General features: G+C 52.4%; 437 protein-coding genes, 1 tRNA gene, 1 pseudogene, 2 riboswitches and 1 other annotated feature (2 of these 442 cut by a window edge). Of the genes and pseudogenes, 364 read left to right on the top strand and 75 right to left on the bottom strand.

The window, feature by feature from the left end; all coding sequences use genetic code 11:
- Together RAC89_RS04265 and RAC89_RS04260 are read right to left on the bottom strand one after the other, a co-directional pair.
- A protein-coding gene (locus RAC89_RS04265; RefSeq protein WP_306612011.1) for a YqhG family protein crosses the window boundary here: on the bottom strand, window positions 1-862 show its 5' portion. Its footprint begins 200 nt before the window's first position; the window shows 862 of its 1,062 coding nt (coding positions 1-862); the start codon lies at window positions 860-862; its stop codon lies off the left edge, out of view.
- Window positions 859-2,658: a DEAD/DEAH box helicase gene (locus RAC89_RS04260; protein WP_306612010.1), complete on the bottom strand. Its 1,800-nt coding sequence runs from the start codon at window positions 2,656-2,658 to the stop codon at window positions 859-861. Before RAC89_RS04260 ends, RAC89_RS04265 begins: the two co-directional genes overlap by 4 nt.
- 162 nt (window positions 2,659-2,820) lie before the next feature.
- Here RAC89_RS04260 and RAC89_RS04255 point away from each other — a divergent pair, with 162 nt between their 5' ends.
- The gene (locus RAC89_RS04255; RefSeq protein ID WP_306612008.1) at window positions 2,821-3,669 is read left to right on the top strand and encodes a lipoate--protein ligase family protein; all 849 of its coding nucleotides are present in this window, start codon (window positions 2,821-2,823) and stop codon (window positions 3,667-3,669) included.
- A gap of 32 nt (window positions 3,670-3,701) precedes the next feature.
- Here RAC89_RS04255 and dat read toward each other — a convergent pair whose 3' ends face one another.
- Window positions 3,702-4,532 carry a D-amino-acid transaminase gene (gene dat, locus RAC89_RS04250; RefSeq protein WP_306612006.1) on the bottom strand — a complete coding sequence of 277 codons (831 nt, stop codon included), beginning with the start codon at window positions 4,530-4,532 and terminating at the stop codon, window positions 3,702-3,704.
- 241 nt (window positions 4,533-4,773) lie between these two features.
- On the opposite strand from dat, the gene RAC89_RS04245 reads away from it, so the two are divergent.
- Window positions 4,774-7,326 (top strand): adenosylcobalamin-dependent ribonucleoside-diphosphate reductase, encoded by a 2,553-nt coding sequence (locus RAC89_RS04245; RefSeq protein ID WP_306612005.1) that lies wholly within the window; start codon window positions 4,774-4,776, stop codon window positions 7,324-7,326.
- 435 nt (window positions 7,327-7,761) lie between these two features.
- Here the strand turns inward: RAC89_RS04245 and RAC89_RS04240 are convergent, their stop codons facing one another.
- The 3 genes from RAC89_RS04240 to RAC89_RS04230 are packed head-to-tail and all read right to left on the bottom strand — an operon-like array spanning window position 7,762 to window position 11,377.
- The gene (locus tag RAC89_RS04240; protein ID WP_306612004.1) at window positions 7,762-8,895 is read right to left on the bottom strand and encodes a Ger(x)C family spore germination C-terminal domain-containing protein; all 1,134 of its coding nucleotides are present in this window, start codon (window positions 8,893-8,895) and stop codon (window positions 7,762-7,764) included.
- A complete protein-coding gene (locus tag RAC89_RS04235) occupies window positions 8,892-9,989 on the bottom strand; it encodes a GerAB/ArcD/ProY family transporter (protein WP_306612003.1) in 1,098 nt (365 codons plus the stop codon). Before RAC89_RS04235 ends, RAC89_RS04240 begins: the two co-directional genes overlap by 4 nt.
- A complete protein-coding gene (locus RAC89_RS04230) occupies window positions 9,986-11,377 on the bottom strand; it encodes a spore germination protein (RefSeq protein WP_306616040.1) in 1,392 nt (463 codons plus the stop codon). The genes RAC89_RS04235 and RAC89_RS04230 overlap by 4 nt, the downstream gene beginning before the upstream one ends.
- 229 nt (window positions 11,378-11,606) lie before the next feature.
- On the opposite strand from RAC89_RS04230, the gene RAC89_RS04225 reads away from it, so the two are divergent.
- Together RAC89_RS04225 and rsiV are read left to right on the top strand one after the other, a co-directional pair.
- On the top strand, window positions 11,607-12,098 hold the full coding sequence (locus RAC89_RS04225; RefSeq protein WP_306612002.1) for an RNA polymerase sigma factor SigV: 492 nt from the start codon (window positions 11,607-11,609) through the stop codon (window positions 12,096-12,098).
- A gap of 1 nt (window position 12,099) precedes the next feature.
- The gene (gene rsiV, locus RAC89_RS04220) at window positions 12,100-12,972 is read left to right on the top strand and encodes an anti-sigma-V factor RsiV (RefSeq protein WP_306612001.1); all 873 of its coding nucleotides are present in this window, start codon (window positions 12,100-12,102) and stop codon (window positions 12,970-12,972) included.
- A 208-nt stretch (window positions 12,973-13,180) separates the two neighbouring features.
- On the opposite strand, the gene RAC89_RS04215 is transcribed toward rsiV, so the two are convergent.
- On the bottom strand, window positions 13,181-13,384 hold the full coding sequence (locus RAC89_RS04215) for a tautomerase family protein (protein ID WP_306616039.1): 204 nt from the start codon (window positions 13,382-13,384) through the stop codon (window positions 13,181-13,183).
- A 10-nt stretch (window positions 13,385-13,394) separates the two neighbouring features.
- Window positions 13,395-14,561: a YbfB/YjiJ family MFS transporter gene (locus tag RAC89_RS04210; RefSeq protein ID WP_306612000.1), complete on the bottom strand. Its 1,167-nt coding sequence runs from the start codon at window positions 14,559-14,561 to the stop codon at window positions 13,395-13,397.
- 135 nt (window positions 14,562-14,696) lie between these two features.
- Here RAC89_RS04210 and RAC89_RS04205 point away from each other — a divergent pair, with 135 nt between their 5' ends.
- The 3 genes from RAC89_RS04205 to cysI all read left to right on the top strand — a co-directional run bounded on the left by RAC89_RS04205 (window position 14,697) and on the right by cysI (window position 19,322).
- Window positions 14,697-15,557: a LysR family transcriptional regulator gene (locus RAC89_RS04205; RefSeq protein WP_306611999.1), complete on the top strand. Its 861-nt coding sequence runs from the start codon at window positions 14,697-14,699 to the stop codon at window positions 15,555-15,557.
- Between the two features lie 197 nt (window positions 15,558-15,754).
- Window positions 15,755-17,575: an assimilatory sulfite reductase (NADPH) flavoprotein subunit gene (locus RAC89_RS04200; RefSeq protein ID WP_306611998.1), complete on the top strand. Its 1,821-nt coding sequence runs from the start codon at window positions 15,755-15,757 to the stop codon at window positions 17,573-17,575.
- Window positions 17,576-17,603: 28 nt separating this feature from the next.
- On the top strand, window positions 17,604-19,322 hold the full coding sequence (cysI, locus tag RAC89_RS04195; protein WP_306611997.1) for an assimilatory sulfite reductase (NADPH) hemoprotein subunit: 1,719 nt from the start codon (window positions 17,604-17,606) through the stop codon (window positions 19,320-19,322).
- A 62-nt stretch (window positions 19,323-19,384) separates the two neighbouring features.
- Here cysI and RAC89_RS04190 read toward each other — a convergent pair whose 3' ends face one another.
- Window positions 19,385-19,831 carry a YfmQ family protein gene (locus tag RAC89_RS04190; protein WP_306611996.1) on the bottom strand — a complete coding sequence of 149 codons (447 nt, stop codon included), beginning with the start codon at window positions 19,829-19,831 and terminating at the stop codon, window positions 19,385-19,387.
- A gap of 92 nt (window positions 19,832-19,923) precedes the next feature.
- On the bottom strand, window positions 19,924-21,327 hold the full coding sequence (locus RAC89_RS04185; protein WP_306616038.1) for an aminotransferase-like domain-containing protein: 1,404 nt from the start codon (window positions 21,325-21,327) through the stop codon (window positions 19,924-19,926).
- A gap of 108 nt (window positions 21,328-21,435) precedes the next feature.
- Here RAC89_RS04185 and RAC89_RS04180 point away from each other — a divergent pair, with 108 nt between their 5' ends.
- Together RAC89_RS04180 and RAC89_RS04175 are read left to right on the top strand one after the other, a co-directional pair.
- The gene (locus RAC89_RS04180; protein ID WP_306611994.1) at window positions 21,436-22,152 is read left to right on the top strand and encodes an AzlC family ABC transporter permease; all 717 of its coding nucleotides are present in this window, start codon (window positions 21,436-21,438) and stop codon (window positions 22,150-22,152) included.
- A complete protein-coding gene (locus tag RAC89_RS04175) occupies window positions 22,143-22,472 on the top strand; it encodes a branched-chain amino acid transporter permease (protein WP_306611993.1) in 330 nt (109 codons plus the stop codon). Before RAC89_RS04180 ends, RAC89_RS04175 begins: the two co-directional genes overlap by 10 nt.
- A 50-nt stretch (window positions 22,473-22,522) precedes the next feature.
- Here the strand turns inward: RAC89_RS04175 and cobA are convergent, their stop codons facing one another.
- The gene (gene cobA, locus RAC89_RS04170) at window positions 22,523-23,296 is read right to left on the bottom strand and encodes a uroporphyrinogen-III C-methyltransferase (protein ID WP_306611991.1); all 774 of its coding nucleotides are present in this window, start codon (window positions 23,294-23,296) and stop codon (window positions 22,523-22,525) included.
- A gap of 531 nt (window positions 23,297-23,827) precedes the next feature.
- Between cobA and nirB the strand changes: the two genes are divergently transcribed.
- The 9 genes from nirB to RAC89_RS04125 all read left to right on the top strand — a co-directional run bounded on the left by nirB (window position 23,828) and on the right by RAC89_RS04125 (window position 35,532).
- On the top strand, window positions 23,828-26,260 hold the full coding sequence (gene nirB / locus RAC89_RS04165) for a nitrite reductase large subunit NirB (RefSeq protein ID WP_306611989.1): 2,433 nt from the start codon (window positions 23,828-23,830) through the stop codon (window positions 26,258-26,260).
- A gap of 38 nt (window positions 26,261-26,298) precedes the next feature.
- Complete coding sequence (gene nirD / locus RAC89_RS04160; RefSeq protein ID WP_306611987.1) at window positions 26,299-26,637, top strand: nitrite reductase small subunit NirD; 339 nt, start codon at window positions 26,299-26,301, stop codon at window positions 26,635-26,637.
- Window positions 26,638-26,664: 27 nt separating this feature from the next.
- Window positions 26,665-27,483: a formate/nitrite transporter family protein gene (locus tag RAC89_RS04155; protein ID WP_306611985.1), complete on the top strand. Its 819-nt coding sequence runs from the start codon at window positions 26,665-26,667 to the stop codon at window positions 27,481-27,483.
- A 567-nt stretch (window positions 27,484-28,050) separates the two neighbouring features.
- Window positions 28,051-28,719, top strand: a complete 669-nt coding sequence (locus RAC89_RS04150; RefSeq protein ID WP_306611984.1) for an HlyD family secretion protein — start codon at window positions 28,051-28,053, stop codon at window positions 28,717-28,719.
- A 13-nt stretch (window positions 28,720-28,732) separates the two neighbouring features.
- Entirely contained in the window at window positions 28,733-30,061 is a 1,329-nt protein-coding gene (locus RAC89_RS04145) for an efflux RND transporter periplasmic adaptor subunit (RefSeq protein ID WP_306611982.1), read from the top strand.
- Between the two features lie 11 nt (window positions 30,062-30,072).
- Window positions 30,073-31,707: a DHA2 family efflux MFS transporter permease subunit gene (locus RAC89_RS04140; protein ID WP_306611980.1), complete on the top strand. Its 1,635-nt coding sequence runs from the start codon at window positions 30,073-30,075 to the stop codon at window positions 31,705-31,707.
- 67 nt (window positions 31,708-31,774) lie between these two features.
- A complete protein-coding gene (locus tag RAC89_RS04135) occupies window positions 31,775-33,505 on the top strand; it encodes a hypothetical protein (RefSeq protein WP_306611979.1) in 1,731 nt (576 codons plus the stop codon).
- A gap of 169 nt (window positions 33,506-33,674) precedes the next feature.
- Window positions 33,675-34,115, top strand: coding sequence for a MarR family winged helix-turn-helix transcriptional regulator (locus RAC89_RS04130; protein ID WP_306611977.1), 441 nt, complete (start codon window positions 33,675-33,677; stop codon window positions 34,113-34,115).
- Window positions 34,116-34,482: 367 nt separating this feature from the next.
- Window positions 34,483-35,532 carry an aldo/keto reductase gene (locus RAC89_RS04125; protein WP_306611976.1) on the top strand — a complete coding sequence of 350 codons (1,050 nt, stop codon included), beginning with the start codon at window positions 34,483-34,485 and terminating at the stop codon, window positions 35,530-35,532.
- Between the two features lie 95 nt (window positions 35,533-35,627).
- On the opposite strand, the gene RAC89_RS04120 is transcribed toward RAC89_RS04125, so the two are convergent.
- Window positions 35,628-36,074 carry an Lrp/AsnC family transcriptional regulator gene (locus tag RAC89_RS04120; protein WP_306611974.1) on the bottom strand — a complete coding sequence of 149 codons (447 nt, stop codon included), beginning with the start codon at window positions 36,072-36,074 and terminating at the stop codon, window positions 35,628-35,630.
- A gap of 238 nt (window positions 36,075-36,312) precedes the next feature.
- Between RAC89_RS04120 and RAC89_RS04115 the strand changes: the two genes are divergently transcribed.
- The 21 genes from RAC89_RS04115 to RAC89_RS04015 all read left to right on the top strand — a co-directional run bounded on the left by RAC89_RS04115 (window position 36,313) and on the right by RAC89_RS04015 (window position 59,517).
- Window positions 36,313-36,921 carry a YitT family protein gene (locus RAC89_RS04115; RefSeq protein WP_306611972.1) on the top strand — a complete coding sequence of 203 codons (609 nt, stop codon included), beginning with the start codon at window positions 36,313-36,315 and terminating at the stop codon, window positions 36,919-36,921.
- Window positions 36,922-37,033: 112 nt separating this feature from the next.
- A complete protein-coding gene (locus tag RAC89_RS04110) occupies window positions 37,034-37,435 on the top strand; it encodes a VOC family protein (RefSeq protein WP_306611970.1) in 402 nt (133 codons plus the stop codon).
- Between the two features lie 139 nt (window positions 37,436-37,574).
- Entirely contained in the window at window positions 37,575-38,021 is a 447-nt protein-coding gene (locus tag RAC89_RS04105) for a GyrI-like domain-containing protein (protein WP_306611968.1), read from the top strand.
- Window positions 38,022-38,204: 183 nt separating this feature from the next.
- A complete protein-coding gene (locus RAC89_RS04100; protein WP_306611967.1) occupies window positions 38,205-38,579 on the top strand; it encodes a VOC family protein in 375 nt (124 codons plus the stop codon).
- A gap of 51 nt (window positions 38,580-38,630) precedes the next feature.
- Complete coding sequence (locus RAC89_RS04095) at window positions 38,631-39,428, top strand: PhzF family phenazine biosynthesis protein (protein ID WP_306611966.1); 798 nt, start codon at window positions 38,631-38,633, stop codon at window positions 39,426-39,428.
- A gap of 235 nt (window positions 39,429-39,663) precedes the next feature.
- Entirely contained in the window at window positions 39,664-39,855 is a 192-nt protein-coding gene (locus tag RAC89_RS04090; RefSeq protein ID WP_284640704.1) for a hypothetical protein, read from the top strand.
- A gap of 218 nt (window positions 39,856-40,073) precedes the next feature.
- Window positions 40,074-40,505 (top strand): GreA/GreB family elongation factor, encoded by a 432-nt coding sequence (locus RAC89_RS04085; RefSeq protein WP_306611965.1) that lies wholly within the window; start codon window positions 40,074-40,076, stop codon window positions 40,503-40,505.
- Window positions 40,506-40,701: 196 nt separating this feature from the next.
- The gene (locus tag RAC89_RS04080) at window positions 40,702-42,513 is read left to right on the top strand and encodes a cache domain-containing sensor histidine kinase (RefSeq protein WP_306611963.1); all 1,812 of its coding nucleotides are present in this window, start codon (window positions 40,702-40,704) and stop codon (window positions 42,511-42,513) included.
- Window positions 42,497-44,122 (top strand): response regulator, encoded by a 1,626-nt coding sequence (locus RAC89_RS04075; RefSeq protein ID WP_306611961.1) that lies wholly within the window; start codon window positions 42,497-42,499, stop codon window positions 44,120-44,122. Before RAC89_RS04080 ends, RAC89_RS04075 begins: the two co-directional genes overlap by 17 nt.
- A 147-nt stretch (window positions 44,123-44,269) precedes the next feature.
- Window positions 44,270-45,640, top strand: coding sequence for an ABC transporter substrate-binding protein (locus RAC89_RS04070; RefSeq protein ID WP_306611960.1), 1,371 nt, complete (start codon window positions 44,270-44,272; stop codon window positions 45,638-45,640).
- Window positions 45,641-45,714: 74 nt separating this feature from the next.
- Complete coding sequence (locus RAC89_RS04065) at window positions 45,715-46,614, top strand: carbohydrate ABC transporter permease (RefSeq protein ID WP_306611959.1); 900 nt, start codon at window positions 45,715-45,717, stop codon at window positions 46,612-46,614.
- 10 nt (window positions 46,615-46,624) lie between these two features.
- A complete protein-coding gene (locus tag RAC89_RS04060) occupies window positions 46,625-47,512 on the top strand; it encodes a carbohydrate ABC transporter permease (RefSeq protein ID WP_306611958.1) in 888 nt (295 codons plus the stop codon).
- Between the two features lie 25 nt (window positions 47,513-47,537).
- Window positions 47,538-49,547, top strand: coding sequence for a heparinase II/III domain-containing protein (locus tag RAC89_RS04055; RefSeq protein WP_306611957.1), 2,010 nt, complete (start codon window positions 47,538-47,540; stop codon window positions 49,545-49,547).
- A gap of 86 nt (window positions 49,548-49,633) precedes the next feature.
- Window positions 49,634-50,416, top strand: a complete 783-nt coding sequence (locus RAC89_RS04050) for an alpha/beta fold hydrolase (protein ID WP_306616037.1) — start codon at window positions 49,634-49,636, stop codon at window positions 50,414-50,416.
- A 241-nt stretch (window positions 50,417-50,657) separates the two neighbouring features.
- Complete coding sequence (locus RAC89_RS04045; RefSeq protein ID WP_306611955.1) at window positions 50,658-51,995, top strand: ABC transporter substrate-binding protein; 1,338 nt, start codon at window positions 50,658-50,660, stop codon at window positions 51,993-51,995.
- Window positions 51,996-52,077: 82 nt separating this feature from the next.
- Window positions 52,078-53,010: a carbohydrate ABC transporter permease gene (locus RAC89_RS04040; protein WP_306611953.1), complete on the top strand. Its 933-nt coding sequence runs from the start codon at window positions 52,078-52,080 to the stop codon at window positions 53,008-53,010.
- A gap of 1 nt (window position 53,011) precedes the next feature.
- On the top strand, window positions 53,012-53,842 hold the full coding sequence (locus RAC89_RS04035; protein WP_306611951.1) for a carbohydrate ABC transporter permease: 831 nt from the start codon (window positions 53,012-53,014) through the stop codon (window positions 53,840-53,842).
- A gap of 83 nt (window positions 53,843-53,925) precedes the next feature.
- Window positions 53,926-55,359, top strand: coding sequence for a glycosyl hydrolase family 28 protein (locus RAC89_RS04030; RefSeq protein ID WP_306611950.1), 1,434 nt, complete (start codon window positions 53,926-53,928; stop codon window positions 55,357-55,359).
- A 100-nt stretch (window positions 55,360-55,459) separates the two neighbouring features.
- Window positions 55,460-57,259 (top strand): cache domain-containing sensor histidine kinase, encoded by a 1,800-nt coding sequence (locus RAC89_RS04025; RefSeq protein ID WP_306611949.1) that lies wholly within the window; start codon window positions 55,460-55,462, stop codon window positions 57,257-57,259.
- Window positions 57,237-58,835 (top strand): response regulator, encoded by a 1,599-nt coding sequence (locus tag RAC89_RS04020; protein ID WP_306616036.1) that lies wholly within the window; start codon window positions 57,237-57,239, stop codon window positions 58,833-58,835. Before RAC89_RS04025 ends, RAC89_RS04020 begins: the two co-directional genes overlap by 23 nt.
- A gap of 124 nt (window positions 58,836-58,959) precedes the next feature.
- Complete coding sequence (locus RAC89_RS04015) at window positions 58,960-59,517, top strand: NUDIX hydrolase (RefSeq protein WP_306611947.1); 558 nt, start codon at window positions 58,960-58,962, stop codon at window positions 59,515-59,517.
- A gap of 59 nt (window positions 59,518-59,576) precedes the next feature.
- On the opposite strand, the gene RAC89_RS04010 is transcribed toward RAC89_RS04015, so the two are convergent.
- From RAC89_RS04010 to RAC89_RS03995, 4 genes are all read right to left on the bottom strand, one after another.
- Window positions 59,577-60,422: an amidohydrolase family protein gene (locus RAC89_RS04010; RefSeq protein WP_306611945.1), complete on the bottom strand. Its 846-nt coding sequence runs from the start codon at window positions 60,420-60,422 to the stop codon at window positions 59,577-59,579.
- Window positions 60,423-60,469: 47 nt separating this feature from the next.
- Complete coding sequence (locus RAC89_RS04005; protein WP_306611944.1) at window positions 60,470-61,567, bottom strand: mandelate racemase/muconate lactonizing enzyme family protein; 1,098 nt, start codon at window positions 61,565-61,567, stop codon at window positions 60,470-60,472.
- A 121-nt stretch (window positions 61,568-61,688) separates the two neighbouring features.
- Entirely contained in the window at window positions 61,689-62,363 is a 675-nt protein-coding gene (locus RAC89_RS04000) for a GntR family transcriptional regulator (protein ID WP_306611943.1), read from the bottom strand.
- Between the two features lie 115 nt (window positions 62,364-62,478).
- Window positions 62,479-63,375, bottom strand: a complete 897-nt coding sequence (locus RAC89_RS03995) for a peptidylprolyl isomerase (protein ID WP_306611941.1) — start codon at window positions 63,373-63,375, stop codon at window positions 62,479-62,481.
- 396 nt (window positions 63,376-63,771) lie between these two features.
- Between RAC89_RS03995 and RAC89_RS03990 the strand changes: the two genes are divergently transcribed.
- The 23 genes from RAC89_RS03990 to RAC89_RS03880 all read left to right on the top strand — a co-directional run bounded on the left by RAC89_RS03990 (window position 63,772) and on the right by RAC89_RS03880 (window position 95,474).
- The gene (locus tag RAC89_RS03990; RefSeq protein WP_306611939.1) at window positions 63,772-64,788 is read left to right on the top strand and encodes a LacI family DNA-binding transcriptional regulator; all 1,017 of its coding nucleotides are present in this window, start codon (window positions 63,772-63,774) and stop codon (window positions 64,786-64,788) included.
- A 172-nt stretch (window positions 64,789-64,960) separates the two neighbouring features.
- Complete coding sequence (locus RAC89_RS03985; RefSeq protein ID WP_306611937.1) at window positions 64,961-66,388, top strand: extracellular solute-binding protein; 1,428 nt, start codon at window positions 64,961-64,963, stop codon at window positions 66,386-66,388.
- 74 nt (window positions 66,389-66,462) lie between these two features.
- A complete protein-coding gene (locus tag RAC89_RS03980; protein ID WP_306611936.1) occupies window positions 66,463-67,338 on the top strand; it encodes an ABC transporter permease subunit in 876 nt (291 codons plus the stop codon).
- Between the two features lie 7 nt (window positions 67,339-67,345).
- On the top strand, window positions 67,346-68,209 hold the full coding sequence (locus RAC89_RS03975; RefSeq protein ID WP_306611934.1) for a carbohydrate ABC transporter permease: 864 nt from the start codon (window positions 67,346-67,348) through the stop codon (window positions 68,207-68,209).
- 38 nt (window positions 68,210-68,247) lie between these two features.
- The gene (locus RAC89_RS03970; protein ID WP_306611933.1) at window positions 68,248-69,552 is read left to right on the top strand and encodes a CehA/McbA family metallohydrolase; all 1,305 of its coding nucleotides are present in this window, start codon (window positions 68,248-68,250) and stop codon (window positions 69,550-69,552) included.
- Window positions 69,552-70,370 carry an endonuclease/exonuclease/phosphatase family protein gene (locus tag RAC89_RS03965; protein WP_306611932.1) on the top strand — a complete coding sequence of 273 codons (819 nt, stop codon included), beginning with the start codon at window positions 69,552-69,554 and terminating at the stop codon, window positions 70,368-70,370. The genes RAC89_RS03970 and RAC89_RS03965 overlap by 1 nt, the downstream gene beginning before the upstream one ends.
- Before the next feature lie 30 nt (window positions 70,371-70,400).
- The gene (locus RAC89_RS03960) at window positions 70,401-73,058 is read left to right on the top strand and encodes a DUF5054 domain-containing protein (RefSeq protein ID WP_306611931.1); all 2,658 of its coding nucleotides are present in this window, start codon (window positions 70,401-70,403) and stop codon (window positions 73,056-73,058) included.
- Window positions 73,059-73,164: 106 nt separating this feature from the next.
- Window positions 73,165-74,184 (top strand): LacI family DNA-binding transcriptional regulator, encoded by a 1,020-nt coding sequence (locus RAC89_RS03955; RefSeq protein ID WP_306611928.1) that lies wholly within the window; start codon window positions 73,165-73,167, stop codon window positions 74,182-74,184.
- Between the two features lie 885 nt (window positions 74,185-75,069).
- On the top strand, window positions 75,070-76,935 hold the full coding sequence (gene iolD, locus RAC89_RS03950; protein WP_306611926.1) for a 3D-(3,5/4)-trihydroxycyclohexane-1,2-dione acylhydrolase (decyclizing): 1,866 nt from the start codon (window positions 75,070-75,072) through the stop codon (window positions 76,933-76,935).
- A gap of 34 nt (window positions 76,936-76,969) precedes the next feature.
- The gene (gene iolE, locus RAC89_RS03945; RefSeq protein WP_306611924.1) at window positions 76,970-77,851 is read left to right on the top strand and encodes a myo-inosose-2 dehydratase; all 882 of its coding nucleotides are present in this window, start codon (window positions 76,970-76,972) and stop codon (window positions 77,849-77,851) included.
- Window positions 77,852-77,863: 12 nt separating this feature from the next.
- Window positions 77,864-78,877 carry an inositol 2-dehydrogenase gene (iolG, locus tag RAC89_RS03940; protein WP_306611922.1) on the top strand — a complete coding sequence of 338 codons (1,014 nt, stop codon included), beginning with the start codon at window positions 77,864-77,866 and terminating at the stop codon, window positions 78,875-78,877.
- A 16-nt stretch (window positions 78,878-78,893) separates the two neighbouring features.
- Window positions 78,894-79,730, top strand: a complete 837-nt coding sequence (gene iolB, locus RAC89_RS03935; RefSeq protein WP_306611919.1) for a 5-deoxy-glucuronate isomerase — start codon at window positions 78,894-78,896, stop codon at window positions 79,728-79,730.
- Between the two features lie 15 nt (window positions 79,731-79,745).
- Window positions 79,746-80,735 (top strand): 5-dehydro-2-deoxygluconokinase, encoded by a 990-nt coding sequence (iolC, locus tag RAC89_RS03930; RefSeq protein WP_306611917.1) that lies wholly within the window; start codon window positions 79,746-79,748, stop codon window positions 80,733-80,735.
- Between the two features lie 29 nt (window positions 80,736-80,764).
- Window positions 80,765-81,610, top strand: coding sequence for a class II fructose-bisphosphate aldolase (locus RAC89_RS03925; protein WP_306611915.1), 846 nt, complete (start codon window positions 80,765-80,767; stop codon window positions 81,608-81,610).
- Entirely contained in the window at window positions 81,610-83,061 is a 1,452-nt protein-coding gene (locus RAC89_RS03920; RefSeq protein WP_306611913.1) for a CoA-acylating methylmalonate-semialdehyde dehydrogenase, read from the top strand. The genes RAC89_RS03925 and RAC89_RS03920 overlap by 1 nt, the downstream gene beginning before the upstream one ends.
- A 145-nt stretch (window positions 83,062-83,206) precedes the next feature.
- Window positions 83,207-85,426, top strand: a complete 2,220-nt coding sequence (locus RAC89_RS03915; protein ID WP_306611911.1) for a helix-turn-helix domain-containing protein — start codon at window positions 83,207-83,209, stop codon at window positions 85,424-85,426.
- A 299-nt stretch (window positions 85,427-85,725) separates the two neighbouring features.
- Window positions 85,726-87,333, top strand: a complete 1,608-nt coding sequence (locus tag RAC89_RS03910; RefSeq protein WP_306611909.1) for an extracellular solute-binding protein — start codon at window positions 85,726-85,728, stop codon at window positions 87,331-87,333.
- A gap of 138 nt (window positions 87,334-87,471) precedes the next feature.
- Complete coding sequence (locus RAC89_RS03905) at window positions 87,472-88,383, top strand: ABC transporter permease (RefSeq protein ID WP_284644905.1); 912 nt, start codon at window positions 87,472-87,474, stop codon at window positions 88,381-88,383.
- 26 nt (window positions 88,384-88,409) lie between these two features.
- Complete coding sequence (locus RAC89_RS03900; protein WP_306611907.1) at window positions 88,410-89,282, top strand: carbohydrate ABC transporter permease; 873 nt, start codon at window positions 88,410-88,412, stop codon at window positions 89,280-89,282.
- A gap of 31 nt (window positions 89,283-89,313) precedes the next feature.
- Entirely contained in the window at window positions 89,314-90,261 is a 948-nt protein-coding gene (locus RAC89_RS03895) for a sugar phosphate isomerase/epimerase family protein (RefSeq protein WP_306611905.1), read from the top strand.
- Window positions 90,262-90,265: 4 nt separating this feature from the next.
- Window positions 90,266-92,005, top strand: a complete 1,740-nt coding sequence (locus RAC89_RS03890; RefSeq protein WP_306611903.1) for a hypothetical protein — start codon at window positions 90,266-90,268, stop codon at window positions 92,003-92,005.
- A gap of 18 nt (window positions 92,006-92,023) precedes the next feature.
- Complete coding sequence (locus RAC89_RS03885; RefSeq protein ID WP_306611901.1) at window positions 92,024-94,300, top strand: glycoside hydrolase family 88/105 protein; 2,277 nt, start codon at window positions 92,024-92,026, stop codon at window positions 94,298-94,300.
- Window positions 94,284-95,474 (top strand): MFS transporter, encoded by a 1,191-nt coding sequence (locus tag RAC89_RS03880; RefSeq protein ID WP_306611899.1) that lies wholly within the window; start codon window positions 94,284-94,286, stop codon window positions 95,472-95,474. Before RAC89_RS03885 ends, RAC89_RS03880 begins: the two co-directional genes overlap by 17 nt.
- A 70-nt stretch (window positions 95,475-95,544) precedes the next feature.
- On the opposite strand, the gene RAC89_RS03875 is transcribed toward RAC89_RS03880, so the two are convergent.
- Complete coding sequence (locus tag RAC89_RS03875) at window positions 95,545-96,717, bottom strand: MalY/PatB family protein (RefSeq protein WP_306611897.1); 1,173 nt, start codon at window positions 96,715-96,717, stop codon at window positions 95,545-95,547.
- Window positions 96,718-97,110: 393 nt separating this feature from the next.
- On the opposite strand from RAC89_RS03875, the gene RAC89_RS03870 reads away from it, so the two are divergent.
- The 8 genes from RAC89_RS03870 (at window position 97,111) to RAC89_RS03835 (ending at window position 105,404) form a co-directional block, all read left to right on the top strand.
- The gene (locus RAC89_RS03870; RefSeq protein ID WP_306611896.1) at window positions 97,111-98,208 is read left to right on the top strand and encodes a Gfo/Idh/MocA family protein; all 1,098 of its coding nucleotides are present in this window, start codon (window positions 97,111-97,113) and stop codon (window positions 98,206-98,208) included.
- Window positions 98,205-99,110: a Gfo/Idh/MocA family protein gene (locus RAC89_RS03865; protein WP_306611893.1), complete on the top strand. Its 906-nt coding sequence runs from the start codon at window positions 98,205-98,207 to the stop codon at window positions 99,108-99,110. Before RAC89_RS03870 ends, RAC89_RS03865 begins: the two co-directional genes overlap by 4 nt.
- Window positions 99,111-99,283: 173 nt before the next feature.
- Window positions 99,284-100,054, top strand: a complete 771-nt coding sequence (locus RAC89_RS03860; RefSeq protein ID WP_306611892.1) for an AAC(3) family N-acetyltransferase — start codon at window positions 99,284-99,286, stop codon at window positions 100,052-100,054.
- A gap of 13 nt (window positions 100,055-100,067) precedes the next feature.
- Window positions 100,068-100,859, top strand: a complete 792-nt coding sequence (locus RAC89_RS03855; protein WP_306611890.1) for an arylamine N-acetyltransferase family protein — start codon at window positions 100,068-100,070, stop codon at window positions 100,857-100,859.
- A gap of 82 nt (window positions 100,860-100,941) precedes the next feature.
- Window positions 100,942-101,676 carry a DUF3892 domain-containing protein gene (locus RAC89_RS03850; protein ID WP_306611889.1) on the top strand — a complete coding sequence of 245 codons (735 nt, stop codon included), beginning with the start codon at window positions 100,942-100,944 and terminating at the stop codon, window positions 101,674-101,676.
- Window positions 101,677-101,836: 160 nt separating this feature from the next.
- The gene (locus RAC89_RS03845) at window positions 101,837-102,397 is read left to right on the top strand and encodes an HXXEE domain-containing protein (RefSeq protein ID WP_306611887.1); all 561 of its coding nucleotides are present in this window, start codon (window positions 101,837-101,839) and stop codon (window positions 102,395-102,397) included.
- Window positions 102,394-102,978: a TetR/AcrR family transcriptional regulator gene (locus RAC89_RS03840; protein ID WP_306611885.1), complete on the top strand. Its 585-nt coding sequence runs from the start codon at window positions 102,394-102,396 to the stop codon at window positions 102,976-102,978. The genes RAC89_RS03845 and RAC89_RS03840 overlap by 4 nt, the downstream gene beginning before the upstream one ends.
- 212 nt (window positions 102,979-103,190) lie before the next feature.
- The gene (locus RAC89_RS03835; RefSeq protein ID WP_306611883.1) at window positions 103,191-105,404 is read left to right on the top strand and encodes a methyl-accepting chemotaxis protein; all 2,214 of its coding nucleotides are present in this window, start codon (window positions 103,191-103,193) and stop codon (window positions 105,402-105,404) included.
- Between the two features lie 118 nt (window positions 105,405-105,522).
- On the opposite strand, the gene RAC89_RS03830 is transcribed toward RAC89_RS03835, so the two are convergent.
- Window positions 105,523-105,822, bottom strand: coding sequence for a hypothetical protein (locus tag RAC89_RS03830; protein ID WP_284640616.1), 300 nt, complete (start codon window positions 105,820-105,822; stop codon window positions 105,523-105,525).
- Between the two features lie 126 nt (window positions 105,823-105,948).
- On the opposite strand from RAC89_RS03830, the gene RAC89_RS03825 reads away from it, so the two are divergent.
- From RAC89_RS03825 to RAC89_RS03810, 4 genes are all read left to right on the top strand, one after another.
- The gene (locus tag RAC89_RS03825; RefSeq protein ID WP_306616035.1) at window positions 105,949-106,734 is read left to right on the top strand and encodes a formate/nitrite transporter family protein; all 786 of its coding nucleotides are present in this window, start codon (window positions 105,949-105,951) and stop codon (window positions 106,732-106,734) included.
- Between the two features lies 1 nt (window position 106,735).
- Entirely contained in the window at window positions 106,736-107,644 is a 909-nt protein-coding gene (locus RAC89_RS03820; RefSeq protein ID WP_284640612.1) for an L-lactate dehydrogenase, read from the top strand.
- A gap of 518 nt (window positions 107,645-108,162) precedes the next feature.
- A complete protein-coding gene (gene spoVB, locus RAC89_RS03815; protein ID WP_306611880.1) occupies window positions 108,163-109,725 on the top strand; it encodes a stage V sporulation protein B in 1,563 nt (520 codons plus the stop codon).
- A gap of 178 nt (window positions 109,726-109,903) precedes the next feature.
- Entirely contained in the window at window positions 109,904-112,009 is a 2,106-nt protein-coding gene (locus RAC89_RS03810; RefSeq protein ID WP_306611878.1) for an LTA synthase family protein, read from the top strand.
- A 49-nt stretch (window positions 112,010-112,058) separates the two neighbouring features.
- Here RAC89_RS03810 and RAC89_RS03805 read toward each other — a convergent pair whose 3' ends face one another.
- A complete protein-coding gene (locus RAC89_RS03805; protein WP_306611876.1) occupies window positions 112,059-113,405 on the bottom strand; it encodes a UDPGP type 1 family protein in 1,347 nt (448 codons plus the stop codon).
- A gap of 161 nt (window positions 113,406-113,566) precedes the next feature.
- Window positions 113,567-113,653, top strand: a riboswitch (cyclic di-GMP riboswitch).
- An 86-nt stretch (window positions 113,654-113,739) separates the two neighbouring features.
- Here RAC89_RS03805 and RAC89_RS03800 point away from each other — a divergent pair.
- Window positions 113,740-115,956 (top strand): sensor domain-containing protein, encoded by a 2,217-nt coding sequence (locus RAC89_RS03800; RefSeq protein ID WP_306611875.1) that lies wholly within the window; start codon window positions 113,740-113,742, stop codon window positions 115,954-115,956.
- Between the two features lie 167 nt (window positions 115,957-116,123).
- Window positions 116,124-119,378 carry an S-layer homology domain-containing protein gene (locus tag RAC89_RS03795; RefSeq protein WP_306611873.1) on the top strand — a complete coding sequence of 1,085 codons (3,255 nt, stop codon included), beginning with the start codon at window positions 116,124-116,126 and terminating at the stop codon, window positions 119,376-119,378.
- A 100-nt stretch (window positions 119,379-119,478) separates the two neighbouring features.
- Here the strand turns inward: RAC89_RS03795 and RAC89_RS03790 are convergent, their stop codons facing one another.
- Both RAC89_RS03790 and RAC89_RS03785 read right to left on the bottom strand, forming a co-directional pair.
- Window positions 119,479-120,147 carry a glycoside hydrolase family 73 protein gene (locus RAC89_RS03790; protein ID WP_306611872.1) on the bottom strand — a complete coding sequence of 223 codons (669 nt, stop codon included), beginning with the start codon at window positions 120,145-120,147 and terminating at the stop codon, window positions 119,479-119,481.
- A gap of 62 nt (window positions 120,148-120,209) precedes the next feature.
- Window positions 120,210-120,635: a hypothetical protein gene (locus tag RAC89_RS03785; protein WP_306611870.1), complete on the bottom strand. Its 426-nt coding sequence runs from the start codon at window positions 120,633-120,635 to the stop codon at window positions 120,210-120,212.
- 98 nt (window positions 120,636-120,733) lie between these two features.
- Here RAC89_RS03785 and RAC89_RS03780 point away from each other — a divergent pair, with 98 nt between their 5' ends.
- A complete protein-coding gene (locus RAC89_RS03780) occupies window positions 120,734-122,689 on the top strand; it encodes a dihydroorotate dehydrogenase (RefSeq protein ID WP_306611868.1) in 1,956 nt (651 codons plus the stop codon).
- Between the two features lie 10 nt (window positions 122,690-122,699).
- On the opposite strand, the gene RAC89_RS03775 is transcribed toward RAC89_RS03780, so the two are convergent.
- Window positions 122,700-123,221 (bottom strand): HAD family hydrolase, encoded by a 522-nt coding sequence (locus tag RAC89_RS03775; RefSeq protein ID WP_306611866.1) that lies wholly within the window; start codon window positions 123,219-123,221, stop codon window positions 122,700-122,702.
- 179 nt (window positions 123,222-123,400) lie between these two features.
- On the opposite strand from RAC89_RS03775, the gene RAC89_RS03770 reads away from it, so the two are divergent.
- Window positions 123,401-123,829, top strand: a complete 429-nt coding sequence (locus RAC89_RS03770; RefSeq protein WP_306611864.1) for a GNAT family N-acetyltransferase — start codon at window positions 123,401-123,403, stop codon at window positions 123,827-123,829.
- A gap of 94 nt (window positions 123,830-123,923) precedes the next feature.
- Here RAC89_RS03770 and nagA read toward each other — a convergent pair whose 3' ends face one another.
- Complete coding sequence (gene nagA / locus RAC89_RS03765; RefSeq protein WP_306611862.1) at window positions 123,924-125,090, bottom strand: N-acetylglucosamine-6-phosphate deacetylase; 1,167 nt, start codon at window positions 125,088-125,090, stop codon at window positions 123,924-123,926.
- The gene (gene nagB, locus RAC89_RS03760) at window positions 125,062-125,817 is read right to left on the bottom strand and encodes a glucosamine-6-phosphate deaminase (RefSeq protein WP_306611860.1); all 756 of its coding nucleotides are present in this window, start codon (window positions 125,815-125,817) and stop codon (window positions 125,062-125,064) included. The genes nagA and nagB overlap by 29 nt, the downstream gene beginning before the upstream one ends.
- A 163-nt stretch (window positions 125,818-125,980) precedes the next feature.
- Between nagB and RAC89_RS03755 the strand changes: the two genes are divergently transcribed.
- From RAC89_RS03755 to RAC89_RS03715, 9 genes are all read left to right on the top strand, one after another.
- Complete coding sequence (locus tag RAC89_RS03755) at window positions 125,981-126,787, top strand: DeoR/GlpR family DNA-binding transcription regulator (RefSeq protein WP_306611858.1); 807 nt, start codon at window positions 125,981-125,983, stop codon at window positions 126,785-126,787.
- A 16-nt stretch (window positions 126,788-126,803) separates the two neighbouring features.
- On the top strand, window positions 126,804-127,763 hold the full coding sequence (locus RAC89_RS03750; protein WP_306611856.1) for an ROK family protein: 960 nt from the start codon (window positions 126,804-126,806) through the stop codon (window positions 127,761-127,763).
- Between the two features lie 202 nt (window positions 127,764-127,965).
- Window positions 127,966-129,759 (top strand): PAS domain S-box protein, encoded by a 1,794-nt coding sequence (locus tag RAC89_RS03745; RefSeq protein ID WP_306611855.1) that lies wholly within the window; start codon window positions 127,966-127,968, stop codon window positions 129,757-129,759.
- Window positions 129,759-130,886: an ATP-binding protein gene (locus RAC89_RS03740; RefSeq protein ID WP_306611853.1), complete on the top strand. Its 1,128-nt coding sequence runs from the start codon at window positions 129,759-129,761 to the stop codon at window positions 130,884-130,886. Before RAC89_RS03745 ends, RAC89_RS03740 begins: the two co-directional genes overlap by 1 nt.
- Window positions 130,887-130,968: 82 nt before the next feature.
- Window positions 130,969-131,658, top strand: a complete 690-nt coding sequence (locus RAC89_RS03735; RefSeq protein ID WP_306611852.1) for a metal-dependent hydrolase — start codon at window positions 130,969-130,971, stop codon at window positions 131,656-131,658.
- 119 nt (window positions 131,659-131,777) lie between these two features.
- Window positions 131,778-132,341: an NAD(P)/FAD-dependent oxidoreductase gene (locus tag RAC89_RS03730; protein ID WP_306611850.1), complete on the top strand. Its 564-nt coding sequence runs from the start codon at window positions 131,778-131,780 to the stop codon at window positions 132,339-132,341.
- Window positions 132,342-132,487: 146 nt separating this feature from the next.
- The gene (locus RAC89_RS03725; RefSeq protein WP_284640573.1) at window positions 132,488-132,943 is read left to right on the top strand and encodes a GNAT family N-acetyltransferase; all 456 of its coding nucleotides are present in this window, start codon (window positions 132,488-132,490) and stop codon (window positions 132,941-132,943) included.
- A 37-nt stretch (window positions 132,944-132,980) separates the two neighbouring features.
- Window positions 132,981-134,738: an ABC transporter ATP-binding protein gene (locus tag RAC89_RS03720; protein WP_306611848.1), complete on the top strand. Its 1,758-nt coding sequence runs from the start codon at window positions 132,981-132,983 to the stop codon at window positions 134,736-134,738.
- On the top strand, window positions 134,735-136,507 hold the full coding sequence (locus RAC89_RS03715; protein WP_306611847.1) for an ABC transporter ATP-binding protein: 1,773 nt from the start codon (window positions 134,735-134,737) through the stop codon (window positions 136,505-136,507). The genes RAC89_RS03720 and RAC89_RS03715 overlap by 4 nt, the downstream gene beginning before the upstream one ends.
- Before the next feature lie 135 nt (window positions 136,508-136,642).
- Here the strand turns inward: RAC89_RS03715 and RAC89_RS03710 are convergent, their stop codons facing one another.
- Entirely contained in the window at window positions 136,643-138,187 is a 1,545-nt protein-coding gene (locus RAC89_RS03710) for an LTA synthase family protein (RefSeq protein WP_306611846.1), read from the bottom strand.
- 160 nt (window positions 138,188-138,347) lie between these two features.
- On the opposite strand from RAC89_RS03710, the gene ndk (RAC89_RS03705) reads away from it, so the two are divergent.
- The 6 genes from ndk (RAC89_RS03705) (at window position 138,348) to RAC89_RS03680 (ending at window position 144,212) form a co-directional block, all read left to right on the top strand.
- Window positions 138,348-138,812, top strand: a complete 465-nt coding sequence (gene ndk / locus RAC89_RS03705) for a nucleoside-diphosphate kinase (protein ID WP_306611845.1) — start codon at window positions 138,348-138,350, stop codon at window positions 138,810-138,812.
- 399 nt (window positions 138,813-139,211) lie between these two features.
- The gene (locus tag RAC89_RS03700; RefSeq protein WP_306611843.1) at window positions 139,212-140,021 is read left to right on the top strand and encodes an IS110 family RNA-guided transposase; all 810 of its coding nucleotides are present in this window, start codon (window positions 139,212-139,214) and stop codon (window positions 140,019-140,021) included.
- Between the two features lie 24 nt (window positions 140,022-140,045).
- The gene (locus RAC89_RS03695; protein ID WP_306616034.1) at window positions 140,046-140,141 is read left to right on the top strand and encodes a hypothetical protein; all 96 of its coding nucleotides are present in this window, start codon (window positions 140,046-140,048) and stop codon (window positions 140,139-140,141) included.
- A 1,322-nt stretch (window positions 140,142-141,463) separates the two neighbouring features.
- Window positions 141,464-141,799, top strand: coding sequence for a hypothetical protein (locus tag RAC89_RS03690; RefSeq protein WP_306611842.1), 336 nt, complete (start codon window positions 141,464-141,466; stop codon window positions 141,797-141,799).
- Between the two features lie 142 nt (window positions 141,800-141,941).
- On the top strand, window positions 141,942-143,057 hold the full coding sequence (locus RAC89_RS03685) for an aminopeptidase (RefSeq protein ID WP_306611840.1): 1,116 nt from the start codon (window positions 141,942-141,944) through the stop codon (window positions 143,055-143,057).
- A gap of 78 nt (window positions 143,058-143,135) precedes the next feature.
- Window positions 143,136-144,212 carry an AbrB family transcriptional regulator gene (locus RAC89_RS03680; RefSeq protein ID WP_306611838.1) on the top strand — a complete coding sequence of 359 codons (1,077 nt, stop codon included), beginning with the start codon at window positions 143,136-143,138 and terminating at the stop codon, window positions 144,210-144,212.
- Window positions 144,213-144,275: 63 nt separating this feature from the next.
- Here the strand turns inward: RAC89_RS03680 and RAC89_RS03675 are convergent, their stop codons facing one another.
- Window positions 144,276-145,286: an MraY family glycosyltransferase gene (locus RAC89_RS03675; protein WP_306611836.1), complete on the bottom strand. Its 1,011-nt coding sequence runs from the start codon at window positions 145,284-145,286 to the stop codon at window positions 144,276-144,278.
- Between the two features lie 53 nt (window positions 145,287-145,339).
- Complete coding sequence (locus RAC89_RS03670) at window positions 145,340-146,188, bottom strand: helix-turn-helix domain-containing protein (protein WP_306611834.1); 849 nt, start codon at window positions 146,186-146,188, stop codon at window positions 145,340-145,342.
- A 201-nt stretch (window positions 146,189-146,389) separates the two neighbouring features.
- Here RAC89_RS03670 and RAC89_RS03665 point away from each other — a divergent pair, with 201 nt between their 5' ends.
- Both RAC89_RS03665 and uxaC read left to right on the top strand, forming a co-directional pair.
- Window positions 146,390-147,889, top strand: a complete 1,500-nt coding sequence (locus tag RAC89_RS03665; protein WP_306611832.1) for a tagaturonate epimerase family protein — start codon at window positions 146,390-146,392, stop codon at window positions 147,887-147,889.
- Window positions 147,890-147,925: 36 nt separating this feature from the next.
- Window positions 147,926-149,338 (top strand): glucuronate isomerase, encoded by a 1,413-nt coding sequence (gene uxaC / locus RAC89_RS03660; protein WP_306611831.1) that lies wholly within the window; start codon window positions 147,926-147,928, stop codon window positions 149,336-149,338.
- Between the two features lie 125 nt (window positions 149,339-149,463).
- Here the strand turns inward: uxaC and RAC89_RS03655 are convergent, their stop codons facing one another.
- Window positions 149,464-149,643: a hypothetical protein gene (locus RAC89_RS03655; RefSeq protein ID WP_306611827.1), complete on the bottom strand. Its 180-nt coding sequence runs from the start codon at window positions 149,641-149,643 to the stop codon at window positions 149,464-149,466.
- Window positions 149,644-149,976: 333 nt separating this feature from the next.
- On the opposite strand from RAC89_RS03655, the gene RAC89_RS03650 reads away from it, so the two are divergent.
- Window positions 149,977-150,906: a proline dehydrogenase family protein gene (locus RAC89_RS03650; protein ID WP_306611825.1), complete on the top strand. Its 930-nt coding sequence runs from the start codon at window positions 149,977-149,979 to the stop codon at window positions 150,904-150,906.
- A 27-nt stretch (window positions 150,907-150,933) separates the two neighbouring features.
- Here the strand turns inward: RAC89_RS03650 and RAC89_RS03645 are convergent, their stop codons facing one another.
- On the bottom strand, window positions 150,934-152,091 hold the full coding sequence (locus RAC89_RS03645; protein ID WP_306611823.1) for an acyltransferase: 1,158 nt from the start codon (window positions 152,089-152,091) through the stop codon (window positions 150,934-150,936).
- Window positions 152,092-152,280: 189 nt separating this feature from the next.
- On the opposite strand from RAC89_RS03645, the gene RAC89_RS03640 reads away from it, so the two are divergent.
- On the top strand, window positions 152,281-152,529 hold the full coding sequence (locus tag RAC89_RS03640) for a hypothetical protein (protein ID WP_306611822.1): 249 nt from the start codon (window positions 152,281-152,283) through the stop codon (window positions 152,527-152,529).
- A gap of 109 nt (window positions 152,530-152,638) precedes the next feature.
- On the opposite strand, the gene RAC89_RS03635 is transcribed toward RAC89_RS03640, so the two are convergent.
- Complete coding sequence (locus tag RAC89_RS03635; RefSeq protein WP_306611820.1) at window positions 152,639-153,073, bottom strand: hypothetical protein; 435 nt, start codon at window positions 153,071-153,073, stop codon at window positions 152,639-152,641.
- Between the two features lie 167 nt (window positions 153,074-153,240).
- Here RAC89_RS03635 and RAC89_RS03630 point away from each other — a divergent pair, with 167 nt between their 5' ends.
- From RAC89_RS03630 to RAC89_RS03590, 9 genes are all read left to right on the top strand, one after another.
- The gene (locus RAC89_RS03630; RefSeq protein WP_306611818.1) at window positions 153,241-153,942 is read left to right on the top strand and encodes a response regulator transcription factor; all 702 of its coding nucleotides are present in this window, start codon (window positions 153,241-153,243) and stop codon (window positions 153,940-153,942) included.
- Complete coding sequence (locus RAC89_RS03625) at window positions 153,942-155,369, top strand: sensor histidine kinase (protein WP_306611816.1); 1,428 nt, start codon at window positions 153,942-153,944, stop codon at window positions 155,367-155,369. The genes RAC89_RS03630 and RAC89_RS03625 overlap by 1 nt, the downstream gene beginning before the upstream one ends.
- 62 nt (window positions 155,370-155,431) lie before the next feature.
- Window positions 155,432-155,641, top strand: coding sequence for a membrane protein insertion efficiency factor YidD (yidD, locus tag RAC89_RS03620; protein WP_306611814.1), 210 nt, complete (start codon window positions 155,432-155,434; stop codon window positions 155,639-155,641).
- Between the two features lie 364 nt (window positions 155,642-156,005).
- Entirely contained in the window at window positions 156,006-157,979 is a 1,974-nt protein-coding gene (gene metG / locus RAC89_RS03615) for a methionine--tRNA ligase (protein ID WP_306611811.1), read from the top strand.
- Window positions 157,980-158,031: 52 nt separating this feature from the next.
- A complete protein-coding gene (locus RAC89_RS03610) occupies window positions 158,032-159,105 on the top strand; it encodes a Gfo/Idh/MocA family protein (protein ID WP_306611810.1) in 1,074 nt (357 codons plus the stop codon).
- A gap of 871 nt (window positions 159,106-159,976) precedes the next feature.
- The gene (locus RAC89_RS03605) at window positions 159,977-160,945 is read left to right on the top strand and encodes a metal ABC transporter substrate-binding protein (protein WP_373429892.1); all 969 of its coding nucleotides are present in this window, start codon (window positions 159,977-159,979) and stop codon (window positions 160,943-160,945) included.
- A gap of 39 nt (window positions 160,946-160,984) precedes the next feature.
- Complete coding sequence (locus tag RAC89_RS03600) at window positions 160,985-161,803, top strand: metal ABC transporter ATP-binding protein (protein ID WP_284640531.1); 819 nt, start codon at window positions 160,985-160,987, stop codon at window positions 161,801-161,803.
- Between the two features lie 17 nt (window positions 161,804-161,820).
- On the top strand, window positions 161,821-162,624 hold the full coding sequence (locus RAC89_RS03595; RefSeq protein ID WP_306611806.1) for a metal ABC transporter permease: 804 nt from the start codon (window positions 161,821-161,823) through the stop codon (window positions 162,622-162,624).
- Between the two features lie 33 nt (window positions 162,625-162,657).
- On the top strand, window positions 162,658-163,374 hold the full coding sequence (locus RAC89_RS03590; RefSeq protein ID WP_306611804.1) for a cytochrome c biogenesis CcdA family protein: 717 nt from the start codon (window positions 162,658-162,660) through the stop codon (window positions 163,372-163,374).
- On the opposite strand, the gene splB is transcribed toward RAC89_RS03590, so the two are convergent.
- Window positions 163,375-164,436, bottom strand: a complete 1,062-nt coding sequence (splB, locus tag RAC89_RS03585; RefSeq protein ID WP_306611803.1) for a spore photoproduct lyase — start codon at window positions 164,434-164,436, stop codon at window positions 163,375-163,377.
- A gap of 234 nt (window positions 164,437-164,670) precedes the next feature.
- Between splB and mntR the strand changes: the two genes are divergently transcribed.
- Together mntR and RAC89_RS03575 are read left to right on the top strand one after the other, a co-directional pair.
- Entirely contained in the window at window positions 164,671-165,093 is a 423-nt protein-coding gene (gene mntR / locus RAC89_RS03580) for a transcriptional regulator MntR (RefSeq protein ID WP_306611801.1), read from the top strand.
- A 137-nt stretch (window positions 165,094-165,230) separates the two neighbouring features.
- Complete coding sequence (locus tag RAC89_RS03575) at window positions 165,231-166,220, top strand: patatin-like phospholipase family protein (protein WP_306611799.1); 990 nt, start codon at window positions 165,231-165,233, stop codon at window positions 166,218-166,220.
- 57 nt (window positions 166,221-166,277) lie between these two features.
- On the opposite strand, the gene RAC89_RS03570 is transcribed toward RAC89_RS03575, so the two are convergent.
- Window positions 166,278-166,556, bottom strand: a complete 279-nt coding sequence (locus tag RAC89_RS03570; RefSeq protein WP_306611797.1) for a hypothetical protein — start codon at window positions 166,554-166,556, stop codon at window positions 166,278-166,280.
- Between the two features lie 26 nt (window positions 166,557-166,582).
- Window positions 166,583-167,449, bottom strand: coding sequence for a DUF1385 domain-containing protein (locus tag RAC89_RS03565; RefSeq protein WP_284644904.1), 867 nt, complete (start codon window positions 167,447-167,449; stop codon window positions 166,583-166,585).
- 206 nt (window positions 167,450-167,655) lie between these two features.
- Here RAC89_RS03565 and RAC89_RS03560 point away from each other — a divergent pair, with 206 nt between their 5' ends.
- The 9 genes from RAC89_RS03560 to RAC89_RS03520 all read left to right on the top strand — a co-directional run bounded on the left by RAC89_RS03560 (window position 167,656) and on the right by RAC89_RS03520 (window position 173,023).
- Window positions 167,656-168,165: a YqhR family membrane protein gene (locus RAC89_RS03560; RefSeq protein WP_306611795.1), complete on the top strand. Its 510-nt coding sequence runs from the start codon at window positions 167,656-167,658 to the stop codon at window positions 168,163-168,165.
- 105 nt (window positions 168,166-168,270) lie between these two features.
- Complete coding sequence (gene aroQ, locus RAC89_RS03555; protein ID WP_306611793.1) at window positions 168,271-168,717, top strand: type II 3-dehydroquinate dehydratase; 447 nt, start codon at window positions 168,271-168,273, stop codon at window positions 168,715-168,717.
- Window position 168,718: 1 nt separating this feature from the next.
- Window positions 168,719-169,789 (top strand): M24 family metallopeptidase, encoded by a 1,071-nt coding sequence (locus RAC89_RS03550; protein ID WP_306611791.1) that lies wholly within the window; start codon window positions 168,719-168,721, stop codon window positions 169,787-169,789.
- A 99-nt stretch (window positions 169,790-169,888) separates the two neighbouring features.
- Complete coding sequence (gene efp, locus RAC89_RS03545; RefSeq protein ID WP_284640511.1) at window positions 169,889-170,446, top strand: elongation factor P; 558 nt, start codon at window positions 169,889-169,891, stop codon at window positions 170,444-170,446.
- A 487-nt stretch (window positions 170,447-170,933) separates the two neighbouring features.
- Window positions 170,934-171,368, top strand: a complete 435-nt coding sequence (locus RAC89_RS03540; protein WP_306611789.1) for a VOC family protein — start codon at window positions 170,934-170,936, stop codon at window positions 171,366-171,368.
- A 51-nt stretch (window positions 171,369-171,419) separates the two neighbouring features.
- Window positions 171,420-171,851, top strand: coding sequence for a VOC family protein (locus RAC89_RS03535; RefSeq protein ID WP_306611787.1), 432 nt, complete (start codon window positions 171,420-171,422; stop codon window positions 171,849-171,851).
- A gap of 40 nt (window positions 171,852-171,891) precedes the next feature.
- Entirely contained in the window at window positions 171,892-172,191 is a 300-nt protein-coding gene (locus tag RAC89_RS03530; protein WP_306611785.1) for a GNAT family N-acetyltransferase, read from the top strand.
- Window positions 172,192-172,428 (top strand): hypothetical protein, encoded by a 237-nt coding sequence (locus RAC89_RS03525; RefSeq protein ID WP_306611783.1) that lies wholly within the window; start codon window positions 172,192-172,194, stop codon window positions 172,426-172,428. It begins immediately after the preceding gene.
- 19 nt (window positions 172,429-172,447) lie between these two features.
- Window positions 172,448-173,023 carry a histidine phosphatase family protein gene (locus RAC89_RS03520; protein ID WP_306611781.1) on the top strand — a complete coding sequence of 192 codons (576 nt, stop codon included), beginning with the start codon at window positions 172,448-172,450 and terminating at the stop codon, window positions 173,021-173,023.
- Between the two features lie 29 nt (window positions 173,024-173,052).
- Here the strand turns inward: RAC89_RS03520 and RAC89_RS03515 are convergent, their stop codons facing one another.
- Complete coding sequence (locus RAC89_RS03515) at window positions 173,053-173,865, bottom strand: hypothetical protein (RefSeq protein ID WP_306611779.1); 813 nt, start codon at window positions 173,863-173,865, stop codon at window positions 173,053-173,055.
- Between the two features lie 358 nt (window positions 173,866-174,223).
- Between RAC89_RS03515 and RAC89_RS03510 the strand changes: the two genes are divergently transcribed.
- The 26 genes from RAC89_RS03510 (at window position 174,224) to RAC89_RS03385 (ending at window position 207,867) form a co-directional block, all read left to right on the top strand.
- The gene (locus RAC89_RS03510; protein ID WP_306611777.1) at window positions 174,224-174,583 is read left to right on the top strand and encodes an eCIS core domain-containing protein; all 360 of its coding nucleotides are present in this window, start codon (window positions 174,224-174,226) and stop codon (window positions 174,581-174,583) included.
- A 20-nt stretch (window positions 174,584-174,603) separates the two neighbouring features.
- Window positions 174,604-176,796 carry an ATP-binding protein gene (locus RAC89_RS03505; RefSeq protein ID WP_306611775.1) on the top strand — a complete coding sequence of 731 codons (2,193 nt, stop codon included), beginning with the start codon at window positions 174,604-174,606 and terminating at the stop codon, window positions 176,794-176,796.
- Between the two features lie 3 nt (window positions 176,797-176,799).
- Window positions 176,800-177,402, top strand: coding sequence for a Pvc16 family protein (locus RAC89_RS03500; protein ID WP_306616033.1), 603 nt, complete (start codon window positions 176,800-176,802; stop codon window positions 177,400-177,402).
- Window positions 177,399-178,175 (top strand): hypothetical protein, encoded by a 777-nt coding sequence (locus tag RAC89_RS03495; protein WP_306611773.1) that lies wholly within the window; start codon window positions 177,399-177,401, stop codon window positions 178,173-178,175. The genes RAC89_RS03500 and RAC89_RS03495 overlap by 4 nt, the downstream gene beginning before the upstream one ends.
- A gap of 142 nt (window positions 178,176-178,317) precedes the next feature.
- Entirely contained in the window at window positions 178,318-180,051 is a 1,734-nt protein-coding gene (locus RAC89_RS03490) for a phage tail sheath family protein (protein ID WP_306611771.1), read from the top strand.
- 56 nt (window positions 180,052-180,107) lie between these two features.
- Window positions 180,108-180,542 carry a phage tail protein gene (locus RAC89_RS03485; protein ID WP_306611769.1) on the top strand — a complete coding sequence of 145 codons (435 nt, stop codon included), beginning with the start codon at window positions 180,108-180,110 and terminating at the stop codon, window positions 180,540-180,542.
- Window positions 180,543-180,659: 117 nt separating this feature from the next.
- Entirely contained in the window at window positions 180,660-181,037 is a 378-nt protein-coding gene (locus tag RAC89_RS03480) for a phage tail assembly protein (RefSeq protein WP_284640498.1), read from the top strand.
- A gap of 11 nt (window positions 181,038-181,048) precedes the next feature.
- Entirely contained in the window at window positions 181,049-181,228 is a 180-nt protein-coding gene (locus RAC89_RS03475; protein WP_306611767.1) for a DUF6760 family protein, read from the top strand.
- A 5-nt stretch (window positions 181,229-181,233) separates the two neighbouring features.
- Window positions 181,234-181,665, top strand: coding sequence for a phage tail protein (locus RAC89_RS03470; RefSeq protein ID WP_373429891.1), 432 nt, complete (start codon window positions 181,234-181,236; stop codon window positions 181,663-181,665).
- A gap of 38 nt (window positions 181,666-181,703) precedes the next feature.
- On the top strand, window positions 181,704-185,747 hold the full coding sequence (locus RAC89_RS03465; protein WP_306611763.1) for a hypothetical protein: 4,044 nt from the start codon (window positions 181,704-181,706) through the stop codon (window positions 185,745-185,747).
- A gap of 3 nt (window positions 185,748-185,750) precedes the next feature.
- On the top strand, window positions 185,751-186,374 hold the full coding sequence (locus RAC89_RS03460) for a CIS tube protein (protein WP_306611761.1): 624 nt from the start codon (window positions 185,751-185,753) through the stop codon (window positions 186,372-186,374).
- 24 nt (window positions 186,375-186,398) lie between these two features.
- On the top strand, window positions 186,399-187,490 hold the full coding sequence (locus RAC89_RS03455) for a phage late control D family protein (RefSeq protein ID WP_306611759.1): 1,092 nt from the start codon (window positions 186,399-186,401) through the stop codon (window positions 187,488-187,490).
- Window positions 187,491-187,493: 3 nt separating this feature from the next.
- On the top strand, window positions 187,494-188,213 hold the full coding sequence (locus RAC89_RS03450; RefSeq protein WP_306611758.1) for a phage baseplate assembly protein V: 720 nt from the start codon (window positions 187,494-187,496) through the stop codon (window positions 188,211-188,213).
- A gap of 14 nt (window positions 188,214-188,227) precedes the next feature.
- The gene (locus RAC89_RS03445; protein WP_306611756.1) at window positions 188,228-188,629 is read left to right on the top strand and encodes a GPW/gp25 family protein; all 402 of its coding nucleotides are present in this window, start codon (window positions 188,228-188,230) and stop codon (window positions 188,627-188,629) included.
- A gap of 66 nt (window positions 188,630-188,695) precedes the next feature.
- On the top strand, window positions 188,696-191,746 hold the full coding sequence (locus RAC89_RS03440; protein WP_306611754.1) for a putative baseplate assembly protein: 3,051 nt from the start codon (window positions 188,696-188,698) through the stop codon (window positions 191,744-191,746).
- A 27-nt stretch (window positions 191,747-191,773) separates the two neighbouring features.
- Window positions 191,774-194,017 (top strand): putative baseplate assembly protein, encoded by a 2,244-nt coding sequence (locus tag RAC89_RS03435; RefSeq protein WP_306611752.1) that lies wholly within the window; start codon window positions 191,774-191,776, stop codon window positions 194,015-194,017.
- A gap of 46 nt (window positions 194,018-194,063) precedes the next feature.
- Window positions 194,064-196,205 carry a phage tail protein gene (locus RAC89_RS03430; RefSeq protein WP_306611750.1) on the top strand — a complete coding sequence of 714 codons (2,142 nt, stop codon included), beginning with the start codon at window positions 194,064-194,066 and terminating at the stop codon, window positions 196,203-196,205.
- Window positions 196,206-196,228: 23 nt separating this feature from the next.
- The gene (locus RAC89_RS03425) at window positions 196,229-197,902 is read left to right on the top strand and encodes a hypothetical protein (protein ID WP_306611748.1); all 1,674 of its coding nucleotides are present in this window, start codon (window positions 196,229-196,231) and stop codon (window positions 197,900-197,902) included.
- A gap of 18 nt (window positions 197,903-197,920) precedes the next feature.
- Window positions 197,921-198,307, top strand: a complete 387-nt coding sequence (locus RAC89_RS03420; protein ID WP_306611746.1) for a DUF4280 domain-containing protein — start codon at window positions 197,921-197,923, stop codon at window positions 198,305-198,307.
- 18 nt (window positions 198,308-198,325) lie between these two features.
- Window positions 198,326-199,852, top strand: a complete 1,527-nt coding sequence (locus tag RAC89_RS03415; RefSeq protein WP_306611744.1) for an MORN repeat-containing protein — start codon at window positions 198,326-198,328, stop codon at window positions 199,850-199,852.
- 38 nt (window positions 199,853-199,890) lie between these two features.
- Complete coding sequence (locus RAC89_RS03410; protein ID WP_306611742.1) at window positions 199,891-201,615, top strand: hypothetical protein; 1,725 nt, start codon at window positions 199,891-199,893, stop codon at window positions 201,613-201,615.
- 4 nt (window positions 201,616-201,619) lie between these two features.
- The gene (locus tag RAC89_RS03405) at window positions 201,620-203,479 is read left to right on the top strand and encodes a stalk domain-containing protein (protein WP_306611740.1); all 1,860 of its coding nucleotides are present in this window, start codon (window positions 201,620-201,622) and stop codon (window positions 203,477-203,479) included.
- 18 nt (window positions 203,480-203,497) lie between these two features.
- Window positions 203,498-206,278, top strand: a complete 2,781-nt coding sequence (locus RAC89_RS03400; RefSeq protein WP_306611738.1) for an adenylate/guanylate cyclase domain-containing protein — start codon at window positions 203,498-203,500, stop codon at window positions 206,276-206,278.
- Window positions 206,278-206,805, top strand: coding sequence for a GNAT family N-acetyltransferase (locus RAC89_RS03395; RefSeq protein WP_306611736.1), 528 nt, complete (start codon window positions 206,278-206,280; stop codon window positions 206,803-206,805). The genes RAC89_RS03400 and RAC89_RS03395 overlap by 1 nt, the downstream gene beginning before the upstream one ends.
- Window positions 206,806-206,892: 87 nt before the next feature.
- Window positions 206,893-207,150: an HPr family phosphocarrier protein gene (locus RAC89_RS03390; RefSeq protein ID WP_284640466.1), complete on the top strand. Its 258-nt coding sequence runs from the start codon at window positions 206,893-206,895 to the stop codon at window positions 207,148-207,150.
- 9 nt (window positions 207,151-207,159) lie between these two features.
- Window positions 207,160-207,867, top strand: coding sequence for a DUF1361 domain-containing protein (locus tag RAC89_RS03385; RefSeq protein ID WP_306611733.1), 708 nt, complete (start codon window positions 207,160-207,162; stop codon window positions 207,865-207,867).
- Window positions 207,868-207,899: 32 nt separating this feature from the next.
- Here the strand turns inward: RAC89_RS03385 and RAC89_RS03380 are convergent, their stop codons facing one another.
- Both RAC89_RS03380 and RAC89_RS03375 read right to left on the bottom strand, forming a co-directional pair.
- Window positions 207,900-208,223 (bottom strand): thioredoxin family protein, encoded by a 324-nt coding sequence (locus tag RAC89_RS03380; RefSeq protein ID WP_306611731.1) that lies wholly within the window; start codon window positions 208,221-208,223, stop codon window positions 207,900-207,902.
- The gene (locus RAC89_RS03375; protein WP_306611729.1) at window positions 208,198-208,584 is read right to left on the bottom strand and encodes a MerR family transcriptional regulator; all 387 of its coding nucleotides are present in this window, start codon (window positions 208,582-208,584) and stop codon (window positions 208,198-208,200) included. Before RAC89_RS03375 ends, RAC89_RS03380 begins: the two co-directional genes overlap by 26 nt.
- A 125-nt stretch (window positions 208,585-208,709) precedes the next feature.
- On the opposite strand from RAC89_RS03375, the gene RAC89_RS03370 reads away from it, so the two are divergent.
- From RAC89_RS03370 to RAC89_RS03360, 3 genes are all read left to right on the top strand, one after another.
- Window positions 208,710-208,982 (top strand): hypothetical protein, encoded by a 273-nt coding sequence (locus RAC89_RS03370; RefSeq protein ID WP_306611726.1) that lies wholly within the window; start codon window positions 208,710-208,712, stop codon window positions 208,980-208,982.
- 63 nt (window positions 208,983-209,045) lie between these two features.
- On the top strand, window positions 209,046-209,642 hold the full coding sequence (locus RAC89_RS03365) for a histidine phosphatase family protein (protein ID WP_306611724.1): 597 nt from the start codon (window positions 209,046-209,048) through the stop codon (window positions 209,640-209,642).
- A gap of 94 nt (window positions 209,643-209,736) precedes the next feature.
- Window positions 209,737-210,993: an aspartate kinase gene (locus RAC89_RS03360; protein WP_306611722.1), complete on the top strand. Its 1,257-nt coding sequence runs from the start codon at window positions 209,737-209,739 to the stop codon at window positions 210,991-210,993.
- Between the two features lie 191 nt (window positions 210,994-211,184).
- Here RAC89_RS03360 and RAC89_RS03355 read toward each other — a convergent pair whose 3' ends face one another.
- Window positions 211,185-211,895, bottom strand: coding sequence for a 2-phosphosulfolactate phosphatase (locus RAC89_RS03355; protein WP_306611720.1), 711 nt, complete (start codon window positions 211,893-211,895; stop codon window positions 211,185-211,187).
- A gap of 50 nt (window positions 211,896-211,945) precedes the next feature.
- Window positions 211,946-212,788 (bottom strand): phosphosulfolactate synthase, encoded by an 843-nt coding sequence (comA, locus tag RAC89_RS03350; RefSeq protein ID WP_306611718.1) that lies wholly within the window; start codon window positions 212,786-212,788, stop codon window positions 211,946-211,948.
- Window positions 212,789-212,942: 154 nt separating this feature from the next.
- Between comA and RAC89_RS03345 the strand changes: the two genes are divergently transcribed.
- The 27 genes from RAC89_RS03345 (at window position 212,943) to RAC89_RS03215 (ending at window position 235,612) form a co-directional block, all read left to right on the top strand.
- Complete coding sequence (locus tag RAC89_RS03345) at window positions 212,943-213,209, top strand: YqhV family protein (protein ID WP_284640447.1); 267 nt, start codon at window positions 212,943-212,945, stop codon at window positions 213,207-213,209.
- Window positions 213,210-213,323: 114 nt separating this feature from the next.
- The gene (spoIIIAA, locus tag RAC89_RS03340; protein WP_373430001.1) at window positions 213,324-214,310 is read left to right on the top strand and encodes a stage III sporulation protein AA; all 987 of its coding nucleotides are present in this window, start codon (window positions 213,324-213,326) and stop codon (window positions 214,308-214,310) included.
- A gap of 28 nt (window positions 214,311-214,338) precedes the next feature.
- Window positions 214,339-214,857, top strand: coding sequence for a stage III sporulation protein SpoIIIAB (gene spoIIIAB, locus RAC89_RS03335; RefSeq protein WP_306616032.1), 519 nt, complete (start codon window positions 214,339-214,341; stop codon window positions 214,855-214,857).
- A gap of 41 nt (window positions 214,858-214,898) precedes the next feature.
- A complete protein-coding gene (gene spoIIIAC, locus RAC89_RS03330) occupies window positions 214,899-215,102 on the top strand; it encodes a stage III sporulation protein AC (RefSeq protein WP_089199203.1) in 204 nt (67 codons plus the stop codon).
- Between the two features lie 8 nt (window positions 215,103-215,110).
- Window positions 215,111-215,500 carry a stage III sporulation protein AD gene (gene spoIIIAD / locus RAC89_RS03325; RefSeq protein WP_284640443.1) on the top strand — a complete coding sequence of 130 codons (390 nt, stop codon included), beginning with the start codon at window positions 215,111-215,113 and terminating at the stop codon, window positions 215,498-215,500.
- Window positions 215,501-215,538: 38 nt separating this feature from the next.
- Window positions 215,539-216,783: a stage III sporulation protein AE gene (spoIIIAE, locus tag RAC89_RS03320; RefSeq protein ID WP_284640441.1), complete on the top strand. Its 1,245-nt coding sequence runs from the start codon at window positions 215,539-215,541 to the stop codon at window positions 216,781-216,783.
- Window positions 216,784-216,835: 52 nt separating this feature from the next.
- On the top strand, window positions 216,836-217,585 hold the full coding sequence (spoIIIAF, locus tag RAC89_RS03315) for a stage III sporulation protein AF (protein WP_306611708.1): 750 nt from the start codon (window positions 216,836-216,838) through the stop codon (window positions 217,583-217,585).
- A gap of 36 nt (window positions 217,586-217,621) precedes the next feature.
- Entirely contained in the window at window positions 217,622-218,254 is a 633-nt protein-coding gene (gene spoIIIAG / locus RAC89_RS03310; protein WP_284640437.1) for a stage III sporulation protein AG, read from the top strand.
- A gap of 50 nt (window positions 218,255-218,304) precedes the next feature.
- Window positions 218,305-219,063, top strand: a complete 759-nt coding sequence (locus RAC89_RS03305; RefSeq protein ID WP_306611706.1) for a SpoIIIAH-like family protein — start codon at window positions 218,305-218,307, stop codon at window positions 219,061-219,063.
- A gap of 187 nt (window positions 219,064-219,250) precedes the next feature.
- A complete protein-coding gene (gene accB, locus RAC89_RS03300) occupies window positions 219,251-219,748 on the top strand; it encodes an acetyl-CoA carboxylase biotin carboxyl carrier protein (RefSeq protein WP_284640433.1) in 498 nt (165 codons plus the stop codon).
- Window positions 219,749-219,770: 22 nt separating this feature from the next.
- Window positions 219,771-221,129: an acetyl-CoA carboxylase biotin carboxylase subunit gene (gene accC, locus RAC89_RS03295; RefSeq protein ID WP_306611705.1), complete on the top strand. Its 1,359-nt coding sequence runs from the start codon at window positions 219,771-219,773 to the stop codon at window positions 221,127-221,129.
- Between the two features lie 132 nt (window positions 221,130-221,261).
- Window positions 221,262-221,675, top strand: a complete 414-nt coding sequence (locus RAC89_RS03290; protein ID WP_284640430.1) for an Asp23/Gls24 family envelope stress response protein — start codon at window positions 221,262-221,264, stop codon at window positions 221,673-221,675.
- Between the two features lie 89 nt (window positions 221,676-221,764).
- Window positions 221,765-222,325 carry an alkaline shock response membrane anchor protein AmaP gene (gene amaP / locus RAC89_RS03285; RefSeq protein WP_284640428.1) on the top strand — a complete coding sequence of 187 codons (561 nt, stop codon included), beginning with the start codon at window positions 221,765-221,767 and terminating at the stop codon, window positions 222,323-222,325.
- 15 nt (window positions 222,326-222,340) lie between these two features.
- Window positions 222,341-222,580, top strand: coding sequence for a DUF2273 domain-containing protein (locus RAC89_RS03280; protein ID WP_284640426.1), 240 nt, complete (start codon window positions 222,341-222,343; stop codon window positions 222,578-222,580).
- 55 nt (window positions 222,581-222,635) lie between these two features.
- A complete protein-coding gene (gene nusB, locus RAC89_RS03275) occupies window positions 222,636-223,100 on the top strand; it encodes a transcription antitermination factor NusB (protein WP_284640425.1) in 465 nt (154 codons plus the stop codon).
- 35 nt (window positions 223,101-223,135) lie between these two features.
- Window positions 223,136-224,002 (top strand): bifunctional methylenetetrahydrofolate dehydrogenase/methenyltetrahydrofolate cyclohydrolase FolD, encoded by an 867-nt coding sequence (gene folD / locus RAC89_RS03270; RefSeq protein ID WP_306611703.1) that lies wholly within the window; start codon window positions 223,136-223,138, stop codon window positions 224,000-224,002.
- Between the two features lie 3 nt (window positions 224,003-224,005).
- A complete protein-coding gene (gene xseA, locus RAC89_RS03265; RefSeq protein ID WP_306611701.1) occupies window positions 224,006-225,385 on the top strand; it encodes an exodeoxyribonuclease VII large subunit in 1,380 nt (459 codons plus the stop codon).
- Window positions 225,360-225,611 (top strand): exodeoxyribonuclease VII small subunit, encoded by a 252-nt coding sequence (xseB, locus tag RAC89_RS03260; protein WP_306611699.1) that lies wholly within the window; start codon window positions 225,360-225,362, stop codon window positions 225,609-225,611. The genes xseA and xseB overlap by 26 nt, the downstream gene beginning before the upstream one ends.
- The gene (locus RAC89_RS03255) at window positions 225,608-226,516 is read left to right on the top strand and encodes a polyprenyl synthetase family protein (protein WP_306611697.1); all 909 of its coding nucleotides are present in this window, start codon (window positions 225,608-225,610) and stop codon (window positions 226,514-226,516) included. Before xseB ends, RAC89_RS03255 begins: the two co-directional genes overlap by 4 nt.
- A gap of 199 nt (window positions 226,517-226,715) precedes the next feature.
- Entirely contained in the window at window positions 226,716-228,602 is a 1,887-nt protein-coding gene (gene dxs, locus RAC89_RS03250) for a 1-deoxy-D-xylulose-5-phosphate synthase (protein WP_306611696.1), read from the top strand.
- A 52-nt stretch (window positions 228,603-228,654) separates the two neighbouring features.
- Window positions 228,655-229,494 carry a TlyA family RNA methyltransferase gene (locus tag RAC89_RS03245; protein ID WP_306611695.1) on the top strand — a complete coding sequence of 280 codons (840 nt, stop codon included), beginning with the start codon at window positions 228,655-228,657 and terminating at the stop codon, window positions 229,492-229,494.
- 64 nt (window positions 229,495-229,558) lie between these two features.
- Entirely contained in the window at window positions 229,559-230,026 is a 468-nt protein-coding gene (locus tag RAC89_RS03240; RefSeq protein ID WP_306611694.1) for a hypothetical protein, read from the top strand.
- Between the two features lie 31 nt (window positions 230,027-230,057).
- Complete coding sequence (gene ahrC, locus RAC89_RS03235) at window positions 230,058-230,507, top strand: transcriptional regulator AhrC/ArgR (protein ID WP_284640410.1); 450 nt, start codon at window positions 230,058-230,060, stop codon at window positions 230,505-230,507.
- A gap of 48 nt (window positions 230,508-230,555) precedes the next feature.
- A complete protein-coding gene (recN, locus tag RAC89_RS03230; protein WP_306611692.1) occupies window positions 230,556-232,253 on the top strand; it encodes a DNA repair protein RecN in 1,698 nt (565 codons plus the stop codon).
- A 153-nt stretch (window positions 232,254-232,406) separates the two neighbouring features.
- Window positions 232,407-233,738, top strand: coding sequence for a SpoIVB peptidase (gene spoIVB, locus RAC89_RS03225; RefSeq protein WP_284644900.1), 1,332 nt, complete (start codon window positions 232,407-232,409; stop codon window positions 233,736-233,738).
- 210 nt (window positions 233,739-233,948) lie between these two features.
- Window positions 233,949-234,755, top strand: a complete 807-nt coding sequence (spo0A, locus tag RAC89_RS03220) for a sporulation transcription factor Spo0A (RefSeq protein ID WP_306611691.1) — start codon at window positions 233,949-233,951, stop codon at window positions 234,753-234,755.
- 389 nt (window positions 234,756-235,144) lie between these two features.
- Window positions 235,145-235,612, top strand: a complete 468-nt coding sequence (locus RAC89_RS03215) for a C40 family peptidase (protein WP_306611690.1) — start codon at window positions 235,145-235,147, stop codon at window positions 235,610-235,612.
- A 56-nt stretch (window positions 235,613-235,668) separates the two neighbouring features.
- Here RAC89_RS03215 and RAC89_RS03210 read toward each other — a convergent pair whose 3' ends face one another.
- Together RAC89_RS03210 and RAC89_RS03205 are read right to left on the bottom strand one after the other, a co-directional pair.
- Window positions 235,669-235,854: a DUF2524 domain-containing protein gene (locus tag RAC89_RS03210; RefSeq protein WP_284640402.1), complete on the bottom strand. Its 186-nt coding sequence runs from the start codon at window positions 235,852-235,854 to the stop codon at window positions 235,669-235,671.
- Between the two features lie 107 nt (window positions 235,855-235,961).
- Window positions 235,962-236,276 carry a hypothetical protein gene (locus RAC89_RS03205; protein ID WP_284640400.1) on the bottom strand — a complete coding sequence of 105 codons (315 nt, stop codon included), beginning with the start codon at window positions 236,274-236,276 and terminating at the stop codon, window positions 235,962-235,964.
- Window positions 236,277-236,444: 168 nt separating this feature from the next.
- Here RAC89_RS03205 and RAC89_RS03200 point away from each other — a divergent pair, with 168 nt between their 5' ends.
- Window positions 236,445-236,801 (top strand): carboxymuconolactone decarboxylase family protein, encoded by a 357-nt coding sequence (locus RAC89_RS03200; RefSeq protein WP_284640399.1) that lies wholly within the window; start codon window positions 236,445-236,447, stop codon window positions 236,799-236,801.
- A 45-nt stretch (window positions 236,802-236,846) separates the two neighbouring features.
- On the opposite strand, the gene RAC89_RS03195 is transcribed toward RAC89_RS03200, so the two are convergent.
- The gene (locus tag RAC89_RS03195) at window positions 236,847-237,104 is read right to left on the bottom strand and encodes a DUF2627 domain-containing protein (RefSeq protein ID WP_306616031.1); all 258 of its coding nucleotides are present in this window, start codon (window positions 237,102-237,104) and stop codon (window positions 236,847-236,849) included.
- Between the two features lie 155 nt (window positions 237,105-237,259).
- On the opposite strand from RAC89_RS03195, the gene lpdA reads away from it, so the two are divergent.
- The 4 genes from lpdA (at window position 237,260) to RAC89_RS03175 (ending at window position 242,174) form a co-directional block, all read left to right on the top strand.
- A complete protein-coding gene (gene lpdA / locus RAC89_RS03190) occupies window positions 237,260-238,681 on the top strand; it encodes a dihydrolipoyl dehydrogenase (protein ID WP_306611688.1) in 1,422 nt (473 codons plus the stop codon).
- 123 nt (window positions 238,682-238,804) lie between these two features.
- Window positions 238,805-239,815 (top strand): thiamine pyrophosphate-dependent dehydrogenase E1 component subunit alpha, encoded by a 1,011-nt coding sequence (locus RAC89_RS03185; protein WP_284640393.1) that lies wholly within the window; start codon window positions 238,805-238,807, stop codon window positions 239,813-239,815.
- A gap of 2 nt (window positions 239,816-239,817) precedes the next feature.
- Window positions 239,818-240,798 carry an alpha-ketoacid dehydrogenase subunit beta gene (locus RAC89_RS03180; RefSeq protein ID WP_284640392.1) on the top strand — a complete coding sequence of 327 codons (981 nt, stop codon included), beginning with the start codon at window positions 239,818-239,820 and terminating at the stop codon, window positions 240,796-240,798.
- 35 nt (window positions 240,799-240,833) lie between these two features.
- Window positions 240,834-242,174, top strand: a complete 1,341-nt coding sequence (locus tag RAC89_RS03175; RefSeq protein ID WP_306611687.1) for a dihydrolipoamide acetyltransferase family protein — start codon at window positions 240,834-240,836, stop codon at window positions 242,172-242,174.
- 7 nt (window positions 242,175-242,181) lie between these two features.
- Here RAC89_RS03175 and prli42 read toward each other — a convergent pair whose 3' ends face one another.
- On the bottom strand, window positions 242,182-242,280 hold the full coding sequence (gene prli42, locus RAC89_RS03170) for a stressosome-associated protein Prli42 (RefSeq protein ID WP_306611686.1): 99 nt from the start codon (window positions 242,278-242,280) through the stop codon (window positions 242,182-242,184).
- A 68-nt stretch (window positions 242,281-242,348) separates the two neighbouring features.
- Between prli42 and RAC89_RS03165 the strand changes: the two genes are divergently transcribed.
- Complete coding sequence (locus tag RAC89_RS03165; RefSeq protein WP_306611685.1) at window positions 242,349-243,482, top strand: M20/M25/M40 family metallo-hydrolase; 1,134 nt, start codon at window positions 242,349-242,351, stop codon at window positions 243,480-243,482.
- A gap of 73 nt (window positions 243,483-243,555) precedes the next feature.
- On the opposite strand, the gene mciZ is transcribed toward RAC89_RS03165, so the two are convergent.
- Window positions 243,556-243,861, bottom strand: coding sequence for a Z-ring formation inhibitor MciZ (gene mciZ, locus RAC89_RS03160; RefSeq protein WP_306611683.1), 306 nt, complete (start codon window positions 243,859-243,861; stop codon window positions 243,556-243,558).
- Window positions 243,862-243,992: 131 nt separating this feature from the next.
- Here mciZ and RAC89_RS03155 point away from each other — a divergent pair, with 131 nt between their 5' ends.
- From RAC89_RS03155 to sigF, 17 genes are all read left to right on the top strand, one after another.
- Window positions 243,993-244,553, top strand: a complete 561-nt coding sequence (locus RAC89_RS03155; protein WP_306611682.1) for an NUDIX domain-containing protein — start codon at window positions 243,993-243,995, stop codon at window positions 244,551-244,553.
- Complete coding sequence (locus tag RAC89_RS03150) at window positions 244,553-245,728, top strand: endonuclease Q family protein (RefSeq protein ID WP_306611680.1); 1,176 nt, start codon at window positions 244,553-244,555, stop codon at window positions 245,726-245,728. The genes RAC89_RS03155 and RAC89_RS03150 overlap by 1 nt, the downstream gene beginning before the upstream one ends.
- A gap of 114 nt (window positions 245,729-245,842) precedes the next feature.
- Window positions 245,843-246,487 carry a stage II sporulation protein M gene (spoIIM, locus tag RAC89_RS03145; RefSeq protein WP_284640380.1) on the top strand — a complete coding sequence of 215 codons (645 nt, stop codon included), beginning with the start codon at window positions 245,843-245,845 and terminating at the stop codon, window positions 246,485-246,487.
- Between the two features lie 139 nt (window positions 246,488-246,626).
- The gene (gene fur / locus RAC89_RS03140; protein WP_284640378.1) at window positions 246,627-247,076 is read left to right on the top strand and encodes a ferric iron uptake transcriptional regulator; all 450 of its coding nucleotides are present in this window, start codon (window positions 246,627-246,629) and stop codon (window positions 247,074-247,076) included.
- A gap of 126 nt (window positions 247,077-247,202) precedes the next feature.
- A complete protein-coding gene (gene ald, locus RAC89_RS03135; protein ID WP_284640376.1) occupies window positions 247,203-248,327 on the top strand; it encodes an alanine dehydrogenase in 1,125 nt (374 codons plus the stop codon).
- 56 nt (window positions 248,328-248,383) lie between these two features.
- Entirely contained in the window at window positions 248,384-248,623 is a 240-nt protein-coding gene (locus RAC89_RS03130; RefSeq protein ID WP_284640374.1) for a DUF4227 family protein, read from the top strand.
- Window positions 248,624-248,762: 139 nt separating this feature from the next.
- Window positions 248,763-249,659 (top strand): site-specific tyrosine recombinase XerD, encoded by an 897-nt coding sequence (gene xerD, locus RAC89_RS03125; RefSeq protein WP_306611678.1) that lies wholly within the window; start codon window positions 248,763-248,765, stop codon window positions 249,657-249,659.
- A gap of 167 nt (window positions 249,660-249,826) precedes the next feature.
- Window positions 249,827-251,005 (top strand): phosphopentomutase, encoded by a 1,179-nt coding sequence (deoB, locus tag RAC89_RS03120; RefSeq protein ID WP_306611677.1) that lies wholly within the window; start codon window positions 249,827-249,829, stop codon window positions 251,003-251,005.
- A 26-nt stretch (window positions 251,006-251,031) separates the two neighbouring features.
- Entirely contained in the window at window positions 251,032-251,859 is an 828-nt protein-coding gene (locus tag RAC89_RS03115; protein WP_306611675.1) for a purine-nucleoside phosphorylase, read from the top strand.
- A gap of 43 nt (window positions 251,860-251,902) precedes the next feature.
- Window positions 251,903-252,754: a purine-nucleoside phosphorylase gene (locus RAC89_RS03110; RefSeq protein ID WP_306611673.1), complete on the top strand. Its 852-nt coding sequence runs from the start codon at window positions 251,903-251,905 to the stop codon at window positions 252,752-252,754.
- A 432-nt stretch (window positions 252,755-253,186) separates the two neighbouring features.
- Complete coding sequence (locus RAC89_RS03105; RefSeq protein WP_306616030.1) at window positions 253,187-253,570, top strand: flagellar protein; 384 nt, start codon at window positions 253,187-253,189, stop codon at window positions 253,568-253,570.
- A 545-nt stretch (window positions 253,571-254,115) separates the two neighbouring features.
- On the top strand, window positions 254,116-254,493 hold the full coding sequence (locus tag RAC89_RS03100) for a plastocyanin/azurin family copper-binding protein (protein WP_284640366.1): 378 nt from the start codon (window positions 254,116-254,118) through the stop codon (window positions 254,491-254,493).
- 122 nt (window positions 254,494-254,615) lie between these two features.
- Window positions 254,616-255,947 (top strand): pyrimidine-nucleoside phosphorylase, encoded by a 1,332-nt coding sequence (locus RAC89_RS03095; protein WP_306611671.1) that lies wholly within the window; start codon window positions 254,616-254,618, stop codon window positions 255,945-255,947.
- Window positions 255,948-256,098: 151 nt separating this feature from the next.
- Complete coding sequence (locus tag RAC89_RS03090) at window positions 256,099-257,280, top strand: D-alanyl-D-alanine carboxypeptidase family protein (protein WP_306611670.1); 1,182 nt, start codon at window positions 256,099-256,101, stop codon at window positions 257,278-257,280.
- A gap of 228 nt (window positions 257,281-257,508) precedes the next feature.
- The gene (spoIIAA, locus tag RAC89_RS03085; RefSeq protein ID WP_284640360.1) at window positions 257,509-257,862 is read left to right on the top strand and encodes an anti-sigma F factor antagonist; all 354 of its coding nucleotides are present in this window, start codon (window positions 257,509-257,511) and stop codon (window positions 257,860-257,862) included.
- Window positions 257,859-258,305, top strand: a complete 447-nt coding sequence (gene spoIIAB, locus RAC89_RS03080) for an anti-sigma F factor (RefSeq protein WP_284640358.1) — start codon at window positions 257,859-257,861, stop codon at window positions 258,303-258,305. The genes spoIIAA and spoIIAB overlap by 4 nt, the downstream gene beginning before the upstream one ends.
- A 90-nt stretch (window positions 258,306-258,395) precedes the next feature.
- Window positions 258,396-259,151 carry an RNA polymerase sporulation sigma factor SigF gene (sigF, locus tag RAC89_RS03075; RefSeq protein ID WP_284640356.1) on the top strand — a complete coding sequence of 252 codons (756 nt, stop codon included), beginning with the start codon at window positions 258,396-258,398 and terminating at the stop codon, window positions 259,149-259,151.
- Window positions 259,152-259,194: 43 nt separating this feature from the next.
- Here the strand turns inward: sigF and RAC89_RS03070 are convergent, their stop codons facing one another.
- Window positions 259,195-259,413 (bottom strand): DUF378 domain-containing protein, encoded by a 219-nt coding sequence (locus tag RAC89_RS03070; protein ID WP_284640354.1) that lies wholly within the window; start codon window positions 259,411-259,413, stop codon window positions 259,195-259,197.
- Window positions 259,414-259,583: 170 nt separating this feature from the next.
- On the opposite strand from RAC89_RS03070, the gene RAC89_RS03065 reads away from it, so the two are divergent.
- The 26 genes from RAC89_RS03065 to RAC89_RS02940 all read left to right on the top strand — a co-directional run bounded on the left by RAC89_RS03065 (window position 259,584) and on the right by RAC89_RS02940 (window position 284,689).
- Window positions 259,584-260,216, top strand: a complete 633-nt coding sequence (locus RAC89_RS03065; RefSeq protein ID WP_306611668.1) for a stage V sporulation protein AA — start codon at window positions 259,584-259,586, stop codon at window positions 260,214-260,216.
- Window positions 260,217-260,221: 5 nt separating this feature from the next.
- Window positions 260,222-260,644: a stage V sporulation protein AB gene (locus RAC89_RS03060; RefSeq protein WP_284644898.1), complete on the top strand. Its 423-nt coding sequence runs from the start codon at window positions 260,222-260,224 to the stop codon at window positions 260,642-260,644.
- A 42-nt stretch (window positions 260,645-260,686) separates the two neighbouring features.
- Window positions 260,687-262,375 carry a spore germination protein gene (locus tag RAC89_RS03055; protein ID WP_306611667.1) on the top strand — a complete coding sequence of 563 codons (1,689 nt, stop codon included), beginning with the start codon at window positions 260,687-260,689 and terminating at the stop codon, window positions 262,373-262,375.
- A gap of 81 nt (window positions 262,376-262,456) precedes the next feature.
- A complete protein-coding gene (gene lysA, locus RAC89_RS03050; RefSeq protein ID WP_306611666.1) occupies window positions 262,457-263,788 on the top strand; it encodes a diaminopimelate decarboxylase in 1,332 nt (443 codons plus the stop codon).
- 177 nt (window positions 263,789-263,965) lie between these two features.
- Window positions 263,966-264,406 (top strand): peptidylprolyl isomerase, encoded by a 441-nt coding sequence (locus tag RAC89_RS03045; protein ID WP_284640346.1) that lies wholly within the window; start codon window positions 263,966-263,968, stop codon window positions 264,404-264,406.
- Window positions 264,407-264,549: 143 nt separating this feature from the next.
- Window positions 264,550-265,119, top strand: a complete 570-nt coding sequence (locus tag RAC89_RS03040) for a hypothetical protein (RefSeq protein WP_306611662.1) — start codon at window positions 264,550-264,552, stop codon at window positions 265,117-265,119.
- 183 nt (window positions 265,120-265,302) lie between these two features.
- Window positions 265,303-265,459, top strand: a riboswitch (FMN riboswitch).
- Between the two features lie 389 nt (window positions 265,460-265,848).
- On the top strand, window positions 265,849-266,961 hold the full coding sequence (gene ribD / locus RAC89_RS03035) for a bifunctional diaminohydroxyphosphoribosylaminopyrimidine deaminase/5-amino-6-(5-phosphoribosylamino)uracil reductase RibD (protein WP_306611660.1): 1,113 nt from the start codon (window positions 265,849-265,851) through the stop codon (window positions 266,959-266,961).
- Between the two features lie 6 nt (window positions 266,962-266,967).
- Window positions 266,968-267,621, top strand: coding sequence for a riboflavin synthase (gene ribE / locus RAC89_RS03030; RefSeq protein ID WP_306611658.1), 654 nt, complete (start codon window positions 266,968-266,970; stop codon window positions 267,619-267,621).
- A gap of 21 nt (window positions 267,622-267,642) precedes the next feature.
- A complete protein-coding gene (locus tag RAC89_RS03025) occupies window positions 267,643-268,863 on the top strand; it encodes a bifunctional 3,4-dihydroxy-2-butanone-4-phosphate synthase/GTP cyclohydrolase II (RefSeq protein ID WP_306611656.1) in 1,221 nt (406 codons plus the stop codon).
- A 30-nt stretch (window positions 268,864-268,893) separates the two neighbouring features.
- Window positions 268,894-269,361 carry a 6,7-dimethyl-8-ribityllumazine synthase gene (gene ribH, locus RAC89_RS03020; RefSeq protein ID WP_284640335.1) on the top strand — a complete coding sequence of 156 codons (468 nt, stop codon included), beginning with the start codon at window positions 268,894-268,896 and terminating at the stop codon, window positions 269,359-269,361.
- Window positions 269,362-269,402: 41 nt separating this feature from the next.
- Window positions 269,403-270,188, top strand: a complete 786-nt coding sequence (locus RAC89_RS03015; protein WP_306611654.1) for a segregation and condensation protein A — start codon at window positions 269,403-269,405, stop codon at window positions 270,186-270,188.
- On the top strand, window positions 270,157-270,765 hold the full coding sequence (scpB, locus tag RAC89_RS03010) for an SMC-Scp complex subunit ScpB (RefSeq protein WP_306611652.1): 609 nt from the start codon (window positions 270,157-270,159) through the stop codon (window positions 270,763-270,765). Before RAC89_RS03015 ends, scpB begins: the two co-directional genes overlap by 32 nt.
- A gap of 466 nt (window positions 270,766-271,231) precedes the next feature.
- Complete coding sequence (locus RAC89_RS03005; protein ID WP_306611650.1) at window positions 271,232-271,936, top strand: DUF2953 domain-containing protein; 705 nt, start codon at window positions 271,232-271,234, stop codon at window positions 271,934-271,936.
- A gap of 119 nt (window positions 271,937-272,055) precedes the next feature.
- Window positions 272,056-272,589 carry a GerW family sporulation protein gene (gene ytfJ / locus RAC89_RS03000; protein WP_306611648.1) on the top strand — a complete coding sequence of 178 codons (534 nt, stop codon included), beginning with the start codon at window positions 272,056-272,058 and terminating at the stop codon, window positions 272,587-272,589.
- 268 nt (window positions 272,590-272,857) lie between these two features.
- A complete protein-coding gene (locus RAC89_RS02995) occupies window positions 272,858-273,910 on the top strand; it encodes an HD-GYP domain-containing protein (protein WP_306611646.1) in 1,053 nt (350 codons plus the stop codon).
- 26 nt (window positions 273,911-273,936) lie between these two features.
- Complete coding sequence (locus RAC89_RS02990; protein ID WP_306611644.1) at window positions 273,937-274,626, top strand: SOS response-associated peptidase; 690 nt, start codon at window positions 273,937-273,939, stop codon at window positions 274,624-274,626.
- 153 nt (window positions 274,627-274,779) lie between these two features.
- Entirely contained in the window at window positions 274,780-275,949 is a 1,170-nt protein-coding gene (locus tag RAC89_RS02985) for a D-alanyl-D-alanine carboxypeptidase family protein (protein WP_306611643.1), read from the top strand.
- Window positions 275,950-275,987: 38 nt separating this feature from the next.
- Window positions 275,988-276,587, top strand: a complete 600-nt coding sequence (locus tag RAC89_RS02980) for a nucleoside recognition domain-containing protein (RefSeq protein ID WP_306611641.1) — start codon at window positions 275,988-275,990, stop codon at window positions 276,585-276,587.
- 7 nt (window positions 276,588-276,594) lie between these two features.
- Entirely contained in the window at window positions 276,595-277,128 is a 534-nt protein-coding gene (locus RAC89_RS02975; RefSeq protein ID WP_284640315.1) for a spore maturation protein, read from the top strand.
- 73 nt (window positions 277,129-277,201) lie between these two features.
- On the top strand, window positions 277,202-277,543 hold the full coding sequence (locus RAC89_RS02970) for a peptidoglycan recognition protein family protein (RefSeq protein ID WP_306611639.1): 342 nt from the start codon (window positions 277,202-277,204) through the stop codon (window positions 277,541-277,543).
- A gap of 34 nt (window positions 277,544-277,577) precedes the next feature.
- Window positions 277,578-278,345: a pseudouridine synthase gene (locus RAC89_RS02965; protein WP_306611637.1), complete on the top strand. Its 768-nt coding sequence runs from the start codon at window positions 277,578-277,580 to the stop codon at window positions 278,343-278,345.
- Between the two features lie 66 nt (window positions 278,346-278,411).
- Window positions 278,412-278,930 (top strand): redoxin domain-containing protein, encoded by a 519-nt coding sequence (locus RAC89_RS02960; RefSeq protein WP_306611636.1) that lies wholly within the window; start codon window positions 278,412-278,414, stop codon window positions 278,928-278,930.
- Between the two features lie 260 nt (window positions 278,931-279,190).
- A complete protein-coding gene (resB, locus tag RAC89_RS02955) occupies window positions 279,191-280,855 on the top strand; it encodes a cytochrome c biogenesis protein ResB (RefSeq protein WP_306611634.1) in 1,665 nt (554 codons plus the stop codon).
- Window positions 280,856-280,863: 8 nt separating this feature from the next.
- Window positions 280,864-282,111, top strand: coding sequence for a c-type cytochrome biogenesis protein CcsB (ccsB, locus tag RAC89_RS02950; protein WP_306611632.1), 1,248 nt, complete (start codon window positions 280,864-280,866; stop codon window positions 282,109-282,111).
- A 36-nt stretch (window positions 282,112-282,147) separates the two neighbouring features.
- Window positions 282,148-282,864, top strand: a complete 717-nt coding sequence (locus RAC89_RS02945) for a response regulator transcription factor (protein ID WP_284640305.1) — start codon at window positions 282,148-282,150, stop codon at window positions 282,862-282,864.
- Between the two features lies 1 nt (window position 282,865).
- On the top strand, window positions 282,866-284,689 hold the full coding sequence (locus tag RAC89_RS02940; protein WP_306611630.1) for an ATP-binding protein: 1,824 nt from the start codon (window positions 282,866-282,868) through the stop codon (window positions 284,687-284,689).
- Window positions 284,690-284,779: 90 nt separating this feature from the next.
- Here RAC89_RS02940 and serA read toward each other — a convergent pair whose 3' ends face one another.
- A complete protein-coding gene (serA, locus tag RAC89_RS02935) occupies window positions 284,780-286,363 on the bottom strand; it encodes a phosphoglycerate dehydrogenase (RefSeq protein WP_306611628.1) in 1,584 nt (527 codons plus the stop codon).
- Between the two features lie 69 nt (window positions 286,364-286,432).
- Window positions 286,433-286,667 (bottom strand) — a binding site (T-box leader).
- Window positions 286,668-286,773: 106 nt separating this feature from the next.
- Here serA and RAC89_RS02930 point away from each other — a divergent pair.
- Window positions 286,774-287,100: a rhodanese-like domain-containing protein gene (locus RAC89_RS02930; RefSeq protein WP_306611627.1), complete on the top strand. Its 327-nt coding sequence runs from the start codon at window positions 286,774-286,776 to the stop codon at window positions 287,098-287,100.
- Window positions 287,101-287,149: 49 nt separating this feature from the next.
- Here the strand turns inward: RAC89_RS02930 and RAC89_RS02925 are convergent, their stop codons facing one another.
- Entirely contained in the window at window positions 287,150-288,061 is a 912-nt protein-coding gene (locus tag RAC89_RS02925; protein ID WP_306611626.1) for a hypothetical protein, read from the bottom strand.
- A 91-nt stretch (window positions 288,062-288,152) separates the two neighbouring features.
- On the opposite strand from RAC89_RS02925, the gene RAC89_RS02920 reads away from it, so the two are divergent.
- The 64 genes from RAC89_RS02920 (at window position 288,153) to RAC89_RS02605 (ending at window position 339,090) form a co-directional block, all read left to right on the top strand.
- The gene (locus RAC89_RS02920) at window positions 288,153-288,746 is read left to right on the top strand and encodes a CPBP family intramembrane glutamic endopeptidase (protein ID WP_306611625.1); all 594 of its coding nucleotides are present in this window, start codon (window positions 288,153-288,155) and stop codon (window positions 288,744-288,746) included.
- Window positions 288,747-288,992 carry a hypothetical protein gene (locus tag RAC89_RS02915; protein ID WP_306611624.1) on the top strand — a complete coding sequence of 82 codons (246 nt, stop codon included), beginning with the start codon at window positions 288,747-288,749 and terminating at the stop codon, window positions 288,990-288,992. It abuts the gene before it with no gap.
- Between the two features lie 104 nt (window positions 288,993-289,096).
- Window positions 289,097-289,483, top strand: coding sequence for a hypothetical protein (locus RAC89_RS02910; RefSeq protein ID WP_306611623.1), 387 nt, complete (start codon window positions 289,097-289,099; stop codon window positions 289,481-289,483).
- A 224-nt stretch (window positions 289,484-289,707) separates the two neighbouring features.
- A complete protein-coding gene (locus RAC89_RS02905; RefSeq protein ID WP_284640290.1) occupies window positions 289,708-290,310 on the top strand; it encodes a genetic competence negative regulator in 603 nt (200 codons plus the stop codon).
- A 120-nt stretch (window positions 290,311-290,430) separates the two neighbouring features.
- Window positions 290,431-291,963 carry a DnaB-like helicase C-terminal domain-containing protein gene (locus RAC89_RS02900; protein WP_306611622.1) on the top strand — a complete coding sequence of 511 codons (1,533 nt, stop codon included), beginning with the start codon at window positions 290,431-290,433 and terminating at the stop codon, window positions 291,961-291,963.
- A 48-nt stretch (window positions 291,964-292,011) separates the two neighbouring features.
- Window positions 292,012-293,256 carry a Glu/Leu/Phe/Val family dehydrogenase gene (locus RAC89_RS02895; protein WP_284640287.1) on the top strand — a complete coding sequence of 415 codons (1,245 nt, stop codon included), beginning with the start codon at window positions 292,012-292,014 and terminating at the stop codon, window positions 293,254-293,256.
- A gap of 232 nt (window positions 293,257-293,488) precedes the next feature.
- Complete coding sequence (gene prsW / locus RAC89_RS02890; protein ID WP_306611621.1) at window positions 293,489-294,178, top strand: glutamic-type intramembrane protease PrsW; 690 nt, start codon at window positions 293,489-293,491, stop codon at window positions 294,176-294,178.
- A 54-nt stretch (window positions 294,179-294,232) separates the two neighbouring features.
- Entirely contained in the window at window positions 294,233-294,391 is a 159-nt protein-coding gene (locus tag RAC89_RS02885) for a hypothetical protein (protein WP_284640283.1), read from the top strand.
- Between the two features lie 115 nt (window positions 294,392-294,506).
- Window positions 294,507-295,862 carry a germination protein YpeB gene (gene ypeB / locus RAC89_RS02880; protein ID WP_284640281.1) on the top strand — a complete coding sequence of 452 codons (1,356 nt, stop codon included), beginning with the start codon at window positions 294,507-294,509 and terminating at the stop codon, window positions 295,860-295,862.
- Window positions 295,863-295,995: 133 nt separating this feature from the next.
- Complete coding sequence (locus RAC89_RS02875) at window positions 295,996-296,649, top strand: flagellar brake protein (RefSeq protein ID WP_306611619.1); 654 nt, start codon at window positions 295,996-295,998, stop codon at window positions 296,647-296,649.
- Between the two features lie 60 nt (window positions 296,650-296,709).
- On the top strand, window positions 296,710-296,946 hold the full coding sequence (locus tag RAC89_RS02870) for a hypothetical protein (RefSeq protein WP_306611618.1): 237 nt from the start codon (window positions 296,710-296,712) through the stop codon (window positions 296,944-296,946).
- 112 nt (window positions 296,947-297,058) lie between these two features.
- The gene (gene cmk, locus RAC89_RS02865; protein ID WP_306611617.1) at window positions 297,059-297,739 is read left to right on the top strand and encodes a (d)CMP kinase; all 681 of its coding nucleotides are present in this window, start codon (window positions 297,059-297,061) and stop codon (window positions 297,737-297,739) included.
- Between the two features lies 1 nt (window position 297,740).
- Entirely contained in the window at window positions 297,741-298,322 is a 582-nt protein-coding gene (locus RAC89_RS02860) for a lysophospholipid acyltransferase family protein (protein ID WP_284640273.1), read from the top strand.
- Between the two features lie 86 nt (window positions 298,323-298,408).
- Window positions 298,409-299,644, top strand: a complete 1,236-nt coding sequence (rpsA, locus tag RAC89_RS02855) for a 30S ribosomal protein S1 (RefSeq protein WP_306611616.1) — start codon at window positions 298,409-298,411, stop codon at window positions 299,642-299,644.
- Window positions 299,645-299,677: 33 nt separating this feature from the next.
- On the top strand, window positions 299,678-300,739 hold the full coding sequence (gene fni / locus RAC89_RS02850) for a type 2 isopentenyl-diphosphate Delta-isomerase (protein WP_306611614.1): 1,062 nt from the start codon (window positions 299,678-299,680) through the stop codon (window positions 300,737-300,739).
- Window positions 300,740-300,813: 74 nt separating this feature from the next.
- A complete protein-coding gene (locus RAC89_RS02845; RefSeq protein ID WP_306611612.1) occupies window positions 300,814-301,440 on the top strand; it encodes a hypothetical protein in 627 nt (208 codons plus the stop codon).
- Between the two features lie 19 nt (window positions 301,441-301,459).
- Entirely contained in the window at window positions 301,460-302,380 is a 921-nt protein-coding gene (locus RAC89_RS02840; RefSeq protein ID WP_306611610.1) for a YIEGIA family protein, read from the top strand.
- Window positions 302,380-302,559 (top strand): capping complex subunit for YIEGIA, encoded by a 180-nt coding sequence (locus RAC89_RS02835; protein WP_306611609.1) that lies wholly within the window; start codon window positions 302,380-302,382, stop codon window positions 302,557-302,559. The genes RAC89_RS02840 and RAC89_RS02835 overlap by 1 nt, the downstream gene beginning before the upstream one ends.
- 80 nt (window positions 302,560-302,639) lie before the next feature.
- On the top strand, window positions 302,640-303,962 hold the full coding sequence (gene der / locus RAC89_RS02830) for a ribosome biogenesis GTPase Der (protein WP_284640262.1): 1,323 nt from the start codon (window positions 302,640-302,642) through the stop codon (window positions 303,960-303,962).
- Between the two features lie 13 nt (window positions 303,963-303,975).
- Window positions 303,976-304,578 (top strand): glycerol-3-phosphate 1-O-acyltransferase PlsY, encoded by a 603-nt coding sequence (gene plsY, locus RAC89_RS02825; protein ID WP_306611608.1) that lies wholly within the window; start codon window positions 303,976-303,978, stop codon window positions 304,576-304,578.
- Window positions 304,579-304,612: 34 nt separating this feature from the next.
- Window positions 304,613-305,662: an NAD(P)H-dependent glycerol-3-phosphate dehydrogenase gene (locus tag RAC89_RS02820; RefSeq protein ID WP_306611607.1), complete on the top strand. Its 1,050-nt coding sequence runs from the start codon at window positions 304,613-304,615 to the stop codon at window positions 305,660-305,662.
- A gap of 102 nt (window positions 305,663-305,764) precedes the next feature.
- Window positions 305,765-306,043, top strand: a complete 279-nt coding sequence (locus RAC89_RS02815) for a stage VI sporulation protein F (protein ID WP_284640257.1) — start codon at window positions 305,765-305,767, stop codon at window positions 306,041-306,043.
- Between the two features lie 139 nt (window positions 306,044-306,182).
- Complete coding sequence (locus tag RAC89_RS02810) at window positions 306,183-306,368, top strand: DUF2768 family protein (protein WP_372516663.1); 186 nt, start codon at window positions 306,183-306,185, stop codon at window positions 306,366-306,368.
- A 19-nt stretch (window positions 306,369-306,387) separates the two neighbouring features.
- A complete protein-coding gene (locus tag RAC89_RS02805) occupies window positions 306,388-306,681 on the top strand; it encodes a 2Fe-2S iron-sulfur cluster-binding protein (RefSeq protein ID WP_306611605.1) in 294 nt (97 codons plus the stop codon).
- A 16-nt stretch (window positions 306,682-306,697) separates the two neighbouring features.
- The gene (locus RAC89_RS02800) at window positions 306,698-307,339 is read left to right on the top strand and encodes a nucleotidyltransferase domain-containing protein (protein ID WP_306611604.1); all 642 of its coding nucleotides are present in this window, start codon (window positions 306,698-306,700) and stop codon (window positions 307,337-307,339) included.
- Window positions 307,339-307,680 carry a 2Fe-2S iron-sulfur cluster-binding protein gene (locus RAC89_RS02795; protein ID WP_306611602.1) on the top strand — a complete coding sequence of 114 codons (342 nt, stop codon included), beginning with the start codon at window positions 307,339-307,341 and terminating at the stop codon, window positions 307,678-307,680. The genes RAC89_RS02800 and RAC89_RS02795 overlap by 1 nt, the downstream gene beginning before the upstream one ends.
- Entirely contained in the window at window positions 307,677-308,402 is a 726-nt protein-coding gene (locus RAC89_RS02790; protein ID WP_306611601.1) for a hypothetical protein, read from the top strand. Before RAC89_RS02795 ends, RAC89_RS02790 begins: the two co-directional genes overlap by 4 nt.
- Before the next feature lie 259 nt (window positions 308,403-308,661).
- Window positions 308,662-310,140 (top strand): stage IV sporulation protein A, encoded by a 1,479-nt coding sequence (gene spoIVA / locus RAC89_RS02785; protein ID WP_284640247.1) that lies wholly within the window; start codon window positions 308,662-308,664, stop codon window positions 310,138-310,140.
- Window positions 310,141-310,324: 184 nt separating this feature from the next.
- A complete protein-coding gene (locus RAC89_RS02780; RefSeq protein ID WP_284640245.1) occupies window positions 310,325-310,597 on the top strand; it encodes an HU family DNA-binding protein in 273 nt (90 codons plus the stop codon).
- A 169-nt stretch (window positions 310,598-310,766) separates the two neighbouring features.
- Window positions 310,767-310,843, top strand: a tRNA-Pro gene (locus tag RAC89_RS02775).
- A 127-nt stretch (window positions 310,844-310,970) separates the two neighbouring features.
- Entirely contained in the window at window positions 310,971-311,195 is a 225-nt protein-coding gene (gene mtrB / locus RAC89_RS02770; RefSeq protein WP_284640243.1) for a trp RNA-binding attenuation protein MtrB, read from the top strand.
- A 123-nt stretch (window positions 311,196-311,318) separates the two neighbouring features.
- Entirely contained in the window at window positions 311,319-311,843 is a 525-nt protein-coding gene (locus tag RAC89_RS02765) for a hypothetical protein (RefSeq protein ID WP_284640241.1), read from the top strand.
- Window positions 311,844-311,949: 106 nt separating this feature from the next.
- The gene (locus RAC89_RS02760) at window positions 311,950-312,813 is read left to right on the top strand and encodes a heptaprenyl diphosphate synthase component 1 (RefSeq protein WP_284640239.1); all 864 of its coding nucleotides are present in this window, start codon (window positions 311,950-311,952) and stop codon (window positions 312,811-312,813) included.
- 11 nt (window positions 312,814-312,824) lie between these two features.
- Complete coding sequence (locus tag RAC89_RS02755; RefSeq protein ID WP_306611600.1) at window positions 312,825-313,538, top strand: demethylmenaquinone methyltransferase; 714 nt, start codon at window positions 312,825-312,827, stop codon at window positions 313,536-313,538.
- Window positions 313,539-313,573: 35 nt separating this feature from the next.
- Complete coding sequence (locus RAC89_RS02750) at window positions 313,574-314,449, top strand: UbiA-like polyprenyltransferase (RefSeq protein ID WP_306611599.1); 876 nt, start codon at window positions 313,574-313,576, stop codon at window positions 314,447-314,449.
- Complete coding sequence (locus tag RAC89_RS02745) at window positions 314,446-315,078, top strand: UbiX family flavin prenyltransferase (RefSeq protein WP_306611598.1); 633 nt, start codon at window positions 314,446-314,448, stop codon at window positions 315,076-315,078. Before RAC89_RS02750 ends, RAC89_RS02745 begins: the two co-directional genes overlap by 4 nt.
- Window positions 315,038-315,901, top strand: coding sequence for a menaquinone biosynthetic enzyme MqnA/MqnD family protein (locus RAC89_RS02740; protein WP_306611597.1), 864 nt, complete (start codon window positions 315,038-315,040; stop codon window positions 315,899-315,901). The genes RAC89_RS02745 and RAC89_RS02740 overlap by 41 nt, the downstream gene beginning before the upstream one ends.
- The gene (gene hepT / locus RAC89_RS02735) at window positions 315,898-316,872 is read left to right on the top strand and encodes a heptaprenyl diphosphate synthase component II (RefSeq protein WP_306611596.1); all 975 of its coding nucleotides are present in this window, start codon (window positions 315,898-315,900) and stop codon (window positions 316,870-316,872) included. Before RAC89_RS02740 ends, hepT begins: the two co-directional genes overlap by 4 nt.
- Before the next feature lie 102 nt (window positions 316,873-316,974).
- Window positions 316,975-317,418 (top strand): nucleoside-diphosphate kinase, encoded by a 444-nt coding sequence (gene ndk, locus RAC89_RS02730; RefSeq protein WP_284640228.1) that lies wholly within the window; start codon window positions 316,975-316,977, stop codon window positions 317,416-317,418.
- A gap of 36 nt (window positions 317,419-317,454) precedes the next feature.
- Entirely contained in the window at window positions 317,455-318,237 is a 783-nt protein-coding gene (locus tag RAC89_RS02725; protein WP_284640226.1) for a CheR family methyltransferase, read from the top strand.
- Between the two features lie 84 nt (window positions 318,238-318,321).
- The gene (locus RAC89_RS02720; RefSeq protein WP_284640224.1) at window positions 318,322-318,486 is read left to right on the top strand and encodes a hypothetical protein; all 165 of its coding nucleotides are present in this window, start codon (window positions 318,322-318,324) and stop codon (window positions 318,484-318,486) included.
- 228 nt (window positions 318,487-318,714) lie between these two features.
- The gene (gene aroC / locus RAC89_RS02715) at window positions 318,715-319,878 is read left to right on the top strand and encodes a chorismate synthase (RefSeq protein ID WP_306611594.1); all 1,164 of its coding nucleotides are present in this window, start codon (window positions 318,715-318,717) and stop codon (window positions 319,876-319,878) included.
- A 17-nt stretch (window positions 319,879-319,895) separates the two neighbouring features.
- Window positions 319,896-320,993 carry a 3-dehydroquinate synthase gene (aroB, locus tag RAC89_RS02710; protein ID WP_306611592.1) on the top strand — a complete coding sequence of 366 codons (1,098 nt, stop codon included), beginning with the start codon at window positions 319,896-319,898 and terminating at the stop codon, window positions 320,991-320,993.
- Window positions 320,994-320,996: 3 nt separating this feature from the next.
- Entirely contained in the window at window positions 320,997-321,374 is a 378-nt protein-coding gene (gene aroH, locus RAC89_RS02705) for a chorismate mutase (protein ID WP_284640220.1), read from the top strand.
- Window positions 321,375-321,690: 316 nt separating this feature from the next.
- A complete protein-coding gene (trpE, locus tag RAC89_RS02700) occupies window positions 321,691-323,226 on the top strand; it encodes an anthranilate synthase component I (RefSeq protein WP_306611590.1) in 1,536 nt (511 codons plus the stop codon).
- A 33-nt stretch (window positions 323,227-323,259) separates the two neighbouring features.
- Window positions 323,260-324,309, top strand: coding sequence for an anthranilate phosphoribosyltransferase (gene trpD / locus RAC89_RS02695; protein ID WP_284640216.1), 1,050 nt, complete (start codon window positions 323,260-323,262; stop codon window positions 324,307-324,309).
- On the top strand, window positions 324,299-325,102 hold the full coding sequence (trpC, locus tag RAC89_RS02690; RefSeq protein WP_306611587.1) for an indole-3-glycerol phosphate synthase TrpC: 804 nt from the start codon (window positions 324,299-324,301) through the stop codon (window positions 325,100-325,102). Before trpD ends, trpC begins: the two co-directional genes overlap by 11 nt.
- 7 nt (window positions 325,103-325,109) lie before the next feature.
- On the top strand, window positions 325,110-325,793 hold the full coding sequence (locus RAC89_RS02685) for a phosphoribosylanthranilate isomerase (RefSeq protein WP_306611585.1): 684 nt from the start codon (window positions 325,110-325,112) through the stop codon (window positions 325,791-325,793).
- The gene (gene trpB / locus RAC89_RS02680; RefSeq protein ID WP_306611583.1) at window positions 325,786-326,991 is read left to right on the top strand and encodes a tryptophan synthase subunit beta; all 1,206 of its coding nucleotides are present in this window, start codon (window positions 325,786-325,788) and stop codon (window positions 326,989-326,991) included. The genes RAC89_RS02685 and trpB overlap by 8 nt, the downstream gene beginning before the upstream one ends.
- On the top strand, window positions 326,978-327,790 hold the full coding sequence (gene trpA / locus RAC89_RS02675; protein WP_306611581.1) for a tryptophan synthase subunit alpha: 813 nt from the start codon (window positions 326,978-326,980) through the stop codon (window positions 327,788-327,790). Before trpB ends, trpA begins: the two co-directional genes overlap by 14 nt.
- Window positions 327,791-327,832: 42 nt before the next feature.
- A complete protein-coding gene (hisC, locus tag RAC89_RS02670; protein WP_306611579.1) occupies window positions 327,833-328,936 on the top strand; it encodes a histidinol-phosphate transaminase in 1,104 nt (367 codons plus the stop codon).
- Window positions 328,933-330,021, top strand: a complete 1,089-nt coding sequence (locus RAC89_RS02665; protein WP_306611577.1) for a prephenate dehydrogenase — start codon at window positions 328,933-328,935, stop codon at window positions 330,019-330,021. Before hisC ends, RAC89_RS02665 begins: the two co-directional genes overlap by 4 nt.
- 429 nt (window positions 330,022-330,450) lie before the next feature.
- Window positions 330,451-331,044: an RNA polymerase sigma factor gene (locus RAC89_RS02660; protein ID WP_284640203.1), complete on the top strand. Its 594-nt coding sequence runs from the start codon at window positions 330,451-330,453 to the stop codon at window positions 331,042-331,044.
- On the top strand, window positions 331,041-331,667 hold the full coding sequence (locus tag RAC89_RS02655; RefSeq protein WP_306611574.1) for an anti-sigma factor family protein: 627 nt from the start codon (window positions 331,041-331,043) through the stop codon (window positions 331,665-331,667). Before RAC89_RS02660 ends, RAC89_RS02655 begins: the two co-directional genes overlap by 4 nt.
- Window positions 331,668-331,744: 77 nt before the next feature.
- Window positions 331,745-332,335, top strand: coding sequence for a histidine phosphatase family protein (locus RAC89_RS02650; RefSeq protein ID WP_306611572.1), 591 nt, complete (start codon window positions 331,745-331,747; stop codon window positions 332,333-332,335).
- A gap of 136 nt (window positions 332,336-332,471) precedes the next feature.
- Window positions 332,472-333,602: a hypothetical protein gene (locus RAC89_RS02645; RefSeq protein ID WP_306611570.1), complete on the top strand. Its 1,131-nt coding sequence runs from the start codon at window positions 332,472-332,474 to the stop codon at window positions 333,600-333,602.
- 50 nt (window positions 333,603-333,652) lie between these two features.
- Window positions 333,653-334,177 (top strand): gamma carbonic anhydrase family protein, encoded by a 525-nt coding sequence (locus RAC89_RS02640; RefSeq protein ID WP_284640195.1) that lies wholly within the window; start codon window positions 333,653-333,655, stop codon window positions 334,175-334,177.
- A 70-nt stretch (window positions 334,178-334,247) separates the two neighbouring features.
- A complete protein-coding gene (locus tag RAC89_RS02635) occupies window positions 334,248-334,442 on the top strand; it encodes an IDEAL domain-containing protein (RefSeq protein ID WP_284640193.1) in 195 nt (64 codons plus the stop codon).
- 121 nt (window positions 334,443-334,563) lie between these two features.
- On the top strand, window positions 334,564-335,004 hold the full coding sequence (locus RAC89_RS02630; protein ID WP_306611569.1) for a DUF2487 family protein: 441 nt from the start codon (window positions 334,564-334,566) through the stop codon (window positions 335,002-335,004).
- Between the two features lie 246 nt (window positions 335,005-335,250).
- Window positions 335,251-335,799: a QcrA and Rieske domain-containing protein gene (locus RAC89_RS02625; RefSeq protein ID WP_284640190.1), complete on the top strand. Its 549-nt coding sequence runs from the start codon at window positions 335,251-335,253 to the stop codon at window positions 335,797-335,799.
- A gap of 16 nt (window positions 335,800-335,815) precedes the next feature.
- Window positions 335,816-336,487, top strand: a complete 672-nt coding sequence (qcrB, locus tag RAC89_RS02620; protein ID WP_284640188.1) for a menaquinol-cytochrome c reductase cytochrome b subunit — start codon at window positions 335,816-335,818, stop codon at window positions 336,485-336,487.
- Window positions 336,488-336,547: 60 nt separating this feature from the next.
- Window positions 336,548-337,429 (top strand): menaquinol-cytochrome c reductase cytochrome b/c subunit, encoded by an 882-nt coding sequence (locus RAC89_RS02615; RefSeq protein WP_306611567.1) that lies wholly within the window; start codon window positions 336,548-336,550, stop codon window positions 337,427-337,429.
- A 123-nt stretch (window positions 337,430-337,552) separates the two neighbouring features.
- Entirely contained in the window at window positions 337,553-338,179 is a 627-nt protein-coding gene (locus RAC89_RS02610) for a DUF1405 domain-containing protein (protein ID WP_306611566.1), read from the top strand.
- Window positions 338,180-338,223: 44 nt separating this feature from the next.
- The gene (locus tag RAC89_RS02605) at window positions 338,224-339,090 is read left to right on the top strand and encodes a sporulation protein YpjB (RefSeq protein WP_306611564.1); all 867 of its coding nucleotides are present in this window, start codon (window positions 338,224-338,226) and stop codon (window positions 339,088-339,090) included.
- A 5-nt stretch (window positions 339,091-339,095) separates the two neighbouring features.
- Here RAC89_RS02605 and RAC89_RS02600 read toward each other — a convergent pair whose 3' ends face one another.
- A complete protein-coding gene (locus RAC89_RS02600; RefSeq protein WP_306611563.1) occupies window positions 339,096-339,965 on the bottom strand; it encodes a YitT family protein in 870 nt (289 codons plus the stop codon).
- 141 nt (window positions 339,966-340,106) lie between these two features.
- On the opposite strand from RAC89_RS02600, the gene RAC89_RS02595 reads away from it, so the two are divergent.
- The 14 genes from RAC89_RS02595 (at window position 340,107) to RAC89_RS02530 (ending at window position 353,247) form a co-directional block, all read left to right on the top strand.
- Entirely contained in the window at window positions 340,107-340,442 is a 336-nt protein-coding gene (locus RAC89_RS02595) for a nucleotide pyrophosphohydrolase (protein WP_284640179.1), read from the top strand.
- Window positions 340,443-340,534: 92 nt separating this feature from the next.
- Window positions 340,535-341,068: a tetratricopeptide repeat protein gene (locus tag RAC89_RS02590; protein ID WP_306611561.1), complete on the top strand. Its 534-nt coding sequence runs from the start codon at window positions 340,535-340,537 to the stop codon at window positions 341,066-341,068.
- A gap of 23 nt (window positions 341,069-341,091) precedes the next feature.
- Complete coding sequence (gene dapB, locus RAC89_RS02585; RefSeq protein ID WP_284640175.1) at window positions 341,092-341,895, top strand: 4-hydroxy-tetrahydrodipicolinate reductase; 804 nt, start codon at window positions 341,092-341,094, stop codon at window positions 341,893-341,895.
- 74 nt (window positions 341,896-341,969) lie between these two features.
- Window positions 341,970-342,389, top strand: coding sequence for a methylglyoxal synthase (locus tag RAC89_RS02580; protein ID WP_284644897.1), 420 nt, complete (start codon window positions 341,970-341,972; stop codon window positions 342,387-342,389).
- Window positions 342,389-343,084: a bacillithiol biosynthesis deacetylase BshB1 gene (gene bshB1 / locus RAC89_RS02575; protein WP_306611559.1), complete on the top strand. Its 696-nt coding sequence runs from the start codon at window positions 342,389-342,391 to the stop codon at window positions 343,082-343,084. Before RAC89_RS02580 ends, bshB1 begins: the two co-directional genes overlap by 1 nt.
- A 26-nt stretch (window positions 343,085-343,110) precedes the next feature.
- Entirely contained in the window at window positions 343,111-344,289 is a 1,179-nt protein-coding gene (gene bshA / locus RAC89_RS02570) for an N-acetyl-alpha-D-glucosaminyl L-malate synthase BshA (protein WP_284640172.1), read from the top strand.
- A gap of 17 nt (window positions 344,290-344,306) precedes the next feature.
- On the top strand, window positions 344,307-345,557 hold the full coding sequence (locus tag RAC89_RS02565) for a CCA tRNA nucleotidyltransferase (protein ID WP_306611557.1): 1,251 nt from the start codon (window positions 344,307-344,309) through the stop codon (window positions 345,555-345,557).
- A complete protein-coding gene (locus RAC89_RS02560) occupies window positions 345,554-346,519 on the top strand; it encodes a biotin--[acetyl-CoA-carboxylase] ligase (RefSeq protein ID WP_306611556.1) in 966 nt (321 codons plus the stop codon). The genes RAC89_RS02565 and RAC89_RS02560 overlap by 4 nt, the downstream gene beginning before the upstream one ends.
- 282 nt (window positions 346,520-346,801) lie before the next feature.
- Window positions 346,802-347,662 carry a 3-methyl-2-oxobutanoate hydroxymethyltransferase gene (gene panB, locus RAC89_RS02555; protein WP_306616029.1) on the top strand — a complete coding sequence of 287 codons (861 nt, stop codon included), beginning with the start codon at window positions 346,802-346,804 and terminating at the stop codon, window positions 347,660-347,662.
- A gap of 14 nt (window positions 347,663-347,676) precedes the next feature.
- Window positions 347,677-348,546, top strand: a complete 870-nt coding sequence (gene panC, locus RAC89_RS02550; RefSeq protein WP_306611554.1) for a pantoate--beta-alanine ligase — start codon at window positions 347,677-347,679, stop codon at window positions 348,544-348,546.
- Between the two features lie 20 nt (window positions 348,547-348,566).
- On the top strand, window positions 348,567-348,950 hold the full coding sequence (gene panD, locus RAC89_RS02545) for an aspartate 1-decarboxylase (protein ID WP_284640162.1): 384 nt from the start codon (window positions 348,567-348,569) through the stop codon (window positions 348,948-348,950).
- Window positions 348,951-349,020: 70 nt separating this feature from the next.
- The gene (locus RAC89_RS02540; protein WP_306611553.1) at window positions 349,021-349,674 is read left to right on the top strand and encodes a tetratricopeptide repeat protein; all 654 of its coding nucleotides are present in this window, start codon (window positions 349,021-349,023) and stop codon (window positions 349,672-349,674) included.
- Between the two features lie 85 nt (window positions 349,675-349,759).
- Window positions 349,760-352,615, top strand: coding sequence for an ATP-dependent DNA helicase DinG (gene dinG / locus RAC89_RS02535; RefSeq protein ID WP_306611552.1), 2,856 nt, complete (start codon window positions 349,760-349,762; stop codon window positions 352,613-352,615).
- Entirely contained in the window at window positions 352,612-353,247 is a 636-nt protein-coding gene (locus tag RAC89_RS02530; RefSeq protein WP_306611550.1) for a redox-sensing transcriptional repressor Rex, read from the top strand. The genes dinG and RAC89_RS02530 overlap by 4 nt, the downstream gene beginning before the upstream one ends.
- A gap of 49 nt (window positions 353,248-353,296) precedes the next feature.
- Here the strand turns inward: RAC89_RS02530 and RAC89_RS02525 are convergent, their stop codons facing one another.
- Window positions 353,297-354,295 carry an inorganic phosphate transporter gene (locus RAC89_RS02525; protein ID WP_306611548.1) on the bottom strand — a complete coding sequence of 333 codons (999 nt, stop codon included), beginning with the start codon at window positions 354,293-354,295 and terminating at the stop codon, window positions 353,297-353,299.
- Window positions 354,296-354,339: 44 nt separating this feature from the next.
- A complete protein-coding gene (locus RAC89_RS02520) occupies window positions 354,340-354,960 on the bottom strand; it encodes a DUF47 domain-containing protein (protein ID WP_284640154.1) in 621 nt (206 codons plus the stop codon).
- A gap of 271 nt (window positions 354,961-355,231) precedes the next feature.
- On the opposite strand from RAC89_RS02520, the gene RAC89_RS02515 reads away from it, so the two are divergent.
- The 21 genes from RAC89_RS02515 (at window position 355,232) to gyrA (ending at window position 385,370) form a co-directional block, all read left to right on the top strand.
- Entirely contained in the window at window positions 355,232-356,536 is a 1,305-nt protein-coding gene (locus RAC89_RS02515; RefSeq protein WP_306611547.1) for an amidohydrolase, read from the top strand.
- 34 nt (window positions 356,537-356,570) lie between these two features.
- The gene (locus RAC89_RS02510; protein ID WP_306611546.1) at window positions 356,571-357,068 is read left to right on the top strand and encodes a cell wall elongation regulator TseB-like domain-containing protein; all 498 of its coding nucleotides are present in this window, start codon (window positions 356,571-356,573) and stop codon (window positions 357,066-357,068) included.
- A gap of 15 nt (window positions 357,069-357,083) precedes the next feature.
- Window positions 357,084-358,112 carry a metallophosphoesterase family protein gene (locus RAC89_RS02505; protein ID WP_306611545.1) on the top strand — a complete coding sequence of 343 codons (1,029 nt, stop codon included), beginning with the start codon at window positions 357,084-357,086 and terminating at the stop codon, window positions 358,110-358,112.
- A 131-nt stretch (window positions 358,113-358,243) separates the two neighbouring features.
- A complete protein-coding gene (locus RAC89_RS02500; RefSeq protein WP_306611544.1) occupies window positions 358,244-358,780 on the top strand; it encodes a hypothetical protein in 537 nt (178 codons plus the stop codon).
- Complete coding sequence (locus RAC89_RS02495) at window positions 358,773-360,275, top strand: AAA family ATPase (RefSeq protein WP_306611543.1); 1,503 nt, start codon at window positions 358,773-358,775, stop codon at window positions 360,273-360,275. The genes RAC89_RS02500 and RAC89_RS02495 overlap by 8 nt, the downstream gene beginning before the upstream one ends.
- A 225-nt stretch (window positions 360,276-360,500) precedes the next feature.
- Window positions 360,501-361,994, top strand: coding sequence for an N-acetylmuramoyl-L-alanine amidase (locus RAC89_RS02490; protein ID WP_306611542.1), 1,494 nt, complete (start codon window positions 360,501-360,503; stop codon window positions 361,992-361,994).
- A gap of 18 nt (window positions 361,995-362,012) precedes the next feature.
- Window positions 362,013-362,594 carry a GerMN domain-containing protein gene (locus RAC89_RS02485; RefSeq protein WP_306611541.1) on the top strand — a complete coding sequence of 194 codons (582 nt, stop codon included), beginning with the start codon at window positions 362,013-362,015 and terminating at the stop codon, window positions 362,592-362,594.
- A 57-nt stretch (window positions 362,595-362,651) separates the two neighbouring features.
- The gene (locus RAC89_RS02480; protein WP_306611540.1) at window positions 362,652-365,402 is read left to right on the top strand and encodes an S-layer homology domain-containing protein; all 2,751 of its coding nucleotides are present in this window, start codon (window positions 362,652-362,654) and stop codon (window positions 365,400-365,402) included.
- A gap of 178 nt (window positions 365,403-365,580) precedes the next feature.
- Window positions 365,581-366,273, top strand: a complete 693-nt coding sequence (gene nth, locus RAC89_RS02475; protein WP_306611539.1) for an endonuclease III — start codon at window positions 365,581-365,583, stop codon at window positions 366,271-366,273.
- 20 nt (window positions 366,274-366,293) lie between these two features.
- A complete protein-coding gene (locus RAC89_RS02470) occupies window positions 366,294-366,566 on the top strand; it encodes an NAD/NADP transhydrogenase alpha subunit (RefSeq protein WP_284644896.1) in 273 nt (90 codons plus the stop codon).
- Window positions 366,526-368,628: a dynamin family protein gene (locus RAC89_RS02465; RefSeq protein WP_306611538.1), complete on the top strand. Its 2,103-nt coding sequence runs from the start codon at window positions 366,526-366,528 to the stop codon at window positions 368,626-368,628. Before RAC89_RS02470 ends, RAC89_RS02465 begins: the two co-directional genes overlap by 41 nt.
- Window positions 368,532-370,328, top strand: a complete 1,797-nt coding sequence (locus RAC89_RS02460) for a dynamin family protein (RefSeq protein ID WP_306616028.1) — start codon at window positions 368,532-368,534, stop codon at window positions 370,326-370,328. Before RAC89_RS02465 ends, RAC89_RS02460 begins: the two co-directional genes overlap by 97 nt.
- A gap of 399 nt (window positions 370,329-370,727) precedes the next feature.
- Window positions 370,728-372,581 (top strand): ABC transporter ATP-binding protein, encoded by a 1,854-nt coding sequence (locus RAC89_RS02455; RefSeq protein ID WP_306611536.1) that lies wholly within the window; start codon window positions 370,728-370,730, stop codon window positions 372,579-372,581.
- Window positions 372,578-374,404 carry an ABC transporter ATP-binding protein gene (locus tag RAC89_RS02450; protein ID WP_306611535.1) on the top strand — a complete coding sequence of 609 codons (1,827 nt, stop codon included), beginning with the start codon at window positions 372,578-372,580 and terminating at the stop codon, window positions 374,402-374,404. The genes RAC89_RS02455 and RAC89_RS02450 overlap by 4 nt, the downstream gene beginning before the upstream one ends.
- A gap of 188 nt (window positions 374,405-374,592) precedes the next feature.
- Complete coding sequence (locus tag RAC89_RS02445) at window positions 374,593-376,005, top strand: M23 family metallopeptidase (protein ID WP_306616027.1); 1,413 nt, start codon at window positions 374,593-374,595, stop codon at window positions 376,003-376,005.
- Window positions 376,006-376,034: 29 nt separating this feature from the next.
- A complete protein-coding gene (locus RAC89_RS02440) occupies window positions 376,035-377,168 on the top strand; it encodes a glycosyl hydrolase family 18 protein (RefSeq protein WP_306611534.1) in 1,134 nt (377 codons plus the stop codon).
- Between the two features lie 835 nt (window positions 377,169-378,003).
- Window positions 378,004-378,834 carry a GDSL-type esterase/lipase family protein gene (locus tag RAC89_RS02435; RefSeq protein WP_306611533.1) on the top strand — a complete coding sequence of 277 codons (831 nt, stop codon included), beginning with the start codon at window positions 378,004-378,006 and terminating at the stop codon, window positions 378,832-378,834.
- Between the two features lie 17 nt (window positions 378,835-378,851).
- Window positions 378,852-379,787: an ABC transporter ATP-binding protein gene (locus RAC89_RS02430; RefSeq protein WP_306611531.1), complete on the top strand. Its 936-nt coding sequence runs from the start codon at window positions 378,852-378,854 to the stop codon at window positions 379,785-379,787.
- Window positions 379,780-380,772, top strand: coding sequence for an ABC transporter permease (locus RAC89_RS02425; protein WP_306611530.1), 993 nt, complete (start codon window positions 379,780-379,782; stop codon window positions 380,770-380,772). Before RAC89_RS02430 ends, RAC89_RS02425 begins: the two co-directional genes overlap by 8 nt.
- A gap of 147 nt (window positions 380,773-380,919) precedes the next feature.
- Window positions 380,920-382,893, top strand: coding sequence for a DNA topoisomerase IV subunit B (parE, locus tag RAC89_RS02420; protein WP_284640129.1), 1,974 nt, complete (start codon window positions 380,920-380,922; stop codon window positions 382,891-382,893).
- A 23-nt stretch (window positions 382,894-382,916) separates the two neighbouring features.
- Window positions 382,917-385,370, top strand: a complete 2,454-nt coding sequence (gyrA, locus tag RAC89_RS02415) for a DNA gyrase subunit A (RefSeq protein WP_306611529.1) — start codon at window positions 382,917-382,919, stop codon at window positions 385,368-385,370.
- Here the strand turns inward: gyrA and RAC89_RS02410 are convergent.
- Window positions 385,361-385,531 carry a hypothetical protein gene (locus RAC89_RS02410; RefSeq protein WP_306611528.1) on the bottom strand — a complete coding sequence of 57 codons (171 nt, stop codon included), beginning with the start codon at window positions 385,529-385,531 and terminating at the stop codon, window positions 385,361-385,363. The two genes, gyrA and RAC89_RS02410, sit on opposite strands and share 10 nt — an antisense overlap.
- A gap of 198 nt (window positions 385,532-385,729) precedes the next feature.
- On the opposite strand from RAC89_RS02410, the gene RAC89_RS02405 reads away from it, so the two are divergent.
- Both RAC89_RS02405 and RAC89_RS02400 read left to right on the top strand, forming a co-directional pair.
- Window positions 385,730-386,167 (top strand): MarR family winged helix-turn-helix transcriptional regulator, encoded by a 438-nt coding sequence (locus RAC89_RS02405; RefSeq protein ID WP_306611527.1) that lies wholly within the window; start codon window positions 385,730-385,732, stop codon window positions 386,165-386,167.
- A gap of 76 nt (window positions 386,168-386,243) precedes the next feature.
- On the top strand, window positions 386,244-387,191 hold the full coding sequence (locus RAC89_RS02400; protein ID WP_306611526.1) for a DUF1835 domain-containing protein: 948 nt from the start codon (window positions 386,244-386,246) through the stop codon (window positions 387,189-387,191).
- A 35-nt stretch (window positions 387,192-387,226) separates the two neighbouring features.
- Here the strand turns inward: RAC89_RS02400 and RAC89_RS02395 are convergent, their stop codons facing one another.
- The 3 genes from RAC89_RS02395 to RAC89_RS02385 form a co-directional block, all read right to left on the bottom strand.
- Window positions 387,227-387,922 carry an RluA family pseudouridine synthase gene (locus tag RAC89_RS02395; RefSeq protein ID WP_306611525.1) on the bottom strand — a complete coding sequence of 232 codons (696 nt, stop codon included), beginning with the start codon at window positions 387,920-387,922 and terminating at the stop codon, window positions 387,227-387,229.
- Window positions 387,923-387,925: 3 nt separating this feature from the next.
- Window positions 387,926-388,789: a class I SAM-dependent methyltransferase gene (locus RAC89_RS02390; RefSeq protein ID WP_306611524.1), complete on the bottom strand. Its 864-nt coding sequence runs from the start codon at window positions 388,787-388,789 to the stop codon at window positions 387,926-387,928.
- Between the two features lie 138 nt (window positions 388,790-388,927).
- The gene (locus RAC89_RS02385; RefSeq protein ID WP_306611523.1) at window positions 388,928-390,031 is read right to left on the bottom strand and encodes a peptidylprolyl isomerase; all 1,104 of its coding nucleotides are present in this window, start codon (window positions 390,029-390,031) and stop codon (window positions 388,928-388,930) included.
- A 181-nt stretch (window positions 390,032-390,212) separates the two neighbouring features.
- Here RAC89_RS02385 and glgB point away from each other — a divergent pair, with 181 nt between their 5' ends.
- The 5 genes from glgB (at window position 390,213) to RAC89_RS02360 (ending at window position 396,268) form a co-directional block, all read left to right on the top strand.
- Complete coding sequence (glgB, locus tag RAC89_RS02380) at window positions 390,213-392,177, top strand: 1,4-alpha-glucan branching protein GlgB (protein WP_306611522.1); 1,965 nt, start codon at window positions 390,213-390,215, stop codon at window positions 392,175-392,177.
- A 24-nt stretch (window positions 392,178-392,201) separates the two neighbouring features.
- On the top strand, window positions 392,202-393,362 hold the full coding sequence (locus tag RAC89_RS02375; protein ID WP_306611521.1) for a glucose-1-phosphate adenylyltransferase: 1,161 nt from the start codon (window positions 392,202-392,204) through the stop codon (window positions 393,360-393,362).
- A 7-nt stretch (window positions 393,363-393,369) separates the two neighbouring features.
- Window positions 393,370-394,479 carry a glucose-1-phosphate adenylyltransferase subunit GlgD gene (gene glgD, locus RAC89_RS02370; protein ID WP_284640116.1) on the top strand — a complete coding sequence of 370 codons (1,110 nt, stop codon included), beginning with the start codon at window positions 393,370-393,372 and terminating at the stop codon, window positions 394,477-394,479.
- A 113-nt stretch (window positions 394,480-394,592) separates the two neighbouring features.
- On the top strand, window positions 394,593-396,020 hold the full coding sequence (gene glgA, locus RAC89_RS02365; RefSeq protein WP_306611518.1) for a glycogen synthase GlgA: 1,428 nt from the start codon (window positions 394,593-394,595) through the stop codon (window positions 396,018-396,020).
- 71 nt (window positions 396,021-396,091) lie between these two features.
- On the top strand, window positions 396,092-396,268 hold the full coding sequence (locus RAC89_RS02360) for a hypothetical protein (protein WP_306611517.1): 177 nt from the start codon (window positions 396,092-396,094) through the stop codon (window positions 396,266-396,268).
- A gap of 112 nt (window positions 396,269-396,380) precedes the next feature.
- Here RAC89_RS02360 and RAC89_RS02355 read toward each other — a convergent pair whose 3' ends face one another.
- The 3 genes from RAC89_RS02355 to RAC89_RS02345 form a co-directional block, all read right to left on the bottom strand.
- Complete coding sequence (locus RAC89_RS02355) at window positions 396,381-396,593, bottom strand: hypothetical protein (RefSeq protein WP_284640110.1); 213 nt, start codon at window positions 396,591-396,593, stop codon at window positions 396,381-396,383.
- Window positions 396,594-397,012: 419 nt separating this feature from the next.
- Window positions 397,013-397,279, bottom strand: coding sequence for a cold-shock protein (locus RAC89_RS02350; protein ID WP_284640108.1), 267 nt, complete (start codon window positions 397,277-397,279; stop codon window positions 397,013-397,015).
- Between the two features lie 76 nt (window positions 397,280-397,355).
- Window positions 397,356-397,559 carry a cold-shock protein gene (locus tag RAC89_RS02345; protein ID WP_284640106.1) on the bottom strand — a complete coding sequence of 68 codons (204 nt, stop codon included), beginning with the start codon at window positions 397,557-397,559 and terminating at the stop codon, window positions 397,356-397,358.
- Between the two features lie 243 nt (window positions 397,560-397,802).
- On the opposite strand from RAC89_RS02345, the gene RAC89_RS02340 reads away from it, so the two are divergent.
- The 6 genes from RAC89_RS02340 (at window position 397,803) to RAC89_RS02315 (ending at window position 403,906) form a co-directional block, all read left to right on the top strand.
- Window positions 397,803-398,171: a YidH family protein gene (locus RAC89_RS02340; RefSeq protein ID WP_306611514.1), complete on the top strand. Its 369-nt coding sequence runs from the start codon at window positions 397,803-397,805 to the stop codon at window positions 398,169-398,171.
- Window positions 398,172-398,266: 95 nt separating this feature from the next.
- Window positions 398,267-399,367 carry a winged helix DNA-binding domain-containing protein gene (locus RAC89_RS02335; RefSeq protein ID WP_306611513.1) on the top strand — a complete coding sequence of 367 codons (1,101 nt, stop codon included), beginning with the start codon at window positions 398,267-398,269 and terminating at the stop codon, window positions 399,365-399,367.
- A gap of 78 nt (window positions 399,368-399,445) precedes the next feature.
- Complete coding sequence (locus tag RAC89_RS02330) at window positions 399,446-400,927, top strand: GyrI-like domain-containing protein (RefSeq protein WP_306611511.1); 1,482 nt, start codon at window positions 399,446-399,448, stop codon at window positions 400,925-400,927.
- Window positions 400,928-401,162: 235 nt separating this feature from the next.
- Window positions 401,163-401,612, top strand: coding sequence for a MarR family winged helix-turn-helix transcriptional regulator (locus tag RAC89_RS02325; protein ID WP_306611510.1), 450 nt, complete (start codon window positions 401,163-401,165; stop codon window positions 401,610-401,612).
- Window positions 401,609-402,805, top strand: coding sequence for an MFS transporter (locus tag RAC89_RS02320; protein ID WP_306611508.1), 1,197 nt, complete (start codon window positions 401,609-401,611; stop codon window positions 402,803-402,805). The genes RAC89_RS02325 and RAC89_RS02320 overlap by 4 nt, the downstream gene beginning before the upstream one ends.
- A 129-nt stretch (window positions 402,806-402,934) precedes the next feature.
- A complete protein-coding gene (locus tag RAC89_RS02315; protein WP_373429890.1) occupies window positions 402,935-403,906 on the top strand; it encodes an NAD-dependent epimerase/dehydratase family protein in 972 nt (323 codons plus the stop codon).
- Between the two features lie 120 nt (window positions 403,907-404,026).
- On the opposite strand, the gene RAC89_RS02310 is transcribed toward RAC89_RS02315, so the two are convergent.
- Together RAC89_RS02310 and RAC89_RS02305 are read right to left on the bottom strand one after the other, a co-directional pair.
- Window positions 404,027-407,113, bottom strand: coding sequence for a peptidase domain-containing ABC transporter (locus RAC89_RS02310; protein ID WP_306611506.1), 3,087 nt, complete (start codon window positions 407,111-407,113; stop codon window positions 404,027-404,029).
- The gene (locus RAC89_RS02305) at window positions 407,110-407,886 is read right to left on the bottom strand and encodes a peptidylprolyl isomerase (protein ID WP_306611505.1); all 777 of its coding nucleotides are present in this window, start codon (window positions 407,884-407,886) and stop codon (window positions 407,110-407,112) included. Before RAC89_RS02305 ends, RAC89_RS02310 begins: the two co-directional genes overlap by 4 nt.
- 145 nt (window positions 407,887-408,031) lie before the next feature.
- Between RAC89_RS02305 and RAC89_RS02300 the strand changes: the two genes are divergently transcribed.
- Window positions 408,032-408,190 carry a hypothetical protein gene (locus tag RAC89_RS02300; RefSeq protein ID WP_306611504.1) on the top strand — a complete coding sequence of 53 codons (159 nt, stop codon included), beginning with the start codon at window positions 408,032-408,034 and terminating at the stop codon, window positions 408,188-408,190.
- A 225-nt stretch (window positions 408,191-408,415) separates the two neighbouring features.
- Here RAC89_RS02300 and RAC89_RS02295 read toward each other — a convergent pair whose 3' ends face one another.
- The 5 genes from RAC89_RS02295 to RAC89_RS02275 form a co-directional block, all read right to left on the bottom strand.
- Complete coding sequence (locus tag RAC89_RS02295) at window positions 408,416-408,628, bottom strand: hypothetical protein (RefSeq protein ID WP_306616171.1); 213 nt, start codon at window positions 408,626-408,628, stop codon at window positions 408,416-408,418.
- Window positions 408,616-408,903, bottom strand: coding sequence for a hypothetical protein (locus tag RAC89_RS02290; protein ID WP_306611501.1), 288 nt, complete (start codon window positions 408,901-408,903; stop codon window positions 408,616-408,618). Before RAC89_RS02290 ends, RAC89_RS02295 begins: the two co-directional genes overlap by 13 nt.
- A 263-nt stretch (window positions 408,904-409,166) precedes the next feature.
- Window positions 409,167-409,871 carry a response regulator transcription factor gene (locus RAC89_RS02285; protein ID WP_306611500.1) on the bottom strand — a complete coding sequence of 235 codons (705 nt, stop codon included), beginning with the start codon at window positions 409,869-409,871 and terminating at the stop codon, window positions 409,167-409,169.
- Window position 409,872: 1 nt separating this feature from the next.
- Window positions 409,873-411,849: a sensor histidine kinase gene (locus RAC89_RS02280; protein WP_306611499.1), complete on the bottom strand. Its 1,977-nt coding sequence runs from the start codon at window positions 411,847-411,849 to the stop codon at window positions 409,873-409,875.
- A 264-nt stretch (window positions 411,850-412,113) separates the two neighbouring features.
- Window positions 412,114-413,028, bottom strand: a complete 915-nt coding sequence (locus tag RAC89_RS02275; protein WP_306616026.1) for a helix-turn-helix transcriptional regulator — start codon at window positions 413,026-413,028, stop codon at window positions 412,114-412,116.
- 145 nt (window positions 413,029-413,173) lie between these two features.
- Here RAC89_RS02275 and RAC89_RS02270 point away from each other — a divergent pair, with 145 nt between their 5' ends.
- From RAC89_RS02270 to gnd, 4 genes are all read left to right on the top strand, one after another.
- Window positions 413,174-413,917 carry an alpha/beta fold hydrolase gene (locus RAC89_RS02270; protein WP_306611498.1) on the top strand — a complete coding sequence of 248 codons (744 nt, stop codon included), beginning with the start codon at window positions 413,174-413,176 and terminating at the stop codon, window positions 413,915-413,917.
- Between the two features lie 292 nt (window positions 413,918-414,209).
- Entirely contained in the window at window positions 414,210-414,551 is a 342-nt protein-coding gene (locus tag RAC89_RS02265; RefSeq protein ID WP_306611496.1) for a LysR family substrate-binding domain-containing protein, read from the top strand.
- A 73-nt stretch (window positions 414,552-414,624) separates the two neighbouring features.
- A complete protein-coding gene (locus RAC89_RS02260) occupies window positions 414,625-416,709 on the top strand; it encodes a thioredoxin domain-containing protein (protein ID WP_306611495.1) in 2,085 nt (694 codons plus the stop codon).
- A gap of 137 nt (window positions 416,710-416,846) precedes the next feature.
- Window positions 416,847-417,767, top strand: a complete 921-nt coding sequence (gene gnd / locus RAC89_RS02255; RefSeq protein WP_306611494.1) for a phosphogluconate dehydrogenase (NAD(+)-dependent, decarboxylating) — start codon at window positions 416,847-416,849, stop codon at window positions 417,765-417,767.
- Window positions 417,768-417,817: 50 nt separating this feature from the next.
- On the opposite strand, the gene RAC89_RS02250 is transcribed toward gnd, so the two are convergent.
- The 3 genes from RAC89_RS02250 to RAC89_RS02240 form a co-directional block, all read right to left on the bottom strand.
- The gene (locus RAC89_RS02250) at window positions 417,818-419,749 is read right to left on the bottom strand and encodes a glycosyl hydrolase family 18 protein (RefSeq protein WP_306611493.1); all 1,932 of its coding nucleotides are present in this window, start codon (window positions 419,747-419,749) and stop codon (window positions 417,818-417,820) included.
- Window positions 419,750-420,060: 311 nt separating this feature from the next.
- Window positions 420,061-420,336 (bottom strand): YxcD family protein, encoded by a 276-nt coding sequence (locus tag RAC89_RS02245; RefSeq protein ID WP_306616025.1) that lies wholly within the window; start codon window positions 420,334-420,336, stop codon window positions 420,061-420,063.
- 32 nt (window positions 420,337-420,368) lie between these two features.
- The gene (locus tag RAC89_RS02240) at window positions 420,369-420,806 is read right to left on the bottom strand and encodes a hypothetical protein (protein ID WP_306611492.1); all 438 of its coding nucleotides are present in this window, start codon (window positions 420,804-420,806) and stop codon (window positions 420,369-420,371) included.
- A 138-nt stretch (window positions 420,807-420,944) separates the two neighbouring features.
- On the opposite strand from RAC89_RS02240, the gene RAC89_RS02235 reads away from it, so the two are divergent.
- The 4 genes from RAC89_RS02235 to RAC89_RS02220 all read left to right on the top strand — a co-directional run bounded on the left by RAC89_RS02235 (window position 420,945) and on the right by RAC89_RS02220 (window position 427,130).
- Window positions 420,945-421,487: a DUF309 domain-containing protein gene (locus RAC89_RS02235; protein WP_306611491.1), complete on the top strand. Its 543-nt coding sequence runs from the start codon at window positions 420,945-420,947 to the stop codon at window positions 421,485-421,487.
- Window positions 421,480-422,226: a response regulator transcription factor gene (locus RAC89_RS02230; RefSeq protein ID WP_306611490.1), complete on the top strand. Its 747-nt coding sequence runs from the start codon at window positions 421,480-421,482 to the stop codon at window positions 422,224-422,226. Before RAC89_RS02235 ends, RAC89_RS02230 begins: the two co-directional genes overlap by 8 nt.
- An 11-nt stretch (window positions 422,227-422,237) precedes the next feature.
- Window positions 422,238-423,704, top strand: a complete 1,467-nt coding sequence (locus tag RAC89_RS02225; RefSeq protein WP_306611489.1) for a sensor histidine kinase — start codon at window positions 422,238-422,240, stop codon at window positions 423,702-423,704.
- A 276-nt stretch (window positions 423,705-423,980) separates the two neighbouring features.
- Window positions 423,981-427,130, top strand: coding sequence for an alpha-mannosidase (locus tag RAC89_RS02220; RefSeq protein WP_306611488.1), 3,150 nt, complete (start codon window positions 423,981-423,983; stop codon window positions 427,128-427,130).
- 48 nt (window positions 427,131-427,178) lie between these two features.
- Here the strand turns inward: RAC89_RS02220 and RAC89_RS02215 are convergent, their stop codons facing one another.
- Window positions 427,179-428,042, bottom strand: coding sequence for a helix-turn-helix transcriptional regulator (locus tag RAC89_RS02215; RefSeq protein WP_306611487.1), 864 nt, complete (start codon window positions 428,040-428,042; stop codon window positions 427,179-427,181).
- A 133-nt stretch (window positions 428,043-428,175) separates the two neighbouring features.
- On the opposite strand from RAC89_RS02215, the gene RAC89_RS02210 reads away from it, so the two are divergent.
- Window positions 428,176-430,128: a glycoside hydrolase family 127 protein gene (locus RAC89_RS02210; RefSeq protein WP_306611486.1), complete on the top strand. Its 1,953-nt coding sequence runs from the start codon at window positions 428,176-428,178 to the stop codon at window positions 430,126-430,128.
- A gap of 373 nt (window positions 430,129-430,501) precedes the next feature.
- A pseudogene (locus tag RAC89_RS02205) lies at window positions 430,502-430,759 on the top strand (transposase); the annotation flags it as partial.
- A 60-nt stretch (window positions 430,760-430,819) separates the two neighbouring features.
- Here RAC89_RS02205 and RAC89_RS02200 read toward each other — a convergent pair.
- Window positions 430,820-431,383 (bottom strand): beta-class carbonic anhydrase, encoded by a 564-nt coding sequence (locus RAC89_RS02200; RefSeq protein ID WP_306611482.1) that lies wholly within the window; start codon window positions 431,381-431,383, stop codon window positions 430,820-430,822.
- Window positions 431,384-431,452: 69 nt separating this feature from the next.
- The gene (locus RAC89_RS02195) at window positions 431,453-431,794 is read right to left on the bottom strand and encodes an iron-sulfur cluster biosynthesis family protein (protein ID WP_306611480.1); all 342 of its coding nucleotides are present in this window, start codon (window positions 431,792-431,794) and stop codon (window positions 431,453-431,455) included.
- 104 nt (window positions 431,795-431,898) lie between these two features.
- On the opposite strand from RAC89_RS02195, the gene RAC89_RS02190 reads away from it, so the two are divergent.
- Window positions 431,899-433,416 (top strand): carboxypeptidase M32, encoded by a 1,518-nt coding sequence (locus RAC89_RS02190; protein WP_306611478.1) that lies wholly within the window; start codon window positions 431,899-431,901, stop codon window positions 433,414-433,416.
- A gap of 59 nt (window positions 433,417-433,475) precedes the next feature.
- Here the strand turns inward: RAC89_RS02190 and RAC89_RS02185 are convergent, their stop codons facing one another.
- Window positions 433,476-434,720: a serpin family protein gene (locus RAC89_RS02185; RefSeq protein WP_306611477.1), complete on the bottom strand. Its 1,245-nt coding sequence runs from the start codon at window positions 434,718-434,720 to the stop codon at window positions 433,476-433,478.
- 139 nt (window positions 434,721-434,859) lie between these two features.
- Between RAC89_RS02185 and RAC89_RS02180 the strand changes: the two genes are divergently transcribed.
- The 5 genes from RAC89_RS02180 (at window position 434,860) to RAC89_RS02160 (ending at window position 440,078) form a co-directional block, all read left to right on the top strand.
- On the top strand, window positions 434,860-435,888 hold the full coding sequence (locus RAC89_RS02180; protein WP_306611476.1) for an ABC transporter substrate-binding protein: 1,029 nt from the start codon (window positions 434,860-434,862) through the stop codon (window positions 435,886-435,888).
- A 96-nt stretch (window positions 435,889-435,984) separates the two neighbouring features.
- On the top strand, window positions 435,985-436,773 hold the full coding sequence (locus tag RAC89_RS02175; protein ID WP_306611474.1) for an ABC transporter ATP-binding protein: 789 nt from the start codon (window positions 435,985-435,987) through the stop codon (window positions 436,771-436,773).
- The gene (locus tag RAC89_RS02170) at window positions 436,773-437,633 is read left to right on the top strand and encodes an ABC transporter permease (protein ID WP_306616024.1); all 861 of its coding nucleotides are present in this window, start codon (window positions 436,773-436,775) and stop codon (window positions 437,631-437,633) included. Before RAC89_RS02175 ends, RAC89_RS02170 begins: the two co-directional genes overlap by 1 nt.
- A 132-nt stretch (window positions 437,634-437,765) precedes the next feature.
- On the top strand, window positions 437,766-439,733 hold the full coding sequence (locus RAC89_RS02165; RefSeq protein WP_306616023.1) for a DUF2207 domain-containing protein: 1,968 nt from the start codon (window positions 437,766-437,768) through the stop codon (window positions 439,731-439,733).
- A 75-nt stretch (window positions 439,734-439,808) separates the two neighbouring features.
- A complete protein-coding gene (locus RAC89_RS02160) occupies window positions 439,809-440,078 on the top strand; it encodes a hypothetical protein (RefSeq protein ID WP_306611473.1) in 270 nt (89 codons plus the stop codon).
- Window positions 440,079-440,126: 48 nt separating this feature from the next.
- Here the strand turns inward: RAC89_RS02160 and RAC89_RS02155 are convergent, their stop codons facing one another.
- From RAC89_RS02155 to RAC89_RS02140, 4 genes are all read right to left on the bottom strand, one after another.
- Window positions 440,127-440,738, bottom strand: coding sequence for a P-loop nucleotide/nucleoside kinase family protein (locus tag RAC89_RS02155; protein WP_306611472.1), 612 nt, complete (start codon window positions 440,736-440,738; stop codon window positions 440,127-440,129).
- A 74-nt stretch (window positions 440,739-440,812) separates the two neighbouring features.
- Window positions 440,813-441,814, bottom strand: a complete 1,002-nt coding sequence (locus RAC89_RS02150; protein ID WP_306611471.1) for an electron transfer flavoprotein subunit alpha/FixB family protein — start codon at window positions 441,812-441,814, stop codon at window positions 440,813-440,815.
- A 16-nt stretch (window positions 441,815-441,830) separates the two neighbouring features.
- Window positions 441,831-442,601: an electron transfer flavoprotein subunit beta/FixA family protein gene (locus RAC89_RS02145; RefSeq protein WP_306611470.1), complete on the bottom strand. Its 771-nt coding sequence runs from the start codon at window positions 442,599-442,601 to the stop codon at window positions 441,831-441,833.
- 37 nt (window positions 442,602-442,638) lie between these two features.
- Window positions 442,639-443,223, bottom strand: a complete 585-nt coding sequence (locus RAC89_RS02140) for a fatty acid metabolism transcriptional regulator FadR (RefSeq protein WP_306611469.1) — start codon at window positions 443,221-443,223, stop codon at window positions 442,639-442,641.
- A gap of 197 nt (window positions 443,224-443,420) precedes the next feature.
- Here RAC89_RS02140 and RAC89_RS02135 point away from each other — a divergent pair, with 197 nt between their 5' ends.
- The 7 genes from RAC89_RS02135 to RAC89_RS02105 all read left to right on the top strand — a co-directional run bounded on the left by RAC89_RS02135 (window position 443,421) and on the right by RAC89_RS02105 (window position 453,530).
- Window positions 443,421-445,553 (top strand): (Fe-S)-binding protein, encoded by a 2,133-nt coding sequence (locus tag RAC89_RS02135; protein WP_306616022.1) that lies wholly within the window; start codon window positions 443,421-443,423, stop codon window positions 445,551-445,553.
- 44 nt (window positions 445,554-445,597) lie between these two features.
- Window positions 445,598-447,994 carry a 3-hydroxyacyl-CoA dehydrogenase/enoyl-CoA hydratase family protein gene (locus RAC89_RS02130; RefSeq protein WP_306611468.1) on the top strand — a complete coding sequence of 799 codons (2,397 nt, stop codon included), beginning with the start codon at window positions 445,598-445,600 and terminating at the stop codon, window positions 447,992-447,994.
- 26 nt (window positions 447,995-448,020) lie between these two features.
- The gene (locus RAC89_RS02125) at window positions 448,021-449,202 is read left to right on the top strand and encodes an acetyl-CoA C-acyltransferase (RefSeq protein WP_306611466.1); all 1,182 of its coding nucleotides are present in this window, start codon (window positions 448,021-448,023) and stop codon (window positions 449,200-449,202) included.
- A gap of 26 nt (window positions 449,203-449,228) precedes the next feature.
- Window positions 449,229-450,998: an acyl-CoA dehydrogenase family protein gene (locus RAC89_RS02120; RefSeq protein ID WP_306611464.1), complete on the top strand. Its 1,770-nt coding sequence runs from the start codon at window positions 449,229-449,231 to the stop codon at window positions 450,996-450,998.
- A 33-nt stretch (window positions 450,999-451,031) separates the two neighbouring features.
- Window positions 451,032-452,696, top strand: a complete 1,665-nt coding sequence (locus tag RAC89_RS02115; protein WP_306611462.1) for an AMP-binding protein — start codon at window positions 451,032-451,034, stop codon at window positions 452,694-452,696.
- An 81-nt stretch (window positions 452,697-452,777) separates the two neighbouring features.
- The gene (locus RAC89_RS02110) at window positions 452,778-453,203 is read left to right on the top strand and encodes a PaaI family thioesterase (RefSeq protein ID WP_306611460.1); all 426 of its coding nucleotides are present in this window, start codon (window positions 452,778-452,780) and stop codon (window positions 453,201-453,203) included.
- 3 nt (window positions 453,204-453,206) lie between these two features.
- Complete coding sequence (locus RAC89_RS02105) at window positions 453,207-453,530, top strand: SCP2 sterol-binding domain-containing protein (protein ID WP_306611459.1); 324 nt, start codon at window positions 453,207-453,209, stop codon at window positions 453,528-453,530.
- Window positions 453,531-453,918: 388 nt separating this feature from the next.
- On the opposite strand, the gene RAC89_RS02100 is transcribed toward RAC89_RS02105, so the two are convergent.
- Window positions 453,919-454,809, bottom strand: a complete 891-nt coding sequence (locus tag RAC89_RS02100; RefSeq protein ID WP_306611458.1) for a transposase — start codon at window positions 454,807-454,809, stop codon at window positions 453,919-453,921.
- Window positions 454,810-455,192: 383 nt separating this feature from the next.
- Here RAC89_RS02100 and RAC89_RS02095 point away from each other — a divergent pair, with 383 nt between their 5' ends.
- The 5 genes from RAC89_RS02095 to RAC89_RS02075 all read left to right on the top strand — a co-directional run.
- Window positions 455,193-456,155: an aromatic acid exporter family protein gene (locus tag RAC89_RS02095; RefSeq protein WP_306611456.1), complete on the top strand. Its 963-nt coding sequence runs from the start codon at window positions 455,193-455,195 to the stop codon at window positions 456,153-456,155.
- 79 nt (window positions 456,156-456,234) lie between these two features.
- A complete protein-coding gene (cotE, locus tag RAC89_RS02090) occupies window positions 456,235-456,801 on the top strand; it encodes an outer spore coat protein CotE (protein ID WP_284640015.1) in 567 nt (188 codons plus the stop codon).
- A gap of 139 nt (window positions 456,802-456,940) precedes the next feature.
- A complete protein-coding gene (locus RAC89_RS02085) occupies window positions 456,941-458,371 on the top strand; it encodes a putative amidoligase domain-containing protein (protein ID WP_306611454.1) in 1,431 nt (476 codons plus the stop codon).
- A 113-nt stretch (window positions 458,372-458,484) separates the two neighbouring features.
- Window positions 458,485-461,142 carry a DNA mismatch repair protein MutS gene (mutS, locus tag RAC89_RS02080; protein WP_306616021.1) on the top strand — a complete coding sequence of 886 codons (2,658 nt, stop codon included), beginning with the start codon at window positions 458,485-458,487 and terminating at the stop codon, window positions 461,140-461,142.
- Window positions 461,143-461,165: 23 nt separating this feature from the next.
- On the top strand, window positions 461,166-461,373 hold the start of the coding sequence (locus RAC89_RS02075; protein ID WP_306611453.1) for a S41 family peptidase. The gene runs 1,244 nt beyond the window's last position; 208 of the gene's 1,452 nt are visible here — the first part of the coding sequence; it begins with the start codon at window positions 461,166-461,168; its stop codon lies beyond the right edge, outside the window.

The raw sequence follows: 461,373 nt of genomic DNA, 5'->3' as shown, positions 1-461,373 counted from the left end.
GACGCAAATTCGCCTCCTCCGCCCAACGATGGTCATATCCGCTAAGCTTTTGCTCCAGATGCTCCTCCAGGAACAGGACAGCGCGCTGCAGAGCGATCTTGTCCGGTGTGACATACACGTGATTCGGCAGTCTGGGTGTCATTTTCTTCGTACGAATACTATCGTGAAACCTTTCTCGAATTTCTCCGGTTTGCAGATGGATCCCGATGGAATGGATCTCGCTTCGCTTCATATCGCAGGCCAGCTCTACCTTAAAGTTCACGGCAAACCAGGATTCGTAGGGCTTCGTCGGCGCGTTCTTCGGCTGCTCCGGCACATAAGCCTCGAACAACCGGACAAACCTTCCCTTGCTTCGCACGGCAGCGAAGATTTGCTCGAGCCTGCGGCTCCCGAAGGTCAGCTCGTCCCGCGGGATCCGGGCCGTGAAGCTGGTCGGCACGAAGCCGAAGTAGCGGCCGAGAATGCTGTCTCCTTGCTGCGGCGGAGCGCCGGGCGCGGGCTGCCCCGATGCAACGACCGGCTGACCGGGCGCCGCCGGTGCTGTTTGCGGGGCAGCGGCAGGCTGGACAGGGGCCATGCCTGGCGGCGCGGCCGCCGGAGCCATGCCGGGCATCATGCCCTGGGGCTGAGGGTGCAGCTCGCGGTAGGCTTCGGGCTCGAAGATGAGGGTGCAGGTCATCGTTTCCGGCGTTACGCCGGTCCGCTCGACGAAGCTCCAGTAGTAAGGGCGGTGATTCAAGTCCTTATCCGCGGAAGGGGAGAGCTTGACCGTCACGTAAGCAGGGTGTTTCTCGACAATGTCGCATTGCTCCGCCTCCAGATAACGCATCACATAGCTTCGAATTTGCTCCGTTTGCATCATGGACGAGTGTCCTCCCTTCCCTCGGTCACGGTCTGCCCTACCGCGCTAAGCATGGTGGTAAGCCGGCTTGCTTCCGAGGCTTCCTGCTCATACTCATCCTTCACTTCATAGAAGGAGCGTCCAAGATCATCCATCTGCTTACGAATATCGTCTTCGCTGCTCGAGGTGAGAATGAGCTTCGCGAGATGAGTCTCCAGTGACGTCTTCTTCTCGAAGCGTTCCAGAATCGTGTCCAGTCCTCCGATGACGAGCTCGAACATGTTGATTTTTTCATGAAGGAGGTTTAGAATGTGCTCCTCAATCGTCCCGGTCGTGGACAAATTGTAGATCTTCACATCATCCTTCTGCCCGAGACGATGAACGCGGCCGATCCTTTGTTCCACGCGCATCGGGTTCCACGGCAGGTCGAAGTTGATCATATGGCTGCAGAACTGCAGATTGATCCCCTCGCCGCCGGCTTCTGTTGCTATCAGCACCTGGGCGCGGTTGCGGAACAGGTCCATCATCCAGTCCTTTTTGCCCCGGTTCATGCCGCCGCGGTAAGGGACCGCCGTTATTTTGTGTTCTTTCAAATATTGAAGCAAATATTCCTGTGAGGCTCGGTATTCCGTAAAAATAATGACCTTATCATTGATCTGCTGAATCAATTCGATGACTTTATTCGCCTTCGTGTTAGACTTGATGCTTCGAATGAGCTCGACGAGCTCCCAGATTTTGGCCCGGAGGGGCGAATCCTCAGCCGTTTTCTTGAACAGGTTCACGAGGGTGATAAACACGGCGTCACGGCTTGAGCACACCTCCCGCTGAAGCGTCACCAGCGCTAGAATGCTGCTGATATCTCCGGCTGCATCCTCGTATCGTCCCTTGACGAAGTTCGTGACGCCGTCGTAAAGCGCTTGCTCCTCCGGAGAAAGCTGAAGCGGGATGTTGCGGACGATCCGCTTCGTAAAATTCACGTTGCCGTCGCTGCGGCGGTTGCGGATCATGACCTTGGACAGCTCCTGCTGCAGCTGGTCCTCGTTCTTCGGAACGCGCTTATCGACCACGAAGTTGGCTTGAAAGCTCGTTTGTCCTCCTAATTGGCCGGGCTTCAGCAGGGTGATTAGATTGTACAGCTCCTTCAGGTCGTTCTGCACCGGAGTGGCGGTCAGAAGGAGACAATATTTTTTACGAAGCTCATTTATGAATTTATAGTTGGTTGTTTTCTTGTTCTTCAGCTTGTGCGCCTCGTCTACGATCAGCATGTCGTACTCGAGTCCGAGCACGATGTCTCTATGAGGATCGCGCTTGGCGGTATCCATGGAGGCTACGACGATATTATTCGATGCCCACATGTATTCCTTCTTTTGCGCTACGGCGGGGATGCCGAACTTCTGATTCAGCTCCCGGACCCATTGCAGCACCAGGGAAGCGGGGACAAGAATAAGGGCTTTGGTCACCAGCCCGCGGATCATGTATTCTTTTAATATAAGGCCGGCTTCGATCGTCTTACCGAGTCCCACCTCATCGGCGAGTATGGCGCGTCCCCGCATCTCGGTGAGCACCTTCTTGGCCGTATCGATCTGATGGTCCATCGGTACCAGATTCGGGAGGTGAGTAAGGCACTGGAGCTCGTCGAAGCTGCGAATCAGCCCTGACTCCTCCGCCTCATACGCAAGCTGGAACATGGTCCAATCGTCCCAAGGGCCGTTTTTCAACGCTCTGGCGTGCAGCTCCTCGAACCACTCTCTGTCAAAATGAAGCTGCACATGGTCGTTCAGTTGTCGCACGTGTTCTTTTGACTGGGTTGATTTCATCGGTGCACTCCTTTGCGGTCTGCGGATATCTATCAGAGTTAAAATTTAGTATGTACGAAAAGGGCGGCTTTCAAACCAAACGCGAATGCATTATGATGATAGGTAGCGTTCTGCCTTTTTGGCAGGAGGTGCGGTAAGCAGGACAGAAGGAGTGAGCAGATTATGAAGGAAGAGGTATGGCGTTTGGTTGATTCGGGAGCATGCTCTCCCGCTTATAATATGGCGCTGGATGAAGCGATTCTTACCGCGCACAGTGAAGGCTTGGTGCCTCCGACCGTCAGATTCTACGGCTGGTCGCCTGCGTCGCTATCGATCGGGTATTTTCAGAAGGCGGAAGGGGAAGTAGATCTCGAGCGCGTGGAACGGGAGGGGCTCGGCTTCGTGCGAAGACCGACCGGCGGCCGTGCGGTGCTGCACGATCGGGAGCTGACGTACAGCATCATTGTGGCTGAGAGCTATCCGGGGATTCCGCGAGGAGTAACGGAGGCCTACCGGGTGTTAAGCGAAGGGCTGCTGCTCGGCTTCCGGCACCTGGGGCTGGATGCTGCGATGGTGTCCTTGGCGTCGGAGGAGGAGCAGCGTCAGTACGCGTCGATGGGCTCGGCGGCTTGCTTCGATTCGCCTTCATGGTACGAGCTGGTTGTGGAAGGCAGGAAGGTGGCCGGCAGTGCGCAAACCCGGCAAAAGGGTGTGGTGCTGCAGCACGGCTCGATTCTCCTCGAGCTGGATGTGGAGCAGCTGTTCGGACTGCTTCGGTTCCCGAGTGAGCGGGTGATGGAGAGGATGAAACAGCAATTTGTTAAAAAGGCTGTCGCGATCAACGATATCCTGAGGGACCTAGGTCGCCCGGCGGTGGAGCTGGATCAAGTGAAGGAATCGTTTGAGAGAGGGTTAGCCGAGGGGCTGAACGTTCGGTTCGAGCGGGAAGAGCCGACCTCGTACGAGGTGGAGCTCGCGGAACAGCTTGCGGCGGAAAAATACGGACATGCGGAGTGGAACCTTCGGAGATAGCCTTTAGGGGCTTCTCCGAAGGTTTTTCTTCTTTATTGCGGTATTGTGGATTCAAAGGCTTGCTGCAATCGCTTAGTAACGGGGCCGGAAGTGCCTTGGGCTATGGGACGATTGTCGATCGAGACAACGGGTGTGACTTCTACGGTTGTACCGGTTATGAATACTTCGTCGGCATTGGCCAGCTCGTCTAATGTGAACGCATGTTCATGGACCGGGATCTCCAGCCGGTTCGCCAGCTTCAGGACGACGGCTCTCGTAATGCCGTGCAGGATCAGGTGGTTGGCCGGATGTGTGTAAACGGCGCCGTCTTTAACCATCATGATGTTCGAGGCGCTGCATTCGGTTACCGTGCCGCTGCGATGGAGAATGACATCGGAGGCGCCTTGGTCAAGGGCATGCTGCTTGGCCAGTACATTCGGGAGCAAATTCAGTGTCTTCAGGTCGCAGCGGAGCCAGCGAATATCTTCCATCGTTACTGCGGCAATTCCTGATTCCATGGTGTTTAGAGGGCGTTTCACCTCGGTCGTATAGGCCATGAGTACAGGTTGGGCGTCCTGCGGGAAAGGATGCTGCCGCGGGGCGGTGCCTCGAGTGATCTGGAGATAGACCGTACCCTCCAACAGCTTGTTCAGTTGAATAAGCTGGAGGACTTGCTCCTGAAGCTTGTCCGTGTCGGCAGGAAGGGGGATGCGAACCTCCTTTGCCGTCCGATGAAGCCGGTCCCAATGTCCTTGCGGCTCATAAAGCTGTCCGTTATAAACGCGAAACACCTCATAAATCCCGTCGCCGAAGTAGTATCCGCGGTCCTCCGGAGAGATATGGAGTTCCTCCTTAGGAAGAAACTTGTCTTGATATAAATACATAAGGGCCTCCTGAATAGGTTCTGTTATGTTGGTGAGAACATATGTTTGATGCCTGTTTTAAAGCGTGGTAAGATGTATTTAGGGTAGCAAGGGTACACAAAAATGTCAAAGATGAGGAGGAATAAAGAGAGAAAAATCACAGACTTGTTATTGCGGACACAATATATTGTATAGTATCATTGTAATTACATACTACATATTGTGATTCCTATATAGGGATATATTTTCGGGAGGGTTCCGGGTGAAGACGATGCAGCGTATGAAGCTTGAGGGGTTAAGCGAGAAGATTTTTTTAGACCGTTACGCTATGAAGAAGGCGGACACGAGTGCGACTGCGGTTGGGGACACGGTCCTGGTACTGACGAAGGATGATCCGAAATTTCCGGCCAAAGAGGTCGGCGAGGTGATCAGCCGTGAAGGGCAATCCGTGAAGGTAAGGCTAAGGAATGGAGAGCTGGTTGATTCCTCGGTGGAAAAGCTTACGCTTACCGTTGAGACGACACCGGAGCAAATGTGGGACCGTCTCGCTTCGGCCATGGCTTCCGTTGAGGCTCCGGAGAAGCGCAAGGAATGGACCGAAAAGTTTCGCTATGTGCTGGACGATTGGAAGCTGGTTCCGGGGGGCCGCATTGCTGCTGGGGCAGACGCCAGCGACGAGCTGACCTTGTTCAACTGTTACGTCATCCCTTCGCCCAAGGACAGCCGGGGCGGGATCATGGCTACGCTGTCGGAGATGACCGAGATCATGGCACGCGGAGGCGGCGTAGGGATCAACCTATCCTCATTGCGCCCGCGACGAGCCATCGTTAAAGGTGTGAACGGTTCCTCCAGCGGAGCGGTGTCCTGGGGCGGCTTGTTCAGCTACACCACGGGTTTGATTGAACAGGGGGGCAGCCGGCGCGGGGCGCTCATGCTGATGATGAACGACTGGCATCCCGATGTCGTGGACTTCATAACCGTGAAGCAAACCATGGGGCAGATTACGAACGCGAACCTCTCTGTCTGCGTCAGCAACAGCTTCATGAAGGCGGTGAAGGAGGACCTGGACTGGCAGCTGTTGTTCCCGGATACAAGCGACCCGGATTATGATGAGCTATGGGACGGGGACCTTGACCGCTGGAGAAAGCTGGGCAAGCGTGTAGTGGAATATCGTACGGTCAAGGCCCGCGAGGTCTGGCACACGATCATCGAATCCGCTTGGAAGTCGGCTGAGCCGGGCGTCGTCTTTATGGAGTACTATAACCAGATGTCGAACAGCTGGTATTTCAACCCGATCATTTGTACGAATCCGTGCGGAGAACAGGGCCTGCCCGCGTGGGGAGTCTGTAATTTATCCGCCGTAAATTTATCGAAGTTCTATGATGCCGACAAGCATGATGTGGACTGGGATGAGCTTGGACGGGTCGTACGATATTCGACGCGGTTCCTCGATAACGTGATCGATAAGACGCCTTATCATTTTGAGGAGAATCGTGTCAATCAGCAGGGGGAACGCCGTGTCGGGCTTGGGACGATGGGCCTCGCCGAGCTGATGATTAAGCTCCGGATCCGGTATGGCAGTCCCGAATCGCTGGCATTTCTTGATAAGCTGTACGGGTTTATGGCCAAGGAAGCTTATCTGGCCTCGTCGGAGATCGCTGAAGAGAAGGGGGCCTTCTCCAACTTTGAGTCCGAGCCGTTCTTGCAGAGCGGTTTTATGAAGAACATGGTTGCGGCGTACCCTGAAGTAGGCGAAGCCATTAAGCAAAAGGGAATGCGTAACGTTACGGTCATCACTCAGGCGCCGACGGGCAGTACGGGGACGATGGTGGGCACTTCCACGGGAATTGAGCCGTATTTCGCTTTCGAGTATTATCGCCAAAGCCGTTTGGGCTATGACAAGCAGCTAGTACCGATCGCTCAGGAATGGATGGACCTGCATCCCGGAGAGGAATTGCCGGATTACTTCGTAACCGCAATGAACCTGTCGGCGGAGGATCATATTCGAACACAAGCGGCCATTCAGCGCTGGGTGGACAGCTCCATATCCAAGACAGCCAACTGTCCGGCTGATTTTACCGTGGAGGAGACCAAACGACTGTATGAGCTGGCGTTTGATCTAGGCTGCAAAGGCGTCACCATTTATCGCGACGGCAGTCGGGACGTTCAAGTGCTCTCTACCGAGAAGAAGGAAGAAGAGAAGGAGAAGGAGAAAGCGCAGGAAGCAAAGGATACTTCCTTGCCTACGGCTGCCGAGGTTCTTCCTGTTACGGAACGGGTGATCGATAAGGAATACAAACGCCGCCCTCAAGTGCTTCGGGGCGCTACGTATAAGATCAACACGCCGTTTGGCATGGCGTACATTACCATTAACGATATGAACGGCAGTCCGAGTGAGATCTTCCTCAATGTCGGCAAGGCCGGCTCGGATGTATTCGCGATGTCGGAGGCTCTGGGCCGAGTCTGCTCGTTATTCTTGCGTTATGGAGATCACGGAAACAAAACGCAGCTGCTTATCAAGCATCTGAAGGGGATCGGAGGCTCTGGCGCCATCGGCTTCGGGGTGAACCGGGTCGAATCCATTGCCGACGCTGTGGCGAAGGCGCTTGAGATGCATGGAGAAAGCTATGATGCTGCGGATGCTTATATCACGGCTACCCGCGAGGTGATAGGGGCGGAATCGGAAAGTGTTGCTGCTTCGGCACCGGCGGTTCAAACCTCGCTAGACCTTTGCCCTTCCTGCGGCTCGGCATCGTTGGTCAATACAGAGGGGTGCAAGTCCTGCAGCCAGTGCGGTTATAGCAAGTGTAGTTGAGGGGTACGAGCGAATCTATTGTTCCATAAAACAAAAACGTTCGCGCGCGCGTGCGATTTTTCATAATAAATAGGAAAAGTTCAATTGGATTGGGAAGCTAATTTCATATTCCATGGGAAATTTATATATATTCAGTTAGGTGTATAGAAATCAGTTTAACAGTCCGTATCTCGATGGTACGGACTTTTTTTGCTTTCTTTAAAATTGACAATACCTTATTAAGAATTTGATCTTTTTTTCTACCACCGACCAATTAACTGGATGGTATTCCCATGACCCTCGTTTAGGCGATATTTTCCAACAGCATTCAGATATATATCAATTTCTGTCGGACGTCACGGCTGCTTCTTTGTTTCCGCGGCCAAAATTCACAAAGCAGGGTTTGTTAATCACAGAGAAAAGGCGCTATCGCCTAAAATGGCGGCGCCTTATGACCTATTGAGCATTTGAGTTAAGGATTTGTACATCGAACTTCGGCTCGATCGACATTTGTGGATAGTCCTTACGCCAATCCAATGATTTCCAGATATCAGGATGGAAAGAATAGATCTTTCTTCCGATACCGAGAACATCCGAATTTGCTTTTTGTATCGTCTGAATCGTTGCTACAGCCCTTTCTTCCAGATAACTGTTCAATTGTTTTTCCATTTGATTAACATAATCCGATTTCAGCATAACCGCTTGCTGCCCGAGCTTATATGCATTGATTTTCAATTTGACACTTACGATAACCTTCGGCAATTCATTGGATCCAGGATGAATTGTAATCCTTGAAACACCCTTTTTGACCGAAAATGCATACTCTGTGCTATTCATATGTCCGGTCAGCAGTTGTTGTCCGATGCCTGACACAGAACGGCCGCCCACCTTGTGTTTATTGAAGTTTTCTCCTAACAATAACATCAGCATTTGGACTTGTTCCTTGCTGAGCTTCTCCTCTGCCTTCGTTCCTTGTCGGAATAAGAGAGCGCCGCTGAATTCCAGTTCTGAATTCGACTGCCTTATTACAGGCAATGCGATGTCTTCCAAAGGCTCTTCCCTGGATAGTATGAAATGCATCATGGAAACGTTAGGTATGATTCGACTCGCTTCCAAATTCATAATAAAATGATGCAATGTTTCCGTAAAATTTTCCCTATTAAACGATTTTGTTTGCATAAGTTTAGATATTGAACCTTCGAATATAACGACCGGAGTGTTGATCGATGCATAAGGAGCGTGAAGCAAAAAAGCAAGCTGTCCGATTGGATCCCGAGAAACAAAGCTTTCACTTAATAAATAGATTCTATTGTGGATACCAAGAAATGGACCTTTATCAAAGTAATCCCCTTGTCCGACCGCTTCGACAAAGCTTGGTCCTTTTAGCGGCGTTGTCTCGGATTTGGGGTCTCCTTCTCCCTGTCCTGCCTTATTGAGTTCTGTGACGACGTAATTGAGCAATACTTCACCGCTCTTCTCATTCAGATCCAAGCACGCAACGTCAACTAAATGAAGATTGCGCAGCGGCTTTTGATCCCAACAACCGGTGCATACCAGCAACAATATGAATACGACAGCCGCTTTTATCATCTTAAACCCGCCTTTCCCCGAGCTAGAGAGACAAGCAGCAAAACGGCCGGCACACCAGATATAATAAGGGTACTAGCTTTGTTATGATAATCGGCAAATCCTAATAACGTTTGGCGGTCGGAGAACCATACCCCAATAGCAAAACAAACAAACGCCAATATCCATACGAGCAGAACATGGTTTCCGAGCTTCTTCCCTAAGGTGGAAGCCAAAAACCGTGCAGACATAAACAGATAAACATAGATGGTAACTAAGGACATTGATAACCAAATGACCATAAATAAAATATCCAGATTTTGCACCATTGGCCATTTGAATTGACGGAGAATGAATACCATCGGTTCGGTGACAAGGTCCATTTGAGGTTCACTGAAGTTGTACAACACTATGGCCGAGATCAGAACATAGAAAAAGGTCGTAAATCCATTAGCTATGGACATGCCAATTAAGATCTCCTTGTTGCTATGCCTCTTAACAAAGGGGAAAACGTACAGAAGCATTTCATATCCTGCGTACGCCCAAAAAGCCGGAACAGCATCCTTTATAATGGGCCCCAGACCATGAGATCCGACTGGCGCAAAATGAAGCCAATCGCCCTTCCCCAACCCACTAATACATACGATCACAAAGCAAATCATAAACATCAAAATGCACGTTTCCGTAATGACGGCTATAGACCGAAGCGAAGACGAAGCGATATAGGCAGCGGTCGCACCCATAAGTGCAATAATTACAAACCATGGTGTTTTAAATAACACCCAACGGTTGATGAAATCGGCATAAGAAACTAAAACCATGAGAGATGACTCAATAAAATACAATGCGAATAAGACGTTTATTGTTACTCCTAACGGTTTTCCTGTAATCTCCGTTACATATTGGGGAAAAGGACGGTCTTCATATCGTTTTCCCAGCAGGTACACGATGAGGATCACCAATTGAGCGATCAAACCTCCTAGCAGTACCGACATCCATGAGTCATACCCCGAATTACGGGACTCTTCATAAGGAATCGTTAGCACTTTGGCACCTACTTGGGTGAAAATAACAAGACAGATCAGCTGCTTAATGGATATTTCTTTCAGATGAATCATTCATTCCATCCCCTTGGAGACTCGATTCTCATCTCGTCTTTAGCTAAGCTTTCCTTCGGACGCTCTTTCAAGCTCCCGAGCGGTCCTCTAAAAAGCGTATCTTTGATTGAACCTCCTAGAAGCCCTGAGTAAAAATACGGGATGCCCATGGTGTTCAAACGGGCCAAATGCGTTAGTATCAAGAGAAAGGAAAGCTCCAAGCCAATAAACCCGAATATCGCGCACAAGATAATGTTCGGGTACGCTAGTAATCGTACCGTACTTCTCATTTCGTAAACTGGAATAACAAAAGAAGCTACAGCTGTAAATGCTACTACGACCACCATCATATTGGAAACCAGATTCGACTGAACCACGACGGTACCGATGACGATACCGCCCACAACTCCGATCGTCTGGCCGACCGGATTAGAAAGACGGATTGTCGCCTCTCGCAGGATTTCCAGTGTGGCCAACATAAATATCGCTTCCATTACGGGAGGCATCGCAATATATTGCATGGAGCTTTGCAATGTTAGAGCAATTTCAAAAGGGATAATACGGGGGTCGAACGTGACAAGGGCAACGTAAGCTCCAGGCAAGCTGAACGCAATAATAAAGCAGACGATGCGAAGTATCCGTAAGGCGCTGCCAAACATCCAGTCAATTTGGTAATCATCCGGGGATTGAAAGAAGGCCCAGAAGGAAACAGGAGTGATCAAGCAATCCGGGGAACCATCGGTCAAAACCGCAATTTTCCCGTCCATCAGGTAAGACCTCACTCTATCCGGCCTCTCCGTTACAAGGATTTGGGGAAACAACGAGAACTTACTGTCTTGCATCATCTCTTCTACAAAACCGGGCGATTCAACGTAGTCAATATCGATATTACCAACTCTTCGATCAAGCTCCTTTACTACCTCTTCGTTGGCGAGCGAACGTAAATAGAGTACAGCCATTCTCGTATTCGATCTACGGCCGAGTTGATAGAATTTTACGACAAGGTCTGGCGTTGCAATCAGCTTGCGCAGCAAATTCAAATTCGTATTCATGTCTTCAATCAAAGCGTGGTGTGAACCTCGCAACACCTTTTCATTTACCGGAACGTTTATTGAGCGTTCCTTATGAAGCGCCGCGTCAAGTAGATAAAGCCTCGCCTGACCTTCGATTTGCAGTACAGTTTTCCCTTCGATCAATGCTTTCGCTGCTTCGGCAAGAAGCCCCGTTTCGCTATAATCCAGGATAGAGACAGCCTCCCGAACGCTTACCTCCGGTCTTTGAAGCAAAGGGCGGATAATATGCTCTTGCACCACGGCAAGCTCGATCATCGTGTCCAAATAAAACAATCGATACCGGTGTTCGCCGGCCGTGAATTCACTTGATTTGAAGTCAGAGCTATGAGATAACATGGCATGCAATGACTCTTCGTTTTTGTCCAAAGACAGATCGACGTTCATGAATTGGTACCCGTCCTTCCCATTCCGGAAAGTTTTCCCTATGTTACCCACAAATTCCCACCCTTATTCCATGAGTTGCGAAGGTCCGATCCAAACTTTTTACGATACTCATGCGTCATACTTGTGAAATGAAAACAACGTTGCTTAGGAGAGGGGTGGTACTTAATAAATGAGTACCAGCATGGAACAAACACTTATTCGCTGTATCACGGAAAACAAAGAGATGGTATATCGGCTGGCTTTCAGCTATGTAAAAAATAAGGAAGACGCACTTGATATTGTTCAGGATTCCATTCAAAAAGCATTTGTATCGTTAAGCCAACTAAAGTCAGAGAAATCTATTAAGAGCTGGTATTACAGGATTGTCGTGAATACCTCGCTGGACTTTTTAAGAAAGCAAAAAAGGCTTCTTCCTGTAGATGAAGCAACCTTAGAAATGCATGCTCCGCTAACAGAAGATGTGTATTCGGACATCGATTTGAAAAGGGCTTTGAATGATCTGCCTCCTGCCTATCGGATCATCATTGTACTTAGATATTTTGAAGATTTAAAAATAGAAGAGATAGCAGAGATCCTATGTGAAAACAAGAACACCGTAAAAACTCGATTATATCAAGCACTCGGCAAGCTGCGATTCAAAATGAAGGATGAAGCCATGGAGGAGGTTCAATAAAATGAATAAAGAGTTGGAGAGCTTGAAGCAGGAGTATCAAAATATCCCTATTCCAGACGAATTGGATTTTATAGTGAAGAAAGCAATCAAGCAGGGAAGAAAAAGTAACGGAAGAGTAAGATGGATGACCGCAATAGCCGCAATGGTTATTGTCATGACAGGATTGAATACCAGTCCTACCTTAGCGAATACATTGTCTGGAATCCCCGTGGTAGGTTCTTTGGTAAAAGTGCTCACCTTCAAGCAGTTTCAAGTGGATGAAGAAAATGCCAAAGCTGCGATTCAAGTACCTGCCATGACCAACCTTGATAATACTACGTTGGAAGCTTCATTAAATAATAAATATCTTGAAGAAGGAAAGAACCTATACGATGAATTTATGGTAGAACTGGAGAATTTAAAGCAAAATGGAGGCGGACATGTAGGGCTAAGCAGTGGTTATGTAGTAAAAACCGATAATGAGCACATCCTTTCCATCGGCAGATTTGTAGTGAATACCGTGGGTTCCTCCTCCACAAAATTCAAATACGATTCCATCGACAAGAAGAAACAAATTTTGATTACCTTGCCTAGCTTATTTAAGGATGACCGTTATATTCAACTAATCAGTGAGAATATAAAGGAGCAAATGAAACAGCAAATGAAGGCAGACCCGAAAAAGGTCTATTGGGTAGAAGGTGTCCCCAATCAAGTGAATTCCTATTTTACAACGATAACAAGAGATCAGTCCTTTTATATTAATAATGAGGGGAAACTGGTCGTATCTTTCGATAAATATGATGTTGCGCCCGGGTATATGGGAGTCTTAGAGTTTATCATTCCTACTACTGCGCTTGCTGATGTGTTAGTCAGTGACGAATATATCAAAAACTAGAGTGTAAGCAGGAAAAAGCATTGAATAGAAACGTGCCGGCGCCGTTCCTTCGCTGCCGTCGCTGACCGAAGTGGAAGCACGATAGCTGCATACCCATCAAAATGATATGGTCCCTCTACCTAGCGAAGTTGCCTGAATGTAATGTCTAAGGTAATAGGCTGCCGGGCGGCAGCCTATTTGCCGTCTTACAGGTTTCATTGAAAATCAGCTACTGTCCATTTTTTCTGCGAACGGTTATGGATTCTCCTGCTATTCCCCAATTATCGGTGCTAACCTCATCAATTACCACAACTGTGGTATTCGGGTTTTTGCCAAGTACATCCACTAGCAATTGAGTCGCTCCCTTAATAAGCAATGCTTTCTTTTCCGGAGTTACATTCTCATTTGTTATTTTGATATTTACGTACGGCATCATATCACTCCTATTGATTTCTCATACTGGCATTCTTCTCATAATGAATTCCTGTTGCAAGCAAACATGCACCAACCAAAACTACTATTCCTGCCCCGGTTAAAGCGGAATGAAAGTTATTACTGTTCGATGATAAAATTCCGGCAATGGTCGGTCCTATCATTTGTCCAATCGCATAAACAGCTGTTAAATAGCCAATGCTTCGACTGCTGTTATTCGGGCTCATTTGACGTACTAATGTCGTAGCAAGGGTTGTTATCCCCATAAACGTCACGCCAAATAAAAAAGCACTTAAGACTAGACCCGTTTCGGACATGATAAGGACAGGAATAACAATACCAAGTGATTGTAAAACCATGGCAAGCAGTAAGGATCTAACGAATCCCCGTTTTTTGCCTACGGATGACCAGATAATACACGAAGGAGCAGCGGAAAGTCCTACGATCATCCAAACGAAAGTAGCATCCCAGCTAAAGCCTGGAGTCTTCTCGGCAATGGATACGATAAATGTACCTGTGACAATATACCCTAATCCTTCTAATCCATAGGCTGCAATAAGCCATGGAAGCCATTTGACTGGGGGTACCTGCTTATGAATTTGTGGTTTGAGCTTCCGGTCATGGATAATGTGCGCATCTTTAAGCCATATCCATACGAAGAATGTCAGGATAACACTAATGCCGGCCAAACCTATCCAGGAGCCTTCCCACTTGAATGCCCGATGTAAACTCGGAATGATCAGCCCTGTTAAAAAGATTCCAAGTCCTACGCCTCCGTAGAAAAAGCCTGACCAGTTTGTTTTGTCTTTAGCCGCAAGTTGATCTAATACTATGCTTGAAGCGAGGACAAACACGAAAGCACTGGCAATTCCGGATAAAAACCGAAGGACATACCATAGCAAATAAGAGTCTCCTAATCCCATGTAGGCCGTAGTTAAAATACTGCCAATCAAACTTAAACGTAGAACCATCGTTCTATGCCGGTGTAAAGGAATAATGCCTGTCAACATAGCTCCAAGTAAATATCCTGCGTAATTACTTGTAGCAAGATAACCGGCAACTTCATTTGAAAAAGAGAGATCATTTTGCATAAGGGGAAGAATGGGAGTATATGCAAACCTTCCAATCCCCATAGCAATGATTAATGAAAATATTCCTCCTACTAACAGTTTGGTCAATTCCTCAACTCCCTATAAAAATTGCCTCAGCTGTATTATATCCCTGTTTGGCTATATGCTATAATACGGAAAATAGATAATGGCCATCTGTAATACAGATGGCTGCCGGAGTCATGTCACTAGGGGGAGATCCATATGGATTTACACGCATTAAAAGTTTTTCAGTTGGTCGCCCGGATGGGCAGTATTTCTAGTGCGGCACGAGAACTGAATTTTGCCCAATCCAACATCACCACGAAAATTCAACAATTGGAAAACCATCTTCAAACGACTCTGTTTTATAGAAATAATCGCGGCACTACCTTAACACCTAAAGGAAAGATGTTACTGACCTATACGGATAAAATTTTTCAGCTTATAGATGAAACGAATAAAGCGATGAAAGATGAGGAGACTCCGAAAGGTCCCTTGATTATTGGATCGATGGAGACCACTGCTGCCGTTCGCTTACCTTCACTGCTTTCAAAATATCATCGCGAATATCCCGATGTAGACCTAACGTTACTAACAGGACCAACGGAACAACATATTCAAGGAGTACTTCAATACGATCTGGATGGAGCCTTTGTGGCGGGACCCGTAGATCATTCTGATTTGATTCAGAAGAAACTCATCGAAGAGGAGCTGGTGCTCATTACTGATATGCTGCATCCGTCCATGTCATCGATAAAGGATATTCGGACTCGAACTCTGCTTGTATTTCGTTCAGGATGCTCTTATAGAGCCAAACTGCAGCAATGGCTCCACCAAGAGGGTATAACCCCAAATAAAATTATGGAGTTCGGTACACTGGAAGCCATCCTCGGATGTGTATCGGCAGGTCTAGGGGTCAGCATGCTTCCTCATGCTGTCGTTGAAAAATATGTACAAGACGGGAGTCTTAAACAACATCCCATTCCGAACCCATTCGGAAAAGTTGACACGGTTTTCATCTACCGAAAAGATACATTTATGTCTACATCGTTAGTGAGATTCATGGATATGTTTGGTTCTTAAAACGTTAAAAGAGTACACTATGCTAAAGAAATACTTTCTTATAGCATTCATCAGAAATCGTTATGTTTAAGATCGTCTTTTTTTCTGACGAATATGGTATAGTTTCCATAAGGTGTTTTAATACTTACGGGTATGGATTAACGGCAGCCCGTCAGATCATGATATCGCAATTTTGAACTAATGTGGGGTGGAGAGCGTTGCAATTACAGGTAAATAACAGTCCGTTTAACCAGGAGCAGGTTGACCTTCTGAATCGACTTCTTCCGACGCTGAACGCGACGCAAAAGGTTTGGCTTAGCGGATACCTCGCCGCGTCGGCACCGATTCAGACAACCGGCGGCACTCTCAATGAGTCACATCCGGCGGGTGCTCCGGCAGTAAGCAAGGAAGTGACCATCTTGTACGGCTCACAATCCGGCAATGCGCAGGGGCTTGCGAAGAAATCGGCAAAAGTGCTTGAGGCGAACGGGTTTCAAGTCAACGTTTCGTCGATGAGCGATTTTAAAACGAATCAGCTCAAGAAGGTGCAGCAGCTTCTCATCGTTGTCAGTACGCATGGGGAAGGCGAGCCGCCGGATAATGCAATCTCGTTCCATGAGTTTCTGAATAGCAAGAGGGCGCCGCAGCTGGATGGTCTGAAATTCTCGGTGCTGGCGCTTGGCGACAGCTCGTACGAGTTGTTCTGTCAGACGGGCAAAGATTTCGATACCCGTCTCGAAGCGTTGGGCGGAACCCGTCTGTATGAACGGGTAGATTGCGATGTTGACTACGACGAGCCCGCAGCGGAGTGGCTGCAAGGCGTGGTAAACCGCTTGAAGGAAGGACAGACGGGAGCGGGAACTGCATCCTTAGCTGTTCCGACAGCTTCGGCCGGGATCGCATCGGAATCCGCATACTCCAGAACGAATCCCTTTCCGGCGGAAGTGCTGGCCAATGTGAACTTGAACGGCCGCGGTTCTAATAAAGAAACCCGCCATATTGAGCTGTCGCTCGAGGGCTCCGGGCTCACTTATCAACCTGGCGACAGTCTTGGCATATACCCCCACAACGATCCGGCGCTTGTGGATCTGCTGCTGGAACAAACGAAGTGGGATCCTGATGCGCAGGTTGCCATCAACAAGCAAGGGGAGCTCCGACCGCTCCGCGCGGCGCTCATCGAATATTTTGAGATTACGGTCCTAACGAGACCCTTATTGGAAAAGTTAGCGCCGCTGGCCGTGAATAAGGAAGCTCTTGAGCTGCTGGAGGCCGGCAACGAAGAGAAGTGCAAGGCCTATATTCACGGACGCGATCTGGTGGATTTCATCCGCGATTATGGCCCGTTACAAGGCAGCGTTCAAGATGTCGTTACCATTCTCAGAAAAATCCCTGCAAGGTTATATTCGATTGCCAGCTCGCAGGCGGCGAATCCCGACGAAGTGCATTTAACTATCGGAGCGCTTCGTTATGATGCGCATGGGCGTGAGCGTAAAGGTGTCTGCTCCGTCCTTTGTGCAGAACGTCTGCAACCTGGGGATACAATTCCGGTATTCATCCAGCACAATTCGAACTTTAAGCTTCCGGACGACCCGGGTACACCGGTCATTATGGTGGGACCGGGCACAGGAATCGCACCTTTCCGCTCCTTCATGCAGGAGCGCGAGGAGATGGGCGCTACCGGCCCATCCTGGCTGTTCTTCGGAGATCAGCATTTCGTGACCGACTTCTTGTATCAAACCGAATGGCAGCGGTGGATCAAAGACGGTGTCCTGACCCGTATGGATGTTGCGTTCTCCCGCGATACGGATGAGAAGGTGTATGTCCAGCATCGTATGCTTCAGCATAGCAAGGAGCTGTTCGACTGGCTTGAGCAGGGCGCGGCTGTTTATATCTGTGGGGATGAGAAGCATATGGCCCGGGATGTACACCGGACGCTGGCGGAAATTATCGAAACGGAAGGCAGCATGAGCAGAGAGCAAGCGGAGGAATATTTAGCGGCGTTACAGAAGAACAAGCGATATCAGCGAGACGTGTATTGATTGTGGATCGAGAGGAGTGTTAGTTAGCATGGCGAATACGAAATTAAGCAGGCCAGAGGGATCCCCTAGCGATGTCGAGCGCATTAAACGCGAAAGCAATTATTTGCGCGGCACCCTGGCTGAATCGATGCTGGAGCCGCTTAGCGCCGGTATCTCTGATGACGATAACCGACTGATGAAATTCCATGGCAGCTACTTACAGGACGATCGGGATTTGCGGAACGAACGACAAAAGCAAAAGCTCGAGCCCGCCTACCAGTTCATGCTGCGTGTACGTATGCCCGGCGGCGTATGCCAGCCGGGGCAGTGGCTCGTGATGGATGAATTAGCCCGGAAATACGGGAATGGCACCTTAAAGCTTACAACGCGGCAGACGTTTCAAATGCATGGGATTTTGAAATGGAACATGAAAAAAACGATTCAATCGATCCATCAAGCGCTGCTTGATACGATTGCTGCGTGCGGGGATGTAAACCGGAATGTCATGTGTAATCCGAACCCGTATCAATCGGACATTCATGCTGAGGTGTATGAGTGGTCGAAGCGGTTAAGTGACGATTTGCTGCCAAGAACGAGAGCATATCATGAGCTCTGGTTGGATGAAGAGCTCGTAGCCGGGACTCCCGAGCAAGAAGAGACTGAGCCGATGTACGGTCCGCTCTATTTGCCGCGGAAGTTTAAAATCGGCATTGCGGTACCGCCATCGAATGATGTGGATGTCTACTCCCAGGACTTAGGGTTCATTGCGATTATCGAGGATGGACGGCTCGCAGGCTTCAACGTTGCCATCGGCGGAGGAATGGGGATGTCGCACGGCGACAAGGAAACCTATCCGCAGCTCGCGAAGGTGATCGGCTATTGCAAGCCGGAGCAAATCTACGACGTTGCCGAGAAAATCATTACAATCCAGCGCGACTACGGCAATCGGTCGCAGCGCAAGAATGCCCGTTTCAAGTATACGGTGGATCGGCTCGGGCTGGAGAACGTGAAGGAAGAGCTGGAACAGCGCTTGGGCTGGAGCTTAAGCGAGGCCAAGCCGTATCACTTTAACGATAACGGCGACCGGTACGGCTGGGCGCAGGGCGTTGGGGACAAATGGCACTTTACGATGTTCGTCCAGGGCGGACGCGTAACGGATGCCGAAGGCTACCCGCTGATGACCGGCTTGCGTGAAATTGCCAAGGTGCACACCGGAGATTTCCGCTTGACCGCCAATCAAAACCTCATTATCGCCAATGTAACGCCGCAGAAGAAGGCAGAAATCACGGAGCTGCTCGAACGCTATGGATTGAATGACGGCAAGCGTCATTCCGGTCTCCGCCGCAGCTCGATGGCCTGCGTGGCGCTGCCTACCTGCGGATTGGCCATGGCTGAAGCCGAGCGTTATCTGCCTGTGCTCATCGACAAAATCGAGGGGATTCTGGACGAGAACGGGCTTCGGGACGAGGAAATTACGATCCGGATGACAGGCTGTCCGAACGGCTGTGCACGCCATGCGCTGGGTGAAATCGGTTTTATCGGAAAAGCGCCCGGCAAATACAATATGTATCTGGGGGCCGCCTTTGACGGCAGCCGTTTAAGTAAGATGTACCGGGAAAATATCGGTGAGGGTGAAATTCTCCGCGAGCTTCAGGTGCTGCTTCCACGATATGCGAAGGAAAGAGAAAATGGGGAGCACTTCGGAGACTTCGTCATTCGTGCGGGTATCATCGCCGCGACGACTGACGGCACCAATTTCCACGAGTAAGCCATATTCTAGAAACAAACAGAAACGGCAGAAGGGCAACAGCCTTCCTGCCGTTTTTTGTGTCAAATCAGCCCTTCTTGCGTAACCAAATGCTTGTGCAGGTGCTCGGACAACAGACTATAGGCAATTACCTTATTTTTATATTGCCGCGTTATATAAATATCCCTGTTATTAATGAATGCGTAGAGAGTAACCTCGTTTTTGCCTAGCTTCGTTTCTAGGATAATAGGGGTGCCCTTATTATCCGGGTTCAAATATAGTTGCTCGGTGCCCGGCCAAATATAATGCTTTTCCATAAAGACAGCTTCATTTAATAAACGAACAATTTGAGCTTTTTCATCTCCTTCAATGTTCCTTCCTCGATAGGACACGGTGACGGTTTCCGCATTAAGTTTGATATGCACTTGAAATTTACTTACTAACCATTCTACGGAAGCCGTGGGCAGACACGTAATAAGTATTTTAATGAAACAGACGAGAATCGTCGAAATGATCAAAGCCCAAGTCATAACGTCCACCTCCTTAACGCAATGTTATTCGCAATCATGGTTTTATCTTAATACGATTGTCTCGATGAGAAACCATCCAATCATGAATAGTTTTAACCATCCATTTCACTTAGCTGTCCCTTAAGGATCTCCAAACCTTTTTTTAGTTCCTCTAAGGAATGGGTAGACGATAGTGCGATTCTCAAATATTGGCTCTGCGTACCGGCCCCGCTCAAAAATCGATCTGAATGATAGACGCGAATCCCCTTGTCCAGAAAGAAGCTCTCGATGTGTGACGCATTACCCTTACCCGAGAAGGGCAGCCATCTATAAAAGCTTAACGGATGTCCCGTGTTATGTGAAATCGGGAAAAATTCTTTAAATAGGTTGTTGGCCGATTGCGCCAGCCGGATTTTTTCCGCAACGATGGCATCCGCTTTACCGGATATTATAAGTTCTGTAATGATCTCGGCATCCAACGACGACGTCTTGACGTTAACATTAAAAATCGCTTCCCTAATCTTTTCTTGATACGCATCGCCAAACACCATATAGGCAATCCGGAGACCGGAACAGATGGACTTGGAGGTGCTGCAAATATAAACCGTTTGCTCCGGAAGCAGCTGAAACATGGGCTGTCCGTAATCCTCACGGATACCTGCTGCCAGAAACGCATGAATATCATCTTCAATGACTATCAAATGATGCTTTTGAATAATAGCCGCGAGTTCTTTTTTGCGTTTTTCCGGAATCATGACAGTAGTAGGATTAGAACAAGAAGGCATCAAAAATACGCCGTGCACATCCAATTGAAGGCATTGATGCTCAAGCTCATCCGGCAGCATTCCGTGCTCGTCACCGGGAATCGGTACTAACTGAATATGAAACATTCTCGAAATTTCTATAAAATTCGCGAAAGTATAAATATCAACGGCAATCCGGTTTCCCGGTTCAAATAGAGCTACTAACGCAATGGCAAGTGCATTCTGTGCTCCGGAAACAATGGCCATATGTTCTGTGTCTGCATGGATGCCGAAGGCTTTCATCCATTCTAGACCCGCTATTTTTTGATGTGGAATTCCTGTAGGCTCGTTGTAATTGAAGAGCTGCTCCAGATAACGCTTCTCCGTCACTCTTTTTGCAGCTTCAGCGACCGTAGTATTCGTCTGCTCAAATGAAGCGACAAAGCCAAGATCGATACATTCCTTTGAAATCTTATCTTTTGAAATGGTGATGGAGCGAGCCGCGCTGGGGGAAACAAACGTACCGCTGCCTGTAACGGCATAAATGAGGCCTTTTAGTTCGCATAGCTTGTAAGCGCGTGTAATCGTTGTGAAGTTTATATCTAAAAAGTCGGCCAGCTCCCTTTGCGGCGGGAGCTTGGTGCCGGGAGCCAACAAGCCGTTCGTAATGTCATGCTCCAGCAATAAGGCGAGGGAACGATAGAGGGGACGCTTCAATGCCCGTTTGTCGGGCTTCCACGACATGGGGTAATCTGTAAAAGAATTTATCGGCATAGGTACCTCACAAAATTGTAATCCATACAATTATAACATTGATTGTATGGATTTTCACTGCTACTATTGCAGAATAAAGTAATCGTGCTGAGGAGATGCAAGCTACCTATGATTAACAAGAAAGAACTACAATTGGCATTTCGTACAGCCTTTCCCTCCACTGTCCCCATTTTAACCGGATTTTTATTCCTGGGGATCGCTTACGGCATCTATATGAATGTGTCGGGTTTTGGTGTGGGGTATTCTTTTCTAATGAGCCTGCTTATTTTCGCCGGTTCGATGGAATTTGTTGCCGTCCAGCTTTTGCTTGGTGCTTTTCATCCGTTAGGTGCGCTGTTCCTCACCTTAATGGTGAACGCACGTCATCTTTTTTATGGGATATCCATGCTTGAAAAGTATAGAGGGACCGGACGAAAAAAGTTTTATCTGATTTTTGGGATGTGCGATGAATCTTTCTCCATCAATTACACAGCCGCGATACCGCAAGAGGTGAATAAAGGATGGTACATGTTCTTCGTCACTGCACTGAATCACGGCTACTGGGTGGTTGGGGCTTGTCTTGGCGGTCTATTCGGATCGCTGGTGCAATTCCAATTGGAGGGGCTTGAGTTTGTTATGACAGCGTTATTTGTCGTCATTTTTATTGAACAATGGTCGAAAGAGAAGACGCATCACAGTGCACTGCTGGGTTTGGGATTATCATTGCTATGCCTTATCCTGTTTCAGAGCAGCTTTGTCCTCCCCGCCATGATCGGCATTCTCTTGATACTTACCTTGATGAGGAAGCAGCTGGAAAAGAAAACAGGTGAGAGCATATGTCAATGACGTTAGCAGAGCAAATGATTACGATTGGTATGGTCATTTTGGGAACCATGATGACCAGATTTATTCCTTTTCTTATTTTTCCTTCAGGCCGGCCGACTCCGGCTTATGTGAAGTATCTCGGCAGAGTATTGCCCTCGGCAGCTATAGGGTTATTGGTTATCTATAGTGTCAAAGATGTCCCTTTGTTATCCGGCCACCATGGTATACCTGAATTGTTCGCGATTACCATAGTTGGTACTCTGCACGTCTGGAAAAGGAATATGTTTTTGTCCATAGCAAGCGGCACTTTTGTTTATATGTTTTTGATTCAAGTGATATAACCCCAAAAATCCACTCCATTGGCTTCGGCCCGGGAGTGGATTTTGCTGTTTTACAATGCTTCCATAGGCGAACCAGGCTGAAACCATTCCAGCCGGGACTGCATATGGACTACGTCGCCGACTAATATGATGGCCGGATTGGCAACCCGGTTGAATTCAATCAGCTGCGGAATGGTCTGCAGCGTCCCGATCACGGTTTGCTGATCCTTCGTAGTTCCCCATGAGATGATAGCCACCGGAGTGTCAGGCTTTCTTCCATAGGTGATTAATTGGTCGCATATAAATTGAATATTTTTAATGCCCATATAGAAAGCAATCGTATCAATGCCTGTAGCGAGAGCGGACCATTTTTCCGGCGATATGGTATTTCCATGACAAAGATGACCGGTAACCATGGTGAAAGAGGTCGCTACCTTACGCTGAGTAACCGTGATGCCGGCATAAGCGGGCGCTGCGATACCGGCTGTGATCCCCGGTACGATTTCGTATTTGACTGAGCATGCATGGAGCGCGTCGATTTCCTCATTAATGCGGCCGAATACGCAAGGGTCTCCCCCTTTCAAGCGGGTAACCGTGTTCCCCTCCAGCGCTTTCCTCAGAATGATTTCATTAATCTCTTCCTGCTTCATCGTATGGTCGTTCGGGCTCTTTCCGCAGTAGATCAGCTCCGCGCGGGATTTCGCATAGCTAAGGAGCTCCGGGTTCGCCAACCGGTCATAAATAATGACATCCGAGCTTTGGATGCACTCAAGCCCTTTCACCGTAATTAATTTCGGATCACCGGGTCCGGCACCTACAAAAAAAACTATTCCCGCGTGCTGCATGTCGAACCCTCCTTAAAGTAATCGAATGTTTAAGCTGAAGCCATTATGTCATGATTAGTGACATGGCCTATTGTTTTTCACTATAAAGGAGATGTTCGTTTGTTTCAATACATTTTTTGAAAATAGCTAATTAAAATGGTGCTAAAAGCTAATAAAGACGAACGTTACTTATAGAGCTTGATACAAATATTTGCATGCATTCGATGTGATTGCTTGCTAGAACAGCAGCGTTGCTAGCATGTCCGCGCTTCCTGAACCGGTACAGCAAGCCGGTTGTGACGCGGATGAATCAAAGCAAAGTACTGCTCAGGATAAAAAACGAACAATTATAACATATAACATTAAAACATTCGTATTTATTGGTACCGATAAATAAAATCGATAACAAAAATTAAAATAAACGGGTTGATTTGTCGTGTTTTGTGAGTTATAGTTAAAAACAAGAAATGTCATGAAACATAACATTCACATTGAAGTTGCAAGGAAGTTTTGAATTTATGTTCGAATATATAACATGAGAGGAAGGTTGCTATGAAGAAAAAGCTGATTCTTATCGGTAACGGTATGGCTGGGGTTAACGCAATCGAACAACTGCTGAAGCTGGCGCCTAATCAATACGAGATTACGGTATTTGGAAGTGAACCGCACCCGAACTACAATCGAATCCTGCTTTCTTCCGTCCTCGCCGGGGATGCAAGCATTAACGATATCGTTATCAATGACTGGAGCTGGTACAAGGAGAATGGAATTACTCTGCATACCGGACAGACGGTAACGAAAATTGACACGAAGCATAAGACAGTTACGACGGATAAAGGTCTATCGGCAAGCTATGACGATCTTATCATTGCAACGGGCTCACTTCCTTTTATGCTTCCTTTGCCTGGCGCTGATAAGGAAGGCGTAATCGCATTCCGAGACATCAATGATTGTGAAACGATGATTGAAGCGGCGAAGAAATACAAACGCGCCGTAGTAATCGGGGGCGGCTTACTCGGGCTGGAGGCGGCGCGGGGACTGCTTAACCTGAATATGGAGGTATCGGTCGTTCACATTTTTAGATACTTAATGGAGCGGCAATTGGATGAAACGGCTTCTCGTATGCTGCAAGCGGAGCTGGAAGGTCAGGGAATGCAGTTCCTGCTGGAGAAAAATACGGATTCCATCCTGGGGGCGAAGCGGGTAACGGGAGTCCGCTTTAAGGACGGCACGGAAGTGAAAGCGGACCTGGTGGTTATGGCTGTCGGCATACGCCCGAATGTATCGCTTGCTAAGGAAAGCGGTGTTGAGATTAACCGCGGTATTGTCGTTAATGATTATATGGAAACGAACGTTCCGAACATTTATGCAGTAGGCGAATGCGCTGAGCATCGCGGCGTTGCGTACGGCTTGGTCGCCCCTTTATTCGAGCAAGGCGCCGAATTGGCCAAACGGCTAGCGGGAGTATCCTCGGAAGGATATCAGGGATCGGTTGTCTCTACGAAGCTTAAGGTGTCGGGAGTTAATGTGTTTTCAGCGGGACAGTTTGTAGACGCTCCAGGCACTAAGGCGTTCCGTGTTCAGGATGATTTTGACGGAGTTTATAAGAAAATCGTCGTCCAGAACGGCAAGCTGATCGGTTCGGTTTTATTCGGCGATACAAGCGATGGCTCCAAGCTATTCTCCATGATTCGGAATGGCGAAGATATTTCCGGTAAGGAGAAGGAGCTCATTCTCGGTGCCCAAGGCGTCGGCGGCAAATCCGGCTCCGGTCTCGATTTCGTAGCGGCCATGCCGAATGATGAGATTGTTTGCGGCTGTAACGGGGTATCGAAGGGGACGATTCTCAAGGCTATCGAAGAAAAGGGCTGCACCAGCGTCGGCGACGTCAAATACTGCACCAAGGCGACAGGCAGCTGCGGCGGCTGTAAGCCGCTGGTAGCGGATTTGCTCACCTATGCCTTAGGCGCAGATGGCGTTACCGCTGTGAAGGAAGGCATTTGCGGTTGTACCACGCTTGGACGGGAGGAAGTCGTTACTGCGATTCGCGGCATGAAATTGACAACCTCGAAGGAAGTCATGAATGTCCTTGGCTGGTCCAATCCGGAGGGCTGCTCGAAGTGTCGTCCGGCGCTCAATTATTACCTTGGTATGATCTGGCCGGAGGAGCACGAGGATGAGAAAGAGTCCCGATTCGTTAACGAGAGAAATCACGGCAATATCCAAAAGGACGGAACGTATTCGGTCATTCCTAGAATTCACGGCGGGGTGACGACGGCGGAGGATCTGAAGAAAATCGCCGATGTTGCCGTCAAGTATCATGTCGAGACGGTGAAAATAACCGGGGCACAGCGCATCGGGCTATACGGCATCAAGAAGGAGGATTTACCACAAGTATGGGAAGAGCTTGATATGACGTCAGGCTTTGCTTACGGCAAATCGCTCCGTGCCGTTAAGACGTGCGTAGGCTCTACGTGGTGCCGGTTCGGAACGCAGGATTCGATGAGTATGGGTGTTGAGCTGGAGAAGCGGCTCGAGCGGATCAGCACGCCGGCTAAGACGAAGGTGGCCGTATCCGGCTGCCCGCGGAACTGTGCCGAAGCGACAATTAAGGATCTCGGTGTTGTAGCGATCGATGGCGGATGGGAAATATATGTAGGCGGTAACGGTGGAACGGATGTTCGACCTGCCGAGCTGCTTGTTAAGGTGAAAACGGAGGAAGAGGTCATTGAATGGACGCTGGCTTACTTCCAATATTACCGTGAGAACGCAAATTATAATGAGCGCACGTCGAAGTGGATTGAGCGTATCGGATTGGAAGCGGTGAAAAAGGCATTGGAAGCTCAAGAAGAAAGAGCAGCCCTCAAGGAGCGTTATGAATTCAGTGCAGGACTTATTGAAGATCCTTGGAAGGAAATCATTGAACAAGAGAAGCTGAATCGCAACTTCGGCGTGCTTCAACCGATTGAAATCACATCTGTCTAGTCCGAGTATAATGAATCTTTTCGTTGGGGGGAACCGGTATGAATCGTTATGTCATTGGACATCAAAGTGAGATCGAAGAGAGAAGAGCCCGCGTCGTCTATATTGAGGATAAGGAAATTGCCATTTTCAAATTAACGGGCGGGGAATTGCGGGCGATTGAAAACCTGTGTCCGCACAAGAACGGCAAATTGTCGGAAGGTATCATATGTGATCATCACGTGTACTGTCCGCTGCACGACTGGAAAATCAACTTGAACGACGGTCTTGTCCAAGCACCGGATGAAGGCTGCGTCAATTCATATCGCGTCGAGGTTGAAGAAGCAACGGGGAATATCGTGCTTTATACGACGAAAGCAGGGGCGAACATCGCTTCCTAGTGAGTAGAGTGTTAGGAGGGTGCATCCGTGAATTATGTGAAGCCTCAGGAAGTGCTTGAGCAAATGGTGCAGGCCGGAGCCGGCAAAACCAAGCTTTCCGTGAAGGATTTATTGATCCGGGGATTTTTGGGCGGAGCCATCTTATCCTTTGCAACGACGCTAGCTTTTACGGCTACGATTCAAACAGGGCTCGGCATCATAGGCGCTCTCGTTTTCCCCGTCGGCTTTGTCATCATCGTTCTGCTGGGGCTGGAGCTGGTTACCGGCTCCTTCGCACTCGCTCCTTTGGCAGTACTAGAGAAACGGGCGACCGTAGGCGGGATGTTAAAAAATTTCGGCTGGGCTATTGTCGGACATTTGGCAGGATCACTCGTGTATGCAGCTTTGTTCTATGCGGCGGCTACGAATTTCGGTCATTCGGAGCATGCCGTCATTACCTATATTGTGAAAGCGGCTGAAACGAAAACAAACGGTTACTCCAGCCTCGGTTTTGATGGCATGATTGCCGTGTTTGCCAAAGCGGTCCTTTGCAACTGGATGGTAACGCTTGGGGTTGTTATGGCCATGACGTCAAGCTCAACTACAGGGAAAATAGCGGCGATGTGGCTGCCGATCCTGACCTTTTTTGCACAAGGCTTCGAGCATGCTGTCGTTAACATGTTTGTAATTCCTGCGGGTATGATGTATGGGGCTCATGTAACCGTGAGCGGCTGGTGGTTATGGAATCAGCTTCCCGTGCTGCTCGGTAATTTTGTCGGCGGGATTCTGTTTACAGGAATTTTGCTTTATATAACGCATGCCAAGGGAGGTCGGACTCTTGCGAAGCAGCGTTCCAAAGCTGCCTAGAGGATCACTACTATGAAACGGACGGGAGTGTTGAACATGATACAATTCATCCTGACAATTCCATTATTTATAGCGGTACTTCTGAATTGGGAATTAACGGAATCTCCGAACGAAGAACAGTGGTGTTCCTGGTAACATCCTTCGATTCATCCAAGCACGTCCTGTGGGGACACCTCGAAAGAGGTGTCTTTTTTTGCTGCCTGCCCTAAATTTCATTTTCCACTGAGGTTTCGGGTGAAGCACCCTATTTCGCTTCGATTCAAGAGGATAGCCCAGCAATCAAGAGAGATAAGCACATTATTTGCGTTTTTTTGTTTAAAATTGGCTGTTGTCGTGTTTTCTACGGATTCCTAAGGATTTCTTTTAGAAGAAATGTGTGCTATATTTCAAACGTAAATATTTCGCAAGGCGAAATATCAAATAGTATAAAATTTACCTTGGCGAAATAAAGTCAATTGAAACTCAATAAGGAGGACCAGGAAAAAAGAAAAATGCGCAAGAAAAAGTTTGTCTGATTTTTGCACTGCAGTACGACAGCCTAAATTGTAGGGATAAGGAGTAAACAGGATGAAGAGAAAAATGACTCTGTATATCATTTTAGCTGCCATTGTCGTTGGTGGCGGGGGAATCGGCGGTTACTTCTGGTATGAGGGGGAAAATTTCATATCGACGGAGGATTCCCGTCTGGCGGGAGATGTGTATCGCGTGATGCCTCGAATTACCGGCAAAGTGACTTCTCTTCAGGTGAAGGAAGGCGACCAAGTGCTGTCCAATCAGATCATTGGCTCGCAGGACAGCAACAATTTATCCACAAGTAACCTGGATCAGGCGATGCTTCGGTCTCCGATCGAAGGAACGGTAATTAAAACGATGGTGAAGCCGGGCGAGGTCGCATCACCTGGGCAAACGGTAGCGATGGTGGTAGACAACAGCAAATTATACATATCAGCCAATATTGAAGAAACCGATATTCACCGGATACATTCGGGGCAAAAGGTAGATATTCATGTGGACACCTTCGCCGATGCTACTTTAACAGGAACAGTGAAGGAGGTAAGTAAGGCGACGGCGTCGACCTTCTCCTTGCTTCCGTCCATGAATACGAGCGGAAATTTCACTAAGGTTACCCAGCGTATACCGATTAAGATTGAGATCGACGATCAGCTCGGTCTGGAGCTGGCACCGGGGATGAGCACCACCATAAAAATTCACCTAAAGAGCAATGGTGGAAAGTAGAGGAGAGCTGAACATGAATAAATCATCAGGTAAAATTTGGCTTCCCGCCGTACTGGCGCTTTCCTTGGCCGGGGCGGTAACCGGCTGCAATACGACGGGCAATTTGAAGGCTGATACAGCCTCAGCAGCACAAGCCCCCGTTAGACTGATGAAGCTCGGAGCGGCAATGGCTTCAGGCTACGGCGGCAAAATCGCCCCCGATCAAGAAGTCAAAATCGTGAGCAAAATTTCGGGGAAGGTATCGGAGGTGCTCGCTCAGGAAGGCGCCGAGGTGAAGAAGGGCGACATCCTGATTCAATTGGAAACCTCCGACTTGCTGCAGCAGGTCAAGCAGGCGGAGTCGGCGGTTATTGCAGCTCAAGCGAAATTGGATGACGCACGAAACGGTACGCGGTCCCAGGAGCTGCAGGCGGCGGAAAGTGCGCTTCGAGCTGCGGAAGGCGGATATGAGCAGGCTCAGGCGGTTGTTGAGCAGGCGAAGGCCGGATTCGACCTGGCGACGAAGACCTACAATCAGCTGCGTAACCAATATGACAGCAGCTCATCGGTAACGAAAGAAGTGCTGGAGCAGGGCACTTTAAATTATGAAAAGGCAAGAACGAGCTACGTGCAGGCCCAGGCGGCGGCTAAAGCGGCGGGAGCCCAAGCGGATGCCGCACGCTCCAAGCTGCAGCTGGCTCGCGAAGGCGCAACGGAAAATACGTTAAAAGCGATGCAAGCCGAGGTAGACCGGTTGACCTCCGTACTGGAGCTGGCAAACAGCTCACTGAATAACGCTTCGATCACGGCGCCATCGGACGGCATGGTTGTGAAGCGCAGCATCCAGCCGGGCGAGATGGCCCAGCCGGGAACACCCCTGTTATCCATTGTGAATATGAAGCAGGTGCAAATCGAGCTGAGCGTAGCGGATACCCAAATCGGACAGGTGAAGACGGGGACGCCGGTTCAGGTCAAAGTGCCGAATGTCGTGGATACTGTGTTCAACGGAACCATTACTTTCGTCAGTCCGGTATCCAATGCCAACAGCAATACCTTCCCGGTAAAAGTGACCGTAGACAATAAGGAGGGGAAATTGTTCGGAGGAATGGTCGCCGAGGTGTACACTCAGGACGCTTCCGCTGCCAAGCTGGAGGTGCCAGCGTCTGCGATTATCAAGAAGGACGGCAAGGAGTACGTCGTGCGTTCCGATAACAAGACCGCTCGTCTTGTAGAAGTGAAGACCACGGAAAAAGGCAAGGATTGGGTATACGCGGAGGCAGGCGCCCATCTGGCTGCCGGACAAGAAATTGTTGTGAACCCGGACCCCGCCACGTCGGACGGCGCAGCCTTGAGAACGGAATAGGAGGTCTTCGTATGACCGAATCCGCAGTTCGTCCGGCCAATGAAGCTTCCGACAAAGGAATGTGGCTGGGGCTGATCGCCATTGTCCTCGGGACGTTTGTTTCCGTCCTCAACAGCAGCTTGATGAACGTAGCTCTTACGAAATTCGTTGCCGTATTCGGCTCCGATGTTCAGACCATCCAATGGGTTATTACCGGCTTTATGTTGTCCTCCGCGGTTGTGATTCCTATGAGCGGCTATTTGGGAGCGCGATTCGGCAATAAAACCGTATTTCTATACTCCGTAGCGGGCTTTACCGTCGGGTCGGCCCTGTGCGGAATGGCATGGAGTGATTTTTCCTTAATCTTGTTTCGGATTATTCAGGGATTGGCCGGCGGATTTATTATGCCGATCGGCATGTCGATTATTTATTCGACTTTTCCGCGGGAGAAGACGGGGACCGCTATCGGTTTATGGGGTGTGGCCGCGATGGTTGCACCGGCTCTCGGACCGACGCTGGGCGGTTACATGATCCAGTACTACAGCTGGCGCTGGCTCTTCTTTATTAATGTACCGATCGGCATTTTCGCCGTGATCATGGGCAGAATCCTGCTCCAGGAATCCGCCAGACAGCAGGGACTGAAGTTCGATACGCTGGGCTCGCTATTTTCCATTACGTTCTTCGGTTCGCTTCTGCTCGCCTTGAGTAAAGGGCAGTCGGAGGGCTGGACCTCACCGTTCATCGTCAGTCTGTTATTCGTGTCTGCCGCCAGCCTGCTGCTTCTTGTTTGGGTAGAGCTTGGCGTTAAGCAGCCGGTAATGGATATCCGGATCTTCAAGAATGTTCGCTTTACGGTTAGTGTCATTGCATCCAGTCTTGTGCAGATGGGGATGCTGGGCGGGATGTTTTTGACGCCGCTGTATTTGCAGAACGTTCAGTCCATGACCGCCGTGCAGACGGGACTGGTGCTGCTGCCACAGTCGATCGTCATGGCCATCATGATGGCGATCAGCGGTAAATTGTTTGACCGGTTCGGTATATCCGTAGGCATTGCCGGACTCCTCATTCTTGGAATCACTACGGTAGACTTTCACATGCTGACGACCGAAACGCCGCGTTATTGGACGGAATCCCTCCTGACGATCCGGGCGATTGGCATCGGTCTATGCATGATGCCGCTCACCACAGCCGGGATGATGAGCATTCCGAAGGAGCAGATCGGCAATGCCTCGCCCCTGTCCAACGTTTGCAGGCAGGTGGCGGGCTCTATGGGAATCGCCATATTTACCGCCATCATGGGCAGCCGCCAAACCGTTCACACGCAGCACATTATCGAGAGTGTGCCGGCGGATTCCATTGTGGCGCAGGATACGATATCTTCCATCGCCGGGGCGCTATATCAAGGCTCGGTGGATATGGCGACGGCAACAGGCGCGGCGACTTCCTACCTGATGGGCTTTATCCAAAGGGAAGCGCTGACCCGCGCGATTGCGGATACGTTCTTTATTTCCGCGATTCCGGCATTTCTGTGCATACCCGTCGTGCTCCTGTTACGTGATCGGAAGAAGGCGGCTCCTGAAGTGCTTCAGGAAGAAGAGCTGGTCCCGGCGAAAGACGAGCTCAAAGCTCCTGCGCCTGTGAAGCAGGAAGTCGGGGTTACCGGGTAGCGGAAAAAAGCAACGGACATCGATTCATAACAGAGGAGAAAGGTTAGATATGAAAGGAGACATCAAGATGAAATTTGGCAAGCAGGCGGCCGTACTGGCCCTATCCATAGCAATAACGGCAACCTCCCACGCCCCGGCATGGGCTGACTCCGGTGCAGGCTCTACCGTTTCGGCGGTAAGCACGTATTCTTTAACAGGCACAGTAAGAGCAGAGGTAAAAGGAATATCGATTAACAAACTGTCCGAGGAGACGCGGATTGGCGTCATCGTTAGGCTTTATAACGACGAGGTTACGGAAAAAAGGGTGCCCGATTACGAATTGCGTTTACGGACCTCGGACGGGGCGGTATACACCTTGAAGGCCAGCAGCGCGAATGACCCTTCCATCCAAGCGAAAGCAACGGCGGATGTAACTTATGCGGCGACAATTTCGCGTTCGGATAACCTGTCGGTGAGCGAACTCGCCTTCGTCGAGGTGGATGATTTTGTATATCCGAAAAAAGAGACCGCACTTCTCACCATACCCGTTACCGGCCGTGTATGGAACGCTGCGGTGGGGGATTTGACGGATGATTCCCAAATCATCGATTGGGGGACATCCTTTGGCATCCCTGCCTCCTTATCCCCCTTGCGGTATACGCCGGTCAGCTTAAGCAAGGTAAACGATCCGAAGGGGGCTTCCATGCTGCTTACGCTGCTGGCAGAGAATCCTTCCTCCATGACGGAAACCATTCCCGGCTTCCGTATGGACGGGAAGGCGGAATCGCAGATCTTTGCCGGGCAGCGAGTGGAGCAAGGCGTACTTACGTTGGCGGCTGGCGAGAAGAAGTACATTCATTACGCGATTCCCGTCAACAATGATACCGAGCTGTCCGGGCTCATCTTGATGACAACGGATGTCTTTGTCCCTGCTGCCCGGCAAGGACAGGCGGTTCAGCCGCTCTCCTTCGATACAGGCCGGCTGAAGGTCCTGACTCCTGCTGGAGGGGTGACCGCGGGGACATCGCTTGCCGATTACGCGCCTCGAACGCCCATTGCGTTCGATCCTCTCAATCGGATCATCGATTCCCAGACGGAGGTTTCGCTTGTCGACCTTCAGCGGCATGAGAACGACGGCGACGGGTACCAGACCGTTGTAGCTAAGTTCAAGCTGACCAACCTTAGCGATCGGACGATCCCGCTGCCGGTATTCCAGGCAGAGATCTCCGGCGGAGACGGGGCCCGGTATGCCGGTTCAAGGCAGAATACGGCTCCGGCCAATCTCATGCCGAGACTAAGCCATGTCGTCAGCTATGCATTTGCCCTTCCCAAATCGGAGCATAGCGAACAGCTCGGTATTCATTTGCTGGATGCGGTAACGGCGGCGCCTTACAAAACAACGATTGCTGCGGTGAAAACCGGCGTTACGACTACAAACGACAGCGACGTCATGCTGTTCTATCCGTACAGCGTGAAGCTGCATGACTGGTTCTTAGGCGCATATACGAATGCCGGTCAAGCGATGTCCTATTCTTATAAGCTGAGAATGAATCTCTCCTTAACCTCTGAGGACGATGTGGTAACGGATCAAGGATTTTCGAAGCTGAAAATTGAGCTGCAGGATAGCCTCGGACGGGTGCTCGGTTCGCAAACGGTTCCGTTCACCGGCCCGAACAAGCTGATTGACGGGACGCAGACGATTAACATCAGCAATATTCGGACAGAGCAAGTTGAATATCCGCTCACCGTAAAGCTCTATGAAACCTTTGAAACTCCGGATGGGGAAGCGAAGCGTTTGGTCAAAACTTTGCAGCAATAAGGAACTGTATTAAGGCAGCCGGTGCTTACTACGAATAAGACGGCTGCCTTTTTTTTACAGAAGAACGGGGTAAGGCTCATGGGGACTTTCCCGCCGGTTGGCGGCCCGAAATATGTTATGATATAGTTTGAAAAGAACAACTGCAGAAAGCTATGACGGAGGGCATACCATGGAGCAAGCACTGCCCATCAGCTTGGCAACAATGAAGCTAAGCCGCTCGTATACGGCTACGATGGAGAAAATTTTTCTCAAGGAATTTAAGCTGACGAAACCACAGATGTTATGCATTTCGGAAATATCCTACGGACCGAAAACGATCGGACAGATCGCGGAAGCCATGCATCTTTCTTATAGCACCGTATCCGGAATCATCGACCGGCTGGAGCGGGACGGCTGGATTCAGCGCGTTCGCGACAAGGAGGATCGCCGTGTTACCTGGATTCAAAAAACGGAGCAGCTGGAGCAAATCAAAGTGTCTTTGTTTGAACATCAGCAGCGCTTCTACAGCTCTGTTCTGGAAGGGTTAGAGCCAGCAGAGCTGGATCGGATGCTGCAATCGTTAAATCTTCTAAGCGAGAGATTGGAGAAAAAAGTTGCAGAAGAGAAGTGACTCTCCCTATCTTCATTTGGATGCGTTTTCTTGGGAAACAAAAAAAGCTGCCCGGAGGCAGCTCTTCCATACGGCTTACAGCGTATTTTCAAGAAAAGTACGCACTAGGAGAAAAGGCAGTGCACCGATCGAAACCATTCCGAACAGCATACCTTTGACTATTTCTTTTACATGTGTCATGTGAACCAGCTCCTAGTAGATAGAATCTTTCATTCGTTTGCTATGGAATAATTGTACGAATTATCAGACAATTTGTCAAAGGAAATTTGTCCGAGTTGTGGCTGCGGAAGTCCATTTGTCTATCATATGTGTGATTAATGATACTAGTGGAAACGAATCAACGTAAATCGGATTTGGGGGGCGCAGGATGAAGGTTCGCAGACTTGGAACATCGGAGCTTCAGCTAAGTGTACTTGGTATGGGCTGCTGGCAATACGGGGGAGGGGATTATTGGGGAGCCCAAAGTCAAAAGGATGTAGATGAAGTAGTTCATCATGCACTGGACCGGGGGATCAATTACTTCGACACGGCGGAAGTCTACAATAACGGTGAAAGTGAAATTTCGCTGGGCATCTCGCTTAAGGGGCGCAGGCACGAAGCAGTCATCGGGAGCAAAATCAATACGGCCAACGCAAGACCTGATTTGCTGCGAGAGGGCTGCGAGGCGAGTCTCAAGCGTTTACAGACCGACTATATCGACCTTTACATGCTGCATTGGCCGATTTCACCCTTATCGATAAAACACTTTTCCTCAAGCAGTGACTTGATTCAAAGTCCTCCTACGGTAGAGGAGGTTTTCTTTACCCTTCAGGAGCTGCAACGGGAGGGAAAGATCCGTTATATCGGGATCAGCAACCATGGTGTTGAGCAAATGATGGAGGTTCAAGCAACGGGGGTAGAGGTTGTTTCCAATGAGCTGCCTTATAATTTGATATCCCGTGCCATCGAAGAAACGATCCTGCCCTATTGTGTGAATCAAGGAATTGGGGTGATCGGATATATGCCATTGCAGCAAGGTGTATTGACAGGTGAGCATAACGAGCTTTCGTCAGTGAAGCCTATGCAGGCGAGATCCAGGCATTTTCATCACAGTCGGGGAACAGGGAGCCGCCACGGAGAAGAAGGGGCCGAGGTCGAGATCCATCAAGTGCTGAACGAGGTTCGAATGATTGCCGCTGAGCTGAATGTTACGATGTCGGCCCTTTGTCTTGCCTGGGCTGTCGCTAACCGCGGGATTACAACAACGATCGTGGGCTCCCGCAACGCAGCTCAGCTGGAGCTGAATGCCGCTGCGGCGTCCTTGAAGCTGGAACGTGATGTGATGGATCGATTGAATCGAATCAGCGAGCCGGTGCTTGCCAAGCTCGGAAGCAGTCCGGACTACTATGAGAATCGGTTTCACAATCGAATAAGATAGTTTGAGACAAGAAGCACTCCTTCGAATGCCGTTGGCTATTTGAGGAGTGCTTCCGCTTTTTCAACGTTCATGGTTTAAGTCAGTATATGACTTATTTATTCTTCCTTGGTTGGGAGAATGGGACGGTAGGAAACCGGGGACGTCAAGATAACGGACGTGTTCACGTAATTACTGTATTGCATTAGCCGATCCACAAGCACTCGAAGGCCACCCATGCCGTTTACGGCAGCCTTGATAACATAACCGATGTGTCCGGTTACCCGATGGCACTCCAGCACGTCCTGTTCCGCCACAATCATATTCTCCCATTGTTTTGCAGGAATTTTTAAATCGCTGATTTGGATAAATAGCAGCGTATTCCTTCCGCAAGCTTCCGGCGATACACGCGCCGAGAATCCCTCGATAACCCCTTTTTCCTGCAGGCGGTGCAGCCGCTCCGTGATACTCGGTCTGCTCAGAGACAGTTTCTTGGACAACTCGCTCACGGTAATGCGCGCATCTTCCTGTAAAATTTCCAACAACGAAATATCGATTTTGTCCATGCTCTTGCCCCTTGATTTCAATATGTAATAAATGCTAACAAAAAATATTCAAAATTTAAAGGACATCATGATTTATACAATCGAAAATGCATGTAATTCTCATGATTCTTATTATAACATGTAAACAAACGCCGTTGGGGGATACGAACGTACTGATCACGCATATCCAAGATCGATAAGGCGTAGGAAATCTGTGCGGCATTCTTTAATCCGACCGCGCCGAAAGGGGAAGCTCATCATGAATCGTCCGTTATCCATCGCGGCAGGCTGCTTGCTTATTAGCCTTGGACTCATTACGCTAAAGCATTCGGAGGTCGTCACGGGCGGAACGGCAGTACTGACGTTAACGCTCTCCTACATGTTCGAAATACCGTTCGCTCTGTTGTTTTTCATCGTTAATCTTCCATTTTATTTCGTTGCGGTTATCCAGATGGGATGGAATTTCACGTTGTCCACGATGGTTTCCGTCATGCTGGTGACGCTTATGACCGCTGTCGATCGATGGCTGCCAGACTTTGTACTCAATATGTTTATTGGAACGTTCGTCGGTAGTATTCTTTGCGGCATTGGATTAACGACACTGCTCGTCAACCGCGCTTCATTAGGCGGGGTTAACATTATGGCTTTGTTTTTGCAAAAACGATATAAGGTGAATCCGGGTACCGTAAACTTCGTATTTGATTCAAGCATTGTCATTCTCGGCTTTTATTCCGTAGGAGCGTTGCAAGGTGCACTGTCGATAGCTTCGGTATTCATCGTTTCGAGCATAATCGGTCTTTATAAGAAGAAAATATTTGCAGGAACCCAGCTTTCGGCAAATAAACCTAGTCAGACCGTTGTCGGATAAAGAAAATTTAAGTGCAACACGAACGTGCATTCATTATAATGATTATGGGTATTTATAGTACTTCATCTTGTATATTCCTGTTTCAATAATTCGTTGTAGCGGGGGAATGGCAGTGCACATTCAACAAATTGGCAGTGTGTTCATTACTGTAAGTAATCTGGAACGGTCAGTTTTATTTTATACAGAGACACTTGGTCTCACATGTAGAGGGATTGAGGATTGGGGGGATGGCAAACGGGGGGCTACCTTGTTTTTTAATCCGCATCCCCCCAATGCTGCGTTACTTACTCTGGCTGAGCAGCAGGGGGAATTTGACTCTCAGCGGAAATCGAGTTTCAATTTCAAATGTAAGAATGCTCCGGAATTTTATGAATCATTACAATCAAAAGGATGTCGTGTTACCGCGTTAGAAACATGGAATTCTCCGTGGAATCATCATGTGATGTTTGATTTGTACGATCCTGACGACAATAAAATTAACGTGATTGAAATGGTCCCCGTTATAGCTAAATAAAGTAAACAGGGATGAAACATTACGATGAATGATAGTTGAATCCTACACATTGAGAAGCTGCCGCGATTACATACGGCAGCTTTGTTGCACTAAAGAAAAAATTAACAATATGCCACACTTTTTGCGAGGAGATGGGTTCATGGAGAACGATCAAATCGAGATTGTAACACTAGAAGAAAAGCATTTCATCGGAGTACCTGTAACTACTGCTTTTCAAAGGGTGGATACGGAAAGCATGAGAGAAGCTTATCAAAGATTTCTTACCCGAAAAAGCGAGATTCAAGGGACTTTGAATCAAGATGAATATGTATGTCCCCATTTTGCTAATGATATTCTATTTACCTATATCTATTGTATGGAAGTTACAGGTACCGAGGATGTTCCCCAGGGCATGGTCGGATTCAGTATACCTAGTCAGCGTTACGTCAAGGTAAGATCAAAAGACAAAGATCCATATGCGCTAGTGAAATCTTTCCTGAGAGAAGAAGGTCTGGAAAATAATCGACAATCACTCGCGCTTGAAGTATTCAAATTCGGTGAAGATCAGCATTTTCATAACGCAGATATCTATGTGCCGATATACTGAACGATGATACGGGGAATATGCGAAACTATCACTAATTCCCACAATAGAGATAAATACAGACGAGGCAGGTTGGGATTCTTATGCAAGACAAATACTGATGGAATTCAATTAGCGGGCTTCTACTAAACCTGGAAGCAGCTTTTGTTACGGTAGCTGCGATAATGGATAAAAAGGAGAATAAGAATGGTGGAGGCGAAACCTTGGCTGGAAGAGATTCATTACTTTCGGATCCCGGTAACTGATCTAGACGATTCAGTTCGCTGGTATGTTGATGTTCTACGATTGGTGCTACGTAGAAAGACGAATGAACGAGCCGTTTTTGAAATAGGGGGCGGGCCTCTCCTAGTTTTGGTCAAAGCGGATCCTCAATCAAGAGGTCATTTTTACGTGGATGGATCACCAGAATTTTCAGTTGGGTTTACTTGCCCTGATATTCATCGTTTCCGTGAACATCTTGTAAGACATGATGTCTCCGTAGAGTTGATGCAAGAGGAAGGTGATCACTTTTACTTTCACTTCTACGATCCGTCCGGCAATAAGCTGCAAGCACACTGGTGAATATGGAACATTTGAGAAGAACGCGCTACAAACAAGGAGGTTAATTCAATAATGAAATGTTACGTCGTAGATGCGTTTGCCGAGAAATTATTTGAAGGAAATCCTGCAGCTGTCTGTATAATGGAGAACTGGCTTCCGGATGAAACCATGCAACAAATTGCAACGGAAAATAACCTTTCTGAGACAGCGTTTGCTGTGAGAGAAGAAGACGGCTATCGATTGAGATGGTTTACACCAGGGGGAGAGATCGACCTCTGTGGACACGCTACTTTGGCAACAGCGTATGTCATTGCCAATTATTACGAGAAGAATGTGAATAGAATCAAATTTCAAACCATGAGCGGGGAACTCGTTGTGTTAAAAGAAAATGAACTTTACCAAATGAATTTCCCCAGCAGAATGCCTGAAGAATTCACATTAACGGAGCAAATGGTCGAAGCTCTTGGTGTAAAGCCTATCGAAACCTATCTGGGCAGAGACTTAATGTTTGTACTTGAAAAGGAAGAGGACGTCCAAAATGTTTCCCCTGATTTTTCTAAGCTGGAAAAACTTCCGTATGGTTTGGGTGTTTTAATTACAGCAAAAAGTGAAAAGTTCGATTTTGTTTCTAGGGCTTTTTTCCCGAAATTAAAGGTGAATGAAGATCCCGTGTGCGGTTCAGCACATTGTAATTTTATCCCTTTCTGGGCAAAACGTCTGGGCAAAAATGAAATGGTGGCGAGACAGCTTTCCAAGCGCGGTGGAACAATATACTGCGGATTCATAGGTGACAGGGTAACCATCAGCGGATCAGCAGTTTTATATTCCGTTGCAGAGCTTCAAATTGAAGAGTATGCGCACATCTCATAATGCGGGGATATCCCCAAGGTATAGCCTAACGGTCGCTTGAGCAGTACGTGAAATTCCGGTCGTCCCTTTACGGGTCTTATCGCAGAACGAGCGGGCTGGAAATAGATTGACAATAGTCAGCCCCGATGATATGGTTAGGACGTACAGAAGACATTCCGTCTATACAACGGGGTGTCTTGTTGTATTTTTATGGATTTTTTACATTTAATGTATAAATTGAAGGAGGTGACTACAGATGATTCAAGTCAAAGAATTTATTGACACGGATTCGTCTTACGCAGAGGCTCGCGCGAATTTATTTCTAGCCGAATTGAAGGAAGAGCAGGTTGTCAACGTATGTTACGGCACCATCGTGAAGCCTGCGATTGGCGGAGCGGGCATTCAGCGAAGCTGCATCCTCGTTGTTTACAAGGTGGATAACAACTAACACCATCAGGTTAGCTTCTTAAGAAAACGGGAGGGTGTCGGCCTTGAAATCGAAAACGGAAGCCTTCTTTCAACTGCTGTCCGTGATCTCTACGCTTATGATAGCGGCCCTTTTGCTTTATTTTATTTTACAACAAACGATTTTATAGAAAATGGAGGTTTTGTATATGGGGCAAGTGTCTCGAAGCTGGTGTTTTCTTATTTGGGGTGAAATCTACTATGAACCGTAGCAGCGCGTGTGAGCTGCGGGAGAAGCTTACGAAGCAGCTCATCTTTTTTGACGAGCAAATGCCGATGTTTCTTGCTTCCTACTACCCTGTCTACAATAGGGAAAAGACATTGATGGATAAAAGCGTTGAACAGTACGTTCAACTGTTGGAGCGGTTCCTTCAGCTGGACGACGCTTCGCTTACTCAAATTCTGAATCAAATAGCTCTCATCGGGAGCAGCGTCACCGTTCGTCATGATGACGGATCCCATGAGGTGTTCAAGGTCGTACTCCCTTCGGACGTCGATCCGGACGATAATAAGGTGTCATTCTTCTCGCCGCTCGGCAACCAGCTGCTGTCTAAGGCCGAAGGGGAGACCGTCACGATTCAAACCTCCGCGGCTGAGTATCCTCTTCAAATCGTGGAAGTCAAATTTGAATAGAACCCATAGCGGGGAGAGGCTGCGGCGGCAGCTTCTCCCCGTTTTTCATGCGAACCGAGTCGTCAGCAGTAAAAAGTTGCCCACAAGCACATTCATTCCCCATGTTCCCCATAGCCGTTCTACCTTATAATACAAGGAAGACCCTCAGCGGGGTTGAACCTGTACAGACTTTCACGAGAGGTGCTGGAGTTATCTTATGAAGCAGCGCAGAGGGTGGTCCTTCCTTGTACAATGGATCTATTCGATTTCACTAAGACATAGAATCTGGTTTGCTTTCGTTATTCTGATCATAGGCGGGCTGTTGTCCACGGGAAGTATAGCCTACTTGATTGCGGCCAAGGAAATTCAACGGAATGCCTTTCAGTCGAGTCAAGATACCGTGAACCAATCCGCCAAAATCGTTAACGAAAGGCTGAAAAATATCGGCATTGCCGTAAGGGCATTAATGTTTAGCGATGCATTCAAGAAGGTACTGACCGATGTACAAAATGGAGATACCACGAAGTATTATCAATCGCTGACTTCGCTGCAGCCCGTTTTCTCACAGGTCAAATTTAACGACATGATGATTGACAGTATTCTGATTGCTACACCCCACGGAGACTACTATCCTACCTCAAGTGTTCGTAGTGCGGATTATTCCTTCTACCGATCCGATATGTATCTGCAGTTCCAGCAGCAAAAACGGGGGTTTTGGAGCAAAGGTCATATTGATCCCTTCTTTACGGATAAAAAGCGAGTCATCTCGCTCGTTGTAGAGGGGGTCAATGATTTAGGAGACAAAGCAACCGGGGTTTTTGTCGTTGTGAACGTGAAAGAGGAGGACCTGCTGGAGCTTTTTATGCAAAATTTATCGCAGACGAATACATCCTATTTGTTTATCGATGCGGAAGGCAGTGAGATTAGCTCGAAGGGTCTGGCGGGGCCGGGCTCCTGGATCGGGCAGCCGGAATTTGTCCGGCAATTCACGGAACACATGACGGGTTCGTTTTTCTACAGCAACGAAAATAAGGATTACCTTGTGAATTACGCCAGGCTCGATGTGAAAGAGGATTGGATGATCGTCGGCATACAATCCAAGGAAGAGCTGCTTGCTAGGCTCAATGGTATCAAGAAGGCCACGACCTATGTCATTATCGGCTTTGTTGTTCTGTCGCTCTTCATCTCAAACCGCTTGACACAGCTGCTGCTGAAGCCGTTATTTCGTCTTCAAAGGCTGATGAAGCGGGTCGAAGAGAACGATTTGGAGGTGCGCTTTGAGAGCGCCTACACAGACGAGGTTTCGCAAGTAGGCTTTCGCTTTAACCGGATGCTGGATGAACTGAAGCAGCTGATTGAGGATGTGAAGAATCGTGAGCGGGACAAGCGCAAAGCCGAAATCAAAGCGTTGTCCGCACAGATGGATCCGCATTTTTTCTACAATACGCTGAATACGATTTATTGCAAATCGGTGCTGGGAGAGAACGAGGACGTCAACGAGATGATATTGGCTCTATCTCAGATGTTCCAGCTCAGCCTTAGCGGCGGCAGGGACATGATTACGATTCGGGAAGAGCTGGAGCATGTCCGGCAATATTTGGCGATCCAGCATAGGTCCTATGAGGAGCTGTTCGTATGCCGGATGGAAGCGGAACAGGAAGTTATGGATTGTCTCGTTCCCAAGATTATGATTCAACCGCTGATTGAGAACAGCATTCTGCACGGATTCCAAGACCGGTCCTCCGGCGGTGAAATTTTGCTGCAGGTACGTGCCAGCGAAGCCTGGCTTCACATCTTGGTGGAGGATAACGGACAGGGATTGGAGCCGGAGCAGCTGCTTCAGGAAATGGCTGCCCCGACTACCGCTAATAAAGGGTATGCCCTTCGCAACATATACCATCGTCTTCAGCTGTATTATGGAGAGCAGCAGCGCATGGAGATTAGCCGCACAGAGACGAAGGGAGCTCGTATCGAGCTATGGCTGCCACGCTTTACAGGAGGAGAAAATACGTATGATCCGACCGCTTAAGCTTTTCATTGTGGATGATATCCGAAGTGTCGTCGATATGATTAGAAACAAAATTCCTTGGTCCGATCACGGGATCGAAGTCGCGGGCAGCGCCTTGAACGGGGAAGAGGCGTTGAAGCTGATCCGCGAAACGCAGCCGGATATCATCCTCACCGACATTCGGATGCCGAAAATGGACGGACTCGAGATGACCCGCCAAATTCTCGACATGCTCCCGAACAGCAAAATTATTATTTTGAGCGCCTATACCGATTTTGAATACGCCCAAAAGGCCATTCAGTACGGGGCCGTCGATTATATTAAGAAGCCTTTCTCCGTCGATCAAATTGTGAATGTCGTGAAGAAGGCGAAAGAGGTTTGGGAGACCGAGCAGCTGAATCGTTCGCATGTGCTTGAGCTTGAGCGGAAAATCAAGGAAAGCATGCCGGCGCTGCGGCAGGAGTACTTATCGCTATTGGTGCACCACCAAACCGAGGAGAAGGAGCTGCAGTCGTGGTGGGGCTTTCTGGATATGGAAAGCATCGCGCCTCCCTATGTCGTCATGACGATTCAGATTGATCAGTTTACCCGTAAGCAGGGTGAATCCTCGGTGAAGGGTCTGGAGCTGATTCGCTTTTCTCTGCAGAACATTGTAGAAGAAACGATACATGCTTATACCCAGGCCGTCATATTCAGAGAGGCGTTCAACCGTTATATCTGCATGATCCAAGCTCCTACGGAAGAGATGGCGGTGACGATAGCCGAAAGCTGCTGCAGGAATATTGCAGCGTATACGAAATTCACGATATCCATCGGTATCGGTTCCTTGATTGAAACCGTGCGGGACCTTCCGCGAAGCTATCAGCAATCCTTAAGCGCGTTATCCTACCACTTTTACACCGGAGGGAACGGTGCCTTCAGCTATAAGGAAAGCACTCATGACGAGCAGGCCAGATGGGTGTATACGGAAGAAAGCGCGAGCGAGTTTTTGTTCGCCTTCCGGTCGGGGAACCGGGAGAGATGCATGGAGTGGGCGACCGAAGTATTTGATGAGATGGGGAAGGCGGTTGTCTTCTTCGAGCCTATTGTTGTCGAAGGGCTTCTGCAGGGGCTAGCGCTGCGGATGATGAGCATCCTTCTCGAGAAGTTCCCGCGGTCTCAGGTCGAGGACTTCGAACAGAAGCTGCATCAAGTGAAGCAAGAGGAACGTACGGCGCTGCAGGAATACCGGGATTGGTTTCTCCAGCTGTGCGACATCGGCTGCCGCATCATTATGCAGGAACGGACCAGCGAGTCGCAGAAAATCATTTACCGCTCTGTGGAGTATATTCAGAATCATCTTCATCTTGATCTGACCTTGGAGCATTGCGCGAAGCAGGTCAATTTGAGCTGGGGTTATTATTCGAACTTATTCAAGAAGGTGATGGGTACACCGTTCCAGCAATTCGTTACCCAAGCCAAAATGGAACGCGCCAAATCGATGCTCATCGAGGATTATCAGGTCCAGGAAATCGCTCAGCAATTAGGCTACGAACACCGGCGATATTTCAGTGAAGTTTTCAAGAAGCAGGTCGGGCAAACCCCGACGGAGTTTAAAGAAGCGTCCTTGGGCAAGTCCTCTCAGCCTTGAGGACTTGTTTTTTTCTCTAGCGGCGCAAAGAAAGTAGAAAAAGCTGCCCCTGAACGCGAGGCTGCCGCATTTGCGGAACGAAGCCGATCTTTTATAGTAAGGATATAAGCGGCAAGGTGCTTAGACATACAAAAGGGAGGGCAACACATGATCAGAAAAATGGGATTCGTCACCGTAAGCAGCCTGCTGGCAGTAAGCTTGGCAGCCTGCAGCAGCACAACACCGCCGGCGGGAAAGCCGGGAGAGCAAGCCGGAGGCACAGTCTCGAAGGAGAAGAAGAAGCTGGTCTACTGGACAAATGACCGTCATGATATGGATTATATCAAGGGTGTCGTTCAAAAATTCAATGAATCGAATCAAGACAGCATTGAAGTGGAAATGGTCGTGAAAACAGAGGATTTCAATCAGGCTATCGACCTGGCGTTCGCCTCGGGACAAGCACCCGACATTATTCGGGTGAAGGAGAACACGATTCAGCCTTTCGTGCAAAAGGGCTATCTGAAGCCGATCGATACTTATGTAACCGAGGACATGAAGAAAAAATTCCCGGTCATCGACGATTTCAACCGGCTTGACGGGAAGCTGTATAGTCTCCCTAACTACGGCTCCACTTTAAGACTTGTGTATAACAAAGATCTGTTCGCCAAAGCGGGCTTGACCGCACCGCCGAAAACACTCAAGGAAATGGTCGACTATGCCAAAAAAATTACAGCGGTGGGCAAGGCTAACGGCTCCTATGGCTTCGCCCAAAATTTCAAGAGCCCGGAGAGTGCATTGAATCGTTCGGCCAGAGTAATCGCAGAAGCCAGCGGCATAGGCGGGCTGGGGTATGATTTCAAAACGGCAAGATATGACTTCACAGGATTTAAAGAAATTATTCAGGCCTTCAAGCAGATGGTAGACGACGGAAGCACACTGCCGGGAATGGAGTCGCTCGATATCGATCCGCTTCGCGCCCAGTTTGCGGAAGGAAAAATCGGCATGTACATTTCCTTCTCCTCCGAGCCCGGCGTATATAAGAGCCAATTCCCTGCCAAGATCGATTGGGCGGCAGCTCCGGTCCCTACGATCGACGGTACGGTGAAGGGCGCCACATCCTTCCTTGGAGGACAATGGCTGTCGATCAGCAGCACGACCAAAAATCCCGACCTGGCATGGAAATTCATGCAGCATATGTACAACGACGATGTGTTGAAGACGTATCATGAGAACGGATTCGGCTTGTCGATGGTTCCGTCGATCTCTTCCGCAGCCAAGAAACCGGATATCAAAGGCATTGAGGGCTTCCTGCCTAACGGTATGGACGGCACATGGCCGCTGAACCCTCCGGTAACCGTAGAAGGAATAAAGAATACCGACGCCTTCTTTAAATACATGATCAGCGGCGGGAACCTGGACGAGATTATCGCCGATCTGAATAAGCGATACAATGAGGCGCTGGATAAGGCGATTGCCAAGGGCAGCGTTCAAGCGAAGCCGAATCCAAGCTTTGATCCGATGAAGCTGGTATCGAAATAAGCGCAGCTGAGCAGAGAGTGGAGCTTACCCTCCACTCTCGTTTTCTTAAGACAGAACCGGCAGGGGGAATACGTATGGATAAGGCAAGTCGCATTGGTTTTTCGTATGCGTTTATAGCGCCAAGCTTGCTGCTGACCCTGGTATTCGGAGTATATCCGATCCTATGGGCGATTCGCTTCATGTTTTACGAATATAGAGGCTTCGGAGATCCGACCTTTACCGGCTTGGATAATTTTCGGCGGCTTCTCGCCGATACGCAGTACTGGGAATCGGTGGTCAACACGTTCATCTATGCAGGCGGCAAGCTGGTGATTACGCTTCCGTTATGTTTAGTGCTTGCCGTGATCCTCAACGGCAAGCTGAAGGGCCGCAATCTGCTGCGAGCCGTATATTTTATGCCGACGATTATTAGCTCTGCCGTCATGGCTGTCGTGTTCTTTATTATTTTTAACTCTTACAACGGCATCTTAAATCAATACTTGCTGAAGCTTCATATCATTTCCGAACGAATTGACTGGCTTGGGCCTAAGCATGCCATGCTGACTACGATTTTGATTGCCGTGTGGGGTGCCGTCGGCAACTACATGCTCCTGTTTCTAGCCGGTCTTCAGAATATACCGAACGATGTGTACGAAAGCGCGTCTCTGGACGGAGCGTCCAAAGGGCAGCAGTTCTGGTACCTGACGCTCCCCATGCTGGGTCCGGTGCTGCAAATCGTCATCATGCTTGCCATCATCAATTCGCTGAAGGGCTATGAAAGCATCATGGTGTTGACGGAGGGCGGACCCGTAGGGAAGACCGAGGTGATGTATCTGTATGTGTATAAGCTGTTCTTCCCAACCCCTTCCTCCGGTTCGATTACGGAGCAGCAGTTTGGCTACGGCAGTGCGGTAGGCTTTACGACAGCGGTCATTGTAGGTATCATCACACTGGCTTATCACCTCATGTCCCGCCGGTTAAATCAACTTCAATAAGGAGGACGCTATGAAGACAGAAGCATATGGAAGTAGAGCCTCTCTACCGGCCGTCCGGACCTTTTCTTTAGGCAGTGCGGGAGGCAGGCTGCTGCTTTGGAGCTTTTTGCTGATCACGGCATTATTGATCGTTTTTCCCATACTCGTTACTATTCTCGGATCGTTTATGTCCAATGCCGAACTAACTGTTGGCGGCAAAATGTTTCCTTCCTCCTGGCATGTGGAAAATTATGCGGAGGCATGGGTTCAGGCAAACTTCGCCCGGTTTTCCTGGAACAGCCTGTTCCTGAGCACGACAACAACGGCGGGCACGTTAATCGTGGCGTCCATGGCCGCTTACGTTGTTAACCGGATGACGTTTCCGGGGAAGGCCTTGTTCATTGCCATCCAAGCCTCCACGATGTTCATCTCAATAGGGGCCGTCGTCATCCGCCCTCAATATGAGCTCATGATAAAGCTGAATCTGCATACAAGCTTATGGGGCGTTGTCCTAATCCTGATCAGCGGTCACGCGTATATCTTTTTTATTCTGTTGAGCTTTCTTACCGGCATTTCGAAGGAATTGGATGAAGCGGCTCGGATCGACGGCTGTTCGGACTTCGGCATTTTCTGGAAAATCATTCTGCCGCTGCTGCGTCCGGGGCTTGGTGTGGGTGCGCTGTTTACCTTCTGCGGCGCCTGGAACGAATATTTGCGGCCGCTTGTGTTCACCTTAACGAACCCGAAGCTTCAAACGTTGACGGTCGGACTATCCTACCTTAGATATGGTTCATCGGCGGCTCTCCAAACACACTATATGCTGGCCGGCGCGTGCTTATCGATTTTGCCGCTGCTGATCGTATATGTGTTTGCGAATAAATCGTTTATGCAAATGACTGCAGGCTCGCTGAAGGGATAAGGGAACCGTTATGGATAACAGAAGAGTGGAACGGCTGAGATCCAATGCCGCCTTGCCGGATTATGCCGAGGCAGTCAGCGCGCTTCGGAAGGAAGCGGACGAAGGAGCGAGGATCCCCTACCGGATCGGGGCAGAGGAATTCGGACAGTGGACGCATTATTATCACTGCCATGCTGACGGCAGCAGACTTGAGTTCGACTGGCGGGAGCCCGATGCGCACCGCTGTCCCGAGTGCGGCAAGCTTCAAGCAGGCGAGCCCTATAACTCCGCTTGGACCTCGATTGCGAACAACCTGATCGGCCGTGCGGTTTATTCCAACGGGCTCTTGTTTGCACTGGAGGAGAAGGAGGAGAGCTTCCGCACGGCAAGAGACTTTTTGCTATCCTATGCGGGGCATTATGCCGGCTATCCGATCCATGGGGATATTCCTTATAACGGGCCGGGTAAGCTGTATGCGCAGACGCTGGATGAAGCTCATTGGATTCTCGATTTGGCGGTTGGGTTCGATCTTATTCAGGCGCACTTGCCGCGGGAAGAACGGGAGCGGATCGGCAGCGGTCTTTTCCAATCGTGCGCCCGGTTTCTCATCCTTCATAAAGAAAAGCAAATCCACAATCATGCGGTGCTCATCACTTCGGCCATCGCAGCCATTGGACTAGTGCTCAAGGATGACGAGCTTCTGCGTTCGGGACTGAACGGCGAATACGGTCTTCTGGATCAGCTCTCCCGCGGCTTGCTTGAAGATGGACTCTGGTATGAAGGAAATGTCCAATATCACTTTTATGCATTTTCCGCCTTGCTTCATTATGCATTGCTGGCGGAAGGGACGCCATGGGAGCTGTGGACGCACCCTGCCATGAAACGTATGCTGGATTATCCCATACCCTTCATCGGACCCGACGGACGAATGCCGACCTGGAATGATGCGGGACTAGGCCATGACATCGGCACGTACGCTCCCTATTATGAAATTGCCCTGGATCGGTATGGGGACGAAAGGTATCGCGCGCTGCTCCATACGGCCTACGGCACTGCATGGGCGGATCCCGGCATTCATGGGCATCGTCCGGTCCGCAGAGATTCCGTTTATGCCCTGCTGTACGGAACGGAGCTTCGCCCCTTATCAGGGAATCAGCGTATTCTCTCGGAAGCTGCCTATGCTGTACGCTGCTTCCCTGCAAGCGGAGTGACCAAGCTGGTGAATGAGCACGGCTGGCAGGTCATCCTCAGGCACAGCACCTTCGGAGGGGAGCATGACCATATGGATAGATTGGGTTTCTCCGCAATGTGTCATGAAGTCCCCTTGCTGACGGACCCGGGGACCACCTCTTACGGCGTGCCTGCTCATTACGGCTGGTTTAAGCACACCTTCTCGCACAATACGATCAGTATCGGCGGAGCCGATCAGCCGCCTCGCGATGGGCACCTCGTGCAGCTAGTGGAAACGTCCTGGGGCGTATGGGCGGAAACGGCCGTGGATTGGCTGGGAGACGACTATCGGATGAAGGGCAGCATCCTGCTTCCACCGGAGCTTTGTCCTTGGGATACCGACCTGTATCAAGGAGTTCAAGTGCGCCGGATCATCATGCTGGCAAAGGATCATATGCTGGACGCGGTTCTTGTTCATGTTCCCGAGCCTAAAGAGGTCTATCTGATGAATTTGGATCAAGCATGGCTTCAAGACAAGCGGAGACTTACTTCGGGCAGCAAGCCCGAGCTTCGCTATTCCATGGGCAAAGGACGGATGACACAAGTATTCTGGTGTTCGCAGCCGTCCGAGGTGTTCAGCGCGCTTACGCCCAACAACCCTCCAAGCGCGAGCCGTACCTCTTTGTTTCAGAGGGTGCGCGCGGAAGGCAGTGTAATGTTCTTACAAGCCTTTGCCTATGACAGGGGAGACGTAGGCGGGGAGCTTGAAGTGACGGAGCTTCAAGCAAACGAAGCAAAAGTGAAGCTTACGATCGGGGGAAGCTCACACCGCTATACCGTAAGCTGGAATCCGGAAAAGGCATGGGTAGACTATATCGAAACATGAGGGCGCGGTTCCCGGCATTCACCAATCCCGACCTGGGCGAGTATCCTATGGGTGGATGGTATTTTATTATTCATGGGGGAATCGTCGTGGGATACTATGTTTCGGTAGAGTCCGGGGTTAATCTATATGTGGAGGATGTCAACCCGAAGGGCAGCAAGACCATTGTGTTTCTGCACGGCTGGCCTTTAAGCCATAAGCAGTTCGAGTATCAGTTCGATATACTTCCCGCTAAGGGATATCGGTGTATCGGCATTGACTGGAGAGGCTTCGGGAACTCCGACAAGCCGATGCACGGCTACACCTACGACCGTCTGGCAGACGATGTTAGGGCGGTAGTCGCCGCGCTGCAATTGAATGACTTCACCCTTGCGGGGCATTCGACGGGCGGCGGCATTGCAATCCGGTATATGTCGCGGTATGGCGGTTACGGAGTATCGAAGCTGGTGCTGATAGACGCCGCGGCTCCAACAGGATTTACCCCTGAAACGGCCCGTCAGCTGCTTACGGAAGCTTTAAACGACCGGCCCAAGATGATGAGGACGGTGACCGAAACCTTTTTCTTTCAATATATTACCGCCCCGTTCTCCGATTGGTTTATCCGAATGGGGCTGCAGGCGGCGGGCTGGTCGACGGCGGCGATCATCACGATGCTGAGGGACGAGAGCCTTGAATCGGATCTTCCGTATATCAGAGTTCCCACCTTAATCGTTCACGGGATTCACGATAAAGTCATTCCTTTTGCGCAGGCCCAGGATGTCCAGCGAAAAGTGAGGAATTCGCAGCTGGTTCCGTTCCACTACAGCGGACATGGTCCCTTCTGGGAGGAGCGGGATAGGTTTAACCGGTTATTGATACAGTTTATAGGCTAGCCGTATTCTATTGCGGCAGATGATAGCCTAACAGGTCGTAAGGGCATTCCTTACGGCCTATTCGCATTTTCCATCGTTGTCGAATGAACTTCTTAAAAGACTGCACATCAAGCTTAAAAAACCGTATTCTCTTGTTTTTGGGGGTATGTTAGTCTTAGTACACAAAGAAGAAACGGCATGGGCATACGGTGCTGATTCTTCCGGACTAGTTCCTTGGATGATAAAGGGAGGGTTACGTCAGATGAAAACAAAGAAGCTATCTACGATGTTGGCAAGTGCCATGGCCATGTCTCTTGTGCTAACGGCATGCGGAGGCAGCAATTCGGGTTCCGCTCCGGCTGACAATGCAGGTACCGGCGGGGCTGCTCAGAAAAAGCAGGTCTCCTTCACCATCGGTTACGCAACGGGCGATCCGGCCAGCAAGCAAGCGCTGGCAGACTCGATTGCAGCGTTCTCCAAGGCAAACCCGCATATCAAGATCACGGATCTGAGCGAAGGTGGTTCGCAGGCCTACCTCGATTGGCTGAAGACAAAGGATGCGGTGAATGAATTCCCGGATTTGGTGGAGATGCGCGATACGCAGCTGTTCGCTGATGCCGGCAAGCTGGCAGAGCTTCCGGCCGAGCTTGTAGGACTCTTCTCGGATGCGCCGAAGGTGAACGGCAAAAACTATACGGCACCGCTTGCCGGCACGGCGCCGCAAGGAATTATTTATAGCAAAAAGGCGTATTCCGACGCGGGTGTTACGGAGCTGCCCAAGACGTATGATGAGTTTCTGACCATCCAGGAGAAGCTGAAGGCCAAAGGGATGACACCGATTACCTTCGGAGGCAAGGACATCTTCCACTGGGGCTTCTGGGTCAATAAATTCCTGATGGACGAAGTGTTTGCGGACGATCCGAACTGGAATTCCAAACGGACTAAAGGTCAAGTGAGCTTTACGGACGCAGGTCCGAAGAAGGCGATGGAGAGCTTAAACGAGCTGTTCGCTAAAGGCTATGTAGACAAGGGGTACCTCAGCACAGCGGATAACCAAACGGCTTCCATGCTCGTAACCGGCAAAGCGGCGCAGCTGTTCTCCGGGCCGTGGATGTTCGGACAGATCGCCCAAGCGGATCCGAAATTTGAATTCGGCTGGTATCCGGTTCCGGACCGGAAGGGCAGAATCGTAGTGAATGGTCTGAATAGCCAGCAAGGCTGGGCGCTTTCGACGAAAGCCAGCCAAGATGCAGACAAGAAGGCTGCAATTACGGAATTCGTGAAGTTCTTCTTCTCGAAGGATCAGTATTCCAAATACTTGAAGGCGGTCAACGGGATTCCTACCACGAAGGAAGCGGTAACTTACGACGCGACGCCTCAAATGAAGGCTGTTCTCGATGTAATGGGCAATCCGAAGACCGTCAAATCGCTTCAAATCAACAGCTTCTGGGGCGAAAATACAATGCCTCCGCAATGGCGCAACTGGTACTACAAGCTGATCCAGGAATGGCTGGCGAAGGGCGACTTCAGTGACGCGTATTTGAAGAAAATGGATGCGGAATGGGATGCCAATGTGAAAGCCAACGCAGCCGCTAAATAAATAGAAATGTAGTCAAGGATGGACCTCTGCTCTGACTCATGCAGGGGTCTCCTCCTTAATGTGCCCGGGAGGAGAAAAATTCATGGAGAGTATCAATGCAATGAACGGCTATGCTGAAGCAAAGGCTGCGACGAAGAAGAAAAAACCTTGGTTATCCTTTTCAGTCCTTTTTATTCTTCCTTCCTTTATTTTGTATACGTTGTTCGTCATCTATCCGACCTTGAACAGTGTGAACTTAAGCTTTACCTCATGGGATGGGGTCAGCCCGCAGATCAAATACATCGGGTTTGATAACTTTATCGAGATGTGGAACAGCGAGCGGGTGCACAATGCGTTAAAGAATACATTGATTATGTCCGTATCACTTGTACTTCTGGAGAATATCGTAGCGATTGTGCTGGCCATGCTGGTAGACCAGGTGCGGTGGTTCAAAAATTTGTTCCGCAGTATTTTTTATTTCCCCGTTTTGCTGAGCGGGATCGTTATGGGCTTTGTCTGGGCCATTATCTTTAATTACAACTTTGGGGTCATTTCTCAGCTTCTGGAACGAATCGGTCTCGGCGTATTCAAAATCGATTGGCTGGGTAATCCGGATTACGCGATGCTGGCTATTATTATAACAACCGTTTGGAAGGGCTCCGGTTATTATATGATTATTTATTTGGCCGGGCTGCAAGGAATACCGGCGGAATTAAATGAAGCGGCCGCTATCGACGGTGCCAACCGGTGGCAGCAATTCCGTCATATCACGTTTCCATTGCTGGCCGGCGCCATGACCGTCAGCGTCATGCTGTCGATGATCGGCGCACTCAAAATCTTTGACCAAATTGCGGTAATGACCGATGGCGGTCCGGGCTTCGCAACGGAAACCATGACCTACATCGTTTATAAAGTCGGCTTCGGAGAGCTAAGACAGGGCTACGGCACGGCGCTTTCCCTTGTTCTCTTCCTCCTGATTCTGATCGTCTCTCTCATCCAAGTGAAATTGCTTCGCAAACGGGAGGTGCAGATGTAATATGCACAAGTCGAATAAATGGATCGAGATCGGCATGTTTGCGGTCACCTTTGTTATTGCTGTCCTGTTCTGCTTTCCCATTTACTTCAGTATTATTTCGGCCTTTAAGACCAACGGTGAAATCTTGAGGGATGCCGTTGCTTTTCCAAGCAGCTTCTACGTGGACAGCTTCATCTATCTCTGGACCAAAACCCGTTTTCCGGCAGCGATGGCGAACAGCGCCATTCTAACGGTAACCTCTATTCTACTTATGGTTCTGCTTATTCCGATGGCCGCCTACGCGATTGAGCGTACGGGCAAGAAATGGACAAACGCCATCTACGTTTATTATTTGGCCGGGATGATGATTCCGTTTCAGGTGTACATGATTCCTTTGTTTAAGCAAATGAAAGCATTCGGTCTGTACGGGACGTTAACGGCTCCGATTCTGATTTACATTTCGGGATCGGTCGGCATGGGCGTTCTGCTTTACACCAGCTTCATCAAGGGGATTCCGATTGAAATTGAAGAAGCCGCAGCGATTGACGGCTGCTCCGGAGTACGCACCTTCTGGCAGATCGTATTTCCTCTGCTCGGGCCATGTACCGCAAGCATGGTGGTGCTGCAAGGACTTGGGATTTGGAATGACTTCCTCATGCCTAGTCTGATTCTTCCTTCGAATAAGGCTAAGACGATGATTGTGGAAATCTTCAAATTCGTCGGCGAGCTGGCCTCTCAGTGGGATATGGTGTTCGCCGGTACGGTCATCTCGATCATACCGGTCCTGATTGCTTTCATCTTCTTGCAAAAATATTTCGTCAAAGGCATTGCCGCCGGCGCGACGAAGGGGTAACCCGCATAACCGCTACAGGTTCATCAGCCGTAGCGGTTTTACTTTGTTGAATTCAACTATGAAGCTAATAAGGGAGGAAAAGCATGGGTACGCTGCGGATATACGAGGCTCCGAAGGGAGCGGCAGGCCGGGATGATTATCGGGTTTGGGCCAGAATACCGGGCGAGCCGTGGAAGGAGCTGTTCGTCTACGAGGTGAAGGTGGATATGCATCAGGTTCGCCAAGCTTCCATGGTGTATTTTGACATGGAGGGAGAAGTGGAGGTGAAGGTTGCGGGTGACAGGGCTTTCGTTCAAAACGCAATCATTCGTCCGTTATCCGCAGGCATCCGATTCACGGAAGAAGGAAATAGCCTAAGCTTCGTGCTGAATAAGCCCTGCAAGCTGTCGCTTGAAGTGAACGGGGACCGCTTCTCCAATCTGCACCTGTTCGCGAATCCGTTGGAGACGGACGCGCCGAGCCCGGAGGACGAGGGCGTGCTGGTGCTGAAGCCGGCCATCCACCGGACGGAGGATATTTACCGGCTCGCGGCTGAGCCGGTAAAGCCGGGGGGCCGGCCGCCAAAGGTAATTTATTTTTCTCCGGGGATGCATTATCTGGAGGAAACGATCCTCCGAATTCCTACCGGTAAGACGATATATATCGCGGGAGGAGCCGTCGTCGCCGGTTCCCTGGTCTGCGATCATGCGGAGGATGTTGTCATCCGAGGCAGAGGGATGCTGTATTTGTCCGACTTTCACCGCTTCTCGGCCTTTCGCGGAGTGCGGATTGTGTTCTCCCGGAATATTACGGTGGAAGGGATCATAACGCTTGATCCGCCCCATTACAGTATTTACATCGGGAAATCGGAGCATGTCCGCATCAGCAATTTCAAGTCGTTCAGCACACGCGGATGGTCCGATGGGATCGATATGATGGCCAGCAAGCACATTACGATCGATGACGTGTTTCTACGAACCTCGGATGACTGTATTGCGATCTACGGCTCGCGGTGGGATTATAAAGGCGATACCCGCGATGTGACGGTTACCAATTCGATTCTGTGGGCTGACGTTGCCCATCCGCTCAATATCGGGACCCACGGGGATCACGCTCGTGGCGGAGATGTGATTGAAGACATCCGTTTCCGCAATCTTGATATTTTGGAGCATCATGAGCCTCAGCCGAATTACTGGGGAGCGATGTCGATCAATGCGGGTGACAACAATATCGTACGGAATGTAAGCTATGAGAACATCCGCGTAGAGGACTTCGAGCTTGGACAGCTTGTTGATATCCGTGTCGTTCTGAACAAGGATTATAACCCGGTGCCCGGGCAGCGTATAGAGAATATCACGTTCCGCGACATTTCTTATTCGGGCAAATGCAGCCATAAGAACCGGATTTACGGATACGATCCGGAGCGTCGGGTGAGCGGAGTGGAGTTTGTCAACCTCTGCATCAATGGAAAGAGGGTCCTGGATCCGCTGGAGCACTTCGATATCAATGCGTTCGCGGACAATGTAACCTTCAATTGAGAGTTCCGGCAGGCAAGGTCATCCATAGGCTTCCCGGCGCAAACCTGATATGATAAGGTAAATTAACGTTTTCATTGCCAAGGAAAGGAACGGGGCGGGAATGAACATGGCTGCCTTCACCGGTATTCGCAAAAGCATATTTGCCAAGTTTACGTTATCCTTTATTATCGTCGGTCTCGTTCCGTTGTTATTGATCAGTTATATCTCGTTAAACACCTTTAGCTCGTATATCGAGCGGAATCTGGTGAATAACTATGAGCAAATGATGTTATTTTCCGGCAAAAATATTCGCGATATGTACACCAAGTATAATAATATAACCAAATTGATGTATTCCTACGGAGTGGACGGAAGGTTCAGCCAGCTGGGGCAGGCCATTGCCGTTCAAAGCGCCCAGAGGGATTATCAGCTGACAAACACCATCGATGACTTCTTGAGAACGATGCTGTACACGGACCGGTATTTGCAAAATGTTTTTTTTCTGATGGTGGACGGCAGGCTGCAGCATCTAAGCAAGGAGAACAAATCCTATGATTTCAGCTTCGCTTTTCCGCCGGAGAGCTGGAAGGAACAGCTGGTGGATCGTCAGTCGCTGGCGTTTTATCCAACCCATAAGGAAGCCTATTACCTTCGGTCCGACGACCTGGTTATGACCTTTGCCCGCAACCTTACGGATGTGCTTGGCTCAAGCGGGCTCCAGGGGCCCTTGGTTGGCACCTTTTTTATGGATGTGAGCATGGGCGCCTTTGAGGAGATTTTTCAACAGATGATGCTTGGCCCGAAGGATGTTATCTATGTACTTGATTCGAAGGGGACGATCATTTATAGCAATCAGCATAGGCTCATCGGACAGCCGTATCAGCCCCCGGCTCAAACAGAGGGATATATTCAGATGGTGCAAGGTGTGGAGGACGTAGGCTGGACGGTTCGAGGCGATTTCTATAAAGAAGAAATGTTCGACCGGATCGATCAGATTATGAGGACGCTGTTCCTTATCATCGGCGCCTGCATCCTCTCGCTAGTGCTGGTGGCCGTGCTTTTCTCCAATCGGCTTTCCGGACCGATCCGAAGCATCACGAGACAAATGTCCAAAATCGAGTCCGGTAACTTCAATACCCAGGTGACAGTGCAATCAGCGGATGAGGTCGGCTTGCTGGCGAGAGGCTTCAACAAAATGGTAGTCCGGCTGCAAAGCTACATCGATGAGGTTTATGTGGCTCAAATCAAGCAGAAGCAGGCGGAGCTTAACGCGCTGAAAAGTCAAATCCGGCCCCATTATTTGTACAATACACTTGAGGTGATCCGAATGAGTGCTGTGGCCAACGACGATCACGAGGTCGGGGATATGATCCTGTCGCTGTCGCATCAGCTGAAGTACGTGTTGGATTACGGCCAGGAGACGGTTCCGCTTTCCGAAGAGAAGATGAACATCGAACAGTATTTCAAGCTTATGGAGTTTCGTTACGGGGAGCATCGGTTGGCTATGGAGTTCCGCTTCGAAACGGAGCTGCTGAGTATGCCCATCCCCAAGCTGTCCGTCCAGCCGCTTGTCGAAAATGCCATCTATCACGGGATCATGCGCAAATCCGGCAAGGGCACGGTTCGCATTACCGCGGAAAGAGGGTCTGAGGGGCATATCTGCATCACCGTTGACGACGACGGGGTAGGCATGTCCGCGGACACTCTCGAGCGAGTGAGGGCCAAGCTAAGAGGGGAACAGCCCGGCGAATCCGGTAGCGGCATCGGTTTGAAAAACGTGCATGACCGTTTCGCAGCTTTATACGGCCCGGATTACGGACTTCAAATCAACAGCACTCAGCATATCGGAACCTCGGTAAGGCTGGTCATACCCTTGGCGAAGGAGGTGGGCGCCCGTGATGAGGGCCATTCTGGCCGATGATGAGCCGATTATTATACGCGGATTAAGGAAGCTTATTGCTTGGCAGGAGCTGGGCATCCGCATTGTCGGGGAAGCCTGGACGGGCAAGGGCCTTTTGGAGCTGATCGAGCGGGAGGAGCCGGAGCTCGTAATCACCGACATCAGCATGCCGGACGGGACGGGAGTCGATGTGATTAAGGAAATCGATCGGAGAGGGCTGCGGACGAAGGTGATCTTTATCAGTGCATACCAGGAATTTTCCTATGCGAAGGACGCGCTTGCCTTCGGGGCAGTCGATTATTTGGTGAAGCCGGTAGAGAAGGGTCTGCTTCACGCCGCGGTGCAGAAGGCGGTGTCTCTGCTCAAAGAGGAAACCGATGAACAAACCTCTATGGTCAAGCTGGCCGCCTATGAGCAGAAGGACAAGAAGACGCAGCTCGAGGAGCTGTTCGACCGGTTAACGGAAGGCGACATTCGCGCGGAAGACGCGCAGCGGCAGCTGGTGCAGCTGGAAATCTCGTTTCCGCAGCCATGCTTTTCCGTTATGACCATCATGCTGGAGCCGCTTGATGAAGGGATAGGCTCTTGGGGGGAGCATGAGAAGCGGCTGGTGCTTTTCGCCGTTTCCAATCTGACGGACGAATTGGCCGGGCGGTATGGAGAGGGGCTTGTGCTGCGCAAAGGGGAGCTTCTGTGCGTCATTTCAAACCACAGTGAGAGCAGAGACATGCTGGCCTTGGGGGAGGAGATGGTCGAGAAGGTATTCTTTTTCCTGAAAATAAAAATCACGGTAGGAGTGGGCCGCCCGGCAAAGACACTGCAAGAGCTGAAGGGCTCCTATACCTCCGCTTTGGATGCGCTTAGACTTAGCTATTTTATCGGAAGAGGCATGGCTTTGGAATGGAAGGCTCTTGACCGCCAGCGGCCGGCGGATGCCGAAGAGTCGGGTTCAAGCACTTTGACGGAATTAAGACAGATGATCCTGCAAGCACTCCTGGCGAAAGAGGAAGATGCTTTGCCCGGCATTCTGGACACGGCCTTTTCCCGCATTGCACAGTTGTCTCAGGGGAGTAAGGAAGCGGCGGTGACGGCTTGTTATACTTTGTTGACGGAGCTGGCGGAGGAGCTAACGGAGGTCGGGATTGCGTACAACGGGCTCCGTAAGGAGCAGCTCCCGGCGATGCATCGTTTCCGGCAGTATGAGGAGCTTCAGCAATATATGCGGCAGGAGATTACGGGTATGCTCAGGCAGCTGCAATCCGCCGGAATGGGGAAGGATGCTCAGCAGATGAGCATGGTGAAGGAGTATATTGAACGTCATTACCATGAGATTATTACGCTGGAAAGCATCGCGTCCATGGTTTATATGAATCCGTATTACTTCAGCGGCTTCTTCAAGAAGCACACCCAGCAAAACTTTAAGCAGTACGTGACGGAGGTTCGAATGAAGCAGGCGGTCAAGCTGCTCCTTCAAACCGATCTGATGGTATACGAAATCGCGGAGCAGGTAGGTTATAACAATGCCAGACAGTTCAGCGATATGTTTAAAAAGCATTTCGGCAAGCTTCCGCAGGAATATAAAAATCAAAAGCATTGATCTGGAAAGGGGCGCCTGTTATTCGGGGGGCTTCTTTCTTTATTTTTTAGTTACCCTCTGAACTTTTTGTGGTATCTTAATCTAGTAATGTGACAATTATCATAGGCAGAGGGTGGCACAACACATGGAAGTAAATTATTGCATGTCGTGCGGATCCCCTATGGAGACGCGAGACGTAGACGGAACGTCTAGAAGAGCCTGCACCCGGTGCAGCTTCGTCCATTGGGGCAACTACAGCGTTGGAGTCGGGGCGCTCGTCGTGCGGGACGGAAAGATGCTTCTCGTACGGAGGGCACAGGAGCCGGGCAAGGGCAACTGGACCAATCCCGGAGGATATATCGAGCAGCATGAGCTGATACACGACACCATCCGTCGGGAGGTGCTTGAGGAGGCCGGTATCGAGGCTGAGGTGCAGCGCATTGTCGCCGTCAGAGATCAGCCGAGAAACGTACATAATGTGTATTTGGCGTTCGAGATGAAATATATCGGCGGTGAGCCTCGGGCAGACGGCGTAGAGGTGGATGCCGCCGGCTTTTTCAGCTTGGAAGAGATGGCTTCGATGCAGGTCGCTTCTTTTACCCGCTGGCTAGTGGATGTAGCGATGAGTGAAGGGAACGGGGGCTTATCCGAGGACATGGAGCCTGTTGTGCCTCTGAACGGATACGGACTTTTCCGTAAATAAGGTCATATGAATAACAGCCGGTACCCGCTCGAATGTGCAGGTGCCGGCTGTTTTTTTCGTTAAAGGGCTTCCATTTGGTAAAAGCGGATCGCCGTTCCGCCCAGCAGCTGTGCCTGCTCCGCTAGGGAATACGCGGCAATAGCCTTGTTCGTTTCCGTCCATACACGGTGATAATCCCCCGCGAGGTTAGCCACAGGCCAATCGCTTCCGAACATGAGCCGATCGGCTCCGAACCTTGCCATAGCTTCATCGATCCACGGCGCGAGGTCGTCCGCACACCAATCGTGCTTGCCTGTCGCCGTATTCAGCCCCGAGATTTTGGCATACACTTGGGGGTACTGCGCTGCAGCGGCAAGCTGCTTCGACCATTCCTTGTGCAGCTCATGGCCCGGCGCCGGCGGCTTTGCCAGGTGATCGATCACCATCCGAAGCCCGGGTACACGTTCCGCAAGGTAAGGTATATGCCCCAGATGATGAGGAAATACGGCTACCACATCCAGGGCTAAACCGTAGGACGCCAGCCGCTTCAAGCCCTCGATAACCGAATCCCGGATAATCCAGTCCGGGTCCCGTTCCTCGTGGATCAGATGCCGCACCCCTTTAAAGACCGGATTTTTCGTATAATGCTGCAATTTACGGTCGGCAACCTCGGGAAGGTTCAAGGGCACCCAGCCGACCACAGCGCCGATCCATGGTTTTTCCTCGGCAGCCTGCAGCATATATTCCGTATCCTCATAAGAGTTCATGGATTGCACCAGCACCGTCCGGTCGATACCGGCCGACCGCAGCAGCGGCTCCAATTCATCCGCCTCGAAGGTGCGGCAAATCGGCCCGAACATCGGATCCAGCCAAGGGTAAGCCACCTGATCCAAATTCCATAAGTGATGATGAGCGTCAACCTTCACCGTACCATTCCCTCCTTACATAGAACCGGCATGCCCAGCTCTCCTTTCTAGCCTATGCGGTATTGATCGAAATACTTCGGAATGATTTGCGTTGATGCGCCAGGCTGTTCAGGCAGCACGTAGAAGCCATCCTTTACCGTTGCCGGCTCCTCAAAAATGTGTCTGATCCAGGGAATATATTCAAGCATGATGGCGTTCTGGGTCGAGGCGACCAGATGCTGATGAATTTGGCCCATGTCTCCTACGTGAGGGCAGATCGGGAGCTCGTAGGAGGCGGCGAGACCCGCAACCTGCAGCCATTCGGTGATGCCGGCAAGCCGGGTCACATCCGCCTGAACATATTCTACCGCACCTTGATGTATGTAGTCACGGAAGGCATACTTTGTATAAACATGCTCACCCAGAGCGATGGGAACGGTGAGCGCATCGGCAAGCTTCTTATGTCCCAGAATATCGTCGGGATTGAGCGGCTCCTCCAGCCAGAACAAGTCGAATTCCTCGAGCTTCCTTCCCCAGGTCATGGCGGTATTGATGTTCCACTGCTGATTGACATCGATCATGAAGATGATATCCTTGCCGATCAGCTCGCGGACCGCCTTGACCCGGTCGAAATCCTCATGAGGATCCGGCTTGCCGACCTTGATCTTCACCCCCTGGAAGCCCTGCTCCACAATAGCCGATACATCTTGCAGCAGGCGTTCCTTCGTCCAGTTCAACCAACCCCCGTTCGTATTGTAAGCTTTAATACGCTTGGACTTATGTCCGCCCAAATACTGCCAGAGGGGCTTGTTAGCCGCCTTCGACATGATGTCCCACAGCGCGATATCGACCGCAGCGAGCGCCATATGGGTTACTCCGGCGCGTCCGACCCAGTGCATCCTGCCGAATCGCATCTCATCCCACAGCTCGCGGACCATGAATGGATCGCGTCCCAGCAGGATCGGTGCATAATACTGCTCAATAGTCCGTGTGATCAAGTCGTCGCCGTGGGCGCACGTTCCGGTGTAACCATAGCCGACGATTCCCTCATCCGTGAAGATACGCACCCCGGCTAATCCCCAGTGCGTAGCCGCATTAATGGCGTCTGTAATAGGCGGGGTAATAGGGACATGAAGAATGAACGGTTCGACCTTTGAAATTTTCATCAAGGAACACCTCCAATATCATGAATCATGTATGATTTATGATAAATCAAAAAATCAAAAGGTGTCAATATATAAAATAAAGGTCAAGCCTCATATTTTTCCGCTTGACCTTTGTATTCCGTTAGGATTGTACTTCTAAAAACAATTCCCTCGTTCGGTTATGAGCATTGATCAGATGACGTTCCAGCTGCTCAAGGGCTAACTGATGGTTCCCGTCGACTAAAGCAGCCAGAATCCCCAAATGCTCCTCCTGCTCGGCCAGGAGGAGATCCCGGTGTATATTCGGCCGAATCAGCTCCAAATACCGCTCTATCCGCTGTATGTAATTTTCCACCAAGGTTTTCAACGACTCATTCCTGCAGTGTTCGAGAAACAATCCATGGATTTGTTCGTTCATTTGATTCACATGCAGCAGGATGTCATCCACCGCTTGTTCCGCAGGAAAGCTGACGGATCGCCATTGCTCCAGCAATAGAACCAGCTGCTCCCGGGTAATGACGGCAAGCGACTTCTGTAAGGCAAGCAGCTCCAGCGTGCGCCGCAGCTCGAAGATCTCATCAAGCTCCTGCAGGCTCATGTGCATCACATACATGCCTTTGTAGGGGACGCTTGTGACTAATCCTTCGGCAATCAGCTTGGAGAGAGACTCGCGGATCGGGATATTCGATACCTCCAGCTCACGGGCCAGCTGGTCAATGTTAATCTTACTGCCGGGCTCCAGCTTGTGAGATAGGATTTGCTCCTTAATGATTTCATAAATTTCATCCGTAACGACCGATCTTTTAGGTTTCCGCATCAGGCTTCCCGCCTTTTCATATATCGTGTATCATATTATGATAGCACCATCTGTGGCGTAATACAACGCAAAGAAAAAGCTATTTCGAGTCAACGTCGAAATAGCTCTCGCAAAATTAGGTGTTCGAAATATAGTTCTCAACGGATGCGGCGTTTTTCTTCTCTGTGATCCACTCGGTGGCCATTGCCGAGATCTTCTCATTTGTGAGAATCTTCTGGATATCGGCTTTTTTCTCCTCCAGCGCAGGCGTTGCTTCAGCCTTGTGGCCGGTTACCTTAATGATGTGGCTTCCGTGCGAGGTCGTTACGACGCCGCTCAGCTTGCCTGCTTCCAGCGAGAAGGCGGCCTGCTCGAAAGGCTCCTCCATTTCACCCTTGGCGAAATAACCCAGATCTCCTCCTTTTTCCTTCGAACCTGGATCGATGGATTTCTCTTGAGCCAATTTGGCAAAATCAGCACCGTTCTGCAGCTCGGCAAGCACAGCCTCGGCTTCTTCTTTGGTTGCGACCAGGATATGAGAGGCTTGTACCTGCTCCGGTGTTTTCAGCATTTCCAAATTCTCATCATAGTATTTTTTGATGTCCTCGTCGGTAATTTGAATTTGCGGCTCAAGCAGCTTTCGCAGCGTGACCTGGGTCGTAAGCTCTTTTTTCAGCCCATCGAGCGTCATTCCGTACATGCCGAGTGCTTGTGTGAATTCCTCCTCCGAAGGGAAGCCTTGCTTCACCGTTGCCAGCTCCTGCTCAATGTCGGCGTCCGTAATTTGAATGCTTGCCTTTGCCGCTTCCTGACGGATCAGCTCTTTGTCGATCATACTATCCAATGCCTGCTTACCGCTGCTGCCGACAATCTCCTGATAAAGCTGATCCTTGCTGATTTCCACTCCGTTGACCTTGGCGACGGCCTCGTTATTCGCCTTTGTCGGAGGGAAGGCGTACATATAACTGAGGAAGCTGAAAAATAATACGATGGATAGGATCATCCATATATTGCGTGATTTAATGGAATTCATTCGTATGGGTCCCCCTATACATTAGTATGTCTTTGCGACACTGCTATTTCATTATGAGGGCTTAACCTTAAGGGCAGATGAGTTTAGGCTGAAAATTTGCTGAGTGCCCCAGGAGCTACAGCTTCACGTGGGGGAAAGTCTTTCTTTTATTATGTAAAAGAGTATCATAACATGGCGAATTTTAAGCTAAAGTAAATAAGGGTAAGCGGTTTACCAAAAATTCACGTCCATTTTACAAAAAAGGGTTGTAAGTCAAAACATTGCTAGATATAATAGTCAATATAAGGTAATTAAACCGGTTTAATGATTGCTGACGAAGCGATCCGCCGGTTTTCATTTGGCCCGTTATTAAACCGGTTTAATGATTTGGGGGCCGGTTAGAGAAGGAGGGAGCTTGTGGCTACGATCAACGATGTCGCCAAGAAAGCGGGAGTGTCCAAGGGGACGGTTTCCAGTGTGTTTAGTAAAAAAAGACCTATTAGTCATGAGGTAGCCCAAAGAGTACTCTCGGTGGCCAAGGAGCTGGGTTATTATCCTAATCATGTGGCGCGGAGTCTTGCCAATAAGAAGACAATGATTGCCGGTTTGAAGATGCCGCTTTCAAGAGACGGCGCCATGTCTGCGTTTGAATCGCAAATGATTAACGGGGTTATTAAGGAGTGCTCCAAGCAGGGCTATCGCGTGCTGCTGGATACGCTGCCGGAGCATGACGATCCTACGCAATTCTCACTTGATCCGGTGGACGGCGTCATTATGCTGAATCCGCGCAAGGATGACCCTCGGGTGGAGCGTTACGGCCAGATGGGTATCCCTCTAGTGCTTGTAGGCAGGCCGGACCCGATCGATGACTCCATCAGCTATGTGGACAACAACAATACGGAAGCTGCCTATCAGGTCGGTGATTACTTGCTGGGGAACGGACACAAGTCGATCTTGTTCCTGAACGCCTTCGCGGATATGACGGCGGCATATGACCGTAAGCATGGCCTGGAGCAAGCCTTTGCTAAATATGGTGTCCCTTTCCGGGAGGAATATGTATTGAATTATTCCAGGAGGATTTACTCCAGCGCACCGGATTACGGATATAACGCCATTATGACAACGTATCGCAGCTTAAGCTATTCCGCCGTAATTACGGACACCGACCGGGTAGCTCTCGGTGTGCTTAGAGCAGCCAGAGAGCTGGGGCTGGATGTACCGGAGGATTTGTCCGTCGTTGCCCTCAGCAATGACGCTACGCTGGCTCAAGAAATGACGCCCAAGCTGACCTCCGTTGAGTTATCGGCTCATTTGCTAGGGACAGAGGCCGCAAAGCTGCTGATCGAGAAAATGAACGACATGAGCGTGAACCGGCAGCTGATCATCGATACGAAGCTGGTCATCCGGGAATCATGCTGTGTTCGCGGGACATAAGCGGTATGGGAAACCGGCGACTGCTTCCCGCAGAATAAATGAAAGCGCTTTATTAAGATTTTGTTAAGGGGGTGAGCCTAAGTTCATGCACGGGAATTCTTTGGTGTGAGAATGGATGCTTAGATACAAATAGTAGGGTCACTTTTGTACAAACCTTAAGGAGGGTATAAGTATGTCCAGAACTAGAAGGCTGGCAGGTTCCGTTATGGCATTATCATTACTCGGAGGTATCCTTGCAGGCTGCTCCACTGATTCCGGGGCGAACACAGCACAGAATAAACCGGCTGAACCGAAGGCTCAAGAAAATCAAGAGAAAAAAGAACTGCGGATGATGTCGGGCGTCATCGGAGGAAAGAACCCCGAAGAGAACGCCCAATTCGAGAAGGAGATCGAGCGGCTTACCGGGATTAAGGTCAAGCTAGACAAGCCCGCCTCCGATTATGATCAGAAGCTGCTGGCGGCGATTGCTTCCGGGGAGAAGTTCGACTTGCTTCAAGTGAGCAAGGAGAAGATGAATACGTTCATTGAGCAGGGCATTCTGACGCCGCTTACCGATCAGGTGAAGGGCTCCAAGACGCTTTCCGATCCGAACGTCATTCCAGCGCAGGAGTGGGAACAGGTAAAGTCCAAGGACGGCAAAATTTATGGTGTATTCACGAAGTTCCAAGGCGGTACCATGCCAACTGTCCGTGCCGATTGGCTGAAGAAGCTGAATCTGGAGGAGCCTAAGACGCTTGATGATTACTACAAGGTTCTGAAGGCCTTTACCGAGCAGGATCCAGACGGGAACGGCAAGAAGGACACCTTCGGATTAAGCACGGCGGGCATGTATGAGCTTCAGGGCTTCTTCAGTGCGGCGGGCTTGAAGCAGCGGTATGTGGAGAAGGACGGCAAGCTGGACGTTCCTTATTCGACGGATGCCGCCATACCGATCTACGAGTGGCTGAATAAGCTCTATAAGGAAGGCATTCTCGACCCGAACTTCGCCACCAACGATACGGGAAAAATGCGCAACCTGTTCCTTACGGACCGGGTCGGCATGATTACGTACTGGGATGCATGGGTGGGTATGCTGAACAATACCCGCAAGGAGCAGGATCCGAATACGGCGTTCCAAGCGAAGGGCTTGCCGGGAGCTGTCGGTCCGAACGGAAACTACATGCTTCGTCGCGGCGACCCGGACGTATGGGTCATCCCGGTGAATGCTACGAACCCGAAGACGGCCTTCGGCTTTATCGAATGGTGGCATTCCAAGGACGGCATTATTCTAGGTTCTCTCGGGATCAAGGATCAGGATTATACCGAGAAGGACGGCAAGTATGAGCTGACCAAAACCGGCAAAGAGCACGCTATGGATCACGGAGTACCTTTCTGGTACAACAAAAATGTCAAGGAACCGTTCGGGAAGCTGCCTGGCGTGCAGGAAGCGCAGGAGCTGGTCATGAAATACGCAACGCTAGAGCTGACGCCTCCCAAATGGGCCGATGCCGAGAAAATCATCAACGAGTATTCCTTCAAGGCCATTCAGGGCCAAATGCCGGCGGCGGAAGCGGTCAAGAAGATGCGTGAGCAGCTGAAGGCCGCTAAGCTGATCGATTAATCAAGTGTTCGCTAAGAGGGAGTATCGACCCTGTCCTGCTCCCTCTTACCTTACCGACAAGGTGGTGGCTGCCCATGAGAGCCGTTCTCAAGTATAAAACGCTGTATCTGATGATGCTGCCGATCCTGGCGTATTTTTTCATCTTTTCCTATTATCCGCTCGTGCGGGGCTTTATCATCAGCTTCCAAAATTTCCGTCTGATCGGTAACAGGCCCTTCGTCGGTCTGGAAAATTATATGACGGTGCTTAAGGATCCGACCTTCTGGCATGCGTTCGAGAATACGCTTGTGATCGGGATCGGCATCCTGATCTTCAGCTTTATCATGCCGATTGTGCTGGCGTTATCCTTGAATGAGGTGTTCTCCACCTGGTTCAAAAAGGTCACACAAATGGTCGTCTATCTGCCGCATCTATTCTCCTGGGTCGTGGTCGGCGGCATGTGGATTCTGATGCTGTCGCCGGATACGGGAATTGTGAATCAAATCATGAAGCTGTTCGGAGCGGAGAGGCCGGTCAGCTTTATGTCTACGGAAACGTATGCCCGCTCGATTATGGTGCTTACGGCCGCGTGGAAGGAAATGGGCTTTACTTGTATTTTGTATTTGGCCTCTATCGTGACCATCAATCCTTCTTTATATGAGGCGGCGCGGATCGACGGGGCGAACCGCTGGCAGCAGGTGCGTTTCGTGACCATCCCGCAATTGATCAGCACCATGAAGGTGGTCATCATGCTGAATGTCCTGAGCATTCTTCGGATGTTCGACCAAATCTTCGTTATGCGCAACGGTGCGATCGCAAATAAGGTGGATGTCATTATGATGTACACGTACCAAAAAGGGATATTGGAGTTCAAGGTCGGTACGGCGACGGCAGCCGGTTTCCTTGTCATTGCTGCGACGCTGATCATTACGTTTGTTACCAGGGCGGTCATCCGCTACGACGAGGGGTGAGAGGACCATGAATTTCAAGTACAACAGCTGGCAAAGCCGGACCTTTGATTCGATCAACGCAGTGTTTCTGCTGCTGCTCATTTCCACTATGATCATTCCGTTTATGAATACGATTGCCTTGGCCTTCTCCACGAATTTCGCTTCCATGCAGCCGGGCATCGTCTTGTGGCCGAAGGAATTCAGCACGGAGGGCTTTTCCACGGTATGGAACCGCATGCAGCTGTATTTGCCCTTTACGAATAACGTTATCGTCACGATCGTCGGAACCTTGGGTCACGTCCTGCTGTGTGCGATGGCCGGGTATGTGCTTGTGCAGCAAGGACTTCCGGGGAAAAAGCTGATGGTCTCCGGCATTCTGCTCACCATGATGGTGCCGGGTGAAGCGATAATGATTCCCTTGTATGTCGTGAATAAAGAGCTAGGGCTCTTAAACACGCTTTCAGCGCTTATTTTATCCGGGCTTGTGTCGGGCTTCAGCGTGCTGCTCATGAGAAACTTTTTTCTCAGTGTGCCTTACGAGATGGCGGAATCGGCGCGGATGGACGGCGCCGGAGACATTCGCATCTTCTTTACCATGTATTTGCCGCTGGCGAGCAGCGGGCTTGCCACGGTCACTTTGTTTGAATTCGTCAGCCGGTGGAATCAATTTACTCCGGCGCTGCTATATATAAGCGATCACGCCAAGTACACGCTGCAGATTGCGCTCAAATCGCTGATCGTCGATACGGACACGACCTCAAGCAATTTTATTATTACTACGAATGTGCGAATGGCGGGTATAGTCATTGCGCTGCTGCCGCTCATGATCATTTACCCCTATGTTCAGAAGTATTTTGTCAAAGGCATTTTCGTCGGTGCGAACAAGGAATAAAAGCTGCGGATCACAGGTATACAGGGAGGTAGATTCCATTGGCTGCTAAGGTGGAGCAGCGGCGGTCTTCCGCCGTTTATAAACGAAGGATTGAACAGGCTGAGCAGAGCAGGTACATCGAGATCCCTTTCGATATGCCGGAGCAGGTGGAAGAGATTCATGTGGCCTACGAGGTGGAATCACACGGGACATCCCGTGCGATTATCGATCTGGGCGTGCGGGATCCGAAACGGGTGAGAGGCTGGAGCGGGGGCGCAAGGAGCGAGTTCCGGCTCGGTCTCGAGAAGGCGACACCCGGGTACACGCCCGGACAGCTTCCTGCCGGAGAGTGGGCTGTGCTCCATAACGCCTACAAGGTTCCTCCCGAGGGCTGCACGGTGACGGTCACGATCGAATGGAGGTATGCAACTCCCCGCTGGCTGAAGGGAGACCTGCACACCCACAGCATTCATAGTGACGGCACGTATTCGCTTGAGGAAAATGCCGCGATCATGGAGGAGCTGGGCTGCGATTTTATCGCGATGACCGATCACAACACCAGCAGCCAGAATGAAGCATATCCGAGAAACACGAAGGTGTTAATGATTCCCGGCACGGAATTTACGACGAACTTCGGGCACAGCAACTTCCTTGGCGTGGCGGAGCCGCTGGACGATTTCCGGGTAGCCGGAATGGCGGATGTACATAAGAAGCTGAGAACGGCCAGGGAACGCGGAGCGCGGATCGTCCTGAATCATCCCCATTGCGATTTTTGCCCGTGGGAATGGGATTTCGCTGTAGATCACGACTGGGTGGAGATCTGGAACGGTCCTTGGACGGAACGCAACGCCAGGACACTAGCCTGGTGGCAGGAGCAGTTGGTTTCCGGCAGGCGACTTGTCGCCGTCGGCGGCAGCGATGTGCATCGCCCCGACCCTTACATCAAACATGCGATGCCTTGCACTTGGGTATGGGCGGAATCGAAAACGGTTGCAGGCGTACTCGGCGGGATCGATCGGGGGCATGTGGTGATTACTTATGCGCCCGACGGACCGCTTGCGGAGCTTCAGTGCGGTCCTTACCGTATGGGGGACGTGGTCCCTATGGATGCGGCTGAACGCGAGGTGCAAATCGGAATGCAGGATTTGCAAGAGGGCGACCGTATTCGGGTCATCAGCGAACGGGGAGTAGAGCTTGAACGCTGCACGGAAGCGGCGGGCGGGCTGGAGCTGCGGATCAGCGGGGAGGGGCGCAGCTTCGTCCGTGTAGAGGTATGGCGCTTCTTCCCACAGGCAGGTTCGGAGCTGTTGGCTGCGGTGACGAATCCGGTATATTTTGCTCAGGCTCAGGGGGTGCCGTACTAATGGAGTGGAAGGTCATGTCCTTTAATTTACGGTATGATACGCCCAACGACGGTGTGAACCAATGGCCCTACCGGATCGACCGTCTGGCACATATGATGCGGGAGCATGAGCCGCTCTTTATCGGCACGCAGGAAGGGTACGCCCATATGCTGGCCGATCTGCAGGAACGGCTGGAGCCGTATGCCTGGCTCGGTACCGGACGTCATGGCGGGCAGGAAAACGAGCACTGCGCGATTTTTTACCGGAAGGATCAGCTGGAGCTGCTGGAGCAGGGTACCTTCTGGCTGTCGGAAACCCCCGATATGCCTGCCTCCAAAAGCTGGGACAGCAGCCTGCCGAGAATCTGCACCTGGGGTCGGTGGAGACACAGGGGCTCGGAGCAGGTAATCACTGTGTTCAATACCCACTTGGATCATCTGGGTCAGGAGGCGCGAAACCAAGGATCACTGATGATTCTAAAGGCAATCGTTCGGGAGTACGAGCTGAACCCGACGCCTGTCATTTTGCTTGGCGATTTCAACAGCCATCCGACGGACTGGCCGATCCGCCTGCTGCGGGGGGAGTTCGATCACGGAGGGATTCAATCGTGGCTGCAGGACGCGTACGGCATTCTCGAAGAGGAGATCGGATTGACGGCCCACAGCTTTCAAGGCGGCTCCGAGGGGACGCCGATTGATTATATTTTTGTCTCGCCCGACGTGCTGGTCTATGAGGTCTTGATCGACCGCCGTGAGGTGGAGGGAGGCTTCCCTTCCGATCATTATCCTGTCATTGCGCGGTTGGGGACGAAAGAAGAGCACCGTGAGGAATCCGATTAGCAGCGAAGCTTTAGGGAAGGGGACGGTTCGATGACGCAGAAGCTGAAGAAAATATATGTGGTGTTCAAGACCCATTTTGACATCGGGTTTACGGGGTTGGTTTCTGAGGTTGTTGAGCGGTACCGGACGGAAATGCTGAAGGAGGTTAACTCGATCTGTGAACAGACATCCGGAAATCCGAAGGGCGAGCGGTATGTTTGGACGATGTCGTCGTGGCCGCTGCAGCAGTCGCTTGAGGGCAGCGCGAAGATAGAGCGTGAGAAAGCAATAAGCTTCTTGGAGAAGCGTCAGCTGATCTGGCATCTGCTGCCGTTTACCACCCACACGGAGTTTTGCGGCCTTGAGGAATGGATTCGGGGGATGTACGTATCCAGGCGGCTGTCCGAGCAATACGGGTATGTCCCTAAGGATGCGAAAATGACGGATGTTCCGGGGCACACCTGGTCGGTGCCCTCCTTGCTGGTCAAAGCGGGCGTCCGCATGCTGCATCTGGGCTGCAACGGCGCCTCCACGCCTCCGGATGTTCCTTCCGTCTTCTTCTGGGAGGGGCCTGACGGAGCGAGACTGCTGACCTTCTATTCCAAGGGAGGTTACGGTACGGGCATTGTGCCCCCGGAGGAGTGGGAGCACCCGGTCTGGCTGGCGATGATACAAACCAACGATAACCACGGCCCCCATGAGCCTGCCGTCATCCAAGAGATGAAAGCGGTCCTCGCGGAGCGCGGCATCGAGGCGGAGCTCCATATCGGCAGCCTGCATGACTTTGCGGAGGACTTCTTGGCGGGCGGTCCGAAGCTGCCGGTGATCCGCGGAGATTTGGCGGATTCCTGGATCCATGGCGTCGGCACGGCACCGCGCGAGGTGTCGCAGGTCAGGGAGCTGCGGAGCCGCATAGCGGCGGCGGAAAGCTTGTTTGCTATGGAGAAAATTCGAGGGGAAAGCTCCGTCGATACGGTTCTAGTTAAGCGGCTGCTGGATCAAAGCTACGAACGAACCCTTTTATTCGGAGAGCACACTTGGGGGATGGATTGCAAAACGTTTCTGTTCCCAAGGCGATATGAGAAGAAGGAGTTTCTGGAGGATAAGCGCAGCAAACGCGTGCTGCGGATGGAGCAATCGTGGCAGGAGCAGCGGGAATATCTGCATACGGCTGAGGCGGCGTTAACCGAGGCGGTGCGGCTAATGTGCGCTGGAGCCGGGGAGGGGACTCCTGCGTATCGGGTATACAATTATTTGGGGTGGACTCGCGATGCGGAGGTGCTTCTGCCGCATAAGGCTGCTGAGCAGTCCTTGGTGGATGCTGCGACCGGAGAGAAGGTGCCGGTTCGTGAGGATGATCAAGGGGTATGGGCTGAGGTGAAGAACCTTCCGGCGCTCGGATACAAAACCTTGATAGCCGCCGGGCATACCTTGGAAGCGGCGGCTACGGCCGAGGCGGGCCCGATCGCTCCTTCGGTCGGACGGGAGACGGCAGGGTATTGGCATGAAGAGGAAGCGGTCATGGAGAACGAATTCCTGCGGGTCGCGGTATCCCGTCGAACCGGATGGATCACGAGCCTTTGGGATAAACGGCTGGCTAAGGAGTTCGTCCGTAGGGAAGCGGATTACGGATTCGGCCAATACGAATATAATGTGTATTCCAGCGAGGAAATGACCCGTTATCTGAAGAAGTACGCGTACCGGTTTTATGACTGGGGAGTCCACGATTTCGGCAAAACCGGCTATCCCGAGCAGCAAAAGAGATTTTCCTCCACGACATCCGCGCCGGAGGTGCGATTGATTCATGAGGCCGATCGCGTAAAAATAGAATGCGTCGCAGCGGGAGATTCTCAATCCATAGGGGAATATGGCAACGCAGAGCGAGTCTTATGGACGATTAGCTTGAAAGCGAAGCAGGCTTTCTTGGATATGGAGCTCCGGCTGGAGGGTAAGCAGGAAACGCCGAAGGCGGAATCCGGAAGTCTTGTTCTGCCGCTGAAGCTGGATCAGGCGCAATACCGGGTGAACAAAATGGGCAGCTTAATCGATCCGATGCACGACATTGTCCCTTCCTCGAGTACACTGCTCCACTGCTGCGAATATTTCGTCGATGTGACGGACGGAGCGGGAGCGGCAGGTATGGCGGTCATCCCGCTCGACACACCGCTTCTCTTCATTGGGAAAAACGGGATGTGGGACTTCGAGCATGATTACAAGCCGGAGAAGCCGGAGCTGCACTTCAATTTGTTCAACAATTGGTGGGGAACCAATTTCCCTCAATGGACCGGGGGCGACCTTCGTTTCCGCTACCGTCTTGTTCCTCATGCGGGAAGCTGGTCGGACGCTGAGGTGTGGAGACTGGCGGAGGGAACAATGGCGCCTGCGCTCGCTATCCCGGCAGCGGCTGACGGGAACGAAGCGGCGGCTTACATGGAGCTTCTGCCGGAGGGCATCGAGGGAGCTTCCGTTACCTGCTTCAAGCCGGCGGAAGACGGAAACGGGTTTATTCTTCGGCTTCGGGACTGGACGGGGACAAGACGAGAATTGACCGTCATCCTCCCGGGTTATGTTGAAGGGAGCAGCCGTACCGGTCTGCTTGAATATGACGAGGAAGAGCTGGTGCTGAAGAACGTTCCGGGTTCGAGCTATCGGCAAGTAACGCTGACCTCCGGCCCGTTCGAGGTGCATACCCTGCGAATTCGGTACTGAGCCGTACCCCGCAAATCCATGCTATTGGGTTTGCGGGGTTTTTGGTTATGTCGTATGATAGAAAACATAACAGGATTATACGATGCAGGGGAAGGAAACGAAAGCAGTGAAGACGACTATTTATGATGTAGCCTCCAAAGCCGGTGTGTCCATTGCGACTGTATCGAAGGTCATTAACGGAACCGGTCGAATCAGTGAGAAAACGCGCAAGCATGTGCTGAACGTGATGGAGGAGTTAAAATACCAGCCCAGCATGGTCGCCTCGGCGCTGTCGGGCAAAAATACTTATACGATCGGCTTGACGCTCCCCGATCTGGCGAATCCCTACTTCGCCGAAATTGCCAGGGCTGTGGAGGACCGGGGCCGGGAGCTCGGGTTCCACGTGCTTATTTGCAGCACCGACAACGATCCGGAGAAGGAAGACAAATATTTTTCGGTGCTGATGCAGAAGCGGGTGGATGGCATCGTGATCGCCTCCCGTACGAAGAAGGACACCTATCTCAAAAGCATGGTGAAGGATCATATCCCGCTAACGATGATTGCCCGGGAGATGCCATCCTTCGCAGTGCCTGCGGTTATGGTCGACGATTATTTGGGAGGCTATCAGGCGGGGAGCCACCTGACCGCTCAAGGACATCGCCTGATCGCCGTCATGGCCGAGGATCTGAACGATACGAGCAGCCGGGAGCGGATGCGGGGCTGCAAGCAGGCGATGCTGGACGAAGGACTAACGCAGGAGTGCGGTCTCGAGGCAGTCGGCGGCTTCACGGTCGAGAGCGGCAAGGCCGCCATGCATGAGCTGCTGGGCTCGGAGGAGCCGCCTACTGCGGTGTTCGCCTGCAACGATATTCTGGCGATCGGCGCCATTCAGGCTGCCCGGGAACGCGGCATGCGTGTGCCGGAGGACTTATCGGTCGTAGGCTTCGATAATACCATTCTTGCCTCCATCATCGACCCGCCGCTCACTACGGTGGCCCAGCCGATCCAGGAGATCGGGAAGCAGGCGGTGGATCTGCTCCTTCAGGAAATCCGCGGGGAGCAGGTCCCGCGCCAGCGGGTCGTGCTGATGCCGGACCTCGTGGTCCGCGGCTCGACGGCGCCTCCGAAGAAGCCGGCCGACGGCTAGTGAACATAAGCCCCCATCACTGTGGATGAGGGGCTTATGTTGTTCGTGGCCTATTAACGGCACTCGGGGACGTAAAAGTGTGGAGTATATGCCGAAGTTTGGGCGACGCTCAGCAATAGCGGCACAGTGGACCGCTAACAGGTGCAGTATTGCGGCAGGGGGCGGAATAGCGGCACTCGGGGACGTAAAAGTGTGGAGTATACGCCGAAATTGGGACAACGCTCAGCAATAGCGGCACGGCGGACCGCTAACAGGTGTAGTTTGGCGGGCAGGGGGCGGAATAACGGCACTCGGGGACGTAAAAGTGTGGAGTGTACGCCGAGGGTTGGAGTAACGTTCAGCAATAGCGGTACGGGGAACCGCTAACGGGTGCGATCAGGCAGGCAGTAGGCGAAATAGCGGCATGCGGGGACGTAAAAGTGTGGAGTGTACGCCGAGGGTTGAAGTAACGTTCAGTAATAGCGGCACGGGGAACCGCTAACGGGTGCGATCAGGCAGGCAGTAGGCGAAATAGCGGCATGCGGGGACGTAAAAGTGTGGAGTGTACGCCGAGGGTTGGAGTAACGTTCAGTAATAGCAGCACGGGGAACCGCTAACGGGTGCGATCAGGCATGCAGCAGGCGAATAGAGGCACGCGAGGCCGTAAAAGTGTGGAATGTACGCCGAGGTTGGAGTAACGTTCGGCAACTGTGGCAACGTAACAAAATTTAGCTTCATCTTCCAATGGGGGATTGACAATCAATGGGAGGCTGGTATACTTTAACTCAAGGGTAAGCGCTTAACCAATATTTATGCCTTATCAGCTCCGAAATTATCATACTACATTGATAATACAGTGAATATGATAGAGTAAAGCGCTTAATTTAATACCGGGAGAGTGTCGTCATGAAAACGGTTCGTTTAACGATGGCCCAAGCGTTGCTGAAGTTTCTGTCGCAGCAGTATGTGGAGCTTGACGGAGTGGAATATAAGTTTATTCAAGGCGTGATGGGAATTTTCGGTCACGGGAATGTGACCGGCATCGGGCAGGCCTTGGAGCAGCAGCGAAATGAGATCGCTTTCATTCAAGGGAAAAATGAGCAGGGCATGGCGCATGCCGCCATTGCTTACGCCAAGCAGAAGAACCGGCTGCAGGCATACGCCTGCACGACGTCGATCGGCCCCGGCGCTCTGAACATGGTAACGGCGGCCGGAGTTGCCTCGGTGAACCGGATTCCCGTGCTGCTGCTGCCGGGGGATATCTTCGCGAGCCGGCAGCCCGATCCGGTGCTGCAGCAGATCGAATATCCGCTGGATTACACCGTCACGGCGAACGATGCCTTCAAGCCGGTAAGCAAATTCTGGGACCGGATTATGCGGCCGGAGCAGCTGATGACCTCGGCGATTCAAGCGATGCGCGTCCTGACCGACCCTGCCGAGACGGGAGCGGTGACGCTTTGCCTTCCGCAGGATGTGCAGTGCGAAGCCTATGATTATCCTGAGGCGTTCTTCGCCAAGCGGGTGCATCATCTCGATCGCAAGCAGCCGGCGGAAGCGGCGGTGAAGAGAGCTGTCGAGCTTATTCGCGGGAAGAAGAAGCCGCTGCTCGTGCTGGGAGGCGGGGTGCACTACTCGCTGGCAACGGAGGAAGCAAGGCGGTTCGCGGAAGCCTTCCAGATCCCTATGACCGAGACGCAGGCCGGTAAAAGCGCCGTATCGTGGCGGCATCCGCTTAGCTTCGGGGGCGTGGGCGTGACAGGGACGCTGGCGGCAAACCGGCTGGCGGCGGAGGCGGATGTGGTAATTGCGGTCGGCACACGGCTGTCGGATTTCTCCACGGCGTCGAAGACGGCGTTCCGCAACCCGGAGGTGGCCTTCGTAAACATCAATGTCAGCCCGTTCGACACGTATAAAACGGAAGGAGCCGGGCTGGCGGCCGACGCCAGAGAAGCGCTCCGCGAGCTCCAGCAGGCGCTGGAGGCCGCAGGCTATCGTTCGGACTACCAGCCGGAGAGCCTTGCGCAGCTTAAGCAGCAATGGGATGACGAGGTGAACCGGCTGTATCTAGCGGAGCATCCTGCAGGATTGTCACAGACAAGAGTGCTGGGCGAGATTAACGATTTTATCGGGGAGCGGGATGTCATTGTCTGTGCGGCAGGAAGTCTGCCCGGGGATCTTCACCGGGTGTGGAGAACGACGGAGCCGAAGACCTATCACATGGAATACGGCTTCTCCTGTATGGGGTATGAGGTGTCCGGCGCTTTCGGGGTCAAGCTGGCCGAGCCGGATCGGGAGGTATACGCCCTCGTAGGGGACGGAAGCTATCTAATGCTTCACTCGGAGCTGATCACCAGCCTGCAGGAAGGACGCAAGATCACCGTGCTGCTGCTCGACAACCACGGCTTCCAGTGCATTCACAACCTGCAGCGGGGACATGGCAGCGACGGCTTCGGCAACGAATTCCGCTCGCGCAGCGAATCCTCGGGGCAGCTGACCGGCGATTACCTCGCCATTGATTTCGCGGCCCATGCCCTCAGTCTCGGCGCAAGATCTTACCGCGCCACGACCGTTGAAGAGCTGCAATCCGCGCTGGAGCAGGCGAAGCAGGATCCCGTATCCGCGTTGATTGACATCAAGGTCGTTCCCGGAACGAATACCGGAGGCTACGATTCTTGGTGGCATGTCGGCGTAGCCGAGGTATCGGAGCAGCCGAAGGTACAGGAGGCGTATACGGAGCTGCAGAGCAAGCTTTCCACCGCAAGGAAATGGTAAACTGACAAATTCACTTATCTCCGGAGGGATGAACATGAAGGTGAAGTACGGCATCTCGGCAATCAACTGGGTGAATGAGGACATATTGGAGATGGGCGACCATTACACGGCTGAGGAGGTGCTGGCGGACATGTCTGCGCTCGGCTTCGAGGGAACGGAGTTTTGCCGAAAGTTCCCGAGGGATCCGTCCGCACTGCAGAAGCTGCTCTCCGGCTATAACATGGTGCTCACCTCCCAATGGAAATCCGTTCATTTCAGCGACCCGTCGCGCAGGGCGGGGGAGCTGGCTGCCTTTCGGGCGCACGCCGATTTTTTGAAAGCGATGGGCTGCGGCCATGTCGTTACCTGCGAAACGGGAAATGCGTTTGAAGATCTTACGAAAAATACGGTCCGCGTTGACCCGCTGAATGACGACCAATGGAAGCACATGGTTGATGGCTTGCACGAGGCGGGACGATACTGCAAGGAGCTCGGCATGAAGCTGGTGTATCACTATCATGGCGAAACCGTAGTAGAGAGCGGTGAGGAAATACAACGCCTAATGGAGTCGACGGATCCGGACCTCGTCTACATGCTGTACGATACGGGCCATGCCTATTTCGGCGGCAGCGATCCGTTGAACATTTTGCGCAAATACTACGATCGCATTCCTTATATTCATCTTAAGGATATTCGCCAAGAGGTGCTGGAGGCCAAAAGAGCGTCCGGGCTCCGCTTCCGCGAGGCCGTGAGACAAGGCGTGTTCACCGTGCCGGGAGACGGCTGTATCGATTTTGCCCCTATTTTTGCAGAGTTGAAGGAGCGGGGGTACGAGGGCTGGATGATCATCGAGGCGGAGCAGGATCCGCAGGTGGCGAACCCTGTGGAGTATGCGCGGAAAGCAAGGGAGTACTTGGCCGGCATAACGGCAGAGTAGAGGGGGAGAAGGATGAGCAAGGTACAGATCGGCATCATTGGAGCGGGCAGAATCGGCCGCCTGCATGCAGAGCATTTAAGCAAGCATCCCGGAGTCAGCATTCGGGCCATATCGGACGTATACGTAACGGAGGAGCTCCGGGCCTGGGCGCAAGGGCTCGGCATCTCCGAAGTCAGCAATGATTATCAAAGCATTATCAATCATCCCGATATTCAAGCAGTCTTTATATGTTCCTCTACGAATACGCATGTTCCTTTTATCAAGGAGGCTGCTCAAGCGGGCAAGCATATTTTCTGTGAAAAGCCGATCAGTCTCGACTACCGTCAGACGCAAGAGGCACTCCAAGCGGTCGGGCAGGCAGGAGTATGCCTCCAAACAGGATTTAACCGGCGCTTCGACCATAATTTCAAAAGGGTGCGGGAGTACGTGCAGTCCGGCAGCTTAGGCTCGCCGCATTTGATTAAAATTACGTCCCGCGACCCGGCTCCGCCGAATAAGGAGTACATCAAAGTATCCGGCGGACTGTTCATGGATATGGCGATTCACGATTTCGACATGGCCCGTTACTTGTCCGGGAGCGAGGTTGTGGAGGTATATGCCCAAGGGGCCGTGCTGGTCGATCCGGAGATTGGGGAGCTAGGCGATATCGATACGGCGGTCATTACGCTGAAATTCGCGAACGGTGCTCTCGGCGTGATCGATAACAGCAGGAAGGCCGTGTACGGCTACGATCAACGAGTTGAGGTGTTCGGCTCGGAGGGCAGCATTGCGGCGGATAACGATTACCCGAACACGGCGGTCATCAGCACGAAGGATTCGGTGTACCGCGATAATCCGAAATATTTTTTCCTGGAGCGTTATCATGATTCCTATATCGATGAAACGAAGCAGTTTATCGATTGCATTCTGAATCAAGGCACCGTACCGGTAAGCGGCTACGATGCTTTGCAAGCCGAGCGGATCGCTTATGCGGCGAAGCAGTCGCTGCTGGAAGGCCGGGCCGTCAAGCTGGAAGAAGTCGTATAAGGGAGGCGGGAGCATCATGGGAAATCGATCGGAACTGATCGTGAAGCAGGCAGTCGTTCCCGACGCGGAAGGCAATGTGCTGCGAATTACGCCCGAGTCGGCAGGCTGGACTTATGTAGGCTTCGAGGTGTACCGGCTTCAGGCCGGGGACCGGCTGGAGCGGGAGACCTTATCGCTGGAATACGGCTTGGTGCTGCTCTCCGGCAAGGCCCATGTGAGCACAAGCCAAGAGAGTTTCCGGGACATCGGACAGCGTATGGGCGTGTTTGAGAAAACGCCGCCCTTTACCGTGTATGTGCCTTCGGGCGACCGGTTTGAGGTGGAGGCGCTAACAGAGCTGGAGCTGGCGGTTTGCACCGCTCCGGGCCATGGCACCTACCCGGCAAGGCTGATCCGTCCGGAGGACGTCCAGGTGGAAATTCGCGGCAAGGGCAGTGCGGAGCGGTTGATCCACCAGATTTTGCCCGAGGGACAGCCTGCGGACAGCCTGCTGTTGGTCGAGGTGTTCACACCGAACGGGCACTGGTCGAGCTACCCGCCGCACAAGCACGATGAGAATCGCTTGCCGGAGGAATCGTACCTAGAGGAAACTTATTACCATAGAGTGGAGCCGTCCCACGGCTTTGCCATACAGCGGGTGTATACCGACGACCGGTCGCTGGACGAAACGCTGGTGGTGAAGGACGGCGACGCGGTGCTTGTCCCGAGAGGCTACCATCCGGTTGCGGCGCCTCCGGGCTACGAGGTTTACTATTTGAATGTCATGGCGGGTCCGACACGGACATGGAAGTTCACCAACGATCCGGAGCATGAATGGATTTTTGAGGAGTGGAAGAAGGAATCTCAAGCGTAAGAGGAGGAGAAAAGCATGACCTTATTATCGTTTGATGCGTCACGTCCTATGGATTTTATCGGCTTAGGCCGTCTGTGCATCGATCTGAACGCGAATGAAATTCATCGGCCGATGGAGCAGACCAGAACCTTTACGAAGTATGTGGGGGGATCGCCGGCTAACATTACGATTGCCGCCGCAAAGCTGGGCTTGAAATCGGGCTTTATCGGCCGGGTGTCGAACGATCAGCACGGAAGGTTTATTACGCAGTATTTGGAGGAGCGGGGCATTGATACCTCCAATGTCATTACCGATCTGTCCGGTACGGTGACCGGTCTTGCCTTCACGGAGATCAAATCGCCGACGGAGTGCAGCATTCTCATGTACCGCGATAATGTCGCCGATCTGAAGCTTGAGCCGGGGGACATCCGTGAGGAGTATATCGCGCAGGCCAAGGCGATCATGATCTCGGGAACGGCGCTTGCGGCAAGTCCGTCCCGCGAAGCCGTATTCAAGGCGGTAGAGCTGGCACGCAAGCATCAGGTCGTCGTTTTCTTCGACATCGATTATCGCCCTTATACGTGGAAATCCCGCGAGGAAACGGGGATCTATTGCAGCCTGATCGCTGAGAAGAGCGACGTCATCTTGGGCGGACGCGAGGAGTTCGACCTGCTGGAGCTGCCCTTCGGTCCGCTGCAGAAGGACGATGAAGCGACGGCAAAGCGATGGTTCGCGCATCAGGCGAAGATCGTGCTGGTCAAGCACGGCGGCGATGGCTCCGTTGCCTTCACCAAAACAGGCGAGAGCTACAAGGGAAGAACGTTCCCGGCGAATGTGGTCAAGACGTTCGGTGCGGGAGACTCCTTCGCAGGCGCTTTCATCTACGGGTTGATGAACGGATGGGATATCCCTAGAGCCCAGGAATTCGGCGCCGCCTCCGCGTCTATCGTCGTGTCGAGCCACAGCTGCTCTGATGCGATGCCGACGGCGGAGCAAATTCAGAGCATTATCGATCAGCACCGTTAAATTCGGAAGGCAAGGAGAGAACGACAACCATGCTAGTCACGTTAAAAGAAATCGCCGATCAGGCGGCAAACCGGTCCTACGCGGTTCCCGCCTTTAATGTATACGGCTATGAAGATATACTTCCGGTCATCCGTGCGGCGGAGGCCATGAAGGCGCCGGTCATTCTGGCCGCCAATATTCCTGCGCTGAAGCATATGCCGGTGCCTTATCTGGCTCCGCTCATGCTGCAGGCGGCTAGAGAGGCTTCCGTGCCCGTGTGCGTTCACCTGGATCACGGCAAGGGCTATGATGCGTGCGCGGAGGCGATTGAACACGGCTTCAGCTCCGTCATGTACGACGGCTCTCAGCTTCCGCTGGAGGAAAACATCCGCCTGACCAAGGAAATCGTTGTTTATGCACATCAGCATGGCGTCTCCGTCGAAGCGGAGATCGGCTCCGTAGGCTACTCGGACCCCGCCATCGCCATGAAGCATGAGCTGTCCGACCCTGAGGAGGTAGAACGATTCGTCCGGGAAACAGGGATCGACGCCGTGGCGGTATCCGTCGGCACGGTGCATCGGATGGAAGCGCAGGAGGCTCAGATCGACTTTGCCCGGCTGCAGGCCATTCAGGATCGGGTCAGCATCCCGCTGGTCATCCACGGCTCAAGCGGCGTTCCTGACGATCAGCTTCGCAGGCTGACGACGTACCGCGTTGCCAAGATCAATATCGGCACGGCGCTGCGCATGGCCTTCGGGCACACGCTTCGCGAGGAGCTGAACGATCGGCCGAAGGAATTCGACCGGATCAGCCTGTTCCAGCGTCCGATGCAGGCAGTGGAGGAAGCTGCGAAGCGCAAGTTCGCCCTATTAGGCTTTGAGGAGGAGAGATCGTAATGACAGAGATAAGAACCTTGCACAATTACATCGGCGGAGAATGGATACCGTCCCTCTCTGAGCGTACCGAAATCGTACCGAACCCGGCTACCGGGGAAACCCTTGCCATAGTTCCGCTGTCTACCCGAGAGGATCTGGATCGTGCGGTTGCTGCAGCCCGGGCGGCCTATCAGGAGTGGAAGCAGGTAGCGGTGCCGCGCCGTGCCCGCATCCTGTTCCGCTATCAGCAGCTGCTGGTGGAGCACTGGGACGAGCTGGCGCGATTGGTTACACAAGAGAACGGCAAAAGCTACGGCGAGGCTTACGGTGAAGTACAGCGAGGCATTGAGTGCGTGGAGTTCGCCGCCGGCGCTCCGACGCTCATGATGGGCAGCACGCTCCCGGACATCGCGACGGGGCTGGAATCGAACATGTACCGTTATCCGATCGGAGTTGTCGGGGGAATCACGCCGTTCAACTTCCCGATGATGGTGCCCTGCTGGATGTTTCCTCTGGCGATCGCCTGCGGGAACACGTTCGTGCTCAAGCCGTCGGAGCGCACGCCGCTTCTGGCGAACCGCTTGGCCGAGCTGTTCACGGAAGCGGGATTGCCGGCGGGCGTGCTGAATATCGTTCACGGCGCTCATGACGTGGTCAACGGCCTGCTGGAGAATCCGGACGTGAACGCCATCTCCTTCGTCGGCTCGCAGCCGGTAGCCGAATACGTCTACAAGACGGCAGCCGCCCACGGGAAACGGGTGCAGGCGCTTGCCGGCGCGAAGAATCACTCGATCGTGCTGCCGGACGCCAACCTGGATCTCACGGTGAAGGAAATTATCAACGCCTCCTTCGGCTCGGCCGGCGAACGCTGCATGGCCACCTCTGTGGTAGTAGCCGTCGGCGAGGTCGCAGAACCGCTCGTTCAAAGGCTGCTGGAAGCGGCGCAAGGGCTTACGATCGGCAACGGATTGGAGGAGGGCGTGTTCCTCGGACCGGTCATTCGGGACAGCCAAAAGGCTCGTACGATTCAATACATTGAAACCGGCGAGAGGGAGGGAGCTATTCTCGCTCTCGACGGCCGTAAGGCGGCCGCAGCCTCCGGCAATGGCTATTTCGTCGGACCGACGATCTTTGACCATGTGAAGCAAGGGATGAAGATTTGGTCGGACGAAATTTTCGCACCGGTGCTCTCGATCGTTCGGGCGGATACGCTGGACGAAGCGATTGCGCTCGCCAATGCCTCGGAATTCGCTAACGGCGGCTGCTTGTATACGGACAGCGCCAAAGCGATCCGTCACTATCGCGAGAATATAGACGCGGGCATGCTCGGCATTAATGTAGGAGTGCCTGCACCGATGGCCTTTTTCCCCTTCTCCGGCTATAAGAAATCGTTCTATGGCGACCTGCATGCGAACGGCAAGGACGGCGTAGAATTTTATACGAGAAAGAAAATGATGGTGGCAAGATACTAAAGTACATCACGCTGCAGGCTTTCCAAACCCGGCAACCGGATCAACCATGATGTCCCATGAGTTGACCCGGTTTTTCTATGCGTTGTACAATAAAGGTAGTTAAGCGTTTTCAGTGCTCTGCCGACTGGCTGAAGTGAGGTGACCCATGCAGAATAATTGGTACAAAAGGCTGCTGCTATCGTATTTCCCTGTCTTTTTCGTTGCAATCTCCACCATATTATTCATTTCCTTTCTTGTGGTCACGGAGGTTTCCAAGAAGGAGGCCGAGAAGGCGAGCCGGATCTCGTCCGCCTATGTCGTGGATACGGTGGAGTCCACGCTGCGCGGCATAGAACAGACCGTGCTGAAGGAAATGGTCACGAATCCGAATGTGGGCGAATTTTTCGATCCGAAGCCGAATACCGATCAGGCTCTGGTCCGTTACCGCCTATCGGAGGTCGCCAAAGGTTTAATGACGAATCAGTATTTGCTGCACTCCGTCTATTTTTACAGGTTCAGCGACCGGTTGGTGCTTACCCACGGCTCGGCGGAGCCCTTGGAGTTTTTCTATGACAAGAATTTTATCGAGCAAGAAGTAGCGGCATCCCCGCGTCTTAAATGGTCGTCCCCGCGGAAGTTTCGGGAATTTATTTCCGAGCCCGAGGAGAATGTCATTACGATGAGCAAACGGGCGCTGCTTCCCTTCGGCAACCAAGGACTCGTCGTCATCAACGTGCGGACTAACGAGCTGCTTCGGGTCGTTGACGAGATGGTGGACAGCCAGCTGACCTTCATGGAAATTCATAATCGGGAAGAGCTTCTGTACCCCTTGGCGGGCAATCACTCGGCGGAGAAGAACCGCAAGGTGCTGAGCGAGATTCCATCGGACTACCTCGGCTGGACGTTTACGAGCGGACTGCAGGTGGGGCAGCTGTTCGGATGGGTGTCCGTCATATCTTATTTATGGGTTACGATCGGGGTTATCGTGCTGCTGCTGTGCATCGTCTATCTGGTGTATATTACTAGGCGGAATTATAAACCGATTGAAATTATTTTACAGCGGATCCAAGCTTATCAACAGCGCTACGTTCTTCAGGGCAAACCGCCGGTAGATGAGTTCTCCTTTATTGAAAAGGCGCTGGAGAGCTTGATCGACCAAACGAACGTGTACGAAAAGCGATTTCAGGAGGATCTGATGATCCACCGGAAGCAATTTTATCAGGAGCTGCTGAGCGGCGAGCGTGAGATTACCTGGTCCGAATGGAAGGCGCGCATGGAGCGGCTGAACCTGGATTACGAATTTTCCCGGCTGGCAATGACGGTATCGCGAATTGACCGTTATTCGGCTTTTCAGCAGGAGTACACCGAACGGGATCAGCATCTGCTGAAGTTCGTGCTGACCAATGTCATTCACGAGTTTGCGAAGCAGGGGGAGGTTTCCGTCTGGACCGAATGGGTAACGAACGACCGTCTGGCTGCGCTGTTCCTGATCAGGCAGGAAGAGGGCTTCGACGAGGAGCAGCTCAAGCGGATACTCGAATCGTTCCGGCAGTGGGTGCAGGAAAATTTAAAATTTTCCGTAACGGTTGGTATCGGAAGTGTCGGTAGGGAGCTGTCCGCTCTGCACCCCTCCTATTTGGAAGCGATGTATCCGCTTAGGCACAGACTGACGCTGGGCAGCAACCATGTCTCCATCGGCTCGGAGGTACAGCGCAGTCAGGCGCAGGGCGCGTACGAGTATTATCAGCGTGTAACGTCGGCCGTTCAATATTATCGGATGACGAATCCGGCGTGGTCGGACGTGCTTCGCGAGATTTTCAAGCATATGACGGAGGACCGTCTGAACGACGAGGAAATTCGGAGCCTGCTCGATTATATGGTGCACCTGTTCCGCCGAGAGCTGGAGGAGATGCCGGAGGAGCTGGGCCGCGGTTGGGATCGGATGGCTCCGGATCTAGTCCGGAGCCTGGCGGAAGCCGAGTCGGTGGAACAACTCGGCACCGTGTTTATAGCCGCTCTCGACGAGCTGTTCCAGCATTACGTCGCATTAAGGGATGCCAAGAGCCAGACGGGCTTGCTGGAAGCGATGAAAAAATATATCGAAGAGCACTTCACCGACCCGAACCTCAGCTTGAATCAGCTGAGCGACCGTTTCGAAATTAGTCCGAAGTATGCAAGCCAGCTGTTTAAAGAGCAATTCGGCTTGAAGTTTGTCGACTTCCTGGTGCAGCTCCGCATGGAGAAGGCAAAGCAGCTGCTGCTGGAAACGAATGAACCGATTCAGGACATAGCGGAGAAGGTCGGGTACACCCATGGGATTTCCTTTGGCAGGACCTTCAAGAAAATCGTCGGAGCTACGCCCGGGGATTACCGCAAATTAATGTAACCTGCAATGCAGCAGGCTTACCGTGACGTCCGTCACGGTTTTTTTGTCCCTGACGGGATTCGGTTGGTGCTTCGGAAATCAGTTCTAGGCCGCGTCAGACTGGGAAATAGCGGGTGTTTGAACGGCGGATTTCGGTTGCTTTCGCCTGACAAGCGGCTTTGGACGAAAGGTTGGTATCGCGGAATCTTGTTTGTTGTCAAGCGGCGGGAGGCCGGGGTATAACCGAATTGTGTTCCGGATGCAGCTCAGGCAGTCAGCAGGAAACGGATCGAAACTTCACAAAGGGGAGAGGATTCAGTTTGAAAAGACATCAATGGAACAAGACATTATCTATTTCGATCAGCTCGGCTTTGGCGCTTGGCGTGATTGCCGGATGCGCCGGCAATGAACCTGCGCAAGGCGGTGCAGGCGGCAGCGGCGGCACTGAGAAAAAGCCGATTACATTAAAAATCGAAATGTTCGACCGTGGAAACGCTCCGGCAGGCCAATCGGCTACAGATAACTACTGGACGAAGTGGATGCAGGAGAAATTCGGCAATCCGAACAACATCAAGCTGGAGTACGTCCCCGTACCGCGTGCCCAGGAGGTTCAGAAGCTGAATGTGCTTATGGCCAGCGGCGGCGATGCGCCGGACATTGTATTTACGTATGACAGCAACCTGGTCTACAACTATGTGCAGCAGGGCGGTTTGGCGGATTTAGGCAAGGCGCTGGATGAGCACGGCAAAAACCTGAAAGCGTTTTTAGGGAAGGACACGCTGGAATACGGCAAATTTGACGGCGTTCAATATGCCATCCCGGCTAGACGCGTGAACCTGGGCAAGTATGCCTCCTTTATCCGCCAGGATTGGCTGGATGCGTTGAAGCTGCCGGTTCCGAAGAACACGGAGGAGGTATACAACACCTTAAAGGCTTTTAAAGAAAAGGATCCCGGCAAGGTAGGCAAGGATTTGATTCCGCTCGGTATGGCTCTGGCTCCGTCGTCCTATGAGCCGATTATATGGCCTTTCATTAAGAAGGATTTGACGGAGGAGGAGACGTATACGCTGCGTATGCAGCTTGGGTCGCGAGATTATCCCGTATTGACTCCGGGTCATAAGGAAGCGCTTCAATTCCTGAACAAGCTGCAAAATGAAGGAATGCTGAGCCCGGACTTCGGACTGGATAAGGATAAGAAAAAGCTGAATCAGGATGTGATGACCGGCAAGGTGGGCCTGTTCAGCGAGGATAACACCAACCCGCTTAACGCCACTCCGGGAGTTTATAAGGTTCTGGAAACGAATATAAAGGGCGCCAAGCTGTTCCCTGTCGATCCGTTTGCAGGCGCGGACGGGAAGCACACAAAGCCGAAGTATATTCCTGCAGGGATGTATATCATGGTGCCGAAGACGAGCAAGAACATCGATGCGGCGATCAAATATCTTGATTTCATGGCACAGAAGGACAATTACTTCACAATTATGAACGGCGACGAAGGCAAGAACTACAAGCTGGACGACGGCATTCCGATCCGTATCGATAATCAGGAAACGAAGGATAAGTTTTTCAACAACGGTGACTTTATTATCATCAGTAACGGGCAGGACCTCGGGGACGAAGCCAAGAATACGAAGCTGGCCGTCAAAGGGTTCCCTAACGAGTATGCCAAGGACGCTGAGCTTGCACGCCAAATTTCATTGACGGACACTGTGGAAATGGTGCGCTTCCCTAAGCCGATCCAAGCGGAGGTCAAATATGGGACCAGTCTGGTGGATAAATACCACGAGCTGCTGGTGAAGTCCGTGATGGCTAAGCCTGCGGATTTCGATAAGACGTATGAGCAGGGCTTGAAGGATTTCTTGAACAGCGGCGGTCAGGAGATTGTCAATGAACGTAAGGCAGCCTATCAGGAAATGAAGAAAAAATAATTCGATCCCAGGTAAGCTTCATGCATAAAGTCGGTGTCCGGTTTTATGCATGAAGCGCTTCCGAGGGAGCAGGGGAGGGTTATCGCCTTGGACATCACCGCTTCTTCACAGGACCGTCCCGGCACAGCGGCGGCTCAGATGCGCCGGCCGGCATTCAAGGTATACATGCGCCGGAACTGGCAGTTATACGCACTGCTGTTTTTGCCGATCGTTTATTTTCTTATCTTTAAATATGGTCCGATGTATGGCGTTACGATCGCCTTTAAGAGATTTAACCTGTTTCAGGGCATCAACGCAAGCGAGTGGGCAGGTCTTGCCACCTTCAAGGAAATTTTCCGCATGCGGGAGTTTTATGTGGCTCTGCGAAACACACTGATGCTGAACTTTTTGGACTTGGTGTTCTCGTTTCCGGCGCCGATTATTCTTGCCATTATGCTGAATGAGCTCAAAAGCATGGTGTTCAAGAAGCTATCTCAAACGATTCTTTATTTGCCGCATTTTATCTCTTGGGTCATCGTAGGCGGGATCGTGTACCAGGTATTCGCCACCAAGTCGGGCATGGTGAACACCTTGCTCATGAATATGGGACTGGAAGCCATCCCTTGGCTGTCCGACAAGCAATACTGGCTCGTCACCTATCTGGCGACAGGCGTATGGCACAGTGCAGGCTGGGGAACGATCATTTACTTGGCTGCTCTTACCGCAATCAACAAGGAGCTCTATGAAGCTGCCGAGGTGGACGGGGCCGGAAGGCTCACCAAAATCCGGTACATCACGCTGCCCGGTATTCAATCGACGATTGTGGTGCTGCTCATTATGAAGCTTGGCGAGCTGGTGCAGATCGGCTTCGAACGTCCGTATGTGCTCGGCAACGTTTCGGTCAGTGAATATTCCGAGGTGCTCAGCACCTTCGTTTACAAGATGGGCTTGCAATCCGCCCAATATTCGTTAGCTACGGGTGTCGGCTTCTTCCAGGCTGTCGTGGGACTGATCTTTATATTGACGGCCAACTTCATCGCCAAGAAAACAACAGAGCAAGGCATTATTTAACGCCTATAGAAAGGAGGCCCCTTGTTATGAAAGTCAGAACGAGCGATCGTACCGTCGATCTCATGATCCATCTGTTTATCGGCATGGCGCTGCTGTTGTGCCTGATTCCGTTTCTGCATATTCTCTCCATCTCTCTTAGCTCCAATCGGGCTATCATGTCGGGTGAGGTTACGGTGTTCCCGATTGAAATCAGCATGGAGGCTTACAAGAAGGTGCTGCAGGATATTTCCATGCTGAAGTCCATGAGCTTTACGGTGATGCTGACGGTGATATACACGGTGTCCTGCATGGTGATGTCGATCATCGCCGCCTATCCGCTAACCAAATCCTACTTACGAGGCAAGAAGTTTTTTATGGTGCTGATTATCATTACGATGTTTTTCAGCGGAGGGATCATTCCGGAGTACATCCTCATCAAGGAGCTTCACCTGGTCAATTCCATGTGGGCGTTGATTCTGCCGCTGCTCATCAGTCCGTTCAATTTGATTATCTTGATTAATTTCTTTCAATCCATACCAAGCAGTCTGCATGAATCGGCGGAAATCGACGGAGCGAGCCACTTTCGTGTACTGTGGCAGATTGTGATTCCGCTGTCGATGCCCGTTATTGCGACGTTAAGTCTTTTCTATGCGGTGAACCGCTGGAACGGCTTTATGGATTCCTTATTTTATATTACCGATCCGAAAATGTATCCTCTTCAGCTCAAGCTGTACCAGCTGATCATGAACAACATGATTAACGACCTGATGCAGCTGGAAGGCACGCAGGTGGTTCAATTTTTGCCGGAGAGCTTGAAGGCGGCAAGCGTGATGTTCGCAACTATTCCAATACTCGTTGTGTATCCGTGGCTGCAGCGTTATTTTGTGTCCGGCATTATGCTGGGGGCCGTGAAGGGGTAAGCGATCCAGGACGAAACAGGAGTTGAACCGTGTGTTTACAGATAAGGGCGAATACTCGTTCTCGACATGCTGGAATATCAAGAAGCATACCACAGGAAGTGGAATGATCGAAGAGATCAAGGAGCTGGGCTTCCGGCGTGTGGAGCTGAATTATAACGTGACCAAAGAGCTGCTGCAAACCATTGAGCCGATGATCGAACGGGGGGAGATCGGTATCTCCAGCGTGCACAATACGTTCCCGCATGACCCGGACCCGGATTATGGAACGGACTCGGTATTGCTTGGCTTCGAGGATGAAACGAAGCGGGAGCGCGCGATCGAGCTGCTTTGCAGGTCTATCGATTATGCGGCCCGGTACGGAGCGGAGGCGGTAGTCGTGCATCCCGGCGAGGTTCCGTTCGAGGACAATATCGATTCCAGGCTGAAGAAGCTGTACCACGATGCGGGAAAGGAATCGGAGGCGTACCGCAGCTTATGGACCGAGATGCTGGAGAGGCGCGAGGCGCTGAGCCCGAAGTACGCTCGCACTATCGGTGAGAGTCTGGAGCGGGTTAGTGACTATATCGCCAAGAAGGGCTACAAGGTGGCCGTCGGCATCGAGACGCGCTCACGCTGCTATCAAATGCCGACCCCGCAGGAGGCGAAGGCAATCATTGATAAGCTGAAGGGCGCACCTGTCTATTTGTGGTATGACTTCGGGCATGCCATGATGATGGACCGCATGGGCTTATATGACAGCGTAAAGGATGCGCGTGAGCTCAAGCCGTACATTTACGGGATCCATATTCATGAGACGGTCGGTTTGTCCGACCACTACTGTCCGTATGTGCACAGCGGCACGGAGGTGTTCGACGACTTCCTGGACATTGTTCGCGACGCCCCGCTTAAGGTCTATGAGCTGAAGGCGATCTGCAAGCCCATCGAAATCGAGCAAAGCCATACACTGCTGCAGCGTAAGATTGCTGCACTCCCGAGGTGACAGGATGGAAGACAACGTATACCGAAAATTAGTGAAGATGAACGACGACCACGTCCGGACCGCTCTCGCGAATCAGGTGACGGACCCCGGCAGCCGCTATTTCGGCGGGGTGATAAGCGAAGCGACGGGAGTCCCCAGTCCGACACACGGCGGAACGGCCGGTTACATGGCCGGTATGGCGTCCGCCCTGGTGTGTCCGGATTCCGAGTTTTATCACGATACCGCAGTTGCGGCCAGACTGGAATGGGCGGCCGACTACATGCTAAACAAGCAGCATTCCGACGGCACCATCTCCCTCGGATCGACCAACTACCATTCGCCGCCGGATACGGGCTTTGTCATTACCGGCTTCGGGCAGCTCTACCGGCTGCTGGAAAGCCAGCCATGGCAGGAGCTTCGCGGTGTGGAAGGGAAGATCAAGCTGTTTCTGGGGCGCGCGATTCCCGCTATGCTGACGGGAGGCTGCCATACGCCGAACCATCGTTGGGTCCTGACCTCCGCTCTAGCGTGGCTCTATGATATTTTCCGGCTGGAGGCTCTCGTGGAACGAGCCGACGAATGGCTGGCCGAGGGCCTCGATTGTACGGAGGACGGGGAATGGACGGAGCGGAGCCATGGCATCTACAATACCGTCAACGATATTATGCTGTACCATACCGCCCGCCTGCTGAAGCGGGAGGAGCTGCTGGATCCGGTGCGGCGTAACCTTGAGATGATGACGTATCTTGTGCATCCGAACGGAGATGTCGTGACGGAGTACTCCGAACGGCAGGATGTGGGGCAAAGGGCCGATCTTTCCGAATATTTTCTGGTGTATCGCCTGATGGCCGCGCATGACCGGAATCCCCTTTTTGCAGCGATGTCCGATCTGGCTGCGGACCATCTGTCCCGATTAGGCCCGGTGAACAATCATGCGCTGCTCGGCTATTTGCTGTTTCCGCAAACCAAGCTTACCGGCTTGGAACGGGCCGAGCTGCCGACAAGCTATACGAAGGTAATCAATGAGCATCACCCCGTAGCCGAGGATCTGCTGAAGCGTAGGAGCGTCGGACACCATGACAAAATTCAGCATAGCGCCATGCATTTGGCGTTCGGCTCGCCGGTCGTAAGGCACCGCGAGGGAGACACGAGCACTACCATCGTGACCAGAGCCCCCTCTTTCTTCTCCATCAGACACGGTGAGGTGAGCTTGCTGGGAACCCAAATGTATACCTCGTTTACTCCCGGTCTGGTAGAAATGGAGCAGTTCCAGCGTGCGGACCACGGGTATCGGATGTGGACCGAGATGGAGAAAGGGTACCACGGGCCGGTGCCCAAGGTGCTGCTTCCGGAATCGGCGGCGGGACGGATCAGCCCCTGGTACTTGCTGCCGCATCACAAACGGCCGGTTACGCATCTGCAGAAGCATCGCCTGCAGGTGGAGGTTACGCGGCAGCAGGACAGCTGGCAGCTGCACATACTTGGCGATGACCTGCCCGACGTGTTCACCCAAGTGGCTTTCTCCTTCGGGCTGAACGGCATGCTAAGGGGCGATGGACTGCAGGAGCTTGAGAAGGACGCCTGGTTCTGGAGCGAGGGCTCGATTCGACTCGAAGCGGGCGGCGATTGGATGGAGCTGACGGGAGGCGCTCATGAGCACAGAATCAAGGTCCTTCGCGTCAATCCGGTTCGTCCCGGTATTCGAACGGTGCTGGTCAACCTCATCACGCCGTTTGACCATACGTTCACTTTACGTCTCTCATAATAAAGGGGTTGTCATGCTGTGACTACTTATCTAGACGAGCTCGAAAGCATCCGTTATTGGCTTGGTGACGATCGCCGAATTGTGGAAACGATAGCGGGACGTTACATCGGGGCAAGTCCCCCCATTCCGTTCGTGCTGCGGGCCAGCTATGAGAACGGGATCCTGCAGGATGAGGAAGGCTTGTTCGATATGAATATGAATGACCGTCTCCCCGAGGCCCGATTGGGCGATTACGCCTATTTGTGCGGTTTGGTATGGGGAGAAACGGGGCGGTCCGTCGATCTTCGCCTGCGTTGTTTAGGACCGGTACGTTTGTATGTAAACGGCAAGCTCCTCTATCGTTCCACGGTGACGGATGAAATCAAGAAGGGGCCCGATGCGGGTGTGCTTATAGGGGTAGATTTCGCTAAGGGGTGGAATACGCTCGTAGTCAAGGTCAGGAAGACGGCGGCAGGCTTCGGCTGCCTTCTGGGAACGGAGGAAGCCAAGGTGCGGATACTGAATGTGCTGGCGCCGTTCACAGAGCGAAGCGGCCAGGCAGGCTGGGTGCATACGGAGGCGCTTCGTGAGGATTCGTGGCAGGAAGGCGCCTGGCCGGACCTGCGGGGCCCGGAGACGGAAACCGGACTCGTCTGGTACCCGCAAAGGGAGTGGCCGGAGGAGAAGCGATCCGTGCTCCCGTGCGAGCGAATGTTCGGTCTGAAGCAAGGGAAGAGCGCCTATGCCTGGTCGAGGCTTAAGGTTCCTGCAGCCGGAGGCACAGTCCGCTTGAGCGGATATAGCGCCGGTCCCATCACGGTCTGGCTAAACGGGATTGAGGTCATGAGCAGGGAAGAAGCCGGGGATTTTGTTCACGAGCTTCCGGCTTTTACACAACCGGGAGATCATGATGTATTGATCCGAACAACGTGTGGAGCTGCGGGGTGGGGGTTCCAAATTTCCGCTTCCATTGGTAAGTCCGCGTGTGAGTGGGTGCAGCCTCATCCGGTCCGCGGAACGGATGAAAAGTGGCTTTATGCCGGCCCGTTCGATCAGGAGATAAGCTATACGCCGGATCAGCTTCGGAATGTCAGGAGCTTATTCCGGACCAAAGCCCCGAAGTCTCAAAGAGGGGATTCCTTCACCGCTCACACGTACTGGCAATTGGATGGGCCTGGCCTCAGAGTACGGCCGTTTTACGAGAATGCGCTGCTGAGCAGCAAGTGGACGACAAGCGGCGTAACGAATTTTGCCCGCTGGGATTATCCGCTGGGTGTCACCATGTACGGACTGCTCCAAACCGGACGGCTGTTAGGGCGGCGCGACATGGTTGCCTATGCTGAAGAGCACATCAAGCTGTGCACCGATATGTATGAGTATTCGCTGTGGGATAAAGAAAGGTACGGGTTTCCCGCCGTCAATCAGCAGCTGGTGATGATGAGAATGCTCGACAACTGCGGCTCGTTCGGCTCCGCCATGCTGGAGGCGTACAAGGAGAGCAGGGACCCCGGCTATCTGGCCGTGGCGGACGTCATTGCGGACTTTATTCACCGCCGTCTTGAGCGCAAGGCGGACGGGGCTTACTACCGGGTTTGCGCCGGCGAGTATTCGGAGAATACGCTGTGGGCGGACGATCTTTATATGAGCACTCCGTTCTTGGTGCGTTATTACCAAATTACAGGCAAGCGGGAATATCTCGACGATGCCGCCAAGCAATTCATCCTGTACAAAAAGTATCTGTTTATGCCGGAATGGAACGTGATGTCCCATGTCTACGATTTCAAATACAACACCGCAACTTATATCCCTTGGGGGCGCGGTAACGGCTGGTGCCTGTTCTCGCTGTCCGAGATATTGGCCGTTCTTCCGGAGGAGCACCCGGACCGTCCTGCGATTCTCGACTTTTACAACGAGATGTGCGAGGGTGTGGCCGCATTGCAATGCGAGAGCGGTTTATGGCGTCAGGTACTGAACGATCCCGACGCCTATGAGGAGGCCTCCTGCACGGCGATGTTTACCTATGCCTTCGCACGAGGGGTGCGGCATGGCTGGCTTCGCTCCGTAGAGCCCTTTTACAGCAAGGCGCTGCGCGGCTGGGAGGGGCTGACAAGCAAGGCGATTGACCGCCACGGGAATGTGTATGGCGTTTGCAGCGGCTCCAGATATGCTTTCCATGCCGAATATTATAAAGAAGATCTGCGGACCGTCACCAATGACAATCATGGGATCGGCATTATGATGCTGGCCGGAATCGAAATCTGTAAGCTGACGGAGAGCAGGGAGAGGTCGGAGGAGCCCCATGAAATTCGAGGCTGACAAATATTCGATGCACCAGTATATTTTTGTGTTTTACATGGGCCAGGCGGCGTTGTATCCGTATTTGGGCTATTGGTTTTCCGAACAGGGGCTGAGCCATACACAGGTAGGCATCGTTTTCTCGCTTGGCCCGATTCTGGGGTTGTTTATTCAGCCGATCTGGGGTATGCTGTGCGACCGGTTCCGTATGGAGCGTACGCTGCTGATGCTCTCCACATTGCTTGCGCCTCTCATAGCCTTTGGGTACTTGTTCGCGGGAACGCATTTCACCGTATATGCGGTAACGGCACTCGGTCTCGCGTTAACCGCATCGGCGATGGTTCCCATTGCGGAATCACTGACCGTAAGGCATGCGGAGAAGCATGGGTTCAGCTACGGAGGCATTCGCGTGCTCGGCTCCATCAGCTTTGCGGTTACGGCGGGAAGCATCGGACTGCTGTACCGGGGCACAGGACTGCAGGCGATGTTCTGGGTTTATTGGTGTTTGATGGCTGTCCTGTTCGCCACTTTATTTCAATTTGATAAGCAGCAAGGCGTGTCCGGCTGGAAGCGGACATCGCTGCTTGCCGGCTTGCGGCCGTTTCTTGCACAGAGACGGCTGCTTCTTTTTCTGCTGCTGATCTTCGGGGTGTCGGTGGGCTCCGCCGTAAACAATGTGTTTTTCTCTATTTACGTTGGGGCAGGGGAGGATGCCGCCGCAAGGATCGGTATACTCAACACGATTTCCGCCTTGTCGGAGCTTCCGCTCTTCGTTTTCGCCAGCCGATTGATCAGGAGATTTCATTACTTTAGACTGCTGTGCATTGTAGCGCTGGCTGCAGGGCTGCGTTGGTTTCTGATTTCGCTCGACCCTCCGTTTGCCGTTTTGGCGCTTTCCCAGATGCTTCACGGCGTGACCTTTGCCTTATTCGTTGCTGCGGGCATTGGCTTCATTCATGAGGAAAGCCCGCCCGGTCTTAGCGTAACGGGTCAAACCATCTTCGCCGCCGTCAGCTCGAATCTTGCCATGCTGACGGCAAGCAACGTCGGCGGCTGGCTGATCGACAGCTACGGGTTCCCGGTTATGTACCGGACGACGGCGGTCCTATGCGTGGTAAGTGCGGTCGGGTTTCTGCTGATGTCAGGCGCTGTTCAGACGAAGCTGAAACGGAAGGTTCCGGAAATGGAGGTATAACGGAAAATCAAAAGCGGCAGGCCGGAACATTCAACCGGACTGCCGCTTTACGTTTGCTAGATTGTTGTAATTACCTGTTTCGAGCTGCCCGAACGAACCGCTCCAGCGCTTCCTCCACGATCGATCGCGGACAAGCCAGATTGATGCGAAGCCAGCCTTCCCCCTCGGTTCCGAATACGGAGCCTTCGCTGAAAGCGACCTTCGCTTGGTTGAACATGAGATCCTTCAGCCCTTTGATGTCCAGGTTCAGCCCGCGGCAGTCAAGCCAAAGCAGATAGGTTCCATCCGGCCGCAGCGGCTTCACTTCAGGCAGGTGCTCTTCGAAATAAGCGAGCGCGTAGTTTAAGTTGCCTTCAACGTAAGCGAGCATCTCATCCAACCAAGCCTCCCCTTCATTGTAAGCCGCTTCCACCGCGTCCTGAGCGAAATGATGAGCCATATGCAGGCTTAACGTTTTGATGCGGTGATCGAATTTTCTCTTGATGGACGGGTTGGACGCCACTGCGAACGAAGTATGTAACCCAGGCAGATTGAACGTCTTGGTGGCCGCCAAGCAGGTAATCGTAATATCGGCGAGCTCCGGCGACAGGGAAGCGAAAGGGATATGCTTGTGGCCGGACAGCGCGAGATCGCAATGTATTTCGTCCGAAACGACGGTCACACCGTGCTTCAAGCACAGTTCGCCGAGCTGTAACAGCTCCTCGCGTTCCCATACGCGGCCGCCGGGATTATGCGGGCTGCACAGCAGCAGCAGCTTGGCGCCATCCCTGAAAAGCTGTTCCAGACCGTCGAAATCCATTTCAAAGCGCCCGTCACGAATGACGAGCGGGTTCTTGGCAACCCTTCGACCGTTGCTTTGAATGACATCGTAGAACGGATAATATACCGGCGATTGCAGGACGACCTGGCTGCCGGGCTCGCTGAATAGCTCGACCGCCAAGCTTAATGTGGTCACAATGCTCGGCGAATCGGTAATCCAATTCGGATCGATCTTCCAGCCGTGACGACGCTCGAACCAGCTGACGATGGCATCGAAATAGCTGTCGGTACGGATCGCGTAGCCGTAAACGCCTAGCGACGCGCGTTTCTCCAGGACGGCTCGTACGGCGGGTGGGCTAAGGAAATCCATATCCGCCACCCACAGTGAAAGAATATCCGGATCCCCGAAAAGCTTATCGTTTTGGTCCCATTTATAAGAACGGGTATGACGCCGGTCGATCCGGCGGTCGAAATCATAAGTCATCAGAAGTCACCTCAGATTCATATAGTGTTTAGATTATACCATCATTTGTAACAGAAATTGAATTTGTTTTGAGGAGCGTTTCGATGTAGGCTTCCGTTGCGGCTTCATGCAGTAATTTCAATCATTTCGGTCGGCGGGGTTAACGTGCGCGGTATGCAGTCTAATGTCTCTTTATTGACTATAAATACTGCTGTTTTAGACTAGATTTTTGAAGGAAAATGCGTGTTGACAAAAAGAAGAAAGGGGACATATATTTTAGATGTAAATTACAGCCGGGCTGGAAAGAAAGTCATGCTTTTTCGCAAGATGAATACGGTTACAAAACGGAAGGGGTGGGCGTCTGCTGCTGTCCCCCCACAGAAATGATAATAAAAACGAGAGGCGGAATGAGGCATGAGTCAACGCGTTCTGCAAGTAGGAATCATCGGGCAAGGAAGAAGCGGCCGTAACATTCACGGCAATCTGCTGGCGAAAATTCCAGGCTTCTATCGCATTGCGGCCGTAGCGGATTCGTTGGAGGAGCGGAGGAAGCTTGCCGTGGAAGAGTACCGGTGCAGCACTTATGCCGGCTGGCAGGAGATGGTCGAGAACGAGAGCCTGGATCTGATCGTCAATGCTTCCCCGAGCCATCAGCACTTTCCTATTACACTGGAGCTGCTCGAACGGGGCCTCCATGTCCTTTGCGAGAAGCCGCTCGCCAAAACGGAGGAAGAGGTAGACCGCCTCATCGAAGCATCGGAGCAACATGGCGCCGTTTTGGCCGTTTTTCAGCAATCCCGTTATATGCCGGCCTACGTGCAGCTCCGCAAAGTCATCGATTCAGGGGTGCTCGGGCGTATCGTGCAAATTGATTTTGCCAACAACGGCTTCTCCCGACGCTGGGACTGGCAAACGCTACAAAGCAACCATGGAGGAAATTTGCTGAACACAGGGCCGCATCCTTTGGACCAGGCGCTGCAGCTGTTCGGAAACGATGTGATGCCTGACATTACCTGCATCATGGACCGGGCTAACACGTTCGGGGATGCTGAGGATTATGTGAAGCTGCTGATGCGCGGACCGGGCCGGCCGACCATCGACCTGGAAATTTCCTCTTGCAGCGCCTACCCTCGGGAGCTGTTCAACGTTCAGGGCACGAACGGCGGACTTCGCGGCAACGGCAACCGGCTGGAGTGGAAATATTTCAAGCCGGAGGAAGCGCCTGCGCAGCAGCTGCAGCGGGAGCCGTTGTTCGATGATAAAGGGCTTCCCGCCTACTGCAAGGAGGAGCTGAAATGGCACACCGAGGAGTGGGAGCTGGCTCTTCCGGAAGGCAGAACGCTTTTTGAGCACATGACGGAGCAGCTGTACATGATGCTGTACCGCACGCTGGTTCACGGCGAACCGCTGGAAGTAACGCCTCAGCAGGTTCGCCGGCAGATGGCGGTCATGGAAGCGTGCCGGCGGCAAAATCCGCACATTTATCAGGATGGAGAGGATACAGCTTCATGAAGCCATTGTCTATCGGAATGATCGGATTGGACACCTCGCACGTCATTGCTTTTACCAAGCTGCTCAACGATTCATCACAGCCCTATCATGTTCCGGGAGGCAAGGTGACGATAGCTTATCCGGGCGGATCGCCGGATTTTGAGCTTAGCTCCTCACGGGTGGATGGATATACGGCTCAGTTAAGAGATGAGCTGGGTGTTCGGATCGCGGATTCGATGGAGGCTGTTGCGGAGGCTTGCGACGCCATCATGCTGGAATCGGTGGACGGCCGCGTACACCTGGAGCAATTCCGGACGGTCGCCCCTTACGGCAAGCCGGTTTTTATCGATAAGCCGCTGACGGTTCGGGCGGACGAAGCACAGGCTATCGCCGCTATTGCTGAAGAGCACGGAGTGACGGTCATGAGCTCGTCGGCGCTTCGATTCGCCGAAGGCTTGCAGGCTGCTCTTAGCCGCGGAGAGCATGGAGACGTCATCGGCGCCGATCTTTTCGGCCCTATGGCGCTGCAGCCGACACAGCCCGGATATTTTTGGTATGGAATTCATTCGGTCGAGATGTTGTATGCCATTCTGGGGACGGGCTGCGCCGAGGTTTCCGTCAAGAGCAATGAGGAGCATGATCTGATTACTGCCGTTTGGACGGACGGAAGGATGGGGACGGTGCGCGGGAACCGGAGCGGTAACCATGCCTTCGGCGGAACGATTCACCGCAGCAAAGGGTCGGATTTCATCGATATCTCTTCGACGGGGAAGCCGTATTACGCAAGCCTCCTGGAGCGGGTGATGGCCATGTTCCGGTCCGGGGCTCCTCAGGTTGCTATGAATGAAACGCTGGAGATCATCCGTTTCATCGAAGCGGCCAATGAAAGTCGGGCTATAGGAAAAGCGGTACGATTAGATTGATAAATGAATGGCTCAATTCTAGGAGGTTCCTGGGATTGGGCTGTATTTTTATGAGGATCCCGCCTTTTTCCTGATGGGTAAAGGAATTGCCAAGCGGACGTCGAAACAAAACTGGAATGGAACGTCACTTCGACTCCAGATTCAATTATCAATGAAAGCAGGGAACCGTCGCCATGATGACTAAGGAAAGCCTGATGCTCGACCTGGAGAAAATGGGGATTAAACGGCAAGGAACCTTACTGGTGCATTCATCTTATAAAAGCATCGGCCCCGTGGAGGGAGGACCGAATACCGTCCTGGATGCCCTTTCCGAATATATGGCGGAGGGCTTGCTGGTGCTGCCGACCCATACATGGTCTACGATCAATAGCGAAAATCCAAGATTTTATGTGAAGGATTCTCCTACCTGTGTCGGAATTCTTACGGAATGGTTCCGCCAAAGGCCGGGCGTTGTTCGCTCGCTGCATCCGACGCATTCGGTGGCTGCGCTTGGAAGGGATGCCGAGTCGTTCGTTGCCGGAGATGAACAGAGCGAAACGCCTTGCGGCTACCAAACCGCATGGCGCCGGCTGTTGGAGCGCCAGGCGACTATTCTGCTGCTCGGAGTTGATTTGCGACGCAATACATTTATCCATGGGGTAGAGGAATGGGCGAACGTCCCAGGCAGGTTAACGGAGCATTATGAAGAGCTTATTACGGTACTGCCTGACGGTACGGAAATCCCAGTTCCTTCGCGCCGCCACTCTGTAGGTGGCTTGTCGCAAAATTACTGGAAGGTCAACGACCTCTTTATTCAAAAGGGTGCGATGTATACCGGGCGGTTTGGCCTGGCGGAAACACGTGTGTGCGATACGGTGAAAATGACGCAGCTGCTCACGGATATGCTTGCGCGAACCCCGGAGCTTTTCTCCAATGCAGATCCATTGCCCCGAAGCAAAGAATAGGAGTTGAAAGCCTATGAACCGAAGCATGGACTCAGTATCTCCCGAGATACGAGCGTATTTAGAGCGCATTGGGTATCATGGCCCGTTGGAATGTTCGGCAAACGTACTGGCCGAACTACAGGAGCGGCATCTTCATAACGTGCCTTACGAGAATTTGGATATAATCAGGAAGAAGCCGCTATCGTTAGAAGTTAAGGACCTGCACGAGAAAATCGTCGTTCTGCGACGAGGCGGCTACTGCTTCGAATTGAATGCGCTGTTCGGATGGCTTTTGAAGGAGTTAGGCTTCCCTGTGACGAATTTGTTTGCGCGATTTTGGCGGGACGAGCCGAATCCGCCCCCCAAACGGCGGCATCATGTGCTGAAGGTGGAGGCGGAAGGGGCTTCTTACCTATGTGATGTCGGTGTCGGGGGGATTGTCCCGAGGCAGCCGCTTCTCATGAGTGAAGGCATGATGCAGCAACAGGGCGATGAAACGTACCGGCTTCAGCGGGAACCGGAATACGGGTGGATGCTTTGTGAGTTCAAGCACGGGGAATGGAGCGGGATCTATTCCTTCACGGAGGAGCCTCAGCTGCCCAAGGATTACTTGATGGCTTCTTTCTGGTGCGAGCATGCGCCGGACTCGATTTTTACGAAAGCACCCATGGTAGCAATTCGAACATCGGATGGACGCAATACGATTGCCGGGGAGGAGTTTCGCATCTTTACTTCTGCAGGTGTGAGAGCCTTCACCCCGCAATCGGAGGAAGAGTATCAAGAGGCGCTGCTAACTTATTTCGGCATCAGGCTGGAAGCTCCATAAATGGGTATGATCTCCCGGCTTTTGACAAAGGCTATAGAGGGATGAAATCCCAACCCATAACCGGAAAAGGAGTTGGTCCTCTATGGCAAGACGCAGACAAGGCAGGTCTTATGGTCAAGGCGGGCAATTCGGCTTTCAGGCAGCTCAGCAGGGTCCTGACTCAGGCTACCAGAATGCAGTAGAGCCTACGCATAATGCGAACTTTGCTTGGAACGGGCAACCGATCCCGACGTTTACCCCAAATGGAAACTATGGGGGAGCGGGAATGAGCGGAGGCATGGGCATCGCTCCGGGAATGGCTCAAGGCATGTCTCAAGGCATGGCACAGGGAATGGGACAGCCGGCCTACATACCGCAAGCAAGAAATAACAACAACGGTCAAAGCTTCGAAGGCGGCATGCCTGTTCCAGGCTCCACAGGGAATCCGAATGCGCCTTACGGTCAAAGAAATACGGGGATCAATAACGCGGATGACCGGAATGTGGGCTTCCAAGGCGGCTATACCGGCTATGGGCCGAACGGGCAGCCGCTTCAGTACGGCACCTTCATGCGGGATGGCACACAATACGGCGCCGGCCCCCACACGATTGATCCGAACAAGCTCATGGTTCAAGCGGTGCACTACGAGAACGGCGGGATTGCGGCTGTCCGCTTCCAGGACGGCTCCGTCGCTGACGTTGCTACTGCGATCGGGATGGCTGAAGCAGGCCTGATTGAGGATGTGAATACAGGCAGAAACCGGGAAGGGCAGAAGACGCTCCGTTCTTACCCGGACGGCGATCCGAGCAACAACCTGTCGAACCTGCCGAGGTTTTAGAATGAGCTGCGCTTCCTTTTCCAGGGAGCGCAGTTTTTTTTGGGTTTGGCCGGGTAGCAGATGTGAAAATGGATGGAAACCATTGACAGGGGGCCGCTGTCTGCTATAATTTGAGTAATCACTCAAATTAAGTAAACGCTCAAAAAAGGGGTATGCTCCAATGGAAGCCTGGTTTCAGCTTCAAACCTTGATTTGGCTTTTTCCTATCGTATTTATTTTTCATGACTTTGAAGAAATCATTATGGCGGAAAGGTGGTTCACGGCAAATACCGCCAACCTGCGCCGAAGACTGCCGAAGAGATGGGCCGATCGCGTTCTTGAACAATTCTCGATGAGCACGGCGCAGTTTACCGTTGCCGTACTCGTGGTGTTCCTCTTTGTCAGCAGCTCCACCTATATGGCGAATCAATATCTTCAAGGCGGCCCGCTGGGCAATTTGCGGTTTTTCGTTGTATGCACTCTAGTGCTGTTTCTGCACATCTTTACACATCTCGGGCAAGCAATCTATTTCCGTTCCATTACACCGGGAAGCATAACGTCGCTGATCCTGCTGCTGCCGTACAGCCTAGCCTTGTATCACACGCTGCTGGAGGAAGGAATCATTACATGGTCTACGATTCTTCTATGTCTCCCGTATGTATTGCTGGCCGTTCCGGTTGTGCTGCTGGCGCATAAGACCGGGAAGACTCTGATCAGGACGGAAGCGAGGACGGTCCTATGAAGAAAGCTTCCGCAAAAAAAGAGGCCATTCTTAAAGCGGCTCTGGAGTTGTTTGCAGAGCAAGGCTTCGCCGCTACGACTACCAAGGACATTTCCTTGCGGAGCGGAGTGGCGGAAGGGCTCATGTACTATTACTTTCGCGATAAGCGGGAGCTGTTAAGAGAGGTCATTCGCACGCATTCCTTCTTCGAAGCGGTCAAAGCCAAACAGAGTGCGCTGCTGCAGCTGGAAGGCGTTACAGCGCTGGAGGAATACGCAAGCCTGTATTTGTCTTTCCTCCAAGAGCACAGCTCCTTTCTGCTTCTTGTGTGGTCACCCGAGCTGCTGCGGGATGAGGAAATATCACAGGAGGTGGGAGATTTAATAGCGCAGATGGTACAGCAAGCGGCGGTGATTTTGTCCCGCGCAGCCGGAGCCGACTCGATTCGCTCCGAAGCGGTGCAGATTGGGGCATCAATGCTGCTGTCGTCGCTGCTGACCTATGCCGTTGTTCAAAGCAGAATGCCGACGGAGGAGAGCTCCTCTAATCAAGACTATATTCACGAAGTGATCAAGATCGTAGTCCGCGGTCTGTCCAAGTAACTATATCTGCCATACGGCCCATCCCGTTCATCTCGGGATGGGTTTATTGCCTATGAATCGATAACATTCGTAGTACACATTCACTATATTCGACAAAATATATATTTTTTGTGAAAGAAATGTTGAATCACCTTTTAAAATTGTATTTATATGTTATAATACGTGACATACATATTACACTTGCAGCGTTTTATATTAAAGGAGGAGCAGCTATGTTTGAATGGCTGGGTTTCAAAACGGGCTTCCCGTTATGGTGGTCCTTCCGATGGAATCGGCATCTGAAAGAGGACGTAGAAGAAATATTCGAAGGAATTGCGCATACCCGGAGGCAGATTTTGGTCAGCTGGGCGGAAGAATACTGGTCTCACCTGGATCGCCTTCAGCATGTCCTGCAAGCAAACGGACTCTCGCTCAACGAGATTCGATCGGACAGTGCCAAGGTGGAGCAGATCTTCACAGATACGGCCAAGCGGGGGGCCGACTTCTCGGAGCTGTTCGTGCTTGACGGGCAGTCGGAAGTCATTTATTCCACCTATGCCGCTCATAAAGGAACCTCCTATGAGGGTAGAAACTCCCTTCTCTCCAAGGGTTTGCAGGAAACGCAGTCCGGCCTGACAAAGTGCCTGTTCGGTCCTTACGCCGATCCGCTGACTTTACGAATCGGACCAAGCACCTCCTCTTTTCATGATGCGGTCACGCTGCTATTCATTCTTCCGATGATCCAGGACGGACGATGGCTGGGAGCCATTTGCGGTCGGGTGCCGAATGATGTTATCGGGGACTTGATTCAACGGGAATCAGGGCATGTATACCCCGATTCGGGCGATAATTACATATTCATGGCGAAACCGAGCTTCAATAAGCATATTGCACCGGGAACGGCGCTTTCCCGCAGCCGATTTGAGGATCTCACCTTCACGCACGGCGACAATCTGAAGGAAGGCGTTCGAACGGATTACGGGATCGTAAGAGTGAAGGATCATACGGAGCTGGAGCTGATTTTCACGGATCCTGCGACAGGGAAGCTGCATCCAGGCGTTCAAAATACGATCGACAACGGAAGCAATCTCTTCGTGGAATTTCCCGGCTACTCCGACTATCGCCACATCCCCGTCATCGGGAAGGGGATCACCTTCCAGCTTCCGCACTGCCCGGACGTATGGGGGATGATGTGCGAGGGGGATCTGGAGGAGGTATACCGCATCCGCGGCATTCATTCCAGGGTCAGCCGAATGCATTGGTGGCTGGTGAGCGGAATGGTTGTGCTGAACGCTGCCTTATTCGCCGCTTTGTCCCCGGTGCTTTCCGGCGTGCTGGGTGGGGTGCTCCTGGGCCTTATCAATCTTCTGTTCGGGGCCATCGGCGTGTCCGCCATCGGCCGGAAGGTGCTGAAGCCTACAGAATCCCGGATTCATCAGATCAACCGGTTTATCCGGATCAACGCGGAGGGGCAAGGCGACCTTACCCAGCGGCTGCAAATTTCCGATTTCGATAACGACGAAACAAAGGAGCTGGCCAAGTGGATCAATAATATGATCGATTCCTTGGAAGGCATTATGCTTCGTGTGAAGCAAGCAGCCGGTGAGGTTCAATCCAGCCAGCTGATGCTGACAGATTCCACGGTGTCAACCGGAGAGTCCACCCAGCGTCTTAGCGACAAGGTGGGAGGGATGATCCGCGGCATAAGGCATCAGCTGAAGGACCTCGATGTGGCTAAGGATGTATCGCTCCATATGAGCAGCACGCTGCGTGACCTGGAGCAGAAGGCAGCGGGACAGATCGCCGTAGCTCAGGATGAGGTGGAGAGAATCGGCGGAAAGATGCAGAGCATACAAGCGAAGGTGGACGAAACGAACGATACGATCCGCACCTTCCTGAAGACAACCGAGGAAATCGGCGAGCTGCTGCAGGTGATCGAGGAAATTTCGGCACAGACGAATTTGCTTTCCCTGAACGCTTCCATTGAGGCGGCCAGGGTAGGCGAACACGGCAAGGGCTTCGCCGTTGTAGCGGGTGAAATTCGCAAGCTGGCCGACCTGACCAAGCAGTCGACCGCTCGAATCAGCGATACGCTGCTGCATATCGGGCAGCAAGCCGAGGTGGCGTACCAATCGATGGAGGAAGGCTCGAGGGTGGTTACCGAGGGAACCCGAATGGTCGCGACAGCTGCCGAGATTTTAACTCAGGCAGGTACCGAGGATTCGCTGAAAACCCAGGTGGTGGAGGAGGTCGTCGGCCTTATGGAGAAGATCGCCGCCGTAAGCATCGAGAATCGCAAAATCTCCACCGAGGTAGAAAGCACAGTGCAGGATTTGCAGGATAACATGCGTTATGTGAGGGATACGGCCGGAGATGTATCGTCCATCACGAACTCGCTTCTGCTTGTCGTAAATCAATTCAAGCTTACCGAGCATCGCAAAAGATAACCCAAAAAGGAGCTTCACAAATCGATACGGTTTGTGAGCTCCTTTTTTCATGACGAAATTCGTCTTCTGTGATAAAGATCACAGTCCGCCTTGCTAAGATATGGCAAACTAATGTTGGCTAGAGGATAGGATCCTGCTTACGGAAGGTTCCGGCCAAATTCTCTGCGTCGCGGTCGCGATGGTTCTGCTCGTAATCCTCCAGCACATCGATCAAATATTCTTCTCCATGCTTTCGCGCTTGGAAGATGAATTTCTCGCGGTCGACGATCCCGCTAATGTCGTGCCCGCATTCCCGGAGGCATTGCTCGAAGTCCTGTGCGGTAGGCACCGCATGATCTTCGAGGAACAAGAGGCCCCGCAGCTGCTTTACTTCGCCGCCGCGGATCACCTTGAAATGAACCGTATGCTCTTTGGTCATCCTTATCACCTCACTTTAGGTATCGTTCAAGCGGCTGAGCATCATGTTTTTTTTTTACACATGTGGACAGCTTCCTATGGATAGAATAATGCGAATATGAGTAAAAATGCAATGGGAGGGAACATGATGGAGGTACAGCCCCTCTTATCGGTCGAACAGCTCGCGCTGAAAAAGCATAAGATCTACAAGCAAAGCAAGCTGCGCTACCTGTCCCGATCCATGCTGGCCAGCATGTTCATCGGCTTCGGTGTCATCGTAGCATTCAAGACGGGCAACTTTTTTTATCTGGAGCATTCACCATTGACGTATCCTATGGCTGCGCTTACGTTCGGAGCGGCCATTATCCTCATCGCCTATGGCGGAGGCGACCTATTTACCGGGAACACCTTCTATTATACCTTTGCCGCCCTGCGCCGCAAAATGCGCTGGACGGAGGTGGTGAAGCTGTGGGTTACCAGCTATGCAGGCAATATTCTAGGAGCTGCGGTTTTTGCTCTGCTGATCTATCTCACAGGACTGTTCGCCGATCCGAAGGTAAATGGATTTCTGCTCAGCGTGGTATCGGCGAAAATGCAAGCCCCTGCGTGGGAGCTGTTCTTCCGGGCGATATTATGTAACTGGCTCGTCTGTCTGGCCTTCTTTATCCCGATGTCGCTGCAAGGAGACGGTCCCAAGCTGTTCGCCATGATGCTATTTGTGTTCTGCTTTTTTATCTCCGGCTACGAGCACAGTATTGCCAATATGTGTACCTTCGCCATAGCCCTTGTTCTGCACCACCCGGGTACCATCTCTTGGGGCGGCGTAATACATAATCTGATCCCCGTTACTTTGGGGAACCTGATCGGCGGATCCCTGCTGATGGGTGTCATGTACCATTACGTTAATAAACCATTTATGGAAGAGGAGCATTAATATGAAAAAAACAAGAATTGTTGTCATCGGCGTCGGAGCGGTAGGCTCTACGACAGCTTATACGTTATTGCTGCGCAACCGCGCGGATGAAATTGTGCTGATTGACGCCAATCAGGACAAAGCGGTAGGCGATGCACTGGATATGAACCACGGCATTCCGTTTATCGGCAAGAGCCGCGTATGGGCCGGAACGTATGAGGATTGCCGGGAGGCGGACATCATCATCATCACGGCCGGCGCTGCGCAAAGACAAGGTGAATCCCGTATCGACCTGCTTAAGCGGAATGTATCGATCTTCGAGAGCATCATCGGTGAGGTACTGAAGGTGAATTCCGACGGTATTCTGCTGATTGCGAGCAATCCTGTCGATATCATGAGCTACTTCTCTTTGAAAAAGTCGCAGTGGCCCGTTCAGCGCGTCATCGGTTCGGGAACGCTGCTCGACAGCGCCAGGTTCCGGTACTTGATCGGAGAGCACTTGAACATTGACCCGCGCAGTGTGCATGCGCACATTGTCGGAGAGCACGGCGATTCGGAGCTTCCGCTGTGGAGTCTTGCGAATGTTGCCGGCACGGAGCTGGTTATCGATCAGGAGGACAAAGAGCAAATTTTCGCCAATACGCGCGATGCCGCCTATCAAATCATTAATGCCAAGGGCGCTACCTACTATGCGATCGCTCTCGCGCTGGATCGGATCTGTACGGCCATCCTTCGGGATGAAGGCGCGGTGTTGAACGTATCCACGCTGCTTGATAATTATCATGGCATTTCGGATGTGTACCTTGGTGTTCCATGCGTGGTGGACCGCCAAGGCGTACGCGAGGTGCTGAAGCTGAACATTTCGGAAGAGGAGAAGGAGCAGCTGCACCGTTCGGCGAACAAGCTGAAGGAGATTATCGCATCGATCTAAAGGAAGGAGCCGTGACGGGAAGCATAAACTGGTACCCATACACTGGACACTTAGAAAAAAGTGTTTAGTGTTTGGGTACCTTTTTGTTTGCAGGTTACTTGTTTTTCATCCAGTTCCAGTGGCATGACATCTTGTTCCATGGTACATTTCATACAGAGATCGCTCCTTATTGGTTATGGTAGGTGGTACTTCCATTTTACCAAAATTGAGCGATCTTTTCTTATTTACTTACCCAAAGGGGCTGGCCCAGTTCCTTGAAAATAGGACTCATCTGCGAGTCAGTGGGAAAATAGCTTCAGCGCGAGTTTTGGATTGCCGTCATTACCATAAAATCTAATCTATTGACGGCAACCAAGTGTTTGAGCTTAGGCTGAAGGTATTTTCCCACGACCAACGATAAGATGGTCATATTTTCACGGACTTATGGGACAGCCCCTTCGCTTTTGTCCCACATACACCGTGTCCACAAGGCATATATATGAGGAGAGTGGAAAGGGATAAGGATGGGGGAGAGCCATATGCAGACCAAGCAAACGTTCGTTAAAGGGACGATTCTTCTCACGCTCTCGGCCTTAATTACGAGAATACTGGGCTTTGTGAATAGCATCGTGCTCGCCCGATTCTTGGGTCCCGAAGGGATTGGGCTTCTGATGATGGCGCACCCGTTGGTACCGATGCTGGTGACGCTAACGAGTCTTGGCTTGCCGGTAGCCATTTCGAAGCTGATCGCAGAAGCGGAGGTCCGGAGAGACCGAGCCAAAATACGCAAAATCATGACGGTGTCTTTATCCATTACGGGAACCATGAGCATCGTGCTGACCTTGCTGGCTGTGCTCGGAGCGGATCATCTCGCGGGATGGCTTTTAACGGATTCCAGGGCGTATTATGCGATGCTGGCTACCCTGCCGATTGCACCGCTGGTCGCCGTTTCCGCGGTTCTTAAGGGATACTTCCGGGGCAAGCAAAACATGAAGCCTTTGGCCCTGTCGGATGTGATCGAGCAAATCATTCGTGTGACGCTGATTGCCGCATTGGTGCAAATGCTGCTTCCCTACGGGGTGGAGTATGCTGCGGCAGGGGCGATGATCAGCTCGGTCATCGGGGAAGGAGCCGGTTTGCTCTATTTGATCGTATCGATCCGATTGCATCAGCATCAAACGCGGAGTAGAACCGCTATTGCAACAGAACAAGCCGACAAAGAAGTGCGGGGTACGGCCAAGGAGCTCCTTCAGATCGGACTGCCGACAACAGGGGAAGGCTTCATTCATTCGATTTATCGCGCCATTCAGCCGATGCTGATTACCAAAAGTATGGCTATAGCCGGAATCAGTACGGTGGTTGCTACGAAGCAGTATGGGCTTTTGGTCGGATATGCGTTTCCGCTGCTCATGTTCCCCAGCTTCATCATGCATTCGCTGGCGACCGCACTTGTACCTGCGATCAGCGAAGCCAATGCGCTTCGTCAGCGTGCGCTCATTCATGACCGGATTGATCAGGCCATACGAATCGCAATAATGATCGGTGCGCCATGCTCCCTGATTTTGTATGTGTGGGCGGTACCGCTTACCACCATGGTATATCATGTGCCGGAAGCAGGGCCGCTGCTGCAGCTTCTGGCGCCGGTGTTTCTGCTGCAGTACATTGAGCCGCCGCTCCACGCCGTATTGCTCGGAATGGGTCAGGTGAAAGCGGTCATGCGCAATTTTATTTTGACCACCGTTTTAAAAGCAGCGGCGATTTTCTATCTTGGCTCTCAGCTCGGAATTGTCGGCGTCGTGTGGGGAATCAATATCGGGCTGATTTTGATCACCTTCCTGAATATGCTTTCGATTTCCCGATGCATCGGCTTTTCATTGGATTTGCGAAGCTTAGTCAAAACGGCGCTTTGTTTAGCCGCAATGCTGCTCGCAGGGCAGGTTACCCTATATGTTGCCCGTCATGCAGGGATTCCATTACCATGGTCGGTCGTTTCCGCCATTCTTGCTTCCTTGTGCACCTACATCTATTCCCTTATTGCCACGAATACGATCAAACGCCGCGACATGAGAAAAATTCCCGTTCTTCGTCGTATGTTTACCTAATTATTCAAGCTTGCGAAAGAGACTGCTTCGGCAGTCTTTTTGTGCTGTCCAGGGTCCGAATTAGTAACCAATAAAAATTTGATTTGCTGTCAAAAAAATTGTGTTATACTAGCGTTGTTGTTTACAAAACGTTTACGGGAATTACATGAAAAATTAATATTGGACGTGTGGTGAGTATATGGGGGATCTTCAGCTGCTGCTTAGAGAAACCGGGCTGAGAGCGGCCCGCCGTTTGCCTCTATTTTTATGGTCGGTTTGGATTGTATTGCTTGTAGAGCTGCTTAGCAGAGGGCAGTGGGGAGCTGCTTTCAGCTGGACCTTTCACAAAATACCGGAGCTTTCCTTGAATGCTTTGGTTGTACTGAGTTTGTTGCTCTTATTCACTTCCCTCCTTTCGAATGTTCGGATATCGTTTTGGCTGGTGGCAACGGTTTGTTTGGCCTTTGGCCTCATAAGCGGCGTGAAGCTGTCCATCCTCGGGGTACCGTTCGTTCCGTGGGATCTGCTGTTGACCAGCGAAACCAAAGACATGGCGCAGTATATCGGAGGGCTGCTCAATTTTACAACCATCTCCGGGCTGTTGTCATTCATTGGAATAAGCTTATTGCTCCTTTACAAGCTGCCGCCGGTGCGTCTCGTTTTTCGCTGGAAGCAGCGGCTCATTATGGGGGTAAGCTCGCTGATTCTGCTGTCTGCTATTTACAGCGACGACTTTCTATCGCTCAAGAAAATAGTGAACGTGCAGAATTTGGCATGGGATCAGACGGAAAATGTAAAAACCAACGGGTTTCTTCTTTCTACCATCATGAACTTAAAGTTTTTGATCCAAAAGGAGCCTGACGATTACAATGAAGAATCGATCCGGTCGATCGCCTCTTCGATTCCTCCTGTCGTTACAGAGCCAGGGGAAAAGAAACCGAATATTATTGTCGTTTTGAGCGAATCCTTATTCGATATCACGCAAATCAAGAGCTTGAAATTCAGTCAGGATCCGCTGCCCTTCTACCATTCCTTAATGGAGAAATACACCAGCGGCACAATGCTTTCTCCGCAATTTGGCGGAGGTACGGCGAATGTTGAGTTTGAAGTACTGACCGGTAATTCCATGCGGTTTCTACCGCAAGGCTCAGTGCCGTATAATCAGTATGTCGATAAAGGGATTGATTCGTTAGCCAGCATTTTGGCGCGGCAGGGCTACGAGACGACGGCCATCAACCCGTTCCATTCCTGGTTCTATAACAGCAAGCATGTGTACGAGAACATGGGCTTTGCCAAGTATATTTCACAGGAATTTTTCGAGCCGGACTATGAAGGTCCCTATATCGCCGACCGGGCTGTAGCGAAGTACATTACGGAAACGACGTCGTCGACCTCGGGACCGGATTTTATATTCGCGAACACGATGGAAAATCATTATCACTACTACCCCGGCAAATTCGAAAAGAACACGATTGAGGTTACCGGTGTCACGGAGTCGAAAGGGCTTTTCGAAACGTATGCACAAGGATTACTCGGTGTGGATGATATGCTGAAGCGCCTCGTGACGTATTACGAAAACTCGAATGAGCCGACGATTCTGCTGTTTTTCGGCGACCATCTGCCAAGTCTCGGAGACGATTACCTGGCTTACAAAGAAAGCGGCTATCTGAAGGAGAACGATCCTGATTTTGTCAACAAAATGCATCGCGTACCTGTACTGATTTGGGATAATTATTTGCCGCGGGACCGCAAGGAGCACATCAGCATGGACACCTCCTTAATCGGCTCGTATCTTCTAAAGCTGGCGGAGCGGCCGGGCAGCTATTATACCGATTTCTTATATCACATCAGTCAGCAAACCCCGATCCTGCCTTCGAAGCAGGAAAGCGCAAAGGACGAACGGATGAAGGTGTATGAGAAGCTTCAATACGATATATTGTTCGGCAAGCAATATGCTTATGGGGACATGAAGAACAATATTAAGAAAGAAAATTATGTCATCGGTCTTGGGAAAATGTATGTACGCGACGTCAAGCTGGAAGGCTCAGGCAATGATCAGATCCTAAAGGTGCACGGTGAAAACCTGCCGTATGGCAGCATCCTGCAGGTCAACGGCCAGCCGCTGGAAACCAAATGGCTCGGAACGGGCGAGATCACGGCTACTGTAAAAAAGGAGCTGCTGACGCAAGCGCCGATGCGGATTGAAATCCTTGTGAAGGATTCGAAGGATGCCGTGGTCGGTAAATCAAACGATTATGTATATACCGGCACAAGTCTGACAACCGCACAGCCTGATACGTATTAATAACGATTCAAAAAGCCGCGATATTCCAAGGGAATACGCGGCTTTTTGTTCATTCGGCGGGAGGCTCCAAGCCCTCTCCGGCATAAGAATCCAGCGGTGAAATTTCCAGCTTGTCGTCGGACCAATTTCCTGTGTCCACCCCCGCTGCCTGCCGCCAGCGTTTGTGGACGTCCAGGACCTGTCGTCTTGCCGTCTCCGGGCTGTCTTCTCCCGTCTTGTTTTTTACCGGAGCAAACTCCTCCATCCGGTCCATGACAAGCACCGTCATTTCGTCTGCCAGAGGGAAGTAGTCGAAAATAAACTGCTCCAGCTTATACCCATTCGGTGATTCCGGCATCATAACGTGTCCGGCTTCATCGACCGTCTGCAGCTTTTTGTGCGCGGCATGATACGAAAGCGGATGACTCAGATGACGCTCAACAAAATCCATCTGGAACAGGTGAATGGATAAATTCCCAAGCCCGTATAAATACTTTCCGTCGGCATCGCGCTGCTGAGTCAAGAAGAAGGGAACTTCCGTATATTCCAGTACAGCCGGCCGCCCCTCCCGCTTGCAAAGAATGCCGACCTTTTCTTCGGGAGAGACCTTGTAAGCCGCCTTGGTGGCGATAGGATGGCTATAATGAGCCGCAACACCGACGAAACGCGGGTCGGCTATCTTAATGATGGCATTGTCTATGTTGTAATAAAACAGCCATTCAACGCCTCGTTTCTTGAGCTCCTGAAGGATCCCGGAACGTTCCAAAGCAAGGAAGGCTTCCCCGTTGCCGCTCGGGGACAGATTCAGCCGGTCCTTCTCGGCGAGCAGTACTTTCCCTTGTTCATCCAAAGCAGGAAGCTCACCCTGTATAAAAAAGAACAGGTCCTTCGGGGAGTAGCCGAAATACCGGTGATTTTCAAAAAAACGCACCGTCTCCTCATGGTTATCCGGGCTGGTCATGATACACCATGGAATCGGGCAGCCGGCCCGTGCTGCCAAATTCAGAAGACGTTCCGCCTGAAGCTGAAATAGGGACTTGCCGGAAGGCAGACCGATGCTGAAGGTGCCTTTCGGTCCCGGATGTCCCAGACGGCTTCCTTGCCCTCCTGCAGCCACGATGGCGGCAACCTTGCCCATCCGCAGCTTGCTCCAGCCAAGCTCCTCGAAGTACCGCTTCTCTTCAGGAGAATAAGTATCCCAAGGATAAGCTTCCATTGGGGAAAGCTCTCCCGGAACGGAAGCTTCCTTCCCCAGGGCTTCCTTTGTCAATCGCTGAAGCCGTGCCCAATCCATGCTTTCGATCTGGTCCAGCAGCATTTTGCGGGAGCCGTCAGACAACTCGTGATAAAACCGCAGGATGTGTTCTTGATCCCTCATAAGAAGCTCATGATAAAGTAAATCGTATCTTGAGTTCATGCGGCAAACCTCCGATAAAGTAAGATAAGGATTATTTTACAGTAATTTAATGAAATGTCATCACCTTCTGCAAGCATGAAAAAAACATTCTTTCTTGTCAATTGGTGTAAAACATATTACAATAGTCCTAGATCAAAAGTCTCCTAAAATTAAATGACACCAACCGATAACGGCAAACCATTCGAAAGGATGGGACGCAAAGCCACAGGCCTAAAGAACGCGTGTTCCACGGCAGCTGGGTTACCGAAGAAGGTAAGGTATTCTCATTTTGAAGCCGCTTCCTGCTTTCGGGGAGCGGTTTTTTCATCATGTCAAGCCAAGGTGGGAAACAATAATGTATCAACGTTACATCTTTACAGTCTTGCTCAGCAGCCTGCTGCTTCTAATTCCGATTCTGCATTTTGCTGATGTTTTTCCTTCAAATCATGTACAGCTGGTTTTTGAGCTTGCGGTTGGAGTGACTGGGGCGGCAGTTGTCATTCGGCTTAGCAAGCGAACAGCAATCATAGAAGAGCATACGCAGCGCTACCAATCGCTGTTCCTACATAATTCGGATGCTGTCTTTATGATGGATTTAAACGGCAGGTTTACGAGTGCCAATAAGGCATGCGAGGTGATTTCCGGTTACTCGTTACATGAATTTCTCAAGTTGACCTATCATCAACTCATTTTACCGGAAGATCTTGAACAGGGAATGACTTATTTCAACGCCAGTCTGCAAGGAGAAAAGTCAACCTACCAGCTGTCGATTCTCAGTAAAACAGGTGTCAGGGTGGAGCTCAGCGTTCGCAATGTGCCTATTTATGTTCATGGCAGGCTTGTAGGCGTTTACGGGATTGCACGAGATATATCCGAGACCGTGAACCTGCAGAAGGAGCGCGATGAGGTTCAGCTCTATTACCAATCACTTTACCGAAACAGTCCGGACGCCATCTTCGCTATCAACCTGAAAGGTCAATTTATCAGCTTCAATCCGGCGGCGGAAGTGATTACCGGTTACAGCAGCAGCGAGATGCTCGGACAATCCTTTCTAACCTTGCTTAAACGGCAGGATGGGTCTGTAATGGAAGAAGCCTTCCGCGAGCTGAGAACGGGCTCTCCTTGTTCCGAGGAAGTCAAGATTGTTCATAAGACGGGAAGAGACGTAACCGTTCAGGTTGTGGCTGTTCCGCTGCAAATCGATAACGTGCTTGCCGGCATGATCGGTATCGGCAAGGATGTTACCGCATATAAGCAGTCATTGGAACGCATCGAATATATGGCCTATTATGATTCCTTGACGGGGCTGCCTAACCGCAGCCGGTTCATTGAAGCTACGGATCAAATGATTATATCTGCGGAAAGCAAGTCTGAGAAAGTAGCGGTGTTTTTTATCGATTTGGACCGGTTTAAGGGGATTAATGACTCTCTCGGTCATCAAGCGGGCGATTTCTTCCTGCAGGAGACGGCCAAAAGACTAAGGGAATCCATTCCGGGATCCGGCATCATCTCACGGTTCGGCGGAGACGAATTTACAGTTGCCCTTCCGGTAACCGATTCGCAAGAGGCAAGTCAAATCGCCGAGCGCATTCGGGAGAACATATCGGAGCCGTATCGCTTTTTGCGGAAATCGTATTATTTGTCTCCAAGCATTGGCATCAGCTTATTCCCGGAGAACGGCGAGCAGACCGTTTCCTTGATCCAGCATGCCGACACGGCGATGTTCTATGTCAAGCAGCAAGGGAGAAATCACTACGAATTTTATAAATCCGAGTATCACACAAAGCTTAGCAAAAAATTACAGATTGAGCAGCTGATGCGCGAAGCATTGCAAAAAGAGGAGTTTGAGCTTCATTACCAGCCGATCGTTCATGCGGCAACCCAGGAGATCGAAGGAGTGGAATGCTTGCTTCGCTGGCACAGCCCCGAGCTGGGGCCTATGTCTCCTTCGGAATTCATTCCGATTGCCGAGGAGTCCGATTTGATAGCGGAGCTGGGTGAATGGGTGCTGCGCAAAGCTTGTCGTCAAGCCAAGCGGTGGCAGCTTATGGGACTGGAGCCGATGAGGATCTCCGTCAACCTATCGATCCGACAGTTTGAGCAGGCGGATTTAATCGATAAGGTGGCCGGAATTTTGAAGGAAACGGGACTGGAGCCGAGATGGCTGGAGCTTGAAATTACGGAATCGATGACTATGGATATCTCGAAGGCTATGACGGTTCTGCAGAAGCTGAAGCTGCTTGGCGTCGCTGTTTCCGTCGATGATTTCGGCACGGGGTATAGCTCGCTTAACTATATTAAGAAGCTTTCGATCGACCGGCTCAAGATTGATCAATCCTTCATTCGAGGCTTGCCTACGAGCGAGGAGGATGCCGCGATCGTTGCAACCATTCTGACGCTGGCGGACCGGCTGAGCTTAACGGTTGTTGCCGAGGGCGTCGAAACCGAACAGCATGCCCGTCTACTGCAGGAGCTGGGGTGCGGCTACATTCAAGGCTACCTCATCAGCCGTCCGGTGCCGGCGCACGAGCTGGAGAGAATGCTTGCCAAGCCCATTCATAAGATCGGTTAAGGGCTGCCTGCGGGCGGCTCTTTTTTCTATGGTAAAGAAGCCAGATTATTAGCAATGACGATGGCCAAGTTATCATAGTATACTCAGTCTCGTAGCAAATGATACACGCAAGCGGCAAGTCGAGAATGACCCACAAATCCAACAACAAACGGAGGAATTACACCTATATGAAAAAAAGCGCAGCTTTGATTTTGTCCCTGGCCATGGCCTTCTCGATGTATTCTTCCGCTGCATTCGCAGCGGCTTCAGGAACAAAATCGGCTACGACCACAGGTGTGAAGTCCATTGCGGATTTTACCGATTTGCAGCAGCTGGATGCGGCCGCGAAGGCCAAGTTCGAGGCAATGATCGCTGCGGGCGTGTATAACGGATTGACAGACGATACCTTCGGCTTGAAGGAAAAAATGAACCGCGCGCAATTCGCTAAGGTTGCGGCATTGATTTTCGGTTTGGACGTGGATATGAGCTTGAAGAGCTCCAGCTTTAAGGATGTTACGGCCCAGGACCCGGCGAACGGCTATGCACTTCCCTATATCGAAGCGATCGTAAAGGCAGGCATTACAGACGGCGTAGCGCCCGGCATGTATGACCCGGCGGGGGAAGTGACGAAGGAGCAGCTGGCGGCGTTCTTGATCCGCGGCCTTGGGCTGGAGTCGCAGGTAAAGGCACCGGCTGAGAAGGCAGACAAGACCATCAGTGACTGGGCTCGCGGTTATGTAGCTTTGGCAATTGAGAAAAAGCTGCTTTCTAACGGAGAAGACGGAATTTTCGGCGGTACAAGCTTTGCTCTTCGTGAACAGCTCGTGCTAGCTTCCTATGAAGCGAAGCAGCAGTTCAAGCCTGTATTTACAGGCAATTATGCCATTGCGTCCTTAAAGGCGACGGATGTCAATGTGTTGACTGTAGAGCTGAACGGGGCCGTTGAGGATCCGAAAGAGGTGAAGCTGGATATCACGAAGAACGGAGCCGCATTGACCGGCGGTTTCACCACAAAATGGAGCGAAGACAAGAGGACGGCGGTGCTGGCCTTCGATTCCAAGCTGGATGCCGCGGAATGGACGGTAACGCTTGGCGGACTCTCCAAATTGGACGAAGAGAAGAAGACAGCGAAGCTGAAGACGGATAAAGAAAAAATCAGCAAGCTGGAATTCGTGACGGCTGGAGACATGATGCCGAACAGCCCGGGCAAGAAGCTTCGCGTTGAATTTAAAGCGACCAACCAGTACGGAACCCAATTCTCTTCACCAGCAAGCGATTTTACCATCTACACCAGCAGCGGGACGGCAGCTCCGATCGGCGGTGAGCAAGCCTTCTACGTGACGCCGGGTGAGGGTTTGAACCGAGGGGCCACCGTATCGATTTCCATTCTTCACAGCGCTTCCGGCAGTCAGGCCAATAAAGTATTTACTGTCGGGGAGCAGCAGCTCATCTCGAAGCTGGAGCTCGGCGAGATGGTAAACGGCTCCGGCCAGAAGGTAACTACGCTTGATGCCAAAGGCTTTGCTTACCTTGACGTGAAGGCTTACGATCAATATGGCTTCCGGGTGGAAGACAGGAATGACTTGAACAGCGGAATTACGGTGACAACGACGGATATCGACCTGGAAAAGGGCAATCCCGGAGAGGTTGGCGGCTTCGTAGAGAATGCGGTTGGCGATTCCGGTGCGGATCTCAAAATTCGCTCGGTCGGCGACAAGTCCAAGGATGTGAAAATTTCTTTGGTCGCTCACGGTTCGGGGCAATCGGTTGAAAAGAGCATTGCGATAGTTGCTGCGGGTGTGCCGGCAAGCGTACAATTCGGCGCGTATAACCAAACGCTGGCGAAAGGCGATGTCGTAACGGGCGATGATGCCGTCGATGCAAAAATGTATGTACCTATCATCGTAAAGGATGCACAGGGGAATGTCCTTACAGCACAGCAAATTTATGATAACCGCGATAAATTTATGGTGATGGCCAGCGGCGGTGTGACCTTAGCGGATCAGCCGATCTCGGGCAGCGGCAAGTATAAAGGGATGATTGCTTTGAAGAACGCTACTGCAGTCTCCCCGGTTACATTAACGGTGCAATTGAAGGATTACCCGCAGGGCATGGTGCAAGCGAACCTTGCAGTGAAGGAAGAACGGAAAGCTAACGCGATTCGGTTTGCTCAGACTCCCAAAAATTATATGACGGCAGGGGCCGAGAATGAACTGAAGGTAAAGCTGTACGATCAATATGGCGAAGAGCTGAAATACGATACGAATAAGCAGTATTTGGTACGGTTCGCTTTAACGGCAAATACCGGTGATGCCGCTACATTGGCAGCCACAAGCCTATCCAGCAAGCAGCGTGTTGAACCGAATCCGGCGTCGGGCAGAAAGTATGTGCTGCAGCCTACAACTTTAGGATCCACAGTAATCCATGACTTTATGCTGGCGCAAAATAGCTCCGACCTCTCGGTGGATTCCGTATTCGACAAAGCGTTTGTCTTCACTGCTGGTCCAAATGCTAAGTCGGCAAGCTACACAATGAAAGCGACTCTGTATAAAGAAAGCACCGCAGGCGTGACCGTAAATGGGAAAACTTATGCCGAAGTAAACAGTCTCTCAACAACGATGGAAGTGATTGATGCGGCGGATACAAGCCAGAAGCTGGCCTATGAGGTATACATGGATTCCCCGAATCAAACGCTGCTTGCTGCCCATGATTATTTTGCAGCAGGTTTGGGGGCGACAGGCGCTGTGAATGTATTCGATCATTACAAAGGCTTTGCGAAGCAAGTGAAGGTTCGTGCGAAGAAATCGAGCGGGGAAGAAGTTCAGGTACCTTCGAATATCGTATCGGTGTCGTCTACAGATACTCAAGTGGCGGATACAGCCGGTCTTTCCGCCGATGCCGACGGTTTGCGTTATGTAGCTGGCGGCAAGGCAGGAGCAGCCAAGCTGACCGTAGTATACCGTGTAGGCGGCGGCAATATGCAAACGGCGACGCTTGATGTGACGGCAAAGAATGAGGGTCCGGCAGTAAGCGGCATGACTTTGCAAAGCACGGCGAAAACAGTAAGTGCCTCCGACTTGACGAACGGCGGCAGCGGCTTGTATATGTGGGATGCGAAGCTGGCGGAAAAAATCGTGGTGAAGGATCAATTCGGCGACGAATTTACTGCGGTTAATGCTCCAGGCTCCTTGGATGAGGAAGGTCACCTGAACGAACAGGGCTTGGTCAAGGCTCCGGCTCAAGCGGGCTACAACACCAATGAGCTTCTGAAGCTGAGCTTCTTCGTATCCGATATTACGGGAGCGAATCCGGCAGCCATCACGGTGGACGCGAAGACGGGTCTTGTGAAATATACCGGCGCGGCGGGAGATGTCACGAGCTTCAAGCTGAATGTTCTGGCACCGAGCGGTGTGAAAGCTTCCTTTGATGTAACGGTCAAGTAAGCTGAGCTTGGAAGGGGCTATCCCATGTGGGACAGCCCCTTTTTTAATAATATAAGAAAATGCCCTTCACCGCGGGCAGCGGGCAAAGGGCAAACGGATGTTAAGCGTTGACCCCGTTCTGCCGGGCCAGCACTACCGTGCTCAGCCAGGCTACCTCCGTTACGGTCAAATCCTTGCGGTAGGCGCGCTCCGCCCAACGGTAATCGGTAAGCAAGCCTTTTTTATACAACCCGTCAAGCGCATCTCCAAGCTGCTTCCACTGCCAATCATGCTCAAGTCTCATCGGAATCCAACCCCCTTCTTCAGCAGCCTGCACGTCAAGCTCATAAAGACGATACCTTTCGATGATGCTGATTAGCTTCGCAGCGTATTGCGGGTCGGTTGCATATCCCGCGGCTTGGAGAGCCCGGGCCGCACCTTGATAGTCCAATTCCCGGCTCCGCTCGAAGAAGCCCGCCCGGGCATAGATTTGATTTTGCTGAAGAAACAAGCTGTGATCCTTTACGCTGTCCGTCCAGCTGTTGTACACGCGAAAGCCGTCCACGATCTCTACCCAGCGTCCGTTCAAATACTCGGATGTGCTGTGCCTCAGCGCCTCTTCATCAATCCCCGTTGCTTTGATGCCGAACAAGTTATTTCCTTTAGCGTATTTTCCGTATCCGGTCTCTAGGGCGGCTTGCGCAATCGTGATGGACGCCAGCACTCCGGTTTCCACTTGGTCTCTGATGACGTCGGGTGTCAAGGCATCGATAAATTCCTGCGGTGTCAAGCAAGTCACCTCCTCGCAAAGCTATGGCTTTACCATAGTATGCTGGCAGCTGCCCAGAGGTGTTAGTGAGTGTATCGTGTCCGATGAGCATAGATCCAGTTTTTTTTCATATCCCTCACAAGACCTTCATGACCTCGCAGTACACGATCGACATAAAGATCGAAGGTTGCGAACTCCTGCGGAGCCGGCTCCGTCCAGCGGATTCCCTTTGCCGTTTCGTATTGCAGCAGCAATCCGTGTTTTCCTGCAAGGTGGTGCGTAATATGCATCAGGAGGAAGTCCTCCCAAGTTGTGGCATCCATCTCCCGTGTGAAACGCCATTCTGCGGGCTGTTCTTCAGCCGAAATGCCGTGAATGGACATAAGGTATTCCGGCTGAAGGAGATAACCTTCCGCGGTACGTCGAACGGTCAAATCCCAGGCCTCGCTAAAGAGCTGAAGCTCGTCCGCCAGCTCGTAATCCCCTTTAGGCAAAATGATAGTAATCATACATGATTCCTCCCCAACAGATCAAAGTAGATGTGACTTATCATACCACAGCCGGAAGAAAAGCTATATCCTTCCAGCAAGCGAATGAGGTATGATAAATGACAAAAGCAACCCAACGGAAAGGTGGGATTCAGGTGCCGGACTGGTCGTATCAAACCTTATTTCGGCCGCTGCTGTTTCGTTTGCCCGCAAGGGTGGCGCGCGGTTTCACATTAGGAGCTATGGGGGCGCTGAGCCGCTTGCCGGGGGGAACCTTCGTCATTCGAACGCTCGGCCACATGGAGCTGTCTCCTCTGCTGGAGAGCCGCCGCCTCGGATTGCCGCTGCGTTACCCGATCGGACTCAGCGGCGGAGTGGATCCGCAAGGGATTGCCCAGAAGGCGCTGTCGCCGTTTGGCTTCGGATATTTTGAGGTGGGTCCGATCACTGTAGATGGCTTGGAAAGAAAGGGGACCGTACGGCTGGAGAGGGAGTCGGAGGCTATCCTTTATCAGGACCGATATGGGAATGACGGCCTCGAGCGGATCAGCGAGCGCCTTCGGCAAAAGCAAGGCCACACGGTTCCCCTGATGCTTCGCTTGCGCCACGGCCCGGATCGTACACCGGCTGAGGCTCTCGGCGAATATGTTAGGATGATGGAGATAACAGCGCCTTTTGCCTCCGGTTTTTTCCTGGACTCCATAGATGAGCGTTGGACGATAGCCGAAACGGGGGCAATGCTCGAAGAAGTGGCCGACAGAGCCTTACTCCATAGGAAGCCTATGCTTCTCTATGTTCCGCTTGGCATGCCATTGGAGAAGCTGGAGCCGATAGTTTCCGGTGGAAAGCATGGCTGCTGGACAGGATATGTCATTGGGGACACCTTGTACGGACCGGAGGGAGACGTCGCAGGCAAGGACGGAAAGGTTCCTGGACTGATAAAGGTGGAAGCTCTTAGGCAATGGGTCGGCAGCGAGCCGATCATCATTACGGGCGCCGGCATTCACGAGCCTCAGGATGCATTGGAGGCGTTATCCCACGGGGCGGATTACGTTCAGCTGCATAGCGGCTTGATCTATTCAGGTCCCGGTTTGCCTAAACGGATCAATGAAGCTATTTTGTATCAACGCGTGATGGAGTCCGAGGAAGAGGCTGCCGCCAAGCCGCTATCCTTCTGGCATAGCTGGGGCTGGATGTGCTTGCTGGGGATAGGAATGGTGATCGGCGGGATCCTGGCCTGGTGGATTGCGGCAACGAGTATATTGCTCCCTTACGATGAAGCCTTCTTAGGCATGACGAGGCAGGAGATCGGGCAGGTGAGCGAGAGGCTGCTGCACTTTATGTCGCATGACCGGATTACACTTGCCGGAACGATGATTTCCATCGGTATTTTATATTTTTTTCTTGGCAGGTTCGGTTTGCGCGAGCAGCAGCATTGGGCCAAGACGGCACTGATGGCCTCCGGGACGGTAGGCTTCTCCAGCTTTTTCTTATTTCTTGGCTACGGTTATTTGGACCCGCTTCATGCGCTTGCCGCTGCCGTACTGCTCCCGATGTTTATCCTGGCGATGCGAGGGCCCGCGGAGCGTCCGCCCCGCGAGAAGCCGAATCTGCATAACGATGCGTTATGGCGCCGCGCCCAGTGGGGACAGCTGATGCTGGTGGCGCTAGGCTTCGCATTGTCGATAGGGGGGATGACCATCTCCTTGATCGGGATCACGAACGTTTTCGTGCCGGAAGACCTGATGTATTTACAATTGACGCCGGGCATGCTGGATGCCGTCAATCCGCGCTTAATTCCATTGATCGCTCACGACCGGGCAGGCTTTGGCGGAGCGCTTCTGTCCGACGGGATTGCTCTGGCGGCGGCAGCGCTGTGGGGGATAAGCCAAGGCCGGCGCTGGCTGTGGTGGATGCTTTTGCTTGGCGGTATACCGGGCTTTGCGGCGGGCTTCGGCGTCCATGGGGCGATCGGCTATATGGATGTTTGGCACTTGCTGCCGCCGGCGATCGCGGTTTTGCTTTATGCAGCAGGGCTGATACTGCTGTATCCGTATATGGCAAAGAAAGGATGACGGCGGCGTATTAGCTTCCTTTGGAGGCAAGAAGCCGAACCGCGGAAGGCAGCTCCTTCATGGACCTGACGATCACATCAGCAAGATGGCGGCCGTCTGTAGCGACGAGGGAGCCCGGCGGACAATACCAAATCGTTCGGATTCCGGCAGCCCGGGCACCTGCGATATCCTTCTGAAGATCGTTGCCTATCATGATGCATTCGGCAGGGCTGAGGCCTATTTTGGCGAGTAGTGATGAGAAGAACAGAGGCTCAGGCTTGGCCGCACCCAGCTCGCTGGATGTATAAGCGTAACGGAATAGATGTCGTACATGGACGCGCTCCAAAGCTTGACACATGAGCTCGGCGTTGGAATCTCTGGCGTTGGAGGCAATACAGAGAGTGTAGTCCTTATGGAGCTGGAGCAGCGCAGGGTGGATGTAGGGTACAAGACGGACCTCCTCCCACGTTACCATAGGTTCATGCTTGGCGGGATCGTCGGCCATTACGGTGTCCCCCCAATCGAATAGAAGTGCTTTGATGGTGTGGGGCATAGGACTGCCTCCTTATGGGTTGCATTAATATACGTAATTATGAATTAATATACATAGTGTAGGTTGAGAAAGCAAGACTCATATTGAGCAGGGTAAGGCCGATTTGCTTTGTGCCATGCCGGATGGTAGGGTGAAAGAAGAGTGTACATAAGAAAGATAGACTATGAAGGAGAGTTTCTATGTTGCTTGATATCAAATCAAGAATGCAGGAAGAAAGCGTCCTGGAGCTAATGGAGTATGCCGTACTGGCCGACTCGGGAGAGCTGGAGCAGGTAACTGCGGAGTATCGGGAGGATGATAGCTTGGGCCTCTTCGGCTACGTGGAAGAAGAGGAAATCATCGGTGTCATCGGCTTCCGTAAAACGGGGGACGAGCTGCAAATCAAGCATATGGCGGTGCAGCCCGAGTACCGCGGCATGGGGTACGGCAGGGGACTGCTGCTGGAGCTTATGCTGCTGACAAAGCCGGAGAAAGTGGTTTGCGAAACTTATGCGGATGCGGTTGATTTTTACCGGAACCTGGGCTTTGAAGTAATAGCCATAGATGAAGGTCCGGGCGGGGAGCGGTTTGTATGCACCTATGAGGTGCATGCGGAAGAGGAGGAGTGAGCAGGCAAGGCGATAAGCGGTGAGCAGTGATAAGCGGCAGCAGAAGACCAAGAAGCCGCAGCAGCCTCGAAAGGCCGCTGCGGCTTCTTGCGTGTTACCCGTGTGCGCGGCCGCGGATCCACACGCGCTGAAGCTCCAGCTCGCGGCTGAGCAGCAACGCGTCCGCCTGCTTGCCGGCGGCGAGCTCGCCCGTTACGCCGCTTAGGCCGAGCACGCGCGCGGGATTGCCGCTCGCCATGCGGCTCGCCGCCGGCACGGACACGCCCGCCTCGCGCACCGCGAAGCGAAACGCGGCGTCCATCGTCAGCGTGCTGCCGGCGAGACTGTCGCCCTGCTTCAGGCGGGCGACTCCGCTGCGGACGACCACGTCGAGGCCGCCGAGCGAATAATCGCCGTCCCCGAGTCCGGCGGCGGAGATGGCATCGGTGATCAGCACAAGGCCGCGATCACCCTTAGCTTGAGCCAGCAGCCGCACGCCCGCGGCGTGCACGTGATGCCCGTCGGCGATAACCTCCGCCGTGATGCGCTCGTCGGTGAGCACCGCACCGACGGTACCGGGCTCGCGATGATGCAGTCCCCGCATCGCGTTGAACGTATGGACAGCGTGGCTCAGCCCGCTGTCCGCCGCCGCTTGCACCTGCGCATACAGCGCGTCGGTGTGGCCGCAAGCGGCGACAATGCCGTGCTGCACGAGCGCACGGATATAATCCAGCGCCCCGTCCGTCTCGGGCGCCAGCGTCTGCATCCGCACCAGGCCGGGGTAGCGGGAGGTCCAATCGTCCAGCCAGGCGGTCTGCGGCGGGACGATGAAGGCCGGGTTCTGAGCGCCGGGCCATTTCACGCTGATGAACGGGCCTTCCAAATGCACGCCGGCAAGCTGTGCATAAGGCATGTCACCGCTGCGGTAGTCGGCTACGCGCTCAAGGACGCCGTCGATGGCTTCCTTCGAAGCCGTGACCGTCGTGGCGAGCATGGTTGTCGTACCGTGGGAAGCATGGAAGCGGGTGATGGCATCCAAACCCTCACGGCCGGCATCCATAAAGTCGTGGCCGTAGCCGCCATGGACATGAATGTCGATGAAGCCGGGGAGCACCCAGCCGCCGCCGGCATCCACCGTCTCCCCGGCACCTTCAGGCAGCGGATCGGAAGAGCTTCCGATCTCCCGGATCAGCCCGTTCTCCAGCAGCAGCCAGCCGCCGGAAATCACGCCTTCCGGTGTGACGATATCACCATTATGAATGAGTGTGCGTACCTGCGACATCGCGCATCAGCCTCCCCGCTTCGGAATCGAGCAGCACTACGAGATTCGCATGCGTTTGCAGCAGGGAAGCCGGGCAATCCGTAGTGATCGGACCGCACAGGGAGCGGTGCACAATCTCCGCTTTATCGGCTCCTTTGGCGATAAGCAGAATCGTCTTCGCCTGAAGAATACCGCCGACGCCCATCGTCAGCGCGTGCGTCGGAACCTCCGCTTCGTTTGAGAAAAAGCGCGCATTGGCCTTCCGCGTATTCTCGGCCAGCTCGACAACATGAGTCTTGCCGACCAGCTCGCTGCCGGGCTCGTTAAAGCCTATATGCCCGTTATGGCCGACACCTAACAGCTGCAAATCAATGCGTCCGGCGTCCTCCAGCAGGGCATCGTATCGGTCGCATTCCTGCTCCGGATCCGGAGCGGAGCCGGAAGGAATATGGATGCGGTCCGGAGAAACATCGATATGACGAAACAAATGATGCTCCATATAGTATCGGTAGCTTTGCGGATGTTCCGCCGCGAGACCGACATATTCGTCAAGATTAAAGGTCGTCACGCCGCGAAAGCTGAGCTGACCCTGGGCGTAACGACGCACCAGCTCCTCATAAATCCCTACCGGGGTTCCGCCTGTCGCCAGACCGAGAACGGCGCGCGGGTGGCTGCGAACGAGATCGGCTACAATCGAAGCGCCGGTATCGTTCAGCTCCTCTGCAGTGCGGCAAATGTGAATTTGCATAGACTCCTGCCTCCTTGATGATAGTTTTCTTAAAAACAAACTGTATTTATGATTGAAAAAATCATAATTATGATTTAAAATTTCATTATCTTGATTATATGATCGCAAAAATTGGATGTCAATGTACATTTCCAACGGTTCGATGAAAAGGGGCTGAAACAAGATGAGCGATACTCCCGTATCCAAGGGCGATCAGCGCCGTCAACAAATTATGACGTATTTGAAGCTTCATGGAAGAATAACCATACAAGATATGATTCAACAATTCGGCTGCTCCGAAGCAACGGCAAGGCGCGATTTGGATTTGCTGGAGAAGAAGAGCGGACTTGTAAGAACCATCGGAGGTGCGCTTCTCGAGAGCTTCCCGGTCGTGAAGGAGACCTCCTTCAGGGAACGCTCCGGTCGTCTGTGGGCGGAGAAGGAAGCGATTGCCGCCAAGGCCATGGAGCTGATCGAGGAAGGCGACATCATTGCGCTTTCCGGAGGTACGACGAACTACTTAATCGCACGAAACCTGAAGGAACGGAAGGCGCTCACGGTAGTGACCAATGCCGTCAATATCGCTATGGAGCTTGCCGAAAGCGAGCATATTCAGGTAGTCGTTACGGGCGGGGTCATGCGCAATAAAAGCTTTGAGCTGTGCGGGCCCTTAACGGAGAAGCTGATTGAACACCTGAACATCGGCAAGCTGTTCCTCGGGGTCGACGGATTGTCCGAGCAGGGCATCAGCACGTTCTCCGAGCTTGAGGCCGCTACCGCCCGAACACTAATCCGTAAAAGCCGGCAGACGATCATCGTTTTCGACCATACGAAGGTCGGCAAGCCGTCCTTGTTTCATATTTGTCCGTTGAGCGACCTCGACGGATGTGTTACCGACCGGCCGCTGCAGGCGGATTATGAAGAGCATTTAACGAAATACGGCGTACAGATTCATGTAGCACAAGGACAGTTACAAACATCCAACGATTGAAAGGAGCTTGGAACGAATGAATTATGTCATCGGCTTTGATATTGGCGGAACGAATATAGTAGGCGGAATTTTGAACGAAAAGCTGGAGCTGCTGCAGCAAAAAAAGATATCGACGGAAGCGGACAAAGGTCTTGAGCATGTGATGAACTCGTTAACCCGGGTGGTGGATCATTTACTGCAGTCCGTCGGTGCGGGCAGGAAGGAGCTGCTTGCCGTCGGAATCGGCACGCCGGGCTTGGTCGACCCGGTAAAGGGCGTCGTAATCTTTGCAGGAAACCTCGGTTGGCATAACGTCCCGCTGGCGGAAAAGCTTCAGGCGCTGCTTCAAGTCCCGGTCACCATTGATAACGACGTTAGAATGTACGGCTATGGAGAGAAGCTGAAGGGAGCCGGACAAGGAGCGGAATGTATGCTGGCGGCTACCCTCGGTACGGGAATTGCGGCGACGGTCATCGATAAGGACGCTATCTTTTACGGCAGCGGCTTCATGGCGGGTGAGATGGGCCACATTCCGATGCCGGGCGAATCGACAACCTGTGTTTGCGGGTTAACCGGCTGTCTCGAAACGGTGGCTTCGGCTACCGGAATCGAGCGGCAAGTTAAGGAGGCGTTGGATGCGGGTGAGACGAGTCTCTTAAGCGAGCTTCGGCAGGAGCACGGACGTATCACGGCCGCCATGGTATCCCAAGCCTACGATCAAGGAGACGCGCTGGCCGTTCGTGTTCTTACTCATACCGCACATGTGCTGGCCCGAGGCCTTTCCTGCGTGATCCCTATGATCAGTCCCGATGTGATTGTACTGGGAGGAGGCGTTTCCTTAGCCGGTGACCGATTGTTTGCGCCGATGAGAGAGGAGCTTTCCAGACTGGTGTATCGCGGCTACTTGGAGCGTTTGACGATTGTGCCCGGGCAGCTGATTGATACGGGCGGGGTCATCGGCAGCGCGGCCTTGGCTTACCATAAACGAAGCGTTTAGCCATCCGGTTCTCTCGGATGAGCCATACTTGGGAGTACGTTCAATGAAGCGTATTCCTTAGGTAGGGCTCCGTCTGCAGAGAACCGGATTTTTTTTTATAAAATCCCGCTAGAATTGACATTGGAGAAGCAGGAAAATCCTTCTTCCTTGAAGAAAGGATTACACGTCTGAAACCATGGGATCGGAGTTGCTATGGAAGCCGATGAAACGGGATATCGGGTTGGAGTTGAACACAGAGCTATACCAGAATGCTTTTGACCATGCGGCAATCGGTATGGCGCTTGTTGCATTGGATGGCCGATGGATTAAAGTAAATCGTGCATGGTGCGATATGGTAGGGTATAGCGAGCAAGAGCTCCTTTCCATACAGGACGTAAGCATTACGCATGAGGAGGACCAAAAGCTCGGAGAAGATTTTGTCGGAAGGACGCGCAGAGGAGAGCTGTCCCAGTTCCGGTTGGATAAACGGTATATCCATAAATCCGGGGGCATCCTCTGGGTGCAGCTGAACGCTTCGGCGGTGCAAAATCAAACCGGTGAGGTGCAGTGCATTTTCGCCCAGCTGCAGGACATTACAAGTCTCAAACGAATGGAGCAGCAATACCGCTCTCTCATCGCTTATAATCCCGCGGGCATCTGCTCCCTTGACCGGGCGGGAATCATCACCGGGGTGAATCCTTCGATGGAAGCGGTCACCGGCTTTTCTGAGAAGGAGCTGGTGGGGAGGTCCTTCCGGAGCCTGCTCATGAATCCCGATTCCTGCCCGAATTTGCCTACAGCAGATAAGGAAGAAGAACTGCATCCCAGTAATATGGAAATGGCGGTTCGGGATAAGCTCGGCCGTCGCGTAGAGCTGGGAATAAAAAAAGTGCCTATTCAGATTGACGGCCGGTCGGAAGGCTTATATCTCATTGCCCGGGATATTACCCCGGACAAGGCAGCCGAAAAAGCGCTGCTCCACATCCAGCAGGACTTTCAAGAGGTCGTCCGCCAGCAGCAGGGAATGACCTTTAAGTTTACCAAGAAGGACGGCAAGTTCATTCATACCTTATGCGACGGGGAGCTGATGCATCGGCTGGGGCTGCGCTCAGAGGACGTTGTAGGCAAGGACCTGAGCAGAATTCTCCCTGCCGAGCAGGTCGACATTAAGGAGCAGTATTACCGCCGTGCCTGGGAAGGCGAAGAAAAGGTGCAATATGAAGGGACGCTGAACGGCATCACTTATATTGCCTCCTTGCGGCCGATTATGAGGGACGGACGCGTCGTTGAGGTCATCGCCTCCTGTGTGGATATTACGGATCGTAAACGCGCGGAAGAGCTTCTCCGCAAATCGGATCGATTGGCCGTCGCCGGACAGCTGGCGGCGGGACTTGCACACGAAATCCGCAATCCCCTCACCTCCTTGAAGGGCTTTCTGAAGCTGATTCAATCGAAGGAAAGAAACCAATCGCAATTTTTCGAGCTGATGAGGGGCGAGCTGGACCGGATACATTTTATCGTAAGTGAGTTTCTCGTCATTGCGAAGCCGGAGGCCATCAAGCTGGAGTGCAAGAAGCTATCGGACATTCTGGACGATGCGGTTGCAGCGATAAAGCCGGAGGCCCTTGTCAACCAGGTGGACATTCAATGGACCGCCCATCCGGCACTGCCTATAATGGAGTGCTCGGAGATCCAGATCAAGCAAATGCTGCTCCATTTATTTCAAAATGCCATCGAAGCGATGCCGGGCGGAGGCGTCCTCAGAATTGAAGCCGGATATCAGTCCGGCCATGCGGTCATCTGTATTCGGGATAACGGGAAAGGGATGTCGGAGGAACGATTAAAAACGCTGGGTGAGCCGTTCTATACAACCAAAGAGAAGGGTACCGGTCTTGGACTTATGGTATGCTTCAAAATTATAGAAGCCCATAAAGGGAGCATTAGCTTCCGCAGCAAGCCGAATGCAGGCACTGAAGTGGAGGTGATGCTTCCTTGCACAGAACAGAGGGATGTTTAATGGAAACTAGAGTATATATAAGAGACGCGCTGGAGCAGGGGAAACGAAATATTATCGGCCGCTGGCTTGATGCGGTTGATGCTGAGTTTCCGGGGGTGTACGATAGAAAGCAGCTTGAAAAAAACGGGGGCCCCTACTTTGAGCTGCTGGCGGACGCACACATTCCTTTAAAGGAGCACCCTGATGTCTCGTTCCTAAGAAGCTTGTGCGAATATCATTCGGGTATTGGGACACCTCTGGTGCACATGCTGCACAGCTCCCATATTTGGCGCAAATGTGCCATGGACGAGATTCTCTGTCACGATGCCGTTACGATGGAGCGGAGCGGACGAATTCTTATGGAGCTCAATAATCGGATCGATGAAATCCAGCGGCACATCTGCGATATTTATTGGGACTTTGCCCAGCAGGGATTAGCCGACCGCGATCAGCAAATCCAGGAGCTGCACCACGACCGTCTGAATCTGGTGGGCAAAATGGCGGCAAGCCTGGCTCATGAGCTGCGAAATCCGCTTACTTCCATCGGCGGCTTCCTGAAGCTGATACGCGCCAAGCTGCCAAGCGAGACGGACAAGCAGGTAAACAAATATTTAGATGTCATCGAGCATGAATTTGCCAGCTTTCAGATGCTGATTACGGGCTTCCTAAGCTTCTCCCAGAAGCGCGCTTCCGAGGAGCCGTTCATTACCGTGTCTGCCGCGGAGCTGCTTCGCCCTGTGCAGGCGCTGATCGAACCGCGGCTCATCAATGAGAATATTGAGCTTAAGGTGCTGGAGCAGGACCGTATTCTTCTGAATGTGCAGAAAATGGCGCTGCAGCAAGTCATTTCGAATATATTGAACAACAGCATTGATGCTCTGCTCGAGTCCGTCAAGCCCACTAGGGGAATTGTCATTCGCTTTTGGGAAGATGAGATCACATCCTATATCGGGATTAGCAACAATGGACCGCGAATTCCGGATCACATCCGGGACCGGCTGTTCGCCCCTTTTGTAACCGGCAAGGAAACGGGGACCGGTCTCGGTCTCACCATATGCCAGAAAATTATGGCTCAGAACAACGGAGAAATTTCGTATGCCTCTACAGAGGAGGAGACGTCCTTTGTGCTTGCGCTTCGCAAACAATAAACGCAAGGTGCGGCCTCAGGTTGACTTTCCGCTGGTACAATTTGTATAATCATACCGATTCTGCCACAGGGAGTGAGAAGCGTTGAACATTTTGTTTCATGGACATTCCTGTTTTCAGATCAGTGATGGCGAGCATTCGTTACTGATTGATCCGTTCATTTCGGGCAATTCTCTGGCCGTCACGAAGCCGGAGGAGATCAAGACGGAGTACATCCTGCTGACGCACGGCCACCCGGATCACATTCTGGACACGGTGCCGATCGCCAAAGCGAATGATGCCACTGTCATTGCGACCTTCGAGCTTTCCACCTACATGGGATGGCAAGGGCTAAAGACCCGGGCCGTCAACATCGGTGGGCGGCTGTCGCTCGGCTTTGCAGAGCTTCAGATGGTACAAGCCTTTCACAGCTCCGGCATTATTGATGAAAGGGAGCAAAAGATCATTTATGCGGGGATGCCGGGAGGCTTTCTCATACATTGGAACGGGAAAACGATCCTGCACACCGGAGATACCAGTCTGTTCTCGGACATGAAGCTGATTGGCGAACGCAATGCTATCGATGTGGCGTTTATCCCGATCGGTGACGTCTTTACCATGGGACCGGAGGATGCCGCTGTCGCGGCGGAGTGGCTTCAGGCCAAATGCGTAGTACCGATGCATTATGATACGTTTCCGCCGATTGCACAGCAGCCGGACCGTTTCGTTCAGCTTTTGAGCGAACGGGGAATCGAGGGCAAGGTGCTCCAGCCGGGACAATCGTTGCAGCTGTAAATGCAGGAGGGCCGTCTTCAAAAACGAAGAGGCTCTCTTTTTTAAAATTGACTTTTTATACTAATATGTTTATTATATATATAAAGTAATCATTACATATTTAGGAGTGTGACGCTTCCATGTATGATGTTGCGATTATAGGTGCCGGTCCGACCGGAGCCAGTGCAGCGCTGTTTACTGCCAAGGCAGGCAAGAAAACGCTTGTTATCGACAATGATAAGAGCATCACCAAGAGGGCTTGGGTTGAGAATCATTATGGCGTCATGGAGATCACAGGACCTGATCTTGTGGAGATCGGGAAGAAGCAGGCAGTCAAATTCGGAGCGGATTTGATTGCCGCTACCGTGAATCATATTTCGAAAACCGATGCGGGCTTTACCGTAGAAACGGATCAAGGCGCGTATGAGGCGGCCCATGTGATCGTGGCAACCGGCTTGTCCGTGGATTTGGCGGACAAAGCGGGAATCAAGACCAAAGAGGGCACGGAGCCCCGAATCAAAACCGTGTTCGATGTGGATGCTCAGGGCAAAACGAACATTCCAGGCATCTGGGCGGCCGGTACGGTTGCGGGCGTGAGCATGCATACCATCATCACCGCAGGCGACGGCGCCAAGGTAGCGATCAACGTCATCAGTGAGCTGAACGGCGAACGGTATGTCGATCATGACGTGCTGAAGTCTTAAATCTATTTAGCAGCATTCTCGATCCGCAGGGCGATAGCCCGGCGGATCGTTTGCATTTCATCGTTATAACGATTCTCGGTCTTGACGGAAAGAAGCCGTACGTGCCATCATATAGGTTACGTTAAAGAGAAGGGAAGAAACGCAGCATGAAGAAATCTACATTAAAGATCATTCCTGTTCAAACGATAGAGCAGCTGGAGGAATGCTTCTCGATCCGGTTTAAGGTATTCGTCGAAGAGCAGCAGGTGCCAAGGGATTTGGAAATCGATGAATATGATGCTTCCCCGGAGGCTTGCCGGCATTTTGTACTTCGAGACGGTGAGATTCCTGTGGCTACCGGCCGATGGAAGCCGTTCGAAGGGAATGCTGCTAAGCTGCAGCGCATTGCCGTTCTACCGGATTATCGCGGTCAGGGGGTAGGAAGACTGGTGCTCCGGGCGTTGGAAGAAGATGCCGCCGCCAGTGGCTGTACTTCCGCCGTATTGGACGGACAGATTCAAGCGGAGGCCTTTTACCGGAAGCTAGGGTATGAAACGATATCCCCGGAGCCTTTCCTCGATGCGGGGATTTGGCATGTACGTATGAAGAAAACAATAGGCTAATAGGAGCCTTCATCAGTTAGGGGGAGAAGCCAAAGCCATGAAGAGGTTTTCCAAAATACCGGTCGGCGAGTACAGCCGGTTATTGAAGCAGTACTTGCAGTCCCAAAGGAAGAGCATCATTTGGCTGTCGGTGCTCCTGCTAAGCGGCATCCTGCTGCAGCTGGTGCACCCCCAAATCATTCGGTACTTTATCGATACGGCCCAGTCTCAAGGCAGCATGGAACCGCTTTGGTATGCAGCCCTGCTGTTTCTTGGGGCTACGCTTGTGCAGCAGCTGGTGTCGGTTGCCGCCGCATATGTAGGGGAGAACGTGGGCTGGGTGGCCACGAACCAGCTTCGGGGCGACGTCGCTGCGCATTGCCTGAAGCTGGATATGTCGTTCCATAAATCGCATACCTCGGGGGCGATCATTGAACGCGTGGACGGCGACATTAATAACCTGGCGAATTTCTTCTCCAATTTTGTTATCTCGCTGCTGAGCAATCTGGTGCTCGTCTTCGGCATGCTTGTGCTGCTTTTCCGCGAGGGCTGGCAGATCGGAACGGGGATGCTGGCCTTCGTCGTGTTTGCCCTTCTGTCGATCAACTACATCCGTAAGTTTGCCGTGCCTCACTGGGGACAGCTGCGGCAGATGAGCGCGAAGTTTTTCGGGTTTCTGGGCGAGCATTTGGAGGGAACGGAGGACACCCGGGCGAACGGGGCTACAGGTTATGTGATCCGCAGGTTTCATGCCCTGCTGCGGGAGTGGCTGCCTCTGAGGGTCAAGGCTTTCATGGGCTGGGCAGCGATGTGGATTACGACCATTGTCGTATTTACGATCGGGAATGCCGTTGCTTTTGCGGTATGCGCTTACTTGTGGAGCAAGGGCTCGATTACACTGGGAACGGTATACATGGTGTTTTATTATACCGAGCTCATGGCGAAGCCGATCGAGAAAATTCGGACACAAATGGAGGATCTGCAAAAAGCCGATGCCAGCATTACTCGTGTAAGGGAGCTCCTGCAGACGCAGTCCGCCGTTCAGGACGGGATCGGTGCCCCTATTGCGTCGGGAGCCTTGTCGGTTACGTTTGACAAGGTATCGTTCGGATATGAGGACAACCGTGCGATTTTGCATGAGGTGGATTTTCATTTGGAGAAGGGCAAGGTGCTCGGTCTGCTCGGCCGCACGGGCAGCGGGAAAACGACAACGGCACGGCTGCTGCTTCGCTTCTATGATCCGCTGCAGGGAACAATCCTGCTTGAGGGCACGGATGTGAAGAAGGCAAAGCTTCATGAATTGCGCAAACGTGTCGGCATGGTAACGCAAACGATTGAGATCTTCCAAGGGACCATACGCGATAATCTTACGTTCTTTGATGAGAAGGTGGAGGACGCCCGTGTAATTGCTGTCCTGGAGGAGCTTGGCATGGGCGCTTGGTACCGTTCTTTGCCGAACGGCTTGGATACGCAGCTTGAATCCGGAGGGGGCGGTCTGTCGGCCGGGGAAGCCCAACTGCTGAGCTTCGCCAGAGTGTTCCTGGCCGATCCGGGGCTCGTCATCCTGGATGAGGCTTCGTCCCGGCTTGATCCCGCAACGGAGCAGAGGATCGAACGTGCCATAGGGCGACTTCTGCAGGACCGGACCTGCATTATTATCGCTCACCGGCTCGCAACGATTGAGCGGGCGGATCGCATCATGGTGCTGGATAACGGCCGGATTGCGGAATACGGCGACCGGAAGGCGCTTGCAGCGGATCCGTCTTCGGCTTACAGCCGGCTGCTCGAAACGGGGATGGAGGAGTTGCTCGTATGAGTACTTGGTCGTTTCTATGGAATTTGACCCGTTACCGGCTGGGGATGTACACGCTGAATGCGCTGGCATGGACGTTAATCTATTTGGCGCCGATCGTTCCCGGTTTGCTGACAAAACAGTTTTTCGATACCTTATCGGGACAATCTCCTTATGAGCTCGGGGTCTGGGCTCTGATCGGGCTGCTGCTTGCAGCAGCGCTGGGGCGGGTAATGCTGATCATTTTTGGGTTTATTACCGATGTTCAGTTTCGTTTCCGAATCGGCGGCTTGCTGAGGCGTAATCTGCTCGTGCATGTGTTGAAGGAGCCGGGAGCTCGCGCGATTCCTTGCTCTCCGGGGGAGGCAATCAGCAGCTTTCGCGATGATGTGGATCAAGCGGAGGAGACGATCAGCTGGTCGGTGGATGCGTTCGGGATGACCTTCTTTGCGGCGGTATCCTTCTTTATCCTCATACGCATCAACGTTCAGATGACACTATGGGTGTTTCTTCCGCTGGTTGTTGTGGTGACCGTAGCCCAGCTGTCCACAACCCTGCTGCAGAAGTATCGCGCTGCCAGCCGGGAGGCTACAGCACAGGTGACCGGAGCGATCAGCGAGATGTTCTCCGCCGTTCAGTCGATACAGGTTGCCGGGGCGGAGGAACGGGTAATCGGCCGGTTCCGCCGGCTTAACGAGCAGCGCCGTGAGGCGACAGTGAAGGATAAGCTGCTGACCTCGACGCTCGACTCCGTGTTTTCCAATACGGTCAATTTCGGAACGGGCTTCATTCTGCTGCTGGCTGCATCGGAAATGCGCAGCGGGACGTTCTCCGTCGGGGACTTTGCCCTGTTCGTCTATTATTTAACCTTTGTCACTCAATTCATCCAAAATTTTGGTAAGTTCATTACGTATTACAAGCAAAGCAGCGTTGCCAAGGACCGGCTGGTGGAGCTGCTTCAGGGTGCCGATCCGCACCGGCTGACGGAGCATCATTCGCTTCATCTTCGCAGCGCCGGCAAGGAGCAGGAGGAACCGGCGAATGCCGGGGGCATGGAGGCTGCCGGTCCTCTGGAACGGATGGAGGTGCGAGGGCTGACGTACCGGTATCCCGATACGGGCAGGGGCGTCGAAGGAATCAGCCTGAGTCTCCCGCGTGGCTCCTTCACGGTTGTTACCGGACGAATCGGCTCAGGCAAAACGACCTTCGTCCGCACGCTTCTCGGCCTGCTGCCGATGCAGTCGGGCGCCATTTATTGGAACGGGAAGCAGGTGGAGGCGCCGGGCGACTTTTTCATTCCGCCGCACAGCGCCTATACCCCGCAGGTGCCAAGGCTTTATAGCGATACGCTGCGCAATAACATTATGCTGGGACTGTCGGCTGACGAGGCTAGGCTGGAGCGGGCGCTGCACTCCGCTGTTCTGGAGCCGGACCTGGAGCGGCTTCCCTCCGGGCTGGAGACGGTCATCGGTCCGCGCGGGGTGAAGTTGTCCGGCGGCCAAGCGCAGCGAACGGCAGCGGCGCGGATGTTCGTTCGCGAAGCGGAGCTGCTCGTGTTCGACGACCTATCCAGTGCGCTCGATGTGGATACGGAGCGCAAGTTATGGGAACGTCTGGATGAGCAGCGCCAAGGAGCGGCTTGCCTTGTCATTTCCCACCGAAAGGCCGCGCTTGCGCGAGCGGATCAGATTGTGGTGCTGAAGGACGGCCGTGTGAACGGCATTGGCACGCTGCAGGAGCTGCTTAATGAGAACGAGGAGCTGCAGCGGCTTTGGCACCGGGAAGAAGGGTGACGCCCTTCGGATTTGATTTCACGGCTAACCGCATTTCCCGGGGAAGCGCACGGATTGACAAAAATCCCGAGCATTCGTCTTTGAAGGACGGAACGCTCGGGATTTTGTCGTTATAAGCAGCCGGATAGCCGCACCTTATGGCAATGCATTCACCAGAAACGGAGCCGTATCCGATTCTGCGATCACCTGCTCCTTCGAATCGATTACCTTCACCTGTACGGAATGCAGCCCTGCGCGAGCCAGAATGTCCTTCGGCACCTCGGCGCTCAGAGTCCCCTCGTCATGCCACTTCGTTGTAAGCCTCTTGCCGTCCATGAACAGCGTGCTGCCGATGCCGAACCGATGGCCTCTTACCACCATAATCGAACGGCCATACTCCGTGCGGAACGACTCACCCAGCATCACCGAATTTGGCGACACGGAGTCAATGGCCTGCTCATAGCCGTGCCGATACCCCGGCGGATCGATCAAACCGGCGGCTCCGCCGATCTCGGCTTGAAGCCCCGCTTCCTGCCGCATCCGATATTCCTCCACCAAGCTCCGATCGACGCCATAGTCGGCATAGTGGCTCTCCGGCGGCACAATCGGCATCCGCTTGGATAGCTGCTCCAAATAATCGGTAAAGGCGTTTCCTTGCCGGCCCGCTGCCTTCAAAACGTAAGGTCCGAGGAAGGAGGGACTCATATTCAGTGTCTCTGTCGGAAGCGATACCGCGTTACTCCATACGAGCAAAGGAACGCGGTGCATTTTTTCCAGAAAATCAGGATCGTTCTCCCCGCTTATATAGTGCGTGTCACGATAGATGAAATAGTCCTTATCGAAGTACGGCAGATGATCGCCGAACCACACAAGCACCACCGGCTCGCCGGACCGGTTGAAATAATCGACAAGCTCCTGCAGCATGTGATCCGCGCCGGAGCTGCCCTGTGCATACGTCTCCAGCACTCCGCGGGCCTCACGTCCCAGGCTTCCTTTTACATCGATCGTGTTTTTGTCAAATTTGCCTTCAAAGTAATGATAGTGGTTCTCCATCGTGTTAGCAAAAATAAAATCGGGCCCCTCGGTCTGCCGGGTTTGCTCGATAATCCGTTTGGCTACCGCGTGATCTCCGATATACGGGCCGACGAATTCGTCGGGATTGAAGTAGTCATAGCTGATGAACCGCTGGAAGCCGAGATGCCTGTACACCTCGGAGCTCCCCAGATGCCAATGATGGTAAGAACTGATGGCGGCGGTGGAATATCCCTGACCGGCCAAAATATGCGCAAGCGAGCCTGTAGGCTGCTTGATGACGGTTTCATAAGGATTCGAGCCATCCTCGAAGAACCGGTACGATTTGCCTGTCAGCACCTCCAGCTCGACATTTGCCGTTCCGCCGCCGAACATGGGGGAAAGCATCGTTCCGCTTGGGTATAGCTCCGCCAGCCGGCGAAAGGTCGGGATCGGATCCCGGGAAAATTTCACGTTCGGCAGACGGGTCATGTCCCAAAAGGTTTCACTTAGTACGATGATGATCGTCGGCTCCTTAGACAGCGGTCCCGACGGGACTAAGGTCGTATCGAAGCTGGTCGGCGCTGCGGTCGGCGATTTGGCCGCTTTATTCAAAATGGAGGAGGATTCTAAGGTGAGCAGTGCAGCAGCACAGGTGATGATTGTCAGCAAGCGTAAATAAAAGGGCATCCACGGCCACCCGCTTCATAGGAAATGAACTTTCATGAGTGACATTATATCATGTCCGGTCGGAGGTGGGAATTCCTCGGCAGGCCGGTTTGAGGCAGGTTATTCTTGGATAAAATGAGGAGACGGCAACGAACCCTACTACAATAAGGAGTGTTGAACTGTGGAAAGAACCTTCCTGATGATCAAGCCGGACGGAGTGCAAAGAAAGCTGGTCGGCAAGTTGATGCAGCGATTTGAAGAGAAGGGCTTCGAGCTGCTGGGGGGCAAGCTGATGCATGTGACCAGAGAGCAAGCGGAAGCCCATTATGCGGAGCACCGCGAGAAACCGTTTTTCGGCGAGCTGGTGCAGTTTATTACGTCAGGCCCTGTGTTCGCAATGGTATGGCAGGGGACTAATGTTATCCAGCTGTCCCGAGCGATGATGGGGAAGACGAATCCGCTTGACGCCGCTCCGGGTACCATCCGGGGAGATTTTGCCGTAGAGGTGGGCTCCAATGTGATTCACGGCTCGGATTCCAGAGAAAGCGCCGAACGGGAAATTGCGAATTTCTTCCCTGAAGCAGCTTACAATCAGCCTATACCTACAGAACATGGTATCAGTGAAACAGGCCTTCCTCTTCAATAGGAGGCCTTTTTTTATATGGTTATGAGCGCCTGCTGGTGATAGTTTGAAGTAATGTGTGTGGGGTGCAATGCTGTTATACAAGGTGATTTCATAATAATATTGACTTCAATCGAACCAATTGAGCTTTGGCAGCGAAAATCTGCTTGCGAATTCTGCCCACTAAGATGATTTTCATAACGTTACAAGGAGCATTACCGGCCCGATATAAGCGCCAGACACCTGTAACGCGATTTTTTCATCTTACGGTGGCAGATGAACACATTTTTGGTACAGTAAGTTAAAATGAACGAAACCGACTACCATTTTGCATTACGTAGGTTGATTTTGGAAATCAATTGAATTGAGTAATCAATCAAATAATCCAAAACAGAGCTACAAACAAAAGGAGTCGGTTTAGTAATGAGTATAACCATAAAATATGTTGGTCTAGACGTATCCAAAGAAAAAATAGCTGTAGCCATCGCCCCCGAAAATAGAAATGAACCCGTCAGGTTCCATGGTGTCATCTCGCATACGAAGGAGGCTGTTCGTAAACTAGTTAATCAGTTAATGAAAGATGATGACGTAAAGTTAAGTATATGCTATGAGGCTGGCCCTACGGGGTTCGTCTTGTATCGATGGCTTTTGGAGATGTATGTGGAATGCGGCGTCATCGCACCAACAGACTTAGAGGGGAATACTCGAATAAAAACAGATAAGAGAGATGCTGTACGTCTAGCGCGGCTCTGGAGAGCAAATGAATTGACAGAGATCTATGTACCACGTCCCGAGGATGAAGCCTTGCGAGATTTGGTTCGGGCCAGGGAAGATGCCGTACAAGACAGGAATCGGCATAAACAGCGTTTAACCAAGTTTCTGCTTCGCCATCAGATCCACCCGCCCAAGGGCGTTCGAGTGTGGACTCAGCCATATGAAAATTGGTTAGATACTTTACGGTTTTCTCGGTGTTGTGAGGATATGGTATTCCAAGAATACCGAAACAGCATCCAAGAAGCTACGAACCGGATCCGAAGATATGAAGCGGAGATGGAGAAGCAAACGAGTGAAGGATGCCAAGCGACCATGATCCAAGCATTGCAGGGGCTCCATGGCGTTGCCCTAATTACAGCCGTTACTGTAGCTTCGGAACTTGGCCACATTGCAGGAAGATTCGCATCCCCTCAGCGGACTCATGAGTTATGTGGGGCTGGTGCCATCAGAACGTTCTAGCGGGGGAGTCGTTGGCAAGGTGGGATAACGAAAGCTGGAAATGCCCATATACGTAGGGTATTGGTTGAAGCCGCCTGGAGCTATCGGAGCTCACCTGCCATACGGAAAACGTCGAGATAGGCAAAAAGGACTGAGTTCGGAAATTGTCAATATCTCCTGGAAAGCACAAAAGCGATTACACCACAAATACAAGAAGCTCCTTTTCAAAGGAAAGCACAAAGGAACCATCATCGCCGCAGTAGCCCGAGAGCTTATAGGTTTCATATGGGCCATAGCCAAGGAAGTAGATAAGCAAAAAAACAGCATCACAGCATAAAAAATAAGGGTATGATTGAATGAAAAAGGAAGTGATTCCGGCTTAGTGAGTTAGGCAATGCGTTACGTTACATTCTTTGGCTCGAGGGCAAAGTACTAAAGCAAGGCAGAGAGTAATAATCCGCGGAAATCACCTGCGCAAAGTCAATCTTTCAGGTAGTGCGGCTTCATGCGCGTCGTAAGTTTAGCAGGTAAGCTCTCTGGTCGTATACAATTCACTTGTGATAACCCACGAATATCAGGTTGCCAACCGGCGCAAAGAACCATTTTGCCCTCGTGCCAAGGAATGAAACTCATTCGAACCACAAGCTCAAATTAAAGAAAGACAGCAGGGAGCACGCCCCCTGCACCCCGTTACTCGCCGTAGGGCAGGGTCTGGCTTGATCAGCCAGACCGAAGTAAAAAAGTATGGGCAGAGTGAACCGCCTGTCAAAAAAGGCATTTGACAGGCTTACTTTAGAGCACTCCAAATCAAGGGTACGTGCTGAGCACTTGACGGTTTCGTTCATATCAGGTGATTTCATAACGTTACAAGGAGCGTAACCTGGCCGTGTTATGCACCAGACGCATTGTAACGCGATTTTTTCATCTTACAGTGGCAGATCAACACATTTTTGGTACAGTAAGATGATTTCATAACGTTACAGGGAGCATTACCGGGCCATGTTAAGCGCCAGACGCCCTGTAACGCCATCTATCTGCCACAGGTAACCGATTTCGAGTTGTAGAACTAGTTCGAGATCGACAAAAGCCCGTTTTTTTGCGCCTTCGTGTTGCCCATGCCATTTGGTAACCTTAGCTTCGAGAATGTGAGGAGGTACTCCTGCTTTTGTATGCCGAATAACCTTATTCCACAAGGGTTTTTCTAATTATGAAATTGACTTATACTGCAGAAATCAACGATCCTAAGTGCGGTTCATAACGGGATTTGTGATTATAGGCATCTTTTTGAGAAGCACAACTGCTTGAAACGAGTCAAACGTCGCAGAAATGTACCCTCTTAAGGTACCGGCAGGCTGCAACCTCCTCTTCACGCGGAAATGTGTGTCTGCCGCTGTCCATCCGTACAATCCACCTCCCTTCCTCCTTCATATCATGAATTATCTTGAGTCGAGGAGGTGATACATGTGGACTTTACTCGCATTGCCCGTTTTTGCTTCCGTCCTCTTCGTTCTCGCCGCCGTGTTTGCTTAACCTTCTCCGGCCGCGGAGATGTCGCTTACCTTCGCAGGGTGGTGAGAAAGCTTCGCCGACTTGGACTTCTTCGCCTCTTGCTTGTAGCGATTTTGACTGGAGATGTGCTCGGCATTCGCCGCATCCTGGCACTTGTCAGCCGTTTCCCTGTCCGCATTCGCTTCACATCCGGAAGAACCGTACGGATTTTCTTCTGCCGTAACGGCGTCGAATTCGCCGTACTTCGCGTAGGCGTAACCTTCGTACGCAGCTCAAATCGCAGCTGCTAAGGCGATCTCATCGAGAGGGCTTGCTTCCTGATCTTTACAGGGGGCAGGTCCTTTCTTCGCATTTCATTTGAAGTTTTTATGAAAATTGGGTACAGTGAAGAGTAGAATTTGTAATGAAACCTTGAAGGAGGGATCATATCCCATGCGAGATCCAAGACTTAAAACATTTGCCCGCAACCTGATCCGGTATTCGGTTGATCTGCAGCCTGGAGAAACGATTTTGCTTGAAATGATCGGACTTCGCGATTATGAATTGACCAAGTGTTTAATAGAAGAGGTTTACGCCGCAGGCGGCTATCCTATCGTAGAATATCGAGATCCTGCCGTAACCCGCAGTATCATGCTGGGTGGCTCGGAGGAGCTGTACCGTCGTATGGCGGAGCTTGAGCTTCACCGCATGAAGCAAATGGACGCCTACCTTGGCGTGCGTAGCGGCGATAACATTACCGAGACATCGGACGTTCCTTCCGACAAAATGCAGCTGTTCACCAAGCTGTATCAGCGGCCGGTCACGGATCAGCGCGTAAACCATACCAAATGGGTGATCATGCGTTATCCGAGCCCTTCCATGGCTCAGCAGGCCAATACGAGCACCGAGGCGTTCGAGGACTTTTACTTCCAAGTATGCAACCTGGATTACAGTAAAATGTCCGAAGCCATGGAAAGCCTCGTAGAGCTGATGAATCGTACGGACAAGGTTCGTCTGATGGGACCCGGAACCGACCTCAGCTTCTCGATCAAGGATATTCCTGCCATTAAATGCGCAGGCAAGCTGAATATTCCGGACGGCGAGGTGTTTACGGCACCGCTCAAGGAATCGGTCAACGGAGTCATTACATATAACGCCCCGACGATTTATGCAGGGACTTCCTTCGAGAATATTATGCTTCGCTTCGAGAATGGGAAAATCGTAGAAGCTACGGGAAGCGACACGCAGCGGCTGAACGAAATATTGGATACGGACGAGGGAGCGCGGTATATAGGCGAATTCGCGATCGGCGTCAATCCGTATATCAAGAAGCCGATGAAGGATATCTTGTTCGACGAGAAGATTGACGGCAGCATCCATTTCACGCCGGGTAATGCCTATGAAGAGGCGGATAACGGGAACCGTTCCTCCGTCCATTGGGATATGGTGCTGATCCAGCGCCCGGAATACGGCGGCGGAGAAATTTACTTTGACGACCGTCTGATCCGTAAGGACGGACGCTTCGTAGTGCCGGAGCTGGAAAAGCTGAACCCGGAAAACTTAATCTAATCAGCAGGTGAACCCCTTTCGGCATTTGGGCCGGAAGGGGTTGCTTTGCCTGCTTATGCGAAAGAGGAGGGAGCAGTGGTGCTGCGTTTTTTGGAAACGGTTCTCATTACAGTCGTCTTTGGGCTGCTCTTTACTTGGCTTCGCGTACCGCTAAGCTGGATGCTCGGACCGCTTGCCGGAGTGCTTCTCTGGACCGGCTTCACCCGTCGCCAGCTCAGCTTCCCGCTATGGCTTCGTAACGTCGGACTGGTGCTGCTCGGTTATGCAATGGGGCTTGCCTTTACCGCCGATAGCGCCCGGCAGATCGTGACGCAGCTGCCCTGGATGCTTCTCGCAACCGTGCTGACGGTCGGCTTCAGCCTCCTGATGGCCGGATTGCTGACTCGTTTTACAGGAATTGATGCCGCTTCAAGTGCCATCGGCTCGATCCCCGGCGGATTGTCCCAGATGGTGGTTTTGGCGGAGGAAGTGCAAGGGGCGGATCAGACGGTGGTTGCTTTTCTGCAGACGATCCGACTGCTTACGGTCATCTTCGTCGTTCCTTTCTTGGCGGTGCATTCCCTGTCAAACGGTCCGGGTGCCGATCTCAGCACTTCTTCGCCCGCATCGGCAAGCAGCGCTTCATCGATCTTCGGCGAGCCCTACACCTGGGTGCTGCTCGCGGGCTTCGTCCTGGCGGCTGCCCTGTTATCGGTTCGACTGAAGCTGCCGACACCGTGGTTCCTGGGGCCGCTTGCAGCCGCCGCGCTGCTAACGGTATCTGGCTACCCGCCGCCTCATCTGCCAAGCCCGATGATTCTTGCCGCACAGTGGTGCCTCGGCGTGTACCTGGGCCTCGGTATCAAGCTAACGTCACTTGCGGGCTGGCGTAGGCTGCTGCCGCTTTCGGTCATCAGCGGACTGTTTATCGTCGGTTTCTCGCTGGCGCTGAGCTTCTGGTTCAGCAGCATGCATCCGATGAGTGTGGCAACAGCCTTCTTGGGCACATCCCCCGGCGGGATGACGGAGATGGGGGTTACGGCAACGACGGTTCACGCCGATGTTTCCCTTGTTGTCGCGTATCAAATGTTTCGCATTCTTTTTATTTTATTTGTTGTTCCTTACGGGCTCAGGTGGGCGTTTCGCGCAAGAAGCACCCGTCCGGAGAACAGGTAACTCCTCTCATGAAACAAGCCGTTCCAAACCCATAATCAGGGGATGGAACGGCTTCTTGTTTTGCTAGGACTTTCCATCAATCAGGAGCAGGACAATCGACGTCAGCCCAAAGCACGTATTGATCAGGCAGAGGAACAGCACCACCTGCTTCGGATTCAGTCCGGTTCGCAGCAGACGATAATGCGCTTGGGTGGCGTCCGCCTGGTAGATCGGCTTTCCGGCCAGCAGCCTTTTTACAACGACAAAGACATTGTCGAAAATCGGTACGCCCAGCGCCAGAATCGGGATGAACACCGAGAGCACCGTCGCCCCTTTGAAGGCGCCGTCCAAGGCGACGACACCCAGCATAAATCCAAGGAAGGTCGCGCCGGCATCGCCCATGAAAACCTGAGCCGGAGGCTTGTTGTACCTAAGATAGGCTATAGCGGCGCCAACAAGAATGATCGCAATCATCGCCGATTCCGATTGACCCTTGGCCAGCGCAACGACGAATAGCGTTACGGCCGAGATAGCCGAGATGCCTCCGGCCAGTCCGTCCATGCCATCGGTAAAGTTGATGACGGTGGTCACCCCGAAAATCCATAGCACCGTCAAGACAAACTGCAGCCAGGCGGGTAGGAGGACATCGGTCCCCGTCAGCGGGTTCGAGAAGCCGTAGAAGACAATGCCCGATTGATATACAAGTACGGCAGCTGTCATCTGCACGAGCATTTTCGGCAGCGCCGGGAATTCCTTGCCATGAGTTTTGAACCAATCGTCCACCATGCCGATCCCGAGCACCATCAAGCCGCCGCCTAAGACAGCCCCTGTTCTAAGCCAGCTTTCTTCCTGCACGAAGATAACGAAGCTCACGACGAACCCGATAAAAATGGCGATGCTCGCCGTAAGCGGGATAGGCTCCCGGTGAATTTTGCGCTCAACCCCCGGCTTGGGCTTGTCCACAAAGTCGAAGCGAAAGGCCAGCCTGCGAAGCGGGGGAATGAAGAGGAGGACGATGGTAAAGGATAACAAAAATGCGGCCAAGTAACTGATAATGCATCCCTCCCAGGAAAATAAAACCACAGGTAGGATCATTATAGCACGGCCGCCATACATGAGATAACGATAAAACGCTGATAAATGACTGATTATCGGGAATGCTTGCGAAAGTGGATCGGGGTCTGCTTCGTCAGCTTTTTGAACATTCGGCCGAAATGGGCGATATTCTCAAAGCCGACCGCCTCGGCAATGCGGATGATCTTGAGATTCGTCTCCTTCAGCAGCCGCTGCGCTTCCTTGATCCGCGTTGTGTTGACATATTCGATGAAGGTAAAGCCGGTCACATCTTTAAAGGCGCGGCTTAAATAATAAGGGCTCATAAAAAAACGCTCCGACATCGCCGACAAGGTCATCGGTTCGCTGTAATGCTCATTAATGTAACGGACGATTTCCGATATTTTCTTATGCATCGGGCTGGCATGCTCGAAGGATACGGCCTCCTGACGCTCGGCATAACGGCTGGAGAACAGCAGCAGCTCGGCAAGGAGCAGCTTGACATACGTTTCGTAGCCCGAGGCGCGCTCCTTCAGCTCCTTCGTCATCTTGTTCATAATGGTCTGTACGAACAGCTGATCCGGCAGCTTCAGGCTGAACACGTTCGTAGGCTGCTGAAAAACGGCGAACAAGGCCGGATGGAACAAAGGATGATCCGCGCCGATAAACTTATCGCTGAAATTGATGACGATCCGTTCGTAGCCGGAGGGTCCGACATCGGAGGTTTTATGAACATCATGCTTATTTATGAACACCAGATCGCCGGGCGAAATCAGGTAGGAGCGATCCTTAATGAAGTACGCCCGCTGACCGGCCATGAGGTAGAAGATTTCGTAGGTTGCGTGAAAATGATTCGTCCGCTCGAACGGCTCGGTACGCTTCACGTGCTGAAAGTAAAAGTCGCCCTCCTCGGCGCCATAGGTAAGCGGCATCGGTTCATTCATTGTTCAGGCACCTCCTGTGTAGACTTTGCTCTCATTGTATCAAAAATCACTATCAAGTCAACGCAAGAAATGCATACATTCTTATTTTTTAAGCAAAAATAGCGAAGATTATCATCTTATTTTGCATTAAAATCGAGATGAGAGAATACCGGTATGTCCTACAAACCAAGGACACCGTAACATTAAAGGAGGACCCCGATCATGGGTAAGTTCCAATTCGTCGCGGAAGCGATCCAGCAAGGCCAAACACCACAAGACAATGCACAAGTGAAGGTATATCCATTGTCCGTCTCCAGCGCTAACGGCACCTCGCTCGTTATGGTGAAGGATAAGGAGCAGCACAGCAAATATTTGATCGCCGTAGGCGAAGGCCCGCTGTTCGATGAGCTCGAGGGTGAAGTAGAAGGCGGCTACAAGGCGGCTCCGCTGTCCCACGCTAACCGTCTGGTACTGAACAAATACTTCGATTATACCGTTCCGCGTGCTTTCGGTACGCAAATTGCTACCATCGGTCTCGGCGACCGTCTGGGTATTGCTTCACCAGGCCACATCCAAACCGTACGCGGCCGCAACGTTCGTCCGATTCTGGCACAGCAAAGCATCCGTGAGCTGAACCTCACAGGACGCGACTACAAGCAAGTCGTAGATGCCGCTTGCTTCGCAGCGTTCCAGGAAGGCTACAAGGACGGCTTCGGTGCCGACGGCGACCACTTGAAGGTGGAAGCGGACATCGAGATGGCGCTGGGCCTTGGCTTTACGATGCTGACGCTCGACTGCTCCGAGAAAATCGACAACACGGTAGAAGGCACGGATGCGGCGGCACAAGCAGCAAAATATGCACAGCTTCCCGAATCCGTTCGCAATCACTATGAATCCCGTTACTTGAACCAAACATTCGAGGTAGCCGGCACTTCCATCACGTTCGATCGCGAAACGCTAATCAAGAACGTGCTGATCTACGGCGCGGCGGTCGACTTCATGGAGCACATTTACGTTACTTATATCAAGAACGCTTCCCGTGAAGTGGATTTTGAAATTTCCATCGATGAGACTGCAACGCCTACGGCACCGGAATCCCACTTCTTCGTTGCGAAGGAGCTGTACAGCCGCGGTCTGACAATCTACAGCATGGCGCCGCGCTTCATCGGCGAGTTCCAGAAGGGTATCGACTACATGGGCGACATCGAGCAGTTTGAGAAGGAGCTCATCATTCATGCCGGTATCGCCGACGACTTCGGCTACAAGCTGAGTATCCACTCCGGCAGCGACAAGTTCAGTGTGTTCCCGATTATCGGCAAATACACCAAAGGCCGCTTCCACGTGAAAACGGCCGGTACCAACTGGCTCGAAGCTGTTCGTACGGTAGCCAAAGTAAATCCTTCCTTGTACCGCCGCATGCATCAGTATGCGCTGGAGCATTTTGAAGAAGCTACCGCTTACTATCATGTAACAACGGATCTCAGCAAGATCGCACCGCTGGATCAAGTGTCCGATGCGGATTTGGCGGATGTGTACATGAACGAAGACAACGCGCGCCAAGTGATCCACATTACGTACGGCATTCTGCTGCAAGCGAAGGACGCGCAAGGCAACTCGCTGTTTAAGGATGAGTTTTTCCGCACGCTGAGCGAGCAGGAAGAGGCTTATGCGGATTCTCTCAAGGCCCACATCGGCAAGCACTTGGATTTGCTCGGTAAGTAAGACAAGCGTCATTACTCCAAAATAGAGGTGAGTTCCTTGGCTAGAGCGTTCCTGGACGATAATTTCTTGTTATATAACGATACGGCCGTTAAGCTTTATCATGAGTTTGCTAAAGCGATGCCGATCATTGACTATCACTGCCATTTAAGCCCGCAGGAAATTTACGAGAACAAAACGTATAAGAACATTACCGAGGTTTGGCTGTACGGCGACCACTACAAGTGGAGAGCGATGAGAGCGAACGGCTGCGAGGAGAAGCTGGTAACCGGCGGCGAGGGCGTAAGCGACTACGACCGTTTCCTGGCGTGGGCGAAAACCGTTCCGATGACGATCGGCAATCCGCTCTATCACTGGTCTCACCTGGAGCTCCAGCGTTACTTCGGCATCTATGAGCTGCTGAACGAGAAGAACGCGCCGGCGATCTGGGAAAAAGCAAATGCACAGCTGACCGGTCCTGGCTTCGGCGCCCGTGACTTCATCACCAAATCCGGCGTGAAGGTGGTCTGTACAACGGACGATCCGACGGATTCGCTGGAATACCATATCAAGATCAAGGACATTCCTGGCTTTGACTGCAAGGTGCTTCCTTCGTTCCGCCCGGACAAAGGTCTGGAGATCAACCGCGCCGGCTTCGTTCAGTGGGTTGGCAAGCTTGCGGAGGTATCCGGCCAGCAGATCGGCAGCTACGATCAGCTGCTGACGGCCCTGGAATCCCGCGTACGCTTCTTCCACTCCGTAGGCGGCCGCGTATCCGACCATGCGCTTGACTATGTTCCTTACGCTGAAACTACGAAGGAAGAAGCGGCGGCGATTTTCGCTAAAGCGCTGCAGGGGCAATCGGTTTCGTTCGAGGAAGAGCAGAAGTACAAGACCTACACGCTCGTATTCCTTGGCAAGCTGTATGCCGAGCTTGACTGGGCGATGCAGTTCCACATCAATGCACACCGCAACAACAACACGCGGATGTTCGGCAAGCTCGGTCCCGATACCGGCTTCGATTCCATCAACGACAGCGATATCGCACAGCCGCTTGTTCGCTTGCTGGATGCGCTCGATAAGGACAACGCCATTGCGAAGACGATTCTTTACTCGCTCAACCCGAAGGACAACTTCGTGCTGGCGACGATCATCGGCAGCTTCCAGGGCGGGGGCACACCGGGCAAGATCCAATTCGGATCGGCGTGGTGGTTCAACGATACGAAGGACGGCATGATCGATCAAATGGAGAATTTGGCCAATGCCGGACTGCTGAGCCGTTTCGTCGGCATGTTGACGGATTCCCGGAGCTTCCTGTCTTACACAAGACATGAATACTTCCGTCGAATTCTTTGCAACCTGATCGGCGAATGGGTCGAGAAGGGCGAAGCGCCTGACGACATTGAGCTTCTTGGCAGCATCGTACAGAACATTTGTTATAACAACGCAAACGAGTACTTCCAATTCGCATAAAAACGTATCCCGGGCTCACTTCCTAGAAGTGGACCCGGGATTTTTTTCTGAACAAAAAAAGCCCGTTCTTCGAGTGTCGAGTGAACGGGCTTTTCATATGGAACGGCTCCGCATATACTGCTCGATTACAAATTTCGCAGCGACCGCAGCTCCTGCTTCAGCTTTCGCATCTGCTCCAGCTTGGTGCGGGCCAGCTCGTAATTCATCTGAAGCCTTTCGGCATTTTCCCACACGGTTTGAATAATTTGATGATGCCTTGCGGATGTTTCCCGAACCCGTGCGCCGAGCTCTTCTAAGTCAATCATGGATGGAGGTTCTAGAGTCTTCATAGCGATTGTACTGAGTCTCCTTATTCGTGGTGATCAAATTTACCGTTCTATTATAATGCCTTACTGAGGAAAACAATGTCAAATTACGTCGCCGTGTTCGGCGCTTTTTTTTGCGGAATGCTGTCGATACGATCTCAATGGTTCGCCAATCAATCGTATGATCCGAACATACCGGAGCCGGGCGGCATATACTGTGGGCGAATGTCCCGTAGGCGCATAAAGGAGTGTGATACGTGTGAGGACAGAACGATCGGAGAAATACGGAAAGCCACACGTAGGGGAAGCCGCTTGGATAAGGGGGTGCTCCGAGTGAGCCTGGAAGCTTTGCTGCGCAAGGCCATCTTTGCTGTAGCGGGGAACAGGCGGGTTCGCAGCATATTCGAGATCTACGGCATGCGGGTTGGCGTGAGCCGGTTTGTGGCGGCAGAATCGCTCGAGGATACGGTTCAGCGGGTCCGGAGCCTCAACGGCGAGGGCTTGATGGTGACGCTCGATTTTCTGGGGGAAAGCGTTGCAAATAAAGCTCTGGCTCGCGAAGCGGCGGATATGGTTGTCCTGACCATGAAGACAATACGGAAGTATGGCTTACAGGCGAACGTCTCGGTGAAGCTGACCCAGCTGGGACTGCAGATCGACCCGTACTTTTGTCTGCAAAATATGCATCGGATCACCGCGAAGGCGAAGGAGCTGGGTCAATTCGTAAGGATTGATATGGAGGACTCCTTCGTAACGGGCGAAACGCTCGATATTTTCCAGATCCTGCTTCATAAATACGGGAAGGAGCATATCGGGATCGTAATACAGTCCTATCTTTACCGTTCGGAGCAGGATCTGCGGAAGCTCGGAGCACAACAGGTGAATGTAAGGATCGTCAAGGGAGCCTACAAGGAATCGGCCGATGTGGCGTTTCAGAGCAAGAAGGACGTGGACGCGAATTATATGAAATTGGTCGAGCGTCATATGGAGAACGGTTGTTATACGGCCGTAGCGACGCATGACGAGAAGCTGATTCGCAAAGTAAAGCGATTTGTCGATGAGCGGAAAATTACAAGAGACCGTTTTGAGTTTCAGATGCTTTATGGGGTGGCGGGCAAGCTGCAGCGCAGGCTGGTGAAGGAAGGGTATCGCGTACGGATCTATACCCCCTTCGGGAAGCAATGGTATCCGTATTTCACCAGAAGAATTGCCGAACGGCCGGCGAACCTGTGGTTTGTGATCAAGAGCATGTTCCGTAAATAAAAAAAGCCGGCCGTCCGTGAAAGACGGTCAGCCGGTGATTTGCTTCGGCTTGGCGGCAGTGCCGGGCGCGCGCTTACTTAATCGGAGTGACGCTTTGCGAAGGAGAACGGCTGCGCCTACCGAGAGACCGCTGCACAAGGCGAACGCAACGAGTGTCAGCATGGTAGGAACGGCTCGCGGAAGCAAAAGATCGGTCAGCTCGGTGGCGGCCACAAGAAGCAATGCATGCGCTAAGTATGCCGTGTAGGAGTATGCTCCGATGAAGGACAGGGCTCTTCTCCACCTCATAGGAGCGCTCCTTCCAAATTCGACCGCTGCCGCCAGCATGGCGGGCAGGGAAAGGGTCAGAAAGAGAGCCATCGGCGGGTTGACGAGAAACGTATCGTTATAATGGATGGTCAGCTCAGGGCTCCATGTAAAATGGTTAATGATACGGAAGCCCATAACCGTCACGGCGATGCCGAAGAAAGTCCAGATCGCAGCTCTCCAGCGATACACGGCCTGAAGCACGTGTTGTACATACAGCCCGGTAAACGCGCCGAGTACGAAGTAAAAGAAAAAGAAAAGGGCATTCCGATCGATGTACTCGGTGAACAAAGGCGTAAGCACCGGAATCGCTAGTGCGGCCGCAGCTGCTTCGAAGGCGGATTGCTGCGTCGTCAGCCAAGCGTAGAACACGCCTGTCGCTATCAACACCATATACAAGGCATAGCGGTTCTGCAGCTGCTTATGCGCCCATAGAATACCCGAACGCAAAAACGGATACGCCAAGTAAAATTGAAAGATCATGACAATGTACCATAGATGATAGCTGGCCTTACCCGTCACCAGATCAAGCCCAAGCTCCCGCAAGAATGTCCAGTCCGTTAAGGCTGACCGGTTGTCAATGATGGAGTAGAGAATACTCCAAAGCAGATAAGGGAGCAGGATGTCCTTGCTGCGCTTGCGCAGGAACGTTCCGTACGGCACCTTCCCCTTGTCATTGTAGAACAGGACAAGTCCTGTAATGAAGATAAACATCGGCACGGCAAATTTGGCGGCCAGCAGCAGGAAGCCGAGCATAACCCCGTCGGCCAGCGAGGTTCCCTGGATATACGCGTAATGGCCGATGGTGTGCTGCAGGACGACGGCCAAAAAGGCAAAGGCGCGCAAATATTCGATTTCGGTCAAACGCTGTTTGTTCATAGTTCTTCCCCAATCCATCCTTATCCAATAGCATAAAGACCATTATATTCGCTTTCAGTATTTTTTTCACTCCCTAATATTAACCGTTTGTAAAGGAGGTGAAGCGCATTCCATGACTTATGGATAAGAGTCCTGCTTGCGGCGGAAGCTAAATGGAGCGAAGGAGCCGGAAAGAAAGGGAGGCAAACGATGGACCAGCTTAGCGAATATAAGTCCCGTAAGGAAGGCAAGGTCACGCCCAAGTATTTAATGGAGCATGTACTGGGGGTTATCGAGGAGGACGACTCCATCGAATCCATCACCTATGTGGCGAAGCTGAAGGACGGCACGATCACCTCCGGCTGGACCGATATGATGCATACGGAGGTCATCGGAATGTATGAGGTGGGCAAGCTGCAGGTTATTAAGGATATGTGGAGTGAATGGGAGCCCCGCTGAAGGGCTTCTATTTTTTTTCATACTTTTTTAAAAGACGGCCCTTATTTTCCTTATATTCCGGTCATGTTTGTAGTTTAAAGTAATACCTACACCGGGCAGCTTGGATCGCTCAGGTGAGACAAAAGACAGGTTTCCAGGATAGAAAGGAGCGGATACATATGAAAAAAGGTCTTATGGTCATTCTAGGAGCGGTAGCGGCATTCGGCATTATGACGGGGTGCTCCGGCAACACGAGCGAGGCGCCGGCAGGAGCGAATACGCAGGAGAAGTCAAGCGTACCGACAACGGCGCCGGCACCGAAAAGCTCGGATACCGGATCCTCTTCATCCTCCAGCCCAGCTACCGGTTCCGGCGCGTCCTCGCCGTCTTCCTCGACACCGGCAACCACTACGCCGAAGTCTACGGACTCGAAGACGACGACTCCAAGCACGAGCGGCTCTGACAGCAAATCGACTACAACCGATAAACCGTCTGCAGGCACAGATGCCGGAGCAGGCTCGAGCACTACTTCCCCAAGCACCTCCTCCGGTGCGACCGGCAGCATGAAGGAGCCCTCGAAAGCGAACTAACTCCAATTGAAAATCGAGGCGAAGGTCCCTTACACCATGTAAGCGAGGCTTTCGCCTCTTCGTCGTGCCCCCGGAAAATGGAGCCGTGAGGAGAATATATATAGTTACTCATTCTGAAGGACCGGAAGGAGGAAAATGAAGAATGAAGCTTTGGAAGGTATTGGTTGCCGATGATGATCCGCATGTGCGTGAGATCATAAGGCTTTACTTTGAAAAGCAGCAGATCGGTTTGATTGAAGCGGGCGACGGGGAAGAAGCTATCGCACTGATCGAGCGGGAGGCGCCGGATATGATCATACTTGACGTCATGATGCCGAAGCTCGACGGCTATGAAACGGCTAGAGAAATAATGAAACGTTGGGACATCCCGATTATTATGCTGACGGCCAAACGCGATGAGTTCGATCGGGTGCTGGGGCTTGAGCTGGGAGCCGATGATTACGTGACGAAGCCGTTCAGCCCTAGAGAACTGGTCGCCAGGATCAAGGCGATCTTCCGTCGGATGCAGCCGAGAAGGACTGCTGGGGAGCAGGAGACGGCCCCGAGCTACGAATATGAAGGCTTGCGTGTCTGTCTGGACCGCAGGGAGGTGCTGGTACGCGGGGAGGAGCGGGTTACGCTGCGGCCGAAGGAGTTTGATCTGCTGGCGCATCTCATCAAATCGCCCGGCAGCGTTTACACCCGGGAGCAGCTGCTGGAGCATGTGTGGGGGTATGATTTTCTCGGAGATATCCGCACGGTGGATGTGCACGTGAAGAAGCTTCGGGAGAAGCTTGGCGGCTGGAATCCCGAGGGGATCGTTACCGTATGGGGCGTAGGCTATAAGCTTGAGGTGCAGCGATAATGTTCGGATTCATACATAAAAGCATATTCCGCAAGCTCCTGTTCAGTTATATGCTGACCGTCCTGCTTGGACTTTTCGCCGTAGGGCTGCTGCTGTCCTGGCTTGCCAAGGATTACATTTTCGATGCGAGGCAGCAGGAACTGCTAAGACAGGCGAAGCGGGTCAATCTGGCTATGCAGGATGCGATGCTGCCGGAGGAGCAGGTAAAGGACTTGCTGGCTTTCTTCGATCAATCCTATGATACGCGCATTTGGATGTTTGACCGGAATGGCCGCATCCTCGCTACCTCTTCAAAGGAGGAGGTATACATCGGCAAATCGGTGGACGAGTCCGTCGTGAAGAAAATTAGCCTCGGTGAGGATGCGGTGCTCAATCTGGAGTTTGCCGGCCTGAAGGAGCCGATGCTGTCGGTTGTTGTTCCTTGGGGGAAGGGGGAACAAATCTATGGTGGCATTGTGCTGCATGCCCCGGTCAAGGGGATAAGCGACACGATCGCGGGCTTGCGGGAAACGATCCTCTGGATCACGTTGATCGGGGTGCTGATATCGGCAGGAATCGCCTCTTACCTCTCGTGGTCCATCTCCAGACCGCTGCAGCTGATCGACCGTACCGCCGCCAAGATCGGCATGGGGGATTATACGGAGCGTATCCGAATTGACGCCAAGGATGAGATCGGCGATTTGGCCGCTACCATCAACCATATGATGGAGAAGCTGGAGCGCATGGATATCGACAAGCGCAAGCTGGAGCAGATCCGGCAGGATTTTCTGGCCAACGTATCCCATGAGCTGGGGACACCGCTTACTGCGGTTCAGGGCTTTCTGGAAGCGCTGCAGGATGGGCTCATTGATGAGGAGGCTAGGCCGAGATACTACGATATCATGTATAAGGAGACGCTGCATATGGCGCGGCTCGTTGATGATATCTTGGATTTGGTCCGTTTGGAGAATAAAGAGATTACCCTAAACCTAAAGGTGGTGGAGGTAGAGCCTTTGCTGGCGCGGGCCGCGTTCAAATTCTCCACGGAGGCTGCGGAAAGAGGGACTTCGATTGGTTATGAGCTGCAGGAACCGCAACTCAAGGTCCACGCGGATCCGGATCGGCTTGAGCAGATCGTCAACAACCTGCTGAAGAACGCGGTTAAGTTTACGGAAGCGGGGACAATTCGTCTGGAGGCCGCGCACAGTGGGGACCGGGTGCTGCTGCGAGTCGTAGATACCGGAACGGGTATTTCCCCGGAGGATCAGGAGAGGATTTGGGAGCGATTTTTCAAGGTGGACCGGGGGAGATCGAGGAAAAACAGCGGCACGGGCTTGGGGCTGGCCATTGTAAGAGAGCTGGTCGAGCTGCATCAAGGGACCATTGGGGTGCACAGTGAGCTTGGGAAAGGGACCGTCTTTGAGCTGACGCTTCCGCGCGCGAATTGACAATAGGCATACCTTTGCTTCATGATGAGCATAAGCTCACTAAGTAAGAAGAGGTGTTCGTTATGAAGCGGGTGCTGCGCTCGGGCGTTTTGTTTTACCGCAAATTCATCTCTCCGATCAAGCCGCCGACCTGCAGGTTCTATCCCACCTGCTCCGCGTATGCGCTGGAGGCACTGGATAAGCATGGTGCGGCTAAGGGCTCCTGGCTTGCCGTCAAGCGAATTTGCAAGTGCCACCCTTTTCATCCGGGCGGGATCGACTACGTGCCATAACTTGACAGGGGCAGGGAGTTTCGATATATTTGTGCATAACATCCCATGAACGGATAAGTACTGTGGAGGAAGCCACAACAGAGAGCCGGAAATGCTGAGAACCGGTTGGCAGAAGCCTCAGGAAGATGGTCCGGGAGGATATGAGGGTGAGCGATGGCACCGTGCTGCTGCGGTTCATAGACCGGGATTGTTATCGTAAGCCTTCATCGTGTATCCAGCGTTAATGGAGCGTCTATGTGACGGCTGAGCCCTGTGTAGGAACGCTTTGAACAGGGGAAGTTGGGTGGTACCACGTGAGCACAAGCTCTCGTCCCAAGCGGACGAGGGCTTTTTTGTATTTTCATTTGAAGGAGATGAGCTGAACATGACACAGAACAATTTCTACATCACGACGCCGATTTATTACCCGAGCGATAAGCTTCATATCGGGCATGCCTACTCGACGGTAGCCGGGGATGCAATGGCGCGTTACAAGCGGCTTCGCGGCTATAACGTTCGCTACTTGACCGGAACGGATGAGCACGGCCAGAAGATCGAGCGCAAGGCGAAGGAAGCGGGCACTACACCGCAGCAATTCGTAGACAACATCGTAGCAGGCATCAAGGAGCTGTGGAGCAAGCTGGATATATCGTATGACGATTTCATCCGTACGACGGAGCCGCGGCACAAGCAGGCGGTTGAGAAGATTTTCTCTAGATTGCTGGAGTCCGGGGACATCTACCTTGGGCAATACGAAGGCTGGTATTGTACGCCTTGCGAATCGTTCTTTCTCGAGAACAAGCTCGACAACGGCAACTGTCCGGACTGCGGACGCCCTGTGGAGCTGGTGAAGGAGGAGAGCTACTTCTTCCGTTTGCAGAAATATGCCGACCGGCTCATCCAATACTATGAAGAGAACCCTGATTTCATTCAGCCGGAATCGCGCCGTAACGAAATGATCAACAACTTCATCAAGCCCGGGCTGGAGGATTTGGCGGTGTCCCGTACGACGTTCGAATGGGGCATTAAGGTGCCGGGCAATCCGAAGCATGTCATCTATGTGTGGATCGATGCGCTTTCGAACTACATTACCGCTCTGGGCTATGGCAGCGAGGATCGGAGCCTGTATGAGCAATTTTGGCCCGCGGATATTCATTTGATGAGCAAGGAGATCGTCCGTTTCCACACGATTATTTGGCCTTGTATGCTGATGGCGCTAGGCGAGCCGCTGCCGAAGAAGGTATTCAGCCACGGCTGGCTGCTGATGAAGGACGGCAAGATGTCGAAGTCCAAGGGCAATGTTGTTGATCCGGTGACGCTGATCGACCGCTACGGCCTGGATGCGCTTCGGTACTATTTGCTACGGGAAATCCCGTTCGGCTCTGACGGCACGTTCACGCCGGAAAGCTTCGTAGAACGGATTAATTTCGATCTCGCGAACGACCTCGGCAACCTGCTGAGCCGTACCGTAGTGATGATCGATAAGTATTATAACGGGGTCATCCCATCCTATATCGAGGGCGCAACCGAATTTGATGCGGCGCTGCTGGAAACGGTCCGTACTTCTACGGCTAAGGTGGAGGAAGCGATGGAGAAGCTGGAATTCTCCGTAGCGTTGACGTCCATATGGCAGCTGATCAGCCGAACGAACAAATATATCGACGAGACGCAGCCTTGGTCGCTCGTGAAGGACGAGACGAAGCGGCCGGTGCTCGGCTCCGTGCTTTATTGCCTTGCCGAGTGTTTGCGGATAGCCTCCGTCATGCTTCAGCCGTTCCTGACCCGAACGCCGCAGAAGATGTGGCAGCAGCTTGGCATCGGCGACAGCTCCTTGACGGCGTGGGATACCATCCACAGCTTCGGTACGCTCCCAAGCGGCACGCGAGTGGAGAAGGGCGAAGTCATGTTCCCTCGCCTTGAGGTGGAGAAGGAGGTCGCCTACATTGCCGAATCGATGAGCGGCGGTGCTGTATCGGCGGCAGACGAGCCGAAGGCGGAGGCTGCGAAGCCTGCTGAGGCTCCGGCCGAGCAAGCTCCGGAAATCTCAATTGATGATTTCTTCAAGGTCGAGCTTCGCGTAGCGCAGGTCATTGCGGCTGAGCCTGTGAAGAAGGCCGATAAGCTGTTGAAGCTGCAGCTGGATCTTGGCTTCGAGCAGCGCCAGGTCGTATCCGGTATCGCCAAGTACTACACCCCAGAGCAAATGGTCGGCCGCAAGGTCATCTGCGTGACTAACCTGAAGCCGGTGACGCTTCGCGGGGAGCTGTCCCAGGGAATGATTCTGGCCGCTTCGCAAGGAGATCAATTAACTTTAGCTACAGTTTCTGATGAAATTCCTAACGGATCTGTGGTAAAATAAGTATTGTTCACGTTAACAATGCGATTTTACCAATTTGGGGAGGCCATCATTCATGCAAACGAAAGACGGAATGAATTATGCACCGCAGGGGAAGCCGAATCCGGTAGTAAAGCCGGGTGAGTTCGCCTTCGCGGCAGTCGCGCTGGACCACGGTCACATTTATGGAATGACGAACGGGTTAATTGAAGCCGGTGCGGATCTGGTTGCCGTATATGACCGCGATCCCGCTAAGGTCGAAGCGTTCATCAAGAAATTCCCGCAAGCGAAGCCGGCTGCATCGGAGGAGGAAATCCTGAACAATCCGGCCATCAAGCTCGTGGCTGCAGCGGCAGTACCGAACGAGCGCGGCGCCTTGGGCGTTCGTGTGATGAAGGCGGGCAAGGACTATTTCACGGACAAAACGCCTTTCACAACGCTGGAGCAGCTTGAAGCTGCGAAGCAAACCGTGAAGGAAACCGGTCGCAAGTATATGGTTTACTACAGCGAGCGTTTGCACGTGGAGAGCGCGATCTTTGCCGGCCAGCTGGTGCAGCAGGGCGCCATCGGCCGCGTAGTTCAAGTTATGGGCTGGGGTCCGCATCGGCTGAACGCGCCGTCCCGTCCGGAGTGGTTTTTCCAGCATGAAAAGTATGGCGGCATCCTCTGTGATATCGGAAGCCATCAGATCGAGCAGTTTCTGTTCTACACCGGTGCGAAGGATGCGCAGGTCGTCAGCAGCCGGATTGCGAACTACAATAACAAAGACTATCCGGAGCTCGAGGACTTCGGCGACGCTACCTTGGTAGCGGACAACGGCGCGACCTTCTACTTCCGCGTAGACTGGCTGACACCGGACGGTCTGGGCACTTGGGGCGACGGCCGGACCATCATTCTCGGTACCGAAGGCTACATCGAGATCCGCAAGTACATCGATATTGCCCGCGATCCGCAAGGGGATCAGCTGTACCTGGTGAATCAGGAAGGCGAGAAGCATTTCTCCCTGAAGGGACAGGTAGGCTACCCTTACTTCGGCCAATTGATTCTCGATTGCATCAACCGTACCGAGAATGCTATGACCCAAGAGCATGCCTTCAAGGCAGCCGAGCTTTGCATCAAAGCCCAAATGCAAGCGATTCGCGTCGAATAGCTTAGTTTCTAGACTGGTTTCAGGTGGATTAGAGCCTGGAGCCAGTCTTTTTTTATTTCGAAGAGGCCTCGCGGGAAGCCAGGAAGGCTGTCTCGCATCCGATATGGTATGCAATGCTGCTAATGAAGTCAATTTCATAATTGGAAAGCCCTTGTATAAATTTAATCGGCATACAAAAGCAGGAGTAACCTCTCCACATTCTCCGAAGTTAAGGTTACCAAATGGCAAGGGCAACACGATGGCGCAAAAAAACGGGGCTTCCTTTAACGTTATGAAATCATCCTACTGAACCAAATATGTGTTTATCTGCCACTGTAAGATGAAAAAATCGCGTTACAGGGCGTCCGGCGCTTATAGCGGGCCGATAATGCTCCTTGTAACGTTATGAAATTAAATGGGCAGAATTCACAAAGCAGATTTGCGCTGCCAAAGCTCATTTTTTGCGATTGAAGTCAAAATCATTATGAAATTGACTTAATGTGCAGAAATCCACGATCTCAAGCCATTTTCGGAACGAGATATGTGAGAATGTGCATCTTTGAGAGAGTGCAATGGCTGAAAAGGGGTAAATAGCCCTGGATTGTTGAATATTCGCAGAAATCCTCGTACTTTTGAATCAAATCATGTGAAAATGTTGCATTTTTGCAGAATTGTGCTGCTCATAGATTAAGAGGCCCAGAACGCCGGGTTATACAAAGAGGTCATATGGATACAATTACTGGTAATGGAAGTCTCGAGCTGTTTTTTGTTAGATCATCCCGACAGTTGAAAGTCCGTTTTCCCTGTTGACAACCCAAGGAGGCGCACGTATAATCATGCTTGTTAATAAAAATTACGATTTACATGGATGAGGAAGTGAATGAGGATGAAAATGAATTACAAACGTCAACGACATATGATGTTTTCTTTACTTGTTATCATGATTGCAGCTATGTTCTTATCCGCCTGCGGCGCAGCTCGTCCTGCCTTGGTACAGGGGAAAACCAATATCGTAACCAGCTTTTATCCGTTATACGATTTTGCATCGAAGATCGGCGGGCAGCATGTCAATGTCGTGAACCTCGTACCGGCCGGTGTGGAGCCGCATGAATGGACGCCGAAGGGCCGGGATATTAAGACGCTGAAGGATGCCGAAGTGTTCGTCTATCTGGGTGCGGGTTTTGAAGGCTGGGTAGGAGATACGCTAAACAGTCTTGAGAAGGATGCCAAGGTGCAGGTCGTTGAGGCCAGTAAAGGTCTGACGCTGCTTCCCGGGATCGAAGAGGAAGGCCACGCCGATGACCATGGGCACAATCATAAGGAAGACGCGCATGAAGCGGAGTTTGACCCGCATGTGTGGCTGTCTCCGGTCAATGCGAAGCAGCTGGCGCAGAACATCAAGGATGCCCTGGTGAAGGCGGACCCTTCGCACCAAGCGGATTACGAAGCCAACTTCAAGCAGCTGAGCGGCAAGCTGGACCAGCTGCATGACAAGTTCAAGCAGCAGCTGAGCAAGACCAGCAAGAAAGAAATCGTTGTAACACATCAATCGTTCGGTTATTTGGCTAAGGAATACGGTTTGACCCAGAAAGCGATCATGGGCCTTGCTCCGGATGCTGAACCAACTTCAAAAGATATGAAGGAAATTCTCAGCTTCATAAAGGATAACAACGTAACGTATATATTCTTCGAGGAGCTTGTCTCGGATAAGCTGGCGAAGACACTGGCGAAGGATGCCAAGGTAGAGACGCTTGTGCTTAGTCCGCTTGAGGGCTTAACGGAGGAGCAGGCGAAGCAGGGTATGGATTATGTGTCGATTATGGAAAGCAATTTGAATAATTTAGTAAAAGCATTACAATAGAAGGTAGACCTTCCGTATGCGGAGTAAGGAGCTTACCATATGAATTCTCATACTCATTCCGGATGTCATCAGCAGATCGTTTCGATCGATGGCGTCTTTTTTTCTTATGAAAACAAGCCTGTTATTGAAAACCTGAATTTCAATATCCTGGAGCGGGATTTTGTCGGCTTGATCGGATCGAACGGGGCGGGGAAGACGACCCTGCTCAAAATGATTGTCGGCATTTTGAAGCCTGCCCGAGGCGAAATCCGCCTGTTCGGCGTTCCGCTGCAGCAGTTCAAGGATTGGCATCGCATCGGCTATGTGCCGCAGAAGAATGCCTTCAACCCGCTTTTTCCGGCGACGGTTCGCGAGGTTGTCACTTCGGGCTTATTCGGCAAAAGGAACATGTTTCGCCGCGTCTCGAAGGCGGATTTGCAGCGATGTGACGATGCCCTGTATGCCATGCGGATTGAGGACTTGGCCGATCGCCGAATCGGGCAGCTTTCCGGAGGTCAGCAGCAGCGGGTGTTTTTGGCCAGGGCGCTTATCAATAACCCGGAGCTGCTTATATTGGACGAGCCCACGGTAGGGATCGATGCGGAGACGCAGGCGGATTTTTTCCGGATGATAAGGCATATGCATCAGCACCATCATATCACCTTCCTGATGGTGTCCCATGATATGGATATGATACAATCTTATCTTGGGGAGCAGCCCATTCAGAAAAGCGGCAAGCTGGCTTTCTATGTGAAGCATACGCATGAACCGGAAAATTGCCGGGAGACCAATTTGACGCATTCCATGCATCAGCTGCGAGATTCGCTGGAGCCGAAGCCGTCCGAAACAAGCGGACTGGTCCCGAGCTCTGTGGAATAGAATAGGAGAGAGCGGAGTTGGATATTTTCACAGAGTATTTTTTTCAGCGTGCCTTGCTGGGCGGGGCATTGATCGGACTTACGGCACCGCTTATGGGGGTATTTCTAGTCCTAAGGCGCTTATCGATGATAGGGGATACGCTTGCCCATGTCTCGATCGCCGGAGTGGCTCTTGGTTTTTTGCTCAACATCTACCCGATCGGTGTGGGCCTGATCTTTGCTTTGCTTGCTTCCTTCGCCATTGAGAGGCTGCGCAAGGCTTACAAAACCTATGCGGAGCTGTCCATAGCTATCATAATGTCGGGCGGAGTAGCGCTGTCGACCTTTCTTTTCACGGTGGGGAAGGGCTTTAACATCAACGTCATGAGCTACTTCTTCGGCAGTATTTATACGCTGGACAGTACGGACTTATGGGTGGTTGCCGGTGTTACCACGCTTGTTGTCGCCGTTATTGCCGTGAACTACAAGGAGCTGTTCCTGATGTTTTTCGATGAGGATGCTGCGGAGGTGAGCGGGCTTCCGATTCGTTTCTACAATATTATGATTACGATGCTAACTGCCCTTGTCATAAGCGTATCCATTAAGATATTGGGGGCATTGCTTGTTTCCTCGCTGCTTACGATTCCTGTCGCCTGCAGTCTGCTGATTGCAAGAAGCTTTAAGCATTCCGTTTTCTGGGCTATCCTGTTCTCGGAAATCGCCGTTATCGGAGGCTTGGTTGCTGCGGGCGTGTGGGATCTGGCTCCTGGCGCTACCGTTGTTTTGCTGCTTATTGCAATGCTCATCGGGATTTTATTTATTAAAAGAGGCTTGAGGCTTTAACCATATCGTACATCACAGGAGGGTGAATAGGCCGTGGAACTGAATGTGTGGATTGCCTTGTGGGCCGGGTTTGCCTCGTTTATTTCTCCTTGCTGCTTGCCTTTATATCCTTCCTATTTATCCTACATAACCGGGGTATCGGTCGGTGACTTGAAGAATCAAACGGCAGCGAACGCGAAGGAAATTCGGTTGAAAACCGTTACGCATACGTTATGCTTTATTCTTGGGTTCAGCATTATTTTTTACAGCTTAGGGTTCGGGGCGGGGCTCGTTGCGAGTACGTTTCAGGAATATCGCGACCTGCTCAGACAGCTGGCAGCGATCCTTATTTTCGTGATGGGACTGTTTCTACTCGGTATTTTTCAACCGCAATGGCTTTTGCGCGAGCGTAAAATGCAATTCAAATACAAGCCGGCCGGTTACATCGGCTCCGTCTTGATTGGAATCGGCTTCGCGGCCGGGTGGTCGCCATGTATCGGCCCGATTTTATCGGCTATGCTCGCGCTTGCCGCAACCAACCCGGATGCCTGGCTTCCGCTGATTACCGCTTACTCGCTGGGCTTCGCGATTCCATTCTTCGTACTGGCCTTTTTCATCGGCTCGACCAAGTGGATTCTAAAGTACTCCTCCTTGCTGATGAAAATCGGCGGGGGTCTCATGCTGCTCATCGCGGTGCTGCTTTATTTCGACCAGATGGCGCGAATCACCGTATGGCTGTATGAGCTCACCCCGGATTGGTGGAAATTCTAATCAGGTGAAATAGTCGATATTCGCGTTCGGGAACGACTCAAAGATGCGCTCCGTGATAAATTCGCGCAGCGCCGTCGCCTGCTCGTCCTGGTACACATATTTGCCTTGGCCCCAGCGGCCCCACTTGTATTTGCGCTTCGCCTCATCCATCTCCAGCTTCGTTTTGGGATAACGCTGCATGATGATGTTTTTGGCCGTTTTGGTGAAGCGGTGCTGGATCAATTCAAACGTTAAGTTGGAGGTCGCTTCCGGTGGAAGGGCCTCTTTTAATTTAAACAACAGCTCGGCGTAGCCGTCCTCCCAGCCTTCATGCCATATGATCGGAGCTATGATGAATCCCAGTGGATAGCCGGCCCTGGCAACCTTGCCTGCCGCGATGATGCGATCGTGAAAGCTGGAGGTCGCCGGCTCGAAATTTTTGATGACGTAATCCGCATTGACACTGAAGCGGAACCGGGTATGGCCATTGTGCTTCGCATCCAATAACGGCTCAACATTGGCGAATTTCGTAACAAATCGCAGGCGTCCCAGCGGCTCCTGTCCCATGAACTCGATGTATTCCTTCAATGACCCGGAGATATGCTCTAAGCCTACAGGGTCGGAGGTACAAGCAGCTTCGAAACGTGTGATTTCCGGTGCCCGCTCTTCAATATATTGTTTCGCCTGTTTTAGAATATCATCCGTATTGACATAAACCCGGATGTAAGGCTTGGCTCCAAGGGTCGTCTGTAGATAGCAATAATGGCAATGCGCCATGCACCCGGTTGCAACGGGGATGGCATACTCGGCCGACGGTTTGGATTGGTCAAATTTCAGCGTTTTCCGAATGCCTACGACCAAGGTTCGTTTCGCGATGCGGTACTTTTCCAAATCGCTGTCGCCCGGCAGGTTTGTAATCCGGTTATGCGATGAAGTCATACGAATGGGGAGGCCTTCTTTTTCAGCCCATTCCATAATTTTTTTTCCCTTTGGATAATTCAGGGCGTCCGGTTCAAAATAAACGAGCTCCGGTATAAAAACTTGTGTACCCCGAGCGGGGGGTGCCAGCAGGTCGGTTGCCACAACGGCTCACTCCTTCGATTTGACGAATTGTCTCTATTCTGTGACAAGCTTGCTTACGTGGTTTGGGCTATGGTATAGTAAGTAGCGCTCATAATGGACTTAGGATATGCCATGCAGCAGGCAGCCAACCGTGGAATATCATGCGAAATGTATTCTCATCCGGCTTGCGAACTGCAGGGAGGAAAGGTATCATTACGTACATAGAGACTTGTCAGCGGCATTGGAGGAACGCGAATGGCTACGCCGAGCATGGAAGATTATCTGGAGAAAATTTACAAGCTCATCGACGAAAAGGGCTATGCGCGTGTGTCCGATATTGCAGAGGGCTTAGAGGTTCACCCTTCATCCGTCACGAAGATGATCCAGAAGCTGGATAAGGATAATTACTTGGTTTACGAAAAATATCGCGGGCTCGTGCTGACCTCCAAAGGTCAGAAAATGGGGAAACGGCTGGTCGATCGCCATGCGCTGCTCGAGGAGTTCTTAACCATCATCGGAGTATCCGAGGATACCATTTATAAAGATGTCGAAGGCATCGAGCATCACCTGAGCTGGGATTCGATCACCTGCATTGAAACGCTGCTCGAGTATTTCCGCCGCGAGCCGTCACGCGTGGAGGATCTCATGAAGCTGAAGAAGGAAATGGAAGAATCATAATGTTTACTGTGGAACTCCCTTTATCGGGAGTTTTTTTGTTATGGCATATTCTGAGACATAAGTACAAACCTTGCCCTCATAAGACGTAAAGAGACGGTGTGCGGCGGAAGCCGGCGTGGAGGAGAGGGAAAGCTGACATGAAGATCAATGCGGTTTTCGAGGGCGGCGGTGTAAAGGGGATTGCGCTTGCAGGTGCGGTTGCTGCGGCAGAGCAGCGAGGGGTTTCATTCCATCAGGTGGCGGGGACGTCATCGGGCTCCATCATCGCGTCGCTGGTTGCGGCGGGATATCAGTCGCATGAGATGCGGCAGATCATTGAGGGGACGCCATTCAGCTCCTTCCTGCAGCGTTCCAGACTGTTCGATACGAAGATTATCGGTCCGCTCGCGCGATTGTTTATCAAAAAAGGGTTATACTCCGGGGAAGCCTTGGAGAGATGGATTTACCAGCTGCTGCTCGCCAAGGGTATACGTACGTTTGGGGATCTTCAGCCCGGTCAGCTGCGCATCATCGCGTCGGACATCTCGCAGCGTAAGCTGCTTGTGCTCCCGGATGATATTGCCCAGTACGGTGTTGACCCCAAGCTTCTCCCCGTTGCCAAAGCCGTACGTATGAGCACGAGCATTCCCTATTTTTTCGACCCGGTTATCATTCGCAAGCCGCTTTCCCACCGAGTGAAGGGAGACAGCTTCGCCAGCCAGTTTATCTATATCGTGGATGGGGGTCTTCTCAGTAACTTTCCTTTGTGGATTTTCGATAAGGACGTGAACCCGTCGCTGGAGCGGATGATTCCGACCATCGGCTTCCAGCTGGTTGGCCGGGGCGCTGGGGCACCGAATACAATTTCAGGGCCTGTTACCATGATGAGGGCTTTATTTTCCACCATGCTGGATGCTCATGATGAACGTTATATTGCTGCTCATAACCGCTTTCGTACGATTAAGATCCCTACGATGGGCGTAAGCATTACCCAATTTGATATTTCAAAAGAGCAGAGCATGGAGCTTTATGAATCAGGCTTTCAATCCGGCAAGTCGTTTTTCGACCGTTGGAAGCTGACGGATTATAAGAAGGAATATATGGATCTGATCACTCGTAAATTGCTTCACCCACCGCGGGTCATGTAAATAAAAAAAGCAGCGAGTCCTATGCTCACCACATAGGAACCACTGCTTTTTTCGTAATCAATGGTATTTCGGAGGTTCATCCTGGTTGTCCCGGTTCCCGCTTCCGTTGATGACGCGGAAGGTTGCGTTCTTGCGTTTCGGCGGCTTTTTGAATCTCGTGCCGTAGCCGGAGGGTTTTTTCCATGTGTTCGGCGGGTATTTATAAAGCAGGAACACGGCTCCGAATATAATGACCGGAATTAAGAAGCTGGAAGGGCTGGTAAACAGGCCGGATAAAATCCCAATCGCTATTAAGCCGAATACAACATACGTAAGGATGGGTTGTTTTCTTCTCATGACTTGTCCTCCTATAGAAGATGGTTCTATGCTTGGCGGTCAAGCTCTCTCATTCGGTTGAAGGAAGCGATCGATACTTCGACCTGGGAATCATCAGGCTCCTTCGTTGTCAGAAGCTGCAGCCAAAGGCCGGGGTACCCCATAAAGCGGAGCACTGGTACTTCCCGCAGCGTATTCGTAAAGCGGAGCACCTCGTAGGAAACTCCAATGACGACCGGCAGCAGTATAATGCGCTGAATAATGCGCTCGATAAAGCTGTTATATTCGAAGAACGAGTAGATCACAACCCCGACGATGACGGTAAACACAATAAAGCTGCTGCCGCACCGGTAATGCAGGGTATTGAACTTCTGCACATTCTCGACGGTTAATTCGAGCCCCGCTTCATAAGCGCTGATCACTTTGTGTTCCGCACCATGGTATTGGAACAACCGCTTGATCATTGGTGTTAACGAGATGAAATAAATATATCCGACCAGCAGAATAATCTTAATGAGTCCTTCGATCAGATTATGGCCGATTTGGTTCTCAAACATGTTCTGAAACAGAAACTGTTCGATGGCTGTAGGGACCAGAGTGAACACAAATTTACCGAACAGGAAGGACAAAATACCGACGAACGCGACACCGAGAATCATCGTGAGCTTGCTTTGGAAGGTTTCCTGCTTTTCGGACCTGCCGCCCTCTTCTTCATCGGCGAAAACTTCCGCGGAGAAGTTCAGGTGCTGCGCCCCTTTGGCGCTGGCCTCTATAATTCCGACAATTCCACGAATAAAGGGAATTTTCTTCAGGGCCTGAACCCATCCGATTTCCTTCTTGGGCACCTCGAAAAATTCAATGGAATTATCTTTACGGCGGACTGCCGTTACATGTACCTTCTGGCCGGCGAACATCACGCCTTCGATAACGGCTTGGCCGCCATAGATTGCACATTGCTCTGACTGCTGCTGCGACAAATTCTTCACCTTCACTTTCTGTTGATTGCATGGCGGGATATACCCCTTATTGTATCGAATTGGAGCGTATAAAGCTACCGTTTAGTCTGCAAAGATTTGCACATACTAACGTTATCCGATTTCATAGGGGGTATACGTTCATCATGAAGGTTCAGGATCAAACGGTGCAGCATACGAATCCTTGGTACTTTGCCATCTATGTCGGCTTTTTTGCAGGGATCTTCTGGGGCGGACTGAAGATGATTGAGAATTATTTGCATTTTACCAGCTTGTCTCCCGGTTTTCTTGTGGAGCCTTTCTTTAAGCACTCGTTTCTGATGAGTACGGGAGGATATGTGCTGGGCTGGCTCTTCTTCATTCTTTTCTCGGTTGCAGCTGCGCTGGTCTATGCACTGTTTTTCCGAAAAGTGAAGGGTCCATGGATTGGCATGACCTACGGACTTGCCTGGTGGGGTCTGATCTATCTTCTTGTGGGACCGGTGACAGGAATGAATCAGCCGATCGGAATCATTGAAATCAACACGCTGATTACGGATGCATGTCTGTTCCTGGTATGGGGTTTGTTTATCGGGTATACCATTACCGTGGAATTTACGGACGAACGCGTCAGAGAGCCGTTCAAGAAAAATACACATAAACCGAGGCTCGGTTGAGAAAAAAGTTCTCAAACCGGGGAAAACTATGGTAAAATAGATAGGTATGTGCAGATTATGCCATACAAAGTCGGTTTTGCTCGGCAAAGCCCTAGGAGGTTCCTCTTGAAACAGGTACTATTGTTGAATGGACCTAACTTGAATATGCTCGGCGTGCGGGAGCCGGGTGTGTATGGGTCCACTTCTCTGCAAGACATAGAGAATCGGATGACCGACTTAGCGGCTGAGCTCGGCGTTCAGCTCGAGTGCTTTCAATCGAATCATGAAGGGGCACTGATCGACAAGATCCATGAAGCTCATGGACGTAAGGACGGAATCGTGATGAATCCGGGGGCGTTCACGCATTACAGCTATGCGATTCGGGATGCGATCAGCGCCGTAGGTCTTCCCTTTGTCGAGGTTCATATCTCGAACATTCATAAGCGGGAGGCATTTCGTCATGTGTCGGTGCTTGCTCCGGTCGGCCTTGGTCAGATCTCCGGATTCGGTGCGGACAGCTACGAGCTTGGGTTACGGGCATTAGTTATGCATATGCAGCGGACGGAGGGGTAATATGCAGCAGGAACGGATTCGGCGTCTACGCGAGGTAATGCAGCAGCAAGGCTTGCAGGCATTATTGGTTACCGGCGATATCAACCGCCGTTATATCAGCGGCTTTACAGGCTCGGCGGGATATGTTCTCATCACGGATCGCCGCGCGATTTTGCTTACGGACTTCCGTTATATGACTCAAGCTCCCCAGCAGGCTATCGGTCTTGAGGTCATTGAGCATGCTCCGAAGGCCATGGAAACGGTAAAGGATTTGCTGGCACAGGAGAAGGTTACCGCGCTTGGTTTTGAACAGAATGATCTGTCTTACGGTGCATTCCGCTCGATCAGCGAGGTCTTGTCTGGCATTGAACTGATTCCAACGGACAACCTCGTCGAAAAGCTTCGTATGGTGAAGGATGCAGGCGAGATCGAGATTATGCAGGAGGCTGCCGACCTGGCTGATCGGACCTTTAGTCACATTCTCGGATTTTTGAAGCCGGGTGCAGTTGAGAAGGACATCGCTCTGGAGATTGAGATGTTCGTCCGTCGGCATGGTGCGGCTTCTACGTCCTTCGAGACCATCGTTGCTTCGGGCGAACGCTCCGCATTGCCGCACGGCAAGGCTAGCGACCGGGTGCTTGGCAATAATGAATTTGTCAAATTGGATTACGGAGCTTATTATAAAGGATACTGCTCCGACATTACTCGCACCGTAGTTGTCGGCAAGGCGTCGGACCAGCACAGGGAAATTTATAGAATCGTGCTGGAGGCGCAGCTGGAAGCTCTCGATAAGATTCGACCGGGCATGACAGGCCGTGAAGCGGATGCCATTGCGCGTGACGTAATCAAGCGGCACGGCTACGGAGATAAATTCGGTCATGGCACCGGGCATGGTCTCGGGATGGAGGTTCATGAAGCGCCGCGGCTGTCCATGATGGGAGATATCGTCCTAGAGCCGGGGATGGCGGTAACGGTCGAGCCGGGGATTTATATTCCGGGCTTCGGAGGCGTAAGGATTGAGGATGACATCATCATCACCGAAACGGGCATTCGGATTTTGACGAAATCGACCAAAGAGCTTCTGGAGATTTGATTTTGCATCATTTGCGTTGATTTCAGTGGCAGTCACGATTTATTGCGATATCGCTTTTGACGCGGCTGTCTGCTTACATTATAGGGAGGTTTTGTTCCAGTGATCTCAGTTAACGATTTCAAAACAGGTTTGACTATCGAAGTAGAAGGTGATTTGTTCACCGTCATCGACTTCCAACACGTAAAGCCAGGCAAAGGGGCCGCGTTCGTACGTTCCAAGCTGAAAAACCTGCGCAACGGTAACACTGTTGAGCGTACATTCCGTGCCGGCGAGAACGTAAGCCGTGCGCACATCGAAAACCGTCAGGTTCAATACCTGTATGCTAGTGGTAACGAATTTTCCTTTATGGATACCGAGACTTACGACCAGTTCACTCTCGAGAAGAAGCAAATCGAGTGGGAGCTGAACTTCCTGAAGGAAAACATGATGATCCACATCATGAGCTACCAAGGCGAGATCCTCGGGATCAACCTGCCGAACAGCGTAGACTTGAAAGTGATTGAGACAGAGCCGGGCATCAAGGGGAATACGGCTACCGGTGCTACAAAGAACGCAAAGGTCGAAACCGGCTTGAACGTGCAAGTGCCTCTGTTCATCAACGAAGGCGATGTGCTCCTTATCGACACTCGCGAAGGCAAATACATTTCCCGCGCTTAGTTCGCGATCAAGACCCATGCTCCACCGGTTGGTGGGGTGTGGGTCTTTTTTGTTTATTATGGTATAATATGTTAAATCCGGGATGGCAAGTGTTGTCCTTAGCAATCATCTCTTCCCGAAGACGTACTTTGTATCTTTATTTTTTGTCATCGTAAGTATAGCTTGGATATTGTACTTTTGGAAATCATCCAGGGTGAAAGAGACCTTTATTTCCTGATGACGAACGTAGGGAACATCCCGTCCCAGCCAATGATATAGCGAAGTGTACTATTGCAAAGCTGCAAAAGTACACAAATTAACCCCTCAAGGAGAGGTTCTGAACGAGATTTGTGAGAATAGGCAGCTTTCGTAGCAGATATTCCCGAAAACGAATTAAAAGGTTTTAGAATGTTGTATAAACGCAGAATTCATATATTTTAAAAGTTGAAACGGTTGTAAATGTTGCGTTTTTGCAGAAATGCGCCGTTCAGTAGGAGGAGGTTAGTCCATGAGTAACGATTATTTATTTACCCGTATTGGCTATGTTTATATGCCAACTTCGGATATAGAGAAATCTATTGAATGGTATACTTATCACTTGGATTTTAAACTGATGCAGAAGTTTGCGGACCGCGGTTCGCTTTTGGCCGTGCTGCACCATCCTCACACGCATTCCATAGCCTTATTGCTTATCGAGACGGAAGACAGCCATCGTTTGGAAATCCTTCGTAACGGAAAGCCGTTCCCTACCATGGCTTTGAATTGCCAGGATATTGAATATACACATAGCGAGCTAAGAAGGAAAGGTGTCATTGTTGAGGAGCTTCAGACGCTCGGGGCGGGGGAAGCGAAGTATTTTTATTTTAGAGACAACCAAGGAAATCTATTAGAAGCAGCTTGGTCCATATGGGATCCAAAGGATACGATCAAAGAAGGTTTCTAGATTCTCTAGATAAACCCCTCCACAGGGGCATTTAGAACGGAGGTAACATGTATGGTGCCGGAAAGAGTAAGTCTGATAACCCTAGGAGCGCAAAACCTCCCGGAGCTAAGAAAATTTTACCAAAGGTTAGGCTGGAGTGAGACGGAAATCAGCACTGACAGTTATTGCGTGTTTAGAACGGCCGGCGTGTTGCTTTCCTTGTTTCCGATGGAAGAGCTTATAAAGGATGCAGGCTTGGAGTCTGAACCGTCCGTTACAGGCTTTAAGGGGATTACCTTGGCAATCAATGTGGATGAGCCTCATCAGGTCGACGCTGTAACCGAAGAAGTAAAAGCTGCCGGGGGCAGAGTAATACGAGAAGCAAGCGATGCATTCTGGGGAGGAAGAACCTCGTATTTCTTAGATCCCGAAGGGAACGCATGGGAGGTTGCGTGGAACCCGACAGCAGTGTTCGATGCCCGCGGAGCGATGATACATTTTTAGCAATTACGGTGTCGGATCTAAGAGAAAGGGGGGTATTACGTTGGCCGTTACAATAAAAGATGCACAAACCATCGATATGGAATTAGTCCACAGGATCATGCGGCAAGCCTTCAAGGAATATATAGGAAGGCTTACACCGGAATCCGGTGCTTTGCTGGAAACAGTAGATGATATCATCGCAAAGACTTCGAATCGGGGCGGCGCTATACTTGCATATCAAGATCCTGATGCAGTCGGCTCCGCCCAATTTTATTATCAGGACACCTACATGTACATAGGCAGGGTTTCGGTTATTCCAGAGTGCAGGGGAATGGGAATCGGCGGAATGATGCTGACGTAATTGGAAAACAAAGCAATCGAACGGCACTATGCGGAAACAAGGGTAGAGGTTCGGTTGTCGATCCCCGAGAACGTGAAGTACTATCTTGATCGGGGCTATTCGATCATTCAAGAGCGGGAATACCCGGAAAAGACGGATCGCTGGTACGTCATGAGAAAGAGGTTGATGAAGCATGATGAGAGGTTCGGATTCGCCAAAGCGGAAAATGCGTTTGTCAGCAAGAGACAGATCAATTAATCAGTAGGAGGGTTTTCCAATGGGGGAAAGGACAACCGTTTATATGGTTCGGCATGCGGAGTCTCCGTTTGTCTTTGGCCAGGAAAAAGCGCGGGGACTGTCTGAGGAAGGCCTGCTGGCTGCAAAACTAGTAGCTGACAAGCTTAGCGGTGTAAGCATAAACCATGTTGCTTCCAGCAATTATACTAGAGCGGTCCAGACAGTGCAGTACGTGGCAGACAGCAGGAATCTCCCGATCGAGCAGTTTGAGGAGTTAAGGGAGAGGGCGATCAAAGGTTTAGATTACAAAGCCCCGTGGGAGGAGCTGGAGGCTGCCATCGAGCGTTCCTTTACGGATATCGATTATGCACTCGCGGGTGGGGAAACCACACGGCAGGCACAGATGAGGTCGATTCCCATTGTCCAAAAGCTCCTGTCTGAGCACCGCGGCGGCAATATTGTGATCGGGACGCACGGCAACATTATGACGGCCATCATGAACTTTTTTGATAACGACTACGGCGGCGCATTTTGGAAACGCACCTCGAAGCCGGACATATATCGACTCGCGTTCGAAGAAAATCAATTGGCGGAAGTAGAAAGAATGTGGGCGTAGCAGTCAATGTAAGATACCACTGTAGGCAATTATTCCTCATCGTCATCGTCAGTGACCGAATGAAGCATTTCCTCCGTATCCTCATCTAGCCCGTGCTGAGGCATATTTTTCATATGATCCAAAGTGCGCTGCTTCAGCCTTGAAGCCAATCCCTTCCAATATTCCGTACTTGCGCGGGGAATTCGATTAGCTACCCACGTCTCGGTTGTCTGCTGACGCGCGGAAGGACTAAGCTCTTCGTCCCACGCCATGACATTTACCTCTTGCCTGGCGCCCTCACCCTGGGAGGTTACGGCGTATTGAATTTTTTGGGACGGGGCGGTCCAGGTTTGCACGATGTCATCCTTGCTGTCCTTTCCTGTGGCTGCTGTGAATTGCATTCCTGCATAAACAGAGGATGGCAGCTCGGAGATGACCTTCTGCAGCAGCTTGTCGCGTGATACTGATGTTTTTCTACCTGAGGTTAGTTGCTGTTCTTTGCGATAGGCGGCATTGAGCCAGTGCTTCGCTTGTTCTTGAGAGCCTTCGGATCCGCTGGGGCGCACAAGCTGCGTGGCGATGATCGGTGTTTCGGGCTGCTTGGGGCCCTTCTTCTTTCCTGCGAAGTCCTTCGTTGTTGAAACAGTCTCTGATGCCGGATCTTCCTTGTCGTTCTCATCGTGCTCCGAGAAGCTTCCGGTTGCCAGCAGTCGGGCAAGCGACTGATTTCCCACAAGACCCTGCAGCTCCATGAGATGTGCAGAGGTGCCGGAAGCCATGGAACCTAAGGAGCCGGTCAAAGCAGCAGCACGGCGCTTGCCGCCTTTTGGTTTCGATTCCTTCTGATCCTTCTTCCTCTCCATGGGCTCACCTCTTGACAAGTAGTACTTCCAGCATACCACAAATTGAAAAAATTAGAATATACAGAAAATTATTGTTTCCAAAACTGCCGTTATTCGATAAAATTAGCTAAACGAGGACTTTATGTCTATATATTTTTCGCCTAAACCTGACAAAGGCTTGATGGAACGGGTAACGGGTGATACTTCAGGCTGAACGGTAAGAGAAACTATGAAAAGGGGAGAAATGATGAGAGAGCAAGCGCGTAGGGAACCCTCATCAGCTAGCGTAAGGAAAAGCAGCGCGGCAAAACCCGTTGTAACTCCGAAGGAAACACAGCCCGGAGCCTCAATAAGCAGGCCGATCCAACGCAAGGGAAAAATGCCTGAAAATGTGCAAACGCAAATGGAGTCTGCGCTCGGCAGCGATTTTTCCGACGTGAATATCCATGTTGGCTCGAAGGCCCCGGAGGTCGGGGCATTGGCCTATGCCCAAGGGAACGACATTCATTTTGCACCCGGCCAGTATAATCCGGATTCTGCCGCAGGACAGCGGCTGCTGGGACACGAGCTGACCCATGTAGTACAGCAGCGCCAAGGGCGCGTGAAGCCGACCATGGATATCGGTGGCATGCCGGTCAATGACGACCCTTCCTTAGAGAAGGAAGCGGATCGTATGGGAGCTAAGGCAGCGCAAACGAAGCTGGATCCTGGCCGTTATGCTGAGAGCTTTAAGGGCTGATAAGAAAAGGACGGAACCGGATGGCATCAAACGAAGCAACACGAACTTTGACTGCGTACAAAGGCTCTTGGGATTTTTATGCGGATGCCGGTGAGCTGCTGGACTTGCGCATCCTTCTGGCCATGAGACGGATGGAGGGGATTAACGGACCGAGTGATCCGGCCTTGGAGCCCTTCAAGGGACTTGTACTAACGCCGGAAGAGATGTACCGGCTGCTCAGCCCGGATTCGGGCAAGGACGCGGATCCGGAGCTCTCGCATTTAGCTAGACTCGCCGCAGAGGCTGAAGCGCGAATGGCCGAAAGAATCAGTCTGACCCGAGCGCAGGATGTTTTTATACCGCTGCTCTATTTGGCGGACGTATTCGAGCTGGATTCGTTTGAGCTTCAGGTAGTTTACATGCTCTTGGCTGCCGAGTTGGATCGTAAGTACGATAAGCTCTACGCCTACATACAAGATGACGCCAATTGCAAGTACGCAACCCCGGATTTGTGCGCTCAATTGAGCGGCGGCCCCTTTGAGCCCAAACGCTCCGTCACAGGCTATTTCGTAAGCGGCGGCAAGCTGAGGACCTGGCTGCTTCAACCGGCGGCGACCGGCTCGCTGCATTCGCTGCTGGCCCTGCCGTTAAAGCTGGATGAAAGAATTCTGGCTTTCCTGCTCGGAATTGGCTTAGAGGACAAGGAGCTTTCCGGCTTGGTGAAGCTGTACAGCTGGAGCGAGGAGCCTCCTGCTTTGGAGACGGGTCAGGAGCTGCAGAGCAAGCTGCGGCAATATGTGGAGACCGGCGAGCAGCAGAAGGTTGTCTTTTGTCTGTGGGGAGCGCAAGGGGCGGGAAAGAAGCTTCAAGCGCGACATGTTGCATACGGGCTTTCTCAGCCGCTGCTTGTAGTGGATATCTCTGCTCTGAACCGTCACGAACGGGCTGCAGAGGATCTGCTGCTGCGGATAAGAAGAGAGGCTAAGCTTCATGGAGCCCTTCTGGCATGGGATCGATTCCACCTGCTGCAAGGGGATGCCGAAGGTACGACCGGAAAAAAACAAGCCGTTTTTGACGTGATTCGGCAGGAAGCGAGTCCGTCCTTTCTTCTGTCTGCAGAACCATGGAATCCTTTGCCGTGGCAGGAAGGGATGTTGTTCCTGGAGGAAGAGATTCCCTACCCCGACACCAGTGAACGGATGCGATTGTGGCACACCTTCAGCAAGGAGCGAGGGATGGAGAATGCCGCAGACTGGGCTTCCTTGGCTGGAAAATTTCGTCTCCATCCGGGACAAATTACGGGGGCGCTGGATTACGCCCGGCAGCTGATTGACTGGGAAAGGCTGCCTGCGCCGGATGATCGACTGCTCCATAAGGCGTGTTATGCCTTTATGCAGCATAACCTGAAACGAAAGGCTGTTCGTATTGAGGCGCGCTATACTTGGGATCGGGTGGTCCTGCCACCGGAGCAGAAAGAGCAGCTCGAGCACGCGTGCGCCAGGCTGAAGTATCGTCAGCTTGTTTACGGTGAGTGGGGATTCGACCGCGCTTTAGCCTATGGAAAAGGGACAAGCCTGCTCTTTGCGGGACCTCCGGGCACAGGGAAAACGATGTCGGCCCAGGTCATTGCGAGTGAGCTCAATCTGGAGCTGTACCGTATCGACCTGTCGCAGGTCATCAGTAAATACATAGGGGAAACCGAAAAAAATCTCCATGAAATCTTTCAAGAGGCAGGGCAAAGCGGAGCGATACTGTTCTTCGACGAGGCGGATGCCTTGTTCGGGAAGCGCTCGGAGGTGAAGGATGCTCAAGATAAATATGCCAACGTGGAGACGGCCTATCTTCTTCAGAAGATGGAAGAGTACGAGGGGATTACCATTCTGGCGACGAACCTCCTTCACAACCTCGATGAAGCCTTCATGAGACGCTTCGGATTTATCGTAAAATTCCCGTTCCCGGATATCGATCACAGAGAGCTTCTCTGGCAAAGCATCTTCCCCCCACAGGTGCCGCTGGAGCCTGATATCGATTACCGGTTTCTTGCAAGCCGTTTCGAGATGGCGGGGGGGATTATCAAGAACGTGGCCGTATCGGCCGCTTTCTTGGCAGCAGGGGCGGACAAAGAGGTTGGGATGAAGGAAATTCTGACTGCGGTAAGAAGCGAAATGCGCAAAAACGGAAAGCTGCTGCTGCCGGCAGATCTGGGTGAATATGCGGAGCTGCTGAAAGACTAACGAATCAGGAAAGGGAGATGCGCTATCGCAGATTATACAGTCATCTCGGATGTTGGCTTAACGCTGGTGAAGCTGCTTCGCGAGCAGCTGGTGCCGGAGCTGATTGCCGCGCCCGAGTCAATCGGGCTTGCTTCTCCTGCGGACAGAGGAGATTTGCAGCTCGTACTTTTTCTCTATCAAATTCATGAAAATGCGGAAAACCGCCGTACAACGATGACGGGACGGGGCACGGAAGCGCTGCAGTATCCGCCTCAGGCGCTGAACCTCTCCTTCCTGCTTACCTGCTACTCCGCTTCCGATGTAGCTTCCAGGGCATTGGACGAGCAGCGAATCATGGGGAGAGTCATGCAGCTGCTAAACGACAATTCCGTCCTTCGGGGATCCCAGCTGCACGGCTCGTTGGCGGATAAGAGCGAAGAGCTGAGGATTTCAAAGGACGACCTGTCGGCGGAAACGGTCATCGGCCTGTTTGGAGATGCTCCGTACAAGCTGTCCATTGGCTACACCGTCGGTCCTGTATTTCTGGACTCGAAGCGCACGAAGCAAACCAAGCGGGTTACAGAGGCCAGGTTCACCCTGGAGCAGCAGGAAGGAAGCGGGCTATGAACAGAAGCAAGCCGGTATCGCTTCAGGTTTCCTGCGCTGTGCTTCCCATAGACGTAGCTACAGGCCAGCCTCCTGCAAGGGTGAAACCGAAGCTGACAGTGAAAGGCGCCTACGGCAAAGTTCTGCATAAGCAGGACGGAACGCTGATTGTCATAGGACTTTCGGCGGATCTCTATTCTTTGCAGGTGGAAGCACCGCATTATTCCATTGCTGCCGTTTCGGTAGATACGCACACGCATGATGTGCGTGAGCCCCTTGTCGTTCCGTTGATTCCTATGCCTTCCATGTCATTTGCCCCTGGTACTACCTTATTGCGGGTGGCTTTAAGAAGGAATCAAACTCTCCCCGAAGGCTGTCATCTGAGGGCTGCCATCACGGACGAAGGCTTGCCGGCCGGCAAACTGGCGGAGGCCTCCAAAGGAAGCCTTTCCTTCACGTACACTGCGGGAACGAAATTGACGCCGGGCTGCAGTTATTACCTTTTGGACAGCTCTACCTCCAAACGGGAATTCGTCCGCATCGCCCGGGTGGATACGGTAACGCGAACCGCGTGGGTTCAGGAGCCGCTATTGTTTGAGCATCCGAAAGGGACACTGTTAACGGAGACTGCGGAAGGCATGACCGATCGGAGGGGGGAATGTGCGGCTGCTTTCCCTTCGCAGAGGAAGAAACAGTTCACTGCCATGGTGGAATTGGAGTGGAATGGGAATCGATCCGTCCTCTTTGAGGAGGTGATGGTGGAGGAGGGCCGGACGACTCAGCTGGAATGGTAACAAAACTCACACTTTAGGTCATTTTACTAAAAAAAGTCATGTCAAGTCTTTATTTCTTAGCAAATAAAGTCGATAATTATTTATGTTCGATCAATGGGAAGGAGGGAACTGATTTCAAGCCGAGGTTTGGGATCAGGAACAAATGGCTGAGTACTTGTCACCAGGGGTGTACGTAGAAGAGTTTGACAGCGGCGGCGTGCCGCTAGGAGGGGTCAGCACAAGCACCGCAGGCTTTATCGGTGTCGCTGCAAGAGGTCCTGTAGAAGGAGTCCCTCAATTCGTAACGAGCATGAACGATTTCACGCGTCAATTCGGCGGGTACTTGTCCGAGAACCAGTTCGGTACCTATCGCTTTTTGGCGTATGCGGTGGAGCATTTCTTCGTGAACGGAGGCGCCCGCTGCTTTATCATGCGTGTAGCTCCATCGGATGCGAAGCCTGCGTCGAACGGTGCCGAGTCCGCACTCGGCGTGTTTGCCAAAAACCCCGGCCAATGGGGCAACCGGGTACGTGTGGTGCTCGAACCGGCAAGCAAAGCCAAAACGCAAATCTATGAGGTGCTTGAGCAAACGGATAAATCCGCCAAATACCTCGTGAAAAGCGATGCAGGCTTCAAGCCTGGCGACGTTGTCGCTTTCGAAGGGGCAGGCAAGAAGCAGTACAACCGCGTCATTTCGGCGCAGGACAACATTCTGGAGCTTGAATCCGCTTTCGAAGGCGATGTGACCGACAAAAATCTTCTTCCCTCCAAAGTAGTCACTACCTGCGAATTCACGCTTCATGCGTTCTATGGTGACGAGGCGGAAACCTATGAGCGTGTCTCGTTAAACGTTTCGGCTGCCAACCATGTGGAAAAGGTGCTCGCCAAATCGAACATCATTCGCGTTGTGGATCGCAGCGCCGACAATGGCGATCTCGGCGCCGTACCTCCGTTTGAAGTCATCTCCGGCGAGAACGAGGAAGCGAAGAAGCATGTCATCGAGCTTTCCGGCGGTAGTGACGGCAATGTGGACTCCTTAAACGCAGGCGATTTCATGGGCGCGGACAACGGCCCCGGCAAGCGTACGGGCATTCAAGCGTTCATCGACAACGATGAAGTCAGCATCATGGCGGTTCCGGGCGTAACGGATCCGAATGTACAGCTCGCGCTTGTTGCACACTGCGAAAACCTCGGAAGTCGTTTTGCAATTCTGGATATTCCCCGCGACAAGACGAAGGTATCCGACGTGCTGACGCACCGCGATATTTTCGATTCGCAATATGCTGCCATGTACAATCCTTGGCTTCAAGTATTTGATCCGCTGGATAAGCGCAATATTTTCATTCCGCCTTCAGGCTCGATGGCCGGAATTTATGCCCGCAGCGATACGACGCGCGGAGTACATAAGGCGCCTGCGAATGAAGTCATTCGCGGCTGCGTAGGTCTTGATGTGCAGTACAACAAAGGGGAGCAGGATGTGCTGAACCCTCGCGGAGTGAACCTGATCCGCCATTTCACCGGACAAGGCATTCGCGTGTGGGGCGCCAGGACGACCTCCTCGAACGGACTTTGGAAATATGTGAACGTTCGCCGTTTGTTCATTTTCCTTGAAGGCTCCATTAAGAACGGAACGAACTGGGTTGTATTCGAGCCGAATGACGAGAAGCTGTGGGCACGGGTTCATCGTACGATCGATGCCTTCCTGACACGTGTTTGGAAGGACGGCGCGCTGGCCGGCACAAGTCCGGGCGAAGCGTTCTACATCCGGATCGACCGCAGTACAATGACGCAGGACGACATTGATAACGGACGCCTCATTTGTGTCATCGGTGTAGCGCCGGTGAAGCCGGCTGAATTCGTTATTTTCCGTCTCACGCAAAAAACCGGCTCCGAGTAATCTGAGCAGCGAATAGGCCTTAGCAGGTTAGTTCATGAACTGGAAAGGGGTTTACCATGGCAGGCGAACGCAATGATCCATACAGAAAGTTTCGATATCGAGTAGAAGTCGAAGGCATACAGCAGGCCGGCTTTAGCGAAGTATCCGGCTTCGATGCTTCCTTAGACGTAGTGGAATACCGCGAAGGCAACGAAGTCATTACCCCGCGTAAGCTTCCCGGTCTGGCCAAATACGGCAACATCACGCTGAAATGGGGCGTGACGGACTCGATGGATTTGTACGACTGGATTTCCGAATGCATCGAAGGAACCGTTACCCGCAAAACCGTTACCATTATCGCCATCAACGAAGAAGGCGACGATGTAGCGACATGGCAGGTTATTGAAGCCTGGCCTTGCAAGTACACGGCTCCGGATTTTGACGCTTCCGCATCGGAAGTGGCTATCGAGAATCTTGAGCTGGCGCACGAAGGCATGACACGCACCCAATAATAATAGTTTCGTAAGCCATAGCCATTTTTGGTACCATCACATGATCATTCAGTTACAAGGCTTCATGGGGGCGATGCTTGTCCTCATGAAGCTCCAACAATCAAGGAGGCGAAACCGTTGTCTTTCAGAACAGAGTATGAATTTGAACTGCCCCGAGGATATGTGGATGAGAACGGAACGCTGCATAAGCGCGGCATTATGCGATTGGCTACGGCTGCCGATGAAATCCTGCCGATGCGCGATCAGCGCGTACAGAGCAATCCGGGCTACTTGAGCATCATTTTGCTGGCACGTGTGATCACGAAGCTGGGGGATTTGCGGGCGATCGACACCAAGGTCATTGAGCGGATGTTCACGGCGGATCTGGCCTTTTTGCAAAATTTTTACCGCCAAATTAATGAAGTGGAGAAGCTGAGCGTACGCACCGCTTGTCCGAAATGCGATCATGAGTTTGAGGTGGATATCTCTTTTTTATCCGAGACGGAAGGGGTCTAACGGTTTATCCCATGGAGAAGATCTATGAGGAGGCCGCGTTTTTGGCTTATTACTTTCACTGGCAGCACGACGATATCATGAACATGGAGCATCGGGAGCGCAGACGCTGGTGCTCGGAGGTATCGCGTATTAATCGCAGCTTGAACGATGAGCCAAGCAACCCCTTCGACGTATTCGGTAAAAAGAGGTGAGGGCATTGAATACGGACGCTTTAGGAAATGCGTTTCGTTTTAACGTGGAAATTGAAGGACTGTTGGTCGGCGGCTTTACGGAGGTCAGCGGGCTGGAGTCGGAAATCGAATATGAAGAGTATGCCGAGGGCGGAGTGAACGGCTATACACACAGACTCCCCAAGCGTACCAGCTATCCTCCGATTGTGTTGAAGCGCGGAATTACCAAGTCCAACGAGCTGTGGGACTGGTATGCCGGCAACGCCGGGGGCAGGATTACGAGAAAGCAAGGCTCTATCATCATGTGTACCGTTTCGGGTGAAGAGCTTATCCGATGGAATTTCTTCGAGGCTTATCCTGTGAAGTGGATCGGACCGGAGCTGAATTCCACGAAAAGCGAGGTCGCTGTGGAATCCATCGAGATCGTACACAACGGATTGAAAACGGTGGGATCGTAAGGCGGACCAGCGGACTAACGGGGCAAGGGGCATAGGTGATGAGAACGACGACAAACATGGAAGCCGGGCTTCAAACCATTCAGCCGAGAGTCCACCAAGGCTTCGCCGATTCGATTACAACCAAATATGGCTTTGCCGCAGGCAACTATCTAGGCAGACAGTCGCTTGTCTACTGGGAGCCTAACGAGGGAACCGTGATTCAGCCGCCACCTGTACAGAAGGTGTCACTCCAGCAGTATGTGGTGAATTTGAAGCTGCAGCTGATGGCTATGCAAAAGGAAGAGCAGCTGGTGCTGAGCAATCAGCGGGCCATGCTTCAGATGCTCGAGAAAGTAACGGAGCGGCAGGCTGTGGAAAGTAAGCGAGCGGAACGCCGGGAGGAGGCTTCCGGACAAGGAGCGCAAGGTCGGAGCAAACAAGCCGGCAGCAACGCGGGCAGAGGAAGCCGAAGCACAAAGGTAAAGGAACCCCTCAAGCAAGAGCAAGCCGTGCCGAAACGGACGAGAGCCGCAAAGCGGCCGAGCGAGGAAAAGCCGCAGGACGAGCGGTCGGTTCTTGAGACAAACGAATGTACAGCAAAGCGCGGCACGAAAAAAAGAAGCGGCACCGCACCACAGCAAAAAGCTGACGATTCGTTGGCTGCAGAGATGATTCCGAAGAAAAGGTCCCGCTCGAAGAAGGAAGAGAGTAAGGAATCTAAACAGCTCGATGAGTTGCCTAAGGAGACGGGAAAAAAGCCGGGTAGAACCAGGAAGGCGAATGGAAAAACCGGGGACCAGGTTCATCAGGAGATCCATGCGATCGGTGGTGGCGGTACCGGAGACAACCACGCAAGGGCATCGGCTTGGATTTCGAAGAAACCGGAAGCGGCCCGGACCCGAGGGAGCTTGAATCCGCGCTTGACGCAGGGCAATGCGGCTCAGTTGGCGGGTAAGGCGGAAGCCGGTTATAGAGCTCAGGGACGAATGGTAAAAAGACCGGTTCAGATTGCGAAGCTTACCGGAAGTCAGCTTACTCAGGATGCTGATGATAGTAGTCGTGCCATCTTAGGGCAAAACCGGCAGGGGCAGGTCCAAGTACGTAAAGCCGGCCAAGGCTCGGCTGCAATGTCCCTTATCAATCCGGTGGTGCTTCAGAGGTTTGCCGCACAAGGCATTCGGCATATATGGATGCAGCGGAATGGAAGCGGTGCAGAGCAAGTTCACCGCATAGTAAGACGACGAATTGAAGAAGGAGTAAGTGGCGGCCGTTGGTTTCGTAACCATGAAGCTGCAGCTGTCAAGCCCGGAAGGAGCACGCAAGTAAGCTCTCTACCGGCGAAGAGAAAAGAGTCCAAGGGGAATACGAGTGCTAAAGCGGTTAGCCGCAGGCCCGAATCCGAATCCGGACTCGGCTATACTCAACCGGTCCAAACGTATGATATCAACAAGAGCAACAGTTCATTACGTGAACGGTTCATGTGGAAACCCACCTTTTATAAGCAACTAGGCCGAAAGGCACATCCCATCGAAAATAATCAAAATCATATAGATGCCGTTCCCGTAGGTATACAAGGAATCAGGGGGCAAGAAGGAGGCCGTCAGGCCTCAGCCCAATCGGTTTTCGGACAATCCTCATCTCCGGTGACGGATGTCCGTTTGTCGTCAGCAACCAGACTGTATCACCGGGAAACGGCAGGGAGCAGCAATGCTAACTTTGCCCGATCTGAAGGGAAGGTACAGTATAGGCAGGCTTCAGCGGTAGCCGGTGCTCCAAGCGATGCTCGTTCCTCGCAAGCCGCAACGCTGAGCGGAGCACAAGCTCCATTAAATGGCAATCAGGAATCGCCACGTCGATCTTGGCCAAAAAGCATTTCGTCTTCGGAGAGCTCCAGGCAGCAGGATACAGCTTACATAGACAAAGGAAGCGAGGTAATCCCAACTGGTGTTTCCCGTACAGGGGCACGCGGAACCGTCTCGCATTATCTGTTGGCAACGGATCGACTGAGTTTCCTCGGGTCATCGCGCAGCCATACGCCACCTGGAACTGGAACGGTCCTACAGTACCGGCTCGCTCCAGGCCGGATGAGTTCATTTGAATCCGGTTCGCCGATCGGAAACCGACATGCATCGGCATCCATTTTCCGAAACCGTAAGTTAAGTGAAGCCGGGGCTGCTGCGGGTCGCAATATCGCACTACGGGCGGATGCGGGTCCAGGAAGGAGCCCATCTACATACTTTGCTTACCCTGTAAGCGGGGGAGCTTTTAACATAAAACAGCTGCAGCATACCGGAGCCACTCATCCGTTGCAGAGAATCCGGACGATGTTCCCCGATAACGTCTCTTTGCTGCACCGACATGCTCCAGGGATGGACTCAAGGGAAGCCGGACTTGCAAAAGAGAAGCTAGCTCAAGTGAAGAATGGCAGATTACCGAATCGGGATCGGAACGATGCCGTCAGGACAACGACGAAACCGGTCAGGCAGCTAAGAACGGATCAAAGCTCATCCCATGGGGAACGAGGGATCTTCACAAGCATCCTAAGAATGAGCCCGTTGCATGCAAGTACAATGCTGACAAGCCCTGCAAAGCCACTAAGCTCACAGCGTGAAGGGCTGGCAGCAGCCGCCGGACGGGATTCGTCGTCTCCCGTTTCCCAAAGGATAGTATTATCACATCCTGCATTGTCGGCAACCGGTACACTCCAAAACAGCCCACCCATAAGGAACATAGCTTCTGTAATAGGTTTAACAGGGAACGCATCGGGTAGGGTAGCGCCGACAAGCACCGTAAGTGCAGCCCGGCCGAATACATACGGTTCCGCCCATGCCGCGAACGGCTATGTGACAATGTTAGGCAGGGCGGGGCAGGCTTCCGTAGGGAGAGCGGCTCCGGTAATGCGCCTCCTTGAGGGACGTAATCTATCCGATAGAAATCAACGCCAAAGCCATGGGAATCGTTCGTCGAACGTGACCGCGAGCGTCTCTAAGCGGTGTTCGAGCCAACCGGCAAGCGCGGAGCATCGTACTGGGCGAAGCGATTTATTATCGGGCAAGAGGGGAAAGGAAGGGGGGGCCGCTCGAAATCAAGCGGTGGCCGGAGCCTCCATGCTATCCGCAAACACCTCCTGGGCTCCAGCCATGTCCCAAGCAGTGGCGGCAGCACTTTCGTCAAATGAACGTACGGTCCGTAAGCCGGCTTCCACGGCAACGGCCGCAGCACCGCAAGCCAAGTTTGCCGAGCCGTCACCGAAGCTGGAGTTCGCCCGTACGGAGCGGGATGCCATCTACGGCGAACTTACGACGAACTCTAACAGGGCAAGAGACCTCTTTGCACTACCGGTATCGGCTCAAGACAAGGGACGAGGAGCGGCTCACCGGCACGGGCAACGGACACAGCTTCAACAGGGGCGTTATTCGGGCGCAGGGCCGTTCGGAGGCAGCTTCATTGGAACTAAGTCCCGCCAAGCATCCGGAACCGCACATACTCCAATGCCCACGCTTCATATAGCATGGAATCATACAAGCGCCCACGGTCAAGGGGAACGGATAGGCACTCTGAATTCAGGTGCGGGCCGATGGATACAACGCCAGCCCGTTCCGACCATCGGAGCATTTCACCGGACGGCCGATGAGCGTTTGGGAATGACCCACTCGGCTTCGCAGGGAGTGAATAGCTTCGCGACACGCTTGGGGGTACCACCAGCTGCAGCTGTCCAGAGTGTTCCTGGAACTGCTGCCGGCAGCAGGGCCACATCCACGAGTCCGGTGGCTTACGCACCGTTGGCGCTTCAGAACCGCGCTCCGAAAGCTGAGACCGTTGGCGTTCAGCCGGCGGCTAACTCGGCACGGGGCGGCAGTTCGGCGGTAACTCAGCTGGAGCATCACAAGAGCAAGAGATCGAATCCCGATGAGCTGGCTGCTCAAGCCGCGACCAAAGCGATCCGTCAGGTGGAAGAGAAGCTAAAAACGGTCGAAGTGGAAATTACCAAAACGGTTCAGGCGGCCCAAGCCTCTCTTCCTAACATGGGACGGTTCGTGGATAAGGTGTATAAAGAGCTGGAGAAGAAAATCAAGTTTGAGCGTCAGCGGAGAGGACTTTAAGCGATGGCATTAACCAAAGCGAAAATATTTGTTGAAGCTACCAATCCGTACGACTTCGAGGTCCTGTTCAATCCGAGCGAATACGAGCTTGAAACGACCAACTCGTTTGCTTTTCAAGAATCACCCGGGGCTAGTGCGCCTACGGCGCAATTTCTCAGCGGGGATGAAACGGTGCTCACGATGGATCTGTTCTTCGATACTTATGAGGCGAGCAAGGACGTGAGGGAGGAAACGTTCAAGATTGTAAAGCTGCTCGAAGTGGACAGCGATCTGCATGCTCCCCCGTACGTCCGTTTTGTCTGGGGATCTTTGAATTTCAGGGGTGTAGTAGAGAAGGTAAAGCAGAAATACACCATGTTTCTGGATTCGGGAATTCCCGTCCGTGCCACACTCAGCGTAACGATCAAGGCGGTTATGACGCTGACGGAGCAGCTGCAGCTGACACCGCGGCAATCGGCGGACCGTACGAAGCAAAAGCCGTTTAATCAAGGGGATCAGTTGTGGATGATGGCAGCCCATGAGTATGATGATCCCGGCAAGTGGCGCGACATCGCGCGTGCCAATCGGATTGACAATCCGAGACATATCGAACCGGGCCGAAAGCTGATCGTTCCGAGACTCGAATAGCAGGCAGCGGAAGGAGGATCAACCATGCCGCTCTCAACAACATCCTACCAGGTCAATAAGCTGGCTGAAAAATATGCGCAATTTTTTGCACCTGCCCATGAAATCTTGATCGACGGCACGGAAATTGTGAAGCAGAAGCAGGTTGCCGTCTCCTCCATTACGGTGCAAACGAGTGTTGAGCCCGAAGCGAATATGGCGGAATTTACCGTCGTCAATGCCTATAAACCGGCCGAGGAGGATTTCCAGTGGCTCGACGACGTGTTTGTTCTGGGCAAGACGATGGAAGTCAAGCTCGGCTATGTGGATAAGCTTGAGCTGATGTTTCATGGCGTGATTTCTTCGGTAGCGATCGAATATCCCGAGGGGGGAACCCCAACCATTCGGGTCAAAGGGCTCGACAAGTCCTCTCTGATGATGAAAGGAACCAAGTTCCGCTCCTGGACGGAAAAAAAGTACAGCGAGGTTGTTAAAGAGGTTGCGTCGACCTACGTTTCCGACCTTGTGATCGACGATACTACGAACAAAATCAGCACGATCGTCCAAAGTCAGGTCAGCGATTTTAAATTTATTGAGCATTTGGCGTATATATGCAATTATGATTTTTTTCTGGTGGACAAAACGCTGTATTTCCGCAAGCCGCTCACTTCGATGACCCCGGTGCTGACGCTTAGCTACGGCCAGTATCTGCGCAGCTTCACAGCGGATATGAATTTGGCCGAGCAGCTGACCAAGGTGACGGTCCGAGGCTGGAGCGACAAGGAGCAGAAAACGGTGGAGTCATCTGCGGCTACGATTACCAAGCTGGGCTCTAACGCCAAAACGGGCAAGGATTTATTAGCATCGCTGGGCGAATTCGAGGAGCACTTGTATACCAACGTCGATTCCGCGGATGAAGCCAAAGCGAAGGCAGAGGCGATTCTTGGACGCAAGGCGATGAAGCTGATTACAGGCGACGGAGAATGCATCGGCATCCCGGAAATCAAGGCAGGCCGATATATCAAGCTGGACGGCTTAGGCAAAAAGCTGAATCAGCCCTTCTATGTTACGGGAGCTACCCATCGTATGGATAGCGAGGGATATTCAACAAGCTTTCAAGTCCAAGGAAATGCGGTGTAACGTATGAACGATTTCCCTTTTGCGGTACCGAATGAAATCAGAATGCCGCGTATTGAAGGCGTAATGGTCGGAATTGTAACCAACAACAAGGATCCGGAGAACCTAGCCAGGGTCAAGCTCAAGCTGCCATTGCGCGAAGGCGAAACGGAGACCGATTGGGTGCGCATCGCCACCTTAATGGCCGGGAATGAACGCGGAAGCTTGTTCATCCCGGAGGTTGGAGACGAGGTTCTCGTTGCGTTCCATCTGGGAGAGGTGAGGCAGCCCTATGTGATCGGCACGCTTTGGAGCTCCAAGCTGAAGCCGGCCCCCGGGAAGAACGAAAAGAACGACGTGAGAAAATTCAAATCCCGCGCCGGACACGAGCTCATTTTCGATGATAACGATTCGGACGGCAAGGTAACGCTGAAGACGAATAAGGGTCAAATAGTTGAAATGATGGACAAGGACAGCTCCATCAAAATCGCCGATTCCTCAGGCAATCAGTCCGTGCTGATCAAAGGCGGCTCCGCCAATGAAATTACTATCAGCGCGGGAACGTCGAAGATCATGATGAATGCGAAGGGAGATATCCAAATCGAAAGCACCAAGGAGATCAAGGTGAAATCGACGCAGCTTAATCTGGAGGCTTCCGCTACGATGGAGCTGAAGGCTGGAGCTTCCATCAATATGAAGTCGGACGGCATCATTAACATTAAAGGCAGCATGGTCAAAATCAACTGATAAGGAGGTCTGTGATGTCCAAATCCTTTTTGGGTCGGGGGTGGAAGTTTCCTGTTGAAGTCGATGAAATGACAGGCCGCATCAAAATGGTAGAGCATGAGGACGACATCGCGGAAGCGATTCGGATTATCGTATGGACGGGGAAGGGGGAGCGGATGATGCGCCCGAGCTTCGGCTGCGGTTTGGAGCGGTTTTTGTTCGGCTCCACGGACGATACGACGCTGAAGCTGATGGAATCCACGGTTGAGGAGGCCATTCGGGCATGGGAGCCCCGCGTCTATGAGGTCAAGGTACGTGCCGAGCGGGACGGCTCGGAGCCCGGTAAGATCCTTTTGAACGTGGCGTACGCAGTGCGCTCAACCAACAACCTGTTTAACCAGGTATACCCGTTCTATCTGAATGAAGGGGCGAAATAATGCCCAACTACACGAAGAAGTGGAGGTGAAGAGCAAGTGCATGTTCCGCCGATTGATCCGCGAACCATGGCGTCCTTAATTGAGCAAATGAAAGAAATGGCTCCCCATTATACGCCGGAATGGAGATTTACGCCGGAGGACCCGGACCCGGGAACCGCCTTGTTTCTCCTCTTCGCCCGGATGCTGGATGAAAATATAAAGCGGCTGAACCGCGTTCCTCATAAAAATTTTATTGCTTTCTTGAATTTGCTTGATATTTCGCTTCAAGCTCCAAAGCCGGCCGGCGCTTACTTGACGTTCCATCTTAGCGAAGGAGCCGACAGGCATGTACTGGTGCCGGACGGGACCCGGGTGGCCGGGCTGCCGACCGATGGCGGTGCCGAGCCGATCATTTTCGAGACCCAGGGACCGATGGTGGTAACACCCGCCAAGCTCACTCAGATGTTCAATGTGAGCTCCGCGCACGATCGAATCGTCATGCTAAGCTTGGATGGCAGAGAGGAGCATTCCGTTCCTCTGTTCGATACGTATGAGGGCTCAGGCAGGAATCTGCAGGAGCATACCTTGTATCTCAAGCTGAATGATTTATTCCTTGTACGCCATGGCGCTGCGCTGGAGCTCGAGCTGTCCCACACGCAAAAGAGATATACGGAGCCGTTGGCCTGCGAGCTGTTAGCCAATCCCCGGATGGTCGAATGGCGATACTACAGCGAAGGAGCCTGGATCCCTTTCGATGAAGTGTCGTGCAGCGGAAACAGGGTGCTTCTCCAGAAGAGGACAAATAAAGTATGGAGTGAGCTGGAGCTCGAAGGCGTTCAAGGGAGATGGCTGCAGTGCGCTGCCGGTCCGATCACGGATGAGAGCGGAACGTTGCCCTTGGCTGAGCTGGAGCTGGACGGCCTTAGGCTGAAGGGCAGCTATCTGGATTTCGCCGAGGAGGGCGGTATTGCCCCACAGCGAATGTACTTTAACGATATCCAGGTGGAAAATGACGGATTTCATCCGTTTGGCGAAATGTTTGCGCCGTTTGGCATCTTTTACGCGGCCAGCGATGAGGTTCTAAGTAAAAGAGGTGCCTGGATCACGGCAGACTTTACGCTGTCGTTCAAGGAGTACCGCCTGTATCCCGAGAAGCCGCCGGAAGTCAACTGGAAGATGATCATGAGGCGGGAAGAGGTCGACAAGGTTGACATCCCGGACCGAATTTCCGTCGTCCGGGTAGTGTGGGAATACTGGAACGGAAACGGCTGGGTGAGGCTGCCTGTCGCTAAGGAAGCGGAAAGTATCTTTTTCCCATGGACAGAGGAAAACAGGCAAGTACAGATTGCCTTCCGCTGCCCTGAGGACGTGTCGGAGACGTTCGTCAATTCCGATTGGAATTATTGGATCCGCGCCCGGGTATTGAACATCGACAATATGTACTCGCCTAATGCCGTTTACATCTCACCTTGGGTTGAGAATGTTCGATTCACCTACGACGATTTGGAACAGCAGCGGCTGCCTGAGCACTGCCTTACGCGAAATCACGTCGAGACGCTGGACTACTCGAGGAATCTCGAAGGAACAGGCAATGTGTTTCGACCCTTCCTTGCCCTGTCCGGGCAGCGGCCTGCGGTTTATCTGGGCTTCGACCGCAGGATGGAGCGCGGACCGATCAGCATTTACTTTTCGCTGCAGCAGCAGCGGATGACGGAGCAGGAGGCACCGCTGCTCGATTGGGAGTATTTGGAGGACGGATGGGGTTTGAACGAGTGGCGGCCGCTGAAGGTTAGGGATGGCACCGGCGGCTTCGTCCGTTCGGGAACGGTCCAATTTCTGGCCCCCTCCGATATGGGGGAAGCGAGCTTATTCGGCACGAAGGGCTTCTGGCTCCGGGTGCTGAACAAGGACGGCAGGCTGGACCAGCCGATCGGCTTAATTCCGAAGCCGAAGGTAAGGGGGATTAGAACGAATACGGTGCTTGCCCTGCAGCAGGAGAGCATCGTCATGGAATCTCCCGAACGATCCATTCCGGAGTATGTGTATGAGGATGAACACACGGAAGTGATACTGGCGCGCAGCCCGGTCGTGTCGGAGGAAGTATGGGTCGATGAGACCGAACAGCTGCATGAGGACGGAGTGGAGCTGTTGACTAGCACAGGCCGTCCGGTACAAGTGCTGAGGGATTCGGACGGCCGCTTAATGAAATGCTGGGTGAAGTACGACCCCGTTAGTCATTTTCTCGCCTCCGGCCCGGAGGACCGCCATTACGTTATCGATCGTACCTCGGGCAGACTGAAATTCGGCGACGGTGTTCGCGGGAAACGGCTTCCTAACGACGATACGGAGCGTATAAAAGTGAATTACAAAAGCGGCGGGGGAGAACGCGGCAATCTTCCCCGCCACCGAATACAAAGTCTGCAAAGCTCCATCGCCTTTCTCCAGGGGGTTACGAATGAGGAGCCGGCTTCGGGCGGCTGCGATGCCGAGACAATGGAGCAGGCGATCCGGCGCGGCCCTCAAAGGCTGAAGCACAGGGACCGGGCCGTAACCTCAGAGGATTACGAATGGCTTGCGAGGGAGGCATATCCGAATATCAGCAAGGTCAAATGTCTGCCGAATGTCAACGTCCGCTTGGAAAGGGAAGCCGGCTGCATGACCGTCGTTGTTCTCCCCAAGGGAGAAGGGCAGACGGGAGCTGCTTTTCAAGAGATCAAGAATCAGGTTGAGTCTTATCTGTATGCACGAGCGCCTCACGGCATCTGCTTTCCCGGCAAAATCGGAGTGATCGAGCCTGCCTATCTTGAGGTCGGCGTACAGGTCGTGCTTGCGGTTAAGTCGATGGACGAAGCGATACAGGCGGAGACAGACGCGTTAGAGCGAATGGAGAGGTTTCTCCATCCCCTTCACGGCGGCTTTGACGGCCGAGGCTGGGATATTGGAAAGGCGCTGCATGCGTCGATGTTCTATGCGCTTTTTAAATCCATAGGCTCCATTCATCACGTGATTCGTCTCTCTCTGTCGGTACTAAAGCTCGAGGACGGGGTCCGAACGGAAGTGCTTCCCGAAAAAATGAATGAATATAAACATGGCGTCATTAAGAACGGACTACATAAAGTAACGGTGCAGATCGTCTGATCTGCGGGAGAAAGGAGGAACTCTGCATTGCTGAAGCTGCCGAATTTAGATGATCGCGTTTATGAGCAGATGGTGGAAGAGGCTCGCAAGCAGATTCCCTCCATCTATCCAAGCTGGACCGATGAGAATGCGCATGATCCCGGCATCACGATGCTGGAGCTTTTCTCTTGGCTCACAGAGATGCAGCAGTATTACTTAGATCGGATTACGGAGAGGAGCGAAAGAAAATTCCTCAAGCTGCTCGGTATCCGGCCGAAAGCGGCAGGAGCGTCGTCAACAGAGGTGCAGTTTCATGGGGTTGCCCGGCAAGCTGCCCTGCCGCAAGGGACGAGGCTGCTTGCCGGCGATCAAATCTTTGAAACGGAAGACCCTCTGCTTCTCGTGCCTGCGGCTCCGGAGAAGCTGATCGTCCGAACATCAACCGGTATGACGGATTATTCTTCAGCGAATGAAGGCCGCAACGTGGCTTTCCCTGCCTTCGGCCCTCGGGCGCATGCCGGAAGTGTGCTGCATATCGGCTTTGGGAAGCCGCTTCCCGTAGAAGAGACTGTGACGATGTCCGTTCGGCTAGACGAGAACTACCCGGTTCGTCCGGTCGAGGATGTTCTAGGCGAACGGGTGCCTTCGGCCAAGGTGCAGTGGCAGGTGTACGTTGGGGGCGAGCTTGGCCAAGAATCGACGGAGGGCTGGGCGGAGCTTGAGCTTGTGAAGGACGAAACGAATCAGTTATCGGGAAGCGGAACATTGAAATTTCGATTGCATGCTCCGATGCAGGCAACCATCGTGCAGCCTGCGGTGGACAAGCCGAGGTACTGGATCAGCTGCCGGGTAGTAGAGGAGGGCTTTGAGCTCCCGCCGAAAATCGAGCGATTGGCACTTAACGCAGTCACGGTCAAACACCACCATACGATGAGTGTTACCGAGCTGTTTGACTGGCACGGAGAACCGGATCAAGCGGTCGTTTCCAGCCATTACTTAGCGTATTTCGGCAGGCATCAGGTTCAAATCCGGCAGGAAAACGGCTCTTGGGCACAGTGGCAGGAGGTTTCCAGCCTCGATTCCTACGGATCAGAAGACCTTGTCTATACTCTGGAGCGGAGAGAAGCGAATAAAACGGTGATCATCCGCTTCGGAGACGGAACCAAAGGAGCAGTCCCTGCGGCAGGCCGTTCCCGTGTGAGGCTGATCAGCTACGAGCCTGATTTTGAAACCAAACGGAAGATCGGGTCCGGCAACGGCTTAGCGGGCCAAACCATCGATTATTTGCCGACGCCAGCCATTGCAGCGGGAGTTAGCCTGCAGACCGGGAGCAAGGATCGCAGCGGGACTTGGCAATGGCATGACTGGAAGCAGGTTGACGATTTTGACAGCTCCGGTCCTGAGGATCGCCACTATATATTGGATGCCGAGCAGGGAACGATCCGCTTCGGAGACAATGAACGCGGCCGGGTTCCGGAAAAGTCCGATGTCCCCAATATGGTGTTGACCGCATATCGAATCGGCGGAGGCGCGGCCGGCAATATTAACGCAGGGATGATCGACCGGTTTGCGGAGCCATGGCCGGATGTTTATGGCGTGCAGCCTGCCAATCGATTCGCCGCGTCGGGAGGAAGCGAGCCTGAAGCATTGGAGCAAGCGAAAGTCCGGGCGCGGCTTGCTCTCCAGCAGCCGGCGACGGCGGTAACGGAGAAGGATGTCGAGCGTGTAGTCAAGCAAACCCCGGGACTGCGCATTGCAAGGGTAAAAGCCATTCCGCTTTATTGTCCGGGGATGCGGAATTATCCGGTTGAGAAAGCCTCTGGACGTCTTTCGGTGGTAGTCGTGCCTTACAGCGAGAATCCCCGGCCGATGCCAAGCAAGGGGTTTCGCGAGACGGTCAGACGCCATCTGGATAAATACCGGCTGCTCTCGACAGAAGTGGATATTATTCCGCCGGAATACATACAAGTCAGCGTCAATGCGGTCATCATCGTCGAGCCCCATTTCAAGGAGGAGAAGATGACCATTCTCCGTGAGTTAAACCGGCTGCTTCAGCCCTTTGACAATTCCGATGGAGGCACGGGCTGGGCTTTCGGCCGTACGGTGTATAAGGGCGATATATACGGAGTCATCAACCGAATACAGGGTGTAAGCTACATTCAAGACGTATGGATTTCCGCTGAAGGCAGAGGCTTTCGGAAGGAGCCCGGCGGGGATATCGTCCTGCCCCCGAATGGGCTGGTGTGCTCCGGGGAGCATGATATTGAATTGATTAGTGCGGCGGAGCTATAAGTTTGAAAACAGGCAGTAGTGCGAAACAGAAAGGAGGATCTCGCGCATGATGGAGCCTTTTCGGTTTTTCTCGCTGAATAAACCGTCCGATTGGCAGCAAGGGATTACGGACAATATCGACATCGACAGCGCTCTCGGAATGGGTCTCGCGAAGACGAAGAAATACAACGTCACGCAGCATTTGGACTTGGCGGAGCTGGAAGGGGTTCCTGAGATCATCGATGTCGCCTTAGGCCGCCAGGGCCGATTGTACTTGCTGGACGAGGATGCCGCGCTATGGATATTCGATACGGACAATCTGCACCTGGAGCCGCTGATCGCACGAAATCATGGAATCTACACAACAGGTGCCCGAATAACGGCTTGGGGCGATCTGGTGTTAATCATTGATGCTGCAGCGGAGGAGTCCATTACGGCGTACTCCGCGTCCAATGGCCAGGCTGTTTGGAGCCATACCGTGCACCGTGGGAAACGAATCTATCCTATCCTGGCCGTTTCGGATGCGGAAGGCTGCTTTGTCGTTTTAACGGCGCTGGAGGGGGAATCCGGATACCGCCTGCTGCGCTATCACCGGTCCGGCAGGCTGATTGATGAACGGGACATTCGTCCGGGCAAAATTCAAGGATTGGAGAGCTGGCCCTCGTCAGAAGAAGAGTGGCCCGCTTTCCTTGACCTCATGCGAAGACAAATCTCAATGACTTCCTCACCTGACGGGACCGTGTGGCTGCTGCAGCCCTCCGAAGGAAGGCTGTACCAGTATCCCGCGGACGGACTTGCTCCGATTGAACAGTCATACAAGCTGCAAGATCAGCATCAGCTTCAGGTCATTGCAGCCGACAGGCAGGGCAAGCTCTTTGCAGCAGCTCGTTCGATTGGATCCGACCATGACATGTCGGGCTCCGAGCGGGAAAGCTTTCTTTACAGCCGATCGCACCCTGTAGGAGCAGCATTGCCCGCCTTCGAAAGGCTGTCCCCGTTTCCAGGGGCGTGTGACCGGCTTTTCATGGATGAGAAAGGGATCCTGTATGCCCTGCATTTACCCAAAACGTCGCTATTGATCCTCCGTTCCCAGCAGCGAACCCGACTTCATCCAGGGACCGGCTTCTACTCGGGAACCTGGATAGGGGCATCGCTTGACAGCTATGAGAACGAGCTGGAGTGGCATAAGCTTTCGCTGGATGCAACCATCGGTGAAGGCATGCAGCTGCGGGTTTCCTGGTACGCTTCCGACCGGAAAACGGTAATGCTCGGAGACTCGACCTACATCGATATCGACGAGCTGCTTGCCGACCCGGACCGAACGGCGGAAGAGAAGCAGCGGCTGCTCCTGCCCCTCTGGTCAGGCCCTATGGACAATCCGAAGGATGCGTTGTTTTTCGGCGCTAAAGGCCGTTATCTCTGGATTCGGCTGGAGTTTGTGGGAAGCGAGCAGGGAACGCCTGCGATCAAGAGACTGAGAGTGTATTACCCGAGGATGTCGTACTTGTCTTATCTTCCTGCCGTGTATCAACACGATGAGAAGAGTCGGAGCTTTCTTGAACGTTACTTATCTCTCTACGCTTCCATGATGGAAGAGACGGACGAGCGGATTGCTACGATTTCCCGATATTTTGATCCCGATGCGGTGGACGGACCGTACCTCCGTTGGCTGGCGGGCTGGCTCGGCCTCGCGGCGGAGGACTATATCAGCGATCAAACCTTGAAGCTGCTTATGCGTGAAGCGTCGTTTCTCTACAGGTACCGTGGCACACGGGCTGCCCTGGAGCGAATCATCGAAATTTTTACAGGGGAAAAGGCCATTATTGTGGAGCATCATCAAATACGTCATTTGCTTGAAAATGCGGAGCAGCGAGAGCGTATTGCGGAGCTGTACGGCGACGATCCCTACACCTTTTGCGTCATGGTGCAGCCGGAGCATGCGCAAACCGACAAGCAGCGATACTTGCTGGAGAAGCTGATTCATGAACAGAAGCCCGCCTATACGGAGGCGAAGCTTATTGTGCTGCAGCCATGGATGAATATGGATATGCATACGTATCTGGGAATCAATACGAAGCTTTCGGAGCCTACGCTCTTAACACTGAACCAGCAAGCCACGTTACCGCATCATTCCGTATTGATTGATGTCGACCGCGACCGCCGTATGGACATTCACACGAGGCTGGGTCTTGATTCGGAGCTCGAATAAACCAGGGAAAGAGGAAGTAGAGAATGAAAAAATCAAGGTATTTTCCATTCGAACGTAACCGGTATTTTTACGGCAAGCTGCTGACGGTCCGGGACTTCGAGTCCGAACAAAAGTATTTCAACGATAAAAGACGGCTTCTCAACCGCCTTCTGTACGGGAGCGGGGTGATCGCGGGTCTGCAGGTCATTGCGGTGGATGACAAGTCGGTATCCGTCGAATCCGGTGTAGCGGTGGACAGTCTGGGACGAGAAGTAATTGTAGCTTCTCCGGTTACCTTGAAGCTTTCCATGATGGAGGGCTTCAGCAACAACGAGTATGCCAAGAATGTATACCTCTGCATTGCCTACGATGAGAAGGGAAAAGAACCGGTTCACGCGGTCACGAGCAGCTCGGTTCGTCAAGAGGAAGTCAGCGAGTATAACCGTGTCGTCGAGAGCTATCGGCTGTTTATTCGTGAGGATGCGCCGGAGCCCGCCCAGTTCGATTGGAACCAATTCAGCAAGGAATCGACGCTGATTCATGATGACGGGCAGGTGCGCGTGGTTCAGTCTGTCCCGCGTTATGTGGCGGAGGGGGAGACGTTCGAGGTGGAGCTCCGGGTCGAGAAGACGCTGCAGTCCTCGCGCATTACCTTTGAATACGAGCCGCTAGGGGATCACTTCCGCTTTCTGGACCAAACGGAGCACGGAAAGCTGCGCTTCGTCGAGCCGTCCGACAGCCGTTCGGGCGACTACACCGTCAGCTTCCGTGCCGTGGCGAAGGGGAAGGCCGGGGAGCGCGGCGAGCTTGGGAACAAGCCGGGCAGCGCTCTCTTGATGGTGGGTGACCGGCGCATTCAATTGACGCATTCCTTCACAAGCCAGGTGGAGATTGTCCGCGACGTGGAATCCCGTCTTTGGGAAGCATACATCAATCGACCGCTGGATACGGTACTTAGCTCCCCGGCGGATCCCTATTTGGTGCTGGCCAAGATCAGCCTTCTCCAAATGGGCCCTAGCTACGTCATCGAACGGGTAGACCCGCTTCCGTTCGGAGAGCTTGTGGTGAATTCGCCGATGCTTAGCGAGCTTGTGCGCCGTAGGGGCAGCATAGCCGGATCGAAAGCCTTCTCCGCAAGCGCGGAGACCAGACAGCTGCCTTCGGAGGAGAAGCCGCATTTTTCCGTGGCCTTCCAGGAGGAGACGAACCGGTTCGAATTTACCCTCGGTCTTCCGCAATCCCAATCGATTGAGGAAAAGGTAGCCACAGGAGTAACGGAGATTTCGCTTCTATCGCAGGATGGAAAGCAGGATAGTAAAATTCCTTTTCTTCGTCAGGGCAAAAGCTTCTTCTCCGGTGAAATCGAACATGGACTAGGGTCTGGACCGGTATTGATTACGGTGGGCGTTGAGCTCGACAAGGGGGAAGGCGTCGTATCGGAGCTGCTTGGAACGAGCGAATGTGTCATGTACGGTGCTCAGGACGTGTTCCAGGACAGCGAATTTGAGCCGAATTTGCCGAAGCTATCGATCGGGACCTTGGTTTATCCGCAAAAAGGGACATTTCGTATTGGTGTAAAGCTTCTTCCTGCACCGGAGATTCCTTCCATAAAGCTGCGCTGGTGGGCAGTGCGGAAAAACACTAACGTCGAATCGGATTCGGCGCACGAGCTGCTGGATTCCTCCGAGCAGGAAGCGGCGGCCGGTACGGACAGCTAGAAAGGAGGGAAGCGGTCTATGGGACAACTGGTATGCGGCGGAGCCAATATTAAGTGCAGCTTCGGCAATGCTCCCGGCACCCTGATGGTGCTTCCGGCGAACCGGGTGATGCACTCGATGCCGGTAGCTACGATAATGGACGGCAAGCCGATGGTGAATGTACTGCCCTTCGGCATGTGCAGCTCCATGGCGAACCCGACGGTCGCTTCGGCTACGGCAGCGGCCTTCGGAGCGCTGACTCCGATGCCCTGTGTGCCGGTAACTCCGGCTCCATGGGCTCCGGGCTCGCCGACCGTACTGATCGGCAATTTTCCCGCGTTAAATAAGGACTCAAAGCTTATGTGCGCTTGGGGCGGCGTCATTGAAGTATTGAACCCCGGACAGGCCACCATTCAGGTTCCCTAGGATAAGGAGCGAACCGACGTGATTGAAGCCATTATCAAGCCTTTTATTACACCGATTCAGAAGCGCATTATTGCCCCGATCATGAGGGCAAGAGCGCTTCCTAAGCTGATCGTCAAATGGATCAAGGCGTTTTTCAAAAAGATTTTAAATGCGAAACAAATATCGAAAGAAAGCTACGTGCTGATCGGCAATTACTATATACAGAAGAAGCTCATCGTCATCTGCATTTTGGTTATTTTGGCGCTGGTCTACTTCATTTTTATTAAGCCGCCCGCTTTTGTGAACAGATGGTTTCACTTCACGCCGAAGCTGGTCGAGCAGACAAGCGCGCCGATCACTTATACCGGAAAAGCCCAAGTATTTACGGAAGCCAAGGTACTCAGGTACGAAGGCGAGCTGGCGGAAGGAATTTACCAGGGTAAAGGCAAGCTGTTCGCTGAAAACGGGCAGATCGAGCGGCAGGGCGATTTTGACAAAGGGCAGCTGAAGCAAGGGGAGCATTACAGTGCAGACGGCGTGCTGCTCTACAGCGGCGGCTTCTCAGAGGGGCTCTATTCCGGACAGGGCACGCTTTTTTATCCCAATCGTTCCATCCGGTATCAGGGTGAATTTCAAGCCGGCAAGCCTACGGGGAAGGGCAAGGCGTTCGATGAAGGCGGCAGGCTGCTGTACGAGGGGAATTTTGCCTCAGGCTTATACGCCGGAGAAGGCATCGAATATTATCCCGGCGGCGCGGTGAAATATCAGGGGCAATTCCTGGCGGGCAAATATAACGGTCCGGGCAAGCTGTTAAACGAGGCGGGGGCGCTGGTGTACGAGGGCGGCTTTGCCGGCGGACAGTACTCCGGGGAAGGAACGGCCTTTTATCCGGCTGGAACGGCGCAGTACAAAGGGCAATTCATGGGAGGCGCTTATAACGGGGCCGGACAAGCCTTCTACGAAAGCGGCAAGCTGAAATACGAAGGCGGCTTTGCCGGCGGCGTCTACCATGGCGACGGCATGGCCTACTCGGATGCCGGGCTGCCTGTGTACAAGGGCAAGTTCATCAATGGCCTTTACGAAGGACTTGGCGAGGAGCTTGGTGCGGACGGAAAGGCTGTTTACAAAGGGTACTTCAGGCAGGGACAGCCGCATTACGGCGGGTTTCTCGGTTTATCCGGCGCAAAGCTGGAGGAGCTGCTCGGCAAGCCGCAGGATACCGCCATTGCGGATCGTGCCGACGGAAATCCCGAGCTGATCATGAATTATCGGGACTATGGGCTGCGAATTGTCATGCGGGTTTCAGAGCAGGATCCCGCCGTTACTTATGTGGGCTCGGTTACTCTGACGAAGGCCCAGGCTTTCGAGCAGCTGCAGGCTTCCATGACCGCGCTATACGAGAAGCTGAAGAAAGAGGATCCGAACCAGGTAAAGCTTGTCCGGTCGGAGCTGGTTGTATCCGAGCTGGAGCGGACCGAGATGTTCCTGTATGAGGATCAGTTTTACCGTTTTACATTCATACCGAGAAATACGCTGCAGCGTGCTGAAATTTACCTTAGCGAATAATAGGACGCTGCTGCGATACACGGAAGGGGGAGAGCGTGATGAATCATAACCGGGTTGCGGCGGTGCTGCTGGCAGCCGCTGTGCTCTGTGCCTCCGTCCTTCCGTCGCAAACTGCCTTTGGTGCTGGATTGCTCACACTTGAAGAGGCGGTTGCGAAAGCGACGGAGCAATCGAGTGAGCTGGGGGAAGCCCGGATCCAGATGAATGCGAAAGTCATTGAGCTGTCGCAGGCCCAGGCGGCCGTCAACCATCAGGCGGAAAAGGATTTCAGCTTATTCGCCAAGCCGCACAGCTTATCGAAGGATCTGGAGCTGAAGCTGAAGGTGCCTACCGCACGTAAGCAGCTGAACGAAGCGAAGCGGGAGCTGGCCGGCAAGGAGCTGGCGCTGCGTGCCGAGATCGAAAAGCTGTACGAGGGTGCCATGCAGGCTATGGAGTACGAAGCTTTGGTGCTCCGCAAATGGAACGATGCGAAGAAGTCCGCCGAGGATGCGGAGAAGCTGGTGCGCTTCAAGGTCAAGATGCAAGAGGAGGCCGATAAGGCCAAGGAAGCCTTCGCGAAGGCCGAGTCGGAGCTGAAGCTGGCGAGACTTGCGCTCAAGGCGGCCAAGCTGCAGCTGGGAGAAAAGCTTGGCATCGATCCGGAGAGCGACTTCTCGCTTGGACTGGAGCCGAGCTACGCGGTATTGACACAGGAACAAATGTGGAGATTTATTTCCCACGCGGAGAAGAACGACTTCACGCTGTATAAGGATACGGAAGCCCGCAAGCTGGCGGAGGAAAAGGTCATCGTCACACGCCGGCTCTACGCCTCGAAATTCGGACAAAACGAAATGCGGTTGATAGAAGCGATGTATTCTTCGCCGTCGATGGATTATGAGCTATTCATGGCGAACTATGACATCCTCTTAGAGGATATCAAGCGCAAATGGGAAGGCATCTTCCTGATTCCGATCCCGTTTCTGCCGATTATTCTTCCGATTCCGAAGGTCATTCTGCAGGGGGAGTACGACGGCCTTCGTTATTTTGACGATATCCGTTATTCGCTTCCGGTTTCCATGCTGGAGCAGGATAAAGCGCGCCTGAAGGAACGGGACACCCGGGGGAAGCTGGTAAATAAAATCAAGAAGTCGTTCCTTGACGCCAAAGGTGCGGAGGAGTCGTATGCCCAAGCCTTGAAGCAGGCGGACCGCGTAAGGGAGGAGCTGGAGGCAGCTCGCAAGAAGCATGCGGTCAAATGGATCACCGACGAGGAGTTGGCTAAATCGGTACAAGCGTCGGAGGATGCGGACAAAGCGGCCATGACGGGCTATTATGCCTACAAAAGCGCCCTGTCGGCACTGAATCTGGCTTCTGCGGGTGCCGTGGATGCTGCACTGAAGCCCGGCGTGCTCCCGTATCAGGACATTGATGACGGATTGGCTCCGATGGGCGAGCCTCCGGCAGACCCGAATGCAGCGAAGCGGCTGGTCGGCAGCTGGAGCGTGAAGGAGGCAGTGGAAGGCATTACCTCCGAGCTGACTGTCAAAGCCCCGAAGGAGCTCGGCGCCACCCACTTCGCCTTAGTCACGTGGGATGGTAAGCCCGTCGGCTTGAAAGTGCCCATCGATGGAAAAGTAACGCATATTTCTACCGTCTTCGGTGACATGAGTCAGTTGAAGATAGAGTTGTACAAGGACAATACCGTTTTGGCGTCGGTCGTCCCGGAAGGGAACGGCTCCACGGGTACACTGACCATCGAAGCGTCCGGAAGAGAGGAGTAGGGCTATGCACGGAAATACAATCCCATCCAAGCTGATCGTTGCCGTGCTGTCCGTCTCCTTGCTTCTGCCGGGAGGCTCCGCCTATGCGAAGCTCCCGCCGGAGGCGGCCAACGGATCCGGGTACTTGATCATCGGAAACTTTCTCATTCACCGGACCGCCGTCAATAAGGATAATACAGCCGCCGCCCGGGCCTCTATGGCGGATTCCGGCCAAGGGATGTTCTACCAATCCGAGCTGGCGGACGGTACATGGTATGATCTCGGCTCCGCAAGCAGCGTGAAGGACATCATGGACCCTAAGAGCAAGAAGGCGCTTCAGGCGGCAGCGGTCGATAAGCTGAAGCTGGAGGTTTGGATCGACGAGAAAGGAACCATCCGTGGGCTGCTTCCCGCTGCGGAGGCAGCCAAGCGTGTCGAACAGCTGACGAAGGAAATCGAGAAGCTGAAGGAGCAGAACGAAGAGGCGGTAGAGGACAACAAGCAGAGCGAGTCCACCCGGCTGCAGATGCAGCAGGAGCAGCTGGAGGCCGAGATGGCTTTCCTTAAGGCTGTGGAAGGCGGTAACCAGCTCCTTGCGGAGCAGCTGATGGCCCGCATGGCCGGCGATCCAGCGGCCATTCTGAGCAGCCTTCAGGAGAAGGCCGCCGCCCTCGCGGGCTCGCTTGGCCAGGAGCAGCAGAAGCTGGCGGAGGCTTTGAAGGCGGCGGAGGCCGGCGGCAATGCGGCGCTCGTCGCCGAGCTGTCGGCGAAGCTCGCTGAGACGCAGGCTGCCGCAGGCGGGGCGGCCGAGCCGAAGAGCGCCGCGGATGCCCTGGCGGAGCTGGCGCTGCTGCAGAGCAGGCAGGCGGAGCTCGAGGGCATGGCGTACCGCGCGGCGGCCGGCGGCAGCGCCGAGCTCGCCGCGGAGCTGCACCGCAGGCCGCGCGGGCGCGGCGAAGCTTGCGCCGCGCAGGCGACGGCCGACGCGCTGCGCAGCGAGGCGCGGCTTCAAGGCGAGCTCGCCGCGCGCAGCTGCGCCTGGGCCGCCGCGCAGGGCGACGCCGCGCTCGCGGCGAAGCTGCTGGCGCAGGCGGTACGCGCGGAGGCGCAGCTGAAGGCGCTGGAGAGCGGCCTCGCCGCGCAGCTGCGGTCGCTCGAGGCCGCCCTCGCGAAGCTGCAGACCATCGCAGCTCTCGCGAGCGGCGGTGCTGCAGCGGAGCCGGGCCCGGCGCCACCGGGCGCTGCCCCGGCGGAAACGGGCCTGCCGCCCGCAGGGCTGCCAGCCGAGCTGGCCGACAGCTGGAAGCAGCTTACGCTGCAGCTTCTTGCCGCCGAGAAGGCGCAGCTGTTCCTTCAGCTGGATCTGGCGGAGCAGCAGACCGGCAATGCCGCAGAAGCGGTGACCGCCCAATTGATACCACAGCTGCAGGCGCTGCAGAAGGAGCAATATACGGCTAAACAGCTTGCGGCAATTGCCGAGCTGTCAAGCCAAATAGCCGGCGGCACCGACGCCCGGGCGGTCCCCCTTCCGGTAGAAAGCATTCTCACAGAGGGGACGTCGTTATCCTTCGAGATGCCCCCTGTGCTTATTGACGGGTCGGCTTATATTCATATAAGGCCGATCTCGGAAGCCTTCGGTTCGAAGGTGATATGGAACGATTTTGATCGTACCGTGACGATTCTCAAAGAAGGTACGGTGCTCTTTTGCCGGGTGGACGATCCGGAGGCTTATTTGAACGGTAACAAAATTCTGCTGGATGCGCCGCCTCGACTCGTCGAAGGGCGCACGATGGTACCGCTTCGTTTTGTCGCGGAGGGATTGGGCTTATATGTCGGCTGGGATGCACCCACGGCGACTATTAGAATCGAAGGGCTAGACGGATAGGGAGGGGACCCTGAACAAATGAAAACAAAACGGTGGCCGCTGCTCGCTGTACTGGCTCTCATGATCCTTGTCGGTTGGGGAATTTACCGCTCGTGGGCCCAGCTTACACCGCTTCCATGGGTGCAAGCCATGCCGTTTGACGGCTTGTCCGAGGTTTCTGCAGAGACACCTCAGGACTCGGGCGGCAAAGGGAGCATTCTATTGATCGGCGATTCCAAGCTAAGCTTAACCAAGATGACGGCTGACGGGGAAATCGTCTTTAAGCGGAAGACGGAAAACAAGGCAGGGGAAGGACTAATCCATTATGACGGAGTCACAGCAGACCGCAGCGGAAACGTCTATGCCCTGCAGACGCTGCTCGACTCGAACGGTCTGTATGTTGTAGGAGAACGAATTCACAAGTACAGTCCAACCGGAGAGCTGCTGAGCACCGTCGCGGAATATCGGTATGAGTCTACGCTGCTCCCAAGAATGATGCGGGTCGGCAAAGTGAAAGCACTGATGACGCAAGGGGATACACTGTACTTTTATTATGCGGACGGCGCAACAATGACGCTGTACCGGGCGGCCGCTGACGGAACTCCGTCTCAGAAAACAAGGGAGAGCAAGCTGCCTTCGGATCGCTTGCTGGCCGACGTGGTAGGAATGGAGGGGGATCGGGTCTTCATTTCCACCAAGCAGGGGGAAATTTACCAGCTTCTTGCTTCAGATGAAATGAAGCTGATTTATCCGCTTCCCGGTGTGGCGCGGTCCGACCGGAACGTTCCATTGAGCCTTCAGGTGGATGCCCGTGGGCGGCTCGTTTTTATCGATCAGCTGCTAAATGAAATCAGCCGGATTGACATCGGTTCTCCATATATTGTCGAATCGTTGCTGAGCGCGAAGTCGTTTCAAGCTTCAGGGTATGGCGAGCTTTCTTCCCTTAAGCATATTTACGGAAGTCCGGAGGGCAGTCTTTATGTCGTGACGGAAAGCCAATATATGCAGCTGCTTCCGGACGGGACGATTGTCAACCAGCTGACATCGGATAAGTTCCCGGCCACGGCTAGGATGACCAGATATGGCGCTTGGCTGCTCGTATTGGCGGAGCTCCTTCTATTGCTTCTGCTCATGCGGCTCTTCTACACCGGTCTGCTTCAGCGGCGCGTCCCGTTAATGCTGAAGTTCCTGCTTGCCTTCGTACCGATTGTGGTGGTATCGATGATCATTCTGTCCAATCTCGTGTACAACGATCTTTCGACCAAGCTGGAGGACGAGATTCGGCAGAACCTGGCCCTGCTCGCGTCGAACGGGAAAAATGCCGTGAGCGGCGACCTCTTGGAGCGCTTGACAACACCTAAGCATTACATGAATGAAGATTACAATCGAATTCGTCAAAGCCTCAGCTCTCTTTACAGCAAGGACAAAGGTGCGCCTCGAGACGGACTTTACACTACCATTTACCGAGAGGAGAACGGCGAATTAAGCATCATCATGGATGATGACGACAGTGTCACCATGTTCCGCCCGTATCCGATCGACGACGATAACAAGCAGGTGCTGGAGCAAGGGAGAATCATCACCGGCAAGGTGGAGGATTCCAGCGGTTCGTGGCTCTATGCCATCGGGCCGATATACAACTCGGCTAACAAGGTCGTCGGCATTTACGAAACAGGGAAGGATTTTAACGCCGTTAAGCAGCATAACCAGCAGGTCATGGTCAAAATATTATGGTATATGATCGGCATTACCTTCATTATTCTGATCGTGTTCCTTGCTATCGCCTTGTCGGTATCGATCGCGGTTCGCCGGATGCGCGGAAGCGTAAATGAGATTTCGGGAGGCAAGTGGGACGCGTCCGTCGATATCCGAACCCGGGATGAGCTGGCGGACCTCGGCGAGCGCTTCAACGCGATGGTTGCCCATATTCGCAATTATATCGCTCAAATCACAAGGTTCAGCGAAGCGTACTACCGGTTCGTTCCGCAGCAATTTTTGAATTTTATCGGTAAGGAAAGCATCGTTCACGTACAGCTGGGTGATCAGGTTCAAAGGGATATGACCATTCTGGTGTCCAACATGCGGAATTTTTATCGCTTTTCCCGCAAGCTGACGCCGACGGAAAATTTTCATTTCATTAACTCCTTCCTGAAACGATTCGGTCCCGCCATCCGCAAGTATGACGGCTTTGTCAGCCGTTATTTGGGAGCGGGAATTCTGGCCTTATTCCCTAACGATGCGGATCAGGCCTTGAGAGCTGCCGTAATGATGCGCAGAACGCTGGAGGAATACAACGAGCATCGTCAAAGCGTGGACTATGTCGCGATTGATATCGGCATTGCTCTTCACCGAGGCCCTCTTATGCTCGGCGTGATCGGGGAGGAGAAGCGGCTGGAAAACAGTGTCATTTCGGAGCATGTTAGCCTGGTTTCCCAGCTGGAGCAAATGACGGAGAAGCTGGGCGTATGCATTCTGATCACGGAGGAGCTGCTGCAAGGATTGTCCAATCCGGGGGGACGGCTGTACCGCTCCTTAGGACTCGTTCATCTGCAAGGAGAAGAGCAGCCTCTGCAGCTTTACGATGTGTACGAAGGGGATCCGGAGCAAATTCGCAGGCTGAAAAAGGAAACGCACGAATTGTTCGAAGCTGCGGTGTCCATGTACCAGAACGGCCGCTTCTATGACGCAAGGGAAGCCTTCCTCGAGGTCATCCGGCTCAATCGCTGGGACCAAGCGGCACGACTCTATTTCTATTTGTGTGATGAATTCTTTCAGAATGGAGCGCCAACCGAATGGAACGGAACTTTAAATGTGAGCTAATGAATGCCGATGGAGCCATGGCTGCGTCTGAGCCTGCGGAAGCGTTTCGCATTGTACGGATGACGAAGGAGGAGGAAGCGAAGCGGGTTTCCGAGTTTCTGCTTTCCGACTACAGCTTTGATGACGTACACCACACCCCCGGGGAGCTGCACCATTTTCGTACGAAGCCGTTTCTTTGCTTAACCCAGGATCGCTACTATTATTTAATGGCTATTGATAATAGGGGAGAGCTGATCGGAACGATCAGTTTCCTGGAGAATGAACACCATACGGGCGGGTACATTCTCGACTATCTGGTTGTCCATCGCAGCTGCCGACATGTGGGTGTAGCTACGGCATTAATGAATCAAATGACGGAGACGCTTCGCTCGATGTCCGGACGGTATATCGAAACGTTTACCTGTGATATGAAGGAGTACGAGCCGGTACGGAAGCTTTTCCAAAAGAGGGGCTTTCGCCTGCTGTGCCACATGCCGGATTATTATTACGAGGGCGAAGGAAAAATGCTGTATTATTTGCAGCTATAGCCGAAACATCCTATTCCCATTTGTCGTTCTGTATAGTACATTGATTAGTACAAGAAGCTGTCAGTCATACAGAATCGGGGGATTCCTATGAGAGTGCATGAGGTAACCATTACTCAGGTGCTGCATCCGCAAGATTTACAAACGGTTGCACAGAAGGCGAATTTATTTCGGTCGGATATTGTTCTCAAGCTCGAAAAGGAAGGGCTTGAGTTCGATGCCAAGAGTATTCTGGGCATGATGCTGCTGTCGATTCCGCAAGGGACGCGGGTCCGTATTCAAACGAGAGGAAACGACGAGGAAGAAGCAATCGAAATGATGTGTCATCTATTGGAAAATAACAAGTAGGAGAATAGAATGCGAGATTCGCGTTACAGCAAGTTGTACGTGTTTGCCGGCACGTTGTCCGTGCTGACCTCACTTCTTTATTGGCTTACAAGCTCTGTCATCAAAGAAACGTACTATCATTTCCTGACATGGAACTTGCTGCTTGCATGGATCCCCTGCTTGTTGGCATCGGTTATGATGTATATCCATTCCCGCGGCTTCGGTTCAGGTTTTAGTAAGCTGCTGGTGGTCGGCCTGGGAGCGGGCTGGCTTCTGTTTTTTCCGAATTCGCCATACATTGTTACCGATCTGATCCATTTGACGCTCAAAAAGAACATGTATACGGCTTTCGGGGACTACTCGATCCGGTATTGGATCGATCTCGTATTGATCCTGTTGTTTGCGTGGAACGGATTGCTGCTCGGGTTCCTTTCGCTTTATCAAGTGCAGTCCATCCTTCATCGCAGGGGAAGACGATGGGCTTCATGGACTTTGATCGGTTCGGTCTCCCTCTTGTCCGGTTACGGTATTTGGCTAGGCAGAGTACCTAGGCTGAACAGCTGGGATCTCCTCACGGACGGAGACCGGGTGATGGGTTTGATCGCCCGAAGCCTCTCGGTGCAAACCTTGTTGTTTACCCTGTTTTTCGGGATTTTGATCTTTGTGGTCTACATAACGTTCTATCAGCTATTACACGTTGCGCACGAAACAAAGCAGCAAGCATCTCCGTCCACATGAGGAGATGCTTGCTTTGATTTGGAGCAGGGTCCTTAGGCAAGGTGCCTTTGGATCATATTTACGTAAGCTTCCTTCGAGCGCAGACCTACCAGCTTCTCCATCGGTTGACCGTCCTTGAACAGAATAACCGTCGGCATGGACATCACCCCGAAAGCAGAGGAGGTCACGGGCGATTCTTCAACATCAAGACTCAGTACGGATAAGCCGGAAGCCTCGCTCAGCTCATGCTCCAGCTCCTCCAGAATAGGAAGCAGAACCTTACAGGGGGGACACCATGCGGCCCCGAAATCCACCAGGGTGATACCTGACCCCGTAAGCTCTGTGAAATTGCTATCGTTCGCTTGCTTCAATGACATGCCGATCAGCCTCCGTCTCGTTTCGAATGGATCGAATCCGCTCGGCAAGGTTGCTTCGGATTAGCTGAAGCTGCTCGATCCGGGTATCAAGCTCCAGCAGCTTCTGCTCGTAGATCGGCAGCACCTGCCTGCAGAAGGCCTCTTTGTTTTGCAATACGCAGTGTAGGAAGCTTGCAATTTGCTCCGTCGTCAAACCAAGGCTAAGATAGAACTTAATCGTATTCAGCTGGTCGATATGAAGCGAATGATACAAGCGATATCCTTTCTCAGAGCGTCCGGAAGCAATTAAGCCTTGCTGCTCGTAGTAACGTATGGATCTAATGCTGACACCGGTCAACCGGGATAGCTCACCAATCTTCATCCTTCGCGCTCCTCTATCGTAACGGTTCGATGAATTCATTATAAACTCTGACATTAATGTCAGAGTCAACACTATTTTTTATGCGAAGCTTATGCAGAAGTTAACTACCGAATGGGGGGATAATCATGTGGGGTTCAAGCTCGTACTGGCTGGGGTACATCGCGCTCGCCGTCGTGGTCGCCGGACTGATCGGATGGCTGACGGTCCGGGCACGAAGAGGCAGCAAGGTTACATCTTTAACGAAATACAAGAAGACCAGGCACACGAAACAAGCATGCTCCTATTGCAGGAAAAAGGCAAGCGGCCTGACCTTTTATTCCGCCGGCGAAGGCAGGGTGGTGGGCGTATGCCGGGATTGCAAGCCGAAGGCGGAGCGTCAAGATTTGCTGCCAATCTAGAGTCGTAAGACGAGCGAGCGCCGCATACAATGATTACCACTTATAGTGGCGAGGTGGCGGCGAATGGAGCTCTTATTTGTAAGGCATGGGGAAGCGGAGCATCGAAAACAGAGTTCGGCCGATTATGCAGTAAAGGACCCGAAGCTTACGCAAAGCGGGCTCCAATATGCGCTGGAGCTTAAGAAAAGGTATCCGCTTACGGAGGAGGATACGGTCATCGCGGGACCGACCGTACGCACACTGCAAACAGCCCGGCTGTGGGCGGAGGGAACGGGCTGCTCCCGGTTTGTCCATCCGCTGGCAGGACCGAGACAGCATCCGTTCCGCTATGATTTTCACACGCTCCCCTGTGATTATTCCTTGGAGCCGGAACGGATCGTTCAGGAATTCGGCGACTTCCTGCCGGCCTCTCATCTCCCCACCTATTTATGGCTTCAGGGAATTCACACGCTGCCGAAGCTCCTGTTTACCCAGCAGGCGGAACGCTTCCTCGAATGGTGCGGAGGCTTGGAGAAAGCGAGAGTGTGGGTCATTACGCATGCACGTACGATTCAGGCATTCCAGGAGCTGCTGCCCCCGGGTTCCGAGCGTTTCAAGGGCGAAGCGAAGCCGGTTTCCTTCAGTAACCAGGAGCCATGGCGATGGCCGTTGATCGGCTGATTTTATTTCGACATTTTTCTACTTCAACGTTGGGTTGGCTTATGGTATAATCATACATTGTGATGTGCAAAAGTTTCGGTAGGGAGTGAGCAGCTTGTCTCTGATAGTTATGAAGTTCGGCGGAAGCTCGGTAGGAGATGCGGAGCGGATGAAGCGCGTGGCCGGCCGTATTGCTGAGGTTAGCGCACAAGGCCATAAGTGCGTAGTCGTCGTTTCCGCCATGGGCGATACAACGGACGATTTGATTGATTTGTCCAAGCAGATTTGTACCATTACTCCTCCAGCGCGTGAAATGGACATGCTGCTGACCACAGGCGAGCAGGTATCGGTTGCATTGCTCTCCATGGCGATCCAGAGCTTGGGTCAGAAGGCGGTTTCCTTTACAGGCTGGCAGGCGGGTATGTATACCGAAGCGGTTCATGGGAAGGCAAGAATTACCGATATTCAGCCCGAGCGTGTTCTGAAGGCACTTGATGCAGGGAATGTCGTCATTGTGGCCGGATTCCAAGGGATGACCGAGGAAGGGGAAATTACGACACTCGGCCGAGGCGGTTCGGATACAACGGCCGTTGCTTTGGCCGCAGCGATTCAAGCGGATGTCTGCGAAATTTTCACGGATGTTGACGGAGTCTACTCTACAGATCCGCGTGTTGTGAAGGTTGCCCGCAAGCTGAATGAAATTTCCTACGATGAGATGCTGGAGCTTGCGAATCTTGGCGCGGCTGTTCTTCATCCAAGAGCGGTGGAATATGCGAAAAACTACAATGTACCGCTGGTCGTCAGATCCAGCTTCAATCATAATCCAGGAACGAATGTGAAGGAGGAAGCAGCCATGGAACAAGGAATCGTGGTGCGCGGCATCGCTTACGATAAGAACGTAGCAAGAATCAGCATTTTGGGAGTGGAAGAGAAGCCGGGTCAGCTGGCGAAGGTATTTACGGCGCTCGCGAAGGAGCAAATTGACGTGGATATCATCGTTCAGAGCGGCACACGCGACGGGCAGGCTGACTTTTCCTTTACCGTATCCCTCGGTGATAAAGAGAAGGCGCTGCAAGTGATCGAAGGCATCCGCGGAGCGGTTGGCTTCCGTGAAGTGACCTCCGAAGAAAACCTCGTGAAGGTTTCCATCGTAGGCGCGGGCATGGTGAGCACACCGGGTGTTGCGGCAAAAATGTTCGAGGTGATCTCGGACCTTGGCATCAGCATTAACATGGTCAGTACTTCCGAAATCAAGACCTCCTGCGTTATCGACAATAATCGCCTGAACGAGGTTGTGCAGGCGCTGCATACGGCGTATGGCTTGGACACCGACAAGGCCGCTTTCGTAGGCGGACCATCAGAGAGACGATAAGTCAGGCGCAATAAACATAGTCGCGGTTACCCTGAAGCCGTGAAAGGCCGCAGGGAAGCCGCGAGCGTTCGCAAGGCCCACATGGAGATGTGGGTCTTTTTCTTCTTAATCAAGGAGACTCCGCTGCCGAACCCGTCGGTTACTCTATGTTTATGAAGGGGGGCTTGGTTTAGAACCCTGCGGCCGCGAGCTTAGACGAGCTGAAGCTTACCTTGCCGCACCATGGCAACCAGCGGCATCGTATTTACTTGGGAGCAGTATGCGACGTCCTCGGGAAACCCGATTTGCATCAGTCTTTTGCCGTTGGAGCATTGCCGCAGAGCCGCCAGTACATTGTCTTGAACATGTCGATATGCATGAAGCATACTAAGTCCAAAATCGTTCACCTGCACGCCTTCCCCTGCCAGCTCCATGAGCTCCTGCACTATAAGGCCGGCACAAAGACCGTCTTCTAAGGAAAAGACGTCCTGTGTGCCCGAACAGACGATCGCGATATCTTTACCCAGCTCGGCAGCCTTCATCGCACAAGCCCTGGCATTCAAGAGGGAGCCGATGAGAATATGGCTCGCCTTGGCCGACTTCTCAATGGCTCGGGTACCGTTCGTTGTCGTGATGACCAATGTTTTGCCCGCCACATGGTTGTCTTGATATTCGAGCGGAGAGTTGCCGAGGTCAAACCCCTGGATTCGTTTGCAATGCCGTTCTCCTCCCAGCAAAAAGCCAGGCTGATAAAGCTGCTTCGCTTGCTGTACGGTCTCGACGGGGTAAATTTCCTTCGCTCCGTTCGCTAAGGCCGTAAGCATCGTAGATGTAGCCCTAAGTACATCGATCACGATGACAACCTTCTGTTGAACATCCTCCGCCTGCGCTTCATTGACGCTGGGAATCACATGAATGTACACGAAATGAGCGCCTCCTTTTCATTGCCGCCTGCCTCTGATCCGCATCGGGATTACGATTCCCGAGATATCGCATCCGGAGTTTTCTGAGCCGTACGCTCCTTCCCCAAGTGCAGAGTGTCGGAGCGGAGTCCGCGGCGAAGGGCTTCCAAGGAAATGACGTCGCTCGGGGCGATATTCCCAAGGTGGATCTCTGTTCCGAGCATATTCAGCAAATGCACCTGCTGGTCCTTATGCGGAGCCTCCCATAGCAGCAAATCGCGGCTCGGAACTTGCTCCAGCACCATTTCGATATCCTTATCCTTACATTCCCCGTTATCATCAAAAATTCCTACGCCTTTGCCGGATTCCCTGCCTTCAATCGTGATCAGGCTGGCCCCCAGCTCCGAATCGGTAACAACCGTTTCAATAAGCTCCGTCATTTCGATCGTCGAGCCCCAGCACTTTTTTCCGTACTCCGTGATCACCGTAAAGCCGGCTTCCTTTCCGCGGACGATCAGCTCGCTGCGAAGGCTGCGATCGATCTCGATGGTTCCGTCGGATACCTCCACCGCATTGAAACCGAGGGCCGCGATCGTTTCGAAATACGCATCGATCAGTCCCTGCCGGATGGCGACCTCCAGAAACGTTCCGCCCGGATAGACCAATATGTCGTGCTCCTTGGCCTTTTCGATTTTTTTCTTCAGCAGTTCCAATGTATATAGCGGAGAGGTGCCAAAACCGATTTTGAGCATATCGATATGAGCCCCGGCCGTTTCAAGCAGGTCATCCAAAGCGTTCCACCCAAGCCCCTTGTCAATGACCATCGTCATGCCTTTGTCCCTGGGCTTCGCTTGTCGTGTCTCCGTGGGATCACTGAGCAGGGGATGCCACTGCAGTGGGGAACTAACCTCCATGATTATCGCCTCGCTGTAAAGAGAATTGGAATTTCTGTGTCATCATATGCATTTTTTCATGGGTGTGTGCCCTAATGAGGCTAAAATGAGACGGGCCTGCATAGATTGGAAGGGAAGGACATGTAGGGTGACTTTAAGGGAGGAGAAAGTGGAAATGCTGAACAAAATCGTATTGAGCATGGCGTCGCTAAGGCTGATGTCCGGAACGATCGAGATTATCGCCGCACTGATTATGCTGCGCTTGAACCAAATCGATAAGGCGTTGATGGTCAATTCCGGGCTCGCTCTTGTGGGACCGCTGGTGCTTCTCGCGACGACAACGATCGGGCTCGTGGGCCTTGCAGATAAGCTGTCCTTTGGCAAGATGATGTGGGTTCTGGTAGGGGTTAGCTGCATTTTTATCGGAATCTTAAAAAAGTAATTAGCATATTTCAGTAGACAAGGCATACATATGGTTGTAAAAGATGGACAGGTCAGCCGACGTCTGCGTCAAGACACGCATGAGGTACGCTGGACCGGGGAGGTGCGATTCAGCATGAGATCCTTGCTCCCGCTGTTTTCTGTCCCTATGCAGCGCATTCTATCAAATCTACCAAATGAATGGCAGGAAGAGTTGCAAGAGATTCGCGTAAGGCAGGAGCGGCCGCTGGAGCTGATCCGGGGCGCAGGCTACGGCTTCGTGCAACGGAACGGCAGCGTGAGCCCAAAGACGGAACAAGCTTATCGGCCTTCGCAAGAGGAATGCAGAACCCTGCTGGAGATGCTCACACAGCATTCGCTTTATACCTTCGAGGAGGAGCTGAAACGGGGCTTCATCACCGTCTCAGGCGGTCACAGGGTGGGACTGGCCGGGAGAACCCTGGTAGAGCAGGGAAAGGTCAAGCATCTTAAGGAAATCACCGGCTTCAATATCCGCATAGCACGAGAGTGGAAGGGCGTAGGGGAAGCGGTGCTGCCTTTCCTGATCGACCCTCTGTCCGGTTCCGTCAGGCACACGCTGGTCGTGTCTCCGCCGGGCGTAGGAAAAACGACGCTGCTTCGGGATATAACGAGGCTGCTCAGCCAGGGGCACGCTACTGCACGAGGCGGCTTCAAGGTGGGCGTCGTCGATGAACGATCTGAGCTTGCCGCCTGCGTTAAGGGAGTTCCGCTCTTCGATTTGGGACCTCGAACGGATGTGCTCGACGGCTGCCCTAAGGCGGAAGGGATGATGATGATGATCCGCTCGATGTCTCCGGAGGTGCTGGTAGCCGACGAGATCGGCCGGCCGGAGGATGCTTCGGCGGTTCGCGAGGCGCTCCATGCCGGCATCAGTGTCATCGCATCGGCGCATGGCCGGGATCTGGCGGATGCGAAGCGCCGGCCGATCTTGAAGGAGCTTCTCGAAGCGGGCATTTTCGAGCGAATTGTGGTGCTGGAGCGCAGGGCCGGAGAGAAACGGCCGAGAATCTTCATCTGTAAGTCAGACGGCGCGAGATTGGATGAGCAAAGAGCGTTCACGATCAAAGGAGGGAAGCCCTGATGAGGAAAGGCAAGCCGGCGCCGTCATTATGCTGAAGCTGTTCGGTGCAGCGCTGATCCTGCTGGCCGGTACGCTGTTCGGCTGGTACCAGGCGCTTCAGCTGTCTCGCAGGCCGACGCATATTGCCGAGCTGATCCGCGGACTTCAGCGGCTGGAAACGGAAATCGTCTACGGCTTCACCCCCCTCTCCGAGGCGCTCCGTTCCATCGGCGAACGCAGTCCCGGCCCGGTAGGAGCTGTATTCGCCCAAGCGGGTAAGGAGCTGAGCGAGCCCGCGGGAAGAAGTGCCCGGGACATCTGGCAGCATGTCATCACCCAGCAGTGGCGCAACACCTCCATGAAGCCTTCCGAGCGCGAAATTGTATCCCAGCTGGGAGCGACACTAGGGCTAACCGACAGGGACGATCAGGTCAAGCATCTGCGGCTCGCCATTCTCCAGCTCCAAGGCGAAAACGAAACGGCGCGCGAGGAGCAGGCGAAATACGAGCGGATGTGGAAAAGCCTGGGGGTGCTGCTCGGTGCGCTCATCGTGATCATCATGTACTAGGGATGTAAGATTTTTGAAGGGCTTGAGGTGAGGTGCCGCCAATGAACGTGGATGTTAACGCGATATTTCAGATTGCCGGCATCGGCATCATTATCGCCATGATTCACACTGTGCTGAAGCAGATGGGAAAGGAAGACATGGCCCACTGGGTGACGGTCATCGGGTTCGTCGTGGTGCTCTTCATGGTGGTGAGTCTTCTGGACAGCTTGTTTAAAGAAATCAAAACGATCTTTCTATTCCAGTAGGTGAGCCGATGGAAATCATACAAATCGTAGGCCTCGGCCTCATTACGGCCATCCTGGTGCTAATCATTAAAGAACAGAAGCCGATGTTCGCCTTCCTGCTTACCGCCTTCACAGGGATTACGATCTTCCTGTTTCTCATCGGGAAAATCTCAGCGGTGATCGAGGTGCTGGAGGAACTGGCGAATAAGGCTGACGTCAATATGGTTTTTCTGAAAACCGTGCTGAAAATCATCGGCATTGCTTATATCGCCGAATTCGGCGCACAGATCGTACGCGACGCCGGACTTGAGGCCGTTGCCTCCAAAATTGAGCTATCCGGCAAAATTCTCATCATGGTGATGGCGATTCCAATCGTATCGGTCATTATCGAAACCGTAGTCAAGCTTCTGCCCGCTTAAGCGCGGAGGGAGCGGCAAGCGAACTAGGAGATGAAGCCATGCTGCAGCCATTGTTACACTCGAATCGACCCAGGCGGGTTCCGGCGTTATGGATCTGGATCGCACTTCTAACAGCGCTGCTGCTGGATACCGGAGGCGGGTTCGGCTGCTGGAAGCCGGGGAGCTGCCCAAGCACCGTTCATGCGGCAACGCCGGTAGAAGAGCTGATCCGCGAGCAAGCGGAACGGCTGCCGATGGACCAGGTGGAGCAATTCTGGAGCCGGCTGGTAGGGCAGTACGGAGGGTACTTTCCCGATAACCGGGCACCGACCTTCACCCAGCTGCTTCAAGGCAAGGCGGAGCTCAGCTTCACATCCTTTTTCTCCGGCTTGTTCCGTTATTTCTTTCATGAGCTGGTGCATAACGGCAAGCTGCTGGTCTCTATTGTGATCCTTTCGGTATTCAGCATGCTGCTGGAGACGCTCCAGAGCTCTTTCGAGAAAAATGCGGTCAGTAAAATTGCTTACGCGATCGCCTTTATGGTACTTATGATCATCGCCATCAACAGCTTCAGTGTTGCAATCGGTTATGCCAAAACGGCAATCACCGACATGATTCATTTTATGGTGGCCGTCGTCCCCCTGCTGCTCACCTTGCTGGCCTCGATGGGGAATGTCGTTTCGGTCTCCGTGCTTCATCCGCTGATCATCTTCATGATTCACGCTGTGGGAACCGCCATTTACTTTATCGTTTTTCCTCTGCTGTTTTTCTCGGCGGTGCTTCATATCGTCAGCTCGTTGTCGGATAAGTACAAGGTCACACAGCTGGCCAATCTTCTCCGAACAGTAGCTCTCGGCTGCCTGGGGGTATTCATTACCGTCTTCCTCGGTGTCATTTCGGTCCAGGGTGCGACGGGGGCGATTACGGATGGCGTTACGATCCGCACGGCCAAATATGTTGCCGGCAATTTCGTTCCGGTCGTAGGCCGCATGTTCTCGGATGCTTCGGAAACGGTTATCGGCGCTTCCTTGCTGGTGAAGAACGCGGTGGGGCTCGTCGGAGTCGTCATCATCCTGGTGCTCTGTGCCTTTCCTGCTTTGAAAATTCTGGCATTAGCCTTCATATATAACTTTTCAGCAGCCGTCATGCAGCCCTTGGGCGACAACCCGATGATCTCCTGTCTGGAAACGTTAGGAAAAAGCTTGATTTATGTGTTCGCCGCGCTGGCGGTAGTCGGGCTGATGTTCTTTCTGGCCATTACGATTCTGATCGCCGCAGGCAACGTATCCGTCATGATGAGGTGACGCTCGCCGCAGCCGCCGTGTCATTCGCAAAGCGCTTGGAGGTGAGAAGTTCATGGACTGGTTAAGCGGCTGGCTGAAATCAATCATCCTGGTCATCCTGCTGGCCACCTTCATCGATCTGCTGCTTCCGAATCAAACGATGCAGCGTTATGTCAAAACCGTCATGGGCTTGTTCATTCTTTTGACGTTGCTTCATCCTCTGTTCTCCCTGTTTCAAAAAAATAACCAGGTAGAAGAAATGCTGGCCGGCGCGCTGTTCAAGCAGGATGCGTCAAACAGGAGTACATTCACCTTAATGGCCGGCAGCTCGCCGGTAACCGGGCAGGTGGAATCGCTGCCGTCGATACAGCAGCAAGCGGAGGCGCTTCGCGCAAAGCAGGAGCAGCAGGCCCATCACCTGGTGCAGCAGCAGGCGGCCGAGGTGATAAAGCGAAGCATTGAACAGAACCTCGGAGTCAAAGTCGGGCAGGTACAGGTGGAAACCACGACGGATGCGAGCGGGAATAAGGTGATCGGTCATGTCGCCGTTGCGCTGGATGCCGAGGTCAAGCCGCAGAAGAAGGAAGGCAAGGCGGTCCCGTCAGAGCCGATTCGCCCTGTGCAGCCTGTGCAGATCCAGATCGAACCCGGGGCTGCCCTCCCGGCCAAGTCGAAGGAGGCTCCGGCGCAGCAGGCTTTGGAGGCATCAGCTCCGGAGCTGGAACAGAAGCGAACGCAGGTAGTTCATCTGCTGAGGCAAAATTGGCAGCTGCAGGAAAAGCAGGTCACGGTCAGCTGGCTGGATGCCAAAACAAAGTACTAAGGCTAGTAGGGCAGATTTCACACTGGAGGTGAACCGATGGGCAAATGGCAATGGATGGAGAAATGGCTCGGCGGCGGTACGGGCGGAACGAAGCGGTTGAATACGTTTCGCTGGCTGCTTCTTATGGGGCTGGCAGGTGCAGCATTTATGATACTGAACTCTTTTATCACGGTAAAAGAGGTCGATCCCATTGGTGAGGGCCGGGCATCCCCGCCGCAGGAAACCAAGCCGGTATTCGGCTTGGGCGGCAGCAAGGAGCAAACCTCCTTTCGCGAATACGAAGAGGCGTATCAGCAGCAGTTAAAGGAAATTTTAACGAAAATCGTTGGTGTCGGAGAGGTCGAGGTGCTCGTAACGATCGAATCGACGGAAGAGATCAATGTGGAGCGCAATACCAAGGAGGATCAGCAGGTTACGAATGAGCGGGACCAGCAGGGAGCGACCCGGAACATCACGAATGTGACCCGATCGGGCGAGGTCGTCATCTACCAAGTGTCAGGGGGTCAACAGCCGCTGATCGTGAAGACCATCAAACCGAAGATTCGGGGAGTTCTGGTTGTAGCGAAAGGTGCAGAGAATTTGACGGTGAAGAAAATGATATCCGAGGCGGTGGAACGAGGATTGGACGTTCCCGCACACCGCATCTCGATTATGCCGAGAAAGCAATAAGCTTTTGTAACCATATATCATCCTAAGGACAATTTAAGGAGGAATAAGAAATGAATACAAAGCGTCAAACCGTTTGGCTGGTATCGATGTTAAGTTTGATGGTCGTGCTGTCGGCCTACTACTTGTTCACGGAGGATGTCAACGATCTGAACTTTAACGCAACGGGCACCGCATCGAAGGAAGTCGTCGTCACGGGACTTGAGCCAAAGACCAATACGGCGCCGCAAGCGGCTCCTGCTGCCGAGGATAAGAAGCAAGCGCCAGCCGATGCAGCCAAGACAGATCCGAAGACAGATCCGAAGACAGATCCGAAAGCAAGCAGCACCAAAACCGACCAGCCGTCTACTGCACAGCCTGACGGCAAATCCGGAGCCGCGGCTCAGCCGGTTTCCTCGAATCAAGCAAGCTCTGACGCGAAGATCATCCAGCAGGTTCAGGCTTCTGCCCAAGCAAAATCCGGCAGCGACTATTTCGTGAATCTCCAAATGAAGCGCAACGAAGAGTTTACCAAGCAATTCGAGAAGCTGATGGCGATCATTGTAGAGCCTGCTAAGAACAGTGCGGAAGCAACAGCGAAGGCGCAAGAGGATCTGCGCAAGCTTGAGGATCTGGAAGCCAAGTTCACCAACCTGGAAGAGACGCTGCTGAAGGATTTCCCGCAAGCCGTCGTAACGCAAGAGGCTGGCAAGTATAAAGTAACGGTTCAAGCGACGAAGCTGGAGAAGAGCCAAGCGCTGAGCATCGCCGATAAAACGATGGAGCAGCTGGCGATCGGCCCGGACAACATTGCCATCACCTATGTACCGTAAAACCGAAGGAAACCAAGCCGCAGATGCCAAAGCATCTGCGGTATTTTTTCCTCCGCTCCTTGCCTTCCGCCATTGTCGAGAAACGGCGCTTTATGACTAAGTACTAAGAAAGTCTTCCCTTCAAACAAGATTATGATATAATAACAACGTCGTTTATGTTTCACCAACGTCCGAAGGAGTGAACGTATTGTTTAAACTTAGCGAAATCAAAGAACTTATTAAACTAGTAGATCAAACCTCGCTGCAGGAGCTCGAGATCGAAAGCGAAGGCTCGCGCCTTTTCATTCGTAAACCGAATAAAACCGAATCTGTTGTCGTCGCTTCCGCACCGGTTCAGCAAACTTACGCGCCTGTCGCTGCCCAAGCTGCGCAGCCTGTTGCTGCTGTACAAGCCGCTGCGACGTCTGCTCCGGAAGCGGACAAGAAGCCGGCAGCTGACGCCAATTTACATAAAATCGTATCTCCTATGGTAGGAACCTTCTATGCCGCTCCGTCCCCTGGCGCAGCCAACTACGTATCCAAGGGCAGCGAAGTGAAGGAGAAGACGATTGTTTGTATCATCGAAGCGATGAAGCTGATGAACGAAATCGAAGCGGAAGTAAAAGGCGAAATCGTCGAGGTGCTGGTTGAGAACGGTCAGCTGGTGGAATACGGACAGCCGTTGTTCCTTGTGAAAACAGTCTAGCTTGTACTAGGAGGATACCGACTTGAAGTTTCATAAAATATTGATAGCGAACCGCGGCGAGATTGCCGTCCGGATTATTCGTGCCTGCAAAGAGCTCGGGATTTCTACCGTAGCGGTGTATTCCGAGGCTGACCGGGATTCGCTTCACGTGCGATTGGCTGATGAAGCGTATTGTATCGGACCGACTCTGTCCAAGGACAGCTATTTGAACTATACCAATATTATGAGCGTGGCTACGCTTACCGAGACGGATGCCATTCATCCGGGCTATGGCTTCCTTGCGGAGAATGCGGATTTTGCCGATATTTGCGAAAGCTGCAACATTACCTTCATCGGGCCGTCGCCGGACGCGATCAGCCGGATGGGCGATAAATCCGTAGCGAAGCAGACGATGAAGGACGCGAACGTACCGGTGATTCCAGGCTCCGACGGCCTCATCGAGGACATGGACGAAGCGATTCGTCTCGGCCGGGAGATCGGTTACCCGCTGATCATTAAGGCTACGGCCGGCGGCGGAGGCAAGGGAATCCGGATCGCCGAGGACGAAGAAGCGCTGGTTCAGCAAATTACGCAGGCGCAGCAGGAAGCACAGAAGGCCTTCGGCAATGCGGGCGTATATTTAGAGAAGTACTTGACCGGGATGAAGCACGTTGAGATCCAGATCCTGGCGGATAAGCACGGCAATGTCGTGCATCTGGGCGAGCGGGATTGCTCCGTGCAGCGCCGTCGTCAAAAGCTGGTAGAGGAAGCTCCGTGTCCCGTGCTGACGCCGGAGGTGCGGGAGCAGATGGGCGAAGCGGCGATTCGCGCAGCGAAGGCCGTTGATTATTCCGGTGCCGGTACGCTCGAATTCCTTTTGGGACCGGACGGGCAGTTTTATTTTATGGAAATGAATACAAGAATCCAGGTAGAGCATCCGGTCACCGAGATGATCACCGGAATCGATATTATCAAGGAAATGATCCGCATTGCCGAAGGGGAGCCGCTCTCCTTCACGCAAGATGACGTGGTCATCAACGGCTGGTCGATCGAGTGTCGCGTCAACGCAGAGGATGCAACGCGCAATTTCATGCCTTCTGCCGGGCAGATCCAGTTTTATTTGCCGCCGGGCGGCTTTGGGGTGCGTGTGGATAGCGCGGCGTACCCGGGCTATACGATTTCTCCTCACTATGACTCGATGATTGCGAAGCTGATCGTATGGGGCAAGGACCGGGACGATGCCATTGACCGGATGAAGCGCGCCTTGGCGGAATTTACGATTGAAGGGATTCACTCCACGATTCCGTTCCATATGAAGCTGCTGGAGCACAAGAAATTTATCGCCGGCGACCATGACATCAAATTTCTGGAAGAGCACGATGTAAACGATCCGAATTCGTAACACCGCTCATTTCGTTGTCATAATTTTGCGAGAATGGTATAGTATACAATAAGACAAAAAGACAAGTTTGGAGCTGCTGTTGATAGCAAGTGCTAGCCCTGCATGCATTAAACTTGGAGGAGGACACAATCCATGAGTATCATTGCTGCGGATTATGAGAAGACCGAGATGGGCACGATTCAGATCGCTCCAGAGGTGATTGAGATCATTGCGGGAATGGCCACGGTTGAGGTGCCGGGAGTAGCGGGAATGAGCGGCGGATTCGCCGGAGGCATTGCTGAGCTTCTCGGACGGAAGAACATGTCCAAAGGCGTGAGAGTCGAGGTAGGGCAGCGGGAAGCTTCCATTGACGTGTCCGTCGTTATCGAATTCGGCACTCGTATTCCTGAGGTGGCAAGTGCGGTTCAACAGAATGTGAAGAACGCCATCGAGTCGATGACAGGGCTTCACGTCGTACAAGTGAATGTGCATATTCATGATGTGATTTTTAAAGGCGCGGAGAAGCCGGTGGAAGATATCGAAGTGACCCCGAATCGCGTGAAATAAAGCAAGTTCAAAGACCCGCATATCGTAAGGTGGAACCCCCTGCTCAAGTACAGGGGGTTTCCGCCATATAACGGAAGGAGTCAGGCCCCGTGGTCAAAGTATTGGACAGACTATTACTTGTGCTGTACAGCCTCGCTGTACTTCTCGTTTCGCTCGTAGTACTAACTGCTGCCTTCGGTCTGATTTCGTTTAACCAAGCAGGAAACTTCGCGCATGACGTCTATTATGATTTAGATACGGCGCTAGTATTCATTTCGGCAACCGTAATTATTGCCTTGCTGAGCATTCGTTTCCTGTATATCTCCCTTCGCAGGGGAAGAGCGGCGGTGCCTTCGATCGATCAGCGCAACGAATTCGGAGATATCCGGATTTCCCTGGAGACGGTAGAAAATTTGTCGCTTAAGGCGGCGAACCGTACGCGCGGAGTTCGGGATCTGCGTTCCCGTGTCAGAGTGAACCAGGCTGGGCTGGAGCTCGAAATTCGCGCAATCGTAGAGGGAGACAGCCCGATACCGCAGCTTACGGAAGAGATGCAATCGAACGTGAAGCAGCACATTGAAGACATTACCGGCATTCCTGTGGCTTCGGTTACGGTGTTTATTGCGAATATCGCGCCGTCGTCACCAACCTTCAAGAGTCGAGTGGAATAGAGGTGAGCTCCCGGGATGTGGAAGCAATTGTGGGAACGGCTACTCGAGAATCATCGGGGGAAGACCCTAGGTTTTCTGGTCGGCATCATCCTGGGCTTTATTTATTTGGTCTGGGGACTGTGGGATATGTTAATCTTTGCCCTAATCGTATATACTGGATATTATATAGGGAAAAAGATCGACCGGAATGAGCCGGTGTTTCCCGCTGAAGACACTTGGCGCTGGCTGATGGACAGATGGAGATTGTTCCGATAACATCCTTGGGTTACGCCTAAGGGTGTTTTTCTTTAAGCGACAGAGGAGGCCTATGATGAGGCGTAGATTAGCAAGAGAATTGGCAGTGCAAAGCTTGTACCAAATGGAAATGAACGAAGTACCGCTCCGGGAAGCGATCGTGCATGTTATCGAAGAAGCGAGTAACGAGGACGAGGCACAGCTTACCAAGGAAAAGGATCAGATTGCCCCTCAGTTCGTAACGGAGCTCGTGGAGGGTACGGTGCAAAACAAACAGCAAATCGACTCGCTGCTGGCCGATTATTTGAAGGGCTGGCAAATGGATCGTCTGTCCCGGGTGGATCGGGAGATTTTGCGCTTGGCTACATACGAGATGGTGTATCGCGAAGACGTCCCGCCTAAGGTAGTAGTGAACGAAGCCATCGAAATGGCCAAAAACTTCGGTACGGAGGAATCCGGTAAGTTCGTAAACGGCGTCCTAGGCAAAATGATTAAGGACCTGGACAAGCTGCGGGAGAAGCCGGTAACGGAGCAGCCATAACATTATTGAGATAAGGGTAAAGGGGGAGCCATATCATGTCTGCACATGTTGTCAACGGAAAGGAAATCGTGAGCTCATACCGGGCTGATATTAAGGAGCAGGTGGAGCAGCTGAAGGAGCGGGGAATCCAGCCGGGTCTGGCTGTCGTCATCGTCGGAGACGATCCTGCTTCTCACGTATATGTACGTAACAAAGCGAAGGCCTGTGAAGAAGCGGGAATGCATTCCGAGGTGTACAAGCTCCCTGAGGCCACTCCGGAATCGGAAGTGATGGAGCTGATCGGGAAGCTGAACCGGGATGACAAAATTCACGGCATTCTGGTGCAATCGCCCTTGCCGAAGCATATCAACGAAGAGCGGCTGGTGGAGGGGATTGCTCCCGAGAAGGATGTCGACTGCTTCCATCCGGTAAATGTAGGGAATTTGGTCATCGGCAAAGAAGGGCCGGCTCCTTGTACGCCTGCCGGAGTGATCGAAATTCTGAAAAAAGAAGGCGTCGAGATCGCCGGCAAACACGCCGTCGTAATCGGACGAAGCAATATTGTAGGCAAGCCGATGGCACTTCTGCTGCTTAGAGAGAATGCGACTGTAACGGTCTGTCATTCCCGTACGGAAAATATGGAAGAGATCACACGTCAAGCCGATATTCTCGTTGCTGCTGTCGGCAAAGCGAAGATGATCAAGAAAGAGCACGTGAAACCAGGCGCTGTCGTCATTGACGTAGGGATCAACCGTCTGGATACCGGCAAGCTGGCGGGCGATGTCGATTTTGACGATGTGGTAGATACGGCCGGTATCATTACGCCGGTACCGGGCTGCGTCGGTCCGATGACGATCACCATGCTGCTCCGCAATACGCTGGAGTCTGCCGCTCGCACGGCCGAAGCTCAAGTGAGCCGATAACTCATGAAGGATCAGCGGCAAATTCTCTCTATTAAAGAGCTGAACCGATTCATCAAAATGCTGCTGGAGAGCAACAACCGGCTACAGGATGTGTGGGTGAGGGGAGAGATTTCGAACTTCACGCACCACTCCAGCGGGCATATGTATTTTACATTGAAGGATGCCGACAGCAGGCTCAAGAGCATCATGTTTGCTTCGCATAATCAAAGGCTCGGCTTTATTCCCAAGGAAGGCAGCAAGGTACTTGCTTGCGGGAACATTTCCGTCTATGAACGCGACGGGGCTTATCAGTTCTATGTGACCCAGATGCAGCCGGACGGGATCGGCAGCTTGTACCTTGCCTTCGAGCAGCTGAAAAAGAAGCTGGAGGCTGAAGGGCTGTTCGCCAAGGAGCGCAAGAAGCCGCTGCCGCGGTTTCCCCGGGCGATCGGCGTCATTACCTCCCCGACAGGGGCCGCGGTTCGCGACATTATGATTACGCTGCAGCGGCGGTATCCTTCCGTCCCCATTTTGCTGCACCCTGTGCTGGTACAGGGTACGCAAGCAGCTCCTTCCATCGTGAAAGCGATTCAAACGATGAATGCAAGGCAGGAGGTCGACGTTCTCATCGTCGGCCGCGGCGGCGGGTCGCTTGAGGAGCTGTGGGCCTTTAACGAAGAAGCGGTGGCCCGTGCCATTTACGCTTCGGCTATACCGATCATATCCGCTGTCGGTCACGAAACGGACTTTACAATCGCTGATTTTGTAGCAGATTTACGCGCGGCCACGCCTACGGCTGCTGCGGAATTGGCCGTGCCGCATCAGCTGGAGCTGAAGCAGCAGCTAAGCTATATTCAGCAGCAGCTTTACGGAGGGCTCAGCAAGCAGCTCAAGCAGCGGCAGGAGCAGCTCAAGCGGCTTCAGAGCTCTCCCTATCTTCAGAATCCGAAACGTCAGCTGCTGGTTCAGCCAATGCAGCGTCTTGACCGGCTGAAGGACCAGCTGCAGTATAAGATGACCTCGCGTATGGCCAAATCCCAGGAGAAATTGATGCGGACGGAACGGAGACTGGCGGCGTTTAATCCTAAAGATCAGGTTCTTTTTGCACGTAAACGATTGGCAGCAGCGGGCCATAGCTTACGGCAGTCCATGCTGGCGGTTCATAAGGAAAAGCAGCGTGAGCTGGCTTCCGCCATGAGACATTTGGATGCCCTTAGTCCGCTCAAGATTATGCAGCGAGGGTACGGACTCGTATATGATGAGAAGGAAAAGCAGTTGATTAAATCGGTAGAGCAGGTGCAGATCGGTGATGTAATTAAGCTCCGGCTCATCGACGGCCGGGTTGACTGCCATGTTTGGTCGATGGAGGAGAAGAGGAATGACAAACCAGGAAACAACACCTAGCTTTGAGGAAGCCATGGATCAGCTGGAACGCATCGTCGCGATGCTGGAAAGCGGAGATGTTCCTTTGGAGAAAGCGATTGAGCTGTTTCAGGAAGGGATGAAGCTGTCCCAGCTGTGCGGCCAGAAGCTGGAGCAGGTGGAGCGCAAAATTGAAGTGCTGCTGGAGCAGGAAGGCGGACTTGTGAAGAAGCCGTTCCAGCCCGGGGCAGAGGGTGAAGCGCGATGAGCACGGAAACGGCACAGATTCAAACGTATTTGGCGGAGCAGGCAGCCTTGATTGAGAAAGAGCTGGCCGGTTCTCTGCCGAGCGACTGGAAGGTACCGGCTCCTCTAAGAGAAGCTATGATGTACTCTCTGCTCGCAGGAGGCAAGCGTCTAAGACCGGTTATGGTACTCGAAGCGGCGAAAGCGCTCGGGGGGGATGAGAAGGCGGCGCTCCCCGTCGCATTGGCAGTAGAGATGATCCACACGTATTCCTTGATCCATGATGACCTTCCGGCAATGGACAATGACGATTACCGCCGCGGCAAGCTTACGAACCATAAGGTTTACGGGGAAGCGATGGCCATTCTGGCCGGGGATGCTCTGCTGACCCATGCCTTTTATTCGATCGTTCAAGCCTATCGTACTCACGGGGTTTCGGCGGAGAGCGTTGCCGATATCGTAGAAGAGCTATCCCGTCTCGCTGGTGCACATGGCATGGTGGGCGGCCAGGCGGCCGATATGGAGGGAGAGCAGGGCGTTACCAGTCTGGAGCAGCTGGAGTACATCCACTATCACAAGACAAGTGATCTGATCGTCTTCTCGCTGAAGGCGGGCGGGCGTATTGCTTCGGCTTCGAAGGAACAGCTGGCTGCGCTCGAGCGGTTCGGCTCGAATCTTGGGCTTGCTTTTCAAATTCAAGATGATATTCTCGATCTAGTGGGCGACGAACAAAAGCTGGGGAAGCCGGTACAAAGCGATGTCAAACAGCAGAAGGTCACTTACCCTTTCTTTATTGGTATTGAGGCCTCCCAAGCGAAGGTCGAAGAGTTGACCAGACAGGCGAAGCAGGCTATTATCGAGGCGTCCTTCCCGCATCCGGAGAGACTGCTCCAAATCGCCGATTTCTTGATGCGGCGCGATCACTAAACGGCTGCTTGTACAACTTTTGTACTAAGATTGATTTGAGACGTTGCTTCCGCGTATGCTATAATGAGGAAAGTCTGGAGTTACAGGAGATTTGCACATCGCAATGAATATCATTTCCTTACACCCTAAGTTCTCCCACCGTTCGGGAGAATTTTTATATCGTTTACGACAACAACCTATGGAAAGCGAGGAAACGTGAGTGCTGCTTGATCTGATACATCAACCTGAAGACCTGAAGCGCTTCTCCCCCGATCAGCTGGAGCAACTGGCTGCAGAAATCAGACAGTTCTTGGTGGAGAAGCTTTCGGTCACCGGCGGACATCTCGCTCCTAACCTGGGTGTAGTCGAATTAACGATCGCCCTGCATTATTTATTTAACAGTCCGCAGGACAAATTTATTTTTGACGTGGGTCATCAATCCTACGTACATAAGATTCTTACCGGACGGAAAGACCGTTTCGATACGCTTCGCAAATACAAGGGACTATGCGGCTTCGTAAAGCGCTCCGAGAGCAAGCATGACGTGTGGGAGGCGGGACACAGCAGCACCTCCTTGTCCGCTGCGATGGGGATGGCTACGGCCCGTGATCTGAAGGGTGACAATAACAGGGTAGTGGCGATTATCGGTGACGGTGCTCTTACAGGCGGTATGGCCTTGGAGGCACTTAATCATATCGGACACGAGAAGCGCAACCTGATGGTCATCCTGAATGACAACGAGATGTCCATTGCTCCCAATGTAGGGGCTCTGCATAATTATTTAGGAAAAATTCGTTCTGATAAGCATTATGTCAAGGCGAAGGAAGAAGTAGAGCATCTGATCAAGAAGATTCCCGCCATCGGCGGAACGTTGGCCAAGACGGTAGAAAAGCTGAAGGACAGCCTTAAATATTTGCTCGTTTCCGGCGTCCTCTTCGAGGAGCTAGGATATACGTACTTAGGACCGATAGACGGTCATAATCTTCCGTTAATGCTTGAGACGCTGCGTCAGGCGGACAGCATAACAGGACCCGTATTGGTTCATGTCATTACAACCAAAGGAAAGGGCTATTCGCCGGCTGAGGAGGATTCGCATACTTGGCACGGGATTAGCCCATACAAGATCGAATCGGGCCAAGTGCTGAAGACGGCAGGACCTCCGATGTATACCGAGGTGTTCGGTAATACGCTGATAGAACTGGCTAAGAAGGATCCTCGGATTACGGCCATCACACCGGCGATGCCGGGTGGCTCGGGGCTGCTGAAATTTGCGCAGCAATTCCCCGATCGCATGTTCGATGTAGGAATCGCGGAGCAGCACGCGGCTACATTCTCAGCAGCGCTGGCCAGCGAAGGAATGAAGCCGGTATTCGCTGTTTATTCGACCTTCCTGCAGCGTGCCTACGACCAGGTAGTACACGATATATGCCGTGCTAACCTGAATGTAATTTTTGCCATTGACCGTGCCGGCTTCGTCGGGCCGGACGGGGAGACGCATCAGGGCGTCTATGACATCGCGTATCTTCGCAGCATTCCGAACATGGTGCTGATGATGCCTAAGGACGAGAATGAGCTTCGTCACATGATGAGGACGGCCGTTGACTACAACGACGGACCGATTGCGATAAGATATCCGCGTATTAATGGCTTAGGGGTGTCCATGGACGAACCGATGACGCCGCTGCCGATTGGATCCTGGGAGGTGCTGCGTCAGGGTGATGCGGCTGCCATTCTCGCGATGGGACCGATGCTTCCAGTCGCTCTGGAAGCGGCGGAGCTGATGAGCAAGGAAGGCCAGCAGGTCCGCGTCATTAACGCACGGTTCATCAAACCGATGGATGAAGCGATGCTGCTTCAGCTGGCGAAGGAGGATCTGCCGATCATTACGCTGGAGGAAGGCTCTCAGCAAGGCGGCTTTGGCAGCGCGGTGCTCGAGTATTATTCCAACCAGAACCTATACGGTATGCGTGTGAAGATCATCGGCATTCCGGATTATTTCGTCGAGCACGGCTCGGTGAAGGAGCAGCGGCAAGAGGTCGGGCTAACGTCCGAGAGACTCGTCACGGAGCTTCAGTCGTTAGTACCCCGTAAACGTCAAAGAGCTTAGCCGACTAACTGGCATTTCCGCAGCATAATAACTGGTAGGAGCAATTCCATTCATGGCAGCAGATAAAGAACGGCTTGATGTCCTGTTGGTGGAACAGGGTTTATTTGATACAAGAGAAAAGGCGAAGGCTGCTATTATGGCAGGTCTGGTGCTGGTGGATGACGAACGCATCGACAAGGCGGGAACCAGAATCGCAAGAACCGCCCGCATTATCGTGAAGGGGGCGCTACACCCCTACGTCAGCCGCGGCGGACTCAAGCTTGCGAAAGCATTGGAGCAATTCAAAATTGATCTTCAGGGCGTTATTATGCTGGATATAGGAGCATCGACTGGAGGCTTTACGGATTGCGCGCTTCAGAACGGGGCTTCCTATGTATATGCCATTGACGTCGGATACAATCAGCTGGACTGGTCGATCCGTAATGACGCCCGAGTCCATGTCATGGAGCGGACCAACTTCCGCTACATGACGCCGGAGGATCTTAAGGGACCTTCCCCTACGTTTGCGTCCATCGACGTATCGTTTATTTCGTTAAAGCTCATTCTTCCTCCGCTGAAAGCACTGCTTACAGCGGAAGGAGAGGTCGTGGCGCTGATTAAACCGCAGTTTGAAGCCGGGCGCGAGAAGGTAGGCAAGTCCGGCGTGGTTCGCGACCCTTCCACCCACAGAGAAGTGTTAGAGTCGACGCTGGCCTTCGCCGCGACTGCCGGCTTTACCTTGAAGGGACTTACGTTCTCTCCGATCAAAGGCGGAGAAGGAAACGTAGAGTTTCTGGCTTATTTCTCTGTAAACCCGAATACGGAGCAGGCAATCGGTCCTGAGGAACAGGAACGACTCATACAGCAAGTGGTCAGCGAAGCGCAAAACCTGCAAAACTCATCCCTCGGATGAGTTTTTTGGCGTTTTTAAGAGGAGAATCCGGTGATGTCAGCGAATACTAATCCGAGGTGATTCTATGCAGAATGGAGACGGGGTCGTCATTTTTCTGCTCATAGCGGCGCTTGCGGCTTGGCTCATTTTGTACATCAGAAGGAAGATGCAGGAAACGGTTGAGGCAGGAGGACCGATCGGTCTGATCCAGGAAGAGGAAGTTCCTGAGGATGAAGCGACGATATTGCTTGAGGAGCGTGGATACCGAACCGTCTGCGGGAAGAAGCGAATTCCTATTGATATTCAGGTCAACGGGTTCGAAGAGCTTCAAAGCCGGTTGTTTTTGGATTATATTGTAGAGAAGGACGAGCAATATTATGTGGTAAAGCTAGCCAAGGAGCGAAAGCCGATGGAGATGACCGGCAGCTCCGTACGAGAGCACCTGCTCATATATCAGTATATTGTCCCGAGGATGAACGGAGTCATTTATGTACAGCTGGCCGCAAGGCAAATCGATGTTTTCGAGTTTCGCACGGAGCTAACGGATTTATAATCATAAGCCCGTAAAGGGCAGGAGGCTTTGCATGAAAGGTCAACGACATATAAAGATACGTGAAATCATTACGAATAACGAAATCGAAACGCAGGATGAGCTGGTGGAGCAGCTTCGCGCAGCGGGGCTTCATGTAACGCAGGCAACCATTTCACGTGATATTAAAGAGATGCATCTCGTGAAGGTCCCTCTTGAAGACGGACGCTATAAGTATTCTATGCCGGCCGATCAGCGCTATAACCCGACGCAGCGGCTCAAGCGGGCGCTGAACGACCATTTTATGCACATTGATTATACAGAGAATCTGGTCGTTCTCAAAAGCTTGCCTGGAACCGCTAATGTCATAGGCGCATTGATCGACAGCCTGGAATGGAATGAGATCATGGGAACGATTTGCGGTGATGATACGATTTTGATCATCTGCCGCAACAAGGAGCATAGCACGCACGTCGTGAATCAAATTTTGGGGATGCTTAGCTAATCTTCATAAGAGTATGCTGAGTGATTTCATTAAGAGGTGTAATCAAACATGCTGCTGGAGATGACCATACGGAATTTGGCGGTAATCGAAGAGGTCCATTTGCATTGCAAGCAAGGCTTTCATGTCCTGACGGGGGAGACGGGTGCAGGGAAGTCGATCATTATTGATGCCTTAAGCCTGATTGCAGGGGGGCGCAGTTCCTCGGATTTGGTTCGTTACGGTAACGACAAGGCTACAATCGAAGCGCTGTTTCAGTTGGACGGCAAACACCCGGTCAGGGAAGTTTTGCGCAGAATGGGTATAGAAGCGGCTCCGGAGGAGCATCTTATCATTCGCAGAGAAATAACGGCGCAAGGAAAAAGCACGAGCCGTATCAACGGGCAGCTCGTGAATTTATCCATGCTGAAGGAAGTTGGCGAATATTTAGTCAACATTCACGGTCAGCATGAGCATCAATCCTTATTTAAGGTGGAAGAACACATACGTTGGCTGGATGCCTTCGGGGAATCGCAGATTCGCCCGAAAAAGCAAGCCTATCAATTGATATATGACGAGTATATGCAAATTCGCAAGGAGCTTAAGGATTTGCAGGAAACGAGTCAGCAATCGCTGCAAATGATGGATTTATATCGCTTCCAGATGGAGGAAATCAGCTCGGCAAAGCTGAAGCCGGGGGAGGATGAAGCACTATTGGAAGAGCGGAAGAAGCTCTCCAATGCCGAGAAGCTGTATCAGAACGCCGCGGATGCTTATGAGCTTTTGTACGGGGGCAAAGGGGTCGGACTTGACGCGATAAGCCGAGCTGTACAGAAGCTGCAGGATATCGCCGCATTGGATAATACGCTGCAGCCGCTGGTGGAGCAAGCGCAAGGAGCATTCTACCAACTGGAGGATGCCGCTTATCAGGTGCGCGATTATCGCGATAATATCGAGTTCAATCCGTCGCGGTTGGATTATATCGAGCGACGTCTGGATACATTGTCTTCCTTGCGAAGAAAATACGGGGATACGGTCACCGACATCCTTGCCTATTTGCAAAAGATTACGCAGGAGCTCGACAAAATCGAGAATAAGGACGAGAAGCTTCAGCAGCTGCAGAAGCAGGAGAAGGAAGCCAGGGAGCGGCTTCAGGTTACTGCCGCCGAGCTGACGAATGCCAGAGGGCTTGTGGCCTTGCAGCTAGCCGACGAGATTGTTAACGAGCTGCGCGATCTCCAGATGGAGCGCACGCAGTTCAAGGTTCAAATTGCACCGCTCCAGGAGCGGTTCACTCGCGACGGCGCAGATCAAGTCGAATTCCTTATCTCGGCGAACCCTGGGGAACCGCTGAGATCGTTAAGCAAGATTGCCTCAGGCGGTGAGATTTCCAGGGTTATGCTAGCGTTGAAGTCCATTTTTGCCCGTGTCGATCAAATTCCTGTATTGGTCTTTGACGAAGTCGATACGGGGGTCAGCGGACGCGCGGCGCAAGCGATTGCGGAAAAGCTGTCGGTGCTTTCTAGGGAATGCCAGGTGTTCTCCATTACCCATCTTCCTCAAGTGGCCTGTATGGCCGACGCGCATTATTACATTAATAAAATGACCGATGGAGACCGGACCTTTACCCGAATCGACGACCTGCCGCTGCAGGGACGAATCGGTGAGCTGGCCCGGATGCTCGGCGGCGTGGAGGTCACGGGCAAAACCATGGAGCACGCGAAAGAAATGCTGAACCTGGCCGACGAAAAGAAACGGCAGTTGGCATAATATCTCGTGGCATCATTTTAAAGTTATAAAACAAAAGGCGAGGGGTTACCTTAAAGGTACACAAACGGCGGTACTGCCAAAGCAGCCAGGCCGGGCGCACACATCAGCAGCCCAAGTGCCGCTAAACAAAGGAAGCAAGGGAGCGTGAGCGAATTGAGTTCCAACCAGAGAAAAAGATTGATTGGATTAATGCTCGTCCTCTTCGTTTGTTTGGGTAGCCTATCCTCGCCTTTCCGTAGTTTTGCCTCATTCCCCGAGGAAATTCGCCTTTTCACAGGCCAGCAAACCAATTTGCAACTGGACATGCCCGTTAGTGCACAGGTGACGCTGAACCACCCGGAGATCCTGAAGGTCAACGGCACGGCTAAGCACTCATTCCAAGTGGATTTACATCATCCGATTTCGGTGGAGTCTTACAAAGCAGGGCAAGCGGAAATGAAGCTGAAGTTGTTCGGTAAAATTCCGTTGAAAACCGTCAAGGTAAACGTGGTTCCCGATCTTAAGGTTATTCCCGGAGGTCAAACGATCGGCGTGAAGCTGAAGTCGGCAGGTGTGCTTGTCGTGGGTCATCACTTGGTTTCTGTTGCGGAGGATAAAAAAATTTCTCCGGGAGAGGAAGCAAAAATCCAGCTTGGCGATTTGATTGTAAAGATGAATGGGAAAGCTATTACCGATGTCAGTAAAGTGGCGGATTTGGTGAAGGCGGCCGGCGAAGCGAAGAAGCCGCTCGAGTTGACAGTTCAACGCAATGGGCAAACCATCGATATTCCGTTGCAGCCCGCATATGATGTTGTGGACAAAGCTTACCGTCTAGGACTATATATTCGTGACTCGGCAGCCGGAGTCGGCACGCTGACCTTTTATGCCCCGGATCAGGGCGTTTACGGCGCTCTAGGGCACGTTATAACCGATATGGATACCCAAACCCCTATTGTTGTCGGCGGTGGGGAAATCGTGCACTCCAATGTGACGTCGATCTCCAAGAGTCAGAACGGGGAGCCTGGGGAGAAGCGGGCCCAATTCTCTAAGGAAAGCAAAGTGCTTGGGAATATTGAGAAGAACACGCAGTTCGGTATCTTCGGTAAAATGTACGGGGCCCCTGATCACAGCTTAACGAATCAAGCATTGCCGGTAGCCTTTGCTGAAGAGGTGAAGGAAGGTCCCGCTCAAATTTACACGGTGCTAGGCGGACAAAAGGTCGAGAAGTTCGATATCGAGGTTGTTCACGTAGCGAAGCAGGATTTCCCCGCGACCAAAGGGATGGTCATTAAAATTACGGACCCCCGATTGCTTGATAAAACGGGCGGAATCGTTCAGGGCATGAGCGGCAGTCCGATTATTCAAAACGGTAAAGTGATCGGCGCGGTAACTCATGTATTCGTGAATGACCCGACAAGCGGCTATGGCTGTTTCATCGAATGGATGCTGCAGGATGCCGGCATCATGCTAAGACCATCGCAAGGATCAGAACTAAAGGCGAGCTAAATGCCTTTGGTTCTTTGCTTTTTTTAGGGGATGAAAGGGGCTTTTGTCGAAAAATGTATAAAGATGAAGTAAATTATTCATTATATCGAATAATTGAAAAAAAATCTAGAAAAATAATTATCGACAGAAGGAATTGTATTAGACATGTCGAAAGTATACTATAGGAAAAACATGCTAAGTAATTGTCGACTTTGAAGGGAGAGCTTACCGTTGCAAACTATTGAAGTTCTGTTAGCTGATGATAATCGTGAATTTACAAACCTCCTATCCGAATTTATTGATGATCAGGAAGATATGCGGGTGACCGGCGTTGCTTATAACGGAAATGATGTGCTCCGTTTAATTGAACAGGGCCAGCGGATTCCTGATGTTTTGATTTTAGATATTATCATGCCTCATCTAGATGGATTGGGCGTGCTTGAGAAGCTCCGTGAAATGGACCTGAACCCTCAGCCTAAGATCATCATGCTGACTGCTTTCGGTCAGGAGAACATTACTCAGAAGGCAGTACAGCTCGGCGCATCGTACTACATTCTTAAGCCGTTCGATATGGAAATTTTGACAAATCGCATTCGTCAGCTGGTGGCTCCTAATCAATCCACCATGCCGATGATGACCAGCTCTTCCTCGATGAAGACAAATGTCGTTCAGCTGCCGAAAGGAAAAAATTTGGATGCGAATATCACCACCATCATCCATGAGATCGGCGTGCCTGCACACATCAAGGGCTATCAATACTTGCGCGAAGCGATCACGATGGTGTACAACAATATTGAAATTCTAGGCGCGATCACGAAGACGCTGTATCCGGCGATTGCCGAAAAGTACAAAACCACGCCGAGCCGCGTCGAGCGTGCCATTCGCCACGCGATTGAAGTCGCATGGACGCGCGGCAACATCGACAGCATCTCCCACCTGTTCGGGTACACCATCAATATCAGCAAGGCGAAGCCGACGAATTCCGAATTCATCGCCATGGTCGCCGATAAGCTGCGGATTGAGCATAAGGTGTCGTGAAAGGGTAAGGAGGAGTGAGCGAGTAAGTAATGACCCAATGAACCTATATGGTTTGTTGGGTCATTTTTTATTGGGGCAACGACCGGTTTTTCAATCTGCAAATGCATGCGTTTACACGTTACCAGCTCTCCAGGTTTAGGTACAAAATGGAGATAATCATGGTGCATCATGGAGCTGCTGGTGGAAAGTTACAGGACAATAGAGGTAATTTATGGGGAAAAATGCGCTTGTCCGGGACTGCTGGGAATAACGCTCAATCCTTTGTTCTCAAGGTGTTCGCTATGTTGGCAACACGGATTTCATACGAATCTGGTAAATGCTGTGGGGTTTTGCCTTTTGCGGATGTGTGCTACCATCGTTACACATTCCAACAGAAAGGATGAGTACCCTTGATAAAAAAGCTAGCTTTAAGTGTTCTGGTATCCGCCGCCTTTTTCTCTGCAGCTGTGACTCCTCAGGAGGTATCTGCTTATTCTGTATCGGAAGCTAATGATATTATCTCTACCGGAAAGCGCTATCTAGGTACACGTTACCAATTCGGAGCCGATTACGGGCAAACGCGTACGTTTGATTGCTCCAGCTTCGTGAAGACCGTTTACGCCAAGAACGGCGTCTATTTGCCCCGTTCCTCCCGCGAGCAAGCTCAGAAAGGATATTGGGTCGCCAAGCGCAACTTGAAAAAAGGGGATTTGATATTTTTCAAAAGCGCGGGGTCTTCCTCCAATCGAATTACGCATGTAGCGATTTATGCGGGGAATGATCGTCTGCTTCATACGTATGGCGCCGGCGGCGTCCGTTACAGCGACTTTAACAGTTATTGGGACAAGCGTTACGTGAAAGCGAAGCGCGTTTTATAATCCGAATAAAGAAAGCCGCGTCCTCCAAAGTGAGAGTCGCGGCGATCCATTCGAAGCTAAGGACGAATATCGCATTTGTTTTTAATAAAGTGAATTTGATTTTCCAGACGGTTCATCAGATCCTTCGTTTCCTTATCAGGATTCACGCTTGTAGCCTGCATGGTAGCCAGCTCATGCTGAAGCTGTTCCAGATCTTGACCGGCATTAGAGCAGTCATAGTTGCTTTCCAGGTTGTTGATCATACAAGTACATACCCCCATACTCAGCTGAAGTTAAAAGTACATCCTTAGTATGGGTTCATCCGTCGATTGTATCCCAAAGGCGGTAATGCAATAACAGGATAGAGTGGTTACTTCAACACGGATACCTCATGCCGCTTGTCCTCCTCCTGCCCCGCGGCATACGTTTCCTCCGCCCATTCCAGCCATCCCTCAGGCAAGTATTCCTTAAGCATCTCTAGGTTGTCTTGATGAGTTTGCGCTAACTCAAGCAATAACCTTTCGTATGTTTCCAGAATGCCTTGAAAATCGAGTCCGATATCGTCCAACAGCAAATCCTTCAATGCTTTGTCATTGTCAGAGAAGCTTCGCGCCACCAACCCGTCAAAAATTTCCGTAATCCGTCCATCCTGAACACGAACAATTTTTTGACATGTTTTTTGCATTGAATCTACTCCTTGCGCTAGGATAAGCTTGATTATAACATAGGACAAACTAGGTTATTGTAGAAATTTGTAACCGCTTACGTGTTATTTTGTAAAATTTGTTGTTTGCTGTATATGCTCTTTGTCGTAAGGGAACGGTAATGGGAGAAGGTAAGGAGGTCTTATTAAATGAATCAAGCAGCGATGCATCAAAAGGTTGATTCCTACAAGATCGGCGTAGGCCACATGAAAGAACTTATGCCGGCCATGGTGAACACATACCATGATTTTACAGGTGCTTGTTTTGCCGGCGGCGCGCTCGAGGAGAAGCAAAAGCACTTAATTGCGCTGGGGATCAGCTTGTTCGCCAATAACGAAGTATGCACGTACTATCATGTTCAAGAAGCATTGTCCAAGGGTGCAACGGCTCAAGAGATCACCGAAGCTACGGCCGTTGCCGCGGCAGTGGGCTCAGGGCATACCTTGTCTCAAGGCGTAACTCGGGTGCAGCAGGCGCTGGACGGGCTTGCTACCATTAAACAGTAGGCAGGCGGGCATAAAAAAAAAGGAGTTGCTTGCGGCACAGCCAAGCTACTCCTTTTTGCGTTTGGCCCGAAAGCGGGGTGCTACATAATTGCGCTTGCGGTCCCGAAAGAACGTCCAGCCTCCGATGAAAGCGACACCTAGGCCGAACAGGACGAAGCCGAGCAGAAATTTGCCCCAAAGCACGGAGCCCGTATCAAACTGCGCGAACCAGGCGTCCTTCATGGCTAAGAAGCCATAGGTGGCCGTAATGCCCGGAACGACGAGCAGCATAATGGCAATAAAACGGTAAAAAACGGCTTGCATCATCATCCCTCTTTACTTGAAATTCTTCCCCTACGTTATCATAAAATCAAGAAGTTTTCATGTGATTTTCGCAATTCGACAAGAAATAGACTATATTTCTCCGGTGAAATCAGGTTAAAATAGAAAGAATCATAGTCCTTAGGAGGAATGACTGTATGTCACAGGCTTATGATGTCATCGTCTTAGGCGGAGGCACCGGCGGGTACACGGCCGCGATTCGCGCGGCGCAGCTCGGGAAAACCGTAGCGATCGTTGAACAGGACAAGCTCGGCGGCACATGCCTGCATCGCGGGTGTATCCCCAGCAAAACGTTGCTGCGGAGTGCGGAAATGTTCGCGGCCATGAAGGAAAGCGAAGCCTTCGGCATTTCGGTTGAATCGGCCAAGCTGGATTTCGGCAAAGTGCAAAAGCGCAAAGCTGCGATTGTGGAACAGCTCCACAGCGGCGTTCAATATTTGATGAGGAAAAACAAAATCGATGTTTACCACGGGAAGGGTCGGCTGATTGGGCCGTCTATTTTTTCGCCCAGAAGCGGAACTGTTTCCGTTGAGCTGCCGGATGAGGAAATATTAAACCTTGTGCCGCAGCATCTGATTATTGCCACAGGCTCCCGCCCAAGAAAGCTGCCGGGTCTCGAGGCGGACGGCACCGTTGTGCTGACCAGCGACGAAGCACTGCAGCTTGAAGAGCTGCCGAAGTCCATTCTCATTGTCGGCGGAGGCGTGATCGGAGTGGAGTGGGCATCGATGCTGAATGATTTTGGCGTAGAGGTCACGGTCGCGGAATACTCTTCAAGGCTGGTGCCGACGGAAGACGCGGACATTTCCCGAGAGCTCGAGCGATTATTGAAAAAACGCGGCGTCCGTGTACTCACGAATGCGAAGGTGCTGGCGGAAACCTTGGTTACAAGCTCCGAAGGGGCAGTCTTGTCAGTGGAGACAAAACGGGGCTTGCAGGAGCTCCGTGTAGAGAAGGTGCTGTTGTCCGTCGGACGTGAAGCCAATATCGACTCCATTGCACTTGATAATACCGATGTACGCGTAGAGAACGGCTATATTCGGGTCAATGAGCACATGCAGACCGCAGAGAATCACATTTATGCGATAGGCGATTGCATCGGAGGCTTGCAGCTCGCTCATGCTGCAGCTCATGAAGGGATTACAGCGGTTGAGCACTTGGCTGGACGACAGCCGCATTCTTATGGCGCACATCAGATCCCGCGCTGCATTTATACGAGACCGGAGATTGCAAGTATCGGCTATACCGAGCAGGAAGCGCTCGACAAGGGGTTTGATATTAAGACGAGCAAGGTTCAATTCAAGGCACTTGCGAAAGCTATGATTCTGGGAGACAATGACGGCTTCGTGAAGGTCGTTGCGGATCGGAAAACGAATGATATTCTCGGCGTGCATATGATAGGGGCACATGTGACGGATTATATTTCGGAGGCTGCTTTGGCACAGCTGCTGAATGCAACGCCTTGGGAGGTAGGCCGCACGATTCATGCTCATCCGACGCTGTCGGAGATTCTTGGTGAAGCGATGCTGGCAGTGGACGGACAAGCCATCAATTTATAAAACTAACGTTTAAGAAGCTTGGGGCGTATCTTTTAAAATTGTTTTCATAATCTATTCCGTTTATAATATAATAATTGTATCTTAGTATTAGCACCAGGTATTAAAAAAGGAGGCGTTCGCCCCATGTCCATCGGTCAATTAACAAAGCATCGACAGCTTGGGCTTACCGACCATCAAGCCATCGAGATGTATACATATATGCTGAAGGCCCGAATGTTCGACGAACGGGGGTTCGTTCTGCAGCGCTCGGGAAAAATTGCCTTCCACGTCTCCGGGATCGGACAGGAAACGGCGCAAGTCGGGGCTGCGTTTGCCTTAGAGCGGGGGACGGATTATTTTCTTCCCTATTACCGCGATTATGCCTTCGTCTTATCCGCAGGGATGTCCTTGAAGGAACTGATGCTTTCAGTTTTCGCGAAGGCAGAGGACCCAAGCAGCGGAGGCCGGCAAATGCCCGGACATTTCAGCCATAAGAAGCTGAATATCGTAACAGGCTCCAGTCCGGTCACAACGCAGGTGCCTCATGCAGTGGGCTTTGCCCTTGCCGCGAAGCTGAAGCGCAAGAGCTTCGTTTCCTTCGCGACGTTCGGCGACGGGTCGAGTAATCAGGGAGATTTTCACGAGGGCTGTAATTTCGCCGGAGTGAACAGGCTTCCTGTGATTTTCATGTGCGAAAACAATCAATATGCGATTTCGGTGCCTTTACATAAGCAGATGGCCGGGAGCATCGCAGAACGCGCAGCAGGCTACGGTTTTCCCGGCGTGAAGGTGGACGGACGCGACCCGCTTGAGGTGTACCGGGTAGTGAAGGAAGCGAGAGAGCGCGCTCTTCGCGGGGAAGGACCTACGCTGATCGAAGCTGTAATGTACCGTATTTCGCCCCATTCGACCTCGGACAACGATATGCTGTACCGCACCAAGGAAGAAGTAGAGGAAAATCGCTTGAAGGACGGCTTGCCGCGATACCGGCAGTATTTGTTGGATTGCGGCATTTGGGATGAGGAGCAGGACGCGCAGCTGGTTGCGGCGATTAAGCAGGAGCTGACCGAAGCAACGAACTATGCTGAGCAGGCGCCGTTTCCAAAGCCTGAAGATACATTGAAGCACGTATATGCCGAGGAAGGGGGGCGGTAGCAGTGGCGGTTATCACGTATTTGGAAGCGATTCGGACGGCCATGCAGGAAGAAATGGAGCGCGATGAGAACGTCTTCGTGCTTGGAGAGGATGTCGGCAAAGGCGGTGTCATGAATGCTACAAAAGGACTGAGGGATCAGTTCGGCGAAGAGCGTGTCATGGATACCCCGCTTGCCGAATCCGCCATTGCGGGAGTTGCCATCGGAGCGGCGATGTACGGCATGAAGCCGATCGCGGAGATGCAGTATGCCGATTTTATTTTTCCGGCGACGAATCAGATTATTAGCGAAGCGGCACTGATCCGCTACCGCTCCAACAACGATTGGAGCTGTCCGGTGGTCGTCCGGGCTCCGTATGGAGCGACCGGCGGCGGAGCACTTTATCACTCTCAATGTCCTGAGGGGGTATTCTTCGGAATTCCAGGCTTGAAAATCGTGGCTCCGTCAGATCCCTACGATGCCAAAGGTCTGCTGAAGGCAGCTGTGCGCGATGCCGACCCGGTCCTGTATTTTGAGCATAAGAAGTGTTACCTGGGGATTACGGGAGAAGTGCCGGATGAGGATTACATTGTACCGATCGGGAAAGCCGCGGTGAAGCGGGAAGGGACCGACGTCACCGTCATTTCCTACGGCATCACGGTGCAGTATGCGCTGAAAGCGGCGGATGAGCTGGCGAAGGAAGGCATCAGCACGCACGTGCTCGACCTGCGTACATTACAGCCGCTGGATAAGGAAGCGATTCTGGAGGCTGTTGCCAAGACCGGCAAAGTGTTGATCGTCCATGAGGATAACAAGACCGGCGGTGTTGGCGGCGAGGTGTCGGCGATTATTTCCGAAGAGCTTTTCTTTGAGCTGGATGCGCCGGTTACGCGTCTGTGCGGACCGGATGTTCCTGCCGTAGGCATGAATCCGCCGATGGAGAAGTTTTTCCTTTTAAACTCGGATAAGATCAAGGATGCCATTCGGAAGCTGGCTCAATTCTAAGAGCCTCGGCTTCGCCTAGCTTGGAGGGGAAGGTAATGAGTAAAGGGACTGCGGTAAACGTACCGCACTTGGCGGAAAGCCTCGTGTCGGCAACCATCGGGAAATGGTTGAAGCAGCCTGGCGATTATATTGAACAATACGATGTGTTATGTGAATTGATAACGGACAAGGTAACCGTGGAGATGCCTTCGCCGATTGAAGGAACATTAATCGAGCTATTAGTGAAAGATGGGGATACGGCGGCGGTCGGCGCTCCCATCTGCCTTATTGCGGAGCCGCAAGCGGCGGGAGCCTCCAACGCGGCTGCAGCAGCGATTTCGCCTGCGTCAGGCGCGGTAGAGGCAGTAGGCAACAGCGGGGGCATGCGCGGGCGATATTCGCCGGCCGTGCTGCGGCTGGCTTCGGAGCATGGGATCTCGCTTGATCAAGTTCAGGGAACCGGCTTTGAGGGCAGAATTACCCGTAAGGACGTAGAGGCCTACGTTGCCTCCGGACCGGCGAAGCAGCCAGCCGGCGTCTCCGTAGAGGCTGTGAACACAGCGGCCGCGGAAGCGGCGGCGGACGCAGGTGTGTTTATTCCGAATACGCCGCCTGTACCGGTCCGCTCCACAGGACTGCATATGTCGCAAACTCCGGCGGTGCCGAATGTGGAGAAAACGGGGCAGCCTCTCGAGGGCCGAGGCGAGTATTTGATGGACGTATCGCCGATCCGCAATCTGATTGCCACTCGCATGCGCCAGAGCGTATCCGAGATTCCGCATGCATGGACCATGATCGAGGTCGATGTAACGAATCTCGTTATGCTGCGAAACAAGCTGAAAGACGAGTTTTTGCGGAAGGAAGGCATCAACCTGACCTATCTCGCCTTCGTCATTAAAGCGGTCGTTAATGCGATTAAGGACTATCCGATCATTAACTCCGTCTGGGCCGTCGATAAAATTATCGTCAAACGCGATATCAACATATCGCTCGTTGTCGGTACCGAGGATTCGGTCGTTACGCCCGTTATCAAAAAGGCCGACCAAAAAAACATTGCCGGTTTGGCCCGGGAAATCGACGATTTAACCCGAAGAGGCCGTGCCGGCAAGCTGACGCTGGAGGATATGCAAGGCGGAACGTTTACGGTGAACAATACGGGCTCGTTCGGCTCGATCCTCTCGTATCCGATTATTAATTATCCGCAGGCGGTTAACTTCACGTTCGAGTCGATTGTAAAACGACCGGTTGTGATTCAAGACATGATCGCGGTGCGATCCATGGTCAACCTGTGCTTGTCCCTCGATCACCGGATCCTGGACGGCGTCATCTGCGGCCGATTCCTGCAGCGGGTGAAGGAGAATCTTGAGGCATACAATCAAGAGACGAAGCTATACTAGAGTGAGCTTACAAAAATAAGTTCAGAGTAAAGGCCAGAGTGGACAAAAGCATAGAAGCAATCATGACATAAATGACAACCTTGAACATCAGTTTGTTGCGACGCATCAATTTCAACTCCTCTTCATGGGAATACTATATGATATTTTAACCTACAGTTGCATTGGAGGAAAGACATGATTCAGCAAAATCGATTGGTAGCGGAATTTGTGGAATTGGTGCAAATCGACAGCGAGACGACGAAGGAGCAGGAAATCAGCCGTATTCTGAAAGAAAAGTTTACCTCCTTAGGGCTTACCGTGCAAGAGGATGATTCGTCGGAGAGAACGGGCCACGGCTCGAACAATCTGTTCTTCACGCTGCCTGCGACGGAGGGCGTTTCTGTACCGAAGCTGTTTTTCACCTCGCACATGGACACCGTTACGCCAGGCGCCGGCATTAAGCCCCAGATCGGGGACGACGGTTATATCCGCAGTGACGGCACCACCATCCTGGGTGCGGATGATAAAGCGGGCATCGCCGCCATGCTGGAAGCGATCCGCGTGCTGAAGGAAAACAACCTGCCGCACGGACAAATTCAGTTCGTAATCACAGCGGGAGAAGAAGCCGGGCTTAAGGGCTCCAGAGCGATGGACCCGAAGTGGATGGACGCCGATTTCGGCTACGCGCTTGACTCGAACGGAGACATCGGTGACATTGCCGTAGCGGCACCGACCCAAGCGAAAATCCATATTACCTTCTGGGGCCGTTCGGCCCACGCGGGAGTGAATCCCGAGGCGGGGATCAGTGCCATTACCGTCGCTAGTCGAGCCGTGTCCAAGATGCCTCTGGGCCGTGTGGACAACGAAACGACGGCGAATATCGGCCGCTTCGCGGGCGGAGTCGAGGGCGCTACGAACATCGTAGTCGATCGAGTTACGCTGGAGGCGGAAGCCCGATCCATCGTGAACGAGAAGATGTATGCGCAGGTGGAAGCCATGAAACAGGCGTGCGAGCAGACGGCTGCAGACGCCGGAGCGAAGGTGGAGTTTAAGAGCGAGGTCATTTACCCGGCTTATATGTACGATGAAACGGCCCCTGTCGTTAAGCTTGCCATGCAAGCTTTGGAGAAGGCGGGCTGCACACCTCGCACCTTCCATTCCGGAGGCGGCAGCGACGCGAATATGTTCAATGGCTTCGGCATCCCGACCGTCAACCTGGCGATTGGGTATATCGATATTCATACGACGCAGGAGCGGATCAAAATCAGCGATATGGTGAAATCGACCGAAGTGGTCCTCTCGATCGTGCAGCAGGTTGCACAAGGCTAATCCATTAAAATAACATAGAACGCCGGTCTCTCGCGTTGATGCGGAGGCCGGCGTTTTGTTTGCGTGAAAAGGGCTACTTGCGCTGGAAAGGGAGTACGCGGCCGGCAGATTGCTTGACAGGCAAGGCGGGACGGGAGCCTCGAGCCGGGAATTCGAGCACATTCCCCTTATCGAAAACCGGAAGCGGTCTTAAGGCAGGGAGAGCCTGCGCACCGATCGGAGGCCGGCTATTTCCCTGCTGATAGCCGATTTGCTCATGGAGAAAATCGGTCAGCAGCATGTCTCCCTCCAGACGCTGCAGCGCCATCTGTAAATAGCGCCGAATCTCCCATGCTTTTCCTACCAAACGAACTTGATTCACTGCTGTATATGATTTCATCGATATCATCCTCCGATAATTGATAGTTTGCTAGATTGGATTTGTTACACTTTATGCGGCAGCGAGACGGATTATGCTATAATCATTTGGTGTACGAAAAAAGAAGGTTTCATAGAGAGGGGAAATCATCGATGTCTTCCATGATCCCAAAGAAGTTCGAAGAAGTGACGATCAGCACCGAGCCCATATTTCAGGGGAAAATCATTTCCCTTCAGGTAGATACCGTACAGCTTCCGAACGGAGGCACAGCTACAAGAGAAATCGTGAAGCATCCCGGAGCCGTGGCTGTGATCGCTCTAGTAGAGGATCGCATGATCGTGGTAGAGCAGTATCGCAAGCCGCTGGAGAAAAGCCAGGTTGAGATCCCGGCCGGCAAGCTCGATGCGGGAGAGGATCCGATAGAAGCAGCCAAGAGGGAGCTGGAGGAGGAGACCGGCTACCGGGCAGGCTCCATCCGCCATGTCAGCTCGTTCTATACGTCCCCCGGCTTCGCTGACGAGATTCTCCATCTTTACCTTGCCGAGGATCTGCAGGCGGGACAGGTGAATCCGGATGAGGACGAGTTCTTGGAGTGTGAGATGATCACACTTGAGCAAGCACAGCAATATATCAGGGAGCAGCGCATCAGCGATGCCAAGACGATCATGGCGGTATATGCATGGCAGCTGTATAAGCTGACGGGAACGATCTGATGATGAACCGATATTACGCAGACCTGCACATACACATTGGACGCACCGAGACAGGACTGGCGGTAAAAATCAGCGCAGCGAGCAATCTCACCTTTTATAACATCGCTAGAGAAGCGGCGGACCGGAAAGGGATGGATATCGTAGGAATCATCGACTGCCATTCGCCGGGTGTACAGGAGGAAATGCTCCATTATCTCGACAAGGGAGAAATGGAGGAGCTGGAGGGCGGAGGAGTCCGCTACCATCAGTCGACGATCATTCTAGGCTGCGAGATCGAAGTTCGGGACCCGGGAATGGGAACCGCGCATTTGAACGCGTATTTTCCTTCTCTTGCCGATATGCAGTCCTTCACCGATTGGCTGCGCAAGCATATGAAAAATGTTCAGCTTAGCTCACAGAGAATTTATGTCCCTGCAAGAGAGCTTCAGCAGGAAGTCATCGACCGGGGCGGCATCATGATTCCGGCGCATATTTTCACTCCGCACAAAAGCGTTTATGGGAGCTGCTCGACCCGAATGGAGCATCTTCTGGACCTCGACCGGATCGCGGCAGTGGAGCTTGGCCTAAGCGCCGACTCGGAAATGGCCGGTTATGTAAGCGAGCTTGATCGGTACACGTTTCTAACGAACTCCGACGCCCATTCGCTTCCTAAGATCGGCCGGGAGTACAATCTTCTCCAATTGGCGGCACCGACCTTCACCGAGCTGCGCAAAGCATTGGCAAGAGAAGAAGGCCGGGGCGTGATGGCCAATTATGGGCTGAATCCGCGTCTAGGCAAATATCATCGGACATACTGCGACGGCTGCGGCTCCATTCTCGACGAATCGGAGACGGCCGTGGAGCGGTGTCTGTACTGCGGCAGCACGAAAATCGTACGGGGCGTGATGGATCGAATTCTCAGCATCGCCGACCGGAATGAGCCTTTCGTGCCGGATTACCGTCCGCCATATCATTATCAAGTGCCGCTGGAATACATTCCCGGCCTTGGCAAGAAGACGTTCGAGAAGCTGCTGAGCCGCTTCGGCACGGAAATGAACCTGCTGCACAGCGCCTCTTATGAAGCCTTGGAGGAGGCGGCAGGCGAATCCATAGCCCGCTATATCTTGTCGGCCAGGGAAGGCACGCTTCAGTTGGAAACGGGCGGCGGCGGCCGCTACGGCAAGGTGAAAGCTTAATCCGATCCTCAGCCTTACCACGGTGCTATTTGCCGGGGGTGAGGCTTTTTTTTCGTCATACAACGGGACAGCCTCTCATATGGTGTAGTAATCGGACAAGGGGGGCTTGGCAGCATGATGCGTAATGGAGCGCTGCAGCGCTACTGGAAGGAGCATATGTCGTTCTATTTATTTGTCGGTGTGATCTTCGTAACGGGCGTCGTGTTCGGTGCCGTGATGGTTCATGCCCTGTCTCTTGAGCAAAAACAAGAAATTATGAGATATTTAAGCAATTTCTTCACGAATGTGGAGCAGGGTAGCATCGGGACGGATGTCAGAGCATCGTTCCAGGATACCTTCGCCATGCATATCAAATGGATTCTCATCATCTGGGTTCTGGGCATGTCGGTGATCGGGCTTCCGTTGATTCTGATTTTGGATTTCTTGAAAGGAGTGCTCGTCGGGTTCACCGTATCCTACCTGGTGGGACAGTTATCCTGGACAGGCCTGCTGTTTGCGCTTGTATCCGTCGTGCCTCCGAACCTGATCATTATCCCGGCGCTGCTCATTTGCAGTGTGACGGCCATTGCTTTCTCCATCTATATGGTCAAAAGCAGATTCATTGCACGCCAAGGGAAAGTTTATGAGCCCTTTATGCGATTCTCGGGGACCATTCTTGCTTCCGGGGTGCTGCTTTGCGGGGTTGCTTACTTCGAAGCGAAGGTGTCGCCGTTGATGATGAAATGGGTAACGCCGATGCTGATGAGCCTGGCAGGCTGATGCACGCTTAGGAAAACTGATTGACTTTCCCGTCCCCCTCCACCTATAATGTAAGCAAGGTATGCTGGCACTCACGGGTTGTTAGTGCCATTCGTGCCGCCTGCTCGATAGTAACGTAAGCACCCGGAGGGAGAGGGGCATGGAATCTCGCATTGAAAAGATTAAACAGCAGCTGCAATCGCAAGGCTATAAGCTGACGCCACAGCGGGAGGCTACCGTCCGGGTTCTCCTCGAGAACGAGGAAGATCACCTCAGCGCAGAGGATGTCTTTATGCTGGTGAAGGATAAGGCACCTGAGATCGGACTTGCCACCGTATATCGAACGCTCGAATTGCTAAGTGAGCTGCATGTGCTGGAGAAGATGAATTTCGGCGACGGCGTAGCGCGCTACGACCTTCGCAATGACAGCAATCATCACCACCATCATCATTTAATTTGTGTACAATGCGGCGCAGTGGATGAGATTATGGAAGACTGGCTCGGTCCGCTGGAGGAACGCCTGGAACGTGAATTCGGATTTAAGGTGCTGGATCACCGGTTAGACTTCCAGGGCATCTGCCATCGCTGCAGCGATAAACATAAAGCTTAAACCGGAAACCTTCGACTTGGGACTTGCTCCATAAGCCAGAAGGTTTTTTTGCTATTCGGAAATAGATTCGGGGAAAGTTGGCAAAAATGAAACAACGGATATATGCCTAAGGAGGAAACTGCCATTATGATTATCGGAGTGCCGAAGGAAATCAAGAACAACGAAAACCGGGTAGCCTTGACCCCGGGGGGAACGGCCATGCTGACAGCGGATGGCCACACCGTAGTGATCGAGGCGGGAGCGGGAGCGGGCAGCGGCTTTTCGGACGGGGACTATGCACGTGAAGGGGCGACCATTCTGCAGGAAGCCTCGGAGGTATGGGGACAGGCGGATATGATCATGAAGGTAAAGGAGCCGCTGCCTGCGGAATACGGATATTTCCGGGAAGGTTTAACGTTGTTTACGTACCTTCATCTTGCGGCGGAGCCCAAGCTGACGGAAGCTCTAGTCAAGAGCAGGGTAACCGGAATCGCCTACGAGACGATTCAAATGCCGAACGGAAGCCTCCCGCTGCTAACACCGATGAGCGAGGTAGCCGGGCGTATGTCGGTGCAGGTCGGCGCCCAATTTCTCGAGAAGTTTTACGGAGGGAGGGGAATTCTTCTGGGAGGCGTACCCGGCGTACCGCCTGCGGACGTCATTATCCTCGGAGGGGGCATCGTAGGTACGAATGCGGCGAAGATGGCGTTCGGGCTCGGAGCCAACGTGGTCGTGATCGAACGGAATGCGGAGCGCATCCGTTATTTGGATGATGTCTTCTACGGACGGGTTCATACCCTGATGTCCAATCCCTACAACATTGCCCAAGCGGTACAAAAGGCGGACCTCCTGATCGGAGCCGTACTGATTCCCGGGGCTAAGGCGCCGAAGCTGGTCACCGAGGAAATGGTGAAGACGATGAAGCCGGGTGCCGTCATCGTTGACGTTGCCGTGGATCAGGGGGGCTCGATCGCCACGGTCGACAAGGTAACGACTCACAGTGAGCCGACTTACGTCAAGTTCGGTGTGATCCACTATGCTGTAGCGAATATGCCCGGCGCCGTGCCGAGGACGTCCACGCTCGCCTTGACGAATGTGACGATCTCCTACGCGCAGGAGCTGGCTAATAAAGGCGTAACACGGGCGCTATACAGCAATCCTTCCTTGCGTCTTGGCGTCAATACGTATCAAGGGCACGTTACGTATCCCGCGGTGGCGGAAGCCGTGGGAATGCCTTACACGGGACTAGACTCTTTACTTCCCATCAGCTAATCATATTTGTCCCGATCGGATCATAGTCTACTCTTAGGAACAGGAGGGTACAGGCTATGATCTTTCATTTACGCAAATGGATGAATCGATTGCGCTTTGCCATTGTGTTTGCTGCGTTTACCTTCGTGATATATCACATCCTGGTGCTCGTGACGAATTGGATCGAGCCGACTCAGAAATACCGGGAGCCGCTCGGGCGTGCCGTCAAGGTATTTCATCCGGAGGATCACATCTCCTTCCAGCAAAGCACAAGTATGCGTGAGCGGTTGAAATTATTTTATTGGATCGGGGAATGAAGAAGCTTGCTTGTCCTAGCAGGAAAATGCGTGTTCGTGTTGAATTGTAGTAAATAGTTAACATTGACTCGCTGGGATCAGGTCGAAGCACGGACGATGGCGAGCACGGTGCCGCATACGTAAAGGGGAACAGCCAAGCATGAAGAACGAATTACAAACCTTTATACACTACTTATCCGTCGAACGGGGTCTGGCGCAAAACACACTCTTCTCCTATGAACGGGATATTACACAATATTTGAATTTTCTGGAGAAGGCGGGTATCACTTCCCTTAAGGAATCGACCAAGGTTCATATTTCCAACTATCTGATGAAGCTGAAGCAGCTTGGTCGTGCCTCGGCTACATTATCAAGAAGCATGGTTTCGATTCGCGCCTTCTATCAGTTTCTCGTTCGGGAGCGAATGCTGGACCACGATCCGTCGCTGCACATGGAGACGCCGAAGCTGGAGAAGCGGCTGCCGAAGGTGCTGACGGTGCAGGAGGTCGAGACGCTGCTGGAGGCACCCCAAACGACCTCGCCGAACGGAATGCGGGATAAGGCGATGCTGGAGCTGCTTTACGCGACAGGCATTCGGGTGTCGGAGCTGATCTCGCTTGATTTGCAGAGTGTGAATCTGGGAATGGGCTTCATCCGGTGCATCGGCAAAGGCTCGAAAGAACGGATCGTACCGATCGGCCGGATGGCAAGCCACTTTTTGACCGCCTATATCGAAACCATGCGTCCGAAGCTGCTGAAGCAGTCCAAGACGGAGGAAGCCTTGTTCATTAACCACTTGGGTACGCGAATTACGCGCCAGGGCTTCTGGAAGATCATTAAGCGTTATGCCATGGAAGCGAATATTCTGAAGGAAATTACCCCGCACACGCTGCGGCATTCCTTCGCGACTCACTTGCTGGAAAACGGAGCGGATTTAAGGGCTGTTCAGGAGATGCTGGGCCATGCGGACATTTCGACGACCCAGATTTATACCCATGTGACGCGCTCCAAGATGAAGGAAGTGTATGACCGTACCCATCCCCGTGCCAAAATGTGACCCGAAACCGTTCAGCGACCGGCTGTGCGGTTTTTTGTTTGGGCGTTTTTGCAAAGGCGGAGGCGTTTTGCGATAATAAGATAAGCTTCCGTCGAATACGAGGGAGCAGGGTTGGAAGCAATGCTACTACATGAATCGGTTTGTATAGATCTTTAGGGAGGTGCCGCATGAAATTTAAACGCATAGGTGTCATTGTACTGGATAGTGTAGGCATCGGAGAGCTGCCGGATGCGGAGCGGTTCGGCGATGCCGGCTCTCATACGTTGGGTCATATCGCCGAAACCATTTCGACGTTGTCACTCCCTAATCTGCAAAGGTTAGGCCTCGGCAACATCGCGGCTCTGCAGCGGGTGGAAGCGGTGGAGAGTCCTTTGGCTTACTACGGCAAGATGGCCGAGGTATCGGTCGGGAAGGATACGATGACAGGACATTGGGAAATTATGGGTCTCAAAGTCACCGTCCCTTTCAACGTATTTCCCGAAGGGTTTCCGGCTGAGCTGATTTCCCGGTTTGAGCAGGAGACAGGAAGGAAGGTCATCGGCAATAAGCCGGCCTCGGGTACGGAGATTCTGGATGAACTCGGTGAAGAGCAAATGAAGACCGGTGCTTGGATCGTCTATACCTCAGCGGACAGTGTGTTCCAGCTTGCCGCCCATGAGGAAATTATCCCGCTGGAGGAGCTTTATCGTGCTTGTGAAATCGCGCGCCGCTTAACGCTAGTGGAGCCTTATGTAGTAGGCCGAGTCATCGCAAGGCCTTATATCGGGCAGCCGGGCGCCTTCAAGAGAACGCCGAATCGTCACGATTATGCGGTGAAGCCTCCGGCGCCTACCGTTATGAATCAGCTGAAGGAGGCCGGCAAGGACGTAATCGCCGTCGGGAAAATCAATGATATTTTCGATGGGGAAGGCGTAACGGCAGCATGGCCGACCAAAAGCAATCTCGACGGAATTCATAAGACGATCGAGCAGCTGAAGGGCAGGTTCGAAGGATTGCTGTTCACGAATCTCGTGGACTTTGATTCCTTATACGGACATCGGCGGGATCCGGAGGGGTACGCGAAGGCTCTAATGGAATTCGATGAATGGCTCCCAGCGATCATGGAACAGATCGGCGAAGACGATTTGCTCATCCTGACAGCCGACCACGGCAATGACCCGGTGCATCCGGGGACGGATCATACTCGGGAATATGTGCCCCTGCTCGTCTACAGTCCGAAGCTGCAGGCGAACAGCTCCCTAGGCATTCGTTCGACGTTCGCCGATGTAGGAGCGACCGTGGCGGAGAACTTCGGCGTTGCAGGTACCGGGAACGGCGTCAGCTTTTTGGCGGAGTTGAAATCATAGGTTGGAAAGAGGAGGGGAGCTTGCAAATGCAAACCAAAACATATCTTGAAAAAATCAGCGAAGCGGCAGCCTATATTCAAGGGTTATATCCGCATACGCCCGATATCGGCTTGATTCTCGGCTCGGGTCTCGGCGTCATTGCCGATCTGGTTGAAAATGCCGTCGTGGTCGAGTACGACCGGATTCCGCATTTTCCGGTGTCTACCGTAGAAGGACACGCAGGGGAGCTGCTGCTCGGTACGATTGCGGGCCGTCACGTGCTGCTCATGAAGGGCCGGTTCCATCAGTATGAAGGCTATGACGGAGACACCGTCTCGTTTCCTGTGCGGGTCATGAAGCAGCTCGGCGTCAGCAAGCTAATCGTGACCAATGCGGCCGGCGGTATCAACACCTCTTACGAAGTGGGCGACTTCATGCTGATTAAGGACCATATCAATTTTACATTCCGCAATCCGTTGATCGGTCCGAATTTCGCAGAGCTCGGCGTCCGTTTTCCGGATATGTCGGAGGCGTACAGCAAGCGGCTGAGCGTTACGGCGAGAGAGGTCGCCGAGAGCCAAGGCCTGACGCTTCAGGAAGGAGTTTACACCGGTCTGCTAGGTCCTACCTATGAGACGCCTGCCGAAATCCGCATGCTGCGCGCCCTGGGCGGCGACGCGGTAGGCATGTCGACGGTGCCCGAGGTGATTGTGGCAAGGCATGCAGGCATCGAGGTGCTGGGCTTCTCCTGTATCAGCAACATGGCTGCAGGGATATTGGATCAGCCCTTGTCCCACCAAGAGGTAATGGAAACGACCGAACGGGTTAAGCCGAAATTTTTAAAGCTCGTTCTTGGAATTATAGAGAAGCTGTGACGGTGGGATTCTCCAAAGCCAGTGTATACAAGGAGCGAATACGATGGAAAAAACATACATAGAGCAAATTAAGGAAGCCTCCGACTGGATTCGTCAGCGGACGCAAGGAAGAGAGCTGGCGATCGGGATGGTGCTAGGCTCCGGTCTCGGCGATTTGGCGGAGCAGGTTGAGAACCCCGTCGTCATTTCTTATGATGAAGTGCCTCACTTCCCGGTGTCCACGGTGGAAGGACATGCCGGACAGTTTGTGATTGGAGCTCTCGGCGGCAAGCAGGTCATCGTCATGCAGGGCCGATTCCATTATTATGAGGGCTATTCTATGAAGAAGGTCGTCTTCCCGATCTATGTGATGAAGCAGCTCGGCGTACAGGCGCTTGTCATCACCAATGCGGCCGGGGGGATGAACCGTACATTCAAGGCAGGAGACTTGATGCTGATCTCCGATCATCTCAATATGACGGGAGATAACCCGCTAATCGGGCCCAATCACCCTGAGCTGGGCGTACGCTTCCCGGATATGTCCGAAGCATATAACAGGGAGTTCCGTGCGGTTGCCAAAAGGATTGCTGAGCAAATGGGACAGGAACGCGGCGAGGCGATTCGCTTGCAGGAGGGAGTATACAGCGGGATTACCGGCCCGAACTACTTGCCTCCCGCAGAGCTCACCATGCTGGCGAAGCTGGGCGGAGATGCGGTAGGGATGTCCACGGTCGGAGAGGTGATCGCGGCGCGTCACGCCGGCTTGCGAGTGCTGGGTATATCCTGCATTACGGACATGGCGATCGGAGAGGAATTGGAGCCGCTGACCCACGAGCAGGTGGTGGCGGTAGCGAACCGGACGAAGCCGGTGTTTATCGAGCTGGTGAAACGTTTCGTCTCCGAAGTGAATTTGTAGTTCTTAGAAGGCTGATTTCTCCCGGACGGGTAACATGATCGGGGGAGACGGCCTTTTCTTTTTGGGAGTTATAATTTCCGGTCGGAAGGAATAGAAATAATTGGGGATATTTCCTTGTTATAGACATGGAAGGCAGAAGAAGAGGGAGCTGTGATCCTGGATCAAGCTCCCTTCTTTTCAAGTTTACTTCGACTTTTTAGAGCTTTTGTCCTCTGTGCGGGTGGTTGTGTTCTGGTTGCCATGACCCTGCTGTTTGTCTCCCATTCGATTCACCTCCGAGGTGCATACAATCTAAAAACGAATTTAGTATTTTCTGTGCCTATGTATCTATACTGGAAATAGGGTCCATGTTATAATTAGTCACAAAGAACTAATCCTATAGTCCCCTCGAATGTCGAGACATTTTAGGTGAGGGAGTGACCTCTATTGAGTATGCTGATGGTAGCCCACTGTCCGAAATGCGGCAAGGTGTATCAGAAAAATATAAGAAATATGTGCAAGGATTGCACCGCAGCGCATGACAACTTGTTGAATGCTTGCCACTCTTATTTGCGGGATCATCGTAAGGCTACCAATGAAGAGCTGATAGAGGCTACAGGAATTACGGAAGCGCAGCTTACCGCTTTTATCAAGGAGAGCCGTCTGCCGCTGTATAGTCATCCGAATTTGACTTATGCCTGCAGCTCTTGCGGAGGCCGTATTCGGCAGCACCAGCTTTGTGCCAATTGCCGTGCAAGAATTACGGAAGACATCCAACGAATGAACGAGAGAGAAGCCAAGCAGAGGGCTAACGTTTTTCATTATCGCGACCGGTAGAAGACATGAATGCACTTCTGCGAACGGTCATGCCGGCCGTCACGTGTCGGGCAAGGGACGCAAAAAGCTGCTATAGTGCAGAAATTGACGATCGCAAGTGAAGTACAGTAAGAGATTTGTGCGAATAGGCATCTTTGATCGAGTACGATGACTGAAAACAGGCAATTAGGTCTTGGAATGTTGTATAAACGCAGAAAACTTCTTGATATTGATATAGATCTTGGGGGGAAATTGTATTTTTGCAGAAATGTGCCATTGAAGAAGATTAGATCATGTATGCACCGAAAGTATGGATTAGTTACATAGAGATTTTATAAAGACCGGCCGTAATGGCCGGTTTTTCATTTTCGGCGAAGAGGCGGGACGGCGATTTTGTCGTTTTAGAAAATCTATGCTAAAATGTCCTAGGATGAAGCTGCCTCTGTGAACATTTTTGTCACAAAGTGTTCACGCGTTCGTCAACAAAAGGCATGTGTAAAGTTATTTTCATTATGTACAATAGGACTATACGTCCTTCAGGGTGAACAGTAAGGGGGGAAATACCAATGCAAAAGTGGCTTATGTTTACACTATTCATCGTTGCTTGTCTGCTCGGCACGGGCGTTCTGTTCCAGAACATTTCGGTACGCCAGCAGGAAGCGGCACACCAGGCTCAAGCAGGTCCTTCGCTGAAATTCGTAGCGTCGAACTACCAATTCGATAAGCCGGAATACACAGTGAAAGCCGGTGAGAAGATGACCGTTTCCCTGCAAAACAAGGAAGGTCTTCACGCCGTTGAAATCAAAGGCTTGAACGTGAAGCTCGACAACAACACCAAGTCGATGGAAGTGACCTTCGACAAGCCAGGCACGTACGAAGTGATTTGCGCGCTGCCGTGTGGTCCAGGCCATGCTCAAATGGTAACGAAGCTCATCGTGCAATAATAGAGCGAAGGAAAAGGGAAGTTCGAAGGCTGCGGCGAAGCTGCGGCAGACGGGCTTCCTTTTCTTTTTGCCGGGAGAGGCATATAATACGGGATATATCGGATAATCATGAGGTGATGGCCATGAGAACAGTGGATTTGATACATAAGAAACGGGACGGGCAAGAGCTGACGAAGTCGGAGATCGATTACCTCATTGAAGGGTATTCGACGGGAACGATACCGGATTACCAAATGGCGGCGTGGGCTATGGCCGTATACTTCCGAGGGATGACCTCAAGGGAGACGGCGGACCTCACGATGGCCATGGCACGCTCCGGAGAGCAGGCCGATCTTAGCTCCATTCCCGGGGTGAAGGTGGATAAGCACTCGACCGGCGGCGTAGGCGACACGACGACGCTGGTGCTGGCGCCGCTGGTGGCTGCGGCCGGAGTGCCTGTAGCGAAAATGTCGGGCCGCGGACTGGGACATACCGGCGGCACCATCGATAAGCTGGAGGCCATTCCCGGCTTTCAGGTGGAGCGGACGAAGGAGCAGTTTCTTTCCCAGGTCCGCGATATCGGCCTTGCGGTAGTAGGACAATCGGGCAACATGACGCCTGCGGATAAAAAGCTGTACGGCCTGCGCGATGTAACGGCTACGGTCGAATCGGTTCCGCTCATCGCGAGTTCCATCATGAGCAAGAAAATCGCTTCCGGCGCCGATGCGATCGTACTCGACGTGAAAACCGGCCGGGGTGCCTTCATGAAATCGCTTGACGCTTCGATCGAGCTGGCCCAGGCGATGGTTGCGATCGGTACCGAGGTCGGACGGGAGACGATCGCGCTCATCACGAACATGGATGAGCCGCTGGGACCGTCGATCGGTAATGCTCTGGAGGTACGCGAGGCAATCGATACGCTGAGCGGCCGGGGTCCGCGGGAGCTGACCGAGCTGTGCCTGGAGCTGGCTGCCCACATGGTGCAGCTGGGCGGCAAGGCCGGCACGTACACGGAAGCGCAGCAGCGAGTGCGCGAGCTGCTGGACAGAGGCGCAGCGCTCGCGAAGCTGCGCCAATTCATCGACGCGCAAGGCGGGGACGCGCGCGTCGTAGACGAGCCCGAACGCCTGCCGCAGGCGGCGTTCGTGATCCCCGTACCCGCAGCCGCAGGCGGGTACGTGGGGCGCATTGACGCCGAGGCGCTCGGCGTTACGGCGATGCTGCTCGGCGCCGGCCGAGCAACGAAGGAGGACCGCATTGACCTTGCGGTCGGAATTCGGCTGCTGAAACGGGTCGGGCAGCCGGTCGCAGCGGGTGAGCCGGTGCTGGAGCTGCACCTGAACAGCAGCGATCCAAGTGCTGCCGAGCGCTTCGGACAGCAGGCGCTGCAGGCGATCACGCTGCAGGAGACGCCTCCGGCTGCGCAGCCGCTGCTGTACGCCGTGGTGACTAAGCACGGCGTCGAGCGAAAATAACTAAGCCTCTCCAGCCTTTCTTAGGAAAGGCTTTTTTTGTTTTTCCTAAATCCCTCGGTCTATGGAATATTTTCCACGGAAATCGTCAACAATGATTAGCAGTTTGATCATTACGAATGAAGCTGCGATTATCAGGAGGGGTAGAACAGGTATGTGGAACAGAGTATGGAAATGTGCGCTAGTTATCCAGTTGGTGCTGATGCTTGCCATTCCAGCCGCGCTCGCGGAGGAGAAGAAAGCGGAGCCGCAAGCGGTCGATTTGGCCCCGAACGCAACCTCCGCCGTTATTATTGACGCTGACACCGGAACCGTCATTTTCGAGAAGAACAAGGACGCGAAGCTGCCGCCTGCCAGTATCACCAAGATCATGACGATGCTGCTGATCATGGAGGCGCTCGATCAAGGCAAAATCAAGATGGACGAGAAGGTCCGCACCAGTGAATATGCCGCTTCGATGGGAGGCTCTCAGATTTTCCTGGAGCCCGGCGAGGAAATGACCGTTCACGATATGCTCAAGGGCATCGCGATGGCCTCGGGGAACGACGCTTCGGTGGCGATGGCTGAGAAGATCGGCGGCTCCGAGCAAGGCTTCGTTCAAATGATGAACGAGAAGGCGAAAGAGCTCGGCATGAAGAACACGCACTTCGTGAACACCAATGGGCTTCCGGCCGAAGGGCATGTATCCTCTGCGTATGATATCGCCATCATGTCTCAAGAGCTGCTGAAGCACGAGGAAATTACCCAGTTTACCGGACAATATCAGGATTATCTCCGCAAAGATACCGCCAAGCCGTTCTGGCTGGTGAATACGAATAAATTGGTTCGCTTCTACACAGGGGCAGACGGCCTGAAGACGGGGTACACCAGCGAAGCGAAATTTTGCTTGTCGGCCACGGCCAAGCGGGATCATTTCCGCGTCATTTCCGTCGTGATGGGCGAACCGGATACGAAGACGCGCAACGCCGAAGTAACCAAGCTGTTCGATTATGCTTTCTCCCAATATACGAACCATCCGATCTACAAGACAGGCGACGTGCTGGGAGATTTCGAGATCAGCAAGGGCGAGCAGCCGATGCTGCAGCTGACGGCAAAGCACCCTTACAGCATTTTGCTGAAAAAGGGTGATGCGGCAAGCGGCATCCGTCATGAGGTTCAAATCGATCCGGAGCTGAAAGCACCGATCCAGGTAGGACAAATCATTGGCAAGATCGTAGTGTACAAGGATGATCAAGTATTGAAGGAGTTCCCGATCGAATCGCCGGTTGATGTGCAGAAGGCCGGCTGGTGGACGCTCATGAAGCGGACGACGAAGAAGCTGTTCTTCTTAGATTAGCATCCTAGAATCCCCGTTGATGGCAAGGCTTCTAAAGCATCATCGGGGATTTTTGTATCCTTTTCTCCCTGCACAAGTTGTCGCTTTTCTTCTTTTTGTAGCACTTTTCTTCTAGTTTTGTCGGGGGGCAGGATTTGGAAATCCCGGCGTAGAAAGTAATGGGCACAAGGTTGACTGCGAAGGGCGGATCATCGCCGGTACCGCAGCAACGGGGAAGGAGTGAGCAGCTTGAGTCTGCAGATAGAACTGGAACATTACCGAAGAGCACTGATTGTACGGCTGAAAGGTGAGCTTGATCATCATACCGCCGAAACCGTCAAGCAGCGGATGGAGGAAGCGATGCTGCGCAGCGATTGCACCCACATCGTCCTTAGTCTGAAGCATCTGTCATTCATGGATAGCTCCGGTCTTGGGGTCATTCTTGGACGTTATAAGCAAATTACCGCCAAAGGCGGGAAAATGGTCGTATGCGATGTAAACCCTTCCGTATATCGATTGTTCGAGATGTCAGGGTTGTTTAAAATTTTGTCCATCCAGGATAACGAAAGACAAGCGTTAACCAGTTTGGAGGTCGTATCATGAGTGAGCGGAATTTTATGACTCTGCAATTCGCGAGCCGTTCGGAGAATGAATCGTTCGCCCGTGTAACCGTTGCCGCATTCGTTTCGCAGCTTGACCCTACGATGGATGAGCTGACCGATATTAAAACGGTCGTATCCGAGGCCGTGACCAACTCGATTATTCATGCTTACGACAACCGTCCTGACGGGATCGTGACCATCTCGGCCGAAATCGAGCATGATACGGTATACATTACCGTGGAAGATCAAGGCTTGGGCATTGAGGACCTGGAGCAGGCCAAGCAGCCGCTCTACACGTCGAAGCCGGAGCTGGAGCGTTCGGGCATGGGCTTCACCATCATGGAAAATTTTATGGATGAGGTGGAGGTCACCACGGCACCCGGCGTTGGGACCAGAATCAAGATGAAGAAGCGAATCGAATCGAAAAAAGCTTTGTTTAACTAGAGGGCAATGTCGCATGGAAAACCGAGAAGGATGGGTAACGAAGCGGGATTGCCATCCTGAGAAATCCGATCAGGAATGGGGTCTGTTGCTATGGACGTAGACTTAAAGCATGCCTCACACAGCTATTTGGACGACACCGAGGTCAAGCGTTTGATTGCACTGAGCCAATCCGGGGATGCGCTGGCCCGGGAGCGGCTGGTGAACTCCAACATACGCCTCGTCTGGTCCGTTGTACAGCGCTTTTTGAACCGGGGCTACGAGGCGGAGGATTTGTTCCAGATCGGCTGTATCGGCTTGCTCAAATCCGTGGATAAGTTCGACCTTTCGTACGATGTCAAGTTCTCGACCTACGCCGTGCCGATGATTATCGGGGAAATTCAGCGATTCCTGCGCGATGACGGGACCCTTAAGGTCAGCCGTTCCCTGAAAGAGACGGCGAACAAAATACGGAAGACGAAGGATGAGCTTTCCAAAAGATTGGGCCGTTTGCCGACGATTAAAGAAGTGGCGGAGGAGCTGCAGATTACTCCCGAGGACGTCGTTTTTGCGCAGGAAGCCAACAAGCCGCTGTCTTCCATACATGAGACGGTCTTTGAGAATGACGGGGATCCCATTACGCTGATGGATCAAATCTCCGACGACTCCCAAGACCGCTGGTTTGAGAAGCTGGCGCTGAACGAAGCGATCGGTGCGCTGAGCGAGAGGGAGCGGCTGATTGTGTATCTCCGTTATTTCCGGGATCAGACGCAATCGGAGGTAGCCAATCGGTTAGGCATATCGCAGGTGCAGGTTTCACGTTTGGAGAAAAAAATATTGCAATCGATAAAAGACCAGATAGCTCAATAAGCTGTCTGGTCTTTTTTTCGTGCGGAAAGACTCCGGTATTTCATTAAACGTTCGTACGACGTCGATCTGTATCTACTGCCAGGAAACGGGTGCTGATCAAGCCGGCAATTCCGACCAAAGTATAAACGATTCGGCTGAGTCCCGAGGATTCGCGGTGGGAATCACCGCCAAGCAAGGCAGCGACCAAATCCCATTCGAACAACCCGACGAGAAGCCAATTGAGGGCACCGATGATTGTCAAGATCAATGCTGCTTTAGCCATGAGTGTCACCTTCCATCGTTTGGTTTATGTTGTGCTTGTCCTTACTATTCCATGGGAAAGAGCCGTTTATGCAAAGGGAAAGTGAGAATTTTTTGGCAATCTCCTGCCGGTTTAGATTGCTGGATTGTCTTCCATACTACGGGTAAATGCAGGAAGGGAGTGACTTACCGTTGCAGACCGCTTCCAATCCTACGTTATACATTCGTCTGCGCAAAAAAATGCAAATTCGCCGCGGGGAGGTCATTCGCTTAGGGGATGTGGCCCAGCTTCTGGCTGAACCGGAGCAGGAAGCCCAGCTTAAGGACCTGGTGCTTTGCAGGCCGAAGCCGGAGGAAGGCAACCGCGTGCTTCTGGATATGATGCTGATTGTACAAAAGGTAAAGCAGGCGTTTCCGCATTTGCAAATCGAACATTTCGGAGAGCCGCATGTACTTGTTGAAGTGACGGAAACAGTGAAAAAGCCGAAGCTGATCATCATTGTACTCGTTTGGACCCTTCTTTTTGTCGGTTCGGGTCTGGCGATCATGAACTTTCATGCCGATGTCAGCATGGCCCATGTGCATCGCAGGATTTATGCGCTGCTCACCGGCAGAGAGGTGGAATATCCGCTGCTGCTGCAAATTCCGTACTCCTTCGGCATCGGCTTGGGGATGATTTTATTTTTCAACCATCTTTTCCAGAAAAAATTCAATGAAGAGCCAAGTCCCCTCGAGGTAGAGATGTATATGTACCAGGAGAGCGTGAATGATTATGTAATCAATGAAGAATATGCGAAGCTTCACGAGAAGAAGGAGTTGCCATGAATGCGATGGAGCTTTTGTCCGATCTGCTCGTGGTTTTTATAGGGCTGGCCGGAGGAATTGCCGTGGGAAGCGGGATGGTAGCTTTTCTGGTCGTCCTCGATATCATTCCGCGTCTGGTACAAATTACCGGCTCCTACAAGCACATCCGTCGTTATGAGGGAGCGGTGGTAGCCGGCTCGCTGTTTTTTACATTAACGGATTTTTTCCAGTGGTCGTACCGGTTTTTTCCGATGGCCGCCGCAGTGTTCGGCATATTCGCAGGAGCCTTTGTCGGGATGCTCGCCGCCGCGCTAACCGAGGTGATCAATGTGCTCCCCATTTTGGCCAAGAGGGTAGGGCTGCACGCTTACATGCTGTGGCTGCTCATGGCGATGATTTTGGGCAAGGTCTGCGGATCGCTGATCGATTGGCTGCACATTTTAAAATAGGACAGGTACCTAAGGACATAAAAGGAAAGGAAGGTTGTCAGCATGAGAATCATTCGGCGTGCGAAGCCGGTGAAAAGCTCCAAGGATAAGGAGCTGCCGAAGCTTGCGATCGACAAGGAAGGAAACATAGTAGGGCCAGTCACCGAAACGGGTCATGAAGCGCAAGCCGCTACGCAAGAGATCGAAGCCAAGCCGAAAAAAGAAGCTCAAGGCAGCAGCCCCGAATCTCGCTCGGACGAAATTTTAACGACACGGGAGCAGAAGCTGAAAGCGGAGGATGCAATTTATTCGGATTTCGCGATACTGAAGAGAGAATTAGAGGAGAAGGTCGGGCTGAACAAAAGCTTTGACGTCGTGTTCCGCGAAATGGTATTCGGCGGGCAGCGCACCGGAATTTTCTATTATAACGGATTCGCAAAGGACAACGTCTTGACCATGGTGCTGGAGCGCTTGTCCTACGCGAATCAGGAGATCAAGCATCACCACAATGTGCTTGCTTTGTTCGATCAGGCGCTCATTCCCCATGTTCAGGTGTCCCAAACAAGCAGCCTTAACGAGGCGATTGATTACGTCGCAATGGGCGGCACCGCACTGTTCTTCGAGGGGAAAACAGAGGCGCTCCTTGTGGATGCGAAAAATTTCCCTGTCCGTTCTACGGAGGAGCCGGATCTGGAGCGCGTCGTACGGGGATCCCGGGACGGCTTCGTGGAAACGCTCCTGACGAATGTTACCTTAGTCCGCCGGCGAATACGCGATCCCAGACTGAAGCTGGAAATGACCAAGGTTGGCGAACGGACCAAAACGAACGTATGTATCGCTTACATACAGGATGTATGCGATATGGAGCTGGTCAAGGCGGTCCGGAAAAAAATCGATGATATTAAGGTAGATGGGATCCCGCTTGCAGAGAAGCAGCTGGAGGAGGCCATCGTAGGGAAGAGCTGGAATCCGTATCCAATGGTTCGCTACACCGAGCGTCCGGACGTTTTGTCGGTACATCTGCTGGAGGGACACATCGCCGTGTTCGTCGATACGTCCCCATCCGTCATCATTTTGCCGACGTCCTTCTTCCATCATGTGCAGCATGCGGAGGAATATCGCCAAACCCCCATGGTCGGTACTTATTTGAGATGGGTGCGTTTTGCAGGTATTCTTATGTCGCTCTTCCTGCTGCCGTTATGGATGCTGATGGTGACATCTCCCGAGCTGAAGCCGGCTGGGCTTGAATTTCTAGGCCCGACCAAGGATGCGAAAATCCCGCTGTTAGGCCAGTTCCTGATTGCGGAGTTCGGTATTGACCTGATGCGGATGGCGGCTGTGCATACCCCCTCTCCGCTGGCAACCGCAATGGGGCTCGTAGCTGCCATTCTGATCGGAGATGTGGCCGTAGAGACCGGATTTTTCGTCAAAGAGGTGATCCTGTATTTGGCGGTTGCCGCGGTGGGCACGTTCGCGACACCAAGCTACGAGCTCAGCCTTGCAAACCGGCTGTATCGGCTGGGGCTGCTGGTGGCGACAGCCATATTTAAGGTTCCGGGGCTTGTCATCGGCTCAACGCTATGGGTGGTGCTGCTCACACTGCAGCGTTCCTATAATTCGCCGTATTTTTGGCCGTTTATCCCGTTTAATGCAAAAGCGCTGTTTGATATTGTCATCCGTCGCCCGTTTATGTCCGAGAAGACGAGACTTAGCTTAACAAAGCCTTACGATCGAACGCGGCAGCCGCAATAAACCTAACCGGTTTGGTGTTGTCATCTCCCGAGGCATATGGTACTTTAGTAGTAATGTCTTGAGGGAAGAGGAGAACAGCATATGTACCTACATGGGACGAGTACGATTAACGCGAACGGGCATCTGGAAATCGGCGGGTGCGACACGGTTGAGCTGGCTGAGAGGTTCGGCACACCGTTATATATTATGGATGAAGCTCTGATCCGGCAGCGCTGCCGTGAATATATGGAGGCGTTTCGCGCCTCCGGTTTGAAATTTCAAGTGGCTTATGCCAGCAAGGCGTTCTGTGTAATGGCCATGTGCCGTATTGTGGAAGAGGAGGGCATGTCGCTGGACGTGGTATCCGACGGCGAGCTTTATACCGCCATGCAGGCAGGGTTTCCTGTAGAACGAATTCATTTTCACGGAAACAACAAGTCGCCCCAAGAGATTGAAATGGCGATTGATGCCGGAATCGGGTGTTTTGTGGTCGACAACACGGTAGAGCTTCATATGATGAACGCCATTGCGGCGGAGAAGCGGGTTGTGGTGAAGGTGCTCCTTAGACTGACGCCAGGGGTCGAGGCTCACACCCACGAGTTTATTTCGACAGGGCAGACCGACTCCAAATTCGGCTTTGATATGGGCAACGGAGCGGCTTATGAGGCTGTGAAGACGGCACACGGGCTTTCGCATTTGGAGCTGCTAGGCATCCATTCTCATATCGGCTCGCAAATTTTTGAGGTCGAGGGCTTCAAACTCGCGGTCGATAAGGTGGCTGCCTTCTCCGTTAAAGTTCGGGATGAGCTCGGCATTACCTTCTCCGTCATCAATCTCGGGGGAGGCTTCGGAATCCGTTATGTAGAGGGAGATACCCCCCTGCCGGTTGCCGAGTATGTAGCGGCGATTACGGGCTCTATCAAGGAGCACTTCACCAAGCATGCGTACCCGCTGCCGGAAATTTGGACAGAACCGGGCCGCAGCATCGTGGGGGACTCCGGGACGACGCTTTACACCGTGGGAACGCATAAGGACATTCCCGGCGTTCGCAAATATGTCTCTGTAGACGGCGGCATGACGGATAACCCGCGTCCGGCGCTCTACGAAGCGCGTTATGAAGCGATGCTTGCGAACCGCGCGGAAGCTTCTTGCGAGGAGGTCGTCTCGATAGCCGGCAAATGCTGCGAATCCGGTGATATGCTCATCTGGGATGTGGAGCTTCCGAAGGTGCAAACCGGCGATTTGCTTGCGGTTGCCTGTACTGGAGCCTATAATTATGCGATGGCCAGCAATTATAACCGGATTCGCCGTCCGGCCGTCGTTTTCGTCAAGGACGGGCAAGCGGATGTTGTCGTGAAGCGGGAATCCTACGAGCATCTCGTCGGCAACGACTTGATTCCTGAACGAATGAAGCAGGTAACCCGATCTTGCTAGTGACCGAGAGCCCGAGGCATTGCCTCGGGTTTTTACCTTTTGGCGGAGAGCAGCGAGTTTAGCTTATGCCTCGGAAATTTGTGTTTGCCGGGCGATTCATAGTAGAATGGGAAGGAAATACATACCTGCGTTCCTCGCAACGTATGGACTATACCACGGATTAAAGGAGTTAATACCATGGCGAAAAAAGGTACCATCGAGCTCGAAAACGGCAACAAGGTTCACATTGAATTTTTCCCGGACGAAGCACCGAACACCGTCGCTAACTTCGAAAAGCTGGCGAACGAGGGTTTCTATAACGGCCTTACCTTCCATCGTGTCATTCCGGGCTTCGTAGCGCAAGGCGGCTGCCCTCACGGCACCGGCACCGGCGGCCCGGGCTACACGATCAACTGCGAGGTAGCGACGAACACCTCCAAGCATGAGCGCGGCACGCTGGCTATGGCCCATGCCGGACGCAATACGGGCGGCAGCCAGTTCTACATCTGTTACGCTCCGCAGCCTCACTTGGACAAGCAGCATACCGTATTCGGTAAAGTGACCGAAGGGATGGAGCACATCGACCAAGTAAGGCAGGGCTCCAAGATGAAAGAAGTTAAGGTTTGGGACGAAGCGTAAGAACCTATTTTTTATGAGGGACACAGGATGTGTCCCTTTTTTTTGTGTGTGGTTTGGTAGTAAGCTTAACTGGCCGTAAAATAGAAAGGAATACTTTGAATCAGGCAGGTAAATTCTAAGATACAAAGGAGTGAAGAGAAGATATGTCGTTAAAAAATCAATGGATATTTAATATTGCGATGGTCTTACTATCATGGCTAACACTTCCCCTAGTAGGAAAACGGAGCCTGAGAAGGTTTTTTCCAGCAACGCTCTTTACCATCCTTTTAACCTGCTTTGATATCCAAATCGGTAAAAAACGCAGATGGTGGTCTTTTTATAATAAACCGAAGTCTACCGTTTCCAATGAACTTCCATTTCTCATCGGCCCCATGCTAGTCATGTCTTTATTTTCATTAAAATGGACCTACGGAAATTTTAAAAAGTTTATTGCGCTGAATGCTCTATTTCAAGCCATTTTTGTATTTCCGCTTACAAGGTTGTTTACAAAATTTAAACTATTTAAATTAGTTTGGTTTAATGAATTTCAATTCTTTTTGTATTTCTTTTATAAGGCCTTTTTCTTATATGGAGTTCAGTATTTGTACGAAAAAAGGGAAAAATTGTTGAGCTTGTTCCATATAAAGGACAACGAGGCTACAATTCAACCCATGGATAGGCATTTACATGTACTGCACGATCATGAGCACCGGGAAGAGCTGGCCTTAAACTAAAAGCTAGGGGATATGATCAACCATAACAAAGTCAGGCGAGCCCTTGGACCGGTCACGGAAGGAGGGCTTTCTTTTTTTAGCCGAAGCCGGTTACTAACAAAAAGTAAGAAAAATGTTGCAATATTATTTTTACAGTGTTATTATTCCATATTATGCGGAATCTTCGATTCCCATATAGATTCGCAACCACTTCGGGGCAGGGTGAAATTCCCTACCGGCGGTGATATAAGCGGCCCGTTGGCGCTTATTCAGTCCGTGACCCGTGCCGCGCTTATGCGCAGCCGGTGGACTCGGTGCAATTCCGAGACCGACAGTATAGTCTGGATGGGAGAAGGGGAAAGCGTGCGAAGACAGTCAGTTACATATCGACGCAGGTTGTGCAGGATTTCACATGGGCAGGATGACCAAGCTATACGTTTGGACGTTTCCTTGTGAGATGAAGCTGAGCCGGGAGCGAGACCATTGTCTCTTTATCGCAATTTACGGGAGTGCCATTTTTTTTGTTTTGGGCACGGGTTTTTCCGTATGGGCATTAAGGGCTGTCAGGTCACCGCTACGGTCTGGCTATAAGCTGCTGCCGATGTCGTATGTTTTTCGTACCCGTATGGATTGTCATACGCATTCCCGAAGGAACCAAGCCCCTAGCCAAGGAGATGTGCCATTACTCCTTGTGCCAGATCGGGCTTTTTTTGTTATCCGTGACTGTTGCTGGAGAAAGGAGGAACGCAGTTGGAGCTGCTGAACGACGAGTATTATATGCGACTTGCCCTTCAGATGGCGGAAGCGGCGACCGGGCAGACGGGCATTAACCCCGTCGTCGGCTGCGTTCTGGTGAAGGACGGCCGCATCGTGGGCATGGGCGCGCATCTGCGCAGAGGCGAGGCCCATGCGGAAATCCAGGCGCTGCGCATGGCCGGAAGCGAAGCGGAGGGCAGCACGGCGTATGTGACGCTCGAGCCCTGCAGCCACCACGGCAAGACGCCTCCGTGCAGCGATCGGCTCGTCAGCGAGAAGGTGAAGCGCGTCGTCGTCGCGTGCACCGATCCGAACCCGCTGGTAGCCGGCAGCGGGATCCGGCGGCTGCGTGAGCACGGTCTCGAGGTGACGGTAGGGGTGCTGGAGCGCGAGGCGATCCGGTTGAACGAAGTGTTCAACCATTACATCCTTACGCGCCGCCCCTTCGTCACCTTAAAGACCGCCAGCACGCTGGACGGCAAGATCGCCGCGCACACGGGCGACAGCAAGTGGATCACGAACGGAACGTCCCGTTCGTTCGTCCACACGCTGCGCCACCGCCACCAGGCGATCATGGTCGGCATCGGCACGGTGCTTGCCGATGACCCGTCCCTGACGACTCGGCTCCCGGTGCCGGGTCTGCACCCCACGCGCGTCGTCGTCGACTCGACGCTGAAGCTGCCGCACGACGCTGCGCTCGTGCGGGACGGCGCCGCGCCCACGGTCGTCCTGACGACCGAGCAGGCGCCGGCGCCTAAGCGCCGCGAGCTCGAAGCGCGCGGCGTCACGGTGCTCGACTGCGGCCCGGGGCCGGCAGTCGATCTGCGCGCCGCCATGGCGCGGCTCGGCGAGCTGGAGCTCGCCAGCGTGCTGCTCGAGGGCGGCGGCAGGCTGAACGGCGCGATGCTGGAGCAGCGCCTGATCAACAAGCTGGTGCTGTTCTACGCACCGAAGATTATCGGCGGCGGTGCTGCCGCGCCGGGGAACTTTGACTTCCCCGGCTTCGCCAAGATGAATGAGGCGATCACCCTCGACCGGATGCAGGTGCAGACCATGGACGATGACATTTGCATCACGGGCTATCCGGTATACGGAAAGGAGGACTGAGACGCGATGTTTACCGGCATTATTGAAGAGCTGGGCGTCATGAAACGAATTACCAAGCAAGGTCAGGCGATGGTCCTGACGATCGGGGCGAAGAAGATCTTGGAGGACGTCAAGCTGGGGGACAGCATCTCGGTCAATGGCGTGTGCCTGACCGTCGTAGCGTTCAATGACAGCTCGTTCTCCGTCGACGTCATGCCCGAAACGTTTCGGCGGACCAACCTGGAGCGCCTTTCCGTCGGAGCGCCGGTGAACCTGGAGCGGGCGATGGCGGCGAACGGACGTTTCGGCGGACATATCGTGCAAGGTCACGTCGACTCCACCGGAACGATTACGTCCAAGGTTCCCGAAGAGAATGCGGTTGTATTTCGAGTGGAGCCTGCGGACCCCGGCATTTTGCGGTATGTGATCGACCACGGCTCCATTACGATTGACGGCATCAGCTTAACGGTGGTGCAGGTCACCGAGCGCTCGTTCACGGTCTCGATCATCCCGCATACCCTTGCGGAAACGGTGCTTCAATACAAGAAGGCGGGCGACGAAGTGAATTTGGAGTGCGATGTGTTGGGAAAATATATCGAAAAGCTGCTTCAGGGACGAACCGCCCCTAAAGGCGGCAGTCAGCTGTCGGAAGCGTTTCTGGCGGAGCACGGATTTATGTAAGTCAAAAGGAGTGTGGGAGCGATGACGGAACCGATTAAATTCCATCCAATAGAAGAAGCGATCTATGACCTGATGATGGGCAAAGTGATCATCGTCGTGGATGACGAGGATCGCGAGAACGAAGGCGACTTCGTGGCTCTGGCGGAGAAAGCGACGCCGGAGGTCATTAACTTTATGATCAAGGAAGGCCGCGGCCTCGTTTGTGCCCCTATCACCCAGGAGCGGGCCCAGGAGCTGGATCTGCCTCCTATGGTACAGCGGAATACGGATTATCACGGAACGGCGTTCACGGTTTCCGTGGATCACATCGAGACGACGACAGGGATTTCAGCTGCAGAACGCTCGCTTACGATAAAGTCGCTGATCGATCCCAAAACGAAGCCGCAGCACTTTCGGCGCCCGGGACATATCTTTCCGCTGATTGCGAAGAACGGAGGCGTACTCCGACGGACGGGGCATACCGAGGCCGCGGTAGATTTGGCGAGAATGTGCGGATCCTATCCGGCTGCCGTTATCTGCGAGGTCATCAAGGAAGACGGAGAAATGGCGCGGGTTCCGGACCTTATGGAAATCAGCCGTCAGCATGACCTGAAGATCATCACCATTGCCGATCTGATTCAATACCGCAATCAAAAGGAAAGGCTGGTCAACCGCGAGGTCGAGGTAAGGCTGCCAACCGATTTCGGCGACTTCCAGGCGATTGCGTATACGAACCAGATTGACAACAAAGAGCATGTCGCTTTGGTCAAAGGTCAAATCGACAGCGATAAGCCTGTGCTTGTCCGCGTACACTCGGAATGCTTGACCGGCGATGTATTCCACTCGCACCGCTGCGATTGCGGTCCGCAGCTGGCTGCCGCACTGAAGCAAATCAACGAGGAGGGCTCCGGCGTTCTGCTCTATATGCGCCAGGAGGGCCGAGGCATCGGACTCATCAACAAGCTGAAGGCTTATGTGCTGCAGGAGGAAGGGCTGGATACGGTAGATGCCAACTTGAAGCTTGGGTTCGCGGCTGATTTGCGCGACTATGGAATCGGCGCTCAAATCCTCAAGGATGTCGGCGTTCGACAAATTCGATTGCTGACCAACAACCCGCGTAAAATCAAGGGACTGGAAGGCTATGGTCTCGAAGTGGTAGAGCGCGTTCCGATCCAAATGGAAGCGAACGAGGACAATACGAACTATTTGCACACGAAGCAAGCCAAGCTGGGACACCTGCTTGATTTTTCCAACGAAAAATAATTTCTATGTCGAAAGGATGTTGTGACACACATGGCGAAAGTATACGAGGGACATTTAGTATCGCAAGGATTGAAATACGGAATCGTAGTAGGCCGTTTTAATGAATTTATTACCGGCAAGCTGCTTGCCGGAGCGCAAGACGCGTTGAAGCGTCACGGAGTGCAAGAGGATGAAGTCGAGATTGCTTGGGTGCCGGGTGCTTTCGAGCTTCCGTTGATCGCTCAGAAAATGGCGGAGAGCGGCAAATATGACGCTGTCATCACGCTGGGTGCGGTAATCCGCGGATCTACTCCGCATTTTGACTATGTATGCAATGAGGCGGCGAAGGGCGTTGCGGCGATCGCGCTGAAAACCGGCGTACCGACCATCTTCGGCGTGCTGACAACGGATTCCATCGAGCAAGCCGTAGAGCGTGCCGGAACCAAGGCCGGCAACAAAGGCTGGGAAGCGGCGGTAACCGCTATCGAGATGGCTAATTTAACGAAGCAATTTTCCTAATATTTCAAGCTGAAGGGCAGTAAGGGGGAACAAAGAACAAGGTGAAGGTAACAGTGAAGCTGGAAACGTTCGAGGGCCCCCTGGATTTACTGCTCCATCTGATCGATAAAGCGGAAGTTGATATTTACGACATTCCGATCAAGGACATCACCGATCAATACATGTCTTATCTGGACGCGATGCAGGAGCTTGAGCTGGAGGTAACCAGCGAATTTCTGGTTATGGCGGCCACGCTGTTATCGATCAAAAGCAAAATGCTGCTGCCGAAGCCACCGGTCATTGAGCTTGAGTATGATGATTATATGATGGACGATGATTACGATCCGCGGGCGGAGCTCGTTGCGAAACTGATCGAGTATCGAAAGTATAAAGCGATTGCCGACCATCTCCGGGACAAGGAGACGGAACGCAGCTTGATTTATACGCGAGAGCCGGAGGATTTGACGCCGTTCGTTCCGGCAACGATAGAAAATCCGGTTAAGGGCCTGCATGTGGGGGACTTGGTCCGGGCCTTCCATAAAGCCATGCGCCGAATGCAAAGCCGGAATACGATTGCCAAAATCCGCAAGGACGAAATTTCGGTCAAGGATCGCATGATTGAGGTGCTCGACGTGTTAACCCGCACCGGCGGCAAGGTGGTATTCTCCAAGCTGATCGACGAGGAAGCGACGAAGGATACGATCGTTGTTACCTTCCTCGCGCTGCTGGAGTTGATGAAAGTGAAGAAGATCGTTTGCTATCAGCATCGTTTATTTGACGATATTGTGATACAGGCAAGAGAGGATGGAGCAACGGATGGATTTTGGACAGCTGAAATCAATTATTGAAGGCTTACTGTTCGCGGCTGGGGATGAGGGTCTTGACGCCCGTCAGTTATCCGAGGTGCTGGAGCAGGATGCCGCCTTTGTCCGAGATTTGGTCTATGAGCTCCAAGCCGATTTGAAACGAGACGGGCGGGGCATGCAGATTGTTGAGATGGCCGGAACCTTTCAGCTAGCTACATTGCCTGAGCATGCGCCTTACTTTGAACGGTTGGCCTATTCCCCATCCCGCTCCTCCTTATCGCAAGCGGCGCTGGAAACCTTGGCTATCATTGCTTATAAGCAGCCCATAACAAGGGTGGATATCGAAGAAATTCGCGGCGTCAAATCGGATAGGGCCCTGCAAACGCTCGTGGCTAAGGATTTGATCCAAGAGGTCGACCGGGCCGATGCACCGGGAAGACCGATCCTTTACGGGACGACAAAGGCGTTTCTCGATTATTTTGCCTTACCGAGCATTCAGGATCTACCGGAGACCGCGATGTTTGAAAGTGACGACAGCCTGGAAGAGGAGACCCGTCTTTTGTTCGAGAAGCTCGATGGGAAGCAGCTCACCTTCGAGGAGGTCGGGGAGCCGGAATAACCAAGCACGCAACCATACAAAGTGAAAAAATCACCTTACAAGCTCATGCTAGGCGCATGGAGGAATGGTAAGGTGATTTTTTGTGTTTACAGGTGGAATTTTTCCTGCGCATCATATGAATAAGAGGCTGTAAAATGATTTTATAACGTTACGGGGTTGACATCCGTCTGAACTCCACTGTGTAAAGCGATTTTTTCACGCTAACGCAGCAGGCATTCGGAACCCTTATAACCGCCACCTGCAAAACAGGCCGAGCGGATCCATTCTGAGCAGCGGGGATACGGTTCTCTTCTTTTTGAAGCTGAAGCACAACTAAGCAGCGGCGTGACGGTTATCGGCAGCGACCGCCGCTGCAACTGAATAACGCATGTTTTGGCAGCTGTGGGTCATACTAACTTTCGAGAACAGAAGCTTGATGCTTCCGTGGATCGGGAGTTTTTTTGCTTTTAAAGGAGGAGGAAAACATATGCTTTGGCTCTGGGTCCTCTTAGCTTTGGTGCTGTTGATCATCTTTATCGTTTTGGCAAGCAGCCTGCAGATTCGTTTCTCCGCTGCCCGGCAGGGAGAGAACGACAAAGCGGTTGTGGATGTGAAGGGATTGTTCGGCTTGTTTAAATACCGTCTCCATATTCCCTTTGTAAAGTTCAAAAACTTCTCGGAAGGGGTGGAAATGAAGCTGGAAACCGTCAATCGTTCACAGGGCAGTCTGCTTGCCGAAGGGGAGCCGAACATTACAGGCGAGAATATTAAGAACGCCTTCGAGGATTTGAAGGATCTGCTCCGTCACACGTTCCAATTCAACAGATGGCTGACCGGCATGCTGTCGCATGTACGATGTACGGATTTCCAGTGGACCACGAAGGTAGGAGTAGGGGACGCCCCCAGCACGGCTGTCACAACAGGTATGGTTTGGGGACTGAAGAGCTCGTTCCTCGGCTTTGCCTTCCGATATATACGCTTGGAGACGCAGCCGCGGCTGAATGTGGTTCCAAATTTCAATCAGACGGAGTTTACTTCGGTAGCGAAGGGCTTGCTGTACCTTCGGAACTGGCATCTTATGGTAGGCTTAGTATCCTTGCTCCTTCGCGTTATTAAAGTTAAGGGCGGCATGAAGGTATGGCAGCAGGTCATTCAAAAGGCAATACATGCCAGACCTCTCCATAAGACCTAATGCATAGCCGACGCGATCGCTGGCAACGATATGATAAGACCACAGAGAATACTCTTTCTCTCTGTAGGGAATTTTAAAACTGCTTAGTCTTTTACATTCAGTCTTAGGAGGGAACAGCAATGGCGACAGAACATCCGATTCAAGGCTTAATGAAGACGGCCATGGAAAACATTAAAGAAATGGTCGACGTAAATACGATCGTCGGCGATCCTGTAGAAACACCGGACGGCAGCGTCATTATGCCGATCAGTAAAGTAGGCTTCGGCTTTGCCGCCGGAGGCAGCGAATTCGTTTCTGCAGATGATACTACCGTTGTAACGACAGGAAATGCTACAAGCCGCATCACCGATGCTCACAATGCCAATGTAGCCTTGCCGTTCGGCGGCGGAAGCGGCGGCGGCGTATCCATTACCCCGATCGCATTCCTGGTTGTAAGCAAGGCAGGAGTAAAGATCGTACCGCTTGACAATCAAACGCATTTGCTGGAGCGACTGATCGATTCGGCTCCTCAGGTTGTGGATAAAATCCAAACCATGATGAAGGGCGGCGCTTCCGCTACTACAGGAATGGGCACAACCGGATCCGCCTCCGGCACAACGGGCTCCAGCTCGACCAACGTAACGAATATCGAAAATCAGAACTTCATCGTGTAAGGCAAAATCTGCTTGACCTGCCAGCAATATGCGGTTGCCGAGCGCGGCCGAATGGGGCATAATCAAGACAGATAGAGAACATATGAAAAAGGTTAATGACCGATATAAAACACGAGCTGCTCCTTTGGGGCAGCTTTACATATTTTTGAGTGATAAGGAATACATTGACTCTTTCTTCCATGTTGGTCTATAGTAAATTTATGACTAGCCCGATGAAAAGAGGTACGTTGGCGTGCGATTGATTCCTACCCGATCCTGTGCACCCGGAATGCGTTTGGGGAAATGTATTTACAGTGAAGACGGCCTTGTGCTGCTGAACCGCCATGTAGAATTGAATGTCGCCTTGATCAATCGCCTCGTGCATTATGGCGTGGATTTTGTCTATATCGAGGATGAAGCGACCTCCGACGTTGTGGTAGAGGACCCGATTTCAGATGAAACAAGAATTAAAGCGCTTTCAGAGGTCCGTTCAAATTTCCGTGCTTTTATGGAAACAAGCAGCAAGCCGAAGCTTTCCAAGGGACCGGTGCTTGGCCGTGCGTTCGGAAATGTGATCAGCATGATTATGGATGATCTCAGCAGCCATCAAGGCACCCTTATCATGCTCATGAATATGAACGTGATGAATAATTACCTTTATCAGCACTCCCTTAACGTTTGTATTTATGCGACGATGCTCGGGATGGCGAACGGCTACAGTAAAGATGATTTGCGGACACTGGCCATGGGGGCGCTGCTGCATGACATCGGCAAGACCAAAATCAATCAGGACTTATTGAAGAAGAACGGTAAGCTGACCCCAGAACAAATGGAAGAGATTAAGAAGCATGCGGAAATCGGATATAAGCTCTTGAAGGACGAGCCCGGCGTTCCGCTGCTTGCCGCGCACTGCGCCTTTCAGCACCACGAGCGATTGGACGGAAGCGGGTATCCCCGGGGCATTGAGGACAAGGAGATTCACGATTTTGCCAAATGGCTTGCCATTATAGATAGTTATGACGCCATGACGACACACCGTCCTTACCGGCACGCCATGCTGCCGCATCAGGCGTTGGAGGTTTTGTTTGCCGGAGCCGGAACGCTTTATGATATCAAGAAGGTTTCGATGTTCAGGGACAACGTTGCGGTTTATCCTCTTGGATTAACGCTAACGCTCAGCACAGGGGAGCGAGGGGTTGTTGTGCGTATCAACCCGAATGTTCCTCAAAGGCCGGTCGTTCGCGTATTGACGGACCCTGAGGGACGAGCTTTAACGCAGCCGTATGAAGTGGATTTGGCTGTAAAGCTTACCGTGTTTGTCAGCCAGGCGGATGAATTATAAGCGACGGTTCGGGAGGGGGATGCCTTATGTGCGGAAGATTCACTATTACGGTATCATGGGATGAGCTCATTCTGCGGTTTTTACTGGACAGCCGACCAGGCAAGTACCAGCCGCGTTATAATGCGGCGCCGGGCCAATGGATTCCTGCCATCCTGGGAACGGATCGAAGGGAGTCTTCATGGAACCGGATCGGCGAGCTTCGCTGGGGACTTGTTCCCTCCTGGGCTTCGGATGAAAGGGCCGGTGCCAAAATGCTGAACATCCGTTCCGAAACGGTCTCCGAGAAGCCTGCTTTTCGAAGGCTGCTTCAGCGTAAGCGCTGCCTCATTCCGGCTGACGGCTTCTACGAATGGAAGGGAAGCGGACGACAAAAGCAGCCTTACCGATTCCTGTTACGGTCGGGCGAGCCCTTTGGAATGGCTGCGTTGTATGATACTTGGGCAGCTTCAGACGGAAGCAAGCTGCATACCTGCACTATCTTAACGACCAATGCTAATGAGCTGGTGTCGGAGGTTCATCATCGTATGCCGGTCATTCTTAGTCCGGAAGGGGAGAAGCTTTGGCTGGATCGGGACATCCAAACTTCTTCGGAGCTGACTTCTCTTCTACAACCCTATGCTTCCGACCGGATGCGCAGCTATGAAGTCGACGCCAAGGTAGGCAGCGTTCGATGGGATGAGCCCGCCTGCATCGAGCCGATGCGGGCTTTACTGTAACGTTTCTGCTTCGAATACTACCCTGTGTAACCCGTTTGCGGGAGGCACAGGGTTTTTTCTTGCACCGACATATCCCGAATGGATAAGCCATATACATGTACAAGATGTGGCGGCGACGTGAGCTTGGCGCCTATAACTCGGAGGAGGTTCATCATGCATAAAGGATGTTTATTGTTGTTGTCGTTTTTGCTCATTTTCACTAGCCTTTTGCTCCCCCAAGGGGTACAAGCCGCGCCGGCTCCCGGACTAAGCGCAGAGGCTGCCGCGCTGATAGATGTGACCTCGGGCCGAGTGATCTACAGCCGTCAAGGCGATAAGCAGATGCGAATCGCCAGCCTGACGAAGATCATGACGGCGATTGTTGCGATAGAGCACGGCAAATTGTCGGACATGGCGAAGGTTAGCAAGAACGCCTTCGGGAAGGAGGGTTCTTCCATCTACCTGAAGCTGAATGAGGAAATGAGCCTGCATCATTTGCTATACGGCATGATGCTGCGTTCCGGCAATGATGCGGCGACAACGATAGCCGAGCATGTAGGGGGCAGCGTGGAGGGCTTCGCCTACCTGATGAACGAAAAGGCGAAAATGATCGGCATGTCCAATTCGAGCTTCAAGAATCCGTCGGGTTTGGATGAGGAGGGTCACTATTCTACAGCCAATGATATGGCTAAGCTGACAGCGTACGCCTTGAAAAATCCGGTTTTTCAAGAGATCGTCAAAACGAAGGTGAAGAAGGTCCCGAACCCGAACGAATCGTGGGACTATGTATGGCTCAATAAAAATAAGATGCTGAACCTCTACGAAGGCTCCGACGGTGTCAAGACAGGGTATACGAAGCTCGCGAAGCGCTGCCTGGTTTCCTCCGCCACACGGGGAGGGCAGCAGCTTGCAGTTGTTACCTTGAACGATCCGGACGACTGGATCGATCACGCCAAGCTGCTTGATTACGGCTATAAGAATTACCCGTTGCAGCAGCTTGCAACGAAAGGGCAGCCCATTGAGGGAACTGATTTTGTAGCCGGCGCTTCGTTCGCCTATCCTGCGGAAAGCACGGAAGCTTCGAGATTTACGCAGCAGATGGAGCTCCATCAACCGACCTCCACCGAATACCGCTTGGGAGATCTCGGGCATCTGCATATTTCCTTAAACGGCAAGCCGGTCGGCACCATCCCTTTGGTAGCTAAGGATAGTCCGCGGCTTAAGCTGAAGGAGCATTCCGCTTTCTCCTTCCAGGAGACGGATTATAGCTCAGCGAACTGGATGCAAAAATGGCTTTACTTCATGCAATCGTTCGTTCGCGTATTGTTCACCGGTCAAAGCTAAGTCGTAATTGATGCGCTTAGCGGGAAGAGAGGGAATCTATGGTTAACTATATATGGCTGTTCTTTATGGTGGCGGGGTTTGGCGTGGCAGCCTTTAACGGAAAAATCGAGCTGGTGACCGAAGCCGTCTTCGACGGGGCGAAGAGCGGCGTCACTGTCTGCTTCGGCTTGATCAGCATTATGGTATTCTGGCTCGGCATGATGCGAATCGCAGAGGATGCAGGGCTGCTGGAGAAGCTGGCCATTCTGCTTCGTCCGATCGTCCGCTTCCTGTTTCCCAGCGTGCCGAAGGATCATCCGGCCATCGGCTACATTATGTCCAATATGAGCGCGAATGTGCTCGGTCTCGGCAATGCGGCGACGCCGCTTGGCATCAAGGCCATGCAGGAGCTTCAGAAGCTGAACAAGCATAAGGATATCGCCAGTCCGGCCATGTGCACGCTGCTCGCATTAAATACGGCCAGCATCACGCTGATCCCCACCACGCTGATCGCGATCCGTATGAGCTTCAACTCCGCCAGTCCTGCCGAGATCGTCGGCACGACGCTGCTCGCTACGTTTGTGTCCACGCTGGCTGCCATTTTGGTAGATAAATGGTACCGCAAGCACAGCACACCGATTGATATTGGGAAAGGATGAATCAGAGGTGTACGAAATTGTTAATGTCATCTCCGCCTGGGCGATCCCGGTCATCATTGTCTTTATTCCCTTATTCGCCACCTACCGGAAGGTACCCGTCTATGAGTCGTTCGTAGAAGGGGCCAAGGATGGCTTTGATACGGCCATTCGGATCATCCCGCATCTGGTCGGAATGATGGTGGCGATTTCCGTGTTTCGTGCGTCCGGCGCCATGGAAATGATGATCGGTTGGGTGAAGCCCTTCTGCGACGCCATCGGCGTCCCCAGCGAGGTGCTGCCGCTTGCATTTTTGCGGCCGATTACAGGGGCCGGGTCGCTTGCATTTACTACGGATTTGATCCAGCAGTTCGGACCGGACTCCATGATCGGCCGAATTGCCTCCACCGTACAGGGCAGCACAGATACGACACTGTATGTGATCACTGTTTATTTTGGCGCGATCGGCATCCGCAAGGCAGGCTATGCCTTGAAGGTCGGTTTGATTTCCGACGCCGTCGGTTTTATTGCTTCCATCGTCATATGTTACCTTGTCTTCGGATAAACAAGCCCTTCCTCTGCACCCTCGTTTTTCTGTGCACATATACTGTAGCAGCCAGCCCGAAAGAGGTGAGACTGTGCAGTATTACGGCATCATTATCCATCACTCCGCTTGCTACTCCATTAATGGAAAAGGGTATGATTTCTTCATTGCCAAGAACGGCACGATCATTCCCTCTTCCGATCAAACCGACCCGCTGTATATTCATATTTGTCTGGAAGGGGATTTCTCCAAGGCTCATTCGGAATTCACGAGCGAGGAAAAGGAGCAGCTCTTTCTTTTGAATAAGCTTGTTATGAGGCTTGCCGAAACGTTTCAATTTAAGCCGAATGAGCTGTTTCCGCATACCATTTCTTGTCCCGGCACTTTTTTTCCCTGGAGCCAACTTGTGATTTCCTCTGAGGATCGTTATCATTAGCCTAGGGTAATTATAAATTGAGGTGAAATGGCTAATGGAAAGATTGCAGAAGGTGTTGGCTGAAGCGGGAGTCGCCTCCCGTAGAAAGTGTGAAGAATTGATTACGGCCGGACGGGTTCAAGTCAATGACGAGGTTGTTACGGTGCTGGGCGTGAAGGTCAATCCGGCCTCAGATACGATCAAGGTAGACGGGCGGCTGATTAAACAGCAGAAGAAGGTATATGTTATATTCAATAAACCCAAAGGGGTCATCACGAGCGCATCCGATCCCGAGGGCCGTAAGACCGTGACGGAATTTTTCAAGGATATTAAAGAACGCATCTACCCCATCGGACGTCTCGATTACGACACGGAGGGCTTGCTGCTGCTGACGAACGATGGGGACTTTGCCCATCTGCTTACCCATCCGAAGCATCATGTTCCCAGAACCTATTTGGCTACGGTGAAAGGAACTCCGCACGGTACGCTGCTGGACAAGCTCCGTGAGGGCGTACAGCTGGAGGACGGCATGACGGCGCCGGCGGAGGTGGAGTATCACGATATTGATCCGGACAAAAAGGAAACTGTCGTTCGCATTACGATCTATGAAGGACGAAACCGTCAGGTGCGGCGCATGTTTGAAGCGATCGGCTTTCCGGTCATCAAATTGCGACGTATTCAGTTCGGTCCGCTAGCGTTGACCGGCGTTCCGCGAGGAAAGTACCGTCACTTGAATAAGGATGAAATCAAGGATTTGATCAAGAGCGCCCAAGAAGCAGGGAAAGCTGATGTCAAGTCACATAATATTCAAAAAGGCGAATAAATGCTGTGACAATTTTCGCTATAATGAGGGTAGGACCAACCCACATTAGTTTGAAGGTGTGTGAAGATGGGAAAACATAGAAAATGGGTGCAAATCGTTATTTTTGCCGCTGTTGTCATTATCGGCGCATTAACGCTGGGGAACAATTTGTTTTTATCCGACAAGAAGCCGGTTCAGGGAGGGAAGGCGCCTGAATTTAAGCTGGTCGGCCTGGACGGGAAGCAGCATCAGCTTTCGGACTACAAAGGCAAAATCGTCGTGGTCAATTTCTGGGGAACGTTCTGCGAGCCATGCCGCAACGAAATGCCCGCCTTGGATCGCCAATATGCGAAGTGGAAGGACAAGAATGTAGTAGTGCTTGGTCTTAACATCGGCGAACGGCCCGTATCCGTTCGGACGTTTGTTGAGCAGTACAATGTGAAATTCCCGATTCTGCTGGACGACAACGAGGAAATTCGCAAGCGCTTCGGAGTACGGGATTATCCGACCACCTTCTTTATTAGCCCTGACGGCCGCATCGCCCGCATCCAGGTCGGCGAAATGACGGAAAGCTTCATCGAGCAAACCATTACTTCTCTACAATAATTACGTGTTGCAAAAATCAATTGTTTTGGAATTTGGTTTTGGCCCTTGGTTTACTTGCCAGTTGATGAGGTGAGATATGCCCCGCAGGAATTTACGTCCGCCTTTGAAGCCCGTGAATTAACATTCCTTGTCTAATCAAGAATTCACGGGCTTCAAGGAGCGGCCGGAGGGGCATATCTCACCGTTTGACTGAGGCAAGGTCTTAACCGGGGAGAAACCGAATCCAACGGTTTATGATTTTTCAACACGCAGGAGGTCACATGATTCAAAACACAAAGTGCGAATGCGGCCACCAAAACCACGTTGGCACGGTACTATGCGAATCCTGCGGCAAGCCTCTGTACGATGACAACGGAACCGCACTCCTGGAGATGAAATATGACGGGGTAGCCCGCCGCTCCCAGAGAGAGAACCCGGGAATTCTCGACAAGGTCTGGAACTTCTTCTCCTCCGTCAAGATTGCCATCTACCTTATTGTCATCACCTTGATCGGCTCTGCACTCGGTACGATTTACCCGCAGGAGAATACGTTTCTTAATATTGATCCTTCAGTGTATTACAAGGAAACCTACGGCACCACCGGATATATCTACTACTTGCTCGGGCTCTCCCATACGTTTGAATCCTGGTGGTTTATTACGCTGCTGTTTATGATCGGCACCTCGCTGGTCGTATGCAGTCTGGACCGGGTCCTTCCGCTTTACCGGGCGCTCAATAAGCAGCAGGTCCGCAAGCACCTCAGCTTTATTTTGCGGCAAAAGGTAGCTTATACGGGGGCGCTTCCCGTCGAGTCGGGGCAGGAGCAGGAGTGGGTAAAGCAGGCGGCGCAGACGCTGACGAAGCAGCGATATAAGGTACACCTCAGTGAGGACGGAACCGCATTGTTGGCGGAGAAGTACCGTTTCAGCCGCTGGGGCCCTTATATTAACCATATCGGCCTCATCATTTTCCTCATGGCCGTGTTGATGCGAAGCATCCCCGGCTGGCACATGGATCAGCATGTAGCTTTTCCGGAGGGACAAGCCGTTAAGATTCCTGAGACGAACTATTATTTGAAGAACGAGAAGTTTACCATCGAATTTTACGGTGACGAGGAGCTTTCGCCGGAATTCCGCGCCAAGAAGCAGGACGTCCCGAAAATTTATGAGACGAAGGCGGTCCTCTATACATGTACCGCGCAGTGCGATGACCCGACGAAGGATCCGGTACTAACCGAGGTGCATCGGCAGGATATCATCGTGAATAAGCCTTTGAATTATGAGGGGCTGATGGCCTATCAATTCGACTTCAAGTCGAATCCGATGCTTTTGGCCGTAAAACCGTCTCTGAAAAACCGCCAAACCGGCGAGGTATACGGCAGCTTCGAGCTCTCAATGGATAGGCCGGCCGAGCAATTGCAGGCAGGCCCCTATGAGCTGAAGCTTCGGGGGTATTATCCTGAATTCTCGCTCGACAGCAAGGGGGTACCGATCACCCTTTCCAATGAGCCTAAGGTTCCTGCTTTTATTTTTACGATCAAAGGTCCGGGCCTGCAGGCGCAGGGAGAGCCTTATCTGTACTTCCCGCGGCAAGTTGATAAGGAGAATTTCCGTCAGGACGAGATTAATGGAGCCATTGGCCAAAAGCTTGATATTTCCGTAGGCTCCATGCAGGACGTTACGATATCCGAGTGGATCAGCTATTTGAACATTCGTATCGACAAAGCGATGCCGCTCGTTTGGATCGGTGCCGCCATTTCCATGATTGGTTTGATCATGGGCTTCTACTGGCATCACCGCCGCGTCTGGCTGCGGATTGATAACGGGAAGCTTTCTCTGGGAGCGCACACCAACAAAAACTGGTTTGGCATTCGCAAGGAAGTGGCGTCCATGCTTCAGAAGAACGGCATCCCTGTAGATGACAAGTCGCTGGAAAAGAAGGAGTGATATAACGCGTGAACAGCAGTTCGTTTTTATTGATTTCCTTTTTTGTATATTGCTTCGCCTTTGTCGGCTTCGTCATTGCGATTGCCGGCAGAAAATTTGGGGTAGACGACCCCGAAGCCTATGCGAAGCGCTGGGGATGGATATCCTTCGGGCTCACCTCGGCAGGCTTTGCCGCTCATTTGGCCTTTTTCTTCCTTCGATGGGCGGAAGCGGGACACATTCCTACGAGCAACATGTTTGAGTTCATGACCTTCCTCGGCATGATGATTGTCCTGGCCTTTCTGATAGTATATTTATTATATCGAATCGTTGTACTGGGCGTATTTGCCGTTCCGGTGGCGGTTATTATTATCGCTTACGCTTCGGTTTTCCCTAAAGAAATTCAGCCGCTGATTCCTGCACTGCAGAGCTACTGGCTGAAAATTCACGTTACGACGGCAGCATTAGGGGAGGCATTCTTTGCCGTAGGTTTTGCCGCCGGCTTGATGTATTTGCTGCAAAGCGTGAATTTTGCGGGAACAAGCAAGGGCGACCGCCGTGAGCAGCGCGGCGTGGAGTTTACGATTTTCTCCCTGATTATGATTATTGCTTTCGTGGCCGCCATTTTCGGGTTTAACGCGTCGGGCTATAAGGCGGTGTTCTCCAACAACGTGGAGGCGGTTGATCAGAACAACAATCCAACGACGGTGAAGCAGAATGTCACTTACGTGCTTCCGCCGATCGTTAAGCCTCATGAAGGAGAGACGGTAGAAATGAAGCCGTTCCTCGGCATGACGGAGCCGCTCTTCGAATCGCCTAGCTGGATGAAGGGTGCCAATGCGGGCAGAAAGTTTAATACCGTCATATGGTCCGTTTTGTGCGGGGCGATATTGTATGCCATTCTTCGGTTGATTATCCGAAAGCCGCTCGGACAAGCGATTCAGCCTTACTTGAAGGGCATTGATCCGGAGGATGTGGATGAAATCAGCTATCGCGCGATTGCGATCGGGTATCCGATCTTTACGCTTGGCGCTTTGATTTTCGCGATGATCTGGGCTGCCGAGGCCTGGGGACGTTTTTGGGGCTGGGATCCCAAGGAAGTATGGGCTCTGATCGTTTGGCTGTTCTACGCCGCCTACTTGCATTTCAGGCTGTCCCGCGGCTGGCAGGGAAAGAAATCCGCCTGGCTGTCCGTGGTCGGCTTCCTGGTGGTGATGTTCACGCTCGTGGGCGTGAATCTGGTCATTGCAGGCTTGCACTCTTATTCCGGGGCTTAAACGCTGGGGATAACTACTAGAGAGGGTTGAGGACGAATGTCAGATACGAAAGCCACTATTTTGGTTGTTGATGATGAGGAGCGCATTCGCCGCTTGCTTCGTATGTATCTGGAGAAAGAGAACTACGTGATCGACGAGGCGGAGGACGGGGAAACCGCCCTTCGCAAAGCGGTCGAGACCGATTATGATTTGATCCTGCTGGATGTCATGCTGCCGGGGATCGACGGCAATGAGGTGTGCGCAAGACTTCGCCAGTTCAAGTCCACCCCGGTCATTATGCTTACCGCAAAGGGAGAGGAAACGAACCGTGTGCAGGGCTTCGAATCGGGTGCCGACGATTATGTCGTCAAGCCGTTTAGTCCCCGTGAGGTAATCTATCGAGTGAAGGCTATCCTGCGGCGCTCCTCGGTTACGGCTTATTTGTCCAAAGAAGTGAACTCCAGCAACAACATCGTGTTTCCGAATTTGGTCATTGAACATGACGCTCATCGCGTGACCGCTGGAGGGCAAGAGGTGGCGCTGACACCGAAGGAGTATGAGCTTCTTCATTATTTGGCGGTATCGCCGGATAAAGTGTTCTCTCGCGAAGAGCTTTTGAAGGATGTATGGAACTATGAGTTTTTCGGAGATCTGCGTACCGTGGATACGCATGTGAAACGTTTGCGCGAGAAGCTGAACAAGGTATCGCCGGAGGCGGCCTCCATGATCACCACCGTATGGGGCGTAGGCTATAAGCTCGAGGTGCCGAAATAACGTGTTTCTACTAAAAAGTGTTGTAGGTAAGCTTTGGCTGACAATCACCACGATGGTTATCGTCGTTTTGTTGATCCTCAGCCTTTTTTTATTCCAGTTCATCGAAACCTCCTTCCCAAAATCACAGGACCAGACGGAGAATCTTCAGCGCCTTGCGCTCAAGGTGGCGGGCGGAATAGCAATGCATATGGAGGATCAACGCTACATTCAAGTGGTGGGCGAGCTGCTGAGCGCCCAGGATGCTTCGATTATTCTTCTGAACTCGGCCTATCAGGAGGCTCCGGTTTCCGTCGAGGGAGTGCGGGAGGGGAACCTGCATTATCAGGATTTCTTCACAAAACAGGAGCTTCAGGAGGTTTTTAGCGGAGCTTCAGGCTCGGTATTTTCCATGGTCAAGGATGACTATATCGCTGTGGCTGTACCGCTTGTTTCTGAGGTCAATCAATCGATCACCGGCTCGGTGATTTTGTATCAGCTGACGCAGTCCTTTGAGGAAACGCAGTCGTATGTAAAAAAGCTATTCGTTGTCGTTGGAGTCATCGGCTTTTCCATGACCACCTTCTTTGCCTTCTTCCTGTCGTCGAAGATAACACAGCCCTTGCTGCAGCTGAAAAAGGCTGCCGATCTGATCTCCCACGGAGAGTATGGCACGCGGGTTCCCATCGGGTCCTCTGATGAAATCGGCGAGCTCGGCAAAACCTTCAACCACATGGGAGAGGAGCTGTCGGACACGATTAAGGCGTTAAGCCACGAAAAGGAGCATCTCTCCAGCATTCTGCGAAGCATGGCGGACGCTGTCATCACCTTTGATGCTGATGGACATGTCATCCTGATGAACCCTCAAGGGGAAAAAATTATTCATGATTGGAAGGAGCTTGGCTGGGGCGAGGATGCTTCGGAACGGACGGATGCGGATGAGCTGATGTTTGTGAAGGAATCGGTACCGGAGCCGATGAGGCAGCTGTTCGAGGCCGTAATCCAGCATGCCAAGGAGATGACCTCTAAGCTTCATGTGCAAAACGAGGTATGGTCCGTCGTGATGGCTCCGCTTTATTCTCAAGATGTCGTACGAGGAGTAGTCGCCGTTCTTCGTGACGTGACGGAGGAGCATCGCCTGGATAAGCTGCGCAAGGACTTTGTGGCTAACGTATCTCATGAACTGAGAACGCCGCTCTCTATGCTGCAGGGCTACAGTGAAGCATTGCTCGACGATATCGCCGCTTCGCCTGAGGAGCGCAATGAGCTGGCTCAGGTGATCTATGACGAGTCGCTCCGTATGGGCAGGCTGGTCAGGGATTTGCTTGACCTGGCTAGGATGGAGACGGGGAATATCGAGCTTCATTTCCGCGAGCTGGAGATAGTCCCCTTCCTGAAGCGAATACATCGCAAGTTTGCGGCGCTTTCCAAAGAACGGGGTATTTCCATGCAGCATGATCTGCCTGAAGGCGAGCTGATACTGGAGCAGGCGGACGAGGATCGCCTGGAGCAGGTGCTGACGAACTTGTTGGATAACGCGCTTCGCCATACGCCTTCCGGTGCCCAGATTCGCATTAGCGCTGAACGCACGAAGTGGAAGGTGGAGGACGCGGCATTGATTGAAATATCCGATCAAGGCCAAGGGATCCCGCCGGAGGATTTGCCGTTCATCTTCGAACGCTTCTACAAGGCGGATAAAGCTCGTACACGCGGCGCTTCGGGCGGGACAGGGTTAGGCCTTGCCATCGTCAAAAACATCGTAGAAGCGCATCATGGGGCCGTACAAGTGAAGAGCCATGTCGGACAAGGGACGACATTTTCTATCACCCTTCCGCTCCGACTGTCATAAAAGCAAAAGGAGAGCATCCGGGAATTCTCGGATGCTCTCTCTTTTTGTTGAAAAAACATGCTTTATCTTGTTGCTTGTGAAACAATCGAATTAGAGCGAAAGCTCACGAACGTGATCGATCTCAGGAAGCTGGGTCAGCTGATCGATTACCGGCTTCGGTGTTTGCTTGTCAGTCGTGAGCACCATGATCGCGGAGCCGCCGACGACCTTACGCCCAACCTGCATGGTGGCGATATTGACATCATTGCTTCCGAGCAGCGTACCTACCTTACCGATAATTCCCGGACGGTCGTTGTGGGAAATGAGCAGCAGGTTGCCGGCAGGTGCGATATCGACAGGATATTGATCGATTTGCACGATGCGCTCGCCGTAGCCTGCAAGCAGGGTGCCTGCCAGCGTGCGCTGCTCGTTCTTCGACTTCAGCGTAACGGAAACGAGGTTTGTGAACGTCTTCGATGCAGTAGACTGCTGGGTCACAATGTTCACACCGCGGGTTTTCGCCAAGTGCATGGCATTAACGAGATTGACGCCTTCGAGCTGATGATCAAGAACACCCTTTACGATATATCTTGTGAGCGGCGCCGTATCCACATCGCTAAGCTCGCCGGAGTAGCTGACGGTAATTTCATTCACCGCGCCTTCGATCTCTTGGCCGAGGAATTGTCCCATCTTCTCGCCGAGGTTGAAGTAAGGCTGCAGCTTGTTCAAAATGTTCGCAGGAACCGGAGGCATGTTGACCGCATTCTTGAACGGCTCGCTGCGCAGAATGTGAAGCACTTCTTCGGAAACGTCAATCGCCACGTTCTCTTGCGCTTCCACTGTCGAAGCCCCGAGATGAGGAGTTACCACAATCTTTGGATTATTCAAGAACGGATGGTCTGCTTGAGGCGGCTCCTGCTCGAATACGTCGAAAGCGGCTCCGGCTACAATACCGGAATCAATCGCTTCTACCAGGGCCATCTCATCGATAATGCCGCCGCGTGCACAGTTAATGATGCGGGCGCCTTTCTTCATGATCTCGAATTGCGGACGGGAGATCATATGGCGTGTTTCGTTCGTAAGCGGTGTGTGAACGGTAATGAAGTCAGCCTGGGCGCAAATTTCGTTCACGGTGGCCAGCTTGATGCCGATCTTCTCGGCGCGCTCTTCCGTCAGGAAAGGGTCATACCCCATAACCTCCATACCGAATACCTTGGCGCGCTTGGCAACTTCGCTTCCGATACGGCCCATTCCCATAATTCCAAGCACCTTATTACGCAGCTCGACGCCGACGAACGTTTTGCGGTCCCATTCGCCGCTAACGGTTTTCTTGTACGCCTGAGGAATGGAACGGGCGATGGACATCATCATCGCGAAGGTCAGCTCGCAGGTAGCGATGGTGTTGCCGTCAGGTGCGTTGATAACGACAATACCGCGCTTTGTAGCGGCTTCCAGGTCAATATTATCTACGCCTACACCCGCGCGTCCGACAACCTTCAGACGGGACGACGCGTTCATGATGCGCTCCGTCACTTTCGTCGCACTGCGAACGAGCAATGCGTCATAGCCGTCGATAATGGCAACGAGTTCGTCCTCGCTTAATCCGTTTTTCTTCTCTACCTCTACATCCGGTGCATCATACAGCAATTGAATCCCCATATCGCTGATGCCATCCATAACCAATACTTTAAACATGTTCTCTCCAACCTCCACTTTGTATTCTAAAAAAATAAAAACTCCCCAATCCCGATACGTCTAGCGTATACAAGGGACGAAGAGTTAACTCTCGTGGTACCACCCTAATTCACCGCATGCTCACACGTGCGGCCTCAGTCGGTCAAGCTGACCTGGAAGGGATAACGGGTTCCAACCGACTGCACCTACTAAGGTTCAATGCAGCAACTCGGGAGTGCTTAAGCATAAGGAATGCGACCGGTTCGCACCGTCCACCGGCTCTCTGACGTATTCGTTTCATGCTTTGCTCCGTCAAGGCTTTAAAGCGGGATGAAGATTTTTTACTAGCGTACCATGGGAATTTTAGCCTTGTCAATAGGTGTCGTTTTGATTATTCTTGTAAATAGTCGAAATCCACAGGGGGGATAAATATGGATCCGTTTTCAAGTATTGAGCCGGAGGAATTTTTACAGAAGCTGGAGAAAGAAGGGCTCAAGGACGCTCTGTTCATCGACGTGCGCGAGCCGATGGAATGGGATTACTATCATTTGGAAGAGGCTGTCCTCATGCCGATGAACACGATCCCTGCCAGACTGCCGGAGCTTCCCCAGGATCGGACGATTTATGTGGTTTGCGCGCATGGCGTTCGCAGCGCCAATGTTTGCTATTTTATGCGGCAGCGGGGCTACGAGCTCGTTACGAATGTAGAGGGCGGGATGGCTGCCTTAGCCCAGCTGAAAGGCTTCCAGTACGATTAATGCGCAAAGAAAAACCGTCCGGCTGCTGAAGCCGGACGGTTTTTCTTTGTTAGTTCGTAAAGAACGGAAGCTGCGGTAATGTCTCGTTGGCGTACCATTTGCTGCCGCCGCGCTGATAGTCGCCCGGGCGGACGGCGTCTGTCGCGAGCAGAACCTCCATTACTTGCTGTACGTTGGCAAGATTCATTTTGGCCGCTTGACCGGAGGCAATCATTTCGTCGATCCGGACGGTCAGGTCCTGAGGGGTAAACGCCCTGTAAGCTTTCGTTTGAACCATGAGCTGCGCGACATAGTCGTTTTTCATGTTCAGTCCGATGCCGCTCCATTCCTTGACGGTCAGAGCCTTGCTTACATCAATCGGATGAAAGCCGGAGCTCACGGTTTCGTTCCATTTGACGATAGCGTCGTAATATTCCTTCTCGGCCTTCAGAGCAAAGTTTTTAGCTTCACCGAGGTAGGCGTCCTGGTTCAAGAGGCTGACTAGTTCCTTGCCGGGCGTTGCGTTGGCCTTAGACTGGTATGTACGAAGTCCTTCCCCGAAGAGCTTCAGTCCCTTCATGTAGTTCGTATGGGCTTCCTTCAGCAGCGGAGAGGAATCGGGCATCGTTTTTTCCTGCAGCTTCGCATAGGTTTCTTCCGCCAGCTTGGCCAGATCCTTTACAATAAGCGACGCATCCGCCGAACGGTTCGTGTCGAGCTCCGCCATCTTCTCAAACCACTTTTTGTGAAATTCCCTGTACGGCTGATAAATGGTATGATAGAAGGATACCAAATACTGCTGATGGTAGGCCGTGTAGCCTTGCTTTGCCTCATTTTGCTTGGCGATGAATTCTTCATACTTGGCGGTAGCCCGGTTTTGCCCGACCTGAAGTCCGTAAAAGAAGGCTCCTAGGGCTACGACAAGCATAAAAATAAAGGTGACGGCAAACAAATAGTCTGACTTGGTCAGCCTTTTTTCCATACATCAAACCCCTTATCTTATAATCTTGTTACATATGACCTATAACTCTTATATGTAGTATAGGTGATAATGTCGAAAAAAGGAACAAACCATGAAAAAATTTAACTTTGATCGTTTTAGGCTCCGAAAAGTCCGATTGGACGAACTGAATGACCGCGTTCTTTTACTCAATCTTTACCTTACTCAAGCGGCAGTTCTGATATTGGGGTTGTTGATCCTCTGGTTCCAAAATCCTTCGCTGCAGATGATGTTTTCCTTGATGAATCCGGGTAGAATCGCGCTTTGGGGCATTCTATTTGCACTGGGCGTCATCCTTGTCGATTTGCTCGTCAGCCGCTGGGTCCCCCCGGAAGTAACGGATGACGGCGGCATCAATGAAATGCTGTTCAAAGAGCGCCCGCTTTGGCACATTATAGTCATATCTTTTGTTGTGTCCGTTTGTGAAGAGCTTCTTTTTCGCGGAGCGATACAAGCGGCCTGGGGACCTTATTGGACAAGCATTCTGTTCGCGGCGATCCACGTTCGTTATTTGCAGCACTGGCTCATGACGGGAATGGTGTTCGGGATCAGCTACGGACTTGGCTGGATATATATACAGACCGGCTCGCTTTGGACTCCCATCCTGGCACACTTTGTCATTGATCTGGTGATGGGCTGCATTCTTAGATACAGGAGAGAGGAATAAATGCGTTCAAGAACGACTTCAAGGGAAACCGGCATCGGAGTAGGCAAAGAAGAAAGGGATTTGCTGCTCGGAGGGAAAGGGCAAGAGGACGACCACTTCCTTCCGCCGCGCAAAACGGTACATCCGACGGAAAGAGAACGATGGATTCGCATCTTTTATCGGACGCTGCTGTGGCTGTTTATTCTGCTCGTTTGCGGCATGCTGTTCTGGGGCTGGCAGCTCGTTCGGTCATCATCCGGTTCATAAACCGGTTCCCAGCTCCTTCAGTTTCCTTTATTTATGATGCATGTTTACGGAAGGTGCAGTGGAAAATAAGGGGGAACACATTTCAAAACAACGGAGGGATGGGCATGAGACTTGGAGCTTTCTTCCTAGGCGGAATAGTGGGCGCCGCGGCGACCATCTATCTGAGCAACAAAAATAAAAACATGATGATGTCCGCATTCAGCAGCAAGAACGATTCCTTCAGCGACCTTGTAGACCAGACGGTAGACAAAGCGAAGAAAACGTTCATTGAATTTATTCCTGAGAACAAATCGACTTCCGCATCGGCTTCCGGTACGAACAGCAAGTCGGCTTCCGCATCCAAAAGCAATATGAAAGCGGGTAAGTCCGACGAAGCCGGCTTGGACCGGGTAGAGGATATTGTTGCTAAGGAGCCGAAGCTGAAATCGCAGGTGGACGAAATTTTGAGCAAGAACGGCGAGAAGCCGACCTCCTCATACCAGCTTCAATAACATCTGCATTTCATGAAGGCACATTCGCTCTTTTGGGCGGTTGTGTCTTTTTGTTTTTTCCGGGTAAAACCCGTTCTTTTCTGATTAATATGTGATATAATAGTCATATAATTGAATACAAGCTGTTTCATTGGTTATTTTGCTTTGGTCTTTAACAGACATAGCTCACCTTTTTGACTCAACTTCATAAGCTGTTATTACAGTCGGTAAGGGAGGAATCCAGTATGAAAATGGAGCGTTTAAGTCAAGACAAGATACGGATTTTCCTCACATTCGATGACTTAACGGAACGAGGCATTCAAAAGGATGATATGTGGAGAGAAATTCCCAAGGTTCATGAACTGTTCAGTGAGATGATGGACCAAGCCTATACGGAGCTTGGCTTTGACGCAAGCGGACCCCTTGCCGTGGAAGTATTGGCTATGCCGGCTCAAGGAATGGTTGTCATCGTTACACGCGGGAATATGAACTTCTCTCATGCCGAGGATGCCTTGGAGGATGAGATGGAGGATGTTTACGAGCTCGAAGTCACGATGGATGAAACCGACGAGATCACGTATGCGTTCCATGATTTTGAAGATTTGCTTCGCATGGCCAAGGTGGTCAATCCGTTGTTGATCGATGGGGGAACGCTGTTCTCTTATAAGAACAAATGGATTTTGCATCTGGATGCAGTCGAGATGGATGAGAATCGTCTTCAAAGCGTAGTAGCGATCCTGTCGGAGTTTGGTGAAGCGACCTCCGTTACGCATGCCGTTCTTGAGGAATACGGGAAAACCGTCATCGCATCCGACGCAGTGAAGGTACTGTGCGCAAGCTTCAAATAAACGTTTAGAACAAGCTGCGATAAGGGTAATAAGCATTCTCAAAAACATTTGTTTTTGCGGATGCTTTTTTTATCGCCATGAAGTTGGACGTTCTGGGAGATGTATTGGGGGGAATAGCGGATGTCGGCAATGAATATGGGGGCTGCGAAGTCTTCGCTTGATTTAGAGGAAATGGTTGCTTATTACCAGAAACAGCTTCGCGACGAAGCGTTTTTTTATTTGCAAAAAAGGGGCATTGAGCAAGAAACGATCGAAAATTACCGGATCGGCTTTGATCCAGGCAAAATTGGATTTATCGTATATCCGAATAAGCTGGGAGACTTTTTTGAGAATCGCGTCATCATACCTGTTACCAATGCCGAAGGAGTAACGGTGGATATGGTCGGCCGATCCGTCGATCACCGGGAGCCGAAATACAAAGCGCTGCTCGGCATGGAGGACATCATGTTCAATGAAGAGATCCTTGAGGAAACGGAGGATGTCATCTTATGCAACGGGGTTTTCGATGTCTTAAGCTTAAGCCAATCCAGGCTTCCTGCGGTTTGCGTGCCTTACTGGCTTACCTTCAAGGAATGGCATGCCCACCGGCTCAAGGACAAGCGCGTATTTATCTGTTTGGGGAATGATGAATTAGGCAGGCGGGAAAGTGTAAGAATACAAACGATGCTGCAGGAATCGGCAAAGGAAACTTACATTGTCAATCTTCCGGAAAGCATTCGCGATGTAAACGACTTTTTCGTTCGTGTCCAAAATCCGCTGGATACCTTCATGCAGATGTTGAATCAGACGATGGAGGAAACGTTTCTGGTTCCCATCGCTCCCGATGTGAAGAATATTACGGTGTATACTGAAGAATATATGAAGCGTTACCGTGGTCAGGTGTCGGGTATTCCAAGCGGATTCAAGAGCTTGGATGCGACGTTGTACGGCGGCTTTCGCACGGGTTTGTATTTCATCGTCGGCGGGGCTTCCACCGGTAAAAGCATGCTGATGAAGCAAATCGCTGATCACATGGCCGGCGAACAGACACCTGTTGTCTATGTATCATGGGATATGACAGGCTTCGAGCTGTGGGCTCGCAGCATTGCCCGCCTAGCCGGCATCGAGCCGCAGAAAGTTCTTAGCGGCAAAGTGGAGCCGGATGCGATTAATGAAGCGAATAAAACCTATGTTCACATCAGCAAAATGCTTTGGACATTGGAATGCTCTCTGGATACGACCTTAGATAAAGTGTTCGCCTCCATCGAACAAATTGCCGTGCTTGTAGGTAAGACGCCCGTTGTGTTTATCGATCATTTGCAGCGCATTCCCGCGGCGGAGCTGCTTGGAACAACGCGGAGCTGGCAGGAGAGGCAAACGCTGCTCGCTTATACGCTCAAGCAATGGTCCCGCGAGAATGGAGCGTCGGTTATCGCCGCCATTCCGGCGGAGCTCGGAGAGGAACGTTTGCCGGATGGAGTGGAAGCCTCAGCTGACGTTATCATGCACTTGAGGGCGCTGGAGGCAACGAAGCAAGAAACGGAGCCGAATGCAGCCTTGGATTTAGTGAAACATCGCAATGGAACGCTGGCATGCATTCCGTTACGATTTTACGATGAAAAAGCACTGTTTGCAGAGCTGAAGTCGGAGACGGAAATAACCGGAGAGCAGTAAGCAAAAGCTAGTAGAAGACCAACCCCTCCCAGCAAAGGATGTGCTCTGATGACGGAAAATCTAAATGTCCTGCACTCAACACAGTTGATCATTGAACAGGCGTTGACCAAGCTCGGCTATACCCAGGCGATGATAGATTTGCTGAAGGAGCCGATGCGCGTATTAACGGTCCGGATCCCTATCCGTATGGATGATGATACCGTTCGCGTTTTTACCGGCTACCGGGCCCAGCATAACGATGCGGTGGGGCCGACCAAGGGAGGCGTCCGGTTTCACCCGGATGTAAACGAGGACGAGGTCAAAGCGCTATCGATTTGGATGAGCTTGAAATGCGGCATTGTGGATCTTCCCTACGGAGGCGGGAAGGGCGGTATTATATGCGACCCTAGGCAGATGTCCTTCCGCGAGCTGGAGCGCCTAAGTCGCGGCTATGTACGGGCGATCAGCCAAATTGTCGGACCATCGAAGGATATCCCCGCGCCGGATGTCATGACCAACTCGCAGATCATGGCTTGGATGATGGATGAATACAGCCGCATCCGCGAGTTTGACGCACCGGGCTTCATTACAGGAAAGCCGATTGTGCTTGGGGGCTCTCATGGCCGCGAAACGGCTACAGCCAAAGGAGTTACCATCATGATCGATCAGGCCCTAAAGAAAAAGGGGATTCCGCTGAAGGATGCGCGGGTTGTTATCCAAGGCTTCGGCAACGCAGGCAGCTATCTGGCGAAATTCATGCAGGATGCGGGAGCGAAGGTTTGCGGGATTTCTGATGTCTATGGCGCGCTGTACGATCCGAACGGACTGGATATTGAATATTTGCTGGATCGCCGGGATTCCTTCGGGACGGTGACGAAGTTGTTCAAGAATACGATTACCAATCAAGAGCTGCTGGAGCAGGAATGCGACATTCTGGTACCGGCCGCTATTGAGAATCAGATTACGTCGGAGAATGCCGACCGAATCAAGGCTCCTATTATCGTCGAAGCCGCTAACGGTCCGACAACCCTCGAGGCAACCCGAATGCTGACGGAACGGGGTATTCTGCTTGTTCCCGACGTATTGGCCAGCGCCGGGGGGGTAGTGGTCTCTTACTTTGAATGGGTGCAAAATAACCAAGGGTATTACTGGACGGAAGCGGAAGTGCATACCAGGCTGCAAGAAATGATGGAAAAAGGGTTCGAGAATGTTTATAATGTTCACATGACAAGAAATGTCGACATGCGCTTGGCCGCCTATATGGTCGGTGTCCGCAAGATGGCGGAGGCCGCCCGATTTAGGGGTTGGGTCTAAATATATAACGGCTAGGTTTATGCTTTCGTGCTTTTCATTATGGATAGGCGAGTGGAATACAGTATTGTGCCGTAGAGTTTACGTGCCGCCTTTGAAATGGAGTTCTTACCGACAGGTAAGTTAAGTTGAACTCCATTTCAAGAGCGGCCGAAGGCACAATAGCTGTATGTAACGAACCTATATCGACAAATGAATTGCTCGCAATGAATAAACCCGGATAGGAGGGGGACAGATGAGCGTACTATCATTACTCACGGCCGCGGTAGCGCCCGGAATCGCTCTGCTGTCTTATTTCTATTTAAAGGACCGCTACGATACCGAGCCGATTGCCTTGGTCGCCAAGATGTTCGTCCTCGGGATGCTGCTTGTGTTTCCCGTGATGGTGCTTCAGCATACGTTCTTTGAAGTGCTGGGAAGCCATCCGTTTTTCTATTCCTTTGTACTTTCATCCGGCTTTGAGGAATTTTTTAAATGGCTTCTGTTGTACTTGCTGATTTATAAGCATGCATCCTTCGATGAGCCATACGACGGAATCGTTTATGCCGTTACCGTATCGCTCGGCTTTGCTACGGTGGAGAACGTGTTTTATGCGTTCATGGAGCAAACCACTTTCTCTTCCTTACTGATGAGAGCACTGCTTCCGGTTTCGGGACACGCGATGTTTGGCGTCATCATGGGATACCATTTGGGCAAAGCGAAGTTCACGAATCAGACAGGCAAATACTTGCTTTTATCCTTCTTCATTCCGGTCTTTTGGCACGGGGTATTCGATTTTATTTTGCTCTCCGTACAAACGTATTGGGCTTTGTTTATGCTCCCATTGATGGCTTTCCTTTGGTTTAGAAGCCTCTGGAAGGTAAATCGCGCGAATTCAAGATCGCCGCTTCGTATGGTAACCCGGGAAGATCAGGTTAAAATCTGACATCGCTGTCTATAATGAAGGATAAGGACAGTAACATGTTGGAGGGAAACGGTGATGATCAGCAATCGGGTGAAGGTTACCATTCGCTGCAGAGCTTGCGGCGAGCGTTTCATCCTGAAGGGGAAGCGGGAGAAGGGGAAAATCGATACGGGGTTTAAGCAATGCATCTGTAATAATGACAAGGATTTTGATTGGGAGACCAATGAAATGTAAGACATAAAATCAAGCCGGCCCAAGTGGCCGGCTTTTTTTGTAGAATGGTATAAAGAATTCCCCCTCATGCGTAAACTAAGCCCAAGTTTTGCTGATGAAGGGAGATTTCACGAACATGTACAAAAGGCTAAGCATCGTCATGTTTCCATTCCTGCTGGTCGCGCTCATCGGCACAGGAATCTGGGGATATCTGGAGCACCAGGAGAAGAACTCCGTACTGATCAAGGCGGAAAATCAGTACCAGCGTGCCTTCCATGACTTGTCCTTCCATATGGACAAGCTGCATACAGAGCTAGGGAACACACTGGCTGTTAACTCCACCACGCACGACGCTTACAAGAAAGGTCTGATCAACGTCTGGCGGATCACAAGTCAAGCTCAAGGCGAGATTACGCAGCTGCCGTTGACCCTGATGCCTTTCAACAAGACGCAGGAATTTTTGGCGAACATAGCAACCTTCTCGTACCGCGCGGCCGTAAGGGACTTGTCCAAGCAGCCTTTGGATGACCAGGAAATGAAAAACCTCCATTCGCTCTACGAGTACTCCGGTCAATTATCCGAAGAGCTTCGGGGGCTGCAATCCAAGGTGCTGCAAAGCAATCTGCGCTGGATGGACGTAGAGCTTGCCCTGGCTACCCAGAAGGAGCCCTACGATAATGCGATTATCGACGGCTTCCAAACGGTAGAGAAGAACGTTCAGGAATACCGGGAGCTTCAATGGAGCCCCGCCATTCTTAGCATGTATCGTAAACACGATGTGAACACGCTAAGCGGTTCTGAAATGACGGCGGAAGAGGTTCGGCAGAAGGCCGCTCAATTTCTTGGCGTTACCGATACGTCGGGCATGAATGTGATTGAGAACGGTGGAGGGACGGAATATCAATCCTTCTCAGTTTCAACGGCTAAGGATAACACCCATGACGGTATTCATATGGATTTTGCCAAAAAGGGAGGACAGCTTCTATGGTTCTCCGCTTCGCGAGATGTTCCGAGCAAGACGGTTGACGTGCGCAGAGCTAGAGATATTGCAGCGCAATTCCTGGACTCGCACGGCTATAAGGACATGACTCCGGTCAGCTACGATGAATATTCGAATGTAGCTAACATTACTTTCGCGACGCGTAAAAACGATGTGATTAACTATCTGGAAAAGGTAGCCGTGAAGGTAGCGCTGGACAACGGCGAGGTTACCGGCCTGCAAGCAACGGATTACGTGTTTGAAAATAAGGATCGGCAGCTGAAGACACCGAAGCTGTCGGCCGAAGAAGCAAAGAAAACGTTGAATCCGAGCTTCCAAGTGGAAAGCGTGAGCCAGGCGTTGATCCGTAATGACATTGATGAAGAGGTTCACTGCTATCAGTTTATCGGACGCGTGAACGGAAGCAGCTACCGGGTTTACGTCAATGCGGAAACGGGAGCAGAGGAGAAAATCGACCAATTGCCGGAAGCCCAGAAACAGGTATCCGGCTGATACGAGAAGAGGGCCTGATGAAGGCTCTCTTCTTTTCTTTGCCGAATAAAAGGGTGCATATTTATGCTTCCCATATCGACACGACGTGCTATAATGAAGCATAAGTCTTTTGAACTAATTGGAGGTGCCGGATTTGCTTCCCAAAGTGAATCAAATTCTATACATACAAGTCAATTCCATTGACGAAGAAGAGGCAAAGGAAGTATACAAATCCCGGATTGCCGATGTGTCCGACACATATATTAGCATGGAAGTGCCGCTCAGCGAGAAAACAGGTAAGCTGAAACGGCTGTACCAAGGCGATGAAATGTCGATTTATTTCATTACGGACGGAGGCGTAAAGAACTATTTCACTTCCTCTGTTATGGGATTTTCGGATGATGTCGTCCGTCTCGTTCATATCAAGAAGCCTGAGCCCGATGCCATTACGAAGGTACAGCGGAGAAACTTTCTCCGGGTGCCGGCGGAGCTGGAGATAGCAGTCAAATATTCGGAGCAGCTCCAGTTGGTCTCCCTTACGGACGATGTTGGGGGCGGTGGAATTTCATTCCTTAGTGAAGGGCACATTCCGCTTGCTTCGGGCATGTTCGTAGCCTGCTGGTTGCTCATTCCGTTTAAGAACGGACAGATTGAGCACGTCCCGTTCAAGAGTGAAATTGTTCGTATCAAGCAGCTGGAAAGCGGTAAAAACCAGGTGATGATGCGCTTTACCGACATTACGGACCGGGACCGCCAGAAGATTATCCGGTACTGCTTTGAACGTCAGCTTGATTTCCGCAAAAGATAATGCATAGTATTCGTCCAACGAGGACACACTACCTTCCAAAATTAGGAATGGGTGTTTTCCATGGAGGACCATAAGGCTGGAGAAGAAGGTAAAAGCGGGTACGAGGATCTGTTCATACGGTTCTCCGCGCGAGTGGAGAAGGTATTGATCATCCTTGTGTCCGCACTTTTGTGTGCGCTCATGCTCTCCCAGCTGCTGCTGCAGCATCCGCAAATCCGGTATGTTATGGTAAAGGTGGAGCAGCTGGAGGGCAAGCTTTACAGCGAGTCGAAGGCACTCGGATCGGACGGGAAATAGGACCGACGCAGGTTTTGCATTCCTTCCTGCGCTTATGGTATAATTTTCAACGTTCGAGGCTGTAGGACACTTAGGTGCCGACCCGCTTGATCATCGTGTAGGAGGCCACATCTTGGAAAAATTTAACATCGCAATCGACGGCCCTGCAGGCGCCGGGAAGAGCACGATCGCCCGTCTCGTTGCCGAAGCACTTGGTTTTGTCTATGTGGACACAGGAGCTATGTACAGGGCAGTGACATGGAAAATCATTGAGGAGGGCCTGGCTCCGGATCAAACGGCGGAGATGATTGCCGCGGCACGGCGGATGGACATACGGCTTGCACCGGGAGACCGCGGCCAACTGGTCTATGTGAACGGCGAGGAGGTAACCGGACAAATTCGTTCGGCTGAAGTAACAGGCAATGTGTCCCGCATCGCTTCGATCGGGGAGATTCGAGAAATTCTTACCGCGAAGCAGAAGGACATGGCCAAGCATAAGGGTGTTGTTATGGACGGCCGTGATATCGGAAGCCATGTGCTCCCAAATGCGGAAGTGAAGGTGTTTTTGACGGCAAGTGTGAGGATTCGTGCGGAACGACGCTTTCTGGAGATTCGCGATAGTCAGCCTGGCGCCTCGATCGAGAAGCTGGAGAAGGAAATCGCGGAAAGAGACCGAATGGATGAACAGCGTGAGGTGTCGCCACTCGTCAAAGCCGTCGACGCCGTACTGATTGATACTTCGGACTTGTCCATTCCGGAAGTGGTGGAGCGCATCCTTTCCTTATGCCGCAGTCGCGTCGGTGGAGGGAAGTAGCATGCTTTATCGTTTTTTACGGCAATTATTTCGCATCATGTTCGGCACGTTATACCGATTACAAGTAAGCGGCTTAGAGAACATTCCAAGGCAAGGCGGAGTGGTGCTCTGCGCCAACCATACAAGCAATTTCGATCCGCCGCTATTGGGAAGCCCGCTTACCCGAGAAGTACACTACATGGCCAAAGCAGAGCTGTTTGACGTTCCCGTGCTGGGCTGGGTGCTGCCTCGAATCCGTGCGTTTCCTGTCAAGCGCGGAGGTGTCAGCAAGGAATCGATAAGGCTGTCCCTTCAGCTTCTGAAGGATGGCAACATCCTCGGCATCTTCCCGGAAGGCTCCCGAAGCAACGAAGGGGGAATGGGGAAGAAGGGCGCGGCGATGTTCGCGCTGAAATCCGGTGCGACAGTCATTCCTGCCGCGATTGTCGGAGGGTATAAGCTGTTCCGGCCGATGAAGGTCATTTACGGTCCTCCCGTGGATTTAAGCGAGTTTGCAGAAGGCGGAAGCGACAGCTTGGAGCAGGCCACAGACAAAATTATGACGGCCATTCGATCCATGGTAAAAGAACACGAATCGAAATGAGCAAATGTGGCATACTTAAAAAAACAATGTAGATCTACCACTTTTTAATACATTATGTTGTCAGGTTGCTAAGGAGGGTATTAACCATGTCTGAAGAAAACAAAAACGTTCAAACCGCTGAAGCGGAAATGTCCCAAGAGGAATCTATGGCGAATGTCAACATCCTCAAGAAAGGCGATATCGTTACCGGTAAGGTGATCAAGGTAGACGCGGATCAAGCGTATGTTGACGTCAACTACAAATATGACGGCGTTGTTCCTGTTCGTGAGCTTTCGAACGTATCCATTGACAATGCGGCAGAAAGCGTTGAAGTGGGTCAAGAGGTTCAATTAAAGGTGCTTCAAATCGATGATCGTAACGAGAAGCTTGTTCTGTCCAAGCGCGCGATCGATTCCGAGAAGTCTTGGGATAAGCTTGCAGCCGATATGGAAAACAAGACGATCCTGGAAGCGAAGGTTGCTGAGGTAGTGAAGGGCGGTCTCGTCGTTGACGTCGGACTGCGCGGCTTCGTTCCTGCCTCCATGGTTGAGCGCACTTTCGTGGAAGATTTCAGCGATTATAAGGGCCGTACTTTGCGTCTGCGCGTTAAGGAAATGGATCGCGAGAAGAACAAGGTCATTCTTTCCCAGAAGGAGGTTCTGGATGAAGAGTTCAATGCTCAGAAGAAAGATGTGCTCTCCAAAATTTCCGTAGGTCAGGAGCTGGACGGAACGGTACAACGCTTGACGCAGTTCGGTGCTTTTGTCGATATCGGCGGCGTAGACGGTCTTGTACATATTTCCGAAATGGCTTGGCACCATGTGGAAACACCGGGCGAAGTTGTGAAGGAAGGCGACAAGGTAAGAGTGCAAGTGCTTAAAGTAGATCCGGAGAACGAGCGGATCAGCCTGAGCATCCGTGCCACTCAGCCAGGTCCTTGGCAGCAGGTGGCAAGCTCGATCAACATCGGCGACATCGTAACAGGAACCGTGAAGCGCCTTGTTCAGTTCGGTGCTTTCGTTGAGGTTGCTCCTGGCGTCGAAGGTCTCGTGCACATTTCCCAGATCGCTCACCGTCATGTAGGTACTCCTCATGAGGTGTTGAAGGAAGGCCAAGAGGTAAAGGTGAAGGTGCTCGATATGAATGCCGACGAGAAGCGTATTTCTCTCAGCATCAAGGAAACCGAAGAGGCACCTGCCCGCGAGCCAAGACAAGAGCGCGAACGCGGAGAGCGTCCTGAGCGCGCGCCTCGCAAGGAAACGGTTCACATCGAAGAGCCGCAAGGGTTGAACCTGACGCTCGGCGAGCGTTTTGGAGATAAGCTGAGTCAGTTTAAGAAGTAATGAACACAGCCTGAGGGAAAAGGGGAACCATCGGTGCGCATTCCAAGAAAGATGGAGCATGTGCATCATGCTCTGGCGCTAGGACAAAGCGGCAAGCAAGGCTTCGAGGACTTGAAGCTTGTGCCGAACAGTCTCCCGGAAACCTCAACGGAACATATATCGTTGCAAACAAGAATCGGCGAGCTCGTTATGAGTTCGCCGATTATTATTAATGCAATGACCGGCGGAGCAAAGGAGACAGAGGAAATCAACAAAGAGCTGGCTGTAGCGGCTAGAGAAACCGGACTGGCCATGGCGGTAGGTTCGCAGATGGCTGCTATCAAAAATCCGGAGGTAGAATCCAGCTACCGAACGGTACGGGAACATAATCCTGACGGCTTGGTCTTCGGCAATCTCGGCAGCGAGGCAACGCTGGAGCAAGCTCTTCGCGCTGTGGACATGCTGAGAGCGGATGCGCTCCAAATTCACTTGAATGTAATGCAGGAGCTCATCATGCCGGAAGGGGACAGAGATTTTCGCGGACGTTTGGAACGCATTGCGACTATAGTGGAAGCGGTGGGCGTTCCGGTGATCGTTAAGGAAGTGGGCTTTGGCATGGTGAAGGAGGATGTAGAGCTTCTGTATCAAGCTGGAGTACGCATCGTCGATGTCGGCGGATCCGGCGGAACAAACTTTGCCGCGATTGAGAACGCAAGAAGGGCTGTCCCGATGGATTGGCTAAACGATTGGGGCTGCACGACGAGCACGGCTTTATTAGAGGCTATGGAGTCAAACGGCAGCCGATCCGAAGCAATGTCAATCATCGCATCCGGCGGCATTACCAGCGGACTGCACATTGTCAAGGCTTTGACTATAGGAGCCAGCGCAGCAGGTGTGGCAGGCGCTTTATTAAAGGTGCTGCGAGCACAGGGCACGGACGCTTTAATCGAGCGAATCCGCGAAATTGAACACGAAATTCGCTGGGTCATGACAGCAGTTGGTGCTTCCTCTATTCGCGATCTGCGAGCTCGGCCGATCCTTATTATGGGGGAAACAGCTGATTGGTGTTCACTTAGAGGAATTGATGTAACGCATTACGCGAGAAGGCACCATTGAGGAATATGGAGAGTAAAACAGAATAACCCAAGCCATACTAAAGAAAATGAAAGCAACTCTTTAGGTGGGTGTGAATGAATCCGGGCTATCTCTCTTTACTGCTACTTGTGATATCGCTCATTTTATTCGCCAGCGGCTGGAAGGATTTCATCTTAAGAGGTATTACTCATCCGAGTCTACTTCTTTTTTTTGTTTGCTGGCTGCTTGCGACACCGTTGTCCGTAACTATAGGGTCGTACCGTGTGTTTCTTTGTGTGCCGCTGCTGCTGTGCTGCTGCTTACGAATCTGGTACCAGGTGCGGGCGTGGATGGTCCGACTTCACGCGCTTTCCGTAAGCCTTCTTCTCGGATCGGTAACCTTCTTCCTGCGGGAAACCTTACACTTGCTCCCTTCGATGATTATCGTAAACCAACAGGTAACGATGGCCTTATTCATAGGCATCCTTGCTGCTGGTCTTATACGGAATCCGATCGTCCAGGTGGCTAATGTTTCAATGGGGCTGCTCATTGGAGAGACCATGTTTCATTACTCACATCTTCAGCAGGCACCGTTTGTTTTGGGAGGGACATCCTTTCAGGATTTGTGGTGGACAACCGTGTTCGCCGCCAGAGGAAGCTCCCTTGTACTAAGCGGTTTTCTCTTCGGAATTCGCCGTTCGGCCGAAGGCATATGGGAGCTTGTGAAGCAGCGAAGAGACTAATGCGAAGGGGCGATGCTTTATGTTGGAGTGGATCGCAGAACAAAAATATACCGTAGGCATTATTTTAGGAGTGATTTTCGGTCTTTTGGCGAGAATCAGCATGCTGCGGACCGATTATCGGCAGTATCCGACCTATCCGCATGGAAAGATCATTCATCTTTCCTTAGGCTTCATCGCGGCGGGGCTCGGTGCCGTAGCCGTTCCCTCTCTGCTGGATAAGAACTATACCGCGATCACGTTTCTTTCCTTGGCGGCTCAGCAGTTCCGGGATGTCCGCAACATGGAGCGCCAGACGCTGACCCAAATCGACAGCCATGAGCTGGTGCCTAGAGGGGCCACCTATATTGAAGGGATCGCGATGGTATTTGAAGGGCGAAATTACCTGGTCATTTTTACAGCCTTCGCAACAGCCTTGTTCAGCATCCTGTTTCCTTGGTATTGGGGGATCGTCGCGGGTCTCGGAGCCATGCTCATCACCAATTATTTTAAGACGGGGAAAAGTATATCCCATATTGCCGACGTGCAAATTGCAGAGGTAAAGCTGGACGGCCCGGATCTATTTGTGGATGATATTTACATAATGAACGTTGGACTTGAGGACACGCGAAAGCTGATTCAGCGGAAGGCGATAGGGCTTGTCGTCGTTCCGAAGAATAAAAATTCGCGTGTAACCTTGGCCAACCCGGGGCAGCGTCAAGCCATACTTCATGATATTTGTACGATTATGGGTGTGTATCGCGACGAGGGAGAGCCCTCATTGGTTCCTTTGGCGAAGCTGGATATGGAAGACGGAAGACTGGCTGTTTTTTTACTCACGCAGGAGCAGGACAAGGAGAAGGCAAAGCAAGTCATTCTGCGGGCACCTGTGCTGGAAAGTGCCGTCAGGATGCCGTCCGAGGCGCATGTCCAATCCCGGAATTCAGGAAAGGCGGGGGCTTGATGGGGAAAATCATGGCTGTCGTTACCTGTGACAAAGGCAAAGTAGGGGGAGGCGCTCCTATTTTTATCGCGGACAACCCGGATGAGCAGCAGAAGCTCGCCTTCAGTCTTGAAAAAATTTTGGACGCTTCCGCACATGATTTGAAGAACGGGACATTGATCATTGTCAAGCATGATTGATTTATGGCTGCAAATTAGTATATAATATCATAGCTTACAGGCAAGATTTGGTTGGCTTGCAAGAAGGGAATGAGAGAGCTATGGCAAGACCTATTGTTGCGATTGTAGGACGCCCGAATGTGGGGAAATCTACAATCTTTAATCGAATTATCGGAGACAAGCTCGCCATTGTAGAAGATAAACCGGGCGTAACCCGGGACCGTTTGTATGGACGCGGAGAATGGCTGGACCATGAATTCAGCATTATCGATACCGGCGGGATCGAGGTTGACGGCGAGGATCAAATGATGAAGCACGTCCGCGCCCAAGCGGAGTTAGCCATTGATGAGGCCGACGTGATCATCTTCATGGTAGATGCGAAGGCCGGCGTAACACCGACGGACACGGAAGTGGCGCAAATGCTTTTCCGTGCGAAGAAGCCCGTTGTCGTGGCGGCGAATAAAGTGGACAACCTGGCCCGACAAGATGATATCTATGAATTTTATAGTCTGGGCTTCGGTACGGTCATCGGCATATCCGGTTCCCACGCGACGGGCATCGGCGATTTGCTGGACGAGGTAGTGCAGCATTTCCCAGATACCGAGGAAGAAGAGTACGGCGAGGATGTCATCAAGGTAGCACTGATCGGGCGTCCTAACGTCGGCAAATCCTCACTTACGAACGCTATTCTTGGGGAAGAGCGCGTTATCGTAAGCGATGTGGCAGGGACGACCCGTGACGCTATCGATACCCCGTTCGAGAAGGATGGTCAGAAGTATGTGATTATCGATACGGCCGGGATGCGCAAGCGGGGCAAGGTGTACGAGAACACGGAGAAATACAGCGTCATGCGCGCCATGAAGGCGATTGAGCGGGCGGATGTGGTGCTCGTACTGATCAACGGCGAAGAAGGAATCATTGAGCAGGATAAGCATGTTGCCGGTTACGCACATGAAGCCGGGAAGGCTTGCGTCTTTGTTGTGAACAAATGGGACATCGTAGAGAAGGACGAGAAGACGATGCATCAGTTTACGCAGAAGATCCGCGACCACTTCTTATTCATGACCTATGCGCCTGTGGTGTACCTTTCCGCCAAAACGAAGGAAAAGCTTCACAAGCTGCTGCCGGTCGTGAACCATGTGGCGGAGCAGCATGCGCTGCGGATCCAAACACACGTTCTTAACGATGTCATTTCCGATGCGGTGGCGATTAATCCTCCGCCAACGGATAAAGGAAAACGTCTGCGCATTAACTATGCTACGCAGGTGGCCGTGAAGCCGCCGACGATTGTCTTATTCGCCAACGATCCGGAACTGATGCACTTCTCCTATGAGCGCTACCTGGAAAACAAGATTCGGGCTGCGTTTGGCTTTGAAGGAACACCGGTGCATATCATCACCCGGAGAAAATCGGAAGACGATTAGGGAGAGATACGACATGGTAAGTACTATATTGCCTGTGCTGATCGGGTACTTGTTAGGCTCGATCAGCTTTAGCTTTCTTGCGGGGAAGCTGCTGAAAGGTATCGACATCCGGAACCACGGCAGCGGGAATGCCGGAGCCACCAATACTCTGCGAGTGCTTGGTAAGGGTCCGGCTATTGCCGTGCTGCTGCTCGATGCAATGAAAGGGGTAGCTGCCGTATGGATCGGAAGCCGGTTGAGCGGCGGAGATGCTGTTATCACCGTGCTCTCCGGAGTAAGCGTTATCGTCGGCCATAACTGGCCGGTCTTTTTTGGCTTTCGCGGAGGCAAGGGCATTGCAACTACGATCGGCGTCATGGCTACGCTGAGCTTTTTGCCTGCGCTATTAGCCGGGATTGTTGCTATTATTTCTATTGTTATTACCCGATATGTTTCTCTTGGTTCGTTATTGTTTACTGCACTTTTACCTGTGTTGATTTGGTTCATGGGTCATGATGTATACGTATTTGGACTTAGTCTGCTGCTTTTTTTATTCGCTTGGATTCGTCATCGCAGCAATATCGCGAAGCTTCTGAAGGGGCAGGAAAACAAGATTGGCGCCAAGAAGAATGCATAATTGAATTGTATCGAACGGGAAGGGGATGCACAGGATGCCACAACCGACGAAAGTTGCCGTTCTTGTCGCGGGAAGCTGGGGGACAGCCATCGCCTCCGTCTTGACGGAAAATGAGCATGAGGTTGTGCTTTGGTCGCGAAATCGGCAGCAGGTGGATGAGATCAACACCGAGCACCGCAATCGGCGGTTTCTAGGAGATGCCGAGCTTTCGCCCGGGTTGAGAGCAACCGATTCGATGGAGGAAGCGCTGCGAGGAGCAAGTGCGGTTGTCATCGTGGCACCTTCAGGCGCTATGAGGGAGGTTGCAGCGCAGATGAATCCGTTCCTGGATTCGTCGACGCTCGTCATCCATGCAACCAAGGGCTTCGAGACGGGCACCTTGCTTCGGATGAGCTCGGTGCTTGCCGAATCGCTTCGGAACTATGATCCGAATCGTATCGTGGTGCTTTCCGGGCCAAGCCACGCCGAGGAAGTCATAGGACGTAAGCCTACGACTGTAGTGGTTGCCGCCAATGATCTGGAGGCAGCGGAGCAGGCCCAGGATCTGTTGATTACTTCCTATTTCCGCGTCTATACGAACCCCGATATTGTTGGTGTTGAACTCGGCGGAGCGCTGAAAAACATCATTGCTCTGGGAGCCGGCCTTTCCGACGGACTGGGCTTCGGCGATAATGCGAAGGCTGCTCTGCTGACGCGGGGTCTGGCCGAAATCGCCCGTTTGGGAACGGCCATGGGAGCGAATCAGCTTACTTTCGCAGGACTTGCCGGAATCGGTGACCTTGTCGTTACGTGCAACAGCAAACATAGCAGAAACTGGCGTGCCGGTTACATGCTCGCGCAGGGCCAACCGATTGAAGAAGTGCTGCAGCAGATGGGGATGGTGGTTGAAGGGGTGAAGACGACTCAAGCGGCCTATGCATTGTCTGCGCAGCACGGCATTACAATGCCGATCACGAACGAGCTGTATCATGTGTTGTTCAGCGGCAAAGACCCTAAAACCGCAGTTGAGGATTTGATGGGACGCGGACGAACGCATGAGATGGAGGATGTGGCCCGAGGCGGTGCAATGAACTGGTTCCGATAGGGCAAGAGCCTACACGAACGTCCTGCTCTTCACATATACTACCTCAGATCAAGTTACCAAGCGCACGAGGTGCTTGACTTGAACCTGGGGGAGGTTGAAGGAATGAGCGGGAAGAACGTATCCAAGGATGTACTGAACGTCGTTAAGAAGAAAACCGGTAAAAATGTTACCGAGAAGGATATTCAGAAGCTTGCCAGCGGGGTGAAGCCCTCCACCATGCAAAGCGAGGCGCAATTGCGGCAGCTGATCAAGCAGGTATCCAATATGGTGAACGTGCCGGTATCGGAATCTACGGTCAATGACTTGATCAAGGCCATCAAGAGCAGCAAGGGCAATCCCAACACGCTGGAGCAGCTGATGAAGATGATGACCAAAAAATAAGGGATCCCGTAATAATCATAAGTTTTACGAATTGATGGCATAAGCCGCCGGCAGGCGCGCTTGTGCTTTTTTTGTGGTATACTTGCCTTATCTTTGCAGTTTTGATTGGATTTTTTGAACAAGTTGCCGGATAGGAGTTATGATGATGTCGTCACTGGATAAAATGTGGGCCTCCTTTATTGCCATAGGCCTGATGATTTTTGCCTCTTTTCTCATTACCTTTGCGAGAAATAAAACCACGGGCGCGCTGCGCGCTGTTTTATCTATCATAGCCTTTTTGATGTTCATTCCGATTTTACTGTATATGCTGCTGTCATTACTATAACAAGGAGCTTGGATAACGGATGCTGACAATCAAGGGAAGGCAAATAACCAAAACTGTGGAGGCCGAAGCCGGATTAACCGTGCTGGATCATGCCTTGAAGCATAATGTGGATTTCGGATTTTCCTGTATGCGTGGGACCTGCGCCCGCTGCAGGTGTGTGGTAACTGAAGGGGCAGAGCTTCTTAGTAAGCCGACGGATGAAGAACTTGACCGGCTGGAGCCCGAGGAGCTTGAGCAAGGGTACCGCCTCGGCTGCCAGGCGCAAATTAAGCAAGCGGGGACATTGGTTGCAGCCAATAAGCCGTATTTTTAAGAAGGTGCTGTTTTAGATGGGTAACAAGGAAAATGAAGTCATGTTGATCTCTCCGGCGGATCCTCTTCATGAGGCGTTGACCGTTATAGGAAGAAGCTTAGGAGGGGCCTCGATTCCATGGCTTGTCGGTGGAAGCACGGGACTGCTTCTGCAGGGAGTTGCATTAAACCGGGCTCCCCGGGATTTGGATTTGTATGTGGACGCGAAGCATGCTGCGTCGATGCATCAAGCGTTACGAGCCTATGCGACGGATCAGCAAGTCTCAAGTCAAACGGGAATCTATCGATCGATATTAAGTCATTACGATATTGCCGGATGCAAGGTGGAGCTAGTCGGGGGCTTTGAGGTTCGTTCCTTACATAGCGAGTATATCGTTGAAGCACATTTCTTGTATGAGCATGCTGCGCAATCGATAGTGGTTCGTACACTGGATGAAACGCCTCTGGAGGTTCGTCTGATGCCCTTGATGCATGAACTGATATTCAATGTGCTGCGCGACCGTCCCGACCGGTATGAAGCCATTGCTTCGTTCTGCCGAAGCGTCCATCGCACGGATCATGAGAAGCTTCTGGATACTCTGCTCGATAGAAATCGTATGGCTGAACCGCTCGCCGCGAAGCTGCGGCAGCTTTTGGCGCAGGAAGGGGCGGAGGCATAATGGCGGCCCAGATCACGTTTTTGCCTGATGCCAAACGTATTGAAGTTCGGCCCGGTACGACCGTGCTGGATGCAGCAGGAAAAGCCAGGGTTACCTTGCGTGTGCGGTGCGGCGGGAAAGCCGCGTGCATGATGTGCAAGGTGGTGGCCCGGGACGGACAAGGCTTATCCCCTATCAGCCAGAAGGAACGGTTGAAGCTGGGAAGCCTGGCGGATCAAGGCTATCGGTTGGCATGTCAAACGAAGATCGTGGGGCAGGCTGAGGTAGAGGTGCCTGAGGATCCTCTGAAGGCGGCGATCCGCCGGCAGCTGGAACTGCAACGAAAGGAGGAGGAGCTATGAAGCGCCAAGCGGGATTGCTGTCCCTGCTGCTGATTTTGCTTCTGCTAAGCGGCTGTATGTACCCTGCCGAGCAGCGTAAGGAGAATCAGCTGACAAGCGGAGAAGGCATTATGCTCGTTCAGAATGCGGTGGATCAGTACAAAGAGAAGACCGGTGTGCTTCCGATCAAAAATAGTGAAGAGACCACGCCGCTCTACGAAAAATACCCTATTGATTTCAAAAAGCTGAACGGGAGATATTTGGGGAGCATCCCCGGAAATGCGTTCGAAAACGGCGGGACGGCCATGTACGTATTGGTCGATGTAGAAACCAAGCCTACCGTAAAGCTGATGGATATTACCTCTTTCCAGATGGTTATCGAGGCTCAGAAGCAAGTGGACGATTACAAGCGAAGCCATAACGGCGAGCTGCCGAAAGGAGCCGCGGTTGCTCCGGGCTTTTCAAAAATCGACTTCGAACTCATGAACAAGAAAACAGTGGAAGTCCCGAGTGTATATACACGCCAGCTTCAGCTTCCTCTGCTGCTTCATGACTCGGGGCAGGTGGCCATTGATTACGCGCCGGAGCTGATGCGCTTAATTGATAAGAAGCAGCTGCAAGCCCAGCTCAAGGGTGATCAGGATCTTCGGGGGCTGCTCGTTCAAGAGGCTTTTTATGTTCCTGCCCGTTCGTTTCCTTACCGATGGCAGAATGGACAGCCTGTACCGGTAACAGGAGCGTAAATGTTATTTCATATTAACCTTCACCCCTTTTCGGGAGTGGAGGTTTTTTTCGTTCAACCTGAATATCCGGGAGCAAGCCCACATATATTTGTCAGAGGTGAAGCCTAAGAGGCTCTATCTTGACCATGCGATAGGGCAGCAGCAAGGAGTGATTAAAAAGATAAATATAATACATATTTTCATAAGCCATACATATATTTGTACTAGTCCGAAAGCATGTACGAGTTTCGCCTTAAACAACCTGTAGGAGGGATTCTCATTGGAAAAAGTGGATATCTTTAAGGACATTGCAGAGCGTACTGGCGGGGATATTTACCTGGGGGTCGTTGGAGCGGTCCGTACGGGAAAATCAACGTTTATTAAGCGCTTTATGGAGTCAGTCGTCTTGCCTAACATTCAAAACGAAGCCGAGCGCGCCCGCGCTGTCGACGAGCTGCCGCAAAGCGCCGCAGGACGTACGATCATGACAACGGAGCCGAAATTCGTACCGAACAATGCAGTGCAGCTGCATGTGGCTGAAGGACTGAATGTCAACGTACGCTTGGTGGATTGCGTAGGCTATGTTATTGAAGGGGCAAAGGGCTCTGAAGACGAGAACGGTCCTCGCATGATCAACACGCCTTGGTTCGATGAAGCGATTCCGTTCCAAGAGGCGGCCGAAATCGGGACACGCAAGGTCATTCAAGAGCATGCAACATTAGGGGTAGTCATTACGACAGACGGATCGGTCGCGGAAATTCCGCGTGCCTCCTATGTAGATGCGGAAGACCGGATCATCGCTGAGCTAAAAGAAGTCGGCAAGCCGTTCATCGTCATCGTGAACTCCACGAAGCCGAACTCGGATGCCGCCCAAGAGCTCCGCAGCGAGCTGCAGGCGAAGCATGACGTCCCGGTCGTAGTTACAAGCGTGGCGAATATGAACGAAGACGACATGACAGGTGTGCTCCGTGAGGTGCTTTACGAGTTCCCTGTGCATGAAGTCAATGTCAACCTGCCAAGCTGGGTCATGGTGCTGGAGGAGAATCACTGGCTTCGTTCCCACTTCGAAAATTCCGTTCGCGAAACGGTGCAGGATATTCGCCGATTGCGCGATGTAGATCGCGTAGTCAGCAACTTCGAGCAATATGAATTTATCGATAAAGCGGCATTAGCCGGTATGAATATGGGTCAAGGGGTAGCGGAGATTGATTTGCACGCGCCGGATGAACTGTACGACCGTATCCTTCAGGAAGTCGTCGGGGTGGAAATCCGAGGCAAGGATCATCTGCTGCAGCTGATGCAAGAGTTCACGCATGCGAAGCGCGAGTACGATCATTTCGCCGAGGCGCTGGAAATGGTCAAGACGACCGGCTACGGCATCGCACCGCCGACATTGGCCGAGATGGCGTTGGATGAGCCGGAGCTGATCCGCCAAGGTTCCCGCTTCGGAGTTCGGTTAAAGGCAACCGCGCCTTCGATTCATATGATCCGGGTGGATGTGGAGTCGGAGTTCTCCCCGATCATCGGTACGGAGAAGCAGAGCGAGGAGCTCGTCCGCTATCTGATGCAGGATTTCGAGGACAACCCGCTCAAGATCTGGGAGTCCGATATTTTTGGCCGATCGCTGCACTCCATCGTACGCGAAGGCATTCAAGGCAAGCTCGCCATGATGCCGGATAACGCGCGCTACAAGCTTCAAGAAACACTCGGTCGCATTATCAACGAAGGCTCCGGCGGATTAATTGCCATCATATTGTAATATAACACACCAAAATGCACCCTTTAGGGTGCATTTTTTTGTTTTTCTCTTGAAAATCGGGGAGTGCTGTATTACTATAATGTTGATTTACTTGATATGTACATCACATAACATGTATATTTTTCTTTAAAACGGTGAACAAAGAGAATAAGAGGTTTGATCGCTTTGGGGGGAGGTGAATGGCATGAATAAATCGGATTTGATCAACAAGGTTGCTGAAGCTTCCGAGCTTTCCAAGAAGGACGCAACCAAAGCAGTTGAGGCCGTGTTTGACGCGATCTCCGAAGCTTTGCAAAGCGGTGACAAGGTTCAACTCGTAGGTTTTGGTAACTTTGAGGTTCGCGAGCGCTCCGCACGTAAAGGACGCAACCCGCAAACCGGTGAAGAAATCGAGATTCCTTCCAGCAAAATTCCGGCATTCAAGCCTGGTAAAGCTCTGAAAGATGGAATCCAGTAATAGTACATAGCATCTGTTTACACAAGCGTCCTTGATCTCGATAGTAAGAGGTACGGGCGCTTTTTATATGCCTTTTTTCTTATTCTCCTGACGGGAAGCAGGAAAGGTACTTTACAACTTCAGGGGACGCAATTATAATAAAACCTAGCATTAACCAATGGCAGTGATTCGGGGTATGGCGCAGTCTGGTAGCGCGCACCCTTGGGGTGGGTGAGGCCGTGGGTTCGAATCCCGCTACTCCGACCATGAGGAAGACATCGTCAAAGCGGTGTCTTTTTCTTTTTTTATGGAAAGCTGTGCCGTTCTTGACACTGAACCGCCTTTTTTGGCATAGTAGAGTGTAAGTAGAGATGAGTATGGAGGAGACGAGCCAATGGAATCAGGACATAATGATTACTTTGTAGTAAAGGCAAAGGATAACGGCGTGCAGGTGATCGGACTTACCCGGGGCCAAGATACGAAGTTTCATCATACAGAGAAGCTGGATAAGGGCGAGGTTATGATTGCCCAGTTTACCGACCATACGTCGGCAGTGAAGATCCGCGGCAAGGCCGTAATTATGACCAAGTATGGGATCATTGATACAACGGAGGAATAATTTTTCATGTTCCCGCAGGCATAGCCTGCTTTTTTTCGTTGTACAATGATAAGGACAGGTATTCTTGGCCAAGTCATCGCTATCATGGCGATAGGTTTAAGTGCCCGAGGGGGAACGGTCCTTATGAAATGGTTAACGAAAATAGCGGCTACCTCGCTGATCTCCGTTCTGGTAGCCTTAGGCTTATCGTGGGTAACCAGGCTGGATGAATCCAGCGGAGTATTTCAGCATCAAAAGCCACAGCCGGTGTCCGAAGAGAACATTGTGGATGTGATTACCAAGATGCCGCTGCACTTGCGGGTCCGGCGGGTTGAGATCACCCATGCGATTGTTTCGGTTGATCTGCTGGCAACCTCATCGTCGGAGCACACCGACGTCGTGAAGGATCTGTACGAAATCCCGACATATCTTTTCGCGTCCTCGACGAATATCAATCAGGTCCTTGTCCGGGTGCTGGACGGCTCGAAAGAGCAAGCAAGCGGCGGCACACAGCTTCTTGTCGCTTCGGATGCCCGCAGGGAGAAATGGCTCCCGAATGAGCCGAAGGCCCGTCCGGCCAGCACGTATGAGCTGATGCAGTACTTGGATTCCCATTTCTGGATGACGTATTATCCGAAGTGGCAGGAGCGATACGAACAAAAAAGCTGAGGACTTTTATGAAAACCAAACGTCTATTATGAAAAAACGATCGGATTATGCTATAATAATTTAGATTGTCAGAACGTGATTTATGTTACGGTTCGGAGGCTTACATATGAACTCTTATCGCATCCCCGAAATAGCCCGGAAATATTTCGAACACGACATGATTCTTAAGCATACGGAGCTGCCGGTGTTTCCTGAATTCCGCACCCGGCTGCTGTATGCTTTTTTGAATAGGCACAGTGCGCTTTCCGGACACAGCGAGCTTTACACACTCGTAACCTCTTTGGTTCAGATGGGGCTTGATACCCATGACATGGTTAGTATCACCAATGATTCCAAGGAGATGAAGGCTGCCCGCTCACGTCAGCTTAAGGTGCTGGCGGGAGATTATTTCAGCAGCCGTTTTTACTACCTGTTGTCTCATGCGGGACATATTGATTTAATCGGGAAGCTGTCGCAGGCTATCTGTGAGGCGAATCGTCTTAAGATGAACATGTATATGACGATGAAGCAGCTCAAGCTTACCGCGGAGGAGTACATCAGGCAAACCGTAGAGGTTCGGTCGCAGCTGTTCTTATCGTTTTCCGTCCTGCTGGACGAAGGGCTGCGCGGGCTGTGGCCGGAAATACTTCGGCTGTTTACCCGTTGCGAGGTGCTGATTCAGGAAATTACCCGATCGGAGAGCGCTGAGGAATTCAGGGACAGCTGGGGCTACTGGCTAATTCTGCAGACAGGCGCGAAGGACGACCGCAAGCTGCTTCAAACCGATGAACCGGATCATTCGAGGCTGCGTTATGTATGGCATAAGTACAAAGTTTCTTCCCAGCTTTATGATATGCTGGATGCTTGCCTCTCGGAGCTGCAGGACAAGCTGAAGGGGATGGAATCGGAGAAGCTGGGAGCAGAGCTGCTGAATATCGGTGAACCGCTTAGAAAATACCTTAACGCACCAAGAGTTATAGAAGAAGTATGAGGTGAAATCACGTGGCATCGAAATCCAAGGAACAATTCGTACATTCTGTTTTTGAAAGCATCGCCCCGAAATATGATGTGATGAACGATATTCTCAGCTTTCGCCGCCATAAGGCCTGGCGCAAGTTTACGATGAAGAAGATGAATGTTCAGCCGGGGAGCAAGGCCATCGATATTTGCTGCGGTACGTGTGACTGGACGATCAGCTTGGCGGAAGCAAGCGGGACCGGTGATGTGGTAGGACTTGATTTTAGCCAAAACATGCTGGATGTCGGGGCAGACAAAATTAAACGTCTTCATCTGGACAAGCAGATCAAGCTGATTCGCGGCAACGCGATGGAGCTACCTTTCGCGGACAATACGTTTGACTATGCGACCATCGGGTTTGCTCTGCGGAACGTGCCGGATCTGGTTCAAGTCATCAAAGAGATGCAGCGCGTGGTAAAGCCGGGAGGCCTCGTGGTTTCACTGGAGCTTTCGAAGCCGACATGGCAGCCGTTTAAGGGGATCTATTATTTTTATTTCCAACGTGTGCTTCCGATGCTGGGCAAGCTGCTCGCAAAGAGCTATGAGCAGTACCGTTGGTTGCCGGAATCGCTTGTTTCCTTCCCGGATCATAAGCAGCTGGCTGAGATCTTCCGGAACACCGGACTTACCTCAGTTGAAGCTTATCCGCTTACCGGGGGCGTTGCGGCGCTTCATATCGGGAAGAAGCCCAAGGCATGACCGGCAGCATGTCATGAAGGGAGTTGTAATCACACTTGCTCTGGAAAAAGACAAAAATATTCCTGGAAATGATTAAATTTGAGCATACGATCTTTGCTTTGCCGTTTGCCTTTATGGGTGCGCTCTTAGGATCTGTAGTTGTCTTGGGACATCTGCCGAGTTGGGCGCAGATCGGCTGGATCACGCTGGCTATGATAGGAGCGAGAACAGCAGCCATGGCGCTAAACCGGATCATTGATAAGACAATTGATGGGAAAAATCCGCGTACGGCACTGAGGGCGATTCCCGCGGGCTTAATCTCTTCGAAGGAAGCCATTATGTATGTTATTTTATCCTTTTTCCTGTTGTTTTGGGCGACATCCAATTTAAGCTCGTTGTCCATGAAGCTTTTGCCGATCGCTGTTTTTTTTCTTGTGATTTATTCCTATACCAAACGTTTTACATGGGCATGTCATTTGGTATTAGGCATGACGATTGCGCTGGCCCCGCTGGGCGGCTGGGTGGCCGTAACTAATGAAATCTCTTTCCCGGCGGTCGTATTCTATATCGCAATCGTATTTTGGCTGGCCGGCTTTGATATCATTTATGCTACTCAGGATGAGGAGTTTGACCGTAAAGAAGGCTTGCATTCGATTCCAAGCCGTTTCGGTACGGTGAAGGCGCTCAAGATCGCCAGGACGTTTCACATGATTACGGCTTTGGCTTTCTTCGCTCTCTTTTTCTTGACGGATTTGACTTGGTGGTACTTGATCGGCGTTTTCATCGCAACGGGGCTTCTCATGTACGAGCATTGGATCGTAAAGCCAACGGATCTAACGAGGGTGAATATTGCCTTTTTCCACTTGAACAGTATTCTCAGCATTGTGGTCTTCGTCTTTACGTTAATTGATTTGGTGGTGCATCACGGATGACGAGACCATGGGTCATCGGCTTGACCGGCGCCAGCGGAGCGGCATATGGCGTTCGGCTGTGCCGGTTTTTGCTGTCACAAGGGGAGCATATCCACCTTATCGTTACAGATGCGGGCTGGAGGGTGCTGAAGGAGGAGCTCGGCTGGGACATCAGCCGCAGAGCCGATACGTTGTACCGCGAATTCGAAGGACTACCGGGCGAGCTGAAGTATCATCCCATTCAGGATGTAGGCGCGAGTACGGCAAGCGGCTCCTTCCGTACCAAGGGCATGGTGATTATTCCTTGCTCCATGGGTACGCTGTCCGCGATAGCGAACGGAGCCTCGGACAACCTGCTTGAACGTACGGCGGATGTCATGCTGAAGGAAGGACGTCCGCTCATTCTCGTGCCAAGAGAAACGCCTCTTCATGCCATTCACTTGGAAAATATGCTGAAGCTGGCCCGCATGGGTGTGAAGCTCGTGCCCGCTATGCCGGCCTTTTATCAGCATCCGCAAACGATTCAAGATATCGTTGATTTCTTGGTCGGCAAAGTATTGGACATCATGGATTTGGATCATCAATTGTTTAAAAGATGGGGTATGACATATGAACAAGAACCAGCGGGAAATTCGCATCGGGCGGATTGATTTCACGAACGTATGGCCGCTGTTTTATTATTTTCCCGTAACCTCGTTCGGCAGCGAGCTAAAAATACTGCAGCAAGTGCCCACCGGACTCAATAAAGCGCTGGCTCAAGGGGAGATTGATGTCAGCGCCATATCCTCCTTTGCTTACGGAGAGCACTTTGACGACTACATGCTGCTTCCGGATATGTCCGTCAGCGCGTTTGGAGAGGTGAAGTCGATCCTGTTGTTCCACAGAGTGCCTTTGGAGCAGCTGTCGGACGCAACCATTGCATTACCGACGACTTCGGCGACGTCGATCAATCTGCTTAAGATCATTTTGACGAAATTTTATGGGATTCAGCCGTCTTATGTAGATTCTCCGCCGCATTTGGAAACGATGATGAAGTCGGCCGATGCCGGGCTGCTGATTGGCGATCATGCCATCCGTGCAAGCTGGGAGGAGCAAGGTTATCTAGTTACGGATCTTGCGACGGAATGGACCAAATGGACGGGACTCGGGATGTCCTTCGCCGTTTGCGCCATCCGCAAACAAACGGTACGGGAGCTCCCGGACTTGGTGAAACGTGTGTTTGACGGCTTTATGGAAAGCAAGAGAAAGTCCTTGGCCGATCTGACTTCGCTTGTTCAGGACGCTCAGAAGCTGCTGGGAGGCACGCCAACCTACTGGGAAGGTTATTTCAAGAATTTATGCTATGATTTCGGTCCTTCGCAGCAGGACGGGCTGAAGCTATATTATCAGTATGCCAAAGAGCTCGGATTTTTGAAGCGGGATGTGCCGCTGCAAATCTGGAACGATAAAATAACGGTACAGGTGACGGAATGAAATTGTTGGATTTGTATGCCAAGCTAAAAAAAGATATCGGTTTTATCGAAAAGGAGCTGGAGCGCAGCATTGATGTAGAGCATCCTCTGCTGCGGGAGGCTTCGCTTCATCTGCTGAAGGCGGGAGGGAAGCGGATCCGACCGGTGTTCGTCCTTCTCGGCGCCAAGTTCGGTACCTACGACCTGAATCGTGTGAAGCATGTGGCCGTACCGCTCGAGCTGATCCATATGGCTTCGCTAGTGCATGACGATGTCATTGACGATGCCAGCACCAGACGCGGCCAATTGACCGTCAGGTCCAAGTGGGATAACCGGATTGCCATGTATACCGGCGATTACATATTTGCCAAAGCGCTCAGCATTGTAACCCAGCTGCCTAATCCCGCGATTCATCAAATTATGTCCAATGCCCTTGTGGAGATGTCGATCGGGGAAATGGAGCAAATCCGTTTCTTCTTCCATGCGGAGCAGTCGGTGCGCGATTATTTGCTGCGCATCAAGAGGAAGACGGCATTGCTGATCGCTATCAGCTGTCAGCTTGGAGCGATTGCGGCGGAAGCCTCCGAAGCCCATGCGCGTAAGCTGTATTCGTTCGGATACAATGTCGGCATGGCGTTCCAGATTCGTGACGACCTGCTCGATTTGTGCGGAACCGAGAAGGAAATCGGCAAGCCGCCCGGCAGCGATGTCAAACAGGGGAATGTGACCATTCCTGTCATTTATGCTCTCCAGGATCCAGAGCTCAGACCGGAATTGCTGCGGGAATTGAACCGGATTCAACAGGAGGACGGACAATGCGATGTCAGCCAATTCCTGAAGCTGATTCGGGGCAGCTCCGGTATTCCGCGTGCAGAGAGCTTAGCTTCGCGGTATATTGATAAGGCCATAGCTGCCCTGGAGGGCCTGCCGGATATTCAGGCGAAGAAGGATTTGATCAGCATCGCCCATTTTGTAGGCAATCGGTCCTATTAATGTGTTATCAGACCAGGAAAGCTGTGGTATAGTGAATTCAGGAAGCATAGCGGCTTCCGTCAACCATATACATAGAAGAATTGCATTTGGGAGGGATGGGTCATGGAACGCACGTTGTTAATGGTAAAGCCGGATGGCGTTCAGCGCGGGCTGATTGGTGAGATTGTCAGCCGATTCGAGCGTAAAGGCTTTCAGCTGGCGGCAGCCAAGCTGATTATGGTTACACCGGAGCTGGCGGCCCAGCATTATGTGGAGCATTACGGGAGGCCGTACTACGATCGGCTTGTCCAATTCATTACATCGGGGCCAGTGTTCGCTATGGTATGGCAAGGGGACAGGGTTATCGCCCTTTCGCGGCATATGATCGGAAAAACCGATGCGCTGGAAGCGGCTCCAGGCACGATTCGGAGTGATTTCGCCGTACATACGAACTTTAATTTAATTCACGGCTCGGATTCCCCGGAGAACGCCGAACGTGAAATTGCGATCTATTTTGCCAAAGAAGAATTGCTGGACTACAGCCGAGCCATTCAAACTTGGATTTAGTGAGCTACCATACGGGCTAAAGGCAGGAGGATCAGCATGGAGGACCAGGATTTTCTTCTGTTCATCAAGAAGGTGAAGGATTATACGTCCATCGATCTGGCACAGTATAAGGAAGCGCAGATGAAGCGCCGTCTGACGACGCTCCGGATGAAGAAGGGGTATAACAGCTTTGCCGCGTTTTTTGATGCGATGACCAAGGATAAGGAACTGTTTTATGAATTTCTGGATCGGATGACGATTAATGTGTCGGAGTTTTGGCGCAATCCCAATCGTTGGGAGGTGCTTGAGCAGCGGTTTCTTCCAGAGATGCTCCGCAAATCCCGTAAGCTGAAGTGCTGGAGTGCGGCTTGCTCGACAGGGGAAGAGCCCTATACGCTCGCCATGATTTTATCCGAGCTGAATGCCCTTCAAGACAGCCTTGTGCTGGCTACGGATATTGATGAAGGGGCGCTGGAGAAAGCGAAAAAAGCCGTATATGCGGATCGTTCGGTTCGCGATGTGCCGGCGGGCTATCTTAAGAAGTATTACCGTCAAGAAAACTTGACCTATCATATTGCGGATAGCTTGAAGAAAAGCATTCGTTTCCAGAAGCAAAATTTATTGACGGACACGTTCGATACTCAATTCGACTTGATCGTTTGCCGCAATGTTATGATTTATTTCACGGAAGAGGCTAAGCATCTGCTGTACCAGAAGTTTGCGAACGCCCTGAAGCCGGGAGGACTCTTATTTGTCGGCAGCACGGAGCAAATATTTTCTCCGGGTCAATACGGAATGGAGCCTGCGGATACGTTCTTCTATAGGAAAATATCCCAGTAATTGAATAAACCTTTCCAGACCTTCCTATACTAAGGCTATGTAGCAGCTTTTGAGATGTGCCTACAGGTAGGCAGGAGGAGCGTCATGGATAAACGAAAGGTCATAACAGCTTACCGCCGAGGTTTTATTACGATGCAGGAATGTGCACAAATTCTAGGGATTGACTCCATGCAGATCTTGGGACTTGTGAACGAGCCGGATAAGCAGGAGAGACCCTTGGGGTTCAAAAAGCAATCGGTGAACGGATAAGCACGCGGCGGCGCAAGCCGCAGGCTATGCGGTGTCCAAGGCTAACGCCTTAGGCAGCGCTTTTTTTTGTTGCTTTCAGCAGAAAAAGGGAGTTTTTATGCCCAAATCGGGTATATTTATTGTCAAACCGGGGTTGCTGTACTATAATGTTACCATTGTTGTACATAAAAGCGCTAAAGCGTGAAGGAACGTGGAAAGACACGGGATAGGATGAAAGGGGACATATTGGTGAGATACTTAACCGCTGGAGAAACACACGGTCCGCAGCTTACGACCATTATTGAAGGATTTCCGAGCAATATTTCGATTGACTTTGAAGAAGTCAATTTTCAATTGGCAAGAAGACAAAAGGGCTATGGCCGCGGCCGGCGCATGCAGATTGAGAAGGATACGGCGAATATTGTCGGCGGCGTTCGCCACGGGAAAACCACAGGGGCGCCCATAGCACTGGTTGTCGAGAACAACGACTGGAAGCACTGGACGTCTGTCATGAACATTGAGCCGATCGAGGGCAGCGACGAAACGAAGCGCCGTGTCAACCGTCCGCGTCCGGGTCATGCCGATTTGAACGGCGGCTTGAAATATAACCAGCGCGACCTGCGCAACATTCTCGAGCGTTCCAGCGCCAGAGAAACGACGATGCGTGTAGCTGTCGGGGCAATGGCTCGTCAGCTGCTGAAGGAATTCGGCATCAAGGTGGCCGGACAAGTAATCCGCATCGGCGAGGTAGAGGTAGAGCGCAAGGAGCTGCCGATTGATGAGCTGATTCGCGTAACCGAGGAGTCTCCGGTGCGTGTAACCGATAAAGCGGCGGAAGAAAAAATGATTGCAGCGATCGATGCGGCGAAGGAAGACGGAGATACGCTTGGCGGTGTCATCGAATGTATCATTGAAGGCGTACCAGTAGGTCTCGGCAGCCACGTACAGTGGGACCGCAAGCTGGACGGCCGGATCGCTCAAGCGGTGCTCTCCATTCAAGCGTTTAAGGGTGTGGAGTTCGGCATCGGGTTCGAAGCGGCCAAGCGCAGGGGCTCCCAGGTGCATGACGAAATTATGCATGACGAGCAGCGCGGCTTCTATCGCGCATCCAACCGTGCGGGCGGCTTCGAAGGCGGGATGACGACAGGGGAGCCTATCGTGGTCCGCGCGGTGATGAAGCCGATCTCCACGCTGTACAAGGCGCTGCAGAGCGTGGATATCGATACGAAAGAACAGTTCACGGCACAAGTGGAACGCTCCGATGCATGTGCGGTGCCTGCGGCGGGCGTTATCTTGGAAAATGTGGTCGCATGGGAGGTTGCCCGCGCGTTCATGGAAAAGTTCGGCGGCGATTCCTTAGAGGAAACCCGCAGAAATTATGAGGGCTTCTTGACGCAAGTAAAGAGCTATTGATGGGTGGGGAACCGCTGATGATAAAGGAATTGACAGTTGATCTGGGCGCTCGGTCGTATCCGATCTATATCGGTGAAGGTCTCATCGACAATATCGGGCCGTACTTCGAAAAGCACGGAATAAGCAAAGCTTCCCCGTTATTAATCGTAACGGATGCTCAAGTGGCGGCGCATCACTTGTCCAAAGTGGAGACCGGACTGCAGAAGTCCGGCTTCCGTACGGCCACTTATATAGCCGAAGCTGGGGAACAGTCGAAGTCGTTGTCCGTGCTGGAGCAAATCGTCGGCGTCGCTCTTGAAGCGGGGCTGGACCGCAAGTCGACGGTCGTTGCGCTGGGCGGCGGTGTCGTAGGTGATTTGGCGGGCTTCGTAGCCGCCTCCTACATGCGCGGAGTTCGGTTCGTTCAGGTGCCTACGACGATCCTTGCTCATGACAGCAGTGTCGGCGGTAAGGTGGCGGTGAACCATCCGCTCGCCAAAAATATTATCGGTGCGTTTCATCAGCCGGAGATGGTTCTCTATGATACTGCTACTTTACAGACGCTGCCTGATCGCGAGGTTCGCGCCGGGCTTTCGGAGATGGTCAAGCACGGCTTGATCTGGGATGCCTCGTTTACGGACTGGTGTGAGGCCAATGCGCTTAAGCTGGTCGGTTTGGATCCGGAAGCCTTACAATATGGCTTATACGTGGGCTGCAGCGTGAAAGCGGCGGTTGTTTCCCAGGATGAGCGGGAGAACGATTTGCGAGCGATTCTCAACCTGGGGCATACGATCGGGCACGCGCTTGAAGCGGTTGCCGGCTATGGCGAGCTGCTCCACGGAGAAGCGATCTCCATCGGTATGGTAGGTTCTGCGAAGTTATCCCTTCGCTTGGGCCATCCGGAGTACATTTACGAGAAAACCAAACGCGTATTGAAGGCGGTCGGTCTTCCGACGAAACTTCCGGAGCACCTGGATACGGACGAAATCATGCGCGCTATGATGCATGACAAGAAGTTCCAAGAAGGGCAAATGACGTTTATCATTCCAACCGACATCGGGAAGGTTGAAATCAACAAGAACGTACCTGCGCAATGGGTTCGCGAGGTCGTAGAACAACTAAAACGGGAGGACTGACACATGTACGTACGGGGAATTCGCGGTGCTACTACAGTTGTGAATAATGAAAAGAACGAAATTTTATCCGCAACCACGGAGCTGCTTCATCAAATTATTGCAGAGAACGAGATCGTTCCGGAGGATATCGCCAGTGTCTTCGTTACCGTTACTCAGGATCTGACGGCGACGTTCCCGGCCATGGCCATTCGCCAAATGCCGGGCTGGGATCTTGTTCCTCTTATGTGCTCGCTGGAAATCCCGGTTGAGGGCAGTCTCCCGCTCTGTATTCGCCTCATGGTTATGGTGAACACGGAGAAGAGTCAGGCGGAAATGCAGCACGTGTATTTAAAAGATGCGATGCGCCTGCGTCCCGACTTATCGAAATTGACAAGTGCATAAGTCAGATAGTATAGTATAGATAACTGCTGATTGTGGAGCACAGTCAGTGAGCCGAGCTGAGAAGAGTGAAGACGAGTAGAGTTGAGCCGAGTTTGATTGTTAGGATCCGTTATCGGAAGGTTTCCTTGAGGGTGTAAGGGTTAGGATTATGCAATTATATGTATTCCTTTTAGCCCCTCACGGCATATTTTACCATACCTTTCATAACCATTATTTCCTATCGGCTAATTAACGCCTCTACTTTGCGGTAGAGGCTTTTTGTTTTTCACGAATATGAGGCTAAGTCAAAGAAGAGACGAGAAGAGGAGAGATGACGATGTACACACCGGAAGCCAAAGAAGTGATTCGCCTGGCCAGAGAGTATAACCTAATCCCGGTTGTTCGCCATTTGCTGGCGGATACGGAAACGCCGATTCGCGTGTTTCAGCAGTTTTATCAGGAAAAACGAGCTTTTCTGCTGGAGAGCGTTGAGGGCGGGGTAAAGTGGGCTCGTTACTCCTTCATCGGTACGGATCCTTTCCTGCTGCTGGAGACGAAGAACGGGGTTACAAGAATGGAAGGACCGGAAGGGACGAAGGAGTCCTCCGAGAAGCCGCTTGAGGTGCTCAAGGCTTTGCTAAGGCATTATAAGAGTCCTTCTTTGCCGGATTTGCCTCGTTTCACAGGAGGGGCCGTCGGATTCTTCGGTTACGATCTGCTGCAGTATTATGAGAAGCTTCCGAAGCACCGCCAGGATGATCTGCAGATGAATGACCTCCAATTCATGTTCTGCGATCAGGTCATCGTATTCGACCACTTCAAACAACAGCTGAAGGTGATTGCGAACGTGCACATCCCACCGCAAGGGACGGATGCCGACATCCTCGCTGCTTATGAAGCCACATGTGCGAAGATCGATGCCACCATCGAAAGGCTGAAAAAGCCGCTGCCGGTCGCCTCCCACAATCCGGTTCCCGATGATGTGGAGCTTGGCGAGGTGAAATCCAACCTGACGAAGGAGCAATTCATCGCCAATGTGAATGCAGCCAAAGAATATATTCGCGCCGGCGACATTTTTCAGGTGGTGCTATCCCAACGCTTCGAAATCGAGACGGAGGTGCAGCCCCTGCAAGTATACCGCATTCTTCGCACGCTCAATCCTTCGCCTTACATGTACTGCTTGAAGATGGACGATGAAGTCATTGTAGGTACTTCCCCGGAGCTGCTTGTCCGCGTCGAGGACGAGAAGGTAGAGACAAGACCGATCGCCGGTACACGTCCGCGCGGCCGTACCACGGAGGAGGATCTTGCGCTGGAGCAGGAGCTGCTGGCTGACGAGAAGGAGCGGGCAGAGCACCTGATGCTGGTGGATCTCGGACGCAACGACATCGGGCGCGTCAGCGAATTTGGTACGGTGAAGTGCGATACGTTCATGCAGATCGAGCGATACTCGCACGTAATGCACATCGTCTCGAACGTAACAGGCAAGATAGCTAAGGATAAGGACTTTTTCGATGCGTTCATCTCCTGTTTGCCGGCGGGTACGGTTTCGGGCGCTCCGAAGCTTCGGGCGATGGAAATCATTGCGGAGCTGGAGAACGAAGCCCGCGGAGCTTATGCCGGGGCAATCGGATATCTTGGCTTCTCCGGCAACCTCGATACGTGCATTACGATCCGGACGATTATTTTCAAAGGCGGAAAAGCCTATGTGCAGGCTGGTGCGGGGATCGTATGGGATTCCGTGCCTGAGAACGAGTATCAGGAAACGGTAAACAAGGCCAAAGGCATGCTGAAGGCGATTCGCATGGCGGAGGCGGTATTTACACCTAAGAAACCGGCCTATGCGCTGATCAATCACGATTATTATCAATAGGATTGATTTACTCATTACATGGGGGGCGAGGAAATGGAACAGGTAGTACAACCGTTAACCGTACAGCAAGCCATTCAAAAAATTGTCAGCATGCAGCACCTGACGCGTGATGAAGCACGTGAGGTGATGTCGAACATTATGGAGGGCGGGGCGACGCCTTCCCAGATCGGCGGATTGCTCACCGCGCTTCGCATGAAGGGCGAAACGATAGAGGAAATTACCGGATTCGCCGAAACGATGCGCGCCAAGTCCAATCGGGTACTGACGGAGCAAAGCAACCTTCTGGATACGTGCGGTACCGGTGGGGACGGAGCGGATACGTTCAATATCTCTACAACCTCCGCTATCGTTGCGGCAGCCGGAGGGATTCGAGTTGCGAAGCATGGCAACCGGGCGATGTCGAGCCGCAGCGGCAGCGCGGACGTGCTGGAGGCTCTCGGTGTGAACATTCAGCTGAATCAAGAGCAGGCGGCCCGCTGCCTGGAGCAGGTAGGCATCTGCTTCATGTTCGCTCAGCTGTACCACCAATCGATGAAGCACGTAGCGGTGCCTCGCAGGGAGCTTGGCGTGCGTACGGTGTTTAATTTGCTGGGCCCGCTTACGAATCCGGCCGGGGCGGATCGCCAGGTGCTGGGAATCTTCGACCGGAGCAAGACGGAGACGATGGCATGGGTGATGCAGGCGTTGAATGTAAAGCAGGCTTTGGTTGTTGCAAGTCTAGACGGCTTGGATGAGATCAGTATCTCGGCGCCTACTCAAGTGACGGAGCTGAAAGAAGGCCACATTCAAACCTATGAAATTACGCCTGAGCAGCTGGGGCTGAAAACGTACAGCCTGAAGGAAGTGGTCGGAGGGGACGCGGTCCATAACGCGCAGATCATCCGCAGCATTTTTGCCGGGGAAAAGGGAGCTTGCCGCGACGTCGTGCTTGCTAACGCGGGCGCATGCTTCTATGTGACGGGGCTTAGCGGCTCGTTGCAGGAGGGTGTACAGCGAGCGGCGCAGGTGATCGACAGCGGCCTTGCGCTGCAAAAGCTGGAGCAGTTAGTCCAATGTACAGGAGATATGAGCCATGTTTCTTGATAAAATTGTAGCAACGAAGCAGCAGGAGGTTGCCCTACTGAAAGAAAAGGTAACCATCGGGGAGATGGAGAAGCAGATTGCATCGCTTTCCCCCTGTCTTGGCTTTGAAAGAGCCTTGACTGCAGGGCGCAAGCGCCCCATGGGTTTGATTGCAGAGGTGAAGAAGGCTTCACCGTCCAAGGGACTGATTCGTGAGGATTTTGAGCCGGTAGGCCTGGCCAAGGCGTACGAAGCGGCAGGGGCGGACTGCATTTCCGTTCTGACCGATGTACAGTACTTTCAGGGCAGCAACGATTATTTGACCCAGGTCCGAAAATCCGTCGGACTCCCGCTGCTTCGGAAGGATTTTACGATTGATGCGCATCAGATTTATGAAGCGCGCGTCATCGGCGCGGATGCCATTCTGCTTATCGCAGCGATCCTCACTACCGCTCAGATGAAGGAGTTCAGCCAAATTGCTTCCTCCATCGGTCTGGATACATTGATCGAGGTACACGACAAGGAAGAATTGGATAGGGTGCTGGAGCTCCATCCGACACTCGTCGGCATTAACAACCGGAACCTGAAGACATTCGTGACGGATCTCAAAACGACCGAGGAGCTTACCCGCCATATTCCGAAGGGCGTGACTGTAGTGAGCGAAAGCGGCATCTCCAAGGCTGAGGAGATCGGTTATTTGCAATCCATCGGAGCTCAAGCCGTTCTGGTGGGCGAGCATTTCATGCGTCAGCCGGATGTAACCGAGGCGGTAAACGATCTCTTGGGCAGCCGCACGGACGCTGTAAAGGAGTAGCCACATCATGCCAAGTGTGAAAATATGCGGGCTGCAGACGGCCGATATGGTACGATCGGTCGCTTCGCTTCCCGTCGACCATATCGGGTTCCTCTTTGCCCGAAGCAAGCGCCAGGTATCAGTGGAGCAAGCGTCGGAGCTTCTACGTGTACTACGGGAGACGGGGAAATCCGGAAAGCCTGAGGCGGTGGGGGTGTTCGTGAACCCGGCGATAGAGGAGCTTCAAGCGATTATGACGGCTGCCCCTTTGGATATCATTCAGCTGCACGGGCAGGAAAGTCCGGAGTTTTGCCGTGCGGTGAAGGAAGCTTTCCCCGGCGCGAAAGTGCTGAAGGTTTGGTCGCTTGCCGGCCAATCGGAGTCCTCCCTAACGAAGGAGCAGGTGAGCGCTCAGCTCGAACCGTTTCAGCCCTATATTGACGGAGTGCTGCTGGATACGTTGGATCCGGTATATGGCGGAGGCTCAGGGAAAACCTTTGCGTGGGATTCGATACCGCCTTATCAGGCATGGTGCCGGGAAGCGGGGATTCCGCTGCTGGTTGCAGGGGGACTTCATCCGGAGAATGTGCAGGACCTGCTGCATACGTATGGTCCTGACGGGGTTGATGTTTCAAGCGGAGTGGAGACGGACGGAACCAAAGATATTCATAAAATTCGCAGTTTCGTAGAAAGGGTGAAGGCCAATGTTTAACGGACCGGATGAGCAAGGACGATTCGGGAAGTTCGGCGGACGTTATGTTCCCGAGACGCTTATGAACGCATTGATCGAGCTGGAAGAGGCATATAAAAAATATTTGAAGGACGAAAGATTCCAGCAGGAGCTCCATTACTGGCTGCACCGTTACTCCGGAAGACCGACGTCTCTCTATTACGCAGGACGTTTAACCGAGCATTTGGGCGGAGCGAAAATTTATTTGAAGCGCGAGGACCTCAACCACACCGGCGCACACAAAATCAATAACGCACTAGGTCAAGGCTTGCTCGCCAAGTGGATGGGGAAGAAAAAAATCATCGCGGAAACCGGCGCAGGACAGCACGGTGTAGCTACCGCAACGGTCGCAGCTCTGCTGGGCTTTGAATGCAAGGTATTCATGGGCGAGGAGGACACAAAGCGCCAGCAGCTCAATGTGTTCCGGATGAACCTGCTCGGCACCGAGGTAGTGCCCGTAACCTCCGGCACCCGGACGCTTAAGGATGCATGTAACGAAACGCTCCGCTACTGGGTCAGCCATGTGGAAGACACGTACTATATTTTGGGCTCGGCTACAGGTCCGCACCCTTACCCGATGATGGTTCGCGACTTCCAGCGCATTATCGGCGACGAATCCCGCAAGCAAATTTTGGAGCTGGAGGGCCGGCTGCCTCATGCCGTTGTAGCGGCGATTGGCGGAGGCTCGAACGCGATCGGTATGTTTTATCCGTTCGTGAATGACGAGAAGGTGCGTTTGATCGGTGTTGAGGCGGCAGGTAAAGGTGTGGAAACGGAAGAGCATGCCGCCACGATGACCAAGGGAAGCCACGGGGTATTCCAAGGCTCGATGAGCTACCTGCTGCAGGATGAGTACGGACAAGTACAAGAGGCTCATTCGATCTCGGCCGGGCTGGATTATCCCGGCGTCGGACCGGAGCACTCGTATCTGAAGGATACAGGCCGTGCAGAATACGTACCGATTACCGATAAGGAAGCATTGGATGCACTGCAGCTGCTCAGCCGCACGGAAGGCATCATTCCGGCACTCGAGAGCGCTCACGCAATCGCTCAAACGCTGAAGCTTGCTCCTACGATGAATAAGGATGAGATCATTGTAGTCAGCCTTTCGGGCCGCGGAGATAAAGACGTCGAGGCAATCATGAAATATTTGGGGGGGAATTCGAATGAATCGCATTGATCAAAAATTCGCCGAGCTGCGGGAGAAGCGGCAAACGGCATTCATTCCCTTTTTGACCATTGGTGATCCCGACGTTCGCACATCCATCGATATTATCAAGGAGCTGGAGAAGGGCGGAGCCAGCATTGTAGAGCTTGGAGTTCCGTATTCCGACCCGCTTGCCGACGGTCCGGTGATCCAGCGTTCCTCCGGCCGTGCTTTGAAATCGAACCGGATCTCCATCCTAGATGTGATTCATGCGGCGAAGCAGGCAAGAGAGGAAGGCTGCGAGCTGCCTTTTGTCCTGTTCACCTATTACAATCCGGTGCTGCAAATGGGGCTTGATCGTATTTTCCCTATCCTAAAGGAAAATGAAATCAGCGGACTCATCATTCCCGACCTGCCAATGGAGGAGGACCAGGAGGTTCGCGAGCTGGCAGAGAAGCATGGGCTTCATCTGATTCCGCTTGTAGCTCCTACCTCTAACGAGCGAATTCAGCGGATCGTCTCCCGTGCGTCGGGCTTCGTGTATTGTGTCTCTTCCCTGGGGGTTACGGGGACAAGAAGCGAATTCCACAGCGGGGTGGATGAGTTCCTGAAGACGGTAAAAAATGCAACGGATCTGCCGATCGCCATCGGTTTCGGGATTTCGAATCGGGAGCAGGTCCTTCGGTTTACAGAGACCTGTGACGGCATCGTTGTGGGCAGCGCGCTGGTCCGACAAGTGGAGGAAGTGCTTCCGCTCCTTGCTTCGGAGCAAACAAAGTCGCAGGGACTCTTGCAAATTCGCAATTTTGTGAGAGAATTAGTGGGAGAGTAATAGCACTTTTCCATTTTCCTATACGTAGAGAGGTGACCGGCTATGCAGCCTAAGAAAAATATTGTTCATTTACCGGTTTATCAACCGGGCAAGCCGATGGATGAAGTCAAGCGGGAGCTTGGATTGACGGAAGTTATTAAGCTTGCCTCCAACGAGAATCCGTTCGGCAGCTCGCCGAAGGCGAAGGAGGCCATCGTGGCGATGGTCGACCAAGCAAGCATTTATCCGGACGGCGGGGCTGTTGAGCTGACAACGGCGCTTGCCGCGCACTTTGGCGTGCAAAACAATCAAATCATTTTCGGTGCAGGGTCGGACGAAATTATTCTAATGATCGCCCGCGCTTATCTGGAGCCGGGCAATGAAACGATTACGGCTACTCCGACATTCCCTCAGTATAAACACAATGCGGAAATCGAAGGAGCTGTCATCATTGAGGTTCCGGTTGACGCGAACGGCAAGCACGATCTTGATGCGATGCTGTCGAAAGTTACGGATCGGACGAAGGTGATATGGCTTTGCAACCCGAACAATCCGACAGGCACCATGAACACCGAGCAGGAAGTTCGCAAGTTTCTGGATGCGGTGCCGAAGCATGTACTGGTAGTCCTCGATGAGGCCTATGCCGAGTACAATGTAAGCGGCCAGTATCCCGACAGTATTGCCATGCTCAAGGAGTACGACAACATTATCGTGCTGCGCACCTTCTCCAAAATTTTCGGTCTGGCATCACTGCGGATCGGTTATGGCATCGGGCATCCGGATGTGATTCGCTCCGTCAATCAGGTTCGCGAGCCGTTCAATACGACCAGCTTTGCACAGAAGGCGGCATTGGCTTCTATCCAGGACTCCCAATTTATCGAGAAGTGCCGCGAAGCGAACGCCAAGGGCATTAAGCAAATTACCGCCCGGTTCGATGAGATGGGGCTTGACTACTTCGATGCTCACGGCAACTTCATCATGGTGGACGTAAAGCGCTCCGGTAAGGCAGTTTTCGAGGCGTTACTGCGTAAAGGGATTATTATCCGACACGATGCAGGCTGGGGCTATCCGACAAAAATCCGCGTTACGGTCGGCAGCGAGGAGCAGAACGAGAAGTTCCTGTCCGCGCTTAGCGAAGTGCTGAGTGAAGTGGCCGTGTCCTCATGACCAAAATTGCGATATTCGGCGTAGGCTTGATCGGAGGCTCGCTCGCCTTGTGCTTCAAAGGGAAGCCGGGGGTGACGGTCGTCGGCCATTCGAACAATCCTGCGTCCGTAGAAAAATATATGAAGCGGGGAGTGGTGGATTATGCCACCACCTCGTTGGAGGAAGCCGCAGCCGATGCGGACTTTCTTTTTGTCTGTGTGCCGGTAGGGAACCTGGAGGAGTATTTGCAAAAGCTGACCCGGCTGCCCCTGAAGCCCGGCTGCATCATTACCGATGTAGGCAGCACGAAAGCATCCGTAGCTGCGTACGCGGCAGGATTAGAGCTGAGAGACGTGCATTTTATCGGCGGACATCCGATGGCGGGCAAGGAAAAGTCGGGAGTGGAGGCGGCCACCTCACTTCTGTTCGAGAACGCCTTCTATGTTCTGACACCGGAAGAAAATACACCGGCGGAGGCGTATGATCGGCTGGTGGAGCTTCTCAGCTGGACGAAGGCGCATATCGTTAAGCTCGACGCGAAATCACATGATACGATTGTCGGGGCCATCAGCCATTTGCCCCACGTCATTGCCGTTGCCTTGGTGAACCAAATCGCCAATTACAACCGCTCGAACGATCTGTATCAGCTGCTCGCCGCAGGCGGCTTCCGGGATATTACCCGCATCGCCTCCAGCGATCCGATCATCTGGCGTGACATCCTGATCAATAATAAAGATGTGATGTTAAAGCTGCTCTCCGATTGGAATCTGGAGATTGCTCGATTTATCGAGTTGATTCAGACGGAGAACGGTGAAGCGATTCAGGAGGAGTTCCGTCTGGCGGGAAGCTTCCGGAATAACTTGCCGGAGCGGCGTAAAGGCGTTATCCATTCCTTCTACGATATTTATGTGGATGTACCGGACCATCCGGGGGTCATCGGTCAAATTACGATGCTCCTGGGCAACCACAAGGTCAATCTGAGCAATATTCAAATTATTGAAAGCAGGGAAGATGTGCCGGGAGTGCTCCGTCTTTCTTTTGGGGAAGAAGAGCACATGGACAAAGCGCTCGAGCTGCTGAAGAAGGATTACACGGTTCACGTGTAATCTTTTTTTTAAATTTATAGGTAACCGTTTTCAAAAAAACCATTGACAGATTGTAAACGGATACATATAATAAAAGTACAGTATGGTTTCTCTCCACTCCTATCCGAATAATGGCACTATGTGCAACCACCTGAAATTCAGGTGGTCTTTTTTTTGTGATAGTTGTTTACTCTCTCGCATTACATATATAGGGGGGGCATCTGTTCCTTCTCATGAGCATCCTCTAGTAGGATTGCACACCTTTTTTTGGTAATTTCTCTGAAAGATGTCGGAAAAGCAGGATTTTTGACTATGTGCAACGAATCTTACACTAGAGTCCATTTATTCTAAATATTTTTTAAAATGATACCGCAACTTTTCTACTCCCCTAACAGTAAAATTAGTAACGTCACTGGGAGTAAGCAGGAATCACAAGGAGGGTCGCAAGTAATGACCGATTCCCAGTTGATCAGAGAGATCAAGGACGGCAACGTTCAGCTCTACGACGAATTGATGCGCCGATATGAACGCAAAATATTGGCTTTTATATATCACATGCTGAAAAGCTCGCAGATGGAGTCGCTGGCCGAAGACCTCTGCAACGAGACCTTCTACAAGGCGTATCGCAGTCTTCATTCGTTTCGAGAGGTGGAAGCGACGTTCTCGACTTGGCTGTACACCATTGCGCGCAATACGGTGTTAAGCGAGCTGCGCAAGCATAGGAGCATTAAGGTTTCCTTGGAGGAAAGCGGCCATACGCCGCAAACATCGTTAGATACGCTGCCGGAGCAAACCGTGCTTCGCAACGAGAAGGTGTTAATGGTCAGGGATGCGATCAACAATTTGCCCGAGAAGCAAAGATCCGCGTTGATTCTGCGTGAATACGACCAGCTCGATTATCAGGAAATCGCGAATATATTAGGGCAAACCGTAAGTTCGGTCAAATCGTTATTGTTTCGAGCCAGAGCCAGTGTAAAGCTGCAGCTTGAGCCGTACTTTGTGGAACCGATCTTGGAGGAGTACGAGGGGATGAACCGGAGATGAAATGCGAGGATATTCAAGAATTGTTCGCCGAATATTGGGATTTGAATGAGCGTGATCTGAAGCGGCAGGCCGTGGACGAGCACATCAAGCATTGTGCACAATGTGCCGAGGAATTCGAAATGTGGCGGGAAAGCGAGGATCTGATCAAATCGGTAACGGAAACGATGGGAACAGAGCGTCAAGCGCCGGTCATTTCAGAGAGCGTGATGAAGCGTATTTATCAAGACGAGTCCTGGAGAGTTCCGGTAGGCGACAAGCTGTACCATTTCTCCTACAAAATGCGCAGAAACGTTACTGCGGTCGTTGCCTTCTGCCTGACCTTGTTCATTTTTACGTTTGTTTTTTCGGCAGCCGGAGGCTTTTCGTCGGATACCGTAGCAAGCCAGCAATCGTCCGTCTTCGGACGGCTTGGGGAGCCTGTCGTGATCGCTGGAAGCAGCGGGGATTCGATGAATGTGCACTCCATGCCGACGGCGGTGGCCAGTCTCAAGGGTTTCAACGAGCCGTTTATGTATAAAGTAGGACCTATTCAGACCGTGAAGGATTACATGATGTTTTTGTCGCTGCTCGGTCTAACCTGCACCTTGCTCATTATGAACTGGCTTTCGCGAACACGCTCGTAACGATGGGCGGTTGACCCCTTGCGGAGGGGTTTTTCTTTTTTTAGCCTACTTATCCTTTAAGAATAGGAGCAAAGTCCATGATTCAGCTCGGATTGATTCGTCACGGTACAACGGAATGGAATTTGGAAGGCAGAATGCAGGGACAAATGGACACGCCGCTGGCCGAGGTGGGCAGGGTTCAAGCCAAGCTGCTTGCGAATCGGTTGAAGTACGAAGCGTGGGATGGGATCATTGCCAGCGATTTGATGCGAGCCCATGAAACCGCGCTAACGATTGAGAAGATCACAGGCGTTCCTTTATTAGGCGTTGACGCCCGTCTTCGGGAACGAGCCTTCGGTCAGCTGGAAGGGACTACGGTTCAGGACAGGATAGCCAAATGGGGAGAAGACTGGCGCGAGCGGGAGCACGAGCTCGGTCTGGAAAGCGATGATTCCCTGCTGCAGCGATGGGATTCGTTCGTTAGCGAAACAGAGCAGGTCCATCCAGGCAAAAAACTGCTGATTGTCAGCCATGGGGGATACATTGTACCGGTGATTACCCGTATCCTGCAGGGTCCCCTGGAGGAGCATCTGAACAATACTTCCCTAACGGTTCTCCATCGCAACGAGAAGCAATGGGATATTCATTTGCTTAACTGTACCTTGCATTTAAATGAACTAAGCACATAAATTTCGCTTTGTAAACGTCTGTTACCCGGAAATCCGGCACAGACGTTTTTTTCATTTTCTCGTGAAATACCGTTTAAAACCGGAACATTTTCCCATAATGGGTAGTAAGAACAACCTTTCAAGAAAGGAGAACGCCATGAATTTAGCCGATATGCTCAGCTATGCCGATATCCATGACTTGAGCCGTATCGCAAGAACGTATGAGTGCGAATGCAACGGACATTCCAAAAATGAGCTGATCCAATCCATCTTATCGACCGTATGCCGGAAGGACGTATTCGAGCGGCAGGTGGATGATTTGACCATGGAGGATATCCGATTTTTGAATTCCCTGATCTTCGACCCACGCGGCGCTTTCAGCCTGGAGGAACTTATCGCGCGGGTCCAGCAAAGCCGGTTTGTCAAAGATGAATCTGGAGAACCATGGAACCCAAGGGACATGATTAGCAGGTTTAAGCAGCGCGGCTGGCTGTTTAACGGGTATTCCCAACAAACGAGATATTTGTTCGAGGTCCCGGCCGATTTAAAGAAAAGGTTCGTTTCGGCTTTAGCAAAGCAATTTCAACAGCGTCTGATCGAGACGGAAGAGCCTGCGGTTTATCGGGATGAGCAGCAGCTGATTGTCGAGGATATCGGAAACTTCCTTCGCTTCCTGCGCAATCAGGAAGTGATGCTTACGGCAGAGAATGTGATGTACAAGCGGAATCTTCAGCAAATTCTGGAGACGTTGTCCGTTCGGGAAGAGCTGGTCCCCAAAACCGCCTGGAGATTTGGATACGGAAGAATGTTTCGGGATTACCCGAATCGCTTTTCCTTCATTTACGACTTTTGCTATTACAACGATTTGATTACCGAGCATAATCAGGTGCTGGCGTTAACGGAGCTCGGAAAGGCGAGAGTGGACGAACGGCAAAAGGAAGATCTGCTTCAAGTGTACCGCTTCTGGTTGAGGCTGTATAAAGGCGCCATCCCCAACTTGCAATCATTGGTACAATGGCTGGATAAGCTGGCCTCCCGCACATGGGTAACGGCCTCGTCGTTAAAGGAAGCGATCGGCCCGCTCATTCGTCCGTTCTATTATGACAGCCCAGACTCCATATTGGAGCAAAGAATTTTGCAAATGATGATGCATTTGGGACTCGTCAGGATCGGAGAGGATGAAGCTGCAGGCAGGGTCGTCCAGGTGACGAAGCTCGGCTCCAGTTTGATTGCAGGCATCTATGTTCCGGACGAGGACAAGATTGTGATCCCCTTTGACAACCCGTAAGACAGCCTGCTACAATCACTCCAAAACTTGGAGTCGAAGGAGTGTTCGTCATGCTGCACAGCTATAATGGGATCTTCCCTAAGATCCATCCGTCGGTTTATCTCGCCCCCGGAGTTCAGATCATCGGGGATGTGACGATTGAAGAAGGCGCGAGCATTTGGTTCAACACGGTACTGCGCGGAGATCTCGCTCCGATTCGAATCGGCCGGCGAAGCAATATTCAGGATGGCTGCGTAGGTCATGTGAACACGGATCAACCCCTGATAGTCGAAGAGGATGTTTCCGTCGGGCACGGCGCCATCATTCATGGCTGCCTTATAGGTAAAGGCACATTAATCGGGATGGGGGCGATTATCCTTAACGGCGCCACTATCGGTGAATATGCTTTAGTAGGTGCCGGTTCGCTTGTGACGGAAAACAAGACGATCCCCTCCCGTACATTAAGCTTAGGCTCACCGGCCGCCGTCGTACGCGAGTTGAAAGAATCCGACCTGGAGCGGATGAAACGGACGACTGACGGCTACGTGCTTCGCGGAATAGAGTACCGGGAGCAGGGCGGGAATCGGCAAGCTTAAACAGACTGGCTAGCTGTATCAAGTAACATTATATGAGTTCGTATTCTTGACCCGGTTGGAGGTAGGATTCATGGGCAAAATGAACGTATCTAACGACGTGATGCTGAGCTTGTTTGCGGAAATGGTGCTCGATGAGGCGCTGCGAAGGCATAAGGAGCAATATTTGTACAAGGAAATCGATCAAGCGTTAGCAAAGGGAGACGAGTCTGCGTTTCTTGCCTACACTACTGAGCTGAAGTCACTGCGCTCCCTGGGACCTCAATAGGTGTTATATAAAATAGGCGTTTTCTTGAAGACATATGAAGCGGATTCATATGTCTTTCTTTGTGTGCTAAAGTAGAGGGGACTAATGTATAGCAGGTATATAGGAAGGAGCAGAAGATACTATGAAATTCAGTGATATTGAAGAGCAAGGCTGGGACGAGCTGGCCCCCTTTCTGGACACTTGCTTGCTGCCTATCACGGGTATGACCGGAGCGGAGAAGCCGTGGGAAGCTACGCGGGCCTTGGAGGAGCTCAGAGACGTACTTGACGGGCTGGAGCAGCCGTTTAAAGGGAGGGTGGTCACGTATCCGGCCCTTCATTATTTGCCCGAAGGCGAGGCGGGGGAACTGCTGCTCGGCAGGCTGTGCGACAAGCTGCGGAGCTCCGGCTTTCGATATGTGATCGCCGTTACCGCCAAGTCGGAGGAGGAGCTCCCGCTCTTGAGGGGAAATCGCGATCTTCTTCTTCGCGTAACGCCCGAGGAGCTTGGAACAGCTCCCCAGGATACGAAGCGCAGGCTGATGGACGAAGTAACGGGTCTATGGGCGGGAAAACAATCCTAAACGTCTCATGTATGTTTCGTGGGAATATTGTTAATTCTATGTAAGCAAACAGGCATTTTCTGTGAGCAGGACAGTTGTGACAATTTCGTTAAAAGTAGTCTTCGAGCTTGCGGTAATGGTGGGCAGAGGCTATTCCCAATCCTTGACGCACCAGGTGTCGTAAGCTATTATTAGTAATGTCCTAAGTATATGATGTAAAGTTATGTCGAACGACTGATATATGTTGCAAAAGGGGGTAGAACGAGAATGAACGATCACACGAATCAAGATTCGCAGCATCAGGGTCAGAAGCCGGTGAAACGTCGCGAGATGTCCAGGCGGCAGTTTCTTTCCTATACCCTTGGCGGAGCCGGTGCCTTCATGGGAGCCGGTATGTTAGTCCCAATGCTTCGATTTGCAGTAGATCCTGTCCTTCAGCCGAAGACAGCTGCAGCATGGGTGAAGGTTGTGGAGGAGTCAAAGGTCACAGCGGAGCCGAAATCTTTCAAATTCAAGATTCATCAAGTGGATGGATGGTATGAGAGCGATCCTGAGCTTGAAGCTTGGATTTCCAAAGGCGCGGACGGCAAAATCTTCGCTTTGAATCCAACATGTAAGCATCTTGGCTGTACTGTTAACTGGAACGGAAATCCGGAATTCAAGGATCAGTACTATTGCCCTTGTCACGGCGCGCATTATACCGCTGAAGGCAAGACTCTTGCAGTAGCTCCGGTTTCGCTTGACGAGTACGAAGTGAAAGTGGAAGGCGGCTTCGTCTACGTCGGTCAATTGGGGCCGAACAAGAGGCACAAATAAGGAGGCGTAACATCAGATGTTTAAAAACGTCTATAACTGGATCGATGAACGTCTTGATATCACGCCGATGTGGAGAGACGTAGCGGACCATGAGGTTCCGGAGCACGTTAACCCGGCGCATCACTTCTCCGCTTTCGTTTATTGCTTTGGCGGATTGACATTCTTCATCACAGTTATTCAGATTTTGTCCGGTATGTTTTTGACGATGTACTATGTGCCGGATATTATTAACGCATACGCAAGTGTCGACTACCTGCAGCACAAGGTAGCATTCGGCGTCATTGTACGCGGTATGCACCACTGGGGAGCGAGCTTGGTTATTGTTATGATGTTCTTACATACCCTTCGGGTTTTCTTCACAGGCTCTTATAAAGCGCCTCGTGAAATGAACTGGGTTGTTGGAATGCTGATTTTCTTCGTCATGCTGGGTCTTGGTTTGACAGGCTACCTGCTTCCATGGGATAACAAAGCCTATTTTGCCACCAGCGTTACGCTCAAGATTGTAGAATCCGCACCGCTGATTGGACCATATGCCAAATCCTTCCTGCAAGGCGGCGAGATTGTCGGGGCCCAAACGTTAACGAGATTCTTTGCTTTGCACGTGTTCTTCTTGCCTGGCGCTTTGCTGGCGCTGCTCGCCGGACACTTCTTCATGATCCGCAAGCAAGGGATTTCCGGTCCTCTATAATCAAACCGATCTTGACAATGTAAGTTTTCGATTCGAGAAAACGAAAAGGAGGGGCAAATCGTGGCTCACGGTCCTAAATCTGACGAAAAAATTGTTTATGTTGGAGATTCCCGCGTGCGTGTCAAAACGTCGCGCCCGGTGCAACCTGATTTCTCCGCATATCCCGGAAAATCGGAAGTCTTCATTCCGAACTTCCTTCTGAAGGAATGGATGGTAGCTGTCGTCGTGCTGGTCGGTATTCTAGTATTGACCATGTCCGAAGCAGCGCCGCTAGGTTATCCGGCGGATCCGACGAATACGGCATTTATTCCAATGCCGGACTGGTACTTCCTGTTTATGTACCAGCTTCTGAAGTACCCGTATACTTCAGAGGGCTACTTGATTTTTGGTACGGTTGCTATTCCTGGTATCGCCTTTGGAGCTTTGCTTTTGGCTCCTTTCCTGGATACGGGGAAAGAACGACGTTTCTATCGTCGTCCGATCGCTTCTGCTCTTATGCTGCTTAGCTTGGTTGCTGCAGGTTACTTGACCATTGTTTCTTGGTCTCACTATCAGCACGAGCTGAAAGATAAAAACATCATCCCAGAGCACATTAAGCGTGAGCAAGAGGCGCATGCAGCAAAAGGTCAAGGCGGCAGTGAAGGCGGCGCACCGAAGAAGCAAGCGGCTGCTTCCATTGTTGCAGCGGATGATCCTGCTGCTGAAATTTACAAAAAATCAACTTGCGTAGCATGTCACGGCGGCGAATTGAAGGGAATGCCTTCCAATGGAGTTCCGGCGCTTCGCGGCGTAGGCGACAAGCATGACAAAGCTGCGATCTTGAACATCATGAAACAGGGTGTAGGCAATATGACAGCCCAATATGATGCGAATATCAAAGGCGGCTTAACCGATGCCGATATGGATAAGCTGGCCGACTGGCTCGCTCGTCAAAAGAAATAAAACACCAAACCTGATCGCTAACCCTGCGGTCAGGTTTTTTTAAATGAAGCTACGGGAGGAACCCCCTTGTCGCAATGGAGCTTGTCATACTTTTTCTCAAAAGAGTTTTTAGGAAGCAGATGGATGCTCTGGGGACTCTTTTGGACCAATCTGCTAGGAACCGCGTACGGGTACATATGGTATGGAAACCAGCTGAAATTCACGATCGAATTTTACCCGGCATGGCTGCTGCCGTTCGTCCCGGATAGTCCGACAGCAAGCTTGTTCTTTACATGGTTTCTTTTTTATTTGCTTATTTCCGGATCGAGGGAAAACGAAAACCCCTTCGAGGTCAAGAGAGGAAGCGGGCTGCGAAGCTTTGTTGAGGCGTTTGCCGTCGTGACTTCCATTAAGTATGGCGTATGGGCGGTAGCCATGATCTTCTGGGGAGCTTCTCAGGGAGATCCGCTGGGCTGGCAGGATTGGATGCTTTCTATATCCCATCTGGGTATGGCGGCCGAAGCGCTGCTGTATTGGCGGTTCTTCCAATATCGCTGGCCGGCCATCCTGTTGGTTGCGGTTTGGACGTTCAGCAACGATTATATGGATTACGGAATCGGAATTTACCCTTGGCTGCCTGATGTGCTTGAGGATGATCTCAGCAAGATTGCCGCTTTCTCGATCGGCTTAACGGTTGCTTGTGTTATCCTAGCGGTGCTTCTGTGGATTTGGCGAGAAAAGAGCGCAGCAGCTAGTAGAAAGTCGGTCTAAAGTCGGACATCCCCCCATAGGATGAAGTTAGGAGGGGATGTCCGATGTTTTTTGCGATGAGGAGAAAGTGGACGGGCCTAATCGCTGTATTGGCTTTGGCTTCTCAGGTATTGATCGGATGCGGTCAAGCCGTGAGGTCGGAAGGGGAGGCTGCTCCGAAGCCTAGTCAGGAGCAGCTGCAGCGCGTCGAGCTGCTGAATCAAACGGCGGATGAAATGTACAAAAAAGTAATGCAGGGGGATGTGGCCGGCGGCAAGGTCGTTCTTCAGCAGCTTAGCGATCAAGTAACGCAAATTCGGTTTGAGGGGATCACTTCGTTAGAAGGGATCAATGCTTTAACCGAAACGGTTACGGAGGCCAAAAAGGTTTTTAACGCGGCTCAGTTCAGTCAAGAAGAGGGACAGGTGTCTACCGCCAAGATTCGTTTGGCTACCGATGCCTTAACTCACACGAACAATCCGATGTGGCTTCAGTATTATAAGCTGCTGCTGGAGGATGTGGAAGGTCTCGAGTCGGCAGCGAAAAATCAGCAGAAGACGGAGCTGCAAAAGGTGTATCGGAATTGGGAGCAGCATTATGGGATTATACACCCAAGCCTCTTGATTAGCCGGAATCCGTCCGATGTGGAGAAGCTGGACTCTCTTACCGTCTTCATGAAGCAGCAGATCCTGTCGGCTCAGGATCCGTATACGCAGATGCTGCAGATCCTTCCTCAGGTACGTCAGTCACTAGACAAGCTTTTCATGAAAAAGGAGGCTACCGCCTACTTGCCGATGGCGGAGCCGCAGAACCCGATTCTTTGGACGCTGACAATCGGGTCTGTCATTCTGGCAGCGCTCATTTTTGCAGGCTGGCGCCTTTCCAAGAAGGATGATGGTCTGGTAACCGTCCGAAAGCCGGAAGAAGGCTGAACCGATTACTCGGGCTTAAAGCCCTCACCCACGACGTCGTGAACTTCATCGATGATGATGAAGGCACGAGGATCGATCGACTGGATGAGGTCTTTAAGCCTTTTCATTTCATTACGGGAAATCACGCAGTATACAAGATGTTTGGATTGCTTCGAATAGGCGCCGATGACGGGTAACAGCGTGGCTCCTCGGCCCAGCTCCTTATGTATCGTTTCGGCAACACGGTCCGCGTGGTCGGTGATGATGGAGAACGCCCTTGCTGCGTAAGCTCCTTCGATGATAATATCGATCATTTTGGTCGTAATAAAGACGGCAACGAAGGTATACAGTATTTTTTCCTTCGGAATGAAAAAGAACGAGGCCCCGATAACCAGCGCATCGAAAGCAAGAATCACTTGGCCCATGCTCCAGCCCATCAGCTTGTTGCCGATGCGGGCAATAATATCAGACCCGCCCGTAGTGCCCCCGTACCGAAAAACAATCCCAAGCCCGATCCCCAAAGTAAACCCTGCATAGGCTGTTGCCAGAAAGTAATCCGTTTCCGTACGAAACGGAACGATCCAGCCTTTATGAATGGAAACCTCCATTACCCACAAGAAGAAGGATACCGCCAGCGTGCCGACGATTGTATACAGCAAGGAGCTTCTTCCAAGGATTTTCCAGCCGAGAATAAATAACGGTACGTTCATTACTAAGGTTGTAGCCGAAGGAGGAAGGTGGAAAATATAATTTAGCAAAAGTGCAATCCCTGTTATACCGCCTTCCATGAGCTCATTGGAAATGACAAAGTAATGAAGTCCAAAGGCATAAATAGCCGATCCGAGCAAAATGGGCAAAATATTTTTAATTTTTGACTGCAGCGATTCCTGACTCATGAGCCTTTCCCCCAAACGTATCTATTGTCGGCATGGTTAGTTTGCCAAGTCACGTCAAAAAAAATTTGTCTTTTCCCCTCGTTTTGCGTTAACATGGTGTAGAAACTTATTTTCTTCAAGTAGGTGGGTGTTGTATCCCTAATGAATGATCGTTCGTTAAAGGACCTCCAGGCGGAGGTAGATCAATACATATCTCAGTTCAAGGAAGGTTATTTCCGTCCGATGACGATGCTGGCCCGAATGACGGAGGAAGTCGGCGAGCTGGCCCGCGAGGTGAATCACCAATTCGGCGAGAAGCCAAAGAAGCCTACTGAGGCTGACAATTCCATCGAGCTGGAGCTCGGAGACATTTTGTTCATTACGATGTGCTTTGCGAATTCGCTGGGCATCGATTTAACGGAGGCACATGACAAGGTCATGCATAAATTCCGCACCCGGGATGCCGACAGATGGACGAAAATTAACACCGACAGCTAGTCTCCTTCATATGCTGTACCATCACCCTTTTTCAGGTTATGCTTCCGAGTGAAGCTTTCCCTAAGGGAAAGGACCAAGGAGGTGATGGTTTTATGAATGGAGAAGAAGCGATCAGAAAAGCGTATGCATCCATCCTTATGCACGATTTCGAGCAAGCCATCGCCTGGTTCGAGCAAGCGATTCAATTAGACCCGAGCAATGCAGTTTATCATTATAAACTATCTATAACCTATGCTAGAAGCAATAAGCTGGAGCGTGCCATTCACCACGCGGGACGTGCAATGGAGCTGGAGCCGCAGGATGAGCACTATCAGTTTCATTATCAGCAGCTGCAGGCGAGGGAGCGTGTTCGACAGGCTGAGAAGCTGCTGGAGGAATCGGAAAACGGACATTGGATGGCTGTCGCATTGCTGCAGGAAGCCATTAAGCTGGATCCTCTTGCGTTAGAGGCATTTCTGCTGCTTGGTATTGCGAAGGCGCAGCAGCAGGAATTCAGCGATGCGATCCAGGCGATCAAGGAAGTATTGAAGCTGGATCCGCAGCATAGTCTTGGCAATCGGTTATTGGCCGAGTATCAGAGTAAGTGGAAGCAGTATATTGAACCTATATATCCCAAGCAATCGTAATCGGAAAGGAACTGGTTAAGCGCATGAGTCCAATCAAAGTAGCAGTAGCAGGCGCAACCGGCCGTATGGGCCGAGAGGTTGTCAAGCTTGCTCTAAATGATCCGGAATTACAATTGGTGGCGGCTGTCGGACGGTCCCAGAGCCTAGAGCTGGATGCCGGACGAATGGTCGGGCTGGACCCTTGCGGTGTCCTAATAAGCAGCGACCTGGAAGGAGCCCTGGTGGAATCGAAGCCTGACGTTCTGGTTGACTTCACGACGCCGCAGACCGTATTGTCCAACGCCCGCCTGGCGATAAAGCACAAGGTTCGTCCCGTACTCGGGACGACGGGCTTTACGCCCCAGGATATCGAGGAGCTGGACAAGCAATGTAAGGAACAGGGCATCGGGGGGCTGATTGCACCTAACTTCTCCATCGGCGCGATTCTGATGATGAGGTTTGCTCAGCAGGCGGCCAAGCATTTTCCGCATCTCGAAATTATCGAGTACCACGGGGACCAGAAGCTGGATGCGCCTAGCGGTACCGCTATCAAGACGGCGGAGCTGATATCGGAGGCGCGCGAGGAGCTGCGTCAGGGCAATCCGCAGGAGCATGAAACGCTGGAAGGTGCAAGGGGAGGCTATTATAACGGGTTCCGAATACATAGTGTCCGTTTGCCCGGAGTATTTGCCCAGCAGGAGGTCGTCTTCGGCGCCTTTGGCCAAACCTTGAAGATTCGCCATGATTCCTACGACCGTGCGGGCTATATGCCGGGCGTTAAAGTTGGAGTACAGAAGGTTATGGAATACACCGGTATGGTATACGGCTTTGAACATTTTATAGAGTAGAGGATGGAGGACCAAGCGTTCCGGTATCGTGCCGGAAGCTTGTCCTCGCTGTGCAGGAGGCGAAGGTAATGGGGATGAAGATAGCATTAATCGCACACGATCGTAAAAAAGAAGAAATGGTCAATTTCGTTATTGCCTATGAAACGGTGTTTGAGCATCACCAGCTCTATGCCACGGGAACGACAGGTACACGGATCATGGAAAGCACAAAGCTGAATGTGCATCGATTCATGTCCGGTCCTCTTGGCGGAGATCAGCAGATCGGCGCTTTGGTAGCGACCAATGAGATGGATTTGATCATCTTCCTGAGGGATCCGCTTATGGCACAGCCGCACGAACCGGATATCATTGCACTGCTGCGTCTTTGCGACGTTCAGGGCATTCCTTGTGCTACGAATATTGCCACCGCCGAGATTCTAGTCAAAGCGTTGGACCGCGGAGATTTTGCCTGGAGAGAGCTTGTCCATAAATATAAGCCGGGGGCCATAGAATAATGGAAACCCTAGATATTCTTATTTTCGGGGCGCATCCGGATGATGCGGAGATCGGGATGGGCGGAACGATTGCCAAGCATACCGGGGCGGGGCTGAAGTTGGGTATCTGCGACCTTACCTTGGCGGAAATGTCGTCAAACGGTACTGTAGAAAGCAGGCAAATGGAGGCTCAAGAGGCTGCCAGGGAGCTTGGACTGGTTATGCGAAGCAATCTGAAGCTGCCGGACCGCGGCTTGTTCCTTACACCGGAGCCGATTGAACGGATTGTCGCAGAAATTCGCAAATGGCGGCCGCGTCTCGTGTTCGCTCCTTATTGGGAGGATCGACATCCGGATCATATCGCATGCAGCAAGCTCGTTCAGGAAGCGGTGTTCAATGCGAAGCTTCGTCGTTATAAACCGGAGCTGCCCGCGCATACCGTAGAAGAGACGTATTATTATTTCATCAATGATGTATATGAACCGGATGTTATAGTAGATGTGACGGCTGTTTATGATCGGAAAACAGCGGCGCTGAAAGCGTACCGCACACAGTTTGATGCTGCAAAGTCCGGAAACGATTACGTCAATACGCCGCTGAATCAGGGCTACCTTGAACGTGTGGAAGCGCGAGACCGATTGCTGGGTCAGAAGCGCTTGTTTCCTTATGCAGAGGGTTTTGTATGTAAAGCACCATACGTAGTCGATCGATTCTGACATCGGCGAATGGGGGAGGCCAAACCATGAGTAAGCCTAAGGATCGTTTGAAAATCGGGATCACCTGTTACCCTACGCTCGGCGGCTCCGGGGTTGTAGCCACCGAGCTCGGCAAGCTGCTAGCCGAGAAGGGGCACGAGGTTCATTTTATTACGCACAGCATGCCGTTTCGGCTTGGTAAGTTCGATAAAAATATTTTTTATCACGAAGTGGAAGTCAACGATTATTACGTGTTCAAATATCCGCCATACGATCTTTCGCTCGCCAGTAAGCTGGCGCAGGTCGCTAAGCTGGAGGAGTTGGATTTGCTGCATGTGCACTATGCGATTCCTCATGCGGTATGCGCGCTGATTGCCAAGCAGATGGTAGGAAGCAACCTGAAGGTTGTGACAACGCTCCACGGAACGGATATCACGGTGTTGGCGCACGATGAGTCCTTAAGCGATCTCATCCGCTTTGCCATCAATGAGAGTGACGCGGTTACGGCGGTTTCGCAGGATCTCATTAAAGAGACACGTGAGCTGCTGGCTATAGATAAGCCGATTGATTTGGGTTATAACTTTGTCGATAAAAGGGTGTATTATCCTCGGGAGGTTGCGGCGCTTAGGAAGGAATTCGCGCAGCCTGATGAAAAAATACTTATTCATATCTCGAACTTCCGACCGGTGAAGCGAGTGACCGACGTCGTCGAAGTGTTCGATCGCGTGCAAAAAGACATTCCGGCAAGACTCCTCTTTGTCGGAGAAGGTCCGGAGCTGTCCAAGGTGTTATGCAAGGTGAAGGAGCGGGGACTCCTTGACCGGGTAACGTTCTGCGGGAAACAGGACGACGTGGCGCAGCTTCTCTCGCTGGCGGACGTTATGCTGCTGCCATCGGAGAAAGAAAGCTTCGGTCTGGTAGCCTTGGAGGCAATGGCCTGCGGCGTACCGACCATCGCATCGAATGCCGGGGGGATTCCGGAGCTGATTACGCACGGGGAAACCGGATATTTGGCGGAGATCGGGGATGTGGAGCAAATGGCGGAATACGCCAAGATATTGCTGTCCGACCAGGCTAATTACGATAGGATCAGAGAAGCCTGTCTGCATAGAGCTCGCTTCACATTCTGTAACGATATCATAACAAGACAATATGAAGAGATATACTATCGCGTGCTGCAGCGCAGCATGCCGGAGGATTTGCGGTTAAAGCCGATGAACTGTTAACAATAAAGGAAGAGTGCATGATGAATGATAAGGATGTCGCTTCCCGGTCCGGACCGCTGGAGCAAGGAGCGATGAAGATTGTAGAAACGCTCACGGATAGAGGCTACGAAGCCTATCTGGTGGGCGGCTGTGTTCGTGACAAACAGCTTCAGCGTCCGGTGAAGGATTATGACATCGCCACCTCGGCCCGTCCGGAGCAGGTGCAGAAGCTGTTTGAGCGGACCATTCCAACGGGGCTTCAGCATGGAACGGTTACGGTGATGATCGACAAAGAGCCTTATGAGGTCACGACCTTCCGCAGGGAAGCGGAGTATGAAGCTTTCCGTCGTCCGACGGAGGTGGAATATATCGATAATTTGCTGGAGGACTTGCAGCGGCGCGATTTTACGATGAACGCCATGGCGATCAATCGGGCCGGTGAGCTTGTGGATCCTTTCGGTGGACGGCAGGACCTTGAGCGAGGCGTGCTGCGCTGTGTAGGGAATCCGGTGGAGCGATTCGGAGAAGACGCTCTCCGGATTTTTCGCTGCCTGCGCTTTGCCTCGGAGTATGACTTGACCATTGAAGAGACTACGTGGGCCGGATTGCTGGCACAGGTTCCGCTTCTGAAGCATATTGCATTAGAGCGTGTAAGAGCCGAGCTGGAGCGGATGATGGAAGGGCGAAATCCGCAGACGGCGCTTCGCTTGCTGATCGAGAGCCGCGCCTTGTCTTTTGTGAAAGAAAAGCTGTTGCTTGCAGATTTGGACAAATTTGAACAGGACCTGCCGCTGCTTGAGGGGCTTGCTTCGGAGCAGAGGTGGGCTTGTTTGTACATGCGAATAGGCGCAAGCTCGGCGGAAGCGAAGGAGGACCTTCACGTGCTGACGTTCTCCAATCAAAGGATTGAAGCCGTAAGCAGGATTCTGCTTGCTCAGGAAACGCTCGAGGAGCTGCGTGCAGCACAAACGGACGAGTCTGAAGCTTGGAAGCTAAGCGTGCTTCATGCAGGTATGGCAGCCGTCCGAGGACTAGCCGCCATCATCACTAAGGAATTGGATGAAGTGACGGTCTGGCTTGACGAGATGCCGGTAACGGAAATGAAGCAATTGGAGATCTCGGGGAAAGATTTAGTAGGCGCTTTTGACATGAAGGCAGGTCCATGGGTTGGCAAGGTGCTTTTGCAGCTGCTGCAGCAAGCGGCCCTGGGCCGACTCTCGAACGAGCGTGATGCGCTCTTGAAGGAGGCAAAGGCGGTCTACAGCAAGGTACAGGTGATACAGACATGAAAGATCTAATGGAGCTGTTTGAGGACGCAAACGGCGCTTTTCTTTCCGGCGAAGAGCTGAGCAGCAAGCTGGGCATAAGCAGGACGGCTGTTTGGAAGCAAATCGAGAAGCTTCGCGAGCAGGGCTATCAGTTTGAAGCGGCATCCCGCAAAGGGTACCGGCTAAAGACGAAGCCGGACAAGCTCGAGCTGACGGATTTACTGACAAAGCTGGCTACCAAGCGGCTTGGCCGAAGCATCAAATTCTACGAATCGGTGGACTCCACGCAAAACGTTGCTCACCAGCTGGTGAACGAAGGGGCGGCCGAGGGGACGATTGTTCTCGCGGATAAGCAAACCGCCGGCCGAGGACGCATGGGGCGCAAATGGCATTCTCCGCAGGGCAAGGGGATATGGGTCAGTATCATTCTCAGGCCGGCTATTCCTCTGCAATTCACTCCCCAGTTGACGCTCTTGGTAGCCGTTGCCTTATGCAGGGCGATTCGGGCGTTCACGGAGCTTCCCGTAGGCATTAAATGGCCGAACGATCTTCTCATTAACGGCAAGAAAATTTGCGGGATCTTGCTTGAGTCCAGCGCGGAGGATGAAAGGCTGAAGCATGTGATAGCCGGTGTGGGGATCAGCGCCAATCTGGTTGCCGACGATTTTCCCCCGGACATTCGTGAGGTCGCAACCTCCTTGGCGATGGAATTAGGCAAACCGCTGGACCGCACCGAGCTCCTGTGCCGGTTCCTTCTGGAGCTGGAACAGTTGTACGAGCTCTACTTGACGGAAGGCTTCGCTCCGATCAAGCTGCTGTGGGAGGCGCTCAATGTTTCGCTTCATCGGCCCGTCCGTTCCCAGACGCCCCAGGGAGTCATTGAAGGCATAGCCGAGAGCATGGACGATTCAGGCGCTCTAGCGGTAAGGCATGCGGACGGGACATTGACCAAAATTTACTCGGGTGATGTCGAATTCAGATGACGTACTCTTCGGATTCTGGTATAATCTGTGTATGCGGCGGCTGTATCCTTTTGAGGAACGGCACGCGGCATAACAGTTTGACCTCGCAATACTGGAGTTACACAACTTCATAGCTTTCGTTTTGAAATATGTCGGATTCTGCTCTGAGCCATTCGGACCGAGACAGAAGGATCATATGAGACTGCGTACATGTGAACCTTTTCGCCTCTTTTTGGAGATGGCCGGAAGGTTTTTTTGCTGTATAGAAATACTATGGATACCATAGAGGAAGCAGGTGAACGGATGGAAACACGCAAGCCCATAACAACTTCGAAGCTGAAGAAGATGAAGCAGGACGGACAGCCGATCAGTGTCATCACGGCTTATGATTATCCTTCCGCCCAATTGGCGGAGCAAGCAGGGGTGGACGTCATTCTGGTGGGGGATTCCCTGGGGAACGTGGTGCTCGGCTATGACTCGACGATTCCGGTGACCGTAGAAGATATGATTTACCATTCAAGGGCGGTTACACGGGCTGTGAAATCCACCTTCGTCGTAACGGATATGCCCTTTATGACTTACCACGGGAGCATCGATCGAACGCTTCAGCATGCTGGCAGAATCATGCAGGAGGGTTTAGCTAAAGCGGTGAAGCTGGAAGGCGGGCGCGAAATCATTCCTGCCGTCAAAGCGCTGGTTCAAGCGGGGATCCCGGTGATGGGCCATATTGGCCTTACGCCGCAGTCCATTCACCAGATCGGCGGGTATAAGGTTCAGGGCAAAAACTCGGCGCAAGCGAACCAGCTGCTGGAGGATGCTCTTGCCATTGAGGAAGCAGGCGCTTTCTCTATCGTGCTGGAGCTGGTAACGGATGAAATCGCCGAGCTGGTAACGAAACGGCTGACCATCCCCACAATAGGGATCGGGGCGGGAGCCGGATGCGACGGACAAGTGCTTGTGTTCCATGATGTGCTCGGCTACGCCGCAGAAATTCATCCGAAACGATTCGTCAAAACGTATGCCAACGTGGGAGAAATCGTTCGCAGCGGAATCAACCAATATGTGCAAGACGTGAAGCAGCGGAAATTCCCTGCACCGGAGCACTCCTTCCATGCCGATGCGGAACTCGCTGGAGCTTTATACGGAAACGAACGGAAAGAGTAGGGGGAACATAATTCATGCAGGTCATTCGTGCTATACAAGAGCTTCGAGAGTCCATTCGAACACTAAGGGCCGCGAAAGCGGGAGCAACAATAGGCTTTGTGCCTACCATGGGTTATCTCCATCAAGGTCACGCCTCCTTGCTGGAAGCTGCAAGAGCCCAGTGTGATCTTGTAGTGCTTAGCATCTTCGTCAATCCGCTGCAGTTCGGACCGAATGAGGACTTTGACAAGTACCCGCGGGATGAAGAGAGAGACCTGGCCGTTGCAAAGGATGCCGGAGCGGATATCGTATTTTTCCCTCAGGTGCAGGAGATGTACCCGAAGCCGACCAAAACCAAGGTGACGGTAGAAGGGGTTACGGAGCGGCTTTGCGGAGCCTCAAGACCGGGACATTTTGACGGAGTCGCGACCGTTGTTACGAAGCTGTTCAATATCGTCCAGCCGGATTTGGCGTATTTCGGGATGAAGGATGCTCAGCAGGTGGCAGTGATCGAGCAAATGGTTCATGATCTGAACATGCCGGTAACCATCGTGCCGCGGCCGACGCTTCGGGAAGCGGACGGTCTTGCTTTAAGCTCCCGGAACGTGTATTTGAACGAAGAGGAACGAAAGCAAGCATTGGTGCTGTCCCAGTCGCTTCGCATGGCAGAAGAGCTGTTAGGCGGGAGCTCTGCATCTTCGGTAACCCCATCCCAAGTGGTGAATGCGGTTCGCAGCCATATCGAGACGGCGCCGCTGGCCGTGATCGACTATGCCGAGCTGCTGGCTTACCCATCCTTGGAGCCCGTCGAAAGCCTGAAGCAAGTGGACCGGGTCATCCTGGCCCTTGCCGTAAAGTTCGGGAAAACCCGATTAATTGATAACACCATTATCCGCATATCCTAATACTTCAGGAGGCGATTGCCTTGTTTCGTACAATGCTAAAATCCAAAATCCACCGCGCCACCGTCACGGAAGCCAATCTGAATTATGTCGGCAGTATTACCATCGATCAGGATCTTCTGGATCTGGTGGATATGCTTCCTAACGAGAAGGTTCAGATTGTCAATAATAACAACGGTGCCCGTTTTGAAACTTATATTATTCCGGGTCCCCGGGGAACCGGCGTCATTTGTCTGAACGGAGCCGCTGCACGGCTTGTCCATCCCGGCGATACAGTTATCATTTTATCGTATGTCATGATGACCGAGGAAGAGGCACGCAAGCATACACCTCACATAGCCATCATGGGTGAGAATAATAAAGTAGTCAGTGTACTAAAGGAAGAAATTCATTCCACCATTCTGTAACAAGGAATGAAAATGAGCCGGTTTACGCACAATGTAGATACAATTCAGAGGCTCAAGGTGGGATGCAAACATGTTCAAACATCTTTTTGCTTCCATGAATGACATGTTGGACGAAGTGATGTCGCAGTACCCTTCCGCTTCCGGTTCCAAGAAACGTGAGCTTCATGAAAAGTTGCGCGCACTAAAGGCGATGAGCGACGATTGTATCGAAGAGTGGCTGCTGCTTGAGGAGAAAATGGGGCAGTTTATGAATGCCAACAGCATCAGTTTATCGGGGCCGGCAGCCTTAGGCGCGGATCCGTTTGACCCCGAAATAGCGGGAAAACGATCGGATCTGTTCATTCGGGGTCAAGGCTTCTATAAGCTGAGCATGTTTGAAGAGGCCATTCAGGAATTTGAGGCGCTCATACAGAATGAGCCGAATTTTACCCTAGGGCGTATTTATTTGGCTATGTCCTATTTAAAGAAGGGCGATGCACAGGAAAGCTACAGCCAATTTCAGTTTCTGTCTCAGCTTACCGAGAATTTACAGATGAAGGCCATTTCCTTCAATGCCATGGGTTGTATTCAGGCGCAAAATCAGAATTTGGAGAAAGCCTGCGAGTTTTTCAATTTGGCTTACCGGACCGACCCTTCCAGCGTCGAACCATTGATCGAGCTCGGGATGTGCAAGGAAAAGAAAGGCGGACTTCAGTTTACCTTCCAATCCGGCCGGCATTCGTAGGCAGAAGATAACTATTCCCTTTTCCGCTCCGAACTGATATTCTATAGGAATAGAGAGTGGAAATGAAGGGATTGACCATACAGCAATGAAATTCGCCGTATTGGATTTTGAGACAACGGGAAGCACGTCTTCCGATCGCATTATTCAAGTAGGTCTGTGCATTGTTAACGATTTAGAGATTTCGGACAGGTATACTTCACTGGTCCATCCAGGGATAAGTATACCTTCTTCAATTACAGCCTTAACCGGCATAGATGACGAAATGGTAAAGGATGCGCCTTCGATCGATTCCGTAATTGCCGAGATGGTTCCTCTGCTGCAGGATAGCGTCCTGGTAGGACATAATGTCGGTTTCGATCTTAGCTTTCTCCAGAGGGCTCTCGATGAAGAGGGGTATTATCCTTTCGACGGACGAGTGCTGGATACGATGGATACCCTTCGTATGCTGTATCCCGGTTTGTCCAGTCTGCAGCTGAGCATGGTATGCCAAGCCTTCGACATCGTTCATGAACGGCCGCATCAGGCCGATAGCGATGCCGAGGTGACTGCCTTAATTTGGCTTCGCTGCATGGAACGGCTGCAATCGCTTCCCCTGCTGACACTACAGCGGCTGGAGATGGTTCTTGAGGATCAGGTTGGCGATCTCGGTTGGTTAATTCACGAGCTGCGCACTTACAAAGAAATGCACGCCTCTGCCGGCTCCGATCCTCATGAAGACCGCTACTTCAGGCAGTTCGCCTTGAATGTAAGCGATTGGGGTGAAGAGGAGGAGGAAAGGGATCCTCAGGAAATCAAACGGATGCCGGATGACTTCGGAGCCTTCTACACTCAGTTGAAGGCCTTAATGCAGCAAAGCTTCGGCGCCTATGAGGAACGGGAGTCCCAGGTGCAGATGCTGAACAATGTGGAAAGCGCGTTCCAGAAGGAACAACACCTCATGATTGAAGCGGGTACGGGTACGGGGAAATCACTCGGCTACCTGATTCCCTCCCTCTATTACGGGCTGAAAAATGAGAAAAAGGTTGTCGTATCCACCCACACGATCAATTTGCAGGAACAGCTGCGTGAGAGGGATATCCCTCTGCTCAAGGAGCTTTTTCCCGTTCCATTCAAGGCGGGAATTCTTAAGGGACGGAGTCATTATCTTTGCTCCCGCAAATTCGAGGCGAAGGTCAATACGCTGGACTTCGAGAACGGCCGCGAGGACCGCGTTACCGCGGCGCAAATGATTGTGTGGCTCGGAGAGACGAAACACGGGGATGACGAAGAGCTTCATTTCTCAGGCAAGGGCCAGCAGTTTTGGTATTCGGTCTCCAGCGACGCTGAGTCTTGTTTGAACCGCGCATGTCCGTGGTTTAAAAAATGCTTCTATCATCGGGCAAGGCACGAAGCCAACAATGCGGATGTCGTTATCACGAATCATTCCTTATTATTTACGGATGTTGTGGCGGAAAACCGCGTGCTGCCGGGGTATAAGCATTTGGTCATCGATGAAGCGCATCACTTTGAGGAAGTGGCCAGCAAGCATTTAGGAATTGAGCTTCATTATCATGGGCTCTCCGGTACGCTGCTATGGCTCTATAAGGATGCGCGTACAGGACAGCTCTCCCTGCTCAAGCAGAAGCTGGCCCGATTCGAGAAGGATATTACGCAGAAATGGTGCTCGATGATAGAGGAAATCGTTCCGAGGCTTATCGCTTTGAAGGAGCAGTGGGATGAGCTGACCGAGGTTCTTTATCAGCTGCTGGCGTCCCGAAGCGATGCTTCGCAAACCGAAGGCAATACGATGGTGCTTCGGCTGAGAAAGGACAGCTTGCCGAACGGCTGGGATAAGCTGATGGTTATGGAAGAGAATATGCAGCTTCATTTTACTGAGGTGAACAAGAAGCTGGATCGTCTACTTACGGAGGTTAAGGAGCTGCAGGATGAGTATGACGCCGCAAGCCTTGTGACGGACTTAAGCGGAACCGTGAAACAGCTGCTTCGACACAAAGATGCGCTGCACTTTTTCATGACCATGGCAGATGAGAATTATGTATACTGGCTCGAAGCGGGTCATTATAATAAAGCGCGTTCGCTTCAGCTGAGCAGCGTGCCGATGGATGTCAGCAGTCTGCTGAAGCAGTACTTCTTCGATGCAAAGGAAAGTGTTGTGATGACCTCAGCAACGCTCTCCGTCGGTAAGTCCTTTGACTATACCTGCGAGCAGCTTGGACTGCAGACTCAGGACGACAATAAGCTGGTGACCGTACAGCTGCCGTCTCCGTTTAATTACCGTGAGCAAGCCCTGGTGGTTATTCCGCGGGATTTTCCAAGTATTCGGGGCAACGTTGGGGAGAAGGAGTTTGTGGACAAGCTGATTTTATCCCTTGCGGAGGTCGCACTTGAGACCAAGGGACGCATGCTGGTGCTGTTTACCTCCAACCGGATGCTGAAGGCAGCTCACGCCGGACTTAAGGATATGCTTTCTCCCTTCGGCATTCAGGTGCTGGGACAAGGCGTAGACAGCAGCAACCGAAGCAAGCTGACACGGATGTTCCAAAATCACCCCGCAAGCGTATTGCTCGGCACCAGCAGCTTCTGGGAAGGGGTTGACATTCCGGGGAATGCGTTAAGCTGCCTGGCCATTGTCAGGCTTCCCTTTCAGCCTCCGAATCATCCGCTGGTGGAAGCGAAAACGGAAAACCTCAAGAAGCTTGGCCAAAACCCGTTTATGAAGCTTTCCGTACCGCAAGCGGTCATTCGCTTCAAGCAGGGCTTCGGCCGGTTGGTTCGAACGGCCTCCGACCGCGGCATCGTGCTGGTGTATGATACCCGCGTGATCGATACGAACTACGGCAAATATTTTTTATATTCACTGCCGGGCCCCAAAATAGAGCATATGAACACCAGTCAGCTCGTACCGAGAATTAAGCAGTGGATGGGTGAGAAGGAACAATGAAAACACCGAAAATTTCGGAAGCGGTCGTACGTCGGCTGCCGATCTATTTACGATTTCTAAATGAATTAAGCAAAAATCATGTTCAAACGGTATCCTCGCAGGATCTGGGACAAAAGCTTGACTTAAATCCTGCGCAAATCCGGAAGGATCTTGCCTATTTCGGTGAGTTCGGAAAAAAAGGGATCGGTTACGACGTCGATTACCTCATTGAAAAAATTCGACAAATTCTGAAGTTGGATAAAGTTATCCCCGTAGGGCTTGTAGGAGCGGGAAACCTGGGGAGAGCCCTCTGCAATTATAATGCCTACTTGAAAGACAATATGAAAATTGTAGCGGTGTTTGACGCGCATGATTCGAAGGTTGGGGAATCCATAAACAACCTGAAGGTGAAGCCTATGAAAGAGCTGAAGACAACAGTTGAGGCTCACCGCATTCGTATAGGGATCATCACTGTTCCGGCCGTTGAGGCACAACAGGTGGCGAACCAGTTTGTTGAGGCCGGGGTAGAGGCGATTCTGAACTTTGCTCCGATTATCATCAAGGTTCCCGCCGACGTTCGTGTCCATCATGCGGATTTCACAACGGAGCTGCAAAGCTTGGCTTACTATTTGGAGGATGAAGCAGATAAATAAGATGGGAATGCAAAAGCCCGGTCACTTAAGAGTGGCCGGGCTTGTCTTATTACGAAAAGACGAAAACAACTTTGTACAACAGGAAGGCGAGAATCATACTAATCGGGATCGTAATGATCCATGTCATGACCATTCGTGTTACGGTTGCCCACTTCACGTCATGGAACCTCAAGACGGCTCCAGAGCCGATAATGGAGGAGGAAATAACATGAGTCGTAGAAAGCGGCATTCCCATGGCCGTAGAAGTCTGGATCACAATCGATGAGTTCAAATCGGAAGCAAAGCCGTTGATCGGTTCGATCTTTAACAGCTTACGGCTCATCGTTTTGATAATTCTCCAGCCGCCGATGGAGGTCCCAAGCCCCATCGCGGTCGCGGCGGCAAGCTTAACCCACAAAGGCACATCCAGCGAGCTTTGGTATTGCAGCGCGACTAAACCGAATACGATGATACCCATTGCCTTCTGTGCGTCATTCCCGCCATGGGAGAAGGAGAGAAGTCCGGCGGAAAGGATTTGGAAGAACCGAAAGGTTCGATTGAGCTTGGATCTGGAATTATTACCGGATACAAGTACAATTCTCTTAATGATCCACATAATGATAAATCCTGTAGCAAAAGCCACGATCGGGGACAGGATCAAGATCACGATGATCTCCTTAAAGCCTGCCCAGTTGACCGACTGCATTCCGGCGCCGGAGATGACCGCACCTGCCAGGGAGCCGATTAAGGTATGTGACGAAGAGGAAGGAATCCCATAGTACCAAGTGAGCAGATTCCATATAATCGCGGAAAGCAGAGCGGCGATAACGATATAAACTCCATTTTCGATCGTAGCCGGGTTGGCAATTTTACCGCCTACGGTTTTCGCAACCTCCGATGAATAAATGGCGCCGACAAAGTTTAGGACGGCAGCGTAAATGACAGCGAATCGGGGAGATAACGCCCGGGTTGAGATGGACGTAGCAATGGCATTGGCCGTATCGTGAAACCCGTTGATGAAGTCAAAGAGCAGGGCAAGGGCAACGATAACGATAATTAAGGTTAACATGATTTCCTCCTACTTTTACTGTAGCGCATTCCCGCGGCTTGAGCTTAGGAATAACGGAGTACGACGCTATCCAGAATATTGGCGACGTCCTCGCAAGCATCGGTTGTTTGCTCCAGGCGCTCATACAGCTCTTTCAATTTGAAATCATGATAAGGATCCGTCGGGTTTTTGAAGATGTCGCGAATACCCTCCCGCATAAGGCGGTCCCCTTCGTTCTCCAAGCTGTTGATCTTGACGGTGTGCTCCGTAATTTGCATATATTTCTTCTTCGCAAGGAGCTTAAAGGCATCCAGGATGTGCTGGCAGCTGGCAACGATGACAGCAGAAAACTCCTGCATATATTTATCGGAAACATGCAGGTCCATATAATCGAAACGGGCAATAGTTGCCTCGATGCCGTCAAGCACATCGTCTACCTTGGAGGTAAGCTCAAGGATATCCTCACGGTCGAGCGGAGTTATGAAAACCTTGTTCAGACCCTTGAAGATGGTGTGCGTAATTTCATCGCCCTGATGCTCAAGATCACGCAATTGCGGGTAGTACGTTGCGGGGGACTCGTTGCCCATAACTGCTGTGCGGAACATTTGAGCTGCGTGAAGCGTGTTCTCTGCCGCTTTGATGAGAAGAAGCAGGAAATCCGTGTCGTTCTTTTTGGTGAAAAGCATGGGATGAAAATCCTCCTTAGGGATGGAAATATATATTGATTAACAAAAGCTTAACAATATCGTTCGAGTTATGTAGACAAGAATCCTCAAATTTACACAAAATTAAAAATAACATAGGTGGAAGGGGCAATGCAATCTTAGTTTATCCAAAATATGATATGTGCATGAAAAGAGAATCATTATTCGAAAGTTTGTAATAAGTTGATTTTGCCCCTGTAAAGTTGTACAGTGAAATCGATATGCTCAAAAGCAAGGGGAAGGATAGATACCAATGGCAAAAACGATCATTACCAATGGAACCTTTATTACTATGAATGAAGAGACACCGATTCTCCAAGGATGCCTAATAATGGAAGACAATCGGATCTCTTACATCGGAACGAATGCCCCTGAACCGATAAATACATACGACCACGTGATAGACGGAAAGGGGAAACTGTTCCTGCCGGGCCTGGTGAATACCCATTGCCATGCCGCCATGTCTTTGCTTAGAGGATATGGTGATGATATGGCTCTGCAAGTATGGCTGGAAGAAAAGATGTGGCCGATGGAGGGACAATTCACGGCGCATGACGTACGAACCGGCACAATGCTGTCCATCCTTGAAATGGTAAAAAGCGGCACTACCACCTTCGTAGACATGTACGACCATATGAATGAAGTCGCGAAGAGCGTTGAAGAAACGGGAATGAGGGCTGTCCTCACCCGCGGCGTCATCGGGCTGTGTCCTCCTGAAGTGCAGGACGCCAAGCTAAAGGAAGCGGTACAGTTCGCCAAAGATTGGAACGGACTGGCAGGAGGACGTATCACGACCATGATGTCGCCTCATGCGCCATATACGTGCCCTCCCGATTACATTGAGCGTATCGTAGCTGCTGCTCACGAGCTTAATCTTCCGATCCATACGCATATGTCCGAAACAGCAAGGGAAGTGCAGGGGAATGTGGATCAGTACGGACTACGGCCGGTAGCCCATCTCGAAAAGCTGGGAGTATTCACTAGGCCGACTCTGGTAGCCCACGGCGTACATTTGACCGATGAAGAAATCAATGTTTTGGCCAAATACGATGTGAGAGTGTCCCACAATCCTAACAGCAACCTGAAGCTGGCCAGCGGCATTGCCCGTGTACCGGAGCTGCAGCGCGCAGGAGTGCTGGTGTCCCTGGGCACGGACAGCTCGGCGAGCAATAATAACCTGGATATGTTCGAGGAAATTCGCTTGGCTGCTCTTCTGCATAAGGGAGTCACAGGTGATCCGGTTGCAGTGCCTGCTTCCGCCGCACTGCGCATGGGCACGCTTGATGGTGCACGTTCGATCTGGTTGAACGATGTAGGGGCGCTGCAGCCCGGCATGAAAGCGGACATGATCGCCGTAGATATCGAGCAGGCTCATTATTATCCAAGGACGAATTACATTTCTCATGTCGTGTACGCAGGCAGCGGCAAAGATGTAACTGATGTGTGGGTGGACGGCAAGCAAATTATGCGCAAGGGCGAATGCTTGACGATTGATGAGGAAAAGGTTTTGTTTGAAGCACAGCGCTGCTTTGAGCGGTTGACGGGAGCTTCCTCGTAAGCCGAACGAACGGCGGCCGGAGGAGGTAAGCAAGTTGATTGCAAAACGTTGGAAGTGGATCGCATTGATAGTGGTCGCGGCCTCGCTTGGCATATTTTTAAGTGCAAAAATGTTCACCGGCATTATGGAGCCGGAATGGTCGGTCCAGCGGACAGCCGTTCAACAAGCTTATGAGAAAACGATTCTTGCACAAGCTGACAAAGTAGAACGGTTTGTCGGAGACCAAATTTATACGGTGATACAAGGAAAGGACAAAATCGGGCAGCCCGTTATCGTCTGGGTATCGGAAACCGATATCCGTACCGAAATGGCTTCCTCCGGTATCACGTCGGAGCAGGCGAAGCAAGGGCTGCTTTCCCAGCAGCCGGATGCCGAAATCCTGCGTATTCAACCGGGTATTCTGGACGGACAGCCGGTGTGGGAAGTGTTCTACAAACGCGAGCCTGAGGGAGAGAAGGAAAAGCACTATTATACGTACTATAAGTTCACGGATGGTTCTCTGATCGATACATGGAGGCTCAATATCCAATAAGGGAGGGAATGGGGGGTGAAGCGTCACGCTGTTGTTGCTGTCATCAGTTTGCTGTTATTGTTAGGCTGTCAGCAGGGGAGAGAGCTTTCACCTGCCGTCCTGCCTGATAAAGCGATGCCACCGAAAGGGAATGAGGCATTGCCTCCGGATAAAGCTCAGCTTGATGAGCAAAAGCCGCGAGCTTCAAACAAGCAGCCTTTTCGCTTTATTGTGATGGGGGACAGCCGCGGCGGCATCGGCGATGCTATTAATGAAGCTACACTGCGCCGGCTGCTGCAGCAGCTCAAGACGCTTCAGCCTCAGCCTTCGTTTATATTGTTTACCGGAGATCAAATCAAAGGGAGCAACGTGGATACGGAGCTCGCAGAATGGAAGAATATCGTCGATGATTATTATCCGGTCCATTTGTATTACCCTACCTTAGGCAATCATGATGATGACGAAGAATTATTCAGTAAGCACTTCGCTTATTTGCCTAACGAACAGCTGGAAGGCTATCGGAAATCGGTGTATTCATTTGACTACCAGGATGCACGTTTCATTGTGCTCAATTCCAATCGGACGAATGAGAAAAAGCAGTATATTATTGATGACAAGCAGCTGGCTTACTTGGACGATCGTCTTCAAACAAGCGACAAATCCTATGATTTCGTAATATTTCACGTTCCGGCCTACCCTGCCAGTGCCCATTTCGGAAAATCTCTAGATGCGGATCCCGATCGGCGCGATGCTTTGTGGGGCTTGCTTGACCGCTATCAGGTTACGGCGGCTATGGTCGGTCATGAGCACAATTACAATCGGCGGACGGTAGACGGCTCCTTTAACCAGCAGTTCAAGCATTCCATTTATCAGCTGACGGTAGGAGGAGCGGGAGCACCGCTTTATTCAACGGTAAAAGATAAGAAAAATGTGATTGCCGGGCCGAACCCGGTGTATCATTATATGGTGGTTGACATTGGTGCAGGAAAAGCTGAATTTAACGTATATGATGCGGACAATAAGTCCATCGATCGCTTCAGCGTATCCGCGCGGGCAAAGGAATGAGGCTGGGCAAGCTTCCACACATTACATCCGCATATGTGATAGATCATGTGCTATACTCTGAGTATAGCATTTTTTGTTGCGTATAAAGATGTTTATCTAAAATATATTCGTAGAAAGGGGGACGTTAGCTTATGAAGTTACGTCTCTTACCTGTTATATTGAGTGTTGTCGTGTCAGCCAGCGTATTGTTCGGCGGATATTTCGCATATCAAAGTGTTGCCATGGAGAACCCGCTGCAAAATGTGGTTACCAGCATTCCGGGAGTGGAGCTTGTCCAAATGAACTTGAGCGGAACGAAGGCGGAATTGGAGCTGAAGCTGGCTTCCGATACGAGTCTGCGTGATGTATATCAACAGATTCAGAAGCAGGGGGCATCCGTCATTGGAGATAAGCAGCTGCTCGTCACAATTGCCGGCGATTCTTCGCCGCGGCTGGAGCAATGGTGGTCCTCGGCCTTGTTTGAGGTTGCGCAGGCCATGGAAACGAAGCAATATGCGAATATTCCGAAATCGCTGCAAGCAAAAGCGGAGTCGTCCGGGGATGGACTGACCGTCTCTACGGAGATGGATGACAAGTATGTATATGTCACATTGAAAGACGGTGAATCCAGCAAACATATCATGCTTCCTCGGACACCGGCAAAAATGGGGGTGTGGCCGAATGAGTAAATATGGTAAAGAAATTTTACTGGGATCGATACCGGTTTTGATTTTGTTTCTTGTATTCCTTGGGGTGAATGTCATTCCCCTTGTATTTATGTCTGCGATTTTAGGTACGTTTCTCTATATGAACCGCGCACGCAGCGGGATGAATGTCGGCTCGGAACGGAAAACCCGCAGCAAGCAGCCCAGCTTCCTGACGTTCGAGGATATCGGCGGTCAGGACAGGGCGAAGCGGGAGCTTCAAGAGGCGCTCGATTTCCTCATCCGGGCTGAGGACATCAAGAAGCTCGGAATTCGTCCTATGAAGGGGATCTTGCTTACTGGACCTCCGGGGACGGGGAAGACGTTGATGGCCAAAGCTGCAGCGCATTACACGAATTCTGTGTTCCTGGCGGCTTCCGGTTCCGAATTCGTCGAGATGTACGTCGGTGTAGGCGCGAGCCGAGTCCGCGATTTATTTAAGGAAGCACGTGCGAAGGCAATTAAGGAAAACAAAGAAAGTGCGATTGTTTTCATTGACGAAATTGATGTGATTGGCGGTCAGCGGGCCGGAGGCCAGCAGCGTGAATACGATCAGACCTTGAACCAGCTTCTTACGGAAATGGACGGTATTCATACGAGCGAAAATCCGCGCGTGTTGATCATGGCCGCTACGAACCGTAAAGAAATGCTGGACAGCGCTTTGCTTCGTCCAGGACGCTTCGACAGACATATTGAAGTGGATTTGCCCGACAAAAAAGGACGTATGCATATTCTGAACATTCACTCCAAAAATAAACCGCTCGCGGAAGATGTAAATTTGGAAATGATCGCTCAGGAGACGTTCCATTTTTCCGGTGCCCAGCTGGAGAGCGTCATGAACGAAGCGGCGATCTACGCGATGCGCGAGAATAGCGAGCTGATCACGCAGAAGCACTTGTCACTGGCGGTGGACAAGGTAATGATGGGCGAGAAGACCGACCGTGAATCGACCCAGGAAGAGCGTGAGCGCGTGGCCATTCACGAGCTGGGTCATGCGATCGCGGCCGAGATGTTGAAGCCTGGATCGGTGTCACAGGTTGCCCTAAGCCCGCGGGGAAAGGCGCTTGGTTATGTGCGTCATAATCCGCAGCAGGATCAATACCTGTACACGAAAGAGCAAATCGAACAGCAAATTATGGTTGCCCTGGGAGGAGCCGTTGCGGAAGAAATGTTCTACGGCGGCCGTAGCACCGGTTCGCGCAACGACTTCGAGCAGTCGCTGAATATGGTGCGGACGATGATGGATTCCGGGCTTACCAAGCTTGGCATTATCGACAGAGATATGGTGACGAAGGAAGAGCTGATGAAAGAAAATGCTTCGATTCTAGAGGAGCTGACCGCTTCTACAAGAGAAATGCTGGAGCAATACCGTCAAGTATTCGAGCAATCGCTGGATATTTTGATCCGCGAGGAGACGTTAACCGGCGAGCAGTTCCGTCAGCTTCTAAGGGAACAGACGGACAGCAAGCATATTGCCTAGATCTAATTAAGCCATGAGGCGCAAGGAGCGCTTCATGGCTTTTCTTTTTTATTAGGTGCAACTTTTCTACAAAAAACAAGTCTAATATATTGGTAGATTTCGGCACAAAATGATAGAATTCGTGTAATAGAGAAACCAAGTTACAAACGTTTACATAAATGACATATCCATTCCAATACATAATGAACGAGGTGCATGATGAGATTTGTAGCTTATTGGTGTTCGTTGCTGATTACATTATCCTTACTGATCGCGGGTCAAGCCTCCGCCGCGGAAGCTCAGATTCAATTGTTTCTAAACGGAAAGGCGCTTGTGAGTGAAGTCCCGCCGAGGATCATAAAGGATAATACGATGGTGCCGATCCGCGTCATCGCAGAGTCGGTCGGTGCGAATGTGACCTGGGACGGCAAGCAGCGGAAGGTTGGAGTGAGTAAGGAGGATACCCAAATCCAGCTGACCATAGATAAGGCGGATGCCGTAGTGAACGGCAGCGTGCTTCGTCTTGAGTCGGCGCCGGTCATTGTAGAAGGGAATACGCTCTTGCCGCTCCGCTTCGTTAGTGAGCAGCTTGGCGTCAAGGTGACCTGGGATGAGCTGACCCGCTCTGTATTTCTTTTTCAATCCGAGGGCACGGATGTAGCACAGACAGACACGGACAAGCCACAGGCAAGCGCAGGCTCCCAGGACAAACCTTCAGGCAAGCCTGTCGAGAAGCCTGCCGATGTACCGGCCTTCATTCCGAGCAGCCCGGATAAGGTACCTGCGGGAGAGACGGCCAAGCCTTCCGTTACAGCTCCCACCAAGCCTGATGTGGCAGTGCCCGGCAAGAAGGATGAGCCGGTCATCATTAAAGCTGTTGCCGTTACCGGGGACAAGCTCTCCATCAATACTGCAGGCGGCACGGTGAAGCCGAATGTAACTATGAAGGCGGAAACGAATCAATTGATCATCGACATGCCCGGTACGGTGCTCGATAAGGAGACGATGAAGACAGCCGCAAATGGAGAAGGGAAGATCGACGTCAAAGCCGACTCCGTCTCGCAAGTTCGTTATTTGCTATTTGCAAAAGAGTCTTCAATCGTTAGAATAGTAGTAGATTTATCGAAAAAGGTAGATTGGAAGCCTATCGATAAGCCTGCCGCAGGCGAGTATGCCTGGAAGCTGATCCCGGTTAAAACCAAGGCGCTTGTGGTGATTGATGCAGGTCACGGCGGTAAAGACACGGGAGCCATTTCTCAGGCTACCAAGAGAAGGGAAAAGGACTTCGTTCTACCGGTGAGTATTAAGGTCGCTGAGCTTCTGGCCAAGGAGCCGCAGATTGAAGTGAAGCTGACCCGCTCTGACGATACGTTTCTGGAGCTGGCCGAGAGAGTCGCTATCGCCAACGAGCAGAAGGCGGATGTGTTTGTCTCTGTCCATGCAAATTCTACTACAAAGGAAACGATTCGCGGCACCGAAACGTATTACTATACGGAGCAAAGCCTGGATTTTGCCGAAATCATGCATAAGCATGTGCTGGAAGCTACAGGCTTTCCGGACCGCAAGGTGAAGCAGGGCAATTTCCATGTCATTAGAAATACAGAGATGCCTTCGGTACTGCTGGAGATTGGGTTTTTATCCAATCGAACGGAAGAATCGACGATGTTTCAGGAGGACTTCCAGCAAACGGTTGCCGCTGCTATTGTGGCTGGGATCAAGGAACAATTACATCTAAAATGACAGAGGAGTGAGTGAAGGATGGCTAAAACCAAATGGATTAAGACAACTACCGTTGCTGTCGTCGCTCTGCTTCTGGCAGCCGGATGCGGCCAAACGAAGCAGCCTGCCCAGGTTCAGGGCAATGCAGGTACGGCTGCTCCCTCCCAAACGCAGGAGAATGCCAAACCGCCCGCTCAGCAGGCGCCGGCAGCCCCGCAAACCCCGCAGGAGAAACAGCTGAAGATTAAAGCTTACTATGGGGATTCCGAGATGGAGAAGCTTCTGGAGCGTGATGTAACCATTTCCTATAAGCAGGATTCGGATAAGTATGCTGCGGCGCTTCAAGCTCTGCGTGTTAGTGAGGACAGCAAGCTGACTCCTCTATTTAAGGGGATTGAATTCAAATCCGTGTCGCTCAAAAACGGTCAGTTGAACGTAGACATTACCATCCAGCCGGAAGGCAGACTGGGTTCCGGAGGGGAGAAGCTGCTGCTGGATGCACTGGGTCAAACGGTGTTCCAATTCCAGGAAATTCAAGCTGTGGATGTACTGGTGGACGGCAAGCAGGTGGAGAGCCTTATGGGGCATATGGACCTGCCTCACCCTATCAAGAGGAAGTAGCTTTCAAGCAAGCACTAAGCAGAGGCACCGGCAGATTTTGAGAGGAGCAATCGCATTATGAAAAGAAGACGAAATAAGCAGCTGCGAAAATTATCCGCCACGGTACTGGCGGTTTCCTTGTTAATGAGCAGTACGGCCTATGCCGATACGATAATTCCATCGAGCACTACACCATCGGCGGCTGCGGCCGCCGGACTGGTACTTAGCTTCTCCGATGTAACCGCACAGCACTGGGCCATTAAGCACGTTACAAAGCTCGCTTCGCTCGGAATCATTCAGGGCTATGAGCGTAATGAATTCCGTCCGGAAAACTCCGTTTCGCAGCAGGAAGTTATTGTCATGGCGATTCGGATGATGGGACTCGAAAATGAAGTGAAGCGGAGCCGCACGGAGACGGTGCTTCCTTTTGCCGTAGATGATTTCTTTAAGCCTTATGTAGCTTACGCTTTTGACAAAGGCTTGATCACCGTTCAGGAAGAGACGCAAGGGACGACAACCAAAACGGCATGGGGCTCCAGAGAAGCGACACGGGAATGGGTGGCCAAGCTCGTTATTCGTGCCATCGGGAAACAGGCTCTGGCGAATCAGCTGAGCTCGGCTCAGACGAGCTTCTCGGACGGACAAGACTTCTCCTCGTGGGGAGGGGGATACATTAACGCCGCCGCCTCGCTAAAGATCGTCCAGGGCTTTGAGGATAACAGCTTCCAGCCGAAGGGCAAAGTGACGCGGGCTCAGATGGCAACCTTCCTCAGCCGGGCGGATGCGCATATGACGACGCGCTCGGAGCGTGTCACGATCGGTTATGTCATGGAGCGAACCGACAACAAGCTGGTGGTGCAAAATGCGATCGGGGAACAGTACGATTTCAGCCTGTCGGCGGATACCGTTTTCTACAGCGGCAAGGACGACAGCCGCATTCCTTCGACGAATCTGAAAATTACGAATGAAGTGTACGTAGTTTCGTATGGCAATAATGCTTTATACATAGAGCAGACGAACGATCAAGAGAAGCTTGAGGTTTTCGAGGGTACGCTGAATGAGGTGTTCGTCAACCAGATGGTACTGTCGCTTCAGCAGGCGAACGGGAAAAATTTATTTGAGCTGGACGGCAAGGTAACGGTTACCGATGCGGAAGGCCGCGGCTTGAGTCTCGGCTCCATTGTGCCTGGCAGCATTGTCGAGTTAAAGCGAAATCCGCTTGTCAAGAGCACGAAAATTACGCAGGTTGTAGTGAAGCAGGCTCCGGTGAGCAAGGTGGCGGAAGGAACCGTAGTCTCCGTCAACCGTGAGCAAAACCAAATCACGTTCCTGGAAGCGACGGGAAATCAGAACGAAACGTATCCGATATCGGCTAGAGTGTTCGTAACACTTCCGGACGGTTCGGCTGCAGAGCTGTCCAAGCTGCGGGTGGGCGATTTCGTATCCTATGACGTGAAGGCCAATGAACTCGCTTCCGTCACCGTTCGCAAGCAGGCCGATGTTACGGTCAGCACCCAGGGCAAGCTGGTGAGCATTAACCATGACAGCCGCATCCTGACGGTAACGGACAGCTCTTCGAAGCTGGGATCGTACTATCTTGCCGATAACGCGATAGTGGAGATCGAAGGACTGACGAACCCAAGCTTCTACGACATCGAAGTGAATGACGATCTGCGGCTGGATATTTTGAATAATAAGGTAGTAAAGGCAACCGTGACCAGCCGTTCGGTGGCTCCTTATGTGTTCGCCTCCATCCTGAGCTACGACCCGGATACGAAAGCACTGATGATTTCTACCGACAACGGATCCATTGCCGCTTACCGGTTAACGGATTCCACCATCATCAAATACGGAGAATCCACTCTGCCGTTAAGCAACTTCCAATCGATGTTCACGAAGGGCAAGCGTGTGGATCTGAAGGTTTCCAAGGATAAGGTCGTATCCATCCAGTACACGTTGGCCTTGGAGGGAACCGTATCTTTGATTAACGCCGGGGCTACTTCCGCAACGCAGGGAGAAATTACGATTCGCACGGCAAGCGGACAAAGCATCGTGATGAAGACGAACTACAGTATTGCTGTAGACTCGCAAAGCAAAGCGAACGGCACGCTGGCCGATTTGAAGGTGGGAGACAACGTCAAGGCAACGCTCAGCTATGGACAGGACTACGTGACGGCTATTGCGGTCAAGCGGGTAGGCGTCTATAAGACGATTATGACAAACGCTTCTTCGCGGCAAGTTACGGTGAAGGACGAAACCGGTGCGAGCCATATCGTTGTGGTCGATACGGACGACAAGATCGTCAATCCGGGGAAAGCCACCCATGCATTCTCGGATATTGCGGTTGATGAGTATGTGAAGGTTTCCTATGACGGCTCGAAGCTGGATAAGGTCGTGCTCATGTCGACGACGCGAGGCAAAGTGACGGCGGTGGATGCGGCAGCCGGTACGATTACCGTGCAGGACTTCGCGAACGGCGTGCAAGTCGTTCCTGTAGGCCAGCAGTATATCATTAAGCAAAACGGCACAACCACGGCGGCTCTTACGAATATTAAGGTTAACGATCGTGTGGAAATTGCCAAAGATGCGAATGACAAGGTGACGATTTATGTTGCGACGGCGATGAAACGCACCATTCAGTCCTATGATGTCGTGCTGAATACCTTGTTCCTTAAGCCTGCTAACGGCGTTACCCAAAATTCCTTTAACTTCTTTTCTAAAGCGTATTTGCACAAGGGAACGCAGCAGGTGGCCGCCAATGCCTTTATGGAGAACGAAGAAGTGACGATCTATTTAATTGATAACAAAATTGTGGAAATTGAGAAATAATCGGCCTTATTGTGTAACCTTTTTTATGGAAAATCCGTCTAATGCGGCATAGGGCTGCGAAGACGGATTTTCTTTTTTTTTCGGAAAAAGTTCGTAATTTGTCAGCATCGGTCATTGATTCGTCCGGCAGGATTGAGTAAACTGTTACTATACCGTCAGAGGAAGGGGCGTTAGGGCCATGAATGCAAAGGTGCGCCATATACTCGACACGATTGCGGAAATGTTCCCCGATGCCCACTGCGAGCTGAATCACGCCAATCCGTTTGAATTAACGATTGCCGTACTGCTCTCGGCGCAATGCACCGATGAGACGGTCAACAAGGTGACGGCTACGCTCTTTCAGAAATACAAGCGTCCGGAGGATTACCTGGCTGTGCCGCTTGAGGAGCTGGAGCAGGATATTCGCCGCATCGGTCTGTATCGCAACAAAGCCAAAAATATTCAGGCGCTTTGTGCGCTATTGCTGGACAAGCATGGCGGTGAGGTGCCTCGGGAGCACGAACAGCTCGTGGAGCTGCCCGGGGTAGGACGCAAGACGGCCAACGTCGTCGTTTCCAACGCCTTCGGCGTTCCGGCTATCGCCGTGGATACGCACGTGGAACGGGTATCCAAGCGATTAGGACTAGCGGGTCCGGACGATTCGGTATTAGAGGTCGAGAAGAAGCTGATGAAGAAGGTCCCCCGTGAGGAGTGGACAGATACGCATCATCGGTTAATCTTCTTCGGTAGATATCATTGCAAAGCGCAAAATCCGAACTGTGAAGCGTGCTCACTACTTGATTATTGCCGAGATGGAAAAAAACGTATGAAAACCGCCGTAAGCAGGAAACCTAGAACAAAGGCGATCAAGGAGAAGTCCGCCAAAGCTTGAAATCGAAGGGATTGAATCGTATGAAATGCATTTCTGTGTATACGAAGGATTTTGAAGTATTTTCCGACATTTATGAAAAGGTGCTCAGCACTCCATTAGAGGAAAACGAAGAGAAGCAAGTGGAAGGCGTTATGGTATCGGATTCGGGCAGCGTACCGGAACATTACCTCGACCGGATGAAAACCCGTCCTGAGGTCGTCGTGATGAAGGTGCGCGATAAAGATATTACGATTCTTCAGCATCGCGATTTATTTGAAATTTTTATCCCGGAAACGGAAAATATGGTACACTAAAAACCGAAGCGATTCGGTTTTTTTGTTTGTTTGCGGGGAACAAGAGAGAAATGAAAAGTGGAGTGGGAGTAGGGGAGCTATGAACAGCGTGATGACAACAGGGGATTTGATGCAGCAGACCGTCAAAGGACTGCTGACACAGGTAGAGCAGGCCTCGGATCGGGAGCATGCCAAGAAAGTTAAACAGCTGCTGGAGAAGGCGGAAAGCGAAAGGCTGTTTATCGCATTCTGCGGACACTTCTCGGCGGGGAAGTCAAGCTTGATCAATCGGCTGTGCGGGCATCCGCTGCTGCCGTCGAGTCCGATACCGACAAGCGCTAATATCGTACGCATTGCTTGCGGGGAAGCCGGAGCCCATGTGGTGTATAGGGATGAAGCAGGCTCCAAGGAACGCGTGGAGCGCGTCCCGCTTGAGGGATTGGCCGAGCATTGCCGGAACGGAGAGGCGATCGAAACGGTCGAGATTCGTTACCCGATTCCGTTTCTCGGGGAGCACGCAGCGCTGCTGGACACTCCGGGGATCGACTCGACGGACGATGCGCACCATTTGGCGACGGAATCGGCCTTGCATTTGGCGGACGTCGTCTTTTATGTGATGGATTATAACCATGTGCAATCGGAGATCAATCTGTCCTTTACGAAAAAGATGAAGGAGTGGGGCAAGCCGCTCTATCTGATCATTAATATGATCGACAAGCACAGGGAAGCGGAGCTTCCTTTCGCGGCGTATCAGGCAGGGGTTCGCGAGGCGTTCGCGAGCTGGGGGGTTCAGCCGGACGGCATTCTCTACACCTCGGTGAAGGAGCCGGACCACCCTCACAGCGAGTGGGTCAAGCTGGACTGGCTGTTGAGCCGGCTGATCTCGCTGCGGGAGCCGCTGATGCGGCTCAGCCTGGAGAAGTCGGCGAAGGCCCTTGCTGCGGCGCATGCGGCGAAGATGGCTGAGCGTAACGAGCCGGCCAAGGAAGCGCTGCGCGCGAAGCTGGACGCCGACGAGGGGCTCGAGGAGGCGCAAAGGCTCTACGCGGAAGCGAGTGCCGAGCTGAAGCGGCTGGAGGCGCTGCCGCAGGAGCGGGAGGCAGCGCTGCGCAAGGACGTGACGGCGGTGCTCGACAACGCCAACGTCATCCCGGCCGTAACGCGCGACCTCGCGCACGAATATTTGCAAAGCCGCAAGCCCGGCTTTAAGGTAGGCTGGTTCGCCGGCGCCGCCAAGACGGCGAAGGAGGTGGAACGCCGGTTAGAGGAGTTCCATAAGGACTTTGCCACCCAAGTGGAAACGCAGGTGGCCCGTCATGTTCAGCAGACCGTCAAAGCGGGCTTCGAGGGCAGCGGCCTGCCCTCGGCGGAGCTGATCTCGGCAGCGGAATCGATCCATGTAAACGTCACGGCCGATTGGATGGCATCCCTGGTGAATGAAGGCGCCGTCTTCGGCAACGAGTACACGCTTACCTTCTCCAAGCAGCTCTCGGCTGAGGTGAAGGGCCAGTACCGCAAGGAAGCATTCGCTGTGCTGGAGGCGCTGGCCGTGCAGCTGGCCGAGGCGCTCGCCCCGCGGCGCGCGGAGCTGCAGCGGCTGGCCGCGCCGCAGGAGCGCCTCAGCGGCCTGCGCCAGCTCGAGCGGCTAGCCGCCGAGGAAGCCGCCTATGCGGCTTCCCTGGCGACGCCGCTCGCCGCGCTGGCCGCGCCTGCGCCGGCGCGCCGGACCCGGCCGCCGCCCCTGCGGAGGCGGCGAACGCCCCAGCCGCGCGCGGCGGCGCGGCCCCGGCCGGCGAGCCCGCCGCGGGGCTCGCCTGGATTGCGCCGGCGGCCGCAGGGCCTGCCGGCGAAGCCGCCCGCCGCGGGGGCGCGGCGACGCTCGCCGGGGGCGAGCATCGCCGCCGCTTGCGCGAAGCCGCCGCGCGGCTGGACGCCGCCGCGCAGGAGCTCGCGGGCGTGGCGCCGCTCGCGTCGCTCCGCCGCTCCCTGCGGGAGAAGGCGGAGCGCCTCGGGCAGAGCCGCTTCACGATCGCGCTCTTCGGCGCCTTCAGCGCCGGCAAATCGTCGTTCGCCAATGCGCTGATCGGCGAACGCATCCTGCCGGTGTCGCCGAACCCGACGACCGCGGCGATCAACAAAATCATGCCGCCGGAGCCCGAGGCCGGCTGGCCTCACGGCACGGCGAAGGTGCGGATGAAGAGCGCCGAACGGCTCGCTTCCGACGTGCTGTACTCGCTGGAGGTGCTGGGCTTTCCTGCTTCCGATATGACAGACGCCCTCCGGGTAATCGGCGGTCTCCGGGCAGACCAGATTCCGGGCAAGGGCAAGCCGCACTATTCCTTCCTGAAGGCCGTGGAGAAGGGCTGGTCCGAGCAATCGGCGTATTTGGGGCAAGAGCGGAAAGCTACGCTGGAGCAGTTCCGGGAATACGCTGCCGAGGAAGCCAAGTCATGCTTCGTCGAGCTGATTGAGCTGTACTACATGAACCCGCTGACCGAGCAAGGGGTGGTCCTGGTCGATACGCCGGGAGCGGATTCCATCAATGCGCGTCATACCGGGGTTGCGTTTGAATACATCAAAAATGCCGACGCCATTTTATTCGTGACTTATTATAATCATGCCTTTTCCCATGCGGATCGGGAATTTCTGCTGCAGCTCGGCCGGGTGAAGGACAGCTTCGAGCTGGATAAAATGTTCTTTATCGTCAACGCGGCGGATTTGGCTTCCTCGGCGGAGGAGTTAAGCGGTGTCGTAGCTCATGTCGAGAGCAACCTCGTGCAGCACGGCATCCGCAAGCCGAGAATTTATCCGTTATCGAGCTATTACGCGCTGGAAGGGAAGGTCGAGCAAAACGAGACACTCACCGCCCAATCCGGGATTACGCAATTCGAACAGGAGTTTATTCGGTTTACGTTCGAGGAGCTGACCGAGCTGGTCATCAAGGCAGGCGAAGCCGATATGCGCCGTGCCATGGAGGTGCTCAAGCGGTGGATCGCCAGCGCGCAATCGGATGAATCGGAGCGGCGCCGTGAAGCGGAGCAGCTTCGCGCCGACGTTCAGCTGTCCTTATCGTCCCTTCAGGGCTCGGATCCGTCCGCGGAGCGAAGGGAGCTGACGAAGGAGATCGAGGAGCTTCTCTATTACGTAAGGCAGCGGACGTCGTACCGGTTCGGCGAATTTTTCGGGCACTCCTTTAATCCGGCGGTCTTCCGTGAGGAGGGCAAGGACGCCAAAGCATTGCTGCAGGGAGCATGGGAGGAGCTCAAGCGAATGATTACCTTCGATTTGTCCCAGGAGGTACTCGCCACAACCCTGCGGATCGAGAACAAAATTAACAAGCTGATGGATTTGGCTGTCCAAGAATGGACAGCAGCCATTCGGACGCGGATCAACTCGTTCGACCCGACTTCGCAGCCTGCCTTGAAGCTGGAGACACCCGAGCTGAAGGCATCGCTGCAGGCGGATGAAGTTACGGTGAAATGGCTGCAGAGCTTCTATAAAAATCCGAAGCAGTTCTTCGAGGGGGACGGACGGCAAAGCCTGCGTAAAGAGCTGGAGGCTAAGCTGGTAAGACCGATGAGTGAGTTTGCCGAGGCCCAAGCAGCCCAGCTCGTCCGAGCTTATCAGGACCAGCTGGAAGCGGCCTATCGTTCTCGCAGCAGCTTCCTCACGGAAGCGCTGCAGGAGCATGCAGACGGACTGCTAGCGGCCTTGGAGCAGCCGATCGACCTGCCGTCGCTCCAGAGCAAGCAAAGCCGTCTTCACGATCTTATCGAATCCTAAGCGCAATACACCGGGCTGTTCCTTTGGGGACAGCCCGTTTTACAAGATATTTGTGAAAAGGCTTACATCAAGGGGAATTGGCACTATATGCATGAAATAAGTGGATTGTATCCCCATAATGTGAGCAAATGGAGAAATTCCCCACGATAAGCAAGTTTACGGGAACCCGCACTGTTGCCGCACTCTACGTATGGTGATAGACTTCAATTCAAGCAAAGCGCTTTCTTAAGTGAGGTGAATCACAGCTTAGGATGTATTGGTTTTTCAAGGATTAAAGCGTTTTAATTATGAATGAGGAAGCTGCGCCGAAGAGCTCCGTTTACCGGACTCAAGACCAGGAATGGACGCAGCCGGCTTTGCCGCGGACATAGGTGGAGCTGCATAGGGGAGGGTCATGCGTTGGAAGTTTTTAAACAGCTGCGAGAGTATTATTGGAACGAAAAAAAGTTTTTCTTCGCCTCCTTCTTCAGCTTGATGGCGGCAACGGCACTAGGTTTGGTGTATCCGAACCTGCTGCGCTATTTGATCGATGAAGTGATCATGAAATCACAGTTTCAATCCGTGCCGATGCTCGCCCTGCTCGTCGTAGGCGTTATGGCCGTGAAAGCAACGTTTCAGTTTCTTCATGGCGCCTCCAGCGGCCGGCTCGGCAATCAGGTTGCCTTTAACCTGCGGAAAGCAACCTACCATAAACTTCAATATTTGTCGTTCCAATACTACGACAAGGCGCGTACAGGCGATTTGATGTCCCGTTTGACGGCGGATTTGCAGGCGGTCCGTGATTTTGTAGGCTTCGGCTCGGTGCAAATTCTAAACGTTTTCATGATGTTCACCTTCGGGACCATCATGATGATGACGATCGACTGGAAATTGACGCTGCTTACTATGGCTTCCATGCCGTTTCTGGTATTTACGGCCATCCGTTTTGAAGGAAAAATTCATCCGGCCTTTCGTTCGATTCGCAAATCGATGAGCTCGATGACCACCTCGGTGCAGGAGAATATCACGGGAGTGAGAACCGTGAAATCGTTTGCGCGCGAGCCGCACGAAATCGACAAATTCTCGGAACGCAACGAGGATTATCGAGTGAATAACGTATCGACCGCGGGAATATGGGCGACCTATTTTCCGGTGATGGAGCTGTTTGCCAATCTCAGTGTGGTCATCCTCCTCGGAGTCGGAGGTTACATGGTCATTCAAGGCTCGATATCGCTTGGAGAGCTCGTTGCCTTCTTCAGCCTTATCTGGTACATCATCGGACCATTGTGGCAAATCGGCTTTCATATTAACAACTTCACCCAATCCAAGGCGGCAGGGGAACGGCTGCTCGAAATTCTTCATCAATACGTTCACGTGAAGGATAAAGAAAACGCCATCAAGCTGACAACGGACCGGGTGAAAGGGCATGTGAAATTTGAAGGGGTAACCTTCGCCTATCCGGAGAAGCAGCCTGCCCTCCAAAGCTTTGAGCTGGACGCTCCTGCGGGCTCCGTGATCGGCTTGCTCGGCGGTACCGGTTCGGGAAAATCCACTGTGATTCAGCTGCTGCTGCGTGCGTATAACGTGAAGGAAGGCCGGATCTCGCTGGACGGTGTAGATATTCGCGATGTCACTCTGGAGAGCCTGCGCGAGCAAATGGCCGTTGTTTTCCAGGAGACGTTCCTATTCTCCTCGACCATCCGCAACAATATTGCCTACGGCGTGAAGGAAGCCTCCATGGACGAGATTATTCGGGCTGCGAAGCTGGCCAAGGCACATGATTTCATTATGGAGCTGCCTCTTGGCTATGATACGATCGTTGGGGAACGAGGTCTCGGACTGTCCGGCGGTCAGAAGCAGCGGATTGCGATTGCAAGAGCCATTCTGAAGAATCCGAAAATTTTAATTCTGGATGACGCTACAAGTGCAGTCGATATGGAAACCGAGCATGAGATTCAGAGGGGTTTCCAAGAGGTCATGGAGGGCAGAACGACCTTCATTATCGCTCACCGGATTTCCTCGCTGAAGCATGCGGATGAAATTATTGTGCTGGAGGAAGGAAAGATAGTGCAGCGCGGCACCCATGATCAGCTGATGAAGCAAGAGGGACCTTATCTGGAGACGTACAAAATTCAGTTCGCCGACCATCCGGATGAAGTGGAAGACAGCGCAGCGACGGAGCCGCCCGGCCGCGTGTCCATGGCGGTGCAAGAGCAAGGCGAACAGGAAGCGGCGGCAGCTGCGCAGCAGAAGGTCAGGGGGTTCGTGCATTGAGTAAGAATGCCAAGCAACAGACGGAGCTAAATCAACGGTTCGTTTACCAGGATGACGAAGAGCTGGATAAAGGCTTTGACTGGGGACAAGTGAAACGCCTCAGCGTTTATATGAAGCCGTATGCCAAACAAATTATTTCTGTCATTGTCACGATGATGTGTGTGGGAGCGCTCACGAAGCTGCTGAATCCGCTGTTGATCGCTTATGCGATCGACAACGCTTTGACCGGCGACGGGGATCAGAAGCTGCTGTTTTACTGTGTCGGGGGCATGCTGACTCTCTATTTGATCCAATGGTTTGCCAACAGCTTCCGGATCCGGTATACGAATATGATCGGGCAGCGCGTCATTTATGATTTACGGCATGATTTGTTCAGCCACATTCAGCAGTTATCCTTTAAATTTTTCGATAAGCGTCCGGCCGGCTCGATTCTGGTAAGGATTACAAACTACGTAAACTCTTTGCAGGACCTGCTGGCTAACGGGGCGGTCAACCTAATGATCGACTGCGTGCAGCTTGTTGGGATCGTTGCGATTTTGCTCGTGTACAATGCGAAGCTGGGGGCTGCGATCATCATCACAGTGCCGATCATGTTCGTAATCTCCACCAAGCTGAGAGTACATATTCGCCGCTCCTGGCAGGTCGTTCAGACGAAGCAGTCCCGTATCAACGCCCACTTGAACGAGTGCATTCAGGGCATTAAGGTGACGCAGGCTTACACGCAAGAGAAGGAAAACATCGCTTACTTCGACGAAATGAACAAGGACAATCACCGTATATGGAATCGCGCTTCGACCTTGAACCAGAGCTTCAACCCGCTGATCGAGGTGACGGGAGCGATCGGTTATTGCATCTTGTTCTGGCTCGGCGCTTATTTGATTCAACAGGAGCAAATTACCGTCGGTACGCTGGTTATGTTCGCTACGTATATCGGCCACTTCTGGGAGCCGATCAACCGGTTGGGCCAGATGTATTCCCAAATGCTCATTGCGATGGCTTCCTCGGAGCGGATTTTCGAATTCATCGATGAACAGCCGACGGTGGCGGAGCATGAGAACGCTAAGACGCTCCCTGCGATCCAAGGCAACATCCGGTTTGACGCCGTTGAATTTGAGTATGAGCCGGGTCGTCATGCATTGAAGCGAATCGATTTGGATGTCAAGGCAGGCCAGTCGATTGCACTTGTCGGACACACAGGCTCCGGAAAAAGCACCATCATCAACCTGCTTTGCCGTTTCTATGACGTTACGAACGGGTCGATCCTGATCGACGGGCATGATATCCGGGATGTTACGATCCAGAGCCTGCGCTCTCAGGTCGGCATTGTTCTGCAGGACACATTCATCTTCTCCGGGACGATTCGGGATAACATTCGCTTCGGCCGTCTCGATGCTACCGATGCGGAGATCGAAGCGGCAGCCAAGGCGGTACGGGCGCATGATTTTATCGCCGCTCTTCCGCACGGCTACGATACCGAGGTTCAAGAGCGAGGCAACGTGCTTTCCATGGGACAGCGGCAGCTGATCTCCTTCGCGCGGGCTCTGCTCGCGGATCCTCGCATCCTCATTCTGGATGAAGCTACGGCCAGCATCGACACGGAGACCGAGCTGAAAATTCAGGAGGCGCTGAAGACGCTGATGGCCGGTCGTACTACCTTTATCATCGCTCACCGGTTATCTACGATTCGCCATGCCGATCATATTCTCGTGCTTGATCACGGGAATATTATGGAGCAGGGCAATCACGAGCAGCTTATGGCTCATAAAGGGATCTATCACGGGCTCATCCAAGCCCAATATCGTTTCCTCCGGGAAGTGGTATAATCCCGCTGCGCACGGTCGGAAGCGTTCGTTTTCTTAACCGCAACAGCCTCTTGTTCCCCCTCTCGAAAGGGGGAGCGGGAGGTTTTTTCTCTTTTTCTCGGCTTTTTTCGGAAGGGTCCGCATAGAATGAAAGAAATAGGCGAAGGTTCGCCAATTCATAACAACCGGGAGGTAAGTAGACGTTGATAATGCGTAAAGGAAGCTTGAAATGGATCCTGGAAGCCGTTCAATGGTTGATTGCCTTAGTTGTTATCCTCAGCACCATGCTGACCGGGCGTTGGTATGTCAAAGCCCATGTGGAGGAGCGCTACGACGTGTATTTGGACGACCAGCCGCTTGGAACCGTATCCAATCCGGAGGAGATAAAACAATGGGAAGAAAAGCAGCGTCAGGCGTTTCTGGAGTCGTGGGGACTTACCAATGTCCAGGTGACCTCGAATCTGGACCGCTTACGATTTGAACTAAATGAAAGCTTTTCCCAAGAAAACGCCATCGATGTCGTGCTTTCCGAGTTGGGCAGCCGCATCGTTTTTGGCGTGCTGGCCACGGAGCTTCGGGTGGACGGTAAATCGCTGGGGTTTCTCAAGGACCGGAGCACCGCCGAAGCGCTGCTGGCAGAGCTGAAGCAGCCCTTCGTAGGCAAAACCAAGAAGGTGACCGCTTTATCGGCTGACACGGTGGAACCGGTGAGCGCCCACATGGAAACATACGCCGATTTCGTTCAGAAGGTCGAGCTCATCGATACGCCGGTAACTCCCGATCGGATTACACCGACGGAACGCATCCGGGAAACCATTGCCGCAGGTGAGGTCCAGCCGGTCAGCTATAAGGTGGAGAAGGGCGATGCCATTTCGAAAATCGCGAAAAAGTTCAACATTCCGCAATCTCAAATTTACGCGAATAATCCGGAGCTGAAGGGCGATTTTATCAAGATCGGCCAGGAGCTGAATATTACGGTTCGTCAGCCGCTGCTTGCCGTGAAAACGATGGAATCCCGTAAAGAAAAGGTAACGGTTCCTAGCGGGATTGTATATGAGAAGGACGACAATCTGAAGCAGGGGATCATTCAGATCGTTTCACAGGGCAAGCCCGGCGCCAAGCTGAAGACCTACCAAACCACGCGGATCAATGGCAATTTGGTGGAGGAGGTCGTTACGGAAGAGCAGGAGCTTGAGCCGCCTGTGCAAACGGTAGTGAAGCAGGGAACGAAGGTTGTTCCGGGTGTCGGCACCGGACGCTTCTCCCTTCCGGTGTTATCTCCCCGAGTTACCAGTGAATACGGGCAGCGCTGGGGGAGAAAGCATTCCGGGATGGATCTGGTATCCGATAAAAAAACCATTTTGGCCGCAGATCATGGGAAGGTGGTATTCGCCGGCGTGAAGTCCGGTTACGGGAATACGATCATCATCGATCATCAGAACGGATATGAAACTCTGTATGGACATTTGAGCAAGATTGAGGTTCGCGAAGGGCATCCCGTCGAAAAAGGGGAAAAAATCGGCATCATGGGGAGCACCGGAAACTCTACCGGCGTGCATCTGCACTTTGAGGTGATGCGCGACGGACAGCAGGAAAATCCGATGAAATATTTAAGCATCTAGCGAAAGCTGTGCAGCGGAGGCGAGGAGCGATGTTGAGTAAAAAGCTGTCAGTGGGCATCGTTAACTGTGAAAAGACGTACGCCTATTCCCTTCCAACTGTCAAATCCAAGGTGTTGGCCTCCCTTTTACGGGAGGAACAGGCCCCCATTTTATCCGAAAGCCAATATTATTATAAAATCCGTTTGGGGGGAAGCAGGGTCGGTTGGGTTCGGAAAAAGCATATCATACGGGAGCATCGCGAGCGTCTGATCGTCGGCTGGCATGCGTTCGGCACCACAACGGATTATATGGAGCGTACGGAGCGTGCGGCACCCGTCGATATCGTATCCCCCCGGTGGATGGTGCTGCAGCAGGAGGCCCCCTATGTGACTCAAACGGTGGATGCGAAGTTCGTTGCCTGGTGCCGTGAGCATGGCAAAAAGGTTTGGGCGATGCTGGGCAACCGGTTCGATCCGGAGCTGACGGATATGATTTTGAGCGATGCCTCCAAGCGCGAAGAGCTGGTGAAAGCATTGGTCGAGCTGTGTTCGGTTTATCAGCTGGATGGGATCAATGTGAATTTCGAAAATATCAATCCGCGGAATAAAACGCACTTGACAGAGACGGTTTCGGCGCTTAGGGAGTCCTTGCATCCGCTTGGAAAAACCACAACGGTCGGTCTCACGCGGCATAACCCTGATCCGCATTCGGGCTCCTACGACCGCAGGGAGTTGGCTAAAGCAGCCGATTATCTTATCCTGATGGGTTATGAGGAGCACTGGCCGGGAGGAAGCAAGGCCGGCCCCGCCGCTTCTTATCCCTGGGTGGAGGAAGGAATCAAGCTGCTGCTGAAGGAAGCGCCGGCACATAAGATTTTGCTGGGCATTCCTCTCTTTACGAGAAAGTGGACCTCCGATTCGGAAAAGGAAACCTTGACCAGTGAGCAGCTGTCCATGACTCAGGCTCGAAACGAAGCGGAACGCAGGAATTTGTCACTCCGATGGCTTTCCAAAGCGAAGCAGCATTACGCAGAATATACGGTAGGCAGTCAGCGGCACCAGCTATGGGTGGAGGACAAAGCCTCCTTGGAGCAGCGGCTCCAGCTTGTGGAGAAATACCAGCTCGGCGGCGCAGCCTTCTGGTATTTAGGCATGGAATCACACGACATATGGTCCCTGTTGTAGCAGCTAGCCGCTCATGTTTCGAAAATAGCTCCTCGGCCTCAAAGTCCGGCTGCCCTCATCGACATTCCTCGATTTCAAAAAGGTATCGTTACATCTGGGTCCTCCCCGCTTTGGGTAAAGGTTGCTCCGTTGTGTCGGATGCGGCGGAGCATAAGCTTCGTTGTGTGTGGTTAAACGTACTCATTCCGTCAGGTGACCATCCAGGGCTGCAATGCTGCTATAGTGCAAAAATCCACGATACTAATTGAGTTTAAGAACGAGATTTGTGAGAATCAGCATCTTTAAAAGTACACAATGGCTTTGAACCGAGACAAATGGTCTTGGAATGTTGTACATACGCAGAAATCCTCTTGCATCGGACACAAATCAAGGAAAAAAGCTGTCTATTTGCAGAAATGTCCCAATACTCCAAAGGAATCCATGGATATATAAGCAAGAGTAGATCCGGGAGAGAAAAGCTATAGGGAGGAGCTCTTTATCTCCGATCCCATGCAGCACGAATAGATCTTCCAAGAACCGTCCGAAACCGGACGGTTTTTCCTATTCTCTCCCCCATTTCCGATGGGGCTGTTTTGATGGTTTAGAAAGTGACATCTTCGGATTAGCGGGAAAATATCTTCAGCCGCGAGTTGTGGCTTGCCGTCTACACCATAACATTCTAATCAAATGACGGCAAACAAGATGTTTGAGTTGAGGCTGAGGATATTTCCTGCGATAAAGTGAAGCTGTCTAATTCTTTAACCCCACAACAGCCCTATTTGCAAATCCCCTCGTAAACCGCTACTCTAAAAAGGAAAGTAACTTGCAATTTACCACGGGGGGAGCTACGTAACGCATGAACTCGGCAAAAAGACTATGGCGCGTGACAGGAGCTGCCGTATTGGTCTCAACCGTCGTCTGCGCGGTCGGCTTCGGTTATGCAATCAAGGAAATCATGTTTCCTGCACCCATCACCGGTACGGAAACCTCGGTTCCCGGAGGAGCGGCAGCTAAGCCCGTAGAAGAAAATTGGGCTGCGAAGCGGCAAATTCGTATCGTCGCCTTAGGGGACTCTCTCAGTGCAGGGACCGGAGACTTGTCCGGCAGAGGTTACGTAGGGCAGGTGAAGGAGAAGCTTCAGGAGCAGCTGGGTAAGCCTGTATTCGTTTATAATAATTTCGCGATCCCGGGGTTTCGTACGTATGATTTACTGAAGGATTGGGACGCGAAGAAGGATATCGATAAATCGTTGTCGGAGGCGGATTTGGTGCTGTTTACCATCGGGGGCAACGATCTGTTCGAGGGGGGACAAGATCTGTTCACGAATCCGCAGACGGGAGAAGGCTTCAATCCGCAGGCTGCGGCGCAGCGGCTGCCGGAGGCGGTCAAGCGGCTGGAGCAGGTGATGGATCGAGTGGCCAAAGCGGCCCCGAAGGCCAAAATTATGTATGTCGGCTTGTATCATCCGTTCCTCGATCTCGACCCGAAGCGGGAAGGCTCGCCGCTCGTACAGCGCTGGAATACGGCTGCTTTTGAGATTGCGAATAAATACCCGAATATCACGGTAGTACCGACGTTCGATTTGTTCGAATTGAATCTCAATAAATATTTATATACCGATCATTTTCATCCCAATCAGGACGGCTACGAGCGGATCGCCGGGCGTATTGCCGACATATTGAAGTAGAGGGGAGGCAGAGCTTTATGCCAGAGGTGGTTTTATCCGTCGACCGGGTGAAGAAGCGCATCAAAAATCGGGAAATTATTAAAGGGATCAGCTTCGAGGTGTATGCGGGGGAAATTTTCGGCTTTCTGGGGCCGAACGGCTCCGGAAAAACGACGACGATACGTATGCTCGTCGACCTCATACGGCCGACGGAGGGCACGATTCAAATTTGCGGCTACGACGTACATAAGCAGCATAACCAGGCGCTCCAGTATGTCGGATGTATCGTAGAGAATCCGGAGCTGTATTCCTATCTTACCGGCTGGGAAAACCTGGAACACTTCGCCCGTATGCTGCCGGGCGTGAACGAGAAACGCATTCATGAAGTCGTGGAGATCGTAGGCATGGACAAACGCATCCACGATGTGGTCAAGACCTACTCCCTTGGCATGCGTCAGCGTCTCGGGATCGCGCAAGCTCTGCTGAACAACCCCAAGCTGCTCATATTGGACGAGCCGACGAACGGACTGGATCCGCAAGGGATTAAGGAGCTGCGTGAATTTATTCGCAAGCTGGCGGATGGCGGTCTCAGCTTGTTCGTATCCAGTCATTTGCTAAGTGAAATTCAGCAAATGTGCGACCGGGTCGCCATCATCAGCCAGGGCGAGGTCATTCAGGTCGGCGAGGTATCCGCGCTGGTCGACCGGTCCGTCAGCCGGGTGCTCTGGAAGGCATCGCCGAAGGAAGCAGCCTTGCAGGTGCTGTCTTTTTTTCCGAATGTGAAGGTGCTGAACGCCCCGCAGCCGGACGATCATGCCGATTCTGCGATAACGACGGAGGTAAGCCCGGAGGACGTTCCTGAGGTTACCAAACGAATGATCGAAGCCGGAATCGAGCTGTACGGCATTGAAACGAAAAATCCGACCTTAGAGGATTTATTCCTGCAGCTGACGGAGGGGGAGCGCATTGGTTAGCTTGTATCCGCTTGTCGTGAACGAATGCATCAAGATCGTCAAGAAAAAGCGATTGCTGGTAGTCTTATTAATACTGGCGGCCATTATCCCAATGTTTACTTATGCGCAAATGAAGGTCGCCGATAATGCCCGCAAGCAGTTCGGCACGACGGATTGGCGTGTTGAGCTTAGACAAAAAATTACGGATTATCAGCGAAGCCTCTCCAGCGGCCGCATGCCGGAGGAATGGAAGCAGTGGCGTCGTGTCGAGATTAAGCAGGCGCAATACTATTTGGATAAAGATGTGAATCCGTCCAGTCCGAACGGGGTAACCTTTACAAGAGAATTCGTTAAAAATGCGATCGGCCTTTTTATCCCTCTTATGGTTATGGTGATTGCCGCAGACCTCGTCTCCGGCGAGCATACGACCGGTACGATCAAGCTTTTATTAACAAGACCCGTGCAGCGCTCCAAAATTTTACTGAGTAAGTACATCACGCTGGTTTTGTTCGTTTCCTTTACGGTGATAGCCACAGGTCTCATTGCTTATGGGATTTCCGGCGTTGTCTTTGGATATGGCGGCTGGGATATGCCGGTATTTATGGGCTTTCAGGTGAATGGGACGGAGGTCGATTTCTCCTATGTCCGGGCGGTCGATCAATGGTTCTATCTGCTGATGGAATTCGGGCTGGTTTGGTATACCGCGCTGATTGTGGGCATTATTACCTTAATGGTGTCCGTTCTTGTTCGAAGTACGGCGGCAGGCATGGGGATCATGCTCGCGGTGCTCATCTCGGGTACGATTTTGACCAGCATGGTCTCGTCCTGGGAGACGGCGAAATATTTGTTTATGGTCAATTTGAAGCTCACCGACTACTTAAGCGGCGCCTTGCCGCCGATCAAAGGCATGAGCCTGCCCTTCTCCTTAACGGTGCTTACCGTGTGGGGATTGCTGTCGGTCATTGTCTCTTTTACTGTCTTTACGAAAAAAGATGTGTTGAACTAAGCGGATCAAATGTTATAATGCAGATTAGCTGTAAAAACTGTTGACAACTGACATGTTCGGTTGCAAGTGGATGGACTGACAACGGATCTCGTGATTCCACGCTGTAACAGTTGCAACGGAGATGACTTACTGTTTGGGGAGGCTGCGATGGCGGAACAACTTGATTTGTTTGCAAAAACCGCAGAAAAGCCGGTCGACTATGGTGCAGATGATATCCAGGTGCTGGAGGGCCTAGTGGCCGTTCGAAAGCGTCCGGGGATGTACATCGGCAGCACCAGCTCCTCCGGTTTGCACCATTTGGTGTGGGAAATCGTCGATAATGCGGTAGATGAGCATTTGGCCAAATTCTGCTCGCAGATCGATGTCACAATTCATAAAGACAATTCGGTCACGGTACAGGACAACGGCCGCGGTATTCCTACTGGCATGCACAAAACGGGCATTCCGACACCGCAGGTGGTATTTACGATTCTTCACGCCGGGGGAAAATTCGGGGGCGGAGGCTACAAGAAATCCGGTGGTTTGCACGGGGTAGGGGCTTCGGTCACGAATGCGTTGTCCGAATGGCTTGAGGTGGAGATTTATCGTGAAGGCAAGGTTCACCGCCAGCGGTTTGAATATTGGGTCGATGATCAGGGCAAAGAGCATGTAGGGGAGCCCGTTACGGACCTGGAGGTTCTGGGCAACACGCGCAAATCCGGGACGAAGGTTACCTTCAAGCCGGATAAGCGGGTGTTCCAGGCAGGAACGACAATCAACTATGACACGCTTGCCGAGCGATTACAGGAAATTGCATTCCTCAACTCCGGCCTGAAGGTGACGATTACGGACCTTCGTACGGACAAGCAGGAGGAGTTTCAGTATGAAGGCGGGGCAAGCCAATTCGTCCAGTTCCTGAACGAGGATAAGACGGTGCTGCACGATGTGATCCACTTCGTGTCGGAGAAGGATGAGATTGAAGTGGAGGTGGCGCTGCAGTATAACGACGGTTATACGGAAACGCTTGCTTCCTTCGTCAACTCGATTCCGACACGCGGCGGGGGGACGCACGAGACCGGCTTCAAGACGGCCTATACGCGGGTAATGAACGACTACGCGCGCAAGACGGGGATTCTGAAGGAGAAGGAGAAGAACCTCGACGGACAGGATCTGCGCGAGGGGATGATGGTTGTCATCAACATCAAGATGGGCGAGGTCGAATTCGTCGGACAGACGAAGGACCAGCTCGGCAGTGCGTCGGCGCGCAGCGCGGTCGATGCCGTGGTGTCGGACAAGATGGCCGTCTTCCTGGAGGAGAATCCGCAGACGGCGCAGATGATCATGAAGAAGGCCATTCAGTCCGCGAGAGCGCGGGAAGCGGCACGGAAGGCGCGGGAGGAAATCCGCAGCGGCAAGAAGGGCAAGAGCGAGAGCTCGAATCTTGGCGGCAAGCTGACACCGGCGCAGTCGAAGGATTATACCAAGAATGAGCTGTTTATCGTAGAAGGCGACTCGGCAGGCGGCTCCGCGAAGCAAGGTCGGGATTCCCGCCATCAGGCGATTTTGCCGCTGAAGGGCAAGCCGATGAATCCCGAGAAGGCCAAGCTCCTTGACATTATGAAGAACGAGGAATACAAGGCGATCATTGCTGCGATCGGAGCGGGCGTCGGTCCGGAATTTGACGAATCGGAAAGCAATTATGCCAAAATCATCATTATGACGGATGCCGATACGGACGGTGCGCACATTCAAGTGCTTCTGCTAACCTTCTTCTACCGTTACATGAAGCCGTTAATTGATGCAGGGAAGGTGTACATCGCCCAGCCGCCGCTATACAAGGTAACGAAGAAGGCGGGCAAAAACTCGGCAGTCCGGTATGCGTGGACCGATGAGCAGCTGGCTGCGTTAACCAAGGAGCTCGGCAAAAATGTAGAGCTTCAGCGGTATAAGGGACTTGGCGAGATGAACCCGGATCAGCTGTGGGAGACGACGATGGATCCTACGACTCGGACGCTGCTGCAGGTGAAGATCGACGATGCCGCCAAGGCGGAGCGTCGCGTTTCCACCTTGATGGGCGATAAGGTCGACCCGCGCAAGCGCTGGATCATTGAGAATGTTGATTTTACCGAGTATGTAGAGTAATGAGTAAGGGAGCGTTCTAAGACGTGAGCACACTCGAAAATTTTTTACCGGCCTACCTGGAAGAGGTTGTAGGCGACCGGTTCGGCCGGTATTCCAAATATATTATTCAAGACCGCGCCATACCCGACGTTAGGGACGGCCTAAAGCCCGTACAGCGGCGGATCCTGTATGCGATGTATGATGCAGGCAATACGCCGGACAAGCCGTATCGCAAGTCGGCTAAGACCGTCGGTGACGTGATGGGTAACTACCACCCGCACGGCGATTCGTCCATATATGAGGGCATGGTGCGGATGGCACAGCCTTGGAAGATGGGGCACGTTCTTATCGACGGCCACGGGAACTGGGGCTCGCTGGACGATGACCCGGCAGCGGCGATGCGTTACACCGAAGCTCGTTTATCCGAAATTGCATTGGAGCTGCTTCGCGATATCGAGAAGCGGACCGTGCTGTTCAAGGACAATTTCGACAATACGACGAAGGAGCCTGTCGTCCTGCCCTCGCGTTACCCGAATCTGCTGGTGAACGGCGTCAGCGGCATTTCGTCCGGCTTCGCTACGGAAATACCTCCTCATAACCTGCGGGAGGTTGTGGATGCGTGCATCGCCCTGATCGACAACAAGGAGCTGACGCTCGAGGAAATCATGACGATCATGAAGGGGCCGGATTTTCCGACAGGGGGCATCATTATGGGCTCCGAGGGGATCAAGGAAGCGTTCCGCACAGGCCGCGGACGGATCTATCTGCGTGCCCGCACCGCCATCGAGGATATGCGCGGCGGCAAGCAGCAGATCGTCATTACCGAGATTCCTTATCAGGTCGTCAAATCAAGGCTCGTCACGGCCATGGAGAACATTCGGCTTGAGAAGAAGATCGAAGGCATCGCCGAGGTTCGGGACGAGAGTGGGCGCGAAGGCTTGCGTATTGTCGTGGAGCTGAAGAAGGAAGCGGATGCGCAGGGAATTTTGGCGTATCTGTTTAAGAAGACGGACCTGCAGGTCACGTATAACTTCAACATGGTAGCCATTGTGAACAAAACGCCGAAGCAGCTTGGCGTGAAGGACATGCTGGAAGCCTATATCGGGCATCAGAAGGAAGTAGTGACCCACCGCTCGCAGTACGAGCTGGAGAAGGCGGAGGATCGCGCTCACGTCCTCGAGGGATTAGTGAAAGCGCTGAACATTCTGGATGATGTGATTGCGACGATCAAGCGCTCGAAGAACCGACAGGACGCCCAAAACAATTTGGTTGCGGAATACGGCTTCACCGAGCGTCAAGCGGACGCGATTCTGACCTTGCAGCTGTATCGCTTGACCAATCTGGAGATTCATTCGCTCGAGAAGGAACTGAAGGAAGTTCAGAAGACGATTGCTTACCTGCAGGGGATTCTGGGCAGCGAGAAGAAGCTTCTGGCGGTCATCAAGGAAGAAATGAGCGTCATTCGCGATAAATACGCCGTAGCCCGCCGCTCCGAGATCCAGGACGAGGTGGAGGAGCTGAAGGTAGGCCTTGAAGTGATGGTCACTGCCGAGGACGTGTATGTGACTTTGACGAATGAGGGCTATATTAAGCGGACAGGCTATCTGTCGTTCGCCCGTTCCGGCGGCGAGATCGATAAGACGGGGCTGAAGGAAGGCGATTACCTTCGTTACCTGCTGGATGTGAACACGCTGGAGAATCTCCTGATTTTCACACAAAAGGGCCAGTGTTATTTACTGCCTGTCCATCAAGTACCGGAGTACAAATGGAAAGAGAACGGAACGGCTATCGTGAACGTAATTCCGATCCCGAAGGACGATAGGATCGTTTCGGTCATTGCGGTGAAGGATTTCGAAGAACCGGGGAAATCGCTGGTGTTCGTTACCCGTAAGGGCCAAGTGAAGCGGACGGAGCTGAAGGAATACTTCACAAACCGCTCCAGCGGCATTGTTGCGGCTAAGGTAGCTGACAACGATGCGATACTGGACGTAAAGCTGAGCACCGGAGATAAAGACCTGCTGCTGGTGACGAAGCTTGGCATGAGCATTCGCTTCAAGGAAGCGGAGGTCAACCCGATGGGACGCGCAGCTGCAGGGGTTCGCGGAATTGCGCTTCAGGAGAAGGACGAAGTGGTCAGCGCAGATTGGCTCTCGGGCGATGAGGGAGAGCTGGTGGTAGTGTCCGACCTGGGCTATGTGAAGCGTACGCTAGTATTCGATTACATGGTGCAAGGTCGTGGCGGCAAAGGCTTGCAAACCTTCGAATTCAAAGAAGGCAAACGAGTGAAGCCGAACGGAGATGCCTTGGTTCGAGCCTTTACCGTAACGGAGCCCTTTGAGCTTACTGCGGTGCTTAGCACCGGCGAGAAGGCAGCCTTCTCGACCGAGCAGGCGCCGATCGAGGATCGGAAGTCTACCGGTAAGCAGCTCATTGCACTAAATAAAAATGAAACCGTAGTAGATGTGCTGAAGCTCGTTACCGCGGCTGCTCAGTCGTAGCTCATGTACTCCTCTGGCTCGAGCCGATCGAGCAGCTCCAGCATCATCTGAAGCACGGCCCACACTGGCATCGAATCGTCCAGACGTTCGAGCCATTGTGGGTCTTTGATTACACCTCGCTGCAATGCCGCTTCACCGAGCCGCTGTTTCCAGTCTTCCATAGGGAATCACGCTCCTTCCACCGTTTGACAAGCTTTGCCTACAGGCGACGCTCCTGCTTGCAGCATATGTAGAATAGGCTCGTCTGGTACCTGTTTTTATCGATTTATGTCCTAAACTATTTAGGTGATTAACCTTTCTTTCCCTGTCGCCTAGTGGTATAATTAGGATAAAGAAATCGGTTTACAGGAGTGATTCGCATGGTAACCCAAGATTTTGCCAGGCTGTGGTGGAAATTGTCCAAGGACTTGCGTACGCATATGGAGGCGGAGCTGGCGCCAACCCTTACGGAAGGTCAGCTGACCGTACTGGAGCTGCTGATGTATTCGGGCCAGGAACGAATGAAGCCGTCGGATTTCATCGAATATTTGGCGACGACGCCTGCAGCGATCACGACGTTGTTAGACCGGATGGAAAAAAGCGGATTGATTATCCGGGAGCGGGATGAGAAGGACCGGCGCATCGTCTGGGTGCTGGTCACGGAGAAAGGGCAATCGGAATGCGAACGGGGGATGCAGGTGCGCGAGCAATTCCTGCAGTCGTACCTCAGCCGTATTTCGTCGCATAATCAGCAGCTGCTGGTGTATTTGCTGGGCAAGGTGACAAACGCGGAAAAGCCGACGAGCGTGTCGGTGTGATGTATACAAACGGCTGTTCCTTATTTCTAAGGGGATGGCCTTTTTTTATGTGCGGATAAAGCGAGGAGGGGGATTCGTGCTGCATATTGTGAATGGCGATACGGTAGGAGAGCGCTTAAGGCAAGGCGGCGCCCAAGGGGACATCCTCGTTTGGCGGGAAGTGTATCCGTTCGGACCGATCTTCAAAGATATGGAGGAGGAAGGCAACCGGTCTGTAAGAGCAGCGTTTTTGGAAAAGGGTATCGGATTGCCGAGCTCCGACTATATTGCGTTTTGTGAGACGCAGGAGCAGGCTCTCAAGGAGTTCAGGAAGTATAACGAGATCGTATTGTGGTTCGAACATGATCTCTTTGATCAAACAATGCTATGCTATTTGCTTCGTTGGTTTGCACGACAGTCTCATGGAGACACTAGCTTGAGTTTGGTATGCATCGGAGGCTATCCAGGCATTGAGGATTTTCGAGGACTAGGGCAGCTGACATCGGAGCAGCTCATCGCTTTGTTCGGGATAAGGCAGGCTGTAGGGGAGCCGGAATTTGAGGCGGCCAAGAGGTTTTGGAGTTCTTATTCCTCCGGTCGATTGGATAGGCACATCGTATTCCTTCAAGAGGATACCTCGGCGCTTCCTTTTGCCAGGGCGGCCTTTGAGGCGCATTTGTCTCGCATTCCTTCGGATCCGAGCGGCTTAGGGTCGATTGAGCGGACCACACTGGAATTGCTGGAGGAAGGGATCACGTCGCCTCACCTCTTGTTTCATCAGGTGGGTGGTCGTTTGAGCCTGCTGGGAATGGGCGATTTGGAGTACTGGTATCATCTGGCGCAAATGTCGGAGGGGCCTTATGCGCTAGTGCGTATCCAAGGAGAAGAGGGATTTCCAAGCTTTCTTCGAGCAGAGCCGACGTTTAGGGAGCATGTCATTTCGCTAACGGAGCTAGGCAGGGAGGTCCTTGCGGGAAAAGTATGTTGGAGCGCTTTGAAGGCAAGAGAGGCATGGTTTGGCGGCTTTCATTGGAAAAGCGGCTGATCCCCGCCAAAGAGGACAGCCGCTCTGTTTATGGATCAAGCCTTTTCCCACAGCAACCAGGGAAAGCTGCGGGGCGGCTCCGAGGTGAAGCGAAGCTGCTCCTTCGTGGTCGGATGCTCGAAGCTGAGCTGCGTGGACCACAGCGCGATCTGCTGCCCGGGCTTCGTCAGGTGCGCGCCATAGCGCTGGTCCCCGACGAGGGGGCAGCCGATCGCGGCAAACTGCACGCGGATTTGGTGCGGGCGCCCGGTATGCAGCTCGATTTGCACGAGCGACAGCCCTTCGAGGCTGCCCAGCACGCGGTAATCGAGCAGCGCCTCCTTGGCGCCCGGCTTGCCTGCCGGCACGACGGACACCGTGTTCGTGCGCTCATCCTTCAGCAGGTGGTGGCGAAGCGACCCCTGCGGCTCTTTCGGCCGGCCGTTTACGACGGCCGTGTATTCCTTGCGGATCGTGCGCGTGCGCACGGCATCCGACAGCCGGGACGCCGCCTTCGAGGTCTTGGCGAACACCATGACGCCCCCGACGGGGCGGTCCAGTCGGTGCACCAGACCGAGATAAACGTTGCCCGGCTTCTGATGCCGCTGCTTCAGATCCGCCTTAATCAGCGTCAGCAGGTCAGGATCACGGGAATGATCCTCCTGCGTAGGCACATTCGGCGGCTTGACCACCACGATGACGTGGTTGTCCTCATACAGCACCGGAATGTCCGGCTTGCTGCCTCCAGCCATCGGCTACGCCTCCCAACGGCCCAGAATGCCGCACGGCAGCGCGAGCTTGGATTCGGTAATCGGCAGGCCGATCTCACCGTGGGTGATGGAGCCGCCGAATTTCGAGCCAAGCGAGATGGTCAAAATATTTTTCAATACCGTAGAAGAAATTCCTGTCGTATAAGAGTTGATCAGGAAGAACAGGGGGTTATCCGTAAGAATGCTCGCGCAGGACTCCACGAACGGATACAAATCCGTCTCCAGCTTCCAGGTTTCTCCGTTCGGGCCTCTTCCGTAGGAAGGAGGGTCCATAATAATCGCATCATACTTGCTGCCGCGGCGCTGCTCCCGCTGTACGAACTTGAACACATCGTCTGTAATGAAACGGACGGGGCGGTCGCCGAGGCCCGACAGCTGCAGGTTTTCTTTCGCCCAAGTAACGACGCCCTTCGAAGCGTCGACGTGGCATACCTCCGCCCCGGCGGACGCACAGGCTACGGATGCGCCGCCTGTATAGGCAAACAGATTCAGCACCCGAATCCGGCGGCCGGAATTTGCTATCTTGTCCATCATCCACTGCCAGTTGATCGCCTGCTCGGGAAACAGCCCCGTATGCTTAAAGCCGGTCGGCTTAATATGAAACTTTAAGTCCCGGTACGAAATTGTCCAACGCTCGGGAATTTTTTTCTTATACTCCCAGTTGCCCCCGCCGCTTGAACTCCGATGGTAATGTGCATCGGCTTGGCGCCACGCGTTCGTTTCCTTTACCAGCGGCCAAATGACCAGCGGGTCGGGACGGCGCAATACCACGTTCCCCCAGCGCTCGAGCTTCTCTCCGCCGCCGGTATCAATCAATTCATAATCCTTCCAATCTTGAGCTGCAAACATAGGGCTCCGAACCTTCCTTCATCTGTGGATACACGTATTATCTTCAACATTTTACACTACTTGCCCAAGGGATGCCAGAATGCTGCAAAGGTGTACGGTAAAAACAAAGACCAAGCCCACGGCTTGGTCTCCAGTCGCTTATTCCAAATGAGTTGCCTTCATCTTCGCCGGCACTTCCACCTGCATAAAATGCTCAAAGGCATCGTTAAGGAGCTGATGCTGCTCGTACGTGTCCAGCTTGTCAAACGGCGTCACGGAGCGGTTCTCCACCCGGATGATGTGGTAGCCGTAGTCCGTTTCGACCAGTTCGCTGATCTTGTTCAGCTCCAGTTCAACAGAAGCCTTCTTGAACGGCTCTACCCAATTGTTGACATCGGCATTGGCGTACAAGCCGCCGTTGTCCTTCGAGCCCGGGTCCTCGGAGTACTGCTTGGCAAGCGCGGCGAAATCTTGACCGGCCTTCAGCTTCGCAAGAATTTCCTGCGCCTTCTTGGAGGCTTCTTCCTTCGTGCGTTCCTTGCCTTGCTCGTCCTGGAAGCCGATCAGAATATGGCGGACGGAAGCCTTCTGAATTCCTTTGGAGGTTGCTGCAAGCTCCGACAGCATCGTTTTATCCGAAGCGATCAGCAGTTCCATATACCGGTTGAAATCCTCGTCCGTCAGTCCGTTCTTCGTCAGCAGCCCGGCGAAATCCTTGCCCGGAGCGGCGGCTACCAAGCTTTGCTTCGTTTGCTCCAGCTGCTTGCTGACCGCTTCCGGCAGCTGAGCCTTCACAGTGTCATTCGCTCTGCCATGCAAAATCGTGTATCCAACCAACTGATTCAGCATGTACTCTCGATACTGCGGATCCTCTTCATACTGTACGTTCTGCGGATTCAGAAGGCTGCGGAATTTCAAAAATTTCAGCAGCTCTCCCATCGTCACCTGACCGCCTTCATATTCAGCGGCAACGGAAGCGGGATTGATTTTCTTCCCGACGTAAATGGTTTCCGTGTCGCCGTCCCAAGCCACATCCTTGCCGAGAGCTTCACTTACGAAGCGCAGAGGCACGTATGTGGTGCCATTATAAATGAAGCCCGCGCCTTGGTCGGCCGTCGGTTTTTTCTCAATTCCGTCAAACATATATTTGAGGTTTTGGAAATATACTTCAATCTGTGTCCCACTCGCGTAGGCAACGGAGCCGCTGATGGCAAGCCCTAAGGTTAACCCCAGCACAAGCCCATGAAACTTATCCTTCATCATTCCTATCCAACCTTTCGACAGAGTATGTAGAAGTATTCCACATGCGAGGGGGAAATCCTTTTTTGTGAAAACGCACAATTTGTTTTCAAAGATTTACCGAAAATTTGGAGGGTCAGAAAGGATTTCTCATCTGCGTGTAGTATGTTTTTATGTAGAGCCCGAAAAATTGAAGTAAAGGGGGATGACACGAAACGTGAAAAGCTTGATCCCCGGTCCGGAAGACTTGTATTTGTTCCACGAGGGAAGCCTGTTTCAAAGCTACCGCATGCTCGGGGCGCATATCATGGAATCGGAAGGCGTTAAGGGCGTCCGATTCGCCGTATGGGCACCGCATGCAAGAGACATTCGAGTCGTAGGAGATTTCAATTGCTGGGACGGCACCCGCCACCGTATGGAGAAGATCAGTACCTGGGGCGTCTGGTCGCTTTTTGTCCCGCATGTTCGGGAGGGAGAATACTACAAGTACGAAATTGTGACATCCTCCGGAACGACACTGTATAAGGCCGACCCTTACGCCTTTCATTCCGAGCTGAAGCCGGGAACGGCGTCCCGCGTATATTCCTTGGAGGGATATGATTGGGAGGATCAAGCCTGGCAGGAGAACAAGCAGAGGCAATCGGTCTATAACGAGCCTCTCAATATTTATGAGGTGCATCTGGGGACTTGGAAGAAGAGGCCGGACGGTGCCTACTATACGTATAGGGAGCTCGCGGATGAACTGGTTCGGTACGTCAAGGATATGGGCTATACCCATATCGAGCTTATGCCGCTGGCCGAGCATCCGTACGACCGTTCCTGGGGGTACCAGGCAACAGGCTATTTTTCCGTGACGAGCCGTTTCGGGTCACCGAAGGACTTCATGTATTTCGTAGACCGATGCCATCAGGAAGGACTCGGCGTCATCATGGACTGGGTGCCGGGACATTTTGTAAAGGATGAGCACGGCTTGCGCCAGTTCGACGGGGAGCCCTTGTACGAATACAAGGATCCGATTCGGGCGGAGAAGAAGGATTGGGGAACGCTCTCCTTTGATTTTTCCAAACCGGAGGTTGTCAGCTTCCTGATTTCCAACGCCGTGTTCTGGATGGAAGTGTTCCACATTGACGGATTACGCGTTGATGCCGTCGCCAGCATCCTCTATCTCAATTACGGCAAGCCCCGGGAGGAGTGGATCACGAACCGGCTGGGGGGCGACAGCAACCTCGAGGCCATTGAATTTATCAAGAAGCTGAATATGACCGTCTACGGTTATTTCCCGCATGCGCTGATGATGGCTGAGGATTCCACGGCATGGCCCCTGGTAACCTCGCCGGTCCATGAGGGAGGCCTTGGTTTTAACTACAAATGGAACATGGGCTGGATGAACGATATGCTGAAGTATATGGAGACCGATCCGTATTTCCGCCCGGGCAGTCACAATTTGCTTACGTTCAGTTTCATGTATACGTACTCCGAGAATTACGTGTTACCCTTATCGCATGATGAGGTAGTGCACGGCAAGAAATCGCTCCTTAATAAAATGCCGGGTGACTACTGGCAAAAGTTCGCCAATCTGCGGACGCTCTACGGTTATATGATGGGGCATCCCGGGAAAAAGCTGCTTTTCATGGGCGGCGAGTTCGGGCAATTTGACGAATGGAAAGATCTTGAAGATCTTGATTGGGAAATGCTTGACTTTGACAGTCATCGAAGCATGCAGCGCTACGTCCACGATTTGAACCACATGTACTTGCAAGAGAAAGCCTTATGGCAGCTCGACCACTCACCTGACGGCTTTACTTGGATCGACCCGCACGATAACAAGCAGAGCATCACCACCTTCATGAGAAAATCACAAGATTCTGACGATTTCCTTATCATCCTGTGCAACTTCACTCCTGTTTACCATTCGGAATATCGTATCGGCGTGCCTGTACAAGGCCAATACGTCGAGCGCTTTAACAGCGATGCAGGCCAATACGGCGGCTCCGGCAAGCTAAACAGCGGCATGCTGGGAACAGAGCCCGTCCCGTGGCACAACCAACCGTATAGTCTGACGATCGCCGTACCACCGCTGGCTGCCGTGCTGATCAAGCCGGTAAAGCTGGTAAGAGAATCCGTGACCAGCACTGCCAAACGGGGAAGACCCCGAAAAAAAGCCGAATAACCAGAAGAGAGAGAGGTAGTGCCGATGCGCAGTAAAGAATGTGTAGCGATGCTTCTAGCAGGCGGCGAAGGCCGAAGATTGGGGGCTCTAACGAGCAAGCTGGCGAAGCCGGCCGTCCATTTTGGGGGCAAGTATCGAATCATTGATTTTACCCTTAGCAACTGCACGAACTCAGGCATTGACACCGTAGGTGTATTGACGCAATATCAGCCGCTTGTATTGAATAATTATATCGGTATCGGAACCCCGTGGGATCTGGACCGAAAGAACGGCGGTGTCTCCGTGCTTCCACCGTTCATGGAGCAGAGCGGCGGCGACTGGTACAAGGGTACCGCCAATGCGATCTATCGCAACATCTCATTTATTGAGCAGTTTGACCCGGAATACGTGCTGGTCATCTCCGGTGACCATATTTATAAAATGGATTATGATCTGATGCTGGACTTTCATAAAAGTAAGGGTGCGGATGCCACCATTGCCGTAATCGAGGTAAAATGGGACGAAGCAAGCCGCTTCGGCATCATGAGCATCGACGATGAGAACCGGATCACTGAATTTGCAGAGAAGCCGAAGGAGCCTAAGAGCAATCTGGCCTCCATGGGGATTTATATATTCAACTGGCACATGCTGAAGGAATACTTGACCAAGGATGAAGCGGATCCGGATTCCAGCAAGGATTTCGGCAAGGATCTCATTCCGCGGATGCTCAGAGAAGATAAGGGCATGTATGCTTATCCGTTCGAGGGCTATTGGAAGGATGTCGGTACGATCCAGAGCTTATGGGATGCCAATATGGATCTTCTGGAGGAGCAGCCGGAGTTTAACCTGAACGATAAGGAATGGCGCATCTATTCCGTCAATCCTTGCCAGCCGGGGCAGTATATCGCTCCAACCGCTCAAATCAAGCGTTCTCTGATCAACGAAGGCTGCTGGGTTTCCGGCACCGTTGATCATTCGGTCTTATTCTATGGCGTTCAGGTAGGCGAGGGGAGCCTGATCAAGGATTCCGTAATTATGCCGGGTGTCGTGATCGGGGAGAACGTACAAATTTATAAAGCCATCATCGGCGAAGGGACGGTCGTGGAAGACGGATGTGTCATCGGCGAACCGGATGGAAATCAGGATATTGTCCTGATCGGCAATAACGAGCATATCTCAGCGGCGACCGCGTCCACGAAAGGGTGAGTGCTTTATGAAGCGACTAATGGGAGTTATCAATCTGGTGAACGAGCCGGATGAATTGGAAGAACTGACTTATTCCCGATGTGTAGCCTCGGTGCCGTTCGGCTCCCGCTATCGTTTGGTCGATTTTGCTTTGTCGAATATGGTGAATTCCGGTATCGAGAATGTGGCGGTTTTCACTCAACATAAATATCGTTCGCTCATGGACCACTTAGGGTCCGGGAAGGAATGGGACCTCGACCGTAAGCGCGGCGGCTTGTTCCTGCTTCCTGCAGTGCTGCATGAGACGACGGGAATGGCCCGCGGCGATTTGTTCCAATTCTACAGCCATCGGGATTACTTCTATCGCGGCCGCGAAGAGTATGTAGTGATCTCCCGCAGCCATATGATTTGCAATATCGATTACAATGCGGTGCTGGATTATCATCTGGAGAAAAATGCGGATGTCACCGTCGTCTACAAGAAAGCGGACGAGGAGGAATACGCGAAATTTCGCCGGATGGCAGTCAAGGATGACGGCCTAGTGACGGTAATCGAGGATCAAACCGGACGACTGCGCACGGACAACATTTCGCTGGAAATGTACGTCATGAGCAAGGAGCTGCTGCTCGATATGGTGGAGTCCTGCCTGGCACAGGGCTACGATCACCTGGTGCGTGACGGCATTATGAAGAATATCGACAGGCTCAGCGTTTACGGCTATCTCCATCAAGGCCATACTGGCATTGTAAATACGATTCAAAGCTATTACAAACACAGCATGCAGCTGCTGAATCCTAAGATTTGGCGGGAGCTGTTCTTCCAGAAAAATTTGATCTATACCAAGGTCAAGGATGAGCCTCCGGCACGGTACTCGGAGAATGCGAACGCGAGGAATTCTCTTATCGCCAACGGATGCGTCATCGAGGGCAAGGTCGAGAACAGCATCCTGTTCCGTGGAGTGAAAATACGCAAGGGCGCCTATGTCAAAAACAGCATCATCCTGCAAAACTGTGAAATCGAAGAAAATGTCATCATCGAGAATGCCATCCTGGATAAAGACGTGTTCATCAGCAGAGGGCGAGTGCTCACGGGTGACAAGCAAGCACCGTTTATCGCTTCCAAGACCAAGGTCATTTAGAAATCGGCACGGCGTAAAGGGTGTCTCTATCCGAGTGAGACAGCCGGTTCGGCAGCAGGAGACACCTTGTTTTTTCCGCGCCGCGTACAAATATAAAGGAGTGGTAGGAAGCCATGAAAGTGTTATTTGCCGCGTCAGAAGCAGTACCTTTTGTGAAAACGGGAGGACTTGCCGATGTTATCGGCTCGCTCCCGAAAGAGCTGGTGAAGCAGGGGCTGGATGTGCGCGTCATGCTTCCGAAGTACGAAGACATCCCGGAACGGCTTGTGGAGTTGATGGAGCCAGTCACCTCCTTCCAAGTGCAGATGGGCTGGCGCTCGCTGTATTGCGGGGTATTCCGGTTGGAATGGGAAGGCATCACCTTTTATTTCCTCGACAATGAATTTTATTTCCGCCGCAAGGGCTGTTACGGGTACGGGGACGACGCGGAGCGATTCGCCTTCTACTGCCGGGCCGTACTCGATTCGCTGCTGCACATCGATTATATGCCGGATGTCATCCACTGCCACGATTGGCAGGCTGGCATGATCCCCGTACTGTATAAAGCGCATTTTAGCCACCAGACGGCATTCCAGCACGTAAAGACGATCATGACCGTACATAATTTGAAGTATCAAGGCGTTTTCGGCAAGGAGCAGTTCAAGGACTATTTCTCGTTAGGGGACGAGCATTTGCACGGCTATGCCTTGGAGCAGCATGGGGGCGCCAGCTTCCTGAAGGGGGGCTTGCTGTATTCCGATCTCATAACTACGGTGAGTCCTACCTATGCGGAGGAAATCCAAACACCTTATTACGGGGAAAATTTGGACAGCCTACTGCGCAGCCAAAGCTATCGTCTGAGCGGTATTATTAACGGCATCGATTATGATGAATTCGATCCGATGACAGATCCCAGGATTGAGGTGAACTATCGGGATTCCCTCTCCAAGAAGCTGCAGAATAAGCTGAAGCTTCAGGAGCGGCTCGGTTTGCCGATATCGAAGGAAACGCCCGTGATCTCCCTCGTAACGAGGCTTGTCGATCAGAAAGGGCTCGATTTGATCGACCGCGTGATCGCCGAGCTGCTCAGCCTGGATGCCCAGTTCGTCATTCTCGGGACGGGAGAAGCGCGCTTCGAGCAGCTGTTCCGCTGGGCCGCTTCCGAATACCCGGACAAGCTGTCAGCAAACATCTTGTTCGATGAGGCCCTGGCGAGACAAATTTATGCCGGCTCCGATCTGTTCCTTATGCCGTCGCTGTTCGAGCCTTGCGGCATCGGACAGCTGATCGCGATGCGTTACCGCACCGTCCCCATTGTCCGGGAAACGGGCGGCTTGAAGGATACGGTACAGCCTTACAATGAGGTAACCGGAGAGGGGACCGGCTTCAGCTTCGCCCATTATAACGCCCATGATATGCTGTTCACGATAGAGCGCGCCATTCAGCTGTACAAGCAGCCGGACGCTTGGTCAAGCTTGCTTGCGAATATGAAGAAAAAAGATTTCAGCTGGCGCAAGTCGGCTCAGCAATATGCGGGATTATATGAGCAGCTGACAACATAACACAGTTAGCGGGAAACCAATATCCTCCTACGGGTATTGGTTTTCCCCATTCAGAGGAGGAAGACGGCATCATGAAAGTAAACATCCGCCTGTCCGTGCACGGCGAGTTATTGAAGGAAGCAACCATCGAAATTGACGATTATAAAATGGAGGAGCTTACGGAGGAAGAGAAGGAGGGCGCCATCGAGATTCTGGTAAGGGAATGGGCTGCCCGCAGCCTCCAGATTGAATGGGAAGCCGCAGAATAGAAGGGGATGATACATGGAGCCGCCGCTTTCATTGAAGACCCTTGAGCGGGAAAGCCTCGGCTGAGGCCGTCAGGGAATTCCCTGACGGTTGCAGGCAAAGCAGAAGGGGGCGTCAGCCGACCTCTTCATAATACATGGTCTCTTTATTAAACGATCGGTTAATATGCAAAAAGGTGTGCATCAGCTCGAACAGCTCGGATTGATTGAGCTCCAGCTGAACCGGGTTCCCTTCCGAGTCGGAGGAGGCAACCTGGAACCGAATCGATTTGTCATTCGAATTAACATGAATTTCCAATTGCTGCTTTTTCAATACGCTTTCCCACATAAAACTTCTTCACCGATCCTTTCATTCGTAAGGACTTGCTTTTTTTGGACACAAAATTATATGTATGCCCGGAGCGCAGTGATTATGTTTATAAGATGAACTATTGCTATTATTTTTCATTCGTGATATAATGAAATATCTACTTGAAAAGCATACGCTGGGTGTCCAGCCGTATCACATATAGCTTAGACTTATCTGTTTTTGTTTTGGATCAACCCGATTCTCACTGGCGCGGTCTTCGGAGCCGCAAGGATGGAAGAGAGGCAGGGCTTTCGTTGTTTTAGGTGTTTCAAGGTTTGCAGTTAAGGTTTGTGTAAGTGGTTAGTTGTTGGAATTTGAGGTTCGGATTCAAGTAGAAGGTAAAGACCATCCGCCGAGCGAGGAGCGCCGGTAAGGGTGGTCTTTTTTGTTATGGCTTATTAGAGAACCGGGGAAGTGGATAAACCTGTTTTCGTAATCTCCACGCCTCTCTTGATCGCCTTCAAATCGTTGTTTGAATTGATCAGCAAAGGCAGCATTTTCATCTCGCTCGTCATCGGGGATGCACAGATACCACAAATCGGCTCTCGTGCGAAGGCAAAATTATCACGCATCCAGCCTTTGCAATCTTCCTTGGTGCAGGACCATACTGCCGTATCTTCTTTCGGGAGTTCCTCGATATGCTTGTTGCGAAAGTTTAAATACATTGTAAATCCCCCCAATGGTTTGATATGAAAAAAAGCTGCTCCCGAAGGTTGTTCAGGAGCAGCTTTCGTTTCCAGCTTAGTAAATTTTCGTTACGTTCTCGGCTTGTGGTCCACGATTGCCTTGAACTACATTGAATTGTACGCGTTGACCTTCATCCAAAGACTTGAAGCCTTCTTCCTGAATGGCGCTGAAGTGTACGAACACGTCGCCGCCGCCTTCGCTTTCGATGAAGCCAAAGCCTTTCTCTGCGTTAAACCATTTCACTGTACCTGTTTGCATAGTGTGATTACCTCCAAATAATTTTTTTTAACATGTTCATTTTCCTTAAAAACAAAAAAATTCACACATTGAAAAAAGTACCATCATAAAAATGAGACCTTTTTCAATATGTGAATTGGTTTCCATTTGAATAATTAACTATATCTTACTACAAAAAAAGGATAAATGCAAGTGTGTCGGTTACAAACGTTTAATCAAGGAATAATAACGAATGTCTCATTACGCTGATTGGAGGGATCCCTTTTGGATGATAACAAAACAGCGGACTCCCGATATATTCAACAGCATCTTGCCAACGAACGAACCTACTTGGCTTGGGTGCGTACCGGCATTGCTATCGTTGGGCTAGGCTTTCTAGCGGCCGGTGTGGTCTTCCGAGCGACGTCCTTCGAGCATATCGGGCGCTGGATCGCAGCCATAATAGGGGTGGGGGCGGTTCTTTTTGGGGCTATCATTATGGCATGTGCCACCAGGGATTATATGGTCAAGCAGAAAGGAATTAATCAAGAAACGTTCCGTTCTCCAAGGGTTTCCGTATGGGTTACGTTTGCCAGCTTAGGACTCATGGACATGTTTCTGTTAGCTCTGGTTATCATTTTATTGATGTATTGATTCGTTAGTAACGATTGCCATTTTCGTATATACTTTTAACAGATAAAGCTGATTATTCATATTACTTCATTTTTATTTGAATATGAGGGTTGTTCATGTCCATCACTATGACGAAGCATTACATCGCAAGACAAAGGCTGCTGCATCAAAGGATAGCAAGTGATTTTTTCGGGAAGCCGGAGCAGGTTGTTCAGTATATGGGAGCATTGCAGGCACAGGATTACCACCAGGTACTCTGGGCCGTAGGATCTCGTTTGCAGTCCGCATCCGTTACCGAGGTGGAGCAAGCCATTGCGGAGGGCAAGATGGTCCTGACATGGCTGCTGCGAGGTACGATACATATGGTATCCTCCGATGATGTCCGATGGATGCTAAAGCTGGTCGCTCCGCGGCTGCAGGCTAGAGAACAGAAAAGGCATGAGCAGCTGGGGCTCACGAAGGAAATGGTGGAACGCAGCAGGGATATTATAGTCCACGCGCTGCAAGGAAACCAACGCCTAACCAGGGATGCGTTAATGGAGCTGCTTGAAAATTCTGGGATCGGCACAAGCCATCAACGGGGTTATCATCTGTTATGGTATTTCGCGCAGAGCGGACTTATTTGCATGGGACCCAAGGAAGGCAAGCAGCAAACATTCGTTTTGTTGGAGGAATGGGTACCGAGGAGTAGGGACCTTTCGAGAGAAGAAGCGCTTGCCCTGCTGGCGGAACGCTATTTCTATGGACACGGTCCCGCAACGGTGCAGGATTTTGCCTGGTGGGCTGGGATTACCTTATCGGATGCGAGGAAGGGCTTGGAAGCCGTTTCATTTTCATTAGAATCACTGGAGATGGAAGATCGCGTTTATTGGGTTAGGGCGGATGGATTTGCCGGGCGCGAAGGACAAGTGACGTCCGTTCACCTTCTCCCTGGATTTGATGAATATGTCCTGGGTTATAAGGAACGCGATGTCGTCTTGGAGGCGGAGTTTGCACCGCGTGTGGTGCCTGGCAATAATGGTGTGTTTATGCCGACAATTGTTATCGATGGGCAAGTCAGCGGTATATGGAAGCGTACGTTGAAAAGCAAGGGCATACATATGGAAATCGACCTGTTCCTGCCTATGGGTAACAGAAGGAACGATATGGAGGAGGCTGCCCGGCGCTATTGTTCGTTTATGGGTATGTCATTGCTTGACCTTTCGATATCCTCATAGCAGCAAGGAGGAAATCACTAGTAAATGGAGAATGTATAGGAACAATGATACCAAACATTCCCATTTTTGAGGTGAAGTATGAAGATTGAGATCATTGAACGACCGGAGCTGAAGGCAGCGGTGCTGAGGATTCCAAGAGATGGGAAGTGGGTAAGGGAAGCGTGGAAGGAGATCTCGGTCCTGCTAGAAGGCAACCCGGCCGTTACGGATCGGGAGCATGGGTATGTGTTTGTCCCGGAATGGCAATGGGCAACAGAGGTAACGACATTGTGGGTGGGTATGACGGTGGATCGCTTGGATGGCTTGCCTGCGGGGGTAGAAACGATAACGATTCCTCCGAAGCGCTTCGCAAAGCTTATAGTCCAAGGAGATCACTCACAGATGGAAGCTGCTTACGGCTCCTTAGCTCAATGGTTTCGTGACTCAAGCTACGATCGGGACATTAGTGAGGGCTCCTTCAGCTATGAGAAAAATCCCCTGCAGCCGGTCAACCCGTTTGACATTCCTGCCGATGTCATCGATCATTTTGATTATGAAATTTACGCGCCGCTTCACGCTGAGGGAAAAACAAGCTTACTGCCGCCGGCTTATCCCGAAATCATCGGGGTGGAAGTACGCAGAGGGAGCGCCGGTCGAAGACTTGTCGGGCTTGAAATGGACGTGAACCAGAAGGAGATAAATCCTGCGGTTGCGATTCCACATTTCTGGCAAGAGGTCATGCCAAGGCTTTCCGAAACGAAAGACCGCAAGAAGCCTTACGCTACTATCGGACTTTATCTTTATGAGCCGCCGTTCGGTCCCGGTCAAAATTTCCGTTACTTAGCAGGTGTGGAGATTATGCCTGATTCGAAGGAGCCTATTCCCGAAGGCATGGTGGAGAGGACGATACCGGATCACGATTCGGTTGTCATTACTTACCGCGGCAAGGCAAGCGGATTCGGACGAGTGTGGGACTATTTCCACGGCTACTGGATGCCGCGGCAGGCGGATTATGACGCTATCGACGATTACGAATATGAACTTCACGATCACCGGTTTGTCGGCGCAGACGATGAAGCATCCGTGTTCGAGCTTCATTTCCCTGTACGCAAGAGGATTCGGGATGCTCGATTGACGGAGAAGATTGTCGTTGATGAGAAGGGAGGTCATGCTCTGCAGGATCTTCGCGGGGAACATATTCGTATGGTAAGCTTCCAGGGAGCGAAGCTTTATGGAATGGATATGAGGGACACGCAGCTGAAACATGTGAATTTTGTCCATGCCAGCTTGGAGCATATATATTTTGCAGGCGTGCATGTTCGCAGTATTCAGATGGGAGGCACCTTGTTCGAGGATATCAGGCGACCGGATGCTGCAGAGAGCCGATTGGAGGGGGAGCCTGGTACGAAAGGCTGGGTGAATGTAGAGCCGGTCGTGTTCCGTGACAGTGATCTTAGTACAGCTGTGTTTGAAAACTGCGATTTAAGCGATGTCAACATTACGGGCTGCAAGCTGGAGGGACTTCGAATCGACGGCATTCCCATCGCGGAACTTTTGGATCTTTACCGAAAAACAAGCTGAATCTTTCTAGCCGCTCTTTCATGAGAGCGGCTTTTTTGCGGATCACCTCCACATTACAGGAAAGACCGCAGTTGAATTGTTTTTTCCTAAGGAAAGAGGGTATCATCAGGAGACATCTCAGCTGACATTGGGAATACTAGAAGATGGTAGAGCGGGAGAATCAAATTCTTTGACAACAATAGATGCTGGGTATATAATTGCTATAGCAATTAATTAGGTTCGGGAGGTCATTTCTTTGAAGCTGGAGGATTCGTTCGGGTTTCTTATCAATCATGCTGGAAGGAGAATGAGCCAGCTGTTGACCCTGCATTTTCAGGCTTATGATATTACAACCGAGCAATGGACCGTCCTTCATCGGCTAGCCGAGCAGGATGGAATCAGCCAGAAGGAGCTTGCCCGCCGAACGGAGAAGGATCAGACGAATATTACCAGAATACTGGATCATCTTCAGCGCAAAGGTCTGATTGAACGGAGAGCGAATGCGTCGGACCGGCGTTCCTTTCTTACGTACATTACAGACAAAGGCAGGGGGCTTGACCAGACGCTTGTTCCGATTGAGCAGCGAGTCATTTCCTCCGTTATGCGAGGTTTTACTGAGGAGCAGATTCACATCCTGCGGGAGTTATTGATCCAAATGACCCAAAATACGAACCAAGACATCCGAGAACGGGAGGAAACAGAGTGAATACCGCAGGTGAACCAAAGCTATGGAATCGTAATTTTGTTGCTGTTTGCTTCAGCAGCTTTTTTTTGTTTATGACGTTTTATATTCTTGCTGTGACGCTCCCTGTCTTTGTAACCGAAACACTGCACGGAGGACAGCAGCAGGTCGGTTTAATCATGACTTCATTTATTATTTCGACAGTCATTTTGCGCCCGCTGACCGGCAAGTGGCTTGATCAATATCAGCCTAGATGGATTCTCTTATTCGGATTGCTGCTGTTTTCGGCTTGTACCGCAGCATATATGTACACGGAAGGCTACTTGCCTCTCCTGCTGCTTCGGTTTATACACGGCATTTCGTTCGGAATTGCGGCGACTGCTACCGGTGCCATTGCCGTCGAGCTTGTACCCGAGAACCGCAAGGGCGAAGGGGTTGGCTATTTCAGCTTGTTTATGAGCCTGGCCATGGTTGTGGGACCCTTCTTAGGCTTAACGATCATTACTTACTCGAGCCATTGGGTACTGTTTATCGTATGCATAGCCTTTGGGCTTATGGCCTTGAGCTGCGGGGTGATGATACGAATTCCCCATAAAGCCAGATCAGTGAGGACAGCGCAGCCGACGGTGAAGGGCTGGAGAGGGTATATTGAGCCTAAAGCGCTGCCGATCTCGGTGACGGGCAGTTTTCTCGCATTTTCGTACGGGGCCATTACTACGTTCTTATCTGTCTATGCTAAGGCCATCGGGCTAGGGAAGCACGCCAGCTATTTCTTTATGGTGTTCGCGGCGATGATCGTCATTTCCAGACCGTTCACCGGCAAATGGTTCGACCGCTCCGGACCAAATACGCTGGTGTACCCGGGAGTATTGCTGTTTACTGCGGGGATGATCACCTTGAGCTTCGCTAATTCCGCCGCTATCTTCTTCACAGCTGCCGCTATGCTGGGACTGGGCTTCGGTGCGCTGCTCCCGAGCTTTCAAACGATAGCGATCCAAGCCGCACCGCTCCATCGAAGAGGACTGGCTACAGGAACGTATTTCCTGCTGTTCGACCTCGGATATGGACTTGGCTCTTACGTGCTGGGAGTTGTGGCTGACCGTACCAATTATCATACGATGTATTTTGTAGCAGGATTGGTCGTTGCTTGCTCCGCGGCATTGTACTATGTTTTGCATCACCGTAAGCAGATCGTTCCGGCGGCATTGACGGAATAAGAGATTCCAAGAGAGATGCATGAAAGTGCGTCTCTTTTTTTTGCAGAATAGTTATTGACCAATCACTTACTATGCCATATAATAGCATTAATAATTGATTGATTAATCACTTACTGAAATGAAATGGGGATGAGATCATTGAAAAAAGCATTGGTGTTGGGCGCTACAGGTGGAACGGGTTCGGTAATTACAGAGGAACTGATCAAACGGGGAGTGGACACAGTCATTTTCGGCCGTTCTAAGGCGAAGCTCGAACAGCTTGCCATGCGGCTTGGAAATCCTAAGCATTTGACACTCTACGTCGGCGACGCTTTTCGGTCAGAAGACATTTTCTCGGCATCGGAAGGAGCGGAAGTGTTGTTTCATTGCGCGAACGTGCCTTACCATGAAATGGTCAGTAAGCTGATCCCTTTGGGAGAGGCGGTTATGGAAGCGGCCAAACAGAGGGGCTTGAAAGTAGTTGCCGTTGACGGAATCTATCCCTACGGGAGAAAGAGGATGGAAAGAGTAACCGAGGAACATCCGAAGCAGCCGCATACCAAAAAAGGAAAAACACGACTGGCATTCGAACAAATGATATTTAGTCACCGCTGGGATAATGTGCAGCGTTTGATTGTCCGACTGCCTGATTATTATGGCCCTACTGCCAATGAAGCTTCCTATCTCGGTTCGACTCTTGAGGCCATTGCAGCCGGTAAAATGGCTTTTTTTATCGGGAACATGCACATCCCCAGGGAGTATGTATACTTGCCCGACGCCGCGAAGATGATCGTCGAACTTGCCGGGCGAGACAGTGCTTATGGACAAAATTGGAACATTCCGGGAACAGGGATCATCTCTGGCCATGACATTGTTCGCATCGCGAAAGCGGCCAGCGGGAAAAGCAAACCCGTCATTTCGCTTGGCAGAGTAAGCTTGTCATTAATCGGACTATTTATACCGGTAATGAAGGAAATTGTGGAGATGTTATATTTAACGGAAGAGCCGTTGATTCTGAGCGGAGAGAAGTACCAACGTCAGATCGGTCCGATATCGTCAACTGGCTTTCAAGAGGGGATTACGGAAACGATTCGTACGCTAATGCAGGCACAGAAGGAATAATTGTGATTGATTGATCAATTATAAACGATGTACGTCCTCCGTTATGTTAAACATGCGGGAGGATGTATTGGTGAGGTGGCTGCAGAGAAAAGAAGGAGGGTATTCATCAGCTCGATCAAATTATAAGGACTGCTGCTGGAGCAGGTAATGATAGATGCCCTTCTGCTGAAGAAGCTGATCATGCGTTCCGCTCTCAACAACGGCGCCTTGGTCCAGCACGACAATTAGATCCGCGTGGCGTATCGTGCTGAGCCGGTGCGCGATAATCAGCGTCGTTCTTCCTTGCAGCATCTCGCCCATATTGGACTGGATGATTCGCTCCGATTCGGTATCCAGGGCGCTTGTCGCTTCATCGAAGATAAGGATCCGCGGGTTGTTAATGAGCGCACGCGCTATGACAATCCGCTGGCGCTGTCCTCCGGACAGCCGGATACCGCCCTCGCCAATCATCGTATCGTAGCCGAGCGGTAGCGCTTCGATAAACTCATGGGCACCGGCCAGCCTGGCTGCACGCTCGATCTCCTCCATGGTGACGTTCTCGCTGCTCAAACCGATATTGTCGCGAACCGAGCCTCGGAACAGCATCGTCTCCTGCTGCACGACGCCGACCTGTTTGCGAATCGAGGCAGCATGCACCTCCCGCAGGGGGTAGCCGTCAATATATATGGCTCCGCTTGACGGCTCGAGAAGCTTGAGCAGCAAATTGGCTATGGTCGATTTGCCCGAGCCGCTTCGTCCGACTAGAGCTACCGTTTGCCCCGGTTTCAGCTCCAGGTCCAGATTTTGTAGGATCATCTTCCCTCCGCGGTAATATTGGAACGAAACCTTCTCAAATAGGATATGGCCTTGAATGGACGGAAGCATTCGCATGTTACCCGGCTCAGGGTGCTCCGGAGTAGATTCATATACATCGTTGAGCCGCTCCATGGAAATGCGTGCCTCGGAGAGCTCTCCGCTTCGCTGCGAGATCATTTCCAGTGCGAACAAAAAAGAAGTGAAGAGCACGGTGTAAGCAACAAGCTCACCAACGCTCAGCTGCCCCTCCAGAACGAAGTTGGAGCCAAAATACAGCAAGGCCACCTGGCTTATGGATCGCAAGCCCGATGCCGCAGCCTTGGCGGCAGCCTCAAGCCGATTGCCCTCCAGCCGCAGCGCCAGTAATCGGCTTAGCTTGCTTAGCAGCTTGCCACGGATGGCACGCTCCATAGATAAGCCTTTAACGGTCGCGATGGCTTGAACTGCCTCGACGATCTGCGTCTGGGATTCTCCCTCGGCAATGAGCTGTTTACGAACATTGCGGCGCATCTTTGGCAGCAGGTAGGCATAGAGGCCGATATATAGCGGCATAAGAGCGAAGGAGATGAGAGCAAGACCTAGATGGTAATAAGCCATCAGTCCTCCATAAACAAGCAGGGTCAAAATATCAAGCAGCAGCTCTATGGCACTGTCGGTCATTAATCTGCGTATCTTTTCGTTCTCGTAGACTCGTGTCAGGATGTCCCCTGACGTTCGTTTTGTAAAGTACGAATAGGGCAGGCGAAACAGCTGACGATAGAAGCTGTCCAGCATGGAGTGATCGATCGCTTGGGCAAGACGTCCGATCAGCTTCTGCCGAATGGCGATACTAGCGGTATTGAAGCAGACTAGCGCAAGCATGGCGACGACAAGAATATGGAGCAGAGACCAATTCGCCGTGTCCAATACACGGTCGAAAATTTGTTGTGTCATTACCGGAAAAATAAGAAAGACCAGCTCGATCATGACGGATAAGCCTAAAGCGGACAAGAGCAGCTTCTTGGAAGGCTGAATATAGTCTAGATACCTTTTCCACAGTACTTCCCTGTCATTCAGCGGAGCAAGAGGACCGGCGGGCTGCATGGTGATAACATAACCGGACCAATGATTACGAAAAGTATCGAACGAGACGGTATCGATATACCCGAGTGCCGGGTCCGCGACAATGACCCCATCCTTTCCGACCTCGTACACGACAATGTAGTGATTGCCGTTCCAATGCGCGATGAAAGGCGTCGGCAGCTCGTTCAGGAGGCTGCTCGCCGTATTCAGCCCTTTGGCCGAGAATCCGAGAGACTCAAGGGTTTCGATCAGCCCGAGCATGGAGGTTCCTTCGGCTCCTACATTGCAGCGTTCTCGCATCCGGTTTACGCTGGCGTTCAATCCGTAATACCGGGAAATCATCGTTAAACATGTGGGACCGCAATCCATCTCGCTCTGCTGCATGAGCACAGGGAATTGGCGCCGCCATTTCCAAGCATTCCAAGAATTCCAAAGCTTAGCGGTACGCGAGATGGGTGGCGCCGATTCGTCGGAAGGATGAAAATCACTCTGCAGTGCAGCTGCCGGCTCAGCCTCCTCGGGGGCTTCAACCATCACCATCGCTTGGGCAGTATAGTGGGCGGAGATCCGGCGGATCGATTCCAGGATGACGGGATACTTCTGGATCAGCTCATCGAAATCCGTTTTGGACAGACGAAAGGCGGTCACGGTCTCTGCGGCACGAATCGTCGCCTTGCGCGGTTCTCCGGTAAGCAGCGCCAATTCGCCAAAAAAATCCCCGGGATAAAGCCGGTTGACTATCGCAGCCTCAGTCCCTTTCTCCACAAGCGCGGAGCCGGTCTTGACGATATAAAATGCGTCGCCGACCTCTCCCTCGCTAACGAGACAAGAGCCGGGCTCGTAAATGCGAACCTCCAGCAGGTCGAGCAGCGAACGTAGTGCGGCATGGTCGACATGGGTAAGCACCGTGTTGTTTTTCAAAAATGTACGGATGACATCCGAGGAAATAAACTGCCTGAAATAATTATCTATGGCAGGGTGCTGGGCAACCATGTCTTGAAACTGACGGCGGCCGAGGCGCAGTACTTCCAGTGCCGTGGATGCACGGATCGTAATAGGCGGGGCCGATTCTCCGTCCAGCAGGCTGTGCTCACCGAAATGCTCCCCTGGCAGCAGCAAACCGAGATTCGTTTCCCGCCCTGCAGCGGAGAATCCTATTTTTCTAGCTTTGCCGCTCACGATGATATAAAAGGAATCCGCGGGACTAGCTTGGTCGATTATCATTTGCCCCATGGAAAACGTCTGCAGCTCAAACTGCTCGGCAAGAAGCAGCTTCTCTTCTGTAGTAAATACATCGAATAGGGGAATGTGATGCAAATAATGTAGGCCGTTTCCGTTCACAAGCTTCATCCCTCACCTAAGCTCCATAGATCTTCATGTATTTCGAGTGTACGCTGATACGCTTCCAGCTTATATAGAAACAGCTCTTCTCTGATTTTTTCTTTGAGAGCCTCGTTCAGCTCGGCCGGATAAAGCTCTTCAACCAGCAGAACGATGTGCCCGCGTTTCCGTTCGAACGGACCTAGTACGGAGCCCGGCTCTGTGTTAAAAACGGCCGCCGCTGTTTCCGGCTCGACATCCTCGCGGCCGACAAATCCCATATATCCACCGGCTTTGGCCGTTGTATCATCCATGGAATACTCGCGCGCCAGCGCATGAAAGTCGGAGCCCTCCTCCACCCGAAACAGCAGTTCCTGTGCAACGCCATGTTCACTCGTTACAATGATAGAAATCTCGGCGAGATCATACCGGCTTGCATTTTCTAGGAAATGCCGATGAATGTCTTCATCGGATATGGTGTGCCGGGCTAAAGCTGCTCTAAGCACCTGCGGCTTTTGCAATGCGACAAGGTCATCCAGCGACATCGACCGGCGCTCCAGCCATTCACCTGTCTGAGCGGTCGTAAATAACCCGTTGTCGCGGCGGAACCGGTTGACCGCGGATTGCAGGGCGGCGGTGTCGGCGGTAAGGCCAAGCGTATCGGCCCAGCATTCCATCGTCAAGTCCTCCTTGCAGCGGCTGACCGCCGCCAGAGAGGCGTCAACCAGCAGCCTTTGAAGCAGCTGCTTCAGGGTCATTGCTCTGTGATTGATGCGTAGTGCAAACGTGTTTGCCGTGTCCAAAGTTACATTCCTCTCGTTATCAGCTCTTGCAATTATTCTAGCATGCAGTACGGATTTATAGCGATTCTTTTATTTTTTATGACTTAAACCAAACTTAAACTAGAGGGAATATAATGATGCCATCATGAAAATGGAGGTTATGACGATGACAGAGAATAATGAGAAGAAGCTGAATGAGAAGGAATCCGTCGAGCTTAAGGATTTGTCGCAGGAGGTTTCCGAGGAGCAGCTGAAGGACGTTAAGGGCGGAGACTTTCACATGAGTACCAGACCTATTGTAAAAAAGGTAGCTATTCGTCCGTGATATTGCAGCAGAAAAGAGGGGGTGTCCCAAAAGTAGAAATTCTACTTGAGGGAACACCCCGTTTGCTTATGTGGAACTAAATTTCGCTTGATATAGTGGAAGGAGGAAGCCTATCCCGCCGAATTTGGAGCTCCTTTGGCTCCCACTGCCGCTACCTTTCGCATGTGACCCTCTTTCATCCGCATGAAGGTAGCATCCGTATCCGTCTTGCTGAAACTATTGCGATCACCAAAAAAACGCCGCTGATGTTCGTAGGGGGAGGTAGTCTTTACGTATCTTTTTCACAGCTTTTTTCAGCGGCTTATCTTTGGGGTTATTCGTTAACTCTTCTCCTAACCGATTTACCACCCTCTTTAACCTCTCTGATGTGATCTCGGTTTCCTCATTCATCTCGCTCGTGCCATACTCGGCTGCATCAGCATGTTCTATCTGATCCATTTCTTGAAGTAGGTCTTAAATTTTGTCCTGTAGTTTCGCTTGATGCTTATCCGTTGATGGTAGTTGCTTTGACCTCCGCAAGGAGAGTGCTCTATGAACAGCTTGTCGTCCAACCGTTCAATGGCTTCATTGACAATGCGGACCACATGGTTAGCCGGAATCAGCTCTCCTAGCGAAGGCGGAAGAAAGAGCCGGTCCATCTCATAGGCAATAAAAGTAACCCGACGACGTGTACCATCGCAGGTTACTTGTTTTTCATCCAGTTCCAGCGGCAAACTTCCATTTTACCAAAATTGAGCGATCTTTTCTTATTTACTTACCCCAAAAGGGGCTGGCCCAGTTCCTTGAAAATAGGACTCATCTGCGAGTCAGTGGGAAAATAGCTTCAGCGCGAGTTTTGGATTGCCGTCATTTCCATAACATCTAATCTATTGACGGCAACCAAGTGGTTGAGCTTAGGCTGAAGGTATTTTCCCACGACCAACGATAAGATGGTCATATTTTCACGGACTTATGGGACAGACCCTTTTACTCTTTCTTAAGATTCACTGCCGAATTTGTAACCAAAGCCGCGTATTGTCAAAATATATTGGGGGCTTGCCGGGTCCTTTTCGATTTTTCGGCGAAGATGGTGGATATGGACCATGACGGTCCGTTCGTCGCTCATTCCGTTCAAGCTCCAGATCCTCTCGTAGAGCCTGCTTACACTAAAGACCTGTTTCGGATGCTCCAATAGAAGAAGAAGTAGCTGAAGCTCCTTGGCAGGCAGTGTGATCGGCTTACCATTCACAAGCACCTTCAACTGCTGCTTATGCACGGTAAGCCATCCATCCGTCCATACATCCGAGCTGTTCCCGACAGGGGGCTTCTGGTCGGCAGAACGATAGCGTCGGAGAGCGGCATGAACCCTTGCAACGAGCACCTCCGGCTCAAACGGCTTCGTTACATAATCATCTCCGCCGACGTGTAATCCCGCTATGATGTCTTGCGGCTCCTTTTTACTGGTAATGAAGATAATGGGAAGATCCGAGCGGCTGCGAACCAGTTCAACCAGCTTCATTCCGTCCATTCCGGGCAGCATGATGTCCGATATCATCAAGTCGTACGCCGATCGTTGAAACAGCTCCAGCCCTTGCTCCCCACTTAGGGCAATATCCACGTGATACCCTTCCTTCCGCATATAGATGGCGACTAGCTCGCAGATGTCCGGGTCGTCTTCAATTAGCAGAATACTCGTGGTCATGTTATCCTCCTTCGGTATTTCTCCCCGTGTTGGCTGAGGAATCTCCAAGCTTAGCCGGAAGGGAAATAAAGAAGTCGCTTCCTTGGCCGGGATGGCTCCTGACGCCGATTTCGCCTTGATGGCGTGCTATGATCTCCGTGCAGATGGCCAGCCCCAGGCCGCTTCCTGTCGTGGACTGCCAGATGCCGGGAATCCGGTAGCGGCGCTTGAAGATATGCTCGAGTTCACCTTCCGGGATACCAATACCGGAATCCTTCACATGGATCGTAACATGCCCGTGATCAGAACCCTCCGGTATCCGAAAATCGATCCAAACCCGAATATGTCCGTCATTCGGGGTGTATTTTACCGCGTTGGAAATGAGATTGGCAAAAACCCGCTCGAACCGGAACCGATCCAAAGCAACGAGGAGCTCTCGCTCCATGGGAAGCGTTAGATCGTGTTCTTCCCATGTCAGAGTGATCCCCTTTACCATTGTATCGGCAGCATATCTTTTACATAATTGGCGAAGAAAGGGCAGCAGCGGCACTTCATCCAGCTGAAAAGGTGTTTCCCCTAATTTCAACTGGCTCAGCTCGACAACATTATCAATCAGCTGTTCCAGCAGCAGACTCCGCTCATAGATGCGTCCGGCATACGCCGGCGCTTCTTCCGCTGCAATGACCTCCGTACTGATAGCCTTGGAAAAACCTTTGATAGCTGTGATCGGTGTCGATAAGTCATGATGAACCTCGGCCAGCAGCTTGCTGCGTGCTTGCTCGATGCGGCTTAATTCCAGATTTCCCTGCTCCAGCTGCAAATTGAGTGCCTGAAGGGAGGAGGTTCGCTGCCGAATCGTCTCTTCCTGCGATGCAATCACTTGGTTCAGCTCCATCGAGAGCATTTCGGACTGAGTGACAGCCCTTGTGAACAGCAGAGATAAATTAAGCAGCTGAGTCAAGAGGAAGAACAGCAGACCGAACGACACGAGTCCCCCGTACGATATGTAACCGGTATAATACAATACCTCATGGATCACGGTGAGAAAGAATACGAGAAAGCCCAGCATGTTGGCCCACGATCCGATTCTTCGTCGAAACGCAGCGCGAATGTAGACATACATAACGTAAAGAAATACAGGGAACAGCAGCACGATGACGTAGGGAACCATGAGCTGTGTATATACTTTAGCGGGCGTTGCGAGCACAAAGGCCCCAAACCCGGTCAGGGCTACGACAAATGGAAGAAAGATGCGAGGGACCGCATCCTGTGGATACTGCTTATTCACAAATACAGCTAAGCTGATAATGGTGACGATTTCCGACAGGTATTCCAGCTTCACTCCCCATTCCCAAGACAGCCCCGGGAACAACACATACACGAACGATTCTCCAAGCAGAGAAGACCTTATGCAGATGGCCAGACATATAAGTCCAAACCACAAGGCGGCACGCTCCTGCCTGCGGAATAGGAAGAGGAAGGCAGAGAAGACGGTCATGAGCAGCAAGCACCCGGTCACAAAGGTCCAGAGCATGACCCGGTTTCTTTGCAGCGACGCAATGTCCTCAGCATCACCCAATTCGATGCTCTCCCAAATGCCTCCCGTACGCTGAGCAAAGTTAGACACCTGGATTATGATTTCGTTGTCTCCGGGTCGAGGTTGAAAGAAGTATACCTTCGGGTAGCTTCTCGGAACCATGTGCTTGGCATCGGTGCCGACCGTCCCGTTGCCGTCCACCCGCTCGCCGTTGATCCAGAAACGGTAGGCTGTGGCGACGTTATTAAAATACAGACCGAGCGGCTGTCCTGCCACCTCGCTGGATACGACGAATTGCATCCGGTATGTCGCATAGCCTTCATTGGATAAGGCTTGTCCATTGTTCTCATAAGACTTCCATTGGGCGGGTATGGTAACGGTTAACGCGTTCCCGGGCGCCCCCTCGGCGAAATCACCGGGCTCAAAAAGCCGGTTCCAATACAGCTCCCAAGGTCCACTCAAGGAAACGCTCCCGTCTTCTCTTGGATGCCATTGCTGCAAGTCTTGTTTATTGGAAGCAGCGTTGTATTCAAGTGACGTTGCCCAAGCTGATGTTAGTGTATTGCACCAGATCAGGAGCCCTATCAGTAAGCAGGCAGCGAATTTCATCAAGTCCACTCCCCAGTTACTATGTATTCTGACGTATCTTCAGGTGTATTATCGGAGAATTCCAGATGGAATTTAAGCAAAAGTTTGGCGGGAGTGGAGAGGCGAGACAATTTTTTTTCATGTATATAAGTTTTGAACGGCTTCTACCTTTTGTTTCATGAGCAAAATAGCTTCATCAGGTCCTACAATTTGTGCATCCTCGGCCATTTTCCAAAGCTGATCCACATAAAATTGCAGATCCTCTTCTGCAACATGCAAAACAGCGTGACCGCTTCCGTCCTCATTACGTCGGATGAAAGGAGCGAAACGAGGGTCTGATTCCAATATCCATACCCCCTTCATCGTAAGAGTAAATCGAAGCTCTGTTTGTTCCAGATGGGTTTTTGTCGGCTTGTCCAGTAATGTCAATTGATTAATATCCTCCCTCCATGAAACCGATTCGTCGAACGAAGCGGACAAGATCCGATCGGCCCTGAATTGCCGGATATCTTCCTTCAGAAAGCAAAAGGAGGGACAGTACCAAAACCCGGAGCTGGCGTAAATACCAATCGGCTGTATATTCCTTCGGGTGACGCCGGTACTCGATTTATATTCGATCGAAACTACCTTCTGCATCATAATGGCACTCAGCAAGGTTTGAAGTATTTCTGGTGACATCCATCGATAAGGACTCCATATCATGATTCTATTCTCTAAGCGATCGATATGTTTTTTTGTATCGGCGGGTAAATGATGATAGAACTTGTCAAGTGCCGAATCCCCACCTTCATCGAAAGGAAGCGCACTGATAAACTTCAGCGATCGGCACGCAAAAAAAATGGCGACAGCTTCACTCTCAGTGAAGCTGATCGGGGGTAGAAGCCTTTCATGGAGTAACCGATATCCTCCGCCTCGACCTTGGATGGAATAAATCGGAACCCCGAGCTCCCCTAATTCTTGCAAGTCTCTTGCGATGGTTCGAGTTGAGAGGCCAAACTCATCCGCCAGTTCCTTTACAGTAAATGACTTTTTGGCATTAATTCTCATCATCATCAGGATCAATCGCTGTGACTTCTGCATCGAATCCCTCCACACATCCATGATTAATTTGATAATACCACAAAAATAAGACATAAACTGTCATATTTATATGATATAGTCGCCTTGTTGGACAGTTAAAGGAATCGGGGGAATGAAAATGGATGGGAAAGCGGGAAAAGAAGATAAAGTTGGAATTGTTTTTATTGCGGGAGCGGGCTTGAAGCCATGGATATGGCATAAGGTAGCGGAAGCCATGGATTACCCCTTTTTGATTATTGACGCTTCTACCGGAAAAGACTCGATTCGATCAAGAAAAAACTTCTTCTTTGATGATTATATTTCGATTATGAAGAAGCAAGTGGAGGAATGGGGGGTAACGAGCTTTGTCATTGTGGCTCATTCGCTCGGAGGCGTTCTCGGACTACAGCTGGCATCGGAATTGAACGACAGACTGAGGGGATTCATAGCCGTTGGAGCTGTTATTCCCCCGAAAGGAGGCTCCTTTTTGTCCGCCTTTCCATTTACTCAAAGAATGTTCGCTTCTGCCATGATGCGGCTGCTTGGGACGAAACCGCCTGACTTCGCTATTCGGGATGGTCTTTGCAACGATCTGCCGGCGGAGCTGACGGATCAAATTGTCCGCCAATTTATTCCCGAGTCAATTCACGTGTATACGGAGCGAGTGAAAGCGTCTCTTCCAAACGTCCCGAGGTTATATGTTAAGCTGTCCAAGGATAAGCAATTAAGCTTGTCGTTACAGAATCAAATGATCTCCAATCTGGCGCCACAAGAAATAAGGAGCATGGAAACCGGCCACCTGCCGATGCTGGCAAATCCAGAAGGTTTGCTTAAGACCCTGACGGATTTCATGAGGGATCATGTTGGCATCCAAAACAGATAAAATATGAACGAGCTTTCGAAACTCCTTCCCACACAAAAGCCCTCGGTATCGTTTGTTGACGGTCCCGAGACGCCAACAACCGGTACAAGCAACAAAGAAATGGATGCTTTTACTGGCTTCGGTACGACTTAGAATATGATTCCACATCACAAACGCCAATGCAGAAGCGACAATGCCTGAAAAGAGAATATAAATAAGCGACATGAATCCCATTGAAAAGAGCACACAATAATAACCCCGCAGCTCCAATCGTCATTTGCCAAGTAGTATATTGAACAGTATTTCCATATCGATGAGCGATCTAAGCACAGAACGATTCATACTAGTGGAGAGGGAGGTTTGGCCGAGTTGGTATGACGATATCCTCTCCAAGTGTCGTAATGCTGGTTTCAGCCCAATTGTCCGTCAAGACGTGAAAGAAATACAGACAGTTGTTGGGTTGGTTGCTCCCGGTCTCGGCATAAGCATTGTGCCTAAATCAACAGAGAATTTACATGCGCGGGACGTCGCATATATAACCATCGAGGAAGGGGCCCCGCGTGCAGAAATGAGTATCGCTTGGCGAACGGATGATCATTCAACCATGGTTAAACAATTCCTCGATACAGCAACACGACAAATCGGAAGATCCTAGAGGTTAAAAGAATGGCATTTTGTGCTATGCTAAGCACAATATAAAAATAAACCCAAAAGGAGGTGGTGCTCCTATGACTATGAACAGCAAACCTAATCGCTTAGCCAAGGAAAAATCACCGTACTTGCTTCAGCACGCAAACAATCCGGTCGATTGGTTCCCTTGGTCGGAGGAGGCTTTCGAAACGGCTAAGCGTGAGAACAAGCCGATCTTCCTTTCCATCGGGTACTCCACTTGCCATTGGTGCCACGTCATGGAACGGGAATCCTTCGAGGATGAAGAGGTTGCAGCGTTGTTGAACAAGGATTACGTGTCGATCAAGGTGGACCGGGAGGAACGGCCGGACGTCGACCATTTGTATATGTCCGTTTGTCAAGCGATGACAGGTCAGGGAGGCTGGCCGCTCACGATTATTATGACGCCGGAGAAGAAGCCGTTCTTCGCGGGCACGTATTTTCCGAAGGGACGCAAACTGGGCCGTGCGGGACTGATGGAGATATTGCCGCAAATTGCGGGGAAGTGGCGGGACAATCCGGAGCGGGTTCTGCTGATCGGCGATCAAGTGGTGGAGGAAACGCAAAAGCGGCTTCTCGGTAACCTCGAGGGGGAGCTGTCGAAGGGGCTGCTGGAGCAAGCCTTTCGCATCTATGAGAAGCTGTACGATCGTACCTACGGCGGCTTTGGCGATGCTCCGAAGTTTCCGGCCTCGCATAACCTTTCTTTCTTGCTGAGATATTGGCGCAGGACCGGGGTAGCGAAGGCGCTGGAGATGGTAGAGAAAACGCTCGATGCAATGCATCGCGGCGGCATGTATGATCACATTGGCTTCGGTTTTGCCCGATATTCCACAGATCGGCAGTGGCTGGTGCCTCATTTTGAAAAGATGCTTTATGACAATGCGCTGCTGACGATGACTTACATAGAAGCTTACCAGGCCACGGGAAAGCAGCGGTATGCGGACGTCGCCGAGCAGACCATCTCTTATGTGCTTCGAGATATGACGGCTGCGGAAGGGGGCTTTTATTCCGCGGAGGACGCCGATTCGGAAGGCGTGGAAGGCAAATTTTACGTCTGGAAGCCTTCGGAGGTCATGCAGGTGCTTGGCGAAGAGGAAGGAGAGCTGTTCTGCGAAGTATTCCACATTACGGAAGAGGGGAATTTTGAGGGGAACAGCATCCCCAATCTTATCGAGCGTGCTCTAGAGGACTCGGCGCGGCTGAAGCAGCTGGAGCTCGGTGATCTACAAGTCAGAATCGAATCGGCAAGGCAAAAGCTGTTCGCTCACAGAGAAAAACGGGTTCACCCGCATAAGGATGATAAAATTCTTACCTCATGGAATGGGTTAATGATCATGGCCCTCGCCAAGGCGGCTAAAGCGCTGCAGAAGCCGGAATATGCCGCGGCCGCCCGCAAAGCGGCGGACTTTATTCTAACCAAGCTGCGCAGGGAGGACGGCCGGCTGCTTGCCCGATACCGGGACGGAGAAGCTGCGTACTTGGCTTATGCGGATGATTATGCTTTTCTCATATGGGGACTTATTGAGCTATATGAAGCAACCTTCGACATCAAGCTGCTGAAGCAGGCGGTACAGCTGAATGAAGACATGCTTCGCCTGTTCTGGGATGAGGAGCATGGAGGATTCTACTTCTATGGTCAAGATGGTGAGCAGTTGTTTACTCGACCGAAGGAAATTTACGATGGAGCGATGCCGTCAGGAAATTCGGCTGCGGCGCTGAATTTGCTCAAGCTGTCACGCTACACCTACAATGCGAAGCTTGCGCAGAAGGCAGAAGAGCAGCTTAACGCGTTTGCGGGATCGGCTCAGCGATATCCTTCGGGACACGCCTTGTATTTGACGGCGCTTGATTTCTCCTTGACGGCTCCGGCTGAAATTGTCATTGCCGGCGACCCGGGCTCGGAGGATACCCAAGAGATGATCAGTGCGGTGCAGCGGATGTTTATTCCGGAAGCACTGCTAATGCTGCATCCGAAGGGGGAAGCCGGAGCGCAGGTAAGCGAGCTCATTCCGCTAGTTGCGGATAAGCTGCCTCTAGGTGGGCGTGCGACAGCGTACGTATGCGAAAATTTCGCCTGTCAATCGCCGGTTGGAACAGTGGAGGAGCTGGAGGAGCTTTTGCTGGGATCGTCGATCGAATGAAAGCCTCATAGTCTTACAAGTCTGCGTCGATTCGATATCGGCGCTTTTTGCATTTTCATAAAAAGCTGCGGAATGACAAAACCTAGAAACGAGAAGATCAGCTTGGCTTCCTAACAATTCCGTGGAGGATATCGACTATGCAAATCGGCTTAATCGGCTTAGGGAAGATGGGCTATAATCTGTCCCTGAATTTACTCGACCATGGATATGAAACGGTTGTTTACGATGTCAATGCAAAGGCGGTACAGCGTTCGATTCAAGCAGGAGGGATTGGAACCGGATCCGTCGAGGAGCTGGTGCTGAAGCTTACCCCGCCTAGGGTCATCTGGCTCATGGTTCCTGCAGGTGAACTGACGGAAAGCGTACTCCGCGAGCTGGTACCGCTGCTCTCCGAAGGGGACATGGTGATTGACGGAGGGAACTCGCATTATAAGGATTCTATCCGAAGAGCGGCTGAGCTGCGGGAGCGGGGTGTCTATTTGGTCGATGTGGGAACGAGCGGAGGCATAGAAGGCGCAAGGAACGGAGTCTGCACCATGATTGGCGGAGATAAAGAGGTTTTCGATCGGGTGGAACCGATTTTTCAAGATATCTCTGTCAATCGAGGCTACCTGTATGCAGGACCCTGCGGGAGCGGCCACTTTCTGAAAATGATTCATAACGGAATTGAATACGGTATGATGCAGGCCATAGCGGAAGGCTTCGAAATCCTGCATAGCAGTCCGTTTGCGTTTGACTATGAGCAGGTGGCCCGGGTTTGGAATCACGGCTCCGTCATTCGCTCTTGGCTCATGGAGCTGACGGAGCATGCCTTCTCCAAGGATCCGGAGCTGGACAGCCTGAAAGGTATCGTTCAAGCCTCAGGGGAAGGCCAGTGGACGGTGGAAACGGCGCTGGAATACGGAACGGCAGCGCCCGTTATCGCGTTATCCCTAATGATGCGTTTCCGTTCGCAGCAGGAGGATACTTTTTCCGGTAAGGTTGTGGCGGCCATGAGGAATGAATTCGGCGGGCACCGCGTGGTCTCATCGGAGGAATCGCCTGCTCACGGAGCATGACAAAAGCCCCGGACCACTCAGAAGTGAGGAGGCACGGGGCTTGATTGTTCCTATTTTTCCTGAAGCATCATCTTCCACAAATCGGCGGTTTCATATCCGAGCCTCCACGCGGCTACGCCAGCCAGGTCATACTTCTTGGCAATCTCGATGCGGGCCTTCATGCTGTCGTTGTTCTCCATCCAGAACACCCGGGTATTGCCGTCCTCGCGATATTCCACCTTGTATTGATTGAAGCGGCTGTCCCATGTGAGGGAAGCATTCTTGGCCGAGATGAGTGCATCCAAGTCCTTCATCAGCAGGGCCCGGTTGCCCAGCAGCTCACCCGCAGGAGAAACCGTCCATTCTCTAACATAATACGGAACGCCCATGATCAGCTTATCCCTAGGGATGCCGTAGGAAAGAAATTCCTTCACGCCTTCGTCTACCCATTGCAATCCGGCCACAGAGCCGGGCTCGGTGCTTCCCTTCCAGTGCTGATCGTACGTCATGGTAATGATGTAATCGACAATGCCGGCAAGCTTCTCATGATCAAAGGCCGTCTGCGCATTCCATTTCACACTGCCGCGGGGCAGATCAATCGAAACGACAAGTCGCTTCTCGTGAGCCGCGGCCGTTAAGTCGCTGACGAACTGGGTAAAACGTGTGCGGTCCTTGCCGTTCAAGCTTTCGAAATCGATATTGATGCCGTCGGCGCCGATCGCTACGGTTCGATCCACAAGCGCTTTAATAAACTTGGATTGGGCCGCAGGGTTCGCAAGGAATTGTGTTGTCAATGCGGAATCGAACTGATTCGCTACCAACGGATAAACGGTAATTCCTTGACTTTTGAGCCACGTGACAGTTTCTTTGTTAGAAGTGTCCGTCAGGTTGCCGTCTGCATCCGCGAGCTGGAAGTAGGTAGGCGAATCTACGTCCATGCCTACCGTATTTTTTACATGGCTGCGAATGGTGCTGTCACTGGAGCTGCCGTTCCAGCCCCAATACTGAAGCTTACGGAAGTTGTCCCAAATCTTCAGCTTGTCATCATATAAACGGACCGAAGCATTGGAGTATTGCATCGCATAGCTAAGGGCTCCTTGTATGGTGGAAGCATCGCCGATGAGACTGGAATTTTGGTATACCTGGTAGTACGGATAATTATTCCATATGGTGCGTTGTAAGTACTCGGGCAGCTCATGATTCACAATTTTCGTATGATCGTATTGCTTGGCATAAGCAATGGCGTCGCCGATATCGAGGAATTCCTCTAAGTAATGATCGTACTGGTACACCTTGTATTTTTTCAGATTGGAAAAGACGATCTGCTTGTTCTTCTCCAGATTGACCACGGTGGAATTGCCCCAGCGCAACGATTCGTTGATTGCATCCTCCAGCAGGGCGAACTTCCAATCGGCTTGCGTGTAGTTTCCTTGGTAAACTTGATAGACTGGAGAGCCGGTGCTGCGAATTTCTTCTTTCCGGTTGGACGAAATGTTATCCCAAACCCAGCGATGTGTGGATAGGTCGATAATATGGGAGTTGGCCCATTTGGCCGCTTCTGCCGTCGCTTGCTGCAGTGTAGGGAATTCCCACGAGTCTAACGAAATCTCGCCTTGATATACACGGTACTTCGGGTAGTTGTTCCATACCCAGCCGCCGTCCTGCAAATCTCTGACGCTGGCATGACCCCAGCGCTGAGCTTCCCGGATCGCCTGATCGAGAGAAGCGAATTCCCATGAGGCGGAGCTGTAGCCGTTCTGATACACCTTGTACCTCGGGTAATTGTTCCACAACCACTTGCGAGTGCCGATCTCTTCGACGTGGCTGCCGGCAAACTGTCTTGCATACGCTTCCGCGGCTTTGTAGTCGGAAAGCTCTTGCAAGAGCTTATCGTCCTGATAGACGCGATATTTGGTCGTCTTATCGGCGGCTTGGACCGGAAGGGCGGCGGAGAAGAGCAGCGCCAAAACGGATAAGCCTATCACAGTCTTGCGTCTCAACATGCATCAGCCTCTTTCTAGCAATCTACTCTATTAAACGCAGAAAGAGTCGAAAGGTTGCATGGGAGATTTTTCATGAAGAGGAGAAGCTTGTAACCGGGTCATGGGGGATGCCGCCTGCGAAGCAAATGGGGGGAGTGCTTTACGCTCAAACATCTTATGAACCATCCTCGATTATCAATATCCAGGTGGACAGGATGGTTAATAAAACTAACGCGACTCCCATTTGCCTCTCGGCGGTCCTCCCCGGACCGGCGGAAATGAAAAACCCCTTCACGAAACATCTCGTGAAGGGGTAGAAGGAAAAACAAATATTACACAATATCCGCGTAAATCTCATCCTCAAGGCCGAGGCGGATCTGATCGCGGAAGACGCGAACGTTGCGGTAGTCCAGCAGGTAGCGCTCAATCGATTCCAGAATGTTCGCCGCGATCAGGATTTGGCTGCGGCCTTCGGCGAATACCTCGGCGGAGAAGCCGTGATCTTCATCCCACATCAGCTCGACCTCTACCTGCTCGGGCTTAATCTGCTTGCGCGACGCCATATGGATGCAGATGGCATCGATGATATCTTGCTCGCTTAGTCTCATCATATCTTCTTATCCTCATTCGACCTTCAGGATTAATAGTTGCGAGGCTGTTCATTTACTTTTTTCTTGTCGCGGAAATGAACATAAATCTTACGGATGACAACGAACAGTACGACCAATGCAAGGACGTTGACCATCATGCCAAGCATATCGCCGAGGAAGCCCATGCCGCCGAACAAGCCTCCGAACAGAAGACCTGCCAGACCGCCGATCATCAGACCCTTCATCAGGCCGCCGCCGCTGAAAAATCCGCGCTTTTGCTGAACGGAATTCGTGGTTGCAGGTGCTTTGGTCGCTGCAGCCGGATCCGTTTTGGTGACCCCGGAGTTATTGGCTGGTGTCTGATTCGTGGCCCCCGGTGAAACGCTCTTCCGCGAGGATTTGTACTTGGCGGCATCTACAACGCCAGGCGCCGAGAAGGAGAATGCAATCATGACCGCCAAGCAAAGCATAGAAATTTTCTTCCACATAAAAATCAATTCCTCCGTATGTTTATGTTTGTGGTAACATTCATTTATACGAATAGGTTTGACGATGGTTTCAGATTTTAATCGAACTTGTTACAATAGATAAAAAAAGCTTACTAGAAATGAGCGAGTGGGGGAGCTATGACCAATTATCCGTCGGCCTATATCGATTATTTGGTTTATTTTCACGGAGATCGCGATTATTTTGAATGCCATGAGGTGCTGGAGGAATATTGGAAGGAGCATCCGGGCGACCCGCTCAGCGGCATCTATGTCGGACTTATTCAAGTGGCGGTTGCGCTTTACCATCAGCGGAGAGGCAATAGGAACGGCGCCGTCAAAATGCTGAAGCAGGCCATACGCGGTTTACATAACCCGCTCGTGGAGCAATTGGGGATCAACGGTGAACAGCTTCAAGCCCGTCTTAAGCAACGGCTGGAGGAACTCGAGACTTCACCTGAGCTGCCTTACACGGATTTGGACCTCTGTTTGTCGGACGCCGAACTGACAGAGCGGTGCAGCAGGATTGCCTCCGGGCGCGGGAAGACTTGGCGACAGCCAAGCGATTTGGGAGACCGGTATCTGCTGAACAAGCATACGCTGAGAGACCGCAGCGAGGTGATTCGGGAGCGGGAACGGCAGAAGCAGCGGAAACAACAGATTAAGATAAAGAGAGATGAGTAGGATGCAAGGAGAGCATGCAGCGAAGCAGGCCAAAATTTTAATCGTCGACGACGAACCGAACATTGTGGAGGTCATCCGGCTCTACCTTGAGCATGCTGGATACGAGCCGATGATTCTGTATCGCGGAGGGCAGGTGCTCGAAGTCGTTCAATCGGAGCGCCCGGATCTGGTGCTGCTGGATATTATGCTGCCGGATTTGTCGGGCTTCGAGCTGTGCGGTCAAATTAGAGAGCTGGTGCCGCCGCTGAACGGAACGCCGATCATTTTTCTAACCGCCAAAGGAGAATCAATCGATAAGCTTCGCGGCTTCCATTTGGGAGTGGACGATTACATCGTGAAGCCGTTCGACCCTAATGAGCTGGTAGCCCGGATTAAAGCGGTGCTGCGGCGGACCCAGGTCAGCCAGGCGGCAGCGGTCAAGACCGAGCAGGATAAGATGAGCAAGCTGCTGCGAATCCATAACCTCGTGATTGACCCGGGGCAGTATAAAGTCACCGTGGACGGGACGAAGGTCGATTTAACCCCGAAGGAAATCGAGCTGCTGCATTTTCTGGCGTTAAGCCCCGGCCGTGTATACACGCGGGAGGATCTGCTCGGCTACGTGTGGAGCTTCGACTTCAGCGGGGGGACGAGGACGGTGGACGCTCACGTCAAAAACTTGCGCAAAAAGCTCGGTACGCAGCCGGGCTGGACGATTCAGACGCTGTGGGGCATCGGTTATTCCTTTGAGGTGAGCTAGGGGGAGCAGCTATGGTCAAGCGTTTGTTGGGCAGTTTGTATATCAAGATGTTTCTCTCCTTTCTCGCCACCTGCGTGTTGTTCTTTGCCGGGCTGGCTTTTTTCTGGAATGATTACTTTACGGATTTCTTTTATAAGGATAAAAAAGCGATGCTGACGGCCAGAGCCGCTGAGGTAGGCCGATTGCTTGCCTCGGTGCAGGATGGGAGCGTAACCGCGAAGGAGCTTCGCTTTGGAATGCGCATCATTGCCCGCGGCATTAACGGCACCGCCTGGTTGGTGGATACGAAGGGAACGCTGCTGTACGGCTCCTCGGAGAAGGAGGGTACAGCCATTCCAAAGGCGATGGAGCCGCTGCTTTTGGACGGGCTGAAGGGGCACACGGCCTTTGTGGCGGATCAATATCCTTTTGGAAGCGGCAGCAAGGAAGGCTTGCTTACCTATTATGCGCCTGCCCAGCACCAAGGACAACCGATTGTCATCATGCTGCAGGTACCCGCTTATGAGATCAATGAGGCGATCAAAGCGGTGAGGTGGAACATATTGTCTCCGCTCCTGTTTTCCTTAGTGGCGGTAGGCCTGATTCTGTACGTGCTGTCCCGCAAGCTGACAGGTCCGCTGCAGCAGATGAATAAAGCCGCGCTGGAGGTAGCCGGAGGGGAGTTCACTACCCGGGTCCCTATCTCGACGGATGATGAGGTAGGAGAGCTGGCGAGAAGCTTCAATTTTATGATCGATCAGCTCGAGGAATGGGAAGGGACAAGACAGGAGTTTCTGACGAATGTGTCGCATGAGCTGAGGTCTCCGCTAACGACGCTGCGCGGACTTATTCTGGCCATGAAGGATCGCGTCATCCCTGAGGACAAGTACTCGCATTATCTTGAAATCTGCGAGCATGAGGTGCAGCGGCTGCAGCGGCTGGTGAGCGATCTGCTCGATCTGGCGCGAATCCAGAACGGCATCGATGTGTTTCGTACTCGACCTGTGGTGCTGAAGGAGAAGGTCAGCGAGGTGCTGGAACTCATGAACAAGCCGATTGCCGATAAGGGCCTGCAGCTGGTGACTACGCTGCCGTCCGAAGGGCGGGAGCCGCTCTCGGCGGAACTGGATCCGGACCGGTTTGCCCAGATCCTGCAAAATTTGCTGTATAATGCGGTTCAATTCACCCCGGCAGGGGGGCGGATTCAAGTGGAGCTGACCTCGGACGACGGTCATACGGCGCTGCTCAAAGTACGCGATACCGGGGTGGGGATGAGCGAGGAGGAGCTGCACCGCATTTGGGACCGGTTCTACAAGGCGGAGCATTCCCGCGTCTCCCGATCGGATGGGACCGGGCTCGGATTGACTATTGTGAAGCATCTGGTCGGAGGCATGAAGGGCACGATCTCCGTCGAGAGTGAGATAGGGAAAGGAACGGAATTTACCGTGGCGTTCCCTACCATACCAAAGGAAAAAGATAAGGCAGTGATTCGGGCTTAGCTCCGATGTCACTGCCTTTCTGCTATCCTGGCGGCTGCCTAACGAATCGTGACCCGAATCGATGCCCGCAGCGAACGGATTCGTGGATTTACAAGTAAGTAGATGGGTGGTATTATTTTACAGCAATAGTACCTGTATTTGACTTGATTATATAGACGATAAAGCAAGGAATTCGAATCGGCATGCCGAGCGCAATAGCTCGGATGGAGGCATTCGTTGAGACGCCGGAATTCGGCATTCCGGTTCCAGAGTAACTATTAGAAGGAGAGTGTCGGCATGTTTTGGACGATTGAGAAGCTCGAAGCAAGAATCGTAGAATTGCAGCCGTACCGATACCGGGATGCAGTTCCGCTAGAGAATTTGCGAATGAAAAGGGACGATGAGGGAGCCAACGGCAGCTATCCGACCGAGGAGGGAGACTGGTCGGCGGTTAAGCTCGGAGCCCGATGGAAGGGCCGCGATATATACCGCTGGCTGGCCGCGGACGCATTCGTTCCTTCCGGCTGGACTGGACGCACCGTACTGGCCAGATTCGATTTGGGCACCACGGGTGGCGGGAGCAACAGCGGCTTTGAGTCGTTATTGTTTCTGAACGGGCAGCTTTATCAAGGGGTGGATACGAATCACGGCGAGGTGTTCCTCCCGGAAGAGCTCATCGGGAGGCAGGCTCGCTTCCGGCTTCGGCTTTGGTCGGGGATGGGCGGGTATCAACCCGCAGCCGTCATGGAGCATCAGCTGAAGCGTGCGGAGCTGGTTTGGCTGGACGAAGCGGCCGATGATCTCTACTATACGGGCCGTGCCGCACTCGATACGGCGAAGCAGCTTGGCGATAGCCAGGCGGAGCGCCATGAACTGCTGTCGGTCCTTGATCAGGCTTTCCGGCTGATCGATTGGTCCCGCCCCGGTTCGGCGGGCTTCTATGAATCGGTATCGACCGCACGAGAACAGCTGCGCACGGCACTGGCTGCTCTGCCGAAAAGGCACCCCGTTGAGGTGCAGTGCATCGGCCATACGCATATTGATGTGGCATGGCTATGGAGGTTGACGCATACAAGGGAGAAGGCCGCACGCTCCTTCTCTACTGTGCTTCGCCTAATGGAGCGATACCCGGAGTATGTGTTTCTCCAGACGATGCCGCAGCTATATGCGTATGTGAAGTCCGATTACCCCGAGCTCTATACTCAGATCAAGATGAGGGTGCAGGAAGGACGGTGGGAGGCGGGCGGCGCCATGTGGCTCGAAGCGGACTGCAATCTGACGTCAGGTGAATCGCTGGTGCGGCAGCTTCTGTACGGTACCCGTTTCTTCCGCGAGGAGTTCGGTGTGGAATGCAAATATTTGTGGCTGCCGGACGTATTCGGTTACAGCTGGGCTCTGCCGCAAATTTTACGGAAAGCCGGCATAGAGGCGTTCATGACAACCAAAATCAGCTGGAATCAATATAACCGGATGCCGCATGATACGTTTTACTGGCGGGGAATCGACGGAACGGACATATTGACTCATTTTATTACGACACCGGACCCGGGAGGCCGGGAGGGAGCCTTTTATTACACGTATAACGGCGGCATAACGCCGTTCTCGATTCAGGGGATCTGGAACGCTTATCGGGATAAGGCGCTCAATCAGAAGCTGCTGCTGTCGTATGGCTATGGCGACGGTGGGGGCGGGGTGAACCGGGATATGCTCGAAATGCGCCGACGATTGGCGGAAATGCCGGGTTTGCCGCAGGTGACGACCGGGCGAGCGGACACGTATTTCGATGAGCTGAAGGAACGTGTGGAGCAGACGAAGGAATATGTACATACCTGGGACGGAGAGCTCTATTTGGAGCTGCACCGGGGGACGTATACGAGCCAGGCCGAGACGAAGCGGTCGAATCGCAAACTGGAGCTGGCGCTCCGTGAAGCGGAGTGGATGAATGTCTTATCCGCCGTTCAATCAGGCAGCTGGAAGCAGTACCCGGGGCAGGCATTGTACGACGCTTGGATCCTTGTGCTTCGCAATCAATTTCACGATATTATCCCGGGCTCGTCGATCCGCGAGGTGTATGAGGACAGCCGCGAAGAGTATGCGGAAGCGAAACGCCTGACGGACAACGCATGGAAACAGGCGGCCGAAGGATTGGCAGCCTCCCGGGGGAGCTCCACAGGGCTTGGCGTAACCGTGCTGAACAGCGCCGGCTGGGAACGGAGCGGCTTGGTCCAAGTGAGCGGAGATGCGGCGGAGGCGTCCGGGAAGTGGACAAGCCAGGAAGGCGAACAGCTGCTAGCACAGCGGACGGCAGGAGGAGATTGGCTTATCGAGGCCAAAGGCCTTCCGTCGCTCGGGTATTCGCTTCTGCGCTATACGCCAGCCGATAGCAGCGTCGCGGCTGCTTCCCCTTTTGTTTGGAGTGAAACGGGCATCCATACGCCTTATTACGAGCTGGAATGGAATGATTCGGGCCAGCTCACTCGAATCTATGACCGCCAAGCAGGCCGTTCGGTACTTGCCCCGCAATCCCGCGGCAACGTCTTTCAGGTTTTCGAGGATAAGCCGAAGAGCCGACATGAAGCGTGGGACATCGATATTTACTATCAGGAGAAAATGCGGGAAGTGACGCTGTTCGAGGGCGCGTCACTGCTGGAGGAAGGGCCGCTGCGTGCCGTGATCCGGTTCCGCTGGAAGTACATGGATTCCACTCTGGAACAGAATCTCATCGTATATAGCGGCAGCCGTCGTATGGACTTCGTGACCAGGGTGGATTGGCAGGAGCGGCGTCAGCTGCTAAAGGTGGCTTTCCCCATTGAGGCTCGCGCGGTGGAAGCGACCTACGACATTCAGTTCGGCAACGTGAAGCGGCCGACGCACTGGAACACGAGCTGGGATTATGCCCGCTTCGAAACGGTAGGCCACCAATGGGCCGATCTATCCGAGCGTGGCTACGGAGTCAGCCTGCTGAACGATTGCAAGTACGGCTACGATATCAAGGACAATGTCATGCGCCTCACCTTGATCAAATCGGCCATGGTCCCTGATGCTACAGCCGATCAAGGACTGCATGAGTTCACCTATGCGCTCCTTCCTCACGAGGGTGACTGGGTAAAGGGAAATACGGTGCGTGAGGCATGGGACTTGAATCAACCGCTAAGCTATTCGTTAGCTCAGCCCGAGCTTGGAGCCTTCTCGCTGCTGCAGCTAACGGCTGATCATGTCGTGGTGGACGCGGTAAAGAAGTCGGAGGATGAGGACGCGATCGTCGTCCGTTTGCACGAGTACACCGGACGCAGGGGACAGGTGACGATGAAAGCGGGTCTGCCGGTTTCCGGCTGGCAGGAGTGCGATCTGCTCGAACGAGCGGAGGGAGTGCGTGTAGCGGGGCAGGAGCTGACCTTCGACATCAAGCCGTACGACATCCGGACGTTTTTGATTTATTTACAGTAGCTTGAGGAGACCGTACCTTCCTATGGAGGGGACGGTCTTTTATTCGTGTTACGGGATATACTGCTTGCGAAACCGTAGAGGCGACACGCCTGCATATTGCTTGAAGCAGCTGGAGAAGTAGGGCGCATACTGGAAGCCGCACTGCTCGGCAATTCGCGCGACAGGCCAGTTCGTCTTTATAAGCAGCAGCTTGGCCTGCTCCAGCCGGTACTCATGCAAATATTCCATCGGCGTACAGCCGTACGTTTCTTTCATACATCTCACGATATAATTCGAATGATAATGAAGAGCCTCGGCTAGAGTCTCATAGGTTAGCTCCTCTTGATAATGCTGGCGTAGGTAAGCCTCCGTCCTTTCTGCGAGCCGTAGGGCGGGGGAGGCGACTTCTCCATGGTACCCTTCCTCAACCAAGCGAAGCAGCTCCATGAACAGCTGCTGCTCATGCCAAAAAGACTCGGAGCGGCGCCTGTCCGTTGACAGAAGCAAGGTTCGCAGGTGCCGCTCCGCCAGCGGGAATTCGAACGGTGAGGCGTACTGCTTCAATCGCAGCGAATACGGATTTTTCCAAGCGTGCCTAATGGGATAGGGGAGACCTCCCCCGCTTTCGACCGAATGCTCCCACCTCCCGCTATAGTCAAAATGAATCCAATAAAAGCGTGTCTCCGTATCACAAGGCTTGACAGCATAATGATACGGTTCGGGAAGCAGCAGCAGCGTTTGGCCGACGGTTACCTCCCATTGTTGATCCTCTTCCCCCAAAAAAAGCGTTCCCTGTGTTACCCACAGCAGGTCAAAAATTCCGATATTCCTGCGGTTCGGATGCTGCTCCCCCGGCTGCAGTGTCGTATGACCGGTTGTTATGTAATAGGGAAGCGGGGGAAGCTCCAACGAGATAATGCCGGTTTCAGTCATAAATAGAAGCCTCCCGATTGCAGTGTGATATTTTATAAAAATTGGGTTCGATTTATTCGTAGTGCAGCTTTACATTCCAGAATAAACTGAAGAAGTGTAATATTCAAATCGTATATAAATGGAGGGACGGAAAATGGGGCAGGTACATATTCGGGATCCGTTTTGGAATTCTTATGCGGAGCTGGTTCGCAAAACGGTCCTACCATATCAATGGGAGGCGCTCAATGACCGGATCCCCGATGCGGAGCCGAGCTACGCGATTCGAAATTTTCGAATTGCCGCCGGACTGGAGGAGGGGGAATTCGGGGGAATGGTGTTTCAGGACAGCGACGTGGCCAAATGGCTTGAGGCGGTCGGTTACTCGCTGGCTGCCCATCCGGACTCCGAGCTGGAAAACATCGCTGACGGCGTCATTGAGTTGATCGCCAAAGCACAGCAAGAAAACGGCTATTTGAACACGTATTTTACAATAAAGGAAAAAGACAATGCGTGGACGAATCTGCACGAAGCGCACGAGCTATACTGTGCCGGCCATATGATAGAGGCAGCGGTTGCTTATTACGAGGCTACGGGGAAACGACGGCTGCTTGAGGTCGTATGCAAGCTTGCGGACCATATCGATACCGTATTTGGCAAGGAGCCGGGTCAAATCCGGGGGTATGACGGACATCAGGAGATCGAATTGGCGCTGGTCAAGCTGTACCGGGTGACGAGGGAGCGGAGATACTTGGAGCTGGCGCAGTTTTTTATTGATGAGCGCGGGCGGGAGCCGCATTTTTTCGTTGAGGAGTGCAAGCGGCGAGGCGGGTACAGCCATTGGGCCAAGAAGGCGGTGCCGATACCTTCCGCCCAAAGCCTGGCCTACAATCAGGCGCATCTGCCGGTTCGCGAGCAGGAGGTGGCCGTAGGGCATGCCGTGCGGGCTGTGTATATGTATACCGCGATGGCGGATCTTGCCGGACTGACGGGTGACAAGGGGCTGGCAGAGGCTTGTCGTCGCCTATGGAACAATATGACCCGGAAGCAGATGTATATCACTGGCGGCATCGGGTCAACCCATCACGGAGAAGCCTTCTCTTTCGACTATGATCTTCCGAACGATACGGTTTATGCCGAGACGTGCGCTTCCATCGGCTTGATTTTTTTCGCCAGACGTATGCTGGAGCTGGAAGCCAAGAGCGATTACGCCGATGTGATGGAGCGGGCCCTGTACAATAATGTCCTGGGAAGCATGTCGCGAGACGGCAAGCATTACTTCTATGTGAATCCCCTGGAGGTTTGGCCGCAGGCTTCTCTGCATAATCCGGGGAAGAGGCACGTCAAGCCGGTAAGACAGAAGTGGTTCGGCTGCTCCTGCTGTCCGCCGAATGTAGCCCGGCTGCTGACCTCCTTGAACGACTATATTTACACGGCGTCCAAGGACGAGAACAAGGTGTATACACATCTATTCATCGGAAGCTCCGCGAAGCTTCAGCTGGCGGCGGGCCAAGTGGAGCTGGAACAGCATTCCCGGCTTCCTTGGGAAGGCTACGTAAGGTTCGAGATGACGGCTGTGCCGGACGATGCCTTCACTCTCGCTCTGCGAGTTCCTTCATGGTGCAACGGGCAAGCAGAGCTGCACATCAATGGAGTAGTCACGTCCTATAATACGGAGGAGGGCTACGCTGTTGTGAGCAGAAGCTGGGCGGCAGGGGATATCGTGGAATGGATGCCGGCCCTGCTGTCACAGTTCATCGAGTCCCGGCCGGAGATCCGGGCCAATGCGGGCAAGGCGGCCATCGAACGGGGGCCCCTCGTGTATTGTCTGGAGGAAGCGGACAATGGACCTCTGCTTTCAAATTTATGCATTGATCTGAGGGAGGATTTGCAGGCCTCGTTCGAGCCGGAAATGCTGGGCGGGGCGGTTGTCATTACAGCGAAAGGCTTCGTAGGGGAGCGATTCTCCTGGGAGGAAGATGAGGCAGCCTATCGTCCGGCTGCAAGGCTGCCGGCACCGGAGCCGATGACTCTGAAGGCGGTGCCCTATTACCTATGGGGCAACCGGCAGCCGGGGGAAATGACGGTGTGGATCCGCAGCTGCATGTAAAAAAAGGGGCTGTCCCATAAGTCCGTGAAAATATGACCATCTTATCGTTGGTCGTGGGAAAATACCTTCAGCCTAAGCTCAAACACTTGGTCGCCGTCAATAGATTAGATTTTATGGAAATGACGGCAATCCAAAACTCGCGCTGAAGCTATTTTCCCACTGACTCGCAGATGAGTCCTATTTTCAAGGAACTGGGCCAGCCCTTTTGGGGTAAGTAAATAAGAAAAGATCGCTCAATTTTGGTAAAATGGAAGTTTGCCACTGGAACTGGATGAAAAACATGTAACCTGCGATGGTACACGTCGTCGGGTTACTTTTATTGCCTATGAGATGGACCGGCTCTTTCTTCGGCTTTCGCCAGGAAGCACATTAGAGACTCTGGAGCGAAGCAGGACGAGATCTATCCGTGCGAAGAATGGTCGAGGTGGAAAGCGTCTTTGGCCAAGTAAAGGGGAATCGAGAATTCCGTAGGTTTCTTCTTAGAGGTCTGCCTAAAGTCAACATCGAGGTAGTTCTGCTTAGTCTTGCCCATAATTTACTCAAGAAAGCGGCAGTGGGAGCCAAAGGAGCTCCAAATTCGGCGGATAGGCTCATCCTTCCACTATTTCAAGCGAAATTTAGTTCCACATAAGCAAACGGGGTGTTCCCTCAAGTAGAATTCTACTTATGGGACACCCCCTTACTTCAAGGATTACACTTCATACCCGCTGTCAATCAAATCAAGGCGGCCTGTTTCCGGATGGATGATCATGCCGTGGACCGGTAGATTCTTAGGCAGCAGAGGGTGCTTACGGATCATCTGCACACTGCTTACGACGCCGTCATGGACGTAATCGAAGCCGGTGAGAAACTTATTCAGATCGACCCCGGCGCTCTTCAGCGTATCGATCATTTCGGGGGATACGCCGCGGCTTTGCGCTTTTTCAAGCACCTGCTTAGGCTCCATTCCCGTCATACCGCATTCATAGTGCCCTACGACGAAAACCTCTTGCGCCCCCAGCTCGTACACAGCGACAATGATGCTCCGCATGATAGAGCCGAAAGGGTGAGTGACGAGCGCGCCGGCGTTTTTAATGATCTTCGCGTCGCCGTTGCGCAGGTTCATGGCCCGCGGCAGCAGCTCTGTGAGCCGGGTATCCATACAAGTGACGATAACCATCCGCTTGTCAGGAAATTTCGTTGTAATAAACTCCTCGTATTGCTTCGACTCCACGAATTGCTCGTTGTGCTGGATAATTTCGTTTAATAAAGACATAACTAACACGCCCTCTCCTAGTGAATATTCCTGATCCGTGATTTTTCTTTTATTTCTTATATGATCAAGCTACGCCGTTACATGGCTTCGCTTGTCAATCAGCTTCATGCTGGCCGTATAGATCTGGCCGGTGCTCTTCAGCACGAAGGCAATGCCGTTCGGCTGCAGGTCCACCGTCATGAGCTCCTCGAAGAACACCTCATGCTTGCGATCCATCCAAAGCTCGAAATCCTCATTCTCCAAGCGAAAATCATTCGGCCCGGGCTCGTCGACCAGCCATAAGGTAGGTACGCCGCTGACCGCGCAGCCGCAGCCCTCCGAATCGTAAGCGAGCTTCAGCACGCCGCTTTCCGTAAGACTCAGGAAGCCGCTGATTCGTGCAGCCGCTTGCTCTGTGAAATTGATTCTCATCTTCAACCACTCCTTTGTCTATTATTACTGTAGCCGGATTTGCTTCTCATTTCAAGAGAAAGTATGATCAAGAGGTAAGGAAATTGAGGAAAGGGGAATGACCGTTGACCACTGAAACCCATGAAAGCAAGCTCGCTGCATTTCGGGACTATTTGAAGAAAATGAAAAGCTACGAGGAAGCCGTCGGACTCATTTATTGGGATATGCGGACGGGCGCCCCGAAGAAAGGCTTGGAATCCCGCTCGGAAACCGTGGGCGTTCTCTCCGGCGAGCTGTTCCGGATGTCGGTATCCGATGAAATGGGAGCGTATCTGGATTATTTTATCACACCGGAAGCCAATGATCGTTTAAGCGATCTCGACCGCCGCATCGTTCGCGAGTGCAAGAAGGATTACGATCGCAGCAAAAAAATTCCTCCTGCCAAATATCAGGAGTATGTCGTTTTGACCTCCCAGGCGGAATCCGTGTGGGAAGAGGCGAAGCATGCATCGGATTATGCGATGTTTCAGCCTTATCTGGAGCGGATCGTACAGACCAATCTGGAATTCATTGAGCTTTGGGGCTATGAAGGACATAAATACAATACACTTCTTGATATGTATGAGCCGGGGATGACCGTGCAAAAGCTGGACCAAGTATTCGGTGCACTGAGGGAACAGGTGGTTCCGCTGCTTGCAGCCATTCAGGCATCGCCTCATGCCCCGAAAACGGACTTCCTTAGACAAACATTCGAGAAGGAAAAGCAAAAGAAATTCAGCTTATACATATTGGAGCAAATGGGCTACGATTTCGATGCGGGACGGTTGGACGAGACGGTGCATCCGTTCGCGACCGGCCTGAACCCGGGAGATGTTCGCATCACAACCCGCTATCTGCCGGATGATGTGAACAGTGCGTTGTTCGGTACGATCCATGAAGGCGGCCATGCGCTGTATGAACAGAATATCTCCAAGGAGCTGCTTGGAACACCGCTCTGCACAGGCACCTCCATGGGAATCCACGAGTCCCAATCCCGCTTCTGGGAAAATGTGATCGGCCGCAGCCGTCCGTTCTGGAGACGTTATTACGGCGATCTGCAGAGAAACTACCCGGGACAATTCGATCAGGTGGCCGTCGAGGATTTCTACCGTGCAACGAACGAGGTGAAGCCGTCCTTAATTCGGATTGAGGCTGACGAGCTTACGTATAACCTGCACATCATGGTTCGTTATGAGATCGAGAAGGCGCTGTTCAGCGGCGAGGTGAAGGTGGCCGATCTGCCGGAGGTATGGAATGCCAAGTACCGGGAATACTTGGGCGTCGTGCCGTCGAATAACGGCGAAGGCGTATTGCAGGATGTGCATTGGTCCGGCGGTGCGTTCGGGTATTTCCCATCGTATGCGCTAGGCAATATGTATGCGGCGCAGTTCACGCGGACCATGGAGAAGTCACTGAATATCGACGCATTGGTCGAAGAGGGCAATCTCATTCCGATCAAGGAGTGGCTGACCGAGCAAATATATCGATATGGTAAGGCGCAGACGCCGAACGAGATCGTGAAGCGGGTGACGGGAGAAGAGCTGAACCCGGATTACCTGGTGGAGTATCTGAAGAAGAAATACGCCGACATTTATAAGCTGTAAAAAAGAAGACGCCCCTTCCGGCCCAAGGATATTCCCTCCGGCTGGAAGGGGCGTTTGGATCATGGCATCGGCTCGTAGATCGAGCCCATGAACAGCCAGGCTCCGGTCTGCCGATCCTCGATCGCGAAGAAGAACGGGCGGTCGACAGTCAGCGAGAACCGCTGCTTCGGAGGGGCGCTTCCCGCCTCCATGAGCACGGCGGTTGCCGCGGCGGCCTCAGTTCCTTTCTCGTTTACCTCCAGGAAGGTCTTATGCACAATCTGTCCGATGAACAAATTCGGAGGCGATGGAGCCATGGCGGAGAAATCGGCCTTCGTCCGGTCAAAAGGCAGCTTCATGCCCATGGCTTCCAGCTCCTCTCGAAGCTCGGCCCCGTACTCCGCCTTAAACTTCGGCAGACGCAAATCTCCCGGAATCGCGGGATAACGCTGCTGCCACGGCGTCGGGTCCTGCCACAGCTTCGCTTGAACCGCGTCTAATCTTATCCCCTCTTTAGGAACGATAAGCAGCATTGCCATTTGACCGTCCCCATAAGGCAGGCGTACCGCCTCCGCTTCATCGGTTTCCAAGTATTCCAGCTGCTGTCCGAGCGACATCAGGGGTACCTTCTTCGTGCCTCCCCCCGCCAGCTTGAACACACCTTCCCTTGTCAGCGAAGGATCGAATTCATGCTTCCAGCCACCCTGGAAGGAGATCGCATTGACCAGCACCAAAACTGCTTCCGGCGGAAGCGGATTCGTCAGAAGAGAGGGGATGCGATGGTTTGTTTTCTTGCTCACCCAGTCATTGATCGTTCCGACAGCTTTCTTCCCCTGCAAATCAAGGCTCCGCAATTCCGCCTCGTAGCTGCTTCGAACCGTGTCGAGAAAGCTGTCGTGAAACTTCCACTTATTGTTCAGCCACAGCGAGTTCGCCGTGTTCAGCTTCACCTTTGAGCCGGGCTCCCGGAGAAGCGCCCCCAGCTTCTTGTATTCCCCGTTCAGCTGTTCCAGCGGAAGATCCTGCCAGCCGAGAGCGGCGGCCATCGCAGCCTTCGTCTCGCCCTTGCTGCCGTTATAAGTCATCGCCATCGCTGTAGAAAGACTGACGGGAGACAGGATCACATTGGTTCCCGGCTTCGATTCGGACAGCTGCTTATGAAGGCGCAGCCCGAAGCTGTTGGAGGCTTGCACAATAGGCGGCTCGAGCGCGGAAGCGAGCAGCTGCCTTTCCTTATAGGAGACGGCCGGTTTGGCGAACGGGCCGGTGCAAGCGGCCAGAAGCAGCACGAAGGCGAGGACGGCGCCTGTATTTCTTATCCGCATGAAGATTCCCCCTCGAACTTTATTTACCTTCCTAACGAAACCTTAGTCTCTTATGTTGCCGATTCGCCGCACCTTGCACCTTTTTCTGGGCGCGTGCATAAGATATCCCACAATCTTACAAACGCATGGAGGGCTTGCCATGAACAACAAAAGGGCTGGACGGTGGTTCACCGGGGCGGTAGCGGCCATTGTAACGGCTGCTGTAGTGTTGACCGGCTGCGGAACGGGCAATTCAGGACAAGAATCGACCAAAGTACGAATCGGCGAGGTGACACGCTCCATTTTCTATACACCTCAGTATGTGGCCATCAGCAAAGGATTTTTCAAGGAAGAAGGGCTCGACGTTGAGCTGACCACTACCTTCGGCGGGGACAAAACGATGACGACTCTGCTATCGGGCGGCATTGATGTCGCGCTGGTCGGCTCGGAGACGTCCATCTATGTACATCAGCAGGGAAGTGACGATCCCGTCATCAACTTTGCGCAGCTGACACAGACGGACGGTACGTTCCTCGTAGCGCGTAAGCCGATCCAGGGGAAGTTTGACTGGAACCAGCTGAAGGGCAGCACCTTCCTTGGTCAGCGTAAAGGCGGTATGCCGCAAATGGCCGGCGAGTTCACGCTCAAGAAATACGGAATCAATCCGCAGAAGGATTTGAATTTGATTCAGAACGTCGATTTCGCCAATATTCCAACGGCTTTCGCTTCGGGCACAGGGGAGTACGTGCAGCTGTTCGAGCCGCAGGCGACGATGTTTGAGAAGCAGGGCAAGGGCTACGTGATTGCTTCCTTCGGGGTTGAGAGCGGCAAGCTGCCTTATACCGTATTCATGGCGAAGAAAAGCTACATGGACAAAAATGCGGCAACGGTGCAAAAGTTCACGAACGCGGTGCAGAAGGCTCAAAACTGGGTGCAGACCGCGAGTGTCGATGAGATTACCGAAGCGATAGCCTCCTATTTTACCGATACGGATAAGGAGATCATCAAGGGCGTGGTGAAACGCTATAAGGATCAAGGCTCCTTCGCTACGGACGGTATTGTCGATGAGCAGGAGTGGAACAACCTGCAAAATGTCATGGAGGCTGCAGGCGAGCTGAAGTCCAAGGTGGACCATAAGACACTGGTAAACAACCAGTTTGCGGAGAAGGCGAAGCAAACGGTGAAATAAACCGCATGGGATGCGTTGTGGGGTGCTGTCGTGAGAGCGGGGCGCCCCATTCGCGTCAAGGCCTTCGGAAATTCAAGATAAAGGAGTGAGAGCGATATGGTGCATGCGGTTGAGCTGGATCACGTATCTCACGTGTATGTTGGGAAAAGGGGAGCGACACTCGCCTTGGAGCAAATCCAGCTTCAGGTGAGGCATGGCGAATTTGTCAGCCTGATCGGCCCGAGCGGCTGCGGCAAAACTACTTTGCTGTCGCTCATCAGCGGTTTGCTGCTGCCTTCGGCCGGAACGGTAAAGGTGGCGGGCGAGGTGATTCAAAAGCCTTCGGCGAAGGTAGGCTATATGCTGCAGCAGGACTATTTGTTCCCGTGGCGAACGATCGGAGAGAACGCGCTGATCGGTTTGGAGCTGATGGGCAAGCTGAACGCGCAGACCAAAGCGTACGCCATGGAGCTTCTGGCGGAGATGGGGCTGGCGGATGTTGCGGGCAAGTATCCGCAGCAGCTCTCCGGCGGGATGCGGCAGCGGGTAGCCCTGGTGCGGACACTGGCTACGGAGCCGGAGCTTCTGCTGCTGGATGAGCCGTTCTCCGCTCTCGATTACCAGACGAAGCTTCAGCTGGAGGAGCTGGTAGCGGAGACATTGCGTTCCCGAGGCAAAACGGCGATTCTGGTGACGCACGATATTTCCGAGGCGCTGGCGATGAGCGATCGGGTGGTAGTGCTGGAGCCGCGGCCGGGACGCATTCGGACCGTAGTAGACGTTCCGACGGCGATCCGGGAGACGCCTCCGCTCGCTGCAAGGGAGGCGGAGGGCTTTCATCAGCTGTTCCGGCAGCTATGGGGGCAGTTTGAGCAGATGGATGCGAAGGGAGGAGCCGAGATATGATGAAGCCTCGAACGAAGGAGCTGGAATTCGAAGGAAGCGTGGCCGCCGGTGGCGGGTCGTCGGAGCAGCTGACAAACGAGGTGCTGCGCAAGTATCGGAGCAAGGAGCGCATCCAAACGCTTTACGTCCGCACAACCCAGCTCTTCGTTCTCATTGCGTTCTTCTCCCTATGGGAAGTGGCGGCCCGGTTGAAATGGATCGACGGACTGCTTTTCAGCTCGCCGACGCGGGTGCTTGGGCTGCTGTGGACGAAGCTCAACGATAATACGCTGCTGATTCATGTTCAGGTTACGCTGTGGGAAACCGTTGTCGGCTTCCTGCTGGGGACGCTGCTGGGAACGGCCGTCGCGGCGCTGATCTGGTTTTCACCGTTTCTCTCCCGCGTGCTCGATCCTTATATCGTCGTGCTGAACAGCCTCCCCAAGGTGGCGCTCGGACCACTCTTTATCGTGGCATTGGGACCCGGCGTGTTATCTATCATCGCCACCACGTTATCCCTTACGGTGATCATCACGATCCTAGTCGTGTACAACAGCTTCCGTGAGGTCGATCCGAACTATATCAAGGTGATTCGCATATTCGGCGGGGACCGCTCCACCGTTTTCCGCAAAGCGGTGCTGCCGGCCTCCTATCCGACCATCGTTTCCACCTTAAAGGTAAATGTCGGACTTTCCTGGGTAGGCGTGATCGTGGGGGAGTTTCTCGTATCGAAGCAAGGACTCGGCTACCTGATCATCTACGGTTTCCAGGTGTTTAACTTTACGCTGGTCATCGGCAGCTTGTTCATTATCGCCATTGCCGCAGCCTTGATGTACCAAGCGGTGGCTTACCTCGAGAGCAAGCTGGTAAGTAACAATTAACCGGATAGCCTTCACCCGTCCCTGAACAGTGTCCATCGTTTGATGGAAGGGGATAGGGTGTTTTTTTGTTTCATAACTTTTTCCATGGGTTAATAAAAGGTTTGGGATCATTATCGGAGGCAGGTGATTGTGATGAGAAAATGGGCTGCCCTTTTTCTGTTATTCGTGCTTTGGATTGTGGCAGGCTGTGAAGAAGGTGAGCGGGACTATTCGATTGATGAAGTAAATGTGAAAGCCCAGGTGCTGCCCGACGGCGACTTGTACGTAGAGGAGCTGTTTACCTACTCCTTCTCCGGAACATATGAGCATACGAAGCGCGCTGTGGAGCTGGGTGAGCATAATGGAGTGGAATTTTTCGAGGCATACGTACCTCCGTTGGGGGGGAAGCTGGGAACGTTCTCTCACGAGGGGTTAAAGCAGCTGCAGACGCGTTTCGATTCGGGCAACGATACGTTTTATGTGGATTTTCCCTCCAAGGATGAAAAGAAGCAGGTATACTACCGATACCGGGTGGATCAGGCTGCTTCCAAATATGTGAAGACGGGAGAGCTGCACTGGAAATTTTTCAATAACAATGAAACGGATTTGCACCAGGTCCGAATGGAGCTGACGCTGCCTAAGCCGGCAGGAGACGGAAATGTGCATGCGTTTTTGCACGACAGGACAGGTGGAACGGTTCAATGGAAGAACGGCGCTGTCCGGTACGAGAATGAAAAGTTATCCGAATTCGGGGATGCCGAGCTGCGTATTCTGTTTCCGGCGGATTCGCTGGCGGAGTCACCGACGAAAAGCAAAGCTATGGACGTTGAGCGGATTCTGGAATCGGAGAAAAATCAGGCGGCTCGGGTCGCGAATCGGGACCAGCTGCTTCCCGCAGGGAAGAGAATGCTGAAGATTGTACTTCTCATCGCAGCCCTGCTAATCCTGTGGTACGGTTTTCGTCTGCCGCAATGGACTGCACGTTGGAGCCGGCATAAGAAGTCATTCGAGGAGCTTGAAGAAGCGGAGCCCGTCTGGATTGTATACCTGTATCGCAAGGGGCGGCTCAAGCCGGGAGATTATGTGGCGGGATTATTTTCCATGGTGCAAAGGGGCATGCTCCGTGTATCGGAGACCGAGGCGGAAAATCGGCTTCGTGCGGAAGCCGGGGCTCCTCATCGGGTGCTGCGATTTCTTTATCCGGGAAATGCTGGGTCCTTGCAGGGCAAGGAATCCGACAGGTTGCTGCTTCGATGGTTGTTTCGCGCAAGAAGTGAGGAAGGACGCAGCTTCACGATGGATTCCGCGGCGGGGCCTACAAAGACGGAACGGAGCAAGCGGAAGCGGGTTCATCATTACCGCAATCGCATGAGCGGATTTCGCAGGAGGTTCGAGGAGTGGGTGGAGCTGGAGAAGGAGCAGCAGGGATTGGACGCTTTCTTTCAAGAGAACCGGCTTCGTAAACCGTTCCTTATCGGAACGATGATTTTCCATGCGGTGTTAATTCTTACTCTGTACATAATGGATGCAGCGCCCTGGTCCGATTGGTGGATCGCCCTCGGCTTGCTGTGCCTCGGACTACTGATCGCCGTTTGGAAGGCGGAGAAGAAGCGATATATCATTGGGTATTATGTCTTCGGCTTCATCATTGCGGCCCAGCTCGCTGAGGATACTTATACCTCCGGGTATTCGATGATCGCCATCTTATCGATTATTCTCATACCTATCCTTCCCCGTACCGCCATGTCGCGGGAAGCTGCGGCGTACCGGAGCTCCATTCTTGCTTGGCGAAGGCAGCTGAAGAAGGGGGCTCCCTACGCAGATGTCGACGTTGATCGCTGGGAAAGGCTGGCGCACTACGCAGTGCTGCTGGAGGCAGGAATGCCCTATGTGCGGAAGGTGCTGCAGCGAATGAAGGAAGCGGGAGTAAGCACGAATTCCATATGGCTGAAGCCGGGGGTAATGCAGGGAGTGGTATATGTGCAGAGCACGATGGCAGAGCTTGCTCCGGCCAAGGCTGCAGGCAGCTCCACGGGGGGAAGCGGATCCGGCGACTCCGGCTACAGCGGGGGTTCCAGCGATAGCGGCTCAGGGGACGGCGGAGGAACCGGGGCCGATTAGCCGGCTTATTGGCCCTCTTTGTCTATCCGCAAAGAGGGCTCTTTGCATCACCGGATTTGCATTCGGACGGAAAGCATGGCATTATTAAGGGTGACCTATAGCCGATGCGGCTTTCATTCTTTACTGAAGGGACCGATTTCCTTGGAAAAATTAATGACCGATAAACAGTTCGAAGATGCGATCCGCAACCAAACGCCTATTATCGTATATGCCCGGAACAATGAGAAAATTTACGGCCCAGGCGTCATGATCAGCTATTCGGATACGGAAGCTACCGTTAGGAAGGACAAGCATAACGAAAGAAGATTCCTTCGTTCGGTCAATTACTTTACGATTGGTTCGTAAGGAAAAGGAAGGGGCTGACCCGCTTATGGGTTAAGCCCCTTTTGCTGTTTATTGAGCTGTATTTCCCCGTGTTTCCCCGTAAATAAACCTTTCAATGCTGCCCGTCACTTCGTGCGACAGCCGCACCGCATTATCGTAATAGAGGATCGCATCGCCCGGGAGCGGCCAAGCAATGGTTCGCACGGCGAGCGATTGGCTGAATTCCTCCCAATGCTCCAGCTTCCATGCGTCGATAGACAGACCGCGCTCTTGAATTCGAAGCCTGTATAGATCGATGTCCTTCAAGTACACGTACACGACCTTTACCTCCACTTCTTCGGAAGCCGTGTCTGCGATTCGGGCGAGCTCTTGCCGCAGCCAGCCAGGGTCCGCGGTTTCCTTCGTGAAGGGGCCTACGACAAAGGCATCGTTGCCGAGCTGCAGGTTCTCGAGAGCTGCGTCCATGGTGATCCGGTAGCCCACGTCACGGCATCGGATTTTATATTGCTGCGAATCCCTGTCATCCGGATCAAGTCCCGCTTGGGTCATCAGTGCTACGGCGGCAGGTCTAAGCAGCGTATCCATATCGAAGAAGCCGGCGTGCCGCTTCGCCGCTACCGCTTTGGCCAGCGTGGTTTTGCCCGCCCCGGCCGGGCCGAGAAAGAAAACGAGTTTGCTCATGAGAAAAACCTCCAACACTTCAGTAGATTCATTATACCGAATACCGATGCTGGAGGCGATATGGAATCGGTTCGTCAGCTAAGCGCTTTCTTGAATTCCTCCGTCAGGAGCGGAACGATCTCGAACAAGTCCCCGACAATCCCGTAATCGGCGAGCTTGAAGATCGGCGCCTCGGGGTCCTTATTGATGGCGATGATGATGCGGGACTGGCTCATCCCGGCCAGATGCTGGATCGCGCCGCTGATGCCGCAGGCGATATACACCTCCGGCGTCACGACCTTGCCGGTCTGCCCGATCTGCAGCGCGTAGTCGCAGTACCCGGCGTCGCAGGCGCCGCGGGAAGCGCCGACCGCCGCTCCCAGCACCTCGGCGAGCCGGTCCAGCACCTGGAAGCCGTCTGCGCTCTTGACGCCGCGGCCGCCGGAGACGACGATTCTCGCCTCGGTGAGATCGACCTTGCCGGTGGCTTTGCGCACCACATCCTTGACCACGGTTCGGAGGTCGGGGGAGGGAGCTACGGCGATGTTCACTACATCGGCCGATGCACTTGCTTCTGCGGCCGCTTCCGCCGCGGGAAGATTGTTCGGCCGGAAGGTAACGACCATCGGCCGCGCATCCGGCAGGAACGCCTTCTGCTCGAAGGCTTTGCCGGCGTACAGCGGACGCGTAAACAGCAGCTCTCCGCTGCCTGCGGACTTCTCCAGCGCAATGACGTCGGAAATTTGGCCTGCTCCGAGCTGTGCGGCTACCTTAGGCGCAAGGTCCCGACCGGTTGCCGTGTGCGGGAAGAAGACGGCGCGAGGCGGCTCCGACGCACCGGCCAGCAGGCTCGCGATGACCGGGTAATACGTTTCCGGATTGTAGTGCGCGAGCGATTCCGCATCCGCTGCATAAATTCGGTCCAAACCATAGCTCTGAAGCTCTTCCACCAGCTTGGCAAGCTGATGACCGATCAGGATAGCCTCTACGCGGTCTCCGTCCTCTTTGGCCGCTCGCGCCGCCTGGATAATTTCCAGCGTGACTTGGCGGAGCTTGCCGCCTCGGGCTTCTGCAACGATCCAATACGATGGGCTCATGCGATGGAATCCTCCTTTACAGTACTTTCGCTTCCGTGCGGAGTAACTGAACGAGCGTTGCGGCCTGGTGCTTGGGCTCGCCCTGAAGCAGCTGACCGGCTTTGCGGGCGGGTGGAAGGGAGAGAGTCCGTTGTCGGGTTCGAGGGGCAACATCATCTTCGGATAGACTGAGGTCGTCAAGGGAGAGACGAAGGAACGGTTTTTTCTTCGCTTTCATAATGCCGGGCAGCGATGGATAGCGGGGATCGTTCAAGCCTTGTTGTGCGGTGAATAGGGCGGGGAGAGTCACCTCAAGCGTTTCGGTGTCGCCTTCGGCATCCCGCTCGACCGTCGCCGTATTCCCGTCGATATCGAGCTTTGTGACGGAGGCGGCATGGGGAATGCCGAGCAGGTGGGCCGTACGGATGGCGACCTGACCGGCGCCGTGATCGACGGAAAAGCTGCCGCCGAGCAGCAGATCCAGCCCCTCCTCCTGCGAAAGGTAAGCGGCCAGCACCTTGGCCACCGCGTGCTCATCGGCGCTGAGCCGTTCGTCCGTGATGAGCACGGCCTCATCGGCTCCCATGGCCAGCGCCGTGCGAAGCGCCTCCGCCGTGCGTTCCGGTCCGACGGACACGACAGTCACTTTGCCGCCGTGCTGCTCCTTGACACGGATAGCTTCCTCTACCGCGTATTCGTCATACGGGTTGATGACGAATTTCACACCGTCTTCGGAGACGGCACCATCAAGAAGAATTACTTTTTCCTCGGTATCAAACGTTTGCTTCATGAGCACATAAATGTTCATTTGGCATCGCTCCTCTCCCTACATACATATCGGGAACCTACGCTTTCAGACCTCTCAGAAAAAATTCCACCGTACCTTCGACCTGATCCGACAACGAATATTTCCTCCCGGAGATCAGCCAGGAGGTGACAGCCTCGTCCATGGCGCCGAATAGCAGCAGCCGTGTCAGCTTCACGTCGAGATCCGGTCGGAACGAGCCTTCCTCTACGCCTCTTCGCAGCACCTGCTCGATGAGATGAATGTACGTTTTTACCACATCGCCGATAGCGTGACGCAGCTCCAGGTTGCTTTGCCTCAGTTCAATCTGGGTAACATAGGCTAAGGGGACGTTATTCTCGAGCTCCGAATAGTGAATTCGGCACATACGCCGAATCGCTTCCTCGGCGGTAGGGGACTCGCTGATGCTGCTGTGGAAGCGGCCGATCAGCTCGCCAAGCTTTTCCCGGAAGACGGAGATCAGAATATCTTCTTTGTTCTTAAAATACAGGTAGATCGTCCCGTCTGCGACACCGGCTTCTTTGGCAATGCGGGAGACCTGGGCGTTATGATAGCCGTGCTCTGCGATCACCTTCAAGGCGGCTTCGACGATCAGCTGATATTTTTCCTTTTTCTTACTTGTCATTCGGCACCTCGGATGGTATGATTCGGAATAACTGAATGAATGATCATTCATTTTTTATTTATCGTAAGAAAAAAGTTGCATATTGTCAACGACTTTAGCACATACACTGTTACAAAGGGGAAACATTTAACCGCTTCCAAGTGAATACGCTTCAACGCCGCAACCTACCGACATCAACCGAAAGGACGGATGAGAGCATGTGGCAGACGGTGAACCTGATCTTGTTTTTGGGCGTGACCGGATATGGCGTGTATTTATTTTACAAAGCCGTTTCCCATCGGTACCAATACATGAAGCTGGGCCAGCCTGTCGATTTTAGACGGCAAATTCGGAAGAGGCTCGGTACTTACCTGACCGAAGTATTCGGGCAGACGAGGCTGATGAAGGATTGGCGAAGCGGGATCATGCATATCATCATTTTTTACGGCTTCATCCTGCTGCAGCTCGGAGCGCTGGATTTGATCTACAAGGGCTTGAGTATGGGAAGATCGCTGCCAATTCCATGGTACGACGGGTTCAGCCTGCTTCAGGAGCTCACTGTACTGCTGGTGCTGGCTGCCATGGGGTACGCCGTTTTCCGCAGGTACGTGGAGAAGCTTCCCCGATTAAAGCGCGGCTGGAAGCCGAGCCTGGTGGTTTGGTTTATTTTTTCCCTAATGCTGTCCGTTCTCTTCTCGCTCGCCTTTGAACGCATATGGCTTGCATACCCTCCCAGTGAATACGCACCGATTTCCTCCCTCATCGCATCCGCACTTCCCGAACTATCCGCTCAAGCGGCGCAAGCTGCCTTTTATATCTTCTGGTGGCTTCACCTGCTCATTCTTCTGTCCTTCCTAGTGTACGTTCCCCAATCGAAGCATTTTCACATCATCACGGCACCTGTCAATCTTTGGTTACGAAGAGATGAACCGGCCGGCCGTCTTCAGAAGCTTGATCTTGAGAATGAGGAAGCCGAATCGTTCGGTGTAGGCAGGATCGAGGATTTTACGCAAAAGCAAATGCTGGATTTCTACGCCTGCGTCGAATGCGGCCGTTGTACGAATGTGTGCCCCGCCTCGAATACAGGCAAAGCGCTGTCACCCATGCATCTGATCGTCAAGCTGAGAGATCACTTGGTGGAAAAGGGGGCCGCCGTCACATCGAATTCCCCTTGGGTGCCGGAAGCTGTATTTGGAGGTGCCGGTGCGCATGCCATGATCCCCAAGGCGCTGGACTGGGACTCCGTATCAGGGAAAACCGATATACGGCCGACGCTGCAGTGGCAGCAGCACTCCTGGACGATGAAGCAGGAAAAGCCGGCTACGGAAACGGAGCTGATCGGAGACGTGATGACGGAGGAGGAAATTTGGTCCTGCACGACGTGCCGCAATTGTGAGGACCAATGTCCTGTAGGCAACGAGCATGTGGATAAAATCATCGACCTGCGCAGGCATCTCGTGCTGATGCAGGGAAGCATGCCCCATGAAGGACAGCGGGCGATGCAAAACATCGAGCGTCAAGGCAACCCTTGGGGGATAAGCCGCAATGACCGAAGCAAGTGGACGGCGGATATGGAGGGGATCCCGGTGCCTACGGTAAAGGAGCGGCCTGACTTTGAGTATTTGTTTTTTGTAGGCTCGATGGGCTCCTATGATCTGCGAAGCCGCAAGGTATCCCGGGCGCTCGTCAGGCTGCTGCATGAGGCCGGCGTTTCCTTCGCCATTTTGGGCAATGAGGAGCGTAATTCCGGCGATACCCCACGGCGTATGGGCAATGAAATGCTGTTCCAGCAGCTTTGCGCGGAGAATATCGCAACTTTCGAAAAGTATGGCGTTCGTAAAATTGTCACGGCCTGCCCGCATACCTACAATACACTGAAGAATGAATATCCTGACTTTGGGATGGAAGGGGTCGACGTTTTGCATCATTCCGAGCTGCTCTCAGAGCTGGTACGAACCGGACGGCTGAAACCCCGGCATGAGGTTAGGGAGCGCATCACTTATCACGACTCATGCTACCTGGGCCGCTATAACGGAGTGTACGAACAACCGCGCGAGATGCTCAGAGCGATCCCCGGCGTGGAGCTGGTAGAGCTGGAGCGCTCCCGCGAGAACGGGATGTGCTGCGGAGCCGGAGGCGGAATGATGTGGATGGAGGAAACGTCAGGCAAGCGGGTCAACCTCGCCAGGACCGAACAGGCGCTGGAAGTGAAGCCGACCGTCATCAGCAGCGCATGTCCTTACTGTCTGACCATGCTGGAGGACGGTACCAAGCTGAAGGAAGTGGAGAATGAGGTAAAGGCACGAGACATTGCAGAGCTGCTCGAGCAATCCATATTCGGTAACGGTTAACTAGCGCAGCACTCATTCCTATAGCATATGGAGGGATTTGCGTCATGAGAGAAATCCGTAAAGCAGCCGTCATCGGCTCCGGAGTGATGGGGTCCGGCATTGCCGCCCACTTGGCTAACGTTGGCATTCCTTGCCTTTTGCTGGATATCGTTCCGGGGTCGCTCACTTCGGAGGAGAAGGCAAAAGGACTCACGTTGGAGCATCCTGCCGTCCGCAATCGCCTTGCGGCTCAGGCGATCGGCCGCCTGAAGAAGACTAAGCCCGCCCCGCTTTATGATGATGCCTTTGCCGAGAGGATCACCCCGGGAAATTTGGAGGATCATCTGCCGCAAATTGCCGAGGTGGATTGGGTGATCGAGGTGATCGTGGAGCAGCTGGAAGTAAAGCGGGAGCTGTTGAGCCGAATCGAAGCGCATTGGAAGCCGGGCACGGTTGTGAGCTCGAACACGTCGGGTATTTCCATCAACGCGATGTCTTCCCACCTAAGCGATGCTATGCAGTCCCATTTCTTGGGTACTCACTTCTTTAATCCGCCCCGTTACATGAAGCTGCTCGAGGTCATCCCTGGACAGCGGACGGATCCCGCCATAGTGGAAGGAATGCGCAGATTTTGCGAAAAGCGACTTGGCAAAGGCGTCGTAACCGCCAAGGATACACCGAACTTCATCGCTAACCGGGTCGGTACCTACGGTCTGCTCGTTACCCTGCAGGAGATGGTGGAGCACGGCTATACCGTGGAAGAGGTGGACGCAGTGACGGGACCGGCGCTGGGCCGGCCGAAGAGTGCCACCTTCCGGACGCTGGACTTGGTAGGGCTCGATACCTTCGTTCATGTAGCCAATAACGTGTACGTTAATGTACAGGATGAAGCGGAGAAGGCGGTATTTGCCGTTCCCGACATGCTTAGGACGATGGTGGAACGCGGCTGGTTAGGCGAGAAGTCCGGCCAAGGCTTTTACTTGAAGCAAAAGGGAGAAGGCGGCGCCAGCGTGATCCTGTCTTTGGATTTAAAGACCATGAACTATGTTCCGCAAAAAAAGCCGGCTTCCGCCTCACTGGAGGCTGCTAAGCTGGCGAAGGGAGCACAGGCTAAGACGAAGGCCTTGATTGGCGGACAGGATCGGTATTCGGAGCTGGCGTGGCGCATCCTGAGCAAGGTACTCGTTTATTCCGCCGCCAAATACGGTGAGATCGCCGATTCCATTCGTGACATCGACGATGCCATGAAATGGGGCTTTAACTGGGAGCTCGGCCCGTTCGAGACGTGGGACGCCCTTGGTCTTGTCCGTACGGCGGAGCGCATGGAAGCGGATGGGCTGCTCGTACCGGCATGGGTAAAGGAATGGATTGCGGAGGGAAACACCTCTTTCTATCGGGAGCGGGACGGCGCGCCGTTTTATATGTCGGGAGGCCGGTATGAGCCGCAGGATACGCCGCCGGAGGAGATTTCACTGAAACGGCTGAAGCAGCAGAACAAGGTCATTCTGTCGAACAGCGGCGCGAGCTTAATCGATATCGGGGATGGTGCAGCCTGTCTGGAATTTCATTCACCGAACAATGCGATCGGCGCGGATATCCTGATGATGATACAGAAAAGCATGGAGGAGGTGCGCCGCAATTACGAGGGTTTGGTGATCGCCAATCAGGGACGAAACTTCTGTGTCGGCGCTAATCTGATGATCCTGCTGATGGAGGCGCAGGATGAGGAATGGGATGAAATCGACGGCATTATCCGGCTGTTTCAGAACACCATGTACCGGCTCAAGAAATTCGATAAGCCTGTCGTGGCAGCGCCGCATCGCATGACATTGGGAGGCGGTGTGGAGGTATGCATGCCTGCAGATCAGGTCGTAGCCTCTGCGGAAACCTATTACGGACTGGTCGAGGTCGGCGTCGGCTTGATTCCTGCGGGAGGGGGCAGCAAGGAGATGGCGCTGCGGGTAAGCCGCATGGCCTCCCACCCGGAGGCGGAGCTGCAGCCGTACCTGAACCAGGCGTTCGAGACGATCGGCATGGCGAAGGTATCGACTAGCGGACACGATGCGCAGCGTCTCGGGTTGTTAAAGCCGACGGACCGTATCGTGGTCAACCAGGAGCATTTGATCCATGAGGCGAAGAAGTCCGTCCTGGCGCTCGCGAAGGGCGGCTACGAGCCGATTCGTGAGGAGCAGATTCGCGTGGCCGGGGCTGAGGGCAAGGCGATACTGAAGCTTGGCGCCTTCGCGATGAGAGAGAGCGGTTATATTAGCGAGCACGATGTGAAGATCGCGTCGAAGCTGGCGCATGTGCTTGCCGGTGGAGACGTACCCGCTGGGTCGCTTGTGACGGAGCAGTACCTGCTCGATCTGGAGCGGGAGGCGTTCCTGAGCCTGTGCGGTGAACCGAAGACGCAGCAGCGGATGCAGCATATGTTGTCCAAGGGCAAAGCGCTTCGCAACTAAAGAACACGGAAGAGGTGAAGAACCCAATGAGAGAAGCTGTCATCGTATCGATAGCCCGTACGGCGGTCGGCAAGGCCAAGAAGGGCAGCCTGGCCCAAACGAGAGCGGAGGATATGGGCAAGGCGGTCCTCGAGGCGGTGGTGGAGCGGACGCCGGGTCTGCGCAAGGAGGATGTGGAGGACATCATCATCGGCTGTGCCATGCCGGAAGGCGAGCAGGGCTTGAATTTTGCCCGCATCATGTCGCTGTATGCGGGCTTCCCGGTGACGGTGCCGGCGCTCACCGTCAACCGGTTTTGCTCATCCGGCCTCCAGTCGATCGCCTTCGCGGCGGAACGGATCATGCTGGGAGCAGCGGATGTGGTCATCGCCGGCGGGGTGGAGAGCATGAGCCATGTACCGATGACCGGCTTCAAGCTGTCGCCGAATCCGAGGATTGTGGAACGGATGCCGGAGGTATATATCGGCATGGGGCATACTGCGGAGCATGTGGCGGAGCGCTTCGGGGTGAGCCGGGAGGAGCAAGACCGTTTCGCCGCCCGCTCTCACGAAAAAGCGGCAGCAGCGCTGCGCGAGGGTAAATTTAAGGACGAAATCGTGCCCCTCCAGGTCGAGTGGAAGCAGGTGGAAGAAGGCAGTAAGGTCCTGGCCAAGTCGTTCCTCTTCGATACGGACGAAGGCGTCCGGGCTGATACGACGACGGAGGTGCTTGCGAAGCTGAAGCCCGCCTTCAAGCTGGGAGGCACCGTTACCGCCGGCAATGCATCGCAGATGAGCGACGGTGCGGCAGCCGCCGTTCTCATGAGCAAAGAACGCGCAGAGGCGCTCGGCCTGCGGCCGATAGCGACGTTCCGAGCGTTTGCCTTAGCCGGGGTGGAGCCGGAGATTATGGGCGTTGGTCCGATAGAAGCCATACCTAAGGCGCTGAGAATGGCCGGTCTTACGATAAACGACGTGGATTTGTTTGAGATTAACGAGGCATTCGCTTCCCAGTGCCTGCAGGTCATCCGCGAGCTGAAGCTGGATGAGGAGAAGGTGAATGTGAACGGGGGGGCCATTGCGCTCGGTCACCCGCTGGGCTGCACAGGAACGAAACTCACAGCTACGCTGCTGCATGAACTGCGGAGGAGGGGAGGCGGCATTGGAGTCGTCTCGATGTGCATCGGAGGCGGAATGGGGGCAGCAGGGGTATTTGAGGTGCATCCGTAAACTTGGAGCAAGGGAGAGATGAGTGAATGGAGAAAACCATCGGCGGAAGCTTTATTATCGACGATATCGATCATAACCGAATTGTGACCCCGGAGGATTTTACCGAAGAGCATCGAATGATCGCTCAAACGACGGAGGACTTTGTGGCCGGCGATGTAGCTCCGCATGACGAGGAGCTCGAGAAGCTGAACTACGAGCTTACCGTTACACTGTTGCGCAAAGCAGGGGAGCTTGGACTGCTGGGAGCGGATGTCCCGGAAGCGTACGGAGGAATCGGCCTAGACAAAATCAGCTCCACCCTCATAGGAGAAAAGCTGACCAAAGCTTCCTCTTTCGCTCTGTCCATCGGAGCACATGTAGGTATCGGGACCCTTCCGATCGTATACTTCGGCTCGGAGGCACAGAAGAACAAATACCTGCCTCAGCTTGCTGCAGGGGAGAAGATTGCCGCATACTGCCTGACGGAGCCTTCTTCCGGATCGGATGCACTTGGAGCCAAAACAACTGCCACCTTATCCGAGGATGGTGAATACTATATATTGAACGGCACCAAGCAGTACATCACGAATGCGGGCTTTGCCGACGTGTTCATCGTATATGCCAAGGTGAATGGGACGGATTTCAGCACCTTTATCGTGGAGCGGACCATGGAGGGTGTGAGTGTCGGACCGGAGGAGAAGAAGATGGGCATCAAGGGCTCTTCCACCCGCCCGCTCATTCTTGAGGATGTGAAGGTGCCTGTAAGCAATCTGCTGTGGGAGGTTGGCAAGGGACACCTGATCGCCTTTAACATCCTGAACATCGGGCGCTTCAAGCTCGCCGCAGGTTGTCTTGGGGCGGCCAAGGATGCGATCGGCTATTCCGCGGTGTATGCGAATCAAAGGACCCAATTCGGACGAAAAATCTCCTCCTTTCCGCTGATCGGCAAAAAGCTGGCTGAAATGAACCTTCGCACCTACGTGCTGGAGAGCATGGTGTACCGTACAGCCGGATTGTTCGAGGAAGGATTGGCAGAGGTCGATTATGCCAGTCCGGATGTTGGAACCCAATCCGCCAAGGCGATTGCCGAATATGCGTTGGAATGCTCCATCAACAAAGTGTTTGGGTCGGAAACGCTCGATTTCGTAGCGGACGAAGGCGTGCAGATTCACGGAGGCTATGGTTTTATTCAGGAGTACCGTATCGAACGAATCTATCGCGATTCCAGAATCAACCGCATTTTCGAAGGGACGAATGAAATCAACCGGCTGCTGATCCCGGGGACGCTCATCAAGCGGGCCATGAAAGGAGAGCTGCCGCTGATGCAGAAGGCTATGGCGCTTCAGTCCGATCTCCTGTCACTTGTTCCGGCCCAAGGATTCGAGGGTACTCTGGAGCAAGAAGCCCATTTGATCGGGATGGCCAAAAAAATATTCCTGATGATCGGCGCACAAGCCGTCCAGAAATATCAGCTGAAGCTGGAGCAGGAACAGGAGCTGCTCAGTCATTTGGCTGACATGATGATCGGTGTCTATGCGATGGAAAGCGCGCTGCTTCGCACGAAGAAGCTGATCGATAAGCGCGGAGAGGAGAAATCCCGTAACGCAATCGAGATGACGATCGTTTTCGTACAGGAGACGTTTGACTGTATCGAAGGGCTGGCGAAGGAATCTTTGGCGGCCATGGAGGAAGGAGATATGCTGCGAACGCAGCTCTCCATTCTGAAGAAGCTCGCACGCAAATCCCCGGTTAATACCCTTTCCTTGAAACGAAGAATTGCCGCACGTGTCATTGAAACAGAGCAATATACCGTGTGATTATCAGCATGAACATCATAAGGGGTGGTAGATATGTCAACAAAGCCATGGCTACGACATTACCCAGTCGAAGTGCCTGCGACCTACCCATACCCGAAGCATAATTTGGCATCCTTTCTTATTCAGACCTCTTCCTTATACCCGGGTCATACCGCACTCCATTTCCTAGGCAAAAACATTACGTATCGTCAGCTGCTGAACGCAGCCTATCGCTTTGCCAATGCATTGACCCGATTGGGCCTTCGCAAAGGGGATAGGGTAGCGATCATGCTGCCCAATTGTCCCCAGGCCGTTATCGCTTATTTCGGCACCTTGCTCATGGGCGGCATCGTTGTAATGACCAATCCCTTATATATGCCGCGCGAGCTGGAATATCAGCTTAATGACTCCGGAGCAAAGCTGCTCGTTACTCTGGACATTTTGTTTAGCCGGGTCATGAAAGCGGTCCCTGCAACCGGAGTCCAATATACGGTCGTTACCTCCATCAAAGATTACCTCCCGTTTCCGAAAAACATCCTCTATCCGATCAAAGCCAAGAAGGACGGCCTGAAACGAAAGGTTTTGTACAGTGAACAGGTGCTGTCCTTTATGAAGCTGCTGCACCAGGCTGACACAACACCGACTCTAGCTGTAGTCAACGCGGAGCAAGATCTGGCCCTCATTCAATATACAGGAGGAACCACAGGTGTAGCCAAGGGTGTCATGCTGACTCACTATAATTTGATAGCGAATACCATCCAGAGCCGCTTATGGGCCTATCGGTCTCAGGTTGCTTATGAACGATACTTGGCGGCGCTCCCATTTTTCCATGTGTTCGGCTTAACGGTGCTCTTGAATCAATCCGTGTACTTGGCCGGAACCCTGCTGCTCATTCCTCGCTTCGAGCCTACTCAAGTGCTTGAGGCGATCCATCAGGAGCAGCCCACCATCTTCCCCGGTGCTCCGACCATGTACATTTCCCTGCTCCAGCACCCGAAGATTAAGCAATTTGATTTATCGTCCATCGATTTTTGCATTAGCGGTGCGGCTTCACTACCCTATGAGGTGCAGGAATCCTTTGAGAAGGCAACTGGAGGGAAGCTTATTGAAGGGTATGGACTGACCGAAGCTTCTCCCGTAACTCATGCGAACAACATTTGGGAAAAACGAAAGGTCGGCTCCATCGGGATTCCCTTCCCGGATACGGAGTGCCGTGTCGTCGACATCGAGACGGGAAAGGAGCTGCCCATTGGCGAGATCGGAGAGCTGATCGTACGCGGACCGCAGATCATGAAGGGGTACTGGAATCGGCCGGAGGAAACCGCCAAGGTGCTGAAGGACGGCTGGCTTTATACCGGCGACATGGCGCGAATGGACGAAGAGGGCTTCTTCTACATCCTGGATCGGAGGAAGGACCTCATCATAGCAGGAGGCTATAACATCTATCCTCGAGAAGTGGAAGAGGTGCTATATGAGCACCCTGATGTCGTTGAAGCGGTGGTGGCGGGAGTAGCCGACCCGTATCGCGGGGAAACCGTCAAAGCCTACATTGTTTTGAAAAAAGGTTCGGAAGCCGACGGAGCCGAGCTGCAGGCCTGGTGCAAGGAAAGATTGGCCGCCTACAAGGTGCCGAAGCTGTTTGAATTCCGGGAAAGTCTTCCGAAAACGATCGTTGGCAAGATCCTGCGCAGAAAGCTGCTGGAGGAGGAAGCCGAGTAGCAGCAGGAGTAGCAAACGGAACGGAACGCTTAGGATAGGATAGGGTAGGGTAGGGCAAACGAATCCTGGAGGACCATGCTTATGGAAAGTGTAAATTCCGATTTTCTCCAGAAATTAAAAGAATCGGCCCAAGGAACGTTTTGGGAGCATATCGGGGCTGAAATTGTAACCGTATCCCCCAAGGAAATCATCATCCGGGTAGAGATTCGAAGGCATCACCTGAATCACTTGGGGATATTGCATGGAGGCGTGCATGCCGCACTGCTCGACTCTACTATGGGCCTTGCCGCAATGATTGCGAGGCCTGAAGATCGAGTAGTGACAACCAACCTCAACATCCACTACTTGGCCCCTGCGGACAAAGGAGCCTTGAAGGTGACGGCCGGGCTCATTCACAGCTCCCGCAAGCTCATCACGGCACAAGGCTTTGTGTATGACGAAGAAGGGAAACGTTGTGCGTTCGGTACGGGTACATTTCGGGTGATCCCACCTCAGAAGGGAGTGTAGAAGATGGACGTGAAGGAGCGATTACAGCAGCTTGCCGATCGAATGAATGAGAATCCCGATCCGATTCGTCCGCTGCAATCCGTTTACCAGCTGGAGCTGGATGCGGAAATATTACAGGTACGTTTTCGATCGGGCACAGTGGAAGTGGTGGAGGGCACGCCGTATTTGGCGGATTGCACCTTAACCCTGACGACGGCCAATCTTATGAAGCTGCTAAACAGCGAGCTTAACGCGATGAAAGCCTTCCTATCCGGTTCGCTCAAAATCGGCGGTAATTTAAGCCTCGCCATGAAGCTTCAGGAGGTGCTTAAGCAGTATAAAAAGTAAGCTGTGAGCTGATTTGCAGGCCTCATTGGAGGCCTTTTTGTATGTAAAGAAATGGATGGCACGAAAGCTATGTGGGTCTGAGCTTCCCTTCCGGTCATTATCCCCTTTTTTCAGGATAGAATATGACTGCGGACTGGGATGTCTTTTTGCTGCTGTTGGCCCTAAACCCCCGCTTCTCGGACTCTCGGAAGTCTGTCTCAATATCCCTTTGCTTCAGGGAAACGCTGAAACTAAGCCGACAGTGGTCTCATCCCCATTGTTCAGGAATGATCGCTGCTGTGCGAATGATGGAAACAACAAATGCTTCATTACCATAAAATGACTTTTAGGTGAATGAGGAAACCACCTCTAGACCAATCACACGATGGCATGGCAGAGAGGATAACCTCTAGCTGCGCTTTGTCAGGGAAGCATAGGTAATCCTAGGGGAATGAAAGCACAAGCGCAGCAAATTACTCATCAGGTTTTCCTCTTGAGTTGAAGTGTTCTCGAAGTTAAGGCGATAGCAGAACTCGTTTAAATAAGCTTGCAGATGCTTGCGCCCGAGACCATGAAAGGTTCGGTTGATCCACTTGCTTGCGTGACCGACGTGTTTGATCAGATGGACAAATCGGTGCTCGCTGTAGCGCTCGGTGACCGTACGAATTTCCTCTGTAGCGGGAGCGACTTCTTTTTTCAAAAAGGCCTGAGTGCCTGAACGGAGAATTCTGCGGTGGTGCATATGTTCTTTGGATACTACCCGCATTTTAATATAGCCAGGCTCATGGGGAGATTGCGATGAAGTGCCGCTTCCGATGAGAATAGGGTGCTCCTCGGGATGTCCTTCGTAGGAAGAATGGAACGAACGCCCATAGAAGGCAGCCCCTATACGCACAACACCGGATAATAGTTGCTGAGCATCCTTATGGCCTGCAGCAAAACGTATTTTGTGAAGCATTAACCAAGCTGTCTTGTAGGTAACATGAATAGTACGCTGAAGTCGAACGGCGGTAGTACCTTCATCGGTAGAAAATAAATATAAGGCAACAAACCATTTGGATAAGTCCGTTGAACTGCCTTCAAAAATCGTATTTACGGTAAGGGAGGCTTGATATTTGCAGTGTGCGCATTCAAAGAGCGGATGCTTTCTGGTGGAGATGGTATAAGCGAATCGATGATCGCAGCGGGGGCAGACGAAGCCCCCGGGCCATTTGAGCTGAAATAAAAGCTCCGAGCTGGAAGTCGTATTTTCAAAATGTTCAAGAAGCTGCTGAAGGTTTTCGGTTTGCTCTTGCTTCATATCGAATCCGCTCCCGTTGCTAATGGTTCAATTAACTTAATTATACAGAACATATGTTCCTGTTACAAGACAAATTTTCCAAATTCAAAAAGTATTTTTCATTCCTGAATAGAGGGGATAGACCCCTTCACGGAATACTGAGTTGTAATGAAATACCCACAAGATAACTGACAGGCCGTGCAGTAAACAGCAGGAAGAAGGGCAAATTTTCGGCATTTGCTCCCGGCTAATCTTCCTGATCAAAGGGGATAGTGGTTAAAAAGGAAGGCGGGACGTTAGAGCAACATACTCTACAAACTATAGCGTTAAGAAACAATTCTGATTACAATAGGTACAATATACATACCTTATTTTACGTACTTGCCGCAGCAAGGGGGACATCTATGGGCTTCCGAGTCATCAAAACGGCACTGGCTGTCGTTATATCCATTCTCATCTCACAAGCATTGGGTCTTCATTCGCCGCTCTCATCCGGTCTCCTGGCAATCCTGGGTGTGGATGTGACGAAACGAAGAGGCTTGCGCACCTCGCTTCAGCGCTTAGCGGCCTCGATTCTAGGCTTGCTGATAGCCGCATTATTATTTTACGTGTTTGGGTTTCAGGTGTGGGTCATCGGGCTCTTTCTTCTTATTTTATTTCCCATCCTGAGCCGGTTGGAATTAAGGGAGGGCGCGGTTACCGGCTCGGTAGTCATGTTTCATCTGTTCGCCGCGGAAAGTGTGGATCCTCACCTGATCCTGAACGAGGTTTGCCTGCTCCTGGTGGGTCTCGGTACGGCAACGCTGATTAATATTAGCTATATGCCTAAGGAGGAAAAGCGTCTCGCCGGGCTGAAGGAGCGGTTGGAATACTGCTTTTCACGAATTTTCACGGAGATTGCGGGACATCTAAGGAATACGGCGCACATCTGGGACGGAAACGAGCTGCTGCTCGCACATGACCTTTTGGAGGACGGTTGGAAAGCCGCCCAACGTTCAAACGAAAACACGCTGTGGTTCGGGGAAACCGATTCCTGGTCAACCTACATAAGTATGCGCAAACAGCAAATGGAATCGGTCGACCGGATGATTCCTTTGGTCGCTCAGGTCTATCAGACGCTTTCGCACGGAGAGCTGTTGGCGAATGTTTTTGAGGAGCTTTCGAAGGACGTATTCGTGGATTATTACACAGGCAGAGCCGAACAGCTGCTGCTCCAATTGGAGAGCAGGTTCAAGCAAACGGCGCTTCCGGCCACACGGGAGGAGTTCGAAGTACGTTCTGCGCTGCTGCAGCTGTTGATGGAGTTGAAGCATTATTTATCTATCGCCAAACGAGAAAAAAAGAAATTTTCAAAAGAAACGATATAAAATGTAAAAGTTTTTGTCACCCTAGACGAATGTCCTGCATACACATGTAATGAATGATTGTATGGAGGAGGTAGAAAGGATGTCATTAGATAAAGACCTGCAAGTCAGAGAGATCTATACGAAGGCTGTCTGCGGCAAAGGACGCAAATTTTCTCAGGTAACCAACTCGGTCACTCCGCCTCATGCTCCGACGAGTATTTTGGGTGCTTGGATTATCAACAACCAATATGATGCGGTGAAGTCGGGGGATCATGTAGAGGTGGTGGGTACTTACGACATCAACATTTGGTATTCCTATGACAGAAATACCAAAACGGATGTTGCGAAAGAAACGATTTCTTATGTAGAGGTCGTTCCGCTTACTTATCTTGATAAGAAGCATAAGCCGACAACCGCTGAGGTGTCTGCGGTATCCACTCAAGAGCCAAACTGCGTAGAAGCCAGCATTTCCTCTACGGGAGACAGCGTGCTCATTCGCGTAGAGCGTGAGTACAAGGTGGAAATGATCGCTGAGACGAAGGTATATGTCGTCGTATCCCCTTACGGCGGTGACGACCTGGAGGACAAAGGGATCGATTTCGACGATGCCGACGAGGGTGACTTCGAGGATCTCGATCCGGATTTGCTTGACGACGACGTGAATTAAGTTAGGCCACGGTATCTGTTGTTTGTTAGCAGTATATGCCGCAGCAGCAGATTTCGGCAGAGGGCGTTAGCCCTCTTTTTTGTTGTCGGAAGGTTAATAGGTAAAAATAGGCAAACGCCGCAAGAAAGGAGGTGTCGGTATGCGTGCTTATCTGCTGCATTCCGGCGAGCCGGCGGCTCACCAGCTGCTTCAAAAATTAACGATCCCGCACGGGACGAAGGCCCCGGAGGGGAATGAGAAGGACTGGCTTCTCATTCATTGGGGCGCCTATCATCCGGACCGCGGGGACGATGGCGTACTTCAACCGATCAAGAGCATACTGCTTGCAGGCAATCGGCAGCGGGTGAAGGAAATATTGACGCTGCACGGTATGGAGCCTTCCTGGGGGGAGCCCGGCGAGAACCGGTGGTCGCATGAGTATTTGGTTCCGGTATTTCATTTAAAAGCGCTGACCCTTTTTTATAGAAGAAATCAAGTGTTTTACGCCGGTAAGGCTCCCAAAGGGGTTACAGCTTCGAATAAAGGGAGTAAGGAGTTCTCGGAAATCGGATTGGAGCAAACCAATTACCATACCATGCGGGCGGTAAAAGAAGCGATCAAGGCCATTTATGCCTTGGGGCTCGATTATGGCGTAGTACATATCGGCATTCGGCCTGGTGCCGGTGCAGCCATATTGGGAGTGGAGGCGGTTCCCCGGCTCACGCCAAGATTGGCGGAGCTGTTCGCAGCGGCCATGGCGCAGCTGGACCGTGAGCTAGCAGAGGAGGAAGCGCGGCGGGGAGAGCCTGGCGAGGTCATGCTGGGCGCGGATCCGGAGTTTCTGCTCAGGAATACCAGGGGCAAAGTCACCTTCGCCTCGCAGTATGCCCCTAAGGAGGGAGCGTTCGGCTGTGATTCCATCGTCCTGCGAAGCCGCCGCAAAATTTATCCGCTCGCCGAGCTGCGGCCTCGGCCCAGCACGGATGTAAAACAGCTGGTGGGCAATCTGCACAAAACGATGCAGCTGGCGGCAAGGCGGATCACGGATAAAGGGCTGACATGGATTGCCGGCGGCATGCCGGTGCGGGGTTTGCCTTTGGGGGGGCATATTCATTTCAGCGGAGTCAGCCTGAACTGCTCGCTCTTAAGGGTGCTTGACAATTACGTTGCGCTTCCGATGACACTGCTAGAGGACGCGACGACGACGCGGCGCAAGCCGGCTTACGGCTTTTTGGGCGATTTTCGCAGGCAGCGGCACGGCGGCTTCGAATATCGTGTCCTTCCGAGCTGGCTAGTATCACCTACGGTAGCGAAGGGCGTACTGGCTTTGGCTAAGCTGACGGCTCAGCACTATCGCGAGCTGAAGCTCAGACCCCTCACCGACCCGGAGGTACAAAAGGCTTATTATCGCGGCGATAAGCAGCGGATTCGTCCGCTCATTGTTTCGCTCTGGCGGGATCTGGAGAGGCTGAAGGGCTATGCGGAGCTGGAAGCTTATCTGCTGCCGCTTCGCCGGATGATGCTGCAAATGCGCGCCTGGGATGAGCAGCAGGATATCCGGCCCAAATGGAAAATCTCACCCTATCGGTAAAAACGAGTGCACTCTATCAATTCGTGCTATAATGAAAGAGACGCCCGCAGAATCGGGAACTGGTGTTCCGGTCTCGCGGGCGGATAGCACGAATCTTGGAGGATGAAACGGGTATGGCACAATATACGCCGATGATCGAGCAGTACCTCGCCGTGAAGGCGGAGGTGCCTGACGCGTTTTTATTTTTTCGCCTCGGCGATTTCTATGAAATGTTTTTCGAAGATGCGGTGCAGGCTTCGCGCGAGCTGGAAATTACGCTGACCGGACGCGGCGCCGGCGGGGATGAGCGCATTCCGATGTGCGGCGTTCCCTATCATTCCGCAGAAAATTACATAGCCCGCCTAGTAGAAAAAGGATATAAAGTTGCGATTTGCGAGCAGGTGGAAGACCCTTCGGAAGCGAAGGGCGTCGTGCGCCGCGAAATCGTGCGCATCGTTACTCCGGGGACCGTTATGGATTCCCGTTCGTTAAGCGAAACAAGCAATAACTATATCGCGGCGGTGACCACGAAGGACGGAGCTTACGGCTTAGCGGCGTGCGACATCTCCACAGGAGAAATGTACGTTACACGACTGGATGGCTCCTTCGAGCTGCTGCTGGATGAGCTGAACGTATATAGTCCGTCCGAGCTGCTAGGCCATGCTTCCTTGCTCGAGCAGATTCGCAGCGGAACCGCTGCTTGGCTGAAGACCACGGTAATGACGCATCGGGAAGCGGTGCAGGAGGGTGGCTTCTCTCCGGAGGACCACTTCAACACCTCCGAGCTGGTCAAGCTGCCCGCAGGGGGTCGCGAAACGGTAGCGGTCTTGATGGGTTACCTGCAGGAAACGCAGAAGCGCTCGTTGTCCCATATCAAGCACATCCGTGTATACGAGCCGAGCCAATTTATGATTATGGACCCGTTCACACGGCGGAACTTGGAGCTCGTGGAGACGGTCCGCGACCGTTCTAAGAAGGGCTCGCTGCTGTGGCTGCTGGACAAAACGGTGACGGCTATGGGCGGACGGCTGCTTCGCCGTTGGATCGAGAAGCCGCTGATGAACACCGGCTTCATTCAAGATCGGCTGGAAGCCGTGGAGCGGCTGTACAACCAGCTGATCGTGCGCGAGGAGCTGAAGCAAGCGCTGCGCGAGGTGTACGACCTGGAGCGGCTTACGGGGCGCATTGCCTACGGCAGCGCCAATGCCCGCGACCTGGTCGCGCTGAAGCAGTCGCTGCAGCAGGTACCGCTGCTGCGGCAGCTGCTTGAAGAGAGCGGCTCGCAGACGCTCTCCAGGCTGGCGGCACGGATCGACCCGTGCCGGGACCTGCTCGAGTGGATCGAGAGCACCATCGTAGACGAGCCGCCCGTCTCCGTACGGGACGGCGGCATGATCCGCGAGGGCTGCAGCGAGCGGCTTGATCAGCTGCGCGAGGCGAGCACGAACGGCAAGCAGTGGCTTGCCGAGCTCGAGCGTCAGGAGCGCGAGCGGACCGGCATCAAGTCGCTGAAGATCGGCTTCAATAAGGTGTTCGGTTATTTTATCGAGGTGAGCAAGGCGAATCTTTCCTCTCTTGAGGAGGGGCGTTATGAGCGTAAGCAAACCTTGGCGAATGCGGAGCGCTTCGTCACGCCGGAGCTGAAGGAGAAGGAGGCGCTCATTCTCGACGCTCAGGAGAGCATGGTGGATCTCGAATATGAGCTGTTTGCGGCGCTGAGGGACAAGCTGACGCAGCATATTTCCCGATTGCAGCAGCTCGCCGAGCTGATCGCTACCGCGGATGTATACCAATCGCTGGCGCAGGTGAGCGCATCGAACCGGTTTGTTCGGCCCGAGGTAGGCGACTTCTACGAGCTGATGATAGAAGAAGGACGCCACCCGGTCGTAGAAGCGGTATTGGAGGATGGGGTATTTATCTCCAATGATACGCGCATTTCGACGGATGAGGGCACTATGCTGCTGATTACCGGTCCGAACATGGCCGGGAAGAGCACCTACATGAGACAGGTAGCGATTTTGTGTCTCATGGCTCAAATCGGCTGCTTCGTGCCCGCCAAGAGAGCGAGAATGCCGGTGATCGATCGCATTTTTACGCGCATCGGCGCCGCAGATGATTTGATCGGCGGCCAAAGCACATTCATGGTCGAGATGATGGACATCCAGGTGATGACGGAAAAGGCCACGACAAACAGCCTGGTCATTATCGACGAGCTGGGACGCGGAACCTCGACCGGAGAGGGAATGGCGATCGCGCAGGCGGTTATCGAATATTTGCACGATCACGTCGGATGCAAGACGCTGGTCTCGACGCATTTTCACGAATTGGCGCATCTCGAGGAGAGCTTGTCCGGCCTTCGCAATTACTGCATGGCGGTAAAGGAGAGCGGCCAGCAGGTCACCTTCCTGCGGAAGCTGATTCGCGGCGCGGCCAGCACAAGCTACGGCATCTATTGCGCTCAGATAGCGGGTCTGCCCGGCAGCATCATCGACCGCTCCTATGAGCTGCTCAGCGCCTTCGAGACGCGAAGCGAGCTCAAGCTGGCGGATGCGGAGACTGCAGTGGCTGCAGAGCCGAAGCCGGAGCCAGAAACGGAAACGAAGGGCCCGGTAGAGCAGCTCAGCTTGTTTACGGAAGAACAGCCTTCTCCGACGGTCCACGAGAAGAACAGGAAAAAGCCCGACGCGAAAACGGAGCAGCTTCTGGACCAGCTGCGCTCGGCAGACCTGATGAATATGACACCGATGATGGCGATGAACTTTTTGCACGACATCAAAAAAATGCTGCCTTAAAAAGAAAGAAAAGGATGATCCGTATGAAAAAGCTAACCAACCGCACCCTATGGCGCCGTTCCGCCGCTATGCTCTTATCCGCTTCGCTGCTTTTGTCCTCCCCGATGGCCCTATGGGCTGCGGATGCCAACACGGATCGTATGAATGAGGTCAAGCTGCTTCTGGAGCAAGCGCATGTGAGCGCACCGGCTGCGAATGTATTGGCAGGGAAAAGCATTGAAGAAATGATTC

The organism is Paenibacillus sp. GD4 (genome assembly GCF_030846225.1).
Lineage (GTDB): Bacteria > Bacillota > Bacilli > Paenibacillales > NBRC-103111 > Paenibacillus_G > Paenibacillus_G silviterrae.
Note: the sequence above shows the minus strand (reverse complement) of the source record. Positions and strands in the feature narration are given on the sequence as shown.

Excerpts from the sequence above, each read along its gene's own strand:
- RAC89_RS04015 (WP_306611947.1), top strand. The coding sequence starts at position 58,960 with ATGGAAGTAAATTATTGCATGTCGTGCGGATCCCCTATGGAGACGCGA.
- RAC89_RS03155 (WP_306611682.1), top strand. The coding sequence starts at position 243,993 with ATGTCTTCCATGATCCCAAAGAAGTTCGAAGAAGTGACGATCAGCACC.
- RAC89_RS03925 (WP_306611915.1), top strand. The coding sequence starts at position 80,765 with ATGCTAGTCACGTTAAAAGAAATCGCCGATCAGGCGGCAAACCGGTCC.
- recN (WP_306611692.1), top strand. The coding sequence starts at position 230,556 with ATGCTGCTGGAGATGACCATACGGAATTTGGCGGTAATCGAAGAGGTC.
- RAC89_RS02920 (WP_306611625.1), top strand. The coding sequence starts at position 288,153 with ATGAAAAAATTTAACTTTGATCGTTTTAGGCTCCGAAAAGTCCGATTG.
- RAC89_RS04045 (WP_306611955.1), top strand. The coding sequence starts at position 50,658 with ATGAAAACAAAGAAGCTATCTACGATGTTGGCAAGTGCCATGGCCATG.
- RAC89_RS02900 (WP_306611622.1), top strand. The coding sequence starts at position 290,431 with ATGTCGGCAATGAATATGGGGGCTGCGAAGTCTTCGCTTGATTTAGAG.
- nagB (WP_306611860.1), bottom strand. The coding sequence starts at position 125,817 with ATGCAAATTCACATTTGCCGCACTGCAGAGGAGCTGAACGATACCGGC.
- spoIIAB (WP_284640358.1), top strand. The coding sequence starts at position 257,859 with ATGAGTGAGCGGAATTTTATGACTCTGCAATTCGCGAGCCGTTCGGAG.
- metG (WP_306611811.1), top strand. The coding sequence starts at position 156,006 with ATGACACAGAACAATTTCTACATCACGACGCCGATTTATTACCCGAGC.
- RAC89_RS02250 (WP_306611493.1), bottom strand. The coding sequence starts at position 419,749 with ATGTTGAGACGCAAGACTGTGATAGGCTTATCCGTTTTGGCGCTGCTC.
- glgA (WP_306611518.1), top strand. The coding sequence starts at position 394,593 with ATGAAAGTGTTATTTGCCGCGTCAGAAGCAGTACCTTTTGTGAAAACG.
- spoVB (WP_306611880.1), top strand. The coding sequence starts at position 108,163 with ATGCAGACCAAGCAAACGTTCGTTAAAGGGACGATTCTTCTCACGCTC.
- bshB1 (WP_306611559.1), top strand. The coding sequence starts at position 342,389 with ATGGAAACCCTAGATATTCTTATTTTCGGGGCGCATCCGGATGATGCG.
- RAC89_RS03380 (WP_306611731.1), bottom strand. The coding sequence starts at position 208,223 with ATGTCATTGAAGCAAGCGAACGATAGCAATTTCACAGAGCTTACGGGG.
- RAC89_RS03710 (WP_306611846.1), bottom strand. The coding sequence starts at position 138,187 with ATGCCCTTTTATTTACGCTTGCTGACAATCATCACCTGTGCTGCTGCA.
- RAC89_RS02960 (WP_306611636.1), top strand. The coding sequence starts at position 278,412 with ATGGGAAAACATAGAAAATGGGTGCAAATCGTTATTTTTGCCGCTGTT.
- fur (WP_284640378.1), top strand. The coding sequence starts at position 246,627 with ATGGAATCTCGCATTGAAAAGATTAAACAGCAGCTGCAATCGCAAGGC.
- RAC89_RS03070 (WP_284640354.1), bottom strand. The coding sequence starts at position 259,413 with ATGGCTAAAGCAGCATTGATCTTGACAATCATCGGTGCCCTCAATTGG.
- RAC89_RS03850 (WP_306611889.1), top strand. The coding sequence starts at position 100,942 with ATGGCAAGACGCAGACAAGGCAGGTCTTATGGTCAAGGCGGGCAATTC.
- comA (WP_306611718.1), bottom strand. The coding sequence starts at position 212,788 with ATGGAGGTTAGTTCCCCACTGCAGTGGCATCCCCTGCTCAGTGATCCC.
- RAC89_RS02980 (WP_306611641.1), top strand. The coding sequence starts at position 275,988 with ATGGTTAACTATATATGGCTGTTCTTTATGGTGGCGGGGTTTGGCGTG.
- RAC89_RS02385 (WP_306611523.1), bottom strand. The coding sequence starts at position 390,031 with ATGATGAAGGATAAGTTTCATGGGCTTGTGCTGGGGTTAACCTTAGGG.
- RAC89_RS03485 (WP_306611769.1), top strand. The coding sequence starts at position 180,108 with ATGGCAGGCGAACGCAATGATCCATACAGAAAGTTTCGATATCGAGTA.
- RAC89_RS04115 (WP_306611972.1), top strand. The coding sequence starts at position 36,313 with ATGAATCGTCCGTTATCCATCGCGGCAGGCTGCTTGCTTATTAGCCTT.
- RAC89_RS02600 (WP_306611563.1), bottom strand. The coding sequence starts at position 339,965 with ATGAGTCAGGAATCGCTGCAGTCAAAAATTAAAAATATTTTGCCCATT.
- prsW (WP_306611621.1), top strand. The coding sequence starts at position 293,489 with ATGAGCGTACTATCATTACTCACGGCCGCGGTAGCGCCCGGAATCGCT.
- RAC89_RS04175 (WP_306611993.1), top strand. The coding sequence starts at position 22,143 with ATGTCAATGACGTTAGCAGAGCAAATGATTACGATTGGTATGGTCATT.
- RAC89_RS02350 (WP_284640108.1), bottom strand. The coding sequence starts at position 397,279 with ATGTATTTAAACTTTCGCAACAAGCATATCGAGGAACTCCCGAAAGAA.
- RAC89_RS02295 (WP_306616171.1), bottom strand. The coding sequence starts at position 408,628 with ATGGATCAGATAGAACATGCTGATGCAGCCGAGTATGGCACGAGCGAG.
- RAC89_RS03795 (WP_306611873.1), top strand. The coding sequence starts at position 116,124 with ATGAAAAAAAGCGCAGCTTTGATTTTGTCCCTGGCCATGGCCTTCTCG.
- iolB (WP_306611919.1), top strand. The coding sequence starts at position 78,894 with ATGGGAAATCGATCGGAACTGATCGTGAAGCAGGCAGTCGTTCCCGAC.
- RAC89_RS02610 (WP_306611566.1), top strand. The coding sequence starts at position 337,553 with ATGCTCTGGGGACTCTTTTGGACCAATCTGCTAGGAACCGCGTACGGG.
- cobA (WP_306611991.1), bottom strand. The coding sequence starts at position 23,296 with ATGCAGCACGCGGGAATAGTTTTTTTTGTAGGTGCCGGACCCGGTGAT.
- RAC89_RS02835 (WP_306611609.1), top strand. The coding sequence starts at position 302,380 with ATGGGGAAAATCATGGCTGTCGTTACCTGTGACAAAGGCAAAGTAGGG.
- RAC89_RS02430 (WP_306611531.1), top strand. The coding sequence starts at position 378,852 with ATGCCAGAGGTGGTTTTATCCGTCGACCGGGTGAAGAAGCGCATCAAA.
- RAC89_RS02645 (WP_306611570.1), top strand. The coding sequence starts at position 332,472 with ATGAATTTAGCCGATATGCTCAGCTATGCCGATATCCATGACTTGAGC.
- RAC89_RS03495 (WP_306611773.1), top strand. The coding sequence starts at position 177,399 with ATGAACAGAAGCAAGCCGGTATCGCTTCAGGTTTCCTGCGCTGTGCTT.
- RAC89_RS04225 (WP_306612002.1), top strand. The coding sequence starts at position 11,607 with ATGGAACAAACACTTATTCGCTGTATCACGGAAAACAAAGAGATGGTA.
- RAC89_RS04070 (WP_306611960.1), top strand. The coding sequence starts at position 44,270 with ATGATCAGAAAAATGGGATTCGTCACCGTAAGCAGCCTGCTGGCAGTA.
- RAC89_RS03655 (WP_306611827.1), bottom strand. The coding sequence starts at position 149,643 with ATGATTGACTTAGAAGAGCTCGGCGCACGGGTTCGGGAAACATCCGCA.
- RAC89_RS03105 (WP_306616030.1), top strand. The coding sequence starts at position 253,187 with ATGCTGATGGTAGCCCACTGTCCGAAATGCGGCAAGGTGTATCAGAAA.
- RAC89_RS02930 (WP_306611627.1), top strand. The coding sequence starts at position 286,774 with ATGGATCCGTTTTCAAGTATTGAGCCGGAGGAATTTTTACAGAAGCTG.
- RAC89_RS03115 (WP_306611675.1), top strand. The coding sequence starts at position 251,032 with ATGCAAACCAAAACATATCTTGAAAAAATCAGCGAAGCGGCAGCCTAT.
- RAC89_RS02530 (WP_306611550.1), top strand. The coding sequence starts at position 352,612 with ATGAAAACACCGAAAATTTCGGAAGCGGTCGTACGTCGGCTGCCGATC.
- RAC89_RS02500 (WP_306611544.1), top strand. The coding sequence starts at position 358,244 with ATGAAGTTACGTCTCTTACCTGTTATATTGAGTGTTGTCGTGTCAGCC.
- RAC89_RS03200 (WP_284640399.1), top strand. The coding sequence starts at position 236,445 with ATGAATCAAGCAGCGATGCATCAAAAGGTTGATTCCTACAAGATCGGC.
- RAC89_RS03195 (WP_306616031.1), bottom strand. The coding sequence starts at position 237,104 with ATGCAAGCCGTTTTTTACCGTTTTATTGCCATTATGCTGCTCGTCGTT.
- RAC89_RS02915 (WP_306611624.1), top strand. The coding sequence starts at position 288,747 with ATGCGTTCAAGAACGACTTCAAGGGAAACCGGCATCGGAGTAGGCAAA.
- RAC89_RS03840 (WP_306611885.1), top strand. The coding sequence starts at position 102,394 with ATGAAGAAAGCTTCCGCAAAAAAAGAGGCCATTCTTAAAGCGGCTCTG.
- RAC89_RS02125 (WP_306611466.1), top strand. The coding sequence starts at position 448,021 with ATGAGAGAAGCTGTCATCGTATCGATAGCCCGTACGGCGGTCGGCAAG.
- lysA (WP_306611666.1), top strand. The coding sequence starts at position 262,457 with ATGTACCTACATGGGACGAGTACGATTAACGCGAACGGGCATCTGGAA.
- spoIIIAA (WP_373430001.1), top strand. The coding sequence starts at position 213,324 with ATGAGATCCTTGCTCCCGCTGTTTTCTGTCCCTATGCAGCGCATTCTA.
- RAC89_RS03165 (WP_306611685.1), top strand. The coding sequence starts at position 242,349 with ATGATTCAGCAAAATCGATTGGTAGCGGAATTTGTGGAATTGGTGCAA.
- RAC89_RS03965 (WP_306611932.1), top strand. The coding sequence starts at position 69,552 with ATGGAGTGGAAGGTCATGTCCTTTAATTTACGGTATGATACGCCCAAC.
- RAC89_RS02650 (WP_306611572.1), top strand. The coding sequence starts at position 331,745 with ATGATTCAGCTCGGATTGATTCGTCACGGTACAACGGAATGGAATTTG.
- dat (WP_306612006.1), bottom strand. The coding sequence starts at position 4,532 with ATGTATTTATATCAAGACAAGTTTCTTCCTAAGGAGGAACTCCATATC.
- RAC89_RS02895 (WP_284640287.1), top strand. The coding sequence starts at position 292,012 with ATGACGGAAAATCTAAATGTCCTGCACTCAACACAGTTGATCATTGAA.
- RAC89_RS03550 (WP_306611791.1), top strand. The coding sequence starts at position 168,719 with ATGCAGCAGGAACGGATTCGGCGTCTACGCGAGGTAATGCAGCAGCAA.
- RAC89_RS03600 (WP_284640531.1), top strand. The coding sequence starts at position 160,985 with ATGAATTCTCATACTCATTCCGGATGTCATCAGCAGATCGTTTCGATC.
- RAC89_RS04060 (WP_306611958.1), top strand. The coding sequence starts at position 46,625 with ATGAAGACAGAAGCATATGGAAGTAGAGCCTCTCTACCGGCCGTCCGG.
- spoIIM (WP_284640380.1), top strand. The coding sequence starts at position 245,843 with ATGATGCGTAATGGAGCGCTGCAGCGCTACTGGAAGGAGCATATGTCG.
- RAC89_RS03475 (WP_306611767.1), top strand. The coding sequence starts at position 181,049 with ATGGAGAAGATCTATGAGGAGGCCGCGTTTTTGGCTTATTACTTTCAC.
- RAC89_RS02590 (WP_306611561.1), top strand. The coding sequence starts at position 340,535 with ATGAATGGAGAAGAAGCGATCAGAAAAGCGTATGCATCCATCCTTATG.
- RAC89_RS02160 (WP_306611473.1), top strand. The coding sequence starts at position 439,809 with ATGGCATTATTAAGGGTGACCTATAGCCGATGCGGCTTTCATTCTTTA.
- RAC89_RS04025 (WP_306611949.1), top strand. The coding sequence starts at position 55,460 with ATGAACATGGCTGCCTTCACCGGTATTCGCAAAAGCATATTTGCCAAG.
- RAC89_RS02760 (WP_284640239.1), top strand. The coding sequence starts at position 311,950 with ATGAACTCTTATCGCATCCCCGAAATAGCCCGGAAATATTTCGAACAC.
- RAC89_RS03290 (WP_284640430.1), top strand. The coding sequence starts at position 221,262 with ATGAGTATCATTGCTGCGGATTATGAGAAGACCGAGATGGGCACGATT.
- RAC89_RS02780 (WP_284640245.1), top strand. The coding sequence starts at position 310,325 with ATGAATAAATCGGATTTGATCAACAAGGTTGCTGAAGCTTCCGAGCTT.
- RAC89_RS03395 (WP_306611736.1), top strand. The coding sequence starts at position 206,278 with ATGAATGCCGATGGAGCCATGGCTGCGTCTGAGCCTGCGGAAGCGTTT.
- RAC89_RS03040 (WP_306611662.1), top strand. The coding sequence starts at position 264,550 with ATGTCGTTAAAAAATCAATGGATATTTAATATTGCGATGGTCTTACTA.
- xerD (WP_306611678.1), top strand. The coding sequence starts at position 248,763 with ATGAAGAACGAATTACAAACCTTTATACACTACTTATCCGTCGAACGG.
- RAC89_RS02540 (WP_306611553.1), top strand. The coding sequence starts at position 349,021 with ATGTTCAAACATCTTTTTGCTTCCATGAATGACATGTTGGACGAAGTG.
- RAC89_RS02805 (WP_306611605.1), top strand. The coding sequence starts at position 306,388 with ATGCTGACAATCAAGGGAAGGCAAATAACCAAAACTGTGGAGGCCGAA.
- RAC89_RS03425 (WP_306611748.1), top strand. The coding sequence starts at position 196,229 with ATGAAAAAATCAAGGTATTTTCCATTCGAACGTAACCGGTATTTTTAC.
- panC (WP_306611554.1), top strand. The coding sequence starts at position 347,677 with ATGCAGGTCATTCGTGCTATACAAGAGCTTCGAGAGTCCATTCGAACA.
- RAC89_RS02625 (WP_284640190.1), top strand. The coding sequence starts at position 335,251 with ATGAACGATCACACGAATCAAGATTCGCAGCATCAGGGTCAGAAGCCG.
- yidD (WP_306611814.1), top strand. The coding sequence starts at position 155,432 with ATGAAGCGGGTGCTGCGCTCGGGCGTTTTGTTTTACCGCAAATTCATC.
- qcrB (WP_284640188.1), top strand. The coding sequence starts at position 335,816 with ATGTTTAAAAACGTCTATAACTGGATCGATGAACGTCTTGATATCACG.
- nirD (WP_306611987.1), top strand. The coding sequence starts at position 26,299 with ATGAATCGTTATGTCATTGGACATCAAAGTGAGATCGAAGAGAGAAGA.
- RAC89_RS04080 (WP_306611963.1), top strand. The coding sequence starts at position 40,702 with ATGAAGCAGCGCAGAGGGTGGTCCTTCCTTGTACAATGGATCTATTCG.
- RAC89_RS03150 (WP_306611680.1), top strand. The coding sequence starts at position 244,553 with ATGATGAACCGATATTACGCAGACCTGCACATACACATTGGACGCACC.
- RAC89_RS02945 (WP_284640305.1), top strand. The coding sequence starts at position 282,148 with ATGTCAGATACGAAAGCCACTATTTTGGTTGTTGATGATGAGGAGCGC.
- nirB (WP_306611989.1), top strand. The coding sequence starts at position 23,828 with ATGAAGAAAAAGCTGATTCTTATCGGTAACGGTATGGCTGGGGTTAAC.
- RAC89_RS03820 (WP_284640612.1), top strand. The coding sequence starts at position 106,736 with ATGAAAAAAACAAGAATTGTTGTCATCGGCGTCGGAGCGGTAGGCTCT.
- RAC89_RS02595 (WP_284640179.1), top strand. The coding sequence starts at position 340,107 with ATGAATGATCGTTCGTTAAAGGACCTCCAGGCGGAGGTAGATCAATAC.
- RAC89_RS02985 (WP_306611643.1), top strand. The coding sequence starts at position 274,780 with ATGCATAAAGGATGTTTATTGTTGTTGTCGTTTTTGCTCATTTTCACT.
- glgD (WP_284640116.1), top strand. The coding sequence starts at position 393,370 with ATGAAGCGACTAATGGGAGTTATCAATCTGGTGAACGAGCCGGATGAA.
- RAC89_RS02740 (WP_306611597.1), top strand. The coding sequence starts at position 315,038 with ATGAACAAGAACCAGCGGGAAATTCGCATCGGGCGGATTGATTTCACG.
- RAC89_RS02965 (WP_306611637.1), top strand. The coding sequence starts at position 277,578 with ATGGAAAGATTGCAGAAGGTGTTGGCTGAAGCGGGAGTCGCCTCCCGT.
- RAC89_RS02405 (WP_306611527.1), top strand. The coding sequence starts at position 385,730 with ATGGTAACCCAAGATTTTGCCAGGCTGTGGTGGAAATTGTCCAAGGAC.
- RAC89_RS03405 (WP_306611740.1), top strand. The coding sequence starts at position 201,620 with ATGCACGGAAATACAATCCCATCCAAGCTGATCGTTGCCGTGCTGTCC.
- RAC89_RS04125 (WP_306611976.1), top strand. The coding sequence starts at position 34,483 with ATGAAGGTTCGCAGACTTGGAACATCGGAGCTTCAGCTAAGTGTACTT.
- RAC89_RS03510 (WP_306611777.1), top strand. The coding sequence starts at position 174,224 with ATGCCTGAAAATGTGCAAACGCAAATGGAGTCTGCGCTCGGCAGCGAT.
- RAC89_RS02355 (WP_284640110.1), bottom strand. The coding sequence starts at position 396,593 with ATGTGGGAAAGCGTATTGAAAAAGCAGCAATTGGAAATTCATGTTAAT.
- RAC89_RS04215 (WP_306616039.1), bottom strand. The coding sequence starts at position 13,384 with ATGCCGTACGTAAATATCAAAATAACAAATGAGAATGTAACTCCGGAA.
- RAC89_RS02520 (WP_284640154.1), bottom strand. The coding sequence starts at position 354,960 with ATGCTTTTCACCAAAAAGAACGACACGGATTTCCTGCTTCTTCTCATC.
- RAC89_RS04180 (WP_306611994.1), top strand. The coding sequence starts at position 21,436 with ATGATTAACAAGAAAGAACTACAATTGGCATTTCGTACAGCCTTTCCC.
- RAC89_RS04205 (WP_306611999.1), top strand. The coding sequence starts at position 14,697 with ATGGATTTACACGCATTAAAAGTTTTTCAGTTGGTCGCCCGGATGGGC.
- RAC89_RS03465 (WP_306611763.1), top strand. The coding sequence starts at position 181,704 with ATGAGAACGACGACAAACATGGAAGCCGGGCTTCAAACCATTCAGCCG.
- RAC89_RS03570 (WP_306611797.1), bottom strand. The coding sequence starts at position 166,556 with ATGAGAAGAAAACAACCCATCCTTACGTATGTTGTATTCGGCTTAATA.
- ribH (WP_284640335.1), top strand. The coding sequence starts at position 268,894 with ATGGCGAAAGTATACGAGGGACATTTAGTATCGCAAGGATTGAAATAC.
- RAC89_RS03835 (WP_306611883.1), top strand. The coding sequence starts at position 103,191 with ATGTTTGAATGGCTGGGTTTCAAAACGGGCTTCCCGTTATGGTGGTCC.
- RAC89_RS04000 (WP_306611943.1), bottom strand. The coding sequence starts at position 62,363 with ATGCGGAAACCTAAAAGATCGGTCGTTACGGATGAAATTTATGAAATC.
- RAC89_RS02210 (WP_306611486.1), top strand. The coding sequence starts at position 428,176 with ATGGGGCAGGTACATATTCGGGATCCGTTTTGGAATTCTTATGCGGAG.
- RAC89_RS02215 (WP_306611487.1), bottom strand. The coding sequence starts at position 428,042 with ATGACTGAAACCGGCATTATCTCGTTGGAGCTTCCCCCGCTTCCCTAT.
- spoIIIAG (WP_284640437.1), top strand. The coding sequence starts at position 217,622 with ATGGGCAAATGGCAATGGATGGAGAAATGGCTCGGCGGCGGTACGGGC.
- RAC89_RS03675 (WP_306611836.1), bottom strand. The coding sequence starts at position 145,286 with ATGATCCTACCTGTGGTTTTATTTTCCTGGGAGGGATGCATTATCAGT.
- RAC89_RS04135 (WP_306611979.1), top strand. The coding sequence starts at position 31,775 with ATGAAATTTGGCAAGCAGGCGGCCGTACTGGCCCTATCCATAGCAATA.
- RAC89_RS04230 (WP_306616040.1), bottom strand. The coding sequence starts at position 11,377 with ATGTTATCTCATAGCTCTGACTTCAAATCAAGTGAATTCACGGCCGGC.
- RAC89_RS02435 (WP_306611533.1), top strand. The coding sequence starts at position 378,004 with ATGAACTCGGCAAAAAGACTATGGCGCGTGACAGGAGCTGCCGTATTG.
- RAC89_RS03700 (WP_306611843.1), top strand. The coding sequence starts at position 139,212 with ATGAGTATAACCATAAAATATGTTGGTCTAGACGTATCCAAAGAAAAA.
- mntR (WP_306611801.1), top strand. The coding sequence starts at position 164,671 with ATGGCTACGCCGAGCATGGAAGATTATCTGGAGAAAATTTACAAGCTC.
- RAC89_RS02655 (WP_306611574.1), top strand. The coding sequence starts at position 331,041 with ATGAAATGCGAGGATATTCAAGAATTGTTCGCCGAATATTGGGATTTG.
- RAC89_RS02495 (WP_306611543.1), top strand. The coding sequence starts at position 358,773 with ATGAGTAAATATGGTAAAGAAATTTTACTGGGATCGATACCGGTTTTG.
- RAC89_RS03535 (WP_306611787.1), top strand. The coding sequence starts at position 171,420 with ATGGTGCCGGAAAGAGTAAGTCTGATAACCCTAGGAGCGCAAAACCTC.
- RAC89_RS02685 (WP_306611585.1), top strand. The coding sequence starts at position 325,110 with ATGCCAAGTGTGAAAATATGCGGGCTGCAGACGGCCGATATGGTACGA.
- RAC89_RS03845 (WP_306611887.1), top strand. The coding sequence starts at position 101,837 with ATGGAAGCCTGGTTTCAGCTTCAAACCTTGATTTGGCTTTTTCCTATC.
- rsiV (WP_306612001.1), top strand. The coding sequence starts at position 12,100 with ATGAATAAAGAGTTGGAGAGCTTGAAGCAGGAGTATCAAAATATCCCT.
- trpC (WP_306611587.1), top strand. The coding sequence starts at position 324,299 with ATGTTTCTTGATAAAATTGTAGCAACGAAGCAGCAGGAGGTTGCCCTA.
- RAC89_RS04120 (WP_306611974.1), bottom strand. The coding sequence starts at position 36,074 with ATGGACAAAATCGATATTTCGTTGTTGGAAATTTTACAGGAAGATGCG.
- RAC89_RS04035 (WP_306611951.1), top strand. The coding sequence starts at position 53,012 with ATGCACAAGTCGAATAAATGGATCGAGATCGGCATGTTTGCGGTCACC.
- trpE (WP_306611590.1), top strand. The coding sequence starts at position 321,691 with ATGTACACACCGGAAGCCAAAGAAGTGATTCGCCTGGCCAGAGAGTAT.
- RAC89_RS03375 (WP_306611729.1), bottom strand. The coding sequence starts at position 208,584 with ATGAAGATTGGTGAGCTATCCCGGTTGACCGGTGTCAGCATTAGATCC.
- RAC89_RS03605 (WP_373429892.1), top strand. The coding sequence starts at position 159,977 with ATGAATTACAAACGTCAACGACATATGATGTTTTCTTTACTTGTTATC.
- panB (WP_306616029.1), top strand. The coding sequence starts at position 346,802 with ATGGAAACACGCAAGCCCATAACAACTTCGAAGCTGAAGAAGATGAAG.
- spoIIIAD (WP_284640443.1), top strand. The coding sequence starts at position 215,111 with ATGGAAATCATACAAATCGTAGGCCTCGGCCTCATTACGGCCATCCTG.
- iolG (WP_306611922.1), top strand. The coding sequence starts at position 77,864 with ATGAGCAAGGTACAGATCGGCATCATTGGAGCGGGCAGAATCGGCCGC.
- RAC89_RS03520 (WP_306611781.1), top strand. The coding sequence starts at position 172,448 with ATGGGGGAAAGGACAACCGTTTATATGGTTCGGCATGCGGAGTCTCCG.
- RAC89_RS03245 (WP_306611695.1), top strand. The coding sequence starts at position 228,655 with ATGGCAGCAGATAAAGAACGGCTTGATGTCCTGTTGGTGGAACAGGGT.
- RAC89_RS02995 (WP_306611646.1), top strand. The coding sequence starts at position 272,858 with ATGCGTTTGGGGAAATGTATTTACAGTGAAGACGGCCTTGTGCTGCTG.
- ypeB (WP_284640281.1), top strand. The coding sequence starts at position 294,507 with ATGTACAAAAGGCTAAGCATCGTCATGTTTCCATTCCTGCTGGTCGCG.
- RAC89_RS03770 (WP_306611864.1), top strand. The coding sequence starts at position 123,401 with ATGTTGCTTGATATCAAATCAAGAATGCAGGAAGAAAGCGTCCTGGAG.
- ribE (WP_306611658.1), top strand. The coding sequence starts at position 266,968 with ATGTTTACCGGCATTATTGAAGAGCTGGGCGTCATGAAACGAATTACC.
- RAC89_RS04085 (WP_306611965.1), top strand. The coding sequence starts at position 40,074 with ATGAACCGTAGCAGCGCGTGTGAGCTGCGGGAGAAGCTTACGAAGCAG.
- mtrB (WP_284640243.1), top strand. The coding sequence starts at position 310,971 with ATGGAATCAGGACATAATGATTACTTTGTAGTAAAGGCAAAGGATAAC.
- RAC89_RS02810 (WP_372516663.1), top strand. The coding sequence starts at position 306,183 with ATGATGATGTCGTCACTGGATAAAATGTGGGCCTCCTTTATTGCCATA.
- RAC89_RS03515 (WP_306611779.1), bottom strand. The coding sequence starts at position 173,865 with ATGGAGAGGAAGAAGGATCAGAAGGAATCGAAACCAAAAGGCGGCAAG.
- xseA (WP_306611701.1), top strand. The coding sequence starts at position 224,006 with ATGAAGGATCAGCGGCAAATTCTCTCTATTAAAGAGCTGAACCGATTC.
- RAC89_RS03090 (WP_306611670.1), top strand. The coding sequence starts at position 256,099 with ATGTGGAACAGAGTATGGAAATGTGCGCTAGTTATCCAGTTGGTGCTG.
- sigF (WP_284640356.1), top strand. The coding sequence starts at position 258,396 with ATGGACGTAGACTTAAAGCATGCCTCACACAGCTATTTGGACGACACC.
- RAC89_RS02330 (WP_306611511.1), top strand. The coding sequence starts at position 399,446 with ATGAAGATTGAGATCATTGAACGACCGGAGCTGAAGGCAGCGGTGCTG.
- RAC89_RS02630 (WP_306611569.1), top strand. The coding sequence starts at position 334,564 with ATGAAATTCAGTGATATTGAAGAGCAAGGCTGGGACGAGCTGGCCCCC.
- RAC89_RS03490 (WP_306611771.1), top strand. The coding sequence starts at position 178,318 with ATGGCTGAGTACTTGTCACCAGGGGTGTACGTAGAAGAGTTTGACAGC.
- RAC89_RS04020 (WP_306616036.1), top strand. The coding sequence starts at position 57,237 with ATGAGGGCCATTCTGGCCGATGATGAGCCGATTATTATACGCGGATTA.
- RAC89_RS02260 (WP_306611495.1), top strand. The coding sequence starts at position 414,625 with ATGACTATGAACAGCAAACCTAATCGCTTAGCCAAGGAAAAATCACCG.
- RAC89_RS02885 (WP_284640283.1), top strand. The coding sequence starts at position 294,233 with ATGATCAGCAATCGGGTGAAGGTTACCATTCGCTGCAGAGCTTGCGGC.
- RAC89_RS02470 (WP_284644896.1), top strand. The coding sequence starts at position 366,294 with ATGAAATGCATTTCTGTGTATACGAAGGATTTTGAAGTATTTTCCGAC.
- RAC89_RS03345 (WP_284640447.1), top strand. The coding sequence starts at position 212,943 with ATGCTGAACAAAATCGTATTGAGCATGGCGTCGCTAAGGCTGATGTCC.
- RAC89_RS04145 (WP_306611982.1), top strand. The coding sequence starts at position 28,733 with ATGAATAAATCATCAGGTAAAATTTGGCTTCCCGCCGTACTGGCGCTT.
- RAC89_RS02200 (WP_306611482.1), bottom strand. The coding sequence starts at position 431,383 with ATGTCTTTATTAAACGAAATTATCCAGCACAACGAGCAATTCGTGGAG.
- RAC89_RS02135 (WP_306616022.1), top strand. The coding sequence starts at position 443,421 with ATGTGGCAGACGGTGAACCTGATCTTGTTTTTGGGCGTGACCGGATAT.
- RAC89_RS02640 (WP_284640195.1), top strand. The coding sequence starts at position 333,653 with ATGCTGCACAGCTATAATGGGATCTTCCCTAAGATCCATCCGTCGGTT.
- RAC89_RS02335 (WP_306611513.1), top strand. The coding sequence starts at position 398,267 with ATGTCCATCACTATGACGAAGCATTACATCGCAAGACAAAGGCTGCTG.
- RAC89_RS03505 (WP_306611775.1), top strand. The coding sequence starts at position 174,604 with ATGGCATCAAACGAAGCAACACGAACTTTGACTGCGTACAAAGGCTCT.
- RAC89_RS03410 (WP_306611742.1), top strand. The coding sequence starts at position 199,891 with ATGAATCATAACCGGGTTGCGGCGGTGCTGCTGGCAGCCGCTGTGCTC.
- RAC89_RS03635 (WP_306611820.1), bottom strand. The coding sequence starts at position 153,073 with ATGCTGCCGGTCGCACCGGAGGAGGTGCTTGGGGAAGTAGTGCTCGAG.
- spoIIIAB (WP_306616032.1), top strand. The coding sequence starts at position 214,339 with ATGCTGAAGCTGTTCGGTGCAGCGCTGATCCTGCTGGCCGGTACGCTG.
- RAC89_RS03390 (WP_284640466.1), top strand. The coding sequence starts at position 206,893 with ATGAGAGTGCATGAGGTAACCATTACTCAGGTGCTGCATCCGCAAGAT.
- RAC89_RS02860 (WP_284640273.1), top strand. The coding sequence starts at position 297,741 with ATGCTTTATCGTTTTTTACGGCAATTATTTCGCATCATGTTCGGCACG.
- RAC89_RS03985 (WP_306611937.1), top strand. The coding sequence starts at position 64,961 with ATGTCCAGAACTAGAAGGCTGGCAGGTTCCGTTATGGCATTATCATTA.
- RAC89_RS03575 (WP_306611799.1), top strand. The coding sequence starts at position 165,231 with ATGAAGATCAATGCGGTTTTCGAGGGCGGCGGTGTAAAGGGGATTGCG.
- RAC89_RS03775 (WP_306611866.1), bottom strand. The coding sequence starts at position 123,221 with ATGCCCCACACCATCAAAGCACTTCTATTCGATTGGGGGGACACCGTA.
- bshA (WP_284640172.1), top strand. The coding sequence starts at position 343,111 with ATGAGTAAGCCTAAGGATCGTTTGAAAATCGGGATCACCTGTTACCCT.
- RAC89_RS04005 (WP_306611944.1), bottom strand. The coding sequence starts at position 61,567 with ATGAAAATTTCAAAGGTCGAACCGTTCATTCTTCATGTCCCTATTACC.
- RAC89_RS03980 (WP_306611936.1), top strand. The coding sequence starts at position 66,463 with ATGAGAGCCGTTCTCAAGTATAAAACGCTGTATCTGATGATGCTGCCG.
- der (WP_284640262.1), top strand. The coding sequence starts at position 302,640 with ATGGCAAGACCTATTGTTGCGATTGTAGGACGCCCGAATGTGGGGAAA.
- cotE (WP_284640015.1), top strand. The coding sequence starts at position 456,235 with ATGTCATTAGATAAAGACCTGCAAGTCAGAGAGATCTATACGAAGGCT.
- RAC89_RS03370 (WP_306611726.1), top strand. The coding sequence starts at position 208,710 with ATGTGGGGTTCAAGCTCGTACTGGCTGGGGTACATCGCGCTCGCCGTC.
- RAC89_RS03905 (WP_284644905.1), top strand. The coding sequence starts at position 87,472 with ATGCGCCGGCCGGCATTCAAGGTATACATGCGCCGGAACTGGCAGTTA.
- RAC89_RS02180 (WP_306611476.1), top strand. The coding sequence starts at position 434,860 with ATGAACAACAAAAGGGCTGGACGGTGGTTCACCGGGGCGGTAGCGGCC.
- RAC89_RS02115 (WP_306611462.1), top strand. The coding sequence starts at position 451,032 with ATGTCAACAAAGCCATGGCTACGACATTACCCAGTCGAAGTGCCTGCG.
- RAC89_RS04255 (WP_306612008.1), top strand. The coding sequence starts at position 2,821 with ATGAAGGAAGAGGTATGGCGTTTGGTTGATTCGGGAGCATGCTCTCCC.
- RAC89_RS02085 (WP_306611454.1), top strand. The coding sequence starts at position 456,941 with ATGCGTGCTTATCTGCTGCATTCCGGCGAGCCGGCGGCTCACCAGCTG.
- RAC89_RS02175 (WP_306611474.1), top strand. The coding sequence starts at position 435,985 with ATGGTGCATGCGGTTGAGCTGGATCACGTATCTCACGTGTATGTTGGG.
- xseB (WP_306611699.1), top strand. The coding sequence starts at position 225,360 with ATGACAAACCAGGAAACAACACCTAGCTTTGAGGAAGCCATGGATCAG.
- ytfJ (WP_306611648.1), top strand. The coding sequence starts at position 272,056 with ATGGCGACAGAACATCCGATTCAAGGCTTAATGAAGACGGCCATGGAA.
- RAC89_RS03400 (WP_306611738.1), top strand. The coding sequence starts at position 203,498 with ATGAAAACAAAACGGTGGCCGCTGCTCGCTGTACTGGCTCTCATGATC.
- RAC89_RS02845 (WP_306611612.1), top strand. The coding sequence starts at position 300,814 with ATGAATCCGGGCTATCTCTCTTTACTGCTACTTGTGATATCGCTCATT.
- RAC89_RS02240 (WP_306611492.1), bottom strand. The coding sequence starts at position 420,806 with ATGTGGAAGAAAATTTCTATGCTTTGCTTGGCGGTCATGATTGCATTC.
- RAC89_RS03715 (WP_306611847.1), top strand. The coding sequence starts at position 134,735 with ATGAGTACTTGGTCGTTTCTATGGAATTTGACCCGTTACCGGCTGGGG.
- RAC89_RS03640 (WP_306611822.1), top strand. The coding sequence starts at position 152,281 with ATGGACCAGCTTAGCGAATATAAGTCCCGTAAGGAAGGCAAGGTCACG.
- RAC89_RS03855 (WP_306611890.1), top strand. The coding sequence starts at position 100,068 with ATGAACCGAAGCATGGACTCAGTATCTCCCGAGATACGAGCGTATTTA.
- RAC89_RS03860 (WP_306611892.1), top strand. The coding sequence starts at position 99,284 with ATGATGACTAAGGAAAGCCTGATGCTCGACCTGGAGAAAATGGGGATT.
- RAC89_RS02195 (WP_306611480.1), bottom strand. The coding sequence starts at position 431,794 with ATGAGAATCAATTTCACAGAGCAAGCGGCTGCACGAATCAGCGGCTTC.
- RAC89_RS03540 (WP_306611789.1), top strand. The coding sequence starts at position 170,934 with ATGAGTAACGATTATTTATTTACCCGTATTGGCTATGTTTATATGCCA.
- RAC89_RS03825 (WP_306616035.1), top strand. The coding sequence starts at position 105,949 with ATGGAGGTACAGCCCCTCTTATCGGTCGAACAGCTCGCGCTGAAAAAG.
- RAC89_RS03045 (WP_284640346.1), top strand. The coding sequence starts at position 263,966 with ATGGCGAAAAAAGGTACCATCGAGCTCGAAAACGGCAACAAGGTTCAC.
- RAC89_RS03720 (WP_306611848.1), top strand. The coding sequence starts at position 132,981 with ATGAAGAGGTTTTCCAAAATACCGGTCGGCGAGTACAGCCGGTTATTG.
- trpB (WP_306611583.1), top strand. The coding sequence starts at position 325,786 with ATGTTTAACGGACCGGATGAGCAAGGACGATTCGGGAAGTTCGGCGGA.
- RAC89_RS02580 (WP_284644897.1), top strand. The coding sequence starts at position 341,970 with ATGAAGATAGCATTAATCGCACACGATCGTAAAAAAGAAGAAATGGTC.
- RAC89_RS02140 (WP_306611469.1), bottom strand. The coding sequence starts at position 443,223 with ATGACAAGTAAGAAAAAGGAAAAATATCAGCTGATCGTCGAAGCCGCC.
- RAC89_RS03800 (WP_306611875.1), top strand. The coding sequence starts at position 113,740 with ATGTATCAACGTTACATCTTTACAGTCTTGCTCAGCAGCCTGCTGCTT.
- RAC89_RS02310 (WP_306611506.1), bottom strand. The coding sequence starts at position 407,113 with ATGAAGCTTGTGAACGGAAACGGCCTACATTATTTGCATCACATTCCC.
- RAC89_RS04090 (WP_284640704.1), top strand. The coding sequence starts at position 39,664 with ATGATTCAAGTCAAAGAATTTATTGACACGGATTCGTCTTACGCAGAG.
- RAC89_RS03745 (WP_306611855.1), top strand. The coding sequence starts at position 127,966 with ATGAAACGGGATATCGGGTTGGAGTTGAACACAGAGCTATACCAGAAT.
- RAC89_RS04140 (WP_306611980.1), top strand. The coding sequence starts at position 30,073 with ATGACCGAATCCGCAGTTCGTCCGGCCAATGAAGCTTCCGACAAAGGA.
- RAC89_RS04130 (WP_306611977.1), top strand. The coding sequence starts at position 33,675 with ATGGAGCAAGCACTGCCCATCAGCTTGGCAACAATGAAGCTAAGCCGC.
- RAC89_RS03130 (WP_284640374.1), top strand. The coding sequence starts at position 248,384 with ATGATCTTTCATTTACGCAAATGGATGAATCGATTGCGCTTTGCCATT.
- RAC89_RS02445 (WP_306616027.1), top strand. The coding sequence starts at position 374,593 with ATGCGTAAAGGAAGCTTGAAATGGATCCTGGAAGCCGTTCAATGGTTG.
- RAC89_RS02300 (WP_306611504.1), top strand. The coding sequence starts at position 408,032 with ATGACAGAGAATAATGAGAAGAAGCTGAATGAGAAGGAATCCGTCGAG.
- RAC89_RS03805 (WP_306611876.1), bottom strand. The coding sequence starts at position 113,405 with ATGAACTCAAGATACGATTTACTTTATCATGAGCTTCTTATGAGGGAT.
- RAC89_RS03995 (WP_306611941.1), bottom strand. The coding sequence starts at position 63,375 with ATGAATTCCATTAAATCACGCAATATATGGATGATCCTATCCATCGTA.
- RAC89_RS03880 (WP_306611899.1), top strand. The coding sequence starts at position 94,284 with ATGAAATTCGAGGCTGACAAATATTCGATGCACCAGTATATTTTTGTG.
- RAC89_RS03420 (WP_306611746.1), top strand. The coding sequence starts at position 197,921 with ATGGGACAACTGGTATGCGGCGGAGCCAATATTAAGTGCAGCTTCGGC.
- RAC89_RS04040 (WP_306611953.1), top strand. The coding sequence starts at position 52,078 with ATGGAGAGTATCAATGCAATGAACGGCTATGCTGAAGCAAAGGCTGCG.
- spoIIIAC (WP_089199203.1), top strand. The coding sequence starts at position 214,899 with ATGAACGTGGATGTTAACGCGATATTTCAGATTGCCGGCATCGGCATC.
- RAC89_RS04100 (WP_306611967.1), top strand. The coding sequence starts at position 38,205 with ATGGTGGAGGCGAAACCTTGGCTGGAAGAGATTCATTACTTTCGGATC.
- RAC89_RS03185 (WP_284640393.1), top strand. The coding sequence starts at position 238,805 with ATGTCCATCGGTCAATTAACAAAGCATCGACAGCTTGGGCTTACCGAC.
- RAC89_RS03280 (WP_284640426.1), top strand. The coding sequence starts at position 222,341 with ATGTGGAAGCAATTGTGGGAACGGCTACTCGAGAATCATCGGGGGAAG.
- RAC89_RS03005 (WP_306611650.1), top strand. The coding sequence starts at position 271,232 with ATGCTTTGGCTCTGGGTCCTCTTAGCTTTGGTGCTGTTGATCATCTTT.
- hepT (WP_306611596.1), top strand. The coding sequence starts at position 315,898 with ATGAAATTGTTGGATTTGTATGCCAAGCTAAAAAAAGATATCGGTTTT.
- RAC89_RS02120 (WP_306611464.1), top strand. The coding sequence starts at position 449,229 with ATGGAGAAAACCATCGGCGGAAGCTTTATTATCGACGATATCGATCAT.
- RAC89_RS03365 (WP_306611724.1), top strand. The coding sequence starts at position 209,046 with ATGGAGCTCTTATTTGTAAGGCATGGGGAAGCGGAGCATCGAAAACAG.
- cysI (WP_306611997.1), top strand. The coding sequence starts at position 17,604 with ATGGCGAATACGAAATTAAGCAGGCCAGAGGGATCCCCTAGCGATGTC.
- RAC89_RS04075 (WP_306611961.1), top strand. The coding sequence starts at position 42,497 with ATGATCCGACCGCTTAAGCTTTTCATTGTGGATGATATCCGAAGTGTC.
- RAC89_RS03915 (WP_306611911.1), top strand. The coding sequence starts at position 83,207 with ATGCAGAATAATTGGTACAAAAGGCTGCTGCTATCGTATTTCCCTGTC.
- RAC89_RS02560 (WP_306611556.1), top strand. The coding sequence starts at position 345,554 with ATGAAAGATCTAATGGAGCTGTTTGAGGACGCAAACGGCGCTTTTCTT.
- RAC89_RS03830 (WP_284640616.1), bottom strand. The coding sequence starts at position 105,822 with ATGACCAAAGAGCATACGGTTCATTTCAAGGTGATCCGCGGCGGCGAA.
- RAC89_RS02390 (WP_306611524.1), bottom strand. The coding sequence starts at position 388,789 with ATGTTTGCAGCTCAAGATTGGAAGGATTATGAATTGATTGATACCGGC.
- RAC89_RS03865 (WP_306611893.1), top strand. The coding sequence starts at position 98,205 with ATGAAGCCATTGTCTATCGGAATGATCGGATTGGACACCTCGCACGTC.
- dapB (WP_284640175.1), top strand. The coding sequence starts at position 341,092 with ATGAGTCCAATCAAAGTAGCAGTAGCAGGCGCAACCGGCCGTATGGGC.
- RAC89_RS02155 (WP_306611472.1), bottom strand. The coding sequence starts at position 440,738 with ATGAGCAAACTCGTTTTCTTTCTCGGCCCGGCCGGGGCGGGCAAAACC.
- RAC89_RS03025 (WP_306611656.1), top strand. The coding sequence starts at position 267,643 with ATGACGGAACCGATTAAATTCCATCCAATAGAAGAAGCGATCTATGAC.
- prli42 (WP_306611686.1), bottom strand. The coding sequence starts at position 242,280 with ATGCGTCGCAACAAACTGATGTTCAAGGTTGTCATTTATGTCATGATT.
- RAC89_RS03870 (WP_306611896.1), top strand. The coding sequence starts at position 97,111 with ATGAGTCAACGCGTTCTGCAAGTAGGAATCATCGGGCAAGGAAGAAGC.
- RAC89_RS02515 (WP_306611547.1), top strand. The coding sequence starts at position 355,232 with ATGGCAAAAACGATCATTACCAATGGAACCTTTATTACTATGAATGAA.
- RAC89_RS02745 (WP_306611598.1), top strand. The coding sequence starts at position 314,446 with ATGACGAGACCATGGGTCATCGGCTTGACCGGCGCCAGCGGAGCGGCA.
- RAC89_RS02185 (WP_306611477.1), bottom strand. The coding sequence starts at position 434,720 with ATGCGGATAAGAAATACAGGCGCCGTCCTCGCCTTCGTGCTGCTTCTG.
- RAC89_RS02170 (WP_306616024.1), top strand. The coding sequence starts at position 436,773 with ATGAAGCCTCGAACGAAGGAGCTGGAATTCGAAGGAAGCGTGGCCGCC.
- RAC89_RS03920 (WP_306611913.1), top strand. The coding sequence starts at position 81,610 with ATGACAGAGATAAGAACCTTGCACAATTACATCGGCGGAGAATGGATA.
- RAC89_RS03060 (WP_284644898.1), top strand. The coding sequence starts at position 260,222 with ATGGAGCTTTTGTCCGATCTGCTCGTGGTTTTTATAGGGCTGGCCGGA.
- RAC89_RS03670 (WP_306611834.1), bottom strand. The coding sequence starts at position 146,188 with ATGAATGAACCGATGCCGCTTACCTATGGCGCCGAGGAGGGCGACTTT.
- RAC89_RS02275 (WP_306616026.1), bottom strand. The coding sequence starts at position 413,028 with ATGATGATGAGAATTAATGCCAAAAAGTCATTTACTGTAAAGGAACTG.
- ahrC (WP_284640410.1), top strand. The coding sequence starts at position 230,058 with ATGAAAGGTCAACGACATATAAAGATACGTGAAATCATTACGAATAAC.
- RAC89_RS03685 (WP_306611840.1), top strand. The coding sequence starts at position 141,942 with ATGCGAGATCCAAGACTTAAAACATTTGCCCGCAACCTGATCCGGTAT.
- mciZ (WP_306611683.1), bottom strand. The coding sequence starts at position 243,861 with ATGAAATCATATACAGCAGTGAATCAAGTTCGTTTGGTAGGAAAAGCA.
- RAC89_RS03450 (WP_306611758.1), top strand. The coding sequence starts at position 187,494 with ATGAACGATTTCCCTTTTGCGGTACCGAATGAAATCAGAATGCCGCGT.
- RAC89_RS02105 (WP_306611459.1), top strand. The coding sequence starts at position 453,207 with ATGGACGTGAAGGAGCGATTACAGCAGCTTGCCGATCGAATGAATGAG.
- RAC89_RS04150 (WP_306611984.1), top strand. The coding sequence starts at position 28,051 with ATGAAGAGAAAAATGACTCTGTATATCATTTTAGCTGCCATTGTCGTT.
- RAC89_RS03730 (WP_306611850.1), top strand. The coding sequence starts at position 131,778 with ATGTATGATGTTGCGATTATAGGTGCCGGTCCGACCGGAGCCAGTGCA.
- hisC (WP_306611579.1), top strand. The coding sequence starts at position 327,833 with ATGCAGCCTAAGAAAAATATTGTTCATTTACCGGTTTATCAACCGGGC.
- RAC89_RS02130 (WP_306611468.1), top strand. The coding sequence starts at position 445,598 with ATGAGAGAAATCCGTAAAGCAGCCGTCATCGGCTCCGGAGTGATGGGG.
- RAC89_RS03460 (WP_306611761.1), top strand. The coding sequence starts at position 185,751 with ATGGCATTAACCAAAGCGAAAATATTTGTTGAAGCTACCAATCCGTAC.
- RAC89_RS02905 (WP_284640290.1), top strand. The coding sequence starts at position 289,708 with ATGAAAATGGAGCGTTTAAGTCAAGACAAGATACGGATTTTCCTCACA.
- RAC89_RS02100 (WP_306611458.1), bottom strand. The coding sequence starts at position 454,809 with ATGAAGCAAGAGCAAACCGAAAACCTTCAGCAGCTTCTTGAACATTTT.
- spoIIIAE (WP_284640441.1), top strand. The coding sequence starts at position 215,539 with ATGCTGCAGCCATTGTTACACTCGAATCGACCCAGGCGGGTTCCGGCG.
- lpdA (WP_306611688.1), top strand. The coding sequence starts at position 237,260 with ATGTCACAGGCTTATGATGTCATCGTCTTAGGCGGAGGCACCGGCGGG.
- RAC89_RS02235 (WP_306611491.1), top strand. The coding sequence starts at position 420,945 with ATGACCAATTATCCGTCGGCCTATATCGATTATTTGGTTTATTTTCAC.
- scpB (WP_306611652.1), top strand. The coding sequence starts at position 270,157 with ATGGATTTTGGACAGCTGAAATCAATTATTGAAGGCTTACTGTTCGCG.
- nth (WP_306611539.1), top strand. The coding sequence starts at position 365,581 with ATGAATGCAAAGGTGCGCCATATACTCGACACGATTGCGGAAATGTTC.
- iolE (WP_306611924.1), top strand. The coding sequence starts at position 76,970 with ATGAAGGTGAAGTACGGCATCTCGGCAATCAACTGGGTGAATGAGGAC.
- RAC89_RS02245 (WP_306616025.1), bottom strand. The coding sequence starts at position 420,336 with ATGAGACTAAGCGAGCAAGATATCATCGATGCCATCTGCATCCATATG.
- RAC89_RS02790 (WP_306611601.1), top strand. The coding sequence starts at position 307,677 with ATGAAGCGCCAAGCGGGATTGCTGTCCCTGCTGCTGATTTTGCTTCTG.
- RAC89_RS02270 (WP_306611498.1), top strand. The coding sequence starts at position 413,174 with ATGGATGGGAAAGCGGGAAAAGAAGATAAAGTTGGAATTGTTTTTATT.
- RAC89_RS03430 (WP_306611750.1), top strand. The coding sequence starts at position 194,064 with ATGATGGAGCCTTTTCGGTTTTTCTCGCTGAATAAACCGTCCGATTGG.
- RAC89_RS03100 (WP_284640366.1), top strand. The coding sequence starts at position 254,116 with ATGCAAAAGTGGCTTATGTTTACACTATTCATCGTTGCTTGTCTGCTC.
- RAC89_RS02665 (WP_306611577.1), top strand. The coding sequence starts at position 328,933 with ATGACCAAAATTGCGATATTCGGCGTAGGCTTGATCGGAGGCTCGCTC.
- iolC (WP_306611917.1), top strand. The coding sequence starts at position 79,746 with ATGACCTTATTATCGTTTGATGCGTCACGTCCTATGGATTTTATCGGC.
- nusB (WP_284640425.1), top strand. The coding sequence starts at position 222,636 with ATGAGGCGTAGATTAGCAAGAGAATTGGCAGTGCAAAGCTTGTACCAA.
- aroB (WP_306611592.1), top strand. The coding sequence starts at position 319,896 with ATGATAAAGGAATTGACAGTTGATCTGGGCGCTCGGTCGTATCCGATC.
- RAC89_RS02410 (WP_306611528.1), bottom strand. The coding sequence starts at position 385,531 with ATGGAAGACTGGAAACAGCGGCTCGGTGAAGCGGCATTGCAGCGAGGT.
- RAC89_RS03095 (WP_306611671.1), top strand. The coding sequence starts at position 254,616 with ATGAGAACAGTGGATTTGATACATAAGAAACGGGACGGGCAAGAGCTG.
- gnd (WP_306611494.1), top strand. The coding sequence starts at position 416,847 with ATGCAAATCGGCTTAATCGGCTTAGGGAAGATGGGCTATAATCTGTCC.
- RAC89_RS04105 (WP_306611968.1), top strand. The coding sequence starts at position 37,575 with ATGGAGAACGATCAAATCGAGATTGTAACACTAGAAGAAAAGCATTTC.
- RAC89_RS03560 (WP_306611795.1), top strand. The coding sequence starts at position 167,656 with ATGAAGGTTCAGGATCAAACGGTGCAGCATACGAATCCTTGGTACTTT.
- RAC89_RS02605 (WP_306611564.1), top strand. The coding sequence starts at position 338,224 with ATGTTTTTTGCGATGAGGAGAAAGTGGACGGGCCTAATCGCTGTATTG.
- RAC89_RS04065 (WP_306611959.1), top strand. The coding sequence starts at position 45,715 with ATGGATAAGGCAAGTCGCATTGGTTTTTCGTATGCGTTTATAGCGCCA.
- RAC89_RS02800 (WP_306611604.1), top strand. The coding sequence starts at position 306,698 with ATGGGTAACAAGGAAAATGAAGTCATGTTGATCTCTCCGGCGGATCCT.
- resB (WP_306611634.1), top strand. The coding sequence starts at position 279,191 with ATGATTCAAAACACAAAGTGCGAATGCGGCCACCAAAACCACGTTGGC.
- trpA (WP_306611581.1), top strand. The coding sequence starts at position 326,978 with ATGAATCGCATTGATCAAAAATTCGCCGAGCTGCGGGAGAAGCGGCAA.
- plsY (WP_306611608.1), top strand. The coding sequence starts at position 303,976 with ATGGTAAGTACTATATTGCCTGTGCTGATCGGGTACTTGTTAGGCTCG.
- folD (WP_306611703.1), top strand. The coding sequence starts at position 223,136 with ATGTCTGCACATGTTGTCAACGGAAAGGAAATCGTGAGCTCATACCGG.
- RAC89_RS02635 (WP_284640193.1), top strand. The coding sequence starts at position 334,248 with ATGGGCAAAATGAACGTATCTAACGACGTGATGCTGAGCTTGTTTGCG.
- mutS (WP_306616021.1), top strand. The coding sequence starts at position 458,485 with ATGGCACAATATACGCCGATGATCGAGCAGTACCTCGCCGTGAAGGCG.
- serA (WP_306611628.1), bottom strand. The coding sequence starts at position 286,363 with ATGTTTAAAGTATTGGTTATGGATGGCATCAGCGATATGGGGATTCAA.
- RAC89_RS02820 (WP_306611607.1), top strand. The coding sequence starts at position 304,613 with ATGCCACAACCGACGAAAGTTGCCGTTCTTGTCGCGGGAAGCTGGGGG.
- rpsA (WP_306611616.1), top strand. The coding sequence starts at position 298,409 with ATGTCTGAAGAAAACAAAAACGTTCAAACCGCTGAAGCGGAAATGTCC.
- RAC89_RS03810 (WP_306611878.1), top strand. The coding sequence starts at position 109,904 with ATGGGGGATCTTCAGCTGCTGCTTAGAGAAACCGGGCTGAGAGCGGCC.
- dinG (WP_306611552.1), top strand. The coding sequence starts at position 349,760 with ATGAAATTCGCCGTATTGGATTTTGAGACAACGGGAAGCACGTCTTCC.
- RAC89_RS02795 (WP_306611602.1), top strand. The coding sequence starts at position 307,339 with ATGGCGGCCCAGATCACGTTTTTGCCTGATGCCAAACGTATTGAAGTT.
- RAC89_RS02110 (WP_306611460.1), top strand. The coding sequence starts at position 452,778 with ATGGAAAGTGTAAATTCCGATTTTCTCCAGAAATTAAAAGAATCGGCC.
- iolD (WP_306611926.1), top strand. The coding sequence starts at position 75,070 with ATGAAAACGGTTCGTTTAACGATGGCCCAAGCGTTGCTGAAGTTTCTG.
- RAC89_RS03875 (WP_306611897.1), bottom strand. The coding sequence starts at position 96,717 with ATGACTTATGATTTCGACCGCCGGATCGACCGGCGTCATACCCGTTCT.
- RAC89_RS03890 (WP_306611903.1), top strand. The coding sequence starts at position 90,266 with ATGGAAGACAACGTATACCGAAAATTAGTGAAGATGAACGACGACCAC.
- RAC89_RS03755 (WP_306611858.1), top strand. The coding sequence starts at position 125,981 with ATGAGCGATACTCCCGTATCCAAGGGCGATCAGCGCCGTCAACAAATT.
- glgB (WP_306611522.1), top strand. The coding sequence starts at position 390,213 with ATGACACGAAACGTGAAAAGCTTGATCCCCGGTCCGGAAGACTTGTAT.
- RAC89_RS02870 (WP_306611618.1), top strand. The coding sequence starts at position 296,710 with ATGGAGGACCATAAGGCTGGAGAAGAAGGTAAAAGCGGGTACGAGGAT.
- RAC89_RS02840 (WP_306611610.1), top strand. The coding sequence starts at position 301,460 with ATGTTGGAGTGGATCGCAGAACAAAAATATACCGTAGGCATTATTTTA.
- RAC89_RS04030 (WP_306611950.1), top strand. The coding sequence starts at position 53,926 with ATGGGTACGCTGCGGATATACGAGGCTCCGAAGGGAGCGGCAGGCCGG.
- RAC89_RS02145 (WP_306611470.1), bottom strand. The coding sequence starts at position 442,601 with ATGAACATTTATGTGCTCATGAAGCAAACGTTTGATACCGAGGAAAAA.
- RAC89_RS03645 (WP_306611823.1), bottom strand. The coding sequence starts at position 152,091 with ATGAACAAACAGCGTTTGACCGAAATCGAATATTTGCGCGCCTTTGCC.
- RAC89_RS02565 (WP_306611557.1), top strand. The coding sequence starts at position 344,307 with ATGATGAATGATAAGGATGTCGCTTCCCGGTCCGGACCGCTGGAGCAA.
- RAC89_RS03445 (WP_306611756.1), top strand. The coding sequence starts at position 188,228 with ATGTCCAAATCCTTTTTGGGTCGGGGGTGGAAGTTTCCTGTTGAAGTC.
- RAC89_RS03440 (WP_306611754.1), top strand. The coding sequence starts at position 188,696 with ATGGCGTCCTTAATTGAGCAAATGAAAGAAATGGCTCCCCATTATACG.
- RAC89_RS03630 (WP_306611818.1), top strand. The coding sequence starts at position 153,241 with ATGAAGCTTTGGAAGGTATTGGTTGCCGATGATGATCCGCATGTGCGT.
- RAC89_RS04260 (WP_306612010.1), bottom strand. The coding sequence starts at position 2,658 with ATGAAATCAACCCAGTCAAAAGAACACGTGCGACAACTGAACGACCAT.
- spoIIIAF (WP_306611708.1), top strand. The coding sequence starts at position 216,836 with ATGGACTGGTTAAGCGGCTGGCTGAAATCAATCATCCTGGTCATCCTG.
- RAC89_RS03975 (WP_306611934.1), top strand. The coding sequence starts at position 67,346 with ATGAATTTCAAGTACAACAGCTGGCAAAGCCGGACCTTTGATTCGATC.
- RAC89_RS02910 (WP_306611623.1), top strand. The coding sequence starts at position 289,097 with ATGAGACTTGGAGCTTTCTTCCTAGGCGGAATAGTGGGCGCCGCGGCG.
- RAC89_RS02395 (WP_306611525.1), bottom strand. The coding sequence starts at position 387,922 with ATGGCTGGAGGCAGCAAGCCGGACATTCCGGTGCTGTATGAGGACAAC.
- nagA (WP_306611862.1), bottom strand. The coding sequence starts at position 125,090 with ATGTCGCAGGTACGCACACTCATTCATAATGGTGATATCGTCACACCG.
- RAC89_RS02315 (WP_373429890.1), top strand. The coding sequence starts at position 402,935 with ATGAGATCATTGAAAAAAGCATTGGTGTTGGGCGCTACAGGTGGAACG.
- RAC89_RS02285 (WP_306611500.1), bottom strand. The coding sequence starts at position 409,871 with ATGACCACGAGTATTCTGCTAATTGAAGACGACCCGGACATCTGCGAG.
- RAC89_RS02720 (WP_284640224.1), top strand. The coding sequence starts at position 318,322 with ATGGATAAACGAAAGGTCATAACAGCTTACCGCCGAGGTTTTATTACG.
- RAC89_RS02225 (WP_306611489.1), top strand. The coding sequence starts at position 422,238 with ATGGTCAAGCGTTTGTTGGGCAGTTTGTATATCAAGATGTTTCTCTCC.
- aroH (WP_284640220.1), top strand. The coding sequence starts at position 320,997 with ATGTACGTACGGGGAATTCGCGGTGCTACTACAGTTGTGAATAATGAA.
- RAC89_RS03785 (WP_306611870.1), bottom strand. The coding sequence starts at position 120,635 with ATGATTACTATCATTTTGCCTAAAGGGGATTACGAGCTGGCGGACGAG.
- RAC89_RS02480 (WP_306611540.1), top strand. The coding sequence starts at position 362,652 with ATGAAAAGAAGACGAAATAAGCAGCTGCGAAAATTATCCGCCACGGTA.
- RAC89_RS02925 (WP_306611626.1), bottom strand. The coding sequence starts at position 288,061 with ATGGAAAAAAGGCTGACCAAGTCAGACTATTTGTTTGCCGTCACCTTT.
- RAC89_RS03565 (WP_284644904.1), bottom strand. The coding sequence starts at position 167,449 with ATGTTCGCCGGCCAGAAGGTACATGTAACGGCAGTCCGCCGTAAAGAT.
- RAC89_RS02165 (WP_306616023.1), top strand. The coding sequence starts at position 437,766 with ATGAGAAAATGGGCTGCCCTTTTTCTGTTATTCGTGCTTTGGATTGTG.
- RAC89_RS03900 (WP_306611907.1), top strand. The coding sequence starts at position 88,410 with ATGAAAGTCAGAACGAGCGATCGTACCGTCGATCTCATGATCCATCTG.
- RAC89_RS03385 (WP_306611733.1), top strand. The coding sequence starts at position 207,160 with ATGCGAGATTCGCGTTACAGCAAGTTGTACGTGTTTGCCGGCACGTTG.
- RAC89_RS02765 (WP_284640241.1), top strand. The coding sequence starts at position 311,319 with ATGAAATGGTTAACGAAAATAGCGGCTACCTCGCTGATCTCCGTTCTG.
- ndk (WP_284640228.1), top strand. The coding sequence starts at position 316,975 with ATGGAACGCACGTTGTTAATGGTAAAGCCGGATGGCGTTCAGCGCGGG.
- RAC89_RS02150 (WP_306611471.1), bottom strand. The coding sequence starts at position 441,814 with ATGAGCCCATCGTATTGGATCGTTGCAGAAGCCCGAGGCGGCAAGCTC.
- RAC89_RS02265 (WP_306611496.1), top strand. The coding sequence starts at position 414,210 with ATGAGCGATCTAAGCACAGAACGATTCATACTAGTGGAGAGGGAGGTT.
- RAC89_RS02360 (WP_306611517.1), top strand. The coding sequence starts at position 396,092 with ATGAAAGTAAACATCCGCCTGTCCGTGCACGGCGAGTTATTGAAGGAA.
- RAC89_RS03255 (WP_306611697.1), top strand. The coding sequence starts at position 225,608 with ATGAGCACGGAAACGGCACAGATTCAAACGTATTTGGCGGAGCAGGCA.
- RAC89_RS02095 (WP_306611456.1), top strand. The coding sequence starts at position 455,193 with ATGGGCTTCCGAGTCATCAAAACGGCACTGGCTGTCGTTATATCCATT.
- RAC89_RS04095 (WP_306611966.1), top strand. The coding sequence starts at position 38,631 with ATGAAATGTTACGTCGTAGATGCGTTTGCCGAGAAATTATTTGAAGGA.
- RAC89_RS03110 (WP_306611673.1), top strand. The coding sequence starts at position 251,903 with ATGGAAAAAACATACATAGAGCAAATTAAGGAAGCCTCCGACTGGATT.
- RAC89_RS03610 (WP_306611810.1), top strand. The coding sequence starts at position 158,032 with ATGCAAACGAAAGACGGAATGAATTATGCACCGCAGGGGAAGCCGAAT.
- RAC89_RS03055 (WP_306611667.1), top strand. The coding sequence starts at position 260,687 with ATGAGAATCATTCGGCGTGCGAAGCCGGTGAAAAGCTCCAAGGATAAG.
- RAC89_RS03240 (WP_306611694.1), top strand. The coding sequence starts at position 229,559 with ATGCAGAATGGAGACGGGGTCGTCATTTTTCTGCTCATAGCGGCGCTT.
- RAC89_RS03665 (WP_306611832.1), top strand. The coding sequence starts at position 146,390 with ATGGGTAAGTTCCAATTCGTCGCGGAAGCGATCCAGCAAGGCCAAACA.
- RAC89_RS03960 (WP_306611931.1), top strand. The coding sequence starts at position 70,401 with ATGACGCAGAAGCTGAAGAAAATATATGTGGTGTTCAAGACCCATTTT.
- RAC89_RS03725 (WP_284640573.1), top strand. The coding sequence starts at position 132,488 with ATGAAGAAATCTACATTAAAGATCATTCCTGTTCAAACGATAGAGCAG.
- RAC89_RS02220 (WP_306611488.1), top strand. The coding sequence starts at position 423,981 with ATGTTTTGGACGATTGAGAAGCTCGAAGCAAGAATCGTAGAATTGCAG.
- ald (WP_284640376.1), top strand. The coding sequence starts at position 247,203 with ATGATTATCGGAGTGCCGAAGGAAATCAAGAACAACGAAAACCGGGTA.
- RAC89_RS03780 (WP_306611868.1), top strand. The coding sequence starts at position 120,734 with ATGACAAAAGCAACCCAACGGAAAGGTGGGATTCAGGTGCCGGACTGG.
- RAC89_RS02230 (WP_306611490.1), top strand. The coding sequence starts at position 421,480 with ATGAGTAGGATGCAAGGAGAGCATGCAGCGAAGCAGGCCAAAATTTTA.
- RAC89_RS02345 (WP_284640106.1), bottom strand. The coding sequence starts at position 397,559 with ATGCAAACAGGTACAGTGAAATGGTTTAACGCAGAGAAAGGCTTTGGC.
- RAC89_RS03305 (WP_306611706.1), top strand. The coding sequence starts at position 218,305 with ATGAATACAAAGCGTCAAACCGTTTGGCTGGTATCGATGTTAAGTTTG.
- RAC89_RS04185 (WP_306616038.1), bottom strand. The coding sequence starts at position 21,327 with ATGCCGATAAATTCTTTTACAGATTACCCCATGTCGTGGAAGCCCGAC.
- RAC89_RS02375 (WP_306611521.1), top strand. The coding sequence starts at position 392,202 with ATGCGCAGTAAAGAATGTGTAGCGATGCTTCTAGCAGGCGGCGAAGGC.
- RAC89_RS02485 (WP_306611541.1), top strand. The coding sequence starts at position 362,013 with ATGGCTAAAACCAAATGGATTAAGACAACTACCGTTGCTGTCGTCGCT.
- RAC89_RS03455 (WP_306611759.1), top strand. The coding sequence starts at position 186,399 with ATGCCGCTCTCAACAACATCCTACCAGGTCAATAAGCTGGCTGAAAAA.
- RAC89_RS02440 (WP_306611534.1), top strand. The coding sequence starts at position 376,035 with ATGTTGAGTAAAAAGCTGTCAGTGGGCATCGTTAACTGTGAAAAGACG.
- RAC89_RS02815 (WP_284640257.1), top strand. The coding sequence starts at position 305,765 with ATGAGCGGGAAGAACGTATCCAAGGATGTACTGAACGTCGTTAAGAAG.
- RAC89_RS02525 (WP_306611548.1), bottom strand. The coding sequence starts at position 354,295 with ATGTTAACCTTAATTATCGTTATCGTTGCCCTTGCCCTGCTCTTTGAC.
- parE (WP_284640129.1), top strand. The coding sequence starts at position 380,920 with ATGGCGGAACAACTTGATTTGTTTGCAAAAACCGCAGAAAAGCCGGTC.
- RAC89_RS02725 (WP_284640226.1), top strand. The coding sequence starts at position 317,455 with ATGGAGGACCAGGATTTTCTTCTGTTCATCAAGAAGGTGAAGGATTAT.
- RAC89_RS03740 (WP_306611853.1), top strand. The coding sequence starts at position 129,759 with ATGGAAACTAGAGTATATATAAGAGACGCGCTGGAGCAGGGGAAACGA.
- RAC89_RS03625 (WP_306611816.1), top strand. The coding sequence starts at position 153,942 with ATGTTCGGATTCATACATAAAAGCATATTCCGCAAGCTCCTGTTCAGT.
- deoB (WP_306611677.1), top strand. The coding sequence starts at position 249,827 with ATGAAATTTAAACGCATAGGTGTCATTGTACTGGATAGTGTAGGCATC.
- RAC89_RS03175 (WP_306611687.1), top strand. The coding sequence starts at position 240,834 with ATGAGTAAAGGGACTGCGGTAAACGTACCGCACTTGGCGGAAAGCCTC.
- RAC89_RS02660 (WP_284640203.1), top strand. The coding sequence starts at position 330,451 with ATGACCGATTCCCAGTTGATCAGAGAGATCAAGGACGGCAACGTTCAG.
- trpD (WP_284640216.1), top strand. The coding sequence starts at position 323,260 with ATGGAACAGGTAGTACAACCGTTAACCGTACAGCAAGCCATTCAAAAA.
- RAC89_RS04190 (WP_306611996.1), bottom strand. The coding sequence starts at position 19,831 with ATGACTTGGGCTTTGATCATTTCGACGATTCTCGTCTGTTTCATTAAA.
- RAC89_RS03750 (WP_306611856.1), top strand. The coding sequence starts at position 126,804 with ATGAATTATGTCATCGGCTTTGATATTGGCGGAACGAATATAGTAGGC.
- RAC89_RS04240 (WP_306612004.1), bottom strand. The coding sequence starts at position 8,895 with ATGATAAAAGCGGCTGTCGTATTCATATTGTTGCTGGTATGCACCGGT.
- RAC89_RS04235 (WP_306612003.1), bottom strand. The coding sequence starts at position 9,989 with ATGATTCATCTGAAAGAAATATCCATTAAGCAGCTGATCTGTCTTGTT.
- RAC89_RS02990 (WP_306611644.1), top strand. The coding sequence starts at position 273,937 with ATGTGCGGAAGATTCACTATTACGGTATCATGGGATGAGCTCATTCTG.
- RAC89_RS03210 (WP_284640402.1), bottom strand. The coding sequence starts at position 235,854 with ATGATCAACAACCTGGAAAGCAACTATGACTGCTCTAATGCCGGTCAA.
- RAC89_RS03205 (WP_284640400.1), bottom strand. The coding sequence starts at position 236,276 with ATGCAAAAAACATGTCAAAAAATTGTTCGTGTTCAGGATGGACGGATT.